Source organism: Candidatus Poriferisodalis sp., assembly GCF_965198245.1.
Taxonomy (GTDB): Bacteria; Actinomycetota; Acidimicrobiia; order Acidimicrobiales; family Poriferisodalaceae; genus Poriferisodalis.
In genome coordinates this window covers 3,097,672-3,559,044 of sequence record NZ_OZ240249.1, presented here as the reverse complement: position 1 = coordinate 3,559,044, position 461,373 = coordinate 3,097,672, and the positions used below count along the sequence as shown (strand labels likewise).

Sequence of the window (461,373 nt, the reverse complement as noted above, 5' to 3'; positions counted from 1 at the left end):
TCTACGGGCGGGGAGCGGGCGGCTTCCCGACCGCCAGCGCCATGCTGGGCGACCTCATCACGGTGTCGCAGAACCTGCGTCGGGGTGTCTGCGATGGCTTCGGCCCGCTGGCCGCGGCGCGGCTGCGGCCCATCGACGAGACCTACACCGCGTATCACCTGCAGTTCGACGTGACCGACAAGCCCGGCGTGCTTGCCGCGGTGGCTGGCGTCTTCGGCCAGCACGGCGTGTCGATCCGCTCGGTCGAGCAGACCACACGGGGCGGTGCCGCCGACGGCATCGCGCACTTGGAGTTCATCACCCACCGCGCTCGCGAAGCCGACGTGGCCTCAACGCTGCGCGACGTGCGCAACCTCGACGCCGTGCGGAGCATCGGCAACGCGATCCGCGTGATCGGCGACTAGCCAGCGGGATTGACTGGCCGGAACATGCGCTACATCAGCACCCGGGGCGACGCCCCGATCCTGGAATTCGGCGATGTGCTGCTCGAGGGCCTTGCCTCCGACGGCGGGCTGTATGTGCCCGTTGAGCTGCCGGCAATCAGTGCGAACGACTTGGCTGATTTTGTTGAACTCGAGTACCACGAGGTGGCAGCACGGGTGCTGGCTCCGTTCGTGGCGCCGTCACTGAGTGTCGACGAGCTGGCCGAACTGACCCTCGACGCGTACTCCACCTTCACCCATCCTGACGTGGTGCCGACCAGCCGGTTGGCCGCGGGTGAACACCTCGTGGAGCTGTTCCGGGGGCCGACGCTGTCGTTCAAGGATGTAGCGCTGGCGCTGCTGGGCCGTCTGTTCGAACACGAGCTCGCCCGGCGCAGCACGACCATGACGATCGTGGGTGCCACCTCAGGAGACACCGGATCGGCAGCCATCGATGCGTGCCGCGACCGTGAGGGCATCGAGTTGGTGATGCTGCATCCGGCTGGCCGGGTCACCGAGATCCAGCGGCGCCAGATGACCACGGTGGACAGCCCGAACATTCACAACGTGGCCATCGACGGCACTTTCGACGATTGCCAGGACTTGGTGAAGGCGCTGTTCGGCGACCGACCGTTGCGCGAGCGGATGCGGCTCGGAGCGGTGAACAGCATCAACTGGGCCCGCGTGGCTGCGCAGACCGTCTACTACGTGACTACTGCGGTGAAGCTGGGCGCACCCGAACGGGCCGTGTCGTTCTGCGTTCCGACCGGCAACTTCGGCAACGTTCTTGCGGGCGACGTGGCCCGCCGCATGGGCGTCCCGATCGACCGGCTCGTGGTTGCCACCAACCACAACGACATCCTGGCTCGCACCCACCGCACCGGCGACATGGCCATCAGCGAGGTGCGGCCCTCCACCAGCCCGGCCATGGACATCGGAGTGTCCAGCAACTTCGAACGACTGCTGTTTGAGCTGGGTGGCCGCCGCGGCGCTGCACTCGCAGCCGACATGGCTCACTTCCGTGCCGAGGCTTCCTTGGCATTGGCGCCTGATGTACTTGCTGGCCTGCGTGCGGGCTTCGATGCCGGCTCTGCGAGCGAGGACGAGGTGGCGGCCACGATTGCCGCCGTCGACGAAACCGACGGCCGGCTCATCGACCCGCACACCGCAGTGGCACTCACGGTGGCGCGCCGTGACGCTCCGGCGGGCGGATGGACCACTCCCATCGCCGTCATGTCCACCGCCCATCCGGCCAAGTTCGGCGAGGCGGTAGTCGAAGCCACCGGCCGGCAACCCGAGCTGCCACCGTCACTGGCCGCCCTTGCCGACCGAGACGAGTACCTCACCGCTCTCCCGAACGACCTCGCCACCCTGCGCGACTTCGTCATCGCCCGCTGCACACCTTGATGGTGCTCGGCATCGGCGGAACTGCTGGCTTCTGCGGAGATTTGACGGGGTTGTGATGGCGATGAAGAAGCCACGGAGGCCGTGGGAGATTCATGAAATAGCGTGATGCTCGCTTCGATCGTGGGGTGCCTGCGAGAGAGAGGGTGTGCAATGCGAAGGCTCGGGTTTGGAGTCGGATCGCTGATTGTCGTTCTGGGTGTACTGATACCGGTGGCGTCGGGCGCTCAATCCGACAGTGGTGCTGCGCCGGAGACTTCAACGTCGCCATCGAACACGAGTCCGCTGCCCGCGTGTCCCGACGATCAGCATGAGCACGCCTACACGGGCAGCCCGTGGTGCCATAACGATCACACAGCCGAGAACGGTGATTGTCGCATTCATCGGCCCGACGGCACCCATGCGGACGGCCGCCATGCGCACATCTACACGGGCAGCGCGTGGTGCCACAACGATCACACGATCGAGAACGATGATTGCCGTACTCATAGATCTGACGGCACGCATGCGCCCAACCCGTGCAGACCCGACCCCGCGACCGCGAAGTACATCATGCTGGCGCCTGGCGGCTCGCATGCCTGCGGCTTGCAGGTCGAGGGGACGATCGGCTGCTGGGGTTCGAACGGTGTCGGCCAAACCGATGCTCCGCTCGGCACGTTCCGATCGCTCGTTTCTGGCGGCAGTCACACTTGCGCCGTTCGCACCGACGGCACCCTCGCGTGCTGGGGTTGGAACAAGCAGGGCCAATCGGAACCTCCCGATGGTGCGTTTGCCACGGTGTCTTCAGGCCCTGCACACTCCTGCGGCTTGCGCGTCGACGGCACGGTCGGATGCTGGGGCGACAACGACAGTGGCGAGGCGGACGCGCCAGCCGGACGATTCACAGCCGTTGAGGCCGTCTGGGACGCAACGTGCGGCCTGACCATCCGCGGCGAGATTGAGTGCTGGGGAGGCAACTTCATCGGGCGGAGGGGAGCACCCGCCGGGCCGTTCTCAGTGATGTCGGTCAGTGATGACGGCGGCGTGGTTTGCGGATTGCGCGACGACGGCACGGCAGAGTGCTGGGGTCGCGACTATGCGCCTGTCTCCGAGCCGCCGTCTGGGGAGTTCACCACCATTGAGGCGAGCGGCTTTCACGCGTGCGGGCTGCGAGTTGACGGCACGGTCAACTGCTGGGGCAAGGATGATCTGGGCCAATCATCAGCACCGGCAGGACGGTTCAAGGCGATCACGGTGGGCAACGATCACTCGTGTGCTGTGCGCGTGGACGGAGCCGTCTTCTGCTGGGGGAATGTGAAGGAGTCCCAGGCCCAGCCTCCGGCCGGGCAGTTCACCGACGTCACTTCCCGGTGGGACCAGAACTGCGGCCTGCGCATCGATGGTGCAGCTGTGTGTTGGGGCGCGGGCTACGACCGCCGCGATATCGCGCCTGGGGGCAGGTTCAAGTCGATCGGCACAGGCGACTGGCACGCTTGCGGAGTACGTGACGGCGGCGCAGTCGAGTGCTGGGGGTGGAACTTTGCACGACAACTCAATGTGCCCGAAGGCCACTTCACCTCGGTCAGCGGCGGCAGCTACCACACGTGCGCGCTGACTGTTCAGGGAAGCGCCACCTGCTGGGGCGAGTTCGGCACTCCAGAAGCCCCCGGCTATTACAGCCCGGAGGAATCGTTTGACTCTCTCGACTCTGGAGGTAGCCGTGCGTGCGGCCTTCGCGCCAGTGGGACGGTCCTGTGTTGGGACGATAGGGGCCCGGTGGACGCGCCCTCGAAGCAATTCTCGTCCATTTCCGTCGGCGCGGGGCATTCGTGCGGAGTCTTGACCGCCGGCGAGATTGAGTGCTGGGACTTCAATGACCGCGGCCAAGCCGAGCCGCCTTCGGGGCAGTTCTCGTCGGTGTCTGCGGGCGAAGGGCTGTCGTGCGGGTTGCGCACCGACCACACCGTGACCTGCTGGGGCTGGAACCAATGGGGACAGACAAACGCGCCCGCGGGTCACTTCACCCAGGTAGTTGCGGGAGCTTGGCACGCATGCGCCCTCCGCCCCGACGGCGGAATCGTGTGCTGGGGCGACAACAACGACGGAGAACTCGAGGCGCCAGAAGGGAACTTCGCTCATCTGGCGATTGGCCGTAATTTCGCATGTGCGATGCGCCCGCAGGGCACCGCGGAGTGCTGGGGCAACGGCGGTCGCGGCAGATTCGCGCCCGCCCAAGAGGCTGCAGCCTCGGCAACGACACTGACCGGCGCACGCGCGCTGATAGATGTCAGTCTCACCCATGCCTGCGGGCTGGACGGTGACGGAACGATGACGTGCTGGGGAAACGTCGATACTCAGCCGCCGTCATCGCAGTTCTCGACGCTGGCGGTAGGCGACAGGTTCTCCTGTGGCCTGCGCGCCAATGGCGCCATGACGTGCACGGGAGTGCTCGGCGAAATCGCCTTCGACGGCGGAGGTCGTCGTTTCAGGTCGATCTCGGCCGGGACGTCCATGCTGTGTGCGCTCGGAGTCGACAGCGGTGTCTCTTGCTGGACCCGTGAGGATCGTGGATCTCAGGTCGCCACTCCCGACGGCAGCTTCGTCTTTGTGACGGTCGGTCACCAATCTGGCTGTGGGATTCGCGACGACGGTTCAGTGGATTGCTGGGATTACTTGTCGTCGGAGAATGGCCTCAATCAGGTGAACCCGCCGGCAGGACCGTTTACGACCGTCTCGGTCGCACCGGACGGAGTTCTGGCGTGCGGCATCCGCGAGAATCAGACCGCCGCCTGTTGGGGTGATGACCATTTCAGCCGGACCAGGGTTCCTTACGGTCGCTACACGCAGCTCACCATCGGCCGGAATCACGTCTGCGCGCTGCGAGCAACAGGCGACGCCGAGTGCTGGGGCAACGGGTCGTTCCCCCGAGGGCGCCCGCCAGACGACCGTTTGATCGCGATTGCTGCTGGGCACGATCACACCTGCGGTGTGAGGCCGAATCGAACGCTGGTGTGTTGGGGCGACAACGACCAAGGACAGACCAAGGCGCCCAGCGGGGACTTCATTGCGCTGGCGTCCGTGGGTGACCGCACGTGCGCACTGCAAACCGACAGATCTGCCGTGTGCTGGGGCAAAGCGTTCCGATAGGCCCCTCCCCGCACCGCTTCCGCCTGAGGTGGCAAATCAGACGAATGCACTGCCTCCAATAACGACTGGTAGCCGTCGGGAAACGTCGCCGGTAGCGTCGGCACTGATCGATGGTTCCCTAGTGCAGGGCTCGCTCGGGCGTCACGGGACCGGATCGCTGGGTCGGGCGCTAAGGCCCGAAACAGGAAACGCAGACTCACTTCGCAGCCCGAGGGGCGTCGCGAGAGCAGGCCGGAGCTTCTGAGGTAGCCATGTCGGACATGCCGGATCGTGCATTGCTGGAGGCCAAAGAACGGGACGAACTGCTCCAGATCGCCGCGGCGCTCGGCATCGAGGTAGCACCCCGTGCCCGCAAGAGCACGATCATCAGCGCCATCCTTGCGCCCGAGGGGGCCGACGGCGACACGGGCGGCAAGGCCGAAGATCCGGCCGAAGCCGTTGCAGAGACTCCGACGGTCACGAAGCGCACCCGTACACCAGCACCGCCTCCTGAACCTGTCGCTTCGAGCGGCTCTGACGCCGACGCCCATTCGTCCCCGGCCGTCGACGATCAGGATGCGCCAGCAGCAGATGCCAGCGATACGCAGTCCGACGATGAGGGATCCGGGCCGGACGTGCCCGTGGCCGAGGAAGGCAACCGCCGCAGCCGCCGCCGCGGTCGAGGCCGCGACGACGGACCGATTGTCGGCGAGACCGTCCATTGCGATGGCCTGCTGGACCTGCGAGACGAGGGCTACGGCTTCCTGCGCACCAACGGCCCGCTGCCTTCGGCCGACGATGTCTATGTCGCGGCCCGGCAGGTACGTCAGTACGACCTGCGCCGCGGCGACCGGATCACCGGCGTCAGCCGTCCAGCGGCCCGCAGCGAGCGCAACCCGGCACTGCTGCGTCTCGACACGCTCAATGGCGAGCTGCCGCCCGAACAACCTGACCGACCGCTGTTTGATGACCTCACACCGGTGCTGCCCACCGACGCATTGCGGCTCGCGGGCCCCCAGAGTGCAGGAACACTCGCGACCATCGACAACCTCGCCTTGATCGGCATGGGCTCACGCGGCCTGCTCACGGCGAGCGGGACGCACTCTGCATCACCACTGATGGCGGCAATGGCCGCTGCCATCGGCGACCAACATCCAGACATCCACCTGATCGTGCTGCTCATCTCCGAGCGGCCCGAGGACGTCACCGAATTGACCCGTCGGCTGGAGACCTCGGGTGAGGTTCTGGCATCTACGTTCGACCGACCGCCCGAAGAGCACCTCGCCGTGGCGGAGCTCACACTGGAGCGCACGAAGCGCATGGCGGAGTCTGGAGACGACGTCGTGATTCTCTTCGACGGATTGACGCGGCTTGCACGTGCCTACGCGGCAGGTGGGAATGGGCGACACCAGCCCGCCGACACCGTGGGTGCAGCCATCACGTCGACGCTGCGGTTCTTCGGAGGCGCCCGGAACCTGGAAGACGCTGGTTCCATCACCATGGTGGCAACGGCGCGTACGTCAACGGGCAACCAAGTCGACGACCTGGTGGCGGCGCGGCTGCGCGAGGCGGCGAACCTCGAGATAGCGCTCACTGGGGGCCTGCCCGGAGTCGCTGATCTGGAGGCCGGCGATGTCTCGGTGGACCGCGACCGCAGCTTCAGCCTGGGTGAGCACCGTTGATCTGCACTCGATGCGGTTGCACCCCCGGCGCCTTAGGCTGATTGCCCCGGAACCTTCGAATCAGGGAACACGATGAAGAGCGACATCCATCCGAACTACAGGCCCGTGGTGTTCCGCGACGCCAGCGCCGACTTCGCGTTCCTCACCCAGTCCACGGTCGAGACCAACGACACGATCGAGTGGGCCGACGGCAACACCTACCCGCTGGCCAACGTTGAGCTGTCCAGCGCCAGCCACCCCTTCTTCACCGGGCAGATGAAGATCGTCGACACGGCGGGCCGCGTGGAGCGCTTCGAGCGCCGCTACGGCCAGCGGAAGCGACGGAGCTGAACGGGCCACCGGTTCGGCGCAGCCGGCGGGTGCTACGAGCGTCACCAATGGGCCGGCACCGCAGTCTCGAAACGCCCCACGCCTGAGGGCAGCCACCATGGCGCTCGACGCTGATCGCATCCGGGCCCTTCACGCGGCGAAGCTGCGAGCCCTGGCCCGTGCCGTGCTCGGCGTCGATCTGGCTGAAGTCTCGGGCACCGATGACGGAGCCCTGGCCGTTGCCTCCGATGCCGAGCCGGCAGTGGTGTGCCTTGCCCAGGAGCGAACGCAGCGAGCGTTGGGTGGCGCGTTGGCGCTGGCGGTGCGCTCTGGTTGCGACGGCGTGCATGTCTTTGCTGAGAACCACAGCGACGTGCTCGCTCGGCGGGCAGCGTGCTTTGTCCCAGCACCGATCGTGTGGCAGATCGAAGGGTCCGGTGCCACCATCGCCGAGGCGGCGCCGCGGTCGACCGAGCCCCCACCTCCGCGTGCGCCCGAGCTGGTAGCGCTGCTCGGCGCTGCCGGTGTCGAGGTCATGGTCGAGCACGGCGTGATCACGGGCGAGGTGGAGGGTCTCGAAGTGGCCCGCATCGTCGCTGTGCCCTCCAGCGGCGACACGGGAGCCAGCGACGACGACGGCGATGCGGGCGATGTACGCGAAACCTCGGCGGAGTGGCAGATCGAGGTCGGAGTGGGTGCTCACGATCGCGAGGCCTTCTCGTTGCTGCACGCAGATGAGCCGACGACCGAGGCCATCCGTCGCGTCGCCGACATAGTGCGGAGCCATCGCACGCCGGGAGCGTCTCCCCATCCGCTCAACCGCATGGGTGCGGCTCGCTGGCTTCGCTCGCTGCTGATACGGCGACCGGATCTCGTGGGTGCAGGCAGGCTGCGAGCGGCGTCGTCGCCGCTGCCTCGAGGGGGTCCAAAGGACCCGGCGCCCGCTGTGGCCTACGGCCTGACGCCCGACGGCCGCCGCTTGGTGGTGGTGGTGTGCGTCGGCATCGACCTGGACGTGGTGCCGTTCGCAGCCGACGCTCGGTTGTTCCTCGATCCTGACGCCGAACTGGTGGTTGCGCTGCCTCGTCGCGACGCCCACGAGGTCATCGCAAAACTGGCGGCCCGGCTTCGCAGGCCTGCACAGATCGTCGAGGTCGACGACGGGTGGCGCACTATCACCGCCATCGATCACTGATCCGCCCACTACCCCCCCAGTTAGCCTGAGCGCGTGTCGGGCGCCTTTGAAGCCTTCGAATCTGAACGGCTTGTCGCGCTCGAAGCCGAGCGGGCCGAGCTGGAGCAGAAACTCGGCGAAGGCGCTGCCTCGGGCGACCGAGCGCAGTTCGCCGAACTCGGCCGGCGCCTCGCTCGGATCGGCGAGATCATCGACGTCGCCCACGAGGCTCGCGATGCACAGGCCGACGCCGAAGCTGCCCAGGACCTTCTCGACGCCAGCGACGGCGACGATGCGGCCGAGGCCTCGGACATGCTGGAGGTCGCGACCGAGCGAGCAGCAAGTCTCGACGAGCGGTTGAAAGACCTGCTGCTGCCCCAGGATCCAAACGACGAGCGCGATGTCATCGTGGAGATCCAGGGGGCCGAGGGCGGCGAGGAAGCCAACATCTGGGCACGAGACCTGTTCGAGATGTACCGGGCGTATGTGGCCGCGCAGCCGGGATGGTCATTCGAGCTGCTCGGCAGTCAGGACAGCGACATGGGCGGCTTCACCAACGTGACGTTCGCAGCGCGCGGACCCGGCGTGTGGCGGACGCTGAAGCACGAGGGCGGACCGCACCGAGTGCAGCGAGTACCGGTGACCGAGTCCCAAGGCCGCGTCCACACATCGTCGGCGACAGTGAGCGTGCTGCCCGAAGCCGAGGAAGTGGACGTCGAGATCGATCCGAATGATCTCATCGTCGACACGTTCCGCTCATCGGGACCGGGAGGCCAGTCGGTCAACACCACCGATTCCGCGGTGCGCGTCACCCACAAGCCCACGGGGGTGGTGGTGTCGATGCAGGACGAGAAGAGCCAGCTTCAGAACCGAGCCAAGGCCATGCGGGTGCTGCGCTCGCGGCTCCTGCAGCTCCAGCAGGAGGCCCACGCTGCAGAGGTGGCGGCCCACAAGCGGGACCAGGTCCGCGGCGGAGGCCGCTCCGAGAAGATCCGGACGTACAACTTCAAGGAGAGCCGGGTCACCGATCATCGCGTCGGTCTCACGATCTACAAGCTGGACCGGGTGCTGGCCGGCGAGCTGGATGAGATCGTCGAAGCTCTCGCGAGTGCTGAGCGCGAGCAGCTCTTGGCTGCTGCCGTCGCCGACGGCGGTGCTTGACACCGTCGCCGGGGGAGGGAACGGAGCTCGGTCATGGCCCATCCCGACGGGCTGACGCTGGGCGACCTGTACCGGGGACTGCGTGCGCAGTTCGAGGCTGCCGGTGTGCCCGAACCCGAGGTGAGCGCGCGCCGTATCGCGGCGGAAGCCAGCGGGCGCGACGCCGCCGTGGTCGCCCTGTCACCGCAGACGCCGATGACTGTGCGCATGGTGGCGCACGCCGACGCCATGGCCGCCCGTCGGGTGGCGGGCGAGCCATTGCAGTACGTGCTCGGCAGCTGGGGTTTCCGCAAGCTCGACCTGGCCACCGACCGCCGTGCGCTCATCCCTCGCCCTGAGACGGAGGTGGTTGCGGGCATCGCCATCGACTGGCTCCAAAGGACAGTGCGCCGCCGGCGTCTGGCAGAAGTGAACGTGGCCGATCTGGGCACGGGGTGCGGCGCGATCGCTTTGTCAATCGCACACGAGGTGCCCCAGGCCCGCGTGTTCGCCACCGACAGTTCAGCCGATGCGCTGTCGCTGGCGGCAGCGAACATGGCTGGTCTGGGCAGCGCAGCCACCCGTGTCTCACTCCATCAAGGGAGCTGGTTCGAAGCACTCGAAGGACTGCACGTCGGGAACGACTGCGTGACCGAGCTCCGGTTCCAACGACTTGATCTCATCGTGTCCAACCCTCCGTATGTGGCCGACGGCGATGTGCTTTCCGCTGAGATCGACGACTGGGAGCCACACGGGGCGCTCTACGCCGGACCGGACGGACTCGACGCGGTAGGCACGATTGTGCGTACCGCCCGCAGCTGGTTGGCACCGGGCGGTCTGCTCGTGCTGGAGATCGCGACGGCACAGGCACCGGCGGTCGGAGCCATAGCGGTCGCGCACGGTTACGAAGAGGTGCGAATCGAGCGGGACCTCGCTGGCTTCGATCGGGCGCTCGTTGCGTCGCGCCCGCGCTCTGAACCCGACGCATGGACCATTGACCAAGCGGCCGAAAGGCTGCGCGCCGGCGAATTCATCGTGGCGCCCACCGACACTCTCTGCGGTGTCATGGCTCGCTACGCCGACACCGACGCGGTCGCCCGCGTGTGCGACGCCAAGGAGCGTCCCCACAGCGAGCCCATGCCGATCCTGGTGTCCGGCCTCGAACAGGCCGACGAACTAGTGGAGCTGTCCCCACAAGCCCGCGCGCTCGCGCAGCGACACTGGCCGGGTGGTCTGACGCTGGTGGCGCGGCGCCGAGGGGGTCCAGACCCGCTGCACGGCCGGGAGACCCTGGGAGTCCGAGCACCGGCGCTGGGCTGGCTGCGCTGGCTCATCGACGAGGTCGGGCCCGTCACCGGCACGAGTGCCAACCGTCACGGCTACGAGACGCCGGCCAGCGCCGTGGAAGCAGCAGCGAGCCTCGCTACACGTCCGGGCGAGATGGCCTCGCCTGGACGGATCATCCGCGGACGGGCACTCGGGGGATTCGCCTCCACCGTGGTAGACGTCACCGGAGACAAGCCCGTTGTCCTGCGAACCGGTGCCGTGCCCGCCGAATCGCTTGAATTCCCAGAATTTCCCGAAGAATCTGGCGCCTGAGGGGCATCGGCGGCTGCGAGACTTACGCGGTGGCTCACGACAATTTCCCAATCACGCCTGCGCCAGTGATTGCGCTCGCCGCCGATCACGCTGGCTGGGAACTGAAAGATCGCTTGGCGGAGCACCTGCGTGCAGGCGGTTACGACGTCGTCGACCTCGGCACGAACGGCCCCGATTCGGTGGACTATCCCGACTTCGGTGCAGCGCTGGGCGAAGCTGTCGCGGCTCGAACGGCGGAGCTTGGCGTAGCCGTGTGCGGCAGCGGCATTGGCATCGCCATGGCCGCCGGCAAGGTGGCGGGCATCCGGGCCGCCACGGTCCACGACGAGACCTCGGCCCGGCTCGCCCGCGAGCACAACGACGCCAATGTGCTCTGCCTCGGCGCCCGCCTGCTCGACGCAGACCTGGCGACAGGTGCGCTTGACGCCTTCCTTGGAGCGGCCTTCGAGGGCGGGCGCCACGAGCCGCGGGTCCGCAAGATCGACGGGAATCCACGCAGCCCTGCCCACCCGCGGTCTGCGAGCTGGGCACCGCTCGCCGATCCCGAGATCGAAGCGGTGCTCGAAGCCGAACTCGAACGCCAGATGACCTCGCTGCAGCTCATCGCGTCAGAGAACTTCGCCTCTCCCGCGGTGATGGCCGCGACCGGCAGCGTGCTCACCAACAAGTACAGCGAGGGCTACCCCCGCCGCCGCTACTACGGCGGCAACGCGAACGCCGACACAGCCGAGCAGCTCGCCATCGACCGGGTGAAGGAGCTCTTCGGCGCGGAGCACGCGAACGTGCAGCCGCACTCGGGCTCGCAGGCCAACGCTGCGGTGTACCTGGCGCTGCTCGACACCGGTGACACCGTGATGGGCATGAGCCTCGACCAAGGCGGCCATCTCACGCACGGATCGCCGGTGAACGTGAGCGGACGGCTCTACAACTTCGTCAGCTACGGCCTGACGCGAGGCGACGAGCGGATCGACTACGACGCGATGGCCGAGCTGGCCCGCGAGCACCGGCCCAAGCTCATCGTGGCGGGTGCAACGGCCTATCCGCGCCGCATCGACCCGGTGCCGTTCCGCGAGGTCTGCGACGAGATCGGCGCGGTGTTCATGTTCGACGCCGCGCACATCGCCGGGCTGATCGTGGGCGGCGTGCACATCAACCCGGTGCCGTACGCGGACATCGTCACCTTCACCACCCACAAGACGATGCGCGGACCACGCGGCGGAACGATTCTGTGCACTCAGGAATACGCCAAGCGCATCGACTCAGCGGTATTCCCCGGCAGCCAGGGCGGCCCACTTGATCACGCGGTTGCCGCCAAGGCGGTGGGTTTCGCCGAGGCTGCACGCCCCCAGTTCGCCCAGTACCAGGCCCGAATCGTCGAGAATGCAGCAGCGCTGGCTGACGCGCTTGGAAACCACGGCTTCCGGCTGGTCTCGGGCGGCACGGACAACCACCTGCTGCTCATCGACCTGCGCACGTTCGACGCCGACCTGACCGGCAAGGTGGCCCAGGAAGCCCTCGATGCAGCCGGCGTGACGTTGAACCGCAACTCCATCCCTGACGACCCCCGTTCGCCCTTCGTCACGAGTGGCTTGCGGATGGGCACGCCGTCGGTCACCACCCAAGGCATGGGACCGGCCGAGATGGCCCGAATCGCCGAGTTCACAGCACGGGTGCTGCGGGCCCCAGATGACGAAGCGATCATCACCCAGGTGCGCGCCGAAGTAGCTGAGCTCTGCGCCGCTTTCCCGCCCTACAACCAGTAGACGACGCCCCCGCTGAATCGGTGCGATTCGCAAACAAGTTGAGCCTTCGCGGTTTTGTGGGATCGGGCTGCTGGGCTCGGTGTTGTCAGGCTGTGTGATGAGGATGCCGCGGGCTTCGAAGTTGGCGTAGTTGGTGAATCGGTGGGCTTTGCGGCGCAGGACCTGCAGCAGGTTGTCGGTCCGGTCGATTCGGCCGTTGGGGGGCCGTGGGGCTCGGTGCCAGTCGAGGATTTCCTCGTGCCAGGCGAGGAACGTGTCGACGATGTCGCTGAACTCGGGTATCTGGCCGGTGCGGTAGATGTCCGCGAACCGGTCGAGCGCTTCGAGGGCGCCTTTTCGGTCCTTGGCGAGGTAGAGGCCGTGCAGCTCGCCGAGCGCTGCCCATGCAGCCTTGAGCCTCGGGTGGGCGGCGAAGAGGCCGTCGAGGCGTGCTCGCTCGGTGGCGTCGAGCGTGTCGGGGCGGCCCATGAGCAAGAACCGTGCCCGGAACACTTCGGGGTCGGACGCCGGGGTGGAGCCCTCGGGGCGGCGCTGGACGTCGCGGCGCACCGCGGTCAGCCCCGCTGCGAACCATCTGATGACCCGGTACCGGTCCAGCACGTGGCGGGCGCGGCCGAGCCGCCGTTCGATTGCTGCCTTGTACGGCTTCGAGCCGTCGGACACCACGACCTTCACGCCCTTGCACCATCTGTGCCCCTGGGAGGCCAGGAACCCCGACAGCGCCTGGGCGTTGCGGTGGGGCACCATCGCGAGCACCTCGCCGGTGTCGCCGTTCACGAGCACCGTCACGTACCGGTGCCCACGGCGGATCGAGGTCCCCTCCACCAAAAGCAGCCGGCATCCTCGCCGCCGCCGGCGGTCCGCGACCAGCCCCGCATAGACGACCACCAGCGCATTGACCAGACCCCAGCCCAGCCGGCGGCGGCGGGCCGCCGCGTTGACCGTCATCGCCCGCGCGTCCTGGACCACACGACGGGCCAGCCGGGCCGTGAGACGGCCCTCGAACGCCGGGCGGTCCTCGCAGAACCGACCGCCGCACGGCCCCCACACCAGCCGCCGCCGCCGCCACACCAGCGTCACCGGCCGACCCGACACCTCCAGATCGCGCACCTTGTTGTCGCGGCGGCCATGCACCCGCCCGCTCGGCGTCGCGCAGCGCGGCCACTTCGGACCCAGCACTGTCGAGACGACCCCCACCGCCAGCCGCTCGGGCAAGTCGACCAACACCCCCAGCACCCGCACCTGCGCCAGCCACAGCCGCACCGACACAACATCTCTCGCCATCGAGGCCCTCCAGGGCTCGGCGCCTGCAAACACCGAACCCAGCAGGGCCTCGACCCCTACCCAAGGACCCTCAACCCACCGTCATCCCAAAAAATCGCGAAGAGCCGACAAGTTGGCGTCGAGTCGGTGAACCCGCGCCTCATGTGCGGAGGCTTGGTCTAGGCCGTAGATTGCGGGCGGCTTGGCTGGCGCTCGCCTCGTTAGTTCGTGCGGAAATGAACGCTGATCGGGGTGCGCTTCGACACGCTTACCCAGGCATCGGAGACCCCCGGACCCATGCGATCGCACGCTGCGCGCGAAGAGAAGCGGACGAACCGCAGCCGCACCGGCAGTGAGGACGGCCTGGCCAAGGCCATCGAGATCGTGGTGACACCGGCGATCTTCGCCGCGGCAGGGTTTGGCTTGGATCGCTGGTGGGGCACTGGGCCGTGGCTCGCGCTGAGCTTCGGTGTGGTCGCGTTCATCATGAAGCTCCTCGTCGAGTGGTACCGCTACGCCGAACGCATGCAAGTCCACGAGGCAGACATCGCCGCCAGCCGTCCCTCCGGGCAGCGGGGCATCGATCGCTCCGCTGGCATCGACGAGCCGGCATCGCTGCCGACTGGCGTCTCGCTCGAGGCCGACACCGCCTCGACGCCAACGCAGTCATGACACCGGCGACGTCCGACGAACGAGCCGAAACCGGCAGCGACACGTATCCCGCCAGCGACGACGGCTCGCCAGAGCGCGACATCGCGTTCGACATGGCACGTCGCAGCCTCTGGGTCTTCCCTGCCTGGGTCATCGTCAGCGGATTCATCTGGGGCGTCGGCGGCGCACTCTCATCAGCGCTGGGTTACGCGCTGGTCATCGGCAATCTTGCTGCGGCCGCGACGCTGATGGCGTGGGGTGCACGCACCTCGCCGGTCGCACTCATGGGTGTCACGTTGGGCGGATTCATCGTGCGTCTCGCGGCGCTCGCCGGCATCGTGCTCGCGGTCAGCCCGCTCGGCTTTTTCGAGCCCATACCCATCGCGATCACCATCCTCGCGAGCCACCTCGGTCTGCTCACGTGGGAGATCCGATATGTTTCCCTGCGGCTCGCAGCCCCAGGCCTCGATCTTCAACGTCCCGGCAAGGAGCAGAAGTGAACTTGCTAGCGCTGACCTTCCCTGACATCGGTCACCTCTTGGAATGGCCGAACATCATTCCGGGTCTCGACGACTCGGTGTTCGCGCTGAACAAGGTCGGCATCATCTACATCTTCGCTCTCGTCGCTCCCGTGACGATCTTCGTGATGGCCAAGCGTCGTTACGAGCGGGCGGAGGTCATCTCGGCACCTCGTGGCATTCAGACGGTGGCGGAGACGTCGGTGACGTTCATCCGCGAGAACATCATCATGCAGACCATCGGAACCGACGGTCTGCGCTACCTGCCCTTCCTGCTGACGCTGTTCTTCTTCATCTTTTTCTCGAATATCACCGAGGTATTTCCCTTCATCCATTTCCCGGCAAACGCCCGAATGGCGATGCCGGTGGTGCTGGCGCTATTGGTGTATCTGATCTTCAACAGCATCGGCATCAAACACCACGGGCTGTTCGGCTACCTCAAGAACGTCACCATCCCGCCGGGCGTTCCCAAGCTTCTGCTGATCATCGTCTTGCCCGTCGAGTTCGTCTCGACATTCGTCGTGCGACCCTTCTCGCTGGCGGTGCGGCTCTTCGCGAACATGCTTGCCGGGCACCTGCTACTCGTGACGTTCGGCGTGCTCACTGCTGCGCTGTGGGACACGAGTCCATTGGCAGCCATCGTGTGGGCTCCATTCGTTGTGCTCATCGGCCTGACAGGCTTCGAGATCCTCGTCGCGTTCCTGCAGGCATTCATTTTCACGATCCTGGCCGCCGTGTACATCGGTGGCGCCTTGCACCCCGAGCACTAGGCCCGGAACCAGCCCAAACGATCCAGCCCGACCACCGGCCTCACCGTGCCTCAGCGCTGCGGCCCCTGCCTCATCAACCCGTACAACACAGGAGAAAACGAGTAATGGAATTGCTCGCACAAGCGGACAACGCACTCGACGGCCTGAAGGCGCTCGGCGCCGGCCTCGGCTATGGCCTCGCGGCCATCGGCCCGGGCGTCGGCATCGGCCTCGTCGTCGGCAACGCCATCACAGCGATGGCACGCCAACCCGAGTCGGCGGGCATGGTCCGAACGACCATGTTCCTAGGCATCGCGTTCACCGAGGCCTTGGCCCTCATCGGTTTCGTGGTGTTCATCCTCCTCAACTTCGCGTAGGAGGCACACATGAGCGCCAATTTGAGCAATATGGCATCCGGCCTGCTCGCGGCGACCGAGGGCGAGGCCACCTCCAACCCGATCATTCCCGAGTGGAATGAGGTCATCTGGGGCTCGGCGGCTTTCCTCATCCTTCTCATCGTGATGTGGAAGTTCGCCCTGCCGCCGATCCGGCGTGCGATGGAGGCGCGTACCGAGCGCATCCAGGGCGACCTCGACGGCGCTGCCGCCGCACGTGCCGAAGCCGACGACCTTCGTTCGCAATACGACGCTCGTCTGGCTGAGGCCAACGCCGAAGCGGCACGCATCATCGAAGAAGCACGGGCAGCTGCCGAGGCAGTGCGCCAGGAACGGCTCGCCGCGATCGAACCTGAGATCGCCGAGCGCCGTGCCCAGGCCGAAGCCGACATCGAAGCGGCTCGGGCTCGGGCAATGGCCGAGGTACGAGCCGACATCACGTCGATCGCCGTGGGCGCCGCCGAGCAGGTGGTGCGCGCCAGCATCGACGAGGCGGCCCACGCCCAGCTGATCGATGACTACATCGCACGGGTGGGGAACTGAACGTCCCGCGTCACGCCCGTTGTCGCCTCCTGATCGGGGCCGGCGACCGGTGCGGCTCGGGACAGGAGATGAGCAGATGACCAGGATCGAACAATGAGCGAGCGAACCGAGGGGTACGCCAGCGCAGTTGTGGCGATCGCGCAGGCCGAGGACGTGCTCGACCGCGTGACCGAGGAACTGTCCGCAGTCGGTCGGGCCGCCGCGGAGAACGAGGAACTGCGCCGCGTGTTGACCGACCTCACGGTCCCGGCCTCGCGTCGCATCGGCATCATCGAGGACCTGCTGGCTGCGCAGGCGTCGCCAGTCACCCTCAACGTGGTGACGATGCTGGTCGGTGCCGGCCGCGGCGGCGAAATCGATGCGATCGCGGACGAAGCCCTCACGCTGGCGGCTGCCACGCGAGGAGAAGCGGTGGCCGAAGTCCGCTCGGCCGTCGCACTCACCGATTCCCAGATCGCCCGGGTTGCCGAAGCGCTCAGCCGGGCCAGCGGCCGCAATGTGACCGTCCATGTCGTAGTGGACCCCGAGATCATCGGAGGCCTGTCGGCCCAGATCGGCGACACCGTCTTCGATGGCTCAGTTCGCACCCGGCTCGACAAGATGAAGGAGCGCCTGTCGTGACCGACCTTTCCATCAACCCGTTGTCCATTGATACGGGCGATATCACCTCGGCAATTCGCCGGAACCTCGAAGGTTTCGACCCGTCGATCGAGTCTGGCACTGTCGGGCGCATCCTCGAGGTGGGCGATGGCATCGCCCGCGTCTCAGGGCTGCCGGGCTGCTCGGTGAACGAGATCCTGGAGTTCTCCAGCGGAGACGTGGGTCTTGCACTGAACCTCGACGAGAATTCCATTGGCGCGGTCGTGCTCGGCAGCGTCGAGTCGATCGAAGAGGGCCAGGCCGTGAAGGCAACTGGCCGCATCCTGTCGGTGCCGGTCGGCGACGCAGTGCTGGGACGCGTCGTCAACGCGCTGGGAGAGCCGATCGACGGGCGAGGCGAGATCACCGGCGCTATCGAGCGCCGCATGGAGATCCAGGCGCCTGGCGTGATGGGTCGCAAGCCGGTGCACGAGCCGCTGCAGACCGGCATCAAGGCCATCGACTCGATGACTCCAGTCGGACGAGGCCAGCGCGAGCTCATCATCGGCGACCGCAAGACCGGCAAGACGTCGATTGCCGTCGACACGATCCTCAACCAGGCCGGTCTCGGCGTGAAGTGCATCTACGTGGCGATCGGCCAGAAGGGCTCGACGGTGGCGCAGGTGGTCAACACGCTGCGGGAGCGCGGCGCCATGGAGTACACGGTCGTGGTCTCCGCGCCTGCTGCAGATGCTGCACCGTTCAAGTACCTGGCTCCCTATGCCGGCTGCGCGATGGGCCAGCATTGGATGGAGAGCGGCGACCACGCACTGATCGTTTACGACGACCTCTCCAAGCAGGCCGAGGCGTACCGCCAGATGTCGCTGCTGTTGCGCCGTCCGCCGGGACGCGAGGCTTACCCGGGCGATGTGTTCTACCTGCACAGCCGGCTGCTCGAGCGTGCCGCCAAGCTGTCCGACGTGAACGGTGCCGGCTCACTGACAGCGCTGCCGATCATCGAGACGAAGGCCGGGGACGTCTCGGCGTACATCCCGACCAACGTGATCTCCATCACCGACGGCCAGATCTACCTCCAGGACGACCTGTTCAAGTCCGGCGTTCGTCCCGCGGTGGACGTGGGCATCTCGGTGTCGCGCGTGGGCTCTGCTGCGCAGACCAAGGCCATGAAGAGCGTGGCTGGCACCCTCAAGATCGACTTGGCTCAGTTCCGCGACCTCGAAGCATTCGCCACATTCGGCTCCGAGCTCGACGCCGTGTCTGCCGCCCAGCTGGGCCGTGGCTACCGACTCGTCGAGCTGCTCAAGCAAGGGCTCAACTCGCCCATGCCTGTCTCCGAGCAAGTGGTGGTCATCTACGCGGGCACCAACGGCTACGTGGACGGCATCCCGGTGGAGGACGTGAACCGCTACGAGACCGAGCTGCTGGCGTACATGAGCACCCGCCACAGCGCCCTGATGGAGCACATCCGTTCAACCGGCGCGCTTGACGAGGCGGCGCTTCAAGCGGCTGTGGAGGCATTCGGCGCCCAGTTCGTGACGTCGGACGCCGCTGGCAGCGAAGACACCGCCGACGCCGCGGAGAGCTGATCCTCTATGGCAAGCGGTCAGGAGCGCATTCTTCGGCGTCGCATCAAGTCGATCGAGGCCACGAAGAAGATCACGCGCGCCATGGAGCTGATCGCGGCATCACGCATCGTGCGGGCGCAGACCCGAGTACGCGCAGCACGGCCGTACAGCGAGAAGGTAACCGCGGTCATTGCCAACCTTGCGTCCGCGGGCGGCGAGGCCGATCACCCGCTTCTGCGCGAGCCGACCGACGTCGCCAAGGTGGCCTACGTGGTCATCGCTGCGGATCGTGGCCTGTGCGGCGGCTACAACAACAACGTCCTGCGAGCCACCGAGCGTGCAATCGCGGCTGACGCCGCTGCGGGCCGTGGCTACGAACTGGTGCTGTCGGGCCGCAAGGCCCAAGGCTACTTCCGATTCCGGGACTACCGCATCGCTGCCGGCTTCGAAGGCTTCAGCGACCAGCCGAGCTACTCCGATGCCCAGCGGATTGCTGAGGCGGCCACGGCGCTGTTCGAGAGCGGCGAGTGCGGCCAGGTGAAGCTGTCCTACACCCAGTTCCACTCCATGGGCGTTCAGGAAGTGGCGATCGTGCCGTTCATGCCACTGGACTCCGGCGACTTCGGCAGCGGTGACGCTGATGGGGACGGGTCGGCCGGTGGTCCTTCGGGCGGCTATGAGTTCGAGCCCGAGCCCGCCGCCATCCTCGAGCGTCTGCTGCCGCGCTACGCCGAGGCCCGGCTGTACTCGGCCCTGCTTGAAGCCTCGGCTTCGGAACATGCGGCCCGCCAGCGAGCCATGAAGGCGGCCACCGACAATGCCGAGGACCTGAAGACCAACCTGACGCGCGTCATGAACCGTGCCCGCCAGGACGCCATCACCACCGAGATCATGGAGATCGTCGGCGGCGCCGAGGCACTGTCCCAGACGGCCGGCGGCGAAGTCGACTTGCTCTCAGACACCATCGAAGCTCGTACTGCAAACCTGTTCCGCGCACGCGAGTAACCAGACCGAACCCCGCCTCCGAGGAGAGACAGCGATGACGATGACAGAAGAGAGAACTGGCGCAGAAACTGGCGATCACGCCGATGGACGCGTCGTGGCCATCGCCGGGCCGGTCATCGATGCGGAGTTCCCGTCGGGGGCGCTCCCCGAGATCAACACCGCCGTCGAGATGCATGTCGAGCTGGAAGGCGCACCCGTCACCATCACCGGCGAGGTCGCCCAGCAGATCGGCGACAACCGCGTTCGCATTGTCTCGATGAAGGCCACCGACGGACTGACCCGCGGCATGACGGTGACAAACACCGGCCGGGGCATCGCCGTGCCGGTGGGCGACGGCGTGCTCGGCCACATCTTCAACGTGCTGGGTCAGCCGCTCGACGGCGCCGATTTGACCGAAGGCATCGCGGATCAGTGGGAGATCCACCGTCCCGCGCCGGCCTTCGACACGCTCGAACCGAAGGCGACGATGTTCGAGTCCGGCATCAAGGTCATCGACCTGCTCGAGCCCTACGTGGAGGGCGGCAAGATCGGCCTCTTCGGCGGTGCCGGCGTGGGCAAGACGGTGCTCATCACCGAGATGATCAACCGTGTCGCCTCCCAGCACGGCGGCGTGTCGGTCTTCGCTGGAGTCGGAGAGCGCACCCGTGAGGGCACCGACCTCTATCTGGAGATGGAAGAGTCCGGTGTGCTCGAAAAGACAGCGCTGGTCTTCGGCCAGATGGACGAGCCGCCCGGTGTGCGGCTGCGCGTTGCGCTCTCGGCGCTGACGATGGCGGAGTACTTCCGCGACGTGCAGGGTCAGGAAGTGCTGCTGTTCGTTGACAACATCTTCCGCTTCGTACAGGCCGGCTCGGAAGTGTCCACCCTGCTGGGCCGCATGCCGTCAGCGGTCGGCTACCAGCCCAACCTGGCTGACGAGATGGGCGAGCTGCAGGAGCGCATCACTTCGACGTCGGGCCACTCGATCACGTCGCTGCAGGCCGTGTACGTGCCGGCGGACGACTACACCGACCCTGCGCCGTTCACCACCTTCACCCACCTCGACGCAACGACCGAGCTGAGCCGGCAGATTGCCTCGCTGGGCATCTACCCAGCGGTGGATCCGCTGGCGTCGACCTCCACCATCCTCAGCCCCGAGGTGGTGGGCGACCGGCACTACGCCGTGGCGCGGCGCACGCAGGAGATCCTGCAGCGCTACAAGGAGCTGCAGGACATCATCGCCATCCTGGGTCTCGACGAGCTGTCCGAGGAGGACCGCATCACCGTCGACCGGGCTCGCAAGATCCAGCGGTTCTTGAGCCAGCCGTTCTTCGTGGCCGAGGTCTTCACGGGCCTGCCGGGCGTCTTCGTGCCAGTCTCGGAGACCATCGAATCGTTCGAAATGCTGTGCAACGGCGATCTCGACGATCTGCCCGAGCAGGCGTTCCTCAATGTCGGCAACGCCGAGTCCGCGATGGCCAAGGCGCGAGACCTGGCCCAGGGCGGGGCCTGAGAGCTGCCTGCGCACGCAGCGGACTCGGGTATCGACGGCAGCGGCAGAGCGGCACACGGAGGCAGACGGGATGCAGGTTGAGCCAAATGCAGGTTGAACTCGTCTCGCCCGAAGCGGTGCTGTTCAGCGGCGAGTGCAGTCAGGTAGTGACTCGCACGGTCGACGGCGACATCGCATTCCTGGACCACCACGCTGCCTTCATTGGTGCACTCGACATTGGGCAGACCCAGCTGTGGGCCTCCGATGGCATCGTGACGCTGGCCCTGAACCGTGGCTTCGTGGAAGTCAGCAACAACGTCGTCACCATCCTCAGCGATGCTGCCTTCGCAGCCGACGAGATCGATGTGGCAGCCGCTCAGGCAGACCTCCAAGCCGCCCAGGCTGCACTTGCGGCAGACGTAGACGACGACGAGGCCAAGGCTGCGCTGGCTTGGGCCGAGACGCGCATCGCGGTCGCCGGAGCCGCTTGAGAAGTCTCGTCGTCACAGGGTGATCCGGGCGTCTGCGAACATCTGAGAGTCCTGCTGCTTCGCTGAGAGGGCTCGTCATGATCGAGCTGCCTGATCAGTTCGTGCTGATGCCCGAGAACTTCGACGAGTAGCAGCGCTGATTCAGCTTTCGAGACAGTTCAACTGCTGAGGTGGCGCAGCTGGCTCGAGTCGTCCACAGAGCGGTAGTAGCAGCCTGGGCGGGCTGAACCGCTGGCGTCGCGTGTGTGACAGGCCCCGCCTGCGTCGCGCCGCACCCGGTACAGCAACGAGTTCTGCTCGCAGTTCACGCGCACGTCGACGAGCGAGAGGGTGTCGCCCGAGGTGGCGCCCTTGTGCCAGATCTCATGGCGCGAGGTGGAGTACAGCACGGCGCTGCGTCGCTCCAGGGTCAGCCGCAACGCCTCGTCGTTGGCGTAGCCGACGAACAGCACGTCGCCGGTGTCGACGTCCTGCAGTACGACTGGCACGACCTGGTGGCTGTCGCGGCCGATCTGAGCAACCTTGCCGAAGTCGATGCGGGCCACCGTGCCTTCTTCAAGGTCGTCGAGCGCTGGCTCTGTCTGGGGCGCGATATCGGTTCGGGAGTCAGCCATGGCTCAGGTGAAGTCCACCGCCGCGTAGGCGCTGAGCTTGTCGATGTCGTGGGTGGCTTCGATGCGCCGCACTGTGCCGCTGCGCGAGCGCATCACCAGCGAGTCGGTGGTGGCACGCTGCGCGGTGAACTTGACACCCCGCAGCAACTCTCCGTCGGTGATGCCCGTGGCGGCGAAGAAGACATCGTCGGACTGCACCAGATCGTCGATGTGCAGTACGCGCTCGAGGTCGAAACCGGCCGCTACGGCCGCTCGCCGTTCGTGGTCGTTGCGCGGCCACAGGCGACCCTGCAACTCGCCGCCGAGGCACTTGAGCGCCGCCGCGGAGATAATGCCCTCGGGCGTGCCGCCGATGCCGAAGAGCACGTCAGTGGTATCGCTGGCCGCCGCGGAAATGGCCCCGGCGACATCGCCGTCGGGTATGAGCCGGATGCGGGCGCCGGTCTCTCGGATCTCCCGGATCAGCTCACCGTGGCGGTCGCGGTCCAGTACGACAGCGGTCAGGTCCCGCAGGCCTTGCCCGGTGACTTCAGCGATCGCCCGGAGGTTCTCCGACGGCGAGCGGTTCAAGTCCACTACTCCCTTGGCGTCGGGACCCACCGCGATCTTTTCCATGTACACGCATGGGCCGGGATCCAGCATGGTGCCTCGCGGCGAGACTGCGATGACCGAGATGGCGTTCCCCCGGCCGAGCGAGGTCAGCGTGGTGCCGTCGATCGGGTCCACCGCTACATCGGTGAGTGCGCCGGTGCCGTCGCCGATGAGTTCGCCGTTGAACAGCATCGGCGCCTCGTCCTTCTCGCCCTCGCCGATGATCACGATGCCGTCCATGGGCACGGTGCTCAGCACAACTCGCATCGCGTCGACGGCGGCACCGTCAGCGCCGTCCTTGTCGCCGCGACCCATCCAGCGAGAGGCGGCCATGGCCGCTGCTTCTGTGGTGCGAACCAGTTCCAGCGCCAGGTTGCGGTCCGGAGCCTGGCGGGCGAGATCCGGACGATCGTCGCGGCCTCGATCGCCGAGCGATCTGCGATTGTCATTCATTGCAGCCGACCATAGTGCTACCGCCGTCTCGAACCCACGGCGGCGGGCCGTAGACCGCCGCGCAATCAACTCGGCGGCGGGCCGTAGCCCTTTCGATTGGCCCGCTAGCTTCGCTTCGATGACTAGCGCCCGGTCCCCGTCAGCCCGCGCGGATCTTGCCGTGGTCGGCGCGGGAATCATCGGCCTCGCGACCGCGCACCGCTATCTCGCAGATCATCCCGGTCGCCGCGTGGTGATCCTGGAAGCCGAAGACCGGCCGGCGATGCACCAGACGGGCCGGAACTCCGGTGTGCTGCACTCGGGCGTTTACTACCGGCCCGGTTCAGCCAAGGCGGAGTTGGCGGTCGCCGGCCGCAGTTCGATGGTCGAGTTCGCCCGACAGCGGGGCATCGCTCACGAGGTGTGCGGCAAGGTCATCGTGGCAGTCGACAGCTCCGAGCAGGAGCGGCTCGCGGCACTCGCCGAGCGGGCCGCCAGCAATGGCGTTCCCGCCGAGTTCATTGACGCTCGGCGCTTGGCTGAGCTGGAGCCGTATTGCGCTGGGGTGGAGGCGCTGCTGATTCGCGGCACTGGGATTGTCGACTACGGCGCAGTGTGCGACGCGTTGATCGGCGAGATCGAAGCAGCGGGCGGCGAGATGCGCATGGGTACGGCGGTGGTCGGGCTCAGCGAGGGCGCCGACAGCGTGCGGGTCACCACGACAACTGGCGAGCTGGTGGCGAAGAGCCTGGTGAACTGCGCGGGGCTGCGCTGCGATCAGGTCGCAGCGCTGGTGGGTGCAAGGGGCGGTTACCGGATCGTCCCGTTCCGCGGCGAGTACTACGAACTGGTGCCCGAGCGCTCGCATCTCGTCAACAACCTCATCTATCCCGTGCCTGACCCGAGCTTCCCGTTCCTGGGCGTACACCTCACCCGCATGATCGACGGCACCATCCACGCCGGCCCCAACGCCGTGCTTGCACTGTCCCGTGAGGGCTACCGCTGGAGCGACATCAGCGGAGCCCAGCTGCGCGAGCACGTCACCAACCGCGGCCTGTGGCGTCTTGCTCGGCGCTATTGGCGCACGGGCGCGGGGGAGGTGTGGCGGTCGCTGAACAAGACAGCGTTCACCCGGGCGCTGCAGCGGCTAGTGCCCGACATCGAGTCGTCCGACTTGGTCCGCTCAGCCGCTGGCGTGCGTGCCCAGGCCATGGATCCCGACGGTGAGCTCGAGGACGACTTCGCTGTAGCGACCGCTGGGCGCAGCACCCATGTGCTGAACGCCCCGAGTCCCGCCGCCACCTCCAGCCTGGAGATCGCCAAGATGATCGTGAAGCGGATCGACGGCTGAGACTGGCGACAGCTCAGCCCTCGATCCCGTCCAGCCAGTTCTCGACGTGTTCGACGACGGCACGGCGCGCAGCGATGGTGTTGGGATCATGTCGAGCGCCCTCGATGAAGCAGAGTGTGACCGGGCCTGCGAGAGCGCTCGTGTGCTCGCGCAGCTCGTCCGGCGTCGCGAACGGATCACGCGTGCCTGAGATGAACAAGCACGGAACCGGGATCTGGCCGAAGTGAGCGCTGCGCAGACGCTCAGGTCCCTCGGGTGGATGCAACGGGTAGCTGAGGAGCACGAGACCAGCCGCGGGAGCGCCAGCAGCTACTGCCATGGAGCAGACACGACCGCCGAAGGATCTGCCGCCGATCAACATGCCTGTCGGCGGCACGCCGAGTTCGGCCGCGATCTGGGGTAGGTCCTCCAGCAGTTCATCGACGACGTTCTCCGCGCGGGGCGGTGCTCGCCGACCGGCCCGCCGGTAGGCGAAGTCGTGTCGCCTCACCGGCATCCGGTCGGTCAAGGCTGTCTCGATGTCAACGAGCGTGCGGTGGTCCGCGCCACCGCCGGCACCCGGTGTCAACAGCAGTCCTCGAGCGTCGCTCATCGCAGTCTCATCTTGACCCGGTCAGGACTGGTCGTGTACCGAGGGGTCACATCGGTGCTGGGGGCGGCGCAGGGGGCCGCAGCCCGTCGGAGTCCGCCGCAGCGTCGGCCGGGTGCAGTTCCTCGAGTTCGTGGCCGCTGCGTTCGACCAGCCACAGCACGGCGATGGCGGCTGCGACAAGCGGGCCGACCCACAGCAGCGCGATGACCTCGCCGAAGCTGCCCCACGCCGTACGTAGACGCCCCGCGATGAGCACGCCCGCGGCCGCGCCGCCGACGCCCATGGCCCCGGTCAGCGTCGCGGCGCGTGCCCGCACGGCAGTCGGGAACAGCTCGCCGCGGTACACCCCGAGCGAAGGCAGCAATCCTGCCGACAGCATCGCCCCGACGAGGCCCAGCAACCACAGCGCCGCCCCGGACACGTTGAACATCACCACGAGGGAGCCCAGGCCCGCCACTGAAGCAATGGCCAGGATGACGCGCCGGCCCCGAGAGTCCGCCAACCGGCCCGCCGCATACACGGCGAGACCCGCAGGAGTCGCCGTGCCCAGCACGAACAGCGACACCAATGTTGCGCTGAAGCCGTGCTCGTCACGCAGGTATTCGTTGCGGAACCAATCGATGGGCCCCAGGAACAGGCCGAATGCCAGGTAGATGGCGCCTAGGAGCGCGATCGGACGCCAGTACCCGCTCAGCACCACTCCGCGGCCGCGTCGTTCGAAGCGACGGCTCTCGGGCAGCCTGCGCAGCAGCGGACGAACGGCGAGCAGTGCGAAGAGCGGAACGCCGAACAGCAGTCGCCAAGCCCACGGGGCCAGGTCGGACAGGGGTTGTAACCAGACGACCACGCCGGCGCCCAGCGCAGCCGCCATCGCCAGCACCGACAAGCACCACGCTCGGCAGCCCGCTGGGATCTCTTCCAGCGCCATCACGACGATCGTGGCGCCGAGCGCCGCGTTGGCGGTGCGGCCGATCAGGAGGAATGCGCCGAGCCACGCCATGGAGGGCGCCAGCGCCGCCAGGGCCGCGCTCGAGATGCCGACGAGCATGGCGCCGGCCACGATGCGCCGCCGCCCGTAGCGATCGGCAAGCACCGACACCCCGATGGCGAGCAGCGTTCCGATGCGCACCACTGCACCCAGCGTTCCCTGGGCGGATTGATCGGCCCCGAATTCGTCCGCTGCGTAGGTGTGGAGCTCCGATGGAGCGTTGGCGAGGTAGCCGCTCAGCATCGCCGCGGCGGCGAGCATGGCCATGATGGTCGCCGAGCGTGCGGTGAGGCGTTGCGGCGGTGCCCACACGGGCTGTTTGCCGTCGCCCGTTCGAGCGGTGCGCATTGCGCGCCGGACAGCAACATTGATGGCCGGTCCGAACCACGGCACCGCCAGCTGCCACTCCAGCGTCTCGGTCACCTGGTGGCGCGCTGTGCCTTCCAGGGGGGTCACGCGCACCGAGCGGGAATAACCCTCGAAAGGACCCTCTGCGAGATCGAAGGTGCGTGTGCCGTCGACGGCGGGGCCAGGGGCCTCGAGCACGATGTCGTCTCGCGGGCGCAGCAGTTCAGATACCTCGTTGGAGTCGGCAACGAAGGTGCGTACCTGCCGGGTCACGCTGGGGGCCTAGCACAGCTGCACCCTGGGCAGGTACATACTGCTCTGGCCCCGCGGCACCGCATCGGTGCCCGGCAGTGGTATCGGTAGGGCGATGAAAGAGCCGGATTCGGGCGAGCTTGACACGATCGTGGCCCAGCGCAGCAGCGCCCTCGAAGGCGAGGTCCGCATCGGCGGCGCCAAGAACAGCGTGCTCAAGCTGATGGCAGCGTGCCTGCTGGCCGAAGGCCGACACATGCTGGCCAACGTGCCCGACATTTCCGACGTGACGCTCATGTGCGAGCTGCTCGAAGCGATGGGTGTGACGGTGACGCGTGCCGATCACCGGCTGGTCATTGACGTGCCGGAGGAGTTGGACACAGCGGCGCCGTATCACCTTGTCGAGCGCATGCGAGCCTCCATCGTGGTGCTCGGCCCGCTGCTGGCGCGATTCGGCAAGGCCCGTGTGGCGCTGCCGGGAGGGGACGACTTCGGACCGCGCCCGATCGACATGCACCTGAGGGCGTTGGAGAGTCTCGGGGCAGTGTTCAGCACCGCCCACGGCGACATCTCGGGCACCGCGGAGGTGCTCACCGGGACAGAAGTCGTGCTGGAGTATCCCTCGGTGGGCGCGACCGAGAACGTGCTGATGGCTGCAGTGCGAGCCAAGGGCCGCACGCTCATTCACAACCCGGCGCGCGAACCAGAGATCAGCGACCTCGTGAGCTTCCTCAACCAGATGGGAGCGCAGGTGGGCTGGGCAGGGGATCGTCTTGCGGTCGACGGGGTGGAACGCTTGGCGCCCGCCAGATCCACCGACGGCTACCGGGTGATGCCTGACCGCATTGAGGCAGCGACATTCCTTGCAGCGGTCGGCATGTGCGGTGGGTCGTTGTTCCTGCGTGACGCGGTGGCCGACCACATGACGATGTTGATTCGCAAGCTCTCCGAGATGGAGGTGCGCATCGTTTCCGACGCAGCGGGGGTGAGGGCGACCGCGACCGGTCGGCTCTCGTCAGCGGACGTCTCCACGCTGCCGTATCCGGGCCTGGCGACCGACTACAAACCGTTCCTCGTCTCGATGCTCACGACTGCGTCCGGCGTCGGGATTGTCACCGAGAACATCTTCACCGGCCGGTTCCGCTACATCGACGAGTTGCGGCGCATGGGTGCCGACATCCGCACAGAGGGCCATCATGCCGTCGTGCGCGGCACCGAACGCCTCTCGGGAGCGCCGGTCCGCGCGCACGACATCCGAGCTGGCGCGGCACTGGTGGTGGCCGGCCTCGCAGCCGAAGGCGAGACCGAAGTGGCAGGCGCCACGCACATCGATCGTGGCTACGAGAATCTCGTCAGCAAGCTCGCCGGCATTGGCGCGACCATCACACGCCGCTAGAGCGTGCCACCTTCGGCGCGCATCGCTACCGTCGGCGCGCCGATGACAACCCCCGAAGGTTCCCTGACTGCCGATGTGGCGAGCCTGCTTGAGGCTGCTCGCACGGGGCACCGGCGCGCCCTGGCGCGGATCATGTCGCACGTCGAGCGCGGAGGTCCGCAGGCACGGGAGCTGGGAGCGCTGACGTTCGCCCAGTCAGGCAACGCTCACACAGTCGGCATGACGGGTGCCCCCGGGGCGGGGAAGTCCACCCTCAACTCGGCAGTGGTCGGCGTGGCACGCGAGCGCGGGGAGCGGCTTGCCGTGCTCGCCATCGATCCGTCGTCGCCGTTCAGCGGTGGGGCAATCCTCGGCGACAGGGTGCGGATGGCCGACCACACTTTCGACGAGGGCGTCTACATCCGCTCGATGGCCACACGGGGCCATCTCGGCGGTCTCACGCTGGCGACGCCGCTCGCGGCGCGGGTGCTGGATGCGCTCGGATGGCCGTGGGTGGTCATCGAGACGGTCGGCGTGGGACAGGTCGAGACCCAGATCGTCGGCGCCGCCGATACGACAGTCGTGGTCGTGAATCCGGGTTGGGGCGATTCGGTGCAGGCCAACAAGGCGGGTCTGATGGAGATCGCCGACATCTTTGTTGTGAACAAGGCCGACCGGCCCGGCACGTCGGAAACGAGCAGGGATATCCGTCAGATGCTGGACCTGTCTGCGCCGGGTGACTGGGACCCGCCGATTCTCACCTCGGTTGGCACCACCGGCGAAGGCGCGACCGAGCTGTGGGACGCGATCTGCGCGCATCGCGATCACTGCACGGCTTCCGGTGAACTGGAGGCGCGCCGAGCGGCTCGTGTGGAGACCGAGCTCGATGAGGTCTTGCGGGCCAGCATCGCTGAGCGTGTTGAGGCGCTGACCGATGGTCCTGCCGCCGAAGCGCTCCGCGCGCGTCTTGCTCGGAGAGAACTGGATCCCTACGCCGCCGCCGAAATCCTTCTCAGCCGGGCTCGCTGAGTCGCCAGAGTTGATCTTGCGGACGCCTTGGCGCTGCGGGACTCAGTCGAGTTCGCCACGGGCGAGCGCGAACACCGCCTCGCGCTCGTTCGGGTGCAGGTTGCGGTCGAGCAGCCGCAGGTCGGCCGCGGCGCGCAGGCGGGAGAGAATCTCGTCGGCGCCGAATTCCTTGAGGAAGGCGCGCGCGAATCGGGTGCGGAATGCGTTGATGACCGCCCGGGCGGCGGCGTGGTTGTCGGGCGAGCCGGTGCGCAGTCGCACGTAGGTGGAGGCAGCGTCAAATCCGCAGTCGCCGGCGGCTGCGTTCGACCAGTCGATGACGACGGGGCCGCCGGGGGTGAGCTTCACGTTGTCGGGCTGCAGGTCGAGATGGACGACCGAGCTGCCGCCTGAGACCTTGACCCAGTCGCCGGGCGCCGGTACCTCGCCGAGTCGCCGGTGCAGTCTCGCCAAACCCTTCGCGTGTCGCGACAGCAGCCACGGCTTTGCCGCTAAGTCGTCGAGCATGGTGGGCCCGGAGAGGCGCTCCATCACCACCGAGTGATCGTCGGGCACCGAGATCACCTTGGGCGCAGGAAAGCCGTACGTCCGCACGTGGCGCATCGCTTCGGCTTCGTGGCTCAGATCTCGCCCGCGGAGGCTGACGCGAATGATGTGCGGGCCGTAGGCACGCACTTCTGAGTCGCGTCCCATCCCGAGCAGCGGTCCAGGCTCATGGCCGGTCGGTCCTTGCTGCCGTTCGAGAATCCGGGCCCGCAGCGTGCGCAGATTCTTCCGCCACATGCGCTCGAGCACCAACGAGGCGGGCTGCCGCCCGAAGCGCCCGCCGAAGTACCACGGCAGCAAGAGTTCCTCGTTCCAGGTGAAGCGTGTGCCTTCATCAATCGGAGTGAGCGTGAACCGGCCAGTGCCACGCACGGCTCCGTGGTGCTCGACGCCGAGCGTTCGCGGCGGGTCCCAGTCAACGACTTCGATGCGATCTGTTGTCTGCAGCGGGCCGAGCTTGGTCACGCAGTCGAACGTCGTGCCGACACCTTCGGTCTGATCGGAGGTGAAGGTGATCAATTCGGCGTCAACCATCCACTCCACATTGCGAGCAAGGTCCGCCGCGAAATCCCAGACCTCTTGTTGCGATGCGGGAATGTCGATCTTGACCTCGATGCCCATGTCGCCGGCTGCCCTGTCGTTGCCCGTCGCAAGTGCGTCGCACCCAATGGGTCTCCTAGCCCGGCAAGGGAGCGAGGCCAGCGAGTGCGAACGCTCAGAGAGTGTGGCACCGCAATCGGCCGCTGTCATTCCGCGTCTGGCGCGTCTCCAGGTTCTTGCCTCGCTGCTGCCGGCGGCGAGGTGTTGTTCAGATCCGCCAGCCGTTCCGCAATGAGGACAGCCAGCTCGCGGTACAAGGGCGCGGCGGGTGACCGACCACGCCAAGCGAGCGCCAGTTGGCGGCTCGGGATCGCGTCGCTGAACGGGCGGACAACGATTCCTGCGCCTCGTCGCGCCTCGATGGGGGCGGCGCTCCTGGGCAGCAGTGTCACGCCCATCCCGGCTGCAACCATCTGGCAGATCGTCGTCAGGCTGGTACCGCCCTTGCCGACCTCATGGGCGCCAGCGTCGCGGCAGACCTCGAGCGCCTGACCACGCAGACAGTGGCCATTTTCGAGCAGCAGCACCGTCTCATCAGCGAGTTCGTCCGACGTCACAGCGGGCCGGCGCGCCAAGCGATGCCGGGGCTCCATTGCCAGCAGGAAGGGATCTTCGAGCAACACGAGATGTTCGATGTCCCCGGACGGAATCGGCAATGCCAGCAGCCCAAGATCGAGCTGGGCCGTGGTCAACACGTCGACCAGCGCAAGTGTCTTGAGCTCGTCGAGATGTATCTGCACGTCAGGGTGTCGCTCGCGGACGATGGGCAGGATTCGCGCCAGCAGGTACGGCGCTGCCGTCGGGATCGCGGCGATTCTCAGGGGGCCGATGAGTTCGTCAGTGCTGCTGCGGCCCCATTCGAGGAGCTCGTCGGTATCGCGCAGGACGGTCCGGGCACGGTCCGCCAGCTCGCGACCTATAGGAGTCACGACGATGCCGCGGCCGACCCGTTCGGTGATCGCGACGCCGAGATGGCGTTCGAGCTGCCGGATCTGCGTACTCAGCGTGGGCTGGGAGACGTAGCAGGCCGCTGCCGCGCGTCCGATGTGCCCGTGCGTGTCGAGTGCCGCTAGATACTCCAACTGGCGCATGGTCGGTCGACCGACAGCGTTGGTATTCGGACGTGTCGCCGACGGGGGACTCACGTGACGCTTCCGGCTGTCGGCGATGGGGACGTCCGACTCACCAGTGAGGTGATGTCCATGAAATTCCTTCCTCCAGCTGAAGAGGTCGGTTGCGGTTGTCCCCACATGCATTGTCTCCCGGCTCCGCACGCAGGTGGTCGCGCAAACGGCCCCAAAACCATTCGATTGTCCCTTCGTGTCGATTAGGCCAAAGCCATGAATGAGTGCTCGGAGTGGCACATCTGCGCCCGCCGGCGGACGGCCTTGGGCAGCACCCGTAACCTCACGATGTGAACGTCGACGGGATTCGGACCGCTGATCGGCCCGCCTATCTCGACTGTGCTGCGTCGACGCCGATGCGGCCGTGTGCCGTCGAGGCCATGACGCCGTTCTTTGAAACCCAGTTCGCCAATCCGTCGGGAGCTCACCGCATGGCGCGCAGGTCAAGGTTGGCGATCGACGACGCCCGCGAGATTGCGGCCCACGCGCTCGACTTCGACCCGCACGGCATCGTGTTCACCAGTGGCGGGACCGAGGCCGACAATCTCGCAGTGCGCGGCGTCACGGCTGCGACCCGAACGACCGCACTGTGCCCGGCGACCGAACACCACGCAGTGCTGCATCCGGTTGAAGCGGTCGGCGGACGGAAGGTGCGAGTCGATTCCGGCGGCGCGGTCGATCTTGAACATTTGGCAGCACAGCTGGCTCCCGATGCGGGTCCGCCGGTCGGGTTGGTCTCGGTGATGCTCGTCAACAACGAGTCAGGCGTCGTTGCCGACCTCGATGCGGTCGCCGAGGTGGTGCGTGCGCACGCCCCCGAGGCGCTGCTGCACACCGATGCCGTGCAGGGCGTCAACTGGATTGACATCGCCGCAGCGGCGCGCCCCGCAGACCTGCTGTCGTTGAGCGCTCACAAGTTCGGCGGCCCCAAGGGCGTCGGCCTCATGGGCATCCGGCCCGAGGTGCCGCTGTCGGCGCAGCTGCTCGGCGGCGGACAGGAGGCGGACCGGCGCAGCGGCACGCACAACACCGCTGGCATCGCCGCGCTCGGCGCAGCGCTTGGGGAGCTGACCGAGACGCGCGACGCCGACATCTGCCGGATAGGCGCGATGGCGGATCAGTTGGCCGACGGACTGCTCACAGCAATCGACAGATGCGCCGAGACCGTCGCCAGGTCGTGCCGCGCCGCGGGCATCTGTCAGTTGCTCCTCGAAGGCATCGAGACCGAGGCGTTGCTGGTGCTGCTCGATCGATATGACGTGATGGCCTCCGCAGCGGCCTCATGTGCATCGGGTGCCATGGAGCCCAGCCATGTGCTTGCCGCCATGGGCGTTGACCGCCAAGCCGCAGCTGGCTCGCTGCGCCTGTCGCTGGGCTGGTGCACCGAACCGTGGGAGATCGAGCGGGCCATCGAATCAATTCCACGCTGCGTGGAGCAGCTGCGATGACACAGCTGCATGGAGCAGCGACGAAGCGCAGGGTGCTTGTCGCGATGTCGGGCGGCGTCGACAGCTCCGTCGCTGCCGCGCTGTGCCTGCGCAAGGGCCATGAAGTGGTCGGCGTCACGCTGAAGCTGTGGGGAGGGCCCCAAGATCGAGGCTGCTGCGCGGTGTCAGACGTGGACGATGCCCGCAGGGTGTGCCAGCAGTTGGGCATCGACCACTTCGTCTTCAACTACGCGGCCGAATTCGAGCGCGATGTCGTCGAGACGTACGTGGATGCACACCGCAGAGGTCTCACTCCAAACCCGTGTATCGCCTGCAACCGGCATGTCAAGTTCGATGTGCTGTTGGACCGAGCCCGTCGCTTGGGCTTCGACCGCTTGGTCACCGGACATCACGTGCGCATCAGCTCCCGAAGCGGCGGGTTGGCGCTGCAGCGCGGTACCGACAGCGCGAAAGACCAGTCCTACGTCCTGTACATGCTCTCGGCGTCAGATCTGGCGGACGTGTGGTTTCCCGTCGGCGACTACCGCAAGGACGAGCTGCGGGCAATTGCATCCGAACTCGGACTGCGCACGGCTCAAAAGGCCGAGAGCCAGGACGTCTGCTTCATCACCGAGACCGCGGGCAGGGAACGCTTCCTGGCTGAACGCATCGACCTGCACTCTGCGGAACTGGTCGACACGTCGGGCCGGCGCATCGGCACCGCTCCGGCGGTGGAGTTGGTTACGGTCGGCCAGCGCAAGGGTCTCGATCTCGGCGGCGCGCCGCAGCGTCGATACGCCATCGAAGTAGACATCGGAACCCGTCGTGTCACCGTCGGCGGGGTCGATGATCTGGCAGCACGGGGTGTCCAGCTGGTCGACCATCGCTGGGCCAACAGGTCCGTTGCCGGCGACGTACTCGCCCAGACCAGCGCGCACGGGCACGCGCTGCCAGCGAGCCTCGATGCTGAGGGTCAGTTGCATTGGATCGAACCTCAGCGCCGCGTCGCTGCAGGACAAGCTGTCGTCTTCTACGAAGGTGACGAGGTGCTCGGCGGTGCGACCGTCGCCGGACATCTCGCATGAGGCGCGCGAGATCCGAGGGCAATCCCAACGGCAACGATCCGCCCGTTCCCTGGGCGTTGCGCAAAGGTGTCTCGACGGCCATCACGCTTGGCGTGCTCGTTGCTGCGGCGGGCGTCGTGCTCGCGGTGTGGCTGACTCGCGGAGGCGAGTCAGCTCCGCCATATCCGAGCGGCCTGCAGACAGTGACGCCGGTGCCCGGCGCTCAAGTGCCACACCAGAGCCCGATCGGTTCCCGTCTCGACCCCGGCTGGAGGCCGACACTCGTCATCAACGGGACGACCATTCCCGCCGGACAGCTCGACGCCGGCACGACCCAGCTCGGTGAGTACTTCTTTGCTCCAGGGACTGGCAAGGTCATCGAGAAGCTGCGCAGCGGGCAGACGTGCGCTCGTGTGACCGCCACTCCGACGATCGACATCGAAGCGGCTGACTTCAGCTTCGAGTGGTGCTTCTCGACGTTCTGATCTCGATGCCGGGGTCACAAATCGGCGAACAAGATCATCACAAAACGTATATTTAGAACTCCACAATGCGTACAATGCAGCGTGAGCGATAGGGAAGCCGCGGAGGCTGTGCCGGTGGAAGACACGTCCAGGCCAAATCTCGTCCCCTACGGCTACCGGCCGAGGATCGTCGATCTCGAAGTCGAACGTGGCCTTCAGTCTGCAGGGTTCCTCGTGCTGGAGGGACCGCGCGGCTGTGGCAAGACCTGGACGGGACTGCGTCACGCCCGCAGCGCCATCCGCCTCGACACTGATCTCGACGCGCGCGCTCTCGGCAGCATCGACCCTTCGACGCTGCTGGGCGGCGAGGCGCCCCGGTTGCTCGACGAATGGCAGGTGGTGCCTGGGCTGTGGAACCACGTGCGCCACGCCGTTGACGCCACGGCCGACTTCGGGCGCTTCATCTTGGCAGGGTCGGCCCGGCCCGCCGACGACGCCACCCGCCACACCGGTGCAGGACGAGTGCGCCGGATCCGAATGAGGCCGATGTCGCTGTTCGAGTCAGGGGATTCCACGGGTGAGGTGTCTCTGGGAGGACTTCTTAGCGGCCAACCGGCGAGCGCAAGCCGACCCGATTCGGGACTCGCAGAAGTCACGCAAATACTGTGCCGGGGTGGATGGCCCGGTCAGGTGGAGCTGCCGTTGCCGGAGATTCAGCGCAACCTGCGCGGCTATCTCTCCGAAGCTGCCCGATCCGATGTTCGACTCCTCGATGACGCTGCCATCCGAAATCCCGCCGGTGTGGAGCGACTGCTCCATTCACTGGCACGCAATGTCGCGACCGAAGCCAGCATGAGCACATTGGGCGCGGATGCGGAACCGGAGTCACTTCACCGCCACACCGTTCGTGCGTATCTGGAAGCACTGCGACGCGTCTTCGTGGTCGAAGAACAGCCCGCGTGGTCGGTTCGCCTGCGTTCTCGAGCACCGCTGCGCAAGTCGGCCAAGTGGCATCTGGCCGATCCCTCGCTGGCGGCTGCCGCACTCGGCGCCAATGCTGAGCGCCTCATTGGTGACATGTCCACGCTCGGCCTGCTGTTCGAGTCGCTCGTGGTGAGGGATCTGCGAGTGCTCGCTCAGCCCCACGACGGACGCGTCTCTCACCTGCGCGACGCGGCGGGCACCGAAGCCGACGCCATCGTCGAATTGCCCGACGGGCGATGGCTCGCGGCAGAAATCAAGCTCGGCGGCAGCGACGCGATCGATGCAGCGGCCCAGTCGCTGCAACGCGTACGCGACAACGTTGCCGCTGACCGTGCCGGGCAGTTGGTCGGCATGGTGGTCATCACCGCCCTCGGCTTCGCCTACACCCGCCGCGATGGCGTCCGAGTCACCCCCGTCACTGCCCTCGGCCCCTAACCCCCAAGTAGGTGCCACTGGCTGGGAGGTGTGGGCGCCTAGCCGGCTGCGAGTTCCCCGGTCTCGAGCAGGGTTCGTAGGCCGTTGTCGTCAAGGATCGGCACGCCGAGGTCGGCGGCCTTGTCGAGCTTGGTCTGTCCGGCGTTCGCTCCTGCCACCAGAGCGAACGTGCTCTTGTTGACGCTGCCTGGGGTCTTGCCTCCTCGTGCTGTGATCACGGCCTTGGCTTCGTCGCGGCTGAGATGCCAGCCATCGAGATTGCCGGTCACCACGACTGACTTGCCTGCAAGCACCTGTGGCGCATCCAGCTCGCCGTCAACTCGGTCGAAGCGCACCCCTGCTTGGTCCAGCCGTTCGACTAGCGCAGCGTTGCCCTTATCGGCAAAGAAGCTGGTGACGCTCGCGGCAATGATCGGGCCAATGCCATCGATGGCTGCGAGTTCCTCATCGTTCGCGGCCACGATCCTTCGAAGTGAGCCGAATCGCCGTGCCAGCAGTTCCGATGCCGTCGGACCGAGGTGCTCGATGCCGAGACCGATGAGCAATCGAGCCAGTGGCGCATCACGAGCAGCCTCGATCTCGACAAGAAGACTGTTGGCGGATTTTTCGGCGAATCCCTCGAGCCCGACAAGTTGATCGATGATCAGCCCGAAGAGGTCTGCTGGGCCAGCGATGAGTCCCCGTTCGTAGAACGTCACGATCGTTCGCTCGCCGAGGCCCTCGATGTCGAGCGCGCCGCGGCCGACGAAGTGACCGATGCCCTGGATCACTCGGTCTCGGCATGTGCGGTTCCGGCAGTAGGTGTTGGCATCACCCTCGTTGCGTTCCAGCTTGCTGCCACACGAAGGACACTCGTCGGGGAAGCACCAGGGCTCGGAGTCTGAGGGGCGTTCGGCGAGCACTGGGCCGACCACTTCGGGGATGACGTCGCCGGCCTTGCGCACGATGACCGTGTCGCGCGGGCGGACGTCCTTGGCGGCGACCTGGTCCTGGTTGTGCAGCGTGGCGAGCGACACCGTCGATCCGCCGACGAAGACGGGCTCCATGTCGGCGAAGGGAGTAGCGCGACCTGTGCGGCCGATCGAGACCATGATGCGGCGCAGCTTGGTCGTGCGTTCCTCGGGGGGGAACTTGTGGGCGACTGCCCAGCGCGGCGCACGGCTGGTGTAGCCAAGTTCCGACCGGAGCGGCAGGTCGGCCACTTTCACGACAACGCCGTCGATCTCGTAGGAGGGTCTGTGGCGGTCGCGCTCCCACGTCCTGCAGAATTCCTCGACTTCAGCGAGCGTGCCGAAGGTGCGGATCTCGGGATTCACCGGCATGCCGAGCTCACCCAGGTAGTCGAAGACCTCGCCGGCGCTGCCGAGGTCAGGGCCGCCAACCATCTCGCCGACGTCGTAGCTCCAGAATGACAGTCCTCGCGTCGCGACAATCGAGGGATCCTTCTGGCGCAGGCTGCCCGCAGCTGTGTTTCGGGCATTTGCGTAGTCGGGATGGCGGCGCTGCACATCGACCGGAGTGAGCTTGGCCAGCGACTCGAGCTTCCGCTGCTCAGTCGTCGGAATGTCTTCGGCGGTGCCTGCAAGCCGTTGCCTGGCGCCCTCTACGGCCTCGCTGAGGGCGTGGCGCGCCCTGGCTTGCGCTTCGTTCAGCTCGCGGAATCTGTCCACCGGCAGGTAGATCTCGCCGCGCACCTCGATGACCTCGGGCATCGGCGATGCCGCGCTCAGTTCCCGGGGGATGTCTGCGATGGTCACGACGTTCGCGGTGACATCCTCGCCGACACGCCCGTCTCCCCGCGTCGCTGCCTGGACAAGTCGTCCCTGCTCGTACCGAAGCGAAACGGCCAGCCCGTCGAACTTGAGCTCGCAGATCAGCTCCGGTTCGGGCGCGCCCGGATCAGCCACGTTTCCGTCGCCGTCCTCGTTCGCGTCGTCGTCGAACAGTGTCGGCTGCGCCGCGGCGAGTCCGCGCATGACACGGCCGTGCCATGCCCGCAGCTCATCGGAGTCCATGGCGTTGTCGAGTGACATCATCGGCCTGGCATGGACGACTTCGCTGAAGAGTGCCGACAGTTCCGCGCCGACACGCTGGCTGGGCGAATTCGGATCTGCGAATTCGGGATAGCGCGCTTCGAGTTCGATGAGTTCGCGCTTGCGGGCGTCGTACTCCCCATCCGGCACCGACGGCGCATCGTCTCGGTGGTACTCAACGTCGTAGCGGCTGATCAGACTTGCCAAGTGCCGCATGCGGTCCAGATCGCTCTCCTCAGCGGAGCTGAGCGCCGTTTCACGGCGCTCGTCTGTTGAGTCGTTACTCTCGGTGGGCATCGCACTGCCGAGAGTACTGAGGGTCTGCAACTCTTTCGGCAACAGCAAGGCGGGGTGTCGCGGCGTCCAGCGGCGAGACTTCGCCCGTGGGAGCAACACTTCGCGCGCACCCGACCCTGTGGTTGCTGAGGCTGCTGTGGTTGACGATGCCTTGGAGCGCGGGCGCCGCAGCAGCGGACGCGCTCGGTGTTTGCTCCCAATCGTCGGCGCGGATCCTGAGCGCTGAACTGTGGGCCGCATGGGCACTGGTGCTGACGGCGACATTCGTGCGCCGGCCGTGGGCCCTCACCGTCGTTCGCATCGCGACGCCCGCATCAGTCGGCGTGGCGATCGGTTCGGTCGTGGCCGCTGTGGCATGGGACGCCAACCTTCCGGCGCAGCGTGGGGCGACGGCCATCGTCGGGGCGGTCGTCACCACGGCGATAGCGCTGCTTCCCGAGACCGGCAATTCCTTCGTGGACGGTCTCAGCTATGGCAATGAGCGACGGATGCTGCTGCGCACCCCGTTCCTGCTGGCAGTCGCTCCCATCCCGATCGTGTGGGTGGCTGTTGTCGCCGGGATAACGGCGCCGCTGGTGCTGTGGGCCATCGAGCAGTGGATCTGGGCTGCCGTTGCCACGGTCACGGGGTTCACCTCGGCGACGCTGGGCTTCCGATCTCTGCATCAACTTGCCCGTCGCTGGGTCGTGTTCGTTCCCAACGGATTCGTCCTGCACGATCGCATGGCGACGCGCGAGCCGTTCCTGCTGCGCCGAGCCGATGTCGCGTCGCTCGGTCCCGCGCCCGCCGACATCGATCTTGGGGCGGACGACCTGGCGGACATCAGCGGCAACGCGCTCGGCCCGGTGCTGCTCGTCACCTTGGACGGCCAGGTCGAAGTGGTGCCGCGCACGACAGGCACGGCACAAGTGATGGCGGTGTCCCGGGTGCTGTTCAGCCCAACCCGTCCGGGCGAAATGCTGTCCGAAGCCGCCCGCCGACGAATTCCCCGCTGATCCATCGCTGAATCACCGCTGAACCACCGTTGATCCATCGCTGAACCACCGTTGGTCAGTCACTCATTCGTGGCCGATTACTCATTGCCGACGCACCGGTACCCTGCGGCCTGCGATGGGAGAAGCGACGCCCGCGATCAGCACGGACCAGGTGGCGCATGTGGCGCGGCTCGCGCGTATCGAGCTCACTCCGGCCGAGATCGAGCACTACACGGGCCACCTTGGGCGCGTCCTGGACCACGCCCGCGAGCTGGAAGATCTTGACCTCGCGGAGGTGCCGCCGCTGGCGCACCCGTACCCCCTCCGCAATGTCTTTCGCGACGACGTCGCCGGTCCGTCAGTGGACCGGGAAGAGGTGCTGAACCAGGCGCCGGCCGCATCGGACGGACAGTTCGAAGTGCCGCCGGTGCTCGGCGGGGAGGCCTGAGCCGGTCATGACCCACGGGGCGACCGTCCGATGAGCACAGCGAACGCCATCGCGCAGGATGTACGCGCGGGCAACCGCCGCGCGACCGATGTGCTGAAGGCATTCCTCAGCCGAATCGAGGCCCACGACGGCGACGTTCACGCGTTCAACACGGTGACCGCCGACCACGCCCGTGCGGCCGCGGCGGCAGTGGACGCCGCCGTGGACGCAGGTCGCGACCCGGGTCCGCTGGCAGGCGTCCCCGTCGCTTTCAAGGACAACTTGTGCACCCGCGGCGTGGCGACCACGTGCTCATCCCGAATGCTCGAAACGTGGTCGCCTCCCTACGACGCCACGGTGGTGCAGGCGATGACGGCCGCCGGTGCGGTCATGGTCGGCAAAACCAATCTGGACGAGTTCGCGATGGGCAGTTCCACCGAGAACTCGGCATTCGGCCCCACACGCAACCCCTACGACTTGAGCCGGGTGCCAGGCGGCTCCAGCGGGGGCTCGGCTGCTGCTGTCGCTGCAGGGTTCGCGCCGCTGGCGCTCGGGTCTGATACCGGCGGCTCTATCCGCCAACCCGCTTCGCTGTGCGGCATCGTGGGCATCAAGCCGACCTATGGCCGGGTGAGCCGTTACGGGCTCGTTGCCTTCGCCAGCTCGTTTGACCAGATCGGCCCGTTCGCGACCGACGTCGCCGATGCGGCGCTCACTCTCGGGGTCATCAGCGGCCATGATCGGGCCGACAGCACATCCATCCCCATTGCGGTGCCCGACTACGCCGCCGCGCTGAGCCGGGGTGTCGAAGATCTGAGGGTGGGCGTTGTCAGCGAGCTGACCGGGACGGGTGGCAGTGCGGGTGGCGCGCTGGACGGGATCGACGCGGACGTCACTGAACGGGTGATCGAGGCTGCCGATGCGCTTGCGGCCGCCGGTGCGACCGTAGGCCGGGTCTCGGTGCCTGCGGTTACGTATGGCCTCACCGCGTACTACCTCATTGCGCCTGCGGAGGCCTCAAGCAACTTGGCGCGTTACGACGGAACCCGCTACGGGCTGCGCATCGATGGCGCTGATGTCTCCGAGATGAACCGCCTGACCCGTCGGGCCGGCTTCGGCGACGAGGTCAAGGCACGCATCATGCTGGGGACCTTCGCCCTCAGCGCTGGCTACTACGACGCCTACTACGGCAAGGCTCAACGGGTTCGCATGCTGACGCGACGGGACTTCGACGCTGCGTACGCGGACTTCGACGTGCTGCTCTCGCCCACCTCGCCGTGCGTGGCGTTTCGCTTCGGCGAACGCTCCGACCCCATGACGATGTACCGCTGCGACACCTGCACCATCCCGTCCAATCTCTCAGGCGATCCGGCCATGTCGGTGCCGTTCGGAACAGGCGCCGAGGATCTGCCGGTGGGCGTGCAGGTGATGGCACCGGCCTTGGGCGAGGAAACGATGCTGACGGTGGCTGCAGCACTCGAGCGCGCTGCGCCGCAACTGCCAGCACCGCAGTTGACCGGAGGCACGCCCTCGAGGGGCACGTGATGCCGGCCGCTCATCAGGACCCCGCACTGGCGACGCCCACAGACTGGGAGATCGTTATCGGGCTCGAAGTCCATGTCGAGCTGGCGACCGACACGAAGCTGTTCTCCGCGGCGCCCAGCCGTTTCGGCGACGAGCCGAACACCAACGTCACGCCGGTCTGCCTAGGCCTTCCCGGCTCACTGCCCGTGCTGAACCGCCGCGCCGTCGAACTGGCCATGGCGGTGGGTCTCGCGCTCAACTGCGAGATACGGCCATCGGTGTTCCACCGCAAGAACTACTTCTACCCCGACATGCCGAAGGACTACCAGGTCAGCCAGTACGACCAGCCGATCTGCTCGGATGGCTGGCTGGAGGTGCCCGGCGGGAACCGGGTTGGCATCGAGCGGGCGCATCTGGAAGAAGACGCTGGCAAGACGACGCACTTGGGGGGTGCAGATGGCCGCATCCACGGGGCGGTCGGCGCGCTCGTGGACTACAACCGGGCGGGCACACCTCTGCTGGAAATCGTCTCACGACCTGACATCGGATCGGCCGCCGAGGCCAGCGCCTATGTCACCGAACTGCGGGCGATCCTGCTGGCGCTCGGCGCGTCCGACGCTCGGCTTGAAGAAGGCTCGATGCGCGTCGACGCGAATATCAGCGTGCGGCCCGCCGGCTCGGGCGAGCTGCGCACTCGCTGCGAGGTCAAGAACCTCAACTCGCTGCGGTCGCTGCGCAACGCCATCGACCATGAGGCCCGGCGGCACATCGGGCTCTATGAAGCGGGCGAGTTGCCGATTCAGGAAACCCGGCACTGGTCCACTGACGGTCGCACCCACTCGCTGAGATCCAAGGAAGAGGCCGACGACTATCGCTACTTCCCCGAACCCGATTTGGTGCCGCTCGCGCCCGAGCCTGACTGGATCGAGCGGGTGCGCTCTGCGATGCCAGCACTGCCTGCCGCTCAGCGCGAGCGCCTCGGTGCACTGGGCACCGACCCCGACGACTCGCAGGTCATCGTGAGCCGCGGCATGGCCCCGCTGGTGCTGGGAGCAGTCGAGGCCGGCGCTGATGCGGCCCGCACCGTCACGCACGCCGTGCAGAACCTGGCGCTCGAGGGGGCCGAGCTGCTCGACGTCACGCAGCTGGCGTCGCTTGTCCACATGGAAACGTCGGGCCAGCTCACGGCCACCCAGGCGAAGACCGTGCTCGGGATCATGTGCGAACGGGTGCCTGGCGCCGGTGCCGAACCGGGCGCCATTGCAGCAGAGTTGGGCTTCGAAGCCATGCACTCCGGAGAACTCGAGACCCAGGTGGACCAGGCCATCGCCGAGAACCCTGAGGCCTGGAAAAAGTTCTGCGCCGGCGAGTCCAAGGTGGCCGGGGTCTTCGTGGGTGCAGTGATGAAGGCCACCCGCGGCCAAGCTGACGGCAAGGCCGTCAACCGGCTCCTCGCGCAGCGCCGCGACAGCCACAATATGTGAACCGCTGAGTGAACCGATGAATCGCTCCGAACTCTCAGAGATGCTCGCGAACGGCGAGAATTCACTGGTCGAGTTCAAGCGCGACGACATCTAGCCGCGGCGACTTGCGGCTGAGGTGGCCGCGTTCTTGAATGTGGAAGGCGGATGCGTCTTGCTCGGTGTCGAGGACGATGGTTCCGTCGTCGGCCTCGCACGCCAGCCGAGGCAGGCAGAGGAGTGGGCGATGCAGGCGGCGCGGGATCTGCTACTTCCTGCTGTAATCCCGATTTGGCAGACCCTGGAAGTCGAGCACGGCAAGCTCATCGGGGTCGTGACCGTGCCGCCGAATGCGCCGGACAAGCCCTACAAGGTCAAGCAAGGCGCTGCATGGGCCACCAAAGTGAGGGTGAGCTCGACGACGCGTGACGCTAGCCGCGAGGAAGAGGAGCGTCTGTATCAGCAGTCAGGCCGCGTCCGCTGCGGGTTGAAGCCGGTGATCGGCTCGAAGTGACTAGTCCTGGTCGCCTCCCAAACTCGGTGTCGATTGACGGGATGAAGTCGGGTGCCCGTTACGCCCGCAATCAAACGCTTGTGAATGTCATGCGCGACTACCGGTACGTGGATGCGCGCGGCATGGGCATCCATCGCAAGGTCCTGCCGTCCATGCTCGAGCACAACGGCACCGAACCGGAGTTCGTCGAGGACGAATACAGCTTCACGGTTAGGCTCAAGAAGCAGTAGCCGCCGACGAGTTCAGGCGTCGCCGGTGCGGAGCCAGGCGTCGCCTCGGAAGCGAATCCACTGGGGCGCAACGCGAAAGCACATGAACAGGACCAGAGCGGCCCACAGCCAGCCGATTCCCAGGTCCAGCACGCGTACGGTCCCCCCGACAATCGCGAAGCCCGCCGCGGCGCCAGCCATTGCCCGTGCCAAGAAGCCCAAGTCGCCGGCGCCGATGAAGATGCCGTCGAAGGCGAAGGCGGCGGCATTGACCGGCTGCATGGCAGCCACGAACAGCAGCAAGAAGCCGCCGAGGGAGACCACTTCGGGATCGGTGCTGAAGATTCCCGCTAGCGGTGTGCGCAGCAATACGAGCGCTGCCCCGAAGATGAAGCTGAGCTGGAGGCTCATGCCGATCATCCGCACGCTGGCGGCGCGTGCCACCTCGGGCCGACTGGCGCCAAGCTCCTTGGCCACCATGGCTTGACCCGCAATCGCGACCGCATCAAGGGCGAGGGCGAGCAGCGACCAGATCTCCGCACCGATCTGGTGGGAGGCGATCTCCGTGGTGCCGATGCGCGAAGCGAACACTGCCGCCAGCACGAACGAGCCCCGGAGCGCGCTCGTGCGCACAAACATCTGCAGGCCAACACGGGCATAGCGGCGCGCGGCGGCCGCGACCAGCCGCAACGAAGCCCCCGCGGCCCGTGTCCGGCGGTGGACGGCTACAACGAACACGATCGCCGCGCCCCACTGCGCAACAACCGTCGACCAGGCCGAGCCGGCGATTCCCATGTCGAGCTCGAACACCAGCACGAGCTCGATCAGCAGGTTCGCGAGAGCCGACGCCACGGCAACGATGAGCGGCGTGACCGTGTCCTGTGCGCCTCGCAGGTAACCGGTGGCGGCCATGGCGGCGAGCAGCGCGGTGAAGCCGATCAGGCTGATCCGCAAGTAGGTGAGTGCCAGCTCGGCGACCTCGGGCGTCGGATCGAACAGACCCACGAGCCAGTCGGATCCCGCCCACATCCCCAGGCTGACGGCGATGCCCAGGCCGACCGACAGCCACATACCAGCGATTCCCTGCTCGGCTGCCCGCTGCGGCGAGCCAGCGCCCACCAGGCGCCCGACCAGACCTGTCGTGCCGTAGGCCAAGAAGATGAGCGCAGCATGGGCGCTGAGCAAAATGGCCGATGCGATCGCCAGTCCCGCCAGCTCGGGTGTGCCAAGCCTGCCCACGATGGCCGTGTCGGTGACCACATAGAGCGGCTCGGCAATCAGCGCGCCGAACGCCGGCACGGCCAGCAGCAGGATCTCGCGGTCATAGACCGTGCGGCGCAGCACAGCTATGCCCCGGTTGCGATCGATGTTTCCGGCATCATCCGGCCAAAGAATTGGCGGTGAGTCGCCACACGCCCGTTTCGATGTCGATGACGTACAGCTCGCCGGCTCCGTCGACGGCGAACCCGACTGGCCGCGGCGTGCTCACGCCCAGATGCCAGACCTCGTCAGGCTGTGCACCAGGCTCTACCGCTGCAGCGTAGATGTCGCCCCCGCAGAAATCCGCAAACACGTAGCGACCCGCCAGCCACTCCAGCTGGCTGCCGCGGTACACGTGTCCCCCGATCACCGCGCACAGGCCGCGCCCGTGCCGGTACTCGAAGTCCGGTGCCCGGTGGTTGCTCAGCTCATCACCCACAAAATGCCGGGTGCCCTCGTAGGCGTTCCAGCCCAAGTTGGCGCCGCCCTCGTCGGGTGCGAGCACGTTGACCTCTTCGATGCACTGCTGGCCCACGTCCGAGACCCACAACGTGCCGGTCGCCTCGTCGAACGACATGCGGTACGGGTTGCGCGCGCCGTAGACCCAGATGTGCGGATCGCTGCCGGGTCCAAGGTCCGGATTGTCCGCCGCGGGCACCAGGCGCCAGTCGTCGGAATCAGTGCTGCCGCCGGTATCGAGGGCGAATCGCAGCACGGCCCCCAGCGGAGTGGCGAGGTTCTGGCCGTGATGACGAGGGTCGCCGAGGCCGCCGCCGTCACCGAACGACGCATACAGCAGCCCGTCCGGACCGAACAGCAAGTCCCCGCCATTGTGCTGTGCATTGGTTTGACTCACCTGCAGCACATCGGTGTAGCCGCCATGCAGCGCCGTGCGGTCAGCGGTCGGCGTGAGCACGGTGAGCACACTGGAACCGTGCCGGTCGGTGCGGTTGATCCACAGCCGACCGTGCGGCCCCAGTGTCATGCCCACCAAGCCCTGATCGTGCTCGGCCGCCGTGTTCGACGAGAAGTCGGCCACGGGCTCCGCGCTCAAGACCGCACCGAATCCGGGGCCCCCCTGTACCGCCAGGCTGGGTGCAAATCGCCAGATGCGGCCCCTGCGGTCGCCGACAAAGCCACCGCCCGCGCCGCTGGTACCTGAGTCGCCAGTGCCCGATGTCGCCCTGTCAAACACCATCACGGTCGCCTCGACCAGGTCGATGTACGGCGCGAGAGTCACGAGACGCCCGGGCGCCGCCTCGCTGAGTGGGACGGCCCCGAGCTCGGGCAGTCCCGCCGGGCAGGGCGTATTGGACGCCAGGTACTCGGGGGTTTGCGTCAGCGGCAGCGTGGTGGCAGGCACGGTTGCCTCGGTGCCCGTGTCGTCGCCCGGACTGCCGATGGCAGGGCCTGTGCCCTCATCAAGCCCGATGTTCGAGCACCCGGCCGCCATCACCCCAGCAGCAATAGCCACGGCGCAGACCGCGACGCTGAACAGCCGTCCGCCCTGCACCCGGCCAATGTACGCCCACCCAGCGGCACGCCGGCCTGATTTCGGTCATGCGTGCGTCCAAGTCAGGTTGTGGCTGCCGGGCGGGCACGACAGAATGAGTCGATGCGCGCGCGAGCGAACCAGTTCGGCTGCCCGGCCGGGCCCGCGAGGCGCAATGAGGTCGTAGGGGTACTTACCTAAGGCGAGCCCGTTTCGACGCGCTCGCCCTGCCTCCCGCTCGGGAGGCACAGTCATTTATGGACTCAGTCATTTGGGGCACAGTCATTTCAGGATTCGTTGTAGGAGAAACTTCATGGAGCTCACGGGCGCTCAGGCCCTGATGCGAAGCCTCGAGATGAGCGGTGTCGACGTGATGTTCGGCCTGCCTGGCGGGGCGATTCTGCCCGTGTACGACCCGGTGCTGGACTCGTCGATCCGCCATGTCCTGGTGCGCCATGAGCAGGGTGCGGGCCACATGGCGCAGGGGTACGCGCACGTCACCGGCAGGCCAGGGGTGGCGATGGTCACGAGCGGGCCGGCTGCCACCAACATCGTGACGCCGTTGTGCGATGCCTTCATGGACTCGATCCCGTTGGTGGTCGTGACCGGCCAGGTGGCGATGTCGGCGATCGGCTCGGATGCCTTTCAGGAGTGCGACACCACGGGCATCACCATGGCGGTCACCAAGCACAACTATCTGGTCACCGAGGCGGCCGACATCCCGCGCATCGTCGCCGAGGCGTTTCACATCGCCACCACGGGCCGGCCGGGACCCGTGCTGATCGACCTGCCGAAGGACGTCAGCAACGAGCTGATGACCTGGTACTGGCCAGACAGCGTTGACCTGCCCGGCTACCGGCCCCGGAGCGAAGTCGATCTCGCGGCCATCGCCGAAGCCGCCGCGTTGATCCGCACCGCTCAGCGTCCAGTGATCTACGCGGGCGGGGGCCTGCTGAAGGCGCGTGCGGCGGAGGCGCTGCGTGAGCTCGCAGAGATGTGCGACATCCATGTCGTCACGACCCTGATGGCCCGCGGAGTGTTCCCAGACCGTCATCGTCTCTGCCTGGGCATGCCCGGCATGCACGGCAACTACTCGGCGGTGACCGCGATGCAGCAGGCCGACCTGCTCATCAATCTCGGGGCGCGCTTTGACGACCGGGTCACGGGAAACCCAGCACACTTCGCCCCCGGTGCCAAGGTCATTCACGTCGATATCGACCCAGCCGAACACGGAAAGGTGCGCGTGCCCGATGTCGCCATTGCCGGTGACGCCCGGGTGGCCGTCGAGGCGCTGATCGCTGCGCTGCGGCCTGCCGACGGCACCGACGTCACCGATGCCATGGCGGACCGGTCGGTCTGGAAGTCGACGATCTCGGGCTGGCAGGAGCAGTTTCCGCTGAGTTATGACCAGCCCTCGAGCGGTCACCCGCTCAAGCCCCAATACGTGGTGGAGCAGCTGCGCGATAACACGCCCGACGACACGATCGTCGTGGCGGGTGTCGGGCAGCACCAGATGTGGGCGAGCCAGTACTGGAAGTTCGACCACCCCTACACCTGGGTCAACTCGGGCGGCCTCGGAACCATGGGCTTCGCGGTGCCGGCTGCCATCGGTGCCAAGGTGGGCCGACCCGACCGCACCGTGTGGGCCATCGATGGCGACGGCTGCTTCCAGATGACTGCGCAGGAGCTGATTTCCGCAAGCGCCGAGAACATCCCGGTGAAGGTGGCCATCCTCAACAACGCCTACCTCGGCATGGTGCGTCAATGGCAGGAGCTCTTCTACGCCGAGCGCTACAGCCAGGTGTACCTCAGCGCAGATCACCCCGACTACGTGGGCTGGGCCGAGGCCATGGGCTGCGCAGGCATCCGGGTGGAATCAGCCTCCGAAGTGGTGCCCGCAATCATGAAGGCGAACTCGATCAACGACCGCCCTGTGGTGATCGACTTCCGGGTCGATACCGAGGAGAAGGTGTACCCGATGGTGCCGGCCGGCGGCTCCAACGACGACATCATCCTGGGGCCTGAAGGCGATGCCGAAGCTGCGTCGAAGGGTTCAGCGCCGTCGTGAGCGCTCCACAGGAGCCGGACCTCCACATCTTCGCGGCCATTGTGGAGAACAAGTTCGGCGTGCTGGCACGCATCGCCGGTCTCTTCAGTCGCCGCGGCTTCAACATCTTCTCCCTTGCGGTCGCTCCGACCGGCGATCCCGACTACAGCCGCATCACCATCGTGGTCGACGTCCACAACACCGACGTCACCCAGATCGCGAAGCAGCTCGACAAGCTCATCAATGTGATCCACATCAGCGAGCTGCACCCGTCGGACTCGATCGAACGCGAGCTGATGCTCGCACGCGTCGGGGCGGTCGATCTCGCAGCCGTCGTCGAGGTCATCTCCGAGTACGGGGGGGACGTGCTTGATCACACCGACGGCGAGGCAATTGTGAGCGTCAGCGCCCATCCGGATCGGCTCGACCGATGCGAGCGCCAATTGCGCCCGTTTGGCTTGCATGTGCTCCAGCGCACCGGCCGCATCGCGCTGCGAGCGCTCGATGCCTATGAGCCCGCCGTCGGCATACTCCATCCGCACGATTCCTGAACGATTCACAGAGGTCGAGGAGCGACAACGATGCCTGCAACCATCTACTACGAACAAGACGCAGACCTGGGCCAGCTGGCAGGGCGCACCGTGGCCGTCATGGGCTACGGCTCGCAAGGCCACGCTCACGCTCTGAACCTGCGCGACAGCGGCGTAGACGTCGTCGTGGGACTGCGCGAAGCCTCGGCGTCGCGCCCCAAGGCTGAGTCAGAGGGCTTGCGTGTCGCCGATGTTGCGAGCGCGGCAGCCGAAGCCGACATCACCATGATGGCGCTGCCCGACACTGACCAGGCCGCCATCTACGACGCCTCGATCGCTCCGAACCTGAAGGCGGGCAACGCCATCGCCTTCTCGCACGGCTTCAACATCCACTTCGGCCAGATCAACCCGCCATCCGATGTTGACGTGTGGATGATCGCCCCCAAGGGTCCCGGCCACAACGTGCGCCGCACCTACGTCGAGGGTGGTGGTGTCCCGGCGCTCGTGGCCATCCACCAGGACGCGACCGGAAACGCAATGGCAGACGCGCTGGCGTACGCGAAGGGCATCGGAGGCACCCGCGGCGGTGTGCTGACCACCACGTTCGCCGAGGAGACCGAGACTGACCTGTTCGGCGAGCAAGTGGTGCTCTGCGGCGGCTTGACCGAGCTGATCCGGGCTGGCTACGAGACGCTCGTGGAGGCCGGCTACCAGCCCGAGTCTGCCTACTTCGAGACCCTGCACGAGGTGAAGCTGATCGTTGACTTCATCTACGAGGCCGGCATCTCAGGCATGCGGTACTCGATCTCGACCACGGCCGAATACGGCGACATGACCCGCGGCTCGCGCATTATCACCGACGAGACCCGTGCGGAGATGAAGCGCATCCTGGCGGAGATCCAAGACGGCAGCTTCGCCCAAGAGTGGATCGATGAGAACCGCAACGGGCTGCCGAACTACCGCCGCATGGTCTCCGAGGGCAAGCAGCACCCCATCGAGCAGGTCGGGGCGGAGTTGCGGGCGATGATGCCGTGGATCACCGCAGGCCGCCAGGACGTCACCGTCGCATCAGGTGGCGCCGTTTCCTGAACGAACCGTCTCTGCTGGCGCAGTGGCAGAATCGGGGCGTGGTCGAAGTCGTCGTGACGCCCGTGCGGGTGCCCTCTGCGGGCGACCTGCTCCTCGCGACGCCGCGCTTGGTCGATCCCAACTTCGATCGCACCGTCGTGTTCGTGATCGAGCATCAGCAGGCAGGCACGCTGGGCGTCGTCATCAATCGCGTCTCGGACATTTCGTGCGCTTCAGCGGTTCCGCGCTGGGCGTCACGCTTCACGGAGGGAGCTGCGGTCGGGCTCGGCGGGCCAGTCGAACCGCAGGGACTGCTCGCTCTCGGGACGGCTGCCGCTCCTCCTGCGGCGCAAGCACAGCAACCGGAGGGCACTGGCACCGAGTCGTCCGAGGCTAGCGGCGCATGGCGCACAGTGAACGGCGAGGTCGGCCTGGTTGATCTCACCGCCGATCCGTCCGAACTCGAGACCGAGGTCGTCGCCGTACGCATCTACGGCGGGCACGCTGGCTGGGGACCCGGCCAGTTGCGAGGCGAGTTGCAGGCCGGATGCTGGTGGGTGTTCGATTCGACACCGGGCGACCTGACCGCCGATGCCACCGCACTCTGGTACGACGTGCTCGCACGCCAGAGCCCGCCCGCCCGCCTGCTCGCGCACTATCCCGACGACCCCGCGTTGAACTAGCGCGCTGGGCTGTTTCGCGGGACATACGCGGCTGCGCGAACGACAGGGGCACGCTCGCGCAGCGCGCTAGGTTCGTTTGTGAATCTGTCGGCCACCACATCGATGGCGGAGGTCTTCCATGAGCGATTACAACGAGCCGCCGACCTCGGACGAGGGGCGGCGGACTGGCTGGGCCGAGCTTGGGACTGGCGAGACCGTCGAGCTGGCAAGACCAGGGACACGCTTCGGTGCACGGATTCTCGACGTGATCATCGTCGGCATCTTCTTCTTCATTCTCGCCGCAGTGGCCTTCGGGGGTTTGGCTCCCTCCGGAGACGATTCAGGGGTTTATTCAGGCGGTGTCGCCGTGATGTCCTTGGTTGGTCTGGCCATCCTTCTCGCATATGAGGTCGTGCAGATCGCCGTGTGGGGTCAGACTCCCGGCAAGCGGATGACCGGCATCAAAGTGATCAACGCAGCACACGGCGGCGTGCCGGGTTGGGGCAAGGCTGTCGGCCGGTGGTTGATTCCGGGCCTGGTCTTGCTCATCCCGATCGTCGGTTGGCTCCTGGCGATCCTGTGCTACGTCAGCCTGACCTGGGACCGCGTCTACCAGGGTTGGCACGACAAGGCGGCCGGCACACTCGTCGTCCGGGTCTGAGCCGCCGCTGCTTTAGCCGCTCGACTGTGTTGTTGGCAGCGGCCTTATAGCCGCTCGACTGTGTTGTTGGCAGCGGCCTTATAGCCGCTCGACGATGTAGTCGATGCACGCCGTCAACGCTTCGGCATCGTCGGGTTCGATCGCGGGAAAGGCGGCGATGCGCAGCTGGTTGCGACCTAGCTTCCGGTAGCCCTCGGTGTCCACGATGTCGTTTGCCCTCAGCACCGCAGCCATGTCGTCTGCGCTGACGCCGTCGAAGTCGATCGTGCAGACGACGGGGGAGCGCATTTCGAGATCGGACACAAACGGCGAGGCGAAATCACGCTCGGCCGCCCAGCCGTAAACGGTGCCACTGGATGCTGCCGAGCGGGACGCCGCCCAAGCGAGGCCGCCGCCGTCGAGCATCCACTCGGCGGTTTCGAGCGTCAGCAAGATCGTGGCCAGCGCTGGCGTGTTGTAGGTCTGATCTTGGCGGGAGTTCGTGACGGCAATCGCGAGGTCCAGCGTGGCGGGCTTGTAGCGGCCAGACACGTCGATCCGCTCGATCCGTTCGATCGCTGCTGGCGAGCACAGCGCGATCCACAGCCCGCCGTCAGCGGCAAACGCCTTCTGCGGCGCGAAGTAGTAGCAGTCGACATCGGCCGGGTCCCACGTCATCGCGCCCGCCGCCGAGGTGGCGTCGACCATGACGAGCGCTGGTGCGTCGCCCCGGCGGGTTGGGCCCAGCTGCGGTTGTGACAGCGGCATCGCCACGCCGGTCGAGGTCTCGTTGTGCGTCAGCGCGTACATGTCGATCTCGGTGTGGTCGGCGGGCTCGGGTACCGGATGGCTGCCATACGGCGCCGTGAGCACCACTGGATCTTCCAGGTGGGGCGCTGCCGCCGTCACTGCCGAGAATTTCTCGGAGAACTCGCCGAACGTCAGGTGCTGAGTCCGGCGCTCGATCAGCGAGAAGGCCGCCGCATCCCAGAAACCCGTGCTGCCGCCGTTGCCCAGCACCACCTCCCATCCGTCGCCGAGACCGAACAGCTCGGCCATCGCGGCCCGCAACCGACCCACCACCGAACGCACGCCGCTGCGGCGGTGCGATGTACCCATGTAGTCGAGCGCGCGAGCCGCGAGTGCCTTGACGGCTTCGGGACGGACCTTGGAGGGTCCCGAGCCGAAGCGCCCGTCGGCAGGCCGCAGTTCTGCGGGAATGGAAATTGACGAGGGAGACACAGCCATCGGCTGCCACTATTGCGCCCGGCACCACTGCCGACAACCACATTTTCCCGACAATTTGCCGAGACGCCGGTCTGTGGGGCTCGCAGCGCGGCGCACGCGCGCCGGAATGCGCGACTTGGCGGCGAGACTGTCGGGCGCTCGCGGCCGCGCAATGCACCCGAACTAACAAGTCAGAACCAGCAAGTCAGGAGTCGCCTCATGCCCACCTCACCAGGGTCCAGCCGAGCATCGGGCGGCAAACGGGTTTCCGATGCGTTGGCGGGCATCGCCCCGTCGGCGACCCTGGCCGTTGATGCCAAGGCAAAGGCACTTCGGGCCGCAGGCGAGAACGTGATCGGATTCGGCGCCGGCGAGCCTGACTTCCCGACACCCGAACACATCGTGGACGCGGCGGTGGCCGCGTGCCGCGACTCGGCGAACCACCGCTACTCGCCGGCAGGCGGTCAGCCGGCGCTGAAAGCCGCCCTTGCCGCCAAGACCAAGCGCGACAGCGGTCTCGACTGGGACGCGAGCCAATTCCTGGTCACCAATGGCGGCAAGCAGGCCGTCTACAACACCATGGCCGCGCTGGTGGATCCGGGTGACGAGGTACTGCTGCTGGCGCCGTACTGGACGACGTATCCCGAAGCGATCCGAGTATTCGGTGGCGTCCCAGTTGAGGTCTTCGCGGGCATCGAGTCAGGTTTCCAGGTCAGTGTCGACCAGCTTGAGGCGGCGCGGACCGACCGCACCAAGGCGTTGCTGTTCGTGTCGCCGTCGAACCCGACCGGTGCCGTGTACCCCCGTGACGAAATCGTTGCGATCGGTGAGTGGGCAATCGAGCACGGCTTGTGGGTTATCACCGATGAGATCTATGAGCACCTCACCTACGGCGATGCCGAGCATCACTCTCTGCCTGTTCTGGTGCCCGAGGTCGCCGACCGCTGCGTCGTGCTGAACGGTGTGGCCAAGACCTACGCCATGACGGGCTGGCGAGTCGGGTGGATGGCCGGGCCGCCTGACGTGATCGCTGCGGCCACCAATCTGCAGAGCCATTCCACTTCCAATGTGTGCAACGTGGCACAGGCAGCAGCGCTCGCAGCGGTCTCGGGAGACCTTGAGGCGGTCACGATGATGCGAGCCGCGTTTGACGTGCGGCGCCAGCGCATCACCGAAATGCTCAACGCCATCGAGGGCGTGGAGTGTCCCGAACCCGAAGGCGCGTTCTACGCGTTCCCGAACATGGAAGGGCTGCTGGTACGCCGTTTCGGTGGCGTTGAAGTCACGACGACGATGGAATTGGCCGCAGCCGTCCTCGAGCACGCCAAGGTGGCGTTCGTCCCAGGTGAGGCGTTCGGCGCCCCTGGCTATGCGCGGTTCTCGTTCGCCCTGGGTCTCGACGATCTGGCCGAAGGCATCAGCCGCATCGCAGATCTGGTTGCGTGACATGGCACGAATCTTGGTCGCCGAGGAACTGGCTGATGCTGGCCTCGACATGCTGCGTGCAGCCGGCCACGACGTCGATGTTCGCACCGGGCTCAGTACCGACGAACTGCGCGACGCCATCGCCGCGGCGCAGGCGCTGATCGTCCGTTCGGCAACGCAGGTAGATGCTGATCTCCTCGCGGCAGGTGATGCACTCGTTGTCGTAGGGCGTGCCGGAGTGGGACTCGACAACATCGACGTCGCTGCTGCTACTGAGCGCGGTGTGCTCGTCTGCAATGCGCCGTTGAGCAATGTCGTGTCGGCTGCGGAGATGACCATCGCATTGATGCTGGCGCTGGCTCGCCACATACCGCAGGCTCACCAAGCGCTCTCGAATGGCCGATGGGAGCGCAGCCGCTGGGGCGGCATGGAGATCTACCGCAAGACGGTCGGGATTCTCGGCCTCGGACGTGTCGGCCGCCTAGTGGCCCAGCGGATCGCCCCATTCGACGTCGAGCTCATTGCCTACGACCCCTATGTGAGCCCCGAGTCTGCTCGAGCGGCCGGGGTCGACATGGTGCGGTTCGAAGAGCTGCTTGAGCGTTCCGACATCATCACGTTGCACATGCCGCGGACGCCCGAGACGGTCGGCCTGCTGGGCGCCGAGAACCTCGCCAAGTGCCGCCCGCACGCGTTGATCGTGAACGCCGCCCGGGGCGGCATTCTCGATGAGGCGGCAGCAGCGGCCGCGCTGGAGGAGGGACGGCTGGGCGGCGTGGCAATGGATGTCTACGCAACTGAGCCCGCCACCGCCTCGCCGCTGTTCGGCCGCCCCGAGGTTGTGACAACCCCGCACCTCGGTGCCAGCACCAGCGAAGCTCAAGACCGAGCTGGCACCCAGATCGCCGAGCAGGTGAACCTGGCCTTAGCCGGCGATCCCGTGCCCTACGCCGTCAACGCCTAGCGCTTCTTCAATCCAGCCGGCTGCCCAGTGCACGACCCCTCAGCTGCGGGCAGCTGAGTTCTATCGCTGTTGCTTGTGGCCGTCTGAGAGGACTTTGCCGTAGATCTTCTCGTTGGCGCCGGAGGTGCTGAAACCCGTGTTGCCGCGCGTCGCGTGCATGGCGTCACGGACGCGCCGGGCGGCTGCCTTGCGGGGGTCCGGGGCTGCTGGGTGCTTCTTTGCGTGTGAGAGCGCGGCAAGAAAGTTGCGGACACTCTTCGCAAGCTTGCCGAGTCCCTCTCGGACCATCTCGACTCCTCAACGGGTCAGATCCGGTTGAGTTCACCCTACATCGCGCCGGAAGTCGGCCGTCCGCCAAGCATTTGGCCTGGCTGGTCTCAGCGCTGGGTGGCGACAGCAGCTGCGTCGGGATGATGCAGGAAACGCTCGGGAATCTCGAACCCGAAGATCCAGGCAGAGTTGAGACCCAGGATCTTGGCCCGCTCGCTGTCGTCGAGGTGGCTCATCGTGCGCTCGATCGCCTGGGCGGAATAGGGCCAGGATCCCTCGTGGTGGGGGAAGTCGTTCGCCCACAGGAAGTTGTCGACCAGACCGTGCTCCCGGGCGAGATCAAGGCCGGCGGCGTCCTCCTGGAAGCTCGAGAAGCCCTGGCGCTTGAAGTACTCGCTGGGCAACAGCTCCAGCTTCGGACGGACCCACATGTGGTGCTTGAGGTAGGCCTCGTCCATGGCGCCCAGCATCCACGGCACCCAGCCGATGCCGGCCTCGATGGCGCCGAAGCGCAGGTTCGGGTGCCGCTCCGCCACGCCTGAAGCGCAGATATTGATGAGCGGCTCCATGGTCGGCGCCAGCGAGTGCACGGCGTAGTTGATGACAGCCCCGCCCTGGCTGCGAGCGGTGCGCGGGTCACGACCCGTCGAGACGTGGAACGTGACCGGCAGATCGACGTCGTCGATGCAGTCCCACAGGGGTTCGAACTCACGCAGGTTGTAGTTGGGGTCGTCGACATCGGGCGGGCCGAAGACCGGCTTGGCTGGCAGGCTCAGGCCCTTGAATCCGAGCGCCGCGCATCGCTGGATCTCGGCAATTGCTTTGTCCAGCGCTGCGGGAGCAATGCACGCCATCGGGGCGAGCCGATCGTTGAAATCGGCGAACTCCTCCCAGGCCCACTCGTTGTAGGCCTGGCACATTGCGTGACTGAAGTCGGCGTCAGGAGTAGCCCAGATGGTCAGGCCCTTGTTCGGGAACAGGACCTCTGCGTCGCAGCCGTCCAGTGTCAGGTCGCGCACACGTGACTCGGGGTCGCGACCCGACTGATTGCGCAGCTTCTCGTGACCCTCGAACGGTTTGGTCCAGTTCAGCTTGGCCGGACGGAAGCCCTCTGCCTTCTGGAAGAACTGCGGGTCCTGCTTCCCGTCGTCGGTCGAACTGGCGTCAGTCGAACCGGTGTCGTTCGCATCCTCGTCCGTGCGACCGTGCGGCTTCGTGACCTTGTTGATGGCGACGGTTGGCAGACGGTGGTGGTACTTGGGGTCGATTCGGTCACGCAGGAAGGTCACCGGCTCCTGCACATGGCCATCCGCCGAGCACATGAAGAACTTGTCCTCGGCGTCCGGTCGTGCCGAGCGCACCCAGCCGTCGTTGCCCGGTGTCTCTAATCGCCACACGTTGTTGACATCCGGTTCGGGAATGGTGATCGCCATGTCAGTGACTCCAGGAGAGGGGCTTGAGGGAGCGATTGCCATGGGCACAGCCGCATGGGCGCGCCAATGAGTTTGGCACGACGTTGCACGGGTCCACCGATGACGCGAACCGTCGAGCTTCTAGTACGCAATGAATGCTGGCTGTCCCCAGCACTCGATCGCGCCGTCGGTGCGCACGCCGCAGACATGGCTGTCACCAGAGCTGATGGACGTGAACCGGCTGCGGGAATCTGGTTCGTTGCGGTTGTAAGGCTTGTTCGGCGAATACCAGTTACCCCAGCAGTCCACGATCCCGTCGATTCGCAATCCGCACACATGTTTTGAATGCCAAATCGAGCCATCGCCATCCTCGTAGTCGAACCCGCCTCCGGCACCGACGACGACATCGGAGTATTGCTCTGTCGCCCGTAGAGGCCCGCCGATTCGCAGTTTCTGACCCCAGCACTCGATGTCTCCGTTGCGTCGGAGTCCGCACGCGTGGACCCCGCTCGCCGCAACCGTGACAAAATCATCGCCTGGTGGAGGAGCCGATTGACCCAGACTGTTGTCGCCCCAGCACTCGAGCGTTCCATTCACCCTCACACCGCAGGTGTGTGCGTAGTAGCCCACCTCAGACGTTGCATACGACGGGATTGCCCCAGCCGAGACTCGGGCGAAGAGACCTTCCGGGGGCGGCGTGGCTTCACCGGTGTCGTTGCGCCCCCAGCATGCGATTGCGCCGTCTGTCCCCAAGGCACACGTGTGGTAACCGGAGTCGCTCAGCTGGGCGAAGTCTCCAGTGGCAACTTCGACTGGCACCTGTCGGTCGGGGTGCAGGGTCCAGCACGATTGCAAACCGTCAACGGTTCGACCGCACGCATACGTATTGGCCGTGGTGATGGTCTCGAAGCTCCCCGTCGGGGCTCGCCCGCGCCGTGCGTACGTCCAACACTGCACTGTTCTGTCGGATCGGCGTCCGCAGGTGAAATCATCGTTGACGCTCACCTCGACGAAAGCGGCTTCAGCATCGAGTGATCTCCGAAACGGATGTGAACCCCAGCAGCGATAGCGCCCGTCGAGTCGTTCTGCGCAGAAATACCCGTCCGTAGCAGTGATCGAGGTGAACACTTGACCTTCGATGTCGGCTGGCGGTCCCACGGTGGGTTCATAGGCATTCCACCAGTCCTCTTGTTCGACTGACGAACCTTGCGAGCGGGATGTCCCCCAGCAAGCGACGAGGCCATCCAGTGTGAGCCCGCACGTCGCGGCGCTTGCCGCTGCAATCGTCTTGATACGTATTGGACTTGATCGCACGACGCCGAGAGCTCCTGCAGCTGGTCCAGTGACGGCCGCGGGTGTCACGAGCCGCGTCGACGGTGGTGATGATCTGCCATCAATGTCGTAACCCCAGCACTCAACCGAGCCGTCCAAGCGAAGCCCACACGAGTGGCTGACGCCCAGCGCCAACTGCAAGAATCGTTCGTTGGCAGGCGGCACTGCCTCTCCGAACTCGTTCTTGCCCCAGCACATTGGTGCGCCATCGGTTTGCAGGGCACAACGATGGAGGAATCCGACGGCCACATGGCTGAACCGGCCTGCCTGGGGTACCAGAGTCGAGGCAAAGCGAAGACCAAGAATGGGCTGCTGGTATTCGTACGTCAGAGGTATCGATGGGCTCGCTACTTCGTACGGCTCATCACTGCCATCCGAGGGCACTCCGCCGACGCACGTCACGGCGCCATCGCGCTCGACACCGCAGGCGTAAACGCTTCCAAAAGCGATCTCCGTGCGTGATGCAATGTCGAGTGCCTCGCGAGCATGCGAATACTTGTAGCCGTCCCATCCGTGGCACCTCGGTTCCCGACTGACGGTTCGGCCGCACCAGAAGTAGCCGTCGTAGAACACGTCGAGGACGCGGTCGTCGGTTGCGACGTACGCTTCGCCGCTCCCATCCTGGCCCCAGCACTCGACGGTCCCATCTGCGCGGCGACCGCATCCGCCGTTGTGGTTGGCCGAGATTGAGGTGAACCCCGGTAGTGCGAGCCTCTCGATGTGCTCCCTGAATCGGTTGAGCACCGTCGCCGCTTGCCCCCTCGTCACGGCGGTCTGTCGACACGCTCTCGGTTCACGTTCGATGCACGTACTTTCGACATCGGTGCCGACCGCTACTCGTGCGCTCGCAACCGCCACGTTGGCAGCCGTCTGCGGGTTCTCTGTAAGGCGGATCTCGACGGCACGTACCAAGGCTCGTTCGAGCTCCGCTCTCGAGACGTGATCGTCCGGGCAGAGCAGCCGCGCCACGGTGTCACACGGTGTCATCACCTTGAGGGCGGTCAGCCGCTGTGCGTGAATGGCCCACCAGGGTTCGGCGAGCACATCGTCGAATTCGATCGATGCGGCGCTCTCGGGAGCGGCGCTCGGTGCCTCGTGCAGCAGCAGCCGATCAAGCCAGACTGCCATCGTCGCCCGAGTCAGCGGAGCATCGGCGCAGAGTCGCTGTGTTGAGCACTCGGTGCCGTCGAAGAAGCCGAGCCGATCGAGCGCCATGATGTCGGTGAAGTGCTGCTCGGGAAGGTTGACGACGAACGGCACGAGCTGTGCCGGAGTGGACAGTCCGTAGTCGCCCCAGCAGACCACATCGCCGGTCGTGCGCAGGCCGCAGGTGCTGTCACGCTCGGCGTGCAGCTCGGAGAAGACTTCGCCGGCTGGCGGTGTCGATTGTCCGACATCGTCGGCGCCCCAACATCGTGCATGCCCCTGAGCAGTGATGCCGCAGGTATGCCTGCTCCCTGCGGAAACGCTGCTGAACCGCACCCCGCTCGGAGGCGATGCCTGCCCAAATTCGTTGGCACCCCAGCAGGTGACGGATTGGTGCTGGTGCAGCGCGCAGCCGTGCACGCGCACACGTTCCCAGCCCTCTGGGCCGCGCCGAGCCGCATTGCCCAAAGTCAGGGAGCGGTAAACCGCTTTGGTTGCGTCACCGATATCGAAGTGCTCGCCGATCGATGTTGTATCTCGCTGAGATAGCGAGAGTCTCCCGAGGTCCCTAGGCAGTTCTGTGGAGCCGCTCCAGCATTCGATGAAGCCAGCGTGACTGAGGGCGCATGCATGCGAATTGTTCGCAGCGATGGCGACCTGCTCGCCAGTAGGCGGTATTGGCAGGTCGCGTCCGTCGGAGTTTTGATGGGGACCCCAGCACCGGACATAGCGTTCGCCGGTCAAGCCACAGGCGCGGTGCCCGACGATCACGAGCTCCGTGAATCTGAGATCGCTGGGGACTCCTGCGACGACGGCATTTGTGTCGGAATCCGCGCTATCCGGGTAGTAGTGCCAGCATGATGCGCGACCGTCTAGCAGAAGTCCGCAAGCAATCTCACGGGCGGTGGCGATCTCAGCGAAGCGAGCGCCTTCCTGTACCGGCAGTGACGGGTTCCATCCTTCTCCCCAGCATTGGGTGAGGCCATTGTCGTGCAGTCCGCAGGTGACCAGTCCTGGTCCCCGACCCGACCAGTCGGTAAACAGTCGGGCAAAGCGCGCGAGCGCCGGCGGAGGCGTCGCCTGTCCGTATGCGTCGAGGCCCCAGCAGCTTGGTTCGCCTGTCGCCGCGAGGGCGCAGGTGTGATGAGCGCCGGAAGACAGCTGGGTGAGGACCATGCCGTCGGGGGGAGTGGCTTGGCCGTCGATGTCGCTGCCCCAGCACTCGGCTGTTCCGTCAAGTCGCAGTCCGCACGTGTGCAGTTCGCCAGCCGAGAGTGTGCTGAATCTGGTGTCCTCAGGCGGTGCGCTTTGGCCGAAGGAATTATCGCCCCAGCACGCGGCGTTGCCGTCAGTGTCGAGTGCACAGGAGTGTCCCTCGCCAGCAGAGACGTGCATCCAGGATGTCCCGGCCGGGGCGTTCAGCTGACCGGCATCATTGCTGCCCCAGCAGTAGATCGCCCCGTCGTGGTGAAGCCCGCAGACATGTGCAGCACCAGCATCGATGGTTGCGAGCGAGAGATTGCCGAGCCGCGCCAGCGGTCCGGCCATCATCGGCTCATCCCAATGAAAGAACGACCAGCACTCGACATGACCGACCAGATCAAGCGCGCACACCTGTAAATCGCTGACTGCGATGTCTGTGTAGCTGCCTCTGTCATATGGACGACGATGTGACCGTTCGATAGGGCGTCCTCGCGGAAATGACCCCTCCCCGCTCCAGCAGAAGAAACTGCGGTCGGCGCGCAAGCCGCATGCATGGCCACCATGGGCATCAACTTGCACAAAATCGCTTGATGTCAGGCTGGAGGCGGTGCCGGTGTACGCGCCCGTCCATGTCCCGCCCCAGCACTGCACGCGACCGTCAGCCAGAAGTCCGCAGGTATGCCGGATACCAGCGGCGATATCGACAAACTTCGCCGGTGGTGAACGGTCTCGTTCGCAGTACTCGTCTATGGTGCAAGGCGATTCCGCAATGATCGGCGCCGCAGAGTCGGCGAGTTCGGCCTCGGCTCTTGAAGCGGCCGCAGCGAGTTCGCGGATGACCGCTGCGTCGATTGGCTCTGGCCGCCACAACCGGGCGAAAGCGGCATTCCATCGCTCCGCAGCTGAGCGGTCCTGACCAGCGACAGAAGCGCCTCGATGCTGGCCATCCGATGCCGTCGTGGCGCTGGTCTCCGTGAGAACCTCGGGTGCGCCAGAGTTCGGCGGCGATGCAGCTTCGTCGACTGACGACACTGGTGCACAGGCCGAGGCAGCGATCGCGACGCAACAGAGGACAACCCCTAAGTCCTCGCGCATCGCCGTGAGGCCCACGAGTTCACTCTATGAGCGCGGCTCACTTGACCCGAGAGGCCGTCCAACACTGCGTGCTCGTGTCAATAGCGGGAGGAAACAGTGACTGGAGCGCAGTTGCGTACGCAGCCAATCTGAGGGCAGCGTGCCCTTTCGGGCGATGACGCTGACCACACAACGGCGAAGCGGGTCTCCCGATTCGACCATGTGCTGGGTCATCGAAGTTCGGGTGCCGACGGCTTCGATCAGGTAGTCGGCAGGATCGTCGCCTGTACCACCGCCAGCTTCGGCCTCGCGCACCACCCACACCAAGCCCTTGAGCCGAGCGACCCCGGCGGGCAGGTTGGCCAGCAGAGCTTCGATTGTCTGCATTGGCAAGGGCACATCGAGCTCGACTGTCTGGGACTCGAAGAGATCCTCGGCCGCCTGCCCGGCTGCCGTGACGCCCGCCCGTACAGAGCGGCTGCGAAACTCGGCCGCACTGGCATCCGTCGAAGGGCCGAGCAGCACATCGGTGGGCACAGCCGCGTGACTTGCACGCACGATGGCGGCCCCAGTGGTGAGCCCTGCGAGCCAGTTGCACAGCGCATCCGCGTCGGCTGTGTCCTCCAGCAGGTCGATCTTGTTGACGACGAGGAGGTCCGCAGACGCCAGCTGCATGCGGACGGTGTCGGCCACCCAGCGGTCATTGGCCTGTCGCCGCACCTGCTCAGCGTCTGCCATCACCACCACGGCGTCCAATCGCAGCCCGGGTGTGTGTCCATACGCGGCGATCTGGGCGGGGTCGGCGACACCGCTCGCCTCGATGAGCAATCGCTCGGGTGGCATCTCCGCGGATCGGACGGTCTGCAGCGCCGCAGCAAACCCGTCGGCGAGGCTGCAGCAGATGCAGCCGTTGGCGAGCGTCAACTTGTCGCCCTCAGTCGCAGTAATCAGATCCTCGTCGATCGAGATTTCGCCGAAGTCGTTCACGATCACCGCGATGCGCTCGTCCGAGCACCGCAGCGCATGATTCACCAGCGTGGTCTTGCCAGCGCCGAGGTAGCCGCCGATGACGGTCACCGGGATCCGCTGCTCGCTCATCACGCTGACCTCACGGCAGCAACCAGATCCGTGTGCCCGGGAGACTAGGTCTCGCTGGATTCTGCTGCTTGGGGCACGCCACCCAGCACAGTGCCCCACACCCCGATGTCACGCAAGGCCATCGGGTCGACACTCAGCGGGTCGTCTTCGAGCACCGCGAAGTCGGCCAGCTTCCCGGCTTCGATGCTGCCGATCTCGGAGTCCAGCTTGAGCTGTCTGGCGGCCTCGATCGTGATCGCTCGCAGTGCGTCCGGCACGCCGATGCGCTCGTCGGGTCCCAGCACCTGCCCCGATGCTGTCACCCGGTTCACCGCGCACCACGCCGTGTGCAGGTGCCCCAGCGGCGTAATGGGCGAATCGGAGTGGATCGAGAAGCTGACGCCGGTTGCCAGGGCCGTGCCGCAGGCATCCATCCGCGCGGCTCGCTCGGGTCCCACGGTCACGTCTCGGTGCTGGTCGCCCCAGTAGAAGATGTGATTCGAGAAGATGTTGGCGCACATGCCGAGCGCCGCCATGCGGCGGTACTGCGCCGGCGTCGTGAGCTGGCAGTGCTGGACGGTGTGGCGGTGATCCCAGCGGGGATAGCGCTCGAGCACCTGCTCGACCGCGTCGATGAACACCTCGGACGCTTCGTCGCCGTTGCAGTGGCAGTGCACGGTCAGTCCTGCACGGTGGTACGGCTCCAGCAGATCAGCCATCTGGTCGGGGGCCGTCAGCCACAGGCCGTTGCCGATGTGTCCCGGCGGCGGCTTGTAGTAGTGCGGCCAGCTGATCCGGGCAGTGAAGCCCTGAATGGAGCCGTCCAGGATCAGCTTGACGATGCCGAAACGCAGTTTCGACGATTGCTCGTTCTTCAGGCGCGCTCCTAGTTCAGCCAACTCGTCCGGGCTGGCAGGTGCCCCGAAGAAATTGGACAGCGCGACCATCACGCGTGCGGGGTACTCGGGATCGCTGGTGACCTTCCTCCAGTTGCCGAGCTGCTCTGGGTCGAATAGCTGTGTCGTGCCCAAGTCGGTCAAGAGCGTGTGCCCGGCATTGCGAGCCTCGTTGGCGTAGCGCCAGCGAGCTTGCTCGGTGCGATTGGCGTTCATCATCTCGACGAACGCCTCGCCGGCCAGCATCATGCCGGCAGGCTCATGTAGCTCGCCGTTGGGCAGTCCGTCGCCGCCCCGGGCCACCCCTGGACTGGTCGCTGTCTCGTCGATGCCGCAACGCTCCATGAGCGCTGAATTGATCGTAGCGAGGTGTCCGCTGGCGTGCATTATGAGCGTCGGCCTGTTGCCGGTCACGGTGTCGAGGTGGCGAGCCACCAGCCGCTCGCCTGGGAAGTAGATCGGGTCGAGTCCCCAGGCCAGCAGCGTCTCGGACTCGTCAGGCAGATCGGCGGCGGCCTTGCCCAGCCGTTCGAGCACGTCGTCGATCGATGTGCAGCCCGGCCACAGCCGCCCCTGCGGGTCTCGCCGGTCGAAGTAGCCGACGTAGGTGGAGCTCCACAGGCCTCCGGACATGACATGGCAATGGGCCTCGACGAACCCGGGCATCAGCACGTGGTCCGCAAAGCGATCGTCGACTCGATGAGTGCCCCACGACGCCAGCTCGTCGGTGCTACCGACCCCAAGGATGCGGTCGCCCCTGACCGCCACGGCGTCGCCGAATGGGTAGGCGGGATTGATGGTGATGACCCGGCGTGCCGGGTAGATCACGAACGGCTCTGGGTGGGTGGTGTCGTCTGGTCCGGATGCTTCCATCAGTCGTGGGCCTCCTGCGCGACGCCGTGTTCAACCTCCGTGGCTTGCGCGACGCCGTGTTCAACCTCCGTGGCTTGCGCCACGTAGTGATCGGGTTCGATCTCGACAAGTTCGACCGGCTCGGGTGCGGTTCCAGCCTCGAAGACGGGGCTCGGCACCTCGTCGGTGAGCACCGGACGGTCGGTGCGGCGGCGCGCTGGATCGGCGATCGGCACCGCGTCGAGCAGCCGCTGGGTGTACGGGTGTGCGGGGTTCTCGAAGATGGCCCGGCGAGGGCCCAGTTCGACGATCTGGCCCAGATACATCACGCCGACACGATGGGCGATTCGCTCGACGACTGCGAGGTCGTGGCTGATGAACAAGTACGACAGCCCCATTTCGGACTGTAGGTCCATCATCAGGTTGATGACCTGCGCCTGTATGGAGACATCCAGCGCCGAGACCGCCTCGTCGGCAATTACCAGCTCGGGGCGGAGTGCCAGCGCTCGGGCGATGCAGATCCGCTGACGCTGCCCGCCGGAGAATTGATGCGGGTACTGGGCCATGTCGTCGGGCGACATGCCGACGCGGCGCAAGAGGTCGGCGACGATGTCGTTGATCTCGCGCCGTGGTACTGCATGATGGATTTCCAGCGGCTCGGCGATCGCCTTGCCGATGGCGCGACGGGGATCGAGACTGGCAAAGGGATCCTGGAAGACGATCTGGGCCTTGCGCCGATGCGGGCGCAGAGCCTTCGGCCCGAGACTTGTGATGTCGGTTCCGTCGAGCCGGATCGTGCCGCTGGTGGGGTTGAGCAGGCGGATGATCAGGTACGCGAGCGTCGACTTGCCACAACCGCTCTCACCGACAACTGCCAGCGTCTCGCCGCGGTCGATGTGCAGGCTGACTTGCTCGACTGCGTGCACGCGGGCACCGCGAGTTGCGGGAAAGTGCTTGGTCAGCGACTCCACTTCGACGATCGGCGTCGAGCTGTCCTGCGCGGTCATTCTTGGGTGCCTCCGCCGCTGGGAATGCCCGGGGCCGCTGCAGATTCGAGCGAGTCAGGGTCGATGAGATTGAAGCGTTGTGGGGCGTCGCGTCCCGCCATCGAGCCGAGCTTGGGCACCGCCGCGAGCAGCGAGCGGGTGTAAGGCTCGTGCGGCCGCTCGAAGATTTGCGAGACGTCGCCGCGCTCCACCAGTCGAGATTGCTGCATCACCACGACCTCGTCGGCGATCTCGGCCACGACGCCCATGTCGTGAGTGATGATCAGCACGGCTGCTCCGGTCTCGCGTTGCATCTCGGCGATCAGGGCGAGGATCTGTGCCTGGATCGTGACATCGAGGGCCGTCGTGGGCTCATCCGCGATGAGGATCGCCGGGTCGCATGCGAGCGCCATGGCAATCATCACCCGCTGGCGCATGCCGCCCGACATCTCGTGCGGGTACTGGTCGATCCGGCGTGTCGCATCGGGAATCCGGACGCGGTGGAGCATCTCCAGCGTGCGGCTGCGGGCCTGGCTCCGGCTCAGACCGCGGTGCAGGCGCAGCGCTTCGCTGATCTGGCTTCCCACGGTGTAGACGGGGTTCAGGCTGGTCAGGGGTTCCTGGAAGATCATCGAGATGCGGTCGCCCCGGATCGAGCGCATCTGGGGCTCAGACAGCAGCAGCAGGTCCTCGACAGTTCCGTCGTCGTGCCGGAACAGCACCTCGCCGCTCCGGATCTCGGCTCGGGTGCCGATCTCGATGAGCCGCATGATCGACAGCGCCGTGACCGACTTCCCTGAGCCTGACTCGCCGACGACTGCGAGGGTGCCGCCGTCGTAGAGGTCGAATGAGACGTCGTTGACGGCGATGAAGTCGTCGAAGCCGACCGTGAGCCCCCGCACCCGGAGTCTCGGCGAGGCGGCGTTCCCGTTCGCTGCGGAGTGCTCGCTCACTGCTCAGCGTCCTCGCAGCTTGGGGTTGTAGGCGTCCTGCAGACCATCGCCGATCAGGCTGAAACTCAGCACAGTGAAGAAGATCGCCAGCCCGGGAAAGGTGACCGACCACCATGCAGTCAGGAAATTGCCCCGGTTCAGGCCGATCATCAAGCCCCAGCTGGTGTTGTTGGGATCGCCGAGGCCCAAGAACGCGAGCCCGGCCTCGAATAGGATCGCCGTGCCCATGATGAGCGTGGCAGAAACAATCAGCGGCGGCAGTGCGTTCGGGAACACCACTCGCCGGATGATCCGCCAGTCGGTCGCCCCCAAGGCGCGTGACGCTCGCACGAACTCCAGATTCTTGAGCCTCAAGAATTCTGCGCGTGTAATGCGTGCGATGCCCGGCCATGCGACGACGCCGATGGCAAACGCGATGGTCCACATCGATGGCTCGAACAGGGCGACGAGGACCATCGCGAACAGCAATGCAGGCAACACCTGGAAGAACTCCGTGAAGCGCATGAGGGCGCTGTCGAGCCAACCGCCGTAGTAGCCGGCCAGCGCTCCGATGCTGATGCCGATGACGAGCACCATGGCTGCAGCCATGGCAGCAACAGTGAGGCTCATGGTTCCGCCGCTGATGACGCCGGCCAACACGTCACGCCCCAGATAGTCAGTGCCCAAGCGAGCCTCCGCGAGCTCCGCAGGCGCCGTCAGGGGCCGTGCCACGATGTCCTTCGGGTCGTGGTCGTAGATCCGCGGGCCGGCGAGGGTCATGAAGATGATCCCGATCAGCATCACGACGCCTGCCACAGCGGCACGGTTCCGCACGAACAGCCGCAGGGTTTCTCGCCCGGGACGTCCCGTCCCGCCGTCGCCCCCCACGAGACCGGGCGCCACACCCATCTCAGCCGATGCCACGTCCCCGCGCCCCGCGACGTCAGACATTGGTGCGCTCCCGCAGGCGGATGCGTGGATCGATGACCGTGTACAGCAGGTCGGTCAGCAGGTTGGCCACCATCACCATGACCGACGACACGAGCAGCACCCCCAACAGCACCGAGGTGTCGCGCCGCAGGATCGAGTCGAATGCCAACCGTCCGAGTCCTGGCCAGTTGAACACCGTCTCGACGAGCAGCGCTCCTGACAGCAGCGCACCGAATTGCAGCCCCACCACGGTCACCACCGGGATGATGGCGTTGCGCAAGGCGTGCTTGTACACCACCCGCGACTCGCTCAGCCCCTTGGCCCGAGCGGTGCGCACGTAGTCCGACTCCAGCACCTCCAGCATCGAAGCTCGCGACAGTCGGCTGTACTGCGCCAAGTAGATGAGGCCGAGCGTGAGCGCCGGCAGCACGAGGTGCTCGGCCACATCCGCCATGTTGCCGAGCAGCCCTGGGGCATAGCTCACGTCGTGCCAGCCCTGTACCGGCAGGAGCTGCCACGCAGATGCGAACAGGATCACCAGCATGATGCCCGTCCAGAACACCGGCATCGAGAAGCCGACCAATGCCAGCACCGTGGCACCGTGGCTGATTGGGCTCTCAGGGCGACGGGCGGTGGCGACGCCCACCATCGTCCCTGCCGCCACGGCGAACGCGAGCGCGGTCCCGACGAGCAGCACGGTCGGCCAGAGACGCTGGATGATCAGCGAGGTCACCGACTGGTTGAAGAAGTACGAGTCGCCCAGATCGCCGGTGGCAACCCGGCCGATGTAAGACAGGAGCTGGACAATGACTGGTCGATCGAGTCCGTACTGGGCCCGGATCTCTTCGAGCAGCTCTGGGTCGCCGGCGCCGCTCTCGCCCACGATCACGGTGGCGGGATCGCCGGGCGTGATGTGGATCAGCAGGAAGTTGAGACACATCACCGCCAGGATCAGCCCAAGTGCTTGGGCGATCTTGGCGGCGATGGATCTCAGCATTGCCCGTCGGGGGCAAGCACTGCTCTGTGGCCCTCAGCGGCGCCGCAGCGTGACTACGTCGCTACTGGTCCAGCCAGACCGTGTGCATCGGTGACATCTGCCCCCAGATGTTGTCGGTCGGCGGGTTCATCACCGCCGGGTTGTAGGCCTGCCAGAACGTCGGTGTGGTCAGGAAGTAGATCGGCACCTCGTCGGCCACGATCTCCTGGAACTGGGCGTACAGCCTGGCTCGCTCGGCCGGGTCGAGCTCCTGCCCAGCCGCCGTGAGGAGACGGTCAACTTCGGCATTGCAATAGCCCGTATTGTTCGTCCAGATCACGCCAACCCGGTTGTCGCACAGGTAGGTGCGATGCACACCGATGACCGGGTCTCCCCAGTTCCAGACATTGTTGATGGTCATCTGGAAGTCGCCGCTGGCGATGCGCTGCGCCCATGTCGGGAAGTCCGGCGAGACGCTCAACTCGACCTCGATGCCGGCTTCTTCCAGCGCCTGCACCACGTACTCGGCGTGGATCACCTGCGGTGGCGGGATGTAGTCGATGCTCAACTGCAGCTCACCGGGTCCGTAACCGGCCTCGGCCAGCAACTCCTTGGCCCTGTCGATGTTCTTGTCGTAGTGGTTCACGTCGGTGTTGTGGAACGGGCTGGCCGTCACGATGCCCGTTGGCGCGGGAAACGTGAGTCCCTGCTCGATGACCTCGGCGAGGAACTCGCGGTCGATCGCGTAGGCGATCGCTTGGCGCACTCGCTGGTCAGACAGCGCCGGGTCGTTCACGTTCATTTCCATCCACTGGATCTGGCCGATGGCTTCGTGACCGTCCGAGCTGACCTCGACATCGGGATTGTCCATCAGTCGCAGCGTGTTGGCTGGCGAGCCGAGCGTGGACGACAGGTGAGTGGTGCCGTTCTCGAGTCCAAGCACGATGGCAGTCGGATCGGGCGTGATCTCCATAACGATCTCGTCCAGGCACGGCGTGCCCTCGATGAAGAAGTCGTCAAACCGTTCCATGCGGATGATCGTGCCGGGCTCGTACTCGGTCAGGCGGAACGGACCTGAACCCACGAAGTTCTCGGTGTTGCGCGGATGGGTCTTCATGTCCTGGCCGTCATCGAAGATGTGCTTGGGGATGATCGGCAGCAAGCCGGGCGACATCGCCAGCAGGATCGCCGGGTGCGGCTGACTGAGATTGATGACCGCGGTGTGCTCGTCCGGCGTGTCCACGCTGGTCACCGGCTCGTACATCGGCTTGAACGGGTGGTTCGCCTGCACCGTGAGGATCGAGAACGCCACGTCGGCAGAGGTGATCGGCATGCCGTCGTGGAAGACAGCGCCCTCCACCAGGTGCAATGTCACCGTCAAGCCGTCATCGGAGATCTCCCAGTTCTCGGCCAGGTACGGCATGGGGTTGTACTCGTCGTCGTACAGCAGCGGGCTCGCATTGAGTTGCGTGCCGGGAACAGCGGTCGCGTAGCCCGATTGCACCGAGCCGTTCAGGTGCCGTGGCACCTGCGTGCTGCCGATGATGAGCGTCCCGCCGACGTTGGCACCGTCGTTGCACGGTCCGTGGGCCGCAGCCATGTCGTCGTCCATGTCGTCAGACATGTCATCGCCATCGTCGGCCATGTCGTCATCGGCCATGCCGTCGCCATCGTCGGTCACGTCTGCCGTGCCGGACGCCGCGGTGGTCGCTGGTGCGCCAGCGTCGTCGTCATCGTCGCTGCCGCAGGCTGCGCCGACCAATGCAAACACGGCCAGCGCCGCGACAATCAGCCGCCATTTCCTCATGAGTTACTCCCTCTCCGACACGCCCACCTGCAAGATGCAGGACTAAACCGGGCGATTGGCCCGAAGCGTCGCGGTACGGTAGCGCGGGCAGCCCGTCGGCGTAGAGGAAGCTGCCGTCTGTGCAGCCCAAGGGGCGTGGCGACACGTGCGAGGTGGTCGGCCGATGAAGGTCCACTGGTTCTTGCCAACCGGAGGTGACTCGCGCGACGTTCTGCCCGACGAGCCGGGCGCGCACTGGCGGCCACCGTCAATGGATTACCTCGCCCAGATCGCGACTGCTTGCGATCAGCTCGGCTACGAGGGGATGCTCACGCCGTGCGGGACGCTGTGCGAGGACGCCTGGCTCTCCACAATCGCCCTGGCGCCGCTGACGCGCCGCATCAAGTTCCTGGTGGCGTTCAGGCCCGGATTCCTCTCGCCGACGCTCGCCGCACAGATGGCTTCCACCTACCAGCGGCTCACCGGCGGCCGATTGCTGCTCAACATCGTGACCGGAGCAGAGCCACGCGAGCTGAATCGCTTCGGCGATTGGCTCGACAAGGACACTCGCTATGCCCGAACGGGTGAGTTCCTGCAGATCGTGCGCGAGGCATGGAGCGGGGACCCGTTCGACTTCGACGGCGACTTCTACAAGGTCGCCGGGGCAACGACCCGTGATGTTCCCGATCCGGTGCCGCCCGTGTACTTCGGCGGAGCGTCGCTCGCCGCTGAGCGCATCGCGGCGACTCACGTCGACGTGTATCTCGCCTGGGGCGAACCGCCAGACATGGTGACCGAACGCCTGGGTCGCATGCGGGCGCTGGCGGCCGAACAGGGACGCACTCTGCGGTTCGGCATCCGGTTTCACGTCATCACCCGACCCGATGCGGCTGATGCGTGGGCCGTGGCCGACGACATGCTCGCCCACATGAGTCCCGAGGCGATCGCTTCGGCCCAAGCCGACTTCGCCACCACCATGTCCGAGGGCCAGCGCCGGATGGCCCAGCTGCATTCCGAACAGGGCGGCCGACTCGAGATCCATCCCAATGTCTGGGCGGGCATCGGACTGGTTCGGGGAGGGGCTGGCACCGCCCTGGTCGGCAGCTACGCCGAGGTCGCCGACCGCATTGCCGAGTACCACGCACTGGGCTTCGACGAGTTCATCCTGTCGGGCTACCCGCACCTGGAAGAGGCCTACTGGTTCGGCGAGGGCGTGATGCCGATTCTGCGTGAGCAGGGCTTGCTGGAGCCACTGGGGACCGGCTCTGGCAACGCGCTCGTCTCGTCGTTCCGCTGAGCTGGCAATGCCGCCTTTCTCACCAGACGCGCACCGACCGCTGCGCTTGGGCCTGTTGCGCTGTGACGATCCCGTACCCGAACTGAGGTCGATCTGCGGCACCTATGCGGACATGTTCGCCGACGTCATTGCGAGGGTGGACCCGAGCGTCGAGATGGACACCTTCAGCCTTCTCGATGGCGAGTGGCCCGACGACCTCGATGCTTACGACGGCTGGATGACCACGGGCACGCGAGCCTCCGTCTACGACGACGTGCCCTGGATCACCCAGTTCGCGGACTTCGTGCGGCAGCTGCACGCCGAGCGCCGCAAGATGTTCGGTGTCTGTTTCGGCCACCAGATGATCGCCCACGCGCTCGGCGGCACGGTGCAACGGGCGCCGCATGGCTGGACGGTTGGCGCAAACGTCTGGAAGATTCATGAGCACCGCGAGTGGATGGTTCCGCCATCCGACGAGGTCCGCCTCATTCACAGCCATCAAGACCAGGTGGTGTCACTGCCCCCCGGTGGCCTAGTGTTGGCAGGCGCTGACCGCTGCCCGATCGCGATGCTGGCGGTGGGGGACCACCTCATCGGACTGCAAGGTCACCCAGAATTCCAACCCGAATTCGTCGGGCCGCTGTATGAAAGCCGCACGGAGTTGTTGGGCGCGGACGTCGTCGCCGAGGCCAAGACCAGCCTCGCCTCGCCGTGCAACCAAGAACTCGCCGCAACCTGGATGCTCCGCTTCTTCGCCGGTTCGGGTTGAGGCTGCCGAATCGCGCAGGCTGAGCCGATTCGCAATCGGGGTTAGGTCGTGGGCATCCAGTCGGGACGCGTCGTCTCGTAGCTGTCGATGTCGGCCGCGCTGCGCATCGTGATGCCGATGTCGTCGAGGCCCTCCAAGAAGCGCTCCCGGGTGGCGTCGTCCATCGGGAACGATTCCTCGATGCCCGCAGCAGGGGCGCTGAGCAAACGCCGCTCCACGTCGACGGTCACGACCAGGTCCGGATCCTCGGCCACCGCAGCGCGCAGGCGTGCTGCGGCCTCCTCGGAAACCTGAACTGGCACGAGGCCGTTCTTGGTGGAGTTGTTGCGGAAGATGTCGCCGAAGCGGGGCGAGACCACCGCGACAAAGCCGTAGTCCATGAGCGCCCAGACGGCGTGCTCGCGAGACGAGCCAGTGCCGAAGTTGGAACCAGCCACCAGAACCGTGGCGCCGGCAAACCGCTCGTCGTTCAGCACGAAATCGCGCTCGTCGCGCCACTCGCTGAACAATCCCTTGCCGAAGCCGGTGCGTTCGACCCGCTTCAACCAGTCGCTCGGGATGATCTGGTCGGTGTCCACGTCGGAGCGGTCGAGCGGCACTGCGCGCCCCTCGTGCACTCTTACTAGCTCCATGCCGGTCCCTCTCTCTCGAGTCTTTCGAGTTTGGCCCTGCGGGTCGCAGCAGCCGTTCAGGCGAGATCGTCGGGTGTCACAAAGCGTCCGGCGATCGCCGTGGCGGCGGCCACTTCCGGCGAGCACAGGTGCGTCCGTCCGCCTCGCCCCTGCCGACCCTCGAAGTTGCGATTCGACGTCGACGCCGAGCGCTCGCCGGGCGCGAGCTTGTCGGGATTCATCGCCAGGCACATAGAGCAGCCGGGTTCGCGCCAGTCGAACCCAGCCTCGGTGAAGATCGCATCGAGCCCTTCGGCCTCGGCCTGCATCTTGACGGCGAACGAGCCCGGGACCACCAGCGTCCGGACGCCGTCGGCCACCTTGCGCCCTCGTGCGACTGCTGCGGCAGCTCGCAGGTCCTCGATGCGCGAATTGGTGCAGCTGCCGATGAAGACCGTGTCGACATGTACGTCGGACAGCCGGGTGCCCGCGGCGAGTCCCATGTAGTCGAGCGCCCGCTGCGCAGTCGTGGCCTCGACGGGGTCCTCAAAGTCGCTCGGTGCAGGCACCGCGCCGTCGATCGGGATGACGTGCGCGGGGTTGGTGCCCCAGGTCACGTGCGGGCGCAGCGATCCGGCGTCGATGGTGACCGAACGGTCGAAGGTTGCCCCGTCATCGGTGGCAAGCGAGCGCCAGTCGGACACGGCTGCGTCCCAGTCGGCACCGGTTGGCACATGCCGACGACCTGCCATGTACTCGAAGGTGGTCTCGTCGGGCGCCACCATGCCGGCCTTGGCACCCGCCTCGATGGACATGTTGCAAACGGTCATCCGGCCTTCCATCGACAGCGCACGGATCGCGGACCCGCGGTACTCGAGGATGTGCCCGATGCCGCCGCCGGTGCCGATCCGGCCGATGATCGCGAGCACGATGTCCTTTGCAGTGACACCGGCCGGCGCGGTGCCGTCGACGCAGACCTCCATAGTGGAAGGCCGGGCCTGGGGCAGCGTCTGGCTGGCCAGCACGTGCTCCACCTCCGAGGTGCCGATGCCGAACGCCAGCGCGCCGAACGCGCCATGTGTCGACGTGTGGCTGTCGCCGCAGACCACGGTCATGCCCGGCAGCGTGAGCCCTTGCTCGGGGCCGATGACGTGCACGATGCCCTGACCGGGATCGCCCATCGGGTACAGGGTGATGCCGAACTCCTCGCAGTTGGCTCGAAGCACCTGCACCTGCTTGGCCGAGATCGGATCGGCGATCGGCAGGTGCAGATCGGCAGTGGGGACGTTGTGGTCCTCGGTGGCCACGGTCAGGTCCGGACGTCGCACAGTACGCCCAGACATGCGCAGGCCGTCGAAGGCCTGCGGCGAGGTGACCTCGTGGATGAGGTGCAGGTCGATGTAGAGGAGGTCGGGCTGACCGCCGCCGCTGCGGACGACGTGGCGGTCCCAAACCTTCTCGCTGAGCGTGCGCGGCCCTGCCGCTGCGGCGTTTGTCACAGTGTCAGTGTGCGCCTGTGGCGTTGCCGCTTCCAACCTGCCGCCTGCATGGCTCGTTCCGGCGTGGGCGGGACGTTGTGCCAAAGTCGTGACGCCGACGGGTTCTCGCCCTGACGCCCCGCATTCGTGACGAACGAGCCTCCACCCCCGCGACCTGTCCCGCCACCGCCCGGGGGTCCCCCCGCATCGGGCCCGCGACCTGTCCCGCCGCCGACGTCGCGTCCCCCGACACGAGGCCCGCGACCAGCCCCGCCGCCGCCGGTTCGGCCCGTCCGCCGCGGTCCCCCGAAACGTCAACGTCTTCGGGGAATGGTCACCATCTTCTTCAACGACGGTGGTCTCGGTGCTCCTGTTCGGCGGAAGCGCCGGGACCGGCGCCGTCCGCGACCCATCTCGCCGTCGCAGGCCCCGCGCGTCGATTCCGCCGCGACGCCGGAACAGCGACCCCATCCGCACCCAGCCCTCGCGCCTGTGGATGTTCGGCCGCCATTCGGAGCGGCGCCTGTACCTGCCCCCGCCGTGCAACGGTGCAGCGGTTCCTTCTGGGGTCATCTCAACCCCAAGGTGTTGATACGGCCCGAATGGCATCGATGCCACTCGCCTCAGCACAAGGTCGGCGCGCTGGCCATCCTCCTCGCCATCGAACTCGGCGGAGCGGTGGCACTGCTCATGGTCTCCCGGGCCGTGCTGGCCATCGGCGATCTGCGGAGCGGGTTCACATTGCCCGAATCGGTTGTCGAGGCGGATGCATCACTACTCATCTTCGCTGTCTCGGCAATCGTTTATGCCCCTATCGCTGAGGAAGCGATGGTCCGATGGCCGTTCGCGCAGCGGCCCCGGACGTTCTTGCTGTTCCCCGGAATCTTCATTGCGGTTGCCGCGTTGAGTGGCATCTACGGCCCCCGTCTCGGCTACGCCGGTCGGCTGCTCGTCGATCTAGCGATCGTCGGTGTCGGCGTCGGATTGCACCTGCTGAGTGATCGCATCGGAGTCCTCGCTTCACTGGATCGCCGTGTCGACCGGCTGTTGCTGCGCTGGCCGGCCGTGCCGATCTGGCTGCTGATTGCTTGTTTCGGACTGGCGCACGTCGCCCCCTACGACATTGCATGGTCCGGCGCGACGATCCTGGCGATCCCGTTCGTCGTGTTGCCGCAGCTGTGGTTCGGGGCGCTGGCGAGCATTGTCCGCATCCGCTTCGGCTGGTGGTCCGCCGTCGTGCTGCACGCCGCGGCCAACCTGTCGATTGTGCTGCTGCTGATAGTGGGGTTTGCCTGGGCGTTGTGAACTCAGGATTGGATTTGGTGGACTCTGCCGCAACGGTCCGGCATCGGGCACCGCCGTGATCCGTGTTCGGCTGTCAGGCCTCGATCGCGACGACTTCGATGCTCAGCTGGTTGCCATTCGCCTCATAAGTGACCGTTTGACCCGCGCGAGCGCCCTCGAGGGCCTGGCCCATCGGCGAGCCCGGCGAGACGACTTCGATGCCCGGTCGGCGCTCCTCGATCGAACCGAAGAGGAACTGCTCGACTTCATCGTCACCCTTGAACCGAATAGAGACGACCAAGCCCGGTGCTACAGCGCTGTCGTCGAATCCGGCGACGATCTCGCAGTTCTCCAAGATCGACTTCAGCCGCATGATGCGGCCTTCCATCTTCCCCTGTTCCTCTTTGGCAGCGTGGTAGTCGCCGTTCTCGGACAGGTCTCCGAGCAGCCGGGCCGTTTCGATCTGCGCTGCGATGTCGATGCGACCTCGACCGGTCAGATCGGTGAACTCGGCTTGCAGCCGATCATGGGTCTCCGCTGAGATGTGATGGATCTCGGGCACCCGCGCGAGGTTACAGAGGGCTTCTCAGGGCACACTCACCATCGCAATTGCGCCTCAGGGCGTGCCTGAGGCGTTGACGGCAGGCTTGCCAACACGATCCGGCAAAGGACACCACAGTGACTCATCGCATCGCAGTCATCGGAGGAGACGGAATTGGACCCGAGGTCATCTCGGTCGCGCTCGATGTGATTAGCGCCGCCGGCGCCGGCATCTCGACGACCGAGTTCGAGTTGGGCGGTCACCGCTACCTGCGAGATGGCACGGTGCTCGACGACGAGACCCTGGAAGAGTTGCGTACCTTCGACGCCATCCTGCTCGGCGCCGTGGGCACGCCGGAAGTCCCGCCGGGCGTCATTGAGCGCGGCCTGTTGTTGAAGGCCCGCTTCGAGCTGGATCTGTACGTGAACCTGCGCCCGTTCACCCTGTCCGACGGCCACAGCTTCACTGTGATCCGCGAGAACACTGAGGGCACCTATGCAGGCGAGGGCGGGTTCCTGCGCAAGGGCACACCTCATGAGATCGCCACGCAGGGCTCTGTCAACACCCGCATGGGGGCCGAGCGCGCCATTCGATACGGCTTCGAGCTGGCGCGCACCCACCAACGCCGTCATCTGACGTTGGTCCACAAGACCAACGTGCTGACGTTCTCCGGCGACCTGTGGGAACGCACTTTCAACGAGGTCGCCGCCGAGTACCCCGACGTGGAGACTGCGTACAGCCACGTCGACGCCGCCTGCATTCACTTCGTGGAAGATCCGTACCGCTACGAGGTGATCGTCACTGACAACCTGTTCGGCGACATCCTCACTGATCTCGGCGGCGCCGTGGCGGGTGGCATCGGGCTTGCGGCCTCGGCCAACCTCAACCCGGACCGAACGGGCCCGTCGCTCTTCGAGCCGGTGCACGGATCGGCACCTGACATCGCCGGCAAGGGTCTTGCGAATCCGACTGCGGCAGTTCTCTCAGCTGTGCTCATGCTCGAGTTCCTGGGAGAGGCAGACTGCGCAGATCGGGTTCGGGCGGCGTGCGACGCCGTAGTTGCCGATGAATCCGTGCCCGATATCGGCACCGACGAGATCGCCAAGGCGATCCTGGCCGGTGTTGAGGAGGGATGACGCCTGACATGAGTTCGAACCGAACAGGCGGCGCGGCCGGTGAGCCAGGCTCGGCGGCACCGCTGGACCGGGCCGGAGTGCGCGACCCATCGTGGCCTTCCAAGGTCGAGATCTTCGACACCACGCTGCGCGACGGCGTGCAGTTCGAAGGCATCTCGGTATCGCCCGACGACAAGCTCAAGGTGGCCCGTCAGCTCGATGCATTGGGCATTCACTGGATCGAGGGTGGTTGGCCCGGCTCAAATCCCAAAGATGAGGAGTTCTTCGCTCGGGCAGCCAATGAGCTCGAACTGGAGCATGCGACATTGGTGGCATTCGGCTCGACCCGAAGGCCCCGCGGCCGCGTCGACGACGATCAGACCCTGGCTGCGCTCGTTGGGGCCGGAACCTCCACCGTGTGCATCGTGGGCAAGTCATGGGACTATCACGTCACCGAAGCTCTCCGGCAGCCGCTCAGCGAAGGCATCGCCATGGTCGGCGACTCGGTGGAGTTTCTGAAGGGGGAGGGGCTGCGCGTCTTCTTCGACTCGGAACACTTCTTCGACGGCTACAAGCGGAATCCCGAGTTCGCTCTGTCGGTGCTGGAGGCAGCGGCGGTCAACGGCGCCGACTGCCTGGTGCTGTGTGACACCAACGGTGGTTCGCTGCCGCATGAGGTCTCCACGATCGTGCGCAATGTGGTCCAGCACTTCGAAGGCGTCCAGATCGGCATGCACACCCAGAACGACACCGGCTGCGCGGTAGCCAACGCCGTTGCGGGTGTCGTCGCCGGTGCAACTCACGTGCAGGGCACCGTCAACGGCTACGGCGAGCGCACGGGCAACTGCGACAACACGGTGCTCGTGCCGAATCTCACACTCAAGATGGGCATCGAGACCGTGCCGCAGGAGTGCTTGACCCGCTTCACATCGGTGGCGCACCACGTGGCCGAGTTGGTGAACATGCCTCCACAGAACCAGCAGCCCTACGTCGGGGCTTCGGCATTTGCTCATAAGGCGGGCCTGCACACGAGTGCCATTGCTCGCCGACCCGACAGCTACGAGCACGTCGACCCCGCCGCTGTCGGCAACAGCACCCGGTTCCTTCTCGGAGACCTGTCGGGGAGGGCGTCGGTGGAATTGAAGGCAGCCGAGCTCGGCATCGAGATCGACAAGGCGGCGATGTCGGGTGTCGTGGACGAGCTGAAGCGGCTCGAGCACGTCGGTTACCACTTCGAGGTCGCCGACGCCTCGTTGGAGATGCTGCTGCGCCGGGCCGCTGGGCAGACGTTCGAGTACTTCAACGTTGAATCGTTCAAGGTGCTCGTTGAGCGGGGCCGCGAGGCCGAATTCGATACGGAGGCGACGCTGCGCATCATCGTGGGCGGCGAGCGTCGGGTCACCGTCGGCGAGGGCGACGGCCCGGTGAATGCCCTCGACAACGCCTTCCGGCAGGCGGTGCGCAACGACTACCCGGAGCTCGATTCGGTACGCCTGACTGACTACAAGGTCCGTGTGCTGGACGCCGATCGCGGCACTGAAGCGGTCACACGGGTGCTCATCGACTCCACCGACGGCGAGACGACGTGGACCACCATCGGCGTTTCGGAGAACATCATCGAGGCGTCGTGGCTGGCTCTGCGCGACTCGCTCATCTATGCCCTGATGCGCCACCGCCAGGGTGAGGACGCAAGCGGGTAGCGGTCGAGGCGGCAGGTGCTGACCACGGTCGCTCCCGCCGTGACTTCCTAGACTGCGCGGCAATGGCTGCGCCACGCCACGTCCGGGTCGGACCGCTTTCGGAGGTCCGCGCGTACTCCTCTCCAGAGGTGACGCCCCGACGCTGGAAGGCCGCACGTCCCGGCGACCTTGCCGCTGGTCAGCCCACGGGGGCGTTGCGGGGACATCAGGGGCCCGACCAGGGCTACGCGTACGGGCTGGTTCATCTGTTCGACGACCGGGTGTACCTCGCCGACGGCGAGGATCGTCGCGACGTGGACACCGGCTGTGTGGCGGTGGCGCTCAAGCGTGCCTCGATCTTCAGGCGAGCGCCGGTCGTGTGGGACCTCGAGGCGGGGTACCTGGCCTTTGGCTACCTCGACCAGCACCCCCCGGCGGCGTTGGTTGCGCGCCGTGAGGCACTCTTCGAGGGTGCAGCCGATGCACACCACTACAACCACGTGCGCAAGCTGGTCGCCTGCGTCTCGACAGAGGTACTCGCTCTGGCGCCCGCAGAGATCAGACGCCGCTACGAATCCGATGCCCTCGGCTTGACGCGAGATCCAGATGCGTGAGCGCAGGGCTCGGGCGGGCACTCAACGAACCGAAAACGCTGGCCGCCAAAGAACCGACTGAGAAACTCATGGTCCAGATGACGAACGCCCAGACCACCACTCCACCCCCGAACTCGACTCTGCCGGCGCAGACCGACCGCGAGCTGTTGCGGTTGCACCGCCGGGCGTGCACCGATTTCGCTGCGCGGATGCGACTGCCTGCGTGGGAGCACATTCCCATGCCACTGGCACCGCCGCTGGGCGCTTACACGGTGGCTGACCTGCTGGCCTGCGCAGCCGATGGGAACTTGGTAGCCGCGGCCCAGATGAGCGGCCAGCCAACACCGCCTCCGGTGCAGCTCCCCACGCCTGCCGCGGGTACCGGGCTCGGTTTCGGCACTCGCAGCGCCGATCGTCCCGATCCGACGCAGCCGGTCATCGAGAGCGTCCGCACGGTGCTCGCTGTAGCAGCCGGGCTCGATGCCGGTGCTGGCTTCAGCCCCCGGCTGCGCGAGCTGCTGTGGACTCGAGTTGTGGAGCTGACGATCTTGGGTTACGACCTGCAGCAAGCAATCAGCGCCGGCGCCGGGCTCGATGAGTTGCTGGTGGACCAAGTGCTCGCAGCAGCACCCAGCGTGCGGGTCTGGCCGGGCCTCGAGGTGCTCCCGATCGATCTGTCCACGCCGCCGCTGCAGCGCCTCCTCGCGATGGCCGGCAGGCCGGTGGGCCGCTGGGTCGATTCGAGCGACCCAAACTGCGGCACCGGCCAGTGCTGAGCGGCGCCTCGAGCGCTCACGACCCACGTCTTCGGGTGGCCCCGTGTCTGCGGTGAGCACACCATCAGCTGGCATGTCGGTGCCCGTGCGGCCCCGGCTGCGATTCGCGCCCGCACCCACAGGGCTGCCGCATCTGGGCACGGCTCGTACGGCGTTGTTCAACTGGCTCTACGCCCGTCACTGCGGCGGCGAATTGGTGCTGCGTATCGAAGACACCAACGCGGAACTCGCAACGACCGCCCACATCAACCAGATCATCGAGATGCTCGACTGGCTCGGGCTCGATTTTGATGGCGAGCCGGTCCGCCAGAGCGAACGCGGCGCCCTCTATGACGCTGCCGTGGCGCGCTGGCTCGACGCAGGGCAGGCCTACCTCGATGAGGGTGCGGTCCGATTCTCGGTTCCCGAAGACGGCGTGACGGCTTTTGACGACATCGTGCGAGGTCGCGTCGAGTTCCCGAACGCTTCGATCGAGGATTTCGTCGTCAGACGCAGCGATGGCAGCGCGACGTTCTTCGTCGCCAACGCCGTGGACGACCTCGATCTGGGCATCACGCATGTTGTGCGAGGCGAGGATCTGCTGAACACGACACCGAGGGTGCTGCTGCTGCGAGCTGCGCTGGGCGCGACCGATGTGCCGACATTCGCCCACCTGCCGCTCATCGTCAACAAGCAGCGAAAGAAGCTCTCGAAACGACGCGATGACGTGTCGCTCACCAGCTATCGCGACCGGGGCGTGTTGCCGGCGGCCATGGTGAACTACCTCGCGCTGCTGGGCTGGGGCCCGCCCGATGGAACCGAGGTGCGACCGCTCGCCGAGATCGTCGAGTTGTTCGATCTTGCCGACGTGAATGCGGCGCCCGCCATGTTCGACATGGACAAGCTCACTGCGATCAACGGCGAGTATCTGCGTTCGCTTGACGACGCAGGGTTCGCTGCTGCGATCGGGCCGTGGGTGCTCGCCGAGCCCTGGGGAACTCATCTCGACGCAGCGGCATTGAGCGACGTTGCCCCGTTGATCCGCGAGCGCACGCGACTGCTGTCCGACGCCCCCGACCGCATTGCGTTCCTCTTCGCCGAACCCGAGATCGATCCTGACGACTGGGCTGCCGCAATGGCTCCGCCGGCAGGTGACATCCTCGACCGCGCGCGTGCCGTATTTTCTGAGGCGGATTGGAACGCCGAGACATTGCATGCCGCGCTGCGAGGGATTGGCGAGGAGTTCGGCCTGAAGCTGGGCAAGGCCCAGGCACCAGTGCGCGTTGTGATCACCGGCCGTGCCGTGGGTCCTCCGTTGTTCGAATCGCTCGTGCTGCTCGGTCGAGACGTCACGCTCGCACGTCTCGTCGCAGCGCACGCGAGGCTCGCTCGCTGAGTCGATCCACGAAGAAATCCCCGGGCTGCGCAAATGTCCGCAGCGCTAGCCTGTGTACGTCTTCGGGGATGGTGTAATTGGCAACACATCTGGTTCTGGTCCAGTCATTGGGGGTTCGAGTCCTCCTCCCCGAACCAGGCGACTGCGGGCACCCCTCGGCCGTTGAGCACTCGTCGAGACGGGCGCACTACGGCGTCGGCGGCGTTCCCGACCCGATTTGCACTTGTTGCGCGTTGGCGGCTTAGCATCACCCGCTGGCGTGGCCCGCATGGGGCTCCATACGGAAACTCACGAAGCCGAGCCGACCTGATAACTTGCCTGCGGCCGGTCTCCTGATCGGCTCGGACCGGAGGGGGTTCAGCGCGTGGCGTTGCTCGAAGTCTCAGACATCTCCGTGCAGTTCGGCGGCATCCGCGCGCTTGACGATTTGTCCTTCACTCTGGACGAAGGACAGATCCTCGGGCTCATCGGACCGAATGGCGCCGGCAAGACCACCCTGTTCAACGTGGTCAGCCGGATCTACGACCCGACGACCGGCTCTGTGACGTTCGACGGGCACGACCTGCTGGCGATGCCGGCGCACAAGATCAGCCGTGTGGGTGTGTACCGGACGTTCCAGAACCTGGCGCTCTGGCGCGGCATGACAGTGATCGAGAACGTCATGGTGGGCGATCACACCGCCACCAAGGCGAACTTCTTCACGGGTGCATTCCGCATCGGCACCCGCAGCGAAGAGACAGATCTGCGTCGGCGAGCCTGGGATGTGCTCGAGGAACTCGGCCTTGAGCAGTACGCCTATAACCCCGCCGCGGGCCTGCCCTTCGGCACGCTCAAGCGCATCGAACTGGCCCGGGCGCTGATCTCGAATCCGCGTCTCATCATGCTGGACGAGCCCGCATCAGGACTCACCCACCAAGAAGTCGACTCGCTCGCCCAGGACATCAAGGACATTCGTGACCGGCATAACCTGTCGGTCCTGCTTGTCGAGCACCACATGCGCATGGTGCTCAACATCAGCGAGCACCTCGTCGTGCTCAACTTCGGCCGCAAGATCGCTGAAGGTCACCCCGATGTCGTGCGCAACGACCCGGAGGTCATCGAGGCGTATCTGGGGAGCTCTTCATGACAGAGATGATGCTGAAGGTCGAGGACCTCCACGCGCGTTACGGCGCGGTCGAGGTGCTGCGTGGCCTCGACTTCGAAGTGCCCGAAGGGAACGTCGTGGTGATCCTCGGCGCCAACGGTGCGGGCAAGACGACAACGCTGCGCGCAGTGTGCAACATGTGCACGACGTCCGGCACGATCTTGATGGAAGGCGACGACATCTCGCGGTCCAAGACGGCCGACATCGTACGGCGAGGCGTAGCGCACGTGCCACAAGGTCGAGGCACGTTCCCCGAGCTGTCCGTCTTGGACAACCTGAAGATCGGCGCCTACACCCGCAGGGACAACGAGGTCAACGTCGACATTGATCGTTGGTTCGAGATATTCCCCCGGCTGGAAGAGCGACGCGAGCAGCTCGCCGGCTCGCTCTCCGGCGGCGAGCAGCAGATGCTGGCGGTGGCCCGGGCACTGATGTGCCGGCCGAGGCTGCTGCTGCTCGATGAGCCATCGCTGGGCTTGGCTCCGCTCATCATTGAGGACCTGTTCGAGCGTTTCGCCCAGTTGAACAAGGAGACCGGGTTGACGATGCTCCTCGTCGAGCAGAACGCCAATCTGGCCTTGGACATGGCCGACTACGGCTACGTGATCGAGAGCGGCGAGATCGCTCTGCATGGACTCGCCGATCAGCTCAAGAACGATCCTGCAGTGCAGGAAGCGTATTTGGGCGCTTGACGCGAAGGGACTGGATCAGACCGTGAACTGGAACTTCGACATTCTCCCGGATTTCATCTTCAACGGCCTTCGCGATGGTGCCGTCTACGGCGCGGTAGCGCTGGCGCTGGTGCTGATCTTCAAGGCGACGACGCTGATCAACTTCGCCACCGGCGAGCTGGCGATGCTCGGCGCGTTCTTTGTGTATGTGCTCAACATCGAGCGGGGCTGGTGGCTGTGGCTGTCGATCCTGGTGGCGATGCTCGTGAGCGCCGCAATCGGCGCCGCAGTTGAGCGAGCGCTCGTCAGACCCTTCGACCCCGACGACCACCTTCCGGTGGTGCTCATCACGCTGGGCTTGTTCTTGATCATCAACGCCGTAGCGGGCGATATCTGGAACTACCAGGTGCGCCGTGTGAACGATCCGTTTGGCGCATTCCCGAGCTGGGTGCCCAACGGCAGCGAACTCAAGACAACAAGCGACGGGATGATTAACTGCGCCCCCGACGCCGAGGGTGTCTTGCGGGAAGTCGCACCGGGCACTATCGATGCAGAGACCTGCGACATGGTCGGCCGGACATTCTGGGAAGTGCTCGGCGCTCGCCTGCACTACCGCACGATCGGCACGTGGGTCGCCCTGGCGCTGGCGCTGGTCGCTCTCGCCATCATCCTGGGCAAGACCAAGGCTGGGCTTGCGTTCCGGGCGGTGTCGTCCAACGCCGAGTCTGCCCGGCTCGTGGGTGTCAACACCGGCCGCACGCTGGGCTTCGGCTGGGCGCTGGCATCGGTGTTCGGCACGCTTGGTGCGGCACTCGTCGCACCCGCGCTGGGCGGTGTCAACCCCAACATGATGCTGACCATCCTGATCTACGCATTGGCTGCCGCAGCACTCGGCGGGCTTGACAGCCTCGGCGGCGCAGTGATCGGCGGCCTATTGGTCGGGCTCATCAAGGCGGTGCTGGTCTCGTGGTTCGGCGTCGTTGTGATGGGCCAGGCCTATTTCTCGATCTTGCAGCTGGCAATGGCATTCCTGCTGATCCTGATCGTTCTGCTGTTCCGTCCCGCGGGGCTCTTCGGAACCCGCCGCATCGAGCGCGTCTAGCTCAACGACCCAAGGGGAGTTGCTGAGGTATGAGTTCACCACTGCTCATCGTTTCCAAGGGGAGCACGCAGCACCGTCAGTGGCAGTTCCTGAGCTGGGGCTACGCCATTGCGCTGGCGGTCCTTGTGCCGCTCGTGCTGCAGCCGTTCGAGATCGGCAAGATGAACCGCGCACTCGTGCTGATGGTCGCAGTTCTTGCTGTCAACCTGGTCGTCGGGTTCAACGGCATGCTCGCTTTGGGCCACTCGGCGTTCATGGGCATCGGCGCATTCGTCGCGGCCTCGATGGTCCAAGACGAGCTCTGGGACTACTGGATGATCATCCCGGTCGTCCTGGTCGTTGGATTTGCCATCGGGGTGATCGTCGGTCTGCCGGCACTCCGCGTGAAAGGTCTATATCTCGCGTTGGTCACCATCGCGCAGGCAGCCGTGTTCCCAACGCTCGTCAACATCGACGAATTGGGCATCGCACGTCGCACCGGTGGACCAAACGGGCGAGATGTCGCCGAGGAAGTCGACCGGCAAGAGTCCGGCTTCTCCAGCTTCTTCGAGTGGCTGCCGGGTGTCGACGGCGCTCGCGGCGCCAATGCGTATCGCTACTGGATCCTGCTGGTCATCGTCGTGATGGCGCTGCTGCTGGTCCGCAACATCATGCGAAGCCGGCCCGGCAGAGCAGTCCTTGCCATTCGTGACAACGAATCCGGTGCTGCTGTGTACGGCGTGAACTTGCCGCTGTACAAGACCGTGAACTTCGCGCTGAGCGCCTCGCTCGGTTCGCTGGCGGGCCTCATGTGGTGCTTGGACAAAGGTTTCGTGGCTGGCCAGGACTTCACCTTCCTGCTGGCAATCGACCTGATCATCGGCTTGGTGATCGGCGGTGTCGGCACCCTGCAAGGATCAGTGTTCGGCGGCCTGTTCGTTGTGTGGGTACGAGACCTCACGAAGCGCATTTCGATCCCGCTGGGCTTCTACACACTTGATGGCGATGGCCCGCTGTCGGCTGCCATCTTCGGCCTGATCCTCATCTTGTTCACCTTCTTCGCTCCCGGCGGCATTGCCTCCATGGTGACGGCGGTCCAGAAGAAGATCATCCACGTTGTTCCGCTGACACCGGATGGTGACCCCATCGCATCGCTTGATGATCTGGATCCAGGGCCGTCGTCAACTCGAGCGACGTGGGCGCTTCGGTTCGCCGTGCTCGGCCCCGTGTTGCTGGTCATCGGCTGGGTGCTGATGAACGTCGACAACCTGATTCTCGGCACGCTGGCCTTTGCGCTTCGATTCGGCATCGTCGTGCTCGCACCGATCGTCGTGTTTGTGTCGATGAACGAGCTTCGGGCGGCCAAGTCCGGCCGACGTGGCGAAAACGCAGCTGCAGTGATCTCGCAAGCCACGACGGCCGGTGTGATCGGCGTCCTGAGTTTTGCGTACATCAAGACCTTGGCCTTGAACATCGCGCTGCGAGCCCACCACGTCGGGCACCTTGCTCGAGAGGCTGTGGCGGTCAATCCTGACGGTAGGACGGTCCCCGCAATTCCTCTTGTCAACGAGGCCCGGAAGTCGAAGGACTTCGTGGGTACGGCTGGCGATTTCTGCGCCACCTTGCCGGAAGGCGAGATCAGCTCCATGTCGGTCGCCGAGCTGTGCGAGATCGCACGACCTGCCATCGACGCTTCAGAGACGCCGGTTGGCTTCTGGCTGGTCGGGTGGCCAACGCAGAGCATGCTCGCGCTGGTGTTGAGCGTCATTTCCATCGCAGTGTTGGTTGTCGTCGGGCTGCGGTACTTCGTCTTCGCTGAGCCCAAGACTGAGTCTGCCCCCGCCCCCGAACCTGAAGACGTCGGCACCTCGGCGTAGCAAGAGTTCAGCGGCGAACCTCACGCCGCCGCTGGGTTGCTGGGCATCGTGGGGATCGCTGTCGGGCGACGCGCCGGGCTGCTTCTCCGAGCGGCGGCTTATCGGGCCATGGGCCAGGCGACGGCAAGGGTGTCGAGTCAGGTGACAGCCAAGAACCGAGGAAGGCTGAGCAGCTGAGATGGATCTAGCTCTGCTGCTGCAGCGAATCTTCGACGCCCTGTTCAACAGCGCCATCTACTCATCATTGGCGTTGGCGCTGGTCATCATCTTCCGGTCCACCGGACTGTTGAACTTCGCCCAGGGCGAGATGGCCACCTTCTCGGCCTATGTCGCCTTCGTCCTGCTCGCCGGGGCGGCACCCGGCGTCACCGGGGGCGGGCTGGCGTCATGGTTCGGGGCGCCGCTGGCTACTCCGTTGGCGATCGCCGTTGCTGTCATCATCGGCATCGCGGCCGGAGCTGCGACCGAGCGTGTGCTCATTCGGCCACTGCGAGACGCACCGGAGCTAGCGCTCGTAAACGTCACCATTGGCATCCTGCTGGCGCTGAATTCGCTGATGGGGCAATGGTGGGGAACCGGGCCGCGCGTTTTCCCGACGTTCTTCCCGTCCTCTCCCGACGACCACTTCGGCATCGCTGGGGCCCGGCTTCGATTCTCGACGGTCGGAGCGTGGCTCGTGCTGCTGACGCTGTTGGCACTGCTGGCCTTGCTCTTGCGCTACACGCGGGCTGGCCTCGCGTTCCGGGCAGTTTCGATTGATGCAGAGTCGGCGGCGCTGAACGGGATCCGCGTCGGACCCACGCTGATGTATGGATGGGCACTGGCGGCAGGGCTCGGAGCCATCGCGGCGAATATGAGCGCCAACTCAGTGTTGCTCGAGCCCACGATGATGGTGCGGGTGCTGGTGTACGCCTTCGCAGCCGCCACCCTCGGAGGGTTGGACTCGCCGAAGGGGGCGCTGATCGGCGGTGTGATCATCGGTCTGAGTCAAACGCTCATCCCCGCATATGTCCCATTCATCGGCTTCGAGCTGAGCGTGCTGCCCGCACTGGTCGCGATGGTTGTCGTGCTCATTGTGCGACCGGCCGGCTTGTTCGGCACTCAGCAGATCGAGCGGGTGTGAGCGGCGACGGGTGGCCGACGCCGTTGCCTCGCCCGGGCGACGACGATGAGGTCTCGGGTTCCGATGCCAGCGTCTTTGCGGTGTTTGCCCCACCGGGGGAGGCGGAGCAAGCGGCGACCGGCGCGTCCCAAGCCGTACATGAGCAGCCAGTACCCCCCAGCGTTGGAGTTGTAACGGACGGTTTCCCAAAGGACCCATCGCAAGCGCTCCCGGGGCGTCGGCGGATGAGCCCGCTCAGCTGGATCGGCGCCCTGCTGGCAGGAGCGTGGCTGATCGTGATGCCGCTGACCAGCACGGTGACCGAATTGCGGCAGAACACTCAGATCGTGATCATGGTCCTTGCGGTGCTGGGCGTGAATATCGCCACGGGCTATGGCGGCATGATCAGCCTGGGTCATGGGGTCTTCGTGGCGGTCGGTTCGTTCGCTGCGGCATACGCCGTTGACGACATGGGGTTGCCATGGCTCCTCTCAATCCTCGCGGGGGCCGCTGTTGCGGGCGCAGTCGGTGCGCTGGTCGGCCTCCCGGCCCTGCGCATCAAGGGCATCCACCTCGCGCTCGTGACCCTCGGGCTTGCCATCGTGTTCCAGCCGCTCGCCAAGCGCGTCCCTGCATTCTCGGGGGGCGTCAGTGGCCGCGCGGTGGGCGCCGAAATGGTGCCACCAGAGTGGTTCGGCACGAGTCGCTGGGCTGAGGGGCTGTATCGCTACCTGATCTGCTTGGCGATCGTGGCATTGGCGATGTGGGTGACGCACAACGTCGTCAACAGTCGGCCGGGTCGGGCGATGCGTGCAATTCGGGACAACGACACGGCCGCGGCTGTGTACGGCGTCAACCTGGTGGCCACTAGGGTCAATACGTTTGCGGTGAGCGCGTCCCTGGCTGGCCTCGCAGGAGCCCTTGGCATCGTGCTCGTGCCGTTCACCTCGCAGGAGTCATATCCGTTCCAGGAATCCTTGGTGCTGTATGCCACTGCCGTGCTCGGCGGATTGGGCTCGCTGTGGGGCTCAGTGCTCGGCGTTGCCATCCGGGAGGTCTTCTCGAGGATCGGCGAGCTCCTCGGCGGCGTGAGCGGGCTCGGTCCGGTCGGCGAATTCCTGAGCCTGCTCGATGAGGAGCAGTTCGTATTCGGTGTGCTGCTGGTGGCGCTGACGTTCATTTTCCCCCGGGGACTTGTCGGGATGTTCACACGACGCCGCGAGGTGCAGGCTCCCCGTTCTCCCGGAAATCGAACGCGCGCTTGAAATCGTCGCGAGATTGACGCACCTCAGCTCGTCGCGCCAAGGCTGTTGCAACGCTGACTGCGCAGATCGAGGCGGGGAAGTACGGCGTCGGTGACGACGGCATCCTGCGCGGCCCTGAGGGCTTCGAGGAGTGGGCGCACGCCAACTCCGATGTGGTGAGCGAGTACCTGCCGGTGAGTCACGACCCGGCTGCGCCGACGCTGACCAACGAGATGACGACCATCTTGGCGTTCGAGCCTGATGTGTTCATCTCGATGACGGCGGGCAACAGTCCGCCGGCCCTTGCGCGTGCCGAGACGAGGTCGCGGAATCGAAATCGTCGCAGAATTGACATGAGACCTCCGGTGACCGGCTCAACGCCGAGAACTAGCGTCACTCTCGACCGGTCCGGTTTCTGTGCGATTCCGTTTCCGGTTTGTCTTTTGTAACCGAAGGGGGAGACAACATGACCAAGCGTCGAATGTGGCGCTTGCTGGCCCTGCTATTCGCGTTCTCGCTTGTTGCCGCTGCGTGCGGCGGCGGCGATGACGACGCGGATGATGGCGGAGCCGGCGAGACAGAGACCGAAACCACCGCCGCGGCAAGCGAAGACGAGGCGATGGAAGAGGAGGAGATGGCCGAAGAGGAAGAAGACGAGGGCGCCACTGGTGCTCTCGGCGGCGCCGCGGCCGAGGAAGAGATCGAGGCGGCAGTTGCCGGCGAGGATGACGAAGAGGAGATGGCCGAAGAGGAGATGGCCGAAGAGGAGGAGATGATGTTTGATCGCTCCACCCTCGATGGCATCTTCGAAGAGGCTGCTGCTCGCCGCGCCAAGACAGTGGCAACGATCACGGAGAAGCTCGAGTCGGGTGAGTACACCACAGGCCTCGAACCCGGTGGTGACGGCATCCTGCGCGGCCCTGCGGGCTTCGAGATCGACATGAGTGCCTGCCCCGACGACTGGTCGGACACGACAGGCATCACCGACTCGCAGATCCGCATCGGCCACACCACGGCCCAGTCGGGCAACCTGGCTGCGTACGGCAACATAGCGTATGGCTGGGAGAACTACTTCAACTGGATCAACGACAACGACCCGATCATGGTCGGCGACTCTTCCCGTGACTTGACGCTGATCGTCAAGGACGACGCCTACGTGGCCGCTCAGACGATCGAGTTCGTGGACGAGCTGATCGAGGCGGAGAACGTGTTCTCGATCCTGACGCTGGGCTCGCCGAACACCTTGGCGGTGTACGACAAGATCAACGAGGAGTGCATCCCGCACCCGTTCGTGATGACCGGCCACCCAGCTTGGGGCGACCCTGTCAACCACCCGTGGACCACCATCATGCAGATGTCGTACTCGACCGAGTCGATCCTGTGGGGTGCTTGGATCAAGGAGAACCTGGGGGATCTGCTGCCGGTGAAGGTTGCCGGTCTGGTGATGGACAACGACTTCGGTCTGGCCTACGAGCTCGGCTTCGAGGAGTGGGCAGGTGCCAACTCCGACGTGGTGAGCGAGTACCTGCCGGTGCGTCACGACCCGGCTGCGCCGACGCTGACCAACGAGATGACGACCATCTTGGCGTTCGAGCCTGATGTGTTCATCTCGATGACGGCGGGCAACCCGTGCTTGCTGGCCATCCAGGAAGCCGGTCAGAGCGGCCTGTACGACGACATCAACGCCAAGGGCGGCGCGCTGTTCACGCCGTCGGTGTGCAAGGGCATCGAGGCCTACATGAAGCCGGCTGGCGACTTCGCCAATAACTGGTGGATCATCGGCGGCGGGTCGAAGGACTCCACCGATCCGAAGTTCGTCGATGAGCCGTTCATGTCGTTCGTGAACGCTAATCTCGAGGCGGGTGGCTTGGACTCGAAGGTGTCGCTGTACGCCATCGGCTATACCTACGGCTATCCGTACGGCGAGGCGCTGCGCATTGCGGCTGATCTTCCGGGCGGTCTGAACCGAACGAACTTCATCCTGGCGGTGCGTTCGATCGACGTCTACCACCCGATGCTTCTCGACGGCATCATCACCCAGCTCAACGGCAACGCTGATGCGTACTTCGTCGAGGGTTCGGACTTCAGCCAGTTCGACGCCACCGTGCAGACTTGGAACCAGGTCGGTGACGTCGTGGACGTCAATGGCAAGTCCACGAACTGCGCTTGGGACAAGGACAACGGCGGCTGCCGCTAGGCAGGCGCTGCATCTGATTCCCTAGTTGACCGAACGGTCAACGAAGAGGGCCGGCGGGCATCAGCCCGCCGGCCCTCTCGCGTTCATGCTGTGATGTCTGAGCGCAGCCCTCGGCCTCACTCGCCGTCGACGATGGCCTTGACGCCTTCGACGACGCGCTGCATGTTGGCTCGGAGGGTCTCTCGGCGCCGGTTCAGCACTCGCTGCTCTTTCGCCGGATCACGGAGTGCGATGGGAACGGTGCCGTTGTTCTCTTGGCCGATCAGCATCGAGAACCGAAGCCTGCTACCCCCGCCCTGCTCAGCGAGGTCGAAACGCCACACCGCGCCAGGGGTCTCGGTGTCAGTCACCCGCCACTCGAATGCTGTGCGTTCCTCCCAGGCAGTGACGATGCAGTCGGTCTGCCAGTCGAACACATCCGGAATGGAATTGCGGCCCTTGAAGGTGGATCCGACGCCGACAGGGCCGTCGGATGTCCACTCGGCACCCAGGAACTCCTCGGAGAACTCGGCTGGCATGTTGATGTCGGAGATGACCTCCCACACCGCTCGAGGACGTGCATCGGTGTCGACCTCCACGACGACGCCCTGACCGTCGGTGACCCTGGCTGTGCCGTCGGCGCTCGGCCGCTGGCGAGTGAAGCCCCACTGGTCGAAGTAGGTGATCTCGCTCGCCGGTCGCCGAGGTGCTGGCGAGAACTCGGTGCCCTTGGTGTAGGCCACCGGGAAGCACACAAGGGTGGTCAGGCCCGGCGGCATGCCCAACAGCTCGGCCACCTCGTCGGGCTTGTTGTTGAGCATCGTGGCGTAGGCGGTGCCGAGACCGCGGGAACGCAGGGCCAGATTGAAGCTCCAAGCCGACCCGATGGCGCTGTCGAACAGCCCCGGCCGGCCGCTGTTGTCGTGGATGCCCCAGATCGCGAGCATGACCAGCGCCGGCGCCTTCGCATAGTTCTCGACGAGGTAGGCGCTGGAGCTGACGATGTGCTCCTTGGGGTGACCGGTGCCGTCGAGACGCCCGCGTGCGTTGATGAAGATGGTGCCGACCTCTGCGTACAGCTCCCCGAGCTGGTTCTTGAGCTCCTGGTCCCGGATCACCATCCAGCGACGGCTTGCGTCGTTGCCGCCCGTGGGCGCTTGTTCCGCGAGATCGACGCACTCGAAGATGAGTTCGTCGCTGACCCAGCGGTCCAAATCGAGCCGCTTGCGCACGGCCCTCGTGGTCGTGAGCAGACGGTCCACCTGATCGAGATCGAATCCAGCTTCTGAGATGCGTTCACCCATGGCGGTACGTTAGGTCGCCGCGGGACAGCGGTGCCTTGGCCACGATGCACCCCACCACGGGGAGCCCGCTTCGGGGAGGGCGCAGTGCAGTTGACTGAGGAGCAGCAACAGATTCGCGACGTGGCGCGGAGCTTCGCCCAGCGCGAGATCGCTCCCTTTGCGGCAGCGTGGGATCACGATGGGGGAGCGCCTCGGGAGCTGTTCCGGCAGATGGCCGGCGTCGGGCTCATGGGCGTGATGATCGATCCTTGCTGGGGCGGTGCGGGCGCCGATTTCGTGTCGTACGCGTTGGCCATCGAGGAGATCTCAGCTGCCGACGGCGGGATCAGCAACATGATGGCGGCGAACAACTCGCCCGTGGCTGCGGCGATCGAGCAGTCCGGAACCGATCAGCAGCGCCGCGACTACCTCACCAAGCTTACGAGCGGTGAGTGGCTGGGCTGCTTTCACCTCACTGAGCCGCACACCGGTTCAGACGCAGCGGCGATCCGGACGCGGGCCACTGCAGACGGTGACGAGTACGTGTTGAACGGCCACAAGGCCTTTATCACCGCAGGCTCCAGCGCCGATCTAGCGATGATCGTGGCGGTGACCGACCCCGCAGCCGGCAAGCGGGGCATCACGACGTTCGTCACTCCGACCGACAATCCCGGCTACCAGGTGATCGCCACCGAGACCAAGCTCGGCCACCGCACCAATGACACCTGCCAAGTGGTCTTCGAGAATATGCGGGTGCCGGCCGCAGACGTGCTCGGCGAGCCCGGTCGCGGCCTCGGCATCGCGCTGGGAAACCTCTCGCTGGGTCGCATCGGCGTGGCTGCCCAGGCCACCGGCGGAGCGCGAGCTGCGATGCGGGCCGCTTACGAGTACGCCCAGGAACGGGAGACCTTCGGGCGTCCCATCATTGAGCACCAGGCCATCTCATTCACCTTGGCCGAGATGGCGACCCAGATCGAGGCTGCCCGGCAGCTCTACCTGCACGCCGCCCAGATGCGCGACCAAGGTCTCGAGTGCGCCCGGGAGGCCTCGATGGCCAAGCTGTTCGCGTCGGAGATGGCCGAGCGAGTGGCCTCGAAGGCCATCCAGATCCATGGCGGCTACGGGTACCTGGCCGACTACCCGGTCGAGAAGATCTACCGCGACGTGAGGGTGTACCAGATCTACGAAGGCACCTCTGAGGTTCAGAAGATGCTGATCAGCCGCATGCTCGATGGCACCGACTGGTAGGTCGCTGCGACAGTTCTGGCTACTCGATGCCGAGTTGGCGACCTGCCCGCCAGGACTCCGCGACATCGCACATGCGGGCGTAGCTCACGCCGAGATCGGTCATCTGTTCGATCCATCGCTCCATCTCGTACAGACGCCCGCCCCGCCCAATCGCCTGGGGGTGGAACGTGACCGTGCACACGCCATGCCCGACTTCGCTCACCATCCACTTCACATCCGAAAGAAACCCGTCAAACATTGCGCCGGGGTTCTCGAGCCCGGTCAGGATCGTGTTCTTGAAGGTAACGAACTCGAGGTGGACGTAGTCGTCGAGGTGCCAGCTGAACGGGAGCTCGACCAGGTCGATCTGCTCGCCGAACTCCATGGGCCCATCGGTTGGGAATCGGTCACCGGTGCGCAGCCAATAGGGGGCGTAGTCATGGCCCATGAGCGACGAGTCGTAGCTGAGGCCGAATTCGGTGAGCAGGTCGACCGTCCACGGATTGAGGTCTCCTGACGGTGCCCGGTAGCCCTTCGGCGGCGCACCGGTGAGCGTCTCGATCTGGGCGAAGGTCCGCTCGAGGATGGCGCGTTCCTCCTCCTCGCTGAGCCGGGGGTTGTACTCGTGGGCGTAGCCATGCAGTCCCACTTCGCAGCCGGCGTCGACGACCATCCGGGCGGCGTCGGGGTAGGTGTCGATGGAATGACCGGGAATGAAGAACGTGCAGCCGATGTCGTGGCGCGCCAGCAGCTTCAGGATCCGGGGCACGGCAACCGCTCCGAATTCGCCCCGCGAGATGGGGGTCGGTGTGGTTTGGCGACGGGCTATCCACAGCGACGGTCCGTCGAAATCGAACGTCAGGCACACATAGCCCGCCGGGTTGTCAGGTATCGCGTCGGCGCTCAGCCCGTTGTCCATGTCAGTTCCCCCTTCGGTGTGCCGCAGCCGCGGCAGCGCATCCCGAGCGTCGTTCTAGTCCAACAAGCCCGACTGTGGCGCAGCGAAGCCCTGCCATAGGCTCGCCGGCCATATGCGAAAGCTGATCTGCGTGGCCGTGGCCGTGAGCGTGCTCGTCGCCGCGTGCTCGACTTCGCAGGAGGACCCCGGCGGCGCATCGGTCGCCGAGTCCACGACCACGCTGGCCCCGTCCGGCGTCGACGTGGTCGACGACTCAGAGGTAGTCGAGGCTGCGCCAATCGAGACTGCACCCTCGGACACTGCGCCCACTGACACAGTGCCGCCGACGACGACGGAGCCGTTCTTTCCCGGCACCGAGGACGGGCGGCCGTTTCTCGAGCTCACCCTGCTCGAGAAAATCGACGAGTTCCTGGAGCTGCCGAACACGGCGTTTGCAGCCAATATCGCAGGAGAGATGGGCCTGAGCGGCGAACAGCGCTGGGTGCCGTGGATCCTGGACGTCATGCGCTTCGGCGGCACGCAGGACGTCACGCTGGCATCGATGCGGGCGCTGCAGACGCTCACCGGCATCGAGAGCACCCAGGACTTCAGCTCCGACTACGTCAGGTACGGCTCGTGGTATCGCACGAATGGCATCGATCCTGGTGAGGGTTACGAGATCTGGAAACGGGTGCTGTATGCGTACGTCGAGTACCAGTACGAAGACTTGTTGGCGCAGGTCACCGACCGGGTGAAGCTGGGCGCCATCCAGTGGGGCGGTGTGCGCCGTGGCGGCATTCCCGAGCTGAACAACCCCGAGCGGCTGACACCTGCCGAGGCGGACTTCATGACTCCCGAAGAGCTGGTGCTCGGCGTCGTGATCGGCGGCGAGGCCGGGGCCTATCCGGTGCGTTTCCTTGCACGCCATGAGCTGCTGAACGACGTCGTCGGTGGCGTGCCGGTGGCGCTCGGCTACTGCACGCTGTGCTTGACAGCGCTCATGTTCGACCGACGGCTCCCGAACGGTGACGAGCTCACGTTCCAGACATCGGGCCTGCTGATGGACTCAAACAAGATCATGATCGACAACGAGACCGAGAGCCTGTGGAACCACCTCTCGGGCACCGCGTTCGCCGGCCCGCTGGAGGGCACGAAGCTGGAGCAGTACCCGGTCGCCACCGTGCGCTGGGCGGACTGGCTCGCCGACCATCCCGATACGTTCACGCTCGACACACCCCCGCCGACGTACTACCCCGAGATGCCCGAGCGTCCGCCGATCGCCTACGACTACACGCCGGGCGCGGCCTACCGCACGTACTACTCCAGCGAAGACCTCTGGTTCCCGACGTTCGAGACGCCCGCGGTTTTCGCACTCAAGGACGAAGTGGTCACGATCGACCGCAACGGCCATGCTCTGGCGCTCGGCCTGACTGCGCTCGAGGCCCGGGACCCGTTCGTGTTTGTTCTCGGAACCGAACCGCTGGTGATCGTGCCGAACCAGGGCGGAGCCAGGGTCTACAGCGCAGCGGACGTTGAAGGAGTACCGGCCGCAGCGTGGCGACACCGAGCCCCAGTCGAAGTGGCTCCTCAAGGTGTGCTGCACGACCAGTTGCTCGTCAACGGTCTTGACGGACGCAACCGTGTCGACATCAGGCTGCCGCGCATCGTGTCGTCACAGTCGTTCTGGTTCGCCTGGTACGGCTTGCATCCTGACACCGAGATCTGGCCGCCAGTCGACGAGAAATAGGGACGAATCGGGCGGTGGATATGCTGGCGAGTCGCATCGCAACCAGCCCCCATCGTCTAGCGGCCAAGGACACCACCCTCTCAAGGTGGCGGCACGGGTTCGAATCCCGTTGGGGGTGCTCCATGTCAGCTCAACTCGGGCGGCGCATTCGTCAAGAACCCAGTGGGCACGCGTCTCAGTGGTCTAGGCATCTGCCGCCCGGACGCAGTGCTGCCGACGTAGATCTCACTGCGGGCGGGACCCTGCCTGCGGTGTGGCTGGACCGATGGTCGTCCGATCCGCAGCGCACGGTGGTGTGGGATTCGCACGATGGCTGGGTGACCGGCGCCCAGCTGTCTGAACGCGCCCAGGATGTCGCTCGGCGTTTGGCTGGTGTAGGCATCGTGCCCGGTGACCGGGTGCTCATGAGCGGACCGAGTTCAGCTCGGCTCGTCGCGGCACACGCTGCGCTGATGGGGATGGGTGCGGTGGTGGTCCCGCTGAACGGTGCCTTCCGGGCCGACGAGGTGCGCGGCGTGGTGGCCGACTGCTGTCCCACCGCTGCTTTAGTGGAGGGCGTCGGCAGCTCCGGCGAGTGGGAGCAGTGGATCGCTTCGGCCGATCCGGCCGTATTGGTCGGCGACTTTGACGTGGCCGATCTCGAGAGTGGCGCAGCGGACGCTGATCTCGACCTGCTTGCAGAGGCCCGTCTGCGCCAGCCCGCCGACCCTGCACTGATCGGATACACGTCCGGTACGACGGGGCGTCCCAAAGGTGCGGTTCTCAGCCACGCGAACCTGCTGGCATCGGTGCGAGCGCTGGAGCTGGCGTGGCGCTGGACGCACGATGACGTTCTGGTGCTAACGCTGCCGCTGTTTCACATGCACGGTCTCGGTGTCGGAGTGCACGGAACGCTCACCGTTGGGGCTCGGGCGGTGCTGCAACCGAGCTTTGAGCCGGACGCCGTCTTCGATGCGATTGCCGAGCACCAAGCCACGCTTTTCTTCGGCGTCCCGACGATGTACTCCCGGCTGGTGGACTCGCGGAGGGCAGCCGAACTGTCGGCACTACGACTGTGCGTTTCGGGCTCGGCGCCCATGCCCGCCGAGCTGCACGATGCCGTGCGGGAGGCCAGCGGTCAGCATGTCATCGAGCGTTACGGCATGACCGAGACGGTGATGCTGGTGTCCAACCCCTACGACGAGCCGCGTCGGGCCGGCACCGTCGGCTTTCCGCTGCCGGGGGTGGAAGTACGTCTCGATGCTGTCCCGGCCACCGACCAGGCGTCTGCCGATGAAGCCACCGAAATCCTGGTGCGAGGTCCCAACGTGTTCTCGGGTTACTGGGAGCGGCCCGACGCCAACGCCCAGTCATTCACCGACGGCTGGTTCCGAACTGGCGACCTTGGCCAATGGGATGACGGCTACCTGCAGATCGTCGGTCGCGCCAAGGAGCTCATCATCTGTGGCGGCTTCAACGTGTACCCCCGGGAGGTCGAAGAGGTCATCGCCTCCCACCCCGATGTGATCGAGTGCGCTGTGTGCGGCGAGCCCGATCCGGAGTGGGGCGAGGTGGTGGTGGCGTACGTGGTCGCCGAGCGGGACTTCGGTAACGACGAGCTGAAGGACTTCGTGGGCGAGCGCCTCGCCTACTACAAGCGGCCCCGCCGCACGCACCGGATCGCCGCGCTGCCCCGAAACGCCCTGGGCAAGGTGCGACGGCACGAACTCGCCGCCGAAACGGGCCGCTAGATCTTGGGGGTCGCCCGAGAACGGCGCATCTGACACCCTTGTATGCGGCATGTTCCAGCTTCACCCAGTCCAGCGGGCAGCCCCGCTGCCGACCCGGTATGTCGCACCCGGCTCACTTTCCGAGGCGGTCGATCTGCTGTCGTCGCACGGCGCCGCGGCGCGACTGATCGCCGGCGGCACCGACCTGATGCTCGAACTGAGTCGCGGGGCCCGCCCCGGTGTGGAGCTGCTCATTGACATCTCCGCTTTGCCGGGCCTCGACCGGATCTCCTACGACAACAGCACCGTCTCGTTGGCACCGCTTGTCACCCATGCCGATGTCATCGAGTCCGCACCGATGCTCACCGCCGGGCTGCCGCTGGCCCAGGCGTGCCTGGAGGTGGGTTCGCCGCCGCTGCGCAACCGAGCGACCGTGGTGGGCAACATCGTCACGGCCAGCCCTGCAAACGACACCATCTCGGCGCTGGTTGCGCTTGGCGCCCATGTCACGATGCTGTCGGCAAGGGGTGAGCGCACGGTTTCCATCGCCGAGTTCTTCACCGGCTTCCGCCAGACCGTTCTCGAGCCCGACGAGATCGTCACCGCAGTGACATTCGAGGCCCTCGACGGTGCGCACCGGTCCGGCGTCTTCGTGAAGCTGGGTCTGCGCCGGGCGCAGGCCATCTCGGTGGTGCATGCCGCCCTGGTGGCGGAGCTGCGAGACGGGGCAGTTGCCGATCTCGAAGTTGCCCTCGGCAGCGTCGCCGCAACGATCATCACGGTGCCCGAGGCCGCCGAGCTGGCGCGGGGTCGGGAATTGACCGAAGCCGCAGCCGACATCGTCACCGCAGCACGACGGGCGGCGACGCCTATCGATGACATCCGCGGCAGTGCCGAGTACCGGTCGCACGCCGTCGGCGTCGTGGTGGATCGTGCCGTTGCGGCGCTGGCCAGCGGTACGGCGGCAGAGCGATGGCCGCACGAGCCGCCGCGGCTGGCTTCGGCGGCGGGCCGGGACCGTGCTGGGTCGGCGTCGACGGTGCTGGACGGATCCGGCGACGTCGTCACGACGACGGTGAACGGTGAGCAACGCAGCGCGGCAAACGCTTCGAGCAAGACGCTGATGGACTGGCTGCGCGACGATCTCGGCCTCACCGGCACCAAGGAGGGCTGCGCAGAAGGGGAGTGCGGCGCGTGCACGGTTCACCTCGACGGCGTCACCGTGTTCTCGTGCTTGGTGCCAGCGGGCCGAGCCGACGGGGCGACGATCATCACGGTCGAAGGGGTGGCCTCGCCCGAAGGCGAGCTGCACCCGTTCCAGCAGGCCATGGTGGAAACCGGCGGAGCACAGTGCGGATTCTGCACCCCCGGTTTCGTGATGAGCGCCGTGGCACTGCTCGACGAGATCGCAGAGCCCACCGCCGAGCAGATCACCATCGGATTGTCAGGCAACCTCTGCCGCTGCACCGGCTACTGCTCGATCATCGAGGCGGTGCAAGCCGCCTCGGTTGGCACGGGGGCGGTGCGGACCGCCTCGGTCGGCACGGCGGCGGTCAAAGAAGCAGCCGACAAGGAGGCTGCGTCATGAGGGACGGTGCCGCCCCCGGTACGCCTGGCGCGGCCATCGAGCTCGAGATGGCGACGCCCACCGCGGGTGGTCTGGGCCAGTCGCCGCCACGCGCCGACGGCCCTGCCAAAGTTTCTGGCCTCGCCGGCTATCCCGCTGACCGCATCGGTGCAGATGCGCTGTGGGCCTTTGTCGTCTTCACAGATCAGCCCCATGCTCGCCTCCGTCACCTCGACCTCGGCCCTGCCGAGCGCTCCGGGGGCGTCGTTGCGGTGTTCGGCTCCGCTGACGTGCCCCGCAACGAGTACGGGCTGACCAAGTTCGATCAGCCGGTCTTCGTCGGGCTCGATCACAACGGGAGCAGCCCGGTGCCCTGCGATGTGTCCCGCTGGGAAGCCGATCACCTGGCGCTCATCATCGCCGAGAGCCTCGCCCAGGCTCGTGCCGCCGCAGCTGCAATCGACGTCGAGTGGGAACCGCTGCCGGTCGTGGCCGATCTGGATGCAGCGCTGGGGGCTGGTGCACCGCTCGTACACGCCTATGACGGCGTCGGCTCCAACCTGTATGAGTCGATGCGCACCCGAAAGGGCGATCTCGACGCCGGTTTCGAAGATGCCGAGGTGGTCGTGGAGGCCACCTACGAGGTGCCCTACCAGGAGCACGCGTTCCTGCAGCCAGAAGCGGGAACCTCGTGGGTCGACGCCGAAGGCGCCGTGAACGTCGAGATAGCGGGCCAGTGGGTACACGAGGACCGTGAGCAGATCGCCCATGCCCTCGATCTGCCTGAGGACCGGATCCGGGTGCGCTATCCCGCCATCGGTGGTGCGTTCGGCGGGCGCGAGGACATGTCGCTGCAGATCATCCTGGCGCTGGCCGCCTACCGGCTCGCAGAGCAGGGCATCGACCGGCCCGTGGCCATGCAGTGGTCACGTGAAGAGTCCATCGTCGGTCACCACAAGCGCCACCGGGGGCGCATCTGGGCTCGTTGGGGCGCCGACCGCAACGGCAAGATCACCGCCGCGCAGGCCGAAGCGTGGCTGGACGCGGGCGCATACAACTACACCTCGAACAAGGTGATGGGGAATCTGCATCTCGGCCTCGGCGGGGCCTACGAGCTGCCGAACGCCGCCATCGACACCCATGTCGTGTACACGAATGCCACGCCGGGCGGAGCGTTCCGGGGCTTCGGGGCACCGCAGGCGGCTTTCGCCGTGGAGTGCCAGGTGAACAAGCTGGCCGAGGCGCTGGGCATGGACCCCATCGACATCCGCCGCGTCAACACGCTGCGGGAGGGGTCGCCGAGCATCGCTCACACCCCGATGCCGGCCGGCGTGACCATGCCCGAAGTGATCGAGGCGTGCGCTCACGCCGCTGCCCTGCCTGCCCGCCCTGCCGGCTCTGACATCGACGGCTCAGGGCTCTTCAGCCCGTTCGTTTCGCTGCCGGCTCGCCCGTCGTCGTTGCGTCGGGGCAGCGGCTTCGCCTGCGCGTTCAAGAACGTCGGGTTCTCGCTCGGTTTCCCCGAGCGCTGCGAGGCCACCATCGTGCTGTACGGCGAGCCCAGCGACGAGACGCCGTCGGGGGCAGAGCTGTCCCATGCCGGCGCTGACGTCGGCCAGGGTGCGCACACAGCGTTCCTGCAGATGGCAGCCGAGGCCACCGGTGTGGATCCAGCAAGAGTGGCAGGTCGCTTCAGCGACACCGGCACATCGGGCGACTCAGGCTCGGCATCGGCGTCGCGTATGACCTGGATGGCCGGCAATTCAATCCTCGGAGCTGCCGAGGAAGCCGAGAAGGCGTGGCGCGAGGGCGATCGGCCGGCCATCGGACACTTCCGCTTCACCCCGCCACCGACCACCGAACTGGATCCCGAGACCGGTGAGGGCATTCCCAACTTCGCCTATGGCTACGTTGCGCAGCATGTGGAGCTGACGGTCGACATTGACACCGGTCACATCCGCATCGACCGGGTGATCAGCGCGAACGACGTCGGACGGGCCATCAATCCTCGCTTCGTGGTGGGCCAGATCGAGGGTGCGGTGGCACAGGCGCACGGCCATGTGCTCAGCGAACATCTGCGCAGCCGGGACGGCCGGCTGCTGAATCCCCGGTTCAGCACCTACCTGATTCCCGGCATCGGCGACATTCCCGTCACCACCGAGAGCGTGGTGCTGGAATTGGCTGATCCGCTGGGTCCCTTCGGCGCCCGCGGCATGGCCGAGATGGGCGTGATCCCCTACGCACCGGCGGTTGTCGCGGCACTGGCGGATGCAACGGGCGTGTGGATGGACGACTTCCCGCTCACTCCAGAGCGAGTCTGGGCGGCGCTGCGAGACGCCGGCGCCAACGGCTGACGCCTGGGTTCGGGCCGCCCGGCCATCGGCTCCAGAACTCACCGGGCCGCCCTGCGGAGCAGCCCTACACTCCCGAAGGTGGCGACGCGATCACGGCCGGACGCAACCGAGCGCGTGATGGAACTCATGATGTACCTGCTGGCTCGCGACGTGCCCAAGACCCGCGAGCAGATCTGGCGGGACACTGGGCTCTATGCACCCGAGGGAAACACCGACCGGCTCCTGCACCAAAGTGCCCGCGCCTCATTCGAGCGAGACAAGGCGCTGATCCGCAACCTCGGTGTGCGCATCACCGAGACGATCGAACACGACGGCGCCATGTCGTACACAATCCGGCGCCGGGACTACTTCCTGCCTGACCTGCAATTGACTCCCGACGAACAGCTCGCGCTGCGCTTTGCGGCAGCCCGGGTGGACATCGGCGAAACATGGGACCTCGAGGCCGTTGCCAAGCTCACAAGTGCCGAGGCGGCAGAGTCAGTCCGCGGCTTGGAGCCACCCACCGCAGAGGTGGCGCTGGAGACTGCCGCTGCCGCCCAGCAGTCAGCCAGCGCGCTGCTGCCCGCGTTGGCGGCTGCTGCCGCGGAACGCGCTGCGGTCCGGTTCACCTACGGCGGCCGTGAGCGACACGTGCAACCGCTCGGTCTGCTGTGCCGGGCCGGTTACTGGTACTTCGCCGCCATCGAAGACGGCACGGCCAAGACGTTCCGCGTGGACCGCATGGAGGGCGACGCGGACGTGGGCGAGCGGGGTGCGTTTTCCAGAGCCGATGTCGACTTGGCGGGGCTGCTGCCGTCCGAGCCGATGGAGATCGACTTCGGCGACGATCTTGTGGCCCGGGTTCGGATCGATGCCACCATGGCGCACCAGCCCACCGCTGAGCGGGGCCAGGTCGTCGTGCGGCACGACGACGGTTCGGTGACGGTGGAGGCGCGAGTCCGCAACCGGACGGCGCTCCGTACGTGGCTGCTGGACATGGGTCGACATGCCGTCGTGGAATCGCCCCCCGAGCTGGTGGACGAGATCACGTCGTGGCTGCGAGCGCTGGTTTCCGGCGCAGAAACAGACCCGTGATGAGGGGCCCGAGCGCTTCGGCGAAGATCGAGCGGCTGCTGGCCATCGTTCCGTGGGTGGTCGAGCGCGGCGGCGCCACGGTGGGCGACATCGCTCAGCGCTTCGATATGGGGCCGAGCGCGGTGTATGACCTGCTGCTGGCGGCCATGTGTTACGAGGTGGCGGGCGCTGGCGTCTACCAGAACCTCGGCGTGGTCGTCTTCGGCGACGACGCTGACAATGGCGACGCAGGCGAGGCCTGGGTGCACGTCGAGCCTGGAGCCATGCTGGACCGGCCGCTCAACCTGTCAGTGCCGCAGGCGTTCGGCATCTTGGTGGCCGGCCAGTCGGCACTGGCGCTGCGCGGTGCTGACCGCTCGGGAGCCCTCGCGACGGCGCTCGACAAGCTGCGCGCTTCCTACGGCGAGCGAGTGCGGGTGTCGGTGGACCTGCCCGTGCCACGCCACCTGCCGATCCTGCGGGAAGCGCTGCGCACTGGGACCACGGTCAGCATCGAGTACTACACGCCCAACACCGACGCCCTCACCGAGCGCCAGGTCGACCCACTGGCGGTCTCGCTGCATGACGGCCACTGGTACCTGCGGGGCTGGTGCCATTTGCGCACCGACCTGCGCTCCTTCCGTATCGACCGGATCGACGGGTGTGCCGACACGGGCGTGCGGCACGGCCGCACCCCCGAGACGGGGGAGGTCGCGGACATCGCACCCGCCGAGTCCGACGAGACCACCGACGTCGTGATGTCGATTCCCCGCATCGACCTGTGGCGTGTGGAGGCCTACCCGTCTCGTGAGGTGACCGACGACGGGGATCGGTGCGTTGTCACCTACGCGATCCGCAGCCCGTGGGTGCTCAGCCAGATGCTCTTGCGCCTCGGGTCCGAGACGCACGTCGTCAACGCAGCAGAGCTGCCGCCCGAGCTGGCTCAAGCGGGACGCACAGCTGCTGCCGCGATCCTGGAGCTCTACGAGACCTAGCGGCCCGGCGTGCCTCAGTCGACGAGATCCACCGCCAGCCCGTAGTGATCCGACGGCACCACGCCGTCGATCGGCTCGGTGCCGATGAGCTGGATGGCCGAAATGTTGCCCACCGGGACCGGTCGGGGCGTGGAGACGAACACATAGTCGATGCGGCGGTTCGGCCACATGGCTTGGGACAGGTAGGGATTCTGGCCGCTCCAGGTGTGGCCTGGACCGTCGCCCGCCTGTGACCACGCGTCGCTGAAGACCAGCCCAGGCACTGGCGGGGGACGCTCGCCGGTGAGCATGCGGATCTCCTCGGACGTCGGCACCGCGTTGAAGTCGCCCGCCATGATGACGGGGAAGCCCTCGGGATCATGATGCGGCGCAGCCAGCTCACACAGTGTGGCCACCTGCCCCTGCCGGATCTCGCTGAGGTGGAAGCGATGCTCGAGGTGCGTGCAGATGACGGTCATCTCGCCGTCGCCGCGGGCGATGCGCGCCACGACGGCACTGCGGTGGCCCGATTGGTTGTCGACGGCCAGCGTGTGCACCTCTGAGGCCAGCGTGTGCACCTCTGAGCTGAGGATCTCCGACCGGCTCAAGATGGCGTTGCCGAACGATTCGCCCCTGCGACCGAACCTCGGGTGATGTGCGACGTGCATGCCAAGGCGTTCGGCCAGCACCGCCGATTGGTCCATGCCGTCTTGTGTGGCCCAGATCTCCTGGCAGCACACGATGTCGGGTTCGAGCGCTTCGAGTGCGGCAGCAACGGCGGAGTGTCGAGCCTTCCAGTCATCCCCGAAGCGCCACCACAGGTTCCACGTCGCCACTCGCACGGGCGCAACGGTAATTCGACGATTCCCCTATCGTCGGCGGCCATGTCGACCGATGAGAACGCTGACTCCCAGACCGACCAGATCTATCTGCGCGACGCCTTCCAGACGAGCGCCGAAGCAACCGTCGTCGCAGTGCGCGACGACGCGGTCGCACTTGACCGGACTGTCTTCTATGCGACCGGAGGCGGCCAGCCCCATGACACGGGCACGCTCGCCGACCCGAGCGGCAACGAGTGGCAGGTGCTGAACGTGCGCAAGGACGGTGGTGTCATTTGGCACTGGTTGGATCGGGAGCCGCCGTCGGTGGGAACGGCGGTCGAAGGCTCGATCGACTGGGACCGGCGGCTGCAGCTCATGCGCACCCACACGGCGCTGCACATCCTGTGCGGCGTCATCTGGAACGAGTGGGGCGTGCTGGTGACAGGCGGGAACATGGAGCCGCTGGCCGCGCGCATGGACTTCGAGTTCGGCCCGCTGCCGGAGGGATTCGCCTCCCGTGTCACCGAGTTGGTCAACGCGGAGATCGCTGCGGATCGCCCGATCGAGGTCAGCTTCCTGGACCGTGGTGCGGCGCTCGCCGATCCCGAGCTGATTCGCACGAAGGTGAACCTGATCCCTCCCTCGGTCACCAATATCCGGGTGGTGGACATCGTGGGGCTGGATCGCCAGGCTGACGGCGGCACGCATGTGTCGTCTACCGGGCCGGTCGGTCGCTTCGAGATCATCAAGACGGAGTCGAAGGGCAAGGGCAACAAGCGCGTGCGGATGGTGCTGCACGACGCCTGATCCGCGGGACCGCGACATCGGCTGTTGGTGGGCGCGCGTCCGTTCGTAATCGCTCGAGTTGAGCGCTACTCTGTGGAAAATGACTCCCCGGGAGCCATTGGGCGGAACGCGCCTCGTCACGCCGTCCGCCCGCCGGACGGCAACATCACGATTTGGCGCATCCCGGCGCGAGGGGCACGACGCCTCAGCGTTCTATGCCCGCTTCACCCCACCGGTGCTGTCCGACGACGACGCGGTTGCCCGCGGCCGCGAGTTCGATCCCGACTTGAAGAAGCACCTGGGCGACGGCTGCATCTGCGGCGACGCCCGGGAGATGGCTGCACTTCCCGACGCCTGCGTGGCGCTGGTGGTCACCTCACCGCCCTACTACGTGGGCAAGTCCTACGAGGACGCCGTCGCTGCGGGTTCCGACGATCGCATCCCGACTAGCTACTTCGACTACCTCGACATGCTCCGCGACGTGTTCGCCGAGTGCGTGCGGGTTCTCGAACCGGGTGGCCGCATTGCGGTCAATGTGGCGAATTTAGGCCGCAAGCCGTACCGCAGCCTGTCGGGTGACGTGGCGCGGATCTTCGAAGAACTCGGCTTGCTGCTGCGGGGCGAGATCGTGTGGCAGAAGAGCAAGGGATCAAGCGGATCGTGCGCGTGGGGATCATTCCGAAGCCCGTCCAACCCGACGCTGCGCGACACCACCGAGCGGATCGTCGTCGCCAGCAAGGGACGCTTCGATCGAGCCCGGTCGGCCGCCCAGCGACAGGACGAGGAGCTGCCGTTTCGCAGCAGCCTGTCCACCGACGAGTTCATGGAAGCAACGCTCGACGTGTGGGACATGGGGCCCGAGAGCGCCCAGCGGGTGCGGCACCCGGCCCCGTTCCCCCTCGAGCTGCCACGCCGCCTGATCGATCTGTACACCTACGAGGACGATCTCGTGCTGGATCCGTTCATGGGCTCTGGCACCACGCTGGTGGCCAGCGTGCTGTGCGGTCGGCTGCCGGTGGGCTACGACCTGGATCCCGACTACGTGGAGCTAGCCCGGTCGCGGGTGGCGCGTGCGAAGGTGTCGTGGCGTCAGCGTCAGCGCCCTGTCTCGCAGGCGCCGTTGTTCGGCACTGCCCAAGGTGGGTCTCCGATCAACGATGCGATGTCGGCAGACGCGTTCGTGCAGCAGGCCGTCGAGTCGGGCCGCAAGGCCCACGACATCGCCGCCGAGCTGCTGGGGCAGTGCGGCTTCGAGGTTCTGCGCAGTCCCGCCAGGTTGCGAGGCTCGGGCGTGCAGTTCAGCTTCTTGCTGGGTGACCGGACAGGCGAGGAGTGGTGGGCCGACGTGGCGGGGGCGTTCACCACGGTGCGGCCGGGCCTGCTGCGCGCCGACACGCTGTGGAAGGCGTTGGGGCGAGCTTCGGTGCTGGCCGCAGCGGAGCCTGAGGCCCGGTTGTTGTTGCTGACGCCGCATCTGCCCCGCTCAGGCGGCGAAGGCGATCGTGCGCTGCGCACGCTGGGGCCGTCCGCAGTGTTTGACGTCATCGAGTTGTTCGATCATGCGGCCGCAGCCCGGCTCGTGGGCTATGCCGGCGGCGCGGCGGCACCGCTGGCCGGCTACTGGGGCGATACCGAGATTGACGCCGCGCTCTAGCAGTGTTGCGACACTGCGCGCTACAGGTTCTTGATGCGCTTGAAGAGTTCGGCGTAAGCGAGTCCGGCAGGCTGGCCGCTGGCCACCGCCACGGCATCCACCCAGTCGGCGAAGCGCTGCACCTGGGCGGCGTCGTCGGGGTCGGTGATGTCGTGTGTGGTCACGAATTGGCTGCGATGGCACAGCAGAGCGGTGGTCTTGGCGGCCGTCCAGCCCTCGGCGTTCTCGGCGTGGTCGGGTTCGTCGGCTTCGAACAGCAGCAGTTCGTCGGGCCGGTGCGGCGGGAGGTCCTGCTCGGGGAAGAAGAACGGGTCGCGTGCGGCAACTACGCCTTCGACGGCCAGAAGCCCGGCATGCCGATGATCCGGATGCAGCCGGTAGCGCTTCCACGGATCATGCCCCAGCACAACAGCCGGCCGCAGCTCGCGGATGACTTGGGCGACCTGGGCCCGGGAGGAGAGATCGCTGTCCAGCTCGCCATCGATGTGGCCGCCGAAGCGCACCTCACCCGTTGCGCCCAGAGCCGCAGCGGCGGCGCGCTGCTCGCCTTGGCGGGTCTGCACCAGCTCGGCCTGGTCGCAATTGGTGTCCCAGGTGCCCTTGGAGCCATCGGTGCAGATGAAGTGATGCACGATGGTGCCGGCGGCAGCCCACTTGGCCAGCGTTGCGCCGCAGTCGAACTCGGCGTCGTCGGGGTGCGCTGCGATGACGAGCGCCGAGTCAGGCACCAGCAGGTCCACCGTGAACTCGGGCTCGGCGAACTCAGCTCTAGGGGGCATCGGCAGTTGTTGGCACCGAGAGGCCGGCGGCGTCGAAGTCGTCGGGCGTGTCGATGTCGAATTCGAGCGCCGCAACGCGGCGCACGCGCAGGTCGAGGCCGCGGTCCAGAGCCTCGTTGCAGTGGGCGGCGAACGAGCCCGGTCCGTAGTGGAATTCGAAGCCGGTCCCCAGCGGGAGCGCCATCACGTTGGTGCCGTCGAGATGCCGGTCCGGGACGATCGTGACCGTGCCGGCTTCTGCCAGCCCGGCGAGTGTCTCGGCATGGGGCAGGTCCGCGTGCGCGATCAGTACGTGGCCAGGGCTGTCGTGGTTGCGGACAGCGGCAGTTTCAAGTTCTGTGACGGCAGCGGTGAGGGCAGGGTTCAGGCCCTTGGCTTCGATCCACAACACGTCTGCGCCGACGGTGCGGGCCCAACCGGCCACCTCGTCGTTGTCGCAGACGACCTGCACGGGCAGTGATCCGGCCGCCTTGACGACCTGTGCGGCCATGTTGCGTGCCAGCTCGTCGCGCTCGGTCTCATTGAGACGCTCAGCGAGGCGGCCCTTCGCAAGCCGGAAGCCCTTGACGGGGATGAGCACGGTCGGCGTGACGCTCGTTGCAGTCACCCGCGGCGAGTGTATGGCTGCTCAGAGGTTCGAGCGCAGCCGCAGCCCCCGGACACGACCGAAGTCCGATTGGTTGCGTGACACCAATCCCAGACCATGCTCGAGGGCTGTCGCTGCGATAAGCGCATCGGGCAGCCGCACATCGGACTCTCGTCGGATGCGACCCGCGCGCTCGGCAATGGTCCTGTCCACGGGCAGCTCACGCAGCGGCCCCAGAAGATCCGACACGATTGCCGTTGCGGCCGTGCCTGCGAACAGCTCTGCGCGTGTGATGACCGAGTAGTGGAGCCGGTGGCGACCGAGTGCCAGCGACCGGTGGCCCCGCAGATGGTCGATGAAAATGTCGGTGTCGATGAGCAGGTCAGCCACGCTGCCATTCATCTCGCGTGGGGGCGTCGATGTCGTTCACGGCACCGAAGGTACGCGCCAGGCTCTCAGCAGCATCAGGAAGATATGACGACAGGTAAGCGTCGAGTGCTCGCCGAACGATCTCTGCCAAGGTAACGCCTTCGACGCTTGCGAGTTCGTCGATGCGTTCACGCTGTTGCTCGGTGAGGTATACCTGCGTGCGAGTTGCCGACATACAGCACAACATACAGCGTCAATGCCGGGAGGAATACGAGCCAGCGTTTGCTAGGACAGGGCGGTGCGGATCGGCAGGCGTATGAGCGGCGATGGTTTGCGCCCGTTTGCGCATCTGCTCCGGCGCCGCCGGCCGTCTCTTCCGCCGCACGCCCGGCCCGCGAATCCGACCGAGCCGCCGGAGGGATGGGTTCGGCCGTGGTGGGCCGAACGTCAGCTTGATCCGAACTCGCCGGCCCATGCACCCGAACCGAGTCGTTGCCGCTACTGGAACCGCGACGACCATGTCGAGGCCAGCGTGCTCGCCAACACGCTCGGTCGCTCATGGACGACTATCGGGCTTCCCGAGACGCTCGATCGCGCTGCGATCGATCCCCGCGGGTTGGTGGTGTGGACGAATTGGTCACTTGACTGGTGGGTGCGCGCTGGTGAGGAATGGGTATTGCCGTCGCGGGCCCCGGCGGTGCGACAGCGCTTGGTGGACGGGATGCCAGTTGTCGAGACGGTGCTACGCGTCGGCGGCGGCGATGTCGTTCACCGGGTTGCAGCCGCCAGGGGCGCGGCCATCGTGCCCAGTCATGGAGCGAGCCGCAGTGCTGCTGGCCACAGCGGGCGCGACACAGTGGGCCAGAGTCCCGCAGTGCCCGAAGTGTTTGTCGTCGAGATCACGAACAGCACCTCCGCACCGGTGGCTGTCGCTCTGGCTGCCCGGCCGTACAACTTGGGCGCGTTCGAACATGTCGATGCCGAGATCTGGGAGTGGTCAAACGCCTGGGCGATCGATGAGATCGCCGTCGACGGGCGCGTCATGAGCCTCAATGACACCGGTCGATCAGGGTTCGGACTCACGTCGGTGATCTTTGATCGAGAACCGGGTGATGTCGTGGTCGGCAGCCACGGGACGGACTGTGCAGCCGCGCTGAACGAGTCTCGTGACCGTTCCGCCGCGACAGAACAAGCAAGTTCGATGCCCGTCAGCATCCGCGGCGGCGCGACCCCCGCCGATCCGCCATCGACGTCAGGGCACGAGCGGGAGCCGATCTCGGTGGAGTGTCCGCAGCGGTTGGCCAACGCGGCGGCAATCTTCCCGCTGGTCGCCGGAGCGACGCTGCGAGCGGCAGTTCCCGGCAAAGGCCTGGCTCTCAAGTGGGACGGTGCTGACAGCCCGCAGCTCGGAGCGGACGTGCTCGACGCGGTTCCGTCGCTGGACCGGGTGGCCAACGGTTGGCGGCGGCGCGTTGATGCAAGCTGCCGGCTGGAGTTGCCCAGCGGTCGGCTGGCCGATGCGGTGCTGGCCGCCCGGGCTGCTCAGCTGCTCTCGACCGCCCCATGTGATGACGGCCGCGGCCTTGTCGGGCCGATGCTGTGGCCTTCGATATACACCGACGCGCAGTTCGCCGGCGATGACCTGATGCAGTTGCTGGCACTCGTCGAGTCGGGTACGCCCGAATCTGTGCGGGATCTGCTGATCCGCCAAGCCCAGACGCAGTTCGCATCGGGGCAAACGGCGAGCATGGGATCGTCGGTGACAGGATCGACGCTGGTACTCGCCGAATACTTGCTGTCGCTGCATCCGGACTCAGCATTCGCCGAAGGCATCTCCGAGTTCGCCACGTCGGCGGCGAGGTGGCTGCTGTCAACCGATGCCGAACGTCGGGAGCAGCCTTGGACGATTCGTGAGGGCTTGCGAGCCGGCTTTCGCCTGCTGATGCGTCTGGGTGCCGAGCGAGCGGCTGACGCGCTGGCGCGTTCGGCGAGCGCATTGCGTGACACCCTGCGTGTCGATGCGGGCGGTCGGCCGGAGGCGTCGGCCTTCTACTTGGACCGTCGGGGGGGCGTGCCGTGGACGGCGCCACGTCGCGGGGCTTCAGAAGCCTCTGTGAGCCAGCGATGGGAGTGGGTATCGCACGACACTGGATTGTGGATCCACGCAGCCGTGCCGTGGGCGCCGCCGTTGCCATTCGTGACGGCCGAGCCTTCAGGGGCCACGCCGTTGGATCTTGTCCTGGACACCGCGGCATCGTGCGGTTACGACATCGTCGCCACGGCGTTGCTGGCCTTTGCGGAAGCCCGACCGGCGCCGGCCCGCGCCTTCCGAAGGCTGGAAGCGCTGGTGTCGGTGGCGTCGCCCACACTGAATTGGCCGACGTTCATGCATCCGCGCCTGCGCACCGGCACCAATGGGACTGGACACGACTTGCAGGCCGGCGGACTGTTCGTGCGCACCCTGTTGCGGCTGCTCGTCGATGTCCCCGACGACGGCAGGCCGAATTCCCGGGGGCGGCCGCAGTTGCGAATTGCTGCGCACTGGCCTGCGGCTTGGCTCGGACAGCCGGTGGAAGTGCACGACGTGCCGACCCGGATCGGCACGGTGTCGTGGGCGGTGCGCTGGCATGGCGAGCGGCCTGCGCTGCTGTGGGACGTGGTGTCCCACGACTCGGGCGGCGAGGCGCCGAGCGTCACTGCCCCAGGCCTGGACCCGGCGTTCACCTCGACGCAGTGGCGGGGCGAGACCCTGCTCGCTCCGATGCCGGCGCCCTAGACGGTGCCGGTGGGTTCTGATCGGAACAGGGTCGGCAACTAGGTTCGATTCCATGACGGCACGGCCGAGCCTCACGTTCGAGCGGCGGTGCTGGGAGGCGGGCGAGGCCACGGTCGTCGGCGTGGACGAGGTGGGTCGCGGAGCCTGGGCCGGTCCGCTGACGGTCGGTGCGCTGGTGGTGTCGCCGCATGGGCGTGTGAACGGCATCCGCGACTCGAAGGAACTCCGTCCCAACGTGCGCGAACAGCTCTTTGAGCGCATCGACGGCTGGGCTCGTGCGTGGTCGGTGGGACACGCCACCGCAGCCGAGTGCGACGAGCTGGGCATGACCGACGCGCTGCGGCTGGCGACACGTCGGGCTCTCGATGTGCTCGGGGCCGAGCCGGATCGTGTCCTGCTCGACGGCAGCTTCAACTTCGTGGACTGGCGTCCGAGCACCGCGCTGGTGGAGGGCGACCGGCGCTGCCTGTCGATCGCGGCGGCGTCAGTGATGGCCAAGGTGGTGAGGGACCGGATCATGTCGGGGCTCGCAGCCGAGTTCCCTCCATACAGGTTCGAGTCGAACAAGGGGTATCCGGCGCCGGTCCACCGTGCGGCACTGGCGACGCATGGCCCGTGCGCCATTCACCGGCTCAGCTGGTCGTTCGCCGATGCGCTGCCCAACGCCGAGCCGGTGCCGAGCGCCACTCACAGCGATACCGAAACGGCGCTGGCGGCGTACTCCAAGGTCTTCGCGGGACCTGACACGACGCTGTTCTGAGCCGCAAGCGCACCCTACGAGCGTGGGTTGACCTGCTGACTCGAACCTGCCGTTCAGCCTGTGTCGAGGCCATGTTCACTGACTCGAATGCAAGATTGTCACAATACTGAGATGAAAAATCGCAGAACATCTGCGATAATTCCTCTGTGAGTTCTGAGGAGACAATAGCTGGCGATTCAGCCCTGCTGTCATTCCGAGCCGAGAATGTTCGGTCGTTCCGCGATGAGCTTCGGCTCTCGCTAGAGGCGACAGCGATGGCCGAGAGGGAATTCGTTCGGCAAATCCCCTGGCGCGACACGGGTGCAACCGTACGTGTCCTGCCGACGGCAGGCGTATTCGGTGCAAATGCTTCCGGCAAGAGCAATGTGCTCGAGGCAATGGACGACATGCGGCACCACATCCTGCACTCGTTCCGCTCTGGCGAACCTGGCGGGAACATGCCGCGTTGGCCGTTCCGCCTGGAAGAGCAATCAGATGTAGAGCCGTCGGCATATGAGGTCGAGTTTGTGCTTGACGGTGTGATGCACGAGTACGGCTTCATCCACAACGATGAGCGCGTCATCGAAGAGTGGGCTTACCATCGTCCGAAGGGTCGCGCAGCGATGCTGTTTCACCGAGAAGGCGACGATGTCAAGTTCGGTTCCGTCGACAAGGCGCGAAGCCGAGCGGCTCAAGATCTACTGAGGCCGAATGCGCTGCTTCTGTCTACGGCGGCTGCTGGCGGACACCCACAACTCACGCCCGTGCGGATGTGGTTCGCACGCAACATGCACTTCGCGCACGCTAGGTCACGTGCGATGCGCCAAGCGTTCACGGCGCAGATGCTCGACGATGACAGGTACCGAAGTGCAGTGTTGGAGTTGTTGTGGGCTGCCGATCTTGGCGTTGTCGACGCCAAGAAGCAAATGCCGGATCCATCTCTGCGGGATCGATTGCAGCGCGCAGTGCGGATCATCGTCGGAGCCGAGGACGAGCCATCTGACGGGGCAGGTCTGGATCTCGACGAACTTGCAACGGTCAGTCTGCTGCATCGTGGTCAAGACGGAAATGTCGAGTTTCAGCCCAACGAAGAGTCGCTCGGCACGCTGGTCTGGTTCGGCATCATCGGACCGGTGCTCCAATCCTTGGAATCGGGTTCCGTGCTGCTGGTAGACGAATTGGACGCCAGCTTGCACCCCGATCTGGTGGAACGCCTTGTCCGCCTGTATCAAGATCCCCAAACCAATCCAGCCCTAGGGCAACTGGTGTTCAACTGCCATGACCCGGCGCTGATGGGCGATGGCACTGAAGATCGTTTGCTGGGCCGCGATCAGATCTGGTTCACCGAGAAGCTGAACGACGGCAGCACCCGGCTGTATCCGTTGACAGACCTCGGGCCGCGCAAGAACGAAGCCGTGACAAAGCGCTACCTCGAGGGCCGATACGGTGCCCGCCCCATCCTCATGGAGGGTGGTTTCTTGGGAGCAGCCGAGTCCGTGACTGCGACTGCCCCTTGAGTCGTCAGCGACCGAAGCGAAGCCGGCGCCGCGTGGAATTGGGACGGGGCGAAGCGAGCCCGAGACAGATACTCGTCTTCACCGAGGGCGAGGCGACCGAGAAGGACTACGTCGAGCATTGGCACGGCAAGAATCGGAAGCACGTTCGGGTGACCGTCGACAAGTTCCATGGCTCACCGAGGCGTCTTGTCGAAGAGGCCATCAAGCGGCGAGCTCAAGACCAATACGAAGAGCGACGAGGTCGCGGGCGCGCCCGCGACGAATACTGGTGTGTGTTCGATCGAGACTCCCATGACGACTTTGACCAAGCGATCGCCACGGCCGCAAGCAATGACATCAGGGTGGCCTACTCGAATCCGTGCATCGAACTGTGGTTCATCCTGCACTTCCGCGATCAGACAGCGTGGATCCACCGGCACGACTCGCAGAAGGAGTCCAAGCGTCTGCTCAAGTGTGAGAAACGCTTGACACGGCAGGCCTTGGAATCGCTTGACGGATCCTTCGACGACGCTAAGCATCGTGCATTGCAGCTCGACGGCCGGCATCAAGGAAACGACTCGCCGCCGCGATCGAATCCGAGCAGCAGTGTCTGGGAGCTGGTCGAGCGCATCTCAATTCGCTGAGCGGCTGTTAGAAGAAGGCAGCCTCAGAAAGGGACCAGCGTGAGCGGCGACCCCAACGCAGATCAGCGTGAGTTCTGGCGCAACGCCGAGGTGTGGTCCGACCAGCAGGAGCGACTCGACATGCAGCTGAGCCACATCGGCTTGGCTGCGATGGGAGTCGCCGACGACCTGCGGGCAGGGGCGCATGTGCTCGATGTGGGCTGCGGCTGCGGCCAGACATCGCTGCAGTGGAGCGAGCGTGTGACTGGATCGGTGCTGGGCGTTGACATCAGCGAGCTGCTCATCGAGGTCGCCCGGCGCAGAGGTGCGGAGCATGCCACTGCGCAACCAGAGGCCGCGCCAATCAGCTTCGCCGTGTCGGACGCGCAGACGGCTGACATTGCCAAGCTGGCGGACCGCACCGCCGCTGACAACGGCAGCTTCGACGGCTTCGACCTGGTGTATTCCCGATTCGGCGTCATGTTCTTCGCCGATCCGGTGGCCGCGTTCGCCAACATGCGGGCAGCGACGCGCCCCGGCGGTCAGCTCTCTTTCGTCTGCTGGCAGCGGGCGCGGAACAACCCGTGGCTGATCTCGATCAACAAGGCAGTGCTCGAGATCGTGGAGTTGCCGCCGAGTGACGGCCCGGCCGTCGATCCGTTCGCCTTCGCCGACCCCGACCATGTGCGGGGCATCCTCGACGCTGCGGGCTGGTCGGAAATTGCCCTCGAGCCGCACGACACCGAGCTCGTCTTCAGCGGGGGAGGCACGCTCTCCGAGACGGTCGACTTCGCCATGGATCTCGGCATTGCTCGCCGGACCCTGAAAGGCCATCCGCCAGAGGTCCACGACCAGGTCCGCGAAGCCGTGACTGCTGTTCTGGCGCCTCGACAAACCCCCGCAGGCGTGGTCTTCCCCGCAGCTACCTGGATCGCCACCGCCCGCAACTGATTCTCGGGCGAACTGTCCCGCCAGAGGGCTGTGGCAGCGCACAAGGCCGAGGTGGCGTCTCGACACCTAGATTTTGTAAGGTAAGATTACTAACAATATGGACGACCGAGCGCATTCGGGGGGTCTGCGGCTGCTGAGCGGGCAGAGAATCGCTGACGCGATGTTCGCAGCACACCCGCGGCAGATGTCTCGCGCCGGCATTGCCCGGACCACCGGACTGTCGAAGCCGACGGTGTCGGCCCTCATGGCTGACATGACGTCGGCGGGATTGGTACGTGTCGCCTCGGAGGGCCAGAGAACCGGATCCATCGGGAGGCCGGCGGCGCTCTACGAACTCGTCCCGACTGCACGACAGGTGCTAGCGGCGGACATCGGCGCCACCAAGATGCTGGTCGGCGTCGGAGACCTCTTCGGGAATCTCATCGTCGAGCGAGAGATGGAGACAGGACCGGATGCCCCGACGGCGTTCGAGCGACTCGGGCGGTCCATCTCGGCGATGCTGGACGCCATCGATGAGCCGTGCAGCGCCGCGTGCATCGGTGTGCCGGGCATCTACCGAACCAGCAGCGACCGCGTTGAGCAGGCACTGAACCTGCCCGGATTCGATGGGTTGGCGCCGCGTGCATGGCTCGCCGAGCAACTCGGAGTTCCCGCCGATCGAGTCCATGTCGACAATGACGTAAACCTCGCGGCGCTCGGGGAGCTCGCCCATCTGGACGATGATCAGCCGGGCGGCGACTTCGCTGCGATCTCGATCGGCACCGGCATCGGCGGTGCGATCGTGGTCGACGGGGAGCTGTATCGAGGCGGTACCGAGTCCGCAGGCGAGCTGGGCTCTGTGCTGCTGGCGCACCCAGAACCTGGTGAACCTCCGATCACGCTCGAAGATGTGGCCTCAGCGCCGTCCATTCGCAAGCTCTTCGGCCGAGCAATCGAGGAAGGCTACGACAGCGGGCTGGCTCCCAGCTCTGATGTTCCTGACATCCTTGCCGCGGCTGAGGCGAATGACGCCGCCGCACGCCACGTCCTGCACAAAGTTGCGGAGTCGATGGCGCTTGCCGTGTCGCACCTCTGCCTGATCGCGGATCCGGCCCGGGTCGTGTTCGGCGGCGGAGTCGGCGTCAATCCTGTCTTCGTCGATGCCGTGCGGGAACGGCTCGAAGGCCTCGTGGGGGCACCCCCCGAGCTGGCTGCGTCAAGTTTGGGACGTCGGGCCGCTCTCGCAGGAGCCGTGTCGATGAGTCTGCGGATCGTGCACGAGACCCTCGTGCCAGAAGTCTTGGGAGACCAGCGTAGATGAGCAGCGCAGCCGCGCTCGTCGCGGACGCGGTGGACGCTGACGCGGTCGTAGAGCTGCTGCGGCAAGCCGTCTGCATCCCGAGTGTCACGCCCAATGAGTCCGACGTCGCCCGCTGGGCGCTGGGCTGTCTCAACGAATCGGGAGCATTCCACGCAGCAGAGTTGATCGAATGCGAGCCGGGCCGGCCGAATGTGTACGGCAGCGCCGGGGGAGACAGCGGCCGATCACTGCTGCTCGCTGGTCATCTTGACACGGTCGCCGTTGAGGACTGGGAGCGGCACTGGGCTGGGACCGAACGCGCAAACCCATTCCAGCCGTGCGTCATCGACGGCGAAATCTGGGGACGAGGTGCCGCCGACCAGAAGGCGGGCATCTGCATCATCCTCGAGGCGCTCCGGGCATTCAGCAGGGTCGGGCTGCGTCCGGCCGGCGCAGTCTCGGTGTGGTTCGTCTGCGACGAGGAATCCGGACAGCCGGGATCCGGCGTGTCGCTCGGAATGCGCACGGCGGCGAGCGACAGTTCACGAGGCGTCGCCGACTTCGCCATCTATACCGAGCCGACGACATCGGCCATCTACACCGCGCAGATGGGATTCCTCATCGCCGACATCGTCTGCATTGGCAAGTCTGCGTACTTCGGACGACCCGAACTCGGTGTGGATGCGCTCAAGGCCGGCCACAGCTTGCTCAGCCGCTTGTGGGAGCTTTCCGACGAGCTGCGAGCAACGGTGCCGGCCCATGAGTTGCTCGGCGAAGCCTTCCTGCTGGTTACGTCGGTTTCTTCGGGTGGCAACATCGCCGTGCCGGGGCGTTTCGAGGCGTCGCTGATTCGAAAGATCAATCCGGGCGAGAGTCTCGACGCGGCCGCTGAGCAGATTCGCAGCGTTGTGACGGACGTAGCGGCAGAGCATTCCGTGGAATGCAGCGTGGACTTCAGCGCTCCCCGGGATCACGTCGTCGGCGGCACACCCGACGAAGTCTCCGCCGACCATCCGGGAGTGGCCGCTCTCGCCGCATCGATCACCTCGGTAACCGGCGAGCAGGCCCGTATCGAGGGCGCTCCCTACTGGTCGGAAAAGCCATTCCTGCGGGACCTGGGCATTCCTGGCGTCTATTTCGCTCCCGGAGACATCTCGCACTGCCACACACCGTTCGAGCGGGTCGCCATCGACGAGTTGGTGACCGCAACCCGCACGCTCGCGCACTTCATTGCCGAGTGGTGCGGTGTCGAGGACTCATAAGCCAGACCCGGAGGAGGGACCCATGAGAACCAAATCAGAAAGACACACGACCAAGTCCCGAGTGCGAGCGCCGAGGCGGCTCTTGCTCTTGTGCTTGCTGGCCGTGTTCGCCTTGCTCGCTGCTTCGTGCACCGGCGACACCGACGGCGATGCAGACAGCGGCGCCGCGCCGGCGACCACCGCCCCTGCCGCCGCCGACGACATGGCCGATGACGACATGGCCGATGACGACATGGCCGATGACGACATGGCCGATGACGACATGGCCGATGACGACATGGCTGATGACGCGGCCACCGCACCGGTCACCCAAGGCCCTGGTGGCGAGGAAGCGGTCGCGTCGAGCGAGATCACGCTCAGCGATGACGAGATTGCGCAGGTGCAGGCAGGTGGCTACACGGCCGCTCTGCTCTGGCACACAGCGGGCGCGTTCACCGATGCAGTGAGCCAAGGCGCTCGTGATGCCTTCGCAGAACTGGGGATCGAGGTGATCGCCGAGACCAATGCCTCGTTCGACGCGGCTCAGCAGGCGAACGATGTCGAGACGGTCATGGCGCAGAATCCCGACATCATCATCAGCTTGGCCATCGGACCCGACGCCGGTGCGGAAGCATTCCGTCCTGCAACCGAAGCCGGTGTGCAGTTGGTGTTCCTCTCGAACGTCCCGCAGGGGTACGTCCACGGCGAGGACTACGTCGGCATCGTGACCGATGACCTCGCGGCGATGGGCATCACCGCAGCCAACCTGCTCGGCGAGGCCCTCGGTGGCGAAGGCGAAGTGGGATTCATCTTCCACGACGCTGCCTACTACGTCACCAACCAGCGTGATCAGGCATTCAAGTCATGGATCGAGATCAACTATCCAGGCATCGAGATCGTCGCCGAGCAGGGACTCGCTGATCCGGCCGCTGCGGAGGAGATCGCAGCGGCGCTGCTCACGCGCCACCCTGATCTCGACGGCATCTATGCGCCCTGGTCCGCCGGCCCTGCCGACGGAGTGCTGGCGGCACTTCGCGCTGCGGGAGCATCTGATGTTGCCGTAGTGACGATGGATCTGGACACCAACGTGTCGCTCGATCTCGTCGAGGGTGGCAACATCGTCGGCATCGCTGCCGATGAGGCCTACAACCTCGGCCGCACGATGGCATTCGAGGGCGCCTACGGCCTGTTGGGCAAGGCAGCTCCCGCATTTGTCGTGGTGCCCGCCATCGGGGTGACGGCCGACAACATCGTCGACGCCTATCGTCAGTCCTTGGCCGCGGAACCCCCGCCAGAGGTTCTGGAGGCTCTCGGCAACTGATGCAGACTCGTCCTTTCGGGGGCGAGCTGAGGAACCCATCGTGACGCAGGACTTCGGCGCCCCGGGCCAGTCAAACCCTCCCAGGGGTCTTGGGCGGCTCTTGTCCAATCGACAGGACTCAGGATCTCGCGGATACGTCGTTTACGTGGCGCCGGCGCTCATCTTCGGAGTCTTCGCGGTGACCTTGTACGACGATGGGTTCCTCAGCGCGTCCAACTTGCTCAATATCGGCCGGCAGGCAGCACCGATAGCCGTCATGGCAGTAGGGATGGCGTTCGCCCTCGCTGCCGCCGAAATCGATCTGTCCGTCGGCTCGATTGCGGCGCTGTCGTCGTTGGTGGCCGCAGAAGCGGTCGGCGGGTACGGATTCCTTGCCGGAGCGCTGGCGGCAGTCGCCGTTGGTGCGGGAATCGGGTTGGTCAACGGTCTGATCACCGTGAAGGTGCGTATTCCGTCGTTTCTCGTCACCTTGGGAATGCTCGGGATTGTCAGCGGCATAGCGCGCAACATGAACAACCTGCAGTCGCTGCCGATACGAAACGACACGTTCTCTGCGGTCTTTGGAGCGGGCTCGCTGGGCCCCGTGTCCTCACTGCTCATCTGGATCGTGGTCGTTGGCCTCATCGGGCATCTGGCGCTTCATCAGCTTCGCTGGGGCCGCCATGTCCTGTCGGTCGGAGCCGACCGTTCTGCCTCAGAAGCGGTGGGCATCAACGTGGACCGCATCCGCATAGCGGCGCTGGTGACCAGCGCTGCCGCGGCTGCATTCGCCGGCGTGCTGCTGGCTGGCCGCCTGGCCATCGGACGGCACGATCTCGGCGAGAACCTGCTGCTGACGGTGATAGCCGCCGTGGTCATCGGCGGGACCAACCTGTTCGGCGGGCGTGCATCGGTCGTCGGGGCGATCATGGGCTCGGTCATCATGGCCATGCTCAACAACGGCTTGATCCTGATGGGGCTGCGAGTTGCCGATCAGCTGATCGCAAGGGGCGCCATCATCATCCTGGCGGTCGCGCTGAGCATGCGCGAGCAGCGGGAGCGCTGAGGAGATGTTCCTTCGATCCCTGCTCGACCGCAATCCCGGGTTCCTTCAAGCCGCTGTCGAATTGCACCAGGCGGGGAAGATCCCGGCGAACAGCTATGTGCTGGACCTCGACGCCATCGAGGCAAACACAAGTGTGCTGTGCACGCGAGCCCGGACACTCGACCTCACCGTGTACGCGATGACCAAGCAGATCGGCAGGGCCGCCGGCGCGATGGCAGCCATGGCGGCCGGCGGCGTGGACGGATTTGTTGCGGTCGACATGGCGTGTGCCCGTCCCATCACTCGCAATGGCCACCGACTCGGTCACCTTGGACACCTCGTTCAGGTTCCTCGCGCCGAAGCTGGCGAGGCAGCCGCGATGGCACCCGACTACTGGACGGTCTTCTCTGCGAACAAGGCGACGGAGGCCGCGGCAGCAGCACGAGCCAACGGTCGAATTCAGCGCCTCCTGCTGCGGGTCTTCGATCCGGGTGACACGTTCTATGCCGGTCACGAAGGAGGTGTGCCGCTCCGCGACCTCGGTTCGGCGGTCGACGTCATCGCAGCGCTCGATGGGGCCGAGTTCGCCGGACTCACGACCTTTCCGGCCATGCTCTTCGATGAGCGACGGGGCAGCCTCGCTGCCACCCGAAACGTCGAGACGCTGGCACGGGCAGCAGACCTCGTCCGACGGCACTCGGCTTGCCCTGCCCAGCTCGAGATGAACCTGCCGGGGACCACCTCCACCGAAGTCCTCGGGCTGCTCGCCGAGTCCGGGGCCACCCAAGTCGAGCCCGGCCACGGACTCACCGGCACCACGCCGCTGCACGCCGTTCGGGATCTGCCTGAGCAGCCAGGGGTCTTGTACCTCAGCGAGGTGGCCCACATTCACCAAGGTGTGCCGCTCTGTTTCGGGGGCGGTCTCTACGTCGATCCGGTGTTCGGCGAGTATCAGGTCCATGCAGTCGTGGCTCACGACGCTGCAGAGATTTCGACATCACCCGTGCCCGTGGACATGCCCGATCCGGCAGCGATCGACTACTACGCCAGCTTGCACCCCGACTCTGGCCACACCGTGACGGAAGGCGCGACGGTCATCTTCGGCTTCAGGATCCAGGCGTTCGTGACCAGGGCGCTGGTCACTGGGCTGTCGGGAGTGTCGCAAGGCCAGCCTCGGGTGGTCGGAGTGTGGAACGGCTTCGGGGATCGGGTCGAAGTGAGCTCGACATGACTGCCGCCACAGCCTTGGAAGCCACGGGCATCTGCAAGTCGTTTCGTGCTGTGCGGGCGCTCGACGATGTCACGCTGAGCTTGCGCTACGGCGAGGTGACCGCGTTGCTCGGCGACAACGGAGCCGGCAAGTCCACATTGGTGAAGTGCATCGCTGGGGTGTACCGGCCTGACGCCGGAAGTGTCTTCGTCAATGGACACAGGCGCGAGATCGGATCACCGGAAGGGGCCCGATCGCTGGGCATCGAGACGGTGCATCAGACGCTGGCGGTGATCGACCCGCTCGATGTCGTGGAGAACCTGTTCCTCAACCGCGAGCACACGCGTGGGGGACGTTTGGGGTCATGGCTCGGAGTGCTCGACAAGAAGCGCATGCGCGCCGAGGCCGGGGAGATTCTGGGTCGCCTCGACATCCGACTCCCTTCGCTGCGGCGACCGATGAGCGCGCTGTCGGGCGGCCAGCGCCAAGCAGTCGCGATCGGCAGGGCTGCCGCATGGGGACAGCAGATCGTGCTGCTCGACGAGCCCGCCGCTGCGTTGGGTGTCGAGCAGGCTGCACGCGTCCTGGACCTCATTCGGGGATTGCGCAGCGCCGGCGTGGCCGTCCTGCTCATCACCCACAACATGGACAGGGTCATGGCAGTGTGCGACCGGGTGGTGGTGCTGCGTCAGGGGCGCACAGCTGCGGAGGTCGATGTCAGCGCGGTGACCAAGGACGACCTTGTTGCATACATCACCGGTTCCCGCCACGACGGTCCGGGGCCATGACCGACGACCTGGGCGTCCGAGGAGAATCGAGGGTTGGAGATGCGAGCGACTTCGGATCTTCGCGAACCTTCGCCGGCAACAGCTCGCTGCAGATCGGCATCGATGTTGGCGGAACGAGCATCAAGGGAGCTGTCGTGGATGTCGCCGCGGGGGAGCTGTCAGGGCCCGTCCTGACCGAAGCCACGCCTCCCACGGCGACACCGCATGACGTGATGGCGGCAATCGGTCGAATCACGTCGGCGGTCGGATGGTCGGGGCCAGTCGGTGTTGCGCTGCCGGGTGTAGTCGACGGTCTGTCGTTGCGACATGCGCCGAACCTTGGTGGTTCCTGGGAGGACGCCGACGCACTGTCTTGCTTGCGTGCGGCGTCTGGGGCCAACGCGGTGCTGATCAATGACGCCGACGCAGCCGGCCTCGCAGAACTGAGATACGGCGAGGCCACGCTGAGGGCGACCGGGCTCGCCATCGTGCTGACCTTCGGGACCGGCGTCGGCAGCGCGCTGCTGCACAACGGCAGTCTCATCCCGAACTCCGAGTTGGGCGGCCTGATCGTCGGCGGGGCTTGTTTCGAAGAGGTGGCCTCTGGGCGTGCGATATCCACCGACGGGCTCACACCAAGTCAGTGGGCGGAACGGGCACAGCCGTTCTTCGAGATGATCGAAACGATGCTGCACCCGTCTTGCTGGGTCGTCGGAGGTGGGCTCAGCAATGAATTCGACCGGTTCGTCTCGGAGCTTGACCTCTCGAAGCCGATCACGGTCGCACACCGAGGAATGCATGCCGGCATCGTCGGTGCCGCAGTCGCCGCCATGGTCGGCATCGAAGCCGAGGGCGCACTCGGGATCGTCGAGGGGCTCCGCGGCGATGGCAATGGCGATGGCGCCAACATGCCGATCACGCAATGAGGATCATCGTCGCTGAGGATCGAGCGGCGGCGTCAGAATGCGCAGCGGACGTTGTTGAACGTTTTGTGCGCGATCAGCAACGAGCACGCCTTGGGGTTGCGACCGGGCGCACGACCGAGTCGCTGTATGGCGAGCTGGCTCGACGCCATCGACGCGAGGGTCTCAGCTTCGCTGGTGTGGACGTGTACCTGCTTGATGAGTACGTGGGCCTCGATCCTGGCGATCCGCGCCGATTCTGCAGCGTCGTGCAGCGGGAGCTGGCGCAGCAGGTCGACCTACGCCGTGGTGCAGTTCACTGCCTCGATCCTGACGCGCCCGATCTCGCACGCGAGTGCTGTCGCTACGAGCACGTGGTCCGGAGCGCTCCTATCGGCCTGCAGATTCTCGGCATCGGGTCGAACGGGCACCTGGCCTTCAACGAACCCGGTTCTGCTCTTGACAGCATCACTCGCATCGTCACCCTCAGCGAGCAGACCCGTTCGGACAATGCGGCGTTCTTCACCGACAGCGGTTTCGTTCCTGAGCGGGCCATTACGCAGGGGATCTCCACCATCCTTGCGGCGGCTGAGCTGTTGCTGCTCGCCTGCGGCGAACGCAAAGCCGCAGCTGTCGCGAGTGCGGTGCACGGCCCGCCGTGCGGGACCGTCCCCGCCTCGGCTCTGCAGCTCCATGCGAGCGCGACGATCGTCCTTGACCCGGACGCCGCATCGCTGCTCTAGTGGTCGCTCGCCGATCCGATCCTCAACGGCGGGGAACCGATTGGGTCCGAGTTGGAGATACCCGGTGCCGCTGTCGAGATGTTGTTCGACGTGCTGGCGCATAAGGCAATCGGCGACTCCGCCCATCCCGACACCACGCTCTTGTGAGCACCGCGCCTGTATCACTCGCTCAGAGGCACTCGGACTCGCCGACGGCAACCGCGAAGGGACTCGTCTCGTTGTAGTCGGCGAAGTGCTCCTCGGTGTCGAAGCGATCGAGGTCTCGCAGGCTGCGCGCCACCGCTGATGCGCCGCCCGCTCGCTCGAGCCAGGTTGCAAACGTCTCGCCTGCATCCCGCTCCCCGACGTAGCGCTCGACGATTCGCACGACCGCCTGCGGCGCATTCTTGGCGGGCAGTCGCAGCGCCCGGGACCCGAACTTGATCTGCTCTTGGCCGACATGACCACCGAGCAGCAACTGGTATCCCGGTGCCGATTTGGACTCGACGCGCCGCTCGATGCCGAAGAAGCCGATGTCGGCCACATGATGCTGACCGCAGCTGTTCATGCAGCCCGAGATGTTGATGCGAAGCCCTGGCACTTCGGCCAGTCCGGCTTCTTCGACCGCATCGGTGATCGCTTCTGCCAGCCCTCTCGACTGGGTCACTGCCAGATTGCAGGTGTCGGCACCCGGGCATGCCACCACGTCGCGCAGCAGCTCGGCGCCGGCGGAGGCCATGGCGATCTCAGCGAGCCGGCGGTAGAGGTCTCCCAGTTGATGCTCTTGCAGGTCTCGGAAGACGAGATTCTGACGATTCGTCAGCCGCACGCTTGCCCCCAGGGCGCGCTGGGCGTCTGCGAGGGCGCGGAATTGTGCCGTGGTGATGTCGCCGAGGGGGGCATGTGCATAGGCAGACACGGTGCCGTTGGCGGTGCCGCGCACCACGTTGACCCGCTCCCAGTCGGCGTATGCGCTCGCCCCGTCAACCGGGCGGCGGGCAGCAATGGTCACAGGGACCGATGCAGCGCCGTGGCCCACGAGGCTGACACCGTCCGATGCCTGCCCCGCGGGCTCGTCGCCGTCGAGCACCACGGCATCGGGAAGCCCGCCGGGCCAGCTCGTCGACGCAATCAGTGTTCGGCGGATGCTGAGCACCCGACGCCGGACCTCGTCGATCCCTAGCGTGTCCACGAGCCACTTCATGCGGGCGCGGAGCCTGTTGTCGCGGTTGCCTGCTTGGTCGAAGACCCGCAGAATCGCTTCGATCGTCGGCAGCAGGTCTTCGCGTGGAGTGAAGTCCTCCAATGCCAGCGCGGCATGGGGGTTGGCCCCAAGGCCTCCAGCCACATACACCCGAAAGCCGGCTTGGGGCTTGCCGTGTTCGTTCATGTCGACGGCCGCTACAACACCGACATCGTTGAACATGGCCTGGCCGCAATCGGTGTCGCAGCCCGAGAAGTTGATCTTGAACTTCCGGGGAAGCCGCTGGGCGATGGGGTTGCGCACGAAGTGCTCGTATGCGGCCTCGGCCCACGGCGAGATGTCCAGAATCTCATACGGGCACGCACCGGCCAGATGGCAGCCCCCGATGTTGCGCACCGTATCTCCGCATGCCTCCCGCGTCGTGAGGCCCACACTCGCCAGCAGCCGCAGCACTTCGCCGATCTGGTCGAGTTGCACGTAGTGCATCTGCAAGTTCTGACGTGTGGTGATGTGCGCCCAGCCCCGGCTGTAGTGCTCGGCGAGGTAGCCGAGCATCTCGAGCTGCTCGGGCCGGATCGACCCGTACGGCACCTTTATGCGCACCATCTGGTTGCGTCCGCCTTGGCGCTGGCCGTAGACGCCGTTGGTCAGTCGATACGTCTTGTACACGTCCTCGTCGAGGTGACCGTCGAAGTACTGCTGGGTGATCGACTCCCATTTGACGATGTCGCCCAAGAACGGCTCGGCGAGCTCGGTGTCGCGTGGTATGGGCCGCCCGAGAGCAGCTGGTCGGTCGAGAATTGTCATGCTGTGCCTCCAAGGGCGCCGTGATGAGCAGTGCTGTGGTGAGCAGTGCCGTGGTGGATGGTGCTGTAGTGAGCAGTGCCGTGGTGGGTGGTGAGATGGTCGCCTTGCCACACCGGCAACCCTTCAAAACCCGCGACATCGCCGATCACGATGGTTGCCGGGGCGGGAACTCGGACCTGTGCGAGCCGGGCAAGGGTGGTGCGCTCCACCTGTTGACATGCGGTTGTGGCTGAGCCGATCACCGCGACCGGCTCATCGGGCGACCGGCCGCCTGCGATCAGCGCCGTGGCGATGTGAGGCGCCAAGCGCACCCCCATGAGCACCACCAGCGTGTGATCGAGCTGGGCGAGGGCGAGCCAGTCCACGCCCGCCGCGTCGTGGGCGCTGGCAGCGGTCACTACGGTGAAGCCATTCGATCGGCCTCGATGGGTCAGAGGGATGCCGGCGGCCGCGGCAGCAGCAGTGGCGCTCGACAGGCCGGGCACTACTTCGGTGCGATGACCGGCGTCGCGCAACGCGATGGCCTCCTCACCGCCTCGGCCGAACACATAAGGGTCGCCGCCCTTGAGCCGGACAACGACCTCGTAGAGAGCTGCGTAGTGGAGCAGCAGGGCGTTGAGGTCAGCCTGGGCGCGACGCGGATCGCCCGGTCGCTTGCCGACATCGACCAGCGGTGTTCCCGACGGAATGAGATCGAGCACGCCCGATCCGACGAGCCGGTCATGGATCACCACATCGGCCCGTCCCAGCAGTCGCGCTGCCCGCATCGTCAGCAAGTCCGGGTCGCCAGGTCCTGCGCCGACCAGATACACCGTCATCGAAGCGTCACCGCTTGCGTCCGCTCCGTGTCGTCGGCGGCTGCGTCGTTGTCGGTGTCAGCGTCGTCGTCGGCGACTGCGTCAAGGCCGAGGGCGGCGCGCAGCCGCCGACGTGCCCACGCGCCCCGGCCCGCCCTGACGGCGTCGAGGAGGCCGTCGTCGAGGGCTTCCCGCCAGCCCGGATGCTCCGAAGTCCCCGTGGCTGCGCGCAGTTCAGCCCGTGCAGCGCTCAAGAGCCGAACGAGTTCGGTTGCGCCGTCGTCGAGTTCGCGCTGGAAGCGGCTGCGCAGCCACGACGCCAGCGCCGGAGAGATGCCTTGCGTGCTGACCGAGACAGACAGAGCGCCTCGTCGCGCTACAGCCGGCAGGATGAACGAGCAATTGTCGATGTCGTCGGCCGAGTTGACCCAGACGCCGCTCGCTTCGCCGTCCGCGAACACCTGCGCGTCCACCTCGAGTTCGCCCGTGCAGGTGAACGCCAGCCGGTAGCCCGCGACTTCGCCCTGCTGGTAGGGCCGGCGGTGCCATCGCACGTCATCTCGCTCGGCGATTGCGGGCACAGCAGTCGGTGCCACGACGGTGACTGCCGCACCAGTGGGCGCCAAGCGCTCGATCTTGCGTGCGGCCACGACGCCTGCGCCGACCACCAGCACCCGACGGCCGCGAAGGTCGAGGTACACGGGGTACGAGTGCCAGTCGTCACGCGAATGATCGTCACGCGAATGATTGGCGCCGCGTGGGCGGACCTGGGCAGCACATGGGTCGACATCGACGGCGCGAGGCGACGATGCCACCGGAACAGGCTTGAGGTCGGCAAGGGGCGTGGCGGGTGTTGACACGGGTGTTGACATAGGCAGCAGCTATATTACCGACAAATATGATCGAGTTAGTCAGGAATTAGCTGCGGCGGGTCTGGCCAGCCTGATATCGGTCCGAGATTTCACACAGTGGCGATCATTAGCAGGTGTGTGCAGCCTGCAGTGCCGAGCAGATGTCGGCTGTCACGTCGTCGGGATGCTCGAGTCCCATCGACATCCTGATCATCCCCTCGCCGATGCCGATTGCTGCACGCTCAGTGGGTGCAAGCTGGACATGGGTCATCGACGCAGGATGGTTGACGAGCGTCTCGGGGCCGCCCAGCGAAGGCGCCAAGTAGGCCAGATGCAGCGCATCCACGAACGTGCAGGCTGCCTCGTAACCCCCGACGAGCTCGAAGGTGACGCAGCCTCCGCCCGATGCCATCTGTCGGGCCGCGAGTTCGCGCTGAGGATGCCGGTCGAGTCCGGGGTAGAACACCTCGGCGACGGCGCCGTGGGCGCTGAGAATGTTGGCAACCTGCAGAGCATTCGCACACTGGCGCTCGATGCGGACCCCGAGTGTCTTGAGGCCGCGCAGCGCATTCCAGCTGTCGAACGCCGACGCCGAACTGCCCTGCACCACCGCATAGCCCCACAGTTCGTTGACCAGCGTCTTCTCGCCGGCAATCACCCCGAGAGTGGCATCGTTGTGGCCCGACAGTGCTTTGGTGGCCGAGTGGACCACGAGGTCCACTCCGTAGTCCAACGGACGCTGGATGAGCGGCGTGGCCATCGTCGAGTCGACCACGGTGATCGGGCCGGCGATGGCGCCCAACGCATCGAGATCGGCCAACCCAAGCGTCGGGTTGCTAGGCGACTCGACGAAGACCAATGTCGTGCGGCCCGGCTCGACGGCGGCCAGCCATGCCTCGGTTTGGTCCACATCCACAAAGGTGACGTCGATCCCGAATCGCGGGCATACCTGGTTGAAGAGCTGCAACGTGCCAGAGAACAGTTGACGCTGGGTGACGACATGGCTGCCTTGCGAGCACATCCCGAGAACGACCGTCGAGATGGCGCCCATTCCGCTGGAGCTGCAGATGGCTGCCTCGGCACCCTCCAGTTCGGCCACGGCGTCGGCGAATGCCTGCACCGTGGGATTGCCGTACCTCCCGTAGAAATCGGTGACGCGGGGACGCACGGCTCTGCGCGCGGCATCCGCCGCGTCCGCGGCCTCAAACGCTGTAGATGGCTCGAGTGCAGGTGCCAGTCCGTCGTCGGCGCTCCGGCCGGCCAACAAAGCAGCCGTTTCGGGATGGTGAGCAGGTCGGTTCATCGCTGTCTCCTGATGAACGACAGCCACGTCATGGACAGCCGGAAGGCAAATGGGGACAACTCGATCGCTGATCGGGATCGGCCGCATCTGTGCCAACAGAAGAAGCGCCCGGAGCACCCGCCATATTGCCGGACGCACTGCGCCGCGACCCGCCGCTACAGATGTCGGCAGTCAAGCTACAAGATGCGCGACAGCACCGACGCCACAGACCGGCAGCGCGACAAGACCGCCGCGGCCAATGAGGCAGGCGTCGTCTGGGTGAGCGACGAAGCTGACGCCTACCTGCGGCGGTACACCTCTCGTCGGTGGGCGACACGCACGACGAGCACAACGAGTTCTGCGTCGAGCAACTCGTACACCACCCGGTGGTCGCCGACTCGAATCCGGCGCAAACCCCGCAGACCGCCCTTGAGATGGCTGCCGATGAGCGGCTGGGCGGCGAGCTGGTCGATTGCGGCGATAATGCGCTGGCGCTGGGGGCGGGGAATGCGGGCGAGTTCCCGCTCGGCGCTGCGCTTAATCTGAATCGAGTAGCGCACGTTTGGCTTGGTCCCAATCGATCACCGGATCAGACGGGTCGCGCAGGCGCTGCAATGCGATGTCGAGATCGTCGAAGTCTTCCAAGTAGCGCTCCAGCGCGTGCCGGACGATCTCGGCACGGCTGCGTTTGAGCTGAGCTGCGGCAGAATCCAACGCCGCTACGAGCTCGTCGGGCACTCGGGCGGTGATCTGGCTCATGTCCCTCTCCCACACAGCGATGCCGTTCGCACACTCTATGCAGTCATTGACTTCATTTGACACTCAAGTGAAGTCGCGACGCGCGGTGTATGACTGTTGCCCGCACCGATGTGGTATCGAGATCCCACGCCGCCGCTGCTCGCTCACACGGCCATCGACGGCGTATCGGTATCTGATTGATACCATTCAACGCATGGCGATGACGCTGAGGCTGACCGACGACGAGCAGGAAGCCCTGCGGCGGCGAGCCGCGCTCGACGGCACCTCGATGCAGGAGGCCGCCCGACGGGCTGTGCGTGAGTACGTCGCCAAGGCAGAGCATCGCGATCGCGTCGCAGTGGCGGCTGATTCGATCATGGACCGTCATGCAGACGCGCTTCGGCGTCTCGGCGAGTGAACGCAGACGTCGAATACCTCTCCACTGAGGATCTCTTGGAGCTGGCTCGCCGGCTGCTGGGCGATTCAGTGCCAGTGCGCGACATCGGGTTGCTAGGAGCGGCAGCGGCACGGCCCCAGGCCTCGGCGTTCGGCGAAGATGCCTACCCCGACATCTGGACCAAGGCCGCAGCGTTGCTGCACTCGGTGGTCAACAACCACCCGCTCGTCGACGGCAACAAACGACTCGGCTGGCTCGCGACGGCAGTGTTCCTAGAACTCAACGACGCCAGCGTGAGCACGGCTTCGAACGAAACGGTCTACGACCTCGTCATGACCGTCGCCTCGACCGACCACACCGTCGAAGACATTGCAGACGCACTCCGCCGCATGAACGAAGCTGATCAGTTGACCGCCGAAGCCCAACGCCTGGGGCTCTACGACTGCTGACTGCCTTGGGCTGAAGCCGTCGAACCGTAAGACCGCTCGAGGTTGAGCCACAATTCGGACGATGTGCCGAGCGCTGCAGAGAGTGCGTGCGCTAGGTCTGGCGTGACCGCAATCTTCGCCTCGAGAATCGACGAAACCACGTTCGTTGGCCTGCCCATCAACCCGGCGAGGTGTGAAACCGTCCAGCCACGTTCCAAGAGTTCGTCTCTCAGGTGCTCACCGGGCGAAAACGTCTCTGCGGGGACGAGATCCAAGTTCATGCTGGCATCCCTTACAACCTCTGCCAACCGACCGAACCGAATTGGGTCACGCTGACTCAGGAACATAGGTCTTGGCAGGCTGAAGTGAACTATCGAAGTTCGGGCCAAGGCGTGAGCGCTCAGGGGATGTCGCGATCTGTGCTCGGCGACATTCCGCGGGTCGAGAGCATCACCGCCAACTATGGCTTCATACCAGAGTCGTTTTTATTGTTGCGCCGTCGGGCCGGTGAGCGCAGGCGAGACACAAAGAGCTGAATCCCTACCAGCAGGGACGCAGCTCACATCGCGGCCGAGACGAGCTGCACGGCAAGGGCCCCGTCGGTCGCTGGGGCGTCAGTTGCAGGAACCGTCGTTGCCAATGTCGCGGTGGCTGTAGCACAGGGGTGTGGCCGCAACGCTTCGCAGCGTGTATGGGCCTGCATCGGTATTGATGTCGCCGTCGCTGAGGGCGGCCATCCAGTCTCCGGCGGTCTCAGCGGTGATCCACAAGCGATAGCCGCGTACTGCGTCGTCGGGTTGGCCGACCACATCGACAGTGAGTTCGGCCAAGGCTTCGAACGCAGTCGTCGCGGACGTGAATCTGATGCGTGACGGTGGTTCGTCGGAGGCGAATTCGGCGGCGACCTGGGTGGCGAGTTCGGTCATGGTCGGTGCCGATGGGGTGGGGCCGATGGCACCCAAGACTTGTGCGGTCATATCGAGCCGGGTGTCGGGCGACAGCGGGGCGAGGTAGTTGCTGCTGGCCCATCCGGTGATCGGGCCGGCTTGTATCTCGTGCCAAGTGCTGGTGGGCAGGTCGCGTGTGCGGCCTGTGGCTGTCACACCTACGACGTCCAGTGTCGCAATTGTCTCGGTGGCTTCGGGACTTCCGACCAGGATCGACTGCTCACCACTGGCCGAGTTTGCGATGCGCAGCGTGAGCGTGGCGACGACATTGCCGTTGGGCACGTCGCGGACGTTGAGGAAATCGTCATGGCTGACGCCCACAACGCCGAGCTGCGTGCCCCCTGCTGGTCCGACTGCCGACGGCGTGCCGGGAAGCGGTGCGGTCGTGGGCGGTGTCGTGGCAGCCGTCACGGGCGGTTCGGCAGCAGCGGGCACCGTGACGGGTGCGATTTCGTCCGGCACGTTCGCAGCCGGGAGGGCGGCCGTCGTGCTTGGTGCCTCGACGTCAACAGAAGCGGTTGTCGGCGGGGCGACCTCGGTGGCCGGCGAAGTCACCTGATCGTCGGTGGCACCCAATGCGACGAACAGCGACAGTACCGATAGCACCAGCGCTGTGAACGCCATCGCTGCGACGAATCTGGTTGTCATAGCTGCGGCCATCCCTCCAACGCGGTCATGAGACCCCCGGTATACCGCGGCTCGGCCTCGCCGTGGTGACGGGGACTCCTGTGGGCGGGCGGATGCTGATGTGTGCCGTTCAGCCTTCGGCAGGCGGCGGCACGCTTCCTTCTGCCTTCAGCAGACCCACGGCCTCGGCGACGACCGCTCTGATGCCGGCTTCAGCCGCATCGCGTTCGGGTTCCAGCCAGCTCATGAGAGGGAAGGCGTCACACAGGCCGACCCATTCCTGATCTTCCTCGGACCATTCGGTCCGGAAGCGGTACTCATGCTGGAACTCAAGAGTGGCCATTGTGATTTCCTAGCTCATCGATGGCTCGCAGCACCTGGCGGACCTGGTATGGCTTTGCGCTTGAACCGCGAGGCTGCAACACCAGCCAACGTGATTCGGACCACCGGACATCATAGAAGCGATGGCATAGCGTGAGCCGGTGCCCGCCCATGACCCGAAGGCGATGGTGCAGAAGCTGTGGGACTTCTGCGACGTACTGCGCGACGACGGACTGTCCTACGGCGACTACCTCGAACAGCTCACGTACTTGCTGTTTCTGAAGATGGCCGATGAGCAGTACGTGATGCTGGGAGGCGACCGCATCGTTCCCGTCGAGCACGATTGGCAGTCGCTGCTGAGCCGGTCGGGTGCGGAGCTCGAAGCCCACTACAGCAATGCCTTGGCCGCACTGGGCACCAGCGAGGACATGATCGGCGTGGTCTTCCACAAGGCCCGCAACCGCATCCAGACGCCCGCCAAGCTGGAACAGCTCATCAAGGAATTCATCGACCAGCACGAGTGGATGAGCTACGACGCCGATCTCAAGGGCGACGCGTACGAGGGCCTGATCGAGAAGACCGCCCAGGAGGGTGCCAGGGGAGCGGGCCAGTACTTCACGCCCCGGGCGCTCATCAGCGCCATCGTCGACGTGATGGGGCCCGAGCCCGACGACCGAATCTGCGACCCCGCGTGCGGCACCGGCGGATTCTTCCTGGGCGCGTATCGGTCGATCGTCGAGCGGTTCCCGCACTTGGAGCCCGACCAGTCCGCTCATCTGCGCTCGGGGGCGTTCACCGGTTGGGAGATCGCCGACCTGCCTGCCCGTCTGTGCGCCATGAACATGCTGTTGCACGGCATCGAGAGCCCCGAATCCGACTCGCCAATCGTCGTGGACGACGCCCTGCGGGACTCTCCCGGCAAGCCCTTCGACCTGGTGCTGACCAACCCGCCGTTCGGCCGTTCATCGTCGGACAGCTACGAGCGGGAGGACTTCTGGGCGACGACCCGCAACAAGCAGCTCAACTTCGTCCAGCACGTCGTGAGCCTGCTGAAGATCGGCGGGGATGCGGCCGTGGTCGTGCCTGACAACGTGCTCTTCGAGGCCGGAGCTGGCGAGACCATCCGTCGCAGGCTGCTGCACGACTGCGAGGTCCACACCCTGCTGCGGCTCCCGACTGGGATCTTCTACGCGCAGGGGGTGAAGGCCAACGTGTTGTTCTTCCGCCGCCGCGAGGGCGCCGAGGACCCGTGGACCCGCGAGCTATGGGTGTACGACCTGCGCACCAACAAGCACTTCACGCTCAAGCAGAATCCGCTCACGAGGGCCGACCTGGACGATTTCGTTGCCTGCTACCGGGCCGACGCTCGCCACAAGCGCGAGGAGTCTGAGCGCTTCAAGCGCTACACCTACGACGAGTTGATCGCCCGAGACAAGGTCAGCCTCGACCTCTTCTGGCTGCGAGACGAGAGCCTCGAAGACACCGACAACCTCCCACCCCCAGCCCTCCTCGCCGCCGAGATCGCTGAAGACCTCGAATCCGCCCTCGCCGAGATCCAAGCTCTGGCCGAATCCCTCGCCGCCGCATCCGAATCCGGTTGAGCCAACCGTCCCTGTTGGCTGTGGTGGATCCGATTGGCGAGGCGGAGCTTGTCGCCGGCGGCAGAACCGTCGTACTCTCGTGGACGATTCTTGTCACACCCCTAGTGCACGCTGACGTTCGTGCAACCGCCGACAGGTCGCTGTCTTGAGCGACGCACACGTCGACTTACCGTCCGACCGTCTATCTGCCGAAGGGAAGCGATCATGAGTGACCGCACCGGCATTGAGTGGACTGAGGCGACGTGGAATCCCACCACAGGCTGTGACCGCACCTCTGTGGGTTGCGACAACTGCTACGCGCTCACGCTGGCGAAGCGCCTGAAGGCGATGGGCAACCCCCGCTACCAACGTGATGGAGACCCGTCCTTGAGTGGACCAGGCTTTGGCCTGACCCTGCATCACGACCTGCTCGACCGGCCGCGGCGTTGGCGCAGACCCCGCTTGATATTCGTGAACTCGATGAGCGACTTGTTTCATCCCGATGTGCCACTGGATTTCATCCAGAAGGTGTTCGAGGTGATGGCCGACACTCCGCAGCACACCTACCAAGTGCTCACGAAGCGGTCGAAGCGGCTTGCAGCTGTCGCAGGCGATCTGGAATGGCCTTCGAACGTCTGGATGGGCGTCACGGTTGAGACGCCCCGCTACGCCTTCCGCATCGACCATCTGCGCTCGGTAGGCGCTGCGGTGCGTTTCATTAGCGCCGAACCGCTCTTGGAGGCGCTGCCGAATCTCGATCTCACTGACATTCACTGGCTCATTGCCGGAGGCGAGAGCGGTCCAGGCGCCCGATCGATGGAAGCCGATTGGGTCAGAGACCTGCGGGATCAGTGCGCAGACGCCACTGTCGAGTTCTTCTTCAAGCAGTGGGGAGGCCGCACCCCCAAGGCTGGCGGCCGAGAACTCGATGGCTTGACCTACGGCTCGATGCCTCAGAAGGAATCGATGCTCAAGGAGGTCCCTGTCGAGATTGCCCGCTCACTGGACACAGCGGCATGACATCAACGACTTGGACAATTCCAGAACACACTCGCGCCAAGCATCTCTTGTTGCAAGGTTACTTGAAGGCGTGGTACCCGATTCTCGGGCAATCCCATACCCGGGTCATATTTCTTGACGGCTTCGCAGGCCCTGGTGTGTACGAGAATGGTGAGTGGGGATCGCCTTTGATTGCAATTGATACGCTCGTCCGTCACAACTATTTCCCACAATTGTCCTCAACGGAATTCGTGTTCATTTTTGTTGAGGCCGAGGAAAGTAGATGCAACAACCTCAAAGACGAGATCGACGGATACTGGAAATCAAACGAAGGTAGGCCCCATAATGTTGTCGTGAAGATCATCCACGGCGCATTCGCAGAAGTTGCCAGTCGAATCGCCGAGATCGGACCTGGCCGGTTGGCGCCAACTCTGGCATTTGTGGACCCCTTCGGTTGGTCCGGCGTGCCGATCAATATCATCGCCGATCTGCTGGCATCTGACAAGTGCGAAGTTATCTTTAACTTCATGTTCGACCATGTCAACAGATTTGTCAATGATCGGCGTCCCGGTATCGCCCACTCCTTTGAGGAGTTGTTTGGAACCACTAACAGCGAACATCGCCATGTAAGCAGTTTGTCGGGCGAGAAACGGAAAGCATTTCTTCGAGATCTCTACGCATCACAGCTACGTGACATCGCCAATTTTACATATGTGCGTCCATTCGAAATATTGAATGTCGATCGACATCGCACGGAGTATTATTTGATGTTTGGCACCCGGGATGTCAAAGGACTCAAGGCAATGAAGGATGCCATGTGGGACATTGACCCCATCAATGGCATTCGATTCTCGGGTTTCGCCGGAAATCAGTCGATGTTGTTTGAGCCGAGCGTAGACCTATCCGCGCTCCGCCGCGCCTTGTTTGATGAATTTGGGTCACGCACTGCGAGCGTCGACGAGATCAACGAGTTTGTGGTTGTCCATACCGACTACAAGGAGAGCCATTACAAACGGGTGCTCCGTTCACTGGAAGAAGAGAGCTTGATTCGCTGTCTGAGCTCGCGCAAGATAGTGCGAACGTATCCGAGCGGGACGGTTCTCGAGTTCCTCAACGCCCCGGAGCGGCCACCACTCTTCGCCTAGCTACCTGTCTTATCGGTCGCTCGCCGAGTCGGAGACTGCGATGCGACTCAAGCAGGCTCGAATTGCTGGAACCATGTGGCATCGATTTCGATGTCCTCGATCTGGCGGGTGCGCGTCGTGACGCCGAGGTCGTATTCCTTGAGCAGGTCGCAGAGATCTTCGCCGTCGATCAGCTGTACCGGGGGAGCACCGTCTCGGCTTGCTTCGTCGCGTGCGCCGCGGGTGAAGGTGCCAGTGGTCACTAGGAGGCCCTTCTCGCCGCGTCCGGCCATAGCCCCTCGGAAGTCGCGTACGGCACTCGACGGGACCGAACCGCTGTAGCGCTTGCATTGGAAGTAGATCGGGAACGACACGAGGGACAGGCGGTAGACGCCAACGCCATCGAGACCGCCGTCACCGCTTTGGCCGAGCACTTCGACCTCTCTGAACCCGGCCTCGCGCAGCAACCGCTGAGTGAGCCGCTCGAATGCGGCGGGGGATATCTCCAGAAGCTGTTGCAGCAGGGTCACCCGCCATTGGGAGTCTGAATCGGAGTCCTCGGCGAGGTCAAGTTCGTCGTCCTCGGCGGTGCCGGGCCGCTCGCTGAGCTTCCGCTGGGCAGTACGGGCTGCGAGCTCGGCGCGAACCACGCGCAGCTGCGCGTCGATCTCCGAGTGCGATTCGATTCTTCGGCCGCCATCGGTGAGCGCCCACACGCCGCGTCGGGAGTTGTCCACTGCGCCGATCTTCTTCAGATAAGTCAGTGCCCATCCGATCCGATCAGCCGCCACAGACACGCCAGTGGTCTCGTAACGGAGATCCAGTTGCTCGTCGGAGAGCTCTGCGCGACTGGCCACCGCGGAGACGATCTCGTCGCGCCGTGCTGAGCCCCCGAGCTCCTTGAGCGCCTCGAGGACCGGAATCATGAACTCGTCGTATCGCGGCAGATCCAGTTGGCTCATGGCGTGAAGCTATCGCTGCACGACACCTTGGCTGTCGGGCCACCGTCGCTCCACCGGGTCCCGGGTGCCCGCCGCACTAGCGACTTCGGCAAGAACAATGAGTTCTATATCGATGCCGGTCTCGCACCGTCGAAGAGCGTTCCCTGCGCGGGGCGGGCGGCGAGTGGGGGCGCGTCGATGTTGGCGTCAGCGTCATCACCGTCGAGCAGGGTGTCGAGCTGTTCGATTTCGGAGATAGGCACTGCACCATGTCGTTCGAGATCTTCGTTGCCCGGGCCTTCGCCGGGTCCTCGCCAGACCGCGACCCGGCCGAATTGGCGGTCGAGTGCCTCAGTTGCGCCAGTCCAGGTACCGCCTGAGCCCTGGTCGCTAGCGACCACAAGCGTGACTGCGGCCTGGGCGTAGATGAGCTTGTTGCGTCCCATTGCGTTGCCGGCGCTGAAGCTGGCGTCGGGGCTGTAGGGCGCGCACATGACGGCCCGTCCATCATGAATCGCTGCGCGGACGTCGGCGTTGCGGAGTTTGCGTGACAGCGAGTCCGCCAGCACGCCGACAACTGCGCCTCCCCAATCCAGTGCCGCATTCATTGCGAGCTGATCGACGCCTCGAGCCCCGCCCGACACGAGAGGAATACCGCGGACGACTGCGCACTTGGCAGCCTCGACGGCAACCTCGGCGCCAAGCGGACTTACGTCGCGGCTGCCCACTACGCCGAGACCTGCGATACCGAGCAGTTCGGTTGCGCCCGCCGCATAGAGCAAAGGCGGCGCCTTGGGCCCGAGGCGCTCGGGCCAGCGTGTCGGGTAGTGCTCGTCGAATGGGGTGAGCGTCCGGATACCCGACTGCTCTAGCCGCTCCAACTCGAACGCGAGTGCCGTGGCTCGGCCCATCAGAGCACCGATGCGATGAGCGAAATCGCCTATGAAGTCGTGCGCCGCTGCGAGATCGTCGGCCTTCATTCCGAGCAGGCAACTCGGTCCGGTGCCCAGGCGAGCTGACAGCTTCCAGAACTCCGATGCCTTCAGCGGCCGCACTCGGTCAGCACACAGGCGGCTGACGAGAGAGATCGTCGCCAGAGCGTCGTCTCCTCGCCTCACCCGCCCGCCCTCTCGGACGTCTCGGATAAGGCCAACGGGAACACACGACCCGCTCCGGCGGTGCGCAGCTGCGCTCCCACGACCGTCAGCGTCCAACGGGAATCAACCACATCGTCGACCAGGAGCACCGGGCCTTCGGGCAGCGGGGCGCTGATACTGAACGCCCCGTCAACGTTGCGGAACTGCTGATGGCTGTTCCGCAACGACTTCTGTGTCTGCGTGTCGCGAACCTGCACGACCGCATCGTGACACGGCAGCCCGAGCGCGTCCGCGAGCCGGGTAGCGAAGTCGGGAACGAGTGTTGGGTAACGGCGCGATGGCACGAACGTGACCCAGGTCGGTGAGGGTACGGGCTGCCATCGGTCGCTGATGAACTCTGCGACAGCGTCCACCAAGCGGTCGTCGAATCGGCCATCCGACTGCTTGCCCTTGCGCACCAGGTTGCCCCAGCCGCCGTCACCCCATCTCGACAGCGCTCGACCGTCTTCAAGTCGAAGCTCTGCCGGGATCGACTTGGCGCTCGCCCACTGCTTACGGGACTGGATCACCATGCTCTCGCTGCGCAAGAACTCCACTGCCCGTTGCACCTCGGACGGATCGAACGTCAGCGCCATGGTGTCGCCGGTGCAGTTGTCGCACGAGCCGCACGGCTCGCTTACCGGATCGTCGAGATGCTGCCTCAGGAGCTGCATTCGGCACTGGTCGGTGTCGATGTACTGGCGCACCAGTTCGAGTTCGGCGCAGCGCAACGCAGTGACCGCTTCGACTTTGTCGTGATCGAAGCTCCAAGGTCGGAGCGACCGTTGCCACCGGCTGCCGACGCGTTCGATTGCGCCATCCACTTCCAGATTCTTCAGAAGATTCTCGAGACGTTTGTTGCCGACGTTCACCTCCGGGAGCAACTCGTTGAGCCGCATCGGCTCGTGGCGCTCTTCCAGCAGTCCGACGACATGCTCAGCGAGCCGGGGGTTGGGGAACGACGTCTCGATGAAATAGTTCTGAATGTCGGCGTCTTCGGTGCCCCGCAACACGATGCCCCACGACTCCGGCACTCCCCGGCCCGCCCGTCCGACCTGCTGGTAGTAAGCGACTGGCGATCCCGGCGACTGATAGTGGATCACGAACGACAGGTCTGGCTTGTCGAAACCCATGCCCAACGCGGAGGTCGCGACGACTGCCTTGACCGAGTTGCCGAGCAGTGCCTGTTCGATCTCGGGTCGCCGGGACGATTCGGTCCCACCGCTGTAGGCCACAGCATCAATGCCTTCGCAGACCAGCCAGCCCGCGACGCGTTCGGTGTCTCGAATGGTGGAGCAGTACACGATGCCGGTACCCGGCAGCTTCGCCAGCGTCGCCGCCAGCCATGTCAGACGCTCCGGTGGCGACAGGATCGTCAGGGCGTGCAATCGCAGACTGTCCCTGCCGAGTGGCCCGCGCACTGTCTCGAACTCGGACCCGAGTTGCGTGATGACATCGGCAACGACCCGGTCGTTGGCCGTTGCGGTGCAGCACAGCACCGGTATCTGTGGCGGTAGCAGATCGAGCACGCGAACGAGCCGTCGGTAGTCCGGCCGGAAGTCGTGACCCCAGTCGGAGATGCAATGGGCCTCGTCGACGACGAGCAGACCGCATCGCGCAGCTATGACCGGAAGCACCTCGCTGCGAAATTCGTGGTTCGCCAGCCGTTCGGGTGAGATCAGCACGACATCCGCTTCGTCGGCTTCGATCTGCGCGATGACCACTTCCCATTCATCGCGGTTGGAGCTGTTGATGGTGACGGCGCGTACGCCGAGGCGTTGCGCCGCCTCGATCTGATTGCGCATCAATGCGAGCAGCGGCGATACCAGCAGCGTCGGGCCGGAGCCTGCACTGCGCATCAGCCGGGTAGCGATGAAATAGACCGCACTCTTACCCCAGCCGGTTCGCTGCACCAGAAGTACTCGCGCACGCTCCGCAACCAGACGACGGATAACACCGAGCTGTCCATCGCGGAATTCGGCCTGTGGGTCTCCGGTCAGCTTGCGCAGCAGGCCGAGCGCATCTTCGGTTTCCGGGACGGGGCTCATCAGTAGACGATGTCCAGTGCGTAGCGAAGTGCCTGGTCGAGTTGTGCCCGTTTGAGAGCATCGAGCCGGCCCACTGGTTCGGCATCCAGCCGGGCAATCGGCACGGTGACGATGTTGTCGCAGCTGATGACGCACGTCGCTGGCAGTCCCTCGTTAACGCCGATCTCCACCTCCGAGCGGATGCCGCGCATCGTGCGCGTGACGGGAGCGCAAGTGATTGCTGTCAGCACCGAAGCCGCCGCGTCCCTCGTCAGGACGCACAGGGGTCGTCGCCCGCCGGGCTCCCCGAGATCACCCCAATAGATCTCGTTGCGCGCTACCACGGCGGCGCTGTCTCGGCCGCCAATCGTGCTGCCGCCTCGACGAACGCCGGATCCTGCGGCTGGCGGCGATACGCAGCGATGAGCACTGCATCGGCGTCGGCCAGATCGGTGGCTTCGATGACAGCGCGTGCACCGCGACGAAGCAACGCGGACCTGTTCGTTCCCTCGGCGGTCGCGATCTCTGCAAGTCGTTCGATGAGTTCGTCGTCGAGCTGAACCAATACTTCACGCCGAGCCATGACCATATGGTAGGACATATGGTCATGGAGGCGAACCTGATCTCAAGCTTCGCGGCTCTCAGTTGTTCGTCAGGCGTTGCAAGGTGGCAGGCACGACGGCAAGTTGCTCGGCTACAGCGCCGTCGTGGAGGCGGCGATCCCACACCGCAACCACGAGGTCAGCGGCGTCGAGCACCAGCGCACTCGCCAGATGGACGGCGTCGGCTCCCCGCAGCCTGTGGCGTCGCGCGAGCTGGCCAGCGGACTGTTCTACTCGCTCGCTGAGCTCGACCGGCTGGACGCTTGCCCAAACCTGTTGCCAGCGCTGCTCGCAGTCCACAACTTCTGTCTCGTCGAGGTCGCCTCGCAGGCCAGCGGCGGCGAGCGCGGCACAGACTTCGGTGAAGGCCAGCCTGCTGGACACGGCTGCGTCGCATCCGTCCCAGATCGCCTCTGCGATCTCGCTGCCGGCTTCGTCGACGATCAGCTTCACCAACGCGCTGGCGTCGAAGTAGGCGATGGCCACTGCTCAGCGGCGCTGATCGCTCACCAGATCCGACAAGGGCGAGCGAGGACGAGGACGCCGTTGTCCTGTCGCCTTGGGTCGGTCGCCTCGCACGGGTCGCGAGATCACGCCTTGCGCAGTCAGTCGCTCGATGGTCGGAGCCGAGTCGATACCCGAGAGCCTTGCGACAGGAACGCCTCGTTCGGTGATGACCACCTCTTCGCCAGAGCGGGCGCAGTCCAGCCAGTGACGCAGCCTCGCTCGGAACTCCGTCGTTGCAACGTTCATATTCAGACCGTACCAGTGGAACCAAAATGTACAAAAGCGATTTTTTAATCTGTACATCATGCCCGGTGCCGGATCGAGTTTGCGTGCTCTATTGCGGCGCACTGATACGTTCCTCGCTCATATGACTCAAGACTCCACTGTGCCTGCGCCCATGACCGAACGGTTCACCCGGCCCGACTGGGTTCGGCGCATCAACCTCATGGCCGACTCGGTCGGCGGCCGGCCCGGGGACCTCGTGCCCATCGACGCCGGCGAGCTGCTGAAACAGGCCACTGCTTCGGTCGGCGGCATGCCGACAGGCGATCTTGGCGATCCCGGCTGGCAGGAACGCTTCGAGTCTCTGGTCGCCGACCTGGACGCCTCGCCCATGCACCTGGTCGGCCGGCTGATGACCAAGCAGGAATTGCTGCGCTCACTGCGCACGCGCCTGCTGCTCACCGCCGCCATCGACGCCGTGCCCGAAATCACCGCCGAACCGGTGGCCGCTCCGGTGATCATCGCTGGTCCCGCCCGATCAGGCACGTCGATCCTGTTCGAGTTGCTCGACCTGCACCCTGACCTGCGCGCCCCGATCGGTGCCGAGGCGCTGCATCCGGTGCCGCTGCCCGAAGCAGGCCTCGCCGATCCCACCGAAATGGGGGAGTGCGAGCAGGAGTTCTGGGCCGACATCCAGCCCGAGTTCCTGGCCATGCACGAATTCCGGGCTGACCTGCCCGTCGAGTGCATCACCCTCACCCAGGGCAGCTTCGCCGGCTTTCACTGGAGCATGATCGCCCCGCTGCAAGGGTGGTTTCCCGACCTGGCGGTGAACTACAGCTACGAGCGCCAGATCCTCCAAGTGCTCCAGCACGGTGCCGGCCGCACGCAATGGGTGCTCAAGACGCCCGGACACCTCTTCGTGCTGCCGCAGCTGTTCGAGGCCTTCGATGACGCCTGGGTGGTGCAGACCCATCGCGACCCGGCTCGCACCATGGCCTCCACCGCCAGCATCACCGCCATGGTCCACTGGATGCGCTTCGAGAACGTGGACGTCGGCGGGAACGCCCAATTCGTGCACGATGCCTTCGCCTTCGCCCTCAACGACTCGGTGAGCCTGCGTCAATCCGGCGCCGTGCCCGACGAGCGCTTCGTGGACATCAACTACACACAGCTCGTGAGCGACCCGGTGGCCACGCTGGGTCCGGCGCTCGAACAAATGGGCGTGCCGTTGACCGATGCCTACGCCTCAGCCGTGCGGGACTACCTGGCCCACAAGCCCAAGGGCAAGTACGGCAGGCACCGCTACCAGCCCGAAGACTGGGGCTTGACCACCGACGGCATACGCGCCGCCACCGCTCCCTACATCGAGCGCTTCGACCTGGCTCCCGAAGGCTGAGCCGGGCCCGCCATGGACACTGATTCCCGCCGAGCTCTCGCAGAGCTCATCGACACGCTGCGCGAAGCCGACGAGCGCTGGATCTCGCCGGCGTGGAACCTGCACACCGACGAGGACGCCGTCGAGGCCCACCGCGCCCTCATGCACTACCTGCAGTGGGGGCTGGTCGGGCTGTTCGAGCGTGACCCGTCCGCCCCTCGCTTCGAGCGCTTGGTAACACCGAACCGCAAGTTGCTGGGCGACAACCCCGACACCGTCTACTTCGAGGCCCCGGTGTCGGCCGACTACGCATACCGCGTGCGGGGCGAGACCAAAGACGCCACTTACGTGTCGATCACCGTCGAGTCGAGCGTTGGGTGGGGGTCCATGGACAACCAGGTGCTCAGCGTGATCAACGACACGACCCTCGACATCGACGCCGACGGCCGTTTCGAACTCCTCCTCGGCGGCGAGCCCCAGCAGCACAACTGGCTGGCGCTGCCTCCGCAAGAAGGGGCGATCATCTGCCGCCACTACTTCGAAGACGTCACGCATGCGGGCACAGATCCAGACCGAGTGCCTGCAATGCATATCGAGGTCATCGACGGCACGCCCCCGCCCCGACCGTCCGATGCCTCGGTCAGCGCCGGCATCCGTCGGGTTGCCGCGCTGGTGCGCGAGCTCACCGTGGACCGCCCGCCGATGATCGACGGCGAACCCCGTTCGTGGGTCTCGCTGGTGCCGAACGAGTTCCCGCCACCCGGCATGCCCGGCGACCTCGGCCTCGCCGCCACCGACGCCGCATACGCCCTGGCGCCGTTCGTGTTCGGTCCCGACGAGGCGCTGGTGATCCGGGCCCGCTGGCCCCGCTGCCGCTACGCCAACGTGAGCCTGTGGAACCGCCACCTGCAGTCGCTCGACTACGCGAACCGTTCGATCTCGCTCAATCGGGCACAGATGGTTGCCGACGCCGACGGCCGATTCACTGCCGTCATCTCCCACACTGACCCCGGCACTCCCAACTGGCTCGATACCGAGGGCCGCCCCTTCGGCATCGCCTTCTGGCGCTTCATGCTGCCCGAAGGCGAGATCGAGACCCCCCAAGCCAAGCTGGTCCCCCTCGCCGATCTCCACACCCGCCTCTGAGGACGCTCCAGCCGCTGAGCTAGACAGGTGAGCTGGACCCCGGCGCCGGAGCGCATTCATCGTGGCATAACGCTCCACCAAGCGGACTGCCTCATTGCCGCTGCGGCAGTCGGCGCAGGCGCGTCGCTTGCCACAGCGAATCTCGCGGACTTCCCCATGCCAGAACTCGACCTCCAACACTGGCCGGTCGGCGATTGAATCCGGCTCACTGAGTCGCCGCGCTCGACATGTCCATCGTCCGCTCGGTCTGCTGAGCCGCATCACTCACCAGCGTCACATGCTCACGACAATGCAGCGCGACTGTCTCGCCCTCGCGTGCCCACACCGTGGCGTCGCCGGTCAGCGGCCCGGCCAATGCAGCGTCGAAACAGGTGACAAGCAGGGGCAAGCCGAAGATCGTGTTCTGGAAGTTGTACGCGGCTCTCTCGGTCTCACAGACCACCAGAAGCGGAAGCGGCTGTCCCTGCCATGCGCATTTGCGGTACGGACCCAGCTTGCGGTGCACCTCTGACGGTGTGGTCGCATTGCGCTCGTACTCGACGCAGTAGCCGCCTGCTCCGAAGGGCCCCTCGGCGACCAGGACGACGAAATCTGGCCTGACCTGTGTGATGTTCGGCAGGTTGACCTCCGCGCGCCATCCGCCGAAGGCTGGGACCCCTTCGCGCGCGAACTGCACGACGAGCCGATTGATCCCGTCGTTGTGCGCTGCCTCATGCTGTCGGTAGTCGGATTCGAGCAGGGCGCCATGGCGGCTGTGAATCACCGTCGTTAGCACCCGGCTCAGGTTGGCCGCGCGCAGCATGCCTCGCTCCGCAAGATAGAAACGCCCGTCGAATTCGGCGACAAGCCCGAGATCGACGAAGCGGGCAAGCAACTCGTCGACAGCCTCTGCTGACTCGCGCACCAGTTCGGAGAGCCACGCTGCGCGCATTGCCGGGAACTGCGCGATCGTCAGGAAGATCCGGTATGCGGCCGGTCCGTCGATCGCTTCCAGATCGAAGTTCGCAGACGTCCAGCGTTGCATGTCTTCCACGCAGCCGAGCTGAGGATGCCCCGGCGGATCCGATACCCGGTCGCGGGACGGTCGTACTTCCACGGCATCTCGCCATCGTCCGTCGGCGGTGCAGACGAGCGTGGGCGCTGTCTCGACAAGGGTGCGGCGAACAAGATCCGCCGCCCAAGCGTCGGCGGCCACGATGACCTGCGCCGAAGGCTCGACCGTTTGCTCCGGATCTTCGTAGAAGACCCGGTTTGCGATGCGGAAGCAGCGGTCTTGATGAGCGACGTAGCAGTCGATTCCCCAGAAGCGGTGTTGTTGCTTGCGTCTCAGCACTCGTTCTGTCGCGTGCAGGCCCACATAGGTGAAAGTCACCCAGATCGGCTCGCCGTAGCGGGCGACTGCGTGGAAAAAGCCGCCATGTCGCAGCAGGCGGAAGTCGGTCATGTGCAGTTCGGCGTCCGCGGGAACGCCGTCCGCCGGCCAGATCGTCGAACCGTTGCGCATCAGGTCTGGCGCGATCCGGTACACCGCTTCGAGCATGGGCAGCCGCCGCAGGCACGTTCTGATGCCTCGTGCTGTTGCTGTCCACGGCGGATGCTCATGGAGGCTTGTCGACGTGCTGCCTGCGGTGACCGGGGGGACGAAGGGCGAGAAGAACGGCTCCTCGAGGTGTGCCAGGTGCTCATGATCCGACGCGAAAACCCCTCTGGGTGCGCTGGGTACACCAGCGTCGCAACGAAGGCGTGCGGCCCGTGGGGCGCGAGCCCCTTCCCGGGGAGTGAGATGCGTGTGGTCGGTTGCGTACACCCACGGGATCGCTTGGCTCGTCAAGAACCAGCGATCCTGCGAGTTCTCGCTCATCCCGCGCCGGGTTGACGCAACCAAGTCTGCGTTGCGCAGCGAAGCGAGCTGTTGGCGGAGCTGCGGTGCTGCGACATCGATGACCGCCGTCAGATTCTCGACGCTCGCGAGCGGCATACGGCCGATGATCCTCAGCAGGCGCTGCTGACTGTCGTCTGTACCGGTCACGCATTGCCGGAATGCCCGTGCGTTTCGACGGCACCGAGCCGTGCGGGGTGCCGTCGCGATCAGCACGTAGCCACTTGCGTCCGGCGGCGCGGGATCGACTGAATCGCCGCTTTGGGAAGCTAAGTGTCAGCCGACCGCGAGAAACCGGTAAACGACGACGAGTTCGTGAGCATCTCGCACGACTGGAATGAGGATCTCGTTATGTGCCGCTTGTGGCTCAATAGAGCCCGGCGCTAGAGGCAATTGACGGACGATCCCGAGGCGTTGTCTTCCAGCCTCAACGCTCCATGCGTCGACCGCGCTGCCCGCAAAGATGCGGTCGTCACGCGGCTGTCGGAGGCGTGCTCTGAGGCGTGGGGTTATGGGTTGGTGGTGAAGGTGACGGTGCCGACGAGGTGTGCGGGCGACCAGATGCCGCCGGGGTAGAAGCCGCCGTCGAAGGTGGGGATGAAGTTCTCGGCTTTGACGCCGGCGCCTTGGCCGCCGATGTATTTCTCCTCCGACACGAGCCGGAAGATGGCTTCGGCGGTGTAGGTGGTGCCCGGGGTCAGGCCGCTGACGGTGACCGATGCGTCGTCGGTGTGGGTGCAGCCTTCGTTGAGGGCGTCATCGGAGGCGTCCTGGTTGGCGTGGTAGTCGGGCGCGGGGTCCTGGGCGTAGGCGATCGCCTGCACGCTGTCGATCACGAGGTTGTCGTACTGGTTGCCGCTCGAGGTGACGGTGTGGGTGAACGTCACAGCACGATCCGACGATCCCGAAGCCCCCTCAACGGCACTCAGCGTCACCGTCTTCGGCACAGACCAATTCACCCGCGTGAAGACCAGATTGCCCGTCCCGCCGAACTTGATCTGTGTGCCGCTCTGCCCGACCTGGATCACCACGTTGCCGCTGGTGGGCGCCTCGCTCAGCACCACCGTGTAGGTCTTGGAGGTGTCGTCTTTGATCGACAGACGCCTCGGGGACACGGTCACCCCGAATACGTCGTTCACGGAGAGCGTCACATCGGGGACGGTGAAGCCGTCGATGCCGGACCTGCGCTTGTGGGTCACCACCACGATGTCGTCGTCGCTGTCGCCGTCCCTGAGTGCGGTCGCGGTCACCTCCTGCCAGCCGCGCCAGTTCGACGCGGTGAACGTCAGGCTCGACGGCGACACCGACACATCGCTGTCGCTGCCCGCCCTCGGCGCGATGTCGATCACCGTGTCGGCGTCCGGCGCCGCTTTGAGCCTCATCCAGTAACTCTTCGAGCCGCCCTCGTCGAACGACAGACTCGCCGTCGCGGACGGTATCCGAACCCCCGTTCGGGTCAAGGCGCCGGTGTTGAACTCCACCCGGCCATAGGTCACGGTGGCAGGCCGCACAACCACCGGCACCTCAGGCAGACAGGTGTTGTGCCCCCAGCCTTTGGCGCCGATGCCCACGTGCAGCAGCCGGTTCTCGGGGCCCGAGCGCGGCGGTGACAGGGCGAGGTGGTCCTTTGCGTGGTTGCCGAGCTGGCTGCCGGCCGCGTCGGTGCCGGTCATGTTGACCCGGATGGTGGCGCCGGTGCGCCAGGTGTCGGTGACGGTCACGAGGCCGGCTGCGGGCAGCTGGCGTTCAGAATCGGTGGACACCGCTTTGGTGGGGTTGCTGCGGTCGGTGCCGCGCACCGCGATCACCCGGTAGGAGAACTGGGTCAGCGCAGCGATCTCGGGATAGGAAGCGGTTTGCACGAAGTTGCCTGCGCTGTTGTAGACGGGCTTGTTCGCGGTCGTGGTCACGTCGCTGCCGGTGTCAGCCCATTCGGTGATGCTGCTGGCGGTGATGGTGGCGACGTCCGCGAAAGGCAGTGCGCGTTGTTTCTGGGTGACGAGGCGGCGCTGGATGACGTAGCCGGTGACCGACGACGCGTCCTGGCTGGGCGCATCCCAGTCCAGGTTGATCGCCAACGTCGTGCCGTCGGCCACGGCCTGCTTGGTCGGAATCGACACGGTCAGGTCCTGGGGGGACTCGGCGTCGGGCCGAGCGGCGTCGCGCTCACGGGAGACGTACGTGCTCTCGGACAGGCGGCCGCCGACGTCGCGGTCGAGAGCTCCGAGAGTTAGGTACACGGAGCGGATCCGGTAGATGTGCGCCCGCGGGCCGACGAGCGCGTCGCGGCTGTTGTCGGTGAACTCGAACCCGGTGTGAGGCTGTGATCTGTCGAAGGTGTGGATGAGCAGAGGCTCGCTGTCCGACAGCAGCCTCACGGTGTCCGCGGCGACGTCGTAGACGTGCCCGAACGAGGTGCGATAGATCTCATAACCCGCCAAGCCGCGCTCGTCGGCGCAGGTGTACCTCCAGTAGCCGCCGGTCTCCGTGGTCTTCCACGCCCTGTAGCCGCTGGGATGGACATATCGCACGGTTTCCAGGGTGCCGGGCACCCGCTCGGTGTCGTACTCCAAGCAGGCCAGCACCTCGTTCGGTTCGTCCCATGTCAGCTTGATGCCGTCGTCGCGCAGCTCCGCGGCGAAATTGCGGGGCAGGAAGCTCTCATCGTCATACTCCTCCAGCACTTCGTACTTGTAGCCGTCGGGATAGTCGTCGAATGCCGGAGAACCGCCGATCGTGCTGGGATAGCTCGCGGGCAGGCCCGACAGGGCGGAGCGGTCCTGGAACTGCTCTGGGACCGTGACCTGCGGCGAGGACCGCACCACGACCGCCCCTTCGCCGTTGTCGGGCGGGGGCACGAACTGCTTGTCGTCCTGCTGTGGGTCCTGCTGCTGGCTCGTGCCCGACCTCACCGACACCGCCGAACCAGCAACACCGCCCTCACCGTCGTCGTCGCCGCCGCCGTTGCCGGGATCGCCGCCGTTGCCGGGATCGCCGCCGTTGCCGTCGCCGTCGCCGTCGTCGCCGTCGCCGTTGTCGGGGTCTGGGTCGGGATCGGTGGGGGGTGCGCCGGTGTCGGGATCACAGCCGGTCTGCGGGTCAGCCGACACATAGCCGGCGGCGAGGTCGACGCGCGAGTAGTTGCCCCAGCGGCTGAGCTGGTCGCCGCGGCGCGCTTTGACCCGATAGGTGTACGCGGTGCCGGGCTGATCAGCGCATCGATCCACGAACGAGACGTCGCTGGTGGCGGTGTCTGCGGCGATCACGTGGAACGTGCCGACTGCGTCCACCCCGGGGCGGCGACGCAGGACCTGGTAGCCGGTGACTCCCTCGGCGTCGTCAACCGGCGCGTTCCAGCTCAAAGTGACCACGCCGTCCGCCAGCGACGCGGACAGGCCCTTGGGATGCAAAGAGCTAGACGACGCTCCCGCAGCAGGAGACAGCACTGCTGCCGCGAGCGTCATCGCCGCCAGCGCTGCGGGCACCGACCATCTGCGCCTGCGGGGCCTCATTCCGCGGGGGGGGGGGGGTCTGAGACAGGCGGGCGTCGAACATCACGGACAAACTCCAAGACGGCCTTGGGACCCCGGACAGGCTCGAAGCGGCCCAACGCCGCACTGCACTAGGGACCCGAACTGATTGCTGATCGCGGAACCCTACACGACCTATCCATAGCAATTCAACAACACATGAGCACAACACATATACCCAGCGCACTCGAACAAGGCCCATCTCGCCGACGGCTGTGCGGTGCCTCAGTCGCCGACAAAGCTGACCAGCACTTGGTTCGCCTCCAAGGCATTCCTCCTCGAAGTGGCAGGTGGCGTGGTCGGAGAGTTCGTTGCTGTACGCGTCGACTGGCCACATGAACAACCGAGGTGCGTGCCCATATAGCCCATACGACCATATAGCAACGTTTTCGCGTCGCCAAAAACAGTCGAGTAGCTCATACGACCAGATATAATCGGCGGGTGGGCAGGTATGTCGATGCCGAAGGGTGGCTGGCTAGCCCGACCGGTTTCGGGCGAAGGGCATACCGCGCCTTCGTACCGCACCCGCTGGCAGGATGGGATCCCAGCCTAGGCGTCGATTCCATGAACGCAGTCACCGTCGCCGACAGAGCGCTCGTTGCGACCGCGGCACTGCCTCATACGACTCTGGGCGGCACGCTTGCAGACTGGATGATGGCTCGTGACGAGAGCATCCGCTCGAGCGTCATGGAGGGCGTCGCGGCCACAGAGCCCGGCCTGGAGTGGGCGCGCTATCTGAGTCAGGCCGGCAGGCCTGTGGACGATGAGAACGATGCGCTCACGCTCGGTGCGGCAAAACAGGTAGCAGCCGCAGTGGAACTCGGACGGAAGATGCGTGCTGGAACCATGTCCACGCTGGAGGACATCGTTGATGTTCACGGGTGTCTCTTCGCCGAGACACGCGAACACGACATCGGGGGGGTCTTTCGCGACGAACCGATATGGATCGGACCTCCTGGGTGTCTTGTCGACGATGCGTCGTTTGTGCCGCCGCCTGCCGAGCATGTGCCCGAGCTCATGAGCGATCTTGTCGATTATCTCAACACCAGCGACCACCCAGCGGTGTTGCGGGCGGCGGTCGTTCATGCCCAGTTCGAGACGATCCATCCCTTCGAAGACGGCAACGGCCGAACGGGTCGTGCTCTCGTCCACACCGTCTTGATCGCTGCTGGCGTGACACGCGCAGCGGTTCCGATCAGCGCTGCGCTGAGCCATGACCGCTCCGGTTACTACGACGCGCTCAACGCGACACGGGTCGTGTGCGAATCCCATGACACAGCGACCCGCAGCTTTGCCATGCACGACTGGCTGAGGGTATTCAGCAACTCATGCGAACAAGCCAACCGGCAAGCGGCATCTGTGACACAGACCGTCGAGGGCATGGTCGCCAGATGGCAGGAGGCTGCGACATTCCGCCGCGACAGCACAGCGGCGATACTCCTAGAAGCGCTCCCGTCGATGCCGGTGCTCGATGCCCGGATGGCCTCCCAGAGGCTGGGCATGACCGAAAGGGCCGCGCGGGCGGCACTGGCATCTCTCGATGCAGCGGGCATTGTCAGTCCCACAGGTGGCCGACGCAATCGGAGATACACCGTTCCCGACATGGTCGGCATGCTGCGACGCATGACCCCCGACGGCGGACTGCCTCATCATCGCGGCACCGCACTGAGCGCGCCGCCGCCATCGCCGCACACACCGCTTACGCACACAGCATGCGGCTACCTCGGCCCGCGCTCCAACAAACACTGCTGGCTCCCCAAAGGCCACATCGGCCAGCACCGCTATCCGCCGCGCTAGAACCAACAACAGGGCCTCAGCGGATGCGCGGATAGGTGAACCTTCCCGGTACGGCACCTGTTGTTTCCCGCTCTTGTTCCCAGTGCCTATTCGAGACGGGCTCACGGGCCGCTCGGGCCACGGCTTCGCCTATCGGCTCAGCCTCTCAGCGGTGTCGGCAGTGCCGGCAGCCAGGCCCCCAACGATGACGTACGCGTCGTCGGCGTGCATGCCGATGCAGGTGTGCTGTCCCCATCCTCGCGTGCTCGCACAAGGCTTTGGAGTGAGCGAGGCGAGCGTCAGCGTTTCATCGACAGAGGTTCTCAAGGGAAGTCATGATGTCGGCTGAGCAGCTGCATCCCGTCGCGATTGAGGCTCGGAACGGCTACCGGCTGTGGGTCCGTTTCGATGACGGCGCCGAACGCGAGATGGACCTGTCTCGGCGCGCCGGGCCCGCAGGCCCGGCAGATGCCTGGCTGCTATGGGTTGGTGGTGAAGGTGACGGTGCCGACGAGGTGTGCGGGTGACCAGATGCCGCCGGGGTAGAAGCCGCCGTCCCAGGTGGGGATGAAGTTCTCATGCTTGACGCCGGCGCCTTGGCCGCCGATGTATTTCTCCTCCGACACGAGCCGGAACAGGGCTTCGGCGGTGTAGGTGGTGCCCGGGGTCAGGCCCGTGACGGTGATCGATGATTCGTCGGTGTGGGTGCAGTCGCCGGCGGGGCTGAGGTAGAGGGCTTGAGCGGCTTGGTAGCCATAAGGGCCGTCGGCGTCGCTGACGACCACCATCACCGGGTCGATGGAGAGCCCGTCAAAGGCGTTGTCGCTGGCGCTGTCGACCACGGTGTGGCCGATCCACCCCGCATAGTTGACATCTGAGGAACCCGCGAGGCCGCTCACGGTCACGGTCTTGGTGATCTTTCCGTTGACCGCGTCAGCGGGGCTGAATATCAGGGTTTGTTCCGAAAAGCCGTCGACGCGTATGCGATTGGAGACGAAGGTGTTCACCTCGATGTGCACAACTGTCGCGGGGACTTGTTCGAGTGTCACGGTGTAGGTGGCCGTCGAACCCGGAGCCAGCTCCACGAATGCCTTGCTCACGGTCACTTTGTCGGTCGTGTCGGTGCTGTCGCGGTTGCGGAGGCACGTGTTGTGCCCCCAGCCCTTGTAGCCGATGCCGACATGCAGCAGCCGGTTCTCAGGACCCCCGCGCGGCGGTGCCAAAGCGAGGTGGTCCTTCGCGTGGTTGCCGAGCTGGCTGCCGTTCGGGTCGGTGCCGGTCATGTTGACCCGGATCGTCGCGCCGGTGCGCCAGGTGTCGGTGACCGTCACGAGCCCGGCTGCGGGAAGCTGACGCTCCGAATCGACCGACACCACTGCGGAGGGGTTGCTGCGGTCGGTGCCGCGCACCGCGATCACCCGGTAGGAGAACTGGGTCAGCGCAGCGATCTCGAGATAGGAAGCGGTTTGCACGAAGTTGCCTGCGCTGTTGTAGACGGGCTTGTTCGCGGTCGTGGTCACGTCGCTGCCGGTGTCAGCCCATTCGGTGATGCTGCTGGCGGTGATGGTGGCGACGTCCGCGAAAGGCAGTGCGCGTTGTTTCTGGGTGACGAGGCGGCGCTGGATGACGTAGCCGGTGACCGACGACGCGTCCTGGCTGGGCGGGTCCCAGTCCAGTTCGATCGCCAACGTCGTGCCGTCGGCCACGGCCTGCTTGGTCGGAATCGACACGGTCAGGTCCTGGGGGGACTCCGCGTTGGGTCGTGCGGCGTCCTCGACGCGTTCGATGAAGGTGCCGGCTGACAGGCGGCTGCCGAAGTCGCGGTCGTTTTCGAACACGTCGACATCGGTGCCGTACAGGGTGCGCATCTGGTAGATGTGCCGACGCGGGCCGACCAGCGCGTCACGGCTGGTGTCGGTGAAACTGAAGATGCCAGTTTGTCCGATGACGGTGCCGATCAGGTGGGGCTGGCTGTCCGAGAGCAGCTCCACGGTGCCGTTGCGGTAGACGTGCCCGAACGAGGTGCGGTAGATCTCATAGGCGTCATAGACGCGCCGGTCGACGCAGGTGTACTTCCAGTAGGCCTTGGTGCGGTCCTCTTCCACCCAATAGCGCATGTAATCGTTCTGGAACCAGCGGCCGACGCCGTCTATTACCGCCCAAACTCTGCGGTTGACTCTCTCGGAGTGCGAGGTCTGAGGGCCGGGCACCCGCACGATGTCGTACTCGGCGCAGGCCCACCACTCCGGGCGTTCGAGCTGTTGCCAGCTGATCAAGATGCCGTCATCGGTCAGTTCCGCGGTGACGTTGCGGGGCGCGAACCGCGAAGCGTCATGGCCGGTGATCTCAGCGACCCGGTCGGGGTCGTTCTCGTTCTCCGGTGTCAGGGTGTCTTCCCTGGCGAACGCCGGGGGAGCGCCGGGATCGAACCCCAGCGAGTTCGGGTAGCTCGCGGGCAGGCCCGGCAGGGTGGAGCGGTCCTGGAACTGTGCTGGGACCGTGACCTGCGACGAGGACCGCACCACCACCGCCCCTTCGCCGTCGTCGGGCGGGGGCACGAACTGCTTGTCGTCCTGCTGTGGGTCCTGCTGCTGGGTCGTATCCGACCGGACCGACACCGCCGAACCAGCAACACCGCCCTCGCCGTCGTCGCCGTCGTCGGGATCGCCCCCGTCGTCGCCGTTGTCGGGATCGCCCCCGTCGTCGCCGGAATCAGGATCGGGGTCGGGGTCGGGTTCTGGCTCTGGGTCGCGTGCGGGTTTGCCGGTGTCAGGGTCGCAGCCGGCCAGAGGATCAGCAGCGACATAGCTCGCGGGCAGGTTCACTCGCGAGTAGTTCCCCCAGCGGCTGAGCTGGTCGCCGCGGCGCGCTTTGACCCGATAGGTATACGCGGTGTCGGCCTGATCAGCGCAGCGGTCCACGAACGACGTGTCGCTGGTGGCGGTGTCGTGGGCGACGACATGGAACGTCCCCACCGGGTCTACCCCGGGGCGGCGTCGCAGCACCTGATAGCCCGTCACCGACCCGGCGTCGTCGATCGGCGCGTTCCAGCTCAACGTCACCACGCCGTCCGCCAACGACGCGGACAGGCCCTTGGGATGCAAAGAGCTAGACGACGCCCCCACAGCAGGAGACAGCACTGCTGCTGCGAGCGTCATCGCCGCCAGCGCTGCGGACACAGCCCATCTGCGCCTGCGGGGCCTCATTCCGCGGGGGGGGGGGGGGGGGTATGCGAACGCAGTGCGTCAGAGGTCACGGGCTTCACTCCAAGAGGACTTCAGGGCCTGCTGCAGGCCCACAACAGCTCGCTGCCGCACAGCACCACGCTGGGACTCGAACTGACGTTGACTGAATGACGCTTCAACGATAGCGCATGTAAACATGCATTTGATTCACATATGCAGGCCGCAGATACTCTGGTCGCCAACGCTCGTCGGGGAGCACACCCAAGAGCGCTGTGACCTCGCACGATGGGCACAACTCGGCGACGCCGAGAGAGAACCGCTCAGACAGCCGTCCTGGGCGGTTGGGAAGTCGTTAGGGGGCTGCTGTCGGCGGCGGCCGTGTTGACTATTCGGCGCGCTGGGTGCCGACCTTCAGCTCGCGGAACGGGCTCGTGGTGTCGATGCCGGGCTCCTTGGGCAGCCCCAGCACGCGTTCGCCCACAATGTTGCGCATTACCTCGTCCGAGCCCCCGGCGATGCGCATGGCGGGGAAGCCCAGCACGTATCCGGCCCACGAGAACGTGCCCCACTCGCCGGTATCGACCGCCAGCTTTTCCCCCAGCGTGTTGCTCACGAAGTTGCAGGTGGCGTTCATCTGGCGGATCAGCCCCATCTTCGACAGCGACATCTCTGGCCCAGGCGTGCGGCCGGCGCGCAGCGCATCCATCGTGCGCTGGTTCGACCAGCCCAGCACCTTGCCGTGGGTGTAGATCTCGGCGAGCTTCTGGCGGGTCAAGGCGTCGCCGCTCACGCCGTAGTGGGTGGCCATGGCTGCCAGCTTGGTGAAGCTGCCCCCGCTGCCGGATCCGCCGCCGATCGCTGCGCGCTCGTTCATGAGCGTCGTGAGCGCCACACCCCAGCCTTGGTTCACGTCGCCGAGGCGGTGGCTGTCGGGCACGCGCACGTCGGTGAAGTACACCTCGTTGAAGTTCGCCCCGCCGGTCATCTGCCGCAGCGGCCGCACGTCCACGCCGGGTGCGTTCATGTCCACGATGAACCCGGTCAGGCCCTGGTGCTTGGGCAGATCGAAGTCGGAACGGGCGATCACCTCGCCGATCTCGGAATAGTGCGCGCCCGAGGTCCAGACCTTCTGGCCGTTGAGGATCCATTCCTCGCCGTCGCGGTCGGCCCGCATCTGCAAGCTGGCCAAGTCGGATCCCGCACCCGGCTCGGAGAACAGCTGGCAGCCCACGATGTCGGCTCGGAACATCTTGGGCAGCACGTCAGCGGACACCTCAGGATTGGCGTGCGTCAGGATGGTGGGGGCCACCATGCCTAGGCCGATGCCGAAGAAGCCGCCGTCGGGTGTGTCGAACTGGCTCTCGAGCTGGCCCCAGATGCGCTCGTACTTGCGAGGCAGGCCACTGCCACCCAACTCCGTCGGCCCGCCGATCCAGCCATAGCCGGCGTCGAACTTGGTGGCTCGCCACGCCTTCGCCTCGTCAAGTTCCTGCCGCTCGCGCTCGCGGTCGATCTCTTCGAAGAGCGCTGCATTGTCGGGTCCCTCGCCCCAGACGAATTCCCGCCGTTCGGCCTTGCGCTTGGCATTGGCCTCGAGGAACGCTGTTGCCTCGGCGGTGAACTGCTCCTCGGAGATCTCGGCGGTGTCGGCAGCGGCCATGTCGGGCTCCTGTTTCATAGGTAGGACTGCGGGGAAGTCCGGCTTGTGAGCGGCCCCAAGCTACTGGCTTATCTCGCTACGCTCATCGGCCATGGGTCAGCCCGTTCGAGTAGCAGAACGACCGTCCGCCGCACGTCCGGGCACGGTGCGCTTCGAGACCAACCGTCCGCTGACGGGGGCGGGCCACCGCTACTACAACAGCGCCGACGATGCGGCCAGCGCTGAGGACCCGGCCGATCTGCTGGCATGGCGGCTGTTCCAGCGCGGTGGCGTCGACCACATACACGTCTACGGCAACGTCGCCACCGTCGACATCTCGCGGGGCCACACCTCCGAGGGCATCGTCGATCTCATCGAAGAGCTGTTTGCCCACTACCGCTAGCTCGCTAGCGGTAGCGACAGGCACAGTCGCTAGCTCGCTAGCGGTAGCGACAGGCACAGTCGCTAGCTCGCTAGCGGTAGCGACAGGCACAGTCGCTAGCTCGCAGCAGTCGTGTACATCGTGGCCAGGTACAAGATGCTGTCCAAAGGCGATTCATGGCCTTGGTTCTCTCGTAGTTCTCTGCAAGAGGCTCTTCTCGTCGAAGAAAGGGCTCGGTGTCTTCCCTCGGACTTCACCGCCTGACAAGCCCACGGGGGGAGTGCCACCACTCGCCAATTAGACTTCTTCATCGAAATAGCTAATGTGTTTCATGTCGGCATAGCCCATAGGCGAATGCGGCAATCCACAGTGGGCAGGCGGGTGTGCCTGTGCTGCTGAGGCGCAGGAGGTTGATGGTGGAGGCGTCACCGACGGCGACCCGAACGATCGTGCCATCTGCCGGACACGCCCGGCGAGCGTCTCGAGCCGCACTTGCCGGTTGAACGCCCGCCCGCCCGACATCGCCCCGCTGCGGCCATGGGAAAGCGCACGGGCGGCACTACGCCGAGTCTCGGCACGAATCGCTGTGCGGCGGGCGCACTCGCGACCATGCTGGTTCTGGCTGCCAGCTCGGCTGCCGCTTGCGGCGACGCTGAGCGCGCTGCGCACAGTGCCGCAGATTCCGGGGTAGTCGTCGCGGCGGCGTCGAGCAGCCGCGGCGATGCAGCCGCACGCACCGTCACCGCAGCAGACGCATTCTCAACAACAAGTGAGAATGTGCAGCCACCGCACGGTCGAGCTGCACCGCTGACAGCGTCCGCACGATCGCCGCAAGCGACATGGGGCCAAGATCAGGAGCAGCCACAGCAACGAGAGCAGGCTCAGCAGCCGGGCCAGCTCGATGGGCAGAGCACGCGTTCGATCCCCGAGTGGTCCATCCCCGCCGAAGCCGAGCCCTACACCTGGCAGGACGGCGAACGAACGCTGCACGTCTGGCTCGATCCCTCCTTGGAGGTCCGCGCCTCCGCTGACGGCGTGCCCCAAGGCGATGTGGTGGTCCAGTCGAGTCTCGGCGTCATCATTCGCGTCGATTCCGAGATCGCTTCCCGTGGCACGGCAAGCGAGCAGGACCCCAAGGCCAAGAGCTATCCGGTCTTCAGATCCGACTCGGGTCAGTTGATGATGCTGCCCGGGGGCGTGCTGATCAGCCTCGACCCTGCTTGGAATGCCGATGACGTCGCAGCATTCTTCGAGCGCAACAGCATCGACCCTGATCTGGCCGCCGAACTGGACTACCTCCCCAACGGCTACTTCATCGAGACCGAGCCAGGGTTCGCATCGCTTGATCTCGCGAGTGCGCTGGTCGCCATGCCCGGCGTCGAGCTGGCCGTTCCCAACTGGGCCTCAGAGCTGAGCACGCGGTGACCGCGCTGCGACAACGGTTGACCACTCCTGGGGGGCCAGCCGACCAGGCCACCGAACCCTGCAACCGGTGACGGCACAGTGAGCCGGCAGCACTCCAGCCTGACAGGCGGTGCCAGGGGAGTCCGGCACGTCGGGGCTGACGCGACCGGGGCCCGCCCGGCCCGCCGCCGGACCGTCAGCCTCAGGCGCGGCACACGACGGCAGGTGATCGCGGCGCTGGTCGTGCTGGTCGCCGCGGCCGCAGCCGTGACGACCCTGCCGAACTACATCGCAGCAGCACAGACGCTCGCAGCGCCCGCCATCGACCATGTCGTGGCCGGTGAAGCAGCACTGAGCGTCGTGTGGAGCGCTCCCGACGGCGTCGATACCGCTGACATCGTCGAGTACGACGTGCGCTACATCGAGACCAGCGCCACTGACAAGTCCGATGTCAAGTGGAAGGTCGTCGACGCGGCTTGGACTGCTGCGGAGGCCGGATCCGATTCCGGCGGCCTGCACGCCATCGTGAGCGGCCTGGCGAACGACACGTCCTACGACATAGGGGTGCGTGCGGAGACCACGGTGGAGGGGAGCTGGTCGGCGACTGTGACCGGCACACCCGCGGAAGCCGCCGCGACCCTCGAAGACGCCACGCCGATCGTCATGGACGTGCCGGTAGCGGCCGCGATCGACAGCACAGACGACGAGGACTATTTCACCTTCACGCCGCCGCTGAACAGCAAGTACGTGGTGCTCACCGAGGGTGGCCTCGACACCGCCGGCACGCTGTACGCCATCGGCAGCGGCCGCCCGCTCGAAGCGAGCGGTGACGCAAGGCTGCCGCCCAACGGACGGGCGATGCTGCTGATCGCGGACGCCGCGCTGGTGCAGTCCGAGCAGGAATCGGGAGAGATCGCCGTCGCGGTCCGCGGCCAGCGTGCCGCCACGGGCGCCTACACACTGCTGGTGCGCTCGATAGCGGACCCCTCGAGCAGCGCGGATGCGCTGAGCCTCCAGCTGGGACCGCCCGTTCTCGGCATGCTGCACAACTGGGACGACGAGGACTGGTACCGGCTGGTGCTCACCGAGCAGTCCGACGTCTTCATCCGCGGCGGGGGCGTGCTGGATTCGGCGGCGGGAACAGACGACTACGACATCGACCTCCTGCACGGCTTTGACACCAAGGTCCGGATACTGGACTCGGACGGAAATCAAGTGGCCGCCAACGACGACGGAGACCTGTTCCCTCGCTACGGGTTCGCCGTGAAGGAGACGCTCGACGCCGGCACCTATTCCGTCGTCGTCGAACCGGTCGTCTCCGGCATCATCACAGGGATCCTGTCGGTGCTGGGAGTGACCGGGTTCGGGCGCGGCTGGTACACGATTCAGGCCGATGTCGCGCCGACGCCCGGCACCACCGATGCCACTGCCGGCACGCTGCACGTCGGGAGCGGCAGCGGCGGGACCCTGGATTCGGCCACCGATGTGCACTACTACACCTTCACGCTGGACGATCCGGCGAGCATGCAGCTGCGCGTCATCGGCAAGCCCTTCTTCGACGTGGAACTGCAGCATTCTGACGGCACCGCGGTCGACGTCCCGCATTACATGCTCGGACGCCCGACGCACCTGGTGGGCAGGGATGCAACCATCCGGGGCCACCTCGACGCAGGCACGTACCTGGTGCGGATCGAGGCCGAGACCACCGACAGCGGCCATCTCGTGCAGGGCGACTATCTCATGCACCTCACGCACGGGTTCGAGTACGAGTACTTCATGCCGTACTGCGGCGATCCGCCCGCAGGCATCGAGGATCCGGCGTTCGGATGCCAATGGCACCTCTCCAACACGGGGCAGTTCGGTGCGACGGCGGGCGAGGACATCAACCTCGGCTCGGTCTGGGACACCAACAAGGGAGACGGCATCAACATCGCTGTCGTGGACGACGGCTTCGACTACCTCCACGACGACCTGAGCGACAACGTGGTGCTCGCCAGCAATCACAGCTACTTCGCACCGGACGGGGACATCTTGGCCGTCGACGCGCAGCACGGGACGGCGGTGGCCGGTCTCATCGCAGCAAGCGACAACAGCCGCGGCGTGCGCGGCGTGGCGCCGAGAGCGTCGATCTACGGCTACGACCTGCTCGCCGACCGGCTCGGCAGCGACACGGCCATGGCCGAGCACCTGCGGTCGGCGGACGCGATGAGACGCAATCACGAGACGACCTCGGTGTCGAACAACTCCTGGGGATCGGTGAGCGGACCCGGTCCGCGGCGCGCGAGCAGCGTCTGGAGACAGGCGGTCATCCATGCGCTCATCAACGGTGACGGCGGCCGGGGCGTGGTGTACGTGTGGTCCGCAGGCAACTCGCGAGACGAAGGCGGGTGGGGCCCGCTGGACGAGTACAAGACCCACTACGGACCGGTCGTGGTGTGCAGCGTCGACCTTGACGGCACGTCGTCGATCTATTCGGTCCATGGCCCGAATCTGTGGGTGTGCGCCCCCAGCGACTCGGGTGACGGCGACGTCGGCATCACGACCACCGCGCGCTACAACGGCTACATCGACGGCTTCGGCGGGACCAGCGCCGCTGCGCCGATCGTCTCGGGGGTCGTGGCGCTCATCCGTGCGGCGAACCGAGCCTTGACCTGGCGTGACGTGAAACTCATCTTGGCGGCGTCGGCGCGCCAGAACGATCCCGCCGATGCGGGCTGGCAGGCAGGTGCGCCGCGCTACGACGGCGACACCGGCCTGTACAGCTTCAACGAGCAGTACGGCTTCGGCGTCGTCGACGCGTCGGCGGCCGTCGAGATAGCGCAGGATTGGACCAACGTGCCCGCCATGGTGACCGCAGAATGGGGCTACTCGGGCGGCACCAAGAATCTCGGACAGTCCAGCGCCGCCAACCCGGCCGACACCAGCGTCGAGATCTCGACCGAGATGGACTTCGTGGAATACGTCGAAGTCGACGTGGACGCCAACGCCCTGCGGTTCCGCGACCTGCGCATGCAGCTCATCTCGCCCGCCGGCACCGTGTCCGACCTGTCCGTGCCGAACAACACCGATTGCAACCTGTTCTCCTGCTCGCTGTCGGGCCGCTTCAACTTCGGCACCGCCAAGCACCTCGGTGAGGACCCGAACGGGCGCTGGACGCTGCGGTTCATCGACGAGCTGAGGGGCCGAGGGACAAAACAGTTGAAGAGCTGGAGGCTGAGGCTGTACGGGCACCGGCACGGACCCACGGCGACGCAGATGGACTCGGTCACGCCCGGCGCCACGTCGCTCACGGTGGCATGGACAGCCCCCGACGACAGCGGCGCGCGCCCTCTCAGCGGCTATGACGTGAGGCACGTTCGCAGCGATGCCGCCGACAAGTCGGACTCGCAGTGGACCGTCATCTCCGGCGCAGGCACCGACAGCGACAGCAGCTACACGATCTCGGGCCTGATGCACGGCGTGCGCTATGACGTGCAGGTGCGAGCGGTCAACAGCCGCAATGGGGGGCCGTGGTCGGTGATCGCTCGGGGCGTGCCAGGCACCACCGACAGCGAGCCGTTCTTCGTGGACGGCGCGGCGGCACGGCGTGAGATCGCCGAGCTCTCCGCGGACGGCGCCTCGGTCGGCGCCCCGATTGCGGCCCGTGACGCAGAGGGCGACACGATGACCTATGCACTCAGCGGCACGGACGCGTCCTCGTTCGAGATCGACGGCGACGGGCAGCTCCTGCTGCGAACCGCCTTGGACTACGAGACGCGCCGTTCCTACGACGTGACCGTCTCGGTCCACGACGGCAAGGACGGCAACGGCGCCGCGGACACGACCGCTGATGTGAGCATCGACGTGGACGTGGGGGTGCTCGACGTCAACGAAGCACCGACCATCACCGGCGACATGTCGCTGACCCGGACCGAATTCCAGTTCGGCGAGTTCGGGAGCTGGCAGGCGAGCGATCCCGAACGCGACGATGTCGAGCAGTGGTCGCTGAAAGGACCCGACGGCGCGCAGTTCTCGTGGGAGCAGGACGCCAACGATGCGAACCGCGGCCAGATCCGGTTCCGTGCACTGCGCGACTTCGAGGAGCCTCAAGACGTCGGGCGCAACAATGTCTACGACGTGACGATCGTCGCCAGCGACGGCGAGGCCCGTGGAACCTTCGACGTGCAGGTCACCGTCACCGACATCGACGAGGATCTCGTCGTGGACGGCCCGACCGATCCCATGCCCGCCGAGGAGACGACCGAGCCGATCGGCACCTACACCGTCACCGACCCGCTCGGCTCGCTCTACTCCAATGTCCCGATCACCTTCGAGCTCAGCGGGCCGGATGCGTCACGCGTCGAGCTCGCTTCGAGGAACAGCAGCACGCGCATGCTCAGCTTCGTCGAGGTTCCCGACCACGAGCAGCCTGCCGATGCCGACGGCGACAACGTCTACGAGGTGGTGCTCACCGTCGCCAGGAGTCGGGCCTCGGGGCCGCGCGAGACGGTCGTGAACCTCAGCATCACCGTGGTCGCCGTGAATGAGCCGCCGCAGATCAGCGGACCCGCTGCGGTCGACGTGGTGGAGAACCGCGGCGGGACGGTCGCCTCCTTCGCCGCCAACGATCCTGAGAGCGGCGAGTCGGTGACCTGGTCGCTGTCAGGCCGCGACCGCTCGTTGTTCTCGATCGACGCATCGGGACGTCTGTCGTTCGACAGCCCGCCCGACCACGAGGCCGGCCGCGGCGACACCTACAGGGTCACCGTGAACGCCGCCGACGAGACGCTGTCGGACTCCCAAGCAGTGACGGTGACGGTGACCGACGAGAACGAGCCGCCCCGGATCACCGGACCGCCGACGGTCAACGTGGTGGAGAACCGCAGCGGGACAGTCGCCTTCTTCGCCGCCAACGATCCCGAGAGCGGCGAGTCGGTGACCTGGTCGCTGTCGGGCCCCGACGGCTCGTTGTTCTCGATCGACGCAGCGGGACGCCTGTCGTTCGACAGCCCGCCTGACCACGAGGCCCGCCGCGGCACTACCTACTACGTCACGGTGCGTGCCGCGGACAGCATGCAGCTCACCGACTCGCGTTCGGTGACCGTGACAGTGACCAACATCGACGAGATGCCCGTCATCACCTCGGGGCCGGCGAGCGTGACGGTCACCGAGGGCCCTGTCGGCAGTCTCGCCGCATACGAGGCGTCCGACCCCGACGTTGCGGACACGGTGTCGTGGACGCTGACCGGAAACGACCATGGCGCTCTTCGGATCGGCCGCGACACCGGCGTGTTGGAATTCGTGAACGAACCCGACTTCGAGCAGCCCGCCGACGCTGACCGGAACAGCATCTACCAAGTCACGGTGAATGCCACGGGCGGCAGCAAGTTGGCGACGCTGGCTGTAACCGTGACGGTGAACAACGCCGACGAGCCGGGCAGGCTGATTCCCTCGTCGGAGCAGCCGCAGGACTCCACGATGCTGGTGATGATGCTCAGCGACCCCGATGGCGTGGTGGGCGGGGCCGCCTGGCTGTGGGAGCTGTCCGCCGACTCGGCGACATGGACGCCGATCAGCGGCAACACGACATCGTCGTACACGCCGCAGCAGCCTGCCGACATCGGGCAGTACCTGCGCGTCACGGCCACCTATCGGGACCGCCACGGCCACGGCAAGTCGGTCAGCATCGTGCTGGCCAACCCCGTGAGGCTCGCGCCCGATGTCAACCACGCTCCGGGCTTTCCGGCCACCGAGACCGGCACCCGGACTGTTGCCGAGGACGCCGCGGTGGGCGCCAGCCTGGGCGCGCCGGTCGCTGCGATCGACGTCGACGCCGATGTGCTCGGCTACACGCTGAGCGGCTCGGATGCATCGGCATTCGAGATCGACGCCACAAGCGGTCAGATCCGCATTCGTGCGGGGCTGGACTACGAGACGAAGCAGACGCATCGGGTCTCGGTGACCGCAGCGGACCCGTCGGGGGAGCGGGCGACGCAGCCGGTGGTGATCACCGTCGAGGACGTGAACGAGCCGCCGCTGCTCGGCGGGCCGGTTGCGGTGAACTACGGCGAGCATCGCAGCGACCCAGTCGCGTCGTTCTCAGCGCGCGACCCCGAAGGCGAGACGATCTTGTGGTCGCTGGAGGGGCCCGACAGCACGGCGTTCGACATCGACGAGTCCGGCGTGGTGCGCTTCGGCGGTCCGCCGGACTACGAGCCGCCCGATTACGAGTCTCCTGCTGACGTCGGCGGCGACGGCGCCTACGAGATTGTGGTGGTGGCCGACGACGGCGTGAGAGCGGCTCGGCACAGCGTGCATGTGACGGTGACAGACACCAACGAGCAGCCGATGATCAGCGGCCCTGCGGCTGCGCTGTACGTGGAAGGGGACACGGGAGTCGTGGCGGACTACAGCGCGTCGGATCCCGAGGGCGTGCCGGTGACGTGGTCGCTTGGGGGGCGGGACCGGGAAGCCTTCGAGATTGACGCCGACGGTTCGGTTCGCTTCAAGACGCCGCCCGATTTCGAGCAGCCTGCGGACATCGGTCGCGCCAACGACTACGAGCTGGAGATCCGTGCGTTTGACGGGCAGACGACCGTGACGGCGGATCTCGTGGTCACGGTGTCCGACGTGGATGAGCCCGGAGTGGTGGAGCTGACCCCTGCGGTGCCGCGTGCAGGCTCGACGGTGAGTGCCGCACTGGCTGAGCCTGACGGTGGGCTGCGCGACCAAGTGTGGGTGTGGGAGCGCTCGTCGGCCGGTGCGGGATGGGAACGGATCGACGGTGCCAGCGGGTCGAGCTATGTGCCCTCGACGCAGGACATCGGCTTCAGGCTGCGAGTGACGTTGAGCTATGCCGATGTGCACGGCGGGGTCAAGACGCTGACAGCGGAGTCGTCGGGTGCGGTGCAGGTGAGGAGGGCGAGCAGTGCGGGCCCGGGCGGGAGGACTGTGGGTGGCGGCGGTTCTGGTGGCGGCGGTTCTGGTGGCGGCGAGCTGGATGTGGGTGTGGCGACGCTGGTGGTGGCCAATGGCTGGTCGCCTGCGGATGTGGGTGTGGCGTCGGTGCTGGCGGCACGCACTGATGGCGCGGCGGTGGTCTACACGGCGGGCGAGGAGCTGTCAGAGGAGACGAGGGCGCTTTTGCGGGAGGCCTCGCCCGCTGAGGCGATCATCGTGGGCGGGACAGCGGCGGTATCGCGTGATGTCCGGACCCAGATCCGTTCTGCGTCGCCTGATTCGGGCACGTCGCGAGTCTTTGGCGCGGATCGTGCCGACACTGCGGCAGGCGTGGCGCGGCGCATCCTGGGCAATCCTTCGGGAGCGGGCCGGGTGACGCTGATCGTCGCAAGTGGCTGGTCTCCGCCCGACATCGGTGCCGCAGCAGCGCTTGCTGCGCGCAGCGGGCGGGCCGCAGTTCTGTACACCCAGGCAGGCAAGCTGCCTGAAGCGTCTGCGGCGTTGCTGCGCGACTACGAGGTGGCGCGGGTGATCCTGGTCGGGGGTACCGCTGTGATCGACAACAGCGTGCAGGACGCGATCGCGGACGCGGCGAGCGCCGCCAGCATCTCGCGTCTCACGGGCGCTGACCGTGTCGGCACCGCTGCGCAGGCAGCGCGGCGCGTGCTGGGCAATCCCGCCGCCGCGCCCGACGGCATCACCCTGGTGATCGCAAACGGCTGGTCTCCGCCTGATGTCGGCGTGGCGGCAGCACTGGCAGCAGCTAGCGAGAATGCCGCAGTCGCTTACACATCGCAAGGCATGTTGCCGGAGGCCACGGCTGCGCTGATACGCGACTACCGGCCGAGCCAGGTCATCATCGTGGGCGGCCGTGCAGCAGTCGCCGACGACGTACGAGCAGCCACCACCGAAACAGCTCTCAGCAGCGCCGACGTGCGGCGCATTGCCGGCCAGACCCGAACCGACACCGCCGCGCGAGCAGCGCGGCGCATCCTCGCAAGTTCCTGACCATCGGTTGGTGCTCACCGGCGGGCCTTCGCGGAGGCCCGCAAGGAAAGCACTCCTAGAAACGATTGTTCGTCTAGTCTGTCGCGATGGCAGTGCAGCTTCAAGATGTCAAGCGTGCGGTGGACCTCGGGCACGATGAACGGCTGCTGCCCGTCGCCGACGAGCTGGCGCCGCTGCTGACACAACCAGGCCTCGTGCGGGGGTCGGTGCTGGCCGCTCAGGGGCCGGGAGCATTGACCTTGGCAACGGCTTTCGCGGCGGAGGTCTTGCGCACGGGCGGATGGGTGACCGCGGTGGGCCTGGGACGGATGGGCGTCTCGGCAGTGGCAGAACGGGGGGCGTCGCTGGACCGGTGGGTGTTCGTGGACGAGCCCGGCGATGTCGCAGCCGAGGTGCTGAACGCCCTGATCGGCAACGTCGATGTGATCCTGCTGGCTGCCGGTGTGCGGCTGGCAGACGCACACAGCCGGCGCCTGCGTGCCCGCCTGCGGGAGCGGGGGACCGTGGTGATCGAGGTCGCCGAGGGGCATGCCCGTGGGGTCGGCGCATTCAGCCCAGCCGGCCCTCGTGGGGTCGGCGCATTCAGCCCAGACGTGACCCTGACGGTGGAACGTGCGGCGTGGACCGGTCTCGGGCACGGGCACGGTCGGCTGCGCGAACGTCGGGCCGAGGTGGTCGCAGTGGGCCGCGGTGCGGCGTCGCTGCCGCGGCGGGCTGTCCTGTGGCTGCCCGATGCCACCGGACGCATTGCCCCCGTCTGTGGTGCCATTGACACTGTCTCCTGGCCTGCCTCTTCCTGGCCTGCCCCGGCCGATTCCTCCCAGGCCGGCATCTCAGCGGCCGGCATCTCCGAAACCGACTCCGATGTCGTCGTCCCCTTGCAGCGCCGTGCGGGATAGCCGAGACAACCCGGGCAGCCCTGTCGGCATCCCACCGCGGATGCTGGTGGTGGAGGTCGAGCACTGGTCTGCGATCGCAGCGGGACTCGATCCGGCCACGCCTGCAGCGGTGGTGTCTGCCGGGCGGATCACCGCGCTGACGCCCGCTGCCGCCGCGGCCGGGGTCCGCACGGAAATGCGCCGCCGCCAAGCCCAATCCGAATGTCCCGCCTTGGAGCTCGTCGAACACGATCCTGATCTCGACGCTCGACGCTTCGCTCCCGTAGTCACTGCGCTGGAAGACCTGACGCCAAGAGTCGAAGTGCTGGCACCTGGATGCTGCGTCGTCGCCACTCGAGGCCCATCGCGCTACTACGGCGGCGACGAGGCCTTGGCCGAGCTGGTGCGCCAGACCGCCGCCGGGGTGCTGGTCGATGCACAGACTGACGTACCTGCCAACACAACCATCCGTGTCGGCATCGCTGACGGCCTGTTCGCCGCCGGTCTTGCCGCCCGGTTGGCATCGGCCCGAGATCCATCGACGCAGGTGATGGTGGTGCCTGTGGGCGCCAGTGCAGCCTTCCTCAGCCGGCTGTCGCAGCGAACACTGGCCGGAGCGTTCTCGCCGCTGGGAGACGACCCTGACGCAGCCGCCGACTTCACCGATGTGCTCAGGCGGCTGGGCTTGCGCACCTTGGGCGACGTGGCGGCCCTGCCAACCGCCGACCTCATCGGCAGGTTCGGCACGCAGGGCGAGTGGGCGCACCGGCTGGCCAGCGGGCGTGATTTCCGGCTGAGCCAACCTGCCGCTGCGGGGCCCGAGCTCAGCGTCGAAACCGAGATCGATCCGCCAGCGGACCGGCTCGACACGGTGGCATTCATGGCGAAGTCCCTGGCAGATCAGCTCGATGCCCAGCTGACCCGGCTCGGCCAAGCGCTGGTGTGCGTGGAGATCAGCGCCGAGACCGAGCACGGCGAGACTTCCAGCAGGCGGTGGTGTCACGGGTTCCGTTTCAGCCCGCCCGATATGGTCGACCGTGTGCGCTGGCAGCTCGATGGCTGGCGCAGCGACAATCGCAGCCGACCCAGCGGCCGTATCTCGCTCATCGGGCTGGCAGTGGCCGAGACAGCTCCCGATGAAGGACGCCAGCTCGGCTTCTGGGGCGGTCAGTCCGAGGCTGACGAGCGGGCCGAGCGAGCTATGGGCCGGGTACAGGCGCTGGTGGGCTTCGACGGGGTCACCGTGGGCCGCCTGGGCTCCGGCCGCCGCTTTGCCGATCTCGAACAGCGCCTCCCGTTCGGCACCACTGGCCAAGCCGACTCAAGCACAGCTGGCGCATCGAACACAGCTGGCCCTCGTGGGGCCGGCGCATCAAACACAGCGCCCCCGTGGCCGGGACGGCTGGGTGTACCGGCCCCTGCTGAAGTGCTGGCTGAACCCGAGCCGCTCGCGGTGCTCGATGCGAACGGCGAGCCGGTGGGCGTGAGCGGCAGGGCGCAGGTCAGCGCACCTCCCGCCGTGCTGCGCCGAGCCGATGGGTGCGCCAGCGCCGTCACAGCATGGGCAGGACCCTGGCCGCTGGACGAACGCTGGTGGAGCTCCCGATCACGACGCCAGGCGCGGTTCCAACTCGTGCTCGACGACGGCACCGCCCATCTCTGCGCTGTCGAGGGCGGCCGCTGGCAGCGCGAAGCCACCTACGACTGAGCGGGCTGGGCGACCTGCGGTTTGCGTGCTGCACGCGCGTAAATGCGTCCACCATTACAAACGGAATCGAGCGGCAATGATAACTTGGGGTGGAACCTAAACATGTAGGTCAGACGTGGTGCAACATGTTATCCCCCCGAATAATCGGTCAGATATACGTCGTGTCATGTCACCCCCTGTGAATATCCTGTGGCGCGTGGCTCCCGCAGAGCCGGGCGATGCGGCGTGACAATCGCCGCCACTCTCGACACAGGAACCGTGCAATGTCCACACTGACGATCGCTGGCCGCACCTTGGATGAACTGCCCACCTACGCGGCAGACCCCAACGAGATCGAGGTCGTTCATCTCACCGACGACGATGTGGGCAAGCTCGTGAGCGATGCCCTTGACGCCGCTGGCTGCACACGGGAGGAACTTGATCAGCAGGCCGCGTGTGGCGAGTTCATGAGTGAGCTTGCCCGACGCATGTGGTTCCTCGTCTCATCCTTTGACCCGCCCGCAGGGTGACCTTGAGCGGCAGGCCCGCGACTTCGCTGCGGAGATCACGGGGCTGCTGAACAAGACGGTCACACATGGAATCCGCTTGTCGTCCAAGATGGATCGGCATGGAAGCGCAATCATCCGCTACTGGGGCAATAGTCCGAACGGTCTGGACGATCTCATCCCGCTTACGATTTCCCAGAAACCGGCCCGCCTCGGTCTGCGCATCCTCCACACTCTCACACTCGATGATGAGTCCAAGTACTTGCGGAACACTCAGAGTGCCTATGCGCTCGCCACCGCAGACGGAGAGGCAATTCTCACGTACGACTTCGTGCGGCCAGCCCCGAACGTGTACCCAGAGGCCCACCTGCACATCGACGGCGAATCGGCATCTCTCCAACGTCTGCTCGACCTGTCCGGCCAGACAGAAAGGACTGCCCGGCGACTCCACCTTCCAGTCGGCGGACGGCGTTTTCGGCCGTGCCTTGAAGACATCATCGAATTCTGCGTGTCCGAAGGTCTCGTTGATTACCACGCGGGATGGGAAGACGTGCTCAGCGAGGCACGGAGCCGTTTCCACCTTCGCCAACTGAAAGCTGCGGTACGACGTTGCCCCGAAGCAGCCGCTGAAGCACTCCAAGAGGCGGGCTGGGGCTAGCTGTCCGTACGCTGCGATGAGGACGCTGCGGGTCCTACTCTCTGTCGTGACGCCGTCGGGGGAGCCTGACGTACTTTGGTGACCCGGGTTTGGGTCAGTTGCCGTTGGTGGACCAGTGCCAGGGCTCGCTGGGCAGGTTGTACAGGCCATAGGTCTTTGCGTTGGCCTTCAGCCACCTGAATGCTGTCGAGTTGCGGCTGCCGATCGAGCGGCCGTTGTGCCGGAAGTCGATGGCGAGGCCGCGCTCGTGCATGGATCGACCGGGCCGGGCAGTGGGCGGGCGGCACTGGTAGGCCGGTTTCTGGTAGATCGCCCACTGGCTTGTGCCGCAGTGCGCCCGGCGCAGTGCGATCTGCGAGGCCGCGCTGCGATAGCCGCCGCCGGTCAGCCTGACCCCGTCGCGGGCAGCGTGCTCCAGCAGGTCCTGCACCTTGTTGGCGATCGACACGTGCACTCGGATGCCGCCCACCCAAGCGAGATCGCTGGCAGGAATGTTGTTGCTGGTGGGCTGCCCGACGGTGCCTTCGAGCTCCCGGCGCCTCCGCTCCTCCGCTTCGCGCCGACGTCGTTCCTCTTCTGCCTTGCGACGTTTCAGCTCCGACTCGATGCGCCTTTGCTCGGAGATGGCACTGGCGACACGGTCGGCCGTCTCGGCGACGTCTGCAGCAGCGGCATCGTTCCATTCTTGCAGCGCCTGCTGCTCGTACAGCAAGTTCTCGAACTCGTGCTCGAGTTGCGCGAGCATGATCGCCTCTAGTTCCACGACGTCGAGCAGATCCTCCAGCGCCCGTTCGGACTCCACGCGGCGGATGTCTCGAAGTTCCTCGGCGCGCTGGAATTCGCGCACCGCCAGCTCTGCATCGATCGTGAGCGCCCGCAACTGGTCAGCGGTCTCGTTCAGGTCGCCAAGCGCCGCGCCGATCAGCACGCGGATGCGGGCGGCGTCGTAAATGTCACCGGTGCGCACCAAGCCGTAGGAACCCTCGACCGAAGCGTCGTGCCCGATATAGGTCTGCACGATGAGGTCGATGACGCGCTGGCCCAGCTCGTCGTGCTGGGCATCGAGCGAGATGACCCGCCCGACCGCAGCCTCCACCGACGCCTCGGCAGCAGCGAGGGCCAACTCGGCCCGGTCGAGATCGGCCCGCTGCTCGTTCACCAGCAGCTTCAGCTGGTCGAAGGCCTCCAGGATCTCGTTGACATCAGCCTGCGCCAGGTCGACCTCGCCGATCTTCGCAAGCAGCTCCGCCTGGGCCTCATCGCGGATGCGTCGCTCCTCGGCGAGTTGAGCTTCCAGCTCCTTCTGCTGCTGTTCCAGCTGCTCCTGGCGCTTCTTCAGCTCAGCGTCAGAGGGCTGGGACTGCGCTCCAGTACCGGCGATCGGCACGACGCTCACCACGAGGGCAAACGCGATTGCCACGACGAAGCGGCGTGACGCACCTCGGTGTGCAACCTTTCGGCGTGCCGATTGCGGGGGCGATTGCCGCCGTGAACCTCGCACCGGGGCGCGTCCTCGCTGAAGCCAGCCTGGGGCTGGCGACGTCGTCTGCCTGCGGTCGCCCGTGGTCATCGCACGCGACGACCGCGACCTTCGGCCCAAGGTACCGATGACCTGTCGGCTGTGGGTGTCGCCCTTCGAGATTCTCAGCCGCTTCTCACCACTGTCTTGGCAATGCTGTGGCTCATGGGCTGAGCAAACGAGTCCAGACCGGGCTGAGCGGGACTACTCGTCGATCACTCGATTGCGCAGAACGCCGATTCCGGGGACCTCGAAGGTGATCTCGTCTCCCGCAACCAGCCAGCGCGGCGGCTCGTGCGACCCGCCGGTGCCTTCGGGTGAGCCTGTGGCAATGACGTCGCCAGGTTCGAGCGGCATCACCCTTGACATGTAAGCGATGATCTCGGCGACCGAGAAGATCATTTCGCTGACGCCGGCCCGCTGTCGTTCCTCGCCGTTCACACGGCAGATGACTTCCAGCGCCGCAGGGTCGGCGATCTCGTCAGGGGTGGTGATCCACGGACCCATGGAACCGGAGCGGAAGAAGTTCTTGCCTGCCGCCACGCTGTGGCGCTGCCAGTCGCGCACCGAGCCGTCATTCAGCACCGAGTAGCCACCGACGTGGTCGAGCGCGTCAACGATGTCGATGTGACGGCCCGCCCGACCGATGATCACCGCCAGCTCCACCTCGTAGTCGAACTGGATCGACACCGACGGCCTGACGAGATTGTCGCCGTGGGCGACGAGGGTGCCGGGAGGCTTGTTGAAGTAGACCGGCTGCGCCGGGGCCTGCACGTTGCCGCCCAGCGGGTACTTCTTGTGATAGTTCGCCCCGGCACACAACATGCGGGCGCCGGGATCGATCGGGACGGCGAACGTGATGTCGTCCCAGGCGTGACCGACTGGTGCCTGTGTGAGAGCTGCCGGATCAGTCAGGGCGGCGGCGACCGCCTCTCCGATGGTGGTGATCGGCTCACCGCCCGCTTCGAGGCCGTCGAGTCGCGCTACGCCATCGGCGGTCGCCAGGCCAATGCGGGTGGAGCTTTCCTCGCCAATCCTGTAGCGCAGCAATCTCACGGCGCGTCACCGTAGTTGTTGGCTGCGCCGAAATCGGGGTCGTCGAACGTGGCGGCGGCCCCCAGCAAGACTCAGTCGGTCGCCGTCCGGCGCAGCGGTTCGCCGCCGGCCGCCCGGATCGTGGTTTCGAAGCCGTCGAGGTCGGATCCGCTCACGTGTCCGATCCAAGGCTCGCCGACGCCCGTGTTGTCCACCGGCGGCTCGACGGTGACTTCCACCCGCGGGCTGTCCGTGCGCAGCACCAAGGTGGCGTCGGTACCGGTCTGCCAGCGGGCGACGATGACGGCCCGGCGGAAGCTGATGTCGGCCAGAACGAGCCCCTCGTCGGTGGCCGCCAGCAGGCGTAGCACGTTGAACAGCAGTTGGTGAGCGACCACCGCGGCCACAATCAGCAACCAGCCGATGCCCCATGAAATCGCCAGGGCAGCGCCCACGGCGAAACCGGCAACTCGGACGGTCATGACGCGCCGGTGTGCCCGGGCGGTCTCGGCATCGGTGACCACCACCGCGCTGCGCACCCTCACGCCGGCCTCGCCGAGCAGCTCCACTGCTCGGGCGAGCGCCCGCTCTGGGGGACTCACGGCAGTTCCAGCGGCAGGTCGCCGAGGGGGATCAGGCCGCCGGCATCAGCGATCTGCTGGGCGATGGCCAGCAAGATCTGCTCATTGCCGTGCCCGGCATGCAGCTGCACTCCCAGCGGCAGGCCGTCGGGGTCATGTGCAGTCGGCAGCGAGATGGCCGGCTGCCCGCTCACGTTCGCCTGGTTCACGAATGGCGCCAGGTCAGCGATGCGCCGGGCGCCGTCGAGCGGATCGGACAGGTAGCCGAGCGGCGGTGTGACATCAGCCAGCACGGGCGTGAGCAGCAGGTCCCAGCGATCGTGGCCCGGCGTCCCCGGTCGGCCGAACGGGCTGGGCTCCCAGAACGACATGACGCGCCTGCGCCAGCGGGCGAGCTCTTCGAGTGCCTGCACATAGGCGGAGGCGGGCAGCGACCTGCCCAGTTCGGCCGACCACCAATTGGCCGGCTCGATGTCGTCGGGGGTCATCGGGCGGCCGAGCCGTTCTGCCCACCCAGCAACCTCAGCGGCCATGCCGACGGTGCGCACCACGATCATCTGGTCCGCGATGTCAGGGCTGAACCAGCCGTCCGGCGCCGTGTCGGTCTCGATGCGATGGCCCAATCCGTCCAGCAGGCTTGCGACCTGCTCGGTGGCCCGCCGCACCGGTTCGCTCGCACGGTTCGGGATTCCTGTTGACACTGCGATGCGCAGCCGCGGCAACGGGGTCACCAGTGCGTCGGCGAAGGACGCACCCGGCTCCAGCGGGGGGGCGACATATGGATCCCCGGGTGCCGGGCGGCTGATGACATCGAGGCACCGCGCAGCGTCGCGCACCGTACGGGTGAGCATCCCGTCGACGGCGAAGCCGCCGCGGTGCTCGCCGAGACGTGGTGCGGTCGACACCCGTCCTCTGGTGGGCTTCAATCCCACGAGGCCGCATGCCGCGGCGGGAACACGGATCGAGCCGCCGCCGTCGTTGCCGTGCGCGACCGGCACGATGCCCGCTGCCACGGCGGCCGCCGAGCCGCCGCTGGAACCGCCCGGCGAGCGGGTCAGATCCCACGGGTTCGCCGTCGGGCCATAGGCGGCCGGCTCGGTGGTGATCGTGGTGCCGAACTCTGGCGTGTTCGTGCGCCCCACTGAGATCATGCCTGCGTCGCGCAGCAGCCGGTACAGGTGGCTGTCGAGCGTGCCGCGCCACTCCAGGTCGACGAGGAATCGTGCCCCGGCGTGATGGAATTCGCCCGCTTGCTCGCAGCCGAGGTCCTTGACTGCCATGGGCACGCCGTCGAGCGGCATGTCACCGTGATCGCTGGAAGCATCGCGCCGTTTCGCCCAGCGATGCGACGCCTCGGCAGCTTCGGCCAGCGCCCGCTCGGGCCTCGGATGGATCACTGCGTTCAAGGCGGGATTCAGCCGCTCCAGCCGGTCGAGCGCAGCCTGCGTCGCCTCGACCGGATCTGTGTTGCCAGCTGCGAATGCCGCTGCCAGCGCCGTGGCGTCGTGGTCGCGGCGATCAGCAGGCATGTTGGCTGCGTCAGCCAGTCCCCGCCCACACGGGCGGGGTGCGGCCCGCCCATGGGGCCGCCAGCTCGAGCTGGCCGGCCAACGACAGCAGCATCTCCTCGCTGGCATGTGGGCCCACGAATTGCACGCCCACCGGCAGGCCGCCCGCAGTCCAACCCAGCGGCACCGACATCGCCGGCTGCCCGGCCACGTTCCACTGCGGCGTGAACTGCAGCAGGTCGTTCAGCCGGCCGCGGCCGGTCTCGGGGTTGCGCAGCTCGCCCAGCCGTGGGGGCGGCTCGGTCATGATCGGCGAGACCAGGACGTCATGGTCGTTCCACCAGTCGGCCAGCCGCCTCGTCCACGCATGACACCACTCGACGGCCGATACGTACTGTGCACCGGTCACCTTCCGGCCGATCTCCATCAGCGCCCAGGTGTCGCCTTCGGTGTCGACACGCGCCATGGGTCGGCCCACGGCGGCTTCGATGCCCGCCAGCATCACCACGTTGCACGCCGAGATGATCGTGCGGAAGTGCTCAAAGAAGTCCTCATGGAACATCTCGTCGGGCGCTGAGTAGTCGACTTGATGGCTGAGGCTTTCGAGCAGGCGCCCGGCGTCTTCGACTGCACCGATGCACTCGGGCTCCACCGGGCCCCAGTCAGAATGTATGCACAGGCCGATCCGCAGTGACGGCGGTTCGCGCCCCGCTGCGGACTCAAACGTGCCCGACGGCGGCGGCGCCCAGTAGGGATCGCCCGGCCACGGCCTGCTGATGCCGTCGAGCACCCGGGCGCTGTCACGCACGCTGCGGCTGACGACGCCGTCGACGCTGAAACCGGCCCAGCCGTCGCCCGAATCGGGCCCCAGCGAGACCCGCCCCCGGTTCGGCTTCAGCCCGAACAGCCCGCAGTTTGCAGCCGGCACGCGAATGGAGCCGCCCCCGTCGTTGGCGTGGGCGATGGGCACGATGCCCCCAGCAACCGCCCCGGCGGACCCGCCGCTGGACCCGCCCGTCGAATGACCGGTGTTCCAGGGGTTGGCGGCGGGGCCGTACGCGAGCGGTTCGGTGGTGATGGTGAGGCCGAACTCGGGCGTGTTCGTCCGTCCGAAGTTCACCAGGCCCAGCTCGGCGAACATGGCGGCGAGGTGAGCGGTGCTCGATGCGGTGTGGCCGGCCTCTTTGAGTGCTGCGTTGCCGGCGTGGTAGGGCTGGCCCTCGGTTGTGCAGGTCAGGTCTTTGGTGAGGAACGGGACACCTGCCAGAGAGCCGTCCGCCTCGCCTGCGTCGCGTGCGGCATCGAGCCGTTCAGCCGCTCGGCGTGCACTGTCGTCGAGTCTCCCGATGATGGCGTTGATCTCGGGGTTCACCCGGTCGGCCCGGGCGATGGCCTCGTCGAGCAATTCGACGGCTGAGGCCTTTCCCGAGGCGAACAGCTCGGCGGTGGCCACGCCGTCGGGCAGGTCTTCGGCTGGTGCGCCAGTGGATGTGCCAGTTGATGCGCCAGTGGGTGAGGTTTGGGCCATGGGCGCAACGTAGTTCGGTTCGGTCTCGGGGTCACGAGGCGCGGTGACCGCGTCGAGGCAAGCGAGGCGATAGAACTTCTGTTCTCAGAACTCTTGTTCTAGAAACTTTTGTTCGTTAGTGTGGCGCCGTGGGTTTCACGAATCCGGGAATTTCCTGGCGGGAACTGGAGCGGCGGCTGTCCGACCGGCCACCACCCCGCGGCCGGCCCAGTAACGGTCGGCGCATTGAGCACAGTTATGGCAAGAGCGTCGCTGTCGACGACGAGCGGTTCGAACTTGCCGCTCGGCCGCAAGCCCCGCCTTCGGTGGTGCCGTATGCGGAACTGCACGCTCACTCGAACTTCAGCTTCCTGGACGGGTCGTCGAGCCCGGCTGAGCTGGTGGACGAAGCAGTGCGGCTGGGGCTCGACGCGCTGGCGCTGACCGATCACAACGGGTTCTACGGCGTGGTGCGCTTCGCGGAGGCTGCCGCCGAGGCCGGACTGCCGACGGTGTTCGGTGCTGAGCTGACGCTCGACGCGCATGGCGCCGGCGAGCTGATGCCCGGCACTCAGCGCCGAGTACAGCCGCAGCGCACCGGGTGCGCCGACCCTGCGGGATCCCACGTGGTGGTGCTGGCGCGTTCGCCGGCCGGCTACGCCTCGCTGGGCGAGCTGATCTCGGCAGCGCAGATGGCGGGCCGCAAGCACGCCCCGCGCCTCGACACGAACGAGTTCCTGGCAGCCGCGGTAACACACCGCGACGAGTGGGCGATCCTCACCGGGCACCGCAAGGGCGCCGTCCCCGCAGCACTCATCGCTGAAGGGCCGCGCGCAGCAGCAGCCCAGCTTGACCGGCTCACGCAAGCAGCCGGCCGCCACAACGTCTTCGTCGAGCTGTGGGATCACGGCGACCCGCTCGACAGCGAGCGCAACGACGCATTGGCTTCGGTGGCTATCAGGGCCGGGGTCGAGCCGATCTGCACCAACGGTGTCCACTACGCCACTCCCACAGGGCGGCGGCTGGCCACTGCCGTGGCCGCCGTGCGTGCCCGGCGCAGCCTCGACGAGCTGGATGGCTGGCTGCCGCCGTCGGCCACGGCACACCTGCGATCCGGCGCCGAGCAGGCCCGCCGGTTCGCCCGCTGGCCGGGCGTGGTGGCAGCGGCCTCGCAGCTCGGCCGCGACTGCGCGTTCAGCCTGTCGCTGATAGCGCCGAACCTGCCGCCGTACCCCTGTCCCGACAGCCACGACGAGATGTCGTACCTGCGGCATCTCGTGACCAAGCGGGCGCTGTGGCGATACGGCAAGCCCGATGCCGAACGGGTGCCGGGCGCATGGGCGCAGATCCGCCACGAGCTCGACCTCATCGAACAGCTCGGCTTCGCCGGTTACTTCCTAGTGGTGTCCAACATTGTGTCGTTCTGCCGCAGCAGCGACATCTATTGCCAGGGCCGCGGTTCGGCATCGAACTCGGCGGTCTGCTACGTGCTCGGCATCACGAACGTCGACTCGGTTGCGCTGGGGCTGCTGTTCGAACGCTTCCTGTCGCCCGAGCGCGACGGGCCGCCTGACATCGACATTGACATCGAGAGCGGCCGCCGTGAAGAGGTCATCCAGTACGTGTATGAGCGATACGGCCGCGCTCACACAGCGCAGGTGGCGAACGTCATCACCTACCGGGCGCGCTCGTCGGTGCGTGACATGGCCCGAGCGCTGGGGTGGGAATCCGGCCAGGCCGATGCCTGGTCGAAATCGCTGGACCGGTACAGCCCGTTGCCTTCGGTGAGCGGGCCCGACTCCCCTCAGCGCTCGGGCAATCGTCCGCGTGAGCGCGACTGGCGTGACGCGGGGCCCGAGCCAACAGTCGAACAGCCCAGTCGCAACGAGCCCAGTCGCAACGAGCCCAGTCGCAACGAGCCCAGCATTCCCGCCGACGTAGCAGAGCTGGCTGCCGCGCTCGAAGGAGCGCCGCGCCACTTGGGCATCCACTCAGGCGGCATGGTCATCTGCGATCGGCCGGTGACGCAGGTCTGCCCCACCGAGTGGGCAACCATGGTCAACCGCTCGGTGCTGCAGTGGGACAAGGACGACTGCGCGGTGGTCGGGCTGGTGAAGTTCGACCTGTTGGGACTGGGGATGCTGTCGGCCCTGCACTACGCGGTCGACCTGATAGCGGACGCGCATCGCATGCATATCGACCTCGGCATGCTGCCCCAAGAAGACGAGGTGTACGACATGCTCTGCCGGGCCGACAGCATCGGCGTGTTCCAGGTGGAGTCACGTGCCCAGATGGCCACCTTGCCGCGGCTGCGCCCTCGCTGCTTCTACGACTTGGTGGTGGAGGTTGCGCTCATCCGCCCCGGCCCCATCCAGGGCGGCTCGGTGCACCCCTACATCCGGCGGCGCAACGGCACTGAGCCGGTCACCTACCTGCATCCGCTGATGGAGAACTCCCTGGTCAAGACGCTTGGCATCCCGCTGTTTCAAGAGCAGCTCATGCAGATGGCCATCGACGTGGCCGGGTTCACTCCCGCCGAGGCCGACGAGCTGCGTCAGGCCATGGGCTCCAAGCGGTCTCGCGAACGGATGGGTCGCCTGCGTGAGCGACTCTTCTGTGGGATGGCCGAGCGGGGACTGGTCGGCGAGGTGGCCGAGCAGGTGTGGGACAAGATGATCGCCTTCGCCGACTACGGCTTCCCCGAGAGCCACTCGGTGTCGTTCGCCTACTTGGTGTACGCCTCGGCGTGGATCAAGCTGCACTATCCCGCAGCATTCTGCGCTGCGCTCCTGAACGCGCAGCCGATGGGGTTCTACTCGCCGCACTCGCTCTGCCAGGACGCTCGCCGTCATGGCGTGGTGGTGCACACGCCTTGCATCAACCTGTCTTCCGAGATGGCCACGCTGGAGCTGTGCGGTGTCTCTGCTGGGGGAGTGGCAGTCCGGCTGGGCCTGTCGTCGGTGCGGGGGGTGGGTGACGAGCTTGCCGAGCGGATTGCTGCCGGCGGTCCTTACCGCGATATGGAGGATCTGTGCCAGAAGACCGATGTGGAACTGCGGGCGCTGGAGGCGCTGGCCACCGCTGGAGCGTTCGACTGCTTCGGGCTGTCGCGACGCGAAGCACTGTGGACGGCAGGGGCCGTACATCAAGCACGTGCGGATCGGCTGCCTGGGGTTGTGACCGGGGCATCGCCGCCGCCGCTTGTGTCGATGTCGGGGATCGAGACCGCTGCTGCGGATCTGTGGGCGACCGGTGTTTCTCCCAATGGTCACCCCACGCGATTCCTGCGTGACGGGCTGTCAGCGGCAGGGATCCGCACGGCAGCGGAACTGCTCTCTTGTCCAGCGGGCAAGATCCGCGTCGCCGGCTTGGTCACGCATCGTCAGCGCCCCATGACGGCTGGAGGCACAACGTTTCTGAATCTTGAGGACGAGACAGGCCTGGTGAATGTAGTGGTATCGAAAGGATGCTGGATGCGGTACCGCTCGGTAGTGAGGGACCTGCCCGCGCTGGTGGTATCAGGCCGTCTCGAGCGTCATGAGGGTGTGGCGAACGTGATCGCCGAGAAGTTCGAAGCGCTCGATGTGGCTGCTTCGGTAGCCAGCCGCGACTTCCGCTAGTTCGCAGACCGAGCAATCACAGTACGCGGAAATTGGACGCTTGCTCTGTCTCACCCCTTCCTACAGTGGCGAGCAGATGTGGGAAATCCTCGACACTCAGAAGTACCGAGACTGGCGTGAGTCGTTGCCTGTTCGAGATCAGGCACGTCTTGCGTTCCTCGAGAAACTCCTCGCCGCCCAAGGGCCACTCCTTGGCAGACCGTACGTCGATGCAGTGACGGGATCAAAGCACGCCAACATGAAGGAGTTACGTGCCTCCTGATGCTGCAGCTCAAGTTGCCTCTTGGCGTTAGCGTGAAGGTGATGGCGATACTCCGCAGGCGCCGGCCGCTTGACCTCCGTCCTGCTGCCGAATGGCATGAGAAGTTCGTCCGAGAGCATCCCAATGCCGAAGAACTGCTTGCGGAAGCAGCCGAGTACTTCGAACAGCGCGAGGCCGAGTACCAGCGCGACTTGGAGCAGCGAGCCAGAGCCGATTCGGCGCTCCTAGAGGCACCCGCTCGCAAAGCGATTTCGACGGCAGCGAAGCAGACCGTGGGCACGGGCATCTGCGGAGCCCCGACGAAGAACGGGGTGCCGTGCACGAACTCGGTTGCTCCCGGTGCCACGAAATGCTCGGCTGGTCATAGACCGCGTCGATAGATCACGCCCGCGGCAACGGGCGCTCAGCAACGGGTCAGCCGAGCGGTCGGCCGAACGGCAGCTCGTCCTGCCAGGTCGTCAGGAACGCCTCAGCCCGGTAGCAGGCGGCCATGAACGGGCCGTCGTCATGGCTGGCGGTCTCCGACATGACCGCATTGACGGTGTCAGCCGTAGCGGCACGCAGGTCGTCATGTGTGAGCGCGGGGTCAGCCCACCACCCCAGCGCCGGCCCGACGGCGGCAACGAAGTCAGCAGCGACCGGGGTGCCAGCGGCGCGCAGCACTGCCAGCGCCTTCGACGACACCGCTGCGGCCGAGAACGCGATCACCGGTGTGGCGCCCGCCGTCGATGCGCCGTCGCCAGACATGGCCGCAGGCTTCGAGCCGCAGAACAGCACGTCGACGTCGTCCTTCCAGACTGTCCACGGCTTTGCCGGCTCGCCATTGCCCGACAGCGTGGCCACGCACATCTCGCCGTCGGCCAGCCAGGCCTCGGCGAGCGCGACCGGGTCGAGCTGGCCGTTCGCACACCCCTTCGCCGTGGCGACACGGACGATGATGGCACCGGCGGCCGCGGCTTCGCGTGCGATGCCGAGACCGGCCGGACCGAATCCCTCGATGGCGATGCGCTTGCCGTCGAGGCCGCCTACGAGGCTGGCCGCCGCCGAAGTGGCACCGACTCCGATGAGCTCGCTGTTGAACGAGATGCCGTCGCAGTCGTCGTTGCCGATGAGATTGCGCTGGTCGTGCGCGAGCACCGGTGCCAGCAGCTCGGCATCAAGCCGCAGACCCGGCCCGGTCGAGAGTTTGCCGCTGGTGAAATCGTCGACCAGCTCGGTGGCCAGAGCCTCGACGGCGCTGGCGGCGTCGGACGGGTCGGATTTCAAGCCGACGCTGGCACCGCTGCGCTGTTGCTCGAGGGTGGCGAAGACGTAGGTGATGTGCCGCAGCAGCATCGTCGCGTTGCCGGGGATGAGGCGGCTGCCGAGGCGGGTCTCCCCGACGTAGTGCTGGGCGCCGGGCAAGTCATAGATGACGAAGCCGGGTGTCGATTCGAGCTGGCGGGTCTCCACGGGCCAAGTCTGCCATCGGCCGTCCATCAACCCCCGAGCTCCCGTCTCGCGCCCAAGTCGGGCGCCGTCGATGTGGTGCCTAGCCTTGTCGGCTGTGCGGCGAGCCTTGATCGGTCTGTGTGCGGTGACGTTGGCAGCGGCCTGCGGTGGTGGAGAGACAGCGCCACCCGCTGACACGGGTATTGGAGCCACGGGCGCACCAGCCACGGGCGCACCAGCCACGTCCGCGGCCACTACATCCGTGGAAGACGTGACACCAGGCCCGACGCAAGTGTCCGGCACCGTGCTGCCGAAGTTCGAGCAACTGGAAGACGACCCCGCCGTGGGCCGCACACCGCCAGTCGTGGTCGGCACCGACCTGCTCACGGGCGAAGCAGTGCGTATCGAGAGCCAGGGGCGTCCGATGGTCGTGGCCTTCTACGCCCACTGGTGCCCGCACTGCCAGGCCGAGGTGGCCGATCTCACGGAGTGGCTGGAGACAAACGAGTTGCCCGTCGGCGTGGACTTCTTCGCCGTATCGGTCCTCGAAGACCCCACCCGCGGCAATCACCCGCCAGAGAAATGGCTGCACGACGAAGGCTGGCAACACCCCGTCGTCGCCGACACGCCGGCGATGTCGGTCGTCGACGCATTCGGCCTGGCGTCGGTGCCATACCTCGTGGCCATCGATGCGGAGAACGCTGTGGTGTTGCGGTTCGCCGGCAATGTCGGGCCGACCGAAATCGCCGCCTTCTTTGCGGCGCTGCTCGAACCTTCCGCCTGATTCTCACTCGACCGCTCATCTCGCCCCGACCGCAAGTTCCCGACTGCCCGGATCACATCTCGCGCGTCGGGTCCTGCGGCTGCCACCCTTTGGCGTATGGCCGAAGGCGACTCCGCGCCGCGCCGCGCGCCGAAGCGCACGAGCCGCCAGACGCGGCGCGCCGCTGCGGGGGCCGCCCGCAGGCGGCCTGCTGGCCGTGGGCTGCTGCGCCAGCGCTGGGATAGAGCGGGCGCCGCGCCGCGGGTCGCACAGACTCATCGGCTGCGCAGCGACAGTGCCCGGTTCGGCCGCGGAGGCGTCCGGCTGGGTCGTGAGAGCGCTCGGCTCATCGGTCGTGCTGGGGTGCTCGGACCAGCCAGGGTGCTTCGCCCGGTGGTCAGGCTGCACCCGTTGGGATTCCTGCGCGGTCTGCTCGGCCCCGATGTCACCGGCGCCCGCCAGAGCCTTACCGCGCTGGCCGTCAGCAGCCTGACTGCCACCGCAGCTGGCGTGTTGCTGGCGGCGGCCACCGGCACGCTCGAGCGCCTGCCGGGTCTGCTCGTGCTGGTACCTGCTGCCATCGGCATGCGCGGCGACATTTTCGGCGCGCTCGGCAGCCGGCTCGCCACGACAATTCACGCCGGCACCTTCCGCGCCACGGCTCGCAGCGACACCATCGTCGGCCAGAACGTCATTGCCGCGGCCGTGCTGACGCTGGTGACGGCCGTGACGCTCGGCGTGATGACCAAGGTGCTGGCCCCAGTCTTCGGGCTGTCGAACATCATCGGCATCACCGATCTCATCGTGGTGTCGGTCGTTGGGGCCGAGCTGGCATCCGTCGTCGTGCTTGTTGTCACGCTCGGACTCGCAGCGAGCTCTACGCGGCGCGGATGGGATCTCGACAACGTCAGCGCCCCCCTCATCTCCGCCGTGGGCGACGTCGTCACGCTGCCTGCGCTGTTCTTGGCCAGCTACCTGGTGGGAATCAGCGCCCTCACGCCACTCATTGCGGTAGCCAGCGTCATCGGGGCCGCCGCCACGTTGGTCTGGGCATGGCGGTCAGGACTGGAACAGCTCTGGGCGATCCTGCGCGAATCGATACCCGTTCTGAGCGTCGGAGGGCTGGTGCTCATCGTGGCGGGTGTCGTGATCGAGCACCGCCTTGAGGACTTCGTGGAAAAGCGGGCGGTGCTCATCCTGGTGCCCGCTTGCCTCGCAGCTGCGGGCGCCATCGGCGGCATCCTGTCGAGCCGGCTGTCGAGCAAGCTGCATCTCGGCGTCATCGAGCCCCGAGCGCTGCCGCAGCGAGGAGCCCGCCTCGACATCCTGTTCGCCTTCACCCTCACCGTTCCGGTATTCGTGCTGAACGGCGTGCTCGCCAACGTCTTTGCCTTTGTGTTCTCGATGTCGTCGCCGGGCCTGTTGCGGCTCGTGGCCATCTCGTTGATCGGGGGCATGATCGCCACGGCGCTGGCGGGTGCAATCGCCTACTACGGCACGGTCCTCGCCACGCGCATCGGGGTGGACCCAGACACCTACGGCATCCCGCTCGTGAACAGCACGGTCGACCTGGCCGGTGCCGCAGCGCTCGTGCTAGCCGTCAGTTGGGTCGGCCTGTAGTGACAGGCGAGGTGCGACCGGCTGTCGTGACAGGCGAGGTGCGACCGGCTGTCGTGACAGGCGAGATGCGACAGGCTGTCGTGACAGGCGAGGTGCGACCGGCTGTCGTGATCGCCTTCCCCGCCCCCTTGCCGCTGTGCCTACGCTGTGGGCAGCGGCGCAATCGTGTCCCCAAGTTGAACGGAGCTCGTCGCGCTGCCTGCTGACGATCTGAAATGCGATCAGACCCTGAAGAGAAACCTCGAAATCTGAAGTCCATGCTCTCGGAGGCCAAGGACGCCTCCGAGCTCATGGTCGATCTGGCATACGCCGCGCTCTACTTCGACGACGAGGGCATGGCCGATGCCGTGCTGGGACTCGAAGAAAACATGTCCAACCTCGTGCACGAGATGCGATCGCTGGCGATGTTGGCCGTCCGGCATCCGCGCGAAGTGGACGGCATGAGCTCGGTGCTGCAGGTGGTGTCGTCTATCGAGCAGATAGCGAACGCTGCCGTCGACATCTCCAAGATCGTCCTGCACCACTTGGGCATTCCCCGGGGGCTCATCGTGGATCTGGCGCAGGCCGCTGAAGTCTCGCACCGGCTCGTGGTGGCCGAAGGCAGCCACCTGGCGAACCGGCCGCTGCGCGACATGGAGCTGCCCGTGGCGGTCGGCATGCGCGTGGTTGCCATCCAGCGCGGGCGCCGCTGGCTGACCGATGTTCGCGGCGACAGCATCATCGAACCGGGGGATGTGCTGTTCATGCGCGGCGATCCGGCGGGCATCGTGCGGTTGCGCGAGCTGGCGGCCATGGAGCGCTGGAACCCGCCCGAACCCGACGCGGCGCCGGTGCTCAGCGATCTCGACCGGGCCGTGGACACACTCGTCGAGATGAAGAACCTGTCCGAAGCGGCCATCGGACTGGCATATTCCGCGCTCGTGCTGGATGATCTGTCGCTCGCCCGCGAGGTGCGATCCATGCAAGAGCGACTCGATGGCATGAAGGTCTCCATGCAGACCTGGGTGCTGCGCGCAGCTGCGGACATGGCCCACGCGGCAGAGGCCGACCCTGCGGGACTGCGCGGCCTGCTGCACGTCGCCGAGGCTGCCGAGGACATCGGCGATCAGGCCCGCAACATCGTGTCCCTCGTGCTCGAAGACGAGGACATACACCCGGTGCTGGCGCTCGCGCTTGGCGACACCGACGATGTCGTGGTCCAGGTGCCGGTGGCGCCCGGGTCAGAGGCCGACGACTCGACGCTTGGGTCGCTCGGGCTGCCGGTGGACCCCGGCTATCACATTTTGGCCATCCGCCGCGCCGCCAGCTATATCTACAACCCGCCCCGCACGGTGCGGCTGTGGGTCGGCGACGAGCTGATCGCGTCGGGTCCCGAGGAGGGCCGCGACCGTCTTGCTGCGATCTTCGGCTACTCAATGGACATCGATGAGGAAACCGGCCACGTGGAGCTGACCCCGGTAGGTCTTCCGCCGAGATCTTGACGGGCGGCATCCGACGGAGGGTCGGAACGGAGCTGACCCCGATAAGTTGACCGCCGATGTCGCAGGACACTGGACTGTCAATTCTCGCGGTGCACGCCCACCCTGACGACGAAGCGTCGAAAGGGGCAGGCACCATCCGCCGGTACGCCGATGAGGGCATCCGCACGACGCTCGTCTGCTGCACAGGCGGCGAGGAGGGCGAAATCCTCAACCCGGCCATGGACCGGCCCGAAGTCACAGAGAACCTGGCCGAGATCCGGCGTGCCGAGCTCGATGCCTCCGCAATGGAGATCGGTTACGACGAGGTGGTCATGCTCGGCTACCGCGACTCGGGCATGCCCGATACGGAACCCAACGCCCACCCTGACGCCTTCGCCAACGCCGACCTCGACGAGGCAGTCGCCAGGCTGGTGACGGTGATCCGGCGAGTTCGCCCGCAGGTCATCCTGACCTACCCGCTGGTGCAGTCCCGCTACCCGCACCCCGACCATCTGCAGGTCACGGCCATCTGTATTCCGGCGTTCGCCCACGCCGGCGAGCCCGCCTGGCGCCCCGAGTTTGGCCCGCCCTTCACGCCAATGAAGATGTATGCGCCGGTGTGGTCCCACAAGCGCATGCGCCTCATCCATCAGGCCTTCTTGGACTTGAACCTTGAATCGCCCTTCGACGAGAAGTGGCTGGGGCGGCCCAGCCGCGACGACCGCATCACCGCAGTCGTCGAGGTCAACAACGCCGTGCGGCGCAAGGCGCTGCTGGCCCATGCCACCCAGGTCGATCCCAACTCGCCGTTCTGGTTCGGCCTGCCCGACGACGTGGCCGACTCCATCCATCCTTATGAGGAGTACATGCTGCTCGAGTCGCGCATCTCGACCCCGCCCATGGAGAACGATCTGTTCGCCGGGCTGCGCCGGTGAGCTTCCTCGACGAGGAGTTCTTGACGAGCTGGGCCGCAGCCGGCCACGAGCCGCTCGGCGGCGTGTCGGGCACTGTGGTGATGAAGACCGCTGGCGGTCCCGACGGCAAAGTCAGCGCCAGCTTGACGTTCGAATCCGGCTTCCTGAAGTCTGCAGCTCCTGGCACCACCCGGGGAGCCGATCTGACGCTCGAAGCCCCCTGGCAGCTCGCTGCCGACGTGGTCTGCGGCGACGCCGACCCCGCGCAGCACTACATGGCGGGCGATCTCAAGGTCTCCGGCGACATGGCGCTCTGGCTAGAGCTGCTGCCGGCCTGGTGTGCCGCTGGCTCGCTCGGATCGCCCCGCTGATTCAGATAGGGCTGATTCAGATAGGGCTGATTCAGGCAGGGCCGGATCGCTGCAACTGCCGCAGCTCCCGATAGTCGATCAACCGGATCCCGCTGCGCTCGATATGGGTGCGCAGCTCGGCGTTGTCTCGCAGGTGCAGCAGGTCCTCCACACGCGATCCCCAGTCGGCTGTCAGCGACCGCAGCTCCGGCAGGTCCGCCGCCGGCTGGACCTGCAGTTCGGTCAAACCAGGTTCGAGCGAGTCCAGCAGCGCCTCGATGCGCCGGTACCGGCCCATTGTCCCGGGCGCGATGCGCACGACCCGATCCGGGGTCACTACCCCCTCAGACGCGATGAGTTCCTCCACGGGAAAACCCAGTTGCCGCCGAGCCTCCGAAGAGATCAGCCGCACAGGCAGCCCGAACTCGACCGCCAGCTCCAAGTACACGTCGAAGAATTCGGGGCGCACGCTCAGCACATCGAGGTGGCTGTCGAGGTGCGTGACGTCGAAGCCCCACAGGATTGCCCGTTCGATCTGTGCTCGGCATTCCCGCCGGACCTCGTCCAGATCTGCGTGGTCCCACACATCGCCCACCGTGCTCGGCATCCCGCCGTTGCCGTCGAGCAGCGACGGGGCGTAGGTGATCGGCCCCCACCGGTACAACTCGAACTCAGCGTTCAGCGTGAGCGCGACGCCGATGTCCTCGCCCCGGAACCTCGCCGCTGCCTCGCGTGACCACGGGCATGGCACCAGCAGTGTCCCCGTGGTTGCCAGGCCGTCCCGCAGAGCCGCGTACACGCCTTCGTTCATCGCATGGCAGCCGCCGAGTCCAGCCGCGCTGATGATCAGCAGTCTGTCGTCGGGGCCGTATCCGAGCCGCTGGGACAGCGGTGCCACGCCGACACGCTAACTGGCGCCCTCGAGTTGCTGGTTCGGACCGCCGCAGTCGACCCAGATTCCTCGACCGGCGGCCCGAGCCGCGGCCTCGGCGGTGTCGAGCACAGCCCGGTGCTGTGTGTTGGGCTCGAAGTGCATGGTGCCGGCGTATCCGTCGAGCACGAGGTAACGATTCACGAACAGCCCGTCAGCGGCCCGGTAGACGTAGGCCAGCAGCCGGTCGTACCGGTCGTAGAGCTCCTGGTCGCGCTGCAGGTGCACTTCGGTGCCGGGAGGAAGCAGCTCGGCCGTTCGCAGGGTGGCGGCATCGCCGCCGCACTCGGCCGGCAGGTAGCCGCCGGTCTTCTCGGGCGTGTCGATGCCGATGAACCGCACCGTTGCGCGGCGCCCGCCAAGATCGACGTCCATGGTGTCGCCGTCGATCACTGCCAACACCACCGCATTCGGCTCCAGCGCAGGACCTCCCGCATCCGCCGCAGCGTCGGAGGCAGCCGACCCTGCCGCAGTGGATGCCGCAGCATCCGGCGCAGCGTCCCCGACAGCCGACTGTGCCGCAGTGGGGGACGCAGCATCCGGCGCAGGCTCAGCTTGGTCGAAGTACTGCCAGCCGGCCCACGCAGCGGCGCCGGCGGCCGCTAGCGCCGCGACACGAACTGAGGTTCGGTCGCGAAGCCTGTGACGGGGGCCTCCAAGGCGGCGCCCACGGCCGACCCGCTGGCCGGCCCGGTGATCGGCCTCGTCGGGCGGAAGGCTTGCTGGCGCGTCGCTCAGAGTCGCTCGATGATGGTGCCGGTGCCCAGCCCGCCGCCACAGCACATCGTCACGAGTGCCGTGCTGCGGTCGGCCCGGTGCAGCTCGTGCACCGCCTTGGTCAGCAGGATCGCACCAGTTCCACCGAGCGGATGACCCAGCGCGATCGCGCCGCCGTTGGGATTGACGCCGTCCATGTCGGGATTCAGTTCGCGCTGCCAGGCCAGGACGACCGATGCGAATGCCTCGTTGATTTCGATGATGTCGATGTCGGACATCTGCATGCCGTTGCGTTCGAGCAGGTAGTTCGTGGCCTCGATCGGCCCGGTCAGCATCAGCACCGGGTCGCTGCCGACCAGGCAGGTATCGACGATCCGGGCCAGCGGACGCAGACCCAGCTCAGCGGCCCGACCGGCACGCATCAGCAGCACCGCCCCGGAGCCGTCGCTGATCTGGGAGGAGCTGCCTGCGGTATGCACGCCGCCGTCCATCACCGGCTTGATTCCGGCGAGCCCCTCGGCCGTCGTGGGCCGGATGCCGCCGTCGCGAACGACGTGGCGGATCTCGTCGGTGGGCTTGCCCTCGTCGTCGAGCACGGGAGCATCGATCTCGACGAGCTGGGTCCCGAAACGATCTTCCTCCCAGGCACGGGCGGCATTGTTCTGGCTGCGCAGACCGAAGGCGTCGCACTCTTCGCGGCTGATGGCCCACTTCTTGGCCATCAGCTCGGCGCCTTGGAACTGTGTCGTGTACTCGTAGTGCTCCTTGTAGCGGGAGGTCGCGGTGCGCTGGCCCTTCTTGTAGCTGGAGCCCATCGGGTTGCGGGTCATCGACTCGACCCCGCAACCGATAGCCGAATCGACCATGCCGCTGCGCACCAGGCCGTAGGCCAGCGTGGTGGCCTGCTGGCTCGAACCGCACTGCGCATCGACGGTGGTCGCGGCCACTGAGAGCGGGTAGCCAGCGCCGAGCCACGCGGTGCGCGCAATGTTGGCCGTCTGCTCGCCGGCTTGGCTGACGCAGCCGCCCACGATCTGGCCGATGCTGGCAGGGTCGACCTGCGAACGCTCCATCAACGAGGTGAGCACGTCGCTGAGCAAGTCGGACGGGTGGATGCCGCTCAGGTCGCCGCCACGTCGGCCGACGGGAGAACGAACGGCGTCGACAATGACGATGTCGTCGGGGTGCTGTGTCGCAGGTGCGGTGCTCATGGTCGGCACTGTAGTTGCGCCTACGCCAGCCCCGCCCAGCGAAATGCCCATCGGTTGCCGGCCGGAACCCGCATCAGGCGGCGTCAAGATCGATTTCCGGCGGGCGCGGCGTGGCGGCCAGTGCGGCGCGTGCCCGAGCTACGCCCTGCAGGCCGACTTGGCGCGTTGCCCTGTTGAGCCGGTGCGGCACCCGACTGGTTGACACCAACCGGAGCTGAGGCCCGAGATCAAGCTGTTCTGCCATGTGCCCAGTGTGGACAGGGGGTGTAACACGAAAGCCAGGCGAGCCGTCGAACACCGCGCCGCAGCGCCGGCGAGCCGTCTCGCAGACTCGCCTCAGCCCACCTCACTAGCCTGCGCGCTGTGACGGACGATCAACATGACTGGCACTACGGCATCACGGTTCCTTTCGGCGAGCCGCTGCACGCTCAAGCCGACCTCTACCGCGAGTTTGCCGACCTCGGCTACACCGAGTTCTGGAGCTCTGAAGCCGACGGCACCGACGGCTTCACACCACTGGTGCTGGCCTCGCAATGGGTGCCCGACGTGCGTCTCGGCATCGCCATCATCCCCGCCTTCACCCGTGGCGCGGCACTGCTGGCCCAGCAGACAGCAGCCATGTGCGAGGCCGCACCCGGCCGCTTCACCATGGGCATCGGCGCCTCCTCCAACGTCATTGTGGAGCGCTGGAACGGCATCCCTTTCGACGAACCCTTCAAGCGCACGCGGGACACCGCACGGTTCCTACGACAAGCCCTCACGGGCGAGAGGATCAGCGAGTCCTACGACACCTTCGAGATCCAGGGCTTCCGCCTCGGCCGCCCACCCGAGATCCAGCCCCCGATCCTGCTGGCGGCCCTGCGGCCCGGCATGCTCCGGCTTGCAGGTGCCGAGGGCGACGGCGCCATCATCAACTGGCTCTCGGCCGACGACGTCGCAACCGTCCGGCCGTACGTCGACGAGGGCGGCGACGGCAAGGAAATCGTTGCACGCATCTTCGTGTGCCCCAATCCTGATGCCGACGTCGTGCGCGCAGGCTTCAAGCGGGCGATTGCCGCGTACTTGAACGTTCCCGTCTATGCCGAGTTCCACCGCTGGCTCGGCCGCGGAGAGCTTCTCGCCGCCATGTGGGAACGCTGGTCCGAAGGCGACCGCAAGGGCGCACTCGACGTCATCGACGACGACCTCGTCGACGAACTGCTGGTGCACGGCCCCCCAGAAGCGTGCCGGGAGCACATCGACAGCTATCACGCCAACGGCGTTGATGTCTCGGCCATATCGATCATGCCCTTTGGCGGCATCGACCCCGTGCAGGCCGCCCGCGATCTCTCGCCAGCAGCCCGGCGCTAGGCCGGTCGGCCCGCCGCGAAGCCGCGTAGTCTCCCGAGCACCCGCGGAAACACCAGAGGAGCAACCATGGACCTGTCAACGATTACCTACGAGGTGCGCGACGGCGTGGCACACGTGCGTTTCAACCGTCCCGAGGGTGCCAACGCGGTCAATCCACAGTTCTCACGTGAGCTGCGGTCCGTGATGCTCGAGATCGAGTGGGACGACGCCACCAAGGCCGTGTCAGTCACCGCTGAAGGCCGGGTGTTCTGCGCCGGTGGCGATCTCAAGGAATTCCACGCAGCGGGCGAGGGCCTGCCCAAGCTTGCCTCCGACATGCTTGTCGACTTCCACGGCGCCATCTACAAGATGAACCGCGTGCCCAAGCCATTCGTTGCCGGCGTGGGCGGCGCGGCAGGCGGCGCCGGCATGTCCATCGTGAGTGCTTTCGACTTGGTGGTGGCCGGCGAGTCGTCCCGTTTCACGATGGCCTACACACGGGCGGGGGTCACTCCCGACGGCACGTCCACCTATTTCCTCGCCCGGCACATTGGCGTCCGTCGCATGCTCGACTTGACGCTCACGAATCGCACGCTCAGCGCGGCCGAAGCCGAGCAGTGGGGCATCGTGAACCGGGTGGTGCCCGACGACGAGGTCGATTCGGCCACCGCCGATCTGGCCCAGTCGCTCGCAGACGGCCCGGCATGGGCGCTCGGGCACGCCAAGCGCATCGTGTACGAAGGCTTCGACACGCCGCTGGAACAGGCCGGCGAGGTGGAGGGCACCACGATCACCGCCGCAATGCGCACCCACGACGGGCGCGAAGGCATCGCAGCGTTCGTGGAGCGGCGCGCGCCCAACTTCACCGGCAACTGATTCACGCGGCGGCGAGCAGGGCTGCCTGCCAAACCCGGCGCAGCCTTGCACTATCTCGCATGAGTGCGGGGGCGACTGTCCTAGCGCAGAACGCTTGCGCGCACTAGACAAGGTGCGAGCGGCAGCGGCCGCGCGGTCGCACGTGCACGAGGAGCGCACACCATGTCCCGGAGGGAGATCGCCCCGGAGCCCTTCCCTTGGCTGGACACCAGTCGCTATTCGTTCTCACAGGGCATCGAGGCCGCAGGCGCCGCGTGGCTGGCGGGCCAGACCGCGGGTGCGTACGACGCCGAGACGGGCCGGGTCACAGTGCGCGGCGATGGGGCCGAACAGGCCAGTGTGTGCTGGGCCAAGGTAGAAGCCGTGCTCGACGCGGCCGGTCGAGATATCAGCGCGTGCACCGAGGTCACCGAGTACATCACGGTGGCCGGCGCCCCTGAGCGTGATGCGATCGCGGGGGAGCGACCCCACAGCTTGGGTTCGGCGGTCGGCGGGGTGCAACCCTCGACATTCATCGTGGAGGCGTTGGTGCGGCCCGAGGCACTGGTCGAAGTAGAGGTGGTGGCCGGTCAGGTTGACGGCCTTGTCCACATTCCGCAGGTCATGCCGGTGGACGACGACGGCAACGTGGTGCTGCCCGGCGACTTCGTCGGCCAGTGCGAATGGGCGCTCGAAGAGGCCGGACGACGGCTCGAGCATCACGGCATGGATCTGTCCCATGTGGTGCGGGTCGTGCAGCAGACCACACCGGCCACGCGCCGCCAGTACAACGAGACGGCCGAGGCACGGCGTCGGCTGCTCAGTCCGCAATTCCCGTCCTCGACCGGATTGCTGATGCCCGAACTGCCCCATCCCGATGCGCTTGTCGCGCTTGACGTGTGGGCATCTGAGCATCCCAAGACGGTCGTGCCGTACCAGTCCGACGTGTACTCGTCGCTGACTTTCAGCCCCGCCGTAGAGGCCGGCGGGCTGCTGTTCATTTCCGGTACGACCGCCTTCGACATGTCGACGGGCGAGACCGTGGCCGAGGGCGACATCGGCGGCCAGGCCGAGTTCGTGTACAGCGAGATCGCGAGCATCTGCGAGCTGGCGGGCACCTCGATCGACAACCTCGTCAAGACCGTCGAGTACGTGACACCCGGCGGCGTTGACAACTACCGGGCTGTCGGAGAGGTACGCCAGAACGTGCTCGGGCGGCCGTTCCCCGCTTCGACCGGTGCTGTGGTCTCGGGGCTGCTGAGTCGCAGGTGGCTGATCGAGGTAGAAGCCATCGCGTTGATGCCCTGAGCCGGGGAATGACCGGGGCATGACACAGCTGCTGACCGAAGAGGTGCGAGCGACGCTCGGCACCTCCGTGACCTATGTCGCACCGGAGCAGCTCAGCCGGGCCTCGATCCGGTACTTCGTGCTGGCCATCGGAGCCGATCCCGAGCGGTGGCGCGACGAGGCGCCGCCGACGCTCATCTGCGAAACGGCACAGCTGACGGGCCGCTCGGCACCAGACGGGAATTCGTATCTCGGCCACACCTGGGAGCTGCCGCTGCCGCGGCCGTGCGCGATGTTCCGGGGCGGCAACGACTACCAGTTCCTCCGGCCTGCCCGCTTCGACGATGTGATCAGCACCTCGTGGACCCTTGTTGATGCGACTGAGCGGCGCGATCGGGCAGGCGATCCGCTGTTGTTCGTGACCGCCGAGGCCGCCTACACGGCTAGTGACGATCTCCTGGCGACGAACGCCGAGACGATGATCTTCCGTCCGCTCGGATCCGCTCAGCCCGAGGGGGCAGCCTCCGATGCCGAGGCCACGGCATCTGGGAGCGAACCCGAGGCCAGCGCTCCCCACACCGAGCAGCTGACATCAGCGGGCGATCCCGAGGCCAGCGCTCCCCACACCGAGCAGCTGACATCAGCGGGCGAACCCGAGGCAAGCGCCTCCCACGCCCGACGGCTGGCACCGGGGGAGTGGCCACACGTCGGCACCGAAATCCCGCCGCTGAACCGCCGCATCGCGCTGCCCGACATGGTCGCCTACGGCGCAGCAACCTGGGACTGGCACCGGCTGCACTACGACGCCGAGCATGCCCGCCGATTGGGCGCACCGGCCCCGCTGGTGGACGGCCAGATGCTCGGGGCACTGCTGGCCGAGTGCGTGCTGCGCTTCGCCGGACCGGGCGCCCGCCTCACCCGCCTGGCCTACCGAAACCGAGCCCCCGTCCTGGCCGGCGACACGGTGTCGTGCGCCGGCACCATTGCGACCGTCGACGACGCCGGCTTCAGCGTTGATCTGTCGGTGACGGTCGGAGACCGACTCGTCGTCGCACCCGCATTCGCCCAACTCGCCTGGTCGCCTGGCTAAGAGCCCTAGCGGATAGGCGGCGATGCCCGGCGGCCCCGACGGCCTGGACTTTGCGCAGAAATGCCGCCACAGACGGCAAATTTGCACAAAGAAGGCGCGAGCAACTTTCCTAGACGTCACCTATCCGCGCGGTCTCTAAGGCCGGGAAGCGGCAAGCGACATAGCATCGACCGGCGACACGGAATGATCGAGACGCGGGAGCACGGCGTGGACTTCTCCATGAACGACGAGCAGGCGATGATCGTCGAGACCGTTCAGCGCTTTGTGGAGAGCGAGATCATTCCTCTCGAAGCCGACCTGGATCCCGACGCCGGCGAGCTGGCGCCCGACGATGCTGCCCGGCTGACGCAGATGACCCGCGACATGGGCTTCTACGGGCTCGACATTCCTGCCGAGTACGGCGGCCCTGGCCTCGACACCACCACGCGGGCTCTCATGGCCATAGAGATGTCCAAGCATCGGGCCGGGCTCTACAACCCGTGCTACGGGGTGTTCGGCGGCGCAGGTCTGGCGCAGCTCTACGAGGCCACCGACGAGCAGAAGGAACGATGGCTCTACCCGACCCTGCGAGGCGAGAAAACCGGCTGCTTCGCCCTCACCGAGCCGTCGGGTGGCTCCGATCCGGGTCGAGCCATCCGAACCCGGGGCTTCAAGGACGGCGACGAATGGGTGCTGAACGGCTCCAAGCTGTTCATCTCCGGGGCCGACAAGGCCGACTACGCGCTGCTGTTCGCCCGGACGTCCGACGACCCGGGGCGCAACGGCGTGACAGCGTTCATCGTCGACACCGACACCCCGGGATTCAACGTTCGCCGGGTGGTGCACACGCTGCGGGCAACCCGTTACGCCACCGAACTGGAGTTCGTCGACATGCGGGTGCCCGAAGACCAGGTGCTCGGCGAGCTGAACGGCGGTTTCGGCATTGCCAACGACCGGTTGAGCCGTCAGCGAATCCCGTATGCGGCGGGCTGTCTGGGTCCGGCCATCAAGGCGCAGGAGATGGCGATCGAATGGGCTCGCAGCCGAGAGACGTTCGGATCGGTTCTGGCCGAAAAGCAGGCAATCCAGTGGATGATCGTCGACAACGAGATCGATATCCGCCACGGGCGGTGGTGCGTGCTCGAAGCGTCCCAGAAGGCCGACCGGGGCGAGCGTTTCCGCACTGAAGCGGCCATGGCAAAGCTCGTCGCCTCCGAGGCTGCTGGACGTGTGGTGGATCGCTGCATTCAGATTCACGGCGGCATCGGCGTCACCAAGGACTTGCCGCTCGAGCGCTGGTACCGGGAGCTGCGCATCCGCCGGATCGGCGAAGGCCCCAGCGAGGTGCAGCGGTTGATCATGGCCCGCGACATCCTTGGTGGCAGTTTCAAGTGAGCGAAGTCGGCAGCGAGCCAGAGACGGCATCCCGCCCGCTGCCCCTTGACGGCATCACGGTGCTGGACCTCGGGCAGATTTACGAAGGCCCCTACGCCGGTTTCCTGCTGGCGATGTCCGGCGCTCGGGTCATCAAGGTGGAGCCCGTGCGCGGGGAGGCGCTGCGGTCGCGCCTCCATTCGCTGCCCTACGCCATGCTCAATTCCGCCAAGGAGGCCGTGTCGCTCAATCTCAAGTCGCCTCGTGGCCGCGAGTTGTTCCTGCAGCTCGCAACGGCCGCCGACGCGGTCCTGTGCAACTTCGCTCCGGGCGTGCCGGAACGGCTGGGCATCGACGCATCCACCCTGTGGGAGACCAACCCGCGGCTCGTGTTCGCGCAGGCCAGCGGCTATGGCCTCGACGGACCGGATTCGCAGCGAACAGCCATGGACCTGGCGGTGCAGGCACACATGGGCTCGATGAGCATCACCGGCTTTCCCGACCAGCCTCCGACCAAGGCCGGCGCTGCGTTCGTGGACTTCCTGGGCGGATCGCATCTGTACGGGGCGGTGGTGACGGCGCTGTTCGAGGCGCAACGCACCGGAGAGGCCCCATGGTGTCGACCTCGATGGCCGAAGCCGCCTACTTCACGCTCACGACCTCGCTGCAGTCCTGGCACTTGCGCGGCACGACTGAGCGAACCGGCAATCGCAATGCCGCGATGAGCGTGGCACCCTCGAACGTGTACTCGTGCAGCGACGGGCACATCGCCCTCATCGCCGCAGCCGACCGCCACTGGCACTCGCTGCTCGAAGTGATCAGACGAGCGGATCTGGTTGGCGATGAGCGCTACCGCCGCAACGGGGACCGAGCAGCTCGTATGGGCGAAGTGGATGAGCTGGTGTCGAGTTGGACGTCGAAGCGGACCCGGGCCGAAGTAGCTGCGGCATTGTCCAGCGCTGGGGTGCCCATCGCCGAGGTCCGGGACCTGCCCGAGATCGTGCATGACGACCACCTGAACGAGCGCGGCTTCCTGCAGTGGACCGAGCACGACGGGCTCGGTGAGATCCCGCTGCCGCACAGCCCGGTGCGTTGGCACGATTCCGAGATGCGGTCCCTCGAGAAGGGCCGATCGGTCGGCACCGACAACGAGGCGGTCTACGGCGAGCTGTGCGGACTGAGCGCCGGCGAAGTGGCTGAGCTGGCCGCCGACGGCGTGATCTGACCAGCGCCTGCCTGACCAGCGCCTGCCTGACCACCGCCTAGGAGCCTGCTGAGCAAGTCCTGAATCGGTGACATCACAGTGACAAAACCGCAGGTCAGAGGCTTGCTGCAATGGCCGAAACCAAATAAATCAGCAGTCCCCTAGAGCTTGAGCGGATGGGCGGCGACGCCCGGCAGCACAGACGGCCTGGACTTTGCGCAGAAATGCCGCCACAGACGGCAAATTTGCACACAGAATGCGTGATAGCAACTTTCCGAGACGTCACCTATCCGTGCGGCCCCATATTTGACTAGCCCAGCGGCGCAGATCAGGCAGGGCTGAGGCGACCGACGCGCTGCGCCTGATCGCGTTGAGGCGCCGGCAGCTCGCCGTAGTCGGCGAGGTGCAGCATCAGCAGTTCGTCCCAGCGACTGCGGTAGTTCGAAGTGAACTCGCACCGGAACTGCGTTGCGGCGGAGCCAGGTGCCTCGATTTCCCGACGGAGCGCGGACTGCATGCCGAACGGCTCACGGGCACCGGCGTAGCCGACCGACAGCACCGTGCCGTCTGCACCGGCCACGTGGTACACGCCGAGTTGCGAAGGCAGCGCTTCGATCGCCTCGTCATCGAGCCGTTGCCACGGCTTGTCGAGTCGGATTCCCATAGTTGCTCCCTGCGTGGCCCGCCAGATGTCTGCCAGATGCCCGACCGCTGCGGGGCTTGCCAGATGCCGTCCCGATGCCCGACCGCTAGGCCGCAGCGGCCGGTACGTACGCAGCCGTACCCATGAGGTCTTCGAAGTTCAGCCGGAAGAAGCGTTCTTGGACATCGGCGGGCAGGTGTTCCACTTCGCGGTCGAAGCGGCGGAGCGGGTTGCGGCCGCCCTCCACGTGGGGGAAATCGGAGCTGAACATGCAGATCTCGGGATCTGAGTTCTCGATGATCCAGCCGGTGGACTCGGTGGGGTACGGCGTGACCCGCACTTGGCGCCGGACGTACTCCGACGGGCGCAGGCTGAGCTTGCCCAAGCGCTGCTCGTGTCGTTCGAAGGCGTCGAACGCGGCCTCGAGCTGACGCAGGAAACCGGGCAGCCACACCGCCCCTAGCTCGATCACGCCGATCTTCAACGCGGGAAATCGCTCCAGCACCCCGTCGAAGATCAACATCGACAGCGCTTGGAGCGGGGCGGCGCAGATCGCCATGTACGAAACAGAGCGGAAGTTCTCGCCGCCGCCATGGAAGTCAGGCACGGATGGCAGGCCGTTGATGCGATGCTGAGGCGGCATCACCAGATCGGGGATGCCGACATGCATGACGACCGGGATGCCGGCCTCCTGCGCGACCGCCCACACCGGGTCGAAGCCGATGTGACTGTGGGCGTGGTGCTTGGGCATCCGATTCGGGATGAGCAGCGCCGCTGCGCCGTCGTCGATGGTCTGGCGGGCGTGCGGACCTGCGTGGGAGATCGATTGCAGCGGCACCGAGCACACCGGGAGCAGGCGCGGATCGCTCGAACAGAACGCGATCTGGGCACGGTTCGCCGCCGTTGCCGTGGCGTAGGTGAGATCGGGCTCGGCTTTGTGCTCCATCTCTTCGATGAGCGTGTTCGGCATGGAGGGGAAGATGAGTTGGCTGGAGAACCCCAGATCGTCGAGCGCTTGGGAGCGATCGGCCGGATCCCAGGCACCGGGCGCCAGGTAGTTCTTGCGCAGCATCACCTCGGCGGCGGCCCCGGCGCGGAACTCAGGGTCAGACTGGCGAGCCCGGGCTTTCTCGATGTCGGCGAGAGCCTTCTCGTTGTCGCCGATGGAGAAGTGGTCGAGGGCGTAGCGAACAACCTCGGCCGAGGCGAACGGCTCCAGCCACTCCGGGGGCTCCATGGTGTGGGCGTCAGCGTCGTGGATGATCCTGTCCTCGACGTAGGCCATGGCAGTTCTCCCTGATTCCCCTGCGGCGCACTCGACATTACCCGAGGCCCCCTCGATCCTTCCGAGCCGGCCATACGGCGCCGCTCCGACCCTCGTCACTCAATTCGACGTCGGCGGCAGGAAGGCTGACATGAGATCGATCCGAGGGCGCACACCGCTGCGGTCGACCTCGATCAGGCCTGCGTCCTTGAGGCGGTTCAAATCTCGGGCCAGGGTGCGCGGTCCGGTGGGGGCGTACATCTGAGCCAGTTGGGGTGTCAGCCCGGCTACATCTGCGCGTGGAACCGACTCTCCTGGTTTCAATGCGATGACCAATGCGCGCTGGCGCTCCGACGCAGGGCTTGTCGGGAACGTCGACATCACTTCTGCGACGTAGCTCTCCCACGCAAGATGGAGATGCTGCTCTCGTACAGCCGCTGAATGTTCGGACAGTCCGTCGACGAGCCCTTCGATGCCGTACGCCAGAAAGCCGAGCACATCTCGCTCCCGACTCGCAGCGGCAAGGCGCTGGTAGTACCTGTCGCGGGTGAGGTTGAAATGGTTGGCCATCAGATTTGCCGCAGCCAAGGGGATCATTCCCGAGCGAGCGAGGATGAGGTACTCAAGCAGCCTGGCTGTGCGCCCATTGCCGTCGGCAAACGGGTGGATCCACGCGATGTACAGGTGTGCGAGCAGGGCGCTCACGACAGTGAGTGCGAAGGCATCCCGCCGTTCAGCTACGTCCCCGCGCCGGGGTCGAAGATCTGCTCCGTCGAGCCACTCGGCCAACCGCTCGAGCAAGTGCCAGCAGTCCCGCGCAGGAGGACCGACGTAAGCACCGACGACAACCGAATGGGTGCGAGTGGTGCCTGGTTCGGAAGTGGCGTCGGGGTCGACACCTTCGAGCACCCATCGGTTCATCTCGCAGATCAATCCAGCGCTGAGACGAAGTTCGGTGTCTTCCATAACCATGTCGTCGAGTCGTGCGAACGCTTCGAGGGCATTTCGCACTTCTCGCTCTTGGTATGCGCGCGACTGGGGTGCCGAGAAGGTCCCGGCGTGGATGCTCTCGACCTGTTCAACGGTGAGTGTGTTGCCCTCGATGGCCACGGTTGCCTGGGCACCGCGAATGCGTGCGTGTTGGTGAAGCGCTTCCGCCACAGCTGGCTTAAGCGGAGTCCCCGACAATTCGACACACAGCGCGAAGGCCTCCCCGACTTGCATCCACGAGCGAGCACCGAGGCGGCTGACGACTCCCGCGTCGAAGTTGATCCATGGATGGGTGTCCGTATATTCGCGGTCGTTGCTACTGCTAGTCACTGAAACGATGACGTAGAGAACGGGCTCATCAATGCAGTGTAGCTAGGAAAATTTCACTAACTACTACTAGAATTGTCCATGTAGTTGACTCACATGTTGTCAACAGTGATGACCGACTGACATCCCAATGGCCGCAGCCGGTCAGTTCTTGTGGAGTTCGGGGTTGATGCCTTTCCAGCGGCCGGGGTCGGCGACCCGCATCTCAATGGCACCGGTGGTGCTGTTGCGGATGAGCAGCATGCCCGAGCGGCCCGAGATGTCCCGGCCCTTCACCACCGAACCGTCGGGCAGCGTGACGCGGCTGCCCGCGGTGACGTACAGGCCGGCCTCGACGGTGCAGTAGTCGCCGAGCGCAATGCCTATGCCCGAGTTGGCGCCCAGCAGGCAGTGCTCGCCGATGGACACGATCTCTTTGCCGCCGCCTGACAGCGTTCCCATGGTGGAAGCGCTGCCGCCGAGGTCAGAGTGCGCCCCCACGACCACTCCTGCGGAGATGCGCCCCTCGACCATCGCAGGACCGAGCGTGCCGGCGTTGAAGTTGACGAACCCCTCATGCATGACCGTGGTGCCGTCGGCGAGGTGGGCGCCGAGCCGCACCCGATCGGCGTCGGCTATGCGGACGCCCGGCGGGATCACGTAGTCGACCATGCGCGGGATCTTGTCGACCGCCGTGACGGTGACAGGCTGGCCGACACCTGCAGCGGCCGTGCGAAGGGCGTCCACCCGATCCGGCAGCACGGGCCCAGCGCTGGTCCACGCGCAGTTGGTGAGCAAGCCGAACACGCCGTCGAGGTTGGCGTCGTGGGGCCTGATCTCACGGCGGCTCAGCAAGTGGAGGCGCAGGTAACCGTCAGCGAGATCCGCCGGCGGAGCGTTGAGGTCCTCGATCGTGACGGTCACGGTCTCGCCGACATTGACGCCGAGTTCAACCGCCAGGCATGACCGGGCCGGTGGCGAGTCGGCAGCAGCCCCCGCAGGGAACCAGGCGTCGAGCCGTGTGCCCGATGCCGCGTCCAGATAGCTGTGACCAACGGCGCTGATGCTGCCCGAGATGCTCATGGGCGCATCCTGCCATCGCAAGTCGCCAACCCGTCGCCGGATTCCGCGTCGACACCGCCGATACAGCGACACTCGCGCTCGCAGAGCACAACTGGTTAGTCGCCGATACGCCGTGAGGCAAGGACCGCGGCAGTAATCCAGCGTTACATGTAACGACATGTGTCTAGGATGGAGACGTGGCGAAGCAGCAGGACACTTCAGGCGTGGCAGCCCGGGTCGGCAGGTATCGCAAGCGAATGCGCGAGCAAGGTCTGCGGCCGATCCAGATGTGGGTCCCCGACACGAGGCACTCCGACTTCGCCGAGGAAGCTCGGCGGCAATCCGCTGCAGTAGCCGCAAGCAAGCATGCTGCTGAGGATCAAGCATTCATCGACTCACTGTCCGCCGAAGATGCATGAGACGTGGTGACATCTGGACCGCTGCAGGCGGTGGCGGATATGTCGGCAAGCCCAGACCAGTAGTGATCATTCAAGACGACAGATTCGAGGCCACCGACTCGGTGACGGTGTGCTCCTTCACGACCGACCCGACCGTCGCGCCATTCATTCGTCTGAGCGTTGAACCCGATGATCGCAATGGTCTTGAACGCGCATCGCACTTGATGGTCGACAAGATCGTCACGTTTCCCAGATCTCGCCTCCGTGATCGCATCGGCAGGCTCGCTGGCTCAGACATGATCAGGCTTGAACGCGCTCTCGTTGTCTTCCTAGGACTGGCCTGAGCCGCACCGCCCTCGTTTGTCGCACCGGCTCAAGAGCCTCGGGAGCTCGCTGGTTCACTGCCTCGTTGCCGACCCCTCGTTGATGAACGCGGGCATCGGCGCGACATTTCGGGTGAGATGCCCACACATAGGCTCGGCTGAGTGAATTGTGGTCGCCGATTGGGCGCAGCGGCGCTTCTGCTGGCGCTGGTTTGTGCTGTCGTAATGTGGGCGACGACGGGCTGTGGCCGTAGCGACGTCGATCGTGTCGCGGCGGGCGGCGACGCCGCGCAATCCGACGACATCGATCCGGCTCCAGGCACCCTTGAGCAAGAGGTCGTGACCGTCGGAACGGAAGCGTCGACCTCCGAATCGAGCCAGCAGCTCGAGGCAACGGAATCCTCGGCGACATCTGCGGACTCAGAGAGTGCTGCGGCCGATGGCGCCTCTCCTGATGACTCGTCCAGCGGGCCGATCCTGCAATGGACTGAATTCGACCCAGGCATCAGCGGAGCTGGCGCATTGTTCTCCACAGGGGACGGCCGGGTGGTCATCGGAGGCCAGACACCCTCGGGGGAGCCGTACTTCATTGTCACCTCGAACGGCTCCGATTGGTCGGAGCTGCACCTCCCGACTGAAATCTGGCCGCACAGCCTCGATCTGACAGGCGAGCGCTGGGCGGCATCTGGGTGGTCATACGACGATGCGGGCGATGCCGACGACTCGGCCCGCGTCTACATCTCCGACGACGAGGGTTTGTCTTGGCTCGAAGCTGCACTTCAGGTTGAGCCACGCGACTTACCCGAGTACGGATTCGCCACGTCGAACGTGACGGCAGTCGCCACTGCCGGGACGCAGGTCGTCGCGCTCGTCAGGACGCATCAGGATCTCGACATCGGAGCGCTCATGTCGGGCCGGGGTTTGATTCCAGACGACGTCCAGGCAGTCGGATGGTCGCTCTTCGGCGACGAGATCCACGTCTGGCTGCGTCCCGAATCTGCTGGGGGCGGCTCGCAATCGGATTTCGTCCGGCAGACGCCTGACGACGCGGTGAGGTTTGCTGTGGATGAACTCGAACTGTCGGCCGAGCAGCTAGTGACTCTGGAACGCGCCGGCCACAGCGAGATCATCCGCGTGTTCTCGGGCGCTGGAGCCGGGCTCGCCGAAGTGCTGGCGCTGGATGGCGGGCGCGTGAGCGGCATTGGCAACGACGACGGCTTCGTTGTGATCGTCGAGACCGGCAGTGACGAAGTCACCATGCTCACGTCTCCAGACGGCCAGCACTGGCGCATCCAAACGCTCGATCCGTCGTTGGCTCGCGGTTGGTTCGCCGGCGCAGCATTCGAGCCCGACGGCACCGCGTGGATAGCGAGATCGGACGGGACAGACAGCCACCTCATCCGTTGGAGTGACGGCGGTGCAGACGTCCAGAGCGCATGGCTGGGGAACTTCAGCCACTTGGACGAGTTCAATGTTGGACCTGCTGGTCTCGCGGTATCGGCGGTGCCGTCGCGACGCGAGCTCCCGACAGGCGGCGGGAACGAATGGGGCCTGCCGATTGGTCGTGTTGCCAAGGATGGCTACGAGTTGCGCTACGGAGAGCCCGAGGGGGGCGTCTCACTGTGGGACCTCGCTGCGGACGAAGCCGTGTACGAGTTCGGTCCGGAGACCCTCGAGAGCACTGAGCCTCCCGCGGGTGTCCGAGAGGTGGACGACGGCGACACCTCCAGGCTCACATTCTCCGATCCCGGTACTGGCGAGGATCTAGTGACCTTCACGCTCCAGGATCTCGAAGCCGTCTTTGGTGACCAGCTCGACTCATCGGGATCGCCCTTCGACGACATGTGGGTGGGGTGGTCGGCCGACGGCATGGACTGGGGATGGCAGGCCGTCCCGGATGCGTTCGAACTCGGCGACGCAGACGCACAGGCCATCGTTGCCGTCGGCGAGGACTTCGTGATTGCCTCCGTGTCGGTCTTTGGCCCGATGGAGTCGAGAGCATCGGAAGCCGGCAGTGCAAATGGAGTGGACACGTTGGTCGGGAGTGAGGTGTCCGGGGAACAGCGCTGGTTCATTGCACGAATCCCCTAAGCGGGCGGGCGACTGCGTCCGCGCCCGGCAGCAGCGCTGCGGCGGGCGTGCCTGCGCCGGTAGTTTCGGGGCATGAAGACACCTTTGTGCGAGATGCTGGGCTGCGACGTTCCGATCGTCGCATTCACCCATTGCCGGGACGTGGTGGCGGCAGTGACCAAGGCGGGCGGCTTCGGCGTGCTCGGTGCCGCGGGTCACACGCCTGAAGAACTCGACATCGACATGGGATGGATCGTTGACGAGGTGGGCGGTCGGCCCTTCGGCGTGGACATCATCGTGCCGGCCAAGTACGAGGGCAAGACCGAGGGCGAGCTGTCGGTGAAAGACCTCAAGGCGATGATCCCGCCCCAGCATCGCCAGTTCCTCGACGACATGATGGATCGCTACGACGTGCCGCCGCTGCCCGCGGATGACGGCGAGAAGGCGTCGGCGTACGACTCCGAACCGCCGATGACCTATGCGCAGGCCGTTCCGCTCATGGATGTGGCCTTCTCGTACCCGATCCGGCTGGCCGTGAATGCGCTCGGTCCGCCGCCTCCCGACATGATCCAGCGGGCGCACGACAACGACGTGCTCGTGGGAGCGCTGGCCGGCAAGAAGGTTCACGCTGAGCGGCACGTGGCTGTGGGCGTCGACATCGTCATCGCGCAAGGCCATGAGGCCGGCGGCCATACGGGCGACATCGCCACGATGGTGCTGGTGCCCGAGGTGGTCGACGCCATTGCCCCGGTGCCCGTTCTCGCCGCTGGCGGCATCGGCAACGGCCGCCAGGTCGCTGCGGCGCTCGCACTTGGCGCGCAGGGCGTGTGGTGCGGCTCGGTGTGGCTCACCACCCAAGAGGCTGAGACGCACCCGGTCGTGAAGGAGAAGTTCCTGGCTGCAGGATCGTCTGACACGCTGCGGTCGCGCTCTCGCACCGGCAAGCCGGCCCGCCAGCTTCGCTCGGCGTGGACCGACGAATGGGAAGGCGACAATTCGCCGGGGACGCTGCCAATGCCGCTGCAGCCGATGCTTATCGGCGCCGCAAGCCGCCGCATCGACCGGGCGGCCATGAATCCCTCCAACAAGGGCGCCGTCGAGCTCGCCAACTACTTCGTTGGCCAGGTGGTCGGTCAGCTGAACGAGTCCATTTCCGCCACGAGGGTCGTGGAAGAGATGATCAGCGAGTACCTCGACGTGATGGACCGCTTCGACCAGCTCAACTCTTAGCTCGTACTTCGTCTCGGCGCTGCGGACATCGCAGCCCGTACTGTTCGGGCTGGCCATACACGGCTCGCGGGGGGGCACAGCCATGGAGACCATGCAGGGACGCGTCGCGGTGGTGACGGGCGCGGCGTCAGGAATCGGCAAGGCGCTGGCGCTGGGCTTTGCGGCCGAGGGTGCCAACGTGGTGCTGGCCGACATCGAGGAGGCCCCGCTGCGGGCTGCCGAGGCGGAGGTCGCCGACCGGGGGGTCGAAGCCCTAGGCGTCATCACCGACGTGACCGATGCCGACTCGGTCGGAGCGTTGGCGCGTGCGACCATCGACCGCTTCGGCGCCGTGCACATGGTGTGCAACAACGCTGGTGTTGGCGGGGGAGGGCTGATCCGCAATCAGCAACTCGTCGACTGGAAGTGGGTGGTCGACGTGTGCCTGTGGGGCGTGATCCACGGCGTCCATCACTTCCTGCCCCATCTCATCGAGGCCCCCGAGTCGCACATCGTGAGCACCGCTTCAGTAGCGGGACTCATGTCGGTGCCAGGGCTCGGCCCCTACAACGCCGCCAAGTACGGCGTGGTGGCGATCATGGAGACGCTGCACCTGGAAATGCAACGTGATCGCAACGCCGACGTCGGTGTCTCGGTGCTGTGCCCGGGCGTGGTGCGCACCAACATCGCCACTTCTCAGCGGAACCGGCCAGAAGAACTGCGCCGGCAACGGCGGGAGCGGCCGGCCGGTGAAGCTCGCACCGAGACCGCCGACGCCCGCCGGCGCAACGCGAACATCGCGGCGGCGCTGGAACGCGGTATGGACCCGTCCCAGGTCGCCGCCAAAGTGATCGAGGCAATGTACGGGCGACGCTTCTGGGTGTTGTCCCATCCCGAGCTGCTCGCCGACGTCAATCACCGCAATCAGCAGCTCGCCAACCTCGAGAACCCGACCCTGCGGGCGAGCTTCACCGACGCAGAGCAATAGCGCCGATCCAGCGCTGCTCCAGCGCTGCTTAGGGGCCGCGCGGATAGGTGACGTCTCGAAAAGTTGCTGTCACGCCTTCTTTGTGCAAATTTGCCGTCTGTGGCGGCATTTCTGCGCAAAGTCCAGGCCGTCGGGGCTGCCGGGCATCGCCGCCTATCCGCTAGGGCTCTTAAGCAGCGTGGTCGTGTGCAGGCTCGTCCTGCGCGGCCTCGGTTGCCTGGTCGCTCGGACGCCGCAGCGCCCTGATGACGCCCGTCACCAGCAGCGTCATCAGCAGCATCACAACAGTGGCGAGCGCCATGGTGGCGCCGGCGGCCGTGTCGTGGTGGTAGCTGACCAGCAGGCCGACCACAGCCGCGACAGCGCCGAGCCCGACGGCGGTCATCATGATGCGTGGCACGCGTCGCACCAGCAGGCTTGCCGTCGCCGCCGGGGCCACGAGGAAGGCGAAGACGAGCAGGCTGCCGACCGCCTCGAACGACGACACGATGGCGATGGCCAGCAGTGTCAGCAGCGCCGCGTGCGCCAGCCTCGGACGCATTCCGGCGATCTGCGCTTGGGACTCGTCGAAGGTGGTCACGAAGAACGCCCGATGCAAGAGCACAGTGGCGCCGACCGAGATTGCCGCAGCAATTGCCTGACGGCGAAGGTCGTCGTCGTCGATTCCGGTGATCGAGCCGAAGAGAAATCGGGTGAGATCGCCCGAGTAGGCACCCGCGCCGGTGGACATGATCACCACCGCCAGTGCGAGGAACCCCACGAACAGCACGCCGATCGACGTCTCTTCTGACAGCGGCGAGAAGTTGCGGATGATGTGGATGCCGCCGACCATCAACAGCGCCGCAGCCAGCGCGCCGATCGTGGTGCTGAAGCCGATGATGTAGGCGAGCGCGATGCCCGGCAGCACGCCATGGGCGAAGGCATCGCCCAGGAACGTCATGCCCCGCAGCACCACCCAGGTTCCGACAACCGACGTCGTGAGCACCGCGAGCAAAGCGGCCCACAGCGCGTTGCGCATGAAGGGGTTGTCAACGAATGGGTCGATCCACCACGCAATCGGGTCGGTCAGGAATTCCACATCGCTGCTCTCATCCGCCCGACTGCAACGTATCGACGATGACCTCGGCGTTGCCCCTCAGCAATCCGATGTAGGTGCTGTGCGAGCTGCCCTCAGGCCCGAGGTTGTCGGTGTTCAGTCTCACCACCACGACGCCCGCCTGTGAGGCCAATTCCTCCAACGTTGCCGACGCATGGGTCGTGTCGCCGAAGATCGCCGGGACGCCTTCGTCTTCGATGACGTGTGCCAGCTCTTCAAGGCGAGCGATGCTGGCTTCAGCTGCCGTCGTGGCGGCCGGAATCACAGTGCCCACCACCCGGAAGCCGTACCTGTCGGCGAAGTAGCGGAACGAGTCGTGGTTGGTGACGAGCACGCGCTGTTCGGGGGCCAGGGTCTCGACGAGTTCGACGACGTCGGTGTGGGCGTCGAGCAATGCGTCCTTGTAGTCCTGCGTGCAGGCCGCGAGGTCGGCCTCGGGCAGCCCCGTGGCCTCAGCGATTTCGTGCGCAAGCTCATCGAGGGTGCCCGAGATCCGCACGGGATCGAACCAGATGTGCGGATCTGCACCGCCTTCGTGGTCGTGGGCATGCTCGTCCGCCTCGGCGTGATCATCTGATTCGTCGTGATCATCTGATTCGTCGTGATCGTCCGCCTCGGCGTGATCATCTGATTCGTCGTCGTGATCGGAGTCGTCGGACTGGTCGTCCTGGCTGTCGGCGGCGGTGAGGGGCTCGATGTGGTCACCGATAACGAACACCGGCGTTCCGTCAGCGGCGACGGCATCGAGCGTGTCCTCGAGCGTGGCTTCGAGCCCGAGACCGTTGATCACGATCATGCTCGCGTCGTCCATCTTGGCGCGATCTCGCAGGGACGGTTCGTAGGTGTGCGTATCGACGCCGGGCGGCGCGAGCGACTCGACCTGAACGAGGCCGTTGCAAGTGACGTTCTCCACGACATCGGCCCAGATGCTCATGGACGTGACCACCGTGGGGACGCCAGAATCAGCGCCGGAGCCAGTGTCCGAATCAGTGCCAGCATCAGCGCCGGAACCAGTCGCATCATCGCCCGCGCACGCAGCGACAAGCAGGAATCCGGCACAGATCATCGCCGTGAGACGGGTGGCTTGGCGCCGTCGGCGGCGTCCAGAGCCATTGGAGTGAAGCGGAGGCGACACCCGCTTGCGGGGACGCATGGAAGCACTCATGGACGGCTGCACGGCCGTGACTATAGTGAGACTCATTCTCATCTTCAATCCTGTGACCGGATGAGCGGGCAGATGAAGGGCGAGGTACGACGCTGCGATGTTCACGCTCAATGACATCAAGGTGTCCTTCGGCAACCGACAGGTCCTCGACATCGACTCCATGAGGTTGGACTCGGGCGCTGCGGTGGCCTTGATGGGTTCGAACGGCTCGGGCAAGACGACGCTGCTGCGGCTGCTCGGCGGCCTGCTTGCACCGACCTCAGGCGACGTTCGCAAGGACTACGAGATCACGGTCGGCTACGTCAGCCAGCACCACAGCCCACACGCGTTCATGCCGATGACGGTGAATGAGGTGCTGATGATCGGGCGATTCCGTGAGCGGGGTCTGCTCGGCCGTATGCGCAAGGTCGATCGTGATGCGATGGACGTGGCAGCCGAGCGATTGAAGGTGGCAGATCTGCGGAGGCGGTCGTTCGGTCAGCTCTCGGGTGGGCAGCGCCAGCGCGTGCTGATCGCGTCTGCACTGGCCTCTCAATCGGATTGCTTGCTGCTCGACGAACCCATCACGGGCCTCGACATCCCGAGCCAGGACATTGTCCTTGAGGTCGTCGATGCCGAGCGGATGCGCAACAAGCTGGTGGTGCTCTCGACGCATCACCTCAGCGAGGCCCGCCTGTGCGAACGGATCGTGCTGCTCAACGGCGCTGTGCTCGCAGACGGCACGCCCGAACAGGTGCTCAACGAGGAGAACATGGCCGCCGCGTTCGGTGCCAATGCAGTGACCCGGCTGGAGTTCGGCGAGGGCGACGACATGTCGTCGCTGCTCGTTCTGGAGGAGCCCGGGCCTGCCCGCGACGCCGACTTCGGCCGCGCGAGCCAGATCGCTGGAGAAGGGGTGTGGTCGCTCGGGCCGCGGACGCGGCCGTGACCAAGCAGTCCGCGGACGCGGCCGTGACCAAGCAGTCCGCGGACGCGGCCGTGACCAAGCAGTCCGCGGACGCGGCCGTGACCAAGCAGTCCGCGGACGCGGCCGTGACCAAGCAGCCCAATGAAGCCGACACGTGGTCGAGGGATCTCGGCGAGTTGCACGACAGTGTTGCGGCGCGACTGCGAGACGCCGATCAGCGCTACACCGACGGCCGACGTCGATTGGTGGAAGCGCTGGCGCGTGCGGCCAGGCCGGTTCGGCTCCCCGACATCGAGTCGATGGTGCCCGATCTGGCCCGCAGCACGGCGTATCGAAACCTGGAGGCGCTTGAGCGATGCGGGATCGTGCAGCGCCTCGAAACCGGAGGCGAGCGCGCCTACTTCGAGCTGGCCGAATCGCTGCTGGGTCATCACCATCACCTGATCTGCGTGAGCTGCGGAGCGATCTCCGACATCGAGCTGGACAGCGAGACCGAGATCCGCATCGACCATGCGCTCGCTGCTGCCGCGCGCGAATCAGGCTTTATGCCATTGCGCCACAACCTGGACCTCTACGGACGGTGTGGCGACTGCGAGGCTGAGCGCTGAAGCTGGCCGCTGAAGCTGTGCGCTGAGGCCGTGCGCTGCGGCTGAATGCCAAGAAAACTGCGTCACAACCAGGCCCGTGCCCGGCAATTCAGCACGCCCGTCATAGGCTGAATTGCATCTCACACCAGCATCATCACGACTTGCGCGAGGTGTCTCGTCGGCGATTGGCCGTGGCGTTTGGGCTGACACTCGCCATCGCCGGGTTCGAGGTCTTCGGTGCTGCGCTGTCGGGCAGCCTGGCGCTGCTCGCCGACGCCGGTCACGCCTTCACCGACAGCGCCGCCATCGGATTGGCCCTGCTGGCCTCCTGGGCGGCACGCAAGCCGGCCTCGGTCAAGCGCACCTTTGGCTTCGAGCGTGCCGAAGTGCTGGCGGCGGCGGTCAACGCCGTTGCGCTGTGGGCGGTGGCTGTGTGGATCGCCTGGTCGGCGGCACTGCGGTTCCTGGACGGCTTTCGGGGCAACCCGGTCGAGGTCGAAGCGGGCTGGGTGCTGGTGGTCGGCGGCATCGCGCTCGCCGTCAACGCCGTTGCGGCCCTGCTGTTGCGTTCGGGATCAACCCGGAACCTCAACGTGGAGGCAGCATTCCGCCACGTGCTCGCCGACCTCTTGGTTTCGGTCGCTGTGATCGTCTCGGCGGCGATCATCTTGCTGACCGGCTGGTGGTGGGTCGACCCCGCACTGAGCATCGTGATCGTGGTGCTCGTGGTGATCAGCTCGTGGAAGCTCGCCACGTCGGTGTTCGAGGTGCTGATCGACGGCGTGCCCTCGGATCTCGACATGGATGCGCTCTGCTCGGACATGGAGGGAGTGGCGGGCGTCACGGTGATGCACGACATCCACGTGCGCATGGTGACGTCGGGCTACGTGCAGATGAGCGCCCATGTGGTCACCGATCCCGAACTCGGCGCCGATGCCGACCGGTTGCTCAGCGATCTGCGGGCGATTGCGAAGGATCGGCACGGCATCTCGCATCTCACATTGCAGCTCGAGCGCTCCGAGGCCGACTGCACCGAAGACCACCACCTGGATCGGGACAGCTCCCGCCCACGCACTTAAGAGCCTTAGCGGATAGGCGGCGATGCCCGGCAGCCCCGGCGGCCTGGACTTTGCGCAGAAATGCCGCCACAGACGGCAAATTTGCACAAAGAAGGCGTGACAGCAACTTTCCGAGACGTCACCTATCCGCGCTGCCCCGCAGTGTCGGCGGGCTCCAGCAGGCTGCAACCGAGGTCAGAAGCGGGCACGCCCAGATGCGCGCCGTGCCCACAGCTGGCAGGCGAGGGCCAGGACGCCATAGACGAAGTAGCTCACGCCAATCGGCATCACGTCGCCGGCGATCGCTCGATCGGTGATCGCAGCGAGCAATGCGCCCAGCCCGGTCGAGCAGAAACCCACGACTGCAGCAGCCGTGCCCGCCAGTGCGCCCATCGGTTCGAGCGCGAGGCTGATGGCGACGGGAAAGAACCCGATCATCGCAGCGTTCGCCAGGCTGAACAGCAAGATCCACACTCCGATCCTGGGCAGACCGCCAGATGCGGCAGTGACAGCCAGCAGCGCACCCGAGGTCGCCGTGAAAGCGACGCCGGCAACGAGTGCAAGCGGGCGCGCTTCAACCCGGCGCAGCATCTGGTTGTTGGCGATCGACACGCCTGCGGCGATTGCGCTCATCGTGGAGAAGTACGGAACGAACCAGCTCGGCCGCCCATAGACGTCGACGAAGATGAGTTCTGAGCTGGCCAGGAACGAGAAGAGCGCGCCGAATCCGAACGTGACTGCCAGCGTGTACCCGAGGGTCGTGCGGTTTGCGATCACGCTGCGGAAGCCGGCGAGCGTGGTGGCGAAGCTCAGCGGCCTGCGGTTCTCATCCGCGAGCGTCTCGGGCAGCCGCAGCGACCACAGCGCCAGCACGCCTGCGCTCGCTGCGCCGAAGAGCAAGGTGTAGCGCCACGACCCCAGCGCCACGAGGCCCTTGCCGAGGATCGGGGCCAGGATGGGCCCCAGGAAGAACACGGTCTGGATGAGCGTCATCGCCCGGGCCATGGCGGTGCCGCTGAAGCGGTCTCGCACGATGGCCTGGGTGAGTGTGCGCGGGCCTGCTGCGGCAACGCCCCATACGAATCGGCTGGCCAGCAGCACCTCCAGCGATGGGGCCAAGGCGCCCACCACGGCTGCCACGGCATAGAGCCCCAAGCTGAAGAACAGCAGCGGCTTGCGACCGATGGCGTCGGCGAGCGGGCCATAGAAGAGGGTGCCCACCGCCATGCCGGCGAAGAACAGCGTGAGCGTCAGCGACAGTTGCGTGGAGTCGGCGCTGAGACCGAACGCAGGACGCATCTGCTCGAATGCCGGGAGCAGCGTGTCGATGGCGATGGCCGCCATGGCGCTTGCCAGCGCCATGAGCAGGATGAATTCGCGTTCGCCGATACGTCTTGGCGGGCGGCTGGCGCCAGTGGAGGCGCCCGGTGACGGTCGCGTCGAGCTCAGGCCCGAGCCTGCTCGTCAGTAACGATCGGCGACTCGGTCGACCAGGGGAAGTTGATCCACTGGTCGGTGTGGCGCCACACCCAGTCGCAGCTGACCGTGGACCAGGGCTTTTCGTACAGCACTGCGGTGCGGACGCTGCGCACTCGCGGCAGGCAGAAGTCGTACACCATCTTGAGCGTGTGGCCGGTGTCGGCGACATCGTCGGCGATGAGGATGTCCGAGTCGCGATGGTCGACGAGATCGGGCGTGGGCGGCAGCATGATCGGCACTTCGAGGCGTTCGTCCACGCCGGTGTAGTACTCGCAGTTCATGACGTAGATGTTCTTGACCGACAGGGCATAGCCCAGCGAGCCAGCGCAGAACAGCCCGCCCCGCGCAATGGCCAGGATCATCTCGGGCCGGTAGCCGTCGTCGGCGATCATCTGCGCCAGCTCCCGCACAGCGACGCCGTAGCGCCTCCAGTCCATCACTTCGCGTTCTTCCGCGTCGGTTGCCTCGCTCACCCGCCCTCCCAGGTTGTCCCGCTCTGCTTGTCCCCGAACCTAGGCGGGCGCAATCGAGCGCTCGCGCTATCCCTGTTCTCTTGGAGCGGCCGACACCTGCACCGGCCATGCCGGCCCGCACTATTTGCGTGATATGCGGGGCAGCGTTGCCGCATCACTGGGTGTAGGACAGAAAAAGGGACCCCGTGCGGTCCGGGGTCCCGTCGCCCGCCGCGGTATGTCGGTTGCATTCGGCTCACGCCTACTAACCGGACCATTCGGCGAAGCCCACTGTAGGCGCGGGCACGAAGAGATACAACCAGATCGCACCCCTCAGAACAGGACGATCTGATTCGTGTATGTGCGCCACGCATGGGTGCGATGCGCGCTTCCGTCGGCAACGGCGCTCAGCGATGAGAGTCGGCGCCCGACTGCTGCCAACCGCTGATCGCCTTCGAGCACCCTGCGCCGAATGCCTGCGATGAGGTCGGCGGCTTGGATGGCTTGGGCCGTGTGGGAGCTGGCGTAGTAGACGCCGGGATGGATGTTGAGCCGGTACGACGCGGCATAGCTCGCGACGCACCGGCTGGCGTGTTCGTCGAGTTGATGATTGGACCAGTCCGAAACCACGATTCCGGTCGCCTGCTGCGTCTTGCACTCCACCGCGAAGTGTTCGACGAGCGCCTGCAGCTGTAACGGGACGGTGGTCTTGAGCGTCATCGGATGCAGCATGTTGGCCTTGCGGATGCCCGCGGTGTACGAAGTGCATGACAGTCGCTCGAGGATGCGGGTCAGCTCGTCAATGAAGTCGCGGTTCTTGCGGCGCCTCCATGCATTCGGCGAGATCGCGTCTGTGGACTTGACTTCCCAGTCCGTCGGGTTCCCGCGATTCGGATAGAAGCGCGCCTTGGCGCCCACGATTCTCCGACTGAGAACGGGTACGTCTTCGGAGGCGATCGAGAAGCCCCCGATGACCACCGCCATGGTGCCGTCGTTCGCCGCAGGTTTGCCCGAGTCGTCCAAGAACAGCAGCCGAGTGGCCATCGACGGGACACTACGAGTCCGATGTTCGCGGACTGCTGAGAATTTCTCGCTGCTAGTGGCAGTCGGCGCGCGCTAGGCCTCCTTGTCCCGCGGACGACAGCTTCATCGGTGCCAGGTAGCCCGCTGGCCTGCCGTACTACCCCTGGGCGGCGAGTACTCGCACTGTTCGCGTTCTATTCCCGTTCTTTTTGGGGGTCATCGCCTGCCAGTATCGCCGAGGCTCTGATCGGTCCGGGGCACAAGGTCGCGCTCCCTGGGTATGCGCTCGCATGCGTCGGTCGCACAGACGTCTACGGATGATCCCCGTCGGCACGTCCGCGACCCGACGCTCCCGTGCATCCCGTTCTATTCCGTTTCTATTGAGGGGGGCCTACAAGTGTTCGCCGCAGTGCTTTGACCTGCGGTTTCACACTGACGCCGGTCAGTTCGCACACTATCCCCATTCCTTTCGCCGCCTTTCTAAGGGGTGCTTAAGGCGGCGAGCACAGTCTTGGGCAGCCCGGATCGACTCCGTTGGTGTTGCACCCCACTGCGAGCATGGGATCGCGGTCACAGAAAGTGAGGATGCGTATGTCCGGTGAAGTCGCTTCTCCTAGCGCAGCCGACGTCGTCGATTGGCACTCGTGGTGGGGTGATGTTGAGTTTGCGGACGATGAGTCGGGCGAGGTGCATTGCCACTTCGGGCCCGTCACATACGTTGAGTTTGTTGACGGCACAGGGCAGAGGTACCAAGGGCTGACGGTAGGCGAGCTCAATCGACATATGGCCCACCTCGGCATCGAGGTTGAGTGTCCGCCCGATCACCTCAATCAGGTGGAGTGCATCTGCGATCTGTGCAAACTCGCTCGTGTCGAGCAGCGCCCGTCCGTGGCTGAGGCCGCCCAGCCGGAGCAGAACCATCCGCTAGCGACGGCACGGCCGAGGAATCGCCGGAACGACCGATAACTGTGAGGCGGCGATGTTCGCACCGCCCGCGCGAGCCAGCCGGGCAATCTCCTCACCATCGTCCGACATCGATTCGAGGTGACGCGTTCAGGCTAGGCGGGCACCCGCGCTGGCTTCTTGAACAGATTCTCGTGGTGCCACTCAATGTGCTCGATCGCCGGCGGAACGTACGAGCGCTGTGGCGGGCGCATGTGGCGGCCGGAGAGGTCAAGCAGGCTGCGATTCGACCTGCCATCGGCAATCGAGAGCTGCTGGCTCACGAGGATGCGACGATGCTCGTCGAGTCCGAGAGCGCCCCTGTCGAAGAGCCGATGATGCAGCGCACACAAGAGGATGCCGTTCTCAATGGTGCTAGGTCCGTCCTTGCTGTGCATCCGCACGTGTGCTGCGTCCAGTCCAACGTGCTCGCCGAGCATGAGTGCGCTGAAATCGCAAAACGAGCAACGGAACTCGTATGCCATGGGAACCACTCTTTGGAACTTTGGATCCCGGGGAGTAGACGCGAGCCGGACGTGCTGCGCGAGGCCAACCTCGGCCAAGATGCCTTCATGCAGCGTTTCAGGAAATTCACTGCGTAGAAGTTCACCTACCAGACGGTCTCGCATCTCGGGATCATCGAGCGCAGCCGCAAAACGCGGTGCCAACCTGCCGATCGCATGTTCACGGAGGAACTTCGAATTCTCCCTGACCTGTTGCGGCATAGTCCGAATGTCGTCGCCTTCGGCCGTGCGCACTGACCAGAGTTCGCCATCGCTGGCCAGGTAGACGAACGGGTTCACTGCTGACGGCGGCGTCACCGCCACGCGATGCGAACTCAAGAGCCGCCCGATTTCGTCCTCCGCCTCTGCGAACGTCGCTGCGGTTCCTTGGCCGTTCGCTAGGCGGCCGACGAGCCACAGCAGTAACAGCGGCTTGTATGGCGCCCTCGTGCCGGACTTCGATCGATACCGAGTGGTCCTCAGTACGCGACTGATCCAGGCATCTGTGCCAATTGTCGATTCCGTCGTCATTCGGTTGATCCTGACGTACCGCTGCCACTCGCCAAGTACTGGCTCGACGGAAGGCACGTTGCACGGTAGTCGTGTCCTACTGGCAGCGAGAGTGAAGTCCGATCCCGGACTGAAGTTGGACTCTCAGCATCAGAGGCGTCGCATGGTTTGGCCCAGCAGACGAGGCGATGTCATCAACGTCAACGAGATCGCTGATACGGCGCTAGCGGGTCTGGTGCGCCGAGGCCGGTGTACTTCCTGTCGCAAATATGGACCTATGAGTCTTTCGGAGCGAGAACATGAGATAATTGCATAATATGTGCGCACCAACTGGCATCCGTGGCTCGATCAGGAGGTGGTGTCCGTGGGCAGTCTTGCCGTTCAGTCGTGTCGGCGGCTCGGCCCTTTGCAGTACCGCGACGACGCTCATCGTGATCTGCCTCACATTCTGAGTTTTTCGGGCGGCCGTTCGTCGGCTGCGTTGGCGTTCATGGCTGCTGATGAGGGCTTGCTGCGCCCTGAGCGCGGCGACCTGCTGTTGTTCGCGAATACTTCGGCTGAACACCCGGGTACCTATGAGTTCGCGGCGGAGTGCAAGTCACGGATCGAGAGCGAATTCGGCTTGCCCTTCTTGTGGCTCGAATTTTGCACTGTGGAGAATGCCTGGAGGGGCGAATACTGGCGGCGCGACTCGTACCGTCTCGTCAAGTCGATCCCCATCGAGGATGATCCTGAGGGGTATCGCAGTAGCGGTGAGGTGTTCGAGGAGCTGCTCAGTTGGCAGGGGATGCTGCCGAACCCGCATTCCCGCACTTGCACTGCGAAGCTGAAGCTGTATCCGTCGCACAAGCTGTTGGCGGATTGGATCGGCGGAACCCTGGGACCAGCGCATGCTGGTCATCACTGGCCTGCCGAGGGTCATGAGCTTGGGGCGAACCTGGTTTGTGCGGAGCAGTTCGCCGATGGCTATGTGCGACGCGGCGGGAGTGCACCGCGGGAACAGGCATTGCGTCGAGCTGAGCATCTGGCGTCGCTGCCATCTCAGCGTTCTGCACAGCGTTTCGCCGACTTCACCGATGCGCCGCTCGACGATCGCGAAAGCGACCGACGCGAAGGGCTTGTCGTGGAGCCTCGTCCAGCTCCGATGCGGGGCCTGGAAGCTGCCCAGCATGTGCGCCTGCTGGGTCTTCGTGCCGATGAGCCGAGACGCGTCGATCGCGTGCTGCTGCGCTGCCTGTACGCGGAAGGCGCCACAGCTGCAGGCTGCACCGTCAAGACACAGCCCCCGGGCGAGCGACCGTACTTCCCGCTCCACAACGCCGGGATCGACGCCGATGCCGTCGCGGCTTACTGGAACGGACGCAACTTCGATCTCGACATTCCGCCCGGTGCGGGCAATTGCAGTTTCTGCTTCATGAAGGGCACAAAGCAGCTCGTTGAGCTGTCAGCCACTCCCGATCGTCGACGAAGGCCGGGCACGCCCTCTGACATCGGCTGGTGGGCAGAGATCGAGCAGCGCCACATGCGCACTGAGCCCCGACGCAACGGCGACGGCATCTCCACCTTCGGTTTCTTCGGCGTGAACGCCGGAACATTTGACGACCTGGCCCAGGGCTGCACAGACGGCCTGAGCCGCTACGAACAAGGAACCCCCGCTTGTGACTGCACAGACTGACGGACAACTGCACTTCGGAATGACGCACGCGCCCGTGGGCTTCACGAGCGCGCAAGTGTCGCAGTTCGACGGGTCGGCCGAGCCTGTCGTGCGCGAACTGATCCAGAACTGCCTCGACGCCGCAGACAAAGCCGGACGGCCCGCGGAAGTGCGATTCGTCATCACCGATGTCGCGACCACGCAGTTGCCCGGATGGCCCGAATATTGCGAAGCGTTCTCCCAGGCAAAAAGCGAGAGACAGAAGCGACGCACCAAACCCTCTCATGACGAGAAGATGATCGTCGAGCGCATCGGCGGCCTGATCTCTCGCGAAGAGGTGCCTGTGCTGCTCTGCGCGGACAATGGCTGCGGACTGGATCCTCAGCGAATGATCTCGCTGCTTACCGTCGGCAATACCGACAAGGGCGAAGGCGGGGCAGGGTCATTCGGCCTGGGTCATCACGCTGCGTTCGGGGCTTCTGACCTGCGCTATGTGCTGTACGGAAGCAGATACAGCCACAACGGCTCCAATGGGACGATCGCTTCGGGCCACGCGATCTTGGCTACACGAACAGACAGAGACGGCCAATTGCTCGCTTCAGAGGGCTACTGGCGCCGCGCCAGATGGCCAGGCCAGCTGTGGCAAGACGGCAACGAATTCCCGACCGAGATGCCCGAGATGCTCGCGTCGCATCTGCAGCAAGACACCACAGGCACTGTGGTCGCAATCGCGGGATTCAACGACTTCCACCGCGACCACGACGACGCGACCGCCGCAGAGCAGATCATGCGCGTCGCAGCCGCGAACTTCTCAGCAGCGGTCGACGAGGGGCGCCTCACCGTGGAAATCGTCGACCGAGAAGGCCGAAGCAGCATCACCAACCGAGAAACTCTCACTGCTGCACTAGAGGCGATCGCCAACCGCAAGACTTCGCCAGCGGGACAGATTGCAGGCTCGCAGGCGCATGCAGCTTGGATGACATTGCGTGACGGCGCTCAGCTGACTCCGCTGCCGGGAGTGAGAGTGGCGTGGCGCTCCCTTGATGCCGCTCGTGGCGAACAGACCCAAGTTCACCTCTACCGCAAGGGAATGTGGATTTCGTCACGCGTCGACCGGCTCTTGAAGCGCGACTTTGCTTCAACTTGGCCCTTTGATGCCGTTGTGACACTCACGGACGGCGAACTCGAAGAGCTGGTCCGCGCATCAGAAGGCCCCGAGCACCGCGGAATCAAACGCCAACGACTCGACAACGACCAGAAGCGACTGCTGCGAGAACACCTCGCAACAATCGTTGACGCCCTGCGCGTCGCTGTCGGATGGCGAAGTGATGAAGAGGAATACACGCCTGAGTCGTTCGCGACACTCGACGGCCACCACATCCGCAAGGCGGAACCCGTTCGTCGACCGCGGCGCCAAGCGGGAGGCGGCAGCCAGAGGACCAAAGTCGAACGAGGAAACAAGAAGACAGGCGGCGTCAAACGCGAACGCCGTCGCGGCACTCCACGGCCTGGGTCGATACCGAGCTACCGGCATGCGTTGCGATCCGATGCCGACCGGGGAATTGTCGAGGTCCGGCTGGACTACGACGAGAACACCGACGACCAACACTCCATGGGAATCCGAGTGCGCCGCGCCTCAGGCGCCGACGGCACCTGCGAGCAGCCATTCCCCGACGACTACTTGCCGCTCGCCTCCGTGGAGGATTCCGAGATCGGCGTTGCAGCCACTGGGGGCAGCGATGGCGAGACCGAGCTTGTGCTGCCTGCCTCTGAGGGCGAACGCACCCTGCGGATCAGGCTCGCCGACGGCCAAGCTCGCGAACTCGCGGCGGCTCCGCACCTGCTGAGCATCGACATCGTCAAGCGCGCTCGGCCATCACCGGCCGATGCAGACGACGACTCTGAGTCCCCAGATTCCCATGAGCCCGCAACGCGGGTCGGCCAGCACTACGCAATCTCGGAGCAACAAGTCTGATGTCCACGACCAATGCGATCGAAACGAGCGCCGAGCCGTTGCCAGTTCTGGTTCACGACGGGTCTCGGCTCGACTGGGTCGCAGCACGGTACTCAGCAACCGTTGCGCTCCAACGGCAGGCGAGCGCCGTCATCCACGAGCTTCGCGACGCACCTGAAATCGAGACGCTTCTGAGTAACGGCGACGCCATCTACGCGACCGAGATTCGCTGCCCGCGTACGATGCTCAGCCGCGTCGAGCATGCAGAAGGCACCAGCCAAGTCGTCAAATTGCACGACGCTGAGCGCAACGATGACCTGTATCTGATTCCCGGCATCGTCGCCGTCCGCGACACCTCCATCTCAGCCTCAGGACTGCATCCGCTCGTCCGCGGGGAAAGAGCCGCTGTGGACATTCCAGCGGGCTGGTGGCTGGCACGCGGCGGCGAGTACCAGTTCGAACCGCTTCTTGTCAGCTTGCTCAGATTTGTCAAGGACGGAGACGATCGGCTCAAACCGGGAACAATGTCTGTCGAGGAAGCCGAACTGTCCGGCAACCCGTACTTCAAGGTGACGCTCGCAGCCGAGCTGTACGACCATCGCCGTGAGCACCGCGACATCCAGATAGCTGCGCTGATCGCCGCATTCGGGCAGCTTCCTCGCAGCACCATGGCAAGAGGCAAAGACGACGAGGAAGATGACGGAGTGAACGCTGACTGCCCTCTCGCTCAAGCGCTTCGGGCAAGGCTCGAAGACGCTGCCCTGTCGGACTGGGACAGCGAGTTCTTCGATCCCGCCAGAGCAGCCACATCGATGGAGAGATTCTGGATCGACACAGGAGACGACGAGTGACGACAAACGGCGTGCTGACGCTGGTCGACGAGGTCGCCTACCAATCCTGGCAACAGCACATCATCTATGAGAAGAACCGAGTGCGTGCCTCTGATGAGCAGTCATCTGCAGGTCAAGCCAACGGCTCCCTCGCAGGAGGCGACAGCTCCGACCCACCCCAAGAGGACTCCAGCGACGAGCAGCAGTACCGCAGCGAAGTCAAAGCCCGTCAGCTGGAACTGGTCGCTGCAGTCGCAGCAGGCTCCGCCGAGTGCTCGCGATACCTGCTGAGACAGCTTCGCGTGACCGACGAGGAAGCGCTGAGATCGGCCGTGCCGTCGCTGCCGAATCCCCTGACGGCATCAGAACTGCTGCGCCTGCCCAGGTACGCCGAGGAGCGAATCGCTGAGAGCCTCTCAATGTCCCCAGCAGAAGCAGCTACCCCCGCTTTCTGGGCCGCCTGCCATGCCGTCTGGATAGAGCAAGGCAACTTCGACGACCTCGTCGCCGGCTTTCTCGAAGGCCCCAAGGCCGACAACGCCGAGGCTCGGACCCGCAATTTCCTGCGCCGCACAGGAGGTCTCGAACGGGTCCGAGGAAAAGTCAGTGTCCTCGTGAACTGCCCGATCTCGACGGCGTGGTGGCGTGTACGAACCGCACGCGAAATTGTCGCTGAAGCACCGTCGAACAGCATCGACTTCGAGACCGCCCACCAGTTGCTGCACGACCCGAACATCTGGCCCGAACTCACAGGCTTGTCTGTGAAGCGAATCACCTCACTAAACGCGCCCCGCGCACGCGCCGCTGCGATCGTGGCACTTGGTCAACGTGGCACGATTGACAACGGGGTCAAGGCGAGCCTCAGAAAGATCCGCTGCCAAGGCGCCCTGCGCGCCTTGGGGCGACTGGGCCACAGCTACAGCCTCAACACCGTTCCGTGGGAAATAATTCTGAGCACCGCGCTGGAGGGAATCGAGGAGGCAGATATCGACAAGCTGTCGGCCGAGTCCGCCGATCTCACCGAAGAAGACTGAGCAACCTCAGAGTCTGCACGATGGCTGGTGAGATTCTGATCTGCCGCGCGAGGAGACTTTGGCGTCGACCATGGGCGCTTGGGTCACGCAGTCCGGAACGGCGTTGGTACAGCGCCCCTTCGGCGAGTCTGCTATTGGGCCGGTTGGCTGAGTTGCGACACAGCTTCGAGACGGGCGAGGCCGTCGGTGTGATCCAGAAGGGTTGCGTTCACTTCAGCGCGAAAATCCTGGATTTCGGTGCGAAGGCGTGTTTCGAGATCGTCGATCTCGGATCGTAAGCCAGTCTCGACGCCGCTGATTTCGACACGCAGTGCGGTGATGTCAGCGCGCAGAGCCGTGTACCCGGCTGCGGCCACCGCGATGAGACCCGCGAGAATGGTGGTTGCCAGCGCGGTCAGCAGCGCAGAGCGCCACGGCCGGCTCTGGGCGGCGACCGCCTGCGCTACGAGCTTGGCGAGAAGGTCTGCATCGAGTGCGGCGGCGGCAGGCGCTGCCGGATCCACCGGCTGTTCGGACTCAGCACCCACAGCCTCGGGATCCATGCCAGTCACCATAGCCACGGCGGCTCCTTCGATTGAGCGGTCGCGGCACCCGGTATAGCTGAAAGACCTCGGTAGTCCGCAATGGTTTTCGAGCCGCCCTCCGGGCGTCTGTGAGCGCCGGCCCGGGCGGACGGCCAGACGGCCGGTCGGTGGTTACTGTGGCGTGGTCGTCGGGCTGGCCCCGGCACTCGGACGCAGCTCACCCGCAAAGACGAGCTTGCGGCCAACGATCCAAAGAAGCGAGGAATCTCATGGAACTTGGCGAGGCAGCACTGACGTCGATGACGACGAGGTTCTTCACGAAGGACCCGGTGTCGGACGAAACCCTGGAGCGGGCGTTCGACTACGCACGCCACGCGCCCCAGGGCGGCAACCGCCAGCCGGTGCGGTTCATCGTCGTGCGTGATGACGAGAAGAAGCGGCAGCTGCAGGAGTGGTACCTGGAGCCGTGGAAGGCCTACCTCGGTCTGGCCCGCAGCGGCGACATCGAGATCGTCGGCGAGAAGGCGAAGCGCCTGCTGGACAGCGCCGACTACTTCGCCGAGCACTTCGCTGAGGTGCCGGTGATCGTCGTGGCCTGCGGCTACATCGACGGCGTCCACCCCACCGACACCGAGCTGGGCCGCCTCAGCGTCGTAGGCGGCGGCTCGATCTACCCCGCAGTGCAGAATTTCCTGCTCGGCTGCCGTGAGGCCGGCCTCGGTACGGCGCTGACCACGCTGCTGTGCATGTACGAGCCGCAGGTCGCCGAGATGCTGGACATCCCCGAAGGCGTGGCCACTGCGGCCCACATCGCCGTCGGCTACCGGTCCACGCCGTTCCCGCGCAAGCTCGACCGGCTGCCGCTGTCGGAGATCGTCTTCGACGAGACCTGGGGCAACGCCACCTACTAGACCGCGCCACGACAGAACGAGGCGCTGAGCGCGGGCCATCGGGTGTGATGTTGTGATGTTATGATGATGCGATGCGAACGACACTCGACTTGGACGATGACGTACTGGCCGTAGCGCGCTCGCTGGCACAGGAGCGGGGCGTTTCGATTGGGGCGGCCATGTCGGAACTGGCCCGTCGCGGTTGCCGGCAACGCCCGACTGCTGCTTCTGGAGGAGTGCCCGGGTTCGAGGTCGACGCCGACAGCGGCCCGATCACGCCGGAGATGGTTCGTGCGGCGAGCGAGGATTGGTGACGCCTCTCCTTGACGTCAACCTGCTGGTCGCCTTGGCCTGGCCGACCCACACCCATCATGCTGCGGCTATCGACTGGTTCACCTCTCGTCACCGAGCACCATGGGCGACGACACCGCTCGTGCAGCTCGGATTCATACGGGTCTCGTCGAATCGGCGAGTCTTGCCCGACGCACGTTCGCCCCATGAGGCAGCCTCGGTCATGCGAGCACTTGCCGCGGTGGAAGGCCACGAGTTCTGGATCGACGACATCGATCCATCCCAGGCACTTTCCCGCGGTCTAGAGCGGCTCACGGGCTATCGACAGGTGACCGACGCACACCTCATCGCCTTGGCCGAACGTCACGGCGGCTGTGTAGCGACCTTCGACAAGGCAATGGCTTCGCTGACAGGCGACGAGCGGCGGGTGCTCGTTCTGAATGCCTGAAGACGTGGACCCCACCGCATCCGTCCCAGATCGTTTGGGTGACCTACTGGCAGAGGACTGCGAGGCGTTGCGAGCGGCCGGACTGGCCGCCGACGAGGCCTATCTGATCGCTGCCAAGCGGCGATCGGTGAGCGACCCGGTCGTGCGCGAGCTAGCGCGAGAGCGCTTCGCGGAACTGTGGGACGAACCCGACAAAGCGTCGGCGGATGCCGACGCGCCGGCCATGCCTCCCGAGACTGCCGCCGAACCCGGCTCATTGATCACCGAAGCTGCGCCTGATGCCGACATGCGCGGTACCGGGCAGCGCGGATTCTGGGTTATGGCAGCCTTCGCCGTCGCGGCGGCTGTGGCTATCCGGCTGCCCGAGGCGTTCGGCTTCGAACTGACCGAATCGCAGGATGCCGAGTTCTACGCACTCAACTACAGCCTGCTCGTCTTGCCCCCGCTGGCCGGCTGGTTCGTGTGGCTGAAGCGACCGCCGCTTCAGGTGGCTGTTGTGATCGGCGCCGTCTTCGCAGTCTCAGCGGCGGTCATCAACGCCTATCCGTTCGACGGCGGCGGCTCGACCTTCGTGCTGGCGGTGCTCCACCTGCCCGTCCTGCTGTGGCTGGTCGGGGGCCTCGCACGAGCCGGAGCGCTCTGGCCGCTGCCAGCCCAGCGCATGGACTATGTGCGCTTCACGGGCGAATGGATCGTGTACGGCGTCCTGATTGCGCTGGCAGGCGCGGTGTTCAGCGCCCTGACCGTCGGTGCCTTCGTTGCCTTGGATCTCAGTACCAGGTGGATGACTGAGTGGGTGATGGTCGCCGGGTCGGCCGGCGCGGTCGTCGTCACCGCCTGGCTTGTCGAGTTCTGGGCCGGCGCCGTTTCGAGAATCGCCTCGATGCTGGCGTACATCTTCACGCCGCTCTTCGCCGCGATGCTGGTGGTGTTCCTGGTGGCGGTGCCGGCGTCTGGCCGCAGCATCGAGAGCGACCGCGAAGCCCTCATCCTGTTCAACGTGCTGCTGGGCATCGTCGTCGGTCTGCTGCTGTTCTGCGGCGCCGCGAGGCGCCCGAGCGACCGGCTGGGATTCTTCGATGGCGCTTCGGCTGTGCTGGCGAGCGCTGGACTGCTCACCAGTGTCCTGACCCTGGTGGCCGTCATCGGGCGCATTGCGGACTTCGGCTGGAGCCCGAACCGAACTGCGCTCTTGGGCATCAATGCCATCTTCGCGGTGAACCTGGCCGGAAGCGTGTGGCTGTACCTCGCGCTGTGGCGTCGACGTCGTCAGTTCGACGACATCGTGCGCTGGCAGACCGCCCACCTCGCTGCGTACGCCGCCTGGGCCGCCATTGTGGTCGTGGCTTTCCCGCCGGTCTTCAGCTTCGCATAGCCCCAGTTCCGTCGCTGTATGAAATTTATTGGAAGTCAATGACTCAGCGCGTTATGACATGCTCCATGTCGCATACGCATACCTTGGAGACCGGTAAGATTTCCTTACTTAATGATCAGAGTAAGGAATTGGACATGGCTGTCATGGCGCGGGTCACTTCCAAGGGGCAGGTGACCATTCCCAAGAGAGTCCGCGACGCGCTGGGCATCAATCCCGGCGATGCCGTGCTGTTCAGGATCGAGTCTGAACGGGCGGTCATGCAGCGCATCCCCGATCTCATTGAACTCGCGGGAAGCGTGGAGGTGCCCCCGGAGAAACGCGACACACCGTGGGAAGAAGTGCTCGCGCAGACCCATGAAGCTTGGGCCCGCGAGGCAATGGACATCGACGAGTCGTGACGGCGTTCGTCGACACCAACGTCCTCGTCCGTCAGCTCACAGGGAGCCCGCCTGAGTCCGCAGCCGCATCCGCACGGCTGCTGGCATCTGGAGAGACGCTGCTGCTGCCGGATTTGATTCTGGCTGAAACGATCTTTGTGCTCCAGTCGTTCTATGCCATGCCGCGGGCACGCGTGGCCGAATTGACTCGAGGTGTGTTGGCCACAGGAGCTGTTCGTGTAGAAGATCCCGCGCTGTTGTTTCGCGCGATCGAGATCTACGAGACATATCGTCTGGCCTTCGCAGATGCCTACCTCGTGGCTTCTGCTGAGGTGACGGGCATCAGCAGAATCGCCTCTTTCGATCGCGGCATTGACCGCGTGCGCAGCGTCGAGCGGGTCGAGCCGTAGGGCTTGAACTTCATCAAGCCAAGGCGGGGGCGGCCGTCGGCGGATGGGCGGGACAGCGGAGGCTCTAGCGTTCTCTGCTGGCTGGCGACTCGACGCGCTGAGAAACCAGAGATGGGGAGGGCGACATGGCGATGACTGACGAGCAGCGGCATGAGGCCGCCGCGGCACTGCTGCATGCCGAGAACACCCGCGAGTGGATCGACCCGATCACTGATACCTACGCAGGCGCCACCATTGAGGACGCCTATGCCATCGGGCAGATGGTGACCGACGCCAAGGTTGCCGCCGGCAGAGTCATCAAGGGCCACAAGGTGGGGCTGACCTCGAAGGCCATGCGCTCGACCTCGGGCGCCACCGAGCCCGACTACGGCACGCTGTTCGACAACTGGTTCCTCGACGAGGGCTGCATCGTGCCGGCCTCGATCCTCAACGTGCCGCTGGTGGAGATCGAGATCGTCTTCGTGCTGAAGTCGGACCTTGGCGGACCGGACACCAACGCCATCGACGTGATGCGGGCGACCGATTTCATCTTGCCCGGCATCGAGGTGGTGGATCGGCGCTACAACCGGCGCAGCACCCAAGCCGGCGTGGCCGACAGCATCGCCGACGCAGCATCGTGCGGTTTCATCATCGTGGGCGGCCGCCCCACCAAGCTGACCGACATCGACATCCGGCACATCGGCGGAGCCCTGTACCTGAACGGCGACCTGGAAGAGTCCGGCACCGCAGCGGCCGTGATGGGCAATCCGCTCAACTCGGTGGCCTGGCTGGCCCGCAAGCTCGACGAGTTCGGCGTCACGATGTCAGCCGGCCACGCGATCCTGTCCGGCTCGTTCATCCGTGCCCGCACAATCCGCCCCGGCGACGCCGTCGTCGCCGACTTCGGCCCCCTCGGCCAGATCAGCTTCGGCGTCGGACTGCCCGAGGATTGAGCCCCAGCGACTCGGGTCAGCTCTATAGAAGTGTGCTCACATCTACAGGTGTGCATATACACAGGTGTGTATGCACACCACTACGAGAGTCCGTCCGTGCGCCGCAAACGTAGATGGCGCAGCTCAGTCTTCGACGTAGGCCACGAAATCGCAGGAGATCTTTGCGGGCCCGCTGCCTTCCACCTTCATGTTGTAACGGGACGGCCGCGAGTCCGGGTCGGGGAAGCGCTCCAGCCACGGTCCGTTCAGCGCCGGGCGTGACGCAGTCGGGTCGGTGACGTAGAACGTCATCTTCGCCATGTCGTCCCAGGTGGCACCGGCGCCCTCGAGCATCTGGCCGACATGGGTGAACAGGTTGTCGATCTGCTCTTCGAGGGAGTCGGGAACGTCACGCGAGCCCGGGTTGGTCGGCGGCGTGATGCTGCTCACCACGAGCGGTCCGATACGCGTCGCAGCGGGAATCGGATTGGCGTGCTGGAAGCTCTCGATCTCAATCGACGTGCGTGCCATCGCGAGTTCTCCTCTGCGGCTGATGCTCAGCCCCTGCTCGGGTCGTGCCCGCAAACCTACGCGAGGATGCGCGAGGCACGGGAAGATTCGGCTGTCGGCGCGCGGGTTACGCGCCTTCGACGACGACCATCTGGAATTCGGCGGCACCAGCCCGGACGTGGCGGGCGTGGCGGTACTTCTCGGAGTCGTAGAACTCCTTCGCCGAGTCCATATCGGGGAATTCCAACACGACCAGACGCCGGTTCTCCTCGGGGCCCTCGAGGGTCACCGACTCACCACCTCGCACGATGAATTTCCCGCCGCTCTCGGCGACAGCGGCCGGCGACAGCGCCTTGTATTTCTCGTACTGGTCCGGATCGGTGACGTTGACCCGCGTGATCACGTATGCAGCCACGGTGTTCCTTTCGGTGCAGGTGCCGGATCCGCCAGCAGACGACTGCGTGTTGCGCCGGCTGCTAGCCGACCGAGTTCAGGATGGCGTCGCGCCCGTGCTTGAAGCCCGCTGACTCCGGTGTGTGGTTGAGCGCCAGCTCGGTCTCGACTTCGCCGGCGATGCGGGAATGCCACATCTTTCGCGGCTGGGACATGTCGAACGGCACGCCCTGATGCATGAGGCGGCGGTTGTCCCAGATCACGGCCTCGCCCTCGGTCCACGCGTGCTGGTAGATGCGTGGCAGCTGGCACGCCTCGCGGTTGAGCCGGTCCAGCAATGCCACAGACTCTTCTGGGTCCATGCCGACAATGTCGTGGGCGTGGCGGCCGATCAGCAGATTGGGCCGGCCGGTGTCAGGGTGGTATTTCACCATCGGCCGGACCGAGATGTCCATGTCGTGGTAGCCGTACATGCCGTAGGTGCCGTCATCCTTCTTGTTCGGCAGCAAGCCTGCCCGGCCCTGGCTGTAGTAGAGCGAATGGTGCGCCTCCAGCGTGTGCACCAGCTCGCGATCTTCATCGGACAGCACCTCATACGCGGCCCGCATGTCGGCCCAGCCGGTGTCGGCGCCGTCTTTGGGCACTAGCTCGGCAGTGAATACGGCGCCCTTGGCCTGCAGCGGCATGTAGGTGCTGTCGTGATGCCAACCCCAATTGCCCTTCAGCGACTTCACGAGTTCGTCGGCGGGCTCGTAGTGGACTTGGCCGTCCTTGCCGACGTTCGAGATTGGTGCCGCATTGAATTCCAAGTTCCCGAAACGCAGTGCGAATGCGTCCTGCTCGTCGTTGGTCAGGAACTGACCAGAGAAGATCAGCAGTGCGTATTCCAACCAGACTTCGTGCAGCGCCTCGAAGGTGACGTCGTTGATGGTCCGCAGCTCAATGTCGTGAATCCACGCTCCGAACGTGGCATCGACAGGTTCGATGTTCAGCGTGACAGCCGTCATGGACGGATCGTACCATCGGCCCAAAGTGGCTTCAGGGTGGCGATTCGGCCTTGCGAAGCCGGGTCACATGAGCTGCTGATGCGTCGGCAATCTGGCGAGCGCGCCGCGGGCAGGCAAGACTCACCCGGGGCCAGAAGGCCCTCAACTCCGAGCACCCCAAGGAGCAGTCCATGGTTGATGCCGCATCGAGCATTGGTTCCGCCGACAGCGGAACAGTGGTCGAACGCATCGAGACCCTGTCGTGCGATGCGGCGTGGCGGAACTACTACTTCTTGAAGGTCACCACCGCCGACGGCGTGGTCGGCTGGGCCGAGTACGACGAAGGCTTCTCCTCACCCGGCCTCACCACCGCCATCGAAGCGCTGGTGCCGCTCGTGATCGGGCGCTCAGTCTTCGACCACGAGCCCACCTACCAGTACCTCTTCGCTCGTACCCGCCAAGCGGCCAGCGGCGTCATCGGCGAAGCGCTCGGCGCGATCGAGAACGCGCTGCTCGATGCCAAGGCTCGCACGCTGGGAGTGCCCTGCTACGACCTGTTGGGGGGCAAGGTGCGCGACCGCATCCGCGTGTACTGGTCGCACTGCGGGACCTGGCGCATCAACCTCGCGCACATCTACGACAACCGCATCACCGACCTCGACGGCGTGCGTGCGCTCGGCGCCGAGGTTGCCGAGCGAGGCTTCACGGCGCTCAAGACGAACATCTTCCGCCAGACGCCGGACGGGCTGCGCGGCTGGCTGCCGGGCTTCGGCACGCCGTTCGCGCCCGAGCTGAACGTGTCGCGCCAGCTCATCAACGAGATCCGGGCGACTTTGCAGGCGTTCCGGGACGGCGCCGGCGACGACATGGACCTGCTGTTGGACCTGAACTTCAACGCTCGCACCGAGGGCTACGCCCGCATCGTGCGAGAGCTGGCCGACTTTGGGCTGTTCTGGATCGAGATCGACTCCGACCATCCCGACGCCATGGCGCACATCCGCTCGAAGGCCGGATGCACGATCAGCGGTGGAGAGTCGCTGTTCGGCGTGCGCGAGCTGTACCCGTACCTGGTTGCCGGGTCGCTCGACGTGCCGATTATCGACGGCATCTGGAACGGCTTCTGGCAGTCCTCCAAGATGGCCGCGATGGCCGACGGCATGGGCCACAGCGTCGCCCCGCACAACTTCTACGGGCATCTCGCAACGATGATGAACGCCCACTGGGCGGCGGCTACCCCCAACATCATCATCATGGAAACCGACATCGACCGCATTCCGTGGGACGACGAGATCGTGACCGTCGCGCCGAACTACGTCGACAGCCACCTCATGCTCGGCGATGCGCCCGGCTGGGGAACCGAGCCCATCGAAGAGGCTCTCGCAGCGCACCCTCCCCGGCTGAGTGGCCTCCGCGAACGCCGCCCCCCGGCGGGCGATGACTGAGGAAACCGCTTCAGCGTCGAACCCCGCACCGCAGGCCTTCCGACTTCGATTTGCTGACGGCGCGCCGCGCCTGACGCCGATCGTCGGAGCACGCAGCGCGGGCGACGCCTTCCCGCCACGCATCGAGCGCATTGCGCCAGTGCGCCCGACGCCGACGCCGACACCGTCACCACGCCCACACCCACAAGACAATGCTGACCAACGCGTCTCGAGTCGAGCACGTCTGGCGCTCGCCACCGGCTCGTTGGCGTTCGTGCTCGGAACTGTCAACGTCACCGTGACGAACGTCGCATTTCCCGACATCGTTCGGGCCTTCCCCGGCGTGTCAGGGGCGGTTACGGGCTGGATCGTGAGCGGCTACGCGCTCGCGTTCTCCTCCACGATCATCATCGGCGGTCGGCTCGCGGATCGCTACGGCCGACTGGTGGTGTTCCGACTCGGAGTGCTCGGCCTCTTCGTGTCATCGATCGCCGCCGGCCTGGCGCCCGGCATCGAGCTGCTCCTCGTAGCACGGGCGGTGCAGGGGCTGTGCGGAGCGCTGACCGTGCCTTCTTCGCTTGCGCTGGTCCTGCCGCAGTTTCCCGCAGCGCGCCAAGCGAGCGTCATCGGCGTCTGGGCCTCCGCGGGCATGGCGGCGTCGGGCATCGCTCCCGGCATGGCCGCCGGCATCCTCGAGATCGCCGACTGGCGTTGGGTGTACCTGGCCATCGCTCCCATAGCGGCGCTCGCATTCCTGGGTTCGATCTGGTTCTTGAGCGAGACAGCCAAGCCCGATCGCAGCCGACCGCTGGACTTGCTCGGAGTCGCCATGGGGACTGCTGCGGTGTTCCTCGTCGTGCTGGCAACCCTGCAGGGCCGCTTCTGGGGATGGGGAACGGTCGGCACGCTCGCGTGCTTCATCGGTGCCACGGTGCTGCTGCCGCTGTTTCTGTGGCGCTCCGCCGGTCACGACGAGCCCCTCTTCGATCCGCGGCTCTTCCGGGTTCGCAGCTTCGCCGTGGCCAACATGGCGGTGTCATTGGCGATGATCGGAGCCTTCACGAGCTGGTTTCTGTGGCCCCAATACCTGGTGGGCGTTTGGGACTACAGCCTGTGGGCCGTCGGTCTGGCGTTCACCCCGGCCCCGATCATCTCGGCGGTCATGGCGGTGCTCGGCGGTCGCTGGGCCGACAAGCACGGGTTTCGGGGGATGATGGCCCTGGCGTCGCTCATCGCCACATTCGGCCATCTGTGGCTGCTGTTCTTCCTGGACGAGAACGTGCGCTTTTGGTTTGCGTTCTTTCCCGCGACCGTGTTCTTCGGCCTGGGCATGGGCCTGCTAGCCAGCCACCTGAACTCAGCGGCACTCGTGGACATCAAGCCTGCCGCCCTCGCGACTGCGAACGGCGTGCATCAATCGCTGCGGTACAGCGTCGGCGGCATCGGCGTGGCTGTGTCCATCGCAGTTCTGGGCGGCACCCACGAGGTGCACCTCTACAACTGGCTGTGGCTGCTGCTTGGCGGCCTGCAAGCGCTCTGCATCCCGCTCATGGGATTCGCCTACCCCCGCAAGCGCCCCGCAGCGCCCTGACCAACGCTGCCGCGGGCCGTTTCCAGCTCCGGTGGCTAGAGCAGTTCGTAGACCTCGTAGGCGAGCTTGCCGTCGTCGATCGAGCCGATGCCGACCGCTTGGATCTTGTTGAGCCAGGCGTACGGGCCCTCCATCGACGTCTGGAACGTGGGCGCCGACCGGGGAGTGCCGTCGTCGAGGATCTTCCCCTTGTACTCCATCAGGATGTCGACCTCGTCGTCGGTGCGGATCGAGATGCGCACATCGAGGTGCATCGTGCCGTCGGCCGAGCGGTACAGCCAGTCGCCTGAGGGGCCCAAGATGGTGCCGTTGATGCGTTCACCGGTGACAGTGCCGCTGTCAACTGACGCGATCATTCGGCTGCCGGCGGGCCCGCCTCTGATGCGGGTCGCATTTGACAGGTCGGCGTCGATCGCCATGGTGAACAGGTGCCGGACGGGCAGGGAAGTCTCGGACATCGGGTGCTCCTTGCTTGTTGAGATTCGGGGCTTGTCGTAATGGGTTTGTCGGTTGAGACGTGGACGATGCGGCGGCGGCAAGTGCTGCTACATGGTGAAGCGCAGGTTGCGGGCGGCGTGGGCACCGATCTCGGCATCCCCCGACCAGCTCACGAGGCCCGCAGCGATGGGCACTTCGGGGTCGATGCGACCGCAGGTGAGGTCCATGAACGCCATCGAGTCGCAGTGCAGCGTGACGGTCGGGTTCTCGACATGGTCGACCTCGCGGGCCCGGCCCTCCACTTGCACATAGATGTCGCGCTCCACGGCCCCGGTGATGTCGAAGCGCATGGAGGCACCATCGGGAAGCCCCACCCTCTTGCCGGCGATGTAGCCGATTGACAGATGTACCTCGTTCAGGGCCATCTCGGCGGCGGGGCCGCCATTGTCGGTCGGCATCCCCAGCGGGGTGCGGCAGTCACGCTCATGCATCCAATGGTCGAACTCCCGGATCGCCATGAAGCGGCCATAGGTCCCCGGACCGACGGGGGTGATCGATCCGCGGTCGAAGACCTCGTCGTCGAGGGCCTCGAGTTGCGCGGCCCGCCCGTCCCACACCTCGGTCGCCAATTCGGCCAGGTCGGGCCCGCTCATGGCCATGGCGGCTGAGGTGTACCCCGCTATGTCGCCGAACGGTGGCGGCGTCTCGATCGATTCAGGCAGCCAGCCCGACAGCGCCTCTTCCACCGAGACTTGGTGGGCCAGCACGCCGTGGACCGTCCAGTCCGGGCAGTGCGACTGCACCTGCCACTGGTCGCCGTCGAGCGAACCGTAGAACTCTTTGCAGCTCGCCCAGCAGGCCTTGAGGTTTTCGATGATGACTTGTGGCTGGCTCATGAGGTCCGTCCCGTTGCGTGTTGTCCGTGTTGTGGTCTCAGGGGTTGAAGTGGCTGTTGCCTCAAGCCTCAGCCAGCCTCGGCTCGAATTCGCTCCAGCATCTCGCCCAGCCGCTCGATCATGGCATCCACTGAGCGCGCACCGGCTTGGAAGATCGCCGTGACGTTCACCGAAGCCCAGTCGAATCCCATCGCGGCAACGATTGCGGCTCGCTCGCCGATTGCATCGAGGTCCTTGTAGAAGCCCTTGTCGGCGTCGGTACGCGGTGGCGGGGCCAGCATCAGCTGCATGCCGATGGACGCGGGATCTCGGCCGAAGTCCTCTTCGGCTCGACGGCGAATCGCTGCCATGCACTCGAGCGCTCGCTCGTCGCTGACGCCAGATGCCATCCAGCCGTCGCCTTTCTGGGCGGTCCGGCGCAGCGCAGCCGGGCTGTCGCCGCCGATCCACAGCGGGATCCCAGCGCCTTGTGGCGACACGGGCTCCATGCCCATGTCATGGCTGTTGTAGTGCTCGCCGGAGAACTCGATGCAACCGCCAGTCCAGTAGGTCCGCATGAGGTCAATCGCCTCGTCCATCCGCTTGCCACGCGTGCGGAAATCCTCCTCCAGCGCGTCGTACTCGGAGTCCTGCCAGCCCACGCCGATGCCGAGCCGCACGCGACCGCCCGACAGCGTGTCCAGCGTCGAGATCTGCTTCGCCACCAGCACGGGCTGACGTTGAGGCAGCACCAGCACTTCGGTGGACAACGACACCCGCTCGGTCACGGCTGCCACGTTGGCCAGCAGCATCAGCGCTTCGAGGATCGGCATGTTGGCGGGATAGATGGTGTAGCGGCCCTCGCCCGGATGGCCCATCACGACGTGGTCGAATGCAGCGATCTCGTCGTAGCCCAGGTCCTCGACGGCCTTCGCCAAGTCGAGCACCCGCTGGGGTCCTTCCCGAAAGACGATCGACGGGAAGTCGACGGCGATCTTCATGCGTGGTTGTTCTCCGGCTCGGGCCCTGTGCTCAATCGGGCCTGTGTTCAATCGGATGCAGTGGGCAGGCGGACCCTAGCTGTCGCCGGCATGAGCAGCTTTCCGTCGGAGGTGTGCTCGGCGATCTCCAGCTCCACGACACCGCTCTGGGTATCCACCGCGGTCACCGTGCCCGAATACACCAGATCTTCGCCCGCGAGCGCGCTGGCGCGGTTCTGCCAGGTGACGTTCTCGAGGCGTGCCTGCGGTCCGGCCCAGTCGGTCACATACTGCGTGAGCCATGCGCCCTGCAGGGGACCGTGCACGAGGATGTCTTCGTACCCTTCGAAGCGGGCGTAGTCGCGGTCGTAGTGGATGCGATGCGGATTGTGGCTCGCCGCGCTGTACAGGAAGAGCTGCGCCTCGTCGGGGAACTTGTAGATCGTCGGCAGTTCGTCTCCGACGCTGAGGTCGGCAAGACGGGCCGTTGCGTTGAGATCGTTGTCGAGTGTGCTCATGGTGCAATCCGTATTGTCTGTGTCATCGGGCGATGCCGATCAGGCGGGAACGGGCGACTTCGTCGCCGAACTGGTTGACGAAGGTCGTCTCGCGAACTTGCCGGACGAAGGGCCCCTTGCGTCCCTCCTTCTGGTCAAGCGCAGCGAGCCGGGTGACGGCGGTGATCTCATCGCCGATGCAGACCGGCTCGATGAAGTCCCATTCCTCGCCGCCGAACATCATCCGATTGACCAGCAGCCGCACGCCGGTGCCATCGCGGTACAGGCCGTCCGTGCGCAGGTCTGATGCGGTTTGCGGCTGCATCACCGCATGGGTGACGTAGGTGGGCGGTGCCACCAATGTCCGGTACCCGGCAGCTCGGGCTGCAGCTTCGTCGAAGTAGATGGGATTCTCGTCGCCGACGGCGTAGGCATAGCGCTGCGCTTCCCGGCGGTCGATGACCACGGTCACCGGCCCCGACATCACCTCGCCGACGCGCGCCAGCGACTCGGCTGGAATCAGCGACTCGCTCATGTTCCTGACACTAGGTCGCTAGCGTTTGAGGCGCAGCAGGAGGAAGCAGCGTGGCGTTGTGGTCGAGGAAGCTGGAGATACCGGACGCCGAGGGGGCGCTGCCAGGGCGCAGCCAAGCGATGCCGGTGGCCCCAGCGCACGTCGTGCTCGGAACGCCGATGACGCCGCCATTCCCCGAGGGGTTCGGACACCTCGTGGTCGGCATGGGCTGCTTCTGGGGTGCCGAGCGCATCTTCTGGCAGCTGCCCGGCGTGTACACCACAGCCGTGGGCTACGCCGGCGGCACAACACCGAATCCCAGCTACGAAGAGGTGTGCTCGGGTCTGACCGGCCACACCGAAGCCGTGCTGGCTGTCTTCGATCCAGCCATGACCAGCAATGAGGCCATGCTGAAGGCGTTCTGGGAGGGTCATGACCCCACGCAGGGCATGCGGCAGGGCAACGACATCGGCACGCAGTACCGATCGGGCATCTACGTGGCGGACGAAGACGAGCTGGCACTGGCCACGTCGTCGCGGGACATGTTCCAGGCGGTGCTCGACCGTGCCGGACTGGGCCCCATCACCACCGAGATCTGCCTGGCCGGGCCCTTCTATTACGCCGAGGACTATCACCAGCAGTACCTGCACAAGGTCCCATGGGGCTACTGCGGCTTGGGCAGCACCGGTCAGACCTGCCCGGTTGGGGTTGCAACCGCCGACTGAGCAGCCAAGCGCCTGATAGATCGTCAATCGAACGCGTTGGCGAACGCTTCCATTGTCTCGTCGGCCACAGCGCGCCTGTCCTCACCCCACGGCAGCGGCATCAGGACCGGGTGCTCCACGCCGGCGTCGACATAGGTCCGGGCGAACTCACCGATCTCCGCTGGCGAACCGATGAAGTCGATCGCCTGGATCATCTCGTTCGAGATCGCTGCCAGCGCGCCTTCGCGATCCCGCTCGGACTGGCGAGCACGGGCTTCGTCCACTTCGTCGCCGAAGCCGGCCGCACGAAAGGCGTTGGCGTAGCCGTCGGCCATCGCGTAGCTGAGCAAGTCGCGCTGGGCCGAACGCGCCGAGCGTTCCAGGTCGCCCGCGGCAGCGTGCACATAGCAGATGATCTGCGCATCGCCACCGGCGCGTACCTCCCGCACCACCGCAGGAACGTGCGAGGCCGGCAGGTAGTTGAGCAGCACGCCGTCCGCCACCTCTCCCGCCAGTCGCAGCATCTGCGGGTTCAGCGCCGCCAGCACGATCTTGGGGCGGCGCTCGCCCAACCGCACGCCGAGGCGGAATCGCCGGACCTGCCAGAAATCCCCCTCGAATGTGACCGGCTCCCCGTTCAGGCACTCGCGCAGCAGCGTCACGTACTCACGCATCATCGCAATGGGTCGATCCGTCGGCGACTCGCCGTGCTGGCGGAGGATGCCGGGTGCCGACACACCCAAGCCGACGAGCACGTCGCGATCGTCGCTGAGCGACTGCAGCGTGGCGGCTGTCATGGCCACGAGAGTCGGGGCGCGTAGCTGCACCGGAATGATGCCGGTGGCCAGATCGAGACCCGGAGCGGCGTGCGCGACGGCGCCGAGCATCGAGAACGCGTCGGTTCCGGTGGCTTCGACCGTCCAGATTGATGAGAAGCCCTGGGCTTGCGCGGACTGGGCGATGTCAACGATGGCAGCCGGACCCAGCACTCCCAAGCTGCCGAACGTCACGCCCAAGGGCGGCCGCCCTCGTGGTTCAGTCGTGCTCATGGCGGGGCACCGTACCCGCCTCCCGAGCGGGTCGCCGAGAGCCTGAGGGCTGCCTGGAGCAGTTGTGAGACGTGTTGGTGAACTGACGGTGGCGGGCGTCAGGTGCGAGATAGGGTGAGGAACACAACCAGCAGCGACGCCTTTCCAGGCGCCGAGCGCGGGGAGGGAGCCGAGATGACCGAGACAACCGAACCGACTCGGATAGCTGAGCCCCGGATCATTTCCGACGCGCTCGAAGTCATCGACAGCGCACTGGGAGACTTCTTCCAACGCGAGCTGGTCTCGTCGGGCGAGATCACCGATGTGCTCCTCGATGTGCGCACGCTGCTGCGTCGTGGTGATGAGGCCGCCACGGTGCCCGCCATCTCCAAGAGCGACCAAGGCGTCGCCCGGGCCTGATTCCCGCTCAGCGCCGCATCAGCCGAGCGGCAACGCGCCCGATTACCTCGCCCACGGCCGCCCCGGCAATGACGTCACTCGCGTGATGCAAGCGCACGTGTATGCGTGATGTGGCCACGATGCTGGCCGCCAGACGGTAGAGCGGTCCGAGCCGAGACCTGCGCGACAGCACGGCTGCAGCGCAGAACGCCGCCGACGCGTGCCCCGACGGGAAGCTGGACGTAATGGGCTGCCGCAGCCGATGGTTCGTCGGGTTGTCGGCGGCGGTGTCAGGTCTGCGCCGGGCGAACAGCCGCTTGATGCCCTGATTCACCACCAACGATTCGAGCGCCATCAGCGCGCTGAACCGCAGCGCATCGGAGGCCTCCCGGCGTGGCCCCAGAGCCCGAATCGCACCCAGCACGTGCCACAGCTGGCTGAACTCGCCGACGTCTGAAGCGCCGTACATGACGCGGTCGACCCACTTGCGGCCACGCAGGACTTCCCACCACCGGTCGACGGCGTTGTCGAAACGGGCGATCTGTCGTGCTGCGGACATCAGCCAGATCCTGGGGCGGTGACGGGCGGCGCCGTGGTCGTCGGCAGCAGCGGCGGAAGGACGGGGTCGGTGGCGGGAGCGATGGTGAGCGCCGGCCCGGCGTTCGGATCGGGCGGCGGCGGGATCAGCAAGATCTGGCCGACGAAGATCTTGGTCGGATCGGCAATGTTGTTCACGCGCACGAGATCGTTGAGGTGAATGCCGTGCCGGTCCGCGATCTGTATCAGCGTGTCACCACGCACGACGGTGTACGGCGTCAGCAGTCCCGGCTCTGTGGTCGTCGAGGCCGGTATCGCCGGAGTGGGAACTGTCGTGGCGGAGACCTGCGTGCGCGGCTCGCCCGGCAGGAGGGTGCAACCGCTCGTCATGGCGGCAGCGCCAAGCGCGAGAGCCACCGCCGTCACACCTCGTCGCCCTGCTGTGAGAACACCGCGCGCCTCCCTCACGGTCAGTTGTCGGCACCGACCACCGTCGGCGGGATGACGAGCTGCTCGCCGATCCGCAGCAACGTGTCTTCCTTGCCGTTCTCTTCCATGAGCGCCTGCACCGAGACGCCGAAGCCGTTGGCGATCTTGCTGAGCGTGTCGCCCGGCTGGACCACGTAGATCCGGCGTTGCGGGGGCGGCGGCGCGATCGTCGTGGTCGTGAGCTGGGGACGCAATGTCGTGAGCACGGGGAGCGTCGTCGGGATCGGCTCAGCGTCGGGCTCTGAGGCACAACCCGTGGCGAGCATCACCGCCGCGCACGCAGCTGCTGCCACGGCACGAAACCGCCGCATCGCTCAGCCGGCCCGTACGGCCGCAGTGTTCAGCTGCCGGGGCCAGTTGCCCGGATCGAGCCGAGCGGCGAGATCTCCGGCCACGAAGGGCTGCGGCTCGTCGTCGGTCACGGTCAGCAACTCGGCGCCGCCGGCAGTCACCACCACCGTGTGCTCGAACTGGGCCGTTCGACTGCGATCCACGGTCATGGCCGTCCAACCGTCGGGCCACAGCTGGGCGCGTGGCGTACCCATCGTGATCATCGGCTCCACGGTGAAGGTCAAACCCTCAACTAGTTCGGTGCGTGCGTCCGGGTCGTAGTAGTGGGGGATGTTGGGCAGCTGGTGGAAGATCTGCCCGATGCCGTGCCCGACGAACTCGCGCACTACGCCGTACCCCGCGGCCTCGGCATGGATCGCAATGGCACGGCCGATGTCGCACACCTGGGCTCCGGGCCCTGCCGCGGCGATGCCGTGATACATGGCTTCGCGAGTCACCTCCACCAGCCGTCGAGACTCAGCGTCGACGTCACCCACCAAGAACGTCTCGGAGTGATCTCCGTGGACACCCCCGACGAAGATGGTGACGTCGCAGTTCACGATGTCACCGTCGCGCAGAGGTCGATCGTCGGGAATTCCGTGGCAGATGATCTCGTTGACCGAGGTGCACAGCGACTTCGGGAAACCGTTGTAGTTGAGCGGGCTCGGGTAACCGCCCTCGGCGATGCAGGTCTCGTGGCACACCTCGTCGAGATGTTCACTGGTGACACCTGGGGCAATCTCGGCCGCCACGGCCGTCAGCACACGCCGCGCAGCCGAGCCCGCCAATCGCATTGCCTCGATCGTGGCGCTGTCCGAGGGCCCAATGGCGTTCGTGGCCGTTGGGGACCTGCCGCTTCGCGCGTAGGGCGGCGTATCGATATGTGCAGGCACCGCTCTGCGCGGCGCGACCCGGCCGACGACCACCGGCTCGAATCCCGAGGGTCTCATGCGCGCCGCTGGCACCCGACGCTTGCGCCTGCCCATTGTCGTCACGCTACCCGTGAGCCAGTGGTGCTTCGCGAGCGCGCCATCAGGGCTGCGTTTGTCGAACTGAGTGCCCGCCTGCTCGGGGAGATAGCTGAGCGCTGTGTCAATGGTCCTCGGCGAGATCGCCGAGCACCTCGTCGTTGTGCTCGCCGAGCTTGGGTGCGCGGCGGTAGATGCCCGGCGGCGTGGCGCTCATGCGAATCGGCGGGGCGATCTGCACGATCGGTCGCCCGATCGGCTGGTCGACCGCCACCAGCATGTCGCGAGCGGCCACGTGGGGGTCTTCGAACAGGTCGCCGGGGTGATTCACCGGCCCGCAGGGCACCTTGCCGCCGATGGCATCGAGCACTTCGGCCTTGGTGTGCGACGCGGCCCATTCCGTCAGCGCGCCGATGATCTCCTCCCGGTGGTGGAACCTCGCGCGCAGCGTGCGGGTCTCTTCTGCCCAGGCCCACTCGGGCCGCCCGATGGCAACCGCAAGTTCACGCCAGTGGTTGTCGGTCGGCGCGCCGATGGCAACGGCACCATCGGACGTGGAGAACACGTCGAACGGCACGATGTACTGGTTGCGGTTCCCGCTGGGCGGCGTGTCGGGCTGGCCCATCACGCTGTAGCGGGTGACACCGACTTCGCAGAGGGCCATCACCGCATCCACCATGGACACGTCCACGAACTGGCCCTCGCCGGTCCGCTGTGCGTGGAAGAGCGCCGCGAGCACCCCCATGGCGCCGATCGTGCCTGGGTAGGTGTCGCCGATGTAGGGACCGACCACGTGGCGGTCGTCGGGGCCGCTGCCAGTGGCGGAGACCATGCCTGACATGGCCTGGGCCACGACGTCGTACGCGGGCCAGTCCACGTAGGGGCTCTCACCCGATCGCGGGTCGCCGAAGCCGCGAATCGCGCCGTACACGAGCCGCGGGTTGCGCTCGTGGAGCACTTCCCAGCCCACGCCGAGCGCATCCATCACCCCGGCGCGCATGTTCTCGACCAGCGCGTCGGCACTGTCGACGAGCTGCAGGAACTTCTCGCGGTCGCCGTGGTCGGTGAGGTCGAGCGCGACGCCGCGCTTGTTGCGGTTGTAGTTGGCGAACCCGGCGCCGAAATTCCGCTCGGAGTCCTCACGGGTGAACGGTGCCATCTTGCGGGCAAGCTCTCCCCGCGGCGGCTCCACCTTGATGACGTCGGCGCCCAGGTCGGCCAGCATCATCGTGGACCACGGCCCGGCAAGGGCGTGGGTGCAGTCGATGATGCGCACCCCTTGAAGCGGACCTGAGTTGTGGGCAGCCATCGGGGCAACCCGCTCGTGTGCGGTCAGGTGATCGCTGTCGGGTGGGTCAAGCAGTGCCATGTTGTCGTCCCTGAGGTGCCGCGCCGCGATCAGGCGAAGTTCGGGCGGCGCTTCTCGACGATCGCAGCGTGGCCCTCCCGAACGTCGGAGCCCGTGAAACCCAGCATCTCCAGGGCCGCAGACGTGTCGAAGATGGGTCCCGCCATCCGCATCCAGTTGTTGAGGCTGTACTTCGTCCAGCGAATGGCGCTCTGGCTGCCCTTGGCCAGCCTGCGAGCGACGGCGAAGGCCTCGGCGACCACCGCATCGTCATCGGTAACCTTGCTGACGAGGCCCATGGCGTCGGCTTCTTCGCCGGTGATGGTGTCGCAGGTCAGCAGGTAGTACTTCGACTTGGCCATGCCGCACAGGATCGGCCACACGATCGCGGCGTGATCGCCCGCGGCAACGCCGAGCTTGGTGTGCCCGTCCACGATCCGGGCACTGCGACCGGCAATGGAGATGTCGGCCATCAGTGCCGCCGCGAGACCGGCACCGACGGCCACGCCCTCGATCGCCGACACGATGATCTTGGAGCAGTTGATCATGTTGTAGACGATGTCTCTCGCCTCGCGCAGGGCCCGCTGGCGCGTCTCGAAATCGTCCATGATTTCCTGGATCATGTCCAGGTCGCCGCCGGCGGAAAATGTGCCGCCCGCTCCCCGGATTACCGCCACCCTCGTGTCGGGATCGGTGTCGACCTCCCGCCACACATCGGCCAGCGCCAAGTGTTTCGGCGCGTCGACTGAGTTCAGACGACCCGGCGTGTCGATCATGATCTCGAGCACGCCGTCGTCGTCGGGACCCGTGATCTGGAGCGCGGAAAAGGATGCGTAACGGTCGTTCATGAAGGCTGACGCTAGTTGCCTTCGACAGCGGTCGCCCGGGGCTGCGAGCGGTGATGAAGCGGACTCGCAGCGATGTTGATGCGCCCTAATTCTCTGGGGTGGCGGTCGCCCGGGGCTGCGAGTGGTGATGAAGCGGACTCGCAGCGATGTTGATGCGCCCTAATTCTCTGGGGTGGCGGTCGCCCGGGGCTGCGAGTCCGCTGCGCTGAGCATCCGGTAGGCCGATTCGATCTCGCCTGGCGGTGCGAAGATCCGCTCCCACGGGTGCAGCAGCCGGTCGCGTCCATAACGGGGAATGACGTGGACGTGGAAGTGAAACTGCGTCTGGTCTGCTGCGGCACCGTTGTTGTTCAGCAGGTTCACGCCCGCGGGCGCCAGCCGCTCGCGCACCAGGTCTGCCACCCGCCGCACCGCGTGCATCACCTGCGCGGCGTCGTCATCGGTGAGATCCCAGACATCGGTGATGTGCCGGCGGGGGATGACCAGGCAGTGACCGACGGTCATGGGCAGGCGGTCCATGAACGCCACGGCGTGTTCGTCTTCGTAGAAGCGCAACGCCGGGATATCGCCAGCAGCGATCGAACAGAAGGCGCAGCCCGGCATCCGGTCCGCAGTCGTTTGATCAGGGGTAGTAAAGCTCACCGAGGGACCGGATCGCAGCCGTCTAGTGGTACCGGAGCTCGACGTGGTCGACGACGTGGTCGTGGCCCTTCGCCAGCACCAGGTCGGCCCGCGCACGCGTCGGAAGAATGTTCTCGCACAGGTTCACGAGATTGATCGAGCGCCAGATCGTGCGAGCGACGGCGTCAGCAGCCGACGGCGGCAGGTCTGCAAACTGCGCGAAGTACGCAGACTGCTCGCGGAAAACCGTCTTGCGCAGCTGCTGGAAGCGTTCGACGTACCACTCCTCGAGGTCTTCGGCCTCGGCGTCGACGTAGATGGTGAAGTCGAAGAAGTCCGACACGAACGGCGTGTTCGACGGCGATCCGGTCTGGAGAACGTTCAGACCCTCGACGATGAGGATGTCTGGCTGGTTGATGAGCTGGACCTCGTTGGTGACGTCGTACAGGCTGTGCGAGTACACCGGCGCGGCAACGTCGGGTTCACCGCTGGAGATCCGCTGGAGGAAGTCCCGCAGCTCGCTACGGCGGTAGGACTCCGGGAAGCCCTTGCGCCCAAGAATGCCGCGCGCAGTCAGCTCGGCATTGGGCAACAGGAACCCGTCCGTGGTGACCAGATCCACTTCGGGATGGTCCGGCCACGAGGCCAAGACGGCTTGCAGGATGCGTGCAGTGGTGCTCTTGCCGGCGGACACGCTGCCGCCGATGCCGATCAGGTAGGGCCTCGGCGGCAACACCCTTCCGAAGAAGCCCTCGGTGGTGGCGCGCAGATGGCGCTTGGCAGCGACCCGCAGATTCAGCAGGCGTGACAGCGGCAGGTAGATGTCCCGCACCATGTCGAGCGTCACCGGCTCGACCAGTCCGGCCAGTGCCTCGAGTTCGGCCTCGGTCAACGACAGCGGCGTGGCATCTCGCAGCTTCGCCCACTGCTCGCGAGTGAACCTGCAATGCCGGTCATCGATGCCCGGTTCGAGCATTGCGCCGTCCGTCACCCGCCTAGCTTGGCGAACTTATGGTGTCGTCCGCAACTGGTCCAATATTGGGACCGTAGGCGCCCTGCGGTTTGGCCATGCCCCGGTGCCAGCGCCGAGGCGTCGCGACGGCTGCGCGTGGGTAGTCCTCGAACATCCAGCGTGCAAACTGCCTGCGAGTCCAGCCCGACAGGTCGACCGCACCCAGTGCCAGCTCGGCCAGCCGCTCGTGTGCCAGCACGCGGCTGAGGTTGCGCGCCAACCCGTGGTCCAGCGTGAACTCGGCCTGCGCGTCGCGCGCATAGCGAGCGGTCACGCTGTGTGGGGGTCCGCCGCGAGCGATCGCCGCCGCCGCCATCCGTCCCATCTGAAGGGCTTGGCCAATGCCTTCACCTGTCAGCGGGTCGGCGGCCGCCGCAGCATCGCCGCACAGCAACGTGCGCCCTCGCGCGAGCTCCAGATCTCCCAGTCGCGCAGGAATCGGCCACGCTCGCGTCGGCCCCTCGGGCTCGTGGCGCCCGAGCACGCCCGCGATGTGGCGACGCTCGGTGAGGCTCGCCCAGACAGCCGCGATTTCACTGCCGGCGAGTGTGCCCGTGCCGTTTGGGGCGCCGTTGCCGCCGGTGCGTCTCGGCACACCGAAACCAACATTGACGCGTCCGTCGCCGAGCGGGAACGACCAGGCGTAACCCGGCAGCAGGTCGGGCTCGAACCACACCCACATGTTGTGGGCCGCTTCGCCGCTTGCGTGCAGGTAGCCCCGGAACGCATGCCAATCGCCCCGGTAACGGAGTGGGCCGATGCCGAGCGCTTTGCGAACGCTCGAATAGACGCCGTCCGCGGCCACGACGAACCGGGCCTGTGTGCGACTGCCGTCGCTGAGCCGGATTGAGGCGGTGTTCGCTCGCTCGCCGGAGTCCTCGAAGCCATCGAATGCGATGCCGAGGCGGACATCGGCTCCTGCTGCTGCAGCGAGGTTGACGAGCGCCGCATCGAGCTCGGTGCGGCGGCACACGGCGGCGAACTGCCCCCGTCCGCCGGGAAGCGGCAGGAGAATGACGCGCCCGCGAGGCGTACGCACACTCGCGGCATCGACATGCATCCACGAGTCCAGCCGTTCAGGCCGCAGGCCGAGACATTCGAGTTCACGCAGTGCGAGCGCGGTGAGGCCGTCCCCGCAGCACTTGTCACGTCCTGGCGCTGCGCGGTCGACGAGCATCACCTCGAGGCCTGCGCGCCGGGCCGACACGGCAGCGGATGCGCCAGCCGGGCCGGCGCCCACGACCAAGACATCTACGACCGACATCGATTCAGGACTCCTCGAGCTCGCCGGTTTCTATGTTCCCGTCGTTGTTGCTGGCCTGCTCGTTGACAGAGCCATCGGGGTTGTCTGGGTTGTCTGGTTCGCTCGTATCCACCGGGTCCTCGCCGGTCTCGTCGCCCCCGCCGTCGGTGCCGTCGCCGGGCTCGGTCTCGTCGTCCTCGCCGTCGGTGCCGTCGCCGTCGTCACCCGACTCGTCGGGTGGGACCAGCGTGCTCAGATCGACGCCGAGGCAGGGATCGTCGGGATAGCGCGGCACTTCTGAGTCGCGTTCTCCGGGCCGTTCTTCGCACTCGATCGACGGGCACTCCACGATGGATCCATCAGCGCGCTCGCTGCCGTCATCGACCATTTCGAGCTCGCTATCGCCGGGTGCCCCCTCAGCGCCGTCCGGCGTCTCTGCGCCTTCGGGGGACTCGGGGGGCACCAGCAGCGGGTCCACGCACTGGCGCGGAACCGAACGTGTGCCGTCGCAGTCGCGGCCTTCCTCGGGCCGGTAGCGAGCATTGAAGGTGTCCTTCTTTACGGTGCCGTCTGAGAACACTCGCGTTCGATCAGTGCGGACCCGGCGGCAGAAGTCCTGCATGTCCTCTTCGGGCTCACCGATCTTCACCTGGACGTTGCGGGTGGAATAGAGCTCGACGGTGATGGAAGTGTCGGTGTAGGTCGGCCACACCAGCACGCCGTACGGGGTGGGATTGGTGAACTTCAGATCGGGCTTCGGGTACGAGATCGTGGGGTCCAACCCGAACGGGTAGCGGCTGAGGTACAGCGAGTGCGTCTGGTACTCGTCGATGCCCATGCCCGCCAGGATCAGGGAGTTGAAGATCGTGGTGGCGAACTGCGACACCCCGCCGCCGATGTCGTCGACGAGAACGCCCTTGTCGATGAAGCCGCCCTCCACGAAGCCCTTCTCGGTGGTTCGTCTGCCGACGTGACCGTTGAGCGACAGGCTCTGGCCGGGTTCGACCACCACGGCGCGCATCAACTCGGCGAAGCGGTGGATGTTGTCGACACGTGACTGGCAGCAGGCATGCCTCGTGGTGAACGTGGCGACCAATTCGACGATGCCGAGGGATTCCAGGTATGCCTGCTCCTCGCGGCTCACCGCAGGGCGCGTCGGCAGTGCAAGCGGGCCCTCGATGCGTCCGATGATCGCCTGTTCGATCAGGGGTCCCACTTCGTTGGCACAGCAGGCGACGTTGCCATCACTCGCCACCACCCTCGGCACGCCGTCGACGACGGTCATGGCGGCAGCAGCGAAGGGTGCCGACGCTGCGGCGAACGCCTCTTCGAGGTACGCCCCAACCGCAGTGTCGTCGAAGGTGATCACCGGTGGCACTGCGTTCGGGTCCAGATTGAGCCAGCCGGCCACCGTCTCGATGGTGAGTTCGTGGGTCACCTCGCCGTAAGCCACGACGAGACTGCGTCCGTAGTTCTCATGGGCGGTGTTGACGGCCTGCTGCAGCTCGGGTGTGTAGGCGAGCGGTTCGCTCTGTGTCAGCTCGGCAGCGATCTCGATGCGGCTGAACGAGCGGGCTATGCCCTCGAGGACCTGGTCGACGATTGCATCCGCATCCACGACCTGACCGGGCTGGCCGAGGTCGACGGCCAGCGTGTCGTTGACGACGGTGACAGCTGGGGGAGTTGCGGTCACGCCAAGATCGGTGGCGTTGGCCAGCGTGGATCGTGCCTGTGACCGGTCAACGCGGAAGCGGCGCTCGCTGAACTGCGGGTCAGTGGACATCGCGGTCCAGGGCTCTTCTGCCGAGCCAGCGACGTCAACCGAAGCAGCTCGCAGTTCCCGGACTGCGTCGTAGGAGGCGTCGATCTCCAGCGTGATGCCGAGGTCGGCCACCGTCAGGGCCACCTCGCCGGCGTCGGTGCGCACCACTATCGGTGTGCTCGCCAGCTCGGCTGCAAGCATCGCAATGCGCAGCCGCAGCGCATCGGAGCTCACCTGCGATGGCGTGCCTGCATCCGCCGTCGGAGCGACCATCACCACGCTGGTCGCAGTAGGTGCATCAGTTGCGACAGGGACAGTCGGATCGGGCGCATCCGCCGAGTTCGTGACGGCAAGCACGGCCGTTCCAAGGATCGCCGCAACCAGGATTGCGGCCGCAGTGATGATCGACCAGCGGGGGGCCCACGTCGGCCAGTGCACGACCGATGAGCGTACGTGTCAGCTGCCGCTGTCAAGCGTCAGGCTCGAACACTGCCCGCGGCGTTCCAACTCTGCGGAATGCACGGCAGGCGTGCGATACTCCGAGCCGCCGGCACTGCAGGGAAGGCTGCGCAACGGTGCCGCTTCGCGTCTGCAGCCACATTCACCGAAGGAAGTCACAACGTCATGAGCAAGCTGTGCGAAGGTCGGGTCGTCATCGTGACCGGGGGTGCCCGGGGCATCGGGCGGGAGCACTGCCTCATGCTTGCCGAGCATGGGGCAAAGGTCGTTTGCAACGACCTCGGCGGTGCCCGAGACGGCACTGGTGCCGACATGAGTCCCTCCGATGAGGTGGTCGCCGAGATCGAGGCGATGGGCGGAGAGGCCGTCGCCAACGGCGACGATGTATCGGACTGGGAAGGCTCTCAGCGGCTCGTGAACCAGGCCATCGAGACATTCGGCGACCTGCACGGCGTGGTGAACAACGCCGGCATCTTGCGTGACCGCATGCTGGTGAACATGACCGAGGCCGAGTGGGATGCGGTGATCAAGGTTCACCTCAAAGGCACATTCGCACCTGCACGCTGGGCCAGTTCCTACTGGCGAGAGAAGTCGAAGGCAGGCGAGCAGGTCAACGCGTCGATCGTGAACACGACGTCGGTCTCGGGCATCTACGGCAATCCGGGCCAGACCAACTACGGCGCCGCCAAGATGGGCATCGCGGCGTTCACGATCATCGCTGCGCGTGAATTGGCGCGTTACGGCGTTCGGGTGAACGCGGTGTCGCCGGGTGCGCTCACCCGCATGACCGAGGACCTGGGCATGGGCGAGGCCTCCGAGGAGGACCAGGCCATGATGCACCCGCGCTACATCGCACCGATCGTGACGTGGCTGTGTTCAGCCGAAGCGGCCGGCGTCACCGGTCGAGTCTTCGAGGCTTCCGGCCGGCTGCTGGCAGTCGCCGAGGGCTGGGAGCGGGGTCCGACCATCGATGCCATCGACGACCCAACCAAGATCGGTGACGCAGCCCGGCAGCTCGTGCGCGATGCTCGCCTCAACAGCGGGATGAGCGGGCAGCCTGCCGACGGCGGCGTGGCCGACTGAGCCACCGGCTTTCGCGGCTGCCGCTGGCCACAAGACTCATCTCGAACTCTTCGAATCAGACTCTTCAGATCGAACTTCTCGGAAAGGACATCGAACATGGGACTCAATCCGGATGCAGTCGGCGCCACCGGTACGCCGACCAAGCGGTCGTGGACCTTCCGCGACTCGCTGCTCTACGCCGTCGGCATCGGTGCAGGCGCGCAGGATCCCTTCGGATCCGAGCTGGAATTCACCACCCACAACTCCAAGGACATCACTCACAAGGCGTTCCCGACTCAGGGCGTCGTCATCGGCTTCGGTGCCGGCGGCGCCATGGCCAACGCTGGTGACCTCGATTGGGGCAAGTTGCTGCACGGCAGCCAGGGGATCAGCGTGCACCAGCCAATCCCGACCGAGGGATCGGTCGAGATCACCGATCGCATCGCCGGGATGTGGGACAAGGGCGAGGGCCGCAACGCCATCATCGACACCGAAGCCAGTGCGGTCAACCCTGACACCGGCGACGTCATCTTCGAGTTGCGCTCGTCTGTCGTGATCCGCGGCTCGGGCGGCTTCGGCGGCGAGCCGGGCAGTACGGCGCCGTTGGTCAGCGCACCCGATCGCGACGCCGACTTTGCGATCGTCTACCAGACGCGCTCCGATCAGGCGCTCACCTATCGACTCAGCGGCGACTACAACCCGCTGCACAGCGACCCCTGGTTCGCCACCGAGCTCGCCGGCTTTCCCAAGCCGATCCTGCACGGACTGTGCACCTACGGCTTCACCGGTCGAGCGCTGTTGCACACCCTGTGCGACGGTGACCCTGCCCGCTTCCGTTCAATGGATTCCCGGTTCTCTGCGCCAGTGTTCCCGGGTGACGAGTTGACCATTCAGGTGTGGGACGACGGCGAGGGCCGCGCGATCTATCGCACGATCTCAGGGCGCGGCACCGACTCCGAGCGCGTCGTCATCGACAACGGTCTGTGCACCTACGCCTGAGAGACGCGTCACCGCCCCTGGGGCGGCACAACTAGAACAGCTTGAGGGTGTCGCTGGTGATGCCGCGAAGCTCGTCATAGTCGAGCACGACACAGCGGATGCCCCGGTCGGCCGCGAGCACGCGGGCCTGGGGCTTGATCTCCTGCGCGGCCAAGACGCCGTTCACGGGCGCCAGGCGAGCATCCCGGTTCAGGTACTCGAGGTACCGGCACAGTTGCTCCACGCCGTCAATCTCGCCCCGGCGCTTGATCTCGACAGCCACGGTGCCGCCGTCCGCACTGCGACACAGCAGGTCCACCGGACCGATGTCGGTTGGGTACTCGCGGCGCACCAGCACCGTGCCTTCGGCCAGAGTCTCGGGATGCGCGGCCACCAACTCCTGCAGGTGGGCTTCGACGCCGTCCCGCTCGAGGCCAGGATCGATGCCCATTTCATGTGTGGTGTCGCTGAACACCTCGGCGATGTGGATTTCGAGGCGCTCGCCCCGGTCGTTCGTGACACGCCACAGATCGGGCTCGCAGACGAGCCGGTTGGGCGCGTTCATCCAGTTGAGCGGCTTGTAGGCACCCCCGTCGGCATGAATTGCCACGCAGCCGTCGGCCTTCACCATGATCAGTCGCACGGCGGAGGGCAGGTGCGCGTCGAGCCGGCCCGAGTAGTCGACCGTGCAGCGTGCGATGACCAGCCGCAATGAACTAAGAGGCTGAGCCGGCAGGCGAAGCCGTGGCCCGAGCGGCCCGTGAGCGTAGCGAACAAGAGCGGGAAACGACAGGTGCCGTAGCGGGAAGATTGAGCAATCCGCGCATTTTCTAGGCGGCTGCGGTCAGCTCGTAGACCGACGTGAGCTTCGGCTCACCGCCGTCATCGAGCACACGCGCTCGACCGCTCTCGGTGAGATGGAGCAAGTGCGCATACACCGAGCTTGCGGCGGGATACCACAGCCGCTTGTCGTAGGCCTCGTACATCTTCGGCACGAAGTCCGCGATACGGCACGGGCCCTGACGGAGGTATTCGATGATCTGGCGTTCCCGGTCGCTGCGGTGAGCAATGAACGACCGCACGTACGCCGTCGGCTCCCCGATGGGCGGCCCGTGGGTAGGCCAGTACCGCTCATGGTCGAACTCGAGCAGCTTCGCCAGCGAGTCCAGGTAGTCCTGCATCGATCCGTCGGGTGGCCCCACCACGCTCGTCGCCCAACCCATCACGTGGTCGCCTGAGAACAGTGAGTTTTCCTCCAGCAGCTCGTAGCACAGGTGGTTCGAGCAATGTCCAGGCGTGTGCACGGCGCGCAGCGTCCAGCCGTCGCCGGCAACGATGTCGCCATCGACCAGGGCCACATCGGGCACGAAGTCGGTGTCGGCACCTTCCCGCTTGAGTTCGTCGGGCAGCTCGTCGAACTCGGCCTGGTACTTCTCCTGCTCCTCGGCGCTGATGTAGTCGGAGAAATCGACGCGGTCGTCGGGATCGAGCTTCCACACGCTCGCGTGCGGTCCGTAGCCATAGCTCAGCGCCCCAGTAGCGACGACCAGATCGCGAGTGAGGGGCGAGTGATCGCTGTGGGTGTGGGTCACCAGTGCGGCGCTGACCGCCTCGCCCGGCTCAAGTGCCCCCAGGATGTCGTCGAGGTGGCTTGCCAGCGGCGGACCGGCGTCGATGACCGCCACCTCGCCGCGGCCGACGATGTACGTGCCGGTGCCGCGATAGGTGAACGGCGTTGGATTCTTGCAGATGACGCGGCGGATCAGCGGGGATACCTGATCACAGGCGCCGTAGTCGAATTCGCCGAGATCCCGGTAGTGCTCGATGGTCACCGGCATCGGCCACTTCTCCTGTGGTGATTGGCCCACGTGCTGCGCGGGCTTCGGGCGCGGGGTAAGTCCCGGGCCGGAATGGCAAGGGTAGGCGCGCCAGCCGGTCGACTTGCTGGCGTCGCGCCCTTGGCTGCGAGCGTGCCGCGGCGAACATGGTTCGAAGTCGTCCCTTTCGGCCTAGCATCACATCACGGCCTGGCCGGGCAGCCGCCATGAGGGGGAAGTGGCTGCCCGGCCCGCTTCGTTTCCGGCCACGCCGCGTCCCTTCGATCGACGTGGTACGTACCGCCGCGACGCCGCGCGAGGCTGTGCGGTGCATTGCGCGCCCACCGAAGGCGCGCGAGGGAGGCGAAATGTCAGGGCAGACAGATGCGAGCGGCGCTTACTTCGTCGGTACCAAGCCGTCAGACCGGTTCCCGATCTGGACACGAGCGAACGTCGGCGAGGTCTTTCCCGACCCGGTGAAGATGAGCACCTTCGACTTCGCGTTCCAGAACGACGAGGGCATCCGCATGTCCGAGCTGGCGTTCCGGGACGCCTACGTGCAGATCGGTGCGTTCACCTACGACGAGTTCGACCCTGACGAATGCGTATTCCTCGGCGTGTTCGGCGGCTACACGTACCTGAACGCAGCCGTCGGGCGCGTCTTCGGCGCCCGAGCTCCCGGCATCGACGTGGAGACGGTCGACCGCAACTTTTTTGGTGAACAGCCCGGGATTCCTCCCTACGAGTCCCATCCTGACGATCCCAGCCCCGAAGCCGAGCAGCGCATCGGCGAGACGTTCCTGTTCCTGTTCACAGCACCAGCGCTGCCGGAGGTTCACGAGGACGAACGAAACATTGCCGAGATCCGCGCGCAAAGGCCTGACTTCGCGCAGATGGGCAACCACGAGATCGCTGACTGGATGATGCACTTCCTCGAGTCGGGCTACGTGGACGGCGCCGGGTTCCGTGAGCTGTTCGCGCGCCACCTGAAGGTGTCGTTCCTCGCAGCTGTGCCGCTGGGCGCGCTCGAGCAGGTGTGCATTGCACTGGGTCGCCCCGAAGACACGCTCAAGCTGGTGGCCGGGTACGGCGACGTGGCCTCAGCAGCGCCGTCGGATGCGATGTGGCAGCTCGGCCGGCAGGTCGCAGCGTCGACCACGCTCGGCGAGTTGTTCGACAGCGGCCCAGCCGGATTGGCCGAGCGCCTCAGCGCGGCAGCGGCCGAAGATGCCGGCGGCGACGCAGCAGCATTCAGCGAGGCCTTCGCACAGTTCCTGTACGACTTCGGCTCGCGAGGTCCCAACGAGTGGGAGATCAGCTGCCCATCGTGGGAGACCGATCCCGACATCGCACTCGCAGCGATCGACCGCATGCGTCTCGCTCCAGCGGACGTAGACCCCGCACGACGCCGCGCCGAGCTCGCGGCACAGCGCGAAGCTCTGGGCGCAGAGATCTCAGAGTTACTCGCTGGCGACCCGGACACTCAGATGCAGTTCGACCTGGCTCGGGGAGCTGCTGCGGTGTACCTGCCCGGGCGTGAGCGCACCAAGACCAACTGCGTGCGCTACGTCAACGAGACCCGCGTCGCCTCGCGTGTGCTGGGACGAAGGTTGGTCGAGCGCGGGATGTCTTCGTCCGAAACCGACTTCGCCATGCTGCGGTTCAGCGAGATGCACGAGATGATGGACGACCCGGCCGATTGGTCCGACGTCATCGCCCAGCGCCAAGCGGTCTGGGATGACGCAAATGCACGACAGGAGCCCTTCGTCATCGTCGGTGACCCGCCGCCGATGTCGCAGTGGCCGCTCCGGGGTGCGAACGAATTGCCCCAGCTCGCAGCGGGGGAGGTGCTGGCAGGGCTGCCCGGCTGCCCAGGCATCGCCCGGGGCCGGGCTCGCGTGGTGCTCGACAGCAGCGACCCGACGGCGCTGGGGTCCGGCGATGTGCTCGTGGCGCCGCTCACCGACCCGTCGTGGACTCCGCTATTCGTGAGCGCGAGCGCTGTCGTCGTGGACGTCGGCGCGGCGCTCAGCCATTCGGTCATCGTGAGCCGCGAGCTGGGTCTGCCGTGCGTCATCTCCGCGACCGGAGCGACGGGACGCATCCCCGATGGCGCGCTCGTCGAAGTGAACGGCGACACTGGCGTGATCACTGTGCTCGAGGCGTGACGCAGGGCGAGAGCCTTCAGCGGGACGGCCAGTCTGGCAAGCGTCGCTCGGTGAGTGCTTGGACACCCTCGAGGTAGTCGGGGCTGGGGATCATGTCGTCGAGCAGTCGATCCGACTCCGAGACGGCGGTGCCCACGTCCCGGTGTTGGTCCAGATAGATCTGCCGCTTCGTCGTGGCGAGTGAGCTGGGCGCTACCCGAGCCGCCATGTCGTGCGCGTACGCGTAGACGTGGTCCATGAGCTGGGGGCCCTCGAGAATCTCGTTGAACAGACCCCAGCCTTCGGTCTGCGATGCCAGGAACTTGCGGCTCGACAGCAGCAGGTCGTTGGATCGCGTGATGCCGACCAGGCGGGGGAGCACCCATGACAGGCCGTACTCGGCGGGCAGTCCGAGCGGGCCGTGCGCGGTGGTCAGTTTGGCGTCCGCGGCAGCGAAGCGCAGGTCGCAATAGCAGGCCAGCACGAGCCCAGCGCCCGCCGCAGCGCCGTTCACGGCTGCGATGGTCACGGTCTCCAGCGCCATCATGAACGCAAAGTTCTGGTCGAACTGCGGCGCCACGCCATAGCCCGGCATTGCCAGGTCAGGGGCCGTGCCCGGGTCGTAGCCGCCCTTTTGGCCATGACCTTCCAACGCCTGGGTGTCGGCGCCCACGCAGAAGTCGCGACCCTCGCCGGTGATCACGATGACCCGGACCTGCGTGTCTTGTTCCGCTTGTTCCAGCACCCAGCGCAACTCGGTGTGCATCCGCCCGGTCCACGCGTTTCGGCGGTTCGGTCGTGACAGCGTCAACGTCGAGACGGGACCGTCGATGGCGTACTTCGTTGCCTTCAGTTCCACGGATCCCTCCTTTGGCTGCGGGCCAGCCGGCGATCTCAGGCTTCGCCTTCGATCACCTTTCTCAACGCCTCGAGGGCGTCTGTTGCGTACTCGGGGCGGCAGATGAGCAGATCCGGCAGCCAAGGGTCGGCGAAGTTGTACGCCAGCTCCGAACCGTCGCACCGGCTGGCGTGCAGGCCGGCTGCTCGCGCCACCCCAGCGGGGGCGCAGTTGTCCCACTCGAACTGTCCACCCGAATGGGCATAGATATCGGCCATGCCAAGCACGACTGACATAGCTTTGGCGCCCGCCGAGCCGAGCGTCATCAATTCGGCGTCGAGGGCTTGGGCAACGATGATTGCTGCCGCTGGCGGGCGCGATCTGCTGACGACCATGCGCGGACGGCCGTTGTGGGGCTCCGGCAACGGCGGCGCCGGTTCGGTGCACAGCGTCTGGCCGACAGCGGGCAGTGCCACCGCGGCTGCGGTCGGCACGCCGTTCTCGACCAAGGCGATATGAACAGCCCAGTCAGTGCGCCCCGGTTCGGAGAACTCGCGGGTGCCATCCAGCGGGTCCACGATCCAGACTCGATCTGCGGTAAGTCGCGCCAGGTCGTCGCGTCCTTCTTCGGACAGGATCGCATCACCCGGCCGCGCTTGGGACAAGCGGTTCACGATGAGCCGGTGGGCCTCGTTGTCGCCGGTGTCGCGGACCTCCCAGGTTCCGGCTCCCGATGAGAAGAGCCGCTCACGGATCTCCACCAGCAGGGTCCCGGTCTCGGTGGCCACGCTCGCGGCAAGGGTGTGGTCGGCTGACTGGGCCATCGGCCAAGTGTGCCCCCTCGATGCCCCGCCACCACATGAGAGGCCCGCTCGGGAGCTGTCCAAGCCCTCTGCGAACCTTCCAAGACCGAATGCTCCGAGGACGAATTTCATGCTTCTATCTCATGTTTCTTCTTAATTTGTCTCATTTTTCTTCGTAAACGGTCCCGGGCCGCAAATGCGGGCGGGTAGTCTCGCGGACCGTCGGGTGCAGTGGAGCGCGTAATAGCGCGTATCGCACCCGCGTTCTGTACTACCGATGGAGGGAACGTTCTCAATGAATAGACGTATCGCGCCGATTTCCCGGCGGTCTGCACTGCGACTCGGCGGCGTGCTTGTTGCGCTCGCCTTGATGGCCGCTGCGTGCGGCTCCGGCGATGGCGACGACCAGGATGTCGATGGCGACGAGCCAGCTGCCACGACCGAGGCGGCAGAGCCTGAAACCGAAGTCGCCCTGGTACAGGACACAGGCGACTTGCTGGCTACGGTCCAGGATCGCGGCTCGCTCAACTGCGGCGTCAGCGGTTCGGCAGTTGCCTTCTCCGAAACGCAGCCCGACGGCAGCACGACCGGCTTCGACGCCGACTACTGCCGTGCAGTAGCAGCAGCGATCCTGGGTGATGCGGGCGCTGTGAACTTCGTGCCGCTGACCGCGGCCGAGCGGTTCACCGCGCTGGAGACCGGCGACATCGACCTGCTGGTGCGTAACACCACCTGGACCCAGAGCCGGGACACCGACCTCGTGCTCGACTTCGGACCGACCACCTACTACGACGGCCAGCAGATCATGGCCCGCGTGAGCGACAACTTCTCGGCCTCCTCGACGGTGGCGGATCTGGATGGCGCCACGGTGTGCACCAACGCCGGCACGACCACCGAGAAGAACATCGCTGACGCGGCTAACGCAGCCGGCATCGAGATCACGCTGTCGACGTTCGAGGACTTCGACATCGTCACCGACAACTTCATCCAAGGTGCGTGCGATGCGGTCACCACCGACGGCTCCGCGCTCGTCGGCCGCAAGGTCAAGCAGGAAGGCGATCAGGAGTGGGTGATCTTCCCGCCGACGCCGATCTCGAAGGAGCCGCTGGGTCCGGTCTACCCGCAGAACCAGTCGACCTTCGGCGACGTCGTCAACTGGGCGGTGTACGCCACGATCATCGCTGATGAGAAGGGCATCACGTCGGAGAACATCGACTCCATGCTTTCGGGCGGCAGCCTCGACGCCGAGGCGATCCGCATGCTCGGCGGCGAGGGTGAGCTGCAGACCAAGATGGGTCTGACGGCCGACGCGTTCTACAACGTGATCAGCCAGGTCGGGAACTACGACGAGATCTACACCCGCAACCTCGGCCCGGTCGGCCTGAGCCGTGACGGCTCGGCGAACGCGCGCTGGACTGCGGGCGGACTCATCTACGCACCACCTGCTCGCTAATCGCTGAGCCTGCCGGCTGGGGACCTCCCCAGTCGTGTGGGTGAGCGAACACATGACAAGCGAACGGCCCCCGATCCGACCGGATCGGGGGCCGTCGCTTGTATGAGCACAATGAGTAGAAAAGCCCAATAGCCCGACGTGAGAAACTCCGTCGCGTAGGGTGACCTGCGGTGAGCGACCCACGAGCACCGGCCCGTGACGCCTCCCTTGCCACGTTGGGGAGCCGTCCGCCGTTCTACCGAGACGCCACCGTCGTGCGCTGGATCGCCCAGGTCGGCACGCTCATCCTGGTCCTGGCGGCCATGTGGTTCCTTGCCACCGAGGCGGGCGACAGCCTGCGCGCTCGTGGCGCGAACATCGATTTCGATTTCATCTCCGACCACATCGGCATCAAGGTCGGCTGGGGCATCGACACCAATCCCGATTCGGGCGGCCGAGCGCTCTGGGTCGGCATGGTGAACACCATCCGCATGGCGGCTGCAGGCATCGCTCTCGCCTCGGTGGTCGGTGTGCTGGTGGGTCTGGCGCGGCTGTCGTCCAACTGGCCGCTCCGCCGTCTGGCGGGCGTGTACGTGGAAACCCTGCGGAACATTCCGTTGCTGGTTCAGATCCTGGTGTACGCCGCGGTTCTGGCGACGCTCCCGAATGTCTCCTTCGGGATGGGACCGATTCCCGGTTGGGTGCACCTGTCCAACAAGGGCCTGTCGATCCCGCGCGTCTTCGTCGCCGATGGCTTCTACCAGTGGGCCGTCATCTTGGTGATCGGCGCGGTGATCGCCCACTTCGTATTCCGGCGGCTCGCAACCAAGCGGGAGATGACCGGCGCGCAGACTAACGCTGGCGCGTGGGCCACCGGAATCGTTGCTGTCTTCGCCATCGTGGGCTGGTGGGTGCATCCCATCTTTGGCTGGTTGGGGAACATTCTCGGCGGTCTGGCTGATGCGGTCGGAGCCATCCCACAAGGAGCTGTGCAACTCGTCGCGGCCGTCGCTGCGGTAGCGGTGGCGGTGTGGTGGATACGCCGCTTCCTCGCTCAGCACCGCACGCCCGCAGGCCTCACGCGGCTCACCGACGACGACTGGTTCCGCATGATCTTCGCCGTGGTGGCAGCGGCGATTGTCGTGCTCTTCGTGGCGGTGCTGTGGCCCGGATTGTCGAGTTGGGTCGTCAACTCATCGTCTGACGGCCTCGGCGTGCTCGCCGACAAGTTCGGAAATGGCCGCACCGGTCCGCCTATCGATGCAATGAGGCCCGACATCACCCAGCCGGGCAACTTTCCCAACTACGGACCCGCCGGTCTGAACCTGCCCATCGGTTTCGCCGCCGTCTATTTCGGCGTGGTCTTCTACACGGCAGCGTTCATCGCAGAGATCGTGCGCGGCGGCATCCTGGCAGTGCCCAAGGGCCAGAGCGAAGCCGCACAAGCACTGGGTCTGCGACGCTCGACGGCGTTGCGGCAGGTGATCTTGCCCCAGGCGCTGCGGGTGATCCTGCCCCCGGTGGGCAATCAGTACCTGAACCTCACCAAGAACACGTCGCTGGCCATCGCCGTGGGCTACAGCGACCTCGTCCAGATCGGCCAGACCGTCTACAACCAGACCGGCAAGACGCTGCAGGTCATGGCGGTGTGGATGCTGTTCTACCTGGCGTGCTCGCTGACGATCTCCGCGGTCGTCAACTTCTTCAACATCCGGCTGCGGATCGTGGAGCGCTGAGGTGACCGATCCGATGCAGCCCGCTGCCTTGACGGTCATGGCGGCCGAGCCGGTGGGCCCGGCGACGAGCCCGCCTGACCGCCCGAGCCTGCCGCCAGGTCGCTGGATCCGCGAGAACCTCTTCCCCAACACCCGCAATTCGATTCTCACCGTCTTGGCGGTCCTCATAGCGCTGTTTGCGTACCGCGGCCTGTTGAACTTCGTGTTCAGCGAGGAGCGCTCCTGGATTGCCGTGCGCACCAACCTGCGTCTCCTGTTCACCCAGGCCTACCCCGAGCACCAGTACGTGCGCATCTGGGTGGTGGTCGGAACGATCATGGTGCTCGCGGGAGTGAGTGCCGGCATCTGGGCTCGCTGGGGCGGGGTGACCGTAAAGCGATTGATGGGCTGGCTGATGTCAGGGGCCGCCCTCATCGCGACTGGCGTGGTGCTGCGCGAGCCGAGCGTGCTCACCGATGCAGCGGGCGAGGCGCTGCGCGACGGTGCCGGCGAGCGGGTGCGCGAGTCCTTCGCCTCCGCGATGGCGGATCGATGGGTGTGGTGGGTCCTTGCGTTGGTGCTGTTCGGGATCAGTCTGGCCCTGTGGCTGTCACTCGATGATCTGCGCCGTCGCACGACCGCGATCCCGGTCTCCTGGCTCATCTTCGGCGTGCCGGGTCTGCTGGTGGCGTCCACCTGGGTGGTTCGCTACGGTCACTACGGATTCACCGAAGGCGAGTTCATCGCTGAGCCTGGCCGCATCGTGGCGATGAGCACAAGGCTGCCGTGGACAGTCATGTGGCTGCTGTTGGTGGGCTGTTTTGCCCTTGGGCGACTCGCACGCGACCGCGCCATCGCCTTGTCACAGGCGGCCGCGGACGCCGACGACGCCGACGGCGCCGATGAGGACGCCGCATCGGTGCTGCCACGCAGATCCTTGGCGAAGACACGTGCAACGGTCAACTTGTTGTGGCTGCTGAGCCCGTTCTTCCTCTATTGGGTCGTCATGCGCGACCCCGAGATCGACTACGCCCATGTGTTTTCGACCATGCTGCCGATGGGGTTGGCCTTCGGAGTAGCGGGCTCGGCGGCGCTGTGGTGGATGACGCGGACCGACGCCGGCGAGTTCGGGCGGTTGGCAGCGATCGGCCTACTGCTGCTGGCCGCGTTCCAGTGGGTTGCGGCGTTCTTCGGCTGGTACTCGATGCTGCAGGTTGCACGCATCGGATTCGTTCTGCTGGCGGTCGCAGGGCTGTTGGCGCCCAACTTCGCAGGCGTTGCCGCCCAGCGTCGCAGGCTGGTGGGAGCGTGGCTGTTCGTTGTGCTGCTCGTCTTCTACGGCGCGACGGTCATCAACTCGCCGTCGACTGTGGAGACGCCGACGAACATGTTCGTCGGGGGATTCAGCGTCACATTGCTTGTCTCGGTGCTGACGATCATGCTGTCGTTCCCGATCGGGGTGCTGCTGGCGCTGGCACGAACCTCCCGCCTGCCGATCTTCCGGGTGTTGTCGACGGTCTATATCGAGGTGATCCGCGGCGTCCCGCTCATCACGTTGCTGCTGTTCTTCTCCGGCGTTGTGCCGCTGTTCCTGCCCGACGGCATGGAGCTAGCGGAACTGGCCGCAGCGATCATCGGTTACACCTTGTTCTCGGCCGCGTACCTGGCCGAGAACGTGCGCGGAGGGCTGCAGTCGATCCGCCGCGGGCAGTACGAGGCGGCCGACGCCGTCGGGCTGACCACCACCCAGCGCACCGGATTCATCGTGCTGCCCCAGTCGCTGCGAGTGTCGATCCCGCCGCTGGTGGGACAGGTCATCGCTACGTTCAAGGAGACGTCGCTGCTCGCCATCATCGGGCTGTTCGACTTCCTGCGGATGGCCAACTCGGTGGTCCCGAACCAGTCGCAGTTCCTGGGTGTTAGACGTGAGGGACTGCTGTTCGTCTCGGCTGTCTATTGGGTTGTGGCGTTCGCCATGTCGAAGTACAGCCAACGACTCGAGCAGCGAGTGGGACTGGGCCAGCGATGAGAATGAAGCACCGGCCGACTGGCCGGCGATAAGGGGGACTTGACCATGAGTTCGAGCGCACAATCGGCCCACGGCGACGCCACCATTGCGGTGTCCGACGAGCTCGCGGCGCGCGACGACATGATCGTGTGCCGCGACGTCGACAAGTGGTTCGGTGACTTTCAGGCCCTCAGCGGCATTACTGCCACGATCAAGGAGCAGGAAATCGTGGTCGTGCTCGGGCCGTCAGGCTCGGGAAAGAGCACCTGGATCAGGTGCATCAACCGGCTGGAGGCCCATCAGAGCGGCCAGATCATCGTGGACGGCATCGAGCTGACCAACGACCTGCGCAACATCGAGAAGATCCGTTCCGAAGTCGGCATGGTCTTCCAGCAGTTCAACCTGTTTCCGCACCTGACCGTGATGGACAACATCTCACTGGCGCCGATCTGGGTGCGCAAGAAGTCGCGGCCCGAGGCCGAGGAACTGGCGGAGTCGCTGCTCGAACGAGTCGGCATCCCCGAGCAGGCGCAGAAGTTCCCCGGCCAGCTCTCAGGTGGTCAGCAGCAGCGCGTGGCGATCGCCCGGGCGCTGGCGATGGAGCCCCGCGTGATGCTGTTCGACGAGCCCACCTCGGCGCTGGACCCCGAGATGATCAAAGAGGTGCTCGACGTGATGGAAGGGCTGGCACGCTCGGGCATGACCATGATGGTCGTGACCCACGAGATGGGCTTCGCCCGAGAAGTCGCCGACCGCATCATCTTCATGGAGGGCGGCGAGATCGTCGAGGTGGGTACGCCCCACCATTTCTTCACCGATCCGGCCGAAGATCGCACCAGGCTGTTCTTGAGCCAGGTGCTCTAGCCGGGCCGAGCGGGCTCCACGGTCGCCGTAGCTGACAGTGCTCTACTGACAGTGCTCTGCTGACGGTGCAGGCTCAGCCGTTGGGCTCACCGTAGGGGCTGCCTGCCTCCTCGTAGCACGCTGGGTGGTAGTGCTCGACACGATCCCAACGGTTCTTCGCGTACACATTGCAGATGATCTGCTCAGCCCTGATGCGCGCCCGGAACTTGATGAGTTCGTCGCACACGGCGCAATAGGCCGAATTGCCCGCGTCGACGGTCCGCGACACCGCCCGGCTCTTCCATCGCTTGTGTTTCGTTGCTGGCGCTTGCGTTGGAGTCGGAGATGACGACGTCGTTGTGTCCGTAGCCATGGCGGGACCCTAGCGAACGCTCGCGCGATCAGGGTGGATATTCGCGCGTTTCGCGCGATTATTGGTACTTTTCGCGCGACTTTGAGCAATAATTCGCGCGTTAGGCGCGCGGTCTCGGCCGCTGTCTGCTGGCTGTGCCCGGCGGCGAACAGGCCCAGATAGCGTGCCGGGCCGTGTCCGAAGGCCCATCCAGCACAGTCGACGCGGTGCTCTTCGACTTCGGCGGCGTGATCACCGAGAGCCCCTTCGAGTCGTTCAACCGCTACGAGGACCGCATTGGCGTGCCTCGCGACACCATCCGGCAGATCAACGCCACCAATCCCGACACCAACGCGTGGGCACGGCTGGAGCGCAGCGAGGTGAGCGTCGACGAATTCGCTGGCCTGTTCGAGGCGGAGGCTGCCGACCGGGGATTCGAGGTGTCGGGTTCACAGGTGCTGGCGTGCCTCAGCGGCGGGCTGCGACCGCAGATGGTGCGCGCACTGGAGATCTTGGTGGAGCGTGTGCCGGTCGGCTGCATCACCAACAACGTGCGGTCCGGCCATGGTGCGGGGATGGCCCGGGATGCCGCCACGGCGGCCGCAGTAGCGGAGGTGATGCAGCTCTTCAGGGTGGTGATCGAATCGTCGGTTGTCGGACTTCGCAAGCCCGATCCGCGCATCTACGAGCTGGCGTGCTCCAAGCTGGGCATCGACCCGGTCCGCACGGCCTATCTGGACGACCTGGGCATCAACTGCAAGCCGGCCGCCGCCATGGGCATGAAGGCGATCAAGGTGACCGATCCTGATGCGGCGCTGCGTGAGCTCTCCACCCTCGTGGGCTTCGACCTGCGCTGATGCCTCACTTGTTGACGCGGGACCTCACCGGATCACCTACAGGCCGCTCGCCCGCTGAGGTGGGCCGTTAGCGTCAGCGTGGTGCGTATCGCGACCTGGAACGTCAACAGCCTGAATGCCCGGCTGGAGCGGGTCGACGAGTGGCTGGACTATGCCGAGCCCGATGTGCTGCTGCTGCAGGAAACCAAGATGTCCGACGAGCAGTTCCCGCATCTGCACTTCGAGGCGCAGGGCTATGCCTCGATCCACCATGGCGAGGGGCGCTGGAACGGTGTGGCGATCCTGTCAACCGTCGGGATCGAAGACCCGATTGCCGGCTTTGCCGACGGCCGAGAGCCTGACCCCGACGCCCGCATCATTTCTGCCCGCTGCGGCGGTGTGACAGTCAGCTCGGTGTATGTGCCCAACGGCCGAGCCGTCGACCACGATCACTACCACTACAAGCTCGACTGGCTCGGGCGCTTGCGGGCACACCTCGAGGCCACCTGCGATCCGGCTGCACCGGTGCTGGTGGGGGGTGATTTCAACGTGTGCCCCGACGACCGCGACGTGTGGGACCCGGACAATCCCGAGCCGCGCACCCATGTCACCGAGCGCGAGCGGGCAGCGATCCGCGACGTGTGCGACTGGGGGCTGCGGGACATCTTCCGCGAGCACTACGACGATGCGGGCCTGTACAGCTGGTGGGACTACCGCGACGGTGCCTTCTACAAGCGCCATGGCCTGCGCATCGACCTGCTGCTCGGCACTGAGCCGGTGGTGGCGGCCGCGCAGTTCTGCTTGATCGACCGAAATGCACGCAAGGGCACCAAGCCCTCAGACCACACCCCAGTGTTCGCTGACATCGCGGTGTAGCAGGCCGCCACAGCTGATCCGCGCAGCGGTCCACGAGAGTTTGCAGACTGCTGTCGTCGGCGAGTACTGCTACGACCGTCCTGACGGCCTGGCCGTGGTGCCTCTCACGGCGCTCGGACCCTGAGCGAGGGGCTCGGCGGGCAGAGCGACGACGCCAACAGAGGCGACTGCTGCTCTCATGATGTTGCACCTCGGCGAGTGCGCTCTTGGCGTCGCAGCCAGCGCACGATGCCCCAGACAACCGCTGCGACAGCGGCGATCGGGAGGCCCCATATCGCCGTGAGCATCCGCACGGTGTCAAATGTCTCGGGGAACCATGCGAGTTCTCGCCCGCCATGTGTGGCGGCTGATCGGCAGTCGACTCCGTTGTGCCCGGCATCGAAGGCTGCTTGGCCTATCGGTTGGCATTTGCTGTGAGGCACGATGGTTCCATCGGCTTCGTGGGGATAGCTGGCCGGCAGTCCGAGTGATGTCAGCCCGGATTGGGTGAATGCGTCTGCGGCTGTGCCGTTGCGTAGTCGAACATCTCCTCGATGTCACCGAGCAGCCAGTCGTGTTCATCGGCGGCGATCAGTTCGAGCATGGTGCGATCCCCGTACGCAGGGGCCGTGCGTCGCGCCACGATCGGCGGCATTCCTTCACGCAGCCGGTAGCGGAGCAGGTCGGCGATTCGCACAATGGTGCCGATCTTGGGCATCCGCTCGGGCGGAGGTCCGTTGGCAAGCCATCTGTCGACTGCCTGGCGTGTGACCCCGGTGAGCTCCGCCATCGCGCCGCTGTTCAGATCCAGCGTGTCCATCGCTCTGCGCAGCGGTGTGGCGCTCTTGCGCTCGAAATCGATGTCGCCCATGGCTTTGGAGAACCACGACAGGTAATGCTCGTCGATGTCGCTGCGTGCACGTACGCACTGATGCGGTACCCCTCCGACGAGGCCGCGCACCCTGTCGACGAGCACGGTGATGACGCCGATCCCGTCAGCGGAAGGCGCGATCCATGGCAGCTGCACGAACGCAGGCCTCAGAAGCGAATACACCACAGCAGGCGAATGCTCGCTGGCAGAGTCCTGAGACGGCAGCGCAGCAAGCGCTCGTGCTGCGATGCAGTTCTCTGGCTCGGCTTGGTACGCCGAGCTTGCCTGGCAACGGCGGTTCACACCGAGTCCGATGTGGCCATGGGCCCGCGGTTATGAGTCGGTGGTGAAGGTGACCCGGCCGACGAGGTGTGCGGGTGACCAGATGCCTTCGTCCCAGTCGGCGAGGCGTCGTCCGGGCACGGCGTCGAGCCAGTCGTCGATCCTCTGGCGTGCGTCCGTGATCTGCTGGGTTGTCGCGGCGTCGGCGTTGGGGAGGACCCCCCGGGCTTCCAGTGCGGCCGGTGAGAGGTCGCTGGTGCCGGGGTTGCCGATGCAGGTGTTGTGTCCCCAGCCTGTGGCGCCGATGCCGACATGCAGCAGCCGGTTCTCTTTGTGCTTGTTCGGTGCGGCCAAAGCGAGGTGATGCGCGGCGTGAACAGAGGTGAGTCCGGTGCCGGTCATGTCGACCCGGATCGTCGCACCGGTGCGCGTAGATGTGCCGGCGCGGGCCGACCAGCGCGTCACGGCTGGTGTCGGTGAAGCTGCGGATGCCAGATTCTCCAACGACGGTGCCGATCAGGTGGGGCTGGCTGTCCGAGAGCAGCTCCACGGTGCCGTTGCGGTAGACGTGCCCGAACGAGGTGCGGTTGCCAGCTGATCAAGATGCCGTCATCGGTCAGTTCCGCGGTGACGTTGCGGGGCGCGAACCGCGAAGCGTCATGGCCGGTGATCTCAGCGACCCGGTTGCCCTCGTTGTCCTCCGTCTCGGCATCTTCTCTGGCGAACGCCGGGGAAGCGCCGGGATCGAACCCCAGCGAGTTCGGGTAGCTCCCGGCAGCCCCTCCGAGCCCAGGTCATGACGGTCCCGAGCCCCGTCGCAACGTATGTGCAAAGGGAATAGGTTGCACTCTTGTGGCCTGCTCCGGTAACGTGTCGCCATGTTCACGGTGGAGGACATTCTCAGAGGCGACTTGGACGAAGCGGCGGCAGTGGCAGCGGCGGCAGTCCCTGATGTCGTAGCTGCGTTCGACCTCATCGTGCCCATGGTTTCGAGCGAGTGCAGCATCCCCGTGCTGAGGCGCTACTACGCACTGGCAGACGCAGCGATCCGCACGCTGGTCGGCGCTCCCGATGGCGGCATCTCTGCGGGTGCCCCGCAAGCTGCGGAGGCTCGCCTCGGAGTCATCGGCCAGATGATGCAACGCGACATCCCTGTCCTGGTGTGGCTCGCCCCGACGCCCGACGGCATCGGGTTCGTCAAGGTCGTCGTCGACCGCCTGCGCGGGCATTTCGGCGGGATCCCGAACCAGTGCGTCAGGGCGCGCGACGGCATCGACGAGCACCATTTCGATTGGGTTCGCAAAGCGCTCGCAGGTGTGGAGCTCGAGCGCACCTACGGCGCTCCGCTGCAACGAGCGATGGCGATTTTCGACCTGTCGAGCGCAGATGTCGCTGACGTGATGGGAGTGACCCGCCAAGCAGTGGAGAAGTGGCTGCTCGGGGGGCCTCCTTCTGATCGGCGAGAGAAGATCGGCGCGCTCGCCGAGATCGCCGACATATTGCACTACAGGCTGCGGCCGGGAACCCCGCCAATCGTCGCTCGCATGAAGTCAGACGCTTACGGCGACCGAAGCATGCTGGAGATGTTCGCTGACGACGAGCATGGGTGGTTGCTCGCAAGCGTGCGAAAGAGCTTCGACTTCACCGACGTGGCGTGAACATGCAGCCTGTCGAGATCGGCGGGCGTGGCTACCTGCGCGTCGCAGATGCTCATTGGACCGATCCGCTTGATGGCTCGCACGCCGCAGTCGGCAACGGACAGCGCTGGAATCCGCCCGGCATGCCATGCCTGTATCTCAATCAGGACCGCCAGACTGTCGAAGCAAACCTCCGGCTCAGGTTCGACCCGTTCCCATACGTCCGCTTCCTGGACCCGGCGACCTCACCGGTGATACTGGAAGTCGAGTTGCCGCCCGGCTCCGCAGCAGATGCATATACGCCCCAAGGCATCGCCGCGGTCGGCCTGCCATCGACATACCCGCTAGACGGCAAAGGGCAACCGGTGCCCCACCACCAATGCCAACCCATCGGCCGAGCAGCCTTCGACGCAGGAATGAACGGAGTCGACTGCAGATCCGCAGCCACCGGCGGAAACCGAGAAATCGCGTGGTTCCCGCGTGATCAAAGGGCTCGCATCCTGACCAGACGCACGCTGGACGCTTGGCGAAGCACCGACCCAGCCGCCAGATAGCCGACGCCGCCCGACCCGACGCCCGCTAGGCGCGAGCCGTTCGTCATACTGCCGTCGCGCGTGAGCGGCTATGGGTTGGTGGTGAAGGTGACCCGGCCGACGAGGTGTGTGGGTGACCAGATGCCGCCGGGGTAGAAGCCTCCGTCCCAGGTGGGGATGAAGTCTTCGGGCTGCATGAAGCCCGAGCCGCCGCTGCCGATGTATTGCTCTTCGCTGATGAGCCGGAAGATCGCTTCGGCGGTGTAGGTGGTGCCAGGGGTCAGGCCGCTGACGGTGACGTATGAGTCGTCTTCGTGCATGCAGCCTTCGCTGCCGAACAGCGTGGCGAAGTTGCGGCCGTACAGGCTGTACTGGGGATCGTCGGCCTTGACTGAACCGCTGCCTTGGAAGTCGGCGAGCCGTCGTCCGAACACGGCATCGAGCCACTGGTCGATCGTCCCGTGTGCGATCTCGAGCTGCTGGGCTGTCGCGGTGTCGGCGTTGGTGATGAGCCCGAGGGCCTCCAGTGCCCGTGGTGAGAGGTCTCGGGGGCCGGGGTCGCCGATGCAGGTGTTGTGCCCCCAGCCCTTGTAGCCGATGCCGACGTGCAGCAGCCGGTTCTGTTGCTGCTGGTTCGGCGCGGCCAAAGCGAGGTGATGCGCGGCGTGAACAGATGTCAGCGTGTCGCCGGTCATGTCGACTCGGATGGTGGCGCCGGTGCGCCACCTGTTGGTGACCGTCACGAGCCCGGCTGCGGGCAGCTGACGGGTGGAGTCGGTCGACACCGCTTTGGAGGGGTTGCTGCGGACGGTGTTGCGCACCGCGATCACCCGGTAGGAGAACTGTGTCAGCGGCGCGATCTCGTCGAAGGTGTCAGTGCGCACGAAGTCGCCGTTGTTGTCATAGATGCTGCGGTCCACCTCGACGGTCACCTCGGAGCCGGCGTCGGACCATGCGGTGGTGTTGGTGCCGGTGATGGTGTGAACGTCGGCGAAGGGCAGTGCACGCTCGGACTGGGTGACCAACCGGCGCTGGATCACATAGCCGGTGACCGACGAGGCGTCGGATGCGGGCGGGTCCCAGTCCAGGTTGATCGCCAACGCGGTGCCGTCCGCGACGGCCTGCTTGGTGGGGATCGACACGGTCAGGCCTTGGGGGGACTGCGCGTTGGGCCGCGCAGCGTCACGCTCGCGTTCGATCCATGTGCCCTCGGTCAGGCGGCTGCCGAAGTCGCGGTCGGGGTTGTCGTCGGCGTTGCGGCCGTACAGGGCGCGTATCTGGTAGTTGTGGTGGCGCGGGCCGACTTTCGCGTCGCCGCTGATGTCGAGGACGGCGTAGGTGCCGCGGCCGTTGTGGTTCTCGGTGTCGATCAGGCGCGGCCCGCTGTCGGACAGGTCGACGACGGTGCCGCCGCCGGTGTGGACATGTCCGAACGAGGTGCGGTAGATCTCATAGCCCCTGATGGGGCGCCTGTCGGTGCAGGTGTACTTCCAGTAGCTCTTGGTGCGATCCTCTTCCACCCAACGGCGCACGTAATCGGTCAGGACGCCGTTTTGCCAAATTCTCGCGGAGTGCCAGGTCTGAGGGCCGGGCACCCGCTCGATGTCGTAGTCGGCGCAGGCGGAGCGCTGCGAGGGCGGCTGCCATGTGATGTACATGCCGTTGGAGACCGCCGTGACGGTGACATTGCTGGGAACGAACGCCGAAGCGCCATGGCCGGTGATCTCAGCGACCCGGTCGGGGTCGTTCTCGTTGTCGGGTGTCAGCGCATCTTCTCTGGCGAACGCTGGGGGAGCGCCGGGGTCGTATCCCAGCGTGTTGGGGTAGCTCGCGGGCAGGCCCGGCATGGTGGAGCGGTCATCGAACACCGGGGTGCTGGTGGCAGCGCCGACCGTGAACACCTCCGACAGGGCGTAATAGGGGGTGCTGGGCCAAGTATTGGGCACGAACCCCTCACTCAGGACACGGCCCGAATTGTTGAGACGTCCGACCTCGACGTTGCTCCTGCCCAGCGCGGTCGAGCCTTTGGCCGTCCCGTTGTTGAAACTGCCGGTCCACACACGGCGGTTCACGGGGACCCAGCGGGTGCCCTGGCGGCGCCTGGGGTTGGCCTCGTCGTCCCAGGAGCCGTCGTAGAAGTCCTGGTAGCCGTCGGCGATCTTGGAGCCGTTCAGCCAGTAGATGTGCACGCCCTTGTCGGTGTCGGTGTAGGTGGTCGAGGTGTTGTCGCGTGCATCGACGTCGGCGGTGCTGGCAACCACCCGGAAACCCGACGCGTAAGGCTTGATGGCCGAATGGGCGCTGCCCGCGTTGGCCTGGCCTTGGGTGTAGGCGTTGTAGTCGGCGATGTCAGCAGAGTTCGGGCGGCGGCTGCCGGTATGGGTGAGGAACAAGAGCCGGAACTCGTCGCCGACGTTGAGGCCGCTGGGCGTGAGGGCCCAGTTCTCAGGAACCGCTGTCGAACTCGGATGCGAGGACCGCACCACGACCCCTTCCTCGCCGTCGTCGGGCGGAGGCACGAACTGCTTGTCTGGCAGGTCGCTGGTGTCCACCGTGACCGCCGAGCGGGGATCGCCGCCGTCGCCGTCGCCGCCGTCGCCGTCGTCGGGATCGCCGTCGTTGCCGTCGTCGCCGTTGTCGGGATCGCCGTCGTTGCCGTCGTCGCCGTTGTCGGGATCGCCGTCGTCGTTGCTGGGATCAGGGTCAGGGTCGGGATCGGGGTCAGGGTCGGGTTCGGGATCGGGGTCAGGGTCGGGTTCGGGTTCGGGTGCGAGTTCGCCGTTGTCGGGGTCGCCGTTGTCGCTGTTGTCGGGGTCGGGGTCGGTGGGGGGTGCGCCGGTGTCGGGGTCGCAGCCGGTCACAGGGTCAGCCGCGACGTAGTCGGCGGCCAGGTTCACTCGCGAGTAGTTGCCCCAGCGGCTGAGCTGGTCGCCGCGGCGCGCTTTGACCCGATAGGTGTACGCGGTGCCGGGCTGATCCGCGCAGCGATCGACGAACGAGACGTCGCCGGTGGCGGTGTCGTCGGCCACGACGTGGAACGTGCCGACGGCGTCCACGCCGGGGCGGCGGCGCAGCACTTGATAGCCCGTCACCGACCCGGCGTCGTCGACCGGCGCGTTCCAGCTCAGGGTGACTACGCCGTCTTGGAGCTGAGCGGACAGCCCCTTGGGATGCAGCGAGCTAGCAGACGCCCCCACGGCAGGAGACAGCACTGCTGCTGCGAGCGCCATCGCCGCCAGCGCCGCGGGCACCGACCGTCTGCGCCTGCGGGCACTCATTGAGGGGGGGGGGGGGGGTCTGAGACAGGCGGGCGTCGAACATCACGGACGAACTCCAAGACGGCCTTGGGACCCTGAGTAGGCTCGAAGCGGCTCATGGCCGCACAGCACCCGGGACCCGAATTGACTGCTGACCACCGCACCTTACAGGATTTGTCCAGAACAATTCAACTACATATGAGCATACCGCATATATCGGCCATTTCGCCTGTCGCCGCGGTTGCGGCTGAGCTGGGGATCAGCGGCCAGTCGATCTGCATGTAGCACCGCCGGGCGCGTATCGATGCCGGGTTCGAGCCCGCCATGACGACCGTTGAGCATGGAGAGCTTGTGGCGTTGCGCAAACGGGTCCACGCCGAGCTGACCCTCGGCAGGGGCATTGCGGTGTGCCCGCAGACCGTCGAGAGGCTGATGCCGTTGACTACCTGCCGGGCTGTCAGGCGGGGCAGTCGGGTCGCCTATGGCGCAGCGGGCAGCGCCTGATCAGAAACTGGGTGCTGGGGTTGGATCCACACCCAGGCTTGCGCACAGATTGTCGAGAGCATCGACGGTGTCTTCGAAATAGTTGGAGTGGGTAACCCTGATGGCGTCCATCGAGTCCGCGCCCAACAGCACGACCTCCACTTCCTGGGTGCGGAGTTGCACCTCGATTCGCCGGCCGTGGTATCGCGTGTGGATGTGGATGGCCCGATACCCCGACGCTTGTGGGCGGCTTCGTGTTCGGCGGGGGTGGTGTAGTCGCCTCGGCCGGCGAGCAGTGTGCTGTGGCTGCCGCGGATTGCTGTGCTGGGATGCGCTGATCGACGCGCCCGAGCAGCTACGGGTGCGGCGATCAGCATGCCCGGCGTCAGGCCCGACACGGTGACAGATGTGTCGTTGGTGTGGGTGCAGTCGCCGGCGGGCTGCCCTTGCAGGTGTTGTGGCCCCATCCTCGCGTGCTCGCATTAGGCTGTGGGGCGAGCGAGGCGAGCGTCAACGTTTCATCGACAGAGGTTCTCAAGGGAAGTCATGATGTCGGCTGAGCAGTTGCATCCCGTCGCGATCGAGGCTCGGAACGGCTACCGACTGTGGGTCCGTTTCGATGACGGCGCCGAAGGCGAGATAGACCTGTCTGGACGCGCCGGTCGGGGTGCTTTCAAGATTTGGAAACAGCGCGGGGTTTTCGAATCCGCGACCATCTCGCCGCATCGCACGATCCGCTGGTCTGCCGACGCAGAACTGTGCGCCGATGCCCTGTACGCGGAAATCACCGGCTGCGCCCCTGAGGAGATCATGCCGGGCCTGCGGGCCCCGGCAGATGCCTGAACTCTGCCGGTTCTCAGGCATCGTCATCAGGATGTACATGGGCGATCACGCGCCTCCGCATTTTCACGTCGAGTACGCGGAACACGAGATGCAGATGTCGATCCAAGGCAGGCGGATCATGAAGGGAAGCCTGCCTCCGCGCCAGGCTCGCCTCGTGACCGAATGGGCAGCCGCACGCGAAGAACAACTCCTCGCCGCATGGCAACAAGCTGCTCGTGACGAGTCACCGGGCAGCATCGATCCGCTCTAGCAGGGTTCGGCTGTTGCCGATTGTTCGGTTCGGGAGCCGCGTGGGTGGGTGCTCGTCGGCGCCGCGAGGCCGCGGGCGGGCAATGCTGTGACCCGCGGTTGGCCGCCTGCCGGCTCGCGTCCTATGGGCGGGTGGTGAAGGTGACCATGCCGACGAGGTGTGTGGGTGACCAGATGCCGCCGGGGTAGAAGCCTCCGTCGAAGGTGGGGATGAAGTTGCTGGCTTTGACGCCGGCGCCTTGGCCGCCGATGTATTGCTCTTCGGACACGAGTCGGAAGATGGCTTCGGCGGTGTAGGTGGTGCCCGGGTTCAGGCCCGACACGGTGACATAGGAGTCGTTGGTGTGGGTGCAGTCGAGAGCGGGGCTGAGGTAGCGGGCTTGGGCGGCTTGGTAGCCGTAGGGGCCGTCGGCGTCGCTGACGACCACCATCACCGGGTCGATGGAGAGCCCGTCAAAGGCGTTGTCGCTGGCGCTGTCGACCACGGTGTGCCTGATCCATCCCGCATAGTTGGCACCCTCATTCGCCAAGCTGCTCACGGTCACGGTCTTGGTGATCTTTCCGCCGACTGCGTCAGCGGGGCTGAATACCAGGGTCGTCTCCGAAGCGCCTTCGATGCGTATGCGATTGGAGACGAGAGTGTTCAGCTTGATGTGCACAACTGTGGCGGGGGCTGGATCGAGGGTGATGGTGTAGGTCGTCGTCGATCCCGGAGTGAGCTCCACGAATGCCTTGCTCACTTTCACTTTGTCGGTCGTGTCGGTGCTGTCGCGGATGGCGGTGCAGGTGTTGTGCCCCCAGCCTTTGGTGCCGATGCCGACGTGCAGCAGCCGGTTCTCAGGACCGCCGCGCGGCGGCGCCAATGCGAGGTGGTCCTTTGCGTGATTGCCGAGCTGGCTGCCGGCCGCGTCGGCGCCGGTCATGTTGACCCGGATGGTGGCGCCGGTGCGCCACACATTGGTGACCGTCACGAGCCCGGCTGCGGGCAGCTGACGGGTGGAGTCGACCGACACAGCTTTGGAGGGGTTGCTGCGGGCGGTGCCGCGCACAGCGATCACCCGATAGGAGAACTGGGTCAGCGCAGCGATCTCGGGATACGAGGCGGTTTGCACGAAGTTGCCGGCGCTGGTGTCGGACCAGGCGGTGACAGCGCTGCCGGTGATGGTGGCGACGTCGGCGAAGGGCAGTGCACGCTCGGACTGGGTGACCAACCGGCGCTGGATCACATAGCCGGTGACCGACGAGGCGTCGGATGCGGGCGGGTCCCAGTCCAGGTTGATCGCCAACGCGGTGCCGTCCGCGACGGCCTGCTTGGTGGGGATCGACACGGTCAGGCCTTGGGGGGACTGCGCGTTGGGCCGCGCAGCGTCACGCTCGCGTTCGATCCATGTGCCCTCGGTCAGGCGGCTGCCGAAGTCGCGGTCGGGGTTGTCGTCGGCGTTGCGGCCGTACAGGGCGCGTATCTGGTAGTTGTGGTGGCGCGGGCCGACTTTCGCGTCGCCGCTGATGTCGAGGACGGCGTAGGTGCCGCGGCCGTTGTGGTTCTCGGTGTCGATCAGGCGCGGCCCGCTGTCGGACAGGTCGACGACGGTGCCGCCGCCGGTGTGGACATGTCCGAACGAGGTGCGGTAGATCTCATAGCCCCTGATGGGGCGCCTGTCGGTGCAGGTGTACTTCCAGTAGCTCTTGGTGCGATCCTCTTCCACCCAACGGCGCACGTAATCGGTCAGGACGCCGTTTTGCCAAATTCTCGCGGAGTGCCAGGTCTGAGGGCCGGGCACCCGCTCGATGTCGTAGTCGGCGCAGGCGGAGCGCTGCGAGGGCGGCTGCCATGTGATGTACATGCCGTTGGAGACCGCCGTGACGGTGACATTGCTGGGAACGAACGCCGAAGCGCCATGGCCGGTGATCTCAGCGACCCGGTCGGGGTCGTTCTCGTTGTCGGGTGTCAGCGCATCTTCTCTGGCGAACGCTGGGGGAGCGCCGGGGTCGTATCCCAGCGTGTTGGGGTAGCTCGCGGGCAGGCCCGGCATGGTGGAGCGGTCATCGAACACCGGGGTGCTGGTGGCAGCGCCGACCGTGAACACCTCCGACAGGGCGTAATAGGGGGTGCTGGGCCAAGTATTGGGCACGAACCCCTCACTCAGGACACGGCCCGAATTGTTGAGACGTCCGACCTCGACGTTGCTCCTGCCCAGCGCGGTCGAGCCTTTGGCCGTCCCGTTGTTGAAACTGCCGGTCCACACACGGCGGTTCACGGGGACCCAGCGGGTGCCCTGGCGGCGCCTGGGGTTGGCCTCGTCGTCCCAGGAGCCGTCGTAGAAGTCCTGGTAGCCGTCGGCGATCTTGGAGCCGTTCAGCCAGTAGATGTGCACGCCCTTGTCGGTGTCGGTGTAGGTGGTCGAGGTGTTGTCGCGTGCATCGACGTCGGCGGTGCTGGCAACCACCCGGAAACCCGACGCGTAAGGCTTGATGGCCGAATGGGCGCTGCCCGCGTTGGCCTGGCCTTGGGTGTAGGCGTTGTAGTCGGCGATGTCAGCAGAGTTCGGGCGGCGGCTGCCGGTATGGGTGAGGAACAAGAGCCGGAACTCGTCGCCGACGTTGAGGCCGCTGGGCGTGAGGGCCCAGTTCTCAGGAACCGCTGTCGAACTCGGATGCGAGGACCGCACCACGACCCCTTCCTCGCCGTCGTCGGGCGGAGGCACGAACTGCTTGTCTGGCAGGTCGCTGGTGTCCACCGTGACCGCCGAGCGGGGATCGCCGCCGTCGCCGTCGCCGCCGTCGCCGTCGTCGGGATCGCCGTCGTTGCCGTCGTCGCCGTTGTCGGGATCGCCGTCGTCGTTGCTGGGATCAGGGTCAGGGTCGGGATCGGGGTCAGGGTCGGGTTCGGGATCGGGGTCAGGGTCGGGTTCGGGTTCGGGTGCGAGTTCGCCGTTGTCGGGGTCGCCGTTGTCGCTGTTGTCGGGGTCGGGGTCGGTGGGGGGTGCGCCGGTGTCGGGGTCGCAGCCGGTCACAGGGTCAGCCGCGACGTAGTCGGCGGCCAGGTTCACTCGCGAGTAGTTGCCCCAGCGGCTGAGCTGGTCGCCGCGGCGCGCTTTGACCCGATAGGTGTACGCGGTGCCGGGCTGATCCGCGCAGCGATCGACGAACGAGACGTCGCCGGTGGCGGTGTCGTCGGCCACGACATGGAACGTGCCGACGGCGTCCACGCCGGGGCGGCGGCGCAGCACTTGATAGCCCGTCACCGACCCGGCGTCGTCGACCGGCGCGTTCCAGCTCAGGGTGACTACGCCGTCTTGGAGCTGAGCGGACAGCCCCTTGGGATGCAGCGAGCTAGCAGACGCCCCCACGGCAGGAGACAGCACTGCTGCTGCGAGCGCCATCGCCGCCAGCGCCGCGGGCACCGACCGTCTGCGCTTGAGCCGACTCATTCGAGGGGGGGGGGGGGTCTGAGACAGGCGGGCGTCGAACATCACGGACGAACTCCAAGACGGCCTTGGGACCCTGAGTAGGCTCGAAGCGGCTCATGGCCGCACAGCACCCGGGACCCGAATTGACTGCTGACCACCGCACCCTACAGGATCTATCCAGAACAATTCAACTACATATGAGCATACCGCATATATCGGCCATTTCGCCTGTCGCCGCGGTTGCGGCTGACGCGCACCCGAACGCCCGCACACTCAGATCCGCAGGCCGGTTGGGCGCCGGTTCGCGCAGGCTCAGTGAGGCCGAGCCGCGTCGAGCGCGGCTCGGATAGCACAGATCGATTACATCCCCATTGATGACACAGATCGGTGCCAGACAGCCGAGTGGGACATATCTGTGCCACACGATACGATGTGCTCATGCCCACCCGGCGTCTCAGGCCCATGCGGACAGTGGGCCAGTTCGGCCAAGAAGTACGCAGGCTGCGCGAATCCGCCGGACTCACCCAAGCACAGCTCGCCCGCCAAGCAGGCGTCTCGAGACGATGGATCGGACGGCTCGAACGCGGCCACACCGGCGCCGAGCTCGACAACATCATGCGCCTCACCAGAGCACTCGACCTCAGCCTCACATTCGAGGAGCTCCCGACGCCATGAACGGCTCGGCGGACCTGACGGTCCTGATGCACGGGCACGCCGCAGCCCGACTGAGCAGCAACATCGATGGCGGCCTGTCGATCGCATACGCGGATGACTACATGGACGTTCCCGCGGCCGTCCCGCTCTCGCTCTCGATGCCGTTCACGGATCGAGCGTACGGACGTCGCACAGTCGAGCGTTGGGTTCATTCGCTGCTGCCCGACAACCCGAATGTCCTGAGTCGTTGGTACGCGAGGGAAGATGTGCGTCAGCGATCCCCCTTCGGCCTGCTGTCGACGAAGATCGGCTTCGACTGCGCCGGCGCTGTGCAGTTCTGCCCGGCCGGCGCAGAGGACCTTCTCGCGGATCGGGCCAGCGGCATCGATGCACTGAGCACAGCGCAGGTCGAACGCGAACTCGACGCTGTCGTCGCCGACCCGGACGCATGGCACTCGAACGACGTCGAGCCGTACTTCAGCCTCGGAGGATTTCAATCGAAGATCGCATTGCATCGAGTCGACGGGGGATGGGGCCGCCCGTACGGCAATGTGCCGACGACTCACATCTTCAAGCCCAGGTCCCGCGCCGGCGCCATGGTCGCTGTTGGCGAGCACCTGTGTCTGAGCGCTGCGGGCCGCCTCGGTCTGAACACAGCGCCGTCGCATCTCGAGCGGCACGGCACCGCGACGGCACTCGTCGTGGAACGCTACGACCGCGCATACGGCAACGGGCTGTGGGCACGCATCCACCAAGAGGACCTGTGCCAAGCGCTGGGCCTGGACGGGAACCGCAAGTACGAGCACAGCGGCGGTCCGGGAATGTCCCAGATCGGCGATCTGCTTCGACAGAACTCCACTGATCCTGACAAGGACCTGCGAAGTTTCGCCGATGCTCTCATCTATTCGTGGCTGGTCATCAACCGGGATGCGCACGCGAGGAACTACAGCATCGTGCACACCCCGAGCACGATCCATCTGGCCCCGTTGTACGACGTCAATTCCTCGCTGATGTTCAGACGCCCCAAGATCGGCGAAGCGAACATGGCGATGCGCTATGGCAGCACGTTCACGGTCTATTCGGCCGGCTCGAAACAGGCACTCGGGGACATGGCCAAGCGGCTGCGGCTTCCCCCAGGAGAACTCGCGCAACGTGCAGAAGAACTCGCTTCGGGACTGCCCGCCGCCATGGACTCAGCAATACGCACCCTGCCTGACGACCTGCAAACAGCGTCCGAGACCGAAGAATTCGCACAGCGAGTCCAACGTCGAACCAGCGAATGCCTCGCATCCATCAGCGCCGCGCGCAAGCACATTCGACAGACCCGAAGCGCATCACCCGGCTGACAGTACAGATCAGGGTGCCGATTGTTCGGTTATGGGTCGGTGGTGAAGGTGACGGTGCCGACGAGGTGTGCGGGTGACCAGATGCCGCCGGGGTAGAAGCCGCCGTCGAAGGTGGGGATGAAGTTCTCAGGCTTGACGCCGGCGCCTTGGCCGCCGATGTATTTCTCTTCGGACACGAGCCGGAACAGGGCTTCGGCGGTGTAGGTGGTGCCCGGGGTCAGGCCCGAGACGGTGTCAGCGCGAGTGTCCTGTGCTCAGAGGTTTGCGAGGATGCGTCGTGCGGCGCGCACGGCGGTTTCGGTGCGGGTCTGGCCGGTGATGCGCCGGACGTCGGCGTTGTCGGGCGCAGTCTGGGTGATGGCTGTTCGTACGTCGTTGGCGATGGCTGCGCGGCCGCCCACGATGATGACCTGGCCGACCCGGTAGTCGCGGATCAGCGCCGCGGTCGCCTCGGGCAAGGTGCCTTGTGCGGTGTAGGCGACTGCGGAGTTCTCCGTCGCTGCCGCCAATGCCGCTGCGACGCCGACATCGGGCGCGGACCAGCCGTTCGCGATCACCAAGGTGACGCCGTCGGGCGCCGCGGCGGGGTTGCCCAGCACCCGCCGGGCCGCCGCAGCGGCAGTGTCGACGCGGTCGGCGCCCGTCAGGCGTGAGATGCTGGCATCGCCCGCCGCCGCAGCGACCGCGTCGTGCACCTCGCCGCTGATCGCGGCGGTGCCTCCGATGAGGATCACCCGCGCAACGTCGTAGTCGCGCAGCAGCGCCGCGGAGGCTTCAGGCAGCACATCGTGCTGGGTGTAGAGCACTGCTGAGCGGCCGCTGCGCGCAGCCAGCGCTGTGGCTGCGCCGATGTCAGGCGGCGACCAGCCATTGGTCACCACCAACGTCACACGGCCTGCCCCCGACGGCGCGCCCAGGATGCGGCGTGCTGTGGCCGCTGCGGTGTCGGCGCGGTCCTCGCCCGACACACGCGCGAGGCCTGATTCCGACGACGCGGCACGGATCTGGGTGCGGACATCACGCGACACCGCCGCAGTGCCGCCCACGATGACCACCTCAGCAGGCAGCGCTTCGCGCAACAGCGCCCTGGTCTCTTCGGACAGCTCGTCGCCCGCGGTGTAGAGCACCACCGCATCGGAGGTACGCGCCGCGAGCACCGACGCCACGCCCACATCAGCAGCACTCCACCCATTGGCTACCACAAAGGTCGCGACACCCACATCAAAATCGCTGCTGCCGCCACCGCCGCCCGAACCGCCGCCCGAGCCGGAAGTGCCTGAGCCGGAAGTGCCTGAGCCGGAAGTGCCTGAGCCGGAAGTGCCTGAGCCGGAACCGTTGCCCGAACTTCGTCGCACGATCAGGCCGAGGCCCGCGTTGCTGACGTCGGCGTAGTGGGTGGGGCCTGCGATTGCATGCACGATCGTGAACCTGGAGTCGGCCGCAGCACCATTGGCGGTCACCCTGACCTGCTGGGGCACATGCCAGTTCGACGGCGTGAATCTGAGGACCGTCGGCTCCACCGACAGATCGTCTGCCGCATAGATCGTCACGTCCACGTCGGTTGGCGGTCTGGAGCCAAGGTCGGTCCTGACCTCGGGCGCCTCGAACTGAGGCGGCGAGCTGTTGAGCACCGCACCAGGGTCGGGAGCGCTGTTGAGGCTGACGGTGTAGACGGTGGAACGGCCCCTGGCGACCGAGAGCTCCTCGGTGTTGATCCGGAGTCCGGGACCGTCGTCGTCGAGGATCGTCACAACCACGTCGTTGCCGGCGACGCCGTCGTACTCGGTGGCGTCGCCCGCAACAATGCGGTGCGAGATCGAGAACGTGCCGTCGTTGTCGTTGTCGTCCTGGGCCGCCGCAACTGTCACCCTTTGGGGCCGATTCCAGTTCGAGGGGGTGAACGTCACGCTGGCGGTTTCGCCGTCGTTGACGGTGACGACGCCGGCCGGGCCTGTGACCTCGATGGTCACGTCGGCTGTGGGTGCTTGCGCGAGCGACATGGTGTAGGCACCGGTCTCGCCCTCGTTCACCGTCAGATACAGCGGTGACAGCACCACACCAGCAGCATCGTTGTCGGTGACGTCGACCGCGATGTCGGCGTTCACGCCCTTGTAGTCGGGGGCGTCGCTGTCGGTGGTGTGGGTGAGAGCATCGTTTTCGCTGTTGGTGTTGTCGTCGTGGGCGATGGTCACTGTGACCGTCACCGGTTTGTCCCAGTTGTCCGCCGTAAACGTGAGGATTGCGGGCTCCACCGTCACCACCGGCCCGCCTCCGGGAATGCCAACGGTCACCTCATCGGATGGCTCGCTGGTCAGCTCGACGGTGTAGGTACCGCTTCCTTCCTCGAGGATCCCGATGCCACCGGGCGAGACGCTCAGGCCCGCGGTGTCTGCGTCCGTCACGGTGACAGTGACGGAGGCGACAGTGAGCTCGAAGTACTCCTCGGCGCTGCCCTCGACGACGGTGTGAGCGATCTCGACGGTGTCGTCGTAGGCGTCGTCGTCGTTGCCGGCGATCACGGTGACGGTCTGGGGCGTGTCCCATGTCGACGCGTCAAAGACAAGCTGGGACGGATTGGTGCTCACGTCATCGGCGCCGGTGACTTTGATGGTCACCTCGCTGGCCGGCGGATGCGACAGCACGACGGTGTACGTGCCGGTGCCGATCTCGTCCACCGTCAGCTGCGCGGCCGACACGGTGATCTCGGCAGTGTCGTTCTCGGCGATGGCGACCCTGACCGAGTCGACGCTGCTGTCGTCATAGTCGGCGTCGCCGCTGGCAGCCGTGTGGGTGAGGTTGACGGGTGCTTCGTCGTCGTCGCCGTCGTCGGCAGCGGTGACGGTGACGGTCTGGGTTGTGTCCCAATTCGAGGTGGTGAAAGTAAGTGCGTCGTTGGACACGTCGCTGCCCGCCAGCGACGCGGACAGCCCCTTGGGATGCAAAGAGCTAGACGACGCCCCCACAGCAGGCGACAACAACGCCGCCAGCAGCGCCACCGCAGCAAACGCTGCGGACACAGCCCATCTGCGCCTGGGGGGCCTCATTCCGCGGGGGGGGGGGGGTCTGAGACAGGCGGGCGTCAATCATCACGGACAAACTCCAGGACGGACTTGGGACCCTGAACAGGCTCGAAGCGGCCCAACGCCGCACAGCACTAGGGACCCGAACTGACTGCTGATCACAGAACCCTACACGACCTATCCAAGACTTCTCAATCACACATGAGAACAGCGCATGTATCAGCCATTTCGCCAGCACACCCGCACACGCGGACACGGCTGGTCCGCTGTGCGCCTGTTCTCGCAGCCTCAGCGAGGCCGAGCCGCGTCGAGCGCAGCCCGGGCGGCAGCCACCCGCGAGGCGGCGTCGTCAGGCGACAGCGCCGGGGGCTCTGCGGTGGCCGCGGAGATGAGTTCCAGCCACGGTGATGGGTTGCGCAGCCCGTCCGCCGCACCCCGTCCAGTGCGGTGGCGTGCCCAGGTGAAATGCAGCGTGTGAGTGGCCCGCGAAACGGCAACGTAGAACAGCCGCCGTTCCTCGGGGTCGTCGCGGCGCAAGGGCACGAGACCGTCCTCGACGCCGGCGATGACGACGTTGCGCCACTGCAGACCCTTGGCGGCGTGGAAGGTTGCGAGGGCCACGGCACCGTCGCGTGGTTGGAAGGGGGTGCCTGATCGGTCGCTGTCGAACAGGTCGGCAGTGAGTTCGCGATCGCTGCCCGACAGCAGCCCCACCCAGGTCGCAAAGCCCTCGCCGGTGGGGCCGCTGCGCCCCGATTGGCGACCGGAGGTTCGTGACATCTCGGTCAGGTAGGCATCGGCGAGTTCGAGCACTCGCATCAGCACTGGTTCGGGGGCCGTGCCCGGCTCGGCATCGAGTGCGTCGGCACGCAGGTCCTCGACGACCGTAGAGAAGTGCGCATCTGCCGTGCTGAGGCGCTTGAGCAACTCCCGGACAGCCGGCAATTGCAGGAATGAGCTTCGCTGCCCGCTGAGGCGAGAGGGGATGCCGCGTGCATCGAGGGCAGCTGCGACATCTTCGAGTTGGGCGTTCGTGCGTGCGAGCACTCCGAATGAGTCCCAGCGCACGCGTCCGGCATGGCGATCGTTGATCCAGCGGGCAATGCCGGAGGCCTCTGCCGCTGGGTCGTCGAATGCCGTCACTGTCGGTACAGGGCCGATCTCGTGCGGGCGAGCCGTCGTTTGTGCATGGCCGCCGACGCTTATGACGCCCGAGTCGGACTCGGTTGCCATGACTGCCTGTGCCGCTGCGACCAGCGATGGGTGGCTGCGGTAGTTGAGCTCGAGCCGGATGATCTGCGCTCCTTCGAAGTGCCGGTCGAATTCGGCGATGTAGCGGCTGTCGGCGCCGTTCCAGCCGTAGATCGCCTGGTCGATGTCGCCGACAGCGCAGATATCGGCAGTCTGGTTGTGCACTGCCTCGGCGCCGCCGATCCACTCCCACAGCAGGTTCCACTGCAGCCGGTTCAGATCCTGAAACTCATCGACGAAGAAATGTCGGTGCAGCCAACGCTGAGCCGCAGCGAAGTGTTCGTCGGAACGCATCAGGCGGGTGCACTCGGCGAGCAGGTCGTCGAAGTCCAGCAGCCGGCGACGGGACTTGGTGCGCTCGAAGTGCTTGAAGAGCTCCGCCGCTGCTTCGCCGCCCTCGCGTCCCAGCCGCGCCAGCGCAGGCCCCTCGCGGTAGTCGGCAACCGACAGGTCGCTTGCCTTCGCCCAGTCGATCTCTCGCAGAGCAGTGCTGACGGTGATCGGCGGCCTCGGCCCGAACGCCCGCTGGAGGTGCTCTGACAGTTCGCCGCTGAGCGACGCCCGGTTCGGCAAGATCTTCCGCTCGGAGCGGCCGCGGTCGGTGTCGTACTGGCGTAGCTGGGCGAGTGCGATCGAGTGAAACGTGCCGACCGGCCCCATGTCGTCGACGGCGAGCCGCCGCAGCCGTGACCGAAGCTCCCGCGCAGCCCGGCGAGTGAACGTCACCGCCATAGCGCGTCGTGCTTGCACCGACTCGGTGGCGGCTCGCCAGGCGATTCGCTGTGTGAGCACACGGGTCTTGCCGCTTCCCGGACCGGCCACGATCAGCAGCGCGGCCGCGGGCGAGCGCACCGCTGCACGCTGCGCGGCGTCGAGGCCGTCGTCGGACGGCAGTGGCTCATCCGGAGGCGCCGCGAGAGCCGCATCGTTCACGAGAGCGAACCTAGATGATGAGTTCCAAGGGGTGAGTGGTCGTAGGCGGTCAGTGAGCGTGCTGGTCGGGTGTGTCGCTAGGTCTCGTTGTGCCAGAAGGCGGCGGTGAGGGCGAGGAGGCGGGCACCGCTGCGCACGGCGACGCCGGAGCGGGTGCGTCCTTTGTGGCGTTCGAGGGTGAGTTGGCCTTTGAGGGTCTGGTTGATCGACCCGATGATCTGGCGCAGGGGCCGCAGGAACTTTGCGCCGGGCCGTGGGGCCTCGGATCGTGGTCAGTTGGAGCGCCCGAGCGGCGCTGCAGCATCACAGACGCAGCCTGCCGCCTGGATCGGGTTCGATCGGCGACTGAACCAGTTGCAGGGTCGCGCCGTCGCTGAGTACTAGCTCCACCATGAGCGGTCCTGCTGAACCGACGTTGACGCTCTCTATGGTCTTGCCGATCACTGTTTCGATCTGTTCGGTCAGTTCGAATGTCCGGAACGAGTCGAAGCTCGCTATGGCAAAGCGGAAACGAGCGCGTGCGGGGATGGACAAGCCCCATCGCCGCTGCTCGATGGACTTGCGGTCGATGGTGCAGCGGTAGGTGAGATCGACGACGCATTCTGGAAACGCACCGTCTGACGGTGGCGGCAGCGGGAAGTAGCCGGCGATCCGGCCTGCTCTCAGGTCACCGTGACGCCCTGCATCGAGGTCTTCTAGCGGTACCAGCGGACTCGCTTGGAATGCGCGGTCTAGCTTGTTGTTGTCTTCGGCGATCGTCGATGCCAATTCTGGGTCGACTCCGTTTCGGATGAGCCGCGTGCGCTCCTGGTTCCACTCCTTGTCGTGGTGACAATCGTGCGTCGTCACCATGACGAGCGAGCGACCCGATGCGACGTAGATATCTTGTTCGCCGACGGCCGCACGGTCGACAGTGTTCTCGGTCTGATCGAGTCGATCCCACCTGTCGGGAACGAAGAAGTCCTTTGAGCAGACTCGCGCCACAGGGGCGATCAGGATGTCGCCCTGCTTGAGCGGACCGTCGGCCGTCTCGTAGCACTCGTCCGCCGACATTCAGATACTCCGTCGTCGGGGTCGCTCGGGAGGCGCGACGCCTGCGGGAGCCTGTGACAGATCCTGTTCGTACACGGAGGCGTCCCGAGGCGTCCCTCGACGTTCTGGTAGTCGGCTCTCACTGCGCCACGTCGCGACTGCGTTCAGATAGAGCGGGCGTCGCGTCTCGCGGGTGCGTGTCGTGACGACTGGTCCGGCCGCCAGTCCGATCCGAGCGGCTGTCTCTCGAACCTCCCAGCGGATGTCAGTGTGCCCTTCAGCAATTCGGTCCAGCAGCGCCGAGCCATCGTCCGAGGACTGGAACACCTCGCGGGCACGTTCGCCGAACTCGGCTTCGGACCATGTGGCGGTCTCCGCCAGGGTGCGCAGAGCCTCCATGCGAGACTCAGTTGGGCGAATCTCGCCAGCCACATAACCCGAGAGTGACCTCCGGTCCACTCCGATCGCACGCGCAATCTCCTGTCTGCTCAAGCCGATGCGGTGGACGACGTGATCGCGCAGTCGCTTGACCTCCACCGCAACGCTCGGAGAACCGGACCTGCTGTAAACGACCCAATCGGTAACGCCAGCGGGACCGTCGAACCGATGCGCGTCAGGCACTCCGAAGTGATCGGTCGTGCCGAAGTCCAAACACTCGCGCACCCAAGAGTTCCAGCACGAGTGGAGAAGCCTCCATTTCGCCGGTTCCTCAGTGATGTGGACCGCGGGGGTTGACGGCGCACCGAGTGTCGTCACGTAGCCGCTCCGAAGGTCGTCAGGAAATCGTCGGTCATCGCCCATCGGAAATAACGGTAGATGCGATCGGAGAAGACCTGCACTTGTTCGCGGAGCTTGGCGGGGTCGAACGGACGCTCGTCGTGGGAAGCATCGAGGTCGAGAACCCATGACGGCGTGTCCAACGGCTCCATGACGGGATCGAACGTGGCTTGGGCAGGCACGCGGCCCCAGCGCGCCCGCAGCGCTGTGCCGTCATCGAATGCGTACTGGCAGTCGGTGAGGCTGTGCTGCAGCTCAATATGTTCGGGGTCGTCCATGGTCAGCGGCCCAAGTACCTCCCGTCGCACCATCTGATGCAGCCGCTCGAAGTGCTCCGGGCCGATGCGATCCACGTATCGGACCCCGAGCCGCCGCACCTTTGACGGCGTGATCCACCTGTGGAGAGCGTGGACCAGAACCCCGAACCGTGCGACGAAGTCGGTGCGGTTCGTGTAGCGATGCGAGGCCAGCGCTAGGAACTCGGGCCCGAGCGCGACCTGCCAATCGCTGTGATCATCGGTGAAGCGCCACACCATCCCTTGCTTCTGCGCCTGCACGCCGTCCGGACCGATGACGAACTGCTGTTCCATGTCCTTGCGAAGGTCGGGATACTCAGCGCGAATCTGTTCTTGGAAATCGGCGACGAAGTGCTCCTGGGAGATCGAGGCGACAAGCGGGAACTGGACCCGGGCGACGACGAAGCTCAATGGCGAGCGCGACAGCGGTACCGAGAGGACCGGTGGGCCGAAGGGTGTGTCAACCATGGTTCCCACCTTACTTCCCAATTGTCGTGATGGGAAGTAAAGTGGGAGGTGCTCCAAGGTGAGTGCTTGCGTCCAGTGTCCACGCGGGGCCGGGCGCGTATGCCCTGCTCGTCGGCTCGGGCATCAGCGTCGCTGCTGGTCAGCAGAGTGGGATACCGCGCTGCGCGACGCGATCCTGCGCACATCCAGCCGTCGCTGCTCCACCTATTGGACAGTGCCTGTCGGCTGAGAGACCTACCGAGCGTCCGACACAGCCGACTAGCACGGTCACTGACCGCCTACGACCACTAAACCCTTGGAACTCATCATCTAGAGGAAGTGCACGGAGGAACTGCACCGAGGCGACGGCCTGCGTGACGCTGCCGGCAATACGCACCCGCAGCGCCAATGCGCTGCCGGCGACGCGCATAGTCACCGCCAATACGCTGCCGGCAGTGCGCATCGTCAGCTTGGTTCCGAGCGTCACCGAAACGCTGGCGGCCTGGGGCGCCGACCCGATCGCATGCACTCGTTTCTGCGAGCGGTCCGATCTGGAACATGTGGGCGGCACAAAGAACCCCGACATCGAGGCCATCGCCGAACTGCGACCAGACCTCGTCGTGGTCGATCGTGAGGAGAACCGCTCCGAGGACTATGACGCGCTGGTCGCCAACGGCATCGACGTCCAAGCCCTGCACGTCGCATCGCTGGACGATGTCGAGCCTGAACTCGGTCGCCTGGCGGCGCGCATCGGCGTCCAGTGGTCAGCCGAGCCGCTCCCGCAGCCGTACGCGTCGCTGGAGCACCCGTCGGGCCGCAACGTGCGCGTCTTCGTTCCGATCTGGCGCCGGCCCTACATGACCATCGGTGCACGTACGTACGGCGCTTCATTGCTCACCTGGTGCGGGGTCGACGTGGCGTTCGCCGATCGGGGCACGTACCCAACGATCGACGCCGGCGACCTGTCCGCGGACCGCTTCGACATCGTGCTCGCGCCGACGGAGCCCTACCCGTGGCACCTGCGCCATCTCGACGAGCTGGCGAAGATAGCGCCGACGCATGTGATCGACGGTCAGGACCTGTTCTGGTGGGGCACTCGTACACCCGGCGCGGTCGTGCGGGTGGCCGAAACTGTGAAACGGGCGCTGCGCCAGCAAGGACCCCCGCAGACAGCGCCAAGTAGCGTGACCGTCCAATGACGAAGGGAACAAATATGGGCACAGGACCCTTGGAAGGTGTGCGAGTCATTGAGCTGCAGGGCATCGGCCCGGGACCCTTCTGCGGGATGATGCTCTCCGACATGGGCGCAGAGGTCATCCGCATCGATCGCTCAGCCAACGTGACCGACCACGACCCTGACGCCCCGCCGATCGACGTTCTGGCCCGAGGTCGGGCCTCGATCGGGCTCGATCTCAAGAACCCTGACGGAGTCGAGGCGCTGCTGCGGCTGGTGGAGCATTCCGATGCGCTCATCGAGGGATTCCGTCCCGGTGTCATGGAGCGGCTCGGCATCGGTCCCGACGAGTGTCTGGCACGCAACCCGCGGCTGGTCTACGGCCGGATGACCGGCTGGGGCCAGGAGGGTCCGTACCACATGGGTGCCGGACACGACATCAACTACATCGCATTGGCGGGTGCGCTCGACCCCATCGGCCGCCAGGGCGAGCCGCCGATCGCGCCGCTCAACCTCGTGGGCGATTTCGGCGGGGGCGGCATGTTGCTGGCGTTCGGGGTGGCCTGCGGCCTGTTCGAGTCCCAGCGCTCGGGCCAGGGCCAGGTAGTGGACGCTGCCATGGTCGACGGCGCCGCAACGCTCATGGCCATGTTCCACTCCATGCGGGCGCTCGGCGTCTGGAACGACGAGCGGGGGACAAACCTGCTCGACACCGGCAGCCACTTCTATGACGTCTACGAATGCGCCGACGGCAAGTACATCTCGGTGGGGTCGATCGAACCGCAGTTCTACGCCGAATTGCTCCGTCTCACCGGTCTTGAGGGGGACCGGGAGTTCGCCAAGCAGAACTCACGCGGCCGGTGGCCCGAGCTCAAAGAGCGGATCGCTGAAGTCTTCAGGTCGAAGACCCGCGACGAGTGGTGCGAGATCATGGATGCCACCGACGTGTGCTTCGCCCCGGTGCTGACGTTGGCAGAGGCCCCGCAGCATCCCCACAACGTCCATCGCGAGGTGTTCTGCGAAGTGGCCGGAGTGATCCAGCCGAGTCCGTCGCCGCGATTCAGCCGCACCGTCGGGGCTGTGCAGGGGCCGCCGGCGCACTCTGGCCAGCACACCGACGAGGTGCTGGCGATTGCCGGCTATGACCCTGACGACATCGCAAAGCTGCGCGACACCGGTGCCGTCGCCTGAGACGGGGGCCGATGCGCCCAGCGCGGCCAGTGCCGGCGAGCCGGAACGCAGAGAGCCGCATGACGCGCCTGCGGGACTCGATCGCAAGCTGGTCCCGCTGTACGAAGAAGCAGCCGCAGTCGCCGACGTGTCTCCGGCGAGTGCCTGCGCGCTGGCGCGCCTGCTGCTGCGCAGCCTCATTCAGTCCCAAGGGCTTCGGGGCCGCCACCTCGTGCGCGACATCGGCGAGCTGGTATCTGCCGGAGCCCCCGTCGGGCTGCTGCGTGCGCTCGACGTAATGAAGCTGAGCGACACCGAGGCGCGCCGTCCCGGTGAGCTCAATCTCGCAAATGGTCACGGAGACGCCCAGAACCTGCTGATGTTCATTCACCTGTTCACGCAGCACGTCTCGCCGCCGGCGCGGCGAGACCATCGGCTGCAGTCGCCGCCGATGCGGGAACGCCGATCGCAACCGCCGCCGCAGCAGTGAGCGCCGGGATCTGGTCGACGGTTCACACTGCGCTGGGCTGGGCACTGGTGCTGTCGAACGGCGCTGCGGGGCTCTGGTCGCTCGGCGCAATCCGCTGGCACGCGCTGCGACATCGCAGCCTGTGGTGGTTTCTGGGGGCCGCGTGGGTCCTGGTCTTCGTGCAGCTCACCGCGGGCGTCATCCTCATGCGAGTTGCTGCCGTCGATGCCCCGGCCTTCCATGTGTTCTATGGGGCCTGCTGCGCGGTCGCGGTCCTCTTCGTCTACGCCTACCGGCAGCAACTGGCGCACCGGCGTTACGAGTTGTTCGGCCTCGGGGCGCTGTTCATCATGGGGCTCGCCATCCGGGCCATGTTTCTCGGAAGCTGACCACCGTCGCACCAACGCACACCTACAGCTCCAGGACATCTCCGCTGCTGAGGATGCGCAGCCTGACGTGAACCTCGCCAAATCTCAGGCTCTCGAGCTGGTCACGAAGAGAGAACGCGAGCTTGTCCGCTTCCCGCCCGACCACAAAGACTGCTTCTGGCCGCGGGGAGAACCCTTGGTCGGGAAAATAGCGGTGCAGCACTCTCAACCCTTGGACTAGCTGCTCGATCTGGTCCGCGTAACCAGCACCTTCCTTCAGTTCTATTGCAATGAGTCGAGCTACCGCCGCAGCTACACCGCCAACTGCGAAGTCGCACATTCTCGTCTGTTCGCCTTTCTTGATGCGGCGATAATTCGCATTGTCCGGATCAAGCTTGAGACCAAATGCGCATCGGTTGACGGCGTCCGCGACGACAAAGAGCTCGCAATTGTTCTCGCTTAGGTGCCGCCAGTCGACTGATTCAGCCCCATCGGCTAGCAGGTCCGCCTGCAGGTTGCACACTGCACACAGTGAATCCGCGCATGAAAGCAGTCTTGTGGCCTGCGGCACTACGACTCGACTGAGGTGGTCGCCAAGAGCTCGTTGATCAGATCAGCAGCGACGGCGTACTGGTCGCGCATGACCTGCGTGAATGTTGACTCATCGACGCCATCAATTCCATCAGATGTCGGCCCGCGTGCGACACACCATCCGTTCTCGCGGCTGAACTGCAGCGACCTGACCTGCGAAGGCGCGACCGTCGGAAGATCGATTGTCTTCGGCTCGCACCCTGCTGCCCTCAAACTGTGCAGCCGCATCATGTTCTTGAGCTGAGAGACGAAGAAATCCGAGTGCGTTGTGACGGTAATACGGATGCCGTGCAGGACGAGTTCCGCGATGAACGAGGCGACGCGCACTTGCATCTCGGGATGCAGGTGCGCCTCGGGTTCGTCGATAGTCAGGTGATCGACTGCCAAGTGCGGTGCCTTCAATACGAGCAGCAGTGGCGCAAGCTCGGTCAGCATCGACGACGATCGGCCCATGGGGAATGAACCCTCGGGCGTTGTTGCAACGATTGCTTCCATGCCGTTGGCCCGCTGGTCGACATCGATGGCAGCACGCAGATGCTCTTCAAAGCCGCGAATGACGGGATCGAGTGGCTGCCGGTCGCCTCCCTCTGAGGACATCATCTCCAAGATTTCTAGGACCAGCGCGAGGAAGTCAGCAGATGTCCCCGAGAGCGTTTCGATCTGTATTGGCTTGATTCCAGCCCTCGCCGATTGCCGCGCAGTCGCACCGGCGAGGACATTGTGGCTTTGCATGATGCCGGTTCTGTCGGCAGGCAGGTGAATGGCATGCCGAGGCCACGAATCGAAGAGAACGGATTGCATGCTTGGGGCAAACGGCAACCGGTAGAACCGATAGTAGGTCTCGGCGTCTCGGGAAACGCGCCGACGCATGCCTGAGTAGGAACTTCTGCCGCGCCGGATGCGCACTGGGTCAAGAGCAGTTGTAAGCCATGCCCGCGGGTCGGGAGGTGTGACGGACACATCGTCGCCGTCGAAGCGAATCTCTACTTCCCATGCCGGCTCGTGTGCTTTGATCGTCAAAAAGCAATCGGTAGCTCGCCGGCTACGCGTCTTCCTGCGTAGCTGGCTTGGCTCGGCTCCAAATGCGTAAGAAATGCCATAGCGAACCGCCCTACCGTATGACTCCAGCATCTCCATTGAGAGCTGCGTAGCCCAGCGGGCCGTGTCTTGAGTTGGATCGAATTCCCAAGATTCTTCTGCATCGTCATCGCCGTCCGGTTCGTCCAGCACTCGCGCCACCCAGTCACGGATTTGAGGTGGCGAGTCATCCATAGCGCGAAGCGGAACAGGCGAGTTCGAGGGAGCGGCATCTAGGACGCGATGTATCACCGTCGCAAAGAACGTCTTTCCGGTGTTGTTTTCGCCTGTGAGCAATGTCAGGTCAGCCACGTTGAGGTTTGCAGACCTGAGCGGTCCCAGATTCGACAGCGCCACTGAAAGGCTCACGCTGTCAGAGCGTACCGAGGGGATGTAGCGACATCGCTCCGTTGGGGCTCGCCATCCGGGCCATGTTTCTCGGAAGCTGACGGACCCGAGCACAGCGACCGCTCCTGCTGTCGCGTCGAAGTGGATCCTCAGACGCCGAGACGTTCCTCGAGCCGATCGAGCTGGCGCCGCATTTCTTTGGGAAGCCGTTCGCCCAGCGACCGGTAGTGCGTCTCGATCATGTCCATCTCTGCGCGCCAGTCGTCCTCATCGACCGTGAGCAGCGACTTGATCTGCTCGTCCGTCAGGTCGAGTCCGTCGGTGTCGATGGCCTCCGGCGGCGGCACCAGACCGATGGGGGTGGCAGTTGCTTCGCCGTGGCCTGCCACCCGCTCGAGCACCCACTTGAGCACCCGGGAGTTGTCGCCGAATCCTGGCCAGATGAACTTCCCGTCGGCATCCTTGCGGAACCAGTTGACATAAAACAGCTTGGGCAGCTGCGCGCCAGGGGTGTTGCCGATGTCGAGCCAGTGCTGGAAGTAGTCGCCGAAGTTGTAGCCGCAGAACGGCAGCATCGCGAACGGATCCCGCCGCACCTCGCCGATGGTCCCCGCCGCGGCAGCCGTCTTCTCCGACGACATCTGGGAACCCAAGAACACCCCGTGCTCCCAGTCCAGCGCCTCGGCCACCAGCGGCACCGTGGTTGCTCGCCGGCCGCCGAACAGGATTGCCGAGATCGGCACGCCAGCCGGATCCTCCCATTCGCGAGCAATCGTGGGGCACTGCGTAGCGGGAGCCGTGAAGCGGGCGTTGGGGTGAGCGGCGGGCGTGCCCACCGCAGGCGACCACTGGTTTCCGCGCCAGTCGATGAGATCGTCGGGCGGCTCAGGCGTCAGGCCCTCCCACCAGACGTCGCCATCGAGGGTCTGAGCCACGTTGGTGAACACGCAGTTGCCCCACATGGTCGCCAACGCGCTCGGGTTGGTGTCATCACCGGTGCCAGGAGCTACGCCAAAGATGCCTGCCTCGGGATTGATCGCGTGCAACCGCCCGTCGTCGCCGAACTTCATCCAGGCGATGTCGTCGCCGATGGTCTCGACCTTCCAACCCGGCAGGGTGGGAATCATCATGGCCATATTCGTCTTGCCGCAGGCCGACGGGAAAGCGGCCGCCACGTACACCGTCTCGCCTTCGGGAGGCGTCACGCCCACGATGAGCATGTGCTCGGCCAGCCAGCCCTGATCGCGCGCCATGGTCGACGCGATCCGCAGGGCGAAGCACTTCTTGCCCAGCAGGGCATTGCCGCCGTAGCCGGAGCCGTAGGACCAGATCTCGCGTGTCTCGGGGAAATGGACGATGTACTTGCGCGCCGCGTCGCAGGGCCACGGCACGTCAGGCTGGCCCGGTTCCAGCGGGGCGCCGAGCGAGTGAATGCACGGTACGAACTCGCCGTCTGCGAGCACGTCGAGCGTACCCTGGCCCATGCGGGTCATGATCCGCATGGAGGCCGCCACATAGGGCGAGTCGGTGAGCTGGACACCGATGTGGGCGATGTGCGAGCCGAGCGGGCCCATCGAGAACGGCACCACATACATCGTCCGGCCGCGCATCGAGCCGCCGAACAGCTTCAGCACCTCATCGCGCATCTCGTCGGGCGCGCGCCAGTTGTTGTTGGGGCCCGCGTCCAACTCGCGCTCGGTGCAGATGAAGGTGCGATCTTCCACCCGGGCGACATCGCCGGGGTCGGAGCGAGCGAGATAGCTGTTGGGACGTGCTTCGGGATCGAGCGGGATGAGTGTCCCTGACTCCACCATGTGGCTGCACAACTGCTGGAATTCGGCTTCGGAGCCGTCGCACCAATGGACCGCGTCGGGCCGAAGCACGCGGGCCCAATGATCGACCCAATCGATCAGCTGGCGGTTGGCAGTGGCAGGCAAGTTGTCCCACTCGCTTCGCTCATTGGCCAGTGCGGTTGCCCCGGCCTCAGATCACGCTGTCTTCCCCCCGGTGGTGATCCAGTCGGGTGTTCCCAGGTCCACCTCCGAGCCCAGACGAAGCCGTGTGGCGAGCCCCCGTTCGTCAAGGTCGAAGATCACTCGCTGGCCCTGCCGCACCATCCGAAAGATAGAGCCCTCCAAGGCGTCAAGGGCCAACTCGTGCTCTAAGCGCGTGACGTCGTCGGTAATGACGCCGACTCCCGATGCCGGGTCGTACGACTTGATGACGCCTTGCACTCGCGCCTCCAGTGGCAGGGAATCTGCAGGACTGGCGTGCCAGCCCGTGCAGCACCCGAAAGCTACCAACCGACTGCTGCGAGCGCGTTGTAGCTTCGGCGACTGTGAGCGACAGTGGGGGCGGTGCGGCTGCTGCACAGTCTGCAACTCATCTCGCCGCGCGCGCCCTGGACACGAACGCGTTCGTCGAAGCGATACGCACCTATGGCGAAGCACTCGATCAGCACCGCATCACGATCGATCGTCTCAACGTGTACCCGGTGCCCGACGGCGACACAGGCACCAACATGGCGCTGACGCTTGCAGCGGTCAGCGAGGAGCTGGATCGGGCGGGCTCTGAGCGTGCCGAGGTCTGCCAGGCCATCTCCCACGGAGCTCTCATGGGGGCGCGCGGCAACAGCGGAGTCATTGTCAGTCAGCTCTTGCGAGGACTCGCCGCCACGCTGGCTCCCTCCGACGGCGACGAGGGGGCCGCACCGATGATCGATGCCGACCTGCTCGCCCAAGGCCTGGTCGCCGCGAGCGTGGCAGCCGATCGGGCAGTCATGCGTCCGGTCGAGGGCACCATCTTGAGCGTGGCACGTGCCTCGGCCCACGCCGCGCAGCAGGCCATCGCCACCGACGAAGGCGATGATGGTTTCGAGCGCCTGGTCGGGGTGCTGGAGGAGGCGCGCCGGGCTGGTCAATCCGCACTCGAGGCGACACCGCAGCAACTGCCGGTGTTGGCCGACGCTGGGGTGGTCGATGCTGGAGCCGCTGGCTATCTGCTGCTGCTCGACGCTCTCCTCAAAGTCGTCGACGGGCGACCGCTGCCTGCCGAAGTGGACTTGCCCGCGGACGTGGCAGCCGTCATCGCACACGGCAACGCCGGCGCGAGCGTGCAGCGCGATGCCGACGATCCGGTAGCCGAACGCCGCGCCGAGATGCATAGCCATCTCGATGCCGGTGACGCTGACGGCCACGACGCGCACGACCCATCTGGCACCCGCTACGAGGTGATGTACCTGCTGGCGGCCCCGGACTCCAAGATCGACGCATTCAAGACCACCTGGGACTCCCTTGGCGACTCGATAGTGATGGTCGGCGGCGACGGCCTGTGGAACTGCCATATCCACACCGACGACATCGGTCCCGTCGTCGAGGCAGGGATCGATGCCGGACGGCCGCATCGCATCCAGATCACCGACTTGCACGAGCAGGTCGCCGAACTCGGTGCGCACGGTGCGCACGCGGGACTCGGTGCGCACGCTGGGCACGGCGACCCGGGCGCGAGTGCCGTCGCCGGCGCCGCAACCGACGACCGCCCGATGGTGGAATGTGCCGTGGTAGCGGTCTCGCCATCGGCCGGGCTCGACGAGCTCTTCGCCTCGCTGGGCTGCCACGAACTCGTCACCGGGGGCCAGACGATGAATCCCTCGACCGCCGAGCTGCTCGCGGCCGTCGAGGCGGCACCGTCGCAGCACGTCGTCGTGCTGCCCAACAACTCCAACATTGTTCCGGTCGCCCGGCAGGTCGGCGAGCACACCTCCAAGACCGTGGCGGTGGTGGCCACGACATCAGTGCCCGCCGGCCTGGCTTCCCTGATCGGCTATGACCCCGGTGTCAAGGCAGACGCCAATGCCGCATCGATGGGCGACACTGCGGCCCTGGTCGCGGCGGGCGAGGTGACCCAAGCCGTGCGCGACACCGCGGCGCCGACCGGTCCTGTCACCGCTGGACAATGGATTGGCCTGGACTCGAACGGAATTGCGGCTGCAGGCGAGACTGCCGCTGATGCTGCCGTTGGCTTGCTCGCACACCTGCTGCAACCAGAGCACGAGATCTTGACGCTGATCGAAGGCGCCAGCGCTCAGGCGGGAGAAACCGACGAAGTGGTCTCGTGGCTCGCGCAGCACTGGCCCGATGTCGAAGTCGAACGGCACATCGGCGGCCAGGACCACTACCCGTATCTGTTCGGCATCGAATGAACGCTCGCCGTCGCGGCCAGCCCATCGGGGGCCGGGCTGAGGGCGTGGTCGAAGCCGACGAGACCGATCCGCAGCCCGCGGCGGCGAAGGACCCGCTGACGCTGCGCGAACTCGACGCGATCGGCGTCGAACGACTCAACGGCGTCGGCCCGCACCGCCGTAAGGCCCTGCGCGATGTTGGCGTCGAGTCGGTGTTCGACTTGATCACCTACTACCCCCGGCGCTATGTGGACCGCACGGCCCAAGCCCCGATCAGCGAGGCGACGATCGGCGCCGAGATCACTGTCGTGGCCGATGTGGCCGCAGCGTCGAGCCGCCGCCTGCGTGGCGGCCGACAGCTTGTGTCCGTCGAGGTTGGCGATGCCAGCGGCTCCATGAGCGTGGTGTTCTTCAACCAGGCGTGGCGGGAGCGCCAGCTCGCCGAGGGACTCACCGTTGCACTGTTCGGCAAGGTGGAGAACTACCGGGGGCGCAAGCAGATGACGAACCCTGTGGTCGACCTGCTCGGGGATCGCACCGGCAAGATCGTGCCGGTGTATCCCCAGTCCGAGACCGCTGGCATCGCCACGTGGGATGTCGCGAGCTGGGTCGCGGAGGCGCGGCGGCGCTGCTCGCCTCGGGGCATTGCCGATCCACTGCCGAGGTGGCTGCGAACCCGGCTGGGACTCACCGAGCGGTCCCGGGCCTTCGCTGACATTCACGAGCCGTCTTCGATGGCCGAGCGCACCACAGCGCGAAATCGTCTCGTGTTCGATGAACTGCTGCGAGTCCAGCTTGTGCTGCGGAGCCAGCGCTTGGCGCGCGAGGCACACGAGCTCGGCATCGCGCACGACCCATCCGGCAATCTCGTCGATGCGTTCCATCGACGCCTGCCGTACGCCCTGACAGGTGCACAGCAGCGAACCATGGCCGAGATTGACGCCGACGTGAGCACCGTGCGTCCGATGCACCGGCTGTTGCAGGGCGACGTTGGTTCTGGCAAGACGCTGGTAGCGCTGCACGCATTGCTCGTCGCCGTACAGAACAACCATCAAAGTGCGCTCATGGCGCCCACCGAAGTGCTGGCCGAACAGCACTTCATCGCTGTGCGGGCATTGCTCGACGGTTTCGAAGTGCCCGATGGTGCACGACTCAGCGGAACACGGCCGCTGAACCTGCGCCTGCTCAGCGGTTCGGGCTCGGCAACGCATCGCCGCGAGGTGCTGGTGGAGATAGCGACGGGGACCGCAGACATCGTTGTCGGCACGCACGCCCTGCTTCAAGAATCAGTGAAGTTCGGCTCGCTCAGCGTCGTCGTTGTGGATGAGCAGCACCGGTTTGGCGTGTCGCAGCGTGCACGGCTCCGCGAGAGCGGGCGCGACGACCGCCGTCTCCCTCACCTGCTGGTCATGACGGCTACACCCATCCCGCGCACCGCCGCGATGACGGTGTACGGCGACCTCGATGTCTCGGTGCTCGACGAACTTCCGCCGGGCAGGACGCCCGTGGTGACTCATTGGGTGCGTGGGCCCCTTGCCGCCGAAGCCATGTGGTCCAGCGTGCGCACCGAGATCGAAGCCGGTCGTCAGGCCTACGTGGTGTGTCCGCTGATCACCGAGAGCGAGAGCCTCGACGCGCGCTCGGCCGAGCAAATGCATGCGGAGCTGGTGGCGGGCTCTCTCGCCGGCCTGCGGGTCGGCCTGCTGCACGGGCGCATGCCATCGGCCGACAAGGAATCGGTGATGGCCCGGTTCCGAGCAGCAGATCTCGACGCGCTGGTCGCGACGACGGTCATCGAGGTTGGGATCGACGTGCCGAACGCGACCGTGATGGTCGTGCTGTCCGCAGATCGATTCGGCATCGCACAGCTGCACCAATTGAGGGGTCGGGTGGGTCGCGGCAGTCATTCGTCGGCGTGCTATCTCGTGAGCGACGACGATCCGACCCCCACCGCCGTCGAGCGGCTGACTGCGCTCTACGAGTCATCCGACGGGTTCGAGTTGGCCGAGCGTGACCTCGAACTGCGCGGCGAGGGCACGCTGTTCGACGAACGGCAATCGGGACGCAGCGACTTGAAGCTGGCGTCGCTGGCCCGTGACCTGCACTGGGTGCAGGCTGCCCGCGACGCGGCCACTGAACTTATTGAGGCCGACGGGGATCTTGATGACCACCCGGCGCTGGTTGATGAGATCGACTGGTTTTCCAGTCGCCGCGATTCCGACTACTTGCAGCGCAGCTAGAAGCTGACCGCTCACCCCTCGGCAGCGGCCTCGTCGTTACGCAGCAAGACCGTGACGACGGGCGTGCCGTAGCGGCGTACCCGAGAAGTGCGCCAGCGGTGGTCGGGAGCGGGTGTGATCTCGTGATCCGACTCGCAGATCAGCACCTGGGCGTTCACCGCACGGAGAAGATCGTTCCAGCCATCGAATCGGTAGGGCGGGTCGGCAAAGGCCAAGTCCACCGGGTCCCGGGGTCCGGCCAAGAATCCCTGAGCGTCGGATCGAACCACCGTGGCCCGTTCGGTGAGTCCGAGCGCGGCCAGGTTCGCATCAATGGTCCGGCAAGCGGTCGCGTCCGAGTCCACGAACGTGACATGCACGGCGTTTCGCGACAGCGCCTCGATGCCGAGTGCGCCTGAGCCGGCGAACAGGTCCAGCACGGTGGCGCCGTCCGGCGGCTGCAGGCTCACGAGCATGTTGAAGATGGCCTCGCGGGCCCGATCGGAAGTCGGCCGGATCGCATCGCTGGCGGGAGTCTCGAGGCGGCGACCGCCCAACGCCCCGCCGACGACACGCATGGCGTCACCGTAGGCGGCACGCCTACGTTGTGGCAGCAGGCGGCACGCCTACGTTGTGGCAGCAGGCGGCACGCCTACGGTGTGGCAGCAGGCGGCAAAACCGGCGCGTGAGACACTGCGGTAGTGGCGATCCCCCCGAATGCGCATGGCGACATGGGTGGCGTCGAGGTGCCCGCAGAGATCATCTGTGTCGACTGCGGCGGGCGCTGCGGCCTCCTGAACCTGCCCGAGCCGGACTGGGGCTTCGGGCCCGGAGACGTCGCCACCTACCGCTGTGCTGACTGCGGCGACCGCTGGGACCTCATCGTCTCCGACGCTGATACATCCGGTTGAGCACATCCGGTTGAGCACATCCGGTTGAGCACATCCGGCCGGGTGTATCCAGCTGGGCACTTGCTGCCGGGGGTCCCTCGATTCCCGACCGCCGCGCGGTACGGTCGCCCCACTGGACACGGATCGATCCGGAGGAGCCGTTTTCGGTGGTCATGGCGATGTATCCAGGCTCGTTCGATCCTGTGCACAACGGGCATCTTGACGTGATTGCGGCGGCATCTCGGCTGTTCGATTCGGTCGTTGTGGCGGCCATGCGGAATCCGTCCAAGGCCACGCCCTTGTTCTCTGACGACGAGCGTGTCGAAATGATCACCGAGTCGACCGGCTACCTCGGCAACGTCGCGGTGGTGCAGTTCGGAGAACTGGTTGTGGACCTCGCCCAACGCCTCGGTGCCGATGTCATCGTGAAGGGGCTTCGCAGCCAGAGTGACTTCGAGTCTGAACTTCGCATGGCGCACATGAATCACTCAGTCACAGGCGTCGAGACCGTCTTCGTCCCGCCCCGTACTGAGCATCTCTTCATCGCCGCCAACTACATCCGGGAGATCACCAAGTTCGGCGGCGACTGCTCGCATCTGGTGCCGCCCCCGGTGGCCGATCGACTCCGGCAGCGCATAGCGCAGGAGGCAGCCACATGAGCATGTCTGAAGGGGGCGTCGAGGCGCCACCGCAGCCGTATGCGCACCCGGGAGTGCCACAACCGCTAACCCCGTTCGGGACCGAAGCTGCGCCTACCGAGGAAACTCCGACGCCGTCGCAGTCTCGCAATCCGGGAACGCTGGCGCCCCGCCGCCCCTCGGTCACGGCTGAGCAGTTCATCCGTGAGGCCGTGGAGATCATCGACGCCGCACGGCCGATGCCGCTGTCCACCTCGGTCATGATCAACCGCGACGAGGTAATGACGTTGCTCGAGTCTGCGCTGGCAGCCGTGCCCGACGAGACCCGGCAGGCCCGCTGGCTGCTTCGAGAGCGCGACGAGGTGCTTGCCCAGGCGCGTGTCGACGCCAACCTGGTCATCGATGAAGCACGCAGCCGCGTGGCCCATATGGTCCAGCGCACCGAGGTCGTGCGCAGCGCGGAGCGCCGTGCACGCCAGTTGCTCGACGACGCGCAGATCCAGACCCGTCGCCGCCGCCATGAAGTCGACGAGTACTGCGAGCGGCAACTCGCGCAATTTGCGAGCGCAGTCGACCAGATCCAGATCGCTGTGCAGGCGGCGCGGCGCAAACTCGGCAAGCGTGTCGCCACGCCGTTGGCGCCCGCATCGCCGATTGCTCCACCTGTACCGAACGGAGGACCTGCCGTCGGCACCAGAGCCCCGCGGATCTCCGCCAGCGGTCCCGACACACACCCGGTGGTTTTTGACCAGGATCAGACGTGAGCCGCAGGGACCCCAAGCGGTCCCTGTCGGTGCCCCTGCGACTGGTCGGCGACGGGGAGCTCGAGTGGTCTGCGACGGTGGCAGCCTCGGACCTGGCCGAGCGTGACTCACCGGACGCCCTGCGCATCGCCGATGTGGAGGTGCCGCTCGACAGCGCCGTCGGTGTGGAGCTGGCGCTGGAGCGCATCAGCGGTGGACTCAGCGTCGCGGGCCAGCTCACCGCGACCTGGAAGGGTCCGTGCGCCCGTTGCTGGCTACCGATCGACGGCGAGGTACGCACGACAATCCGCGAAGTGTTCACCGCTGAACCCCGCGAAGGGGAGCAATACCGACTCGATCCCGAACACGCCGATCTCGTTCCAATGGTGCGGGAGGCGGTCCTGCTGGAGCTGCCCATCGAGGCGATCCCGTGCCCGCACGCCGATCCATGCCCGAATCTCCCGTCGGAACTCGCACCAGCTCACGACGATTCGGTTCACGACGATTCGGTTCACGACGATTCGGTTCACGACGATGCGGCGCTCGACGACTCGGCCGAACTCGCAGATCCGCGCTGGGCGGCACTGGAAGCGCTGCGGGGCCACCCAGACGAGTCCTCCTGAGGATGCTCGCCGGGTCGGTTCGGAGAGCCCTGATGGCTAGGCTGCTTCGATCGCGACCCGTCGGCACCGCATGGCGGTGCATCACCGTGGGCCGCAATTCCTTCGCTGGCACCAGTGCCGCCCCAGGCTGCGGCAAAGCCCCACAGCCGCCATTGCTCGAGGAGTTCAGCTGTGGCAGTCCCCAAGAAGAAGACCTCCAAGAGCAAGACGAGATCGCGTCGCGCAGCAGCGTGGCGGCTCTCGGAACCACCACGGAGCCTGTGTCCTCGGTGCAGCGCCGCGAAGCTGCCCCACCGGGTCTGCGGTCAATGCGGCTGGTACGGCGGCCGTCAAGCCCTCGACATCGCCTGAACATAGATCGGCGTCGGGGCTGATGACGCTGCCGGTCGCTGTCGACGCCATGGGCGGCGATCATGCACCCGGCGCGGTCGTCGAGGGGGCGCTGGACGCAGTACGGGAGGGCCTCGACGTCGTCCTCGTGGGGCGTCGCGACGCGATCGTTGCTGCCGGCGGCGACTCGCTCGACATCATCGCGGCCTCCGAGGTCATCGAGATGTCCGAGGAGCCGAGCCGCGCCGTGCGGACAAAGAAGGACTCTTCGATCGCCCGCGCTGTCAATGCCGTACGCGACGGCGAGGCCTCGGCGGTGGTGAGCGCCGGGAACACTGGCGCAGTCGCAGCGGCGGCTCTCTTGCGGCTGAAACGCCTGCCTGGAGTCGCCCGGCCCGCCATCGCGACCGCGTTTCCCGTGCCCGGCGGCGGCACGGAACGCGTCTTGCTCGACTCAGGCGCCATGGCCGACTGCAATGCCCAATGGCTGCACCAGTTCGCCCGCCTCGGCTCGGCATATAGCCGCATCCGTTTCGGTGTGGCAGCACCGAGTGTCGGGCTGCTCTCGATCGGCGAGGAGCCCGAGAAGGGCAACCTGCTTGTCAAGGAGACCCACAAGCTGCTCGCGGCCGACAGCGAGATCGATTTCTTCGGCAACATCGAGGGGCGCGACGTCCTCGATGGTCCCGTCGACGTCGTAGTCACTGATGGCTTCACCGGGAATGTGCTGCTGAAGTCCCTCGAGGGCACGGCATCGTTCTTTGTCCGGCTGATTCTGGAACGGCTCTCCGAAGGCGGGCCAGCGGGTGCCGAAGCGCTCCGCCTGCTTGCGCCGCTCGCCGACGAAATGAGCCCCGACAGCGTCGGGGGGGCGATGCTGCTCGGCGTGCGGGGAGTCTGCGTGATCGCGCACGGCTCGTCGAGCCCCAGAGCGGTGACGAACGCCATCAGGGTGGCTCACCGCATGGTCGAGGCGGACCTGTTGGGCGAGCTCGCAGCCGTCAGCCTCCCATCTCCTTTGGTTGACCACCGGTAGGCTGGCCCGCGCATCCGCAGAATGGATAGCCCGGATAGCCCAGACCTGTCCGTTGTGCCAGAACGACGCCGAGGTGGCGTCGAAACGCCCCCGGGGCAGGAGTCGCCATGCCCGCTGAAACTCATGTGCGCCAGAATCCGCCCGAGCGTGAGGAGGTCTTGGATCTCATTCGCAATCAGCTCGCCGACATCTTGGAGTTGGAACCTTCTCAAGTGGCCGAGTCCGCTTCCTTCGTGGACGATCTCGGTGCAGACTCGCTGGCGTTGATCGAGCTTGTCGAAGCGTTGGAAGAAGAGCTCTCGGATCGCACGGTGGGATTCCGCATCGAAGACGAGGACCTCGAAGACCTCAAGACTGTGCGCGATGCCATCGACTATGTGATGGAGCGCGTCGACTGACGTGGAGATTGCTGTCGCCGAACGTGCCTCCCACGACAGCTTCGCGGAGCGTGTCGGGCATCACTTCACTGACGCCAGCCTTCTGACCGAGGCCCTCTCGCACCGAAGCTGGTGCCACGAGCACAACGGCGCGGCGGACCCTGACCATCGCGCCACGTCCAATGAGCGCTTGGAATTCCTGGGCGACGCCGTGCTGGGGCTCTGCGTCTGCGAGGTTGCCATGACCAACTCGCCCGAACTCGGCCCGGGCGAACTGAGCGCTGTGAGGTCGGCCATTGTGAGCGCCGAGGCTTTGGCGGACGCAGCCCGAGACTGCGGCCTGGGACCGGCGCTGTTGCTCGGTCGCGGTGAGGTGGCGACCGGGGGAGCCGACAAGGCGTCGATCCTGGCTGACGCACTCGAAGCGGTGCTGGGTGCGGTGTATCTCGACGGTGGCCTCGACGCGGCTCGCAGCGCCGTGCAACGTCTCCTGGGCCCACGTATCGCGGAGGCAGCGGTCGAACCTGGCGCTGGCGAGGCCAAGACCCGATTCCAGGAACTCGTGGCTCGGCGCTATGGAACCGAACCCACCTACGAGGTGTTGAGTTCCGGACCCGCGCACAGTCCACGTTTCGTAGCCGAAGCGCGGATCAATGCGGACGTTTGGGGTCGTGGAGAGGGTCTGACGAAACGAGCCGCGGAGCGTCGCGCAGCGCAAGCTGCGTGCCTGCGATTGATCAAAGACCGCAGTGACCGACCGACAATTGCGGAGGAGCCCGCCCATGGCTGAATTGCCAGAGATCGAGATCGCTCGACGCGATCTCGACAAGGAGATCGCGGGCCGCCGGATCAAGATTGTCGATGTCCCCGGCACCAAGAAATCGCTGCCCGCGATGCGCTCGAAGCAGCAGTTTGCCGATCTCCTCGTCGGCAAGAAGATCCTGTCTGTGGCACGAGATGGCACGCTGCTGCTTTTTGACCTCGGCCCAGACGAGGTCATGGTGGTGCGCCTCGGTGCCACTGGCTCGTTGCGTCGGGCCACCTCAAGAACGCCGCAGATCCCCGGTACCAAGGTGGTGCTCGGCTTCACCACCGGCGGTCAGTTGCGCGTACTCGACTCGGGTGCCGATGTGACGATGCGCGTGATCGCGAGAGCCCGTTACCACAAGGTGTACCCATCCCAGGCCGACTTGGGATTCGACCCGGTGGACATGCCGATGCCATGGACCGACTTCGCTCTCATGCTGCGAGGTCGTTCTGACACCATTCGGGACCTGCTGCTGGACCCGACGTTCGTCGTGGGGCTGGGGCCGCTGTACTCCGATGAGATACTGCACGCGGCTCGCCTGGGGTATGCGCGCCTTGCGAGAGAGCTGAACACCCAGGAGGTCCGGCGGCTCTACCGCGCCATCGTCGAGACGGTTCATAACTCGATCAAGTACCGGGGCGCCTCGGTCGGCGGTCATCGCGACATCTTCGGCAAGGCAGGCGGCTTCGATTCGTACCTCGAGGTCTATGGACGGGCAGGGGAGCGATGCCGCAATGGCCGGGGCGATGTCCTCACGGCTGTCATCCGGGGCATGACGCACCACTACTGCGACTATCAGGTGTAGACGTCAACTTCGGCACATCGAGCTCCCGTGTTCCTCCGCTCCCTGACACTGTCCGGTTTCAAGTCGTTCGCCGAGACCACCACGCTCACGTTCGAACCAGGCGTCACCGTGGTGGTGGGTCCGAACGGCAGCGGTAAGTCGAACGTTGTTGATGGCATCGCCTGGGTGCTGGGCGCTCAAGGGCCGCGCACGTTGCGAGGCCAGCGGATGGACGACGTCGTCTTCGCCGGCACCGATCGCCGTGTGGCGCTTGGTCGAGCGCAGGTCACTCTGGTCATCGACAACGAATCGCAGACATTGCCGACCCCCACAGCAGAGGTAGCCATCACCCGAACGCTCTTCCGCTCCGGCGACTCCGAGTACGCACTCAACGGGACGCCCTGCCGGCTTCTCGACCTGCAGGAACTGCTGAACGATGCTGGCGTCGGGCGCCAGCAGCACATCATCGTGGCCCAAGATCAGATCACCCAGGTGCTCGCAGCTCGGCCGCAAGATCGGCGCGCGCTCATCGAGGAGGCCGCGGGCGTGCTCAAGTTCCGCCGCCGCAAGGAGCGGGCAGAGCGGCGGCTGGAGGGCACCGAGGCAAATGTGACGCGCCTCGTCGACCTGCAGCGCGAACTCCGCCGCCAGCTGCGACCGCTCGAACGCCAGGCAGAGGCCGCTCGCCGGCACCGAGAGCTCAGCGCGGAACTGTCTGACCTTCAGCTGTACAACGCTGGGCGCGAGCTGGCGGCGCATCAGCAGACGCAGAGTGCCTCTGATGCTCGACGGGCCGAATTCGCGGCGCAGCAGGAAGCCGCTGCTGCGTCGATCAGCGACGTCGACGGTGCGATCGGCAACGCGCAGTCGCAGCTCGCACAACTGACCTCAGAACCAGCGGACCGGCTCTCGCGTGTGGCATCGCTGTCTGAACGGGCACGCGGCCTCATCGGTCAGACCTACGAGCGGATGCGCTCGGTCGAGCGAGAGCGAAATGTGTTGCTCGATTCCGACGTGGTCGCAACGCTGACTGACGAGCACACTCGCATCTCCGCGGAGTTGGCAGACCTAGACGCGGTCGCTGAGGCGCCGTCGCAGGGCGGCAATGCGAGTGTCCCGACAGGCGAGCAAGCCGGCCAGACATCCGACACCTCCGAAGCGGCCGCTGAAGAAGCGGATCTGGCAGTCGCCGAGGCCGAGACAGGCGTGGCAGTAGCCGCCGAGGCGGTGGGGACCGCAGACAAACGACAGCGCGAGGTGGCGGAGGAGTTGCAGCGCTGGATCGGGCGATCCGAGGCCTTGACCTCCGCAGTGGAAACGGCGCAGGCCCAGTCCGGCATCGCAGCGCTGAATGACGTTGCGGGCCTATTGGGCGTGCTCGCCGACCTCGTGACCATCGACGAGGGCTGGGAAGCTGCCGCCGAAGCTGGCGCGGACGGCGCATTGGGCGCTGTGGTTGTGAGAGATGACACCGCAGCGGCTGATGCACTCGCCGCGCTTGCCGAGGCCGGTGTGAGCGGGTCGGTGGTCTCGCTCATCGGCGTGGGGGCCCACGGCCTCTCGTCCCAGCCTGGCGGCGAACCGCCATCGGGGGCAGGAATGGAGCTTGTTCGGCCGCACGTTCACGTGAGACCTGACGCTCCCGAGTGGAGCCGTCCCGGCTTGGAAACGCTGCTTGACGAGGTGATGGGTTCAGCAGTGCGTGTTCGGGGCGGCTGGGCCAGCGCATTCGAACGCGCAACGCTCGATCGAGACGCAGTATTCGTCACGGCCGGCGGTGACCGGTTCGGGCCAGGTCGTTGGCGGATCGGCAGTGCGGGACCGGCAGCGGCCGCCGCCGCGCTCGACGAGACGCGCGAGCACATCAACGAGCTGAAGCGCCAGCACCAGCTGGCCGCCGAGGCGTGGACTTCAACACACCAGGCGCACCGGAAGGCACTCGATGAGCTCCGAGGCGTCCAGCGCTCGGCCGATGTGCTGCAACGGCAGGTCGCAGCTGCTGCAGCCCGGCGGGCCGCGCAGTCCCAGGCGCGTGAGGCTCGGGCCGAGTCCCAGCTGCAGCGCCGATCGGGCCTTGAGCAACGACTCCGGGCGATCACGGAGCGGCTGGCTGGCCATGAGAGCTCTCACGCGGCTGCCGGGGCCCGGCTGGCGCGCGCTGAGGCCATCGTGGCGGCGTTGGATCAGCTTGCGCTGCTGCTGTCGGAGCGGCGCCAGCGACTCGACGCTGAGTTCAAGCGCTTGCGAGCACGCCACGACGCGCGCACGGAGTTGGTGCGTCAGCTGTCGGACCGCCTCGAAGCGCTCCGGCACGAGCGCGACGCCGCGTCTGCACGCCAGGAGCAACTTCGCACGGAGTTGGCAGCCCTTGACGTGTCCGATGCCGAGCGGCGAACCAAGCGAGACGCCCTGGTTTCGGTGCTGCGTGCGGATCTTGCTGCGGACCCGGCAGCGGCGCTCGCAGCACCACCCCCGCCGCTGCCGCAAGGCGTCAGTGCTCGGGCCCACGAGCGGGCATTGCGTGCCGACCTCAATCGCCTCGGGCCGGTGAACCCCCTGGCGTTGTCCGAGTATGAGGCCGCCTCCGAGCGTTTCGAGTTCGTGGCCGCCCAGCTCGCTGACGTGCGCAACAGCCGGCGCGAGCTGCACAAGGTGATTCGTGCCATCGACGCCGAGATCGTGGCGACGTTTGCGACCGCATTCGAAGATGTCGCTCGGAACTTCGCCGAGTTGTTCGGCACCCTGTTTCCCGGTGGGGTCGGCAAGCTCTCGTTGACCGAGCCCTCCGAGCTCCTCACGTGCGGTGTGGAGCTTGACGTTCGGCCTGCCGGCAAGCGCATTGGCCGCTTGTCGCTGCTGTCGGGCGGCGAACGCTCGCTGGTCGCCTTGGCGTACCTCTTTGCGGTGTTCCGCAGCCGTCCGTCGCCTTTCTACGTCCTCGACGAGGTCGAAGCAGCTCTCGATGACGTCAACCTGCAGCGTTTCCTGGATCTCGTGGCGGAATTCCGGCGTGAGTCACAGCTCATCATCGTGAGCCATCAACGTCGCACCATGGAGTCGGCTGACGTCCTGTACGGAGTGTCGATGCCGCCGGGAGGCTCCAGCGTGGTCGTGTCGGAGCGGCCCGAGCGAGCAGCGGCGCTCATCGCCGCAGACGGGACCTCTGAGCTCGCAGAGCCCGCAACGACGCCTCGGTAGCCTGCCCGCCAGTGAGGACCACGGCAATCGGCAGCGCAGTCGCCACCATCGTCTTCTTGACTGCGATCGTTCTGATGTTCCAAGGCGACGCGATTACAGATTCGTACGGCATCGTTTTTCTCGCCTTCTTCGCAGGGATTGTCCTGCTGGCCTTGGTGCCGTTCGTGCATCGGGCAGTTCAGCGCCGCTGGGGTCGCACATCACGGCCCTTGCGCCCCTCGGCGGTACGGCCATCGGCCCGACCCGCAGATGTGCCGACAGCAGCGCCGGCACCGCATGATGAGTCCGTTGCGACAGTCGACGCTGAGCCAGAGCGTCCCGGGGTCACCTTTGCCTCGGGTCTGGCTTCGTCCCGCCGGTCGCTGCGTGATCGGCTGGCTTCGATCCGCGGACGGCGGCCCGACGGCGACACCTGGGAGGTACTCGAGGAGGCCTTGCTAGGGGCCGACGTGGGCGTAGCGACCACCATGGCGACGCTGGAGCGCCTGCGCAGCACCGCTGCCGATCTGGGCATCGTTGACTCTGGGGAACTGGTACTCGCGCTCGGGGATCAGATGCGCGCATGCCTGGATGCGGACCGTTCGCTCGCCGTGTCGGCCCCAGGGCGCGAAGGCGCGACGCCGGTCTGGCTGTTCGTGGGAGTCAACGGCGTGGGCAAGACCACCACGATCGGCAAAGTAGGCGCCAGGTTCTCCGAGGAAGGCCGGAGTGTCGTGATGGCCGCCGGCGACACGTTCCGCGCCGCAGCCACCTCCCAGTTGCAGACATGGGCTGATCGGTGCGGGGCTGAGCTGGTCTCAGGCAGCTCAGGCGCAGACCCCAGCTCCGTCGTGCACGATGCCATCACCGCCGCGGCGGCCCGCGATGCGGACGTGGTCCTCGCCGACACTGCCGGTCGGCTGCAGAACCGCAAGAACCTCATGGACGAGCTGGCCAAGGTGCGCCGAGTCGCAGATCGGGAGCCTGGCGCGGTCGCCGAGACACTGCTGGTGATCGATGCGACCACCGGACAGAACGGCTTGAGCCAAGCACGAGCCTTTGCCGAGGCCACCGACGTCACCGGCGTCGTGCTCACCAAGCTGGACGGTTCGGCGAAAGGCGGGATCGTCTTCGCCATCGAAGCCGAGCTGGGACTGCCGGTAAAGCTGGTGGGCCTCGGTGAGGGCGCGCACGATCTCATCGACTTCGACCCCCACAGCTACGTCGATGCACTGCTCCCCGCCAGCCCGCAATCAGCCTCCCCGCAATCAGCATCCTGGGAGGAGGACTGAGCGATGTTTGACACGCTGACTGACCGCCTGTCCGGCACCCTTCGGGCGCTGCACAGTCGCGGGCGGATGCGCCCCGCCGACGTCGACGAGGCATTGGCCGAGATCCGGTTGGCGCTGCTCGAAGCCGACGTGAACGTTCGGGTGGTGCGCCGCTTCGTAGAACGGGTCCGCGAGCGCAGCGTCGGCGGCGAGGTCACGGCCAGCCTCACGCCCGGCCAGCAGGTCACCAAGATCGTCAACGACGAGCTCATCGACATCTTGGGCGGCAGCCCGCTCAACGTCCAGTTCGCTTCGAAGCCGCCGACGGTCGTGCTGCTGGCTGGGCTTCAGGGCTCTGGCAAGACGACCGCGGCTGCCAAGTTGGCCCAGTGGTGCAAGTCCCAGGGCCGAAACCCGCTGCTGGTCGGAGCCGACCTGCAGCGTCCGGCAGCGGTCGAGCAGCTGCGGACGCTCGCCCGCAGCATCGATGTGGAGGTATGGAGCGAACCGGGTGACCCTGTCGCCTGCGCGGCCGGGGGCCTGGCACACGCCCGGCAGGCCGGCCGCGATGTGCTCATCGTCGACACGGCGGGTCGGCTGGCGATCGACGTCGAGCTGATGTCCGAGGTGGCCCGCATCTCCGACGCTGTCGAACCCCACTACACGTTCCTCATCGTCGACTCGATGGTGGGCCAGGACGCTGTTGCGACCGCCGAGGCGTTCCACGCCACGCTCGAAGTCGACGGGATCATCCTGACCAAGCTCGACGGCGATGCTCGTGGCGGAGCGGCGCTGTCGGTCGCCGAGGTCGTCGGCCGTCCGGTGGCGTTTGCCTCAGTCGGCGAGAAGATCGACGACTTCGAACAGTTCCATCCAGATCGGATGGCGAGCCGGATTCTCGGGATGGGCGACGTGCTCACGCTCATCGAGAAGGCCGAGCAGGTCTACGAAGAAGAAGAGGCGACTGCGGCAGCGCAACGTCTCGCCGAAGGCACATTCACACTCGACGACTTCGTGGATCAGCTCAGGCAGCTTCGCAAGATGGGCAGCTTGCAGAGCATCGTGCAGATGATGCCAGGCATCTCCGACCAGGTCCGCGATGCCGAGATCGACGACGATCGGATCGACACCGCCGAGGCCATCGTGCTGTCGATGACGCCAGCCGAGCGAGTGTCGCCGGAGATCATCGACGCTTCTCGCCGGGCTCGCATCGCTGCAGGCAGCGGCACGTCGTCGGCACAGGTTTCCAACCTGCTCAAGCAGTTCACCCAGATGCGCAAGATGATGGGCGGCATGATGGGGATGGGCTCGAAGCGACGTCCAGCGAGCCGCAAGGCCGCCCGCAAGCGAGGGCGTGGTCCGACCCGATCTGGCGGCAGCTCCCGCACCGGGGGCGGAGGACGCGTGTCGCCGAAGGGTTCGCCGTCGCCCGGCAAGCTCGACACGAAGCCCGCACTCGAGGACATCGACTGGGATGCGCTGGACCTGAAGCTGCCCGGCCGCTGAGCGCCGACGGTCGCTGCGTCCTTTGCGGGTTCGACGATCAAGGGGTTGCGAGGCGATGCCCCGTTAGGCTCAGCCGTCGGCGCGGCAGCCCATCGGTTCACCAAACCCCATGTGTCATGCCTCATGTGCCGGTTCGCCCGCCCCACAACGAGCCCCCTTTCGAAATCACCCAACCGGGAGCAACATGGCCGTACGTCTGCGCCTCAAGCGCACCGGCAAGAAGAAGCAGCCCAGCTACCGCGTCGTCGCTGTCGACAGTCGCAAGCCTCGTGACGGACGTGTGCTGGAGGTCATCGGAACGTACGACCCGCGGCAGGAGCCCTCTGCGATCTCGATCGTCAATGAGCGCGCTGTCCACTGGCTCAACCACGGGGCCCAGCCGAGCGAAACGGTCTCCAAGCTGCTGACGATTTCCGGCGCGTGGGACGAATTCCGCTCTCCGGGTTCACCCCAGCCCGCCGACGTGGCCACAGAATCGGCCCCTGAAGCTCCCGCGCCGCCGCCGGAGCCCGACCTGGTGCTCGACAGCCCAGAGCCCAGTGCAGAAGTCCCCCCACAAGATGGGGCGACAGAAGACTCGGGCGAACCTGCGGCGTCTGAGCCGAAGACACCCGAACCTGGGGAGGTCCAGTGACCGAGGCCCACACCACCGCAGACACCGAGACCACCACCGCCGAAGAGGTCCTGCTGTACCTCATTGCCCAGCTCGTCGAGCATCCCGACCAGGTCGAAGTCGAGATTGCCGAGTCGGGATCGAAATTGAGCCTGACGGCAACCGTGAGCTCAGAGGACATCGGTCGGGTCATCGGCAAGCGAGGACGCGTCGCGAACGCCATCCGCACGCTGGTGCGCGCCGCAGCCCACCGCGATGGCGTCCAGGTCGAAGTCGACTTCCGGGACTGATTCCCGCCGTCCGGAGGCTGAGCCGCAGGGCGAAGCCGTGGCCCGAGCGGCCCGTGAGCGCAGCGAACAAGAGCGGGAGACGACAGGTACGGAAGCAGGCAGGCTCGTCAGTCCGCGCATCCGTCCGGCAGACTTGCTGGAGATCGCAACTATCGGACGCGCACACGGATTGCGCGGCGAGGTTGCCGTGCACCCGGTCACCAACCGATTCGAGCGTTTCGACGTCGGTTCGACGCTCGTGACCGCCGCTGGCGAGCGAGTGGTGTCGGGCGCCCGCCGTGACGGCAACCGTTGGCTGGTGAGCTTCGACGGCATCGTTGACCGTGATGGCGCGGCGGCGCTGACAGGCACGACGTTGTTCGCCGAGCCGCTGGATGATCCTGACGAGCTGTGGGTGCATGAGCTGTGCGGCAGCTCAGTCATCGATCAGCACGGATACGACGCCGGCGTGGTCGCGAGCGTGGTGGCAAATCCGGCCGCGGACCTGCTCGAGCTCGACACGGGCCACCTCGTGCCGCTGACATTCGTCGTGCGCTGCGAGCCCGGCACGGTCCATGTGGAGGTGCCCGATGGGCTCTTCGAGCTCGATCGACACTGAGCCCGCTCCGGCACCCAGTCCCGCCACTGGGCTGCGCATCGACGTCTTCTCGATCTTCGCTGCCGAGCTCGACGCAATGTGCCAGCTGAGCGTGCTGGGTCGGGCCCGCACCGAAGGACTGCTGGATATCCGCTGCAGGGATCTGCGAATGGCGACCACTGACGCCCACCGCACGGTTGACGATGCTCCATTCGGGGGGGGCCCGGGCATGATCCTGATGCCCGAACCCGTCTTCGCTGCCGTCGAGACGGTCTCGCCGCCGCGGCCGTTGTTGCTGCTTGATGCCGGTGGCCGGCGATTCGATCAACCCATGGCCTCCGAATTGGCGGCATCGGGCGGATTCAGCTTGCTGTGCGGCCGCTACGAGGGAGTTGACGAGCGCATCCGCACCGACCTCGTGGACGGCTCGATCTCCGTCGGCGATGTCGTGCTGGCAGGCGGCGAATTCGCAGCCATGATCGTCGTCGAGGCCGTTGGGAGGTTGGTGCCCGGCGTGCTCGGCAATGCGGCTTCCAGCGCGGACGAGAGTTTTGCCGCGGGTCTGCTGGAGTATCCCCATTGGACCCGTCCTGCGTCGTTCCGCGGGCTCGAGGCGCCCGAAGTGCTGCGCAGCGGCGACCACGCCCGGGTCCGTCGCTGGCGCCAAGCCATGGCGCTCGTCCGAACCGCACGCGAGCGCCCCGACCTGCTGGCGGTGCGGGGCGTGAGCGACCTCGACCGGGAGCTCCTCGCTGAGTTCGACCTGGAGCTCGGAGAATCCGGCTGAAGTCATTGCGGCTGTCACGGCACATCTCTGCGGCAATCCGGCGATGGACCACTAGCCTCCAGTGATCGTCGTCACGCCTGTCACGGGAGTCGGATCGCTATGGGAAGCACCGATCTGGTCGACCAGGCTCGTCTTCGCGACGATCATCCTGACTTTGGCCCCGGTGACACGGTGCGCGTCCACGTGCGGGTCGTCGAGGGCAACCGGCAGCGAACCCAGGTGTTCGAGGGCTATGTGATCGCCCGCCATTCGTCGGGCATCAGCGAGACGTTCACGGTACGCAAGCTCAGCTTCGGCGTGGGGGTCGAGCGGACATTTCCGCTGCACGCTCCCACCATTGCCAAGATCGAGCGCGTGGCCGTGGGCGATGTGCGCAGGGCGAAGCTCTACTACTTGCGCGATCGCGTCGGCAAGGCAGCCCGGATTCCCGAGAAGCGCTTCTAGCGGGCCAGCTTCGGTCGCGCTGGCGGGGGCTGGGCGCGATGCGCGTATGACCGCTCGGCGTCAAGCGCTTGGCCGCTACGGCGAGGATCTTGTCGAGCGCTGGTACATCGAGCGTGGGTACCGCGTGCTGGACCGAAATTGGCGTTGCCCCGCAGGCGAGTTGGATCTTGTCGTCACCGACGGGACACAGCTGGTGGTCTGCGAGGTGAAGACTCGCTCAAGCGATCGCTTCGGGACGGGCTTTGAGGCGATCACTGCTCGCAAGCAGCAGCAAGTCCGGCGCCTCGCCGCGCACTATGTGCGCCAGCGCGGCGGCTGGAAAGGGCCGGTGCGTTTCGACGCAGCCGCGGTCATGGGTCGCAACGTCGAGGTGCTCAGCGGGGCGTTCTGACAGCCAGGGCGTTCAGCCCACCGGCCGTCGCCGGCCCCGGGCCTGCCAGCATCCCCAATGCCAGTGGCGTCGCAGATCAGGGTTGTCGGTCGGCACTGCGACCACGTGACCCACACCAGCCTCGATGCTGTGGGCGCAGCCTCCGCAGAGATACCGCTTGGTTGCCTCATACGGCTGCACCCGGCGCACTTCGAAGCCCGGTACTGGCTCAAGCTTGCGCATCTGAGACCTCAGCCCAACAACGCCCACAGCACCAGGCCGGCCGCCGCGATCGCAGCTGCGGCCAGGAGCACGTAGTCGAGTCGTGTCGTGCGGTGCTCGCGATACGGGTTGTAGCCCATGAGAGCAGTATCGCCCTCCAAGCGCGGCATCGGCGTGGCGCAGACCGGCAGAAAACCCTTCCTTGGGATGCGCGAGCGTGATCTACGGTCCCGGAGAGGTCCATGCGGCAGCGAGCAACACGACCACGCTGGCGCACCACAGGCCAACTCGATCGTGGCCCCGAGCGGGCTTCCCCGTCAACGCTGGACAGCGCCCTGTGTGGTTGCGTCCGGTCCGAACTGCCGGAGGAGACCCATGCTGGCTACTGCAACGGCCGCGACGCTTGTCGGTGTCGACGGTCATGTTGTCACCGTCGAGGTGCACGTTTCCAACGGTCTGCCGTCGTTCACCATCGTCGGTCTCCCTGACGCAGCGTGCCGTGAGGCCCGGGACCGGGTCCGGGCCGCCGTGCTCTCGTCGGGACTCGATTGGCCCGACAGGCGCGTCACGTTGAACCTGGCACCGTCGGGTCTGCGCAAGGGCGGCGCCGTCTTGGACCTGGCGATGGCCATCGCAGTATTGGCCGTCACCGAGCAGCTTCCGGCCGAGTCGCTACGCGGCAAAGCGTTCTTGGGCGAATTGGGTCTCGACGGTGTCATCCGGGGCGGGGTGGGCGTGCTGCCGCTTGTCGACGCGCTTCGTGACCGGGCCGTCGTCGTCGCGTCCGAGTCGTATCACCTTGCTCTCGCTGCGAGTCCTCGCGATGTCCACGCTGTTCAAACGCTGCGCCAGCTGGCCTCAGTGCTCGCGGGCCGCGCGCCGTGGCCAGATCCGCCGCCCGATCCGCCCCAACCGCCCGCAGTGCCAGTACCTGATCTCGGTGACGTGATCGGCCAGCCACTCGCCCGCCGAGCCGTCGAGGTTGCCGCTGCTGGCGGTCACCACCTGCTCATGCTGGGACCACCCGGTGCAGGCAAGACCATGCTGGCTCGACGGCTCGTGGGTCTGCTGCCTGAGCTCAGCCGCCAGTTCGCGATGGAGGCGACGCGGGTCCAATCGGCCGCTGGCTTGCCGTTGCCGACGGGCCTCGCGACCCGCCCCGTACTTCGCAGCCCGCATCACACCGCCACCGTGACTGCACTCATCGGCGGCGGCTCGACGGCCATTCGCCCGGGAGAAATCTCGCTGGCCCATCGCGGCGTGCTGTTCCTCGATGAGCTGGGAGAGTTCGCACCGAGTGTGCTCGACGCCATGCGCCAACCACTCGAAGAGGGTGTTGTGCGGGTCAGTCGCGCGTCGGGGGCCTGCACCTTTCCCGCCCGGTTCTTGTTGGTGGCTGCCATGAACCCATGCCCGTGCGGGCAAGCCGGCCGCCCCGATTCCTGTCGATGCTCCGACCATGCCCGGCTGCGGTACCTGCGCCGGCTGTCAGGGCCGCTGCTCGATCGCTTTGACCTTCGTGTTCAAGTTCAGCGTCCCGAACCCGATCAGCTGCTCGACGGCGCTCGTGGCGAATCCACCGCGGCGGTCGGCGCACGGGTAACGGCGGCACGTGCCCGGGCCGCTGGCCGCGGCGTGGCGACGAACGTCGAGCTGACCTCCCAGCAGCTGGAGCGTCACGCCCCGATCACCGCGGCCGCCCGCCGCGAACTGCGAATGCGCTTGGCCACCGGACTGCTCAGTGGCCGGGGATTGCACCGTGTCCGTTGCGTCGCCATGACGTTGTGCGACCTCGACGGCGACGAGCCGGTCATCGACGCTGAACGCTTGAACGAAGCACTAGCGCTGCGTGCGAGCGTCAGAGGCCTGCACGTTCCCGCGGCAGCTACATGAACCTTGAATCGAGTGATGCCGGCGAGCGGTCAGAGTTCGGAGCGCTGCTCGAATTGTGCTCCTTGCCCCGAATTGGACCGGCGCGCCTACGGGCCCTGCTCGGTGACCGCGCTGCACTCGATGCTGTCGAGGACTTGCGCTGCGGTCGGGCTGCAACGGTTGCCGCGCTGAGCGCTTGCCGGGGCGTGGACGCAACGTTGATCGCGACGTGGCAGCGGCACGCAGCCGCAGCGCTTGACCGAGCTGCACGCGGCGAGCGGCCGATCGGGGCGGACTTGCTCGAAGCGCACACGAGAGCGGGTGTCTGGCTGCACGTTCCCCACAGTCACGGCACTGCCGAGCTGTGGCAATCGGAGCCCGAGCCTCCAGCGGTGCTGTTCGGGCAGGGAGCGCCGCTAGAGCCGGGCCCCAGGCGGGTCGGCATTGTCGGTACGCGTCGCTGCAGCGCATACGGCCGCACCGTGGCACAGCTGCTCGGGACGGGCCTGGCTGCCCATGGGGTAGCGGTGGTGTCAGGTCTTGCCACTGGCATAGATGGCATCGCGCAGCGTGCCGCGCTGGATGCGGGCGGTCCTGTCATCGGTGTCGTTGGCAGCGGTCTGGATTGCGTGTACCCGGCCGCCAACCGGACGCTGTGGGCGGATGTCGCGCAGAACGGAACGCTGCTCAGCGAGTATCCGCTCGGCACTCCGGCCGTGCAGTGGCATTTTCCCGCTCGCAATCGCATCGTGGCTGCGCTGAGCGAGGTACTGGTCGTGGTCGAATCGGGTGCCTCGGGCGGCTCGATGTACACCGTCGACGCTGCTGTTGAGCAAGATCGGCCCGTGATGGCGGTGCCCGGGCCGATCACCAGCGCGACGTCAGTCGGCACGAACCGTCTGCTCGCGGACGGATGTGCGCCCGTGTGCGACGTGTCCGATGTCCTGCTGGCTCTGGGAGAGCACGCTGGCTCTCCGGCCGGGGCTGCCGTGCCCGAAGCACCCGAAGACAATCTCGGCCGTCAGGTTCTGGACGAGCTGATCGGCGGACCCCGCTCGGTCGATGAGCTGGCGTTGCGAGTCGAAGCGACGCTGGCGGAACTGGCATCTTCGCTCGGCCGGCTGCAGCTCTCAGGCTGGGTCACCGAGACGGGCGGATGGTGGGAGAAGTCCAGATGAGATATCCGCATCGCCGCGATCGCGCTTGCGAAGGGGCGGGCACTCCTCGGTACTGTGGATCTGGTGGACCTAGCGCCCCCGGAGTGGCGAGTCGGAGAATTCTTGCTGTCGCTCACTGCGGCATCGGAGTCCACCAAGCGCGCGTATCGGACCGATCTTTGCCAATTCGCCGATTGGGCCTCCCGAGCCGGCCACGGCAATCCAGGCGACATCAACCGGCGTTGGCTTCGGCGTTACGTCGCGTTTCTGACGGTTCGCGGGCTGTCGCGACGGTCCGTGGCCCGCAAGGCATCGGCGTTGAGGCGCTACTACGGCTGGCTGGTGCGCGACGGCGCGATCAACCTCGATCCGACGCTCGGGCTCGCCGCGCCCGCCGGCGCAGGACGCTTGCCGCGCGTGCTCGGCGCAGCCGAGGTGTCCGAGATGCTCGGCGACGGCACGGTGCCCGCAGACCCGACGGAGCTACGCGATCGGCTCGTGCTCGAGATGCTGTACGGCAGCGGCCTGCGGGTTGCCGAGCTGTGCCAGCTCGACCGCGGCGCCTTCCGGCCAGGCAACAGTCACATCGAGGTCATCGGCAAGGGTGCCAAGCATCGCCGTGTGCCGCTCAGCGAGCCGTCCGTGTCGCTGCTCGCAGCATGGAGGGACGGCGGCAGCGACGAATTCGATGCGCAGCGTCTGCGCAATCGAGCCGATCGCGACCCTGCTGCGCTGTTCGTGAACTTGCGCGGCAACCGGCTCGGTACACGCGACGTTCAGCGGATCTTGGATCGGCACTCCGCTGTGCCGACCCATCCGCACGCCTTGCGACACACCTACGCCACACACTTGCTCGACGGGGGAGCCGACTTGCGCGTCGTGCAGGAATTGCTCGGCCACCAGCGGCTCGCGACGACGCAGATCTATACCCACCTCAGCAGGGAACGACTGCGAGAGGTGTACGAGTCGGCGCACCCGCGCGCGTAGCTGTGGCGTTCGCTGCCGCGTGCGCGGCTGTCTTGGCCGCCGGAACCGCTCCGGCGTCAGCACAGGCTGAGCCGGCGCTGACCTACATCTGGCCCGTGCACGGGACCATCGTCGATCACTTCAGGCCGCCAGCGCACGAATACGGGCCGGGCAATCGCGGCCTCGAGTTTGCGACCCAGCCTGGCTCATCGTTCTGGGCAGCCGCACGCGGCGTTGTCAGCTTCGCAGGACCCGTGGGAGGCCGGTTGCACGTCACCGTGAGCCACCCTGATGGTTTGCGGGTCTCGTACTCCGGGGTTGCCGGCATCGGCGTCAAACGAGGTGAACGGGTGCATCAGGGACAGCTTCTCGGTACCACGGCCGACCGGCTCCACGTCGGCGTGCGCCGGGGCGAGGTCTACCTCGACCCAGTCCTGATCTTCGACGGTGACGCCAGCACAGGCGTGCGACCACCCCTCAGCCGTCCGAGGCTCGTGCCCGCGTCAACCTCGGTGTACCGGTTGCAACTGCGCTGGTTACACTCCGGCGCTGGCATTGCGGTGCTCTAAGGCCCAGTCGCCCGGAGGCCCAATCTTCGGGAGGCGCAGTCTCTTCGGGACCGCAGCACCACCACCTATTGACTGACCAGCCGGGGCGACCCTGCGGTCGCCGCTTCCCAAAGCGGCGTCGTCCTCGGCGCAGAGTTTCGAACCGTGGGGAGGAGAACCCATGTCCGCTGTCGTGACCATGTCCGACCTGCTCGCAGCCGGCGTCCATTTCGGCCACCAAACCCGTCGTTGGAATCCGAAGATGGAACGCTTCTTGTGGGGCGAGCGCAACGGCATCTACATCATCGATCTGCGGCAGACGCTGGATCTCCTCGAGAACGCCTACGCGTACGTACGCGACACCGTGGCGCAAGGTGGAACGATTCTGTTCGTCGGTACCAAGCGCCAAGCGCAGTATCCGATTCAGCGTCACGCCGACGCGTGCGGCATGCCGTACGTGAACCAGCGTTGGCTGGGCGGGATGCTGACCAACTTCCGCACCATCCGCGGTCGTGTCACCAAGATGCTCGAGTACGAGCGGATGCAGTCAGCCGGTGACTTCAACAACATGCCGAAGAAGGAAGCCCTCCTCCACACCCGCGAACTCACCAAGCTGCAACGCAACCTGCACGGCATACGGGACATGGACAAACTGCCTGATGCCGTTTTCGTGCTCGATACGCCGAAGGAATACATCGCAGTTGCCGAGGCCGTCCGGCTGAAGCTGCCAGTGGTGGCCGTTGCCGACTCGAACTCCGATCCCGACCCGATCACCTACGTTATCCCGGGCAACGACGACGCCATCCGCTCGACCGAACTGTTGTGCCGGGTCATGGCAGATGCCGCCCGGGAAGGTCGGTACATGGCCGAGCGCAGCGGTGTGGCAGTGGCCCCAGCAGGGGAGCGTTCGCCAACCGAAGAAGCGCGCATCGCCGCGCAGCAGGCCGAGGCACAACGTGCGGCAATGGCCGAGGCTGCTGCGCGCGAAGCACGTATCGCTGCCGACCAAGCCGCCAAGGCGGCTGCCGCCGCGGCGGTTCCTGACATGCGCTCCGCGGAGGCTCCTGCTGCATCCCCCGATGCCGGCAGCGACGACGAGTCCTCCGATGACGCTGCGGAGACCCTTGAGGTCGAGCCTGCCGAACAGCCTGCCGAACAGCCTGCCGCTGAGACTGGCGAATCCGAAACCGTCACCGCGTCAACCCGAACGCAAGGAGCCAGCTGACATGGCTGCGTTCACCGCGAAGGATGTCCAGGCCTTGCGCCAGGCCACCGGCGCCGGGATGATGGATGCAAAGAACGCGCTGACCCGATGCGACGGGAACGCCGAGGCCGCGGCCCAATGGCTGCGTGAGAACGGCATCGCCAAGTCCGCGGCGCGAGCCGGTCGCGACAACAGCGAGGGCGTCGTGGTGGCACGCGTGGTCCCCAATGGCAACGGCCCGGTTGGTGCCCTCGTCGAATTGCGCTGCGAGACAGATTTCGTGGCCAAGTCCGATGGGTTCTTGTCGATGGCAGATCAGCTGCTGAGCGATGTGATCACGGGCGGCCCGTCAGCCGCTGCCGATGCGGCCGGAGCCATCGACGACCTCAAGATCACGCTCAAGGAAAACATTGCTATCGGCTCGGTCGAGCACTTCGAGGCACCAGCCGGTTCGTGTATCGACGCCTACGTCCACCAGCAGAACGGCCGTGGCGTCAATGCTGTACTCGTGGAACTCGACGGAGCGACCCCCGAAGTTGCCCACGACGTTGCGCTGCACATCGCCAGCAGCCGCCCCACCTATATCCGGCGCTCGGATGTACCTGCGGACGTGCTTGACCGCGAGCGGGCCACGTTCGAGGCCATCAGCCGGAATGAGGGCAAGCCGGAGGCGGCACTGGGAAAGATCGTCGAAGGCCGTCTGACGGGCTATCTGCGCGAGCACACGCTCATGGAGCAGAAGTTCGTGAAGGACGAGAAACGATCGGTAGCCGACGTCGTCGGGTCGGCAACCGTGACGCGTTTCGTACAGGTCGAGATCGGCCGCTGAGCGCTCCGGTGGCTGCGGCTGTGTCTGACGAGCCGCAGAGGCCCCGTCGTTGGGAAGGCCCGCCGAAGTGGAAGCGGGTGGTGCTGAAGCTGTCTGGCGAAGCTTTGGCTGAACCTGGGGGTCACAACGTGAGCGCCTTGGTGGTCGACGCGCTGGCATCGGAGATTGCCGATGTGTCGGCCTCCTTGGAAGTCGATATCGCCGTCGTGGTCGGGGGCGGCAACATCTGGCGTGGCATGGCAGGCTCGATTGGCGGCATGGACCGCGCCCAGTCTGACTACATGGGCATGCTCGCCACCGTCATCAATGCGCTCGCGCTGCAAGATGCCCTCGAGCGGCGGGAGGTGCCCACCCGGGTGATGACCGCCATCGGGATGGCTCAGATCGCAGAGCCGTACATCCGACGTCGCGCTGTGCGCCACCTGGAAAAGGGTCGCGTGGTGATCTTCGCGGCAGGTACCGGCAACCCGTTCTTCACGACCGATACCGCTGCGGCGCTGCGTGCCGCGGAAGTCGACGCCGATGTCGTGCTGAAGGGCACCCATTCGGGCGTCGACGGCGTTTATACGGCCGATCCGCAAACGGACCCCGACGCTCAGCTCCTCAGCGAGGTCACGTTTCTCGAAGTGCTCTCCCGGGAGCTGGCAGTGATGGACTCCGCAGCCATCGCCGTATGCAAGGACAACGCCACTCCCATCGTGGTCTTCGATCTGATGACGCGAGGGAACTTCCGCAGCGTCGTCGAAGGTGAAGCGTTGGGCACGCTGGTGCGTTGATCGGTTCAGCGGCTAACACTGGGCTTGTGAGTGACGGCGACACTCGAACGGGCCCCGGTACGCTGGTCAGGTGAGCGATTTCGCCGCCGAGATTTGCGGAGACGCTCGCCAGCGCATGCGCAGCGCCGTCGAACACACCCGCGGCAACTTCGGCACGGTCCGGACTGGCCGAGCAACGCCGGCGCTGGTCGAGAAGCTTCAGGTCGACTACTACGGCGCGGCCGTTCCACTGCAGCAGTTGGCGGGATTCTCGGTACCCGAGGCTCGCATGCTGGTCATCCAGCCCTTTGACCGCGTTGCGCTCGACGCCATCTCCAAAGCGGTCATGGAGTCTGACCTGGGCATCAACCCATCGAGTGACGGCCATGTTCTGCGCCTCCTCTTCCCCCCGCTGACAGAGGATCGACGCAAGGATCTGGTACGAGTGGTGAGACAGATGGCCGAAGACGGGCGCGTCGCGGTGCGCAATCTGCGTCGCAGCGCTCGCCACGATCTCGATACGCTCGAAAAGGAGAAGGAGATCTCCGCCGACCAGAAGCGCAGCTTCGAACAGGAGCTCGACGCCGACACCGCCAAGTTCGTCGGAGACATTGATCGGGCGTTGGACGCCAAGGAGCAAGAACTCCTCGAGGTGTGACCGAACAGGTGTGGATGTAGATGTCCGAGAGCAGCGAGCATCCGCCGGCGCACCCTGGTGGGGATCCGAGCGATCCAGCGGCTACTGATGATCCGCTGGGCTCGACCCGGCCGCTGGTGAACTTCGAGTCGACTGACCCTCCCGCGCCCCCAGATCCGGCTGAGCCTGCGGATCCGCCTGCGCCGGACTCTGGTGCCCCAGAGTCAGCGCGTCGCGGGGGTTCGCGACTGTTTCCGCAGCTGCCCGACGACCCGCGTCTCGCCGGCGAGACCCAAACGCCAACCGACGCACCCGATGCTGCTGGTTATGAGCCGTTGTTCGATTCCCCCGACGACGAGACAACTCCGCAGGTCCCGCAGGCCGACATCGAGCCGATTCCGGCCGAGATGCCACAAGACACCGGGACTGAGACCGCTGCCGCATCGGCGCCGGTCGCAACAGCGCCAGCCGTAAGCGAAGTACCGTCGGAGGCGGGCGCGGTGACATCTGAACCTGATCGCTTCGCTCAATGGGCCCGGCTCGATGCGTCGGCCTCGCACTGGCGCGAGGGGAGCCAGGACTACGAGGAGCGTGGAGTCGTGAGCGACGAAACCCGAACCGTCCTTCACAACGGCCCCTCTGATGCAGGCCGCAGCGGTCGCAACCTGCCCGCCGCCATCGTCGTCGGGTTGGTGCTGGCTGCGCTGTTCTTCGGCGCGCTTCGGCTCGGCGAGGCCGCCACCGTCGCGCTCGTCGTGATTGTCTTGGTGCTGGCTGCAGCGGAGTTCTACCGGGCCGCCCGGCCGCTTGGATACCGCCCAGCGACGCTGGCAGGACTCGCGGGCGTCGCTGGCCTCACCGTCGGGGTGCACCTGCGTGGCGTAGAGGCCTATCCGATCGTGCTGGCCGTGTCCGCCGTGACGATCTTCTGCTGGTTCTTGCTCGGCATCGAGCGGGATCATCCCACTGCGAACTTGGCAATTACCGCGCTCGGTCTGTTGTGGGTGGGCGGATTGGGCTCATTCGCTGCGCTGATCTTGCGCGAACCCAACGGCGACTCGATGCTGATCGGCGCCGTGATCGGGACCGCCGTGTACGACGTCGGCGGCTTTGTCATCGGCCGCACGACCGGCCAGAGCCGGCTTTCACCACGAATCAGCCCCAACAAGACCCACGAAGGGCTCATCGGGGGAATCGTGCTGTCGGTGGTGGTCACCACTGTGGTGCTGAACCGTTTTCCCGGGGTGTTCCCGTGGACCGGAAGCCTGCTTGATGCGTTGTGGCTGAGCCTCGCCATCGCGCTCGCAGCGCCGCTCGGGGATCTGGCGCAGTCGCTGGTCAAGCGCGATGTGGCCGTGAAGGACATGGGCAATCTGCTGCCCGGTCACGGCGGCGTTTTCGACCGCTTCGACGCGCTGCTGTTCGCATTGCCAGCGGCGTACTTCGTCGGCACATACGTGTTGGGATAGGCCCATGGGCGCGACGACCGTCGCGGTGCTCGGATCGACAGGTTCGATCGGCACCCAGACGCTGGAGGTGATGCGCGCTGAGCCGGACCGGTTCCGGGCCATCGCGCTTGGCGCGAACAGCTCGGTGAGCGAGCTCGCGGCGCAGACTGCGGAGTTCAAACCGGCTGCCGTCGGCATCGGCGATCCGAGATTGGTTCGGGAGCTGCGGGCTGCGCTGCCTGCTGGCGTCGAGGTGCTGGCGGGTCCCGACGCATTCGCCGATCTGGCAGGCCGGGCCGACGTCGTCGTGAACGGCATCGTGGGTTTCGCGGGCTTGGGAGTCACGCTGGCAGCACTGCGGGCCGGACGGCGCCTCGCGCTCGCCAACAAGGAGAGCCTCATCGCAGCGGGTCCGCTGGTACAGCCGTTGCGAGTCGTGCCGGGCGCCGAGCTCATTCCGGTCGACAGCGAGCACAGCGCCCTGCACCAGTGCCTCGCCGGCCAAGCCTCGGCGCCGGAGCAGCTGATTCTCACCGGAAGCGGCGGGCCCTTCAGGGGCCGCGGCGCTGCGGCGCTGCGTGAGGTGACAGTCGCAGACGCCTTGGCACACCCCACCTGGTCGATGGGACCCAAGATCACGGTCGATTCGTCGACCCTCATGAACAAGGGCCTCGAGGTCATTGAGGCGCACGAACTGTTCGGGGTGGACTACGACCAGATCGATGTGGTCATCCAACCCCAGTCGGTGATCCACTCGATGGTGACCTTCGCTGATGGCAGCACCGTCGCGCAACTTTCGCTGCCCGATATGCGTCTCCCGATTGGCTACGCCCTGGCCTATCCCGAGCGCATCGGGACACCCTTTGGGGCCGTTGACTGGTCTGCATTGGGGAGCCTCACCTTTGAGCTGCCCGATACCGACACTTTCGGCTGCTTGAACCTTGCCTACGAGGCGGGCCGAACCGGAGGCACCGCCCCGGCGTGGCTCAATGCGGCCAACGAAGAGGCCGTGGCCGCATTCCTGGATGGCCGGCTGCGGTGGCACGAGATCGCCACCGTTATCGACAGCGCGATGCAGCACCATGACGGCGCCGCGGCTGACAGCGTGGACGCCGTGATCGCAGCTGATCGAGCTGGCCGCTGCCGAGCCGCCGACGCAGTGGTGGGAATCCGATCATGAAAGGCCACACCGACGAGCCAGAACCCGCGGCACCAAGCTCGGCGGCGCGCACTGCTCGCTGGATCGTGGGGCTCGTGGCGCTGGTGGTGCTGGCTTGGAGCTACCCGTTCGCCGTAGGTGCCGCAGCGGTGCTTGCCGGTGTGCTGTTCATGCACGAGTTCGGCCATTTCGCGGCCGCTCGTGCCGTCGGGATGAAGGTCACCGACTTCTTTCTGGGCTTCGGCCCCCGTCTGTGGAGCTTCCGACGCGGAGAGACGTCGTTCGGACTGCGCGCGCTGCCGCTCGGGGCATACGTGCGCATCATCGGCATGTCGCGCTCCGAACCCGTGGAACCGGGCGACGAGAGCCGGGCCTACCGCACCCAGACCTATCCGCGCCGGTTGCTGGTCGTGTGCGCCGGCTCGCTCATGCATCTGTGCCTCGCGCTCGTCGCGTTCGGAGTGGTGCATGCAGCGCTCGGCGCGCCGACTCGCGATGGGAACAACTGGCAGGTCGCCGAAGTGGTCACACAGCGAGACGGAGTCACATTCCCGGCGGATGCGGCAGGCATCGAGGCCGGCGACCGCATCGTGAAGTTGAACGGTGCAGCCACCGAGGAATGGGACGTCTTCGTGTCCCAGGTGCAGTCCCGACCCGGCGAGCGGGTGTCGCTGGAGATCGAGCGAGATGGCGTCCTGCGCACCGTAGAGGCAGAGCTGGCAACAGATCCCGGTACTGGGTCAGGGCTCTTGGGTGTTCGGCCCGAGTGGGTCATCGTCTACGAGACCGTCGGTCTGCCGACTGCGGTAGTCCAGGCATTGGTCGACCTTGGGCGCTCAATAGTCGACTCTGTACGAGGCATCTGGGGCTTGTTCGCGAACTTCGGCGACGTTGTCGACCGCATCGTGTCGCCGCCCGGTGATCCTTCGGCGAACAGCAACCTGGGCATGCGTCCATTGGGGGTCTACGGCATCGTGGACCTGGCGTCGGACACATCTTGGGGCTGGTCCGAGCGCGCGCTGATGTTCGCGCTGGTGAACGTCTTCCTCGGTGTGTTCAATATGTTGCCGCTGCCGCCGTTCGACGGAGGTCATGTGGCTGTCGCTACCTATGAACGCTGGCGAGAACGCGGGGGTCGCGGCCGATACTTGATCGATCCGAGCAAACTTGCGCCGCTCGCCACCGTCGTGGTCGCCGCACTCGCACTGCTGGCAGTAGGTCTGCTGTATCTCGATATCGCCAACCCGGTGGACCTGTGACCGGTGGATCTGAGAGAGGTGGCCATGACGCTTGAGTCATCTGGGCGCTACGTCCGGCGCCACACACGCCAAGTGAACGTCGGCTCGGTCGCCGTCGGGGGTGGGGCACCCATTTCTGTGCAGTCGATGACGACGACGAAGACATCGGACGTCGACGGCACGCTCGCCCAGATCTATGCGCTGGCCGGGGCCGGGGCCGACATCGTCCGCTGCACCGCGAACAACGTTGCGGCTGTGGAGGCGCTTGCGCACATCGTTCCCCGCTCGCCCGTGCCCTTGGTGGCCGACATCCACTTCCAGTACCGGCTCGCGCTGGCAGCGCTCGACGCCGGAGTGGCCTGCCTGCGGCTGAATCCAGGCAATATCCGCAAGCCTGACCAGATACGCGCCGTGGCGTCCGAGGCCCGGGACCGCGGCGTCCCGATCCGCATCGGCGTCAACGGCGGGTCCCTCGATCCCGACATCGAGGCGCGATACGGCATGACTCCCGCCGCGCTGGTGGAATCGGCCAAGCGAGAGCTCGCGTACTTCGAAGAGGTGGGATTCGACGACGTCAAGATCTCGGTGAAGGCCAGCGACGTGACGCTGATGGTGGAGTCTTACCGGATGCTCGCCGACGCAGTTGACTTTCCCTTGCATCTCGGCGTCACCGAGGCTGGACCCCCGCCGGCCGGCCTGGTGAAGGCCACCGCTGGCATCGCGACCCTGCTGAACGAGGGCATCGGCGACACCATTCGCTACAGCCTGACGGCCGACCCCGTCCAAGAGGCCACTGCCGGCCAGCAGCTGCTCGGGGCACTCGGACTGCGGGAGCGTTCCGGCACCGATCTTGTTGCCTGCCCTTCGTGCGGCAGGGCGGAGGTGGACGTGATCTCGGTGGCCCAAGAGGCACAAGCAACCTTTGAAGGCTTGGATCTGCCCGTGCAGGTGGCCGTCATGGGTTGCGTGGTGAATGGGCCCGGCGAGGCCCGCAGCGCCGATCTGGGCATAGCAGCAGGCCGCTCGCGCGGTCACCTGTTCGTCAAGGGCCAAGTCGTGGCCGTAGTGCCCGAGGACGAGATGGTCGCGGCTTTGGTGAAGTGGGCCAAGATCGTGGCGGCCGACGGCGTCGAGGCCGCACTTGGGAGAGCCGAGGCCGGCGCCGCAGCAGCAGCTGAAGCTGATCGAGCTGCGCAGGCGAGCGAGCAGGGTGACGATGTCAACCACGCCGCCGAGCGCGTTGCCCTCATTCGGAGCCGCTAGCCGCGCCACATGCGGCCACCACTGACGAGGCTGTTGTCTCGCGCTCTTGTTCGCTGCGCTCACGGGCCGCTCGGGCCCTGGGGCCGCTAGCCGCGCACAAACCCGTCTCCGCAGTCGGGAACCCCACGACCGCACTGGTAGCGTGGGGTCCGCAGGACAGTTTCGGCTGGTCGTGGGCTCTGCGCAAGCGTCCTTGCATGATCCGGTGCAAGCGCCGGTTCCGCAGGCACAGCCCCGAGGGCGGCTGGGGCGACGCGGACAGGGAGGTTGCGATGACTCACACCGCTGCGGCCTCGCGCGCCCCCGCAAGTGCTCACCCCGCCGAAATAGCGGAGCTCGCTGGCCCGGTGGCGACCGAGATCGGCTGTGCCCTTTACGACGTGCAATGGCGAGGCGGGACCCTGGTCGTGCTGGCTTCTGCCATGACCGGGGGCGCCATCGGCGTCGAGGCACTCGGCCGACTGAGCCGCAGGCTGTCCGCGGCTCTCGATGCCGCCGACGTGATCGAGGGCCGGTACGTGCTCGAAGTGTCCAGCCCTGGGCTCGAGCGCAGCTTGCGCCGCCCAGAACATTTTGCAGGTGCTGTCGGCGAGCAGGTGGTGATCCGGACCAGCGAATCGCCGCGGCGGCGTATCGTCGGCGAGATTCTGGAATCCGACCCCTCCGGCGTCTCGGTCCGCGTCGAGGAGATTTCCAGTGGAGAGCAGAGCCACACCCAAGCCCGACCGGATGAGATTGGCCAGATCTTGACGGTGCCATTCAACGACATCGCCAAGGCCCGCACGACATTTGAATGGGGTCCGCGCCCGCGGGGCAAGCCTGCATCGCCCAGCACCCCTCACAGCAAGTCAGGCCCTCGTAGTAAGCCAGGAAGGCAGGGACGATGAACAGCCCCGAGATCATGGAGGCGCTCAAAGCACTCGCCGCCGAGAAGGGCATGAGCACCGAGGTGTTGCTCGAGGCAGTAGCGAACGGCCTCGAATCGGCCTACAAGCGCCGCGAGGGTGCCGCTGAGCAGGCGTACGTCATCATCGACGAGTCGTTCAACATCACGGTCTACGCGCAGGAAGTCGACGAATTGGGAACTGTCTTGCGGGAGTGGGACGACACACCGCACGATCTCGGGCGGATCGTGGCCCAGACCGTCCGGCAGGTCTTGAACCAGCGCATCCGCGAGGTCGAGCGCGACATGAAGTACGACGAGTACGCCGGGCGGGAGGGCGACATCGTCACCGGCATCATCCAGCAGAACGATGCTCGTTACACCCTGCTCGACCTGGGTCGCGTCGAGGCATTGCTGCCCCAATCCGAGCAGGTGCCCTACGAGCGGCCAGAGCCGAACAGCCGCCTCAAGGCATACATCGTGGAGGTGCGCAAGACCGCCAAGGGCCCGCAGATCGTCGTGTCGCGCACGCACCCGGGACTTATTCGTGAGCTGTTCAAGCTGGAGGTCCCCGAAATCTCCGACGGTGTTGTCGAGCTGAAGGCGTGTGCGCGCGAACCCGGCCATCGCACGAAGATCGCTGTGTGGTCGAACGACTCCAACATCGATCCGGTCGGCGCATGCGTCGGGGCCCGCGGCAGCCGCGTCCGTCAGGTCGTGAACGAGCTGCGAGGCGAGAAGATCGACATTGTCCCGTTCTCTGACGACCTCCACGATTTTGTGGCCAAGGCGCTGTCCCCGGCTCGCGTCCGGGAGGTCCGCTTCCACTCCGAACAGGGTGTGGCGGAGGTCATCGTGCCCGACCACCAGCTGTCGCTGGCGATCGGCCGCGAGGGCCAGAACGCTCGCCTGGCGGCCCGGTTGACCGGCTGGCGGATCGACATCAAGAGCGAAACGCAGATTGCCGAGGAGGAGGCCGGCTACTCAGGAGAGGAGTGGGCCGAGGGAGAGTGGGTGACGAACCCGGATACGGGCGAGCAGACCTGGGTTCCTGCTGACGGCGGCGAAGCGATCACAGCAGGCCAGTGGTCCGAGGCAGTCACCGAACAGCAAGAGGTCGACGAGACCGCCGATGGCGCTCCGATTGGTAATGACGCTCCGGTCGGCGATGACGCTCCGATTGGCGATGACGCTCCGATTGGTAATGACGCTCCGGTCGGCGATGACGCTCCGATTGGCGATGGCGCTCCGGTCGGCGATGACGCTCCGATTGGCGATGGCGCCGATGAGACCCCTGCAGAGGCCCACACCGACCCCAGTACGCTTCCATCGGACTCGGCGACGCCCTGAGGCCCATGGCCCGTCTCGCCGCGTCCCCGTTCCATTTCCTGAGTCCTGCTGGGCGCCCCATCAACTTACGACAGAACTCCCGAAAGAAAGACCGACCGCTTGCCGAAGAAAGTTCGCGTTCACGAGCTCTCCAAAGAGCTGGGCATAACGCTCACCGAGGTGCTCGACGTATGCGAGTCGCTGGGCATCGGTGTGAAGACGCACTCGTCCAGCATGGAGGACGCTCAGGCTGACCGCGTCCGGCGTAAGGCCGCACGTGAGGGACTGATTCGTGAAGAATCGAAGCCAAAGGCTCGCAGGACTCGCAAGGCACCCGCGAAGTCCGCCGATGCGGCCGAGCGAGCGCCACAACGTCCAGAGTCCCCAGCGGCGCCCAGATCCACACCAGCCGCTCGTCCGGCTCGCCCGGCCCGGCCCGCCCCGGCCGAATCGAAGCCACGTCCGCAATCTGCGCCCGCCCCGGAGCCCGTTCCGCAGACGCCTGAACCCATTCCTACCGCAGAAGCGCCAGCGCCAACAGGGCCTCGGCCGGCGGCACCAGCCGAGTCCGCACCACCGCTCCCGCCGGAAATGCCGCCGCCGGGCACCCTCCCGCCCGACTTGCCGCCGCCGCGGCGTCTGGTCACTTCAAGCGGCCAAGAATCCGCGCGGCCGGTTCTTCCGCCACTTCAGCGACCGGCGGCTAGAACCGACGAACCGGCGGTGCCTTCGAGACCAGCTCCCTCCGACGCGGCCAACCCAGAACTGCCGCCGCCCCCGTCTCGATTGCCGGTAACTTCGAAGGCTGCCGACGGCCGCGCGATTCCGCCCCCGCCATTGGCGCCTCGCTCGGGTTCGGGCAAGCCGATTCCCCCGCCGCCCGGTCCGCCACGCACCACTCCACGCAGCGGCGGCCCCTACCGCTCGGGTCCCCCTGGCGGGTTCCGCCGTCCAGCGGCCGGTGGCGAGCGTCCCCATGGCGGGCAGCCTGGTGGCGGTCGTCCTCACGCAGGAGCCCCGTCAGCGCCTGGCGGACGCCCAGCGGGTCCGCCTGGTGCACGCCCGGGAGGTCCGCGTGGTGCACCACGCGGCGCCCGCGGGCGCCCTCGCCGTCGCCGCCGTCGCCAGCGCGAGGAATTGCAGCCCCAGCAGCTCACCGCCTACACGCCGATCGACGCACCCGTTCCCGAAGGCGAGATCGTCATCGAGCGGGGTTCGACGGCCCAGGAGGTCGCCGCCCGTCTGAATCGCTCCGCCGCCGACATCGTCCGGTTCCTGCTGCAACAGGGCGAGATGGTGACCGCTACGCAGTCGCTGAGCGACGACATGATCGAGTTGTTCGCTGTCGAACTCGACGCTGAAGTGCGTATCACCGAGCCCGGCGCCGAGCAGGAAGAGGAGCTGCTGCGGGCCCTCGAGGTCGACCTTTCTGAAGCCGAAGGGCAGACTCGCCCGCCGGTGGTCACCGTCATGGGCCACGTCGACCACGGCAAGACACTGCTGCTCGACCGCATTCGTTCCTCCAACGTTGTCGAAGGCGAGGCGGGTGGCATTACCCAGCACATCGGCGCGTATCAGACCTCTCGCGGCGATTACCGAATCACGTTCATCGACACGCCGGGCCACGAGGCGTTCACGGCGATGCGGGCCCGGGGAGCGCAGGCCACCGACGTTGTCGTGCTGGTCGTGGCGGCTGATGACGGTGTCATGCCGCAGACTGCCGAAGCCATCGATCACGCACATGCGGCCGATGTGCCGATCATCGTTGCCATCAACAAGATGGACCGTCCCGGCGCCGACGCCGACCGGGTGCGCGCCCAGCTCGCGGAACGGGGCCTCGTGCCCGAGTCCTACGGCGGCGAAGTGATCACCGTTCCTATGTCGGCCATGTCCGGCGAGGGCATCGACGAACTGCTCGACCGGATCTTGCTCGTCGCAGAGCTCGAGGAGCTCACTGCCGAATCATCGGGCCGGGCTGTCGGAATCGTGCTGGAGGCCCATCTCGACCGCGGCCGGGGTCCGGTCGCGACGGTGCTGGTGCAACGGGGCACCCTGCGTGTCGGCGAACCGATGGTTGCTGGCGCGGCTTGGGGCCGCGTGCGTGCCATGACCGACGATCGCGGTGCTCCGCTGCGCGAGGCGGGTCCGTCCACACCAGTGGAGGTGCTCGGCCTCGGCGAGGTTGCACGTGCAGGCGACCTGTTCGTCGTCGCCCCCGACGAGAAGACCGCAGGCAAGGTGGCCGAGACCCGCGAGCATTGGCAGCGCCAGGCCAGCTTGGCCGGCACTGCTGGCGGGAGCGGCGGCGGCGCGAAGCTGGAGGACATCTTCAGGCAGGTGCAGGCTGGCGAGACGACCACACTCAACCTCGTGCTCAAGGCCGATGTGCACGGTTCGCTCGAGGCAGTGACCGACAGTCTGCGCAAGCTCGAGCGCGACGACGTGAAGCTCTCCTTCGTCAGCCGTGGCGTCGGCGGGATCAACGAGAACGATGTGCAGCTCGCCGCGGCCTCCGAGGCCACGATCATCGGCTTCAACGTGCGCCCGGACCGCAACGCGCGCCAGACAGCCGAGACCGAGGGCGTCGAAATCCGGCTGTACGAGATCATTTACGATCTCATCGAAGACGTGCAAAACGCCATGGTCGGCCTGCTCGAGCCCGAGTTCGAGGAAATCGTGGTGGGCGAGGCGCAGGTGCGCCAGGTCTTCCGCATCTCAGGCGTCGGGCCTGTGGCTGGCTGCGTCGTTGACCACGGGAACGTGCGCAGCGGCGCCAAGGTCAGGTTCCTGCGCGACGGCACGATCATCTGGAAGGGATCGGTCAAGTCGTTGCGGCACTTCCAAGACGACGTCGCCGAGGTGTCCGCGGGCATGGAGTGCGGTATCGGTCTGAGCGACTTCACCGACTTGAAGGAAGGCGACGTGATCGAGACGTATACCGAACGCGAGATCGCCCGCGTCGCCTGAGGGAGCGCTCACCCGATGGCTCGTCGCCCCCGTCGCCGGCGACACTCGATGCCGACTGCGCACCAGTACGAGCGAACCGACCGCGTCGCCCAGTTGGTGCGCAGCGTCGTGGCCTCGCAGATGGAACGGCTCGACGAGGTGTTCGACGGCATTGTGATCACCGGTGTGGACGTTGATCGCGAGCTGAGTGTCGCAGTGGTGCACTACGACGTGCGCGATCAGGAATCCGAGGCGGCGGCGGCTGCGGCGTTCGATCAGCACCATCACCGCCTTCAGCGAGCCTTGGGCGACCAGACCAGCTTGAGGCGCACACCGGCGCTCCGCTTTCGCCGGGACCAGGGGCCTATCAACGCCGAGAGGATCGAAGACCTGCTGGCCGGCTTGTCCGGCGAGCCCGATGAGGCGCAGGTCTCCGATATCGCCGCTGAGCGGGACGACGAAACCTGACAGCCATGGCACGGCGCCGTCCAGCGACCACCCATGGCGCCGTCATCGTCGACAAGCCGCCGGGACCCACTTCGCACGACGTGGTGGGCATGCTGCGGCGCCGCTTCGGCGAGAGACGCATCGGCCACGCCGGCACGCTCGACCCGTCCGCGACGGGGGTTCTCGTGATTGGCATCGGCAATGCGACCCGGTTGCTGCGATTCGCCACCGCCTCCCACAAGAGCTACGAGTGCGAGATCGTGTTCGGCGTCGAGACCAGCACCCTCGATGCCGCCGGCGAGCCGGTCACGACCTGGCACATGGACCTGGATCCGGCCGAAGTTGGCGCTGCCGCTGCGGGCTTCATCGGCGCGATTTCGCAGCTGCCGCCGATGGTGTCTGCAGTGCGCGTCGGAGGCCGCCGCTTGCACGAGATCGCCCGCTCGGGGCAGACCGCAGAACGCGCTCCACGCGATGTCGAGGTGTATCGCTTCAAAGTGGAGCCCTCCGACGACCCGCTCGTCTACCGGGCCGTGGTCGACTGTTCCGCCGGCACCTATGTGAGAACTCTCGGTGCCGACTTGGGTACTGCGCTGGGAGGCGGGGCGCATATTCGAGCGCTGCGGCGCACGCGCAGCGGCTCGTTCACGCTGTCCGAGGCGGGTCCCCCGACCGAGGCCGAACTGCGAACGCCCCTCGAGCTGGTGCGGGATCTGGTGCAGATTCTCGTGTCCGATTCAGAGGCAATTCAGGCTAGAAGCGGTGTCCATCTCGTGGACGCTCGCTACGACGGCTCCGGTCCGTGGGCGCTGGTCGACCCCACAGGAGCGCTCGTGGCCGTGCATGAGCGCGTCGACGGGCGACTGCGTGCCACGGTCTTGCCGTCGTGATCCCGTAGTGATCGCGTCGTGATCCCGTCGTGATCCCGTAGTGATCCCGTCGTGATCCCGCAGTGATCCTGCAGTGATCCCGTCGTGATCCCGCAGTGATCCTGCAGTGATCCCGTCGTGATCCCGCAGCGATCCCGCAGTGATCTCTGGGCGGGCGGACTCGCACGGGCCCGGCGTGAGAGGGCGCCCCAATAGGCACACCGCCCGCGGTCGAACCCATTGCTTCCCGCTCTTGTTCGCTGTGCTCACGGGCCGCTCGGGCCACGGCTTCGCCCATCGGCTCAGCCTCTGAGTAGCGTTGCGCGCATGGAGGTCATCCGCGACTTGGATTGGTGTCCGGTGCTCGACCACGGCAGCGTCGCGACGGTGGGGGAGTACGACGGCGTCCACCGCGGGCACCGCACGGTGATCTCAGAGATGCATCGTCTGGCCGCCGAGCGGGGTTGCGCCACAGCGGTCGTGACCTTCGACCGTCACCCCGCCACCGTGGTGCGACCGGAATCGGCACCGCCGCTGCTGTGCAATCTCGGCCACAAGCTGGAGCTGCTGGCCGAGACCGGCGTCGACTTCACGCTCGTTGTCACCTTCGACGAGGCGCAGGCAGCGGTTCCCGCCGAGCAGTTCGCCCACGAGATCCTCGTCAACTGCCTGTCCGCTCGTGCCGTGGTGGTCGGTGCGGATTTCCATTTCGGCAAGGGACGCCGAGGCAACATCGAGACGCTGCGACAAGTCGGCGCCGAGTACGGCTACGAGGTGGTCGGGCTTCCGCTGGTGAAGCAGATGACCGGCGACGGCGACATCATCTCGTCCACGTCGATCCGCGAGGCACTTGCTGCTGGCGATGTGGAGCGAGCGCACCGGCTGCTCGGTCGGCCGTTCGAGGTGCGCGGGGTCGTCACCCTCGGCGACCGTCGCGGCCGCCAGATCGGGGTGCCCACGGCGAACCTGCCCACGACCCCGGACCTGCAGATTCCTGCCGATGGTGTCTACGCCGCCTGGTACGTGCGACCTGATGGAGCGCAATACCCGGCTGCAGTCAACATCGGCCGCCGGCCGACGTTCTATGAGTTCGCAGAGCGTTCGCTGATCGAAGCGCACCTGATCGGCTTCCGCGGCGACCTCTACGACGAGACGGCCAAGCTGCGCTTCGTCCGCAGGCTGCGGCCCGAACGGCGCTTCGACGGCATCGATGAATTGAAGACCCAGCTTCGCCGCGACATCGAAGACGCGGCCAAGTGTTTGCACACTTGAGGTCCCGGATCATCTGAGTTCGATCCGCCGCCAGACCTGCAGACCTGAGCCGGTCGCGGCAACGCGCGAGCGCAAAGAGTCGTGCAGACGGCGGGCGCGGATATCGCGCAGCGCTGCGAGGGTGTTGGCGGTGGGCTTGCGGATGCTCCACGGACATCAACCCACCACACGTATCCGGATACAGAACTAGGAGTCTGCTGAGCAAGTCCTGAATCGGTGACATCACAGTGACAAAACCGCAGGTCAGAGGCTTGCTGCAATGGCCGAAACCAAATAAATCAGCAGTCCCCTAGCGCCGTGTCAGGCAACGTTTGCGTGGGTGACCTTGTCTTGAGTCAAGGAGTTCAGCCAAGGAGTTGAGTCAAGGAATTCAGCCAAGGAGTTGAGCCAAGGAGTTCAGCCAAGGAGTTCAGCCAAGGAGTTGAGCCAAGGAGTTGAGCCAAGGAGTTGAGCTAGCCGCTCGCTGACCCCCGAAACGAACTGGGTGGCAGTCTCGCGCCGTAGGTGTGGGTGGTGTCGGTGTGGGCAGCGGTTGGTTGCTGTCATGGCGGCTCGGTTCCCTGGGTTCGGCTGTCGGTACCACTGCGGGTGGTATCGGTGCGGGGTTTGGTGGTGCGTCGGCGGGTGGCGTCGTCCCTGTCGCTCGCAGCGCTGGCAGCGTCGGTGTGGGTGGTGTCGGTGTGGGTGGTGTCGGTGTGGGCAGCGGTTGGTTGCTGTCATGGCGGCTCGGTTCCCTGGGTTCGGCTGTCGGTACCACTGCGGGTGGTATCGGTGCGGGGTTTGGTGGTGCGTCGGCGGGTGGTGTCGTCCCTGTCGCTCGCAGCGCTGGCAGCGTTCGCGCGGGTGGTGCCACTGCGGCTGGTGCCGGTGTTGTTGTCGGTGCGGGGTTTGGCGGCCCATTGCCGGGTGGCGTGGTGTTGGTGGAGGCGTTGGTTGTTGTTGTGGAGCTTGTCGTGGCAGTCGCCGCACAGGGCGGCGAGGTTCGGAATATCGGTGGTGCCGTTGTCGGCTTGCCATTCGTCGATGTGGTGGTCGTTGCAGCGGTGCATGGGGGCGCGGCACAGCACGCAGCCGCGGTCGCGTATGGCGATGGCAAGACGTTGGGCGACGCTGGCGAGGCGGCGGCTGCGTCCGAGCCATAGCGGTTGTCCGGCTGTGTTGAACAGTGCGCCGCTGATGCGTGTGTCGGGTGAGAGCTGGTTGAGGATCGAAGGGGGCACCGGTCCAGCGCCGAGCATGTCGCAGCGTCCGTCGGGCTTGGTGCCGTCGATGACGCCGATCTCGGCGACGATGATGAGCTGGTTGGGTGCCTGGGCGGCCCGCCACCGCTCGATCGAACGTCCCGCCGGCCGCTCCACGACAGCACCGCTGCCGCGGGCGGGTCCGGCGCGGTCGTCGCCCCGGTGCGGTTCGGCATCGCCGTGGTGGCCGTGGCCAGTAACGCTGAGGACATCGTGTTCGGCATTGCTGGTGTGGTCGGGTGCGGCGCGGTCGTCGCGCCGGTGCGGTTCGGTATCGCCGTGGTGGCCGTGGCCGTTAACGCTGAGGACATCGTGTTCGGCATTGCTGGTGTGGTCGGGTGCGGCGCGGTCGTCGCCTCGGTCCGGTTCGGCATCGCCGCGGTCGGGTGTGGCGCGGTCGTCGCCCCGGTCGTGTGCGGCATTGCTGGTGTGGTCGGGTGCGGTGTTGGGCGCTTGGGCTGCGGGGTGTTCGATGGTGGCCAGGGCGTTGCGGTCGGTGAGGATCTCGAACACGCTGTCAGCGAGGCGCTGGCGGTTGTCGCGCACTTGGCGCGGGGTTCCGTCGCGTCCACCGTCGAGGCGCCACAGAGCGTCGTTGTAGTTCTCGACTGCTTGTTGCACCAATGCGAAACTGACCGGGTCGAACTTCGCGTTGAGGACCCCATGCCGGTGCGCTCGTCGATGAACAGCGCCGCGCTGCGCTCAGAGAGTGTCAGATCCTCTGTGTAAGGGGGTTGGTCTGAGAGTGTCGTGTCGGTGATGGATGCCGAGGCGACAGGAAGGACCGCAATGACTGAGAATTATCGAGAGAGGCTGCCGGCGAGGCCGGCGGCGGACACGACGCCGCTGGTGCCTGAGGGGGCGCTGGACGCGGTGATGGAACGCGTCCGCGCCGAGGGCGCCGAGCTGCTGGGCGCGGACGGGCTTTTGACCCAGCTCACCAAGGCGGTGCTCGAGCGGGCGCTCGCGGAGGAGCTGACCGATCATCTGGGCTATGAGAAGGGCGACCCTGCGGGAGCGGGGTCGGGCAACTCGCGCAACGGCGTCACGCCCAAGCGGGTGCACACCGGCGTCGGCACCGTGGATGTGGACGCTCCCCGGGACCGCAACGGCTCCTTTGAGCCTCGGATCGTGCCCAAGGGAACATCGCGCCTGGAAGGGTTCGACGACAAGATCATCGCCTTGTACGCCAGGGGCATGACCGTGCGCGACGTGGCGGCCCATCTGGCCGAGATCTACGGCGTGGAGGTGTCCCATGACCTGATCAGCCGTGTCACCGACGGGGTGTTCGACGAGCTCGAGGCGTGGCGCAGCCGGCCCCTCGATGCTGTCTATCCGATCATCTTCATCGACGCGCTGAACGTGAAGATCCGCGACGGCCACGTCGCCAACCGGCCCGCCTATCTCGCCGTGGGCGTCGATCTCGACGGCCGCAAGCATGTGCTGGGCATCTGGATCGGCGACAGCGACGGCGAGGGCGCCAAGTACTGGCTGGGGGTGCTCACCGAGCTGCGCAACCGAGGCGTCCAAGACGTGCTGATCGTGTGCTGCGACGGCCTGCGAGGCCTCCCCGACGCGATCGAGGCGACCTGGCCCGCGGCCACCGTGCAGACCTGCGTGGTGCACCTGCTTCGAGCCTCGCACCGCTACGTCACCTGGAACGACCGCAAACAAGTCGCCAAGGAACTGCGGCCCGTGTACGCCGCCGTCGACGCCCAAGCCGCCGAGGCGGCGCTCGATGAGTTCGAAGCCGGCATCGGCGCCAGATACCCCGCCGTGGTCAGCCTGTGGCGGTCGAGCTGGGAACAGTTCATCCCGTTCCTGGACTACCCCCCAGAAGCCCGCCGGGTCATCTACACCACCAACATGATCGAGTCCATCAACCGCCAGCTCAGAAAGGTCACCAAGAACCGAGGGCACTTCCCCAACGAGCAAGCCGCCCTCAAACTGCTCTACCTCGCCGTGAGGAACATCACCACCAACAGAGGAGGACCACAAGGAACAGGAACCATCGGATGGAAACGCTGCTTGAACCAGCTCGCCGTCCGCTACCCAGGACGACTCCCGCTCACCTAAAATGACCAACCGACCGGCCCGCTTACACAGAACATCGGACACTCCCTGCGCTCACGGCGCTGACGATCCAGCACCGTGCGCACGGAATCGGGATCGTGACGGGCTGCGAAGTCTTGGGCGTCGCGGCGCAGCACCTCGGGCGCGACCTGCGCGGCAGCTTCGAGCAGTTCGACGGCGGTGTCGACAGCTTCGGGGCTAGTGCGCCGCGCAGCCTCGGCGAGCACCTCGACGTGCTCTGGGGTCAGATCGCCCACCGACAGGCCGCGTGCCACATTGGGCATCCGGGCCAACTGCTCGCTGACCTCGGCGGTGCGCTTGGCGTTGCGGGAGCCAAGACGCGCCCGGTCGCGCAGCGCTGTGCGGCCCGACCCTGCGCGTTTGGCTTCCAGCGCAGCGGTCGCGCCCAAGAGCAGCGCTTGGGTCACCGATCGCAAACGCGCCGTTGCGGCGATGACCTGCTTCAGCGTCTCGCTGCTCTCGCCGCACAACGACACCTGCGACGCCGCAGCGACCACCTCACGAGCCCCGCACAACACCGACAACACCGACCCGCCCCCCAATAACGGCGCGGCTGGTGACAGCAGATCGGCAGGGTGCGCCGAAGCGGTCGGCGACCGCAGTTCGTTCAGTGATGGTGGCTCGGATGGTGGGACCGGCGCGGCTGGTGACAGCAGCTCGGCAGGGTGCACCGACACAGCCGACACAGCCGACACTGTCATAGCTGGGTCGCTCTCCGGCATCAAGCCGGACGGCATTCCGGCCGTCAGATCGCTGCAAACGTTCGTGCGCTTCATGACAATCACTGTAAACAGGCGGTGTGACAGTCATGATGGGAGGGTCAGCGGTCGGGCCCGGGTGTGACCCTGGGTGTGACGGGCCCTGTGCCTTGTTCGTGATCTGTCGGCTTGGTGTCTCGGCTGCTGGCGCGCACCGACCGGTCGGGCGGACGTGACCTCATAGGAGCCTTGGAGAACACCTTGACTGTCCTGTCCGCCGTCCCGGCCGATGGTGCCTGACTGACCCAGACGGGAGAAAGGCAGGGGTTCATCATGGCTGATCAGCCAGTCGGCGTCTACGGGGGCGTCGACACTCACAAGGAGGTCCACGTCGCTGCGGCGGCCGACCAGACGGGCCGGGTGCTCGCAACGGCATCGTTCGGGGCGGACCCGGCGGGATATCGCCGGCTCGCAGAGTGGCTGGGGTCGTTCGGGCCGCTGGTGCGCGTCGGCGTGGAGGGCACCGGCTCCTATGGGGCGGGGCTGACGCGTTATCTGGTCGGCTCGGGCGTCGAGGTGGTCGAGGTGAACCGGCCGAACCGTCAGACGCGTCGCCGCCGCGGCAAGTCCGATGTCGTCGACGCCGAGGCCGCGGCCCGCGCTGCGCTCAGCGGTGAGGCGGCCACCGCTCCCAAGGGCAGCGACGGGATCGTGGAGTCGATCCGGGCGATCCGGGTCGCGTTGTGCTCGACGCGTGCCCATCGCACCCGCATCTCCAATCAGATCCGCGATCTCATCGTCACCGCTCCCGACCGGCTGCGCAGCGCCCTGGAGCCGCTCACCACTGCGCAGCGGGCGGCTCGGTGCGCCCGGTTCCGTCCCGACGACCCCGCCCAGCCCGCCGAGGCGGCAAAGATCGCTTTGCGCACCCTGGCCCGCCAATACCAGACCCTCGACGCCGACCTCGCCGAGCTGCGCCGCCATCTCGACAAGCTCACCAGCACCGCCAACCCGGCGCTGCGAGCCGCCAAAGGCATCGGCACCGACACGGCGTCGATCCTGCTCATCACCGCCGGCGACAACCCCGCCCGGCTCACCACCGAAGCGTCGTTCGCAGCGCTGTGCGGCGCATCACCCGTCGAGGCGTCCTCAGGCAAGACCACCCGCCACCGCCTCAACCCCGGCGGGAACCGCCAGGCCAACCACGCCCTGTGGCGCATCGCCATGGTCCGCCTCGCCACCTGCCCCCGAACACGCGCCTATGCCCAAAGACGCCAAACAGAAGGCAAATCACGCCGCGAGATCATCCGATGCCTCAAGCGCTACATCGCCCGAGAAGTCTTCGCCCTGCTCGCCGACCCCCACCAGGCCACCCACACAGACGACCCAGGCGAGCTGCGACACCGACGACAAGCAGCAGGCCTCAGCCTCGCCCACGCCGCCCACCAGCTCAACACGTGGCCCGCAACCGTCTCCATGATCGAACGAGGCAAACTACCCCACCACCACCTCGTGCCCGCCTACCGCGACTGGCTCAACACCCAACAACCCGCCGCTTGACAAACCATAGGAGCATCACGAAAGCCTCAGCCGAGCCATCCACAGCCACCGTCGTGACCGCCATTGCCAGCTTCGCCGCCAGCGCCCAAACGCTGCGAGGCATCACGACGCCTCCCCCGAGCGACAACGCAAACGCTTGAGGACGCAGAACTAGAGCGTGCCGGAGCGGGTTGTCAGAGGTTTGCGAGGATGCGTCGTGCGGCGCGGGCGGCGGTGTCGGTGCGGGTGGTGCCGGTGATGCGCCGGATGCCGGCGCTGTCGGGCGCGGTCTGGGTGATGGCTGTGCGTACGTCGTTGGCGATGGCTGCTCGGCCGCCCACGATGATGACCTGGGTGGGCCGGTAGTCGCGTATCAGCGCTGCGGTCGCGTCGGGCAGCGCTCTCTGGGCGGTGTAGGCGACTGCGGCGTTGTCGGTGGCCGCGGCCAATGCTGCGGCGACGCCGACATCGGGTGCGGACCAGCCGTTGGCGATCACCAAGGTGACGCCGTCGGGGGCTGCAGCAGGGTTGCCCAGCACCCGCCGTGCTGCCTGAGCAGCGGTGTCGATGCGGTCATCGCCGGTCAGACGCGAGATGCTGGCGCCGCTTGCTGCCCCAGCGATCGCGTTCTGGGTGTCCTGGCTGATCGCGGCAGTTCCGCCGACCATGATCACTCGCGCGACCTGGTAGTCGCGCAGCACAGCCGCCGACGCTTCGGGCAGCCTGGCGGCCTCGGTATAGATCACCGCAGAACGTCCGCTGCGCGCCGCCAGCGCCGCCGCTGCGCCGATGTCTGGCGGGGACCAGCCGTTGGCCACCACCAGCGTGATCCGGCCCGCTGCTGCGGGTGCGCCCAGGATGCGTCGTGCGGTTCCTGCTGCGGTGTCGGCGCGGTCCTCGCCCGACACGCGCGAGATCCCTGACTCAGACGACGCAGCCCGGATCTGGGTGCGGACATCGCGTGACACCGCTGCGTTGCCGCCCACGATGGTCACCTCAGCGGGCATGGCCTCCCTCAGCAGCAACCGAGTCTCTTCGGACAGCCCGTCGCCTGCGGTGTAGACGACCACCGCACCAGAGGTACGCGCCGCCAACACCGATGCCACCCCCACATCGGCCGCGCTCCATCCATTGGCCACCACAAACGACGCAACACCCACATCAAGATCACCACCACCACCACCACCACCGCCCCCGCCACTGCCGCTGTTGCCGCTGTTCGTCGGCCCGCTGGGACCGCTGGGGCGAGTCGGGTTTGACGGAGCCTGTACCGGGTTGACCGTCACGGCTTGGAGCATCTTGGCGTCGGAAGGGGCCACGTTGGGGTCCGCAGAGTCCGCGGGGTTGTGGATGTCGCGGTAGGTGACACGCACGCGCAGCCACAAGCCCACGTGCCCGCCGCCGTCAGGGTCCCCGTCGTCGGGGTCCCCGGCAGCGGGCTGGTAGCTCGACGATGCTGCACCGTCGATCTGCACCCAGTCGCCCGGTCCGCTGCTGTCCCCAGAACGCCACCACGTCCACTCAAGACCAGTCAACGGCTTGTCGGGATCGACCAGGGTCGCCGTCAGCGGCTTGCCCGCCTCAGGCTGGGTCGTCGACAGCTCCAGCATCCCCAGATCGTCGGTATCGGTCACCGTGACCGTCACACGCTTGGCCGCGAACTCCCCTGAGGGATCCGTCGCGGTCACCGTGACCACGTACGACGACCGGCTCTCGTGATCCAGCGGCGCCTCGGTGCGCAGCTGACCGCTGCCGGCATCGACATCGAACGCCGCGCCGTCCCTACCGCCGAGCGAATAGGTCAGACGATCACCCGGATCGGGATCGTCCGCAGCGACCGGATCCCCGAAGTCTTCGCCGCTTTCAGTGTTCTCCGGCACCTCGCGCAGACCGGTCTCGTCCTCGGGGAACACCGGCGGCATATTCATCACCGGCGGCAGCACCGCGCTGGCAGTCTCGACGCTGGCCCCCTTGAGAGGATCCTGCTGATTGTGTGGACCGTGCCGGTCCCGGTACGACACCGACACCTGCAAAAAACGATCCAAATCGTCATCGACCACCGTGTAGGAATCAGAGACCGCGCCGCCGACCACGTCCCAGTCCTGCGGCGAACCCGACTGCGAGCGCTCCCATTTCCACACAGCGCCGCTCACGCTCCCGTCGGGATCGCTCAGCGTCGCCCTCAACTCAGTGCCGACCCGCGGATGCAGCGACGAAAGCCCCACGCTCCCGCGATCATCGTCGTTGACGATCTCCACCACCAGCGGCCAAGTGCCGGCCAGCCCTCCGTCAGAAGCCACCACAGTCACCGCATAGAAGTTGTCCCGATCCGCATCGGCAGGCGCCTCGAAGTCCGGGGCCATGACGAACTCGACGACGCCGGTCGTGCGCCCGATCCCCAGACGGTCGCGGTCGTCGCCCCGCAGCTCCCACACGACCTGTGCCCCCTCGGGATCATCTGCTCTGAACACCGCAACGGTGCCCGGACGGTCCTCGCCGACCTCCTCGCGGACCTCCACGCTGGCCGGCCCCGAGACGATCCGCGGCGCCTCGTCCACATCATCCACGGTGATAGTCACCGGCCGGGTGCCGGTCAGCCCCCGCGGATCCGTCGCGGTCACCGTCACCGCATAGGACGACTTGGTCTCGAAATCCAATGCCGCTTCGGTGACAAGCTGCCCGCTGCCCGCAACGATCCCGAACGAGACCGCATCGGGGCCGCCCAGCGAATACGTCAAATCATCGCCGTCATCATCACCCGCCACGACAGGCAAACCGACACCGATGCCCGGCCCGGCGCTCTCATCGACATTGCGCACGCCTGTCTCCGCAGCCGGGAACATCGGCGCCACATTGTCCGCCCGCACCAGAAGCGCAGAGACAACCTCCGCAGACTTGCCCGGACCCTGGGGATCTGAATAGGACGCCGTCACCCGCAAAAAACGGCCCACATCGTCATCATTGGGAACATAGGTCGAGTGACGCCACCCCCACAGCGGCACACCGGTAACCCGAGCCCACCCCAACATCGAACCCGGCGCCGAACGCTCCCACCGCCACTTCGTGCCCCGAATCAAACGGTCAGGATCATCAGGATCGCTCAGAAACGCGCTGAGAGACCTGCCCGCCCGCGGCTGCGACACCGACAACGACACCCCGCCCGGCTCGTCCACGTTGACCACTGCAACGGTCACCGCGATGACATCGTCGACCGCCGTGCTCGCTGTGCCGTCGTCAGCCTTGCCGTCGCTCACCGACACCGTCACGTCAAAGCTGTTGCGCGCACCCTCGAAATCGGACACAAACCCGTCCGCAGTCGTGAGCTGCCCGCTCGAAGCGTCGATCACGAACAGCCCAGCGTCGTCACCAGCCAAGCTGTAGACGAACACATCAGGCTCCGCGTCCCGAGCAGCCACAGCCGAGCCGACAGCGACACCCGAACCGGCGTGCTCGTTGACACCGCGCGTCGTGCGCTCCCCGTCGACGAAGAACGGCTCACCATTGGCGGCACCCGGCGTCCCCCGTGCCACAGACGACCACGCGCCCGGCCGGGTGCTGACCGCCCGCACCTGCACATCACGACGCACCCCATCAGTCAGCCCGGTGATCGCAGCACTGCACGAGCCGGCCACACAGGTGCTGCTGAGCTGAGCCCACGCACTGTCCGACTTGTCCGCGGCATCGCTGCGCACATGGCGAACCTCATAACCGACAATGCCGAACAGACCAGTGTCATCAGGCTCATCCCACCCCACCGTCAGCGAACCCGACCCCGGCCGCACAAACCCCAACAGCACCGCCCCAGGCACCGACTGGCGATGGCCGTACACCCTCAGATCCCACGACCGAACCGAGTTCAACCCCCCGCCCGCAACCACATCGGCAACCCGCAGCGTCCACACACCCCGCGGATCCTCACCGAGATGCCGCGCCGAACCGAACCGGAACACACCGGTGAGCGGGCAGGGGTGGGCGGCGGTGCAGTTCTTCGAGTTCGGCGCCGTCAGCACCGATGTCGCGCCCTGGGGGGACTCGAGTTCGATCCGCAGGTTGCGAAAACGCGGAGCCGCGAAATCGACATTGATCTCGACGAACTCCGCGAAGTCCACGCTGCCTCCCAGCCGCACAGTGCTCGAAACAGCGGTGCCGGTGTCAGGGATGCTGTGCGACGTGTCAGCCGACGCTGCCGCGGTGCCCATCTCGGGCACGTTGGCCCAGCTTCCGGCAAGCGCCACCGCCGCAGAGGCATCCACGACGCCGAACCCGTACTTGTGGCTGTAGCTGTAGCTGTCGGTCGCCGAGCCGTACCGCAGCGCACCGGCCTCCCAACCGGCGTCGCCGGCATCGTTGCGGCGGGCCGACGTCGCCAACACCAGCTTGACGTCGCGCCACGTCAGCGACGGACCCGCCGCGCGCACCAGCGCGACGACACCCGACACCATCGGCACCGCGGCGCTCGTGCCGCCGAACCCGCTCGTGTAGCTGCTGTAGCGCCGCGTGGTCCCGATGCCGGGAGAGTTGGAAGGAGCACACACCCACAGGTTCGGCCCCTGCTCGGAATATCCCGATCGCTTCCCATGGCCGTTCACGGCACAAACCGTGGTGACGCCGTAGTGGCTGGTGTGCTCGTTCAGCGAGGCCCAGTCGCCCATGTCGTTGCCGTTGCCGCCGGAGAACACGTACACGACGCCTTTGCCGCCGTCCCCTTCGCTCAAGCCCGCCTCGACCGCCATATCCCATGTCCGGTGGACTCGGCGGGGCGTCGGACCTGGAGTGGGTCCCCAGCTGTTGTTGGACACTGACGTGGTCGCGCGGCCTCGCGACATCGCATCAGCCATATTGGCCGTGTTCAAGTTGCCGAGCAGGTTGTACGCATAGATCGTCGCCCGCGGCGCCACGCCGCGCATGCCGGTGCCGTTGTCGCGGGCGGCGATGATCCCCGATACCAGCGTGCCGTGATCCAGCGGGCCGTCGAATACCCCCATGTCGTCGCGGTAGCTGTGGTGCCCGGATTCGAGCACGTTGTCGACCAAGTCCTCGTGGAGATAGTCGAGACCGGTGTCGACCACCGCGACATTGACCCCGGCGCCCTTGGTGATGTCCCACACGCTGCCCAACGAGGCGTCCTCGATGTTGATGTCCTCGCCGGCGGTGGTCCCGGACTGCCCGGTGCTGTCGAGATGCCACTGGCATCGGTACAGCTCGTCGTCGATGCCCGAGGGTGCCCCGGGACACCCCCCGAGCAGCCATTCGTAGCCGCCGTCGCGTTGCAGCAGCACGACGTAGGCAACGGTGTCGGCCGGTTGAGCGGCGTCGATCTTGAGGTTGTAGGTGCCGGCTGCCAGCGTGTCGAGGATCGCACTGGGGTAGATCCCCGAAGCCGGCGCGGCGGGGTAGACCTCGCGTTGGTTCACATCGAGGACCGTTCCCGCCGAGTCCTCCAAGGTGGCTTCGATGTCTGCGGCGATGCTCGACAAAGCGAGTGCCACACGGGTCGACTCCTCGAGCGTGAAGGTGAACCAGTCGCCGTCCGGGTCGGTTGTCCCGCCTGCGGCCTCGTTCATGTGCAGTTCAGCCGCTGATGCCTTCGAGCTGGCGGGTTCGCCGGACTCGGCGACATGCAGGAAGTACCAACCGCTGTCGTTATCGCAGTGGGGCCTGACCTTGATGTAGGAGACGCCTGCGGGCAGTGTCTCGCGCAGGGCGAATTGCCCGAGGTTCCGCACCAGATACGCGTCGTTGTTCGAGGCGATGGCCGCACCGGCGGAGTCCAGGATCTGTCCCACGGTGTCAGACACGAACCCGCTCGTCCGCACGGTGATCGTGGTCTCGGCCGTCAGATCCAGCTTGAAGTAGTCCACATCGCCGTAGTCGGTATTCCCGCCGCCACACCCACGTGCCGTCCCGGTGTCGTGGAGAACAGCCAAGGTGACGCTGCCGAGTTCGACCGGCGATGCGTTGTCGCGGCCCGAAGTGTCGTCTGATGTCCTCAGATGCAGCGTGTACGGACCCGAAGCGTCGTCGCCCGCAGACTGGGTGGAGCTGCTGATTTCGATGAAATAGAGTCCGGCTTCCAGCCTGGCGCCGAGCGCGAAGTTGAGCGGCCCGTCAGCGAAATCGCCGTTGTCGTTCTTGGCCGTATGGCCGCTGTCGCTGCTGAGGAAGAGCTTGCCGTACGTGTCGGTGTCACCCGTGGTCCAGATGAAGACATCACGCGAGCCGCTGATCCGGAATGAGAAATAGTCGTAGTCGCTGAATGGATCGATCACGCCCTGCACGGGCAACTCGTTCACCATGGCAGTAGCGCTCACACGAAAGGAACCGGGTTCGGTTGGCGTTCCTGTCGAGGTTGCCGACCAGTCGCCGTCGCTGGTCGTGACTGCCCGTACCTGCATGTCGTAGGACGTGTCGTTGGTGAGCCCGGTCACGATGACGTGCAGGTCCCCGGTTTCCCACGCGGGGTCGAGCACGGTCCAGTTGGCGTCGTCGGCTTTGTCGGTGGCGCTCGCGCTCGTCTCGATCCAGCGCACGTCGTAGGACTCGATGCCGGTGACGCCGGTCGGCGCAGTCCACGCCACCGTCAGGGCCGTGTCGCCCGAGGCCACAGCGGTGATCGCGGGGACGGCCGGCGGCGTCTGCGCCCGCGCGTCATCGCCCGACAGCACCCCCAGCGCGAGGGTTCCTGCGGCGACGCACACCACCAGCGCGACGCGCATCAGCCGCCCTATCGGCAGATGACCCGACAGCGATGCTGCTGGCGTCACCGGAAGTCGCGCTCAATCCCCAAGTCCGGGCTCGACACCTCGACGCCAGTTGCGTGATGGTTGACGCCATGCATCGTGAGCAGAATAGTCATGTAGCTAACTCATGTAATGAACTCTGTGCCTCAGCGGATAGGCGGTGATGCGTCGTGCGGCGTTCCGGGGCGGTGCCGTAGGGGCAGCGCTGGGCGGGCAGCGCTGCGGGCCGGTCAGGTCAGCGCTTCGCTTCGGTGCTCAGGGGTTTGCGAGGATGCGTCGTGCGGCGCGGGCGGCGGTGTCGGTGCGAGTGCTGCCGGTGACGCGGCGTATGTTTGCGGTGTCGGGTGCTGCGGTGGTGATGGCTGTTCGCACGTCGTCGGTGATGGCTGCGCGTCCGCCCACGATGAGGATCTGGGTGGGCCGGTAGTCGCGGATGAGTGCTGCGGTGGCGTCGGGCAGGGTGCCTTGTTCGGTGTAGGCAACCGCGGAGTTCTCGGTGGCGGCTGCCAGTGCCGCTGCGACGCCGACGTCGGGCGGGGACCAGCCGTTGGCGATCACCAGGGTGATGCCGTCGGGTGCGGCGGCGGGGTTGCCCAGCACTCGCCGGGCTGTCTGAGCGGCTGTGTCGATGCGGTCGTCGCCGGTGAGCCGCGAGATGCTCGCATCGCCGCCTGCTGCTGCTGCGATCGCGTCATGCACCTGCGAGCTGATGGCAGCGGTGCCCCCGATGAGGATCACCCGTGCGACGTCGTAGTCGCGCAGCAGCGCCGCGGTCGCGTCAGGCAGCTGGTCGCGCTGGGTGTAGAGCACCGCTGAGCGGCCGCTGCGGGCGGCCAGCGCGGTGGCTGCGCCGATGTCAGGCGGCGACCATCCGTTGGCCACCACCAACGTCACGCGGCCCGCTGTCGACGGCGCGCCCAGGATGCGGCGTGCAGTGGCCGCTGCGGTGTCGGAGCGGCCCTCGCCTGTGATGCGCGAGATGCCCGATTCGGGCGACGCCGCATCGATCTGGGTGCGCACATCACGGGTCACCGCAGCGGTGCCGCCCACGATGACCACCTCAGCGGGCAAAGCCTCACGCAGCAGCACCCGGGTCTCCTCAGACAGCTCGTCGCCCGCGGTGTAGAGCACCACCGCACCTGAGGTGCGTGCTGCGAGCACCGACGCTGCGCCCACATCGGCCGGACTCCACCCGTTCGCCACCACGAACGTCGCAACACCCACATCAAAATCGCCGCCGCCGCCGCCCGAACTGCCGCCGCCCGAACTGCCGCCGCCCGAACTGCCGCCGCCGCCACCGGGATTCCGCGATGACCCGCCAGAGGAGACCGGCGTGCCTGTCCTGCTGACGGACCAGGGGCCGGCCCCGACGGCGCTGACCGCTCTGACCTGCACGTCGTACTTCACCGAGTTCATGAGGTCGGTGAAGCCCGTGACCTCGCTCATCCGGTATTGCAGGAGGTCGCCGGGTATCCAGATGCCGATCTTCTCCGTCCAGCTGGCGTTGGTGGCGGCGCTGGGGATGTGGCGCAGGTCGTAGGAGGTGATGTCGAACCCGCCGGTATCGTCCGGGGCGGTCCAGGTGATCGACAGGGCGCGGCCGTCGGGGGTCACCGCGCCGATGGACGGCATGCCGGGTTCCGTCTGCGCGGTGCCGGTGTCCGTCCGGGACCATGGCCCCCCGCCGACGTCGTTCACCGCCCGCACCTGCACGTCGTACTGGATGCCGTTGGTCAGGCTGCGGAGGGTGTACTCCAGGGTGCCGGAGCTCCAGATGCCGGTCCTCTTCGTCCAGTTGTCGTCGTCGTCCTTGCACGGGTCCGGCTTGTAGCTGCGGATGTAGCGCACGTCGTATGACGCGACCGCGGACCCGCCGATATCGTCCGGCTCGGACCAGTTGATGGTGAGCGTCTTGTCGCCGTGGGTCACGCTGTCGATCGCGGGGCCTGTAGGTCTCGTCCGGGGTGTGCCGACGACGGTGTCGGACCACCGGCCGCCCCCGGCGGCGTTGACGGCCTGCACCTGCACGTCGTACTGGATGCCGTTGGCCAGGCTGTCGAGGGTGTACTCCAGGGTGCCGGAGTGCCAGACGCTGGGCTTCGGCGTCCAGTTGTTGTCGTCGTCCTTGTACGGGTCCGGCTCGTAGCTGCGGATGTAGCGCAGGTTGTAGGACGTGACCGGGGACCCGCCGTCATCGTCCGGGGCGAACCACGACACGGCCAGGGCGCGGTCGCCGGACGTGAACCGATCGATGGCCGGGGCGCCGGGCGCCGTCTGGGGAGTGGCGGAGGCCGCGGCCGACCATGACCCCTCGTCGACGGCGTTCACCGCCCGCAGCCGCACGTCGTACCGGACGCCGTTGGTCAGGCTGTCGAGGGTGTACTCCAGGGTGTCGGAGCTCCAGATGCCGATCTTCTCCTCCCAGTTGTCGTCGTCCTTGTTGAGGGCGTTGCTGCGGATGTAGCCCAGGTCGTAGGACGTGACCGCGGACCCGCCGTTATCGGAGGGGGCCGACCAGGCCACCGTGAGCGCCTGGTTGTCGGGAATCACCGAGTTGATGGTGGGGGCTTTGGGAATCGTCTGGAGCGTGCCGACGACGGTGTCGGACCACCGGCCGTCCCCGGCGGCGTTGACGGCCTGCACCTGCACGTCGTAGCTGACGCCGCTGGTCAGGCTGTCGAGGGTGTGCACCAGGGCACCGAAGCTCCAGACGCTGGACTTCACCGTCCAGTCGGTGTTGCCGGGGGCGTTGCTGGGGATGTAGCGCAGGTTGTAGGAGGTGATCAGGCTGCCCCCGGTGTCGTCCGGCGCGGACCAGGCCACCGTGAGCGCCCGGTCGCCGGGAATCACCGAGTTGATGGTGGGGGCGCTGGACGTCGTCCGCGGCGTGCCGAAGAGGGTGCCGGACCAGGGTCCCGCCCCCGCGAAGGTCACCGCCCGCACCTCCACCTCATACTCCACGCCGTTGGTCAGGCTGTCGAGGGTGTACTCCAGGGTGTCGGAGCTCCAGATGCCGATCTTCTCCTCCCAGTTGTCGTCGTCGTCCTTGTCGGGGGCGTCGCTGGGGATGTAGCGCAGGTTGTAGGAGGTGATGTCGAACCCGCCGGTATCGACCGGCGCGGACCAGGTGATCGACAGGGCGCGGTCGCCGGGGGTCACCGCGCCGATGAACGGCATGCCGGGTTCCGTCTGCGCGGTGCCGGTGTCCGTCCGGGACCATGGCCCCCCGCCGACGTCGTTCACCGCCCGCACCTGCACGTCGTACCGGACGCCGTTGGTCAGGCCGAAGAGGTCGTACAGCCGCGCGCCGGAGCTCCAGATGCCGGTCCTCTTCTCCCAGTTGTCGTCGTCGTCCTTGCCGGGGGCGTCGCTGGGGATGTAGCGCAGGTTGTAGGACGTGACCAGGGACCCGCCGTCGTCGTCCGGCGCGGACCAGGCCACCGTGAGCTCCTTGTCGCCCGGCGTCACCGAGCTGACGGCCGGCGCCGCCGGGACGGTCTTCGGCGTGCCCCAGAGCGCGTCGACCCCCCACGGCGTCAGATCGTCGTTGGGGCGGGCGGACCAAGTGCTCCAGTCGCTCAACAGTTGGCCGTACTTGTTCCTCCCCCGGACCTGCACCTGGTACCAGCGCCCGTTGACCAGGCCGTCGATGGTGTATTCCAGGGGACTGGTCCCGGTGATGTCCCGGATGTACTGCCAATCGCTGCTAGCCGGCGCCACACTGGATACGAATCGGAAGTGGGTATAGCGCAGCTCATAGCCGGTGATCTCGTCGTCGCCGCCGTCGGTCCAGGCGACCGTGAGCGTGCCGTCGCCCTCGGTCACCGAGTTGATCGTGAGTTCGACGGGCTGGCGCCGGGGGATCAGGGTCAGGCTGGACCAGGGGCCGGCGCCGATCCGGTTGCGGGCCCGCACCTGGATCTTGTACTCGACATGGGGGATCAGGTTCCCGACCGACCTGACGTTGGTCTGCGCCGGCCCGCCAAGGATCTCCTGAGCGTCCTGGGAATGCTTGACGACGGCGGTGGGATCGCTGGTGGGGTAGTGGTGGATGTCGTAGGAGGTGACGGTGTGCCCGCCGTTGTCGGTGGGGCCTGTCCACTGGATGAAGATGCTGCTCTCGTAGGTACGGATTCGTTTCAGGCTTCCCACCGCGGCCGGGGCCCTGCCGGGGGAATGGGCCGGCACTGTTTCAGGCGGCGGGCTCGTTCTGTCTGCGGAGCTGACCGAGTAGACGTCTACCGAGTACCGGACGCCGTTCTGGAGTCCGGTGATGGCGTATTCCAGGGTGTCGGACGCGATGAGGCCGCTGGTCGTCCATTCGCTGAAGTCGTTCCAGTCCGGATCGTCCAACCGTATGTAGCTCACCTTGTAGCCGGCCACGGTGACCCCCGCCTTGGCCGGGGCGGGGGTCCACTTGACCGTGAGCGTGCCGTTGCTGGGGGTCGCCGAGATGTTTCCGGGCGGGTTGGGCCTCTCGTGCTTGGGTTGCAGGGTCACGACGAGGGACCAGGGGCCGTCCCCGCCGCGGTTGGCCGCCCGCACCTGCACCCTGTAGTTGACGCCGCTCGTCAGGCCGGTGATCGTGTACTCCAAGTCGCCGGTCAGGTCGTCCACCTGGGTCCAGTTGGCGTCGACGGTGATGTCTCCGTCGCTTCCGTCGCTGCGGATGTAGCGCAGGTCGTAGTGGGTGGGGGGCGCCCCGCCGTCGTCGGCGGGGGGTCTCCAGGAGACCCGGAGCTGGTTGGGCGTCTCCTCTGAGACGTCCTTGAGGCCGGTAGCGCCCGGGGGTTCGGGGTCCGCGTTGTTGACGGTCTCGGACCAGGACCCCGCGCCGGCGGAGTTGTCCGCCCTCACCTGGAAGTCGTACTCGACACCGTCGGTCAGTCCCTCGACCGTGTGGTTCAAGTCGCCGGTCAGGTCGTCCACCGGGGTCCAGTTGGCGTCGACGGTGATGTCTCCGTCGCTTCCGTCGCTGCGGATGTAGCGCAGGTCGTAGCCGGTGATGTCGGCGCCGCCGTCGTTCGACGGGGCGGACCACCTGACGTGTACGTTGGCGCCGTCGGAGGTCGCCCGGTCGATGGTGGGCGCGCCGGGCGCCGCCGGGGTGCTTCCGGCGATGCCGGTCCGGGGGTCGCTCCAGTCGGACCATCCGCTGGCGCCCTCGCCATTGACCGCCTGAAGGCCCAGCCGGTACCGGACGCCGTTGGTCAGCCCGCTGAGGGTGAACTCCAAGTCGCCGCCGCCGGAGGTCCAGATGCCGGGCTCCTGGCTCCACAGGTAGAGGCAGTTCTCACACACCGCGGCATCGTTCACGTACCGGAGGTTGTAACCGGTGATGTCCGAGCCCCCGTTGCTGGAGGGTGCCGACCAGGTGATGGCGAGCGATCCGTCGCCCGGGGTTACCGTGTCGATGGAGGGTATGCGGGGAGGCCCCACGGGGGTTCTGGTCTGGCGTTGGGACCAGGCGCCGTCGCCCGCGGCGTTGACCGCCCGCACCTCCACGTGGTACGCGACGCCGTTTGTCAGGCCCCCGATCCTGTATTGGCCGGCCGTCCTGGCGAAGCCCGTCTCCCACTCCCAGTTGTCGTAGTCGGTGACGTCTCCGTCGCTTCCGTCGCTGCGGATGTAACGCAGGTCGTAGGAGGTGATGTAGGACCCGCCGTCGCTCGCCGGGCCCGACCATGTGATGGTGATCCGGCCGCTGCCGGCGGACGCGAACCCCAGGTTGGGGGCAGTCGGGACGGTGGCGGGCGTGGCCGTGACGGTGGCGGACCAGGCGCCGTTGCCGATGGTGTTGACCGCCCTGGCCGACACGTCGTATCGGGTGCCGTTGGCCAGTCCGCTGAGGGTGGACTCCAGAGCGCCGGCACCGGTGGTCCACACGCCGTTCTCGACCGTCCAGTTGCCGTCGGTCTTGTCGTCGGCGTCGCTGCGGATGTAGCGCAGGTCGTAGGAGGTGATGTCGGACCCGCCGTTGCTCGCGGGAGCGGTCCAGGCAACGGTCAGCGCCTCGTTGCCGACGGTCAGCGACTCTATGGCCGGAGCCCCGGGGATCGCGGCATCGTTCAGCGTCTGCGCCGAAGCCGGCGACACCAAGCCCGCGAATGCCCCAACCAGCACAAACAGACCGAGCAGCCTCTGCCGGAGCGACCCGACGACACCTGGGGCGTCGGTCCTACGCGGTTGCGGCTGCGGGCCCGTTCCAACGGAGGGGAGCGACATCAATCAGCCGGCTATGCCGTCAGCAGACGGGGAAGCAATACCCCCCCCCCCCCCCGCATATGTGCAGCCGAAGGAGCGGGACAGCGATGCATCTGGGAGGTCGTTTGTGTGAGAACAATGCATATGTGTATGTCTATCGGCCACGCACGCCAAACAGACGGATGCGAAGAGGGGGTGGCACCGCCCCCTGGGGGTGTCGTTCCGGGGGCGGTGCCGTGGGGGCAGCGCTGGGCGGGCAGCGCTGCCGACCGAGATGGCCAGCGCGATCGCTCTGGTTCAGGAGTCCACGAGGATGCGTCGTGCGGCGCGGGCGGCGGTGTCGGTGCGGGTGGTGCCGGTGATGCGGCGCACGTCGGCTGTGTCGGGCGCAGCCGCGGTGATCGCTGTTCGCACCTCATCGGCGACTGCGGCGCGGCCGCCGATGATGATGACCTGGCCGACTCGGTAGTCGCGGATCAGCGCTTCGGTCGCTTGTGGCAGCTCGCCTTGTGCGACATAGGCGACCGCGGCATTGGGCGTCGCGGCTGCGAGTGCTGCAGCGACGCCGACATCGGGCGGCGACCAGCCGTTGGCGACCACCAAGGTGATGCCGTCGGGTGCTGCGGCGGGGCTGCCCAGCACCCGCCGTGCTGCCGCCGCGGCGGTGTCGACGCGGCCGGCGCCGGTCAGTCGGGTGACGCTCGCATCTGCGCCTGCCGCGGCGGCGATCGCGTCGCGGGTCTCGTCGCTGATCGCTGCGGTTCCGCCGATGAGGATCACCCGCGCCACGTCGTAGTCGCGAAGCAGCGCAGCGGACGCCTGGGGCAGCGTGTCGCGTTCGGTGTAGAGCACCGCGGAGCGGCTGCTGAGCGCGGCCAATGCGGCGGCGGCGCCGATGTCGGGCGGCGACCAGCCGTTGGTCACCACCAGCGTCACCCTGCCCGCCCCGGACGGCGCCCCCAGAATGCGACGCGCGGTGGCCGCTGCGGTGTGGGAGCGGTCCTGCCCGGTGACGCGCGAGATGCCCGATTCCGACGACGCGGTACCGATCTGGGTGCGGACGTCACGCGACACCGCTGCGGTGCCGCCCACGATGATTACCTCTGCGGGCAGCGCCTCGCGCAGCAGCGCCCGCGTCTGCTCGGAGAGTTCGTCGCTTGCGGTGTAGAGCACCACCGCACCGGAGGTGCGCGCCGCGAGCACCGACGCCGCGCCCACATCGGCCGGACTCCACCCATTCGCCACCACGAACGTCGCAACACCCACATCAAAACCGCCGCCGCCGCCACCGCCACCGCCGGAACTGCCGCCCGAGCCCGACGTGCCCGAGAAACCGCCCACCGAGGGGAACTGCGCACCGGATTCGCTGGCCTCGGTGACGGTGACCACGACGGTGAGCCGGCTGGTGTGGACACCGTCGGCCGCTTCCACGGTGACGTGATGCTCGTTGTTGCTGGGGGTTTGTGTATCGAACTCGGGCGGATTCTTGAAGCTCAGCTTGCCGCCGTCGAGGTTGAACAGGTCTGCGTCGGGGCCATCGAGTGTCCAGCCGACAGGGACGTTCTCTGGATCGTCTGCGGTGTAGACGGCGACGTCCTGGCGCCGTTCGGGGACGTTCACCGCCACATCCCCGGTGATCTTGGGCGGCTCGTTCACGTCTTCCACGTTCACGGCCACCTCCAGGATTCCTTGGAGCCCGCCGCTGTCGGTGGCTCTGACCTCTGCCTCATAGCTGTTGTTCAGTCCCCGATCTGCTGGGTTGTCGTGGTCGGGCGGTGTCTTGAAACGCAGCACGCCCTCGTCGATGGTGAACAGGCGCCCGTCCGCGCCGGCGAGGTCCCAGCTCACGGTGTCGCCTTCGGGATCGGCCGCGAAGAACGTGGCGACGTCGTCGGTGTTGTTCTCGGCGAAGCGCACGATTCCGAGGCCGGACACCGCGGGCGCCTCGTTCACGTCGCCGACCTCGATTTGGACCTGCGTGGTATCCGAATCGCCCGAGGGATCGGTGGCGGTGACGAGCAGCGTGTAGCTGTCGGCGGTCTCGTGATCCAAGGCGTCCGTGGTCAGCAGCTGGCCTGTTGCAGCCACGATCTCGAACGGAACCCCGCTGATGGGGGTCACCGTGTAGGTGAGCGAATCGTTGTCGTCGTCGGTCGCCGTCACGCGATCGCCCACCTGGCTGCCCACGGCTGCGTCCTCAGCCACACTGCGTACGACGGGCCCGCCTGCGAACAGCGGCGACTGGTTGGTCACCGGTTCCGCCTTCACCCGATGCTGCGACTCGGCCAGTGCCTGCTTGGCCGAACCGTGCCCGTCGTCGTAGGACGCCACGGCTCGCAGATACCGGTCGACATCGTTGCTGGCCGGCGTGTACAAGCTCGACACCGCAGCGTCGATCTCGGTCCACTGCTGCTTGTTCGGCGACCTGTACCACTGCCAGCTCACCGACGACGACATCACCTCATCGGGATCTGACAGCGACGCCGTCACGGCCACGCCTTGTTGGGGCTGCACCGCGGACAGCGACACCGCCCCGTCCTCTTCGGTGTTGTCGACCGTCACCGACATGGCGATCGACGCCGCCAGATCGCCATCTGACGCTTCCACCTCGACCACGTAGACGTTGTCGCCGTCGGCGTCAGCCCTCGCCTCGAAATCGGGCGGTTCCTTGAAGCTCAGGCGACCATCGGCGATCTCGAAAAAGGCCCTATCGTCGCCTAGCAGCAGCCAGCCCACATCGGTGCCCTCAGGATCGGTCGCGGTGTAGACGGCAACGACACCAGAGCTGTCCTCGGTGACGGTTGCCGCGTTCGGTCCGTCGATCTCAGGCGCCGCTTTCGGTCCGTCGATCTCGGGCGCCTCATTGACGTTTGACACATTGACCGACACGGTCAGCGTCCCGGTCAACCCGCCGCCGTCGGTGGCCCTCACCACCAGCTCATAGACGTGTCTGCCCTGCGCGTCCACCCTCGTCTCGAAGTCCGGCGACGCCAGGAACCTCAGCACGCCCCCGGCGATCGAGAACAGGTCCTCATCAGACCCCGGCGCCGACAACGACCATTCCACCGTGTCGCCTGCGTCGGGATCGACAGCCGTGAACACGCCCACAGTCTCAGTCGCCGGATCGTTCTCCGCGAACCTGAACACGGTGCCGCCCGACACCGACGGCGCCTCGTTGATGTCGGTGACACCGATGTCGACGGTGTTCTCGGCGCTGACGCCCGACGGGTTTGTGACGGTGACCGTCACCTCGTAGCTGGACTTGGACTCGTGGTCGAGGCCGGTCTTGGTCCGGAGCTGGCCCGTCGAGTCCACGATGTCGAACGAGTCGGCGTCGTCGCCGTCCAGCGTGTAGGTCAGCGCGCCACCGTCGGGTTCGATGAAGGCGACCGCGGGTCCGATGTCGCGGTCGGGGGCGGTGTTCTCGGTCACGCTGCGAGAGATGGGGTAGAGGGCGCCCCTCACCTCGACCTGGATGTTCGCGGAGGTGCCTGTCCACACATCCAAGCCGAGTTCAGGGTCGACATAGACGAGGCCGTGGTCGAGTGACCAGCCCACCGCCGCGCCGGAGTCCGCTTCGCAGCTGTCGTTTGTAACCAAACAGGGGTCGGTTGTATAGATGCTGATGGTGTTGTTGACGATGATGGGGACCTCGCGTTCCCGCTGGACGCTGACGAAGTACGTCGTGCTGGGTTCGAGCGTGGGGCACAGCCCCGTTCCTGAGGTGGGGGCCGTGAAGTGGTGCAGGCCCGATGCAGAGAAGCTCGCCGGGTCGTTGAGGATGCACAGCACGGGGCCGGGACCGACTATGCCGCCAGAGACGGGAGCCGCGTCGTGCAGGCTGGCCGTCAGCCTGCCGCCGGCGGTCGAAGTGTGCGAAATGGTATGGAAGCCGACACCGATCGAGCTCAGCGCATAGCCGTCGTGGTTGGAGCCGGTAGTGAATCCTTGGGCTGCGACTGTGGGGCCGTCCCCGCGTTCCAACTCGAAACCGGAGATTGGGGGGGAGGCGGTCTTGCCGGTGTTCTTCACCAGCGCGGTGGCAGTCTGCGCCTCGGGCGAGGGCTGGGGGGTCGCGGCGATGCGGTGGGGGTCGGGCACCGCTGAGAGGGTGCGCCCGTACGCGGTGCACACGCCGCCGGTTTCGCCCGGGTCACAGGGGCTGGCGGCGACCAGGCCGAACGTGATCGAGCCGTGCCCGGTGGGTGTCAGCGTGAAGATGTAGGCGTTGGCCGCCTCGCCGGCCACGACATGGGCGCTCACGCTCTCGACGGTCGCCCCCGCCACACTGACCGAAGCAGTGGCGGCCGCCGGGTCCACCACCGGCTGGTTGAACGCCACCACCACCGTCGGCCGATCGTCTGGACCCTCAGTCGCCAGCGACGTATGGCTGCTGACCGGGAACACCGCCTCCAACGGCTCGGGCACCGCGAACAACGCCACCGGATGCACAGGAATGGCACGAAAGTTGGTCAGCGGACTGTCGGGTTCGCTCAGCGAGAACTTCTCCTCGCCGGTGTCGGGATCGACCTGGGTCACCGCTTCGATGGGCACCTCGGGGTCGTCGGGCGCAACCGAGCGACTGGCGCGGCCCCAGCTGATCAGCCAGTCCCCGTTGGCCAGTGGCTCTATTTGGCCTTGGCTGGTCCCGATGTATTGGCGGGAGCCACGCAATGAGTGATCGCGCACGAAGACTGCCTCGCCGCTGCTGTGGTCGAGGGCGTACTCCACCCCTCGGCTGTAGTAGTCACCGTCCGTTCGGCTGACGAACTCTCCTGTCCACGGGTTCACCACGCAATGCACGCCGTTGTCGAAGAGGAGGAGATTGCCGTTGGGCAGGATCTGCGCGGCGTGCTGCGCACAGAACTCGCCGGCGGGATCGCCGATGATCGACATCGGTGCCGGACCCACGCCTCGGGCCTCCCACTGCTCGGCGGTCAGGTTGGAGCGCCCCACCCTCCAGGCGACCTTGTGGTCCTCGGCGTGGTCCGGGTCGATGGCCAGCACCCTCGAGCACCCCCGCATCGAGGCGATGATGAGCCCGTCCACCAACTGCAGCGAGTTGATATGGGCGTAGCTGTGGTGCTCCTCTGCTGCGAACCGGTGCTGGGTGCAATCCTCCAAAGGCATGATCTCCCAGGAGTTCCACGTGAACACCGCCCGCCCGGCCGGCGTGACGATCTGGACGGCCGCATCCCTCACCGCCTGGGGCTGGCTGTCGGCAATATCGGGGTGGTCGAACGGCAGGTCGTTGAGGTCGCGCAGTGCCGGCTCGTAGGCCAGCAGCAGGTAGTTGCCGTTGGGCAGAACGCGGAAGTCGTGCTGGTCGATCGTTTCGAGCGGGGCCACGGTGGTGATCCCCGTTTCCAGTATCTCCAGGTTCTGGTCCAGGACCGTGAATTCAAAATGGGGCCACGCAGAGGTGTCCACGTACGAGTACCGGTATTCGAGTTCGTCACCTTGCTGCTGATCGGCACCGGCGGCTCTGTCGACGCGGAAGTAGGCCCAAATGCTGTGTCCGGGAGCTCGGCGAAATCGGGGCACGGCGTTGTTGTCGACTATTGCGACGGAATCGTAGAACCGGAGCATGATGAGTTCCTCGAGGATGCCGTCAGCACCCGGAATTTTGGTCGCCTCGATCATCCGCTCGCGGTGAATGTGGCAGTGGACCACGTAGGTGGTGGCAGCGCCGTCGGCGCCGGTGAGGGTGACGTGCACGTCGCTCTCGCGGCTGACCGGCACCGTCGCGGCGGTGCCGCTGGCGGTTTGGGTGCCGTTGACGGCGATCCGCACGCCCGAGGCCGCGGTCGGGGTCACGGTCATGGTGTCGCCGCTGGGGGCGCAGCCGACGGCGTAGTGGAGGACGTCAGCGCTGAATGCAGGCGAGAGGGCGCGGTCCGGGTTGGCTGTCGAGTCGTTGGTGGTGGCCCCCAGGCCGGTGAGCAGGCTGGCTGTGACCACTTCGTAGGTGAGTGCGGTGGCTGTCTGGCCGGTGTCGTGGCTGTCCTCGTAGGTGGCCGTTGCCCGCAGGAACGTGCCGGTGTCCGCGGCCGCTGGTGTGTAGGTGCTCGATGTTGCCCCTGAGATGGCTGTCCAGGCGTTGGGGCGTATCGAGCGTTCCCAGACATAGGTCGGGGTGCCGTCCACTACGCCGTCGAGGTCGCTCAAGGTTGTGGTCAGTTCTGTTCCCATTTGGGGGCGTGTGGTGGACAGGGTGAGCGTCCCGGCTTCGTCGGTGTCGGTGACGGTGACGGTGACGCTCTTGGTCACCGTGGTGCTCGATCCCGCCAGTGAGGCGGTGAGGGTCACGGCGTATTCGTTGTCGGTGTCATCATCCGACGGCGACTCGTAGTCGGGCGGTTTCGCGAACAGGTTCGGCGAGACGGGGTCGATGCGGAATCTGAGGGCGCCGGCGGGGTCGTCGATGCTGAAGTGGGCGGCGTCGTCGCCTGACAGCGACCACTCGATGCCGTCGCGGTCCACCGGCGAGGACGCGGTGTAGGTCGCGATGCGGCCGGCGTCGTTCTCGGCGTGGTCCACGCTGGCGGGCCCGCTCACCTCTGATGCCAGTTCGGCGACGTTGGTCACCTCGATGGTCACGGTGGTGTCGGTGGTGCCGTTGGAGTCGGTGGCGGTGACGGTCACTTCGTAGCCGGGCTTGGTCTCATAGTCGAGGGCGGCTTTGGTCTGGAGCTGTCCTGTGGTTTCGTCGATGTCGAACGACGCGGCGTCGGCGCCGCCCAGCGTGTAGGCGACGGTGCCGCTGGTGCCGCCGAGCGCCACAGGCGCGCCGATGCCGGTGCCCGCAGCGGTGTTCTCGGCCACGCTGCGCGTCGTGACCACCGACGCCAGCGCGAAGCTCAGTGTCGCGATCGGCTCGGTCGTGAACAGGCCGGTGCCCCGCAGGCTCTCGATGACTCCCTGAGGATCGGTCGCGTCGCTGGGGGAGAGCGCGAAGTCGGTTCCGTCCTCGGTGCCGGCATCCCACGGATACAGGCTCACCGTGTGCGAACCCAGCCAGCGGCCCTCGCCGTCGACCAGCGGCAGCCCCGACACGCCCACGAACCAGTCATGGCTCGGGGCGATCATCGTGACGAGCGTCACCCGCGGATGCTCGGTCGTGAGCGTGGCCGTCAAGCTGTTCGAGCTTGTGGGGGGGATGAAATCGGTGTCGCCGACCAAGGTGCTGAGCGCGTCCGGCCCGGCATCCACCACCTCGCCGCGCAGGCCCCTCCAGCCTCCCACCTCCGCCATGGCCTCCACTCCGGCGGTGCTCCTCTCGCCGCTCTCCACGAAGGCCGCGGCTGCGTTGTGGACGCCGCCGATCAGACGCGAGAAATGCGCACCCCCCGGAACGCCGTCGGGCGTGACGGCGGTGGTCCATGCTCCCTGGAAGGTCACGGCATACTCGGCGGTCGACGCGAACGCCGCGACCGGATCGCTGACCGGCGACCACAGCGACATGTCCTGCACGGTCCGGGTGATCGTCACGGTGTAGGTCTCGGTGGTGGTGGTGTCCTGCGCCGTCACCTTGACCTTGACCACGGTGACGCCCACCCCCAGGTCCACCTGCTGCCCACCAGCGGTGCTGTCAGCGTCAACCAGCGGCAAGTCGTCGGCATCGAGGAATGACACCGTGGCGTTGTTGTCGCTCTTGGTCGCAGTGACGCTGACGCGCGTGACCGTGTAGCCGACGCTGGCCGTGTACATCGTCGTGCCGCTCGCGAACGCAGGCGACAGCCTCCCCGCACTCAACGTCAGAGCGCTGAGCGAAGCATCGTTGCTCGGCGTCTGGGCCGACGCCGGCGACACCAAGCCTGAGAACACCGCGAATAACACAAGCAGGACGAACAGCACCGGCCGCGGCGATTCGACGACTCTCGGGGCGCCGGTCTTGCTGAGCGGTCGAGGCAGTCGGCCTCTCCCATCGGTCGGCCGCGGCATCAATCAGCCGGCCGTACGACAGCAGACGAGGGACCCCCCCCCCCCCCCGATACGCAGTTGGCGGCGCGAGGCGACGACGTGTCCGGGCGATCACTCACATGTTGCGAATGCATGTGTGTATGTCTACCGGCCCTATCTCCGGAAACTCAGAGCCCCAGCGGATGGGCGGCGATGCCCGGCAGCCCCGGCGGCCTGGACTTTGCGCAGAAATGCCGCCACAGGCGGCAAAATTGCGCAAAGAAGGCGTGACAGCAGCTTTTCGAGACGTGACCTATCCACTGGGGCTCTTTGACCATCGAGCAAGCGTCGGGCGCGGGATTGCCCAACGACGTTTTGGTTTGAGGCCCCACGAGAGAGGGGTGGCACCGCCCCGGTGCGGTGGGGTTCCGGGGCGGTGCCTGACGACAGCACTAGGTGGAGCAGCGCTGCCGTCGGATGTGGCTACGGCGTCTGCAAGACTTGGCAGGACGCAGTCAGCGCGAATGTCCTGTGCTCAGAGGTTTGCGAGGATGCGCCGTGCGGCGCGCACGGCGGTGTCGGTGCGGGTGCTGCCGGTGATGCGCCGGATGTCGGCGTTGTCGGGGGCGGTCTGGGTGATGGCTGTTCGCACGTCGTTGGCGACTGCTGCGCGGCCGCCCACGATGATGACCTGGCCGGGTCGGTAGTCGCGGATCAGCGCCGCGGTCGTCTCGGGCAGCTCGCCCTGTGCGGTGTAGGCAACCGCGGCGTTCTCCGTCGCGGCTGCCAATGCCGCCGCGACGCCGACATCGGGCGCGGACCAGCCATTGGCGATCACCAGGGTGACGCCGTCGGGAGCCGCGGCGGGATTGCCCAGCACCCGCCGTGCCGCCTGCGCAGCAGTGTCGATGCGGTCGGTGCCCGTGAGCCGCGAGATGCTGGCATCGCCCGCCGCCGCAGCGACCGCGTCCTGCACGTCGCCGCTGATCGCCGCAGTGCCTCCGATGAGCATCACCCGCGCAACGTCGTAGTCGCGCAGCAGCGCCGCGGAGGCTTCAGGCAGGCTGTCGCGCTCGGTGTAGAGCACCGCAGAGCGCCCGCTGCTCGCAGCCAGCGCCGTGGCTGCGCCGATATCAGGCGGCGACCAGCCATTGGCCACGACCAGCGTCACGCGGCCCGCAGCGGACGGCGCGCCCAGGATGCGGCGTGCTGTGGCCGCGGCTGTGTCGGAACGATCCTCGCCTGTGATGCGCGAGATGCCCGATTCCGACGACGCTGCCCGGATCTGGGTGCGCACGTCACGCGACACCGCAGCATTGCCGCCCACGATGATCACCTCGGCGGGCAGCGCCTCTCGCAGCAGCACCCTGGTCTCTTCGGACAGCTCGTTGCCCGCGGTGTACACCACTACCGCCTCAGACGTGCGCGCCGCCAGCACCGACGCCACACCCACATCAGCAGCACTCCACCCATTCGCCACTACAAACGTCGCCACACCCACATCGAGATCGCCGCCACCGCCGCCGCCGCCCGAACCGGAACCGCCACGGCTGCCCGAACCGGAACCGCCCGGGGAACCGCCGCCCGAACTCCGTCGCACTGTCAGGCCGAGGCCCGCGTTGCTGACGTCGGCGTAGTAGGTGGGGCCTGCGATTGCATGGACGATCGTGAACCTGGTACCGGCCGCAGCACCATTGGCGGTCACCCTGACCTTCTGGGGCACATCCCAGTTCGATGCCGTGAACCTGAGGACCGTCGGCTCCACCGACAGATCGCCTGATGCATAGATCGTCACGTCCACGTCCGTCGCCGGCCTGGGGTCAAGGTCGGTCCTGACCTCGGGTGCCTCGAACCGAGGCGGCACGCTGGTGAGCACCGCACCAGGGTCGGGAGCGCTGTTGAGGCTGACGGTGTAGACCGCGGAACGGGCACTGGTGACCGAGAGCTCCTCGGTGTTGATCCGGAGTGCGGGACCGTCGTCGTCGAGGATGGTCACAGTCACGTCGTTAACGGCGAGGTTGCCGTACTCGGTGGCGTCGCCCGCAACAATGCGGTTGGTGATCGGGACCGTGATGTCGGAGTTAGCGTCATCGTCATTCTGGGTCGCCGCAACTGTCACCTTGCGGGGCTGATCCCAGTTCGACGGGGTGAACGTCACCCTCGCGGTATCGCCGTCGTTGACGGTGACCACGCCGGCCCGGCCTGTGACCTCGATGGTCACGTCAGCAGTGGGTGCTTGGGAGAGCGACACGCTGTAAGCACCGGTCTCGCCCTCGATCACCGTCAGATGCTGCGGTGACAGCACCACACCAGCAGCATCGTTGTCGCTCACCGTGACCGCGACACTGGCGATCACGCCCTTGTAGTCGGGGGCGTCGCTGTCGGTGGTGTGGTCGAGAGTTATGTTTTCGCTGATGGTGTTGTCGTCGTGGGCGATGGTCACCGTGACGGTCTGGAGCGTGTCCCAGTTGTCCGCCCTAAACGTGAGGATTGCGGGCTCCACCGTCACCGGCCCGCCTTCGGTAATGTCAACGGTCACCTCATCGGATGGCTCGCTGGTCAGCGCGACGGTGTAGGTACCGGTTCCTTCCTCGAGGATCCCGATGGCACGGGACGAGACGCTCAGGCCTGCGGTGTCTGTGTCCGTCACGGTGACAGTGACGGCGGCGACAGTGAGCTGGAAGTACTCGTCGGCGCTGCCTTCGACGACGGCGTGAGTGATCTCGACGGTGTCGTCGTAGGCGTCATCGTCGTTGCCGGCGATTACCGTGACGGTCTGGGGCGTGTCCCAGTCCGACGCGTCGAACGCGAGCTGTGTGGGATTGGTGTTCATGTCGCCGGCGTCGGTGATCTTGACGGTCACCTCGCTGACCGGCGGATGCGACAGAACGACGGTGTACGTGCCGGTGCCGATCTCGTCCACCGTCAACTGCGCGGTCGACACGGTGATCTCGGCAGTGTCGTTCTCGGCGATGGCGACGGTTACCGAGCCGACGCTGACGCCGTCGTAGTCGGCGTCGTTGCTGGCGGCCGTGTGGGTCAGTTCGACCGGTGCGTCGGTGCCGGCGTCGGGGTCCTCGGCGGCGGTCACCGTCACGGTCTGCGCGGTGTCCCAGTTCGCGGCTGTGAAGGTCAGCTCGTTGTCGTTGTTCAGCGTGTTGCCGGTGAGGGTCAGGTCGCTGCGGTCGTGCCCGGCGATGGTGACGGTGACGTCCGCGGTCGGCTGGGAGCCCAGCGACACCTCATAGGTGTTCGAACTGCCCTCGGTCACCGACAGCTCGGTGGGCGACACGGTGACTCCGGCTGTGTCGTCGTCGTCGACGGCGACGGTTACGGAGTCGCCGCTGATGCCGTTGTAGTCCGTGTCCGCGCTGGCGGCCACATGGGTGAGCGTCACGTCCGACTCGTCGATCGCGTCGTCGTCCTGGTTGGCGGTCACCGTCACGGTCTGCGCGGTGGAATAGTTCGCGGCCGTGAACGTCAGCGTGACGTCGTTGCTTAGCGTGTTGCCGGTCACGGACACGTCGCTGCCGGTGTTGCCGATGATGGAGATGGTCACGTCTTGGGTCGGCTCGGTGCCCAAGACGACCGTGTAGTCGTCCGACTCGCCCTCGACGAGGTCGAAGGAGTCGACGGACACAAGCACCGCGGCGGTGTCGCTCCCGACGGTGCCGACATCGTCGTTGTCGGCGATGGCGACCCTGACGGGATCGCCGGCGAGGGTGTCGTATTGGGGGTCGGCGCTGGAAGCGCTGTGGGTGAGGTTGACGGGTGCTTCGTCGTCAGCGTCGCCGTCGGCGGCGGCCACAACGGTGACGGTCTGGGGCGTGTCCCAGTTGCCGGGGGTGAAGGTGAGTGCGTCGCTGGTCACGTCGCTGCCCGACAGCGACGCGTCGGTGCCGATGTGGCCGCCGATGTCGACGATGACATCCGCCGACGGCTCGGTGGTCAGCCTGACTGTGTAGCCCGCCGAGCCTTCCTCCTCCACGTCGATCGCGGCCGGCTCGATGACCAGTCCGGCTTCGTCGTCGTCGATGACGGTCACGGTCACCGAGCCGATGGTGACGTTGTCGTAGTCGGCGCCCGATGAGGTGTGGGTGATGTCGAAGGGGGCGCTGTCGCGGGCATCGTCATCGTCTGCGCCCACGACGGTGACGGTCTGGGGCGTGCTCCACGTCAAGGAGGTGAAGGTGAGGTCGCGTGTCAGCGTGCCGCCCGACAGCGACGCGCCGGAATTGGCTGGGACGGTGACGGTGACGGTGACATCCGTGGCCGGTTGAGTGACGAGCTGCACGGTGTAGCTAGCGGAACCGCCCTCGTCGACGTCGATCGCGGTCGGATTGACGGCGACGGCAGGACTGTCGTTGTCGGTGATGGTGACCTTCACGAGGTCGTCAGTGAGGTTGTCGTATTCGGTGTCGCCGGTGCTGGTGGCGGTGTAGGAGAGGATGACCTTGTCTTCGGCGCTGTCGACGTCTTCGGCGGCGGTGACGGTGACGGTCTGGGGCGTGTCCCAATCGCCGACGGCGAAGGTGAGCGCGTCACTGGTCACGTCGCTGCCTGACAATGTCGCGTCGGTGCCGGTGTGGCCCGAGATGGTGACGATGACCTCATCGGACGGCTCAGTGGCGAGTCTCACGGTGAAGTTCTGGGAACTCCCCTCCACAGCGGTGATTTCGGTGTGATCCACAATCACTGCGGGAATGTCGTCGTCAGTGACGGTGACCGCGATGCTGCGACCAGCGAGGTCGTTGTAGTCGCTGTCGCCGTTGCTGGAGGGAGAGTTGACAAGGTTGAAGCTGCCGTCGCGGCCGTCGTCGTCGTGATCGACCTCGAAGGTGACGGTCTGGGGCGTGTCCCAGTCACCGGGCTCGAAGGTGAGCGCGAAATCCGCCACGTCGCCCGACATCGTCAACGAGGTCACCGGATCCGACCCCAGCAGCACGGACACGGCCGCTTGCGGCTCAGTCGCCAGCCGCACGGTGTAGCTCACCGGCACCTCCTCGCCAACGGCAAGCTCGAGGGGGTCGAGACGGTCGAGAGGATCGAGGGGGTTCTGGCTGAAGATCAGCCCGGCCTCATCGTTGTCGGTGACCGTGACCGGAATCTGGACAGCGGCGAGATTGCCGTAGGCGCTGTCGCTGGTGGAGGTGGTCAAACCGAGGACAACCGTGTCGTCGCGGCCGTCGTCGTCGTGGGCGGCGGAGACGGTGACCGTCTTATCGGTGTTCCACTCCGCAGCGGTGAAAGAGAGAATGTTCGACTGTGCGTCTCCCGACAGTGATATGTCACTGCCTGCCTGGCCCGTGAAGGTGATGCTGACGGTTGCTTGGGGCCGCGACGCAAGTCTGATGGTGAAGTCCGCAGAACTCTCCTCGCCAACGGCGAGTTCGAGTGGGTTGATGTCGAAGATCAGCCCGGCCTCGTCGTCGTCTTCGATGGTGACCGTGACATCGTTGCCGGCCAGCGCGTCATAGTCGGTGTCAGTGCTGCTGGCCTCATGGGAGAGGGTGACCGTCTCGTCGTCGTCGTCGTCGTCGTCGGCGGCGGTGACGGTGACGGTCTGGGCCATGTGCCAGTTGCCGCTGGTGAAGGTGAGCGTGTCATTGGTGAAGCCTGTGAGCACAGCGGTCGTGCCTGCATGGCCCGTGATCCCGACATTGACATCGGCATCGGGCTCGGTCGCCAGCTTGACGGTGTAGGTGTGGCCCACGCCCGCGGCGGCCCCCTCGGTGATGGCGAGATCGGTGGGTTCGATGACCAGCCCGGCATCGTCGTCGTCGGTGATGTTGACCGCAACCGGGGAGATGGTGACGGTGTCGTACTCTTCCGAGCTGTCGTCGGCGTCGACCTCGAGCGTGATTTCCGCGACGTCGTCGTTGGCGTCGTCGTCGTGGACGGCGGTGACGGTGACGGTCTGTGGGCTGTTCCAGTTCATGTCGGTGAAGGTGAGCGACGCGGTCGACGCGGGGGTGCTCCCGCCCACAGACACGCGGGCGTCGCCCGATGCGGCCATGTCGATGACCACATCGGAGGCGGGCTGCGCGTCCAGCACCACCGTGTAGCGGCCGTCGGCGCCTTGCTCGGTGATGGTGAAGGGGTCGGTCAGGACGGTCACGGTCACCGCGGGCTTGTCGGTGACGGTGACGGCGACTGTGCCGGTCAAGCCTTCGTAGTCGGAGTCGGTGGAGGCGGCGGTGGCGGTGACGTCTACGTCGCCGTCGGCGGTGCCTCCCACGGTGACAGTCTGAGCAGTGCTCCAGTCCGCGGCCGTGAACGTCAGCGATGCGCCGGAGGTGACGGTGGCGACATCGGTGTCGCCCGAGGTCACCGCGACAGTCACGTTCGCTGCGGGCGCAGTCGCGAGCTCCACCTCGAACGTGGCAGTGCCGTCCTCGACGACGGACAGCTCGGTGGGGTCCACGGTCAAGCCCGGCAGTACCGCCGTGGCACTGTTGACATCGTTGACATCGATCAGCAGCGCTCGACCCGCGATCGGTCTCACGTCTGTCGTATCGTTATACACTTCCTTGTAGAGGAGTGGAATCTTCCAGTCCGCCGCAGACTGGCCATCGGATTGGGCAAAGTCGACGGGGTTGTCGTCATGGCTCGGGTCGAACGCAAAGTCCCCGCTGACTGGATCTTCCGCTGCGGTCGTGTACTTCAGCTCCACCGACACGTTCGACGGATTCCGGGTTGTTGTGATGTGCTTGAGTTCGACCCAGTACGTGGAACTGTGATTCAAACGGCACGCCGAGTCGGCCGTCCATGTATTGACTGCGTTCGCCTCAAACGTGGGAGGCGGGGTGAGCTTGCCGCAGATGGAACTATGGGGCTTGATCTTGCCGCTGCTGCCGCCTTCTCGAATCGTGTCGAGGATCCGTATTCGAAGGTTGAGGAGTGCTTCCTCTCCTGGAGGCGGTTCGGTGATGCTGCCCAGCGCCACTTCGACGGAAGAGATCTCGTAGAAATCCGCGTCCGATCCAGTCCTGAAGGGCTGCTTCAGAAAGTCTGGAGCAGATGTGGAGAACCCCGAAATTGGAACCGCGCCTGCCGATGCCTGTTCGATGTTGGAGACACCCGCATCGGTTTCCACCGTGCTGGCCTGGGCCCCCGCAGAGTCGACCGGCATGAGGGTCGCAGCGAACACGACGGCAAGCGCGACTCTGGGCAGTACGTGGCGAGACAACCGCTTCATGGGCGATCTACGAATACGAGGTGCGGGGGGGGGGGGGGGGTCAGCGCGTGTCGCAGATGGGCCCGCCCGGGGCTGGCGACGGACGCCTCGAATTCGTGATGCACGATATAGCCTAATTTCATGAGCAAATGAGGATGTACAAAGCGACAGCAGTGTATGAGTTCAGGTCACGTTCCAGCGCGATCCTCCCAACGGGATCCAACGGGTTCGCCGCGACGGTGCAGATGGCATGTGTTGTCCGCGCTGGTAGCCTCAGTTATGAGAGAGAAACATCAACAGGGCTGGGTCGACCAGCCGCGTTGCACCAGCGGGCACTCCACCCCAATGCGGCGCCACAACAGAGGGAATACAGCAACGGCATGAGTGCCAAGAGATCAAGCCCAGCGGCCTCGACAATTGACGAACATCGTCATTCAGAGGCCGACACCGGATCGCCCGAGGTGCAAGTAGCTCAGCTGAGCGCTCGCATTGAGCACCTCACCGAACATCTCAATACCCACAACAAAGACCACCACACCCGCCGAGGGCTGCTGAAGCTCGTCGGACGTCGGCGCAGGTTGCTCGACTACCTGAACGTCAACGACGTCGAGCGCTATCGAGCTTTGCTCGCAAAGCTCGGCCTCCGGCGCTGACGCGGGTCTACGGCCGCATCTGTTCTCACATGCAGCGAAGGCCGCTAGCCGGTCGCTGCGACGGATGCAGGTCGGGGTCGCATACCCCATGCATGGGCAACACCCGATGAACAACAACCAACAGGCGGGAAGGCCCCGTCACCACAACAGGAGCAGACATGGCTGAAGCCATTTCGGTCACCGGTCCCATCGCGGGCACCGACAAGACCATCACCTTCGAGACCGGCGTGCTCGCCGGCCTCGCCAACGGGGCGGTCACGTCCCGCATCGGCGACACGCAAGTGCTCGTCACCGCGACGGCGTCAAACCGTCCACGCGACGGAGCGTCGTTCTTCCCGCTCACCGTCGACATCGAGGAGCGCATGTACGCCGTGGGCCGGATTCCCGGTTCGTTCTTCCGGCGAGAGGGGCGTGCATCCGACGATGCGATCCTGACTTGCCGGCTGATTGACCGCCCGCTGCGGCCGAACTTCCCCAGCGACTACCGCCACGACACCCATGTGGTGGGCACGATTCTCGGTGCCGACCACGTCAACCAGTACGACCTCGTGGCGCTGAACGGAGCCTCGGCGGCCCTGTGGCTGAGCGGCATCCCGTTCGAGTGCCCGATCGCCGGCGTGCGGATCGCCTACTCCACCGACGGCGAATGGATCCCCTTCGCCACCCACGAAGAGTCCGAGGCCGCCACGTTTGAGATGGTCGTGGCCGGTCGCCAGCTCGACAGCGGCGACATCGCCGTGATGATGGTCGAAGCCGGCGGCACCGAGAAGTCCTTCGAGTACTACGCGCAGGGCGCACCGAAGGTCACCGAGGACGTGCTCGCGAGCGGTCTCGAGGCCTCCAAGCAGTGGATCGACGACATCATCGAGATGCAGAAGTCGCTGCGCCGGCTGGTCGAAGAAGCCTCCGGCCCGATCCAGCCAATGGAGTACACCTCGACCAAGGACTGCTCCGACGAGGTGCTCGATCGCGTGCGCGAAGTCGCCGGCGATCGCATGCGTGAAGTGATGGCAATCGCCGACAAGGCCGAGCGCGAGGCCGCACAATCGGTGACCAGCAAGGCAGTGATTGAAGAAGTTGCCGCAGAATTCGCGGACCTCGACAGCGCCAAGGATCAGATCTCGTCGGCCGTCAGGTCGCTGTCGAAGGAGATCGTGCGAGAGCGCATCGTGGCGGACGGCTTCCGCATCGACGGGCGGGCAACCGATGAGGTTCGGCCGCTCTCGTCAGTTGCGGGCTACCTCGGGCGCACCGCTCACGGCTCCGGGCTGTTCCAGCGCGGCGAGACCCAGGTGCTGAACGTCACCACCTTGGCGATGTCGCGGATGGAGCAGATCGTCGACACCCTGAATCCTGCCGACCGGCGTCGATTCATGCACCACTACAACTTCCCGCCGTACTCCACCGGCGAAGCCGGATTCATGCGTGGCCCCAAGCGGCGCGAGATCGGGCACGGCGCACTCGCTGAACGTGCCATCTTCCCGGTTGTCCCGTCCAAGGAGGACTTCCCGTACACCATCCGGCTGGTGTCGGACGTGCTCAGCTCCAACGGGTCCACCTCGATGGGGTCGGTGTGCGCATCGTCGCTGTCGCTCATGGACGCCGGCGTGCCGATCATCGATCACGTCGCCGGTGTGGCCATGGGCCTCGTGTACGCCGACGGTCAGTACGTGACGCTCACCGACATCCTGGGTGCCGAAGACGCATTCGGCGACATGGACTTCAAGATTGCGGGCACCCAAGACGCCATCACCGCGCTCCAGCTCGACACCAAGATCGAAGGCATTCCCGCCGAGGTGCTGACCCAGGCGCTGGGCCAGGCCCGACAGGCTCGCCTGCAGATCCTCGAGGTCATGCGCGCAGCGATTGCCGAGCCGAGGCCCGACGTCGGCGAGACGGCACCGAAGATCACCAGCTTCGAGATCCCGATCGACAAGATCGCCGAGGTCATCGGTCCGCGCGGCAAGGTCATCAATTCCATCCAGGAAGAGACCGGCGCCGACATCAACGTGGACGATGACGGCACCGTCGGCACCGTGAGCATCGGCGCCACCGACCGCGAGGTCGTGGCAGAGGCCGAGCGGCAGATCCGGCTCATTGTCAACCCGCCGACGCCCGACGTGGGAGCCACCTACGAGGGTCGCGTGGTGAACATCACCAAGTTCGGTGCGTTCGTGAACGTCCTGCCTGGCACCGATGGGCTGCTGCACATCTCCAAGCTGGGCGGCAGGCGGCGGCTGAACTCGGTCGAGGAAGTGCTCGAGCTCGGCGACGTGGTCAGCGTGATCGTCGAGGAGATCGACCCCAACGGCAAGATCAGCCTCTCGCCGGCCGATCCGACTCAGGTCGGGGGCAGCGAAGGCGACGATGACGGGTCGAGCGACGATGCCCCTGCGCCGCGGCGCGACCGCGGACGCGCCAGCGATCGAGGCGGCACAGGCAACGGCACACGCCGGTCCCGTACGCCTGTGGCTGCCGCTGTGTCGGCGGGCGGCGGTGCTGATGCATCGGCTGGCGCTGGTGACGGCGACGACGTGGCCCCGGCGAGCGGATCAGCGCCCAGCGGTACAGCGCGCGAGGACGTGTCGTTCGGCGAGCACTTCGAACAGATTGCGAAGGGCGTCTACGGCGACCTGGGACCGGAAGTCGAGCAAACCGGACGGGGTTCAGGCCGCCGCCGCGGCCGCCGCTGACGAAGCAATTGCTCCCCGCTCTTGTTCGCTGCGGTCACTGGCCGCTCGGGCCACGGCATCGCCTTCGGCTCAGCCTCGGGGCGCCACTAGCGTGACTGCCGTGAGAGTGCTGGTGTTCGGCGCGGGCGGACGCATGGGCGCCACCGTCTGCGAGGCGGTCGCTGGCGATGCTGACCTGGAACTCGTGGCCGGGGTGGACCCCGGTGCGCCCGGCCAGCGCGATGCCACTGACAGCATCGACATCGTGGCCGGTGCCGCAGATGTGGATCCGGCGAGTGTCGACGTCGCCGTGGACTTCACGGTGGCTGCCGCGGCTCGGGAGAACCTGGCGTGGTGTGCGGCAAACGGCGTCCATGCCGTGGTCGGCACCAGCGGCCTCGATCCTGACGACTACGAGCGGTGCCGTGCTGCCTTCACCGCCAGCAACTGCCTCATCGCCCCGAACTTCGCTATCGGGGCAGTGCTCATGATGCGGTTTGCTGAGCTCGCCGCGCCCTTCTTCCCGACAGCAGAGGTCATCGAACTCCACCACGACAACAAGGTCGATGCGCCCTCGGGCACCGCCATGCAGACCGTGCGCGCCATGGCCGAGGCCTCAGACGACTGGGGCCCCGATCCCACCCAAGACGAGGTGCTGCCCGGTGCCCGGGGCGGCACGGGGCCGGGGGGGATCCCGGTGCACTCGGTCCGGCTGCGGGGGCTGGTCGCGCACCAGCAGGTGCTGCTCGGCACGGCAGGGGAGACGCTCACGATCCGCCACGACAGCCTCGATCGGGTGTCGTTCATGCCGGGGGTGCTGCTCGCCTGCAAGGCGATCGCCGATCATCCCGGCGTCACGATCGGTCTCGACACATACCTCGGCCTCTAGCGGAGTTTCCCTGCTGAGGCCGCCGAAATGCCGGCCGTCGGCGACAGCATGGATGCCGTGCCCACAGAACTCACCGTGCCCGCCTTCACGTAGCCCTCATGTTGTCGCCACATGGCATGAGAGCGTCAGAGGTTGGCTGCCGTGAGCTGTCTTCCCACCGTGAAGCTCCTGTTGCTAGATCACGGTTTCTCGAGCGAGTGTTGAGAGACTGCTGATTACCGCGTCGAGATAGCCAGGGTCTTTCCGCTGCGGGTCGTGCACCGCGCCCAACTGGAGAGTCAGAGCCGCGCCAGCGTGGGCGATGAGGGGGACTGCCCCCAGGTTCATGCCACGGAGATCGACAGATGACGGGAGAATCGCCAATCCTTCGCCGGCGGCGGCCATGGCGAGCGCAGCGTCTGGAGCTGAGGTCTGGAAGGCGATTTCGGGGGTGAGATTCTCGATGCGACAGGCTGAATCGAAGAGAAGTCTGCTCCCAAACGTCTCGTTGAGAGCCAGAATAGGGAAGGTACACGCTTGTTGTAATGTCATTGCTTTTAGCCCCGAAGAAGGCGAAGACCTCGATTGAGGTCTGATGGCCATGAGGGTGAGATCGACGAGAGGATGCTGCACAAGTCGCGGTGACGGCCCTATGAATGCGACGCCGAGTCGGATCTCATGCGCCTCAATAAGCTCGACGACTTTCGCTCCTCCGGCCTCGACCACTTTGCACTCCACGTTCGGAAAGTCCTTGCGGAAGGTCTGCAAGAACGGAGCGATGAGCCGTTCGATCGTCCACGGGGTTGCACCGATACTGAAGTTCCCGAGTCGTCCCCCACGCAGTTGCCTGGCGGTTTCAAACAATGAACTCTCGCTCTGCACAAAATCCGTACAGTGTCTCCGCAGAGCTTCACCAGCCTCAGAGAGCCTGACCCCACGACCGACCCGGTCAAACAGAGCGATTCCAAGTTCGGTCTCGATCCGTTGGACCTGGCGAGACAAGGCGGATTGGGAGATGTTGAGATGTGTGGCCGCAACGGTCATGCTCCCAGTTCTGGCAATCTCGAGGACGGCTTGGACGTACCGTGCATCCATGTATGCATTATACGCAAGTACAAGGACTATTCGCGTGCGTACCGGACATTCATCTATGCATTATACGCAAGTATAAGGACGCGTCGCGTGCTAATGTTGCATCATCAGCCGTTCGGGCCCGTGGGAAGAGAGCACGATGGCACCACCAGGGGGGGTACCGGCAGTCTCCGGGTCGGTAGGAGCTTGGCTAGGCCCTCAAGCCCAAGGATCTGCTCGGGCCACCGTCTTGGTGCGAGGTGCCGCGTCACCAAGCAGCTCGAGGACCATACGCGGGACCGCCGATCGCGTGCCGAACATGGACCAATAGAGAGATGGTGGGTACAAACAGATGAAGAAGGATGAGATTGCTCTCGTACTGATGGATCTCCAGAACGACGTTATTCATCCGGAAGGTCTCTTCGGAAAGTCGGGGCTTGCAGATGTCGTCAGAGAGAGGGGCGTCCTCGAGAACTCCCAGGCGGTTCTCGAGCGAGCCCGGCAGCTTCGGATGCTAGTGGTCCATGTAGCTCACCAGTATCGAGCAGGTCACCCCGAGGTAGGCCAGGGAATGGCAATCTTCGACTCAATCAAGACAGCAGACGCAATGACCGAAGGCAGTTGGGGTGCCGAAATTCACGAAATGGTTGCACCGATCGAGAACGAAATCGTTGTACCCAAGCGTCGAGTCAGTTCCTTCTATCAGTCAGACCTTGACCTTGTTCTTCGACTTGCCGGAATCAAGACAATTATCTCGGCCGGTGTTGCCACGAACATGGTGGTCGAGGCGACAGTGCGAGATGCCGCCGACAGGGGTTTCGCAAATATCGTAGTTGAGGATTGCTGCGCGAGTTTCGATGCTGTGGACAACGAGTTCTCGCTCAAGAATATCATCCCCAAGTTCGGGCGAGTGATAACAACACAAGAGTTTCTCGATGAGTTCACAGTTTGACGTCCCGGAATCTAGGATCCCGGATGAGTAAATGAAAGAAAAAGAGATATCAGAAAGAGGTTAGAGCAGATGCCAAACCGGCCCAGAATCAACATACCCGATTTCAGTGACAAGAGGGTTGCTGACCCCATCCTCGAAGAGCTAGATGCGCGTCATATGTCTCGGCGCGATCTACTGAAGCTTGCATCCGCAGGTGTAGTTGCTGCGGCTAGTTGGCCGCTACTCAGTGCCTGCGGTGGGGCGAGCACTGGAGGGAGCACAACTACAACGACTACACCGGCGGCTGGCAGCCCGACTACCACAGCAATCGTTGCGCCGAAGAGTGGGCAAGTCGCCAACATCATTCGGGTTGAGCAGGCCTACTTCCTCGATCAGGACGATGGGGCCAAAAAGGCTGCCAAGATCCTCGGCCTCGACTACGCCGCAACTTCATCAAATCAGGATGTGCTTCAGCACATCAGCCTGGTGGAGCAGTTTGTGACGGGCGGTGCAAAGATGATTATCCAAGGCAATGTTGATGGTTCAGACCTTCGGCCAATCGTCGAAGCATGTACCGCGAACGAGGCGTACCTTGCAAACATGTTCGTTACTGATCCGTGGTTCACGCCATTTGACGCAGGCGAGTACTACGTGTGGTATCTCGACTTGTTCGAGTCGGAAAATCTTGGACGGACCACCAGGATAGTGCTTGATGCGATTGGCGGAGAGGGTACGGCAATATACGTTGAGGGCCTTACCGGCGCCTCAGTGGCAACCACGCGGAAAGCCACGACCCTGAACGTCCTGGAGAATGAGTTCCCCAACGTTGAACTCTTGGCCATCCAGGACGGAAAGTGGAATCCGGTCGATGCGCAGAAGGCCGTAGAGGATATGGTCGCTGCGGTCGGCATGCCTGACGTTATCCTGTGCGACAACGACGGCGAGGCAGCAGGCGCAGTCGCAGCGGTCGAAGGCCTCGGAATGACGCCCGGCGTTGACGTCCTTATCTCTGGGCAAGACGGCAATCGAGACGTCCTTGACATGATAGAAGACGGGCGTGTCTATGTGACTGGATTCCACTCACCAGCCTATTTCGGAGTGGCACCGGTTGTGAGATGCTTCGACGCTCTCAACGGGGTGAAGCTTTCAGCACCCGAAAGGCAGATGGGAGTAGCCGGGGCCATCCCCGTACTTCAGGACAATGTAGCGCAGGTCAAGCGGCGTTTCATTGAAACGGACAACTTCCCATTCGACCCAGTATTGATGTCGAAGGTTCACCATCCTGACGATTGGGACCCGATGCACGAACTCCGCGCTCTCGTCCTCGAGGAGCACTGGGCACCGTTTGGCGAGGCAATCTTTGAAAAGCCCGACGGTTGGGGCCCGCCTGAGTACGTACGTGCTTTGGAGGCTGGCGAGATGGAACAAGTAACTCAGATGTATGCCGATCACTACCAGATCAGGATGGATGACTTCGACTATGAAGGTGTCCCGGTTCCAGAATAACTTCTCCTGAGGAGAGGACGCCGGTCAACTGTCATCTTGCCGCAAGGCAGAGAACAGAAGGGTGGGACATCTGAGTGCCTGTGCTAGAAGCGCCAGTCCTAGAGGTCCGTGAGCTCTGTAAGTCCTTTCGCGCAGTAGTCGCGTTGGATCATGTTTCGTTGCAAATCAACCGAGGCGAGATCGTAGGCATCGTCGGTGAGAATGGCGCCGGAAAGAGCACCTTACTCAACATACTGTCGGGGACAGAACGTCGGGACTCGGGCAAGATCCTGCTCAACGGCGACGGCGAGATAGCTCCGAGGAACTATCTAGAGGCCAACCGCTTAGGAATCTGGCGAGTCTTTCAAGAGCCCGCAGTTATTCCAGGGATACCTGTCTATGAGAACCTCTTCTTAGGTCACGCAGACAAGTTCGCCCGACTTGGCTCCGTCCTGGACAAGCGAGCGATGATTCGCGAGGCGAAACGCATTGTGCATGAGATGCGGCTCGAGATTGATGTCACTCAACCCACATACCGGTACAACTTCGCAGTTCGGCAAGCCCTAGAGGTCGCCAAAGCATCGATGCTTTCCGAAGTCTTAGGCTTCGAGTCGAGCGTCGTCCTGTTTGACGAGCCCACCACAAGCCTGTCTCACGTTGAGGTCGAGGCCCTCTTGGCTCTTATGCGCGAACTACAGCGGCGCGGATCATCTGTCGTCTTCGTATCGCATCGGCTGAGCGAGATTTTCCTGGTATGCAGTCGCCTATATGTAATGAAGGATGGAGTCCTAGCTGCCGAAGTCATGGCGGATGAGACGGAGCCAACTGAACTTCACGAGCTGATGGTCGGCAGAGTCAGAGAGAAGGACTATTACCTGGAAGGTGAGCAGGTCGAGGTGACCGGAAATCCGGTCAGCGTCAGAGTCGCTGACCTGAATCTGGCCGGTGAGTTGTCGGACATCAGTTTCGAGGTCAGGCAGGGCGAGGTATTGGGCCTTGGTGGAGTGATTGGCTCCGGGAAATCTGAACTTGGACGAGTACTGGCCGGACTGTCGAAGCCGGATAGCGGGACAATCGAGATCAACGGCACTGGAATAGTAAACAGACTGACGCCTCCGAAGGCTAAGGCTGCCGGAATTGGCTATGTACCACCAGATCGCTCATTCGAGGGGATTATCGCGAATTTCTCCGTCGCATCGAATATTTCCCTGCCGAGCGGCGAAAGCGATCGATTGGGCTTTACCAACAGGCTCGGTGTATGGAACCTCGGCAGAGAACGACAAGTGGCGCGAGACTCTGTCGAGAAATTCAGCATAAGGGGTACGCCTGGCGCCCTCGCGGCTACTATGAGCGGCGGGAATCAGCAGAAAATAGCTGTAGCGAAATGGGTGCGTCGAGAACCCGTGGTCCTCATCCTCGACAATCCAACTCGTGGGGTCGATGTAGGCGCAAGGGCCGAGATCTACCGGATCATTCGAGATCTCGCCAGAAGTGGTGTGGCGATAATTCTGATTAGCGACGACTTGGTTGAGCTCGTAGGATTGAGCAACCGGATACTTGTGCTGAACTCGGGGAATATCGCCACAACGGTCGACGCACCACCGGATCAAAAGCCAAGTGAACAAGAAATCGTTCGCCACATGATTGGTGCGCTCCAGCTCGCTGAAATGGGCAACTCTTGAGCACAGACGGCGGTCATTCGACACAGACGGATTCAGAGTCGCGCCGCGAACCAGCTGCTCGTGGCGGGCCATCCTTCCAGTTACCGTCCGGTTTTAGGAATAAGATACTGCCATTTGTGTCAGTAGTTGTCCTCGTCGTATTCTTCGGCGTACTCGAACCCCGATTCTTTACTATCTCGAATTTCACGATTGTTGCGTCCCAAGCGGCTCCATTATTGTTCATCACGTTGGGAGCCACGTTCGTTGTACTCATGGGCGGGATCGACCTGTCAGTTGGATCGGCTGCAACGTTAGCGTCGGCGCTCGCCGCGGTTTTGGTGCGTGACTACGATATTGGGTATTTGGCTATGCCTGTCGCGATCGCCGTCGGCATCGCGGCAGGTCTCGTCAACGGCCTGATAACGACCTATTTTCGGCTTCCATCCTTTCTGGTGACGCTGGGTACTCTTTCGATCTTTGGCGGGCTTTCTTTGCACCTGCTCCAAGGCCGCTCGGTCCCCGTTGGAAATCCACCATTTCGGCAACTAGCTATCGGCCAACTCATCCCGAATCTTCCAAATGCGATGCTGTTCGCTCTATCGTCATCGGCCGTACTGATCTTCGTTGGAAGCTGGACCAGATTTGGCCGGTACATAGCGGCTATAGGCGCGGGCGAGGCCGTGGCGACCGTAGCCGGAATTCGTGTTCGACGATACAAGATCTACGCGTTTACGGTCTCAGGTGCGTTTGCCGGCGTGGGTGGTGCATTCATCTTGGCGCGTCTTGGCTCAGGCTCACCTCAGGTTGGTGCAAACTTTCTCCTAGACAGCATTGCTGCAATCGTCGTTGGCGGAACAGCGCTAAGCGGAGGAGTCGGTGGGGTCCACAGGACGCTTCTGGGTGTCGCGATAATCAGTATTCTCAGCAACGGCCTGGGTATCATGGGCGTCGGTTCGTTTACTCGAATGATGATCATCGGATGTGTGGTGATTTTGGCGGTCGCTACGACGATCGACCGCGAGCGGATGATGAATGTTGTCAAGTAGATTTGGCCAGTCATTGCGCCCTGACCGCGTAGTGGGAGCGAGATAGACGGCGCAAGATTGTAACTGGCAGTGGTAGGTGTGCGAGAAGATCATGGCAAAACGAGTAGAACAAATTAGGGGTCCTTTTGATCCGCAGGGGCAGCCGAACTTCGACAGTCAGAATTCTGTCTACCTAGGAGTTTTTGCATGGAACCTTGCGGGCGGCGGAGCCCCGACGATCGCTGTGATGGAAGATCCAGAGAGGCGCCGTGATTATTGGCAATGGCCTGCCGCATCCCATTTGATCAAAGAGGCGGACCGAATCGGCTGTGAGTTCCAGGTGCCGTTCGGGCGTTGGCTCGGTCATGGCGGTATCACCGAGTACAACGAGAACACTCTCGACTTCCTCACCGTGGCGGCTGGACTCGCCCCGCTGACCTCGAACATCCTCCTGCCGTCGACAGCGCACATTGGGTATCAGCATCACCCGGTGCAGTTCGCCAAGTGGGGAGCGGCCATCGATCACATGTCCGATGGTCGATGGGGTCTCAACATCGTCGCCGGCTGGATTCGTGACGAAGTCGAGATGTTCGGCGAGACGTTCATGGACCACGATCTCCGGTACGACGTGTGCGACGAATTCGTCACGTTCATGAAGCACTGTTGGTACGCGGACGAGCCGTTCGACTTCGAGGGCGACTACTTCACCGGCAAGGACATCTGGGTCACGCCAAAGCCCAGCCGTAAGCCCCGGCCGGTCCTCGTCAACGCCGGCTACTCGCCGGCCGGCATGGATTTCGCTACGAAGCACTGCGATTGGCTCTTCGCAGCCAACCCGAGCGGGGATCCGCAAGACCTCGGTGACGTGGCCAACCGGGCCAAGGAGCAAGCGGAGAAGTACAACCGCCAGGTCCGAGTGATGAGCTTCTGCTACTGCATCTGGGAGGAGACCGACGAGAAGGCCGAGATCCTTCTCGCCGAGCAGCAGGGAATGATGGACGAGCTGGCGACGAGCTGGCACCTGTACCGCGGGCTCGACCAGCCGGGCACCAAGACAGGCGCATCGTTCTCACTGCCACTCGGCGGCGAGACGGCGACGCTCAAGCAGGCCGTCGGCGCCGAGAACTTCGTCCGCTACGGACTCGGCATCGCCGGCCGTCAAATCGTCGGCGGCTACGACTCGGTCGCGGAGCACATCCGGATGCTCCACACCGACTACGGACAGGAGGGTCAGCTCTTCTGCTGGCTCGATCCACTGCGAGGGATCCATCAGCTGGAGGACCACATCATCCCCCGGCTTCGCAAGATGGGGCTACGCAAGTGACATCGGAAACGACAGAGACGCATTCGCCCGAGGGCGCGGAGCAGCCGGAAGAGGAGATCACCCAGACCGTCGCGCTCCAGACGCTGCAGCCGCAGCGAAAATTCCATCAGAAAGTGGCTATCACCCGAGGCCCCTTCGATCCAGGCGGTCAGCCCGACGTCGAGAGCCCCCATCGCCTCTTGGTGGGTCTCTGGGGCTGGAACGCGTCCTGCGGAACCGTGGCGTCGAAGGCGGTCCTCGAGGACCGCGACCGCTTCCGGGACTACTGGCAATGGCCCCGGGCCTCGGCGCTGGTGGAGTCGGCGGACCGCGCCGGTTTCGATTTCGAGCTCCCATTCGAGCGGCGCTTCGGATACGCCGGCGAGATCGGCTTCCACGAGGACAGCCTCGACTCATTGACGACCGCCCCGGCACTGGCCCAGGTGACCGAGAACCTGACGCTCTTCTCGTCGATCCACATGAACGAGCATGCCCATCCGCTGCACATCGCCAGGTTCGGCGGCAACTTCGACCACGTGTCGAACGGACGCTGGGGCCTGAACATCGTTCCCGGTTGGAGTCGTCGTGATGCCGAGGTGATCGGCTTGGACAACGACTACAGCCTCCGGTACGAGATCGCCGACGAGTTCGTCACCTTGATGAAGCACTGGTGGTCCCTGACGACGCCGTTCGAGTTCGAAGGCGAATACTTCAAGTCCACCCGTGTCGGAATGGTCGGCCCCAGGCCGACGCGTCAACCGCGACCGATCCTGATCTGTGGCGATGCATCCGAAGGCGCCGTGGACTTCGCAGCGAAGCACTGCGATTGGCTCCTCTGCAACGCCCCCGAAGACGACTTGAGTCTGCTGGCCCCCCACGTCGAACGCACGAGGGTCTACGCCGCGCACAACTACGGCCGGCGACTCAAGATGCTCGTCCAGGTGTTCGTGACGATGGCAGAGACCGCGGAGTCGGCGCAGGCGGAATACGACGGGCTCGTCGCGGCAATCGACTCGACTGCGGCAGACAACATCGTCACCGAGGCGTTGGAGCAGCCCGCAGAGGCGGAAGGACTTCTGGACACCGCCATCGCCGATCGGCTCGGCGACGGTTCGCTCGAGGAGCTCGTCGGTACGGCGAACTACCGAAAGCTGGCCATCGGGTTCGGCGGGATCCACCTCATGGGCAGCTTCGACGACGTCGCCGAGCAGTTGCGAGACCTCGCCGACGACCACATGCAGGACGCGGTTGCGTTGTCGTTCCTCGACCCCATGAAGGGAGTCCACGAGGTCGAAGACGAGCTCATGCCGCGGCTCAAGAAGATGGGCCTTCGCGCCTAGACCGTTCCGAACGCAGATCGAAAGGAAAGACAACCATGAGTCGAGAATCGACATTGACCAAGACGGCAGTGAGAAAGAGGAACAAGTTCGTCGAGTCGATGCGCCTCGGGTTCTTCCATCCGACCGGGTGCCTCCACACCACGTCCAAACGTGTCGCCGACGCGAACCCCGACTGGCTCGACGTCGAGATGCACAAGCAACTCGCGAGCCTCGTCGAGGAAGTTGGATTCGACTACATCTTCATGCTCGACTTCCCGATCCCGTACGGGCCCGAGAGCACGCGGGCCAAACACATGGATCCGCTGCTGCAGCCGATAATGCTCGCCCCGTACCTGTTCGCCGCGACGAAGCGCATCGGCGTGGTGACGACCCTCTACACCACGACGTACCTACCGGCGGCGATCGCCCGTTTCGGAGCAAATCTGGACGTGCTCAGCGGTGGGCGCTGGGGGTGGAACGTCGTCACCGGTATCCCACCCAGAGGCGAGTACACCGGTGAGGTCTTCGGCGTGGACTTCCCGTCTCACCAGGACCGCTATGACGCAGCCGATGAGCTGATCACGATCGTCAAGGCGCTATGGACCTCCGATGAGCCGATCGAATTCGAGGGGGAGTTCCATCGATCGAAGGGCAAGATCGTCGGTCCGAAGCCCTTGCAGGAGCCGTGGCCCCTGATCGTCCAGGCCGGCGGGTCACCGCGCGGTCGGGAGTTCGCGGCGAAACACACGGACTACAACTTCATGATCGCGATGGAGCCGGAGACGGGCGCCGAGCTCCTCGCAGATACGCGGGCGCGGGCCGTGCAGCACGGACGGCAGGAGGACGACGTCGTCTCGCAGTTCGCCATCCTGATCTTCATGCGAGACACCGACGAAGAGGCGAGGGAGTTCTATCGGTCGGTCGTCGACTCACTCGATTGGGGCGCGGTCGCGGAGTACTACGACGCCGCGGCCGACCCGGGAGGCGTGAAGGAGACCGCCGACATGTACGCCGGACTCACCAGGAGGGAGATCCTCGAGCACTGGGGAATCGGTCAGGGCCTGTTCCGTCTCGTCGGGAGCCCGGAGACCATCGCCGAGGGCCTGCTGAAGATGTATCAGGTCGGCTGTCTTAATGGCTTCGCGCTGTCCTTTCCGATTTGGTCAGAACACGCGATTCGCGACTTTGCGGAGAAAGTACTGCCGATCCTCAAGGCGGAGGGCGTTTGGATTCCGCCTTGGGAAAGAGACTGGTGTTGGTGAAGGTTGTCTAGGTTGCAGGTGGAGCCGGGTCTGGTAATGGTTGCGGTCCACTTTATTCCATATGTAGATCGAGTGGAGGAGCGAGGATTTGGAGCAGAAGTCACATACCCATGGATGTCCTTCGTGCGAGAAGGTGTACGAGTGCACGGAAGGTGGTTGGCACGCAATCGATTATCGCTGGTTCATTCGTTGTGAGGAGTGTCTGGCGAAGGAAGAAAGTCGAATTGCGGCATCGACTTCCCAGGGAGACGACGCCTAGCATGAACCGCGCATAGGAACCCGATGAAGTTGGATAACGTATTGGTCAGCGTCGATGATCACGTTGCCTCGATAACGCTGAACCGTCCCGACAAGCGTAACTCGATCCGCCCCGAGATGGTGGCCGATCTCTTCACAGCGCTCGACTGGCTCGAGAGCCAGGTGGAGGTTCGCTGCCTCGTGATAGATGCTGTAGGCCCGGCGTTCTGCGCTGGTGCCGATTTGAAGGATTTCTCGGAGGAGTGGGTCGAGCGAGCGGCCCGACCTTCTGGCGAAGCGATTCGAGGTCTGTTGGAAATGATGACAGCCCTTTCGGACCTCGTATTCAGGCTGCGCGGGATCTCTTACCCAGTAATAGCAGCTGTGAACGGGCCAGCAATGGGTGGAGGATGCAATCTAGCGCTGGCATGCGACATCCGCCTAGCAACACCGAGCGCGCTCTTCGCCTCGAGCTTCGTGAAGATCGGGCTGAGTTCTGCCGCAATGGGTGGCACATACCTGTTACCGAGGGCGATCGGTGAAGGTCGGGCTCTTGAGCTGCTTCTGACCGGGCGCGGCGTCACCGCTGAGGAGGCCGACCGCATCGGCCTCGTCAACAGGGTCGTGCCGGACGAGGATCTCGCGGACGAGGTGCGCAGCCTGGCAGCCGAGTGTGCCGCTCTGCCGCCGCTTGCCCTTGCTGCAACGAAGAGGGCCACAAGACTGAACGCGACTGCCACGTTGGAGCAGACGCTCGCGTTGGAAGCGCAGTTGCAAGCCCCCTTGTTTCTCTCGTCGGATCACCAAGAGGGGATGCTCGCGTTCCTTGAAAAGCGTCGGCCAGCATTCGAAGGTCGATAGCCGGACAGGATGTCGGGAGGCTACACATGCAAGAGGACCGGCGGCTGCCATTGGAGGGTATTCGTGTCTTGGAGGTCGGTGAACTGATTGCGGGTCCTTTCACATGTACTCTCCTCGGAGAATTTGGTGCGGACGTAATAAAGATCGAGCGGCCGAAGAGGGGCGACCTTATTCGCCTTTTTGGACCCCAGACTGACGGAGAGTTCGTCTACTGGTCAATGCTTGCACGAAACAAGAAGTCGGTTGTGGTCGATCTGAATAACACGGCAGGACGCGCGATTCTCGGAGATCTGATCAGGCAATCAGACGTTCTGATGGATAGTCTGCGCCCGGGGTTGTTCGATACCTGGGGCTTCGACGATGAGACGCTTCAATCTATGAACCCGCGCTTGATTACTCTGCATGTATCGGGGTTCGGAAGAACCGGTCCGTATAGTTCGCGTCCGGGTTATGACCCGGTTGCCCAAGCAATCAGCGGTCTCAGTTACATGACGGGAGATCCAAATGGGCCGCCAATGCGCGCAGGAGGCAGCATTCCGGTATGTGATTTTACTACGAGTTTCCTGGGCGCTCTTGGCATATGCCTTGCCATCATAGAGCGCTTTTCCTCGGAGCGAGGACAGGTCATTGACGTCGCACTCTACGACCTTGCATTCCGCGTACTGGCACCGCTGCTCACCCTGTACGACAGATCTGGAGAAGTATACGGACGTCACGGGAATCGCAGCCTTGGAGGTGGACCCACCGGCCATTTTCGCACTAAGGACGACACGTGGTTGGCAATTTCAATACAGGGCGATGACCAGTTCGACCGATGCGCTCGAGCAATCGGTCGTGAGGATTGGACTGAGAAACCGGAGTACCAGACGATCGACTCGCGCACCATACATCGAGAAGTCATTGATGGCGCGATGGCTGATTGGGTTGCTGTTCGGACGGCAGAAGATGTGGTGGATAAGTTGGAATCGAATGGACTAGTTTGCGGCGTAATATTGACGCCCGCCGATGCAGCTCAGGACCCGCATCTGAAGAGTCGCAGCCTCCACCGCAGCGGCACGGACGGCTCACTTCTTCCGTGGCCGGTTCCGATGCTCTCCTGCACGCCTGGCCAGTCTGAGGGCCGAGCGCCCGATCTTGGGGAACAGACTGCAGAGGTGCTGAAGCAGATCCTCGGGTACACCGACGATCGTGTCGAGTCCCTCAGATCAGCAGGGATCATTGAGATGCTCTAGAAGCTGAGGTTGACCGTATGTGGCTGCGGTTATGTTGAAAAGCACGAGATTCTGTTTTCGTGAGTACTGGCGTGTACCGCAAAGATGACAGCTGGACCAACTAACGGGTCCCCGTCAATTACGGCGCGGAAAAGCAGATTCAAGAGTTCGACAGGTAGGGCGTCCTCTACACGAGCCTTACCCGCGCCAACAAGGAACTCGCCGTCGTCCATGCCCGGCCGCTTCCCCGCGGTCTGCGCCCGCCCCGCTGATCGCCTCCGAGCGGCGATCCTTCTTGAGCACGTGACGTAAATTGGCTCTTCGCGCTTTGGCGTGGAGTGAGGGTGTCGAGGCGGCAGGCGACGGGCATGATGAGGGGCCTGATTCTCGTACTATTTTCGGTGAACATTCGTCGAAACTCGTGACTGTTTTTGCGTGCGATTGACGCGGTACATGTGTACGCTATTGTCATGTTCGCCGACCTGCTGTACCGGCTCGACGCCGACGGCTCGGAGCCCGCCGAGACCGGTCCCGGCGCTGCCGGCATGGGGTCGGCGTGGCCGGACCCAGCGGCCATTTGGCGCTTCGACGACTCGCACAACCGCAGCGCCGATACAGCCGATGCGGCCGAGTCGCCGGGCGATGCTGGCGACATGGCAGGTTCTGCGGCAACGCGGGATGGTTCGCTGCGGGATGGTTCGCTGCGGGATGGTTCGCTGCGGGACGGCGGCTGGGGTGCGGTGGCCGAGCCCGGGCCCTCAGCCGGCAGCGACGGTACTGCCGCGGCTGGGTGCGGCGTTGACGGGAGCGAGGGCTTGGCGTCGCTGGGCTATGGCGATCTGAAGGATCTCGTGGTCGAGCTGGCCGCTGAGCGGGCGCGTGTCGAGGGCCGTTATCTGGCGGCGGTGGGTGAGATGGCGTCGCGCAACGGGGCGCAGTCGGCTGCGTTTGTGCTGCGTGACCAGACGCGTCTGAACGCGTCGCAGGCCCGCAGCGAGGCCCGTCTGGGCGAAGACCTCGTTTCCCAGGGCATGACAGCGACGCTGGACGCGATGCGCGTCGGCGAGATCGGGATGTCCCATGCGAGGGTGATCGCCCGCGAGGCGCCCAAGAAGCATCGTCGCAGCGAGGCGGACTTCATCGAGCTGTGCCGGGTGTATCCCTCCGACAAGGTGGCCAGTTATCCGCTGGCGTATCGGAGCCAGGAGGTGTTCGCCGATCTCGATGCCGAGGCCGCCGCTGAGGGTCTCGGCCCGGTCGACGCGGAGCTGGCGTTGCAGCGTGCGCAGCGGTGGGGGTCGATGCGTCTGGGCGACGACGGCATGTGGCATCTGGCCGGCAAGTTCGACTTCCGCGCCGGACGCCAGGTCAACACCGCCCTGCAGGCCATGGTGCGATCGCTGCGCCGCAGCGCGGAGAACACCGACGGCACCGCCAACGACAGCAACGCCGTCGACCATGCCGCGGCGGGCCGCCCCGACGCGAACGACGGCACGGACGACAGCGGTGCTGGGGTTGTGCCGACGCGTGCGCAGCTCACTGCGGACGCGATCAGCGACCTCATCGCGGGCACCACCAACGTCGGTCGGGCCAGGACCAGCCTGGTGATCGTGGCCGACTACGACGTGGTCAACGACCGGCTCACGAACCCCCGCCTCGACGACGGCACGCCGATCTCAGCCAAGATGCTCGCCGACCACGCCGCCGACGCCAACGTGCTGCCCGCAATCTTCAAGGCCGACTGGTCAGAGCTCGCGCTGGGACGCACCCGCAACGCCAGCGACGCCCAGCGGCTCATCCTCGCAATGCGCGACCAGGGCTGCATCGGCTGCGATCTCACCCCCGAGCACACCGAAGCCCACCACATCGACTACTTCGAGAACGGCGGCCCCACCGAGATACCGAACCTGGCATCGCTGTGCTTTGACTGCCACAGCGATCTCCACCAACACGGCCGCCAGATCGAGACCCCACCCGACGGACGACCCCGCCTGCGACCACCCGAACCCCACAGCACCGGACCGCCCGCCCGAGCGCCCGCCGCCTCCCGCAGCCCGTAGTTCCACACCGTTGCCGACATCGGCTACCCACACCGGTCATAGCTCCGACGAAGGCGACAGGCCGCTGCTCGCGACCGCTCACATGCTCCATGACGGCGCCGAACTGTTGCACTTCGCCCAAACCCGCGCCCAGCAGTTCACCGAGCGAGATGAGCAAGCCCACATTTTCACCTGCCGGACAGTCCCCATACCGGTGCTTCGCGTTTGCGCGTGGAGTAGCTCGGTGAGGGTCCGGGCCTGTCAGACGCTCCCTTGTCAAGCGGCGAGTGCGAAGGGCTGATTTCGGGTCTGTTCGTCGCGCCACATTCGTCGGATGACGCGGTTGGCGAGTTGGCGTTTGTGGGCTCGTCTGGCTTCGCGTCGTGTCTTGCCTTCGGTGGCTTTTTTGGCGAGGTAGGCAATCGCTTGGGGCTGGCTGCGCTGCTGGGTGACCGACGCGATGTGCAGCACGCTGTTGATGCGCCGGTTGCCTCTGAAGTCGAGCCGGTGCTTGACGGGGTTGGCGGCGCCTTCGCCTGAGGACAGGGCGACGGCGCCGGTGCCGCACCAGCGGGCGAACTTGGACTCGCGGTCGAACCGGGTCGGGTCGCCGACCTCGCACAGCAGCGTGGCAGCTGAGATCGGGCCGATGCCTGGTTCGTCGCGCAGGGTGGTGCCGTGGCGGTCGAGCAGCTCGTCGATGAGGCGTTCGAGGCGGCGGATCTCGCGGCGAGCTGTGCGGTCCTGGCCGATGAACGCCTGGAGCCATTCGAGCCGATATTTGCCGGCGGGGGTCGTGTCGGTGTCGGGGTCGATGTGTTCGAGGCGGCGCAGCCTGGCTTCGATCTTGCCGTTCGTGGTGAGCTGGTCGCGTATCTCGGTCGGCAGCTTGGAGATCTGGTCCGCGACATGGTGCAAACCCAGCGTGCGTGCGGCCACCAGGGCCCGGCGGTGCTCGAGCACAGCCTCGATCTCGGCCACGGCAGGGTCATAGACCTCCAGCGTCTGGACGGGTCCCAGCGTCGGCTCGGCCAACAGCGCCCGGGCCGAGGCGACCGCGTCGACAGCGTCGGTCTTGCCCAGCTGACGCGAGCGGCGCTGGGCCGCTGAGCGCGACGCCGGGACCTCGCGGGCGTCGAACCCGGCTGCTGTGAGCGCGATCGCGACGTGCGCTCCCCACTTGGCGGATCCCTCCACGCCGACCTGGCAGACGGCGTGAGCGTCGAGCAGATCGATCGCTTCGCCGTACCCGGCGGCGGTGTTGTCGAACGTCTCGTGGGTGATCTCGACGCCGCGATGGTCGACGATCCCTGCGGTGAAGGTGTCCTGGTGGGGGTCGATTCCCCCGACTGGCGGTGTCATGCTGTGCTCCTGCTGGAAGTGAAACTCCGGTGGGTCCGGGAACGGCAGGGGCGCTTCGTCACAACCGAGTCGAGACAGTCAGGCTCCCTTCAAGACAGGAGCGCTCCTGCCGGCCCCACACTCGACGCGACACGTCTGACAACAGGCACAAGGCCACAAGTCTGGTGGAGTCACCGTCGAGCATGGAACCGGACCGTAACCCCCTGGCAGAAGGCGCCGGCAAACCCAACAGTGACACTCGGATTGTTGGTGAACGCCCGGTTGGCGACCCGGGCCATCATTCGTGCCCGGCGCTCCCGCTTTGAGAAGCGTGCCATCTCAGCCGGTCAGTGCCAGCTCGGACAGCTCCGGAGGTTCGTCGAGCTTGACCAGGCGCCCCGGGAAGCCTTTGAAGTGGGGGACGCCCTGTTCGTGATCGAGCCATTCGTCGGCGTCGTCACACAACACGGCATCGCTGTTGATGAACGCGCCAGCCAAGTCGGCCTCGCCCCGCAGCTCCGGATACCACCAGCCGTGGGGCACCCGCACGTGGCCCGCCTTCATCGTGTCCCTGACTGCGATGGCGGCGACCACGCTGCCCGTGGGCGTCTCGAGCCGAGCCCAGTCTCCGTCAACGAGACCCTCGCGGGCAGCATCGTCGGGGTGGAGAAAGAGGCTCGGCCGCGGTACGCGGCGCCGAAGCACCCCGATGTTGCGCTGGCCCGTCTGGAAGAAGGGGTCTTCGCGCATTCCGGTGAAGACCGCGTAGGGATAGTCGTCATCGGGGCCCACCGGCGGCTCCCGGTGGTAGGGCAGCGGGTCGAAACTGATTCACCCTGGGTGTTGCGCAGGCTGTGGGGGTCTCTGCGTTTCGCGGAGGTGGATTACTGGATTCATGCTGCGGGTTGGTGTTGATGTCGAGTCTCGAACTCGATGGGTGTGAGCATGCCAAACGAGGTGTGCCGACGCTGTTGGCGCTGATGTCTTTGATGAGCAGCAGCAGCGTGAGGTCGCCGATGGGGGACGGCTCGAAGCCGAAGTGCCGGTAGAAGCCACTCACCCGGTCGTCCTCTGCATGTATGAGGACGAGGCGCAGCCCGGTGAGTTCGGCCACTTCGAGGGCGGTGAGCAGGAAGTGCTTCAACAGGGCGGCGGCAAGGCCTTCACCCTGGTGCCCGAGATCGACGGCGAGGCGGCCGAGCAACATCGCGGGCAGCGGGTCGGGCTGGTTCCGCGCGGCTCGACCTGTCGCCTCGGAGCGGGCCACGACTGCAGTGCTCGATGCGTAGTACGCCACCGCCTGGTCCGCTTGTGCGACGACCCAGGTTCGGCTCGAGCCCTCGCGCTGGTTGCGAAGAGCTCTGCGGCGCAGCCGGTTGTTCAGCGCTTGGTCGCCGCAGTCGAAGGCGTCGACATCGTGCGCAGCCGAGAGCAGTTCCGGACCGCGGTAGGCGCTCACCCCAGACGTTCAAGCACCGATGGCTCGGCGAGCAGAGACGCGATCTTGGGCTTGTCGCCGACCGGCCGGTCCCACTCGTCGGGTGAGAGCGCGAACACGCGGCGGTCGGCCAGATCGTCGGTGGCGGAAGCCAATGCGCAGCTCACGACATACTCATTGAGCGACTTTCCGGTCGCACGCAGTGCCTGACGGACAATCGCGTCCTGCATCGGCGTCACCCGTAGCGTCCACCGTTCGGTCTTGGTGCTCATGCACCGATTGTACGTCAGATCGACGTATACATGAGGTGTGAATTAGAGCGTGAGCGGATAGGTGGCGACGTCCGGCAGCCCCACGGCCCGGACTTTGCGCAGAAATGCCGCCACAGACGGCAAAATTGCACAAAGAAAGCGTGACAGCAACATTCCGAGACGTCACCTATCCGCGCGGCCTCTTAGCGGCGTCGGTCTGTGTGTGGCCGCAGCTGTCAGAAGGCGCCGTGAGCTTGCAGCTGCGACAAGCTGGCCGCGAGGTCGCGTTCGCGGTGCGCATTGCGAACGGTCACCAGATCGGCGAGTCGATGTGCTTCGGCCCAATCGCTGTCGGTCGCCACCTCGGCGAGTGATCTCAAGTCGTCGGCATCGGTCGGTCGGCGCCGATCGTCACGTGCCAGCAGCGTCATGACGATCAAGCTGCCGATGCTGGCAACTGGCAGGACGGTTCCGGGCAGCACTTCGATCTGCTGGGCCGAGGCGACGATCTCGGGCTCGACCCCGCACATGGCGAACATCAGGTCCAAGCCCACGCCAGTTGCGGCGTCATGAACCCGGACACCGCGATGCCGCCAACCAGCGCAAAGCCCTTGCCGAGTTCATTCAGCACATCACTTGCGCGCACGAGTGCGTCGTCGAGGCGCGTCACTGCAAGTGCGGGGGAATGGGGATTTCGCGGAGGTAGCCGTCGGCGTCGAGGTGGCGGTCGCCGCCCGAGGCCCACTCGTCGATGGCGTCGCGGATTTCTGCCTGCGTGACCGTCGGATTGCTGCGCCGCAGACGAGCTTCGATCATGCGCTCGGCGGCCTCGAACAGATCAAAGACAGTGATGCCCCGGCTCGAATCACGCCCCACAGTCTCAAGATACGGCAATTGCCCCCATGGCCGGTCGCTTGCAGAAGCGCATCACCCGTGATCGGGCGGGCATTGTCAACGGGGTCCTTGTCAATCACGGCAGAATGAGAGTGTGAGTTCCCGCCGGTTCGACCTTGCTCGGGTCGAACGCAACATCGGTCAGCTTGGCTAGGACCATGCCTGCGGTATCGCGCGTCCTGCCGTGGCGGCGCTTGCCGAACATGGTCGCGGCCGACATCTCGCCGGTCGTCGAGCGCTACCGGCAACTCTGGCCGAAGCGATCGCCCGAGCTCGTGATCCGTGCCTACGAGGCTGCCGCGCAGGCGCACGAAGGTCAACGGCGCAAGACCGGCGAGGCGTACATCACCCACCCGGTCGCGGTGGCCGGAGTGGTTGCCGATCTCGGCCTCGACGACACGTCGATCGCCGCAGCACTGCTGCATGACGCCGTCGAGGACACCAGCGTCGAGCTCGTCGCGCTGTCCGACGAGTTCGGTTCTGAGGTGGCGGCCATCGTGGACGGTGTCACCAAGCTCGACCGGGTGCGTTTCGCCTCCAAGCAGGCGCAGCAGGCCGCCACGCTGCGCAAGATGCTGGTGGCGATTGCGAACGATCCGCGCGTGCTGATGATCAAGCTGTCGGACCGCCTGCACAACATGCGCACGGTCGGGGCTCTGGACGGCACCAAGCAGGCCGACATCGCCCGCGAAACGCTCGACATCTACGCCCCGCTCGCCAACCGGCTGGGCATGCAGCAGGTGCGAGACGAGCTGGAGGACCTGGCGTTCGCAGCGCTGTACCCGAAGCGCTACGCCGAGATCGACCGAATGCTCGCCGAGCGCACACCCGAACAGGAGCGGTACGTCGACCTGGTGCTGACCGAGGTCCGTGAGCAGCTGTCCCGGATGAAGATCGACGCCACGGTGACCGGACGCAAGAAGCACCACTGGAGCGTGTATGAGAAGATGGTCATCAAGAACCGCTCGTTCGACGAGATCTTCGACTTGGTGGGCATCCGGGTGGTCGTCCCCACGATTCGCGACGCGTACGCGGCCCTGGGCTCGATCCACGCGACCTGGAAACCGGTGACTGGCCGGTTCAAGGACTACATCGCGATGCCCAAGTTCAACCTGTACCAGTCCTTGCACACGACGGTCGTGGGACCCTCGGGCACCGCGGTGGAAGTGCAGATCCGCACTGTCGAGATGCATCAACGGGCGGAATTCGGGGTGGCGGCCCACTGGCGCTACAAGGCGGAGCGCAATGGCGCTTCGGCCGCCGAGGCGGACATGCCGTGGCTGAGCCGTCTGGTCGAGTGGCAGGCAGAGTCTGACGACCCGGCCGAGTTCATGCGCACCATCGCCAGCGACCTGGGCCACGGAGAGGTGTACGTGTTCACGCCCAAGGGCGACGTGGTGACGCTGCCGACCGGCGCCACACCCATTGACTTCGCCTACGCCATCCACACCGACATCGGCGATTCGCTTATCGGTGCCAAGATCGACGGGCGGCTGGTGCCGCTCGATCGGCAGCTGCGCTCGGGCGACACGATCGAAGCGTTCACGTCAGACGATCCGGGAACCCGGCCGTCGCGCGATTGGCTGGAGACTGCGGTCACCCCCCGGGCCCGCTACAGCATCCGGCGCTGGTTCGCCCGCTCCGATCGCTCCGAATGGGTAGCTGCCGGCAGGGAGGCCGTCTCGGACGAGTTGCGCTCCCAAGGGCTGAAGGCGTCGCTGCTCATCGACGGCGACGAGATGCAAGCAGTGGCGGAGCAGTTCAGCCGGGCCGACCCCGAGTTGCTCTTCGAAGCGGTCGGCAAGGGCGACATTCAGTCGCATTCAGTGGCCAAGCGACTCGTTGACAACCTGCGCGACGAGGGCGACGGCGTGCAACTGCCGGCCCGCCCCGCCCGCCAGCGCGGCTCACGCCGTCGCCGCTCCGCCGGCGTTCATGTCGACGGCCACGACGACTCGCTGGTGCGCCTCGCCCGCTGCTGCAGCCCCGTACGCGGCGACGAGATCCTGGGCTTCGCCACGAGCGGGCGAGGCCTCTCGGTGCATCGCGCCGACTGTGCCAACGCGGCCGAGCTGGCGACGTCCTCGAACGCCCGACAGGTCGAAGTGGAGTGGGACGAGAGCTGGGCGGGCGAGTTCGCCGCGGCGCTGGAGGTTCGGGGCCTCGACCGCAACCGACTGCTCCTCGACGTTGTCAACGTGGTCTCGGGCCGCCATGACCTGTCGATCGCGAGCTGCGACACGTTCGTGGGCGACGATCAGGTCGCAGTGATGCAGTTCGAGGTCGAGGTCGGCGATCCGGTGCTGCTGGATCAGCTGCTGGCGGCGTTGCGGGACGTCAATGGCGTGTTCGACGCGTACCGCACCATCGAAGGCCTCGCCCGCACCGAATACTGAGGGTGCGCACCAATTGCTGAGGGCCCGGCCCAGCGGTCGCCGTGCGCCTTGGGCTGGTTGTATGGTCGTTAACTGGTGACCATGGTGTGTTTGTTGTGACTAGACTGTGTTCATGGCAGGGGATGAAACAAGCAGGCACTACGGCGCATTGGCTGGACGTGTCGTTCCAGCCGGCGAGTTCAAGACGAACTGTTTGCGCCTGATGGACGAGGTGCACGAGACCGGTGCCGAGATCGTCGTCACCAAACGGCGGCGTGCGGTGGTGCGAGTGAGCGCAATCCGAGATGGACGGCCGAAGCTGGTGGGGTCGTGTGTGGGCCAGCTTCGAATTCTCGCCGATATCGACAGCGAGCCGGCGATCCCAACCGAGGACTGGGACATGATCGCCCGGCCCGAGCAGGTGGTCGAATCGGCCCCGCAGCAGTGAGCCTCGTGCTTGACACCAATGTGCTGCTGCGCTTGGTGTCCGACAGCGCCGACCTCAGCAATGAGTTCAAGGACGCGGTGGAGAGCGCTCTTGATGACGGCGAGGTGACGGTTTCTGCGATCACCTTCGTGGAGACGACTCGGCTGCACCATCATGGCCGCATCAACCTCGGCCAGCATCCGGCGACATGGCGCCGGGAGCGTCTCGCATCGGGTCTGCGCGAGCTGCCCGTTGACGGTGACATCGCTGTCGAGTCGGTCTTGCTGATGAACTCGGGTTTTCACCGCGATCCCGCCGACCAGGTGATCGTCGCCACGGCCATGCTCCACGGATTGACGCTGGCGACGACAGACGCAGCGATCCATGACTGGGCCGAAAGGACTCGTCTCGTCCAGTTGCTCGATCCAGCAGCCTGATCTCGTCAATCGACACCATCGCTCACGAACGTCGATATGCAATCGGCGCTCCCGCCGCCATTCACCGAGTCGGGGCGATGCAAGCTGAGCTAGGACTGGCGCTGGTCGGGCCGTAGCCTGCGCTGGTCATGTCCGGTACGCCTTCGACGCCTGCGCGCCCTTCCGGCGGTGATGACCCAACAGCCGGGAAATCCTTCCGGACGCCGATCGGGACGCACGACCTGGCCCCGCCCGAATCGGGCCGTTGGGTTGCGCTCTTGGGCACATTCATCGGCGCAGCGGACCGGGCGGGCTTCGGCTACCTGCAGACGCCGATCTTCGAGGACATCGGCGTGTTCAGCCGCATTGGCGAGGGCACCGATGTGGTCGGCAAGGAGATGTACGAATTCGCCGATCGCAGCGATCGACGGCTCGCGTTGCGGCCCGAGGGAACGGCATCGGTGTGCCGCGCATTCGCCCAGCACCGGCCGACGACGCCCTGGAAGGTTTGGTACCAGGGACCGTTCTTCCGCTACGAGGCGCCTCAAGCGGGCCGCTACCGCCAGTTCCACCAGATCGGCGCAGAGACGCTGGGCACCGACGACCCTGACGCTGACGTCGAGATCATCGCTCTAACAGCCGAGTTCTTCGGTGCCATCGGGCTGCAGCGGGTGCCGCTGCTGTTGAACTCCATGGGCGACGCCGACACCCGCTTGGCGTATGGCGAGGCACTCACCTCCTACCTGCAACGCCGGGCTGACGACGTAGATCCCGCCGACCGGGACAAGATCGAGCGCCACCCGCTGCGCATCCTGGACTCGAAACGTGCCGCAACCGCAGCGGTGGCTGCTGAGGCCCCGCAGATCACAGACTTCCTGTCTGGCGAGACCGCCGCCCACTTTGAACGGGTGCGCGCGGGACTGGACGCGCTGGGCATCGAACACGCAGTCGAGCCCAAGCTGGTTCGGGGTCTCGACTACTACACCCGCACCACGTTCGAGTTCCGCGCTGCGAGCCTGGACGCCGCCCAGGACACCATCTGCGGCGGCGGTCGCTACAACGGCCTCGTCGAGGCACTCGGTGGGCCGCCCACGCCAGGCATCGGGTTTGCGCTGGGCATCGAGCGGCTGCTGCTCGCATGCGATGCCGAGGGCGTCTTCGACGTGCCAGCGCAGCGAGCCGAGGTGTGGGTGATCGACACCGCTGGAGGTGCTGCGGCACGCGACCTCACACACCAGCTGCGCTCGGTCGGAGTGCGAGCCGACCGTGCCTTCGACGACCGATCCATACGGGCGCAGATGCGGGCCGCCGACCGCTCCGGTGCCGAGATCGCGCTCATCGTGGGAACCGACGAGATTGACGCCGGCACGGTCACGGTCCGGCCGCTGCGACACGCCGACGGCGGCAGTACAGACATGCCGCAGCAGACCGTGCCGCGGTCGGAATTGCTTGGCACGCTGCGAACCGTCTTTGACGTGCTGAACGCCCCGGCACCCGCTTCGGGCGACAGCTCGAACCCAGCTTGAATCCCAAAGGACTGACCGAGTGATCACTGGCATGCGAACCGACTATTGCGGGCGGCTCAGCCGCGCCGATATCGGACGGAACGTCACCGTGTGCGGATGGGTTTCCCGGCGTCGTGAGCATGGCGAGCACCTGGCCTTTGTCGACCTGCGCGATCGGACCGGCATTGTGCAGTGTGTCGTGGATCACGCTCACGACTTGCGCTCGGAGTACGTGCTGGCGGTGACCGGGACAGTCCGGGAGCGCCCAGCAGATACTGCGAATCCCGACCTGGCCACGGGCGAGATCGAGATTGGCGATGCAACCGTCGAAGTGCTGTCTCGCTCGGAGCCGCCGCCGTTCCAGATCGACGGTCGCAGCGACGTCGACGAAATGCTGCGCATCCGGCATCGGTACCTGGACCTGCGCAACCCCCGCATGCATTCGAACCTGGTGAAACGAGCGCGCGTCAACGCAGCGATCCGGCGCTCGATGGAGGCCGCCGAGTTCATCGAGGTCGAGACGCCCACGCTCGTGGCCTCGACGCCCGAAGGCGCCCGTGACTTCGTGGTGCCCAGCCGGCTGCATCAAGGCCGCTTCTATGCGCTGCCGCAGAGCCCGCAACTGTTCAAGCAGCTCTGCATGGTGGGCGGGATCGACCGCTACTACCAGATCGCCCGATGCCTGCGAGATGAGGACCTTCGAGCGGATCGCCAGTTCGAGTTCACCCAGCTCGACTTGGAAATGAGCTTCGCCACCGGTGCCGAGGTGCGAGCCGTGATCAGCACCGCAGTGGCAGAAGCTGTCGAAGAGATCACTGGTGTGCGCCCCGCAGCGATGCCCGAGATCACCTGGCACGAAGCGATTGACCGCTACGGATCGGACAAGCCGGACCTGCGCTTTGGGCTGGAGCTCGTCGAGCTCAGCGACCTGTTCACCGAGACGGGATTCAATGCGTTCAAGGCACCCGCCGTGCGGGGCCTCCGGGTGCCCAGCGGCGGCGACATCAGCCGCAACGCGGTCGACGATCTCACCAAGCAGTGCCAGCGCTGGGGCGCCAAGGGCCTCGTCTGGATGCGAGTCAGCGCCGGCGAGTCGCCCCTCGACGGAGCCCGCAGCGCGGCCGGCGGCCGGCTGGCCGTCACCTCGCCGGTTGCGAAATTCATGTCCGACGCCGAGATTGACGGCGTGCTGGAGCGGCTGGGCGCCGAGCCGGGGGACATGTGCTACCTGGTGGCCGACACCTGGCGCAGAGCCAGCGGAGTGCTCGGGCTGCTGCGACTGGAGTTGGGCCGTCCGCCGGTGAACGAGGGCGGGCTGCACTTCCTGTGGGTCGTGGACTTCCCGCTGTTCGACGACGTGAACGCCGACGGTCTTCCGGCACCGGCGCATCATCCGTTCACGATGCCCCACACCGACGATCTCGAAACGGTCGCAGCGGCCTCGACGCGGATGGCGGCCGGTGGAGGCTTCGACGCCGACACGCTGCTCGAGGTGCGTTCGCAGGCGTACGACCTGGTGCTCAACGGCTGGGAGCTGGGCTCGGGCAGCGTCCGGATCCATCGGGGCGACATCCAGCAGCAGATCTTCGACCTGCTGGGCATCGAGCCCGCCGCAGCGCAGGAGCGATTCGGATTCCTGCTGGATGCATTCCGGTTCGGCGCTCCGCCGCATGCCGGCTTCGCCTTCGGCATCGACCGGCTGGCGGCGTTGCTGTGCGGCGAGGAGAACATCCGTGAGGTCATCGCCTTCCCCAAGAGCCAGTCCGGCGCCGACCCGCTCACAAATGCCCCGTCTCCGATCTCCGATGTTCAACTCGACGAGTTGGGGCTGGCCATCGTCGCCGGCGACGGCGAGCTGAAGCACAGCGTCGGCGACGGCGAGCTGAAGCACAGCGTCAACGATGAAGAGGATGAATCATGAGCAGCAGCGATCTGGCAGCGGTGGTGGTGACGGTTTGCGTCGTGGTCGCGCTTGTCGCGCTCATCGCCGTGCTGACGCAGGCGTTCGCCTTGATGCGGGAACTGCGGCGCAAGCTTGAGGACTTCGACGCCAAGGTCGGACCGGCGCTAAGCCAGCTGGCGGACACCGCCGAGATGGCCCAGACCGAGATCAACCGGTTGCGCGACCTGATCAACGTGGCCCAGAAAGTCGCAGGACTGGCTGAGTCAGCCGGGGCAGCCACGGCACGCGTCGCTTCGGTGCCGGTCGACAAGGTCCGCTCCGCTCTTTCTGCGTTGCGCGGAGCGCAGACATCGGGCACAGGACGGGGCAAGGCCTCCGACGAAGGGCGCGAGACTGCTCCCAGCAGCGGGAGCACTGCTGCCGGTAGCGAGAGCACGGAGCGCTGAGATGCTGAAGCGGGTGCGCTGGCTGACTTTGGGCGCCGGACTGGGCGCTGGTGCTTCGCTGTGGATTCAACGGCGGCTGCGAGTGCTCCTGGACCGCTACGCACCAGTTCGGGGCACGGCCAATGTGCTGGGCACCGCACGCCAGATGCGCCGCGACCTGCGAAGTGCCTGGCGGGACGGCAAGCGACAGATGCAAGACGCCGAGCAGCGTCTGCGCGACGAACGGGACCGCCGCTGGGCCGAGCGCCGTCACCGCCGCGAGGCCGCCTAGGCAGCGGTGACTGCCAAGCTCACTTCGACTGCCGATGCAGCTAGTGCTGGCTAATCGTTCTGCGCGCTGTCAGGTGCCGTGGTGTCTCGCCAAGGGGGTTTCCGCCGAGTCGAGAACATGCGGTCGAGTTCTTCCTCGGTGAACTCGCGCTTCGCAAACTCCTCCGACCACTTCGTCCACTTCTCAGTGTCCTCGTCGTGGACGATCGTGAACTTGCTGGCCTTGGTCATGGTCACAGTCTCCTCAAGTAGTTGTTGAGGCTGGTTCTGAGCCGCATCGCGTGGATCACGGTGATGCTGTGCGCATGGTCATCGCCAGCGGATTCAAGGTACACCAGCTCCAAGAGATTCCCGGCGTGGTCGGGGCCGACGCGCAGCCGCTTGGGAGGGTCGTGGTCTTGGTCCAGGGTCATATCGCTGACAGCCAATTCCCATGCGTGCTCGATCTCCTCGAGGGTGAGGCCGTGGCACAATGCCGACAGAGTGATATACACATCGCGGACTCTACGAAATAGTATTTCATGTATTTATATGATTTTCGGTGTTAGATCGCGAGGCGGCAACTGCTGAGACGACTGGGTGTCGAATAGGGCGTCAGTAGCCTGTCGCCGATGCGCGCCGGCGAACTGCGTGATGCGTTCAGCTCGTTCTGGGCAGAACGGGGCCACGAAGTTCGCGCCTCCGCGAGCCTGATTCCCCACGAGTCGTCGCTGCTGTTCACGGTGGCGGGGATGGTTCCGTTCATGCCGTACTTCCTCGGCTCCGAGGTGCCTCCGACGCGGCGCATGGTCACCATCCAGAAGTGCGTCCGGGCGGGTGGCAAGCACAACGATCTCGACGACATCGGTCGCACCAACCGGCATTTCACGTTCTTCGAGATGATGGGCAACTTCAGCTTCGGCGACTACTTCAAGGCCGAAGCCATCCCGTGGGCGTGGGAGTTCGTCACCGACGTGCTCGGTCTGGAACGCGACAAGCTCTGGGTGACCGTTCATGTCAGCGATGACGAGGCGGCCGAGATCTGGCAGACCAAGGTGGGTGTGCCGGCCGAGCGCATCCAGCGACTCGACAAGGACAACTGGTGGGCGGCGGGCGATGTCGGCCCATGCGGACCCTGCAGCGAGATCTTCTACGACATCGGACCTGACCACGGCCCCGACGGCGGCCCCGCGCACGGCGGCGAGGATCGCTTTGTCGAGATCTGGAACCTCGTGTTCATGCAGTTCGCAGCCGACGGCACCGGCGAGATGACACCGCTGGATGCGCCCGGAATCGACACTGGCGCCGGCCTCGAACGGATCCTGGCAGTGCTGCAAGGCGTGCCGGCGGCGTGGGACATCGACCTGTTTGCGCCCCTGTTGGCCGAGGCCGAGCGCATCTGCAGCAAGACCTACGGCACCGATCCCGAGACCGATGTCTCGATGCGGATCTTCGCCGACCACGCCCGCACCACCGCGATGCTCATCTCCGACGGTGTGTTCCCCTCCAACGAGGACCGCGGCTACGTGCTGCGTCGCATTATCCGCCGTGCTGTGCGCCACGCCTGGGTGCTGGGAGTCGACGAGGTGGTGATGCCCCGGCTGGTGGACATCGTCGTTGACGTCATGGGCGACCACTACACCGATTTGATTGCCAACCGGCAGTTCATTGCCGACGTAGTGGCTCGCGAGGAGGAGCGCTTCCGCACCACGCTTGCTACAGGCCAGAAGATCCTCGATGAAGCCACCGCCGGGCTCGAGGGGGCAGATGCAGCAAACCCCGAATCAGCAAGCCCTGAATCAGCAAACACAGAAGCAGCAAACACAGTGCTCGACGGCGAGGTCGCGTTCCTGTTGCACGACACGCACGGATTCCCGGTGGAGGTGACCGAAGAGATCCTCACCGAGCGCGGCCTGAGCCTCGACCGTGACGGCTTCGAGGCCGCCATGGAACGCCAGCGCGAGCGGGCGCGGGCTGGTCGTTCGGGCGGACCTACCTTCGCCGACGAGCGCTACCGGGAGATCCTGGCGCAGTTCGGCCCCACACAATTCGTGCGGGACACGCCGGCGGTGTCGCCGGCACGGGTGCTGGCGGTGTTCGAGATAGCTCAAGACGATGAACACGACGGCGACGACGACCTCGTCGAGGTGTTCTTGGACCGCACGCCGTTCTACGCCGAGAGCGGTGGACAGATCGGCGACGTCGGCACGATCTCGGGAACCGACGGCAGCATCGAGGTGCTCGACTGCACCTACGCACTCGCCGACCTGCACCGCCACATCGGGCGCGTTCACGGTGAGGGCATCGAGGCCGGATCGCTGGTCAGCGCCGAGATCGACGACGGGCGCCGGGCGGCCATTCGTCGCAATCACACCGGCACCCACATCCTGCACTGGGCACTGCGCGAGGTGCTGGGCGATCACGTGAAGCAGGCGGGCTCTCTGGTGGCGCCAGACCGACTGCGATTCGACTTCAGCCACTACGAGGGCGTCGATCGCGCCCAGCTGCGTGAGATCGAGCGCGTCGCAAACGCCGAGATCATCACCAACGGCCGTTGCCGCCATTACGAGACCTCGATGAACCACGCGCAAGCCATCGGCGCCATCGCATTCTTCGGCGACAAGTACGGCGACGTGGTGCGCGTGCTCGAAGCGGGGGAGCACTCGACCGAGCTCTGCGGCGGCACCCATGTGGCTGCCCTCGGCGACATCGGGCACCTGCGGATCGTTTCGGAGTCGAGCATCGGCTCGAACATGCGACGCATCGAGGCGGTGACCGGGCTTGCCACCGTGGAGCGGCTCGCGGACGCCGAGGACACGCTGGATTCGCTGGCTGAGATGTTGAACGCTCAGCCAGATGAGATCGCCTCTGCGGTGCAACGGCGTCTGGACGAGACCAAGGAGCTGCGCCGGCAGGTGCGCGACCTACAACGCACAATGGCGTCGTCGCGGGCCGCTGAGTTGGCCGCCACGGCTGAGGACGGCGTGGTCGTCGCCGACCTCGGCGATCTCGAGCGTGATGCGCTGCGCGACTTGGCTGCATCGGTGCGCGACCGTGGAGGCATCCGAGCCGTCGTGCTGGCCTCTGCGCCCGCCGCCGGGGGAGTGGCCTTAGTGGCGGCAGTGGATCCGGCCGGAGACCTGTCGGCAGGCGATCTCCTGCGAGACGCGGCCCGGACGGTCGGCGGAGGATTCGGCGCGAAAGGCGACCCGCCACTGGTGGTGGCCGGCGGCCGCAATCCTGACGGCATCGGCGACGCCCTGGCCCAAGCCCGAGTGGCGGCACTCGGGGCTTGAGGCGCCGGGTACCACGGAACAAGACAGGCCAGCCGTGTCGGGCCCCATGAAGCGGGCGATCGGCGTAGACCTCGGCTCGAAGCGCATCGGCGTGGCCTTCGCGCCTGCCGATGTTGCGGTGGCGGTGCCCTACGAAGTCCTCGAACGCAGCGGCGAACGTGCCCGGGACCACCGAGCGCTCGCAGGTATGGTCGCTGACGTGGGTGCGGAGGTGGTCGTGATCGGCCTGCCGACGTCGCTCGATGGCAGCGAAGGACCGGCCGCCGCTGGCGTACGGGCCGAGGCTGACGAGATAGCGGCGGCACTCGATGTGCCGGTGGTCCTGCACGACGAGCGCTACACGACAGTCACCGCCGAGCGCATCCTGTCCGAACAGGGTGTGCGCGGCCCTGCCCGCCGCAAGGTCATCGACAAGGTGGCTGCCTCGGTCATCCTGCAGTCGTGGCTCGATGCCCGTGACTGACGACAGCACTGAGTCCGAAGTCGACGACGCCGAATCGGGGCGGGCGACGGCGCTGCGCACTCCTCCGGCTGTGCGCAAGTTGGCGAATCGACTTGCTGGCCTCGTAGGTCTGGCTTCGGCTGACCAATCCTCGGTTGTCGAACCGGGCCTGCTAGAGCGAGCACAGCCCGACGAGAGACCCGCAACGGCGCCGAGCCAGGAGCGGGCCGCCGGCGGTCCGCAGCCCGTCAGCGGACGCCGCGGCGTCGACTACGAGGTGGTCAGCACGCGACGCGGACCTGGCACATTCGGCGCACTGCTGATTCTGGTGCTGCTCGGCTTCATCGCCTGGACGGCGGGCAGCCGCGCCTACCGCTGGGTGACCGAACAGCTCGACCCGCCCGGCGCTCCGACGGGCGAGATCGCGCTCACCCTTCCGTTGGGCTCCAGCACGGCCAGCATTTCCGATCTGCTCGAAACGGAAGGCGTCGTACCGAGTTCACGGGCCTACGAGTGGTATGTGCGTTTACGAGGGGGTCCCGCATTTCAAGCCGGCGAGTACACGTTCCAGTCCAACTCGTCGGTTTGGGAAACCCTGGCTGTGCTCGAGGCCGGGCCGAGCCGCGTCGCACAGGCCGCCCAGCAGCCGCTCACCATTCCCGAAGGCTTGACCTTGGCGCAGATGGCCGACCTCTTCGACGATGTGCAGGGCCTGAGCTTCAGCGGTAGAGATTTCCTGACAGCGGTGCGCGAACGGCCAGTGCTGTCGTTGGTCGCGCCGACGCCGCCGGTCCTGCCCGAAGGCGTGATCGAACCAGCTGAGGGACAGCTCTTCTCCGATACGTACTTCTACGACTCTCAGACCAGCGCTGAGCAGCTGGTGGCACTCATGGTCGATCGGCTCGATGCCGTGCTCACTGAACTGGATTACGCAGATGCGCCGCGCCGGATTGGCCTGACGTCGTACGAGACGCTGATCGTGGCCAGCATGATCGAACGCGAGGCCCAGCGCACCGAGGACCGTCCCAAAGTGGCGCGGGTGATCTACAACAGGCTCGCTCGCGGGTGGTCGCTGGGTCTGGATGCCACGGTCGTGTACGTGGTGGGCTCGCAGGAGTTGACCGCCGACCTGCTGGCGGTCAACTCGCCGTACAACACCCGGGTGCTCGTGGGGCTGCCGCCCACACCGATTGCGGCTCCGGGGCGCGCCTCGCTCGAAGCGGCTCTGCATCCGGAGGACGGGCCGTGGATGTACTTCGTGCTGACGTCGGAAGACGGCACCCTGTCGTTCTCCGAGACCGACGAGGAGTTCCAGCGCGACAAGGCCGTGTGTGTCGAATTGGGTCTCTGCGGTTGAGTCGCGTCGGGCAGAGTGAGGAGATGAGCGACGAAGAGGCGCACCGGCGCCCAAGTGGGCGCGCTGAGTTGATGCTGCGCCTAAATGGGCGCACGAAGGTCGCCGGAGTGATCGGTGACCCCGTGCAGCATTCACTCAGCCCGGCGCTGCACAATGCAGCGTTTGAGCATCTAGGGCTGGACTGGGTCTACACGGCGTTCGCAGTGCCCGCCGGGCAGGGCGCCGGTGCGGTGGCAGCGATGCGCGTGCTGGGGATCGAAGGCCTGTCGGTCACCATGCCCCACAAGGACGACGTTGCTGCTGCCTGCGACGAGCTGTCGCCCGCAGCTGCACTGCTGGGGGCCGCGAACTGCGTGCGCCGCAACGGCGACCGGCTGATCGGGGAGAACACCGACGGCGACGGGTTCTTGGCGTCGCTGAGGATCCAGGCGGGTGTGGAGCCCGCCGGCATGCACGCCGTGGTGTTCGGTGCGGGCGGGGCAGCCCGTGCGGTGATCGTGGCGCTCGCGTCACAAGGAGCCTCGGTGACCGTGGTGAACCGCTCGGCGGACGCGGCCGTGCGCGCGGCCGCACTGGGCGCCGCGGCGGGTGCGACCGCAGGGATCGCTGCATCCAGCGCAGCCATGGTCGGCGGCCCGAGGGCAGTGCGCGACGCCGACTTGGTGGTCAACGCCACACCGCTTGGCATGTCTGAAGGCGATCTGCTGCCGTTCGATCCGGCGTTGCTGCGGTCGCGCCAGATCGTCGCCGACCTCATCTACCGGCCCGAACGGACCCCGTTGCTCGAAGCGGCCGCCGCTGCGGGCGCCCTGACGCTCAACGGTGTCGGAATGCTCTTGTACCAGGCCGCCGGGCAGTTCAAGATGTGGACCGGCCGCGACGCACCCATCGACGTGATGGCTGCGGCTGTGGGCCTGGAACTCGCCGGGTAGCACCCCGGCCCGCATGCGGCTCCGGCGGCCGCCGGCGACCGGAGGGGCATCGGCGTGACCATTGCAACGACAGACCTGGGCCTTTCTGCGGTTGCGGCGATCGGGCTCGGCGGCACAGCCGCGGGAATCGTCGCCTCACGCTGTGCTCAGCGCAGTTTCGGCGTCAGCCTGCACCCGGCTCTGACGATCGCGTCGTGCGTCACGATCGCGGCCGCCGGTGTCCTACGACTCGGCGACAGCGCCTACCTCGCGCCGTTGCTCGCGTTCGGATGGGCAGGTGTGGTCATCTCCGGCGTCGACCTGCGCACCCACCTGATACCCACGCGGCTCTTGCGTGCGGTTGCCGCCGCTGCCATCGGTCTTGTGTGCGGGGCTGGGGCGATCGATGCCGGCTTTGCAGGAGTGGCGCGAGCGGTTGCCGCAGCAGCCATCGGCGGGATTGTCGGGTGGGGGGTGATGCACCTCGTCTGGCTTGCCGCCCGGGGCGACCTGGGCTACGGCGATGTGCGTCTGGGCGGGTACCTGGGCATGCACTTGGGACTCGGCGGGCTCACCACAGTGCTGGAAGGGTTGCTGGCCGGTTTCGCCATTGCAGCGCTGGTTGGCGCCGCGGGCGTGGTGGTGCTGCGCCGCGGCAGCGGCCACCGTTTCGCCCTCGGACCTTCACTGGTCGCTGGCGCGCTCACCGTCATCTGGTGGTCGGCGCCGGCGGGCCTCGCCACATGAGCAGTGGGTGATCGCCACCTCATTCGGCGCCGTTGGACGGACACCCGGCCAGACGGCCGGGCGCTGGCGCTGTGTAGTTTCCAGGCAGTCGTCTGGTGCCGCGTCGGTACCCTCGCCGGTGATGTCGGGCACCATCCGCGTCGACGTATCTCTGGGCGACCGTTCGTACCCCGTCCTGGTCGGCGCTGGAGCGCGCCGAGAACTCGCCCCGATTCTGAGAGACACCGTCGTGACTGGCGGGGCGCGGCGTGCCGCCGTTGTCACCCAGGCGGGCATCGGCCTCGAAGTCGACCCGGGCATCCCATTCGAGACCTTCACGATTCCCGACGGCGAGCACGCCAAGGAGTTGGGCACCATCGGGGAGCTGTGCAGCGAGTTCGCCCGAATGGGCCTGACGCGCCGCGATGTGGTGGTGGGAGTCGGTGGCGGCGTGGTCACCGACGTCGCTGGTTTCGCGGCTGCCGTGTATCACCGGGGCGTGGCTGTGGTGCATGTCGCCACGACGCTGCTGGGCCAGATCGACGCCGCGGTGGGCGGCAAGACCGGGGTGAACCTCGCCGAGGGCAAGAACCTCGTCGGCGCCTTCTGGCAGCCCGCTGCGGTGCTGTGCGACACCGAAGTGCTCGACACGCTGCCAGAGCGCGAGCTGCGGGCCGGGCTGGGAGAGCTGGCCAAGTATCACTTCATCGGCGGCTCTGCCGCCGAGCATTGGCTCAGCTCGACGGGCAAGAACGACTTGAGCGCGCTGCCCATCGACGAACGGGTCGCTGCGTGCGTCGCGATCAAGGCCGAAGTTGTGAGCTCTGACGAGACCGAGGGCGGTCGCCGGGCGCTGCTGAACTACGGCCACACGCTGGCGCACGCGCTCGAGATCGCCGAACGGTTCGACCTGCGCCACGGCGAGGCGGTGGCCATCGGGCTGCGTTACGCGGCACTGGTGGCCCGCATGATGGGGCGCATCGATGACCAACGTGTGGCCGAGCACGAGCGGGTGCTCGAGGCCTACGGGCTCGACACTGCGCTGCCCCCCGGTGTCGACCATGACGAGATCATCGAACTGTTCGGCCGAGACAAGAAGGCCACCGACGGCATCACGTTCGTGCTCGACGGGCCGAACGGTCTCGAAATGGTGCCCAACGTCGACCCCAGTGTGCTGCGCAGCGCGCTCGAGCGGATGTGATCGAGGCCATGGCTCGCCACGTCGTACTGCTGCTGTCGGGTCCGAACCTGAACCTGTTGGGAACCCGCGAACCTGAGATCTACGGCACCGACACGCTGCTCGACCACGTTCGGGCCGCACGCCGAGCGGCAACCGAACTCGGCTGGGATCTCGAGCACCGCCAGAGCAACCACGAGGGCGACCTCGTCGACGCCGTGCATTCGGGCATCGGACGCGTCGGGGCCATCGTGGTGAACCCCGGTGCGCTCACCCACTACGGCTGGTCGCTGCACGATGCGCTCGCCGCGTTCGACGGACCCGTAGTGGAGCTGCACCTGTCCGAGCCCCGCGAGCGCGAGCCATGGCGGCGCCTGTCGGTGGTGGAGCCGCTGGCGAGCGCCCGGGTTGCGGGGGAGGGCGGCGCTGGCTACCCGCGAGCGGTCGCAGTTGCCATCGAGGCGGCAGCCGCGACGGCCGAGACGCCGGACCCCGGCGACGAGGCCGCCGACCCGTCGTAATGGCGAGCCGTGCTTGTACTGTCCCGCTGCGACCGCTGTGATCCGCCCAGGTTGACTCCGAGAGGTTGATATGGCCATCTCCACTGCCGACTTCCGCAACGGCATGACGCTCGATCTCGACGGCGGCTTGTTCCAGCTTGCCGAGTTCCAGCACGTCAAGCCGGGCAAGGGCGGCGCGTTCGTGCGCACGACGCTCCGCAACGTGCGCACCGGTGCAGTGGTGGAGCGCACATTCCGGGCCGGCGAGCGCATGGAACGTGCGCTCATCGACCACCGCGACATGCAATACCTGTACGCCGACGGCGATTCCCTGGTGTTCATGGACACCGACAGTTACGAGCAGCTTCCCGTCAGCCGGGCCGCTGCCGGCAACGCAATGAACTACCTGATCGAAGGCGAGATGGCAACAGTGGTGCGTTTCGGCGACGAGGTGCTGGGAGTGGAACTGCCCGCATCGGTGGTGCTCGAGGTGGCCGATACCGACCCAGGCGTGCAGGGCGACCGGGTGTCGGGTGCGCGCAAGCCTGCCACGATGTCCACCGGACTGGTGGTGCAGGTGCCGCTGTTCATCGAGGCTGGCGAGCGGTTGAAGGTCGACACCCGCAGCGGCGATTACGTCGAGCGCGCCCGCGGCTGACGCCGCAGGGTTGCTGAGACGGGCCCAGGTCCGCTGCCATGACCCGCTCCAGCGACCCGTTCGCAGCCCCCGACGAGCCGACCCGTCGGCGCGAGGCGCGCCAGCGCTCGGTGGAGCTGCTGTACGAGGCCGAGATGAAGTCCTGTGACCTGGCCGATGTGCTCGCAGAGCAGATCAGCGATCTCGACCCGTTCGCGCACGAGCTAGCCACAGGTGTCGCCACCCAGCAGGAGGCGCTCACCGAGCGTCTCGCTGGGCTGCTGAACGAGGGCTGGACGCCGCAGCGCCTCGGCATCTGCGACCGTCTGATCCTGCTTCAGGGGCTCTTCGAGCTCGAACGCGGGGCTGCTCCGGCCGCCGTGGTCATCAACGAAGCCGTCGAATTGGCGCACCGACTGGGCGCAACCGATCGCAGCGGGGCCCTCGTGAACGGAGTCCTCGCCACCGCTATGGGCAGTTCGTGACAGCGGACGGCGGTCCGCGGCCACGCAGGATCGCCGAACGCGAGCTCGTCTTCCTGCTGGGCGCCATCAGCGCCACCACGGCGCTGGTGGTGGCCTACGCCGGCTACGGAGCGATCAGCCTTGCCTTCGCGCTGTGGGCGCGAAGACATCGCTTGCCGACGGCCATCACAGGTCCCGGCACCGAGCGCTGAAAGCAGCCTGTGGGCGGCCGTTTCGAGCTTCTGGGTGCACGCGCCACGGCCTGAGTTTCATAGTGATTGAAAATCATTGGAATGAGGTGATACCGCGCGCCTAGAACTCCTAATGACCCGCTGGTGACGGCCTCGACTCAACGAGGCGGCCGCGGGCTCGGAGTCCGCAGGAGCTGCGCGATGGCCACAATCTCATGCCGAAGGGCCGTATCGGGATGCCTGCGTGCAGGCGTTCCGATGATGGTGCTCGTCTCAATGCTGGCGGCGTGCAGTCGGGACGTGGCGGTGCCGGCGGATCCAGCGCCGATGATCGTGGCTTCGCTCAGCACCCCGTCTGCCGACGCGCCCGCTCCGCCGCTGTTCGAACTGCCGGTCACCGAGGCCCGGACGATTGTCGCCGGCAGCGGCGAGTTCCCGAAGTCGCGGTTGCGCGAGCTGCCGTTGGAGCTGCCGTCTCAAGTGCAGATCGGCGGCGGACGCATCTGGGTGCCGTGGCCGCCCTATCCCGATTCGGATGTGAACGACACGGTGGCAGTGGTCGGATCGCAGTCGGCGTTGCTCGCCGACATGGACGCGGGCTTCCGGCACGTCGTCTCACAGCGTTCACGCTGGGAGGCCATGCCGCCCTACGTACGGGCCGCGGAGACTGCATTCGCTGGCGGCACGCGGGTTGCGCGAAGGCGTGCTGGAACCGAGACGGCCTGGGAGTTGGTCGTGGACCCCGCGGGACTCGAACACGAGACACGTCTGGTCGCAGATCGCAGATCCGCCTACGACCACGTGTCGCTGTGCCCCCCGCACCCGACTCCGCAGGCACTGGGCGTCGATGTCGGCGAAGCCGCAGCAGAGAGGGATCGGGCCAGCGCCGCGCTTGAGGCCTTCATCGCAGGCATGCGATCTCCCGGGCGCCGTCCGATGCACTCGTGGGGAACCACGGTCAACGACATCGCCAAGCTGTTGGTCTACAGCCCCGGAGAGCCGATGGAACTGGCGCTCGGCGGTCACAGCTTGACCGATCTCGGGTATGTCCCGGGCGACTGGTCAGCCGAGGCCAAGCAGTGGCTGACTCGCCGGGCCGCTCAGGGGGCGGTGACCGATTCCCTCGTCGGTCACGCAGTGGTCAGCACCGGCCCCGGCACGATTTGGGAGGCGTGCAGCGATCTGGCCTCGGTCACGCCGGGCGTCTACACCGAGTCCCATCGCACACGGCAGCTGGAGTCGCTGTGGGCACGCGGCCTGCGCTTGGTGTTCACCACGCCACCAGTCGAGCAGGCGTGGGTTGTGGATCTGTCGGCGGCCGGTCATGCGCTCGCCGTCGTCTGCCATGCACCGGGGCAGTCGTTCCTGGTTGATGCATCAACGGGGGAGCGGCTCGACGCCGGAACCGAACATCGGCCACAAGTCGAAGCAATGTGGCTCACCTGGTCCCGTCTCAGCTACCGCGTTCTGCGCAACGAGTTGTTCGAAGGCACTTGCGACAGCGAGGTCTTCGGACAGGCCGTGCAGTGGTTGGCGCAGGCCCGGCAAGCGCATGCGGCCACGATCGACTGGACCGAGCCCGGCGCCTGGGGTTCGGGGGTTCGCAATCAGTGGATCGCGGTCCGCGAATGGGTCGACATACCCCAGCAGGAGGCCTGGCGAGCGCACCGCGATCACGACTGGCACTTGGAGTTCTGGTGCAGCACGGGCATCCCCGTCGGGGTGCGGGTTGAAGGCGAGTTGCATCGACCCGAATTGGAGGATCGCTGCGCGCCCGAGCAATGGGAGGAGTTGCGGGAGGCCGCGGCGAACGCCCCTGCCGTGACGTCCGAGCTGTCCTCCACGACGTGGGATTCCGGCACCACCTGGCACGAGCGCATGTACCTGTCTCCGTTCAAGTCGCTCACCGAGATCCTCGGCTGCCCGCCAGACGACGCGGTGATTGCCGAGGCGCTGGAACGACCGCCTGAACGTCGGGTCAAGAAACCGTGGCCACCGGGCTCGCTACCGCTGACCGATGCTGAGCGCGCCTATCCACGGCCCATGCCGCCGTGTCCGCAAGCCGGCTGGCCGCCGCAAACCGACCGCTACTGGTGGCCGTTGGCGCCCAGCCTCCTGGAGACGGCGCTGTGACGGTGTTCGATGAACATGCGCCCCTTTGCTCCATCTCCCCCCCAGATGCTCGGGTGGGAATCGGACGGGCTGCCCGGCGGACGCTTGGAGTGGTTGCTGCGGCGCTCACGGCTGTTGTCGTAGTGAGCGCAGGAGTCGGCAGTGATGCGGGAGCACAGTCGTCAGTTGCGCCGGTCTTGAGCTGTACCGGCTCCATGGTGCTCGACAGCAGCAGCGGGCAATGCCGCACTCCCCGCACCGAGACAGTGCTCCGCCCGTCGAGCTGCCGGTCGGGTTGGACCCGTGTCGCCGGGCAGTACGGCGGCTACGAGTGCCAGAGACGAACGTCGCGACAGGTAGACACGGGCCGGACCCGTCAGGTGTACAGCCACACCACCTACGACGACGTCTGGGTGCCAACGGGCACGCGTCGGGAACAGACAGGTACGAGTCGGACCCGGGTTCCACCCAGAGATGTGCTCGAGCCATTGGTACCGCCAGTACGTGTGCAGGTCGGCACGCGGACCGAGTCGAGCGTCGTGACCCGTCCCGGTCCTGACGTGTTGTACGAGGTCACCTACGAGGTGGAGGTTGAGACTCAGCGAACCGTTCGGCGCTGTTCATTCGATCCCTTTGCTGGGCAGCAGTGCTGGAACGAGACGATCACGGAAACGCACTCCGAGACTCGGACGCGCTTGGAGTGCTGCATCCCAGGCCCGCCGATTGTCGAGACCGTGACGACACAGGTGCCTGTGTATGAATGGAGGAGATCCCATACGGTGACCATCCCCGGCTATTGGCGCGAAGAGCCGATCTATAGCGAGGTGGAGACCGGCTACTGGGATCGCGTGCCGACGATCCACTACACGACCGAGCCGATCTACGAGACCGTGGTCGAATGGCAGACCCGGTCTGTTTCGTGGGGGTCGTGTCGCACGGGCTGGGTACGTGCTGGCAACCAATGTCAGCGGACGAGGCTCGGAAATCCGTCAGCACCGCCGCAACAGAGCTGCCCGTCTGGGACAGTGCCGCGCTACTCGGACGCCGTGGGCGGAATGGGCCTCAGCGTGCTGTCGTGCCAGTCGCCGAGTCCAGGTTCAGATGTGGACACTGGCACCGACCAGGATGCCGGCGGAGGGTCTTCGGTGACTCCGGACGGCACCGCCCGGCCCCTGCATCACCTTGCGGGCGAGAATGACGAGCGGCTTGCAGAACTCGGGATACATCGCTGCTCGGACGGCTTGCTGTCCTACGTTCCGTGCGACGAGCTTCCAGGACGCGTGTGGGACTCCGATCCCGACGTATGCGACGGCATCGACGGGACGGTGTACCGACCGGATCACGGCGGCAGCTGCGTCACCGAGAGCGACCTGCTCGACAAGTGCGTCTCGCCAGGCGACTGCGAACAGACCACCATCCGCACCTATTGCCCAGCGATCGGTGAGCTCTCCCATACGCAGATCCAAGAGCACGTTCACGCCGATCGCGGTCCCGAGACGTACCGGGTGTGCGTGTTCGACTGCTCAGACTTCGCTGCGCTGCCCTCCTATGTGCGGAGCCGCATCAGCGGTTCGTTCGATTACGGCTGCCTTCCGTCGGACGATGGGAACGACGAGGACGACGGCGACGACAGCGAAGACAGCGACGGCGACGACAGCGACGGCGACGAAGAGGACGAAGACGGCGAGGACGGTGAGGACGAGGATGGCGAGGACGATGACAGCGACGAAGAGGACGAGGACGGCGACGAAGAGGACGGCGACGAAGAGGACGGCGACGAAGAGGACGAGGACAGCGACGAGGAGGACGGCGAGGACGGCGAGGACGGCGAGGACGGCGATGGCGAGGACGACGGTGGCGAAGACAGCGAAGAAGAGGACGACGGCGGGCCCGGCATCAATCGGCCGGTAGTCGCTCCCCACGATCCCGGGCGTCCTGACGGCCCCGGCTCCGGTCCAACCGCCCGCCCGGAGAACAAACCGGGACCGGGCGGATCAACTGGGCCAGAAGGCGACGAATGCCCCGCATCGCCGACTCCGGAGATCGCAGCAACGGCCGTCGACGAGCTGGCGTGGGCGTCTCATGTACGTGCGGCCTCTGGGGGCTCGAGTCCCCAGCAGCACATGCCCGGTGGGGGAGAGTTCCTGCTGGTGGCGCCGGGCCGCGGCTGGATGCAGGCGCTCGGTTCGCTGGATGTCGTCGACGGGGACTGCGGCTGGGTCGCAACCTGGTTGCGCTCGAACTGGCACGAGATGCGGCCGTGGATCGCCGCCGAGCGCCGGCTCATGGAGGGCAATGCCGGCGCCCGTCATCTCGTTGACCGCTGGGATGTACTCGGCGAGGACCAGCAATTGTTGCTGCGCCAGTGGCACCAGCAGGGGGCGGATCCGGCCGAGCTTGCATGCCCGGCCGCAGACGCCGCCAGCTCGGGAGCCGCGGCGGCCTGCGGATGGCTCTTCCGTCACCCAGGGGTATATGCCTGGGATGTCCAAGCGTGCTTCGAGCCCCAACAGGCGGCGGAGTGGGCGGGCACGGGAAGCCCTCAGCCGCTCGCCGACGATGCGTGCTGGGTCACCCTCGCCTCGGGCGTGGACTGGATCAGGTCGCTGAGCGATTACGCAGACGGCCGAGTGACGGTCACCGCAAGCGGAGCAGGGCTGTGACCTTGTCGTCGCCCGCCGGTTACCTCGGCGACGAGCAGCAGGCAGCGGTGGCTGGCTTGCCTCAGCGAGGTCCCGAACCTTGGCGGCTCAGCGCCGCACTGGCGATCGTCGCCATCGTGGTTGCGGCGATCTGGCTCTGGGGCCGCCCGCACACTGAGCCACCTCCAGCACTCATAGCCGTGACCTCCGAGGCATGGATGGCAGGTCAGTCTCCCGGAGCGTTCGAAGTGGTGGGAGTACCGGAGGCGCTTGCAACCCGGTTCGCCGATCCCGACGCGATTGTTGGACGAGCAGTAGCGCACGACGTGCCTGCGGGCACCTTCGTCACACCTGCGCTGCTGAAGGCACCTCAAGATGTCGCGGGCGCTGTCACGTTGATCCAGTTCGCGGCCGAAACGGGAGCATGGCCTGCACCTGGGCCTGACGCCGGAAGCCGGGCCGTGTTGTCGACGGTGCTCGGCGGATGCGCGATCGATGTGACGACGCTCGCCGACGGTGATGACGGTCGCATTGTCGTTCGGGTGGACGCGCCCTTTGCCGCCCGTCTTGCGGCAGCCGTGGAACTGGGTGGGTTGGTGGTCTGGCCGGCGCCGCCTGATGGCTGGCCGCTGTGCCCTTCGGGCCGTTCGACGCGCCTGGCGCCGTCGACACCTGCCGCGGACGCCCCCGCACCGCTGCCGAGCTTCAATCCGGCAGGGAGTTGAGCGGTGCTCCTCGTGCTTTGCGATGACGCCCTCGTGCCGCAGGTACGCGAGTGGTGCCGAGACGCTCTGCGAACGGGATTGACCTCGGTCGCCGGTCAGGTCGCTCTGGTTGGCGATGTTGCCGGCGTTCCCGAGCCGGGCGCTGCAAACGATCCGTGTGTGGTCTGGTTGGGCAGCAGCGCGGAACGCGACGTCATCGAGACCGCAGCCGCTGCAGCGAGCCAGATTGTGCTGTTGCTCGGAGCAATTGCCGGCCGCCATGCCCGCAGCACAGGCGGCGCAGAACACCAAGCAGACGTGTGGCACGCCGTGGCGACGGTGACAGCGCCGCGAATAGCGGTCTGGCTCCCTGCAGCGAATGGTGCCCGGTCGGACCCGACTGGCGAGCTCTCGGCGGCACTGGGTGTTCAGCGGGTAGTTCGCATCAGCCGCGTCGGCAGTCGACGCGCGCACCGGCAGTTGCACCGGCTCGGCCGCATGCTGGTCACCTCGGCATGCGCGCCTCAACGGCTCGACCGGTCCGACGGTGCAGTTCGACGCCGAAACGCAGCACGTGCAGCCACTGACGCACTCAGTGATCTGCTGGCCGAGCCTGACGTCGAGGAATTCCAGATACGCGGCGGGGAATCGATGCTCGTTCAGTACGCAGGCGGACGTGTCGAGCGCCGACCCTCGCCGTTCGCTGCCGATGGAGACCTCATCGAGGCCGTGCGTTTTCTGGCGAGCTATTCCGGCGATCGGCCGCAGCGCTTCGACGAGCTGGATCCGCGTCTCGACGTGCGTGTCGGAGATCGCTGGCGACTTCACGCCGAGGCGTTCGTGACCAGCCCGCCGAACGTCGTATTGCGCTCGAACATGGCGGGCCGGATGCGACTTGACGAACTCGGCATCGTGTCGCAGGCACTCGGCAGCGTGCTCATCGAAGCCATTGCCGGGCGGGTCCGAGCCAATGTGGTGGTGGCGGCGGCGATGGGCGGCGGCAAGACCACGCTGTGCCAGGCATTGCTCGCGGCAGTCCCCGACCACGAGCGCATCGACACGATCGAGGACACGCCCGAACTGCGTCTCGGCGAGTACGGCATTCACCCCAACACCTTCGAGCGCCTGACACGTGACCCGAACCAGGACGGCCATGGCCGGCATTCGATGGCTGACCACATCCGCGATGCCAAGCGCGCGAATGCCAGCAAGCTCGTAGTGGGCGAGATCCGCGGTGACGGCTGCGAGGCGTTGCTCGACGCGATGTCGTCGGGCCTCGATGGGTGTCTCGTAACGCTGCACTCTCAGCCCGGCAGGGGTGTGCTCGAGAAGCTCGTGGCCTACGCCTGTTCAGAGGGCGCGGAACCCGACTACGCCCGCCGGCAGATAGCCGCAGCCGTGGATCTGTGCGTCTGGATGGGCCGCAACGATGCGGGCGAGCGTGTCGTCGCCGACGTAACCCAGCTGACCGGCATCGGCGAGCTGACAGGGATCATCTCCACGACGTGCCTGTGGGCGCTGCTACCGGGTGACCGTTGGGCGACGCCAGTGGGCCGCCCGACCGGACGCGTCGCGCAGGTCTATGCATCTGCCGGCCTCTCGGAGTCGGGCGGTGATGACGAACTGCCTGAGGCGTTCACGCAGATCGTCGACATGCCTGTTTCATCGACTTCCGGAGTGCTTGCTGCTGCATCCGATTCTCTGGCGCCGATCGGTGAGGAGTGCGACAACGAGGCTGTCTCGGAGGCCATGCCCGCCGATGACGGCGCCTCGGTGCGCCCAGATGACGGCCGAGCGATAGCGCCGGCGGAACCCCCATCCCGCATCCCGTCGCAATGCAACGAGCCACAGCACGGCGAGCCGTTGTTTGGGTCGCCGTTGCACGATGGTGCCGAGCCACGCGAGGTCCTGTGGGATCCCGGGCCGCTCGTTCCCATCGACGAGACACCGCCGTACGAGCCTTTGGTCGATGAGTCGTGGACGTGCCGCGCAGCAGTTCCCAATCTCGGCCAATGCACGGCCGCTGGACGTCGCCCGCCCACCCGTGAAGGTCCGAGTGCTGGCGAGGAATCCGACGCGGAGGGCATCAAGTGCTGAGGGTTGCGGCACTCGGTCTGGCTGGCTCAGGAGCCGCGCTGTGGACGCTGCTCGGCACGGCACCTTGCACCGATCGCACGGTTGATGGCTCGATTCGGTGGCCGTGGCTGGCGACAGGCGTCGCTGCATTCGTCTCAGGCCTGGCGCTCGGGCCGACAGCCGCTGGGTTGTCAGGCGCAATTGTCGGCATCTGTTCGTGGTGCGCCGCCAACGTCGTGCGCAGCCGGCGGCGTGTCGTGGCTGCCGAGTCGGTCGCGCAGTTCGCATCGGTTCTGGCCAACCAGGCGCAGGTCTCACGCACGGTGGTTGACGCGCTCGAGACCTCCGCACCTCTGGCAACCGGGCCGATCGCACAGACAGCGTCCCGTCTTGTTGCTGAGTGCCGCAGCGTGGGCGTGGAAGCAGCAGCGCAGCACTTTGCGGCGGGCGCCCAAGGCGCGGTTGCGGCGTGGCTGGCCGATGCGGTGGCCGTCGCCGCAGCAAGCGGTGGCCAATGGGTGCCGATCTTGGAAGTCCTAGAAGCTGAAGCAGCCGAAGCGGCCGCGACCAGCCGCCACTTCCATCGTCATGTCGCGTCAACTCTGCCGCAACTCGGGCTCGCCGCTGCGCTCGGTGCTGCCGTCGCCGTGGGCAGTGCGCTTGTGAGTCCTGCGGCATGGGCTTGGATGACCGGACCGCAGGGTCAGCGAGTCGGACTTGCCGCGGTCGCCGCTGCAGTGGCGATCTCTGCCCGCCCACTTGCTTCGGCGTGGGAGATGCTGCGATGAGCGCGCCGCTGCCGTCCGCGAGTTCGCTTGCCCTGTGGGCGATGGCCGGAACCGGGGGGCTCGCCGCTGTTCATTTGCTCGCAACGAACGAGCGCCGCCGTCGTGGGCGCCGAATGCTGGCTGCGTTGGGCTGGAGCCCGGCGCGGCTTGCGACGCTGACGATCGTCGTAGCGGTATGCACGATCGCCATCGGCTTCGTAGTCGGCCTCCGGCTGCCCAGCGGGGGAGCCGCACCGCCACGACAGGCTCTGGCGTGGTCGCTGCTCGCAGCCGTTGCGGCCGGGTGGGCAGTGCCTGGCTTGATGACAAGCGCCGTGCTGTCAGGACAGCGCCGCCGGCTGGATGGGGCGGTGCTGTTGTGGCTGCGGCGCATCCGGCTGTTCGTAGCTGCGGGACGGCCGATCAGCGTGGCCGTGCTCGATGCCGCGGAGCGGATCACCGATCCCGCGTTTGCGCCGGCGGCCGGAGCGGTCAACGCGGCGGTGATCAGCGGGCGCGACCCGCTCGCCGCGGTTGCGGCGCTGCTGTCGGACTCGCCGACTGCGTCACTGCTGCGCACGGTGGATGTCGCCGAACGATCGGGCGCCGCAGCCTCTCAGCTGCTCGACCGGGTGTTGGACCGCGTCGTGCGGGCCATCGACGATCGACGCCGCGAGTCGATCGACCGCCTCGGGCGCAGCGTCGGCGCTTCCGCCTCGATGCTCGCCGTAGTGGCCTCCGGCGTGGTCATGGTGACCATCGTCATGACACTGCCGTCGACCTGAGCACCTGATCGCATCCCTGAACCGAACAATTCCGACCGCCCGCCGGAGCGGGCAAGGAGCACACACATGGATTCACCGGTCACCAAGCTGATCTTCATCGCCGCCGCCGTCGCCGCCTCGGTGCTGGTGGTGGCAGTGATGTGGACAACGCTGGGCGATAACGCCCCGCAATCAACCGACGGCGGCGTCGATTACGACAAGATCCAGACCCCGGAGCTGTGCGCTGCCGTGGACGGCACATGGACCGCCGCTGACGATCCTCCGTGTGCCTAGTTCGGATTGCCCCGGCCGTTGTCGAGGGTCGCTTTGTCTTTGGTGAGCAATGGACAGCTCGCTTTCGATCCTCCGCCTGTTCTCCGTGCTGGCAGTCTTCTTGGCGCTGGTGATCTCGCTGTTCGGGCACCAAGTCGGCGCAGCAGCCGCGCAAGGAGCGGCCGATGCCGCAGCAGTAGCGGTCACTGACCAGGTGCCAGCCGACTGGGATTGCACTGCAGCGGGGCTCCCAGTCGACGCGACGGCTACGGCTGCGCGTGCCGTAGTGGACCGCACCGCACAGCTTGCGGCGGTGCAACCCACGGCGGTCGAGGTGCTGGCCGACGGCACGTGCTCGGTCATCGTGTCGGTGCGAGTTGCATCCAGCGGCTGGCTGGGTTCCCGTGCGGCGCTGGCCGTGGCCTGCCGTCGCCCGGCTTCCAGCGTTGGGACGGTTCTGCATGCGCCCGTGGCACCGCCGTGCTGAACAGCTGCGTTGAGCCGCCCGGCTGCTCAGCTTCGTTGAGCGTGCCAGGGAGAACCGCTGATGGATGAGACCGTCGGCATGATGAGCGTCGTCGCCGTGCTGGTATTCGGCATCTGGCTCGTCGACTACTCCGGCGATGCCTCCCGCGCCGCGACGGTCGTTCGAGCCGCAAGCATTGAAGCCGCCCACTACACGGCGAGCGCTGTGGCTTCACCGCCCACGGGTGTCAGCCCTAACGATCTGGACGAGCGCGCAACCAGCATCGCGAAGCGCGTCGTCGAAGCAGCCGCAATCGGCGACTGCGATGCCAGCGACCCCCAGTTCAGCGTCGCTGCGAGCGTCCATCGGGTACCTGGCAATGCTCGGCCGGCAGCCGTCACCGTCGACGTGACCTGCCCGCTCGCTGTCTCACCGCTGTTCCGTGACACGGTCAGCGCACGCGTCGCCATCCCGGTACCGCCCGCGCCGCGGCTTCGGCCATGAGTGCACCACTGCTGGCGTTGGCGCTTGCAGCGATGTGCGCCCTGTTCAGCGCAGCCGCCGCCGACACAGCGCACGTCATGGGCCTGAGAAACCAGGCCGCGGATGAAGCCCGCCGGGTCGCCGTGAGCACACTCGACACCTGCGCGATCGGCGATGGCGAGCGCCGACGATGCGTACCGCCGCAGAGCTGCACCGAGCCGCACTGCGCCGTGTGCTGGAGAGGCGGTGCCATCCGGGCTGACGTGTCGCTGGACTGGTCGCCGGTGCTGTTGCGCGGCCTCGCCCCGGCGCGCGGTCGCCACGCCCTCAGCCTCGACGCACTCGACGTGGACGACCTGGCCGGTACCACGCTGCCCTCCTGCATCTAGCCACGTTGCCCTCCTGCATCCAGCAGCGCGCTCACGGCGCCGCCACCCTGACGCGCCGCGTGCACAGGGACGTTCGGGACAACAAATACGTGAGCGGATAGGTGGCGACGTTCGGCGGCCCCACGGCCCGGACTTTGCGCAGAAATGCCGCCACAGACGGCAAAATTGCACAAAGAAAGCGTGACAGCAACATTCCGAGACGTCACCTATCCGCGCGGCCTCCAAATACGCGTCAGTTCGAGACATGCCCGCGCTAGGGTGCGGATCTGACCGTGAAGCGGGTCCTGTGAGGCCCGTACGGACAGGAAGGACTTGCGCGTGGCAGACCGCGAGCGACGTATGACGCCCCCCTATGGGGGCGTTTTTGTTGCCCGGACCACCATTCTCGATTCCAGCGGGGTCCATCGGGCGCTCACCCGGGTCAGCCACGAGATCCTCGAGCGCAACCAGGGCCTCGACAACGTCGTGGTGGTGGGCCTCCAGACCGGCGGCGTGCAGATTGCGCTGCGCATCGTGCGCCTGCTGTTCGAGATCGACGGCACCGACGTGCCTTTCGGAACGCTCGACGTCGTCTTGCATCGCGACGACATCGGCCTGCGTCCGGTCATGGCTGAAGCCGTCACCGACATCCCCTTCGACCTCGACGGCATGACGGTCGTGCTGGTCGACGACGTGCTGTTCACCGGCCGCACCATCCGCGCCGCGCTCGACGCCCTGAACGACTTCGGGCGGCCCCGCGCCGTGCAACTGGCCGTGGTGATCGACCGCGGTCACCGCGAGCTGCCGATCCGCCCCGACTTCGTCGGCAAGAACCTGCCCACCAGCCGCGAGGAAATGGTGGACGTATCGCTCGAGGGCGTGCTGCTGGGGGAGATGCGCAAGTGAGTGGGCACCTGCTGACGCTGGCCGAGCTCGGCACCGAAGGCATCGCCGAGCTGCTGGCGCTCACCGACCGCTTCGTGGAGGTTGGCCGCCGGCCCATCCCCAGGGTGCCCGCCCTGCGGGGCCGCACCGTGGCCACCCTGTTCTTCGAGGAATCCACTCGTACCCGGCTGGCGTTCGAGACCGCTGCGAAACGGCTGTCGGCCGACGTGCTGACGTTCTCGGCTGCCTCGTCGTCGCTCTCCAAGGGCGAGTCGCTGCGAGACACCTTCGAGACCATCCAGGCCATGGGCATCGACGCCGCCGTGGTGCGGCATCGCAGCGCCGGAGTGCCCGCCCAGATCGCGCGCTGGGCCGACGAAGGCGTCTCCGTCCTCAACGGCGGCGACGGCTGGCATGCCCACCCCACCCAGGGTCTGCAGGACGCCTACACCCTGTGGCGGCACTTCAGCCCCGCCCCTGACAGCCCGCCAGGAACCGAGGCGGCTGAACAGCCCACGCTGGCAGGGCGACGTATCGGCATCGTCGGCGACATCGTCCACAGTCGAGTCGCCCGCAGCGACATCGAGGCCTATGCCGCGCTCGGCGCCAGCATCGTGCTGGTCGCACCGCCGACGCTGCTCCCAGCACAGCCCCGCGACTGGATCGACTGCTGGCTGCCGCCTGATGCCGCACAGCGTGTCGAGATCACCCACAGCCTCGACGACGTGCTCGGCGGGCTCGACGTGGTGGGGCTGCTGCGCTGCCAGCGCGAGCGCATGGCCGACGGGCTGATCGGCTCGGTCACCGAGTACGTGGCCCACTACGGCCTCACCGCCGAACGAGCCCAGCGTCTGCGCCCCGATGCCGTCATCACCCACCCGGGTCCGATGAACCGTGGCATCGAGATAGCGGGCGCCGTGTTCGAAGACTTGGCTGCCAGCCGGGTGCTGGTCACCCAGCAGGTGTCCCACGGCGTGGCGGCCCGCATGGCGGTGCTGTTCCGCCTCATCGGATCGGGCACTGCGCTGCCAGGGGCCGAATCGGCAGGGACCGACACGTCGGGACAGAGCGATGCCTGAGACCCAGACGCTCCCGATGCCGGCTGCCGAAGCGGCCCTGGTGATCACGGGCGGTGAGATCGTCGAGCGTGCCGGGCGGCGCCGTGCCGACATCACCGTGGTTGACGGCCAGATCGCGGCAGTGAATCCGCCGGGCGTGACCGTCGATGGCCCCGCACGCCTGATCGACGCCTCAGGCTGCGTGGTCGTCTCGGGTTTCGTGGACCTGTTCGCACGCCTGGGCGAGCCGGGCAACGAGGAAGCCGAGACCGTCGCCACAGCCAGCGCGGCGGCCGTGCGGGGCGGCTTCACCGCCGTGATGGCCCAGCCCGACACCGAACCCCCGCTCGACCGTCTGGGACAGCTAGCCGAGCTCCGCCGCAATGCGGCGCACGCCCGCGGCCACATCATTCCCGCCGCCACGATCACGGCCGAGCGGGCCGGGCGCCGCCTCTCGCCGATGGCCGAGCTGGCTGACGCCGGTGTTCGATGGTTCACCGACGTCGGGCCTCCCGATGACGTCGGCCTCCTGCGACGCGCCCTGCAGTACGCAGGACCCCTCGACGCTGTCGTGTCCGTGCGCCCTGCCACCGCTCACCTCGCCGGCGCTGCCGCCATGGCTGAAGGCGCAGTTTCGGCGCGGATGGGGCTGGCGGGCGAGCCCGCTGCCTCCGAGGAGTTGGCAGCTGCCGTCGCCATCGGCGTTGCACGGCTCACCGGCGGCCGCCTGCACCTCGACCGCATCAGCGCCGCCCGTACCGTCGAGCTGGTGCGCGCCGCCAAGGCCGAAGGGCTGGACGTCTCGGCCTCGGTCACTGCCGAGCACCTGCTGTTCATTGATGCCCACGCCGACGGCTACGACACGCTGATGCGCGCCGAGCCGCCGTACCGCACTGCGGCCGACCGGGACGCGCTGATCGCCGGCGTCAACGACCGCACCATCGACGCCATCGTCAGCGGCCATTCGCCAGTGCCGCCGCAGTCCAAGGATCTGCCCTTCGATGAAGCGCCGCCTGGCATTGCCTCGCTCGAAACCTGCGCCGCACTCACCCTCGGTCATCCCGAGATCGGTCTTGAAGCAGCGCTGGACGCGCTGTCGTGGCGACCGGCTGAGCTGGCCGGCGCCGCACACCTCGGCGGTGGGCTCATCGAGCCGGGCCAACCGGCAAACCTCGTGGTGCTCGATCTCGACCGGACCTGGACGCTGGCCGAGCGAGGCTCAGTGTCGATGGCGCGAAATACCCCGCACCGAGGCCGGTCGATGAGCGCCATGGTGACCGCGACAGTCGTCGCCGGGCATCTCGTCGTGGCCAATGGGCAGCCGTGCGAGCCCGCCGTGATGTTCGCGGCCCGAAGCGCGGGGGCAGGACGATGAACCAGTCAAGCGTTCCCGCATCAGGCGCCCTCGTGCTTACCGACGGCACCGTCTTCGAGGGCGAGATGATCGGCGCGCCCCCAACAGCATCTGATGGGGTGGCCTCCGGTGAGGTCGTATTCAACACGGTGATGACCGGCTACCAGGAGGTCATCACCGACCCTTCCTACGCGGGCCAGATCATCGCCTTCACCTACCCCCACATCGGCAACTACGGCATCACCGCCGCCGATGCCGAGTCGAGCCGGCCCTTCTGCCGTGGCGTCATCGTCCGCGACCTAGCCAGGCGTCGATCGAATTGGCGCTCCGAGGGAGACCTCAACTCGTACCTCGTCCGCCACGGCATCGCCGGCATCGCCGGCGTGGACACGCGCCGGCTGACTCGCCACGTCCGCAACCACGGCGCCATGCCTGGCGCGTTCGGCCCTGCCCCCAACGACGACGCGCTGGAACGTCTCGCAGTCGCCGCCCGCGCCGAGCCCGGCACTGCAGGCGTCGACCTCGTCAGCGAGGTCACCACCGTCGAGCCGTACACCGCGGGCGACGGGCCGTGGCGGGTCGTCGCGTACGACTTGGGCATCAAGCGCGCCATCGCCACGAATCTCGGGCGCATTGCCACCGTCGAAATCGTGCCGGCGTCAACCCCCGCGGCCGAGGTGCTGGCCCGAGAACCCGATGGGATCTTCCTCTCCAACGGTCCAGGCGACCCCCAGATGGCCGGCGGCGTCACCACGGCGCTGGGGGACCTGCTGGGCGTGGTTCCGATCTTCGGCATCTGCCTGGGCCAGCAGGTGCTCGGCCTTGCCCTCGGCGGCCGCTCCTACAAGCTTCCCTTCGGCCACCACGGCGGCAACGTGCCGGTGCGCGACGAGTCCACCGGCCGTATCGAGATCACCAGTCAGAACCACAACTTCGCCATCGAATCGGGCTCTGTGCCGGGAGTCGACGAGACGCATGTCTGCCTGAACGACGGGGCGCTCGAGGGCTTCGCCTGCCGCGACCTGCCCGCGTTCTGCGTGCAGTACCACCCCGAAGCCAGCCCCGGACCGCACGACTCGCGCTACCTCTTCGATCGCTTTGCGGACCTCATGTCGACGTTCTGGGGAGGCACCCGCAACGGTTCCGGCCGCCAGCGGGGGAGCAGCTGATGGGCCGCCGCGATGACATCTCCTCGATCCTGATCATCGGCTCGGGACCCATCGTCATCGGCCAAGCCTGCGAGTTCGACTACTCGGGCACCCAGGCCTGCCGTGTGCTGCGCGAAGAGGACTACCGGGTGATCCTGGCGAACTCGAATCCCGCCACGATCATGACCGACCCGGAATTCGCCGACGCCACCTACGTCGAACCGCTCGACGCCGCCGTGCTCGAAGCGATCATCGCCCGTGAACGTCCCGACGCGCTGCTGCCCACCCTCGGCGGCCAGACCGCGCTGAACCTGGCCACCGAGCTCAGCCACAGCGGCGTGCTGGATCGCTACGGCGTCGAGATGATCGGAGCGTCAGAACAGGCCATCGCCACTGCCGAGGACCGCGACCGTTTCCGCCAGGCCATGACCGAGATCGGTCTCAAATGCGCTCGCTCGGCCATCGCGCACTCCATGGACGATGCCCGCCAAGCGATCGACGAGATCGGCCTGCCGGTCATCATCCGACCTGCCTACATCCTGGGCGGCGAGGGGACCGGCTTCGCCACCACGCCCGACGAGTTCGAGGCTGCCGCAGCGACGGGCCTCGATGCCAGCCCGATCAGCGAGATCCTCATCGAGCAGTCCGTGCGGGGCTGGAAGGAATTCGAGCTTGAGGTGATGCGTGACCGCGCCGACAACTGCGTGGTGATCTGCTCCATCGAGAACTTCGACGCGATGGGCGTGCACACCGGCGACTCCATCACGGTCGCCCCCACACAGACCCTCTCCGACGTCGAATACCAGGAAATGCGCGACGCAGCGTTCGCCTGCATCCGCCGCATCGGCGTGGAGACCGGCGGTTCGAACGTGCAGTTCGCGGTGAATCCCGCCAACGGCGAGCGGATCATCATCGAGATGAATCCGCGGGTCAGCCGCAGCTCGGCGCTGGCTTCGAAGGCCACCGGCTTCCCGATCGCCAAGATCGCAGCCCGCCTCGCCATCGGCTACACGCTCGACGAGATCCGCAACGACATCACCGGCGAGACCCCCGCCAGCTTCGAGCCCACCATCGACTACGTGGTGACCAAGATCCCGCGCTGGGCGTTCGAGAAGCTGCCCGGCGCGGCACCCGTGCTCGGCCCGCAGATGCAGTCCGTGGGCGAGGTGATGGCCATCGGACGCACCTTCGGTGAAAGCCTGCAGAAAGCGCTGCGCAGCCTCGAGCAGGGCCGGTTCGGTCTGAACGCCGACGCGGGCGAGACGCAGTACGCCGAACGCTCCACCGCTGAGCTGCTCGAGGCCATCGAGACGCCCACGCCCGAACGCATCTTCGAGATGGGCGAGCTGCTGCGACGAGGCGCCGACCCCGATGCCATCAGCGCCAACACTGGCGTGGACCCCTGGTTCGTGGACCAGATGCTCGCCATCATCGATGAGCGCGAGGTACTGGAAGCCATCGGGGGAGTGGCCTCGATGGACCGTCGCACTTGGCGGCGCGCCAAGCAGTTCGGCTTCGCCGATGCGCAACTGGCGTGGTTGTGGGACGTGAGCGAAGCCGAGGTTCGGGCCGCGCGTCTCGAAGCCGGCGTGCGCGCCACGTTCAAGACGGTGGATACCTGCGCGGCCGAGTTCGACGCCCGCACGCCGTACCACTACTCCACCTACGAAGACGAGGACGAGATCCGCCCTAGCACCCGCCCCCGGATGATCATTCTGGGCTCGGGACCAAACCGCATCGGCCAGGGCATCGAGTTCGACTACTGCTGCGTGCACGCCAGCTTCGCCTTGCGCGAGGCCGGCTACGAGACCGTGATGGTGAACTGCAACCCCGAGACGGTCTCCACCGACTACGACACCTCCGACCGGCTGTACTTCGAACCGCTGACCGTCGAGGACGTCTACAACATCATCGAAGCCGAGGAGCCGGTCGGCGTCATCGTGAGCCTGGGCGGGCAGACGCCGCTCAAGCTGGCCTCCGAGTTGCCGGCTGAGCTTGTGTGCGGCACTCCCGCTGACTCCATCGACCTCGCCGAGGACCGAGAGCGCTGGAACGTTCTGTGCACAGAGCTCGCCATCCCCCAGCCGCCCGGCGGCACTGCGTCGGGACCGGCCGAGGCAGCCGCGATCTGCGAGCAGATCGGCTTTCCCGCGTTGGTGCGCCCCAGCTACGTGCTGGGCGGCCGAGCCATGACGGTTGTCTATGACCACGCTGAGTTGGCTGCAACGATGGCCGAGCTCGCCCTGTTCTCCTCGTTGGGACGAGAAGGCGGGCTGTCGGCCGAGCGGCCCGTGCTCGTGGACCAGTTCCTCGAAGACGCCATCGAGGTCGACGTGGACTCGCTGCGCGACCGCACCGGGGCGTGGATGCTCGGCGGGATCATGGAACACGTCGAGCAGGCCGGGGTGCACTCGGGCGACAGCGCTTGCGCCATCCCGCCGCCGAGCCTCAGCGGCGAAGTCCAGCAGGTCATCGTTTCGCACACGCAGCGGTTGGCCGAAGCGCTGGGTGTGGTCGGTCTGCTGAACGTGCAGTTCGCTGTGAAAGCCGGCGAGGTGTTCGTGATCGAGGCCAACCCACGGGCGTCTCGCACGGTTCCGTTCGTGGCCAAGGCCACGGGGGTATCGCTTGCGAAGGCGGCGGCACGGGTGATGGCGGGAGAAACGCTCGACGAACTCGTCGCTGCCGGGATGCTGCCTGAATGGGCTCGCAACGGGCAACTGCACAGCGGGTCGTCATTGGCCGGTGGGGCGGACCCTGACGCTGCGCCGCGCCACGTGGCCGTGAAGGAAGCAGTGCTGCCGTTCGGCAGGTTCCCCTCGGTGGACACCGTGCTGGGTCCCGAGATGCGCTCCACCGGTGAGGTCATGGGCATCGACGCCACCTTCGGGCTGGCGTTCGCGAAGAGCCAGATTGCCGCAGGCGACGTGCTGCCCTCCGAAGGCACAGTGCTGCTGACCTTGGCGGACCGAGACAAACCCGAGGGGCTGGAAGCGGCTCGGGTGCTCGCTGAGATCGGCTTCGACATAGCGGCCACCGCCGGCACGGCAAGCTTCTTGCGGAGCCACGGCGTGCCCGTTGATGTCGAGGTGGCGAAGCTGTCGGCCGACGGCGAGGAGACCTCGCCCGGCGAGGACGCTGTGCAGCTCATGGCAGCGGGCCGGGTGGACTTGGTCGTCAACACGCCCCGGGGCCGCGGCGCCCAACTCGACGGCCGCCACATTCGCGCGGCCGCCCGCTCCCATCACATTCCCTGCTTCACGACGGTCGCCGCCGCACGAGCAGTGGCGACGGGCATGCGGGAATGGCTCGCGAGCGACCTGCAAGTGCGACCGCTGCAGGACTTCCACGCGAGCCTCGATGCGTCGATGCGGCGTGAACATGCCTGAGGCCCCAATGAGTATGTCGGGCGACCTGTCAATCGATATGGCAGTACGGATCGGCAGCGTCGAGCTGCCCAATCCCGTGATGACCGCATCGGGAACCGCTGGCTACGGCACCGAACTCCGCGCGTACCTCGACCTTGCCGAGCTGGGTGCGGTGGTGACCAAGTCGCTGTCGCCGTTCGCCTGGGCCGGGAATCCAGCGCCCCGGGTTGTGGGCACGCCCGCCGGGATGCTCAACGCGGTGGGTCTGCAGAACCCCGGCGCCGAGGCCTGGCTCGAGACCGAACTGCCGCGCTTGCGTCGAACTGGGGCGCGGGTGGTGGCCAGCATCTGGGGCCGCACGGTGGCTGACTATGAGGCAGCGGCTCGGACCCTGGCCGATGCTGGCCTGACGGCACTGGAGGTGAACGTCAGCTGCCCGAACCTTGAGGGCCGGGGCCAGATGTTTGCATGCGATCCGGCGGCTACTGCCGATGCCATAAGCGCCGCGACCGCTGCAGGTGTGCCGCTGTGGGCAAAGCTCACCCCCAACGTGACCGATCTGGTCGAGATCGCCGCCGCCGCGCTGACCGCAGGAGCCGAAGCCCTCACGCTCATCAACACCGTCTTCGGAATGTCCATCGATCCCGTCACTGCGGTGCCCACGCTCGGCAATGTCGGCGGCGGGCTGTCGGGTCCGGCGATCCGGCCCGTGGCCGTCCGGGCCATCTTCGACGTGCGGGCGGCGTTAGGCGAGGTGCCGATCGTGGGTGTCGGCGGTGTGGCGGCAGCCGAGCACGCCGTGGAGCTCATGGCGGCCGGAGCCTGTGCGATACAGGTCGGCACGGCATCGTTCTGGGATCCGCGAGCTCCGCGCAAGGTGGTGTCTGAGTTGCGCCGCTGGTGCAAGAAGCATGGAGTCTTCGCGGCCGCCGAATTGACTGGCCGGGCCCATCACCGCCGAACCGGGCCCAGCTCAGCGGTCAAGAGCAGACAGGAAAGCAGTTGAACGCAATGACCACTTCCGGATCGGCCGCGACGCTCCGCAGCGGCGCAGCCCGAGACCGGCTGGCACTGGCACTGGACGTGCAGGATCGGGCAGCGGCACTGGCGCTGGTGGAACGCTTCGGAGCCGACTTCGGCGTCATGAAGGTCGGCCTCGAGCTGTTCGTCGCAGAGGGTCCCTCGCTCGTGAGAGACATCGTGGCGACGGGCTGCGGGGTGTTCTTGGACCTCAAGCTGCACGACATCCCGAACACGGTGGAGCGGGCTGCACGGCGTGCCGGTGCGCTGGGTATCTGGCTGCTCACCGTGCACACCCAGGGCGGGCCGGACGTGCTGGCTGCAGGAGCACGCGGACTGGCTGAAGGCGCTGAGATGTCGAGCAGCTCATCGATGCCGAGCGTCGCACCCGTTGCTCTCGGCGTCACTGTCCTTACTTCGGACGCCGAAGCCACGCCAGAGGTGCTGGCGCAACGTGCTGCGCTGGCCCGCGATTCCGGCTGTGGCGGCCTTGTCTGCGCCGCGTCAGATCTCCCGACGGTGTCGGCGGCGGCGCCCGGGCTGCTCCGCGTCGTGCCCGGCATACGACCCAGCGGCGTGCCGGCAGCCGATCAGCGCCGGGTTGCCACCCCGTCAGCGGCACTGGCTGCCGGTGCCGACCTGCTCGTCATCGGACGTGCGGTAACCGCGGCACCCGATCCGCAAGCCGCGGCTGCGTCCATCGTCGCCGAAGTGGATGCCGAGCTGGCCGGACCCTAGGTCCCGGGGCCGATCGTGCTGCTCGGGTGCGATTATTGCCCAAGGTGAATCATTCCACTCAATTATGACAACTTCGTTATCCACCATATTGGGCTTCAAACGAATATGTCATAACAGTGCCCGTTCAACCTCTTCGGCTGCGGTTTCGTCCTGAAGATCCCTGTCGGCGGACGTAGTGCGTGCCTCGTTTGGTGCCCCGCCGCTCCAGCCGGCCCTCGGCGACGAGGCGGTTGAGTATCCGCACGGCCGTTGCCCGGTCGAGACCGGTTCGGGTTCGTACGCTCGTATTGGTGATGGGACCCTCGCGCGACAACGCGAGCACCTCGGCGACGAAGTCCCGGGGTCGCGTCCGGGCGCCTTCAGGACCACTGAACCGGGAGTGAAGGCTGTAGACGGTCCCCGAGTCGGTGCCGTGCTGTTCGAGCAAGCCTCGATCTCGCAGACGGTGGAGCGCCGCCCGGCTATCTCGGACGTCGATCCCGAGCAATGCTCGCGCACGGGCGTTGGTGAGCGTTCTTCCCCTGGCGGCGTGGAGCAGGAGCCTTGCATCCTGCGGGCTTGTGCGCTCATCCGTCGGTTCCCGCTCGCCGACAGAATGCGGCCGAGTCGATGCGTCATCCCCGCCTGCCAGCATCTGCGCAAGCTGCGCGCGTTCTGCGGGAGTCGCCTCTGAACCGAGGCGCAGAGTGACCGTCACCGATGCGTCATCTGCGGCGAAGCGGGGTGGCGACATCAGATTGAGAGCCATGTGTCGATACATGAGATCGACACCTCGGCCGGCATCCTCGGCGATGCCGAAGAAGCGGAGCGTGCGGATGACCAGGATGTTTCGCGGCACGGACCGCTCGGCGATATCGGTCAATGTGACCCCGCCGGGCAGCGCGCCAGGGGAGCGCACGACGACTCGATCCGGACGGATCTCGATGCGTACTGCCTCACCAGTCGCGGCATAGGAGCGATGTGCGACTGCGTTGGCGATGGCCTCTCGAAGAGCGGAGTGAGGCAGTCGATGGAGTTCGTGGCGGTCGACGCCCAACGTCGCCATATCGAAGCCGAGCTCGTCTAGGACGAACTCGGCGGCTCTGCGGACCTGTTCTTGGAGCGGACCTCGGAACTCGATCCGGCGGTCGTAGTCGAGGCCGTCGTCGCGGTACCGGAACACCTCCACGTAGGCCTTACCGAGCACCGTGCCGGGATCCGTGACGAGGTACAGGGCACCGGCGACGCTCAATCGCTCGTTGTGGCCGGTGCCGACCAAGAAGGCGCTGTCCCTCAGCCGTTGCATGAGCAGGTCCAGATCGCCTGCGATATTCCACCCCCAGGCGGTCGCGAGCTGCAGCGCGAGGTCATCGTCGATCTGGTCTGGCCCCGCCCCAGTCGCGGTCGCTTCCGGGGCGCGCACGAATCGGCGGGCTATGAAATCGGCGAGTTGGGTTCCCATGAGGGTGTGGTTGGATGCGCCACGTCGTTCCTTGACCTGGCCGTCGCTCGACTGGACGAACCCGTCCCGTTGGCGATCCAATCCGATGGCAGCGACATCTCGGCCTGCTGCTTTGAGCCGGTGGATCTGGTAGTCGCCAAGTCCGATGAGGCGAGCCAGTCGGTTGTGGATCTCGATCTCTTTGTCGCCACTGAGCGCGAGGCCCATGACCTGCCCCCTATCGGAGACACCGAGCAGGATCACCCCGCCGTCGGCGTTGGAGAACGCCACAGCTGTCTTGGCGATTCGATCGAGTGTCCCTAAGCCCTATGGGCGGCGTAGCTACACTGCACGACAATGTGTCCGCTGCCTGAACTCAGTGACGAGCAGCGTGCCGAGGCGCTGGCCAAGGCCAAGGAGGCCCGCGAGGTCCGCGCAAACGTCAAGCACCGGTTGAAGATGGGCTTGCTCACCTTCGACGAGTTGCTGGCCGAAGCCGACACTGTCGAGAACGTCGGCAAGCTCAAGGCACTCGCCGCCTTGGAGTCGATGCCGGGTCTCGGCAAGGTCAAGGCCCGTCGCCTGATGGCCGAGATAGGCATCGCCGACAATCGGCGACTGCGGGGTCTCGGCGATACGCAGCGGCGCCGTTTGAGCGAGCACTTCGCACAGGATTCCGCCTCAGGCGCGTGAATACAGTCGCATGACCAACCCGGCGCCCAGTGGCGCTGCGAGTCCGGCCGCGCCTTGGGGCGTGACGCTCTACGTGGCGTGCGGGCCCGGCGGCGCCGGCAAGGGCACGATCGTGGCCGAGCTGGTGGCGCGGGATCCGACCCTGTTGCTGAGCCGATCCTGGACGACCCGTCCTCGCCGTGTCGGGGAGCCAGCCGAGGCGTACACCTTCGTGACGGCAACCGAGTTCGAGGCCCGGATCGCTTCGGGAGGATTCCTGGAATGGGCCGACTTCTTCGAGTATCGCTACGGCACCCCGATGCCGCCGCCCGACCTCGAAAGGGATCTGGTGCTCGAGATCGACGTGCAGGGCGCTGTCTCGGTGCGCAATCGCGATCCGTCTGCGCTGGTGATCATGGTGCTTCCGCCGAGCCGCGCCGAGCAGGAACGGCGCATGCGCCGGCGAGGGGACCCGGACGCCGAGGTAGCACGCCGGCTCGCCAAGGCCGATGAGGAACTGCCCGTGGGCTACCGGATGGCTGACCTCATCGTGGTGAATCGGGACATCTCCAGCACCGTGGGCGAGATCGCCGCGTTCGTGGACCGCACACGCTCCCGCCGCCCGCCTGCAGCACAGTCCTGAACTGGCTCGCGTCGTTCGGCCAGATCGGCGCGGTATGAACGCAGAGCACAGTGACATGAACATGGAGCATGGCTGCTACAGTTCGCTGGCTGACGGCCGGTTGGGGACGCCTCGGCTGGCCTGAGGAACTCATCCGGTTGCGGCTGCACCGGAATTTGGAAGCCAGAAAGGACAACCGAGAGATGCTTGCTGCATACACCCGAGCGTTGAAGAACTATGCGAACTTCAGAGGCCGAGATCGGCGATCGGAGTTCTGGCTCTTTTTCTTGGCCCAGGTAATTGTCTTCATCATTGGGCTGCTGCTCTCGCGCCTTTATTCGGCCTTCGGCGTGATTGCCTTGCTGTACTTAGTCGCAACTGTGCTGCCGCTCCTCGCCGCGGAGGCGAGGCGACTGCATGACACAGATAAGTCAGCTTGGTGGATCCTGTCTAGGCTGATTCCGGTCGTGGGCTCTGTGTTGTTGCTTGTGTTTCTGGCGTTCCCAGGTACGCAGGGCGGCAACAGATTCGGCCCGCAGCGAGACTGATACCTGGAGCGGCGCTTCCAGAAGCCACATGAGATTGCGTCCGCCAAAGAGCGTCCGTGCCAACGGGCTGCCTCGCAGGGCAACGTGAGTCGATGGCATGAATCGGCCGGCACCCGATCAAGACGAACCAAGGCCTCTGCGGCATCGGCCGATGCCCGCCCCGCCGCCGCGGGTCATGAATCGGCCGGCACCCGATCAAGTCGGGCCGAATCCTCCGGGAGTTCAGCCGGTGCCTGCCCCGCCGCGCGACGGTGCTTCCGGCGAGTCCTCGCATCGCAACTCGAACGGCCTCGGGATCGCCGGATTCGTCGTCTCGATCGTGGCAGTTGTCCCACCCCTGTGGTTTGCGTTGCTTGCGCTGGGGTTCGCTGAGGACAACGACGATGTCTTCGTGGGGCTCACGGGCTTTCTCCTCTTTGTCTTTGTAATCCTGCCCATCGAACTCATCACAGCGACACCGGCAGTGATACTGTGCACGGCCAGCGTTCTGTCGGCAAAGCGAGACGGGCAGGCCTCGAGTCGACTCGGCGTCATCGGGTTGATCGTCTCGCTGTTTGCATGCGCGCTGACGGTCACGGAGTTCGTCATCATCTTCTATTGAACCACTTCGACCATGGGATCTCGTGGTGGATCTCGTGGTGAGGTTGCGTACGCGGGGTGCGGGCGGGCCGCCGACGGCGCTCCCTTGCGCATCAGGTGACGAACTCCCAGCGGTAGGCGACTGGCACCGGCCTCGATGGAGCGAGCCTTGCTCGCCGGTAGCCTGCATCCTGCGATGACTGAGTCAACCGACACCATGATCACGCCGGGACTCGAGGACCTTCTCTCCAAGGTCGACTCGAAGTTCACCCTCGTGAGCCTTGCGGCCATGCGGTCTCGGCAGATCAACTCGTACTACAACCAGCTCGACGGCGGCATCGGCTCGGTCGTGCCGCCGCAGGTGGCGTCGGTCGCTCGCAAGCCGCTGTCGATCGCGTTCGAGGAGATCGAGGCCGACAAGATCACCTTCGAGCGCTTCGATCCCGAAGAGCGGGCACGGCTGGAAGCCGAAGCGCTCGCTGCAGCCGAGGCCGACGCTGCCATGCTCGAGGTTGTTCCCGACCTCGAGGCCTAGCTGGCCTGACAGTCCCTCGAATCAGGCAGGCCCTGTCGGGAATTGGCAGCGGGGCGTAGCCTTTCGCAGCAGTGACCGACTCTGCCGATCAACCCGAGGCTGTCCCCGATTCGCCGTTCGACGGGCGTCGTGTCGTGCTCGGCGTCAGCGGCGGCATCGCCGCGTACAAGGCCGTAATCCTGTGTCGGCTGATGATGGATGCCGGTGCACACGTCATCCCGGTGATGACCGCCGCGGCACTGCGCTTCGTCGGCAGGGCCACGTTCGATGCCTTGGCCAGCGAGCGAGTGCAGACGTCCATCTTCGGAGAGGACGATCCGATCCCGCACACCACGCTGGGTCAGACAGCCGAGGTGGTGGTTGTGGCGCCCGCTACGGCGCGTGTCATCGGCAGCTACGCCGCCGGCATCTCCGACGGCTTGCTCACTGCAGCGCTGCTTGCCACGCGGGCACCGGTCGTGGTCTGTCCAGCCATGCACACCGAGATGTGGGAGCACGATGCCGTGCAGCACAACATCGAGGTGCTGACCGGCCGGGGAGTGCACATCGTGGTGCCCGAGGCGGGCCGTCTCGCCGGCGGGGACATCGGGACGGGCCGCCTTGCCGAGCCGGCCACGATCTTCGATGCCGTCGGGAAGGTGCTCGCCGGGCTTCCGGAACCGAGCCCTGCCTGCGAGCCTTCGCCGGCGCTGCGCGACTTTGCGGGCGTCAGCGTCACGGTCACTGCGGGCGGCACCCGCGATGCCATTGATCCGGTGCGTTTCATCGGATGAGGAGCTGCCGGTGGGCTATCGGATGGCCGATCTGATTGTGGTCAACCGGGATATCTCCAGCACCGTTGGCGAGATAGCGGCATTCGTGGACCGCACCCGTACGCATCGCCCCCAGTCGGGCTAGTCAGGAATCGTGCTGCGTCGTGCGACGCTAGAGTCGCACCTATATGCATGAGCGCAACGAATCCGGCCGAAAGACGATACGACAGTGGGCCACAGCACTCACGGCGTTAGTGGTCACAGCGGGCAGCCTGCTGGTACCCATTTCAACGGCTGGTGCGGCTGAACAACTGGCCGGGGTAGATGTGACGCGTTTCGGAGGCGCGGACCGGTACGCGACGTCGTTGATCGCAGCCGAGGCAGTGGCCGCTCATGCGGGCGGGTCGCTCGACTCAGTAGTCATGGTTTCAGGCCAGAGCTGGACCGCCGCGGTTGTGGCGGCGCCATTGGCCGGATTCCTGGAGACCGCAGTGCTGGCAACGCCGCCCGACGCGTTGCGCGCCGATGCCGAAGCGTTTTTGCAGCGCACGGGGGTGTCCCATGCGTTGATCATCGGTGCAGCCAGCGAATCTGACGGGGTAGGCGCCGAGGTGGAAACGGCGCTGAAGGAGTTGGGCATCACCGTGGAGCGGATCGTCGACGCGGGCCGATACGAGACCAGCGTCGCGGCTGCGCGGCGTCTCGGCAAGCCCGGCAATCTGGGCGATATGGGATCTACTGCGATTATCGCCAGCGGTGAGGTATTTGCCGATGCCCTCGTCGCGGGCACATTCGCGGCTCGCGGTTCTCACCCTGTGCTGCTCACCCCGCCAGCGATGCTTCACCCCGACGTGGCTGATTACCTCCGCAGTGTCAGCGTTCGCCATGTCGTGATCATGGGCGGCCGTGGAGCGCTGCACAAAGACGTCGAAGACGCTGTCACATCTCTCGGGATCGAAGTGACACGGCTTGAAGGGAAGAACCGGTACGAGACGGCGGTGAAGGCAGCGGGACTCGTCTTGGGCAGCTACGGCGACGACTGCTTCACTTCCCAACGCGCGGGCTTGGCCCGTGCCAGCATTCCGTTCGACTCGTTCAGCGCAGCGCCGCTGCTCGCCCTGTTGTGCGCCCCCTTGCTGCTGGCGGACAGGGACTTGGTGCCCTCCGAGACGGCCGGCTACCTGTCCGAGGCGCGTGCGTCGGCTGCATCCAGCGGCGTGGCTGCTGTGGAGCTGCGCGTCTTCGGGGGCGAAGCCGCAGTCTCACAGGCGTCGGTCAACGGCTACATCTCGGGCGGGGCTGTGTCGACTTCGGGTCCGCTGGAAACTGTCGACTACAGCCGGATCGACGGTCTCCTGTCGTCGGTAGGTGCGCTCGACGCCACCGAAGGGTGTCCCGACGCGGCAGTGCCCGCCGTGCTGAACGACCAAATCGAGATCGTCCGTATCGTGGACGGCTGCGTTGTGATCGAGTACGAACCGCTCAATGGGCGGACCTTGGCACAAGCGCGAGGCGATTTGGCGCAGGACGCCACGGTGGTTGCCGTCGACCTGCCGTTCACCGGCTACGGGGTCACCGGGCCCTATGACTACACCACCGGCGATCCCGATGCCGGCCGGCAGTGGTTCCTGCCGATGTTCGACGCGAAGGCGTTGTGGGACGGATGGCCAGCCGCTGCGGACGTGACCGTGGCGGTCATCGACAGCGGTGTCGACGCCAGCCACGCCGACCTCTCTGGCAGCGTCGTGACCACAGGCAACAGCTGTCACCGCCGCGATCTGGCATCGCACGGCACCCACGTCGCGGGCATCGTGGCGGCAGAGGCCGGCAACGGCATCGCCTTGGCGGGCATCGCGCCGCGTGCGAAGCTCCTCTCGGTCAAGCTGCCGCTGGGCAATGCGCCCTTCGACAGCGAATGCGCACGAGAGATCTGGACGGCATCACAAGCGATCCAAAGAGCTGTAGAGCAGGGCGCCGACGTCATCAATATGTCGTTCGGACGCCCTTGGGTAGCTAACAGGCCGTTTCCGACGACGCTGGACACCGTCATCCACTTGGCAGCGGCAAGCGATGTGGTGTTGGTCGCTGCGGCCGGCAACCGGGGCAATCGACTCGCCAATCGCAACGCCAGGGAGATTCCCGCCAGCCATGCCGACGTGATCGCGGTTGCGGCCACCACGCAGGGCGGCACGAGGGCCGCCTTCAGTACTTCTAATCGCTGGGTCGACATCGCCGCCCCGGGCAAGCAGATCTACTCGACGGTGCCGTGCAAGCCCCCCGAAGGATGCGCAGGCGACGACAACAACGGCACATCGATGGCGGCACCGATGATCAGCGGCATAGTGGCGCATCTCAAGGCCCGCTATCCCCAAGCCTCGGCGGTGCAGATCCGCCAAGCGCTGCTTTCCACGGCCTTGCAGCCCGGCAGCACGCAGCCTGGCGTGCGAACCGACGACTTCGGCTGGGGCATCGTTCAGCCGCATGCCGCGATCAGTGCGCTGGGCGCTGCGGTGGGTGCCGTCCCCGCGCCTCCTGCGGTCAGCAACAGCGCGCCACGATTCACGAGCCCGGTCTCAGCGACGGTGCGCGAGAACGCCACGCATGTCCTCAGCGTCACCGCGGTCGATGACGACCCCCAGGATGACGTCAGTACCTACGGGATCACGGCAGGCGCCGACCATGACGCATTCGAGATGGATGCTGTGGGCAATCTTGCATTCACCCGTGCCCCGGACTACGACTCGCCCGGCGACGCCGACGGCGACAACGTCTACGACGTCGTGTTGTCCGCGACGTCGGGGAGCATCGAGCGGTTGCTCACATCAACGCAGAACGTCCGCGTCACGGTCACCGACGACAAGGCCGAGGTGCCGCCAAGTCCGCTGAATCAGCGGTTTGCGTTTGAGGGTTCGTCGATTGTGTTGAGCTGGGACGCGGTCGCGGGTGCGACGTTCTATCGGGTGTATTACGACGATTTCTTTGGGTCGTCGTGTCGTGTTCGTGCGGGCGGCTCTACTTCGTTCTGCGAGCTGCTGGAGGGGAATGTGAGGGGCACGAGCTATACCCATGCGAGTCCTGATCCCGGCGACAACTATTACTGGGTGGCGGCGTGCAACAGCTCGGGCTGTTCGCAGATCGACGGCGAGCGTCCGGCGAGGTCGGCGGGCACGGTGCCTGCTGCTCCTGATGCGCGGTTTGCGTTTGAGGGTTCGTCGATTGTGTTGAGCTGGGACGCGGTCGCGGGTGCGACGTTCTATCGGGTGTATTACGACGATTTCTTTGGGTCGTCGTGTCGTGTTCGTGCGGGCGGCTCTACTTCGTTCTGCGAGCTGCTGGAGGGGAATGTGAGGGGCACGAGCTATACCCATGCGAGTCCTGATCCCGGCGACAACTATTACTGGGTGGCGGCGTGCAACAGCTCGGGCTGTTCGCAGATCGACGGCGAGCGTCCGGCGAGGTCGGCGGGCACGGTGCCTGCTGCTCCTGATGCGCGGTTTGCGTTTGAGGGTTCGTCGATTGTGTTGAGCTGGGACGCGGTCGCGGGTGCGACGTTCTATCGGGTGTATTACGACGATTTCTTTGGGTCGTCGTGTCGTGTTCGTGCGGGCGGCTCTACTTCGTTCTGCGAGCTGCTGGAGGGGAATGTGAGGGGCACGAGCTATACCCATGCGAGTCCTGATCCCGGCGAAAATTACTATTGGGTGGCGGCGTGCAACAGCTCGGGCTGTTCGCAGATCGACGGCGAGCGTCCGGCGAGGTCGGCGGGCACGGTGCCTGCTGCTCCTGATGCGCGGTTTGCGTTTGAGGGTTCGTCGATTGTGTTGAGCTGGGACGCGGTCGCGGGTGCGACGTTCTATCGGGTGTATTACGACGATTTCTTTGGGTCGTCGTGTCGTGTTCGTGCGGGCGGCTCTACTTCGTTCTGCGAGCTGCTGGAGGGGAATGTGAGGGGCACGAGCTATACCCATGCGAGTCCTGATCCCGGCGACAACTATTACTGGGTGGCGGCGTGCAACAGCTCGGGCTGTTCGCAGATCGACGGCGAGCGTCCGGCGAGGTCGGCGGGCACGGTGCCTGCTGCTCCTGATGCGCGGTTTGCGTTTGAGGGTTCGTCGATTGTGTTGAGCTGGGACGCGGTCGCGGGTGCGACGTTCTATCGGGTGTATTACGACGATTTCTTTGGGTCGTCGTGTCGTGTTCGTGCGGGCGGCTCTACTTCGTTCTGCGAGCTGCTGGAGGGGAATGTGAGGGGCACGAGCTATACCCATGCGAGTCCTGATCCCGGCGACAATTACTATTGGGTGGCGGCGTGCAACAGCTCGGGCTGTTCGCAGATCGACGGCGAGCGTCCGGCGAGGTCGGCGGGCACGGTGCCTGCTGCTCCTGATGCGCGGTTTGCGTTTGAGGGTTCGTCGATTGTGTTGAGCTGGGACGCGGTCGCGGGTGCGACGTTCTATCGGGTGTATTACGACGATTTCTTTGGGTCGTCGTGTCGTGTTCGTGCGGGCGGCTCTACTTCGTTCTGCGAGCTGCTGGAGGGGAATGTGAGGGGCACGAGCTATACCCATGCGAGTCCTGATCCCGGCGACAATTACTATTGGGTGGCGGCGTGCAACAGCTCGGGCTGTTCGCAGATCGACGGCGAGCGTCCGGCGAGGTCGGCGGGCACGGTGCCTGCTGCTCCTGATGCGCGGTTTGCGTTTGAGGGTTCGTCGATTGTGTTGAGCTGGGACGCGGTCGCGGGTGCGACGTTCTATCGGGTGTATTACGACGATTTCTTTGGGTCGTCGTGTCGTGTTCGTGCGGGCGGCTCTACTTCGTTCTGCGAGCTGCTGGAGGGGAATGTGAGGGGCACGAGCTATACCCATGCGAGTCCTGATCCCGGCGAAAATTACTATTGGGTGGCGGCGTGCAACAGCTCGGGCTGTTCGCAGATCGACAGCGACAATTCTGCGTTGCCTCGGAGTGCTGCCTCTGCTGCAGCTCCGTCCTAGAGCGCAGACGTCGATGCGGGCGACCAGCGCATGCGCTCGTACTACAACCAGCTCGACGGCGGCATCGGCTCGGTCGTGCCGCCGCAGGTGGCGTCGGTCGCTCGCAAGCCGCTGTCGATCGCGTTCGAGGAGATCGAGGCCGACAAGATCACCTTCGAGCGCTTCGATCCCGAAGAGCGGGCACGGCTGGAAGCCGAAGCGCTCGCTGCAGCCGAGGCCGACGCTGCCATGCTCGAGGTTGTTCCCGACCTCGAGGCCTAGCGCCACGTACCACAACCCAGCCCTGTCGGGGTTTGCTGTCGAGAATTGACAGCGGGGCGTACCCTTGCGCGGCAGTGACGGACTCTGCCGATCGCCTCAGTCCCGACTCTGCTCGGGCACAGTCGCCGTTCGCCGGGCGCCGCGTGGTGCTCGGAGTCAGCGGCGGCATCGCCGCGTACAAGGCCGTGATCCTCTGCAGGCTGATGATGGACGCCGGCGCTCACGTCATACCGGTGATGACGGCCGCAGCGCAGCGATTCGTGGGCCGGGCCACGTTCGATGCGCTCGCCAGCGAGCGTGCTCGCACGTCGATCTTCGGTGAAGACGATCCGATCCCGCATACGACGCTGGGCCAGACAGCGGACGTCATCGTCGTGGCGCCCGCCACGGCACGGGTCATCGGCAGCTACGCAGCCGGTATTTCCGACGGCTTGCTCACCGCCACGCTGCTCGCGACGCGTGCCCCAGTGGTCGTATGCCCCGCCATGCACACCGAGATGTGGGAACACGACGCCGTGCAGCACAACCTCGCTGTGCTCACCGGCCGGGGCGTGCACATTGTGGTGCCTGAAGCGGGCCGGCTCGCCGGCGGCGATGTCGGCACAGGCCGCCTCGCCGAGCCGGCCACGATCTTCGACGCCGTCGGCGCAGTGCTTGGGGCACAACCGGACTCAACCGAGGTGCGCCAGCCATTGGTGGCGCGCCGGGACTTCGCAGGCGTCAACGTGACGGTGACGGCGGGAGGCACCCGCGAACCCATCGATCCAGTTCGCTTCATCGGCAACCGTTCGTCAGGCAAGCAGGGCTACGCCATCGCCACCGCAGCGAGGGACCGAGGCGCCGACGTCACCTTGGTAACCAGTGCCGCGCTGCCCTGCCCTGAAGGCATCCGGGAGGTACGGGTCGAATCAGCAGCCGAGATGGAAGCTGCTGTGCGTGCACACGCTGACGCCGGGGTCATCCTCATGGCGGCTGCAGTGGCCGACTTCCGGCCCGCAGAAGTCGCCCCTCAGAAGATCAAGAAGGGCGACGCACGCGACAGCGGTGCGCCGCCGGTGATCGCACTCGAGCACACAGCGGACATCCTCGCCGGGCTCGGGGCCAGCAAGCCTCCGGGCCAGGTACTCGTCGGTTTCGCCGCCGAGACGGCGGATGTGCTCGACAACGCAGCACAGAAGCTGGCGCGCAAGAACCTCGACGTGATGGTCGCGAACGACGTCTCGGCCGCGGGCGCGGGCTTCGCACACGACACCAACATCGTGACCATCCTGCTGGCCGACGGCACCGTGCGACCGCTGCCTCTGTGCTCGAAGCGCGAGGTGGCCGACGCCGTGCTCGACGCTGTCGCCGAGCTTCGCCGCTGACCGTCTGCTGGGTTTCGGCTCAGGCCGTCTAGCCTTGCCGCGCTGCTGCAATCAGCAGCTGCGACGGGCCTACACGGCTGGCCAATCACGATCTGGCCAATCACGATCGAATCTGGAGCCACGGTGAGCCAGTGGACTTTCACCTCAGAATCGGTGACCGAGGGCCATCCCGACAAGATGGCCGATCAGATCTCGGACGCCATCCTGGACTCACTGATTGCCGAGGACCGCCACGCTCGGGTGGCTGTCGAGACGCTGGTCACGACCGGTCTGGTTGTGGTGGCAGGAGAAGTGTCCACCAAGGCGTACATCGACATCCCGCGGGTGGTGCGGGACACCATCATCGGCATCGGCTACGACCACGGTGAGCTTGGTTTCGACGGCAACACCTGCGGCGTCATGATCGCCCTTGACGAGCAGTCGAGCGAGATCACCGAGGGCGTCTTCGGAAGCACTGAAGCTGCCGCGACGTTGGACGTCATTCCTGAACAGGGGGCCGGTGACCAGGGGATGATGTTCGGCTACGCCTGCCGGGAAACCGAGGCGTTCATGCCGCTGCCGATCTATGTCGCTCACCGTATGGCCGAGCAGCTCACCGAAGCTCGCAGGTCGGGCCGCATCCCCTACCTGCGCCCTGACGGCAAGACGCAGGTGAGCTTCGAATATCGCGATGGCGAGCCGATCGCGCTCCGCACTGTTGTCGTCTCCGCTCAGCACCGGGACGGGATCGAGATCGACGGGATGATGCGCCCGGACCTGCTCGAGCACGTCATTGGCCCCACGCTGCCGGCGGCGTTCGCCGACGACGATTTTGAGCTGCTGGTGAACCCTTCGGGCAGCTTCGTCAGCGGCGGACCGGTCGCCGATGCGGGCCTCACGGGACGCAAGATCATCGTCGACACTTATGGCGGCTACGCCCGCCACGGCGGGGGCGCATTCAGCGGCAAGGATCCCTCCAAGGTGGACCGTTCGGCGGCCTACGGCGCTCGCTGGGTCGCAAAGAACGTGGTCGCCGCCGGCGCAGCCGACCGGTGCGAGATCCAGGTGGCGTACGCCATCGGCCGGGCCGAGCCGGTGTCGTTGCTGGTGGAGACCTTCGGGACATCCCGCGTCGACCCAGACGCCATCGCGTCAGCGGTGGCCGAAGTGTTCGACCTGCGTCCCGCTGCCCTGCTGACCGAACTCAATCTGCGCCAACCGATCTACAAGGCCACAGCCGCATACGGCCATTTCGGCCGGGAATCCGACGGCGTGTCGTTCCCCTGGGAGCGTCTCGACCGTGTCGACGAGTTGAAGTCAGCGCTGGGTTTGTAGGCGGGCGGGCGCGACGGCGCCATCGAGCAGGACAGGCAGATCCAGCCGGGTCTGCGGCATCGCGCAATCGGCGCTCACTGTGCGGGCGGCGCGGGGCAGACTGCGACGATGCGCCAAGCGGTCCAAGTGCTGGTCGACGAGCCGGCCATCGACCGCGAGTTCACCTACCTGCTGCCGCCGGAGCTCGCCTCGGGTCGGGTGCCCGTCACCGTAGGCACCGTCGTAAGGGTGGTGCTCAACCGTCGCCGCCTGCGTGGCTGGGTGACCGGGCTCGAAGCACCGGTGCCCAGCGGCCGGGAATTGGTGCCGATCAGCGGTGTCGTTGGAGTGGGGCCGCCGCCGCACATCGTCGAGCTGGCGAGTTGGGCCGCATGGCGCTGGGCAGGCACTCGGGCTCATTTCCTGCGCATCGCCAGTGCCGATCGGGTCGTAGCGGGCCTGCCGTCGGACGTCTCGGGGCGTCGCGAGGGCGCCCAGACCCCTGTCTCGGCTGATGCCCCGGACTGGGTCGCAGCCGCACTTGCGTCCGACCGGAAAGCGCTGGCCGTCGTGCGTCTGGGACCGTGCGCCGACGAATGGCCGCTCATCGAGGCGGCAGTGCGGCGCGGTCGGTTGCTGGTGCTGATGCCCACCGTGGCATGGGCGGCGCGGTTGGCAGGGCGGCTGCGACAAGCCGGCGTCTCAACTGCGCTGGCTCCTCGCGACTGGGCAGGCGCGACCGTGGCGCAGGCGGTGGTGGGAACCCGGACTGCGGCTTGGGCACCGTGCGGCCCCATGGAGACCGTGATCGTGCTCGACGAGCACGACGAGGCCTACCAGTCCGAAGCCGCTCCTACTTGGAACGCCCGTGACATCGCCGTCGAGCGTGCCCGCCGCGACGGTGCCCGGTGCCTGCTCGTCGGACCGATGCCCTCACCCGACGCAGTCGTACTCGCCCGCCAGCCCGGTGCCGCGGCCGCCCCGGCGCTCATCACCGCACCACGACCGTCCGAGCGCAGAGTCTGGCCCCGGGTGCAGATTGCCGACCGGCGACAGGACGACCCGACCGCAGGGGAGTGGTGCGGGGAGGCCCTGGCCGCGTTGCTGCGGACCGATAGCACCGTGGTCTGCGTGCTGAACCGCACGGGGCGGGCTCGCCTCGCGTACTGCGCATCGTGTGGCGAGTTGGCGTGTTCGGAGCAAACCGGGCGTGCACTGCGACTGGACAAGGAGCAGTTTGTCGATCCCGGCAGCGGCGAGAAGCGACCGGCGGTCTGCGAATCCTGCGGCGCCATCAGGTTCCGGCACGCTCGTGTCGGCGTGAAAGGTGTTGCGGAGGAGATGGAGCGCCTGGCTCGACGCCCCGTGATCCAGATCGTCGGCGAGAGCGCAGCGGCTGCCGGCTCGACTGCCGACTCAACCCACAGGCACCGGCAGGCGCCCTCGCCGCGGCTGGCCGATGGGCCTGCGCTCTACATCGGCACCGAAGCAGTTCTGCACCGGGTTCCATCAGCAGATGCAGTGGCCTTCCTGGACTTCGATCAGGAGCTGACGGCGCCTCGTTACCGGGCCGCCGAGGAGGCCTTCGCGCTGCTTGTACGCGCAGCGCGGCTGGTGGGACCGCGCACTGGTGGAGGCCGCATTGTGGTGCAGACCCGCCTGCCCGCCCATCCCGCCCTGTTGGCGGCTGTCGAGGCCGATCCGGGCGACTGGATCCGTGCCGAAGTCGAGCGTCGATCCCAAATGCACCAGCCGCCGGCTGCCGCCTGGGCGCTGGTGTCGGGCGCAGCAGCCAGCACCTACATCGACCTCCTGTCAGCCGGCGATCCCGCCAGCGCACTCGACATCGCCGGGCCTGCCGAGGGCACCTGGAGGATTCGCAGCGACGACCGGGACGTATTGCTGCACGCGCTGGCAGCCGCCGAACGGCCATCGGGACGGCTGCGGGTCGCCGTCGACCCGCTGCGTGCCTGATTCAGCTCGCCGAACGCTCCGCCGTTCGGCGCGCGGGCGCGCCGGTAGCCTCCGAAAGCCATGGGAGGCACCTTCGAGATCCGGCTGATGGGCGATCCGGTGCTGCGTCAGCGGGCTGCCGAGATCACTGAGATCAACGGCCGCGTCGCGCGCATGGTCGACGACTTGCTGCCTGTCATGTACGAGGCCGAGGGGATCGGCCTCGCCGCTCCCCAAGTGGGCATCCAACGCCGCCTGTTCGTGTTCGACCTCTACGAGGGCGACGGCCCCCAGACCCTCATCAACCCCGAGATTGTCGAGAGCGACGGCGAGTGGACCTATACCGAAGGATGCCTGTCCGTGCCGGGCCTGACCTACGACATCGTCCGCCCCAAAGAGGTGCATCTCGTGGGTTTGGATCTCGACGGCAACGAGGTCAGCATCGAGGCCGACGACCTGCCGGCACGCCTGTTCCAGCACGAGCTCGACCACCTCGACGGCGTGCTGCTCATCGACCACCTCAACAAGGCCGAGCGCAAGGACGCCCTGCGAGAGTGGCGCTCGAAGCTGGCACAGCTGCAGTCGGGCGCCCCGGGCCCCGCTGCGAGCGGCCCAGTCCCTCTCGTCGGCCGCAACAGCGCGGCGGGCTGAGCATTCGGGGGCTGCGTCGCGCCTTCTTTGTGCAGATTTGCCGCCTGTGGCGGCATTTTTGCGCAAAGTCGGGATGTGCCGGTCGCGATGAGGTGCCCGAAGGACTCATGACACATCCGTTGCCGACTCTGCCACTGCCCCCGAACCGGCCGCGCCGCGTCGCGTTCGCCGGCACCCCGAACGACGCCGTGCCCGCATTGGGGGCGCTTGCTGAGGCCGGCTTCGACATTCCCCTCGTTGTGACGGGCGCGCTACGCCGGCGCAGCCGACGCGGGCATGACACTCCGAGCCCCGTTGCCGCTGCAGCGGAAGAGCGAGGCCTCTCGATCAGTCACGACCCGGCTGACCTTGCAGCCTGTGATGCCGACTGCGCGGTGGTCGTCGCCTACGGCCGGCTGCTCGGCGCTGACGTGCTGTCTCAGGTCCCGATGCTCAACCTGCACTTCTCTCTGCTGCCGCGCTGGCGTGGCGCAGCGCCGGTGGAGCGTGCACTCCTCGCCGGCGACGAAGTCACCGGCATCTGTTTGATGGCGTTGGAAGAAACGCTGGACACCGGTCCCGTCTACTGGCGCCATGAAGTTTCGATCAGCTCAACCGACACCGCCGCCAGCCTTCGCAGCCGCCTCGCCCACGAGGGTGCCGAGCGTCTCGTGACCTCCCTCAACGACGGTCTCGGCGCACCCGAGACGCAGCAGGGCGAGCCCACGTACGCCCGAATGCTCAGCCCTGCCGATCGAGAGATCGATTGGTCTCAGCCCGCAACCCACATCGATCGCCAGATCCGGGTGGGTGGCGCATGGACCGCCCTCGAAGGCCAGCGCTTCATCATCCGCGCCGGCACCCCGGTGCCGGGCAAGCATGATGCGCCACCTGGCGCGCTGGCCGGTGACGCCGTCGTCGCTGGTCACGGGCTCGTGCGCTTGAGTATCGTCCAGCCCGCTGGCCGCGCAGCGACCGAGGCCCAGGCATGGCTGAACGGCGCCCGCCTGCCACCTGGCACCCGCTTCGGCTGACCTCGCGCCTAGCGTGACCAGATGCGGATCGGGCTGATCTCGGACACTCACATCCCCGAGGCTGCGCCGGAGCTCTGGCCCGAGGCGTATGCAGCCATGGAGGGGTGCGACGCCATCCTGCACGCCGGCGACATCTACGACATCTCGGTCGTCGACCGGCTCAACGAGATCGCACCGACCTGGGCCGCTCGGGGCAACGGCGACGACGGCTCGTCGGGCCGCGACATCCAGCCTGACCATCGGTTGCTGGCAAACGCGTGGGCGCACACCTTCGGCGGCGTGCGGGTCGGCCTCACCCACCACCTGCCCGTGCCGGAGCTGTCCTTCTACACCGTGGCCGACGCCATCGAGCGGCACTTCGGCGGCGAGCAACTCGACGTGTGCGTGTACGGCGACACGCACGTTCACCGCATCGACACGCTGTCTGGCGTGCTGTGCGTGAATCCCGGATCACCGACGTTCCCTCGCAACCTCAGCGCCCAACTCGGCACCGTCGGATATCTCGACATTGCTGACGGCGTGGCCACGCCGTCGCTGTGGCAGCTCACACCCGACGGGCTCGAACCCACCGAGTCCTGGGATCGTGAGATCTGAGGCTGCTGCAAGGCACGTCAGCAACACCTCGACAAGCCGCCAGCACTTCGCTCGCTCAGCCGGACGCGATGATGCGGCTCCTGCGTCCTGTCGTCAGCCAGTCCATGCCGTCGCGGACGTATTCGCCGGTTACATCGCGGGTCGGGCTGTAGTCCCACGACATCGTTCCGCCGGCCTGCGCCGCTGCGCTCAGAACCCGCCGGGCTCGCTGCGACGCGAGCACCTGCTCGCGGAGCGCGCTCGCGTCCCAGCGCTGCGAGGTCTCGGCGGCAAACACTGCCGCTGCTTCGGCGTGCTCAGGGTCGGTCGCCAAGTTGGTTCGCTCAAGCGGGTCGGCCTCGACGTCGTAGAGCAGGGCCGGGTCACCCTCGCAGTGGATGTACTTGTAGCGGCCTCGGCGGATCATGAACATCGGCTGGGTGGTCAGGACCGCCGTGTACTCGCCGATGGCCTCGTCGACGTCATCGTGGTCGCCTGATGCAAGCTCCCACAGGCTGCGACCTGCTGAGTCCGGCCTCATCTCTGGGCGCAACTCGGGCCATCCGGCGCCGTCTGTCGCAACGTCCAGAATGGTCGGGAGCAGGTCAACCAACGAGCACACGTTCGGGATCGTGCAGTTGGCGACGCCCGGCCCTGCCACCACCAATGGAACCCGAGCCGCGCGCTCGAAGAACGACATCTTGAAGAATGCCCCCCGGTCGCCGAGCATGTCGCCGTGATCGCTGAGGGCGATGACGATCGTGTCGTCGGCGTGCCCGGTCTCCTCAAGCACCCGCACGAGTCGCCCTAACCAGGAGTCGAAGTAGCTCGTGTTGGCGTAGTAGCCGTGCCGTGCGTTGCGGCATTGCTCGTCGGTGTACCCAGGCGTTTCGGCCCCGATGCCGTGACGGATGCGCCGAGTGTGGGCATCGATCTCACGGTCGGCAATCGGCTCCGGCAGGTCGATGTCGTCGGGGTCGTACAGGTTCCACCATTCCGGCCGGGCCTCGTAAGGGTCGTGGGGGTGGGTGAACGACGCGACGAGGAAGAACGGGCGCTCGTCGCTGGGTCGGCGGGCAAGGTCATACAGGTGCCGGACGGCAGCGAATCCGGCTTCTTCGTCGAAGTCGTGCTGGTAGTTGGTCAGCACCGGTCCCGCCTCCGACAGGCTTGCCATGTTGTACCAATGGCTCAACGGTGCAGCGGCAGCGTCCCAGTCGGGCGTCAACGCGAAGCCCGAGGGGTAGATGTCGGTGGTCAGACGCGCTTCGAATCCGTGGAGCTGGTCGGGTCCGATGAAGTGCATCTTCCCCGACAGCGTCGTGCGGTAGCCCAGCAGACGCAGGTAGTGCGTCAGCGTCGGCACCGATGCCGCGAACTCCGACGCGTTGTCCCACGCACCAATCGCTGTGGCCGGCTGCCCGGACAGCATCGAGAACCGCGAAGGCGCGCAGAGGGGAAAGTTGCAGTAGGCGGCGTCAAAACGCACTCCCCGTTCGACAAGAGCGTTCATTGCTGGGGTCTGCACCAGCGGATGCCCGTACGCCCCTGTGAAGTGGGGCGCCAGTTGGTCGGCCATCACCAAGAGGATGTTCGGCTTCGTCATCAAGCGGAACCTAACCACCAAGTCCGGCTGCGGAGACCACGGTGAACGCCGTTCGGCTTCCGAACCGTTTCGTCGGCGGATTCCCGGCGGGCCGTCGCCGCCTAGGGTGCCGCGCGCAACCCGTTCGCTACGACACAGGGGAAACAGCAGTGGCCGACGACCCAGCAATCGACAAGGACGCATGGCTGGCAGCCACCGTCGAGCAGCCCATCGATCCCGACATCGAGATCGTCGACCCGCACCATCACCTCTGGGACTTCCCGGCGGGCACGTACCTCGTGCCTGAACTCCACGCCGACACCGGTGCGGGCCACAACGTCACCCAGACGGTATTTGTGGAGTGCATGGCTGGCTACTACACCAGCGGGCCCGAGCACATGCGGCCGGTGGGCGAGACCGAGTTCGTCGCAGAGCAAGCCGCCATATCAGCCGATGCCGACGGGGCAACCATCTCGGCGATCGTCAGCTTCGCCGACCTGACGCTCGGCAACGCCGTCGAGGAAGTGCTGGCGGCGCACGACGAGGCCGGCGAGGGCCTGTTTCGGGGCATCCGTCACGCCAACGGCTGGGACGCAAGCGACCAGATCCGCGAGAGCCACACCAAGGCCCCGCCCGGCCTGCTCGGAGCTCCGGATTTCCGGACCGGATTCGCCACGCTGGGCCGGATGGGCTTCAGCTTCGATGGCTGGATGTTCCATCCGCAAGTGAACGAACTCGTCGACCTCGCTCATGCTGTGCCCGATACACCCGTCGTGCTCGACCACCTCGGCGGCCCGCTGGGCATCGGCCCCTACACCGACCGCCGTGATGAGGTGCGCGCCATCGTGCGGCCAGCGCTCGAAGCGCTTGCCAGGCACCCCCAGGTCACCGTCAAGGTGGGTGGCATTGGCATGAGCATCTATGGCGTGGGCTTCAAGCGACTCCCTCAGGCACCTTCCTCGGAGCACGTCGCAGCAACCTGGAGCGACGACATCCGACACGCAATCGAGACCTTCGGCCCCGACCGCTGCATGTTCGAGAGCAACTTCCCAGTGGACAAGCAGGGCTGCTCGTACACGGTGCTATTCAACGCCTTCCAGCGCATCTGCGATCAGGCCGGCTACACGCCCTCAGAACGCGCCGACCTCTTCGCCGGTACCGCTCGCCGCTTCTACCGCGTCGACCCGCTGAGCTAAGTCAGCGAGCTACGTCAGCGAGCTAGGTCAGCCCGAGCCCCTCGTGGGGCAGCGTCGCCCACTGGGTGTCGTCGTGCCCGTAGAGCAGCCGGCACCCCTCCTCGTCGCGCATCGACTTCAGCCGCCGCATTGATTCCAGCTGCATGTCGTGGTTGAAGCCGAACGGCGGGAGCAGCATCCGGTCGAGCACGTCTTCCCAGTAGACGCAGTCGCCGGTCAGCACCACCGGACCGCTGTCCAGCTCCACCCGCAGTGACTGGTGACCCGCCGTGTGTCCCGGTGTCGGGATGCACGTCACCGAGCCGTCGCCGAACACATCGTGCTGGCCGTCGATGAGCAGCACGTCGTGGCCCAGGTCGAAGTCGGAGGGCTTGTACACCTCGTGCTCGATGAGCTTGGGGTGATGTCCGGCCTCCCACTCGGCCCGCTGGCAGATCAGCCGTGCATTCGGCAGCAGTTCCGTGCCGCCGCAATGGTCGAAATGCAGGTGACTGAAGATCACGAACGTCAACCCGGCCGGATCGACTTCGACGCCCTCCAGCCGGGACGAGACCTCCTCGCCCGCCGAGTAGTCGGCCGTGAAGGCCTTTGCCATCAATGGGTAGCGGGTACCTACGCCGTCCTGCACCTGTGGGTGCATGCCGGTGTCGAACACCAGCGTCTGACCGCTGGAATGGCGCACCAGCCAGCTCGGGATAGGCAGCCGCACCTCGCCGGGCGCATCCGCGATCACCGAGGCGGTCGCGGTGGACAGCCAGCCGCATTCGAGGGGGACGAGTGAGAGCTTGCTCATGCGATGTATCTCCTGTGCACCGTGTCAGGTGCTGTATCTCCGACGCGCCTTGTCAGGCGCCGAAACCTTTGCCCAGGGGACGGTGATCGGGGAAGTCAGGTTCACGGCGATCCATCTGGGCCCGGAAGGCTTCGCCCATGTCGTCGGTGTCGAACATCGCGGCGTTCCACGTGGCGATGTACTCCAGGCCGTCGGCGACCGAGTGATCGCGGCTGTAGTTCATCGACTGCTTCGTGCCCCAGATTGCCATCGGGCTCTTCGCGGCAATCTGGGCAGCAATGTCGTCGACCGCTTCCATCATCGCAGCGTGGTCGTCGTACACAGCGTTCACAAAGCCGCGGTCGAGTGCCTCTTGGGCACCCATACGGCGGCCGGTATAGGCCAGCTCGCGCACAACGCCCTCGGGCACCAGCTTGGGCATCCGCTGAAGCGTTCCCACATCCGCGGTCATGCCGATGTTGATCTCCTGGATCGAGAAGAACGCGTCCTGTGTGGCGTAGCGCAGGTCGCAGGCCGAGACCATGTCGACACCGCCGCCGACGCACGCACCCTGGACGGCGGCGATAACCGGCAGCCGGCTCTGCTCGAAGGCGTTGAAGGTTTGCTGTGCGCGCAGTGCGGTATTACGAAACTGCGCACGTGCCCGGCTGCTGTGTCCGCCGCCGACGCCGCTGGCCGGCTCTTCGAAGCCGCCGAACACAGCGAGGTCCATGCCCGAGCAGAAGTGCCTGCCGATCGCTGACAGCACGACGACCCGGGCGTCGGTACCAGTCGAGATCTCGTCGGTGATCTGGGGCAGCTCCCTCCAGAACTCCAAGATCATCGAGTTGGCCTTCTCGGGGCGCTTCATGACCAGGCTGGCGATGTGGTCGCGCACTTCCACGTCGAAGCAGGTGTAGTCGGATCCGGTCATCGGCTCGCCCCTTCCGTCTCGCAAGTCCGCACAAGTCAAGCGCGTGAACGACGAGTCCGCTTCGATGGTGCCCATCGGCACGGTCCCCGACGCCCTGCGACCCCTCCGCACTTCGGGACCCGGCCGCTGGCCCAGCGCTAGGGTCCGCGGCGGCGACGGAGGCTGGAGGATCGATGCACGACGAGACTGCCGCCGAGGCTCCGCTCGCCGGCATCCGCGTTGTCGAGATGACCATGTACGTGCAGGGCCCCACGAGCGGTCTCACCCTGGCCTCGCTCGGCGCCGACGTCGTCAAGATCGAACAAGTCGGCCAAGCCGACTACATGCGCAGCTTCACCAGCCTGTTCGGGGTGACCTTCGACGAGCGCGGCCAAGAATGGCTGTACGCGTCACTGAACCGGAACAAGCGGTCGCTGGTGCTCGACATCGCGTCTGAAGCGGGTCGTCCGGTCTTCGAGCGGCTGATCAGCCAGGCCGATGCCTTCATCACCAACCTGCGGACCGCCGGCTTGGCACGCTATGGCGCAGATCCCGAGACGCTGCTCGGGCTCAACCCGCAGTTGGTCTATTGCCGGGGCGGCGGGTTCGGGCTGCGAGGCGAATTGGCCGAAGATCTGTGCCAGGACACCGTCGGCATGGCCCACGCCGGGTTCATGGATGCGATCTCGTCGACCGATGTGCCGACCTACCCACCGGGTGCGCTGAGCGACATCCTGACGGGCACCAACATGGCCTCGGCGGTGATGGCCGGGCTGATCAAGCGTGCGCGCACCGGACGCGGCTGCGTGGTGGGCACGTCGCAGACTCAAGCGCTGCTGTGGCTGACGAGCCAGGCCGTGGGCGTGGCCGCCAACGTCGGCCAGCGCATGGATCGCTTCGACGTCACCGGAGCCTGGAACCCGTTGTTCACGGTGTACGAGACGGCCGACGGCTGGATCGCGATTGCCGTCCTGCAAGAAGCGCAGTGGCAAGGGCTGGCCCCGGCCGTCGGCATCGAGTCGTGGCTGGACGACCCGCGGTTCGCGACCTTCGAGGACGTGGTAGCCAACCGTGCCGAATTCACCCCGCTGTTCGCCGCTCACATGAGGACGGACACCACCGAGGTGTGGTGGCGGGCGATCCGCGGATGCGGGGCATGGGTGTCGCCGGTGAATCGCGTGGAGGACCTCGCCGACAACCCCGACATCCTGGCCAACGAGTACCTCGTGACCTACGACGACGGTTTCATCGGCCCGCCGGCCATGCTCGAAGTCGATGAATTCCGGGGCGCACGCGGCGGCACTGCCGACTACGGCGAGCACACCGACGAGGTACTGACCGAGCTAGGCCGCTCGGGCGCCGACATCGCCGAGCTCCGCAACGACGGCATCATCGCCTGAGCCTCGTTGGGTGGAAAATGCGCTTGGTGCCGGTGGCGCACCGCAGTACGGTGATGTCGTGGCCGATGACGAAGTCCCCGATGCGCTCCCGCCGGTAGGCGAGGCGCTCGACGCTGCGTTCGCAGTCCAGCGCGCGGCCCTGCGACGCGTCGAGACTTCACAGCGCGAAATCCAGGCGTCACAGTGCGAGACGGCCGAGATGCTGGCTGGCCACTCCGAGCTGTTGCTCGGCATCGCAGAGAAGGTGGACAAACTCAGCGAGTGACGATGCCGCCGATCTGGCGACCGCCGAGATCGGTGGATTCGGGAGTCAGAGGCGAGCGAGGGCCTCTTGCACCCCGGTCGAGAGGTCGAGCGCTGTGTACTAGCCTCCACTATTCGTGAATCTCTCTCATGTGATGCTGAACGTTTCGGGCCAGGTCGTGCGGTGCGCTGCGCTCACGGCGGCAGGTCGCGTGCCCGGTGACCCCCCCCCCCCCCTGGACTCTGGGGTTCGGCCGGCCGGAGGTAGGTCGTGACCGCCTCCCGGCGTGTTGGCACGCTCCCGCTGCTGGTTATCGGACTGGGCGTCGTCGCCGCGCTGGCGGGCGTCCTGTGGTTCGCTGACGGCCAGAATCCCGCCCACGCCCAGGCTCCGGTGAACAACGTCCCCACCGGCCTGCCGAGGATCGTGGTCTCCGCGGAGAGCCCCGGCGTTCTGGCGGCCGACACTTGGGACATCAGGGACGCCGACGGGCTGCCCTACGGCCTCACTCCCGGCCATGCCGAAGTCGGGGGGCCGGACGACGGCCAATTCACTTTCGATTTCTCCTACCAGTGGATCCGGGTCGACGGCGGGACCGAGGTGAACGTGGGCGCCGACTCACCCAGGTACCAGCTCGTCGACGCCGATTTCGGCAAGAAGTTCAAGGTGCGGGTCTCGTTCACGGACCGGGCCAACAACGCCGAGGCTGTGACCAGCGTGGCTTTCGGCCCCATCGCCAGACCGACCCTGCTGTCGCCGTCGGCGCTGGTCTCCAACACGGGCTTCTCATTGGGGTTGACCACGACGATGATCACCAGTGACTACGCCATCGGATTCAACCTGGGGGACCACGGCCAGGGCTACGAGATATCGAGCGTGTCGATCGATCTGGCCGCGGTCCCGTCGAGCCTGAGCGTCTCCTTGTGGACCTCGGGGCCTCCCGGGAGCAGCGGGGAGGGTTCGCGTCGGGCGAAGCTGTTCGAGTTCGCGAACCCGGGCTCGTTCGCTGTCGGCCTGAACGAGTTCACGGCTCCCGCGGGCGTGTACGCGCTCCATGCCCGCAAATACTGGATCGTGCTGTCGGGCTTCGGCTCGTCGCTGTCGATCAAAGAGATCACCTCGAACCAGGACGACGACTCCGCGCCGGGAGCGATGATCGACGACGAAGCGGGCGGGAACACCAAGGTGCTGCGCCTGGCCATCAAGGGCTCGAGGCGGACCCAAGGCATCCTCGCAGCGAACCTCGCGCAACCCGACAGCGAAGGCAACCAGGAGATCATCTCGGTCGGCGACAAGGTCGGCTGGAAGATCGACCTCGGAGATGCGGACCGCTTCTTGGTCCGCGGTGTGGCGTTCTCCATGGACAACACCACATCGCTCGACGGGGGCATGGACAACCCGTGGCACTTCCGCTCCGACGACTTCGACGGCGCCATACATTTCCGCCTGTTCCTGACGCGCAACGTCAACGGCCTGCCGACGTGGACGGCCCCGCAGGGCGCCACCGTGTCAGGAGACAGCACCTACGCCCTCCAAATGGGAATCAACGAGGAGCTCGGTTTCACAAATGACGGCAAGACGATAGAGAGGATCGGAGCCGTCTTGTCGCGGGCACATCAGGTCGACACGGCTGCCGACGGCCGCTCGGACGTGCCGACTGGGGCGGGCACGACCCTCGGCAAAGGCGGCGCCCTGTCAGGCAACGACGCAGCAGGCCCCACGCCGCACATGGTCGTGTACGGCGTGCCGCTGCACACGATCGTGGGGAACCTGGGCCAGACCGACAACGGCTACGTCTCGGTCGGGGGCGCCAACGATGTGGTGTCGCAGGGCTTCACGACCGGCTCCAGAACAGGCGGCTACTCGTTTCAGGGCATCGACGTCAACATCGAGGGCTCCGCATTGTCGGGCACTTCCCAGGTTCCCGCCGACGCGTCGGCTGTGTCGGTGTCGGTGCACGCGGATGCGAGCGGGGCGCCGGGCGCGAAGCTGTTCGACCTCCTCAGCCCCACCGAGTACGCGGCGGGCCACAGCTTCTTCGAGGCGCCGAGGGGGGCGCGCCTGGACGCCGGCACCTCCTACGTTTTGGTCTGGCGCCACAACAGCGGCGCGAACCACCGGCTGGTGAAGACCACCGGCGACAGCGAGGACTCGGGGGGACAACCAGGAGCCGGCATCGCGAACGCGTTCCGCCTGGGCGCCGATGTGGCCAGCCTGACCTCCGACAGCGGCGGCAATGCGCTGGAGATCACGGTGTACACGGGGCAGGGGCCTCCCAACGCCAGCGGCCGGCCGGTGATCCTGCCCACCGCGGAGGACCACGGCGTGCTGGCTGTGGACACCTCGCCCATTTCTGACCCCGAAGGGATCCCCAGTGTGGGCTCCGTGGACTCGACGGGCGTCCTGCACAACTTCAGGTACCGGTGGATCCGGGTCGACGGCGCCACCGAGACCGTGGTCGGCGCCGACCAGGTCGGCTACCGGCAGTTCGACGATGCCATCAACGCTCTCGGCGTTCGCGTCGAATCGGGCCGCTACCGGCTCACCGAGGCCGACTTCGGCAAGCTGCTGCGGGTGGAGGTGTCGTTCTTCGACCACAATGGCGTCGCCGAGGTTGTGTCCAGCCTGCCGTTCCGCCCGGTTCGCGAGCCGCCGCGGGCGCTGCCGGCGGCGACGCTGGTCAGCAACACGCGCCAGTCGCCGTCGGCCACGGCGACGATCGAAAACGCGGAGAACGAAAACGCGTCCTACAGGGTGGGGTTCAAGCTGGGCGACCACGGCCAGGGCTATGACATCTCGGGCGTGTCGATCGACCTGGCCGCGGTGCCGGACACACTGCGGGTGTCGCTGTGGGCGGGCAGCTCTCACGGGTCGAGCGTCGCCGGTGCGCACACCAAGCTGTTCGAGTTCGAGAACCCGAAGTCGTTCAGGGTCGGCCTGAACGAGTTCAAGGCCCCCCCAGCGGCGTTCGTCTACCAAAACCTCGACTACTTCATCGAGCTGGCGGGCTTCGGCGACTCGCTGTCGATCAAAGAGACCGCCTCCGACGACGAGGACGGCAGCGGCGAGCCGGGAGCGGAGATCGCGGACGAAACGGGCGCGGGCAGCGGCGTGCTGCGCCTGGCGGTGAAGGGCCACCGCCGGGACCACGGCATCCTGGTCTCGACCTACGCGCAGAAACCGACAACACTCCATCAGGAGATCGTGTCGCAAGGCGACAATATCGGCATCAAGTTCACGGTGGGGGCAGCGGACCGCTACCTCATCCGGGGTGCGACCTTCTCCGTGGACAACACCGCGAACGGCGGGGGTTTCACCAGTCCGTGGTTGCTGCGCGACGGGACTGACGTGCTGTTCGAGCTGATGAGCACACGTCAGATAAACGGCATCAACGAGTTCTCCGCTCCGCTGGGCATGACCGTTGAGGGAGGCTGCACCACCGACGCGGTGACGATGGTGGTGACCTGCGAGGAATACAACTTCTACAAGCACAAGGACCTTCCCCTTCGGCAGGGAGGCGTCGTCTTGTCCCGCTACCACGCCACCGATTCCACCGATGAGGACGCGCCGAAGGCGGCCGGGGTGAGCATCGGCGACAGCACAGGCGATTTTGATATCACCGATAACAACGGAGACCACGTCCGCGTTTTTATGGCCATCTTCGGCGAGCCGCTCAACGCGATGGTGCAGAACCTGGGCCAGACCGACGGCAGCTGGCGCTCCGTCGGCGGCGGCCAATCCAAAGTGGCGTCGCAGGGCTTCACGGCCGGCTCCGACGAGTTCGGGTACCGGCTGAAGGGCATCGCCGTGAACATCAACGGCTCCGCCCCCGTAAACGGCGACCCCCAGGTGCCTGACAGCCCGACGTCGGTGTCGGTGTCGGTGTACTCCGACTCGGACGGGCAGCCCGGCGCGAGGCTGTTCGACCTGGCCAGCCCCGCCGAACTGGGGGCGGGCGACAGGTTCTTCGAGGCGCCGCCGCGGGCGTACCTGTTGCCGGACACCTCCTACCATCTGGTCTGGCGCCACCTCGACGGCACCCTGCACAGGCTGCAGACGACCAGCGACAAGGACGAAGACTCGGGCGCGCTGACCGGCGCCAGCATCGCGGACGTGTTCCGCCGGGGCCCCCACGAGGGAAACCTGACTGCCTCCGAAGCAGACAAGGCGCTGGAGATCGCCGTGTACACCGATGTCCTCACCAAGGGGCCGCCCGTGGCCGGCGGCATCCTCGTGCCCCTGAGCTGGACACACATACCCGACGGCGCCGACGCGGGGGACCAGTTCAGGCTGCTGTACGTCACCCACCACGCCACGCAGGCCACGTCCCCCGACGCAGGCGACTACCACGCCCTCGCCCAGTTCGAAGCCTCTGGCCGGTCCAAACGGTATCCAGAAGCAGACGGGCGATACACCAATCCGATCATTCGGAGGGCGGCTGCGCGGTTCAAAGCGGTGGTCTGCACCAACGGCAGAGGCGCCCGAACAAACGCCGACATGCCAGGCGCCGGCGTGGCGATCCACTGGCTGGACGGCGGCTGGGACCATCGCCCCACCCTGGTCGCCAACACGTACTCCGAGTTCTTCAGCGCCGACTGGGCCAACACCGAATACGGCGCCTACGTCACCGGGAACTCCGCCCACTTCGAGGAGCATGCGATGGTCTGGACGGGGTGCGACGCTTCTGGGGCACCGGATCCGCTGTTCCCCATGGGCAGCACCATGGGGATGGTCGCCGCGGGCTCGCCGAGGGGCGGCGAGCTGATGAGGGATTCGGACAACGAGTTACAGGTAAAGAAGAACTCCAACCATGCTCCTGTTGGCGCCGTCGATCTCGATGAGGGGCGTTTGGCCGACAACAACAACGAGCACCGGCCGCTCTACGCGATCTCGCCCGTCTTCACCGTCTACGACGACGGCTCCTAGAGCTTCGGGATTGATGAGAGGTGGCATCGATGAGACGCACTGAGATGAATGGTTCTGTCCCCCGAGGGGGGGCTTTGTTTGATCTGTCTGGTCGGGGCCTGTTTGTCGGCGTGGCCGGGGCGGCGCTGTCGGCGGCGTTGGTGCTGGTGGGCGTGGCTTTGTGGGCTACGCCGGCGGGCAGCCAAGAGCCCGCGGAGCCGGTCTGGTCGGCCGACATGACAGTGGTGGAGTACACCAGCGTCTCGGTCGGCGCGGCCACCGCGGACCTGTTCTCCAATGTTGGCGGCAGCGGGAACCTCCAGATCAAGTCGCTCTGGTCCCACGTGCCGGACCGAGATCTCCGCCTGGCGTTCCAAGACGGCGTTCCCAACGCCGCGGACTACACCTTGCAGGTCGGCGACCTCTTCTTGGAGTTTCCCGCCGGCAGCTCCGGCGCCAGCAGCTTCAAGTGGACAGGCGTGGACGTCGGCTGGGAAGACGGGCAGCTCATCCGGGTGCGGATCGTGCTGACGACCGATGTCGCCGCTCCGGAGACCAACTCTGCGGTGGTCAACTCCGCGGCCACGGGCGAGCCCGCCGTCAGCGGCACGGCCCAGGTGGGCGAGACGCTGACCGCGGACACCTCGGCCATCGAGGACGAAGACGGGCTCGACGGTGTCTCCTACCGCTACCAGTGGATGCGCGCCGACGCCCACATCGCCGGTGCGACAGAGTCCGCCTACGAGCTCGGCGATGACGACCAGGGCGAGGCGATCAAGCTCAAGGTGTCGTTCATCGACGACAAAGCCAACAGCGAGACGCTGACCAGCGCCGCGACGGCGGAGGTGCGCGAGAGGCCGCAGTTCTTGGTCAGCAACCTGAACGCAGGCGTCACCGGCGCCAGCGGCATACAGCGCACTCTCAACGCCGCCCGATCAGGGTTCGCCCAGGCATTCACGACGGGCCCGAGGACCGGCGGCTACCCAATCGGCTCGGTCAGCATCCAGATCTCGCACCTCTTCGACGCCTCGACCGCGGCAGACGACCTCCGGGTGACGATCATCGGCGCCGCGAGCGACAATGGGCCGGGCGACGCGCTCTGCACCATGGCCAACCCGTCGAGCTTCTCCGCGCCGGGCGTGGTCGCCTTTGACGCGCCCACCGGCGAGGGCGCCTGCCCGCAGCTGGCGGCCGAGACGACCTACTTCGTCGCCATCGAGTGGACCGACCCCAGCGGAACCGACGCGTTCGCGCTCATCCCCCAGACCTATCCCTCCGATGACTCCGCTGCCACCGACGAGGACCCCGGCGGCGCGGACGGCTGGTCGATAGCCGACAACTCCTATTACCTCGCTGTCACCGCTGAGGTTCGCACTTGGACTGCCTACGACGAGACGGCCAGCTTCAAAATCCGGGTGACCGGAACAATCTCAGAACAGACCACCCAGTCCGACACCGACACCGACACCGAGTCTGAGACCGAAACCGAGACCGAGACAGAATCAGAAACCGAGACTGACACCGAGACTGAGCCAGACGCCGACGAAGTGGCAGCCGTAACGCTCACCGCGTGGACCCAGAACGTCCCCACGTCCCACGACGGGCTGAGCCGCTTCTCGTTCGAGCTGAAGTTCAGCGAGAACTTCGGCCTGAGCTACAAGACCCTGCGCGACAAGGCGTTCACCGTGACCGGGGGAACCGTCAAGCAAGCCAGGCGCCTCGACAGGCCCCACAACACGCACTGGCGGATTGTGATCCAGCCCCGCTCCACCGCCGACGTGACCGTCGTGTTGCCCGTCCCAGACGCCTGCGACGACACCGGCGCCATCTGCGACGACGACGACCGCAAACTGTCCAACCGCCTCGAGTTCACCATCAGCGGCCCAGCCCTGTCGGCAACCGCCGTCGTGGCTGATGCCCGACGCAGTCTCGGATGGTCGCCCTAGAGCGCGCCCAAGCGCGGACAGAGCAAGAATCTCCTGGGTGCCTGTCACGGCCTAGTTGATTGGCAGATATCGGCGCCGGTCCCCCAGGATCTCGCTCCGAGTCTGAGCATTATGCACTAGTTTCAGCTATTGGTGAATATCCCTCACACAGTGCTGAGCGCCTCTGCCCAGATTACCCGGTGCGCTGCGCTCACAGTGACCCCCCCCCCCCCCCCGACTCTGGGGTTCGGCTGGCCGGAAGTAGGCCGTGACCGCCGCCCGCCGTCATGCGACGCTCCCCCTGCTGCTCGCTGGACTGGCGATCTTTGCCGTACTGGCAATCATCCCCAGGGCCGTCGAAGCCCAGACTCCGCCGGACCAGTCCCCCACCGGCCAGCCGATCATTCACCCGTCAGCGGAGGGGGCGGGCATCTTGCTGGTTGACACTTTGGGCATAGACGACCCGAACGGACTTGCCCTGTCTTCGAATGATGTCAACTTCTCCTATCAGTGGATCCGGGTAGACGGCGACACCTCGGCCGAGACCAATGTGGGCGACGGCTCGACCTGGTACCAGAGTGTCACCGCCGATGTCGGCCACAAGATCAAGGTGGAGGTCTCGTTCACCGACGGGGACGGCTACTCCGAGACGGTGACCAGCGTGGCGTTCGGCCCGATCGCCGCACTGGCCGGCCCGCCGGTGCCTCCCTCGGCGCCCACAACGACGCTGGTCGCCAACACGGGCCAGACGACGGCAGCCACGGCGATGATCACCCAGCAGTACGCCATGGGCTTCAGGCTGGGCGATCACGGCCAGGGCTACGAGATCTCCAGCGTGTCGATCGATCTGGCCGCGGCACCGTCGAGCCTGACCGTGTCGCTGTGGATCGGCAGCCATGCTGACCACGCAGGCGAACACTATGACGGGAGCGCGGCATACAAGCTGTTCGACTTCGAGAACCCGCCCTCGTTCCAGGTCGGTCTGAACAAGTTCACGGCTCCGCCAGGGGCATTCGCGTACCAGAACGTCAAACACTTCATCGTGCTGTCAGGATTCGGGTCGTCGCTGTCGATCAAGGAGACGACGTCAGACGGTGAGGACCCAGGCGGCGAACCGCAAGCCGTCCTCTTGGACAGCGCGAGCGTGCGAGCGCTGGGTTCGACGGGACTCTGGACGACTTTCACCACGCGCGCCAGCGTGCTGCGGATGGCTGTGGAGGGCTCGCAGCGACACAGCGGCATCCTGGCTTCAAGCTACGCACAAGCCCAAGCCAGCCAAGAAATCATCTCGGTTGGCGACGAGATAGGTCTGCCCATCACTCTCGGGGCCGCGGATCGCTACCTCATCCGCGGTTTTTCTTGGGTCGCGGACAGCGGATTGGAAGACAAACCCCGCCCCATGTACAACCCGTTCGACGTGCGCAGCGGCTGGACTTCTGGGAACCCCACTCCCACCGGCCAAGAGGAAATCACCGCCGCGGGCACCAAGTTGTTCAGCCTGATCCCCACACGTTACGGACCAGGCATCAATGCCTGGGCGGCGCCCCAAGGCGCAACCGTGGCGGGAGGCAGTTCATACCTGATCTACGAGAACTACACCACGAAACCGGCCGACACCGTGCTCTCGCGCGTGTTCACCACCGGAACCGATGTGGTTGCGGACAAGCCGGCGCTGGGCGTGACCTTCCCCAGAGCAGTCGGGGATTTTGCGGGCAGGCCGTTGGTGGCTGTCCTGGGCGAGCCGCTGCATGCGATGGTGCAGAATCTGGGCCAGACCGACAACAGCTTTGCCCTGGCCGACAGCGCTAACTCGGTGTTGTCGCAGGGCTTCACGACCGGTTCCAACGCAGACGGCTACGACCTGAAGGGCATCGGCGTCAATATCGAGGGCTCTGTCAACACCGACGGGGACGCTCAGGTGCCTGATGGTCCGTTGTCGGTGTCAGCAGCGGTCTACACCGCCGACTCGGACGGCAAGCCGGGCGCGAAGCTGTTCGACCTCGTCAGCCCCGCCGAGTTCGCGGCGGGTCACAGTTTTTTTGAGGCGCCGGCGGCGACGACGCTGGACCCGAGCACCGCCTACGTGCTGGTGTGGCAGCACACAGCCGGCACCGCGCACCGGTTGCAGCGGACCTTGAGCAACAACGAGGACGCGGGCGCGATTGCGGGTTTCACCATCGTGGACGCGTTCTATCGGGGCGCCGACCTTGCCAACTTGGCGGAGAACTCAGGCGGCAATTCGCTGGAGATCGCCGTGTACGGCGCCCCGCGCCCGAACGCCACCGGCCGGCCCGTGATCCTGGCTTCCGCGGAGGACCCCAGCGTGCTGGCGGTGGACACCTCGGGCATCGGCGACCCCGACGGGATCCCCAATGTGGGCACCGCGACTGGGACGGGCATCTTGCACGATTTCTCGTACCGGTGGATGCGGGTCGACGGCGACACCGAGACCGTGGTGAGCGCCGACTCGGACGACTACCGGCAGATCTCCGGAGAATTCCACGCCGCGGGCATACGCATCGAGTCGGGCCGCTACCGGCGCGTCGAGGCCGATGTCGGCAAGCTGCTCAAGGTGGAGGTGTCGTTCACCGACCACTACGGCGCCGTGGAGACGGTGACCAGCGTGGCGTTCGGCCCGATTCCCGGACCGGCGGCGCCGCTGCCGGAGTCGACGCTGGTCAGCAACACCGCCCAGTCGGCGTCGGCCACGGAGATGATCACCGGGCCGTACACCATGGGCTTCAAGCTGGGCGCTCACGGCCAGGGCTACGAGATTTCGGGCGTGTCGATCGAGCTGGCCGCGGCCCCGCCCAGCCTCACCGTGTCGCTGTGGATGGGCCGCGCCCCTGGGTCGAGCGACACAGGAGCGCACACCAAGCTGTTCGACTTCGAGAACCCGCCCTCGTTCGCCGCCGGTCTGAACGAGTTCGCCGCCCCGGCTGGCGCGTTCGCGTACCAGAACGTCGACTACTACATCGTGCTGTCGGATTTCGGGGCGACGCTGTCGATCAAGCAGACGACCTCAGACGACGAGGACGAATACCAGGAGCCGGGAGCGACGCTCCAGGACAAGGGCTCGCGTACCGGCGTGCTGCGCCTGGCCGTCAAGGGCTCGAGGCGGCAAAGCGGCATCCTCACCGCGACCTACGCACAAGAGCCGGGCATACAGGAGATCATTTCGACCAATGACGAGAGCGGTATCGATCTCACCGTAGGGGCAGCGGATCGCTATCTCATCCGCGGTGTGTCCTTCAGCGGGGACAACACGGCGACGGGGGGGCCCTTTACCGACCCGTGGGAGGTGCGCGACGCAACCGACGAGCTGTTCCGGCTGATCAATACACGTCAGATAAGCGGCATCAATGAGTTCACAGCCCTCCAAGGCGCCACCGTTCCAGGAGGACCCAGCAAGACATACAGCTTCTTCCAGGAAGTTTCGGACCCCCATATGGGAGGCGTCGCAGTGTCCCGCTACTTCGGCACCGCGTCCACTGCGGCGGACTCGCCGAAGGCGACCGGGGTGGCCATCGGCAGCACCACCGGGGACTTTTCGCTCGACACACCGCTGATGGCTGTCTTCGGCGAGCCGCTGTTCGCGATGGTGCAGAACCTGGGCCAGACCGACAACGGCTACCGGGAGATCGGAGGTTCCAGCGTCAAGGTGGTGTCGCAGGGCTTCACCACCGGTCCCGACCCGGACGGGTACCAGTTCCAGGGCATCGGCGTCAACATCGAGGGCTCCAACAGCAGATTTCCCGACGGTCCGCTGTCGGTGTCGACGTCGGTGCACGCCGATTCGGGGGGCAAGCCGGGCCGCAGGCTGTTCGACCTCGTCAGTCCCGGCGAATACGCGGCAGGCCACAGTTTCTTCGAGGCACCGGCGGGGTCGACGCTGGACGCCAGCACCTCCTATGTGGTGGTGTGGAAACACAACAGCGGCACCGTGCACCGGCTGGTGAAGACCTCGAGCAGCAGCGAGGACGCGGGAGCGCGAGCAGGTTTCGCCATCGCGGACGCGTTCTACCAGGGTGTCGACCTCGACAACATGACAGTGGACTCGAACGGCGATGCGCTGGAGATCGCGGTGTACAGCAGAAGCCGGCCCAATGCCACCGGCCGGCCCGTGGTGCTGGCCTCCGCGGAGGACCCCGGCGTGCTGGCTGTGGACACTTCGGGCATCGGCGACCCCGACGGGATCCCCAATGTGGGCGACCTGGAAGCGACGGGCATCCTCCACGACTTCTCGTACCGGTGGATCCGGGTCGACGGCAACACTGAGACCACGGTGGGCGCCGACTCGGACGACTACCGACAGATCGCCGGAGAACTGCACGCCGCGGGCATACGCATCGAGTCGGGCCGCTACCGGCGTGTCGAGGCCGATATCGGCAAGCTGCTCAAGGTGGAGGTGTCGTTCACCGACGACTACGGCGGCGTGGAGACGGTGAGCAGTCTGCCGTTCGGCCCGGTTCCCAGACCGGCGCGGCCGCTGCCGGAGTCGACGCTGGTCGCCAACACCGCCCAGTCGCCGTCGGCCACCGCAGTGGTCTCCGGGCCGTACGCCATGGGGTTCAAGCTGGGTGCCCACGGCCAGGGCTACGAGATCTCGGGCGTGTCGATCGATCTGGCCGCGGCGCCGTCCGCTCTGACCGTGTCGCTGTGGACGGGCCGCGCTCCTGGGTCGAGCGACGCGGGTCTGCGGCACACCAAGCTGTTCGATTTTGAGAACCCGTCCTCGTTGGGGGCCGGCCTGAACACGTTCTCGGCCCCGCGGGGAGCGTTCGCGTACCAGAACGTCGACTACTTCGTCGTGCTGTCGGGTTTCGGCCGGTCGTTGTCGATCACAGAGACGACGTCTGACAATGAGGACTCAGGCGGCGAGACGGGGGCGACGATCCAGGACAAGGGCTCGCGCACCGGCGTGCTGCGCATGGCCGTCAAGGGCTCGCAGCGCACAAGCGGCATCCTTGCTTCGAACTACGCAAAAACTGCCGACGCCACCGCGACGCCACCGATCACAGCCGAGCAGGAAATCGTGTCGGTCGCCGACTCCTGGGACGTCGGGATCACTGTGGGAACAGCGGACCGCTACCTCATCCGCGGTGTGACCTTCAGCGGGGACGACGCCTTTGCAGGGGGGCTCTTTGCCCACCCGTTCGACCTGCTCGACGGAACTGACGCGCTGTTCAGGCTGGTCAGTACACGTCAAGTAAACGGCATCAATGAATGGACGGCGCCCCAGGGCGCGACCGTGGCCGGAGGGTGCACCACCGACGAAATGACGATGACAGAGACCTGCGAGACATACGACTTCAAGCCGGAAGTCACGGACCCGGTGTCGGGGTACCGGTTCGGAGGCGTCGTGACCGCCCGCTATTTCGGCACTTCGTCCACTGAGATGGATGAGCCGACGGCGCCCGGGGTGACCTTCGGCAGCCCAACTGGGAACTTTGTCATCACCAGGACGTTCATGGCCGTTCTGGGCGAGCCGCTGGTCGCGATGGCGCAGAATGTGGGCCAGGCCGACAACAGCTACGTCTCTTTGGGCGGTGCGAGCGCGAAGGTGGTGTCGCAGGGTTTCAGCACCGGTCCCGACGAGCACGGCTACCGGCTCCAGGGCATCGGGGTCGACGTCGAGGGTTCTGACAACACCGACGGCAACGCTCAGGTGCCTGACGGTCCGTTGTCGGTGTCGGTGTCGGTGCACGTCGATGTGGGCGGCAAGCCGGGCGCCAAGCTGTTCGACCTCGTCAGTCCCGCCGACGTCGGGGCGGGCCACGGGTTCTTCGAGGCGCCGCCGGGGACGCAGTTGAAGCCGGACACTTCTTATGTGCTGGTGTGGCGCTACAACGGCGGCACGGGGCATCGGCTGCATCAGACCACCAGCGACGCCGAGGACTCGGGCGGGGTCGACGGATTCTCGATCTCGGACTCGCTCTACCGGGGCGCCGACCTCGACAACCTGAGCGAGGACACAAACAGCGATGCGCTGGACTCAACCAGCAATGCGTTGCAGATCTCGGTGTACGGCGTGATCAACACCGAAGCCCCTCGCTCTCCGTTCATACCCGGCGGCCATCCGGTGACCGAGAGGTGGCTGCACATTCCCGATGACGTCGGTGTGGGGGATCAGTTCAGGGTGGTGTTCGTCACACACCGCGGAATTCTTCCCACGTCGGGCGACATCGGGGACTACAACGATTTTGTCCGCCAGGAGGCAGCGGGGACCCATGTGCGGGGCGAAGAAGTCGACGTGCGGTACACCGATCGGGTGATCCGCAGGGTCGCCGAGGAGTTCACGGCGGTGGTGTGCACTGCTTCGGTGGACGCGAGGGCCAACACCGCCATGCCGGTCACTGAGATCGGGGTGCCGGTTCATTGGCTGGACGGCGGCTGGGATAACGAACCGACGCTGATCGCCGATTCGTACGACGGGTTCTACAGCGGCGCGTGGGAGAACACCGAATACGGCGCGTATGTGACCGGGAACTCTGCGTATTTCCATGAGAATGCGATGGTGTGGACCGGATGCGATTCCTCGGGGGCCGCGGATCCGCTGTTCCCGATGGGCACCAACAGCATGGGGCTGGTCGCTGTGGGCTCGCCGAGAGACCCCGCGGCGAACAACGCTCCCATCGGGGCGGTCGATGTCAGCGTGGGGCGGGTCACCGGCAACAACGACGAATACCGGCCGATCTATGGGATCTCGCCGGTCTTCACCGTCGTTCCGTGAACCGAGACCGACACGAGACCCGGCAGGAGACGACATCGATGACCCCCCCCCCCCCCGCTCTCGGTTCTCGCTAGCTGGAGGTAGGCCGTGATCGCCGTCCGGCGTCGCGCGACGCTCCCGCTACTGCTCATTGGGTTGGGCGTCATCGCCGCTCTGGCAATCATGTCCGGGACCGTCGAAGCCCAGACTCCGCCGAACCAGTCCCCCACCGGCGTGCCGCGGGTGGTGGCCTCGGCGGAGGATGCGGGCATCTTGGCTGTGGACGCGTCGCGTGTGGGCGATCCTGACGGGCTGCCCAATGTGGGCAGCGTGGACACGACGGGCATCCAGCCCGATTTCTCCTATCAGTGGGTCCGCGTGGACGCTGATGACGGCACCGAGACGGTGGTGGGCGACGGGTCGGCGCGTTATCGGCGCGTGGCGGCCGATGTCGGCCATCTGGTCAAGGTGGTGGTGTCGTTCACCGATCTGGGCGGCACCCCCGAGGCGGTGGCCAGTCTGCCGTTCGGGCCGCTTGCCGCGTTGGCGCCGCGGCTGGCGGCGTCGGCGCTGGTGGCCAACACCGCCCAGACGCCCGTTGCCGCCAAGAACATCACCGGCGAGTACGCGATGGGTTTCGAGCTGGGCGCCCACGGGCAGGGCTATGAGATCTCGGGCGTGTCGGTCGATTTGGCCGCCGCCCCCACGGATTTGACGGTGTCGTTGTGGGCGGGGCCCCCGCCCGGGTTCGGCCGCGCCGCGGCCGCGCACACCAAGCTGTTCGAGTTCGCGAACCCGGGCTCGTTCGCGGCAGGCCTCAACGAGTTCGCGGCCCCGCAGGGGACGTTCGCGTACCAGGGCGTCGACTATTTCGTGGTGCTGTCGGGCTTCGGCGCGTCGTTGTCGATCAACGAGACCTCATCGGACGGCGAGGACGCGGGCGGCGAGACCGGCGCGACGCTGGCCGACAAGGGCTCGGGCACCGGCGTGCTGCGCATGGCCGTCAACGGCGCCCGGCGCCCAAGCGGCATCCTGGTCTCGACCTATACCCAGAGCGGCGACGGCCAGGAGATCGTGTCGGTCGGCGACAAGATCGGTGTCGCGTTCAGTGTCGGCACCGCTGACCGCTACCTGGTGCGCGGCGTCACGTTCAGCCTCGACGACTCGACG

Annotated in this window: 389 protein-coding genes, 2 tRNA genes and 5 pseudogenes (2 of these 396 cut by a window edge); 260 read left to right on the top strand and 136 right to left on the bottom strand. The window is 66.2% G+C overall.

What is annotated here, in order from left to right:
* From ACOCMM_RS15885 to rpiB, 9 genes are all read left to right on the top strand, one after another.
* A protein-coding gene (locus ACOCMM_RS15885; RefSeq protein WP_419554104.1) for a homoserine dehydrogenase crosses the window boundary here: on the top strand, positions 1-404 show its final stretch. Its footprint begins 940 nt before the window's first position; 404 of the gene's 1,344 nt are visible here — the last part of the coding sequence; its start codon lies off the left edge, out of view; its stop codon occupies positions 402-404.
* Between the two features lie 24 nt (positions 405-428).
* Positions 429-1,829 carry a threonine synthase gene (gene thrC, locus ACOCMM_RS15880; protein WP_419554902.1) on the top strand — a complete coding sequence of 467 codons (1,401 nt, stop codon included), beginning with the start codon at positions 429-431 and terminating at the stop codon, positions 1,827-1,829.
* Between the two features lie 210 nt (positions 1,830-2,039).
* Positions 2,040-4,952, top strand: a complete 2,913-nt coding sequence (locus tag ACOCMM_RS15875) for an RCC1 domain-containing protein (protein WP_419554103.1) — start codon at positions 2,040-2,042, stop codon at positions 4,950-4,952.
* A 260-nt stretch (positions 4,953-5,212) separates the two neighbouring features.
* Positions 5,213-6,613 carry a hypothetical protein gene (locus ACOCMM_RS15870; RefSeq protein WP_419554102.1) on the top strand — a complete coding sequence of 467 codons (1,401 nt, stop codon included), beginning with the start codon at positions 5,213-5,215 and terminating at the stop codon, positions 6,611-6,613.
* A 72-nt stretch (positions 6,614-6,685) separates the two neighbouring features.
* A complete protein-coding gene (locus tag ACOCMM_RS15865; RefSeq protein WP_419554101.1) occupies positions 6,686-6,943 on the top strand; it encodes a type B 50S ribosomal protein L31 in 258 nt (85 codons plus the stop codon).
* A 97-nt stretch (positions 6,944-7,040) separates the two neighbouring features.
* The gene (locus ACOCMM_RS15860; RefSeq protein WP_419554100.1) at positions 7,041-8,117 is read left to right on the top strand and encodes a hypothetical protein; all 1,077 of its coding nucleotides are present in this window, start codon (positions 7,041-7,043) and stop codon (positions 8,115-8,117) included.
* 33 nt (positions 8,118-8,150) lie between these two features.
* Positions 8,151-9,257: a peptide chain release factor 1 gene (gene prfA, locus ACOCMM_RS15855; RefSeq protein ID WP_419554099.1), complete on the top strand. Its 1,107-nt coding sequence runs from the start codon at positions 8,151-8,153 to the stop codon at positions 9,255-9,257.
* Between the two features lie 33 nt (positions 9,258-9,290).
* Positions 9,291-10,835 carry a peptide chain release factor N(5)-glutamine methyltransferase gene (prmC, locus tag ACOCMM_RS15850; protein WP_419554098.1) on the top strand — a complete coding sequence of 515 codons (1,545 nt, stop codon included), beginning with the start codon at positions 9,291-9,293 and terminating at the stop codon, positions 10,833-10,835.
* Between the two features lie 29 nt (positions 10,836-10,864).
* Positions 10,865-12,598 (top strand): ribose 5-phosphate isomerase B, encoded by a 1,734-nt coding sequence (rpiB, locus tag ACOCMM_RS15845; protein WP_419554097.1) that lies wholly within the window; start codon positions 10,865-10,867, stop codon positions 12,596-12,598.
* 159 nt (positions 12,599-12,757) lie between these two features.
* On the opposite strand, the pseudogene ACOCMM_RS15840 reads toward rpiB, so the two are convergent.
* Positions 12,758-13,882 (bottom strand): annotated as a pseudogene (locus ACOCMM_RS15840) (ISL3 family transposase); the annotation flags it as partial.
* Positions 13,883-14,113: 231 nt separating this feature from the next.
* Between ACOCMM_RS15840 and ACOCMM_RS15835 the strand changes: the two are divergent.
* From ACOCMM_RS15835 to atpC, 10 genes are all read left to right on the top strand, one after another.
* Entirely contained in the window at positions 14,114-14,533 is a 420-nt protein-coding gene (locus tag ACOCMM_RS15835) for an AtpZ/AtpI family protein (protein WP_419554096.1), read from the top strand.
* The gene (locus ACOCMM_RS15830) at positions 14,530-15,012 is read left to right on the top strand and encodes an ATP synthase subunit I (RefSeq protein ID WP_419554095.1); all 483 of its coding nucleotides are present in this window, start codon (positions 14,530-14,532) and stop codon (positions 15,010-15,012) included. Before ACOCMM_RS15835 ends, ACOCMM_RS15830 begins: the two co-directional genes overlap by 4 nt.
* Complete coding sequence (gene atpB / locus ACOCMM_RS15825) at positions 15,009-15,800, top strand: F0F1 ATP synthase subunit A (protein ID WP_419554094.1); 792 nt, start codon at positions 15,009-15,011, stop codon at positions 15,798-15,800. The genes ACOCMM_RS15830 and atpB overlap by 4 nt, the downstream gene beginning before the upstream one ends.
* A 104-nt stretch (positions 15,801-15,904) precedes the next feature.
* Entirely contained in the window at positions 15,905-16,156 is a 252-nt protein-coding gene (gene atpE / locus ACOCMM_RS15820) for an ATP synthase F0 subunit C (protein WP_419554093.1), read from the top strand.
* Positions 16,157-16,165: 9 nt separating this feature from the next.
* Positions 16,166-16,717, top strand: a complete 552-nt coding sequence (gene atpF, locus ACOCMM_RS15815) for a F0F1 ATP synthase subunit B (RefSeq protein ID WP_419554092.1) — start codon at positions 16,166-16,168, stop codon at positions 16,715-16,717.
* 93 nt (positions 16,718-16,810) lie between these two features.
* Positions 16,811-17,338, top strand: a complete 528-nt coding sequence (gene atpH, locus ACOCMM_RS15810) for an ATP synthase F1 subunit delta (RefSeq protein ID WP_419554091.1) — start codon at positions 16,811-16,813, stop codon at positions 17,336-17,338.
* Between the two features lie 11 nt (positions 17,339-17,349).
* Positions 17,350-18,903 (top strand): F0F1 ATP synthase subunit alpha, encoded by a 1,554-nt coding sequence (atpA, locus tag ACOCMM_RS15805; RefSeq protein ID WP_419554901.1) that lies wholly within the window; start codon positions 17,350-17,352, stop codon positions 18,901-18,903.
* A 6-nt stretch (positions 18,904-18,909) separates the two neighbouring features.
* Positions 18,910-19,887: a F0F1 ATP synthase subunit gamma gene (locus ACOCMM_RS15800; protein WP_419554090.1), complete on the top strand. Its 978-nt coding sequence runs from the start codon at positions 18,910-18,912 to the stop codon at positions 19,885-19,887.
* 34 nt (positions 19,888-19,921) lie between these two features.
* Complete coding sequence (gene atpD / locus ACOCMM_RS15795; RefSeq protein WP_419554089.1) at positions 19,922-21,379, top strand: F0F1 ATP synthase subunit beta; 1,458 nt, start codon at positions 19,922-19,924, stop codon at positions 21,377-21,379.
* 86 nt (positions 21,380-21,465) lie between these two features.
* Positions 21,466-21,849, top strand: coding sequence for an ATP synthase F1 subunit epsilon (gene atpC / locus ACOCMM_RS15790; protein ID WP_419554088.1), 384 nt, complete (start codon positions 21,466-21,468; stop codon positions 21,847-21,849).
* Between the two features lie 158 nt (positions 21,850-22,007).
* Here atpC and ACOCMM_RS15785 read toward each other — a convergent pair whose 3' ends face one another.
* The gene (locus ACOCMM_RS15785; protein WP_419554087.1) at positions 22,008-22,463 is read right to left on the bottom strand and encodes a phosphoribosyl-AMP cyclohydrolase; all 456 of its coding nucleotides are present in this window, start codon (positions 22,461-22,463) and stop codon (positions 22,008-22,010) included.
* A gap of 3 nt (positions 22,464-22,466) precedes the next feature.
* Positions 22,467-23,507 carry a class II fructose-bisphosphatase gene (gene glpX, locus ACOCMM_RS15780; RefSeq protein WP_419554086.1) on the bottom strand — a complete coding sequence of 347 codons (1,041 nt, stop codon included), beginning with the start codon at positions 23,505-23,507 and terminating at the stop codon, positions 22,467-22,469.
* A gap of 118 nt (positions 23,508-23,625) precedes the next feature.
* Here glpX and lhgO point away from each other — a divergent pair, with 118 nt between their 5' ends.
* Positions 23,626-24,837, top strand: a complete 1,212-nt coding sequence (lhgO, locus tag ACOCMM_RS15775; RefSeq protein ID WP_419554085.1) for an L-2-hydroxyglutarate oxidase — start codon at positions 23,626-23,628, stop codon at positions 24,835-24,837.
* A gap of 13 nt (positions 24,838-24,850) precedes the next feature.
* On the opposite strand, the gene ACOCMM_RS15770 is transcribed toward lhgO, so the two are convergent.
* The gene (locus tag ACOCMM_RS15770; RefSeq protein ID WP_419554084.1) at positions 24,851-25,429 is read right to left on the bottom strand and encodes an alpha/beta family hydrolase; all 579 of its coding nucleotides are present in this window, start codon (positions 25,427-25,429) and stop codon (positions 24,851-24,853) included.
* A 46-nt stretch (positions 25,430-25,475) separates the two neighbouring features.
* The gene (locus ACOCMM_RS15765; protein ID WP_419554083.1) at positions 25,476-27,038 is read right to left on the bottom strand and encodes an MFS transporter; all 1,563 of its coding nucleotides are present in this window, start codon (positions 27,036-27,038) and stop codon (positions 25,476-25,478) included.
* A 94-nt stretch (positions 27,039-27,132) separates the two neighbouring features.
* Here ACOCMM_RS15765 and murA point away from each other — a divergent pair, with 94 nt between their 5' ends.
* Together murA and meaB are read left to right on the top strand one after the other, a co-directional pair.
* Positions 27,133-28,413, top strand: a complete 1,281-nt coding sequence (gene murA / locus ACOCMM_RS15760; RefSeq protein ID WP_419554082.1) for a UDP-N-acetylglucosamine 1-carboxyvinyltransferase — start codon at positions 27,133-27,135, stop codon at positions 28,411-28,413.
* 42 nt (positions 28,414-28,455) lie between these two features.
* Positions 28,456-29,421 (top strand): methylmalonyl Co-A mutase-associated GTPase MeaB, encoded by a 966-nt coding sequence (gene meaB, locus ACOCMM_RS15755; RefSeq protein ID WP_419554081.1) that lies wholly within the window; start codon positions 28,456-28,458, stop codon positions 29,419-29,421.
* Between the two features lie 42 nt (positions 29,422-29,463).
* Here the strand turns inward: meaB and ACOCMM_RS15750 are convergent, their stop codons facing one another.
* Complete coding sequence (locus ACOCMM_RS15750; protein ID WP_419554080.1) at positions 29,464-30,588, bottom strand: SRPBCC family protein; 1,125 nt, start codon at positions 30,586-30,588, stop codon at positions 29,464-29,466.
* Between the two features lie 125 nt (positions 30,589-30,713).
* On the bottom strand, positions 30,714-31,658 hold the full coding sequence (locus ACOCMM_RS15745) for a LysR substrate-binding domain-containing protein (protein WP_419554079.1): 945 nt from the start codon (positions 31,656-31,658) through the stop codon (positions 30,714-30,716).
* Between the two features lie 323 nt (positions 31,659-31,981).
* Here ACOCMM_RS15745 and ACOCMM_RS15740 point away from each other — a divergent pair, with 323 nt between their 5' ends.
* The 4 genes from ACOCMM_RS15740 (at position 31,982) to ACOCMM_RS15725 (ending at position 36,065) form a co-directional block, all read left to right on the top strand.
* Positions 31,982-33,139: a cysteine desulfurase family protein gene (locus ACOCMM_RS15740; protein WP_419554078.1), complete on the top strand. Its 1,158-nt coding sequence runs from the start codon at positions 31,982-31,984 to the stop codon at positions 33,137-33,139.
* Positions 33,136-34,203, top strand: a complete 1,068-nt coding sequence (gene mnmA, locus ACOCMM_RS15735) for a tRNA 2-thiouridine(34) synthase MnmA (protein WP_419554077.1) — start codon at positions 33,136-33,138, stop codon at positions 34,201-34,203. Before ACOCMM_RS15740 ends, mnmA begins: the two co-directional genes overlap by 4 nt.
* Positions 34,200-34,667 (top strand): hypothetical protein, encoded by a 468-nt coding sequence (locus tag ACOCMM_RS15730; protein ID WP_419554076.1) that lies wholly within the window; start codon positions 34,200-34,202, stop codon positions 34,665-34,667. The genes mnmA and ACOCMM_RS15730 overlap by 4 nt, the downstream gene beginning before the upstream one ends.
* A gap of 81 nt (positions 34,668-34,748) precedes the next feature.
* On the top strand, positions 34,749-36,065 hold the full coding sequence (locus ACOCMM_RS15725) for an ATP-binding protein (RefSeq protein WP_419554075.1): 1,317 nt from the start codon (positions 34,749-34,751) through the stop codon (positions 36,063-36,065).
* Positions 36,066-36,103: 38 nt separating this feature from the next.
* Here ACOCMM_RS15725 and ligA read toward each other — a convergent pair whose 3' ends face one another.
* The gene (gene ligA / locus ACOCMM_RS15720; protein ID WP_419554074.1) at positions 36,104-38,395 is read right to left on the bottom strand and encodes an NAD-dependent DNA ligase LigA; all 2,292 of its coding nucleotides are present in this window, start codon (positions 38,393-38,395) and stop codon (positions 36,104-36,106) included.
* 86 nt (positions 38,396-38,481) lie between these two features.
* Between ligA and ACOCMM_RS15715 the strand changes: the two genes are divergently transcribed.
* From ACOCMM_RS15715 to ACOCMM_RS15690, 6 genes are all read left to right on the top strand, one after another.
* On the top strand, positions 38,482-39,390 hold the full coding sequence (locus tag ACOCMM_RS15715; RefSeq protein ID WP_419554073.1) for a hypothetical protein: 909 nt from the start codon (positions 38,482-38,484) through the stop codon (positions 39,388-39,390).
* Between the two features lie 115 nt (positions 39,391-39,505).
* Complete coding sequence (gene gatC, locus ACOCMM_RS15710) at positions 39,506-39,817, top strand: Asp-tRNA(Asn)/Glu-tRNA(Gln) amidotransferase subunit GatC (RefSeq protein WP_419554072.1); 312 nt, start codon at positions 39,506-39,508, stop codon at positions 39,815-39,817.
* A gap of 30 nt (positions 39,818-39,847) precedes the next feature.
* The gene (gatA, locus tag ACOCMM_RS15705) at positions 39,848-41,341 is read left to right on the top strand and encodes an Asp-tRNA(Asn)/Glu-tRNA(Gln) amidotransferase subunit GatA (protein WP_419554071.1); all 1,494 of its coding nucleotides are present in this window, start codon (positions 39,848-39,850) and stop codon (positions 41,339-41,341) included.
* Positions 41,341-42,804: an Asp-tRNA(Asn)/Glu-tRNA(Gln) amidotransferase subunit GatB gene (gatB, locus tag ACOCMM_RS15700; protein ID WP_419554070.1), complete on the top strand. Its 1,464-nt coding sequence runs from the start codon at positions 41,341-41,343 to the stop codon at positions 42,802-42,804. Before gatA ends, gatB begins: the two co-directional genes overlap by 1 nt.
* A 115-nt stretch (positions 42,805-42,919) precedes the next feature.
* Positions 42,920-43,294 (top strand): helix-turn-helix domain-containing protein, encoded by a 375-nt coding sequence (locus tag ACOCMM_RS15695; protein ID WP_419554069.1) that lies wholly within the window; start codon positions 42,920-42,922, stop codon positions 43,292-43,294.
* A gap of 26 nt (positions 43,295-43,320) precedes the next feature.
* Positions 43,321-43,524, top strand: coding sequence for an ATP-binding protein (locus ACOCMM_RS15690; RefSeq protein ID WP_419554068.1), 204 nt, complete (start codon positions 43,321-43,323; stop codon positions 43,522-43,524).
* A gap of 12 nt (positions 43,525-43,536) precedes the next feature.
* Here ACOCMM_RS15690 and ACOCMM_RS15685 read toward each other — a convergent pair whose 3' ends face one another.
* Complete coding sequence (locus tag ACOCMM_RS15685) at positions 43,537-44,847, bottom strand: MATE family efflux transporter (protein ID WP_419554067.1); 1,311 nt, start codon at positions 44,845-44,847, stop codon at positions 43,537-43,539.
* Between the two features lie 34 nt (positions 44,848-44,881).
* Complete coding sequence (locus tag ACOCMM_RS15680) at positions 44,882-46,276, bottom strand: PQQ-dependent sugar dehydrogenase (protein WP_419554066.1); 1,395 nt, start codon at positions 46,274-46,276, stop codon at positions 44,882-44,884.
* A 292-nt stretch (positions 46,277-46,568) separates the two neighbouring features.
* On the opposite strand from ACOCMM_RS15680, the gene ACOCMM_RS15675 reads away from it, so the two are divergent.
* The 5 genes from ACOCMM_RS15675 to ACOCMM_RS15655 all read left to right on the top strand — a co-directional run bounded on the left by ACOCMM_RS15675 (position 46,569) and on the right by ACOCMM_RS15655 (position 51,223).
* Positions 46,569-48,323, top strand: coding sequence for an acetolactate synthase large subunit (locus tag ACOCMM_RS15675; RefSeq protein WP_419554065.1), 1,755 nt, complete (start codon positions 46,569-46,571; stop codon positions 48,321-48,323).
* Positions 48,320-48,853, top strand: coding sequence for an acetolactate synthase small subunit (ilvN, locus tag ACOCMM_RS15670; protein WP_419554064.1), 534 nt, complete (start codon positions 48,320-48,322; stop codon positions 48,851-48,853). Before ACOCMM_RS15675 ends, ilvN begins: the two co-directional genes overlap by 4 nt.
* A gap of 30 nt (positions 48,854-48,883) precedes the next feature.
* Complete coding sequence (ilvC, locus tag ACOCMM_RS15665; RefSeq protein WP_419554063.1) at positions 48,884-49,921, top strand: ketol-acid reductoisomerase; 1,038 nt, start codon at positions 48,884-48,886, stop codon at positions 49,919-49,921.
* Between the two features lie 38 nt (positions 49,922-49,959).
* Positions 49,960-50,583: a YqgE/AlgH family protein gene (locus tag ACOCMM_RS15660; protein WP_419554062.1), complete on the top strand. Its 624-nt coding sequence runs from the start codon at positions 49,960-49,962 to the stop codon at positions 50,581-50,583.
* A gap of 118 nt (positions 50,584-50,701) precedes the next feature.
* Positions 50,702-51,223 (top strand): RDD family protein, encoded by a 522-nt coding sequence (locus tag ACOCMM_RS15655; RefSeq protein WP_419554061.1) that lies wholly within the window; start codon positions 50,702-50,704, stop codon positions 51,221-51,223.
* Positions 51,224-51,301: 78 nt separating this feature from the next.
* Here ACOCMM_RS15655 and serC read toward each other — a convergent pair whose 3' ends face one another.
* On the bottom strand, positions 51,302-52,450 hold the full coding sequence (serC, locus tag ACOCMM_RS15650; protein WP_419554060.1) for a phosphoserine transaminase: 1,149 nt from the start codon (positions 52,448-52,450) through the stop codon (positions 51,302-51,304).
* 198 nt (positions 52,451-52,648) lie between these two features.
* Between serC and ACOCMM_RS15645 the strand changes: the two genes are divergently transcribed.
* Complete coding sequence (locus ACOCMM_RS15645) at positions 52,649-53,875, top strand: pyridoxal phosphate-dependent aminotransferase (RefSeq protein WP_419554059.1); 1,227 nt, start codon at positions 52,649-52,651, stop codon at positions 53,873-53,875.
* A gap of 1 nt (position 53,876) precedes the next feature.
* Positions 53,877-54,818 (top strand): hydroxyacid dehydrogenase, encoded by a 942-nt coding sequence (locus ACOCMM_RS15640; protein ID WP_419554058.1) that lies wholly within the window; start codon positions 53,877-53,879, stop codon positions 54,816-54,818.
* A gap of 60 nt (positions 54,819-54,878) precedes the next feature.
* Here the strand turns inward: ACOCMM_RS15640 and ACOCMM_RS15635 are convergent, their stop codons facing one another.
* From ACOCMM_RS15635 to ACOCMM_RS15590, 10 genes are all read right to left on the bottom strand, one after another.
* A complete protein-coding gene (locus ACOCMM_RS15635) occupies positions 54,879-55,106 on the bottom strand; it encodes a hypothetical protein (protein WP_419554057.1) in 228 nt (75 codons plus the stop codon).
* 89 nt (positions 55,107-55,195) lie between these two features.
* Positions 55,196-56,521 carry an amidohydrolase family protein gene (locus tag ACOCMM_RS15630; RefSeq protein WP_419554056.1) on the bottom strand — a complete coding sequence of 442 codons (1,326 nt, stop codon included), beginning with the start codon at positions 56,519-56,521 and terminating at the stop codon, positions 55,196-55,198.
* Positions 56,522-56,641: 120 nt separating this feature from the next.
* Complete coding sequence (locus ACOCMM_RS15625; RefSeq protein ID WP_419554055.1) at positions 56,642-61,291, bottom strand: hypothetical protein; 4,650 nt, start codon at positions 61,289-61,291, stop codon at positions 56,642-56,644.
* A gap of 9 nt (positions 61,292-61,300) precedes the next feature.
* The gene (locus tag ACOCMM_RS15620; RefSeq protein WP_419554054.1) at positions 61,301-62,353 is read right to left on the bottom strand and encodes a CobW family GTP-binding protein; all 1,053 of its coding nucleotides are present in this window, start codon (positions 62,351-62,353) and stop codon (positions 61,301-61,303) included.
* Between the two features lie 44 nt (positions 62,354-62,397).
* Positions 62,398-64,101, bottom strand: a complete 1,704-nt coding sequence (locus ACOCMM_RS15615) for an amidohydrolase (RefSeq protein WP_419554053.1) — start codon at positions 64,099-64,101, stop codon at positions 62,398-62,400.
* On the bottom strand, positions 64,101-65,087 hold the full coding sequence (locus tag ACOCMM_RS15610) for an ABC transporter ATP-binding protein (protein WP_419554052.1): 987 nt from the start codon (positions 65,085-65,087) through the stop codon (positions 64,101-64,103). Before ACOCMM_RS15610 ends, ACOCMM_RS15615 begins: the two co-directional genes overlap by 1 nt.
* Positions 65,084-66,019 (bottom strand): ATP-binding cassette domain-containing protein, encoded by a 936-nt coding sequence (locus tag ACOCMM_RS15605; RefSeq protein ID WP_419554051.1) that lies wholly within the window; start codon positions 66,017-66,019, stop codon positions 65,084-65,086. The genes ACOCMM_RS15610 and ACOCMM_RS15605 overlap by 4 nt, the downstream gene beginning before the upstream one ends.
* 3 nt (positions 66,020-66,022) lie before the next feature.
* Positions 66,023-66,907, bottom strand: coding sequence for an ABC transporter permease (locus ACOCMM_RS15600; RefSeq protein ID WP_419554900.1), 885 nt, complete (start codon positions 66,905-66,907; stop codon positions 66,023-66,025).
* 34 nt (positions 66,908-66,941) lie between these two features.
* Positions 66,942-67,925, bottom strand: a complete 984-nt coding sequence (locus ACOCMM_RS15595; RefSeq protein ID WP_419554050.1) for an ABC transporter permease — start codon at positions 67,923-67,925, stop codon at positions 66,942-66,944.
* Between the two features lie 61 nt (positions 67,926-67,986).
* On the bottom strand, positions 67,987-69,711 hold the full coding sequence (locus tag ACOCMM_RS15590; protein WP_419554049.1) for an ABC transporter substrate-binding protein: 1,725 nt from the start codon (positions 69,709-69,711) through the stop codon (positions 67,987-67,989).
* Positions 69,712-69,874: 163 nt separating this feature from the next.
* Here ACOCMM_RS15590 and ACOCMM_RS15585 point away from each other — a divergent pair, with 163 nt between their 5' ends.
* Together ACOCMM_RS15585 and ACOCMM_RS15580 are read left to right on the top strand one after the other, a co-directional pair.
* The gene (locus tag ACOCMM_RS15585; RefSeq protein WP_419554048.1) at positions 69,875-70,987 is read left to right on the top strand and encodes an LLM class flavin-dependent oxidoreductase; all 1,113 of its coding nucleotides are present in this window, start codon (positions 69,875-69,877) and stop codon (positions 70,985-70,987) included.
* 7 nt (positions 70,988-70,994) lie between these two features.
* On the top strand, positions 70,995-71,735 hold the full coding sequence (locus ACOCMM_RS15580; protein WP_419554047.1) for a glutamine amidotransferase-related protein: 741 nt from the start codon (positions 70,995-70,997) through the stop codon (positions 71,733-71,735).
* A 41-nt stretch (positions 71,736-71,776) separates the two neighbouring features.
* On the opposite strand, the gene leuD is transcribed toward ACOCMM_RS15580, so the two are convergent.
* Both leuD and leuC read right to left on the bottom strand, forming a co-directional pair.
* Positions 71,777-72,367, bottom strand: coding sequence for a 3-isopropylmalate dehydratase small subunit (gene leuD / locus ACOCMM_RS15575; protein ID WP_419554046.1), 591 nt, complete (start codon positions 72,365-72,367; stop codon positions 71,777-71,779).
* Between the two features lie 56 nt (positions 72,368-72,423).
* Positions 72,424-73,845 carry a 3-isopropylmalate dehydratase large subunit gene (gene leuC / locus ACOCMM_RS15570; RefSeq protein WP_419554045.1) on the bottom strand — a complete coding sequence of 474 codons (1,422 nt, stop codon included), beginning with the start codon at positions 73,843-73,845 and terminating at the stop codon, positions 72,424-72,426.
* A 519-nt stretch (positions 73,846-74,364) separates the two neighbouring features.
* On the opposite strand from leuC, the gene ACOCMM_RS15565 reads away from it, so the two are divergent.
* Entirely contained in the window at positions 74,365-75,129 is a 765-nt protein-coding gene (locus ACOCMM_RS15565; protein WP_419554044.1) for a hypothetical protein, read from the top strand.
* Between the two features lie 73 nt (positions 75,130-75,202).
* Here ACOCMM_RS15565 and ACOCMM_RS15560 read toward each other — a convergent pair whose 3' ends face one another.
* Entirely contained in the window at positions 75,203-75,670 is a 468-nt protein-coding gene (locus tag ACOCMM_RS15560; RefSeq protein WP_419554043.1) for a GreA/GreB family elongation factor, read from the bottom strand.
* Positions 75,671-75,786: 116 nt separating this feature from the next.
* Here ACOCMM_RS15560 and ACOCMM_RS15555 point away from each other — a divergent pair, with 116 nt between their 5' ends.
* From ACOCMM_RS15555 to ACOCMM_RS15500, 12 genes are all read left to right on the top strand, one after another.
* Complete coding sequence (locus ACOCMM_RS15555; protein WP_419554042.1) at positions 75,787-76,785, top strand: 3-isopropylmalate dehydrogenase; 999 nt, start codon at positions 75,787-75,789, stop codon at positions 76,783-76,785.
* An 8-nt stretch (positions 76,786-76,793) separates the two neighbouring features.
* On the top strand, positions 76,794-78,464 hold the full coding sequence (gene cimA, locus ACOCMM_RS15550; protein WP_419554041.1) for a citramalate synthase: 1,671 nt from the start codon (positions 76,794-76,796) through the stop codon (positions 78,462-78,464).
* 62 nt (positions 78,465-78,526) lie between these two features.
* Positions 78,527-79,057, top strand: a complete 531-nt coding sequence (locus tag ACOCMM_RS15545; protein ID WP_419554040.1) for a hypothetical protein — start codon at positions 78,527-78,529, stop codon at positions 79,055-79,057.
* 68 nt (positions 79,058-79,125) lie between these two features.
* Entirely contained in the window at positions 79,126-79,812 is a 687-nt protein-coding gene (locus ACOCMM_RS15540; RefSeq protein ID WP_419554039.1) for a hypothetical protein, read from the top strand.
* 73 nt (positions 79,813-79,885) lie between these two features.
* A complete protein-coding gene (locus ACOCMM_RS15535) occupies positions 79,886-81,187 on the top strand; it encodes a glutamate--tRNA ligase (protein WP_419554038.1) in 1,302 nt (433 codons plus the stop codon).
* 62 nt (positions 81,188-81,249) lie between these two features.
* Positions 81,250-81,324: transfer RNA gene (locus ACOCMM_RS15530), tRNA-Gln, on the top strand.
* 227 nt (positions 81,325-81,551) lie between these two features.
* Positions 81,552-82,313: an ABC transporter ATP-binding protein gene (locus ACOCMM_RS15525; protein WP_419554037.1), complete on the top strand. Its 762-nt coding sequence runs from the start codon at positions 81,552-81,554 to the stop codon at positions 82,311-82,313.
* Positions 82,310-83,023 (top strand): ABC transporter ATP-binding protein, encoded by a 714-nt coding sequence (locus ACOCMM_RS15520; RefSeq protein ID WP_419554036.1) that lies wholly within the window; start codon positions 82,310-82,312, stop codon positions 83,021-83,023. Before ACOCMM_RS15525 ends, ACOCMM_RS15520 begins: the two co-directional genes overlap by 4 nt.
* A gap of 22 nt (positions 83,024-83,045) precedes the next feature.
* Entirely contained in the window at positions 83,046-84,104 is a 1,059-nt protein-coding gene (locus ACOCMM_RS15515; protein ID WP_419554035.1) for a branched-chain amino acid ABC transporter permease, read from the top strand.
* A 29-nt stretch (positions 84,105-84,133) separates the two neighbouring features.
* Positions 84,134-85,960: a branched-chain amino acid ABC transporter permease gene (locus tag ACOCMM_RS15510; protein ID WP_419554034.1), complete on the top strand. Its 1,827-nt coding sequence runs from the start codon at positions 84,134-84,136 to the stop codon at positions 85,958-85,960.
* Between the two features lie 178 nt (positions 85,961-86,138).
* Positions 86,139-87,083: a branched-chain amino acid ABC transporter permease gene (locus ACOCMM_RS15505; protein WP_419554033.1), complete on the top strand. Its 945-nt coding sequence runs from the start codon at positions 86,139-86,141 to the stop codon at positions 87,081-87,083.
* Positions 87,084-87,307: 224 nt separating this feature from the next.
* On the top strand, positions 87,308-88,327 hold the full coding sequence (locus tag ACOCMM_RS15500) for a branched-chain amino acid ABC transporter permease (protein WP_419554032.1): 1,020 nt from the start codon (positions 87,308-87,310) through the stop codon (positions 88,325-88,327).
* Positions 88,328-88,505: 178 nt separating this feature from the next.
* Here the strand turns inward: ACOCMM_RS15500 and ACOCMM_RS15495 are convergent, their stop codons facing one another.
* The gene (locus ACOCMM_RS15495) at positions 88,506-88,661 is read right to left on the bottom strand and encodes a hypothetical protein (protein WP_419554031.1); all 156 of its coding nucleotides are present in this window, start codon (positions 88,659-88,661) and stop codon (positions 88,506-88,508) included.
* A gap of 111 nt (positions 88,662-88,772) precedes the next feature.
* Between ACOCMM_RS15495 and ACOCMM_RS15490 the strand changes: the two genes are divergently transcribed.
* Positions 88,773-90,503 carry an ABC transporter substrate-binding protein gene (locus ACOCMM_RS15490; RefSeq protein WP_419554030.1) on the top strand — a complete coding sequence of 577 codons (1,731 nt, stop codon included), beginning with the start codon at positions 88,773-88,775 and terminating at the stop codon, positions 90,501-90,503.
* A 116-nt stretch (positions 90,504-90,619) separates the two neighbouring features.
* On the opposite strand, the gene ACOCMM_RS15485 is transcribed toward ACOCMM_RS15490, so the two are convergent.
* Positions 90,620-91,786, bottom strand: a complete 1,167-nt coding sequence (locus ACOCMM_RS15485; RefSeq protein ID WP_419554029.1) for a nitroreductase family protein — start codon at positions 91,784-91,786, stop codon at positions 90,620-90,622.
* 84 nt (positions 91,787-91,870) lie between these two features.
* On the opposite strand from ACOCMM_RS15485, the gene ACOCMM_RS15480 reads away from it, so the two are divergent.
* Positions 91,871-93,013, top strand: coding sequence for an acyl-CoA dehydrogenase family protein (locus tag ACOCMM_RS15480; protein ID WP_419554028.1), 1,143 nt, complete (start codon positions 91,871-91,873; stop codon positions 93,011-93,013).
* 19 nt (positions 93,014-93,032) lie between these two features.
* On the opposite strand, the gene ACOCMM_RS15475 is transcribed toward ACOCMM_RS15480, so the two are convergent.
* Entirely contained in the window at positions 93,033-93,911 is an 879-nt protein-coding gene (locus tag ACOCMM_RS15475) for a polysaccharide deacetylase family protein (protein WP_419554027.1), read from the bottom strand.
* A gap of 112 nt (positions 93,912-94,023) precedes the next feature.
* Between ACOCMM_RS15475 and ACOCMM_RS15470 the strand changes: the two genes are divergently transcribed.
* The 7 genes from ACOCMM_RS15470 to ACOCMM_RS15440 all read left to right on the top strand — a co-directional run bounded on the left by ACOCMM_RS15470 (position 94,024) and on the right by ACOCMM_RS15440 (position 103,315).
* A complete protein-coding gene (locus tag ACOCMM_RS15470) occupies positions 94,024-95,637 on the top strand; it encodes a DUF3179 domain-containing (seleno)protein (RefSeq protein WP_419554026.1) in 1,614 nt (537 codons plus the stop codon).
* A 45-nt stretch (positions 95,638-95,682) separates the two neighbouring features.
* A tRNA-Glu gene (locus ACOCMM_RS15465) sits at positions 95,683-95,755 on the top strand.
* Positions 95,756-95,888: 133 nt separating this feature from the next.
* Positions 95,889-97,367 (top strand): class I adenylate-forming enzyme family protein, encoded by a 1,479-nt coding sequence (locus ACOCMM_RS15460; RefSeq protein WP_419554025.1) that lies wholly within the window; start codon positions 95,889-95,891, stop codon positions 97,365-97,367.
* A 49-nt stretch (positions 97,368-97,416) separates the two neighbouring features.
* Entirely contained in the window at positions 97,417-98,934 is a 1,518-nt protein-coding gene (locus ACOCMM_RS15455; RefSeq protein ID WP_419554024.1) for an FAD binding domain-containing protein, read from the top strand.
* Positions 98,931-101,267 carry a xanthine dehydrogenase family protein molybdopterin-binding subunit gene (locus ACOCMM_RS15450; protein WP_419554023.1) on the top strand — a complete coding sequence of 779 codons (2,337 nt, stop codon included), beginning with the start codon at positions 98,931-98,933 and terminating at the stop codon, positions 101,265-101,267. The genes ACOCMM_RS15455 and ACOCMM_RS15450 overlap by 4 nt, the downstream gene beginning before the upstream one ends.
* Positions 101,268-101,345: 78 nt before the next feature.
* Complete coding sequence (locus tag ACOCMM_RS15445) at positions 101,346-102,341, top strand: helix-turn-helix transcriptional regulator (RefSeq protein WP_419554022.1); 996 nt, start codon at positions 101,346-101,348, stop codon at positions 102,339-102,341.
* Positions 102,341-103,315 carry a helix-turn-helix transcriptional regulator gene (locus tag ACOCMM_RS15440; RefSeq protein ID WP_419554021.1) on the top strand — a complete coding sequence of 325 codons (975 nt, stop codon included), beginning with the start codon at positions 102,341-102,343 and terminating at the stop codon, positions 103,313-103,315. Before ACOCMM_RS15445 ends, ACOCMM_RS15440 begins: the two co-directional genes overlap by 1 nt.
* Before the next feature lie 14 nt (positions 103,316-103,329).
* On the opposite strand, the gene ACOCMM_RS15435 is transcribed toward ACOCMM_RS15440, so the two are convergent.
* Positions 103,330-104,136, bottom strand: a complete 807-nt coding sequence (locus ACOCMM_RS15435; protein ID WP_419554020.1) for an endonuclease/exonuclease/phosphatase family protein — start codon at positions 104,134-104,136, stop codon at positions 103,330-103,332.
* A 42-nt stretch (positions 104,137-104,178) separates the two neighbouring features.
* Here ACOCMM_RS15435 and ACOCMM_RS15430 point away from each other — a divergent pair, with 42 nt between their 5' ends.
* The gene (locus tag ACOCMM_RS15430) at positions 104,179-104,922 is read left to right on the top strand and encodes an alanyl-tRNA editing protein (RefSeq protein WP_419554019.1); all 744 of its coding nucleotides are present in this window, start codon (positions 104,179-104,181) and stop codon (positions 104,920-104,922) included.
* 79 nt (positions 104,923-105,001) lie between these two features.
* Complete coding sequence (locus tag ACOCMM_RS15425) at positions 105,002-106,555, top strand: DNA-methyltransferase (protein WP_419554018.1); 1,554 nt, start codon at positions 105,002-105,004, stop codon at positions 106,553-106,555.
* A gap of 20 nt (positions 106,556-106,575) precedes the next feature.
* On the opposite strand, the gene ACOCMM_RS15420 is transcribed toward ACOCMM_RS15425, so the two are convergent.
* From ACOCMM_RS15420 to ACOCMM_RS15405, 4 genes are read right to left on the bottom strand one after another with little or no spacing between them, the layout of a single operon-like run.
* Positions 106,576-107,334, bottom strand: coding sequence for a PIG-L deacetylase family protein (locus tag ACOCMM_RS15420; protein ID WP_419554017.1), 759 nt, complete (start codon positions 107,332-107,334; stop codon positions 106,576-106,578).
* The gene (gene cofC / locus ACOCMM_RS15415; protein WP_419554016.1) at positions 107,324-107,941 is read right to left on the bottom strand and encodes a 2-phospho-L-lactate guanylyltransferase; all 618 of its coding nucleotides are present in this window, start codon (positions 107,939-107,941) and stop codon (positions 107,324-107,326) included. Before cofC ends, ACOCMM_RS15420 begins: the two co-directional genes overlap by 11 nt.
* A gap of 21 nt (positions 107,942-107,962) precedes the next feature.
* Positions 107,963-108,310: a type II toxin-antitoxin system VapC family toxin gene (locus tag ACOCMM_RS15410; protein ID WP_419554015.1), complete on the bottom strand. Its 348-nt coding sequence runs from the start codon at positions 108,308-108,310 to the stop codon at positions 107,963-107,965.
* Positions 108,303-108,524 carry a CopG family transcriptional regulator gene (locus ACOCMM_RS15405; protein WP_419554014.1) on the bottom strand — a complete coding sequence of 74 codons (222 nt, stop codon included), beginning with the start codon at positions 108,522-108,524 and terminating at the stop codon, positions 108,303-108,305. The genes ACOCMM_RS15410 and ACOCMM_RS15405 overlap by 8 nt, the downstream gene beginning before the upstream one ends.
* A gap of 81 nt (positions 108,525-108,605) precedes the next feature.
* Here ACOCMM_RS15405 and ACOCMM_RS15400 point away from each other — a divergent pair, with 81 nt between their 5' ends.
* The 13 genes from ACOCMM_RS15400 to ACOCMM_RS15340 all read left to right on the top strand — a co-directional run bounded on the left by ACOCMM_RS15400 (position 108,606) and on the right by ACOCMM_RS15340 (position 123,361).
* The gene (locus tag ACOCMM_RS15400) at positions 108,606-111,065 is read left to right on the top strand and encodes a hypothetical protein (protein ID WP_419554013.1); all 2,460 of its coding nucleotides are present in this window, start codon (positions 108,606-108,608) and stop codon (positions 111,063-111,065) included.
* 52 nt (positions 111,066-111,117) lie between these two features.
* Positions 111,118-111,825 carry a ribonuclease HII gene (locus tag ACOCMM_RS15395; protein ID WP_419554012.1) on the top strand — a complete coding sequence of 236 codons (708 nt, stop codon included), beginning with the start codon at positions 111,118-111,120 and terminating at the stop codon, positions 111,823-111,825.
* Between the two features lie 254 nt (positions 111,826-112,079).
* Complete coding sequence (locus tag ACOCMM_RS15390; protein ID WP_419554011.1) at positions 112,080-113,321, top strand: AAA family ATPase; 1,242 nt, start codon at positions 112,080-112,082, stop codon at positions 113,319-113,321.
* Between the two features lie 32 nt (positions 113,322-113,353).
* Positions 113,354-113,944 (top strand): RloB family protein, encoded by a 591-nt coding sequence (locus ACOCMM_RS15385; RefSeq protein WP_419554010.1) that lies wholly within the window; start codon positions 113,354-113,356, stop codon positions 113,942-113,944.
* Positions 113,945-113,983: 39 nt separating this feature from the next.
* The gene (locus ACOCMM_RS15380; RefSeq protein WP_419554009.1) at positions 113,984-114,874 is read left to right on the top strand and encodes a class I SAM-dependent methyltransferase; all 891 of its coding nucleotides are present in this window, start codon (positions 113,984-113,986) and stop codon (positions 114,872-114,874) included.
* Between the two features lie 97 nt (positions 114,875-114,971).
* Positions 114,972-116,174 (top strand): ROK family transcriptional regulator, encoded by a 1,203-nt coding sequence (locus ACOCMM_RS15375; protein ID WP_419554008.1) that lies wholly within the window; start codon positions 114,972-114,974, stop codon positions 116,172-116,174.
* Positions 116,171-117,415: a M20 family metallopeptidase gene (locus tag ACOCMM_RS15370; RefSeq protein WP_419554007.1), complete on the top strand. Its 1,245-nt coding sequence runs from the start codon at positions 116,171-116,173 to the stop codon at positions 117,413-117,415. The genes ACOCMM_RS15375 and ACOCMM_RS15370 overlap by 4 nt, the downstream gene beginning before the upstream one ends.
* Before the next feature lie 22 nt (positions 117,416-117,437).
* Positions 117,438-118,715 carry a substrate-binding domain-containing protein gene (locus ACOCMM_RS15365; RefSeq protein ID WP_419554006.1) on the top strand — a complete coding sequence of 426 codons (1,278 nt, stop codon included), beginning with the start codon at positions 117,438-117,440 and terminating at the stop codon, positions 118,713-118,715.
* A gap of 145 nt (positions 118,716-118,860) precedes the next feature.
* Positions 118,861-119,760, top strand: coding sequence for an ABC transporter permease (locus ACOCMM_RS15360; protein ID WP_419554005.1), 900 nt, complete (start codon positions 118,861-118,863; stop codon positions 119,758-119,760).
* 4 nt (positions 119,761-119,764) lie between these two features.
* Positions 119,765-120,970, top strand: a complete 1,206-nt coding sequence (locus ACOCMM_RS15355) for an alanine racemase (protein ID WP_419554004.1) — start codon at positions 119,765-119,767, stop codon at positions 120,968-120,970.
* Positions 120,967-121,737: an ATP-binding cassette domain-containing protein gene (locus ACOCMM_RS15350; RefSeq protein WP_419554003.1), complete on the top strand. Its 771-nt coding sequence runs from the start codon at positions 120,967-120,969 to the stop codon at positions 121,735-121,737. The genes ACOCMM_RS15355 and ACOCMM_RS15350 overlap by 4 nt, the downstream gene beginning before the upstream one ends.
* Positions 121,734-122,642: an ROK family protein gene (locus ACOCMM_RS15345; protein ID WP_419554002.1), complete on the top strand. Its 909-nt coding sequence runs from the start codon at positions 121,734-121,736 to the stop codon at positions 122,640-122,642. Before ACOCMM_RS15350 ends, ACOCMM_RS15345 begins: the two co-directional genes overlap by 4 nt.
* Positions 122,639-123,361 (top strand): glucosamine-6-phosphate deaminase, encoded by a 723-nt coding sequence (locus ACOCMM_RS15340; protein WP_419554001.1) that lies wholly within the window; start codon positions 122,639-122,641, stop codon positions 123,359-123,361. Before ACOCMM_RS15345 ends, ACOCMM_RS15340 begins: the two co-directional genes overlap by 4 nt.
* Positions 123,362-123,530: 169 nt before the next feature.
* Here ACOCMM_RS15340 and ACOCMM_RS15335 read toward each other — a convergent pair whose 3' ends face one another.
* The 6 genes from ACOCMM_RS15335 to ACOCMM_RS15310 form a co-directional block, all read right to left on the bottom strand.
* Positions 123,531-125,351, bottom strand: a complete 1,821-nt coding sequence (locus ACOCMM_RS15335) for a nitrite/sulfite reductase (RefSeq protein ID WP_419554000.1) — start codon at positions 125,349-125,351, stop codon at positions 123,531-123,533.
* Positions 125,348-126,169, bottom strand: coding sequence for a uroporphyrinogen-III C-methyltransferase (gene cobA, locus ACOCMM_RS15330; protein ID WP_419553999.1), 822 nt, complete (start codon positions 126,167-126,169; stop codon positions 125,348-125,350). The genes ACOCMM_RS15335 and cobA overlap by 4 nt, the downstream gene beginning before the upstream one ends.
* On the bottom strand, positions 126,166-126,963 hold the full coding sequence (locus tag ACOCMM_RS15325; RefSeq protein WP_419553998.1) for a precorrin-2 dehydrogenase/sirohydrochlorin ferrochelatase family protein: 798 nt from the start codon (positions 126,961-126,963) through the stop codon (positions 126,166-126,168). The genes cobA and ACOCMM_RS15325 overlap by 4 nt, the downstream gene beginning before the upstream one ends.
* A gap of 163 nt (positions 126,964-127,126) precedes the next feature.
* Positions 127,127-128,302 carry a trans-sulfuration enzyme family protein gene (locus ACOCMM_RS15320; protein ID WP_419553997.1) on the bottom strand — a complete coding sequence of 392 codons (1,176 nt, stop codon included), beginning with the start codon at positions 128,300-128,302 and terminating at the stop codon, positions 127,127-127,129.
* 278 nt (positions 128,303-128,580) lie between these two features.
* Complete coding sequence (locus ACOCMM_RS15315) at positions 128,581-128,841, bottom strand: type II toxin-antitoxin system RelE family toxin (RefSeq protein WP_419553996.1); 261 nt, start codon at positions 128,839-128,841, stop codon at positions 128,581-128,583.
* On the bottom strand, positions 128,819-129,040 hold the full coding sequence (locus ACOCMM_RS15310; protein ID WP_419553995.1) for a ribbon-helix-helix protein, CopG family: 222 nt from the start codon (positions 129,038-129,040) through the stop codon (positions 128,819-128,821). Before ACOCMM_RS15310 ends, ACOCMM_RS15315 begins: the two co-directional genes overlap by 23 nt.
* 193 nt (positions 129,041-129,233) lie before the next feature.
* Here ACOCMM_RS15310 and ACOCMM_RS15305 point away from each other — a divergent pair, with 193 nt between their 5' ends.
* Together ACOCMM_RS15305 and ACOCMM_RS15300 are read left to right on the top strand one after the other, a co-directional pair.
* Positions 129,234-129,437: a hypothetical protein gene (locus ACOCMM_RS15305; RefSeq protein WP_419553994.1), complete on the top strand. Its 204-nt coding sequence runs from the start codon at positions 129,234-129,236 to the stop codon at positions 129,435-129,437.
* Positions 129,434-129,865 (top strand): type II toxin-antitoxin system death-on-curing family toxin, encoded by a 432-nt coding sequence (locus ACOCMM_RS15300; RefSeq protein WP_419553993.1) that lies wholly within the window; start codon positions 129,434-129,436, stop codon positions 129,863-129,865. Before ACOCMM_RS15305 ends, ACOCMM_RS15300 begins: the two co-directional genes overlap by 4 nt.
* 593 nt (positions 129,866-130,458) lie before the next feature.
* Here ACOCMM_RS15300 and ACOCMM_RS15295 read toward each other — a convergent pair.
* Both ACOCMM_RS15295 and ACOCMM_RS15290 read right to left on the bottom strand, forming a co-directional pair.
* Complete coding sequence (locus ACOCMM_RS15295; RefSeq protein ID WP_419553992.1) at positions 130,459-131,439, bottom strand: hypothetical protein; 981 nt, start codon at positions 131,437-131,439, stop codon at positions 130,459-130,461.
* 109 nt (positions 131,440-131,548) lie between these two features.
* Complete coding sequence (locus ACOCMM_RS15290) at positions 131,549-131,761, bottom strand: antitoxin HicB (RefSeq protein ID WP_419553991.1); 213 nt, start codon at positions 131,759-131,761, stop codon at positions 131,549-131,551.
* Between the two features lie 163 nt (positions 131,762-131,924).
* Between ACOCMM_RS15290 and ACOCMM_RS15285 the strand changes: the two genes are divergently transcribed.
* The 3 genes from ACOCMM_RS15285 (at position 131,925) to ACOCMM_RS15275 (ending at position 135,463) form a co-directional block, all read left to right on the top strand.
* Positions 131,925-133,340, top strand: coding sequence for a type I restriction-modification system subunit M (locus ACOCMM_RS15285; RefSeq protein WP_419554899.1), 1,416 nt, complete (start codon positions 131,925-131,927; stop codon positions 133,338-133,340).
* A gap of 204 nt (positions 133,341-133,544) precedes the next feature.
* Positions 133,545-134,339 (top strand): DUF5131 family protein, encoded by a 795-nt coding sequence (locus tag ACOCMM_RS15280; protein WP_419553990.1) that lies wholly within the window; start codon positions 133,545-133,547, stop codon positions 134,337-134,339.
* Positions 134,336-135,463: a three-Cys-motif partner protein TcmP gene (locus tag ACOCMM_RS15275; protein ID WP_419553989.1), complete on the top strand. Its 1,128-nt coding sequence runs from the start codon at positions 134,336-134,338 to the stop codon at positions 135,461-135,463. Before ACOCMM_RS15280 ends, ACOCMM_RS15275 begins: the two co-directional genes overlap by 4 nt.
* 47 nt (positions 135,464-135,510) lie before the next feature.
* On the opposite strand, the gene ACOCMM_RS15270 is transcribed toward ACOCMM_RS15275, so the two are convergent.
* The 7 genes from ACOCMM_RS15270 to ACOCMM_RS15240 all read right to left on the bottom strand — a co-directional run bounded on the left by ACOCMM_RS15270 (position 135,511) and on the right by ACOCMM_RS15240 (position 140,901).
* Positions 135,511-136,404, bottom strand: coding sequence for a restriction endonuclease (locus ACOCMM_RS15270; RefSeq protein WP_419553988.1), 894 nt, complete (start codon positions 136,402-136,404; stop codon positions 135,511-135,513).
* Between the two features lie 104 nt (positions 136,405-136,508).
* Positions 136,509-137,501, bottom strand: coding sequence for a DNA-processing protein DprA (locus ACOCMM_RS15265; RefSeq protein ID WP_419553987.1), 993 nt, complete (start codon positions 137,499-137,501; stop codon positions 136,509-136,511).
* Positions 137,498-139,567 carry a RecQ family ATP-dependent DNA helicase gene (locus tag ACOCMM_RS15260; protein ID WP_419553986.1) on the bottom strand — a complete coding sequence of 690 codons (2,070 nt, stop codon included), beginning with the start codon at positions 139,565-139,567 and terminating at the stop codon, positions 137,498-137,500. The genes ACOCMM_RS15265 and ACOCMM_RS15260 overlap by 4 nt, the downstream gene beginning before the upstream one ends.
* Positions 139,567-139,890: a type II toxin-antitoxin system PemK/MazF family toxin gene (locus ACOCMM_RS15255; protein ID WP_419553985.1), complete on the bottom strand. Its 324-nt coding sequence runs from the start codon at positions 139,888-139,890 to the stop codon at positions 139,567-139,569. The genes ACOCMM_RS15260 and ACOCMM_RS15255 overlap by 1 nt, the downstream gene beginning before the upstream one ends.
* Positions 139,884-140,129: a ribbon-helix-helix protein, CopG family gene (locus ACOCMM_RS15250; protein ID WP_419553984.1), complete on the bottom strand. Its 246-nt coding sequence runs from the start codon at positions 140,127-140,129 to the stop codon at positions 139,884-139,886. Before ACOCMM_RS15250 ends, ACOCMM_RS15255 begins: the two co-directional genes overlap by 7 nt.
* 58 nt (positions 140,130-140,187) lie before the next feature.
* Positions 140,188-140,634: a type II toxin-antitoxin system VapC family toxin gene (locus ACOCMM_RS15245; protein ID WP_419553983.1), complete on the bottom strand. Its 447-nt coding sequence runs from the start codon at positions 140,632-140,634 to the stop codon at positions 140,188-140,190.
* A 3-nt stretch (positions 140,635-140,637) separates the two neighbouring features.
* Positions 140,638-140,901: a type II toxin-antitoxin system Phd/YefM family antitoxin gene (locus tag ACOCMM_RS15240; protein ID WP_419553982.1), complete on the bottom strand. Its 264-nt coding sequence runs from the start codon at positions 140,899-140,901 to the stop codon at positions 140,638-140,640.
* A gap of 121 nt (positions 140,902-141,022) precedes the next feature.
* Here ACOCMM_RS15240 and ACOCMM_RS15235 point away from each other — a divergent pair, with 121 nt between their 5' ends.
* Genes ACOCMM_RS15235 through ACOCMM_RS15225 form a run of 3 tightly spaced genes read left to right on the top strand, consistent with a single transcriptional unit; the run spans position 141,023 to position 143,599 of the window.
* Entirely contained in the window at positions 141,023-142,276 is a 1,254-nt protein-coding gene (locus ACOCMM_RS15235; protein WP_419553981.1) for a sulfotransferase family protein, read from the top strand.
* 12 nt (positions 142,277-142,288) lie between these two features.
* Positions 142,289-143,401 carry a DUF1214 domain-containing protein gene (locus tag ACOCMM_RS15230; protein ID WP_419553980.1) on the top strand — a complete coding sequence of 371 codons (1,113 nt, stop codon included), beginning with the start codon at positions 142,289-142,291 and terminating at the stop codon, positions 143,399-143,401.
* Positions 143,402-143,428: 27 nt separating this feature from the next.
* A complete protein-coding gene (locus ACOCMM_RS15225) occupies positions 143,429-143,599 on the top strand; it encodes a hypothetical protein (RefSeq protein WP_419553979.1) in 171 nt (56 codons plus the stop codon).
* A 7-nt stretch (positions 143,600-143,606) separates the two neighbouring features.
* Here ACOCMM_RS15225 and ACOCMM_RS15220 read toward each other — a convergent pair whose 3' ends face one another.
* Together ACOCMM_RS15220 and ACOCMM_RS15215 are read right to left on the bottom strand one after the other, a co-directional pair.
* On the bottom strand, positions 143,607-145,379 hold the full coding sequence (locus tag ACOCMM_RS15220) for a hypothetical protein (RefSeq protein WP_419553978.1): 1,773 nt from the start codon (positions 145,377-145,379) through the stop codon (positions 143,607-143,609).
* 410 nt (positions 145,380-145,789) lie between these two features.
* Positions 145,790-148,765, bottom strand: a complete 2,976-nt coding sequence (locus ACOCMM_RS15215; RefSeq protein ID WP_419553977.1) for a fibronectin type III domain-containing protein — start codon at positions 148,763-148,765, stop codon at positions 145,790-145,792.
* A 486-nt stretch (positions 148,766-149,251) separates the two neighbouring features.
* On the opposite strand from ACOCMM_RS15215, the gene ACOCMM_RS15210 reads away from it, so the two are divergent.
* Positions 149,252-150,607 (top strand): Fic family protein, encoded by a 1,356-nt coding sequence (locus tag ACOCMM_RS15210; RefSeq protein WP_419553976.1) that lies wholly within the window; start codon positions 149,252-149,254, stop codon positions 150,605-150,607.
* Positions 150,608-151,065: 458 nt separating this feature from the next.
* Here ACOCMM_RS15210 and ACOCMM_RS15205 read toward each other — a convergent pair whose 3' ends face one another.
* Both ACOCMM_RS15205 and ACOCMM_RS15200 read right to left on the bottom strand, forming a co-directional pair.
* Entirely contained in the window at positions 151,066-153,765 is a 2,700-nt protein-coding gene (locus ACOCMM_RS15205; protein ID WP_419553975.1) for a fibronectin type III domain-containing protein, read from the bottom strand.
* Positions 153,766-154,156: 391 nt separating this feature from the next.
* Positions 154,157-155,431 (bottom strand): acyl-CoA dehydrogenase family protein, encoded by a 1,275-nt coding sequence (locus ACOCMM_RS15200; protein ID WP_419553974.1) that lies wholly within the window; start codon positions 155,429-155,431, stop codon positions 154,157-154,159.
* Positions 155,432-155,522: 91 nt separating this feature from the next.
* Between ACOCMM_RS15200 and ACOCMM_RS15195 the strand changes: the two genes are divergently transcribed.
* From ACOCMM_RS15195 to ACOCMM_RS15165, 7 genes are all read left to right on the top strand, one after another.
* Positions 155,523-155,813 (top strand): hypothetical protein, encoded by a 291-nt coding sequence (locus tag ACOCMM_RS15195; protein WP_419553973.1) that lies wholly within the window; start codon positions 155,523-155,525, stop codon positions 155,811-155,813.
* Positions 155,814-156,329: 516 nt separating this feature from the next.
* Positions 156,330-157,217, top strand: coding sequence for a hypothetical protein (locus ACOCMM_RS15190; RefSeq protein ID WP_419553972.1), 888 nt, complete (start codon positions 156,330-156,332; stop codon positions 157,215-157,217).
* Between the two features lie 204 nt (positions 157,218-157,421).
* Positions 157,422-165,143 (top strand): cadherin domain-containing protein, encoded by a 7,722-nt coding sequence (locus ACOCMM_RS15185; protein ID WP_419553971.1) that lies wholly within the window; start codon positions 157,422-157,424, stop codon positions 165,141-165,143.
* 86 nt (positions 165,144-165,229) lie between these two features.
* Complete coding sequence (locus ACOCMM_RS15180; protein ID WP_419553970.1) at positions 165,230-166,042, top strand: hypothetical protein; 813 nt, start codon at positions 165,230-165,232, stop codon at positions 166,040-166,042.
* A complete protein-coding gene (locus ACOCMM_RS15175; RefSeq protein WP_419553969.1) occupies positions 166,032-167,729 on the top strand; it encodes a DNA polymerase Y family protein in 1,698 nt (565 codons plus the stop codon). The genes ACOCMM_RS15180 and ACOCMM_RS15175 overlap by 11 nt, the downstream gene beginning before the upstream one ends.
* Before the next feature lie 263 nt (positions 167,730-167,992).
* Positions 167,993-168,238: a hypothetical protein gene (locus ACOCMM_RS15170; protein ID WP_419553968.1), complete on the top strand. Its 246-nt coding sequence runs from the start codon at positions 167,993-167,995 to the stop codon at positions 168,236-168,238.
* Positions 168,219-168,872, top strand: a complete 654-nt coding sequence (locus ACOCMM_RS15165; RefSeq protein ID WP_419553967.1) for a hypothetical protein — start codon at positions 168,219-168,221, stop codon at positions 168,870-168,872. Before ACOCMM_RS15170 ends, ACOCMM_RS15165 begins: the two co-directional genes overlap by 20 nt.
* A 94-nt stretch (positions 168,873-168,966) precedes the next feature.
* Here ACOCMM_RS15165 and ACOCMM_RS15160 read toward each other — a convergent pair whose 3' ends face one another.
* The 5 genes from ACOCMM_RS15160 to ACOCMM_RS15140 form a co-directional block, all read right to left on the bottom strand.
* Complete coding sequence (locus ACOCMM_RS15160; RefSeq protein ID WP_419553966.1) at positions 168,967-170,292, bottom strand: D-alanyl-D-alanine carboxypeptidase family protein; 1,326 nt, start codon at positions 170,290-170,292, stop codon at positions 168,967-168,969.
* A gap of 303 nt (positions 170,293-170,595) precedes the next feature.
* Positions 170,596-171,447 carry a fumarylacetoacetate hydrolase family protein gene (locus ACOCMM_RS15155; protein WP_419553965.1) on the bottom strand — a complete coding sequence of 284 codons (852 nt, stop codon included), beginning with the start codon at positions 171,445-171,447 and terminating at the stop codon, positions 170,596-170,598.
* Positions 171,448-171,518: 71 nt separating this feature from the next.
* Positions 171,519-172,028 carry a hypothetical protein gene (locus ACOCMM_RS15150; RefSeq protein WP_419553964.1) on the bottom strand — a complete coding sequence of 170 codons (510 nt, stop codon included), beginning with the start codon at positions 172,026-172,028 and terminating at the stop codon, positions 171,519-171,521.
* Positions 172,025-173,536, bottom strand: coding sequence for an amidase (locus tag ACOCMM_RS15145; RefSeq protein ID WP_419553963.1), 1,512 nt, complete (start codon positions 173,534-173,536; stop codon positions 172,025-172,027). The genes ACOCMM_RS15150 and ACOCMM_RS15145 overlap by 4 nt, the downstream gene beginning before the upstream one ends.
* Positions 173,537-173,546: 10 nt before the next feature.
* The gene (locus tag ACOCMM_RS15140; RefSeq protein ID WP_419553962.1) at positions 173,547-175,043 is read right to left on the bottom strand and encodes an amidase; all 1,497 of its coding nucleotides are present in this window, start codon (positions 175,041-175,043) and stop codon (positions 173,547-173,549) included.
* Between the two features lie 128 nt (positions 175,044-175,171).
* Here ACOCMM_RS15140 and ACOCMM_RS15135 point away from each other — a divergent pair, with 128 nt between their 5' ends.
* A complete protein-coding gene (locus ACOCMM_RS15135) occupies positions 175,172-178,642 on the top strand; it encodes an error-prone DNA polymerase (RefSeq protein WP_419553961.1) in 3,471 nt (1,156 codons plus the stop codon).
* 303 nt (positions 178,643-178,945) lie between these two features.
* Entirely contained in the window at positions 178,946-179,284 is a 339-nt protein-coding gene (locus ACOCMM_RS15130; RefSeq protein WP_419553960.1) for a hypothetical protein, read from the top strand.
* A 34-nt stretch (positions 179,285-179,318) separates the two neighbouring features.
* Here the strand turns inward: ACOCMM_RS15130 and ACOCMM_RS15125 are convergent, their stop codons facing one another.
* On the bottom strand, positions 179,319-180,356 hold the full coding sequence (locus ACOCMM_RS15125; RefSeq protein WP_419553959.1) for a hypothetical protein: 1,038 nt from the start codon (positions 180,354-180,356) through the stop codon (positions 179,319-179,321).
* Positions 180,357-180,606: 250 nt separating this feature from the next.
* On the opposite strand from ACOCMM_RS15125, the gene ACOCMM_RS15120 reads away from it, so the two are divergent.
* The 5 genes from ACOCMM_RS15120 to ACOCMM_RS15100 all read left to right on the top strand — a co-directional run bounded on the left by ACOCMM_RS15120 (position 180,607) and on the right by ACOCMM_RS15100 (position 185,463).
* Positions 180,607-181,119 (top strand): TlpA family protein disulfide reductase, encoded by a 513-nt coding sequence (locus tag ACOCMM_RS15120; protein ID WP_419553958.1) that lies wholly within the window; start codon positions 180,607-180,609, stop codon positions 181,117-181,119.
* A 96-nt stretch (positions 181,120-181,215) separates the two neighbouring features.
* Positions 181,216-182,718: a magnesium transporter gene (locus ACOCMM_RS15115; RefSeq protein WP_419553957.1), complete on the top strand. Its 1,503-nt coding sequence runs from the start codon at positions 181,216-181,218 to the stop codon at positions 182,716-182,718.
* Positions 182,719-182,975: 257 nt separating this feature from the next.
* On the top strand, positions 182,976-184,199 hold the full coding sequence (locus ACOCMM_RS15110; protein ID WP_419553956.1) for a potassium channel family protein: 1,224 nt from the start codon (positions 182,976-182,978) through the stop codon (positions 184,197-184,199).
* A gap of 56 nt (positions 184,200-184,255) precedes the next feature.
* Entirely contained in the window at positions 184,256-185,113 is an 858-nt protein-coding gene (locus ACOCMM_RS15105; RefSeq protein WP_419553955.1) for a PIG-L family deacetylase, read from the top strand.
* The gene (locus tag ACOCMM_RS15100; protein ID WP_419553954.1) at positions 185,110-185,463 is read left to right on the top strand and encodes an SCP2 sterol-binding domain-containing protein; all 354 of its coding nucleotides are present in this window, start codon (positions 185,110-185,112) and stop codon (positions 185,461-185,463) included. Before ACOCMM_RS15105 ends, ACOCMM_RS15100 begins: the two co-directional genes overlap by 4 nt.
* Positions 185,464-185,494: 31 nt before the next feature.
* Here the strand turns inward: ACOCMM_RS15100 and ACOCMM_RS15095 are convergent, their stop codons facing one another.
* The 4 genes from ACOCMM_RS15095 to ACOCMM_RS15080 all read right to left on the bottom strand — a co-directional run bounded on the left by ACOCMM_RS15095 (position 185,495) and on the right by ACOCMM_RS15080 (position 188,545).
* On the bottom strand, positions 185,495-186,340 hold the full coding sequence (locus ACOCMM_RS15095; RefSeq protein ID WP_419553953.1) for a ChbG/HpnK family deacetylase: 846 nt from the start codon (positions 186,338-186,340) through the stop codon (positions 185,495-185,497).
* A 9-nt stretch (positions 186,341-186,349) separates the two neighbouring features.
* Entirely contained in the window at positions 186,350-186,778 is a 429-nt protein-coding gene (locus ACOCMM_RS15090) for a thermonuclease family protein (RefSeq protein WP_419553952.1), read from the bottom strand.
* A gap of 329 nt (positions 186,779-187,107) precedes the next feature.
* Complete coding sequence (locus ACOCMM_RS15085) at positions 187,108-188,301, bottom strand: steroid 3-ketoacyl-CoA thiolase (RefSeq protein WP_419553951.1); 1,194 nt, start codon at positions 188,299-188,301, stop codon at positions 187,108-187,110.
* A 73-nt stretch (positions 188,302-188,374) separates the two neighbouring features.
* Complete coding sequence (locus ACOCMM_RS15080) at positions 188,375-188,545, bottom strand: hypothetical protein (RefSeq protein ID WP_419553950.1); 171 nt, start codon at positions 188,543-188,545, stop codon at positions 188,375-188,377.
* Positions 188,546-188,664: 119 nt separating this feature from the next.
* On the opposite strand from ACOCMM_RS15080, the gene ACOCMM_RS15075 reads away from it, so the two are divergent.
* The 6 genes and pseudogenes from ACOCMM_RS15075 (at position 188,665) to ACOCMM_RS15050 (ending at position 195,440) form a co-directional block, all read left to right on the top strand.
* The gene (locus tag ACOCMM_RS15075) at positions 188,665-189,651 is read left to right on the top strand and encodes an LLM class F420-dependent oxidoreductase (RefSeq protein WP_419553949.1); all 987 of its coding nucleotides are present in this window, start codon (positions 188,665-188,667) and stop codon (positions 189,649-189,651) included.
* A gap of 66 nt (positions 189,652-189,717) precedes the next feature.
* The gene (locus ACOCMM_RS15070) at positions 189,718-190,506 is read left to right on the top strand and encodes an enoyl-CoA hydratase/isomerase family protein (protein ID WP_419553948.1); all 789 of its coding nucleotides are present in this window, start codon (positions 189,718-189,720) and stop codon (positions 190,504-190,506) included.
* A gap of 162 nt (positions 190,507-190,668) precedes the next feature.
* Positions 190,669-191,793 carry a RidA family protein gene (locus ACOCMM_RS15065; RefSeq protein ID WP_419553947.1) on the top strand — a complete coding sequence of 375 codons (1,125 nt, stop codon included), beginning with the start codon at positions 190,669-190,671 and terminating at the stop codon, positions 191,791-191,793.
* A gap of 19 nt (positions 191,794-191,812) precedes the next feature.
* A complete protein-coding gene (locus tag ACOCMM_RS15060) occupies positions 191,813-192,862 on the top strand; it encodes a hypothetical protein (protein WP_419553946.1) in 1,050 nt (349 codons plus the stop codon).
* Positions 192,863-193,045: 183 nt separating this feature from the next.
* A complete protein-coding gene (locus ACOCMM_RS15055; protein WP_419553945.1) occupies positions 193,046-194,236 on the top strand; it encodes an acyl-CoA dehydrogenase family protein in 1,191 nt (396 codons plus the stop codon).
* Positions 194,233-195,440: pseudogene (locus ACOCMM_RS15050) on the top strand (CaiB/BaiF CoA transferase family protein). The gene ACOCMM_RS15055 and the pseudogene ACOCMM_RS15050 overlap by 4 nt, the downstream one beginning before the upstream one ends.
* Positions 195,441-195,747: 307 nt before the next feature.
* Here ACOCMM_RS15050 and ACOCMM_RS15045 read toward each other — a convergent pair.
* The 4 genes from ACOCMM_RS15045 to ACOCMM_RS15030 form a co-directional block, all read right to left on the bottom strand.
* Complete coding sequence (locus ACOCMM_RS15045) at positions 195,748-196,083, bottom strand: DUF7508 domain-containing protein (RefSeq protein WP_419553944.1); 336 nt, start codon at positions 196,081-196,083, stop codon at positions 195,748-195,750.
* Positions 196,084-196,168: 85 nt separating this feature from the next.
* On the bottom strand, positions 196,169-197,347 hold the full coding sequence (locus ACOCMM_RS15040; protein WP_419553943.1) for an amidohydrolase family protein: 1,179 nt from the start codon (positions 197,345-197,347) through the stop codon (positions 196,169-196,171).
* 99 nt (positions 197,348-197,446) lie between these two features.
* A complete protein-coding gene (locus tag ACOCMM_RS15035; protein ID WP_419553942.1) occupies positions 197,447-198,646 on the bottom strand; it encodes a Fic family protein in 1,200 nt (399 codons plus the stop codon).
* Between the two features lie 141 nt (positions 198,647-198,787).
* Entirely contained in the window at positions 198,788-199,705 is a 918-nt protein-coding gene (locus ACOCMM_RS15030; RefSeq protein ID WP_419553941.1) for a DapH/DapD/GlmU-related protein, read from the bottom strand.
* Positions 199,706-199,881: 176 nt separating this feature from the next.
* Between ACOCMM_RS15030 and ACOCMM_RS15025 the strand changes: the two genes are divergently transcribed.
* The 5 genes from ACOCMM_RS15025 to ACOCMM_RS15005 all read left to right on the top strand — a co-directional run bounded on the left by ACOCMM_RS15025 (position 199,882) and on the right by ACOCMM_RS15005 (position 204,672).
* Positions 199,882-200,103: an antitoxin MazE family protein gene (locus tag ACOCMM_RS15025; RefSeq protein ID WP_419553940.1), complete on the top strand. Its 222-nt coding sequence runs from the start codon at positions 199,882-199,884 to the stop codon at positions 200,101-200,103.
* Positions 200,100-200,426: a type II toxin-antitoxin system PemK/MazF family toxin gene (locus ACOCMM_RS15020; protein ID WP_419553939.1), complete on the top strand. Its 327-nt coding sequence runs from the start codon at positions 200,100-200,102 to the stop codon at positions 200,424-200,426. The genes ACOCMM_RS15025 and ACOCMM_RS15020 overlap by 4 nt, the downstream gene beginning before the upstream one ends.
* Before the next feature lie 204 nt (positions 200,427-200,630).
* A complete protein-coding gene (locus ACOCMM_RS15015; protein ID WP_419553938.1) occupies positions 200,631-202,496 on the top strand; it encodes a hypothetical protein in 1,866 nt (621 codons plus the stop codon).
* A 72-nt stretch (positions 202,497-202,568) separates the two neighbouring features.
* Positions 202,569-203,705: a nitronate monooxygenase gene (locus ACOCMM_RS15010; protein ID WP_419553937.1), complete on the top strand. Its 1,137-nt coding sequence runs from the start codon at positions 202,569-202,571 to the stop codon at positions 203,703-203,705.
* A gap of 82 nt (positions 203,706-203,787) precedes the next feature.
* A complete protein-coding gene (locus tag ACOCMM_RS15005) occupies positions 203,788-204,672 on the top strand; it encodes an SDR family NAD(P)-dependent oxidoreductase (protein ID WP_419553936.1) in 885 nt (294 codons plus the stop codon).
* Between the two features lie 169 nt (positions 204,673-204,841).
* Here the strand turns inward: ACOCMM_RS15005 and ACOCMM_RS15000 are convergent, their stop codons facing one another.
* Positions 204,842-205,750 carry a metal ABC transporter permease gene (locus ACOCMM_RS15000; protein WP_419553935.1) on the bottom strand — a complete coding sequence of 303 codons (909 nt, stop codon included), beginning with the start codon at positions 205,748-205,750 and terminating at the stop codon, positions 204,842-204,844.
* 10 nt (positions 205,751-205,760) lie between these two features.
* Positions 205,761-206,933, bottom strand: coding sequence for a metal ABC transporter substrate-binding protein (locus tag ACOCMM_RS14995; protein ID WP_419553934.1), 1,173 nt, complete (start codon positions 206,931-206,933; stop codon positions 205,761-205,763).
* 97 nt (positions 206,934-207,030) lie between these two features.
* Here ACOCMM_RS14995 and ACOCMM_RS14990 point away from each other — a divergent pair, with 97 nt between their 5' ends.
* The 3 genes from ACOCMM_RS14990 to ACOCMM_RS14980 all read left to right on the top strand — a co-directional run bounded on the left by ACOCMM_RS14990 (position 207,031) and on the right by ACOCMM_RS14980 (position 209,506).
* Positions 207,031-207,861, top strand: a complete 831-nt coding sequence (locus tag ACOCMM_RS14990; RefSeq protein WP_419553933.1) for a metal ABC transporter ATP-binding protein — start codon at positions 207,031-207,033, stop codon at positions 207,859-207,861.
* Positions 207,858-208,448 carry a Fur family transcriptional regulator gene (locus ACOCMM_RS14985; protein ID WP_419553932.1) on the top strand — a complete coding sequence of 197 codons (591 nt, stop codon included), beginning with the start codon at positions 207,858-207,860 and terminating at the stop codon, positions 208,446-208,448. Before ACOCMM_RS14990 ends, ACOCMM_RS14985 begins: the two co-directional genes overlap by 4 nt.
* A gap of 149 nt (positions 208,449-208,597) precedes the next feature.
* On the top strand, positions 208,598-209,506 hold the full coding sequence (locus ACOCMM_RS14980; RefSeq protein ID WP_419554898.1) for a cation diffusion facilitator family transporter: 909 nt from the start codon (positions 208,598-208,600) through the stop codon (positions 209,504-209,506).
* Between the two features lie 174 nt (positions 209,507-209,680).
* Here the strand turns inward: ACOCMM_RS14980 and ACOCMM_RS14975 are convergent, their stop codons facing one another.
* From ACOCMM_RS14975 to ACOCMM_RS14955, 5 genes are all read right to left on the bottom strand, one after another.
* Entirely contained in the window at positions 209,681-210,847 is a 1,167-nt protein-coding gene (locus ACOCMM_RS14975; RefSeq protein WP_419553931.1) for an MFS transporter, read from the bottom strand.
* 83 nt (positions 210,848-210,930) lie between these two features.
* Positions 210,931-211,401, bottom strand: a complete 471-nt coding sequence (locus ACOCMM_RS14970) for a phosphoribosyltransferase (protein WP_419554897.1) — start codon at positions 211,399-211,401, stop codon at positions 210,931-210,933.
* A 348-nt stretch (positions 211,402-211,749) separates the two neighbouring features.
* Positions 211,750-212,460, bottom strand: a complete 711-nt coding sequence (locus tag ACOCMM_RS14965) for a DUF3800 domain-containing protein (protein WP_419553930.1) — start codon at positions 212,458-212,460, stop codon at positions 211,750-211,752.
* A 549-nt stretch (positions 212,461-213,009) separates the two neighbouring features.
* The gene (locus ACOCMM_RS14960; protein WP_419553929.1) at positions 213,010-213,360 is read right to left on the bottom strand and encodes a hypothetical protein; all 351 of its coding nucleotides are present in this window, start codon (positions 213,358-213,360) and stop codon (positions 213,010-213,012) included.
* Between the two features lie 137 nt (positions 213,361-213,497).
* Complete coding sequence (locus ACOCMM_RS14955) at positions 213,498-214,415, bottom strand: phosphorothioated DNA-binding restriction endonuclease (RefSeq protein WP_419553928.1); 918 nt, start codon at positions 214,413-214,415, stop codon at positions 213,498-213,500.
* A gap of 343 nt (positions 214,416-214,758) precedes the next feature.
* Here ACOCMM_RS14955 and ACOCMM_RS14950 point away from each other — a divergent pair, with 343 nt between their 5' ends.
* Genes ACOCMM_RS14950 through ACOCMM_RS14935 form a run of 4 tightly spaced genes read left to right on the top strand, consistent with a single transcriptional unit; the run spans position 214,759 to position 219,866 of the window.
* Complete coding sequence (locus ACOCMM_RS14950) at positions 214,759-216,069, top strand: hypothetical protein (RefSeq protein ID WP_419553927.1); 1,311 nt, start codon at positions 214,759-214,761, stop codon at positions 216,067-216,069.
* The gene (locus ACOCMM_RS14945) at positions 216,053-218,023 is read left to right on the top strand and encodes a hypothetical protein (RefSeq protein WP_419553926.1); all 1,971 of its coding nucleotides are present in this window, start codon (positions 216,053-216,055) and stop codon (positions 218,021-218,023) included. Before ACOCMM_RS14950 ends, ACOCMM_RS14945 begins: the two co-directional genes overlap by 17 nt.
* The gene (locus ACOCMM_RS14940; RefSeq protein ID WP_419553925.1) at positions 218,023-218,853 is read left to right on the top strand and encodes a hypothetical protein; all 831 of its coding nucleotides are present in this window, start codon (positions 218,023-218,025) and stop codon (positions 218,851-218,853) included. The genes ACOCMM_RS14945 and ACOCMM_RS14940 overlap by 1 nt, the downstream gene beginning before the upstream one ends.
* The gene (locus ACOCMM_RS14935; RefSeq protein WP_419553924.1) at positions 218,850-219,866 is read left to right on the top strand and encodes a hypothetical protein; all 1,017 of its coding nucleotides are present in this window, start codon (positions 218,850-218,852) and stop codon (positions 219,864-219,866) included. Before ACOCMM_RS14940 ends, ACOCMM_RS14935 begins: the two co-directional genes overlap by 4 nt.
* A 131-nt stretch (positions 219,867-219,997) precedes the next feature.
* On the opposite strand, the gene ACOCMM_RS14930 is transcribed toward ACOCMM_RS14935, so the two are convergent.
* Positions 219,998-220,426: a hypothetical protein gene (locus tag ACOCMM_RS14930; RefSeq protein WP_419553923.1), complete on the bottom strand. Its 429-nt coding sequence runs from the start codon at positions 220,424-220,426 to the stop codon at positions 219,998-220,000.
* 233 nt (positions 220,427-220,659) lie between these two features.
* Between ACOCMM_RS14930 and ACOCMM_RS14925 the strand changes: the two genes are divergently transcribed.
* From ACOCMM_RS14925 to ACOCMM_RS14895, 7 genes are all read left to right on the top strand, one after another.
* Entirely contained in the window at positions 220,660-221,301 is a 642-nt protein-coding gene (locus ACOCMM_RS14925; RefSeq protein WP_419553922.1) for a nitroreductase family protein, read from the top strand.
* A gap of 71 nt (positions 221,302-221,372) precedes the next feature.
* The gene (locus ACOCMM_RS14920; RefSeq protein ID WP_419553921.1) at positions 221,373-221,594 is read left to right on the top strand and encodes a CopG family transcriptional regulator; all 222 of its coding nucleotides are present in this window, start codon (positions 221,373-221,375) and stop codon (positions 221,592-221,594) included.
* Positions 221,591-222,019 carry a TA system VapC family ribonuclease toxin gene (locus ACOCMM_RS14915; protein ID WP_419553920.1) on the top strand — a complete coding sequence of 143 codons (429 nt, stop codon included), beginning with the start codon at positions 221,591-221,593 and terminating at the stop codon, positions 222,017-222,019. The genes ACOCMM_RS14920 and ACOCMM_RS14915 overlap by 4 nt, the downstream gene beginning before the upstream one ends.
* The gene (locus ACOCMM_RS14910) at positions 222,012-223,394 is read left to right on the top strand and encodes a hypothetical protein (RefSeq protein ID WP_419553919.1); all 1,383 of its coding nucleotides are present in this window, start codon (positions 222,012-222,014) and stop codon (positions 223,392-223,394) included. The genes ACOCMM_RS14915 and ACOCMM_RS14910 overlap by 8 nt, the downstream gene beginning before the upstream one ends.
* A gap of 134 nt (positions 223,395-223,528) precedes the next feature.
* Positions 223,529-223,792: an AbrB/MazE/SpoVT family DNA-binding domain-containing protein gene (locus tag ACOCMM_RS14905; protein ID WP_419553918.1), complete on the top strand. Its 264-nt coding sequence runs from the start codon at positions 223,529-223,531 to the stop codon at positions 223,790-223,792.
* Complete coding sequence (locus ACOCMM_RS14900) at positions 223,789-224,181, top strand: PIN domain-containing protein (RefSeq protein ID WP_419553917.1); 393 nt, start codon at positions 223,789-223,791, stop codon at positions 224,179-224,181. Before ACOCMM_RS14905 ends, ACOCMM_RS14900 begins: the two co-directional genes overlap by 4 nt.
* A 125-nt stretch (positions 224,182-224,306) precedes the next feature.
* Positions 224,307-225,113, top strand: a complete 807-nt coding sequence (locus tag ACOCMM_RS14895) for a 2-keto-4-pentenoate hydratase (RefSeq protein ID WP_419553916.1) — start codon at positions 224,307-224,309, stop codon at positions 225,111-225,113.
* Between the two features lie 123 nt (positions 225,114-225,236).
* Here ACOCMM_RS14895 and ACOCMM_RS14890 read toward each other — a convergent pair whose 3' ends face one another.
* The 3 genes from ACOCMM_RS14890 to ACOCMM_RS14880 form a co-directional block, all read right to left on the bottom strand.
* Positions 225,237-225,623, bottom strand: coding sequence for a RidA family protein (locus ACOCMM_RS14890; protein ID WP_419553915.1), 387 nt, complete (start codon positions 225,621-225,623; stop codon positions 225,237-225,239).
* Between the two features lie 106 nt (positions 225,624-225,729).
* Complete coding sequence (locus tag ACOCMM_RS14885; RefSeq protein ID WP_419553914.1) at positions 225,730-226,017, bottom strand: DUF1330 domain-containing protein; 288 nt, start codon at positions 226,015-226,017, stop codon at positions 225,730-225,732.
* Positions 226,018-226,078: 61 nt separating this feature from the next.
* Complete coding sequence (locus ACOCMM_RS14880; RefSeq protein WP_419553913.1) at positions 226,079-227,002, bottom strand: TauD/TfdA dioxygenase family protein; 924 nt, start codon at positions 227,000-227,002, stop codon at positions 226,079-226,081.
* A 170-nt stretch (positions 227,003-227,172) separates the two neighbouring features.
* Here ACOCMM_RS14880 and ACOCMM_RS14875 point away from each other — a divergent pair, with 170 nt between their 5' ends.
* Positions 227,173-228,423: a mandelate racemase/muconate lactonizing enzyme family protein gene (locus tag ACOCMM_RS14875; protein ID WP_419553912.1), complete on the top strand. Its 1,251-nt coding sequence runs from the start codon at positions 227,173-227,175 to the stop codon at positions 228,421-228,423.
* Positions 228,416-229,993, top strand: a complete 1,578-nt coding sequence (locus tag ACOCMM_RS14870; protein ID WP_419553911.1) for an MFS transporter — start codon at positions 228,416-228,418, stop codon at positions 229,991-229,993. The genes ACOCMM_RS14875 and ACOCMM_RS14870 overlap by 8 nt, the downstream gene beginning before the upstream one ends.
* A 35-nt stretch (positions 229,994-230,028) precedes the next feature.
* Here ACOCMM_RS14870 and ACOCMM_RS14865 read toward each other — a convergent pair whose 3' ends face one another.
* From ACOCMM_RS14865 to ACOCMM_RS14845, 5 genes are all read right to left on the bottom strand, one after another.
* Positions 230,029-230,451, bottom strand: coding sequence for a DUF3237 domain-containing protein (locus ACOCMM_RS14865; RefSeq protein ID WP_419553910.1), 423 nt, complete (start codon positions 230,449-230,451; stop codon positions 230,029-230,031).
* 87 nt (positions 230,452-230,538) lie between these two features.
* The gene (locus ACOCMM_RS14860; protein WP_419553909.1) at positions 230,539-231,327 is read right to left on the bottom strand and encodes a maleylpyruvate isomerase family mycothiol-dependent enzyme; all 789 of its coding nucleotides are present in this window, start codon (positions 231,325-231,327) and stop codon (positions 230,539-230,541) included.
* A gap of 68 nt (positions 231,328-231,395) precedes the next feature.
* On the bottom strand, positions 231,396-232,307 hold the full coding sequence (locus ACOCMM_RS14855) for an LLM class F420-dependent oxidoreductase (RefSeq protein WP_419553908.1): 912 nt from the start codon (positions 232,305-232,307) through the stop codon (positions 231,396-231,398).
* 47 nt (positions 232,308-232,354) lie between these two features.
* On the bottom strand, positions 232,355-232,804 hold the full coding sequence (locus tag ACOCMM_RS14850; RefSeq protein ID WP_419553907.1) for an acyl dehydratase: 450 nt from the start codon (positions 232,802-232,804) through the stop codon (positions 232,355-232,357).
* Between the two features lie 22 nt (positions 232,805-232,826).
* A complete protein-coding gene (locus ACOCMM_RS14845; protein ID WP_419553906.1) occupies positions 232,827-233,318 on the bottom strand; it encodes an FAS1-like dehydratase domain-containing protein in 492 nt (163 codons plus the stop codon).
* A gap of 50 nt (positions 233,319-233,368) precedes the next feature.
* Between ACOCMM_RS14845 and msrA the strand changes: the two genes are divergently transcribed.
* The gene (gene msrA, locus ACOCMM_RS14840; protein WP_419553905.1) at positions 233,369-234,022 is read left to right on the top strand and encodes a peptide-methionine (S)-S-oxide reductase MsrA; all 654 of its coding nucleotides are present in this window, start codon (positions 233,369-233,371) and stop codon (positions 234,020-234,022) included.
* Between the two features lie 23 nt (positions 234,023-234,045).
* Here msrA and ACOCMM_RS14835 read toward each other — a convergent pair whose 3' ends face one another.
* Positions 234,046-235,050 (bottom strand): LLM class F420-dependent oxidoreductase, encoded by a 1,005-nt coding sequence (locus ACOCMM_RS14835; RefSeq protein WP_419553904.1) that lies wholly within the window; start codon positions 235,048-235,050, stop codon positions 234,046-234,048.
* 174 nt (positions 235,051-235,224) lie between these two features.
* On the opposite strand from ACOCMM_RS14835, the gene ACOCMM_RS14830 reads away from it, so the two are divergent.
* On the top strand, positions 235,225-235,449 hold the full coding sequence (locus ACOCMM_RS14830) for a hypothetical protein (RefSeq protein ID WP_419553903.1): 225 nt from the start codon (positions 235,225-235,227) through the stop codon (positions 235,447-235,449).
* Positions 235,450-235,456: 7 nt separating this feature from the next.
* Here the strand turns inward: ACOCMM_RS14830 and ACOCMM_RS14825 are convergent, their stop codons facing one another.
* From ACOCMM_RS14825 to ACOCMM_RS14780, 10 genes are all read right to left on the bottom strand, one after another.
* On the bottom strand, positions 235,457-235,987 hold the full coding sequence (locus ACOCMM_RS14825) for a phosphatase PAP2 family protein (RefSeq protein WP_419553902.1): 531 nt from the start codon (positions 235,985-235,987) through the stop codon (positions 235,457-235,459).
* Positions 235,987-236,382: a LysM peptidoglycan-binding domain-containing protein gene (locus ACOCMM_RS14820; RefSeq protein ID WP_419553901.1), complete on the bottom strand. Its 396-nt coding sequence runs from the start codon at positions 236,380-236,382 to the stop codon at positions 235,987-235,989. Before ACOCMM_RS14820 ends, ACOCMM_RS14825 begins: the two co-directional genes overlap by 1 nt.
* A gap of 53 nt (positions 236,383-236,435) precedes the next feature.
* Entirely contained in the window at positions 236,436-236,747 is a 312-nt protein-coding gene (locus tag ACOCMM_RS14815; protein WP_419553900.1) for a LysM peptidoglycan-binding domain-containing protein, read from the bottom strand.
* Between the two features lie 21 nt (positions 236,748-236,768).
* Positions 236,769-237,770 carry a type I methionyl aminopeptidase gene (gene map / locus ACOCMM_RS14810; protein ID WP_419553899.1) on the bottom strand — a complete coding sequence of 334 codons (1,002 nt, stop codon included), beginning with the start codon at positions 237,768-237,770 and terminating at the stop codon, positions 236,769-236,771.
* A gap of 106 nt (positions 237,771-237,876) precedes the next feature.
* A complete protein-coding gene (locus ACOCMM_RS14805) occupies positions 237,877-239,121 on the bottom strand; it encodes a CaiB/BaiF CoA transferase family protein (protein WP_419553898.1) in 1,245 nt (414 codons plus the stop codon).
* Positions 239,122-239,150: 29 nt separating this feature from the next.
* On the bottom strand, positions 239,151-239,948 hold the full coding sequence (locus ACOCMM_RS14800) for an enoyl-CoA hydratase/isomerase family protein (protein WP_419553897.1): 798 nt from the start codon (positions 239,946-239,948) through the stop codon (positions 239,151-239,153).
* A 159-nt stretch (positions 239,949-240,107) separates the two neighbouring features.
* The gene (locus ACOCMM_RS14795; RefSeq protein ID WP_419553896.1) at positions 240,108-240,590 is read right to left on the bottom strand and encodes an HIT family protein; all 483 of its coding nucleotides are present in this window, start codon (positions 240,588-240,590) and stop codon (positions 240,108-240,110) included.
* Between the two features lie 22 nt (positions 240,591-240,612).
* Positions 240,613-241,545 carry a type I pantothenate kinase gene (gene coaA / locus ACOCMM_RS14790; RefSeq protein ID WP_419554896.1) on the bottom strand — a complete coding sequence of 311 codons (933 nt, stop codon included), beginning with the start codon at positions 241,543-241,545 and terminating at the stop codon, positions 240,613-240,615.
* Between the two features lie 19 nt (positions 241,546-241,564).
* Positions 241,565-242,845 carry a geranylgeranyl reductase family protein gene (locus ACOCMM_RS14785; RefSeq protein ID WP_419553895.1) on the bottom strand — a complete coding sequence of 427 codons (1,281 nt, stop codon included), beginning with the start codon at positions 242,843-242,845 and terminating at the stop codon, positions 241,565-241,567.
* A gap of 4 nt (positions 242,846-242,849) precedes the next feature.
* Positions 242,850-245,024: a VanW family protein gene (locus ACOCMM_RS14780; protein ID WP_419553894.1), complete on the bottom strand. Its 2,175-nt coding sequence runs from the start codon at positions 245,022-245,024 to the stop codon at positions 242,850-242,852.
* 186 nt (positions 245,025-245,210) lie between these two features.
* On the opposite strand from ACOCMM_RS14780, the gene ACOCMM_RS14775 reads away from it, so the two are divergent.
* Together ACOCMM_RS14775 and ACOCMM_RS14770 are read left to right on the top strand one after the other, a co-directional pair.
* Positions 245,211-246,128 carry an SDR family oxidoreductase gene (locus tag ACOCMM_RS14775; protein WP_419553893.1) on the top strand — a complete coding sequence of 306 codons (918 nt, stop codon included), beginning with the start codon at positions 245,211-245,213 and terminating at the stop codon, positions 246,126-246,128.
* Positions 246,129-246,224: 96 nt separating this feature from the next.
* Entirely contained in the window at positions 246,225-247,106 is an 882-nt protein-coding gene (locus ACOCMM_RS14770; protein WP_419553892.1) for a MaoC/PaaZ C-terminal domain-containing protein, read from the top strand.
* A gap of 31 nt (positions 247,107-247,137) precedes the next feature.
* Here the strand turns inward: ACOCMM_RS14770 and nucS are convergent, their stop codons facing one another.
* Together nucS and ACOCMM_RS14760 are read right to left on the bottom strand one after the other, a co-directional pair.
* Positions 247,138-247,797, bottom strand: coding sequence for an endonuclease NucS (gene nucS / locus ACOCMM_RS14765; RefSeq protein WP_419553891.1), 660 nt, complete (start codon positions 247,795-247,797; stop codon positions 247,138-247,140).
* 118 nt (positions 247,798-247,915) lie between these two features.
* Entirely contained in the window at positions 247,916-248,923 is a 1,008-nt protein-coding gene (locus ACOCMM_RS14760; protein ID WP_419553890.1) for an MBL fold metallo-hydrolase, read from the bottom strand.
* 347 nt (positions 248,924-249,270) lie between these two features.
* On the opposite strand from ACOCMM_RS14760, the gene ACOCMM_RS14755 reads away from it, so the two are divergent.
* A complete protein-coding gene (locus ACOCMM_RS14755; protein WP_419553889.1) occupies positions 249,271-251,070 on the top strand; it encodes a PEP-utilizing enzyme in 1,800 nt (599 codons plus the stop codon).
* A gap of 16 nt (positions 251,071-251,086) precedes the next feature.
* Here the strand turns inward: ACOCMM_RS14755 and ACOCMM_RS14750 are convergent, their stop codons facing one another.
* Positions 251,087-251,908, bottom strand: a complete 822-nt coding sequence (locus tag ACOCMM_RS14750; RefSeq protein WP_419553888.1) for an enoyl-CoA hydratase-related protein — start codon at positions 251,906-251,908, stop codon at positions 251,087-251,089.
* A gap of 35 nt (positions 251,909-251,943) precedes the next feature.
* Positions 251,944-252,711, bottom strand: a complete 768-nt coding sequence (locus ACOCMM_RS14745; RefSeq protein WP_419553887.1) for a 3'(2'),5'-bisphosphate nucleotidase CysQ — start codon at positions 252,709-252,711, stop codon at positions 251,944-251,946.
* A 274-nt stretch (positions 252,712-252,985) separates the two neighbouring features.
* Between ACOCMM_RS14745 and ACOCMM_RS14740 the strand changes: the two genes are divergently transcribed.
* From ACOCMM_RS14740 to ACOCMM_RS14725, 4 genes are all read left to right on the top strand, one after another.
* On the top strand, positions 252,986-254,143 hold the full coding sequence (locus tag ACOCMM_RS14740) for an amino acid ABC transporter substrate-binding protein (RefSeq protein ID WP_419553886.1): 1,158 nt from the start codon (positions 252,986-252,988) through the stop codon (positions 254,141-254,143).
* A 170-nt stretch (positions 254,144-254,313) separates the two neighbouring features.
* Positions 254,314-255,858: an amino acid ABC transporter permease gene (locus tag ACOCMM_RS14735; RefSeq protein ID WP_419553885.1), complete on the top strand. Its 1,545-nt coding sequence runs from the start codon at positions 254,314-254,316 to the stop codon at positions 255,856-255,858.
* Position 255,859: 1 nt separating this feature from the next.
* A complete protein-coding gene (locus ACOCMM_RS14730) occupies positions 255,860-257,866 on the top strand; it encodes an ABC transporter permease subunit (RefSeq protein WP_419553884.1) in 2,007 nt (668 codons plus the stop codon).
* A gap of 120 nt (positions 257,867-257,986) precedes the next feature.
* Positions 257,987-258,709: an amino acid ABC transporter ATP-binding protein gene (locus ACOCMM_RS14725; RefSeq protein ID WP_419554895.1), complete on the top strand. Its 723-nt coding sequence runs from the start codon at positions 257,987-257,989 to the stop codon at positions 258,707-258,709.
* A gap of 73 nt (positions 258,710-258,782) precedes the next feature.
* Here the strand turns inward: ACOCMM_RS14725 and ACOCMM_RS14720 are convergent, their stop codons facing one another.
* Positions 258,783-258,977, bottom strand: coding sequence for a hypothetical protein (locus ACOCMM_RS14720; RefSeq protein WP_419553883.1), 195 nt, complete (start codon positions 258,975-258,977; stop codon positions 258,783-258,785).
* Positions 258,978-259,234: 257 nt separating this feature from the next.
* Between ACOCMM_RS14720 and ACOCMM_RS14715 the strand changes: the two genes are divergently transcribed.
* On the top strand, positions 259,235-259,897 hold the full coding sequence (locus tag ACOCMM_RS14715) for an HAD-IA family hydrolase (protein ID WP_419553882.1): 663 nt from the start codon (positions 259,235-259,237) through the stop codon (positions 259,895-259,897).
* Between the two features lie 81 nt (positions 259,898-259,978).
* The gene (locus ACOCMM_RS14710) at positions 259,979-260,752 is read left to right on the top strand and encodes an exodeoxyribonuclease III (RefSeq protein ID WP_419553881.1); all 774 of its coding nucleotides are present in this window, start codon (positions 259,979-259,981) and stop codon (positions 260,750-260,752) included.
* A 472-nt stretch (positions 260,753-261,224) separates the two neighbouring features.
* Here the strand turns inward: ACOCMM_RS14710 and ACOCMM_RS14705 are convergent, their stop codons facing one another.
* Together ACOCMM_RS14705 and ACOCMM_RS14700 are read right to left on the bottom strand one after the other, a co-directional pair.
* Positions 261,225-261,905: a helix-turn-helix domain-containing protein gene (locus ACOCMM_RS14705; RefSeq protein WP_419553880.1), complete on the bottom strand. Its 681-nt coding sequence runs from the start codon at positions 261,903-261,905 to the stop codon at positions 261,225-261,227.
* Positions 261,906-261,935: 30 nt separating this feature from the next.
* Entirely contained in the window at positions 261,936-262,286 is a 351-nt protein-coding gene (locus ACOCMM_RS14700) for a hypothetical protein (protein WP_419553879.1), read from the bottom strand.
* On the opposite strand from ACOCMM_RS14700, the gene ACOCMM_RS14695 reads away from it, so the two are divergent.
* The 3 genes from ACOCMM_RS14695 (at position 262,285) to ACOCMM_RS14685 (ending at position 264,075) form a co-directional block, all read left to right on the top strand.
* A complete protein-coding gene (locus tag ACOCMM_RS14695) occupies positions 262,285-262,482 on the top strand; it encodes a hypothetical protein (protein WP_419553878.1) in 198 nt (65 codons plus the stop codon). The two genes, ACOCMM_RS14700 and ACOCMM_RS14695, sit on opposite strands and share 2 nt — an antisense overlap.
* Before the next feature lie 280 nt (positions 262,483-262,762).
* Positions 262,763-263,542 (top strand): hypothetical protein, encoded by a 780-nt coding sequence (locus ACOCMM_RS14690; protein WP_419553877.1) that lies wholly within the window; start codon positions 262,763-262,765, stop codon positions 263,540-263,542.
* Positions 263,543-263,544: 2 nt separating this feature from the next.
* Positions 263,545-264,075 carry an RES domain-containing protein gene (locus tag ACOCMM_RS14685; protein ID WP_419554894.1) on the top strand — a complete coding sequence of 177 codons (531 nt, stop codon included), beginning with the start codon at positions 263,545-263,547 and terminating at the stop codon, positions 264,073-264,075.
* Positions 264,076-264,143: 68 nt separating this feature from the next.
* On the opposite strand, the gene ACOCMM_RS14680 is transcribed toward ACOCMM_RS14685, so the two are convergent.
* Entirely contained in the window at positions 264,144-267,305 is a 3,162-nt protein-coding gene (locus ACOCMM_RS14680; protein WP_419553876.1) for a fibronectin type III domain-containing protein, read from the bottom strand.
* Between the two features lie 330 nt (positions 267,306-267,635).
* Between ACOCMM_RS14680 and ACOCMM_RS14675 the strand changes: the two genes are divergently transcribed.
* On the top strand, positions 267,636-267,815 hold the full coding sequence (locus tag ACOCMM_RS14675) for a hypothetical protein (protein ID WP_419553875.1): 180 nt from the start codon (positions 267,636-267,638) through the stop codon (positions 267,813-267,815).
* On the opposite strand, the gene ACOCMM_RS14670 is transcribed toward ACOCMM_RS14675, so the two are convergent.
* Positions 267,816-267,977, bottom strand: a complete 162-nt coding sequence (locus ACOCMM_RS14670) for a hypothetical protein (protein ID WP_419553874.1) — start codon at positions 267,975-267,977, stop codon at positions 267,816-267,818. It abuts the gene before it with no gap.
* 363 nt (positions 267,978-268,340) lie between these two features.
* Here ACOCMM_RS14670 and ACOCMM_RS14665 point away from each other — a divergent pair, with 363 nt between their 5' ends.
* The gene (locus ACOCMM_RS14665; RefSeq protein ID WP_419553873.1) at positions 268,341-268,637 is read left to right on the top strand and encodes a DUF2442 domain-containing protein; all 297 of its coding nucleotides are present in this window, start codon (positions 268,341-268,343) and stop codon (positions 268,635-268,637) included.
* Positions 268,630-268,887, top strand: coding sequence for a DUF4160 domain-containing protein (locus ACOCMM_RS14660; RefSeq protein WP_419553872.1), 258 nt, complete (start codon positions 268,630-268,632; stop codon positions 268,885-268,887). Before ACOCMM_RS14665 ends, ACOCMM_RS14660 begins: the two co-directional genes overlap by 8 nt.
* Positions 268,888-269,008: 121 nt before the next feature.
* Here the strand turns inward: ACOCMM_RS14660 and ACOCMM_RS14655 are convergent, their stop codons facing one another.
* The gene (locus ACOCMM_RS14655) at positions 269,009-272,290 is read right to left on the bottom strand and encodes a fibronectin type III domain-containing protein (RefSeq protein ID WP_419553871.1); all 3,282 of its coding nucleotides are present in this window, start codon (positions 272,288-272,290) and stop codon (positions 269,009-269,011) included.
* Between the two features lie 444 nt (positions 272,291-272,734).
* Between ACOCMM_RS14655 and ACOCMM_RS14650 the strand changes: the two genes are divergently transcribed.
* Both ACOCMM_RS14650 and ACOCMM_RS14645 read left to right on the top strand, forming a co-directional pair.
* Positions 272,735-272,971 carry a helix-turn-helix domain-containing protein gene (locus ACOCMM_RS14650; protein WP_419553870.1) on the top strand — a complete coding sequence of 79 codons (237 nt, stop codon included), beginning with the start codon at positions 272,735-272,737 and terminating at the stop codon, positions 272,969-272,971.
* Positions 272,968-274,296 carry a HipA domain-containing protein gene (locus ACOCMM_RS14645; protein ID WP_419553869.1) on the top strand — a complete coding sequence of 443 codons (1,329 nt, stop codon included), beginning with the start codon at positions 272,968-272,970 and terminating at the stop codon, positions 274,294-274,296. The genes ACOCMM_RS14650 and ACOCMM_RS14645 overlap by 4 nt, the downstream gene beginning before the upstream one ends.
* A gap of 29 nt (positions 274,297-274,325) precedes the next feature.
* Here the strand turns inward: ACOCMM_RS14645 and ACOCMM_RS14640 are convergent, their stop codons facing one another.
* The 7 genes and pseudogenes from ACOCMM_RS14640 to ACOCMM_RS14610 form a co-directional block, all read right to left on the bottom strand.
* Positions 274,326-274,472: a hypothetical protein gene (locus ACOCMM_RS14640; protein WP_419553868.1), complete on the bottom strand. Its 147-nt coding sequence runs from the start codon at positions 274,470-274,472 to the stop codon at positions 274,326-274,328.
* Positions 274,473-274,550: 78 nt separating this feature from the next.
* On the bottom strand, positions 274,551-277,313 hold the full coding sequence (locus ACOCMM_RS14635; RefSeq protein ID WP_419553867.1) for a cell wall-binding repeat-containing protein: 2,763 nt from the start codon (positions 277,311-277,313) through the stop codon (positions 274,551-274,553).
* A 291-nt stretch (positions 277,314-277,604) separates the two neighbouring features.
* Positions 277,605-279,500: an ATP-dependent helicase gene (locus ACOCMM_RS14630; RefSeq protein ID WP_419553866.1), complete on the bottom strand. Its 1,896-nt coding sequence runs from the start codon at positions 279,498-279,500 to the stop codon at positions 277,605-277,607.
* A pseudogene (locus ACOCMM_RS14625) lies at positions 279,497-279,769 on the bottom strand (hypothetical protein); the annotation flags it as partial. The pseudogene ACOCMM_RS14625 and the gene ACOCMM_RS14630, both read right to left, overlap by 4 nt.
* A 34-nt stretch (positions 279,770-279,803) precedes the next feature.
* Positions 279,804-280,553, bottom strand: a complete 750-nt coding sequence (locus tag ACOCMM_RS14620) for a hypothetical protein (protein ID WP_419553865.1) — start codon at positions 280,551-280,553, stop codon at positions 279,804-279,806.
* Positions 280,554-281,333 carry a helix-turn-helix domain-containing protein gene (locus ACOCMM_RS14615; protein ID WP_419553864.1) on the bottom strand — a complete coding sequence of 260 codons (780 nt, stop codon included), beginning with the start codon at positions 281,331-281,333 and terminating at the stop codon, positions 280,554-280,556.
* Positions 281,285-282,073 (bottom strand): TIGR04255 family protein, encoded by a 789-nt coding sequence (locus ACOCMM_RS14610; RefSeq protein ID WP_419553863.1) that lies wholly within the window; start codon positions 282,071-282,073, stop codon positions 281,285-281,287. Before ACOCMM_RS14610 ends, ACOCMM_RS14615 begins: the two co-directional genes overlap by 49 nt.
* 353 nt (positions 282,074-282,426) lie before the next feature.
* Here ACOCMM_RS14610 and ACOCMM_RS14605 point away from each other — a divergent pair, with 353 nt between their 5' ends.
* From ACOCMM_RS14605 to ACOCMM_RS14590, 4 genes are read left to right on the top strand one after another with little or no spacing between them, the layout of a single operon-like run.
* A complete protein-coding gene (locus ACOCMM_RS14605) occupies positions 282,427-283,251 on the top strand; it encodes a helical backbone metal receptor (protein ID WP_419553862.1) in 825 nt (274 codons plus the stop codon).
* 14 nt (positions 283,252-283,265) lie between these two features.
* On the top strand, positions 283,266-284,417 hold the full coding sequence (locus tag ACOCMM_RS14600; protein WP_419554893.1) for a CaiB/BaiF CoA transferase family protein: 1,152 nt from the start codon (positions 283,266-283,268) through the stop codon (positions 284,415-284,417).
* A complete protein-coding gene (locus tag ACOCMM_RS14595; RefSeq protein ID WP_419553861.1) occupies positions 284,404-284,886 on the top strand; it encodes a hypothetical protein in 483 nt (160 codons plus the stop codon). Before ACOCMM_RS14600 ends, ACOCMM_RS14595 begins: the two co-directional genes overlap by 14 nt.
* Complete coding sequence (locus ACOCMM_RS14590) at positions 284,883-285,254, top strand: hypothetical protein (RefSeq protein ID WP_419553860.1); 372 nt, start codon at positions 284,883-284,885, stop codon at positions 285,252-285,254. Before ACOCMM_RS14595 ends, ACOCMM_RS14590 begins: the two co-directional genes overlap by 4 nt.
* 22 nt (positions 285,255-285,276) lie before the next feature.
* Here the strand turns inward: ACOCMM_RS14590 and ACOCMM_RS14585 are convergent, their stop codons facing one another.
* The 4 genes from ACOCMM_RS14585 to ACOCMM_RS14570 form a co-directional block, all read right to left on the bottom strand.
* Positions 285,277-285,804, bottom strand: a complete 528-nt coding sequence (locus ACOCMM_RS14585; protein WP_419553859.1) for a hypothetical protein — start codon at positions 285,802-285,804, stop codon at positions 285,277-285,279.
* Positions 285,804-286,424: an AAA family ATPase gene (locus ACOCMM_RS14580; protein WP_419553858.1), complete on the bottom strand. Its 621-nt coding sequence runs from the start codon at positions 286,422-286,424 to the stop codon at positions 285,804-285,806. The genes ACOCMM_RS14585 and ACOCMM_RS14580 overlap by 1 nt, the downstream gene beginning before the upstream one ends.
* A gap of 974 nt (positions 286,425-287,398) precedes the next feature.
* Complete coding sequence (locus ACOCMM_RS14575) at positions 287,399-289,216, bottom strand: phosphoenolpyruvate carboxykinase (GTP) (protein ID WP_419554892.1); 1,818 nt, start codon at positions 289,214-289,216, stop codon at positions 287,399-287,401.
* 21 nt (positions 289,217-289,237) lie between these two features.
* Positions 289,238-289,483 carry a hypothetical protein gene (locus ACOCMM_RS14570; protein ID WP_419553857.1) on the bottom strand — a complete coding sequence of 82 codons (246 nt, stop codon included), beginning with the start codon at positions 289,481-289,483 and terminating at the stop codon, positions 289,238-289,240.
* Between the two features lie 104 nt (positions 289,484-289,587).
* Between ACOCMM_RS14570 and ACOCMM_RS14565 the strand changes: the two genes are divergently transcribed.
* On the top strand, positions 289,588-291,450 hold the full coding sequence (locus ACOCMM_RS14565; RefSeq protein WP_419553856.1) for a DAK2 domain-containing protein: 1,863 nt from the start codon (positions 289,588-289,590) through the stop codon (positions 291,448-291,450).
* On the top strand, positions 291,447-293,669 hold the full coding sequence (gene recG, locus ACOCMM_RS14560; RefSeq protein WP_419553855.1) for an ATP-dependent DNA helicase RecG: 2,223 nt from the start codon (positions 291,447-291,449) through the stop codon (positions 293,667-293,669). The genes ACOCMM_RS14565 and recG overlap by 4 nt, the downstream gene beginning before the upstream one ends.
* Positions 293,670-293,680: 11 nt before the next feature.
* Here recG and rsmD read toward each other — a convergent pair whose 3' ends face one another.
* On the bottom strand, positions 293,681-294,226 hold the full coding sequence (gene rsmD, locus ACOCMM_RS14555; protein ID WP_419553854.1) for a 16S rRNA (guanine(966)-N(2))-methyltransferase RsmD: 546 nt from the start codon (positions 294,224-294,226) through the stop codon (positions 293,681-293,683).
* A gap of 123 nt (positions 294,227-294,349) precedes the next feature.
* Here rsmD and ACOCMM_RS14550 point away from each other — a divergent pair, with 123 nt between their 5' ends.
* The 18 genes from ACOCMM_RS14550 (at position 294,350) to ACOCMM_RS14465 (ending at position 308,933) form a co-directional block, all read left to right on the top strand.
* Positions 294,350-294,559: a hypothetical protein gene (locus ACOCMM_RS14550; RefSeq protein WP_419553853.1), complete on the top strand. Its 210-nt coding sequence runs from the start codon at positions 294,350-294,352 to the stop codon at positions 294,557-294,559.
* A 152-nt stretch (positions 294,560-294,711) separates the two neighbouring features.
* Positions 294,712-295,197: a pantetheine-phosphate adenylyltransferase gene (gene coaD / locus ACOCMM_RS14545; protein WP_419553852.1), complete on the top strand. Its 486-nt coding sequence runs from the start codon at positions 294,712-294,714 to the stop codon at positions 295,195-295,197.
* Positions 295,194-295,940 (top strand): hypothetical protein, encoded by a 747-nt coding sequence (locus ACOCMM_RS14540; RefSeq protein WP_419553851.1) that lies wholly within the window; start codon positions 295,194-295,196, stop codon positions 295,938-295,940. Before coaD ends, ACOCMM_RS14540 begins: the two co-directional genes overlap by 4 nt.
* Positions 295,937-296,542, top strand: a complete 606-nt coding sequence (locus ACOCMM_RS14535) for a YceD family protein (RefSeq protein ID WP_419553850.1) — start codon at positions 295,937-295,939, stop codon at positions 296,540-296,542. Before ACOCMM_RS14540 ends, ACOCMM_RS14535 begins: the two co-directional genes overlap by 4 nt.
* A 114-nt stretch (positions 296,543-296,656) precedes the next feature.
* Positions 296,657-296,893 (top strand): 50S ribosomal protein L32, encoded by a 237-nt coding sequence (gene rpmF / locus ACOCMM_RS14530; protein ID WP_419553849.1) that lies wholly within the window; start codon positions 296,657-296,659, stop codon positions 296,891-296,893.
* 22 nt (positions 296,894-296,915) lie between these two features.
* Positions 296,916-297,908, top strand: a complete 993-nt coding sequence (plsX, locus tag ACOCMM_RS14525) for a phosphate acyltransferase PlsX (RefSeq protein WP_419553848.1) — start codon at positions 296,916-296,918, stop codon at positions 297,906-297,908.
* Between the two features lie 107 nt (positions 297,909-298,015).
* Entirely contained in the window at positions 298,016-298,306 is a 291-nt protein-coding gene (locus ACOCMM_RS14520) for a phosphopantetheine-binding protein (RefSeq protein ID WP_419553847.1), read from the top strand.
* Between the two features lies 1 nt (position 298,307).
* A complete protein-coding gene (gene rnc, locus ACOCMM_RS14515; protein ID WP_419553846.1) occupies positions 298,308-299,075 on the top strand; it encodes a ribonuclease III in 768 nt (255 codons plus the stop codon).
* Positions 299,068-299,898 (top strand): DNA-formamidopyrimidine glycosylase family protein, encoded by an 831-nt coding sequence (locus tag ACOCMM_RS14510; RefSeq protein ID WP_419553845.1) that lies wholly within the window; start codon positions 299,068-299,070, stop codon positions 299,896-299,898. The genes rnc and ACOCMM_RS14510 overlap by 8 nt, the downstream gene beginning before the upstream one ends.
* A gap of 27 nt (positions 299,899-299,925) precedes the next feature.
* The gene (locus ACOCMM_RS14505) at positions 299,926-303,075 is read left to right on the top strand and encodes a chromosome segregation SMC family protein (RefSeq protein WP_419553844.1); all 3,150 of its coding nucleotides are present in this window, start codon (positions 299,926-299,928) and stop codon (positions 303,073-303,075) included.
* A gap of 11 nt (positions 303,076-303,086) precedes the next feature.
* Complete coding sequence (gene ftsY, locus ACOCMM_RS14500; RefSeq protein ID WP_419553843.1) at positions 303,087-304,346, top strand: signal recognition particle-docking protein FtsY; 1,260 nt, start codon at positions 303,087-303,089, stop codon at positions 304,344-304,346.
* Between the two features lie 3 nt (positions 304,347-304,349).
* Positions 304,350-305,831, top strand: a complete 1,482-nt coding sequence (gene ffh / locus ACOCMM_RS14495) for a signal recognition particle protein (RefSeq protein WP_419553842.1) — start codon at positions 304,350-304,352, stop codon at positions 305,829-305,831.
* Positions 305,832-306,015: 184 nt separating this feature from the next.
* A complete protein-coding gene (gene rpsP, locus ACOCMM_RS14490; protein ID WP_419553841.1) occupies positions 306,016-306,465 on the top strand; it encodes a 30S ribosomal protein S16 in 450 nt (149 codons plus the stop codon).
* Positions 306,462-306,734, top strand: coding sequence for a KH domain-containing protein (locus ACOCMM_RS14485; RefSeq protein WP_419553840.1), 273 nt, complete (start codon positions 306,462-306,464; stop codon positions 306,732-306,734). Before rpsP ends, ACOCMM_RS14485 begins: the two co-directional genes overlap by 4 nt.
* 37 nt (positions 306,735-306,771) lie before the next feature.
* The gene (gene rimM / locus ACOCMM_RS14480) at positions 306,772-307,332 is read left to right on the top strand and encodes a ribosome maturation factor RimM (RefSeq protein ID WP_419553839.1); all 561 of its coding nucleotides are present in this window, start codon (positions 306,772-306,774) and stop codon (positions 307,330-307,332) included.
* A 31-nt stretch (positions 307,333-307,363) separates the two neighbouring features.
* Positions 307,364-308,098: a tRNA (guanosine(37)-N1)-methyltransferase TrmD gene (gene trmD, locus ACOCMM_RS14475; protein WP_419554891.1), complete on the top strand. Its 735-nt coding sequence runs from the start codon at positions 307,364-307,366 to the stop codon at positions 308,096-308,098.
* 99 nt (positions 308,099-308,197) lie between these two features.
* Entirely contained in the window at positions 308,198-308,542 is a 345-nt protein-coding gene (rplS, locus tag ACOCMM_RS14470) for a 50S ribosomal protein L19 (RefSeq protein ID WP_419553838.1), read from the top strand.
* A gap of 46 nt (positions 308,543-308,588) precedes the next feature.
* Positions 308,589-308,933 carry a YraN family protein gene (locus ACOCMM_RS14465; protein WP_419553837.1) on the top strand — a complete coding sequence of 115 codons (345 nt, stop codon included), beginning with the start codon at positions 308,589-308,591 and terminating at the stop codon, positions 308,931-308,933.
* 12 nt (positions 308,934-308,945) lie between these two features.
* Here the strand turns inward: ACOCMM_RS14465 and ACOCMM_RS14460 are convergent, their stop codons facing one another.
* Together ACOCMM_RS14460 and ACOCMM_RS14455 are read right to left on the bottom strand one after the other, a co-directional pair.
* A complete protein-coding gene (locus ACOCMM_RS14460) occupies positions 308,946-309,155 on the bottom strand; it encodes a hypothetical protein (protein WP_419553836.1) in 210 nt (69 codons plus the stop codon).
* Between the two features lie 8 nt (positions 309,156-309,163).
* Positions 309,164-309,304, bottom strand: coding sequence for a hypothetical protein (locus ACOCMM_RS14455; protein ID WP_419553835.1), 141 nt, complete (start codon positions 309,302-309,304; stop codon positions 309,164-309,166).
* A 205-nt stretch (positions 309,305-309,509) separates the two neighbouring features.
* Between ACOCMM_RS14455 and ACOCMM_RS14450 the strand changes: the two genes are divergently transcribed.
* From ACOCMM_RS14450 to ACOCMM_RS14360, 19 genes and pseudogenes are all read left to right on the top strand, one after another.
* Positions 309,510-311,027: a YifB family Mg chelatase-like AAA ATPase gene (locus ACOCMM_RS14450; protein WP_419553834.1), complete on the top strand. Its 1,518-nt coding sequence runs from the start codon at positions 309,510-309,512 to the stop codon at positions 311,025-311,027.
* A complete protein-coding gene (gene dprA, locus ACOCMM_RS14445) occupies positions 311,024-312,184 on the top strand; it encodes a DNA-processing protein DprA (protein ID WP_419553833.1) in 1,161 nt (386 codons plus the stop codon). The genes ACOCMM_RS14450 and dprA overlap by 4 nt, the downstream gene beginning before the upstream one ends.
* 63 nt (positions 312,185-312,247) lie before the next feature.
* The gene (locus tag ACOCMM_RS14440) at positions 312,248-313,150 is read left to right on the top strand and encodes a tyrosine-type recombinase/integrase (RefSeq protein WP_419553832.1); all 903 of its coding nucleotides are present in this window, start codon (positions 312,248-312,250) and stop codon (positions 313,148-313,150) included.
* 95 nt (positions 313,151-313,245) lie between these two features.
* On the top strand, positions 313,246-313,698 hold the full coding sequence (locus ACOCMM_RS14435; RefSeq protein WP_419553831.1) for a murein hydrolase activator EnvC family protein: 453 nt from the start codon (positions 313,246-313,248) through the stop codon (positions 313,696-313,698).
* A 160-nt stretch (positions 313,699-313,858) separates the two neighbouring features.
* Positions 313,859-314,902, top strand: coding sequence for a 30S ribosomal protein S2 (gene rpsB, locus ACOCMM_RS14430; protein WP_419553830.1), 1,044 nt, complete (start codon positions 313,859-313,861; stop codon positions 314,900-314,902).
* Position 314,903: 1 nt separating this feature from the next.
* Positions 314,904-315,710 (top strand): translation elongation factor Ts, encoded by an 807-nt coding sequence (gene tsf / locus ACOCMM_RS14425; RefSeq protein WP_419553829.1) that lies wholly within the window; start codon positions 314,904-314,906, stop codon positions 315,708-315,710.
* An 8-nt stretch (positions 315,711-315,718) separates the two neighbouring features.
* Positions 315,719-316,486 carry a UMP kinase gene (gene pyrH, locus ACOCMM_RS14420; RefSeq protein ID WP_419553828.1) on the top strand — a complete coding sequence of 256 codons (768 nt, stop codon included), beginning with the start codon at positions 315,719-315,721 and terminating at the stop codon, positions 316,484-316,486.
* Positions 316,487-316,601: 115 nt separating this feature from the next.
* Positions 316,602-317,123 carry a ribosome recycling factor gene (frr, locus tag ACOCMM_RS14415; RefSeq protein WP_419554890.1) on the top strand — a complete coding sequence of 174 codons (522 nt, stop codon included), beginning with the start codon at positions 316,602-316,604 and terminating at the stop codon, positions 317,121-317,123.
* 20 nt (positions 317,124-317,143) lie between these two features.
* Entirely contained in the window at positions 317,144-318,571 is a 1,428-nt protein-coding gene (locus tag ACOCMM_RS14410; protein WP_419553827.1) for a phosphatidate cytidylyltransferase, read from the top strand.
* Positions 318,572-318,575: 4 nt separating this feature from the next.
* The gene (gene dxr, locus ACOCMM_RS14405; protein ID WP_419553826.1) at positions 318,576-319,730 is read left to right on the top strand and encodes a 1-deoxy-D-xylulose-5-phosphate reductoisomerase; all 1,155 of its coding nucleotides are present in this window, start codon (positions 318,576-318,578) and stop codon (positions 319,728-319,730) included.
* Positions 319,727-320,968, top strand: coding sequence for a M50 family metallopeptidase (locus ACOCMM_RS14400; protein WP_419553825.1), 1,242 nt, complete (start codon positions 319,727-319,729; stop codon positions 320,966-320,968). Before dxr ends, ACOCMM_RS14400 begins: the two co-directional genes overlap by 4 nt.
* A gap of 24 nt (positions 320,969-320,992) precedes the next feature.
* Positions 320,993-322,210: a flavodoxin-dependent (E)-4-hydroxy-3-methylbut-2-enyl-diphosphate synthase gene (gene ispG / locus ACOCMM_RS14395; RefSeq protein ID WP_419553824.1), complete on the top strand. Its 1,218-nt coding sequence runs from the start codon at positions 320,993-320,995 to the stop codon at positions 322,208-322,210.
* A 197-nt stretch (positions 322,211-322,407) separates the two neighbouring features.
* The gene (gene rimP, locus ACOCMM_RS14390; RefSeq protein ID WP_419553823.1) at positions 322,408-323,097 is read left to right on the top strand and encodes a ribosome maturation factor RimP; all 690 of its coding nucleotides are present in this window, start codon (positions 322,408-322,410) and stop codon (positions 323,095-323,097) included.
* Positions 323,094-324,443: a transcription termination factor NusA gene (gene nusA, locus ACOCMM_RS14385; RefSeq protein WP_419553822.1), complete on the top strand. Its 1,350-nt coding sequence runs from the start codon at positions 323,094-323,096 to the stop codon at positions 324,441-324,443. Before rimP ends, nusA begins: the two co-directional genes overlap by 4 nt.
* 99 nt (positions 324,444-324,542) lie before the next feature.
* Positions 324,543-324,680 (top strand): annotated as a pseudogene (locus ACOCMM_RS14380) (translation initiation factor IF-2 N-terminal domain-containing protein); the annotation flags it as partial.
* Between the two features lie 879 nt (positions 324,681-325,559).
* Positions 325,560-327,389: a translation initiation factor IF-2 gene (infB, locus tag ACOCMM_RS14375; RefSeq protein WP_419554889.1), complete on the top strand. Its 1,830-nt coding sequence runs from the start codon at positions 325,560-325,562 to the stop codon at positions 327,387-327,389.
* Between the two features lie 48 nt (positions 327,390-327,437).
* Entirely contained in the window at positions 327,438-327,836 is a 399-nt protein-coding gene (locus ACOCMM_RS14370) for a ribosome-binding factor A (RefSeq protein WP_419553821.1), read from the top strand.
* Between the two features lie 5 nt (positions 327,837-327,841).
* The gene (truB, locus tag ACOCMM_RS14365; RefSeq protein ID WP_419553820.1) at positions 327,842-328,705 is read left to right on the top strand and encodes a tRNA pseudouridine(55) synthase TruB; all 864 of its coding nucleotides are present in this window, start codon (positions 327,842-327,844) and stop codon (positions 328,703-328,705) included.
* A 306-nt stretch (positions 328,706-329,011) separates the two neighbouring features.
* A complete protein-coding gene (locus tag ACOCMM_RS14360; RefSeq protein ID WP_419553819.1) occupies positions 329,012-329,956 on the top strand; it encodes a bifunctional riboflavin kinase/FAD synthetase in 945 nt (314 codons plus the stop codon).
* Between the two features lie 716 nt (positions 329,957-330,672).
* Here the strand turns inward: ACOCMM_RS14360 and ACOCMM_RS14355 are convergent.
* Entirely contained in the window at positions 330,673-331,818 is a 1,146-nt protein-coding gene (locus ACOCMM_RS14355) for an HNH endonuclease signature motif containing protein (protein WP_419553818.1), read from the bottom strand.
* Between the two features lie 168 nt (positions 331,819-331,986).
* Between ACOCMM_RS14355 and ACOCMM_RS14350 the strand changes: the two genes are divergently transcribed.
* On the top strand, positions 331,987-333,273 hold the full coding sequence (locus ACOCMM_RS14350) for an IS256 family transposase (protein WP_419551533.1): 1,287 nt from the start codon (positions 331,987-331,989) through the stop codon (positions 333,271-333,273).
* Here ACOCMM_RS14350 and ACOCMM_RS14345 read toward each other — a convergent pair.
* Positions 333,270-334,067 carry a DUF222 domain-containing protein gene (locus tag ACOCMM_RS14345; RefSeq protein WP_419553817.1) on the bottom strand — a complete coding sequence of 266 codons (798 nt, stop codon included), beginning with the start codon at positions 334,065-334,067 and terminating at the stop codon, positions 333,270-333,272. The genes ACOCMM_RS14350 and ACOCMM_RS14345 overlap by 4 nt on opposite strands.
* Positions 334,068-334,322: 255 nt before the next feature.
* On the opposite strand from ACOCMM_RS14345, the pseudogene ACOCMM_RS14340 reads away from it, so the two are divergent.
* Positions 334,323-335,360, top strand: a pseudogene (locus ACOCMM_RS14340) (IS110 family transposase); the annotation flags it as partial.
* Between the two features lie 362 nt (positions 335,361-335,722).
* Here the strand turns inward: ACOCMM_RS14340 and ACOCMM_RS14335 are convergent.
* The 4 genes from ACOCMM_RS14335 to ACOCMM_RS14320 form a co-directional block, all read right to left on the bottom strand.
* Positions 335,723-342,292 carry a S8 family serine peptidase gene (locus ACOCMM_RS14335; RefSeq protein WP_419553816.1) on the bottom strand — a complete coding sequence of 2,190 codons (6,570 nt, stop codon included), beginning with the start codon at positions 342,290-342,292 and terminating at the stop codon, positions 335,723-335,725.
* A 231-nt stretch (positions 342,293-342,523) separates the two neighbouring features.
* Positions 342,524-348,391: a fibronectin type III domain-containing protein gene (locus ACOCMM_RS14330; RefSeq protein ID WP_419553815.1), complete on the bottom strand. Its 5,868-nt coding sequence runs from the start codon at positions 348,389-348,391 to the stop codon at positions 342,524-342,526.
* Positions 348,392-348,769: 378 nt separating this feature from the next.
* A complete protein-coding gene (locus ACOCMM_RS14325) occupies positions 348,770-356,329 on the bottom strand; it encodes a cadherin domain-containing protein (protein ID WP_419553814.1) in 7,560 nt (2,519 codons plus the stop codon).
* 580 nt (positions 356,330-356,909) lie between these two features.
* Positions 356,910-363,572, bottom strand: coding sequence for a cell wall-binding repeat-containing protein (locus ACOCMM_RS14320; protein WP_419553813.1), 6,663 nt, complete (start codon positions 363,570-363,572; stop codon positions 356,910-356,912).
* Positions 363,573-363,931: 359 nt separating this feature from the next.
* Here ACOCMM_RS14320 and rpsO point away from each other — a divergent pair, with 359 nt between their 5' ends.
* From rpsO to dapB, 3 genes are all read left to right on the top strand, one after another.
* Positions 363,932-364,204: a 30S ribosomal protein S15 gene (gene rpsO, locus ACOCMM_RS14315; RefSeq protein ID WP_419553812.1), complete on the top strand. Its 273-nt coding sequence runs from the start codon at positions 363,932-363,934 to the stop codon at positions 364,202-364,204.
* Between the two features lie 158 nt (positions 364,205-364,362).
* On the top strand, positions 364,363-366,897 hold the full coding sequence (locus ACOCMM_RS14310) for a polyribonucleotide nucleotidyltransferase (protein WP_419553811.1): 2,535 nt from the start codon (positions 364,363-364,365) through the stop codon (positions 366,895-366,897).
* Between the two features lie 91 nt (positions 366,898-366,988).
* Positions 366,989-367,765, top strand: coding sequence for a 4-hydroxy-tetrahydrodipicolinate reductase (gene dapB / locus ACOCMM_RS14305; RefSeq protein WP_419553810.1), 777 nt, complete (start codon positions 366,989-366,991; stop codon positions 367,763-367,765).
* A 174-nt stretch (positions 367,766-367,939) separates the two neighbouring features.
* Here dapB and ACOCMM_RS14300 read toward each other — a convergent pair whose 3' ends face one another.
* Positions 367,940-368,839: a LysR substrate-binding domain-containing protein gene (locus ACOCMM_RS14300; RefSeq protein ID WP_419553809.1), complete on the bottom strand. Its 900-nt coding sequence runs from the start codon at positions 368,837-368,839 to the stop codon at positions 367,940-367,942.
* A 328-nt stretch (positions 368,840-369,167) separates the two neighbouring features.
* Between ACOCMM_RS14300 and ACOCMM_RS14295 the strand changes: the two genes are divergently transcribed.
* The 10 genes from ACOCMM_RS14295 to ACOCMM_RS14250 all read left to right on the top strand — a co-directional run bounded on the left by ACOCMM_RS14295 (position 369,168) and on the right by ACOCMM_RS14250 (position 382,170).
* Entirely contained in the window at positions 369,168-369,767 is a 600-nt protein-coding gene (locus tag ACOCMM_RS14295; RefSeq protein WP_419553808.1) for a cysteine hydrolase family protein, read from the top strand.
* Positions 369,768-369,836: 69 nt separating this feature from the next.
* Complete coding sequence (locus ACOCMM_RS14290; RefSeq protein ID WP_419553807.1) at positions 369,837-371,252, top strand: sugar ABC transporter substrate-binding protein; 1,416 nt, start codon at positions 369,837-369,839, stop codon at positions 371,250-371,252.
* A gap of 74 nt (positions 371,253-371,326) precedes the next feature.
* Positions 371,327-372,913 (top strand): sugar ABC transporter ATP-binding protein, encoded by a 1,587-nt coding sequence (locus ACOCMM_RS14285; RefSeq protein ID WP_419553806.1) that lies wholly within the window; start codon positions 371,327-371,329, stop codon positions 372,911-372,913.
* Between the two features lie 116 nt (positions 372,914-373,029).
* Complete coding sequence (locus ACOCMM_RS14280; protein ID WP_419553805.1) at positions 373,030-373,938, top strand: ABC transporter permease; 909 nt, start codon at positions 373,030-373,032, stop codon at positions 373,936-373,938.
* Between the two features lie 91 nt (positions 373,939-374,029).
* On the top strand, positions 374,030-375,241 hold the full coding sequence (locus ACOCMM_RS14275; protein ID WP_419553804.1) for an LLM class flavin-dependent oxidoreductase: 1,212 nt from the start codon (positions 374,030-374,032) through the stop codon (positions 375,239-375,241).
* Positions 375,238-376,560 carry an LLM class flavin-dependent oxidoreductase gene (locus ACOCMM_RS14270; RefSeq protein WP_419553803.1) on the top strand — a complete coding sequence of 441 codons (1,323 nt, stop codon included), beginning with the start codon at positions 375,238-375,240 and terminating at the stop codon, positions 376,558-376,560. The genes ACOCMM_RS14275 and ACOCMM_RS14270 overlap by 4 nt, the downstream gene beginning before the upstream one ends.
* A gap of 35 nt (positions 376,561-376,595) precedes the next feature.
* Positions 376,596-377,801 carry an LLM class flavin-dependent oxidoreductase gene (locus ACOCMM_RS14265; protein ID WP_419553802.1) on the top strand — a complete coding sequence of 402 codons (1,206 nt, stop codon included), beginning with the start codon at positions 376,596-376,598 and terminating at the stop codon, positions 377,799-377,801.
* 282 nt (positions 377,802-378,083) lie between these two features.
* Positions 378,084-378,899 carry an enoyl-CoA hydratase/isomerase family protein gene (locus ACOCMM_RS14260; protein WP_419553801.1) on the top strand — a complete coding sequence of 272 codons (816 nt, stop codon included), beginning with the start codon at positions 378,084-378,086 and terminating at the stop codon, positions 378,897-378,899.
* Positions 378,900-378,925: 26 nt separating this feature from the next.
* Positions 378,926-380,131, top strand: a complete 1,206-nt coding sequence (locus ACOCMM_RS14255) for a CaiB/BaiF CoA transferase family protein (RefSeq protein ID WP_419553800.1) — start codon at positions 378,926-378,928, stop codon at positions 380,129-380,131.
* A gap of 449 nt (positions 380,132-380,580) precedes the next feature.
* On the top strand, positions 380,581-382,170 hold the full coding sequence (locus ACOCMM_RS14250; RefSeq protein WP_419553799.1) for an HNH endonuclease: 1,590 nt from the start codon (positions 380,581-380,583) through the stop codon (positions 382,168-382,170).
* 255 nt (positions 382,171-382,425) lie between these two features.
* On the opposite strand, the gene ACOCMM_RS14245 is transcribed toward ACOCMM_RS14250, so the two are convergent.
* The 7 genes from ACOCMM_RS14245 to ACOCMM_RS14215 form a co-directional block, all read right to left on the bottom strand.
* Positions 382,426-383,511: an IS110 family transposase gene (locus ACOCMM_RS14245; RefSeq protein ID WP_419553798.1), complete on the bottom strand. Its 1,086-nt coding sequence runs from the start codon at positions 383,509-383,511 to the stop codon at positions 382,426-382,428.
* A 318-nt stretch (positions 383,512-383,829) separates the two neighbouring features.
* Positions 383,830-384,282 (bottom strand): molybdopterin dinucleotide binding domain-containing protein, encoded by a 453-nt coding sequence (locus ACOCMM_RS14240; protein ID WP_419553797.1) that lies wholly within the window; start codon positions 384,280-384,282, stop codon positions 383,830-383,832.
* Positions 384,269-384,949, bottom strand: coding sequence for a GNAT family N-acetyltransferase (locus ACOCMM_RS14235; RefSeq protein ID WP_419553796.1), 681 nt, complete (start codon positions 384,947-384,949; stop codon positions 384,269-384,271). The genes ACOCMM_RS14240 and ACOCMM_RS14235 overlap by 14 nt, the downstream gene beginning before the upstream one ends.
* Complete coding sequence (locus ACOCMM_RS14230) at positions 384,946-385,200, bottom strand: DUF1778 domain-containing protein (protein ID WP_419553795.1); 255 nt, start codon at positions 385,198-385,200, stop codon at positions 384,946-384,948. Before ACOCMM_RS14230 ends, ACOCMM_RS14235 begins: the two co-directional genes overlap by 4 nt.
* Before the next feature lie 215 nt (positions 385,201-385,415).
* On the bottom strand, positions 385,416-385,733 hold the full coding sequence (locus tag ACOCMM_RS14225) for a hypothetical protein (protein ID WP_419553794.1): 318 nt from the start codon (positions 385,731-385,733) through the stop codon (positions 385,416-385,418).
* A complete protein-coding gene (locus ACOCMM_RS14220) occupies positions 385,718-385,849 on the bottom strand; it encodes a hypothetical protein (protein WP_419553793.1) in 132 nt (43 codons plus the stop codon). Before ACOCMM_RS14220 ends, ACOCMM_RS14225 begins: the two co-directional genes overlap by 16 nt.
* Complete coding sequence (locus ACOCMM_RS14215; RefSeq protein ID WP_419553792.1) at positions 385,846-386,055, bottom strand: hypothetical protein; 210 nt, start codon at positions 386,053-386,055, stop codon at positions 385,846-385,848. Before ACOCMM_RS14215 ends, ACOCMM_RS14220 begins: the two co-directional genes overlap by 4 nt.
* Before the next feature lie 176 nt (positions 386,056-386,231).
* On the opposite strand from ACOCMM_RS14215, the gene ACOCMM_RS14210 reads away from it, so the two are divergent.
* From ACOCMM_RS14210 to ACOCMM_RS14180, 7 genes are all read left to right on the top strand, one after another.
* Positions 386,232-388,469 (top strand): RelA/SpoT family protein, encoded by a 2,238-nt coding sequence (locus ACOCMM_RS14210; RefSeq protein ID WP_419553791.1) that lies wholly within the window; start codon positions 386,232-386,234, stop codon positions 388,467-388,469.
* A gap of 112 nt (positions 388,470-388,581) precedes the next feature.
* Complete coding sequence (locus tag ACOCMM_RS14205; protein WP_419553790.1) at positions 388,582-388,896, top strand: type II toxin-antitoxin system Phd/YefM family antitoxin; 315 nt, start codon at positions 388,582-388,584, stop codon at positions 388,894-388,896.
* Between the two features lie 5 nt (positions 388,897-388,901).
* Positions 388,902-389,312 (top strand): type II toxin-antitoxin system VapC family toxin, encoded by a 411-nt coding sequence (locus tag ACOCMM_RS14200; protein WP_419553789.1) that lies wholly within the window; start codon positions 388,902-388,904, stop codon positions 389,310-389,312.
* Between the two features lie 128 nt (positions 389,313-389,440).
* Positions 389,441-390,817 carry a histidine--tRNA ligase gene (gene hisS, locus ACOCMM_RS14195; protein WP_419553788.1) on the top strand — a complete coding sequence of 459 codons (1,377 nt, stop codon included), beginning with the start codon at positions 389,441-389,443 and terminating at the stop codon, positions 390,815-390,817.
* 19 nt (positions 390,818-390,836) lie between these two features.
* Positions 390,837-392,717, top strand: coding sequence for an aspartate--tRNA ligase (gene aspS / locus ACOCMM_RS14190; RefSeq protein ID WP_419553787.1), 1,881 nt, complete (start codon positions 390,837-390,839; stop codon positions 392,715-392,717).
* Positions 392,714-393,145 (top strand): hypothetical protein, encoded by a 432-nt coding sequence (locus tag ACOCMM_RS14185; protein ID WP_419553786.1) that lies wholly within the window; start codon positions 392,714-392,716, stop codon positions 393,143-393,145. The genes aspS and ACOCMM_RS14185 overlap by 4 nt, the downstream gene beginning before the upstream one ends.
* Position 393,146: 1 nt before the next feature.
* Complete coding sequence (locus ACOCMM_RS14180; protein ID WP_419553785.1) at positions 393,147-393,416, top strand: hypothetical protein; 270 nt, start codon at positions 393,147-393,149, stop codon at positions 393,414-393,416.
* A 50-nt stretch (positions 393,417-393,466) separates the two neighbouring features.
* On the opposite strand, the gene ACOCMM_RS14175 is transcribed toward ACOCMM_RS14180, so the two are convergent.
* Both ACOCMM_RS14175 and ACOCMM_RS14170 read right to left on the bottom strand, forming a co-directional pair.
* Positions 393,467-393,646, bottom strand: coding sequence for a hypothetical protein (locus ACOCMM_RS14175; RefSeq protein ID WP_419553784.1), 180 nt, complete (start codon positions 393,644-393,646; stop codon positions 393,467-393,469).
* A 2-nt stretch (positions 393,647-393,648) separates the two neighbouring features.
* Positions 393,649-393,909 (bottom strand): hypothetical protein, encoded by a 261-nt coding sequence (locus ACOCMM_RS14170; RefSeq protein WP_419553783.1) that lies wholly within the window; start codon positions 393,907-393,909, stop codon positions 393,649-393,651.
* A gap of 117 nt (positions 393,910-394,026) precedes the next feature.
* Between ACOCMM_RS14170 and alaS the strand changes: the two genes are divergently transcribed.
* The 27 genes from alaS (at position 394,027) to pyrF (ending at position 423,321) form a co-directional block, all read left to right on the top strand.
* Positions 394,027-396,690, top strand: a complete 2,664-nt coding sequence (alaS, locus tag ACOCMM_RS14165) for an alanine--tRNA ligase (RefSeq protein WP_419553782.1) — start codon at positions 394,027-394,029, stop codon at positions 396,688-396,690.
* 34 nt (positions 396,691-396,724) lie between these two features.
* A complete protein-coding gene (ruvX, locus tag ACOCMM_RS14160) occupies positions 396,725-397,153 on the top strand; it encodes a Holliday junction resolvase RuvX (protein ID WP_419553781.1) in 429 nt (142 codons plus the stop codon).
* Entirely contained in the window at positions 397,140-398,489 is a 1,350-nt protein-coding gene (mltG, locus tag ACOCMM_RS14155) for an endolytic transglycosylase MltG (protein ID WP_419553780.1), read from the top strand. Before ruvX ends, mltG begins: the two co-directional genes overlap by 14 nt.
* 23 nt (positions 398,490-398,512) lie before the next feature.
* Complete coding sequence (aroE, locus tag ACOCMM_RS14150) at positions 398,513-399,421, top strand: shikimate dehydrogenase (RefSeq protein ID WP_419553779.1); 909 nt, start codon at positions 398,513-398,515, stop codon at positions 399,419-399,421.
* Positions 399,422-399,475: 54 nt separating this feature from the next.
* Positions 399,476-400,147: a hypothetical protein gene (locus tag ACOCMM_RS14145; protein WP_419553778.1), complete on the top strand. Its 672-nt coding sequence runs from the start codon at positions 399,476-399,478 to the stop codon at positions 400,145-400,147.
* A gap of 121 nt (positions 400,148-400,268) precedes the next feature.
* Positions 400,269-401,327: a 3-dehydroquinate synthase family protein gene (locus tag ACOCMM_RS14140; RefSeq protein ID WP_419553777.1), complete on the top strand. Its 1,059-nt coding sequence runs from the start codon at positions 400,269-400,271 to the stop codon at positions 401,325-401,327.
* Positions 401,328-401,335: 8 nt separating this feature from the next.
* Positions 401,336-401,824: a type II 3-dehydroquinate dehydratase gene (locus tag ACOCMM_RS14135; RefSeq protein ID WP_419553776.1), complete on the top strand. Its 489-nt coding sequence runs from the start codon at positions 401,336-401,338 to the stop codon at positions 401,822-401,824.
* A 70-nt stretch (positions 401,825-401,894) separates the two neighbouring features.
* Entirely contained in the window at positions 401,895-402,461 is a 567-nt protein-coding gene (gene efp, locus ACOCMM_RS14130) for an elongation factor P (RefSeq protein ID WP_419553775.1), read from the top strand.
* Between the two features lie 38 nt (positions 402,462-402,499).
* Entirely contained in the window at positions 402,500-402,925 is a 426-nt protein-coding gene (locus ACOCMM_RS14125) for a transcription antitermination factor NusB (RefSeq protein ID WP_419553774.1), read from the top strand.
* Positions 402,922-403,116, top strand: a complete 195-nt coding sequence (locus ACOCMM_RS14120) for a hypothetical protein (protein WP_419553773.1) — start codon at positions 402,922-402,924, stop codon at positions 403,114-403,116. Before ACOCMM_RS14125 ends, ACOCMM_RS14120 begins: the two co-directional genes overlap by 4 nt.
* A gap of 180 nt (positions 403,117-403,296) precedes the next feature.
* Positions 403,297-405,228: a hypothetical protein gene (locus ACOCMM_RS14115; RefSeq protein ID WP_419553772.1), complete on the top strand. Its 1,932-nt coding sequence runs from the start codon at positions 403,297-403,299 to the stop codon at positions 405,226-405,228.
* Between the two features lie 485 nt (positions 405,229-405,713).
* Positions 405,714-407,870, top strand: coding sequence for a hypothetical protein (locus tag ACOCMM_RS14110; protein ID WP_419553771.1), 2,157 nt, complete (start codon positions 405,714-405,716; stop codon positions 407,868-407,870).
* Positions 407,867-408,574: a hypothetical protein gene (locus ACOCMM_RS14105; RefSeq protein ID WP_419553770.1), complete on the top strand. Its 708-nt coding sequence runs from the start codon at positions 407,867-407,869 to the stop codon at positions 408,572-408,574. The genes ACOCMM_RS14110 and ACOCMM_RS14105 overlap by 4 nt, the downstream gene beginning before the upstream one ends.
* A 3-nt stretch (positions 408,575-408,577) precedes the next feature.
* Positions 408,578-410,650, top strand: a complete 2,073-nt coding sequence (locus ACOCMM_RS14100) for an ATPase, T2SS/T4P/T4SS family (protein WP_419553769.1) — start codon at positions 408,578-408,580, stop codon at positions 410,648-410,650.
* Positions 410,644-411,417, top strand: coding sequence for a hypothetical protein (locus tag ACOCMM_RS14095; RefSeq protein ID WP_419553768.1), 774 nt, complete (start codon positions 410,644-410,646; stop codon positions 411,415-411,417). The genes ACOCMM_RS14100 and ACOCMM_RS14095 overlap by 7 nt, the downstream gene beginning before the upstream one ends.
* Complete coding sequence (locus ACOCMM_RS14090; protein WP_419553767.1) at positions 411,414-412,181, top strand: type II secretion system F family protein; 768 nt, start codon at positions 411,414-411,416, stop codon at positions 412,179-412,181. The genes ACOCMM_RS14095 and ACOCMM_RS14090 overlap by 4 nt, the downstream gene beginning before the upstream one ends.
* A 66-nt stretch (positions 412,182-412,247) precedes the next feature.
* Positions 412,248-412,454 carry a hypothetical protein gene (locus ACOCMM_RS14085; protein ID WP_419553766.1) on the top strand — a complete coding sequence of 69 codons (207 nt, stop codon included), beginning with the start codon at positions 412,248-412,250 and terminating at the stop codon, positions 412,452-412,454.
* A 49-nt stretch (positions 412,455-412,503) separates the two neighbouring features.
* Positions 412,504-412,920 (top strand): hypothetical protein, encoded by a 417-nt coding sequence (locus ACOCMM_RS14080; protein ID WP_419553765.1) that lies wholly within the window; start codon positions 412,504-412,506, stop codon positions 412,918-412,920.
* A 60-nt stretch (positions 412,921-412,980) separates the two neighbouring features.
* Positions 412,981-413,403: a hypothetical protein gene (locus ACOCMM_RS14075; RefSeq protein ID WP_419553764.1), complete on the top strand. Its 423-nt coding sequence runs from the start codon at positions 412,981-412,983 to the stop codon at positions 413,401-413,403.
* Positions 413,400-413,771 carry a hypothetical protein gene (locus ACOCMM_RS14070; protein ID WP_419553763.1) on the top strand — a complete coding sequence of 124 codons (372 nt, stop codon included), beginning with the start codon at positions 413,400-413,402 and terminating at the stop codon, positions 413,769-413,771. Before ACOCMM_RS14075 ends, ACOCMM_RS14070 begins: the two co-directional genes overlap by 4 nt.
* A gap of 339 nt (positions 413,772-414,110) precedes the next feature.
* Entirely contained in the window at positions 414,111-414,656 is a 546-nt protein-coding gene (gene pyrR / locus ACOCMM_RS14065; RefSeq protein WP_419554888.1) for a bifunctional pyr operon transcriptional regulator/uracil phosphoribosyltransferase PyrR, read from the top strand.
* Positions 414,653-415,714, top strand: coding sequence for an aspartate carbamoyltransferase catalytic subunit (locus ACOCMM_RS14060; protein WP_419553762.1), 1,062 nt, complete (start codon positions 414,653-414,655; stop codon positions 415,712-415,714). The genes pyrR and ACOCMM_RS14060 overlap by 4 nt, the downstream gene beginning before the upstream one ends.
* Positions 415,707-417,068, top strand: a complete 1,362-nt coding sequence (locus ACOCMM_RS14055; protein WP_419553761.1) for a dihydroorotase — start codon at positions 415,707-415,709, stop codon at positions 417,066-417,068. The genes ACOCMM_RS14060 and ACOCMM_RS14055 overlap by 8 nt, the downstream gene beginning before the upstream one ends.
* On the top strand, positions 417,065-418,216 hold the full coding sequence (gene carA / locus ACOCMM_RS14050; protein WP_419553760.1) for a glutamine-hydrolyzing carbamoyl-phosphate synthase small subunit: 1,152 nt from the start codon (positions 417,065-417,067) through the stop codon (positions 418,214-418,216). Before ACOCMM_RS14055 ends, carA begins: the two co-directional genes overlap by 4 nt.
* A complete protein-coding gene (gene carB / locus ACOCMM_RS14045; protein ID WP_419553759.1) occupies positions 418,216-421,584 on the top strand; it encodes a carbamoyl-phosphate synthase large subunit in 3,369 nt (1,122 codons plus the stop codon). Before carA ends, carB begins: the two co-directional genes overlap by 1 nt.
* A 7-nt stretch (positions 421,585-421,591) precedes the next feature.
* The gene (locus tag ACOCMM_RS14040; RefSeq protein WP_419553758.1) at positions 421,592-422,569 is read left to right on the top strand and encodes a dihydroorotate dehydrogenase; all 978 of its coding nucleotides are present in this window, start codon (positions 421,592-421,594) and stop codon (positions 422,567-422,569) included.
* Between the two features lie 5 nt (positions 422,570-422,574).
* The gene (gene pyrF / locus ACOCMM_RS14035) at positions 422,575-423,321 is read left to right on the top strand and encodes an orotidine-5'-phosphate decarboxylase (protein WP_419553757.1); all 747 of its coding nucleotides are present in this window, start codon (positions 422,575-422,577) and stop codon (positions 423,319-423,321) included.
* Positions 423,322-423,445: 124 nt separating this feature from the next.
* On the opposite strand, the gene ACOCMM_RS14030 is transcribed toward pyrF, so the two are convergent.
* Positions 423,446-425,047 (bottom strand): ATP-binding protein, encoded by a 1,602-nt coding sequence (locus ACOCMM_RS14030; RefSeq protein ID WP_419554887.1) that lies wholly within the window; start codon positions 425,045-425,047, stop codon positions 423,446-423,448.
* 51 nt (positions 425,048-425,098) lie between these two features.
* Between ACOCMM_RS14030 and mihF the strand changes: the two genes are divergently transcribed.
* The 14 genes from mihF (at position 425,099) to ACOCMM_RS13960 (ending at position 440,572) form a co-directional block, all read left to right on the top strand.
* Positions 425,099-425,434 carry an integration host factor, actinobacterial type gene (mihF, locus tag ACOCMM_RS14025; protein ID WP_419553756.1) on the top strand — a complete coding sequence of 112 codons (336 nt, stop codon included), beginning with the start codon at positions 425,099-425,101 and terminating at the stop codon, positions 425,432-425,434.
* A 10-nt stretch (positions 425,435-425,444) separates the two neighbouring features.
* Positions 425,445-426,056 (top strand): guanylate kinase, encoded by a 612-nt coding sequence (locus ACOCMM_RS14020; RefSeq protein ID WP_419553755.1) that lies wholly within the window; start codon positions 425,445-425,447, stop codon positions 426,054-426,056.
* A gap of 68 nt (positions 426,057-426,124) precedes the next feature.
* Positions 426,125-426,583, top strand: a complete 459-nt coding sequence (locus ACOCMM_RS14015; RefSeq protein WP_419553754.1) for a DUF805 domain-containing protein — start codon at positions 426,125-426,127, stop codon at positions 426,581-426,583.
* 229 nt (positions 426,584-426,812) lie between these two features.
* The gene (locus tag ACOCMM_RS14010) at positions 426,813-427,184 is read left to right on the top strand and encodes a hypothetical protein (protein ID WP_419553753.1); all 372 of its coding nucleotides are present in this window, start codon (positions 426,813-426,815) and stop codon (positions 427,182-427,184) included.
* A gap of 174 nt (positions 427,185-427,358) precedes the next feature.
* On the top strand, positions 427,359-427,697 hold the full coding sequence (rpoZ, locus tag ACOCMM_RS14005; RefSeq protein WP_419553752.1) for a DNA-directed RNA polymerase subunit omega: 339 nt from the start codon (positions 427,359-427,361) through the stop codon (positions 427,695-427,697).
* Between the two features lie 71 nt (positions 427,698-427,768).
* On the top strand, positions 427,769-428,470 hold the full coding sequence (locus tag ACOCMM_RS14000) for a flavoprotein (RefSeq protein ID WP_419553751.1): 702 nt from the start codon (positions 427,769-427,771) through the stop codon (positions 428,468-428,470).
* Positions 428,471-428,637: 167 nt separating this feature from the next.
* Positions 428,638-433,443 carry a S8 family serine peptidase gene (locus tag ACOCMM_RS13995; RefSeq protein WP_419553750.1) on the top strand — a complete coding sequence of 1,602 codons (4,806 nt, stop codon included), beginning with the start codon at positions 428,638-428,640 and terminating at the stop codon, positions 433,441-433,443.
* A 30-nt stretch (positions 433,444-433,473) separates the two neighbouring features.
* Positions 433,474-433,704, top strand: a complete 231-nt coding sequence (locus tag ACOCMM_RS13990) for a DNA-directed RNA polymerase subunit omega (protein ID WP_419553749.1) — start codon at positions 433,474-433,476, stop codon at positions 433,702-433,704.
* Positions 433,705-433,778: 74 nt separating this feature from the next.
* Positions 433,779-435,068, top strand: coding sequence for a bifunctional phosphopantothenoylcysteine decarboxylase/phosphopantothenate--cysteine ligase CoaBC (gene coaBC / locus ACOCMM_RS13985; RefSeq protein ID WP_419553748.1), 1,290 nt, complete (start codon positions 433,779-433,781; stop codon positions 435,066-435,068).
* Positions 435,069-435,191: 123 nt separating this feature from the next.
* Complete coding sequence (gene metK, locus ACOCMM_RS13980) at positions 435,192-436,382, top strand: methionine adenosyltransferase (RefSeq protein ID WP_419553747.1); 1,191 nt, start codon at positions 435,192-435,194, stop codon at positions 436,380-436,382.
* Between the two features lie 108 nt (positions 436,383-436,490).
* Entirely contained in the window at positions 436,491-438,335 is a 1,845-nt protein-coding gene (locus ACOCMM_RS13975) for a hypothetical protein (protein ID WP_419553746.1), read from the top strand.
* Between the two features lie 60 nt (positions 438,336-438,395).
* Positions 438,396-438,965 (top strand): peptide deformylase, encoded by a 570-nt coding sequence (gene def, locus ACOCMM_RS13970; RefSeq protein ID WP_419553745.1) that lies wholly within the window; start codon positions 438,396-438,398, stop codon positions 438,963-438,965.
* Positions 438,966-439,072: 107 nt separating this feature from the next.
* The gene (locus tag ACOCMM_RS13965) at positions 439,073-439,978 is read left to right on the top strand and encodes a methionyl-tRNA formyltransferase (protein WP_419553744.1); all 906 of its coding nucleotides are present in this window, start codon (positions 439,073-439,075) and stop codon (positions 439,976-439,978) included.
* 21 nt (positions 439,979-439,999) lie between these two features.
* Positions 440,000-440,572 (top strand): YfcE family phosphodiesterase, encoded by a 573-nt coding sequence (locus ACOCMM_RS13960; RefSeq protein ID WP_419553743.1) that lies wholly within the window; start codon positions 440,000-440,002, stop codon positions 440,570-440,572.
* A gap of 55 nt (positions 440,573-440,627) precedes the next feature.
* Here the strand turns inward: ACOCMM_RS13960 and betC are convergent, their stop codons facing one another.
* Positions 440,628-442,157, bottom strand: coding sequence for a choline-sulfatase (gene betC / locus ACOCMM_RS13955; RefSeq protein ID WP_419553742.1), 1,530 nt, complete (start codon positions 442,155-442,157; stop codon positions 440,628-440,630).
* A 149-nt stretch (positions 442,158-442,306) separates the two neighbouring features.
* Between betC and ACOCMM_RS13950 the strand changes: the two genes are divergently transcribed.
* Complete coding sequence (locus ACOCMM_RS13950) at positions 442,307-443,332, top strand: amidohydrolase family protein (protein ID WP_419553741.1); 1,026 nt, start codon at positions 442,307-442,309, stop codon at positions 443,330-443,332.
* Positions 443,333-443,354: 22 nt separating this feature from the next.
* On the opposite strand, the gene ACOCMM_RS13945 is transcribed toward ACOCMM_RS13950, so the two are convergent.
* Complete coding sequence (locus ACOCMM_RS13945; RefSeq protein ID WP_419553740.1) at positions 443,355-444,125, bottom strand: N-acyl homoserine lactonase family protein; 771 nt, start codon at positions 444,123-444,125, stop codon at positions 443,355-443,357.
* 52 nt (positions 444,126-444,177) lie between these two features.
* On the bottom strand, positions 444,178-445,038 hold the full coding sequence (locus tag ACOCMM_RS13940) for a crotonase/enoyl-CoA hydratase family protein (protein ID WP_419553739.1): 861 nt from the start codon (positions 445,036-445,038) through the stop codon (positions 444,178-444,180).
* A gap of 173 nt (positions 445,039-445,211) precedes the next feature.
* Between ACOCMM_RS13940 and ACOCMM_RS13935 the strand changes: the two genes are divergently transcribed.
* The 6 genes from ACOCMM_RS13935 to ACOCMM_RS13910 all read left to right on the top strand — a co-directional run.
* Positions 445,212-446,417, top strand: a complete 1,206-nt coding sequence (locus tag ACOCMM_RS13935; RefSeq protein ID WP_419553738.1) for a CaiB/BaiF CoA transferase family protein — start codon at positions 445,212-445,214, stop codon at positions 446,415-446,417.
* A gap of 10 nt (positions 446,418-446,427) precedes the next feature.
* Positions 446,428-446,682: a hypothetical protein gene (locus ACOCMM_RS13930; protein WP_419553737.1), complete on the top strand. Its 255-nt coding sequence runs from the start codon at positions 446,428-446,430 to the stop codon at positions 446,680-446,682.
* 249 nt (positions 446,683-446,931) lie between these two features.
* On the top strand, positions 446,932-451,587 hold the full coding sequence (locus tag ACOCMM_RS13925; protein WP_419553736.1) for a choice-of-anchor R domain-containing protein: 4,656 nt from the start codon (positions 446,932-446,934) through the stop codon (positions 451,585-451,587).
* Between the two features lie 74 nt (positions 451,588-451,661).
* The gene (locus tag ACOCMM_RS13920; protein ID WP_419553735.1) at positions 451,662-453,512 is read left to right on the top strand and encodes a hypothetical protein; all 1,851 of its coding nucleotides are present in this window, start codon (positions 451,662-451,664) and stop codon (positions 453,510-453,512) included.
* Positions 453,513-453,759: 247 nt separating this feature from the next.
* On the top strand, positions 453,760-460,224 hold the full coding sequence (locus ACOCMM_RS13915) for a choice-of-anchor R domain-containing protein (RefSeq protein WP_419553734.1): 6,465 nt from the start codon (positions 453,760-453,762) through the stop codon (positions 460,222-460,224).
* 87 nt (positions 460,225-460,311) lie between these two features.
* Positions 460,312-461,373, top strand: the 5' portion of a protein-coding gene (locus tag ACOCMM_RS13910; protein WP_419553733.1) for a choice-of-anchor R domain-containing protein. Its footprint extends 5,214 nt past the window's final position; only the first 1,062 of its 6,276 coding nucleotides appear in the window; its start codon is at positions 460,312-460,314; the stop codon falls past the right edge of the window.

Excerpts from the sequence above, each read along its gene's own strand:
- thrC (WP_419554902.1), top strand. The coding sequence starts at position 429 with ATGCGCTACATCAGCACCCGGGGCGACGCCCCGATCCTGGAATTCGGC.
- ACOCMM_RS15870 (WP_419554102.1), top strand. The coding sequence starts at position 5,213 with ATGCCGGATCGTGCATTGCTGGAGGCCAAAGAACGGGACGAACTGCTC.
- ACOCMM_RS15865 (WP_419554101.1), top strand. The coding sequence starts at position 6,686 with ATGAAGAGCGACATCCATCCGAACTACAGGCCCGTGGTGTTCCGCGAC.
- ACOCMM_RS15860 (WP_419554100.1), top strand. The coding sequence starts at position 7,041 with ATGGCGCTCGACGCTGATCGCATCCGGGCCCTTCACGCGGCGAAGCTG.
- prmC (WP_419554098.1), top strand. The coding sequence starts at position 9,291 with ATGGCCCATCCCGACGGGCTGACGCTGGGCGACCTGTACCGGGGACTG.
- ACOCMM_RS15830 (WP_419554095.1), top strand. The coding sequence starts at position 14,530 with ATGACACCGGCGACGTCCGACGAACGAGCCGAAACCGGCAGCGACACG.
- atpE (WP_419554093.1), top strand. The coding sequence starts at position 15,905 with ATGGAATTGCTCGCACAAGCGGACAACGCACTCGACGGCCTGAAGGCG.
- atpF (WP_419554092.1), top strand. The coding sequence starts at position 16,166 with ATGAGCGCCAATTTGAGCAATATGGCATCCGGCCTGCTCGCGGCGACC.
- atpH (WP_419554091.1), top strand. The coding sequence starts at position 16,811 with ATGAGCGAGCGAACCGAGGGGTACGCCAGCGCAGTTGTGGCGATCGCG.
- ACOCMM_RS15800 (WP_419554090.1), top strand. The coding sequence starts at position 18,910 with ATGGCAAGCGGTCAGGAGCGCATTCTTCGGCGTCGCATCAAGTCGATC.
- atpD (WP_419554089.1), top strand. The coding sequence starts at position 19,922 with ATGACGATGACAGAAGAGAGAACTGGCGCAGAAACTGGCGATCACGCC.
- atpC (WP_419554088.1), top strand. The coding sequence starts at position 21,466 with ATGCAGGTTGAACTCGTCTCGCCCGAAGCGGTGCTGTTCAGCGGCGAG.
- ACOCMM_RS15785 (WP_419554087.1), bottom strand. The coding sequence starts at position 22,463 with ATGGCTGACTCCCGAACCGATATCGCGCCCCAGACAGAGCCAGCGCTC.
- glpX (WP_419554086.1), bottom strand. The coding sequence starts at position 23,507 with ATGAATGACAATCGCAGATCGCTCGGCGATCGAGGCCGCGACGATCGT.
- lhgO (WP_419554085.1), top strand. The coding sequence starts at position 23,626 with ATGACTAGCGCCCGGTCCCCGTCAGCCCGCGCGGATCTTGCCGTGGTC.
- ACOCMM_RS15770 (WP_419554084.1), bottom strand. The coding sequence starts at position 25,429 with ATGAGCGACGCTCGAGGACTGCTGTTGACACCGGGTGCCGGCGGTGGC.
- murA (WP_419554082.1), top strand. The coding sequence starts at position 27,133 with ATGAAAGAGCCGGATTCGGGCGAGCTTGACACGATCGTGGCCCAGCGC.
- meaB (WP_419554081.1), top strand. The coding sequence starts at position 28,456 with ATGACAACCCCCGAAGGTTCCCTGACTGCCGATGTGGCGAGCCTGCTT.
- ACOCMM_RS15750 (WP_419554080.1), bottom strand. The coding sequence starts at position 30,588 with ATGGGCATCGAGGTCAAGATCGACATTCCCGCATCGCAACAAGAGGTC.
- ACOCMM_RS15745 (WP_419554079.1), bottom strand. The coding sequence starts at position 31,658 with ATGCGCCAGTTGGAGTATCTAGCGGCACTCGACACGCACGGGCACATC.
- mnmA (WP_419554077.1), top strand. The coding sequence starts at position 33,136 with ATGACACAGCTGCATGGAGCAGCGACGAAGCGCAGGGTGCTTGTCGCG.
- ACOCMM_RS15730 (WP_419554076.1), top strand. The coding sequence starts at position 34,200 with ATGAGGCGCGCGAGATCCGAGGGCAATCCCAACGGCAACGATCCGCCC.
- ligA (WP_419554074.1), bottom strand. The coding sequence starts at position 38,395 with ATGCCCACCGAGAGTAACGACTCAACAGACGAGCGCCGTGAAACGGCG.
- gatC (WP_419554072.1), top strand. The coding sequence starts at position 39,506 with ATGGGAGAAGCGACGCCCGCGATCAGCACGGACCAGGTGGCGCATGTG.
- gatA (WP_419554071.1), top strand. The coding sequence starts at position 39,848 with ATGAGCACAGCGAACGCCATCGCGCAGGATGTACGCGCGGGCAACCGC.
- gatB (WP_419554070.1), top strand. The coding sequence starts at position 41,341 with ATGCCGGCCGCTCATCAGGACCCCGCACTGGCGACGCCCACAGACTGG.
- ACOCMM_RS15675 (WP_419554065.1), top strand. The coding sequence starts at position 46,569 with ATGGAGCTCACGGGCGCTCAGGCCCTGATGCGAAGCCTCGAGATGAGC.
- ilvC (WP_419554063.1), top strand. The coding sequence starts at position 48,884 with ATGCCTGCAACCATCTACTACGAACAAGACGCAGACCTGGGCCAGCTG.
- ACOCMM_RS15655 (WP_419554061.1), top strand. The coding sequence starts at position 50,702 with ATGAGCGATTACAACGAGCCGCCGACCTCGGACGAGGGGCGGCGGACT.
- serC (WP_419554060.1), bottom strand. The coding sequence starts at position 52,450 with ATGGCTGTGTCTCCCTCGTCAATTTCCATTCCCGCAGAACTGCGGCCT.
- ACOCMM_RS15645 (WP_419554059.1), top strand. The coding sequence starts at position 52,649 with ATGCCCACCTCACCAGGGTCCAGCCGAGCATCGGGCGGCAAACGGGTT.
- ACOCMM_RS15640 (WP_419554058.1), top strand. The coding sequence starts at position 53,877 with ATGGCACGAATCTTGGTCGCCGAGGAACTGGCTGATGCTGGCCTCGAC.
- ACOCMM_RS15635 (WP_419554057.1), bottom strand. The coding sequence starts at position 55,106 with ATGGTCCGAGAGGGACTCGGCAAGCTTGCGAAGAGTGTCCGCAACTTT.
- ACOCMM_RS15630 (WP_419554056.1), bottom strand. The coding sequence starts at position 56,521 with ATGGCGATCACCATTCCCGAACCGGATGTCAACAACGTGTGGCGATTA.
- ACOCMM_RS15620 (WP_419554054.1), bottom strand. The coding sequence starts at position 62,353 with ATGAGCGAGCAGCGGATCCCGGTGACCGTCATCGGCGGCTACCTCGGC.
- ACOCMM_RS15615 (WP_419554053.1), bottom strand. The coding sequence starts at position 64,101 with ATGGAAGCATCCGGACCAGACGACACCACCCACCCAGAGCCGTTCGTG.
- ACOCMM_RS15610 (WP_419554052.1), bottom strand. The coding sequence starts at position 65,087 with ATGACCGCGCAGGACAGCTCGACGCCGATCGTCGAAGTGGAGTCGCTG.
- ACOCMM_RS15600 (WP_419554900.1), bottom strand. The coding sequence starts at position 66,907 with ATGGGTGTGGCGCCCGGTCTCGTGGGGGGCGACGGCGGGACGGGACGT.
- ACOCMM_RS15595 (WP_419554050.1), bottom strand. The coding sequence starts at position 67,925 with ATGCTGAGATCCATCGCCGCCAAGATCGCCCAAGCACTTGGGCTGATC.
- ACOCMM_RS15590 (WP_419554049.1), bottom strand. The coding sequence starts at position 69,711 with ATGAGGAAATGGCGGCTGATTGTCGCGGCGCTGGCCGTGTTTGCATTG.
- ACOCMM_RS15585 (WP_419554048.1), top strand. The coding sequence starts at position 69,875 with ATGAAGGTCCACTGGTTCTTGCCAACCGGAGGTGACTCGCGCGACGTT.
- ACOCMM_RS15580 (WP_419554047.1), top strand. The coding sequence starts at position 70,995 with ATGCCGCCTTTCTCACCAGACGCGCACCGACCGCTGCGCTTGGGCCTG.
- leuD (WP_419554046.1), bottom strand. The coding sequence starts at position 72,367 with ATGGAGCTAGTAAGAGTGCACGAGGGGCGCGCAGTGCCGCTCGACCGC.
- cimA (WP_419554041.1), top strand. The coding sequence starts at position 76,794 with ATGAGTTCGAACCGAACAGGCGGCGCGGCCGGTGAGCCAGGCTCGGCG.
- ACOCMM_RS15545 (WP_419554040.1), top strand. The coding sequence starts at position 78,527 with ATGGCTGCGCCACGCCACGTCCGGGTCGGACCGCTTTCGGAGGTCCGC.
- ACOCMM_RS15540 (WP_419554039.1), top strand. The coding sequence starts at position 79,126 with ATGGTCCAGATGACGAACGCCCAGACCACCACTCCACCCCCGAACTCG.
- ACOCMM_RS15535 (WP_419554038.1), top strand. The coding sequence starts at position 79,886 with ATGTCGGTGCCCGTGCGGCCCCGGCTGCGATTCGCGCCCGCACCCACA.
- ACOCMM_RS15520 (WP_419554036.1), top strand. The coding sequence starts at position 82,310 with ATGACAGAGATGATGCTGAAGGTCGAGGACCTCCACGCGCGTTACGGC.
- ACOCMM_RS15510 (WP_419554034.1), top strand. The coding sequence starts at position 84,134 with ATGAGTTCACCACTGCTCATCGTTTCCAAGGGGAGCACGCAGCACCGT.
- ACOCMM_RS15505 (WP_419554033.1), top strand. The coding sequence starts at position 86,139 with ATGGATCTAGCTCTGCTGCTGCAGCGAATCTTCGACGCCCTGTTCAAC.
- ACOCMM_RS15500 (WP_419554032.1), top strand. The coding sequence starts at position 87,308 with ATGAGCCCGCTCAGCTGGATCGGCGCCCTGCTGGCAGGAGCGTGGCTG.
- ACOCMM_RS15495 (WP_419554031.1), bottom strand. The coding sequence starts at position 88,661 with ATGTCAATTCTGCGACGATTTCGATTCCGCGACCTCGTCTCGGCACGC.
- ACOCMM_RS15490 (WP_419554030.1), top strand. The coding sequence starts at position 88,773 with ATGACCAAGCGTCGAATGTGGCGCTTGCTGGCCCTGCTATTCGCGTTC.
- ACOCMM_RS15485 (WP_419554029.1), bottom strand. The coding sequence starts at position 91,786 with ATGGGTGAACGCATCTCAGAAGCTGGATTCGATCTCGATCAGGTGGAC.
- ACOCMM_RS15475 (WP_419554027.1), bottom strand. The coding sequence starts at position 93,911 with ATGGACAACGGGCTGAGCGCCGACGCGATACCTGACAACCCGGCGGGC.
- ACOCMM_RS15470 (WP_419554026.1), top strand. The coding sequence starts at position 94,024 with ATGCGAAAGCTGATCTGCGTGGCCGTGGCCGTGAGCGTGCTCGTCGCC.
- ACOCMM_RS15455 (WP_419554024.1), top strand. The coding sequence starts at position 97,417 with ATGTTCCAGCTTCACCCAGTCCAGCGGGCAGCCCCGCTGCCGACCCGG.
- ACOCMM_RS15450 (WP_419554023.1), top strand. The coding sequence starts at position 98,931 with ATGAGGGACGGTGCCGCCCCCGGTACGCCTGGCGCGGCCATCGAGCTC.
- ACOCMM_RS15440 (WP_419554021.1), top strand. The coding sequence starts at position 102,341 with ATGAGGGGCCCGAGCGCTTCGGCGAAGATCGAGCGGCTGCTGGCCATC.
- ACOCMM_RS15430 (WP_419554019.1), top strand. The coding sequence starts at position 104,179 with ATGTCGACCGATGAGAACGCTGACTCCCAGACCGACCAGATCTATCTG.
- ACOCMM_RS15425 (WP_419554018.1), top strand. The coding sequence starts at position 105,002 with ATGACTCCCCGGGAGCCATTGGGCGGAACGCGCCTCGTCACGCCGTCC.
- ACOCMM_RS15420 (WP_419554017.1), bottom strand. The coding sequence starts at position 107,334 with ATGCCCCCTAGAGCTGAGTTCGCCGAGCCCGAGTTCACGGTGGACCTG.
- ACOCMM_RS15405 (WP_419554014.1), bottom strand. The coding sequence starts at position 108,524 with ATGTCGGCAACTCGCACGCAGGTATACCTCACCGAGCAACAGCGTGAA.
- ACOCMM_RS15400 (WP_419554013.1), top strand. The coding sequence starts at position 108,606 with ATGAGCGGCGATGGTTTGCGCCCGTTTGCGCATCTGCTCCGGCGCCGC.
- ACOCMM_RS15395 (WP_419554012.1), top strand. The coding sequence starts at position 111,118 with ATGACGGCACGGCCGAGCCTCACGTTCGAGCGGCGGTGCTGGGAGGCG.
- ACOCMM_RS15390 (WP_419554011.1), top strand. The coding sequence starts at position 112,080 with ATGGCCGAGAGGGAATTCGTTCGGCAAATCCCCTGGCGCGACACGGGT.
- ACOCMM_RS15375 (WP_419554008.1), top strand. The coding sequence starts at position 114,972 with ATGGACGACCGAGCGCATTCGGGGGGTCTGCGGCTGCTGAGCGGGCAG.
- ACOCMM_RS15370 (WP_419554007.1), top strand. The coding sequence starts at position 116,171 with ATGAGCAGCGCAGCCGCGCTCGTCGCGGACGCGGTGGACGCTGACGCG.
- ACOCMM_RS15365 (WP_419554006.1), top strand. The coding sequence starts at position 117,438 with ATGAGAACCAAATCAGAAAGACACACGACCAAGTCCCGAGTGCGAGCG.
- ACOCMM_RS15355 (WP_419554004.1), top strand. The coding sequence starts at position 119,765 with ATGTTCCTTCGATCCCTGCTCGACCGCAATCCCGGGTTCCTTCAAGCC.
- ACOCMM_RS15350 (WP_419554003.1), top strand. The coding sequence starts at position 120,967 with ATGACTGCCGCCACAGCCTTGGAAGCCACGGGCATCTGCAAGTCGTTT.
- ACOCMM_RS15345 (WP_419554002.1), top strand. The coding sequence starts at position 121,734 with ATGACCGACGACCTGGGCGTCCGAGGAGAATCGAGGGTTGGAGATGCG.
- ACOCMM_RS15340 (WP_419554001.1), top strand. The coding sequence starts at position 122,639 with ATGAGGATCATCGTCGCTGAGGATCGAGCGGCGGCGTCAGAATGCGCA.
- ACOCMM_RS15335 (WP_419554000.1), bottom strand. The coding sequence starts at position 125,351 with ATGACAATTCTCGACCGACCAGCTGCTCTCGGGCGGCCCATACCACGC.
- cobA (WP_419553999.1), bottom strand. The coding sequence starts at position 126,169 with ATGACGGTGTATCTGGTCGGCGCAGGACCTGGCGACCCGGACTTGCTG.
- ACOCMM_RS15320 (WP_419553997.1), bottom strand. The coding sequence starts at position 128,302 with ATGAACCGACCTGCTCACCATCCCGAAACGGCTGCTTTGTTGGCCGGC.
- ACOCMM_RS15310 (WP_419553995.1), bottom strand. The coding sequence starts at position 129,040 with ATGAGCCAGATCACCGCCCGAGTGCCCGACGAGCTCGTAGCGGCGTTG.
- ACOCMM_RS15305 (WP_419553994.1), top strand. The coding sequence starts at position 129,234 with ATGGCGATGACGCTGAGGCTGACCGACGACGAGCAGGAAGCCCTGCGG.
- ACOCMM_RS15295 (WP_419553992.1), bottom strand. The coding sequence starts at position 131,439 with ATGACAACCAGATTCGTCGCAGCGATGGCGTTCACAGCGCTGGTGCTA.
- ACOCMM_RS15290 (WP_419553991.1), bottom strand. The coding sequence starts at position 131,761 with ATGGCCACTCTTGAGTTCCAGCATGAGTACCGCTTCCGGACCGAATGG.
- ACOCMM_RS15285 (WP_419554899.1), top strand. The coding sequence starts at position 131,925 with ATGGTGCAGAAGCTGTGGGACTTCTGCGACGTACTGCGCGACGACGGA.
- ACOCMM_RS15280 (WP_419553990.1), top strand. The coding sequence starts at position 133,545 with ATGAGTGACCGCACCGGCATTGAGTGGACTGAGGCGACGTGGAATCCC.
- ACOCMM_RS15275 (WP_419553989.1), top strand. The coding sequence starts at position 134,336 with ATGACATCAACGACTTGGACAATTCCAGAACACACTCGCGCCAAGCAT.
- ACOCMM_RS15270 (WP_419553988.1), bottom strand. The coding sequence starts at position 136,404 with ATGAGCCAACTGGATCTGCCGCGATACGACGAGTTCATGATTCCGGTC.
- ACOCMM_RS15260 (WP_419553986.1), bottom strand. The coding sequence starts at position 139,567 with ATGAGCCCCGTCCCGGAAACCGAAGATGCGCTCGGCCTGCTGCGCAAG.
- ACOCMM_RS15250 (WP_419553984.1), bottom strand. The coding sequence starts at position 140,129 with ATGGCTCGGCGTGAAGTATTGGTTCAGCTCGACGACGAACTCATCGAA.
- ACOCMM_RS15240 (WP_419553982.1), bottom strand. The coding sequence starts at position 140,901 with ATGAACGTTGCAACGACGGAGTTCCGAGCGAGGCTGCGTCACTGGCTG.
- ACOCMM_RS15235 (WP_419553981.1), top strand. The coding sequence starts at position 141,023 with ATGACTCAAGACTCCACTGTGCCTGCGCCCATGACCGAACGGTTCACC.
- ACOCMM_RS15230 (WP_419553980.1), top strand. The coding sequence starts at position 142,289 with ATGGACACTGATTCCCGCCGAGCTCTCGCAGAGCTCATCGACACGCTG.
- ACOCMM_RS15220 (WP_419553978.1), bottom strand. The coding sequence starts at position 145,379 with ATGCCGCTCGCGAGCGTCGAGAATCTGACGGCGGTCATCGATGTCGCA.
- ACOCMM_RS15200 (WP_419553974.1), bottom strand. The coding sequence starts at position 155,431 with ATGGCCGCTGCCGACACCGCCGAGATCTCCGAGGAGCAGTTCACCGCC.
- ACOCMM_RS15195 (WP_419553973.1), top strand. The coding sequence starts at position 155,523 with ATGGGTCAGCCCGTTCGAGTAGCAGAACGACCGTCCGCCGCACGTCCG.
- ACOCMM_RS15190 (WP_419553972.1), top strand. The coding sequence starts at position 156,330 with ATGGGAAAGCGCACGGGCGGCACTACGCCGAGTCTCGGCACGAATCGC.
- ACOCMM_RS15180 (WP_419553970.1), top strand. The coding sequence starts at position 165,230 with ATGGCAGTGCAGCTTCAAGATGTCAAGCGTGCGGTGGACCTCGGGCAC.
- ACOCMM_RS15170 (WP_419553968.1), top strand. The coding sequence starts at position 167,993 with ATGTCCACACTGACGATCGCTGGCCGCACCTTGGATGAACTGCCCACC.
- ACOCMM_RS15145 (WP_419553963.1), bottom strand. The coding sequence starts at position 173,536 with ATGCCTGCTGATCGCCGCGACCACGACGCCACGGCGCTGGCAGCGGCA.
- ACOCMM_RS15140 (WP_419553962.1), bottom strand. The coding sequence starts at position 175,043 with ATGGCCCAAACCTCACCCACTGGCGCATCAACTGGCACATCCACTGGC.
- ACOCMM_RS15130 (WP_419553960.1), top strand. The coding sequence starts at position 178,946 with ATGGCGATACTCCGCAGGCGCCGGCCGCTTGACCTCCGTCCTGCTGCC.
- ACOCMM_RS15115 (WP_419553957.1), top strand. The coding sequence starts at position 181,216 with ATGGCCGAAGGCGACTCCGCGCCGCGCCGCGCGCCGAAGCGCACGAGC.
- ACOCMM_RS15110 (WP_419553956.1), top strand. The coding sequence starts at position 182,976 with ATGCTCTCGGAGGCCAAGGACGCCTCCGAGCTCATGGTCGATCTGGCA.
- ACOCMM_RS15105 (WP_419553955.1), top strand. The coding sequence starts at position 184,256 with ATGTCGCAGGACACTGGACTGTCAATTCTCGCGGTGCACGCCCACCCT.
- ACOCMM_RS15085 (WP_419553951.1), bottom strand. The coding sequence starts at position 188,301 with ATGAGCACCGCACCTGCGACACAGCACCCCGACGACATCGTCATTGTC.
- ACOCMM_RS15080 (WP_419553950.1), bottom strand. The coding sequence starts at position 188,545 with ATGGCAGAACAGCTTGATCTCGGGCCTCAGCTCCGGTTGGTGTCAACC.
- ACOCMM_RS15070 (WP_419553948.1), top strand. The coding sequence starts at position 189,718 with ATGGACCTGTCAACGATTACCTACGAGGTGCGCGACGGCGTGGCACAC.
- ACOCMM_RS15065 (WP_419553947.1), top strand. The coding sequence starts at position 190,669 with ATGTCCCGGAGGGAGATCGCCCCGGAGCCCTTCCCTTGGCTGGACACC.
- ACOCMM_RS15060 (WP_419553946.1), top strand. The coding sequence starts at position 191,813 with ATGACACAGCTGCTGACCGAAGAGGTGCGAGCGACGCTCGGCACCTCC.
- ACOCMM_RS15055 (WP_419553945.1), top strand. The coding sequence starts at position 193,046 with ATGATCGAGACGCGGGAGCACGGCGTGGACTTCTCCATGAACGACGAG.
- ACOCMM_RS15045 (WP_419553944.1), bottom strand. The coding sequence starts at position 196,083 with ATGGGAATCCGACTCGACAAGCCGTGGCAACGGCTCGATGACGAGGCG.
- ACOCMM_RS15040 (WP_419553943.1), bottom strand. The coding sequence starts at position 197,347 with ATGGCCTACGTCGAGGACAGGATCATCCACGACGCTGACGCCCACACC.
- ACOCMM_RS15030 (WP_419553941.1), bottom strand. The coding sequence starts at position 199,705 with ATGAGCATCTCGGGCAGCATCAGCGCCGTTGGTCACAGCTATCTGGAC.
- ACOCMM_RS15020 (WP_419553939.1), top strand. The coding sequence starts at position 200,100 with ATGAGACGTGGTGACATCTGGACCGCTGCAGGCGGTGGCGGATATGTC.
- ACOCMM_RS15015 (WP_419553938.1), top strand. The coding sequence starts at position 200,631 with ATGTGGGCGACGACGGGCTGTGGCCGTAGCGACGTCGATCGTGTCGCG.
- ACOCMM_RS15010 (WP_419553937.1), top strand. The coding sequence starts at position 202,569 with ATGAAGACACCTTTGTGCGAGATGCTGGGCTGCGACGTTCCGATCGTC.
- ACOCMM_RS15005 (WP_419553936.1), top strand. The coding sequence starts at position 203,788 with ATGGAGACCATGCAGGGACGCGTCGCGGTGGTGACGGGCGCGGCGTCA.
- ACOCMM_RS14995 (WP_419553934.1), bottom strand. The coding sequence starts at position 206,933 with ATGAGTGCTTCCATGCGTCCCCGCAAGCGGGTGTCGCCTCCGCTTCAC.
- ACOCMM_RS14990 (WP_419553933.1), top strand. The coding sequence starts at position 207,031 with ATGTTCACGCTCAATGACATCAAGGTGTCCTTCGGCAACCGACAGGTC.
- ACOCMM_RS14975 (WP_419553931.1), bottom strand. The coding sequence starts at position 210,847 with ATGGCGCTGGCAAGCGCCATGGCGGCCATCGCCATCGACACGCTGCTC.
- ACOCMM_RS14970 (WP_419554897.1), bottom strand. The coding sequence starts at position 211,401 with ATGGACTGGAGGCGCTACGGCGTCGCTGTGCGGGAGCTGGCGCAGATG.
- ACOCMM_RS14965 (WP_419553930.1), bottom strand. The coding sequence starts at position 212,460 with ATGGCCACTCGGCTGCTGTTCTTGGACGACTCGGGCAAACCTGCGGCG.
- ACOCMM_RS14960 (WP_419553929.1), bottom strand. The coding sequence starts at position 213,360 with ATGGTTCTGCTCCGGCTGGGCGGCCTCAGCCACGGACGGGCGCTGCTC.
- ACOCMM_RS14955 (WP_419553928.1), bottom strand. The coding sequence starts at position 214,415 with ATGACGACGGAATCGACAATTGGCACAGATGCCTGGATCAGTCGCGTA.
- ACOCMM_RS14940 (WP_419553925.1), top strand. The coding sequence starts at position 218,023 with ATGTCCACGACCAATGCGATCGAAACGAGCGCCGAGCCGTTGCCAGTT.
- ACOCMM_RS14925 (WP_419553922.1), top strand. The coding sequence starts at position 220,660 with ATGGAACTTGGCGAGGCAGCACTGACGTCGATGACGACGAGGTTCTTC.
- ACOCMM_RS14920 (WP_419553921.1), top strand. The coding sequence starts at position 221,373 with ATGCGAACGACACTCGACTTGGACGATGACGTACTGGCCGTAGCGCGC.
- ACOCMM_RS14910 (WP_419553919.1), top strand. The coding sequence starts at position 222,012 with ATGCCTGAAGACGTGGACCCCACCGCATCCGTCCCAGATCGTTTGGGT.
- ACOCMM_RS14905 (WP_419553918.1), top strand. The coding sequence starts at position 223,529 with ATGGCTGTCATGGCGCGGGTCACTTCCAAGGGGCAGGTGACCATTCCC.
- ACOCMM_RS14895 (WP_419553916.1), top strand. The coding sequence starts at position 224,307 with ATGGCGATGACTGACGAGCAGCGGCATGAGGCCGCCGCGGCACTGCTG.
- ACOCMM_RS14890 (WP_419553915.1), bottom strand. The coding sequence starts at position 225,623 with ATGGCACGCACGTCGATTGAGATCGAGAGCTTCCAGCACGCCAATCCG.
- ACOCMM_RS14880 (WP_419553913.1), bottom strand. The coding sequence starts at position 227,002 with ATGACGGCTGTCACGCTGAACATCGAACCTGTCGATGCCACGTTCGGA.
- ACOCMM_RS14875 (WP_419553912.1), top strand. The coding sequence starts at position 227,173 with ATGGTTGATGCCGCATCGAGCATTGGTTCCGCCGACAGCGGAACAGTG.
- ACOCMM_RS14870 (WP_419553911.1), top strand. The coding sequence starts at position 228,416 with ATGACTGAGGAAACCGCTTCAGCGTCGAACCCCGCACCGCAGGCCTTC.
- ACOCMM_RS14865 (WP_419553910.1), bottom strand. The coding sequence starts at position 230,451 with ATGTCCGAGACTTCCCTGCCCGTCCGGCACCTGTTCACCATGGCGATC.
- ACOCMM_RS14860 (WP_419553909.1), bottom strand. The coding sequence starts at position 231,327 with ATGAGCCAGCCACAAGTCATCATCGAAAACCTCAAGGCCTGCTGGGCG.
- ACOCMM_RS14855 (WP_419553908.1), bottom strand. The coding sequence starts at position 232,307 with ATGAAGATCGCCGTCGACTTCCCGTCGATCGTCTTTCGGGAAGGACCC.
- ACOCMM_RS14850 (WP_419553907.1), bottom strand. The coding sequence starts at position 232,804 with ATGAGCACACTCGACAACGATCTCAACGCAACGGCCCGTCTTGCCGAC.
- ACOCMM_RS14845 (WP_419553906.1), bottom strand. The coding sequence starts at position 233,318 with ATGAGCGAGTCGCTGATTCCAGCCGAGTCGCTGGCGCGCGTCGGCGAG.
- ACOCMM_RS14835 (WP_419553904.1), bottom strand. The coding sequence starts at position 235,050 with ATGAGCACGACTGAACCACGAGGGCGGCCGCCCTTGGGCGTGACGTTC.
- ACOCMM_RS14830 (WP_419553903.1), top strand. The coding sequence starts at position 235,225 with ATGACCGAGACAACCGAACCGACTCGGATAGCTGAGCCCCGGATCATT.
- ACOCMM_RS14825 (WP_419553902.1), bottom strand. The coding sequence starts at position 235,987 with ATGTCCGCAGCACGACAGATCGCCCGTTTCGACAACGCCGTCGACCGG.
- map (WP_419553899.1), bottom strand. The coding sequence starts at position 237,770 with ATGGGCAGGCGCAAGCGTCGGGTGCCAGCGGCGCGCATGAGACCCTCG.
- ACOCMM_RS14805 (WP_419553898.1), bottom strand. The coding sequence starts at position 239,121 with ATGGCACTGCTTGACCCACCCGACAGCGATCACCTGACCGCACACGAG.
- ACOCMM_RS14800 (WP_419553897.1), bottom strand. The coding sequence starts at position 239,948 with ATGAACGACCGTTACGCATCCTTTTCCGCGCTCCAGATCACGGGTCCC.
- coaA (WP_419554896.1), bottom strand. The coding sequence starts at position 241,545 with ATGCTCGAACCGGGCATCGATGACCGGCATTGCAGGTTCACTCGCGAG.
- ACOCMM_RS14785 (WP_419553895.1), bottom strand. The coding sequence starts at position 242,845 with ATGTCGGTCGTAGATGTCTTGGTCGTGGGCGCCGGCCCGGCTGGCGCA.
- ACOCMM_RS14775 (WP_419553893.1), top strand. The coding sequence starts at position 245,211 with ATGAGCAAGCTGTGCGAAGGTCGGGTCGTCATCGTGACCGGGGGTGCC.
- ACOCMM_RS14770 (WP_419553892.1), top strand. The coding sequence starts at position 246,225 with ATGGGACTCAATCCGGATGCAGTCGGCGCCACCGGTACGCCGACCAAG.
- ACOCMM_RS14760 (WP_419553890.1), bottom strand. The coding sequence starts at position 248,923 with ATGCCGGTGACCATCGAGCACTACCGGGATCTCGGCGAATTCGACTAC.
- ACOCMM_RS14755 (WP_419553889.1), top strand. The coding sequence starts at position 249,271 with ATGTCAGGGCAGACAGATGCGAGCGGCGCTTACTTCGTCGGTACCAAG.
- ACOCMM_RS14745 (WP_419553887.1), bottom strand. The coding sequence starts at position 252,711 with ATGGCCCAGTCAGCCGACCACACCCTTGCCGCGAGCGTGGCCACCGAG.
- ACOCMM_RS14740 (WP_419553886.1), top strand. The coding sequence starts at position 252,986 with ATGAATAGACGTATCGCGCCGATTTCCCGGCGGTCTGCACTGCGACTC.
- ACOCMM_RS14725 (WP_419554895.1), top strand. The coding sequence starts at position 257,987 with ATGATCGTGTGCCGCGACGTCGACAAGTGGTTCGGTGACTTTCAGGCC.
- ACOCMM_RS14695 (WP_419553878.1), top strand. The coding sequence starts at position 262,285 with ATGTCGACCCGGATCGTCGCACCGGTGCGCGTAGATGTGCCGGCGCGG.
- ACOCMM_RS14700 (WP_419553879.1), bottom strand. The coding sequence starts at position 262,286 with ATGACCGGCACCGGACTCACCTCTGTTCACGCCGCGCATCACCTCGCT.
- ACOCMM_RS14690 (WP_419553877.1), top strand. The coding sequence starts at position 262,763 with ATGTTCACGGTGGAGGACATTCTCAGAGGCGACTTGGACGAAGCGGCG.
- ACOCMM_RS14685 (WP_419554894.1), top strand. The coding sequence starts at position 263,545 with ATGCAGCCTGTCGAGATCGGCGGGCGTGGCTACCTGCGCGTCGCAGAT.
- ACOCMM_RS14675 (WP_419553875.1), top strand. The coding sequence starts at position 267,636 with ATGACGACCGTTGAGCATGGAGAGCTTGTGGCGTTGCGCAAACGGGTC.
- ACOCMM_RS14665 (WP_419553873.1), top strand. The coding sequence starts at position 268,341 with ATGATGTCGGCTGAGCAGTTGCATCCCGTCGCGATCGAGGCTCGGAAC.
- ACOCMM_RS14660 (WP_419553872.1), top strand. The coding sequence starts at position 268,630 with ATGCCTGAACTCTGCCGGTTCTCAGGCATCGTCATCAGGATGTACATG.
- ACOCMM_RS14650 (WP_419553870.1), top strand. The coding sequence starts at position 272,735 with ATGCCCACCCGGCGTCTCAGGCCCATGCGGACAGTGGGCCAGTTCGGC.
- ACOCMM_RS14645 (WP_419553869.1), top strand. The coding sequence starts at position 272,968 with ATGAACGGCTCGGCGGACCTGACGGTCCTGATGCACGGGCACGCCGCA.
- ACOCMM_RS14620 (WP_419553865.1), bottom strand. The coding sequence starts at position 280,553 with ATGTCGGCGGACGAGTGCTACGAGACGGCCGACGGTCCGCTCAAGCAG.
- ACOCMM_RS14615 (WP_419553864.1), bottom strand. The coding sequence starts at position 281,333 with ATGGGCGATGACCGACGATTTCCTGACGACCTTCGGAGCGGCTACGTG.
- ACOCMM_RS14610 (WP_419553863.1), bottom strand. The coding sequence starts at position 282,073 with ATGGTTGACACACCCTTCGGCCCACCGGTCCTCTCGGTACCGCTGTCG.
- ACOCMM_RS14600 (WP_419554893.1), top strand. The coding sequence starts at position 283,266 with ATGGGCACAGGACCCTTGGAAGGTGTGCGAGTCATTGAGCTGCAGGGC.
- ACOCMM_RS14580 (WP_419553858.1), bottom strand. The coding sequence starts at position 286,424 with ATGATGTCCTCAGAGGGAGGCGACCGGCAGCCACTCGATCCCGTCATT.
- recG (WP_419553855.1), top strand. The coding sequence starts at position 291,447 with ATGAACGCTCGCCGTCGCGGCCAGCCCATCGGGGGCCGGGCTGAGGGC.
- rsmD (WP_419553854.1), bottom strand. The coding sequence starts at position 294,226 with ATGCGTGTCGTCGGCGGGGCGTTGGGCGGTCGCCGCCTCGAGACTCCC.
- coaD (WP_419553852.1), top strand. The coding sequence starts at position 294,712 with ATGGCGATGTATCCAGGCTCGTTCGATCCTGTGCACAACGGGCATCTT.
- ACOCMM_RS14540 (WP_419553851.1), top strand. The coding sequence starts at position 295,194 with ATGAGCATGTCTGAAGGGGGCGTCGAGGCGCCACCGCAGCCGTATGCG.
- plsX (WP_419553848.1), top strand. The coding sequence starts at position 296,916 with ATGACGCTGCCGGTCGCTGTCGACGCCATGGGCGGCGATCATGCACCC.
- ACOCMM_RS14520 (WP_419553847.1), top strand. The coding sequence starts at position 298,016 with ATGCCCGCTGAAACTCATGTGCGCCAGAATCCGCCCGAGCGTGAGGAG.
- ACOCMM_RS14510 (WP_419553845.1), top strand. The coding sequence starts at position 299,068 with ATGGCTGAATTGCCAGAGATCGAGATCGCTCGACGCGATCTCGACAAG.
- ffh (WP_419553842.1), top strand. The coding sequence starts at position 304,350 with ATGTTTGACACGCTGACTGACCGCCTGTCCGGCACCCTTCGGGCGCTG.
- rpsP (WP_419553841.1), top strand. The coding sequence starts at position 306,016 with ATGGCCGTACGTCTGCGCCTCAAGCGCACCGGCAAGAAGAAGCAGCCC.
- rplS (WP_419553838.1), top strand. The coding sequence starts at position 308,198 with ATGGGAAGCACCGATCTGGTCGACCAGGCTCGTCTTCGCGACGATCAT.
- ACOCMM_RS14465 (WP_419553837.1), top strand. The coding sequence starts at position 308,589 with ATGACCGCTCGGCGTCAAGCGCTTGGCCGCTACGGCGAGGATCTTGTC.
- ACOCMM_RS14460 (WP_419553836.1), bottom strand. The coding sequence starts at position 309,155 with ATGCGCAAGCTTGAGCCAGTACCGGGCTTCGAAGTGCGCCGGGTGCAG.
- ACOCMM_RS14455 (WP_419553835.1), bottom strand. The coding sequence starts at position 309,304 with ATGCCGCGCTTGGAGGGCGATACTGCTCTCATGGGCTACAACCCGTAT.
- ACOCMM_RS14450 (WP_419553834.1), top strand. The coding sequence starts at position 309,510 with ATGCTGGCTACTGCAACGGCCGCGACGCTTGTCGGTGTCGACGGTCAT.
- dprA (WP_419553833.1), top strand. The coding sequence starts at position 311,024 with ATGAACCTTGAATCGAGTGATGCCGGCGAGCGGTCAGAGTTCGGAGCG.
- rpsB (WP_419553830.1), top strand. The coding sequence starts at position 313,859 with ATGTCCGCTGTCGTGACCATGTCCGACCTGCTCGCAGCCGGCGTCCAT.
- tsf (WP_419553829.1), top strand. The coding sequence starts at position 314,904 with ATGGCTGCGTTCACCGCGAAGGATGTCCAGGCCTTGCGCCAGGCCACC.
- frr (WP_419554890.1), top strand. The coding sequence starts at position 316,602 with ATGCGCAGCGCCGTCGAACACACCCGCGGCAACTTCGGCACGGTCCGG.
- ACOCMM_RS14410 (WP_419553827.1), top strand. The coding sequence starts at position 317,144 with ATGTCCGAGAGCAGCGAGCATCCGCCGGCGCACCCTGGTGGGGATCCG.
- dxr (WP_419553826.1), top strand. The coding sequence starts at position 318,576 with ATGGGCGCGACGACCGTCGCGGTGCTCGGATCGACAGGTTCGATCGGC.
- ACOCMM_RS14400 (WP_419553825.1), top strand. The coding sequence starts at position 319,727 with ATGAAAGGCCACACCGACGAGCCAGAACCCGCGGCACCAAGCTCGGCG.
- ispG (WP_419553824.1), top strand. The coding sequence starts at position 320,993 with ATGACGCTTGAGTCATCTGGGCGCTACGTCCGGCGCCACACACGCCAA.
- rimP (WP_419553823.1), top strand. The coding sequence starts at position 322,408 with ATGATCCGGTGCAAGCGCCGGTTCCGCAGGCACAGCCCCGAGGGCGGC.
- nusA (WP_419553822.1), top strand. The coding sequence starts at position 323,094 with ATGAACAGCCCCGAGATCATGGAGGCGCTCAAAGCACTCGCCGCCGAG.
- ACOCMM_RS14370 (WP_419553821.1), top strand. The coding sequence starts at position 327,438 with ATGCCGACTGCGCACCAGTACGAGCGAACCGACCGCGTCGCCCAGTTG.
- truB (WP_419553820.1), top strand. The coding sequence starts at position 327,842 with ATGGCACGGCGCCGTCCAGCGACCACCCATGGCGCCGTCATCGTCGAC.
- ACOCMM_RS14360 (WP_419553819.1), top strand. The coding sequence starts at position 329,012 with ATGGAGGTCATCCGCGACTTGGATTGGTGTCCGGTGCTCGACCACGGC.
- ACOCMM_RS14350 (WP_419551533.1), top strand. The coding sequence starts at position 331,987 with ATGACTGAGAATTATCGAGAGAGGCTGCCGGCGAGGCCGGCGGCGGAC.
- ACOCMM_RS14345 (WP_419553817.1), bottom strand. The coding sequence starts at position 334,067 with ATGAAGCGCACGAACGTTTGCAGCGATCTGACGGCCGGAATGCCGTCC.
- ACOCMM_RS14320 (WP_419553813.1), bottom strand. The coding sequence starts at position 363,572 with ATGAAGCGGTTGTCTCGCCACGTACTGCCCAGAGTCGCGCTTGCCGTC.
- rpsO (WP_419553812.1), top strand. The coding sequence starts at position 363,932 with ATGAGTGCCAAGAGATCAAGCCCAGCGGCCTCGACAATTGACGAACAT.
- ACOCMM_RS14310 (WP_419553811.1), top strand. The coding sequence starts at position 364,363 with ATGGCTGAAGCCATTTCGGTCACCGGTCCCATCGCGGGCACCGACAAG.
- ACOCMM_RS14300 (WP_419553809.1), bottom strand. The coding sequence starts at position 368,839 with ATGGATGCACGGTACGTCCAAGCCGTCCTCGAGATTGCCAGAACTGGG.
- ACOCMM_RS14295 (WP_419553808.1), top strand. The coding sequence starts at position 369,168 with ATGAAGAAGGATGAGATTGCTCTCGTACTGATGGATCTCCAGAACGAC.
- ACOCMM_RS14290 (WP_419553807.1), top strand. The coding sequence starts at position 369,837 with ATGCCAAACCGGCCCAGAATCAACATACCCGATTTCAGTGACAAGAGG.
- ACOCMM_RS14275 (WP_419553804.1), top strand. The coding sequence starts at position 374,030 with ATGGCAAAACGAGTAGAACAAATTAGGGGTCCTTTTGATCCGCAGGGG.
- ACOCMM_RS14265 (WP_419553802.1), top strand. The coding sequence starts at position 376,596 with ATGAGTCGAGAATCGACATTGACCAAGACGGCAGTGAGAAAGAGGAAC.
- ACOCMM_RS14260 (WP_419553801.1), top strand. The coding sequence starts at position 378,084 with ATGAAGTTGGATAACGTATTGGTCAGCGTCGATGATCACGTTGCCTCG.
- ACOCMM_RS14255 (WP_419553800.1), top strand. The coding sequence starts at position 378,926 with ATGCAAGAGGACCGGCGGCTGCCATTGGAGGGTATTCGTGTCTTGGAG.
- ACOCMM_RS14250 (WP_419553799.1), top strand. The coding sequence starts at position 380,581 with ATGTTCGCCGACCTGCTGTACCGGCTCGACGCCGACGGCTCGGAGCCC.
- ACOCMM_RS14245 (WP_419553798.1), bottom strand. The coding sequence starts at position 383,511 with ATGACACCGCCAGTCGGGGGAATCGACCCCCACCAGGACACCTTCACC.
- ACOCMM_RS14230 (WP_419553795.1), bottom strand. The coding sequence starts at position 385,200 with ATGAGCACCAAGACCGAACGGTGGACGCTACGGGTGACGCCGATGCAG.
- ACOCMM_RS14210 (WP_419553791.1), top strand. The coding sequence starts at position 386,232 with ATGCCTGCGGTATCGCGCGTCCTGCCGTGGCGGCGCTTGCCGAACATG.
- ACOCMM_RS14205 (WP_419553790.1), top strand. The coding sequence starts at position 388,582 with ATGGCAGGGGATGAAACAAGCAGGCACTACGGCGCATTGGCTGGACGT.
- hisS (WP_419553788.1), top strand. The coding sequence starts at position 389,441 with ATGTCCGGTACGCCTTCGACGCCTGCGCGCCCTTCCGGCGGTGATGAC.
- ACOCMM_RS14185 (WP_419553786.1), top strand. The coding sequence starts at position 392,714 with ATGAGCAGCAGCGATCTGGCAGCGGTGGTGGTGACGGTTTGCGTCGTG.
- ACOCMM_RS14180 (WP_419553785.1), top strand. The coding sequence starts at position 393,147 with ATGCTGAAGCGGGTGCGCTGGCTGACTTTGGGCGCCGGACTGGGCGCT.
- ACOCMM_RS14175 (WP_419553784.1), bottom strand. The coding sequence starts at position 393,646 with ATGACCAAGGCCAGCAAGTTCACGATCGTCCACGACGAGGACACTGAG.
- alaS (WP_419553782.1), top strand. The coding sequence starts at position 394,027 with ATGCGCGCCGGCGAACTGCGTGATGCGTTCAGCTCGTTCTGGGCAGAA.
- mltG (WP_419553780.1), top strand. The coding sequence starts at position 397,140 with ATGCCCGTGACTGACGACAGCACTGAGTCCGAAGTCGACGACGCCGAA.
- aroE (WP_419553779.1), top strand. The coding sequence starts at position 398,513 with ATGAGCGACGAAGAGGCGCACCGGCGCCCAAGTGGGCGCGCTGAGTTG.
- ACOCMM_RS14140 (WP_419553777.1), top strand. The coding sequence starts at position 400,269 with ATGTCGGGCACCATCCGCGTCGACGTATCTCTGGGCGACCGTTCGTAC.
- ACOCMM_RS14135 (WP_419553776.1), top strand. The coding sequence starts at position 401,336 with ATGGCTCGCCACGTCGTACTGCTGCTGTCGGGTCCGAACCTGAACCTG.
- efp (WP_419553775.1), top strand. The coding sequence starts at position 401,895 with ATGGCCATCTCCACTGCCGACTTCCGCAACGGCATGACGCTCGATCTC.
- ACOCMM_RS14125 (WP_419553774.1), top strand. The coding sequence starts at position 402,500 with ATGACCCGCTCCAGCGACCCGTTCGCAGCCCCCGACGAGCCGACCCGT.
- ACOCMM_RS14115 (WP_419553772.1), top strand. The coding sequence starts at position 403,297 with ATGGCCACAATCTCATGCCGAAGGGCCGTATCGGGATGCCTGCGTGCA.
- ACOCMM_RS14090 (WP_419553767.1), top strand. The coding sequence starts at position 411,414 with ATGAGCGCGCCGCTGCCGTCCGCGAGTTCGCTTGCCCTGTGGGCGATG.
- ACOCMM_RS14085 (WP_419553766.1), top strand. The coding sequence starts at position 412,248 with ATGGATTCACCGGTCACCAAGCTGATCTTCATCGCCGCCGCCGTCGCC.
- ACOCMM_RS14080 (WP_419553765.1), top strand. The coding sequence starts at position 412,504 with ATGGACAGCTCGCTTTCGATCCTCCGCCTGTTCTCCGTGCTGGCAGTC.
- ACOCMM_RS14075 (WP_419553764.1), top strand. The coding sequence starts at position 412,981 with ATGGATGAGACCGTCGGCATGATGAGCGTCGTCGCCGTGCTGGTATTC.
- ACOCMM_RS14070 (WP_419553763.1), top strand. The coding sequence starts at position 413,400 with ATGAGTGCACCACTGCTGGCGTTGGCGCTTGCAGCGATGTGCGCCCTG.
- pyrR (WP_419554888.1), top strand. The coding sequence starts at position 414,111 with ATGACGCCCCCCTATGGGGGCGTTTTTGTTGCCCGGACCACCATTCTC.
- ACOCMM_RS14055 (WP_419553761.1), top strand. The coding sequence starts at position 415,707 with ATGCCTGAGACCCAGACGCTCCCGATGCCGGCTGCCGAAGCGGCCCTG.
- carA (WP_419553760.1), top strand. The coding sequence starts at position 417,065 with ATGAACCAGTCAAGCGTTCCCGCATCAGGCGCCCTCGTGCTTACCGAC.
- carB (WP_419553759.1), top strand. The coding sequence starts at position 418,216 with ATGGGCCGCCGCGATGACATCTCCTCGATCCTGATCATCGGCTCGGGA.
- ACOCMM_RS14040 (WP_419553758.1), top strand. The coding sequence starts at position 421,592 with ATGAGTATGTCGGGCGACCTGTCAATCGATATGGCAGTACGGATCGGC.
- pyrF (WP_419553757.1), top strand. The coding sequence starts at position 422,575 with ATGACCACTTCCGGATCGGCCGCGACGCTCCGCAGCGGCGCAGCCCGA.
- mihF (WP_419553756.1), top strand. The coding sequence starts at position 425,099 with ATGTGTCCGCTGCCTGAACTCAGTGACGAGCAGCGTGCCGAGGCGCTG.
- ACOCMM_RS14020 (WP_419553755.1), top strand. The coding sequence starts at position 425,445 with ATGACCAACCCGGCGCCCAGTGGCGCTGCGAGTCCGGCCGCGCCTTGG.
- ACOCMM_RS14015 (WP_419553754.1), top strand. The coding sequence starts at position 426,125 with ATGGCTGCTACAGTTCGCTGGCTGACGGCCGGTTGGGGACGCCTCGGC.
- rpoZ (WP_419553752.1), top strand. The coding sequence starts at position 427,359 with ATGACTGAGTCAACCGACACCATGATCACGCCGGGACTCGAGGACCTT.
- ACOCMM_RS13995 (WP_419553750.1), top strand. The coding sequence starts at position 428,638 with ATGCATGAGCGCAACGAATCCGGCCGAAAGACGATACGACAGTGGGCC.
- ACOCMM_RS13990 (WP_419553749.1), top strand. The coding sequence starts at position 433,474 with ATGCGCTCGTACTACAACCAGCTCGACGGCGGCATCGGCTCGGTCGTG.
- ACOCMM_RS13975 (WP_419553746.1), top strand. The coding sequence starts at position 436,491 with ATGCGCCAAGCGGTCCAAGTGCTGGTCGACGAGCCGGCCATCGACCGC.
- def (WP_419553745.1), top strand. The coding sequence starts at position 438,396 with ATGGGAGGCACCTTCGAGATCCGGCTGATGGGCGATCCGGTGCTGCGT.
- ACOCMM_RS13965 (WP_419553744.1), top strand. The coding sequence starts at position 439,073 with ATGACACATCCGTTGCCGACTCTGCCACTGCCCCCGAACCGGCCGCGC.
- ACOCMM_RS13960 (WP_419553743.1), top strand. The coding sequence starts at position 440,000 with ATGCGGATCGGGCTGATCTCGGACACTCACATCCCCGAGGCTGCGCCG.
- betC (WP_419553742.1), bottom strand. The coding sequence starts at position 442,157 with ATGACGAAGCCGAACATCCTCTTGGTGATGGCCGACCAACTGGCGCCC.
- ACOCMM_RS13945 (WP_419553740.1), bottom strand. The coding sequence starts at position 444,125 with ATGAGCAAGCTCTCACTCGTCCCCCTCGAATGCGGCTGGCTGTCCACC.
- ACOCMM_RS13940 (WP_419553739.1), bottom strand. The coding sequence starts at position 445,038 with ATGACCGGATCCGACTACACCTGCTTCGACGTGGAAGTGCGCGACCAC.
- ACOCMM_RS13935 (WP_419553738.1), top strand. The coding sequence starts at position 445,212 with ATGCACGACGAGACTGCCGCCGAGGCTCCGCTCGCCGGCATCCGCGTT.